Genomic DNA, 453,679 nt, shown 5'->3' on the forward strand with positions numbered 1-453,679 from the left:
TCCTCTCATCGTGTTTGGTATTCCAGACATGGAGCGAGAGGAAACACGGTATGCCATTGAGATTCCTCGTTTGGGTAGCTTGATTCTGACCCATACGCTTGACGGTCAAATTAAGGGCTTGAAGGATTTCCCGAAGGCCGACCGACCCAATTCGACCATTCTGTTCTTCTCGTTCCGGGTCATGGTGGGCCTGGGTGTGCTGATGATCTTGTTCGGCTTGCTCGGCATGGTTCTGCGACGTAAGGATGTCGTCTTCAATTCGCGTGCGTTTCTGAAGTTCGCCGTATTGATGGGCCCTACGGGACTGATCGCTCTGCTAGCGGGCTGGTTTACGACCGAAATTGGCCGGCAGCCGTGGGTGGTGTATGGGCTGATGCGTACGACGGACGCCGTATCCCGACATGAGATTGCACCGCTGGCGGCATCGCTCGGAGCATTTGTGGTCGTGTACTTCCTGGTATTCGGTATCGGTATTGGCTACATGCTGAAGCTCGTCAAGAAGGGGCCGGACGCGGGAGGACATGGTGGTGCTCCTCAAGGCGGAGCAGGCAGTGCGCATCAACCGATGCGCCCCGTCTCTGCGGCCACAGCTCCTTCGACTGCCACAGCGTTTCAGAACACAGAAAGGTGAATCGACATGGGTATTGACCTACCTCTCATCTGGGCCCTCGTGATTTTCTTTGGCGTGATGATGTACATCATCATGGACGGATTTGACCTGGGTATCGGCATACTTTTCCCGTTCATCGGTGACCGTCGTGACCGCGATGTCATGATGAATACGGTCGCCCCTGTGTGGGATGGCAATGAAACCTGGCTGGTCTTGGGCGGCGCTGCGCTGCTCGGTGCGTTTCCGGTCGCGTACGCGGTGGTTTTGAGTGCTCTCTACATTCCGCTGGTGCTTATGCTTCTCGGACTGATCTTCCGAGGCGTGGCCTTCGAATTTAGGTTCAAGGCGAGCGACCGAAGTCGGCATATCTGGGACAAGGCATTCATCTGGGGCTCTCTGATTGCCACGTTTTTCCAGGGTGTAACCCTCGGTGCCTACATTGATGGTATTCCGACGGACGGCCATTCGTACTTGGGCGGTGCACTTGATTGGATTTCGCCGTTCTCCATCTTCACCGGCTTCGGCGTGGTCGTCGCCTATGCATTTCTAGGAAGTGCATGGCTGGTCATGAAGACAGAAGGTTCGCTGCAGCGCCGGGTGGTTGGGCTCGCCAGGGTGCTGACCGGACTCATGCTTGCCACGGTCGTCGCAGTCAGCATTTGGACGCCATTGACTCACAGTGAGATCGCGGCGCGCTGGTTCGCACTGCCGAATCTCTACTACTTCCTGCCGGTTCCGCTGTTAGTTTGCTTCGCTGTATGGAAGCTTATGAAGTCCCTTGGTGGCGAGCCGAATATCTCCCCGTTCCTGTACGCGCTGCTGCTTGTGTTCCTCGGATACACCGGACTCGCAATTAGTGTATGGCCGAACATCATCCCGCCGACGGTTTCGTTCTGGCAGGCGTCTTCGCCACCTCAAAGCCAAGGGTTCGCTCTGGTCGGAACCCTGTTCATCGTACCGGTAATTTTGACCTACACCTTCTGGTCGTACTACGTCTTCCGTGGCAAGGTCAGGCACGGAGACGGTTACCACTGATATCACTAGGTGGTGCGCACCGCATCGACGTTGCATTGGTAACGGAGATGCGGTGTGCAACTCGCAGTAAGGCGCGCATAGCGAAATTGCGCGCGTTTGTTCGTACCGGAACGTCGGGTTTGCATATCGATTCCGGCGTGGAGCAGTTCGTGCAGAAGCATGCAACGCAGCTCTGGCTTGAGTTATCGCGTAACCGAAGCAAGGCAGGTAACTGAAATGTCTCTATGGCCCACTGCTAAGCAGTGGCTTTTCTCCGCCAAAGTGTTTGGGGCTGCAATGCTGGCGCTTTACATTGCGCTTGCACTGGGCCTGCCTCGCCCATATTGGGCGATGGCCACGGTCTACTTGGTCTCAAATCCGCTAACTGGCGCAACGCGGTCCAAAGGATTGTACCGAGTCGCAGGTACGGTCCTTGGTGCGGCGGCTGCTGTTTTCTTGGTGCCGATGTTGGTTAACGAGCCGGTCATACTGATGGCCGCGATCTCGCTATGGACCGGCGTGTTGCTCTACGTTTCGTTGATAGAGCGCACACCGCGTGCCTATGTATTCCTGCTTGCCGCGTACACGCTGCCGATCGTCGCCTTGCCTACCGTCACTCAACCCACAGAGGTATTCGACGTGGCGTTGGCGCGCGTCGAAGAGATTGTCATCGGCATTGTCTGTGCAAGCGTCGTCGGATCCTTGTTCTTTCCGGAGAAGGTGTCAAGCGTCCTGCTTGCGAAGGTTGACGGGTGGCTGGACGATGCATCGCGATGGGCTGGTGAAACGCTGTCACCGGTCGAGGCTGCTAAGCACAGCAAGCCATCTGGTCGGTCTCAGCTTGCGGCGGACATCCTTGCGTTTGATCATCTGATTGTGCAGCTTGGGTACGACACGGAGCATCCTGGTGCCGTGGGGAATGCTCGATCTTTGCAAGCGCGGATGAGCATGCTTCTTCCAGTACTGGCGTCACTGGAAGAAGTTTTGAATGCTCTAAGAGTTCATCCTGAAGGTGTTCCCGAATGGCTTGCTCAACATGTTGTGTCTACGAATGACTGGATTCAGTGTAAGTCATCCTCGGCGGAGCACCGGCCGAGCGTTGGTATGCAGCCGCACTCTGGTGATTGTGCATGGCGTTGTGGCCTGGTCGAAACAGCGGGTCAACAGCTAAAGACGCTTGGAGACCTGTGGGAGGACTGTCGGGCCTTACAAGAACGAGTCGGGGCGCACTCGGCATCTACGGATATGCCAGAACTGAAGACGGCAGAATCGGCCGCGGAACGTGACTTTGCACACGATCACGGCCTGGCGGCCTTCTATTCCGGCTCTGCCAGTCTCGCTGTTCTGGCCGCTGGACTCATCTGGATCTTCTCGGGCTGGATCGACGGCGCGGGTGCGGTCGGATTGGCAGCGCTTACTTGCAGCTTCTTCGCAACGGCAGATGACCCCCACAAACTCGCATGGGGCTTCGTGAAATGCAGCGGCGTGTGCCTGCTCGTCTCGTGGTTCTATCAATTTGCGGTTCTGCCGTATGCGCACGATTTTGGCAGCCTAGTAGGCATGCTGGCAATCCCTTTTCTTGGCATCGGAGCTCTGATTCCCCGTCCAGGATTCAACGTTTTTTCAGTGCTTCTTTCAGTCAACTCTGCATCGTTTTCAAGCGTGCAGAGCATTTACGAGGCGCAGTTCATCGACATATTCAATGCCAGTCTGGCAACGTTCGCTGCCATGCTGTTCGCTCCAATCTCCGTGTTAGTGATGCGCCCATTCGGGTCTCATGTTGTGACGCAGCGCTGGATCCGCGCTAGTTGGCGGGACCTGGCGGCAGCAGCCGATCGAAGAATGCTGTCGACGCATCCAAAGTTGCCCGGTTTGATGCTCGATCGATTCTTCCGCTTGGCTCCCCGCCTGGCCGGTCGCGGTCAGGAGTCAGCCGGATTTAGGGACCTCCAGGCGGGCTTCAGTTTGTTGGCGCTGCAGGATCAACTTAATGAGCTTCCGAAGTCGGTGCGGCGACCAGTTGTCCGCCTATTGCACTCGATGAGCCGAAACTTCAGCGCTCGAATCGAAAGCGGGCATGCATTGCCAGTACGCGAAGACTTTGAAATGCGTGTCGATGCCGCGTTTCAAGCCCTGGCTGCCCAGTCAGATGTGGCGTCCCGCAAAGCAATGACGTCGGTCGTAAGCCTGCGATTGGCATTGCTTCCGGATACGCGGCGTGCCGAGATGAGAAGGATTGGTTCGGAAATTACGACAGCAATGACTACGTCGCAACAGAGAGGGACCTCATGCTGAACAGTGAGATTGACGTCTACGGAGTGTTTGTGCCCAGCCTGCTGATATCGATGTTACTTGCGCTCGCTCTCACGGCGTGTCTGCGTGGCGTACTTCATCGCGTCGGCTTCTACCGTGTCGTCTGGCACCGGTCTTTGTTCAATTTCTCGATCTATCTAGTGGTCCTGGGCGGCATGGTTGCCCTCACACGTTAGCCTTCAACATGAAGACAAAGTTTCGTAAAGTCGGCTCGGCGACTTTGACATTGATTGCCGTTGCCGGAGCAGCGGTCGTCGGCCAGCATTTGTGGGATTACTACACAGCGGCGCCATGGACCCGCGATGGTCATGTACGGGCCGATGTTGTTCAAGTTTCCCCTGATGTGTCTGGTCTCGTTACACAAGTCCTGGTAAAGGATAATGCCCAGGTCCGGCGCGGCGATGTCCTATTTGTCATCGATCCGGACCGCTTTACGTTGGCATTGAAGCAAGCGGAAGCGACGCTGGCTGCACGGCAGGCGACACTCGCACAGGCGAAGCGCGAACACGCGCGAAATCGCCTGTTGTCTGACGTGGTTGCTACCGAGGCAACCGAGAGCACGCAAGCACGGGTAGAGGAGGGCGAAGCAGCTGTCGCTCTCGCAAAATCTGCACTGGACCTGGCGCGCCTAAATCTGACCCGCTCCCACGTTATCGCGCCGGTTGACGGATATCTCAATGACAGGATGCCACGACTGGGAGACTACGTCAGCACCGGAAAGCCGGCGCTTTCAATGGTCGATAGCGGATCGCTCTATGTCGAGGGCTACTTCGAAGAAACAAAGCTTCCCCGAATTCATGTGGGGGATCCTGCTGATGTTCACCTGATGGGCGAGAGCGGGACCTTAAGGGGAACGGTGCAAAGTGTGTCCGCCGGCATTGAAGACCGTGACCGGGTTACGGGGTCGAATCTTCTACCCAACGTAAATCCCACCTTTAACTGGGTTCGGCTGGCACAACGAATCCCGGTTCGGGTTGTGTTGCGGGACGTGCCGGGCGACGTCCGGCTGGTTTCTGGTCGTACGGCCACCGTAACCATACGAAGCCTCCAGGCTCCCGTGTCGGTGGGCCCGGCTACCGCTAGTACGGAGAAGGCGCAATGAAGAACTCGACTTTCCGGTCAGTACTTTCTGTTGCAGCGCTGTTGGCGCTATCTGGCTGCATGACAGTTGGCCCCGATTATTCTGTTCCTGCTAGCGCGATTGTGAAGGATCCTCACGCGAGCGCGGCACTGGTCGGCAGCGATAACCCCGCCGTTTCGGCCGCGAGAGTCCCGGACGATTGGTGGCGGCTGTATGACGACGAGAAGCTCAACGCTCTTGTGCAACAAGCGCTCACTGCCAACACCGACCTTCGGGTGGCGGCGGCCAACTTACGTCGAGCGATCGCCAACTACCACGAGGTGGAATCGGAGAACCTCGTGCAAGGCGGTATCTCGGCAAACACCGAGCGAGCCCAGCTCGCAGGCGAAAGTGTCCTGCTGAAAGAGAAGGTGCCTGTCTTTAATCTCGGAGACTATGGCATCAAGGTCTCCTATCTTGTGGACTTCTTCGGGAAGCTGGCTCGAGCCGACGAGGCTGCGTTGGCGAGTGCTGAAGCAAGTCAGGCAGCACTCGATGCGGCCCGAGTCGGTGTCGTCGCGCAGACTGTACGGGCATACGTGGAGGGCTGCGCCGCGGCTCAGGAACTTGATGTTGCACAGCGCCAGCTTGCGTTACAGGAAAAGGCCGTAGCGGTTGCAAAGCGCCTGGTTGCGGCGGGGCGAAGCCAGCCAAGCGATGCCTTCCAATCTCAATCGGAGGTAGAGAAAATAAGCGCCAGCTTGCCAATGTTCAAGACGAGGCAGGCGGCGGCGGAGTACCGGCTATCGGTGATACTAGGCGAAACTCCCGGGGCCAGCTCGCATCACCTGGGACAGTGTCACGAGTTGCCGGTACTGCGCCAGGCAATCCCTGTGGGTGACGGTGCATCATTACTGCGCCGACGGCCAGATTTGCGCCAAGCGGAACGGGAACTGGCCTCAGCTACGGCGCGCATTGGGGTCGCAACGGCGGATCTCTACCCGTCCATCCGTATTGGGGCTTCGGCTGGGGTGACCGGCCTTCTGTCCGACCTCGGTACCGGCCCTACTGTGCATTGGGGCTTCGGTTCCCTCGTAACTTGGACTTTTCCTACTAATGGCGTGCGGCCGCGAATCCATGCGATGGAGGCGGGGGCAGATGCCGCCCTGGCTCATTTCGACGGGACGGTGCTGCGGGCGCTAGAAGAAACACAGTCTGCCATGGATGCCTACGTCAATGAACTTGACCGCAACGTACGACTGCGAAGAGCTCGCGACCAGGCTGCTGCGGTTGCAAGCGAGCACCGTCAACTGTATCAAGGAGGACGACTTCCTTACCTTTCCAGTCTGTATGCCGACCGCGACGTGATTCAGAACGAGATGGCTTTGGCTGCATCCCAGTCGCAAGTCGCGAGATTGCAGGTTAATCTCTTTGAAGCGTTGGGGGGAGGATGGAAGAATGCCCCGGCTCCAGTGGGGCATGACGCGACTGAGAGCCACGGTTAGGCGGTCGCCGTGGCAGCGCGTACATTCCTGAATTAATGTGGAAAGTCGGCTGCCACTCGTGCGTGCCCCCTTTGGCTGGCATTACCTTACGCCACTCCAGCCGCCGAACGCCAAGGGATGAAGACGGTCAATTAACGATTTGGCGTCATTGACCGTCTTGATGTCGAGAGCGCTTTGGATCTCCTTTTGGTCAATCCGCGCCGTCTCGACGTAGATCGCTACGGCAGTAACGATTGCTGCTTTTGCCTGTGGTGCTAGTTCTGAATCTGGCGGCTTGTCGAAGAGTCGCTGGTTAGCGATCCATCGACCACACGCGTAATCTGCCTGCTCAAGGGCTTGGCGAACGAACACTTCGTCCTTGTTGCCTCGTAGCAACTCAATCTCCGGTTGAAAATATCAATGATGTGGGGGTTCCCCGTACGTACGTCAGCGATAGGCTAACGACCATTCGCTCCCAGTACGTTCAACGCACTACACATCCCAATTTCCAGGATGAGGGCTATTGGGCCCCAGTCGTCAAAGGATGCCGCATGGAAAAAGGGCCATAGGACCAGCCCCATCGCTGAAATCAAGCAAAGACCTAGAAGTGCGTCATGTAGTCGCATGTCGAGATGGTCGGGCCAGCGCTGAAGTTGCCCAGGCATGTGCGCGTAGGGGCCTTGTACCTTGCGCGCGCGGTGCACAGGAAAGGGAGCCTTGCGCAACCGTGTGCCGTGGGTAGTCGGGTGTCGCGGGACAGCCCCTAGTGGAGGAGGCGTCCCCGGGGGAAAGGACGGCAAGCGGAGGAGGTGGCCTGCTGGGCGTGTGCGCCGCGACAGAGCAACTATAGGCCGGAGCAAATTGACGCGTTAGACACAGTTCTCCACTGCAATTTTGAGCACAGCGTGGACGTCGATGCAGAGTTGATTAGCCTCAAGCTCAATACCTTGCATTCGAAGTGGGACTGTGCTCCAAACTGTTTGCGGCGAGTGTGTGCCATCGGGTTGCGAGACGGATTCTATTCTGACCACATTGCATGAAGCGCTGCCCGCTGAGGCGGCCGATGCGGTCACTCTTAAGGATCAACCATGAGTTTGCCTACCCCCGAGAAAGGCCATATCGCCGACTACACCCACGCCGCCGGAGGCTGGGGTGCCCTGAAGTATGTCGCCATCAACCTCATTAAGGAAAAGGTTGCAGGCGGCAAGTACAAAACCCTGTTCCGCCAGAACCAGCCAGATGGGTTTGACTGCCCGGGATGTGCGTGGCCAGATCGCCAGCATGCATCCACCTTCGAGTTTTGCGAGAACGGGGTGAAAGCTGTTGCTGCGGAAGCCACCAGCAAGCGGGTCACTCCAGAGTTTTTCGCCAAGCATACCGTTGCTGAGCTGATGGCGCAGACAGATTTCGAGCTCGAGCAGCATGGCCGCCTGACACATCCGTTGGTATTCGATGCAAGAACGGACAAATACCATGCGATCTCTTGGGAAGAGGCCTTTGCAATGATTGGTCGTCATCTGCGAGCGCTAGACGATCCGAATCAGGCAGCCTTTTACACATCTGGGAGGGCGAGCAATGAAGCGGCCTTCCTGTATCAACTCTTCGTTCGCGTGTTCGGCACGAACAATTTCCCTGACTGCTCGAACATGTGTCACGAGGCAACCAGCCGAGGGCTTCCCCTGACCGTTGGGGTTGGGAAGGCCACGGTGTTGCTAGACGACTTTGAGCACACTGACACTATTCTCATCATGGGTCATAACCCAGCGACGAATCACCCCCGGATGCTGGGTGAGCTCCGGGAATGTGCCAAGCGGGGCGCGACGATTGTGTCGATTAACCCGTTGAAGGAACGTGGCCTTGAGCGCTTCACAAGTCCTCAGCATCCTTTAGAGATGGCGACTGGGTCTAGCACGAAGATCGCCTCCATGTTCGTGCAGCCCAAGCTGGCTGGTGACTTTGCGCTACTCAAGGGCGTGGCAAAGCGCCTTATAGAACTCGACGATGACGCACTTATGGAAGGCGGGGAGCGTGTTCTGGATTCCGAGTTCATCGCGGCCCACACCAATGGCTTCGAGGCATTTGCCAACGATCTGCGTGCGGAATCTTGGGCAGATATCGTCGCAGAGTCGGGTGTTACCCGCGACGATATCGACGCACTCACGGACGTATACGCCCGCGGAAAGCGAGTTATCGCGTGCTGGGGCATGGGTCTGACGCAGCACAAGAATTCAGTGCCGACAATCCAAATGCTTAGCAACGTGATGATGATGCGAGGCAATATTGGGCGAGAGGGAGCGGGTCTGTTGCCGGTTCGTGGCCACTCGAACGTGCAGGGCGACCGCACGGTCGGCATTGAAGAGCAGCCAGATGAGATATTTCTCGACCGTTTGGGGAAGGCTTTCAATTTCGAACCCCCGCGTGAACACGGCTATGACGTCGTGAACACCATCAGCGCCATGCTGGACGGCCGCGTTAAGGTCTTCATTGGCCTCGGCGGCAATTTCTCCATCGCCACCCCCGACACACCGCGGACTTGGGACGCTCTGCGTCAGTGCGATCTGACCGTCAACATCGCGACGAAGCTGAATCGGAGCCATCTTGTGCATGGCAAAGATTCCCTTATTCTTCCAACGCTGGGTCGCACAGAGATTGACCTGCAAGAGGGCGTCGCCCAAGGTGTGACGGTCGAGGATTCGGTCTGCATGGTGCACATCTCCTACGGGATGAATGAGCCGGCCTCTCCCTATTTGCTGTCGGAAACTGCAATTGTCGCGCGTATGGCGCACGCCACGTTGGGTTCTGAGCGAATCGATTGGAACTGGTACGCTCGGGACTATGCCCGCATCCGGGACGGCATCGAGCAGGTCATCGACGGTTTTGGCGAATACAACGCGCGAGTGGCGATCCCCGGTGGCTTCCATTTGACGCCGGCATCGCGAAATCGAGTGTGGAAGACCGAGTCAGGTAAGGCGGAGTTCCTCGTCAACGCAATCGAAGCGGACACACCCATCCGCCGCGCCCGAGAGCGCCATGGTGACAAGTTGCTCGTGCTGATGTCTACGCGTTCGCACGACCAGTACAACACAACGATCTACGGCCTCAACGATCGTTATCGCGGCGTCTTTGGACTGCGTCGAGTGCTCTTTATCAACGCGGAAGACATGTCGCGCCTGGGGTTCAAGGACGGCGATCGCGTCGATATCACCAGTGTCTGGGACGACGGTGTGGAGCGTTGTGCCGAGGATTTCATGCTGGTGGAATATGACATTCCTCAGGGCTGCCTCGGCTCCTACTACCCAGAGACTAATCCGCTCGTTCCGCTGGAAAGTGTAGGGGACCGCTCCGGCACGCCGACGTCCAAGTCGGTTCCCGTGTTGTTGTCTCCTGCTCGCCACCCGACCGCTGCGGAGTGATTTCGTGTCCTTCCAGGTTAGCTGCCAAGCGTCACGGACAAAGAGGTTCCGCACGTTTGTGAACATGCGGTTGACAAGCAAAAAAACTGTATTGAGAAATCGCCCCGGTATCTGTGCTCCACAGCCTCCGTGGGCCCTCTCTAGTATCGGGTGCAGCTATGAGTTTCAGCGAGTTTCCTATGTTGTGTGGTCAAGATACCCCACACCCTGGTCATCAAAGCATAGAGGTCCTTCGCCACCGTGACAGCCGGGTCACGGTGGCGGTTGACGATGTTGCCGAGGAAGTGCCGATTGCGATTGTTTGCAATGGCATCTCGCACGCGGTGATGATGGCCACTCCAATGGACTTAGAAGCCTTTGGAGTGGGCTTCCTTCTTTCGGAAGGCATTGTGCACGACATCCGGGACATTCTAGATGTCGAAGTCAACTCCGGACCCGAAAGCGCGGAAGTCCAGCTTCAGATCACTCAAGGCTCGTTCGTGAAAATGAAAGAGCGCCGGCGAGCACTCGCCGGACGTACTGGTTGCGGCGTCTGCGGAATTGAGAGCATTGAGCTGCTCGATCTCGTACCAGAGCCGCTTCGCGTCACCAATCGAGTTATTGATATATCACCACAAGCGGTGCAGCGAGCGGTGGCCGAGCTTCCGGCGCACCAGCATCTGATGCGTAAAACCGGAGGCGTCCATGCTGCTGCCTGGTGTTCGACAGATGGGGCTATCCAGTTCGTTTTCGAAGACGTCGGCCGCCACAATGCTCTCGACAAGCTGATCGGGCAGTTGGTAATCGATTGCGCTCACCTGGATGATGGATTTGTCTTTCTCTCCAGCCGTGCGAGCTACGAGCTTGTCCGTAAGGCGGCCCGCATGAATATTCAGGCTGTAGCGACCATATCCGCGCCTACGTCCCTCGCGATATCCATCGCGCGGAAGGCCGGTCTTCGTTTGCTCAGCTTCTGTCGCAAAGATGGATTCGTGGACTACACAATGTCTGTGAACACCGCGCCGCGCGACGATCCCGCCAGGACCCTGAGCGCCGGCAACGCGAGTCCATTATGCTGAGCTTCGACACAGCGCAGACGTTGTTCGCAGACGCGGTTCGGGCAGTCGAGGAGACAGAGCTAATCTGGCTGAGCGTAGCGAAGGCGAGGGTCCTGGCGGAAGATGTGATTGCGCGTATCGATACGCCATCAGTGGACAAGTGTGCGATGGATGGCTACGCCATTGCGGCTGTCGACTATGCAGAAGATCGGACGTTCCCAGTGCAGCAAACCTGTTTCGCCGGAATGGAACCGCAAGGGCTACTGCCAGGATTTGCTATCCGGGTGTTTACAGGCTCAGTCCTACCTGAAGGCTCTGATACGGTTGTGCCAGAGGAGCAAGCTGTAGCCAGCGTGGAAGGGGTCCGCTTTAATGCTCGACCGACTACCAACGCCAACATTCGAAGGCAAGGTGAAGACGCAAAGATTGGTGATGTCCTCATGATGGCCGGTACGCCGTTGATGCCAGGACATATCGCAACGCTGGCTTCTCAAGGCGTGGAGCGTGTTCGCGTGCGTCGACTCGTTGAGGTCGCACTCATCATCACGGGAGATGAGCTGGCGGTCGACGAGGAATGCCCGGCGCCGCATCAAGTCCGAGATGTTAATGGGCCAATGCTGGAAGCCCTTGTGGAGTCCCTGGGAGCCATTGTCCGGAGCCGAAAATACGTGCGCGATGACGAAGCATTGTTGCACGAATCTATCTTGGACCTGAGTGGGGAAGCCGACGTCGTGCTGTTGACCGGAGGCGCATCTGGCGGTGAGAAGGACCTGGCAGCGGCCGCAATTGTGTCCGCTGGTGGCAAACTAGTACTGCGAAAGGTCAATATGAAGCCCGGCAAGCCGGTTTCTCTAGGCGAGCTACGAGGCAAAGCGGTGGTCTGCTTACCTGGCAATCCGGCAGCGGCCTACACAACGTTTACTTTGCTGGTTTCGCCCATGCTGCGCAGATTGCAGGGGCGGGCGCAGGTCTTTCCTCCCGTGAGAAGGGTGAGGGTGGATAGCGTCCGAAGGGCGAATTTTCATCGTGATGAGTTTGTCAGGGCCACACCCGATACCGCTGTCACCGGGTTAGAGCGAGCACGTATTCATTCGCAACAAGGCTCTGGTTCCGTGTCTTCGCTTGGCGACGCCGCAGGATTCATTCGGTTTGCGCCACTCACGGACGCTCCGCGCCCCGAATTCTTGCCGTACTACGACCTGAATCGTTGGCTTTATTGAGGGAAAGATATGGTCGGGGTGACACAAGAGGTCGGTGGAGGTGCTGCATTGAAGCTCTATGAAAAGCTTGCCGCGGAGGTTGAGGCGTTGGTGACACAAGGCGTTCTATTGCCAGGAGAAAAGATACCATCCGTTCGCCAAACGAGTCAGCATCATCGCCTAAGTGTCACAACGGTGATCCGAGCCTACGTGCTACTTGAGAGCCGAGGGCTGATCGAGAGCCGACCGCAGTCTGGCTACTTTGTGCGTCCTCGACCAGGCCAAGCACCGATTGCGTTGAAGCCTTCACGTCCCGCTGGAAAGCCGTCAGCGGTTGACGTAAGCTCGCTTGTGCTTTCTACCTTGCGGTCGATTCGGACCGACGACACGATCCCGCTGGGCTCTCCCTACCCGGATGCTGACCACTTTCCATGGCAGCGCATTAACCAGTATGCGAACAACATCGCCCGTCGGCATGGGAGATGGAATATGCTAGATGACTTGCCTCCTGGCTGCCCTCAGCTGATTCGCCAGATATCAAGACGCTACCTGGAGAACGGCTACACGATTGACCCGAATGAAGTCATAGTGACGATTGGTGCGACGGAGGCGATCAATCTTTGTCTCCAGGCGGTCGCAAAGCACGGGGATACCATCGCAGTGGAGTCGCCCACTTACTACGCCATGCTGCACGCCATCGAGCGACTGGGCATGCGTGCAATCGAGGTCCCGACAGACCCGGTTGAAGGTATGGACTTAACCGCTCTTGCGAAGTTGCTGGATGAGCGGAAAATCGCGGCCTGCATGGTCATGCCGAACTTTCAGAATCCGCTTGGCTTCCAGATGAGCGAGGAAAAGAAGCGGGAGCTGGTCCAACTGCTCACTGAAAGGGACGTTCCGGTTATTGAGAATAATGTCTATGGAGAGTTGTACTTTGGCGATGCCCATCCAACTTCTTTGAAGACTTACGATACGGCGGGAATTGTCCTGCACTGTTCGTCGTTCTCAAAGACGCTTACGAACGCCTGGCGTATCGGTTGGGCCCTCCCGGGTCGCTATAACGCCGCTGTCGAGAGGCTAAAGTTCCTCAATACGCTAACTACACCGGCCATACCGCAACTGGCTATCGCGGAGTTCCTGAAAAACGATGGCTACGATATGCACCTACGCCGCGTGCGGCGTGCATATGCACAGCAGGCGATGATCATGGCGGCTGCTGTCCATCGGTTCTTTCCTGCCGGGACGCGCACGTCAACGCCTACCGGCGGATATGTTCTGTGGGTCGCTCTTCCGGACAAGGTAGACGCGATGGATCTATACCACGCCGCCTTGGAGCGAGGTATTACCGTCGCGCCAGGGCATATCTTCTCACCAGGCCCGGCGTTCAGGCATTGCATTCGGCTCAACTACAGCGCGACTTGGTCGCCGGAGATCGAAGCGGCCGTAATGATGCTTGGGAATCTGGCCGACAGGCTCATAAGAAGGCGATGACATGGCAACAGAGGCACCAGAGTGCCCACCTGACGGATTCGATCCGACTATTGTGGCTGTCCTTGAGGTTTTGTGGCGCGCAGATGGGAATCAGGTGCGCGGTGACTGGTCGTTGACCAAAATCGCAAAGCAAGCGGGGCTTCGTATGAGCATCCTCAGGCGCATCCTGACGCAGCTTGCCTCTGTAGAACTTGCATCATTCGAAGTCGACGATGCGGGGCATGGGAAGGCGAGGTTAACTGCATCGGGTCAAGCGTTTTGCCGAGAGATCTTCGCTCCCGACTAACGACGAATGTGTGAGGCGTCCTCGATATAAAAAGACTAGGTTTATCCGCCGACGAGGGACATTCTGACTGTTGGATAGCGAGTCTTTTTGCTGTCTTGAGCTGAGGCAGAACTACGGAGTTCGGAGTAGCGGTCTGTGCGAGCGCTCCAGGTAGTCGCAATCATCTCCCGAAGCGATGCCATTTGGTCGTCGTCGCGGAGGAAGGGCCGTAGATCAGTGCTGGAGGTTGCAAATAGGCAAAGGTGTAGGCGGCCATCGGCGGAAACTCGTGCTCGTACGCAATCGCCACAGAATGGGTGCGAGATACTGGAGATGAAACCTATGTCCAGGCTGCCATCGGAAAGCGTGAAGTTCTCTGCTGTCTCAGCACTTTGGCGCACGGCTGGGACGAGTCGGAACGACTCCGCGATCTTTGCGCGAAGCGTGCGAGAGTCAACGACGCGTGAGCGCGACCACCCCTGCGGACCCTCCACGTCCATGTACTCAATGAAGCGAAGTCGAACGCCGGTGTTCCGGAAGAACTCTATCAGCGGCTGGACCTGACTCTCGTTCACGCCCTTTTCAACGACGCAGTTGATCTTGAGCGGCAACAGTCCGGCTGCCTTGGCTGCCTCAATACCGTCCAATACGCTTTGGACCGGCTGGTTGACATCGCTCATTTTTCGGAAAAGGTCATCCTCAAGGCTGTCCAAGCTGACGGTCACTCGCTGGAGCCCAGCATTCTTGAGCGATGTCGCACGGGCGGCCAACAGGCTCCCGTTGGTGGTTAACGCGATTTCGAGTGGCTTTCCTGTAGTGGTTCGCAGGGATGCGATATCTTCGATGAGAAACTCGAGATCTTTCCGAAGAAGAGGCTCGCCGCCGGTGAGACGGATCTTCTCGACGCCTAGGGAAACGAACGCCTTCGCAACCCGGAACAGCTCGGAGCGCGACAGTTTTGCGGCCTTAGTTAGGAAGGGAAATCCTGGACCGTAAATTTCCTTCGGCATGCAGTACGTACACCGGAAATTGCACTGGTCTATGACTGACAACCTCAAGTCGCGGAGGGGACGGTCCAGCGTGTCGAGTAACGCGGATGCCCCGACGTCTGCAGCAGCACCCTTGGCACGATGCTGAACGGTAGGCGGGGAGCTGGCTCTCCCCGTATGGAGCCCGTCGACCATGCTCGCTTAACTTGCCGCATTTACCGACGAAGCCGACGCGGCACTGGCAGGCGCGCAGCCAGCGGTATGCCGGTTGTGCGCTGCTGCACGCGCCTTCTCGATGACTTGCCAGTCGGGCCCTGCATTTGCCTCAAAGCTGGTGGTGAGGGTCAGGGCGGTGAACAGTAGGAACAATGCGGTTTTCATGAGTGAACTCCTTCTTGCAATGCGGTCGGTGCGTCGAGGGGCCGCAGGCCGGTCGGGGCGCCGCGTTGGCGCGTCCCGGGCTACCAGGCTGAGGCTGGAGGTGAGTTTCAGAGATGAATCGTGGTGTTGCGGCCTCATCGGTTCAAGCGGCAAATTGTGCTTGCGAGGCGTTGTCAGCATGCGCGGGAGGGGTTGATACACCTGTGTGGTCCATTCCTGCGACGAGCGAGCCGGCCGCATGGGCTGCGCTCGGAATGTTGCCTTTTGCGCCATCCGTGTAGGGGTCCGCTTGCTTGACGCCATGGGCCCCATCCGTGAACGGATTGCGCGGGCTCTGGATGTTTGCGCCGTCGAGGTACGGATCCGGGCGCTTGGTTCCGTTGGCTCCGTCGGTGAATACATCGGCCTTGATTTGGTGGAACGTGTATCCGTACTTGTCACCGGAGAAGGAGCTATCTTTCGGGCCTTGGGCGTGCGCCGGAGCGAAGGCCATGACGCTGGCGCCAAGAATGAATGCCGATACGAGGGTGCTGAGATTGGTTTTCATGATATTGAGTCCTTTCAACGATATTGAGGAAGACAGACATCGACCTTTTTCGACGCTGATATCTGGAGGGGCGTCGGGATGGTGCGGCGATCTGTGGAATTCATGGTAGGGGACCCATCTCGTTCGTCCCGCATACAAAGACAGCGCATTTCACCCAGAACAGTTTGGCTATCGAGTTTCAATTTGGACCATCTGTCCCGTAAGGGCTCGTACTGCGATACAAGCTCCAGATGGCGGCGAAACAGGGAGCCGCGCCGCGCGGGCAGGGACTTCCGTCGCAAGAGGTGGTACTTGCTCCTCAGCTGCTGCTGAAGGGCAGTCGCAAACGTCTCCTCTTCATTCGGCGGGACGTCCTCCCCCTCGAGCGGTGCATGCGTCGCAAATCAACTGAACCGGATGTCTTTAGGGGCAACTGTACCTACTTGGGCGCCGGTGACCGCCTACGCTGCGTGGGGCGACATAAGTTGTTGTCTAGGTTGGTCTCAGACCTACGTGGAGACCGATATCCTCGGAGAATCTCGATGATTACAAAGGCAAAAAATATGGGGTCCCGCCTAAAGTGGATGCTCATCCTATGGTCGGCCGGCGTGGGAACTGTGTTTCTCGCTGCGACTGCGATGCGGATGGCCATGCGCTTAGCAGGTCTGGTTCCTTAACGATGGTCAATACCGAGAAATTCGTCGCACTCCTGGTGACTGCGATGCTGGCAATAGTCTGCGCACTACCTGCTGCAGCGGACATCTGGACCTCGTACGTTGCGGCGCCAGTGACACGCGAAGGCCAAGTCCGTGCGGATGTAGTCGCCGTGATTCCGGACGTATCGGGAGTAGTTACGGACGTTCTTGTTAAGGATAACGAGCAGGTCCAACGAGGCGACGTTCTTTTCGTGATTGATCAGGATCGGTTCGCGCGAGCACTTGGGCGAGCAGAAGCAGCGCTAGCGGCGAGAAAGGCCGATTCTCCCCTGACGCCAGAGTGGATTGCTACTTCACAGTCCGGCGTTGATTCGCTTGCGGCTCAGGATGAGTCCCGTGTAAGGGCTGCACAAACATCGGTCGATGTCGCGCGCTTGAATTTCGCGCGAGCCCATGTCGTGGCTCCGGCAGACGGTCGCTTGAACGAGCGACCGCCACGCGTTGGAGATTATGTGACGGCCGGTCGGACTGCTATGTCGATGGTAGACGCCGGCGCGCTGTACGTGGAGGGATACTTTGAGGAAGGAAAGCTATCGCTTCTGCACGCCGGTGATCCGGTTGACATAAGGTTGACGGGCGAGAACACGTCCCTGCAGGGAAGGGTGCAGTGTCTCGTTTCTGGCCAAGCACGCTGGACGGACGCTGAGTTGCGGACAGAAGGGTTTACTCTCGCGCCGGAGCCAGCCTCACGCTTCCCCGTGCGCATCAAGTTGCAAGCTTTGCCAGCAGGAGAAGAGCTCGTTGCTGGACGGCCAGTAACCGTAACCGTCTCTGTATCTAAGCGGGCGGGAGGCGGTTCTTCAAGCGAATTGAGAACCGACGTTTCGCGATGCTAGTTGAAAGCCGTAGGGGCGTAAGTAACCAACGCGTTCTGTGTCGGTCATGGCTCGGAAGATGGCTCGATCTGACGCACTGACTGTTACTTGAGCAAAGCTTGCATACTGTTTAGGTGGCAGATCAATGTCGCGGGGTAATCTGGGTTCTTCGGTGTTGGAACCAGAGGACGTTGACCGTGACTGTTCGAGTGCAGACGCAGGACATTGACATTGGCGAGGAGCTTTCAGATCTTTTTTCGCCCGACGCAGGCGCAGTGGTCAGCTTTCTGGGCACAGTCAGGAAAGCTGGGCAAATAGGGCAGATCGCTTCGCTGTCGCTAGAGCACTATCCAGGTATGACTGAGAGGGCGCTCCAGGACATTGTCCAAGCTGCCAAACGCAGATGGACGCTGAGCGGCGTCACGATCATTCATCGGGTTGGGGATATGCGACCTGGGGATCGAATTGTCTTTGTCGCAGTGGCATGTGTCCATCGGAGAGACGCCTTCGAAGCATGCGATTTCATTATGGACTACTTAAAGACCTCAGCGCCTTTTTGGAAGAAGGAGAGGGGCGGTGGTGCGGAATGGTGGGTCGATGCGAGGGACAGTGATGTCGTCGCTCAGCAAAGGTGGGAGGAGTAACACTCCGACTTGTCTGGCGGTATTGCTTCCGTTGGACCAGCGCTAGCTGATTAGCCCAGCGAAGTAGACCGCCGTTCAAACTTGCCTTCCCCTGCGATCCATTGGGAGGTGAAACGGATTTCCGGGCCATCTCGCGCGCACCGAAGCCTTTCGTTCATCGATTGAGTTTGCCTAAAAGCAATGCGTTGCTGGCCGATATCAAGGCAAATTCTGGCGATGAGGGTCTTGACCTTCCAATCATTGGAAGGACGATGCTGTAGTTACCGCGCTTCGCGCTCTCCTGGATCTTCGCCATCATGTCTAGCTCCTCCACTCAGTCCCTTCTCGAATTCCGCCTTCCAGTAGAAGGCATGACCTGCGCATCATGCGTGCGACGGGTTGAGAATGCCTTAGCAAAGGTGCCCGGTATTCGCGATGTCGCCGTTAACCTCGCGACAGAACAAGCCACGCTGAAAGCCGAACACGGCTCATCCCTCTCTGCGGCCGCAGAGGCCATTGCCAACGCCGGCTATGGTGTACCTCGTGACACCATAGACCTGGATATTGCAGAAATGACCTGCGCTTCGTGCGTGGCCCGCGTCGAAAGGGCACTGCGCGCGGTTCCCAGTGTGACGGACGCACAAGTTAACTTGGCCACAGAGCGGGCCAGTGTCACAGTGTTACGTGGGGCAGTTGATGTCGCTGCGCTAGCCGAAGCCGTGACTCGTGCTGGGTACGCTGCCACTCCGTCAATGGAAGCCACGTCGGGTGTTCCAGTGGTGATGGAGGGGAGGACAGAGTTTTGGGCTGGTCCCTGGCCAGTTCTGATCTCCGCCGCATTGTCGTTGCCACTAATCGCACCTATGGTGGGCGGATGGTTCGGTGTTCATTTTATGCTGCCTGGATGGCTCGAATTGCTGCTGGCGACGCCTGTGCAGTTTGTGTTCGGCTGGCGATTCTACAAAGCTGGTTGGAAGGCGGTGAAAGCCGGGGCAGGCAATATGGACCTGCTTGTTGCTCTCGGGACCTCGGCGGCCTACTTTTTGTCGCTCTGGTGGCTGTTTAGCAGCGGAGACCGCATGCCGCATCTCTATTTCGAGAGTGCCGCGGTAGTTATTACACTTGTTCGCTTGGGGAAGTGGCTGGAGACGCGTGCCAAGCGCCAGACTGCAGATGCAATCCGCGCGCTTGCCGCATTGCGGCCCGATACAGCGCGGGTTCGACAAAACGGCGTTGAGCAGACTGTTCCTCTGGCAAATGTTAGGGTAGGGGACGAAGTTGTTGTTCGTCCTGGTGAGCGAATCCCCGTCGATGGCGAAGTGGTCGAAGGTAGCACTCATACAGATGAGGCGATGTTGACTGGAGAATCAGTGCCGGTTTCTAAGCAGCTCGGGGATCGTCTGACAGGTGGATCAATCAACTACGAAGGACTCATTATTGCTCGCACGTTGGCTGTTGGCTCCGAGACGGTTCTGGCGAAGATCATTCGGATGGTCGAGCATGCACAAGCAGCGAAGGCACCGATTCAACGGCTCGTGGACAAGGTAAGCGCAGTATTTGTACCCATCGTGCTCGTAATTGCACTGGCGACGCTGCTTGGTTGGGGGCTTGTTGCGCAAGATTGGAGCACGGCGCTTATCAACGCTGTCGCCGTACTCGTGATTGCTTGCCCATGCGCATTGGGCCTGGCAACTCCCGCAGCCATTATGGCAGGCACCGGGGCTGGTGCTCGTGCCGGCATTCTCATCAAGGACGCTGAGACGCTAGAAGTGGCCCATCGCGTGTCCGTGGTAGCGTTCGACAAAACCGGGACGCTTACTGTCGGTAAGCCGAAGGTCGTGGCATTGTATGCGGCAGACGGCGACAGCGATGCGCTGTTGACAAAATTGGCAGCACTCCAAGCCGGCAGCGAGCATCCACTAGGGCGTGCGGTTGTGGAGTTTGCTACCCAGGGTGGTATTTCGACAAGCGCGGCAAGCGATGTACGTGCCTTGCCGGGCCGCGGAATTGCTGGTGTGGTGCAGGGGCAGGCATTGCAGCTCGGTAGCGAGGCGCTTCGAGCGTCCCTCCAGGCTGAAGCTGGCAGTCTTCAATTTGAAGCGGAACGTCTGCGCAGCGAAGGTCGTACCGTATCTTGGTTGGTGGATTCTGAGCAGCGCAGTGTCCTCGGGCTGGTGGCCTTTGGAGATGCGCTGAAGCCAGGGGCTGCTGAAGCGATCGCACGGTTGCGGAAAGCTGGGGTTCGGACTGTGATGCTTACCGGCGACAATGCAGGCGCCGCTGTACGTGTTGGTAATCAACTGGGTTTGGATGAGGTGCAATCAGAGGTGCTGCCCGAGGAAAAGGCAGCGCGCGTGTTGGCTCTCCGACGCAATGGCGATGCAGTTGTTGCAATGGTGGGGGACGGCATCAACGACGCCCCAGCATTGGCGGCGGCCGACGTTGGGATAGCTATGGCTACGGGAACTGACGTGGCCATGCATGCTGCGGGTATTACCCTGATGCGCGGCGATCCCGCACTGGTGGCGGATGCACTCGTCTTATCGCACCGCACCGTACGCAAGATTCGGCAGAATCTGTTCTGGGCGTTTATCTACAACGTGATTGGTATACCGCTGGCGGTGCTGGGGATGCTTAACCCTGTGGTTGCGGGCGCCGCAATGGCGTTCTCCAGCGTTAGCGTCATCAGCAATGCTCTGCTCCTGCGGCGCTGGCATCCGCTCGCCGACGTCGTTCGCTTCAATGCTAAGGACGACGGCGAGGTGGCGTGATTAGGGCGGAGCTTTCCTTTCCGGATTCGAGCCTGCCAAGTGTGTCTTGGGCAAGTGACCGAGCAACCCTGGTCCCCTTTGTCTCCCGGCCTTCCTGTTGAAAGAAGGCCAAGAACGCTTGCAGATCTGCCGTCTTTTTCTTGACCGTGCCCGTCGATGGCGATGCCATCGTCTCTTCTATATCATTGATTTTTATAGAAATATTTCCGTGCGACACACTATGTTCCACCGTTGGTAACTGTTTTGTGGCCTCGGTGCCTACTAGGCTGACCTCGCTTTCAACAAGGAGGTCGTATGTTTCAAAAAACAGAGTTTGGCTGTTCTCAGCCATGGGCGTGAGGGTGCAAGTTCGGGAATTGCCAATTAACAACATCGTAATCTTCCAGCCAATCTGCGAACCAGTCAGAGGCCTGGTTGAGCCGATCTGCCGAGGGAGGGGATTCTGGAGTCCCCAGTACAACAACTGGGTGGTGTTCGAACAGTACAAGGGCGTTGTTCTGGAGGAGTTGAGCCGAGTTGCAAAGGCCGTGTAGGGGTAGAGCGGGGGAGCCAGGGACGTGCATGATTGGCTGCCCTCGCCTTGCACCGGTGGTCCGCGTGCGGCAGGCGTCTCCCTCTCTTGCGGGATTGTCAGCACTCGACTATTGGCTGGAGAATTTGGGGTAGGCGGCGGATTATCGTCGCGCAAGAAGAAAACGAACTAGAGGGGAGGGGTCCCATGAGTAATCGATCGGCGCAGTATTTCCGCGTCCGGCTGGAGGCAAGCAGGTGCGCATTTATTGTCTGCGCGGCCGGTTTGATGATGTTCGCTGGTGCGGCACGCGGCCACGGTGGTGGCCTGGATGCAGATGGATGCCACACGAACCGCAAGACTGGGGAATACCACTGCCACCGTGGCGGTGGTCGGACCGCTTCGGGCACGATTCCCGGGCTAAGCCCTGCAGGCGCTAGGTCAGCGAACTCTTTTGTGTCAACCCGAGGCGCTCCGTCCGGACAGACCTGCTACACGGGGCCGCGCGGCGGAACCTATACCATCACCGCTAGCGGCCGCAAGAACTACGGCGGCTGCTAACTAACTGGGTGCCCCGTTGGTGCGATTTCAAAATGCTCGATGGACTGCCCCGCATTTACAGCGTGCTGCAGCCAGTCGGGTATGACACCTTTGCCGTCCCAGGCATGACCACCGGCATCTCGGTAGCGGACAAAGCCTGCCGCTTGCCCGGTATGGCTCGATTCGTTGCATTTAAAGCAGCCTACAGCCATGAGATCGTCGTAAGTGATACCGTGCTTCGCCATCTGTGATTTGACCCAAAGGATGGCCGACGCACGATCCCGAAGAATCTGAACTTCCGATTTTGCAGCAAAAGCGGGCGACCGAGAGTCGTGGATGCTATGTGTCGAAGGCTGCCGCATTGTTGATACCTACACATAGACATACTTACCGTAGTCGCGGGAGCCACGCGTGTATTCTAACGCTGTCGGATAGACGCGGAGGAGCCAATGGTTTATCCCAATGCGCCCAAGGTGGTGTACTTCGGGGGCGACGTCGGAGTTGGATTCGAGTATCTCATTGGAGGTACGAACCAGGCTTTCGTCGTTAGTCGCAAGGCTTTGGAGGACTGTTTCCAGCTCGACTTTGCGGGAGTTCCGGTCGCGGAGAGAGACAATGCACTGCTGAAATCGTTCGGGCAGGGATGGGAGCGCATTAGGAATGTAGCGGCGAGAGATCGTCGCGTGCCGAGCAGCACCGCCATTGTCTTGGGTTCATGCGACTTCTGAGGGTTGCTAGCCGAAGCACTGGACCTTAAACGGCGCGCTTCCCCATTGCACGCCTGCGCTGTTATTAGCTATGCTCCGCAGATCCCGGCAATGGTGCCGGTATCCTGTAACAGGAGCCATATGGCAACGAAGAAGACGGCCGCCCCGAAGACTGCGGCAAAGAAAGTGGCAGCACCGGCAAAGAAGGCTGCTCCGGTGGCGAAGAAGGCAGCACCGACAGTCAAGAAGGTAGCCGCGGCAGCACCGGTAGCGAAGCCGCTGAAGGACACGTTCAACAAGTCGAGCTTGCTGGCCCACCTGGTTGCCCAGACTGAGCTGGACAAGAAGACGGTGCAATCGGTGCTGTCGCATCTCGAAAACACCATCGTGAGCTCGATCCACAAGAAGGGCGCTGGCGAATTCACCCTGCCGGGCCTGTTCAAGGTGTCCGCCATCCAGGTTCCTGCTACGAAGAAGCGCTTCGGCAAGAACCCGTTCACGGGTCAGGACCAGTGGTTTGCCGCCAAGCCTGCTTCCGTCAAGGTCAAGGTTCGTCCGCTGAAGAAGCTGAAGGACGCAGCACTGTAAGACAACGCCGGGTAAATACGTTCAAGGGAGCTTCGGCTCCCTTATTGTTTATTCGGTTGGCTCGGCAATGTCCGGCCGGTTGGCGAAAAACTTGTTTATATGTGCACCCTACTAACAAAGGACAGGGGAGCGCACATTGTTTGAAGAAATAATTCGATGGCAAAACTATCCAAAACTAAGCAAGCTGTATTGAATCAATTTGAAAACAGAACGGATGAGTGGTCGTTTGCAGATTTCGATAGGTCCTTCATTGTACAAGTGGGCGGAAGACACACTAACTATCAAGACGCAAAAATGGCCATCTCCGCCGCGCACAAAGAAGGGTTGTGGCCCAAAACTGTGGCCAGGTATATCTTGACGAATTTTAGATCTTTCGGAAGCACTCCCGGAGAACTTATTGAAGCTGGCCGCGATGTCGTAGCTATGTTGTCAGAGGATGAGCGCGCCAAGTGGCAACTTAAGTAGGGCTAGTGAGAAGAGTCCCAGAAGGCTCGCAACCCACCATCGTCTTGAGACGCGGGTTGCTCTGTCGTATGAGCATTTCGGCGCTCGGCGGATTATGCGCAAGCTTGGGTATCGCCTTCCATCCGGCGGATCGCCGAGTTCCGACAGTCTTTTCGAGCCGTGCGCTATCTTCGCCCGCACGCTGGTCGTCTCAACTCTTCCCCCGCAGAGACCAGTCTCCCCTCGTCGCTGCCGTATCAAGCCGACCAACGAGGCGGTCACCACCGAAGCCTTCTCGCTTGTAAGGTCGGCCCTCCCGTCGGGCGGCTTTGCGCTCGGCCCACGTGTGACTTACTTGTATACGTTCGCGGGCAGGTGATGGCTTAGACTTTTTTGCTATAACAAATCGCCGTTCTCTGGCCACTTTCATATGACGGCTGCCTCTCGGCTGCCCGATATCGCCCCTGGGTGCCCGATATCGGGCGTCTTGGTTTGATTTCTGGGGTTATCCACAGGATATCCCCGGTTTTTCGCGTATCAAGATGCGTAAGCAGCACCTTATTAGTAAAACTAATTTTTCCGTTCGGGATTTGCAGGGTGGCGTTCTCTACGCTACATTGCGGCGATGGACCCAGACATCGTCACAAAGGAACTCATCGAACGCATGAGGGCGAAGCGCGCTTCTCTGCTCAATGTGCTCAATGAGCTCGAGCCGCAAGTGGAGGCCGCGCGTGCGGAAGTTGCCGACATTGAGGCATTTCTGCGAGTTGCTGAGCGCGAGATTTCAAGCAAGACGGTGCCTGCCAGACGTTTTGTGCCGTTGGTACCGCCGCGGGTTGTTGAGCGCCTGAATCGCCTTCCGAAGGTCCAGATGGTCAAAGACCAGGCGTATGAACTGTTGCTCAGAGTCGGACATCCGATGCGGACGCCGGAAATCTTTGCGTCGTTGAAGGACAGCGGGTTCGCCCAGTTGCTTGTAGGGGAAACCGAATCGCACCAGATTGCTCGGTTGAGCAGCATGCTGAGCGAGGATCCTCGCTTTGATGCGAACAGGTCTTTGGGTTGGAGTTTGACGCCTTACGCGCAAATTCTGGCCCCAAATAAGGGAGATCACGGACCTGAAAAGTGAAAAAGCGCCAAGGTTGAGGGACCCTGGCGCCTTGTGTGGATGAGGACGGAGGCTAACCTCGTCCAACCCAACGTGTCTTTGGCGAGACGACTGGAGTCTACATCTCCGGAACGTTGGGGGCAACAACCGGCCTCTAATTTCTTGGAGCTGCTGATGAGACATCATCTGCGCGTCAAGACGGTGTTCGTCCGTGCCTACGGTCGCTTCCGCTTGGGTAAGTGGGAATCGGTCTGCCAGCACTGGCGTTCGCACCCGGGTCAACTTTCGCTGTTCTAAGTTGACCGCCTGCGCGCTAGCCTAGGCGCAGGTTCTTGCCGCCGGTCTCTCACAGTCTCAACAAACAAATCACAACTCAACAGTTTGCTACGTGCGAACTCCGCGTTGACGCGTTCGTACGGTATTGAAGCGGAGATTTGCATGACGCGGGCGTTTGTTTCCTATTGTCACGTTGACGAGTTGTATCGTGCCGAGCTGCAGAAGCATCTGACGTTGCTGCAGCGGCAGGGACATATCGATGTCTGGAGCGACCACCGTATTCCTGCTGGCGGGGAACTCGATACGCGCATCAGTGCGGAGCTCGAAGCGGCAGGCCTGATTCTTCTCTTGGTCAGCACGGATTTCATGGCGTCCGAATATTGCTACGGCGTCGAGATGCGCCGTGCTATGGAGCGTCACGAAGAAGGGAGCGCGATTGTGGTCCCTATCATCGTCCGGCCCACGGATTGGGAAAGCGCTCCTTTTGGCAAGCTGAAGGCGCTGCCGAAAGATGCAAAGCCTGTCATCAAATGGGCCACGCTGGATGACGCCTTCCTGGACGTAGTGAAGTCTCTTCGGTCTCTTATAGCCCCGAAGGGCAGCCAGGCTTCGGGCTCGGTGGCCCCACGTGTGACGCCGTCTCAGAACACACCGCAGGTGGCTGCTCCACGCCCGCGCTCAAGCAATCTCGCGTTGCGCAAAGAATTCAGCGACATGGATCGCGATCGCTTCCTGGATGACGGTTTCGCCTTCATACGGGACTACTTTGAGAACTCCATTGAGGAGTTGGCGCAGAGAAATCAGGGATTTGAGGGGCGATTCCGGCTGCGGTCCAATGACGCATTCACCGGCACCATCTATCGTTCAGGCACAAAGGTAGCTGCTTGCTACATCCGCCTTAGCAGTATGTATGGCGGAAGGAACCGGAAAATCAGCTATTCAAACTCCGACGACGGAGCCGACAACAGCTTCAACGAGCTGGTCAGCGTAAGCAATGATGACCAGGTCATGTTCTTTAAGTTGCAAATGTCGCATTGGGACGAAAACAAGGACAAGCTGACCTTCGAGGGGGCGGCAGAGGCGTTGTGGAAGCTCTTTATTGAGCGGCTTCAGTAAGGGGTCTTGCGCCTGCCCTACGCGCAAGGCGCATTTATTCGGCTGCGGGACGCCTCGGCGTCAACTCGCCGCGAGACTGGCAGCTAACAAAAAAATGGAAAGGAAGGTATGAAGGCAAGGTTTCTCTCGGTGCTGGTTCTCGCTGGCGGCAGCGCGCTGATGGTGGGCGGATGTGCCAACATGGCGACAGAGCAAAGCGCAAAGAATGTGAGCATCACGACGTTCGCCAGCTCCCAGGATCCGTTCTTTCCGAAACGCAGAGCGGAGGGCGCGGGCGAAACCAAGGTGAGAGCCTTCGGCCAGGTTGAAACGACTGAATATCCACTGATGGCGGTCCGAAAGTGCAACCAGGACCAGACGTCTTGCTCCTGGGGCGTTGTCAAACTGGTTGGGACTACGGAACTGAAAGAGGTCGGTCCAGACGGTGTGACGATGGCCATTGGCCTTTCTTACGACCTAGGGCGCAAGCAAACGATGGCCGCTCTTGGCCACACTGTGACGTCGGAAATTTCTGCAGATGTTCCCGCACTTTCGGGGCATCGGGAATTTTCGAAGGTTGTCCGAATTCCGTACGGCCAAATGCGTCGCGTAAGCTTCGACTACGGCGTCGACTTTAACGTCTGCGCAGTTCCTGCAGACAAGAATTTGATGCCGAGTGATGGGCGGTGTAGCCTTGACGGCATCCAAACCGGTGCTACTTCGCAGAGCAGTTTGCCGATGCTGTAACAACAGGACACTGCCGCGCGATACTAGCCGCAGGCAATAGGAGAACGCCATGCCAGTAGTCTCAAAAAGAGAGTTCCTGCGCCTGTTGAATGAGGAACTGCAACGCGACGATCGCTATCGGGAGGGTATGCGGTTCGTGGCAGCTCCTGACCCCGACAACCCGGAGGGAGCCTCTGGGTACTCGTTCGTCCCCGCTACGGGCGACAACGGAGTCTTTGCCGCGGTGAGGGCTCGAGTCTCAGCTGACATCACTGTAGAGTAAGTTCCCCGTGTTCCGCGGGACTACCATCGTCGAAAGCGATGACACAGCACGACTACTACTCGAGGATGCCGGCAACCTTGGAATCGGCCAGTGCAATCGCGAAGTTTGGCCATGGCGGTATGTTCCGGCCGAGAAATTCAGAAGCAAATCGCACCACACTGTGCTCCGCCGTTCCGGGAAGTCGGGTCTGAGGTGCATGGAAGCAGTCTAGCGGAATGACTACGGGAGACCTATGCAGATTCGTCATCTAACGGTACATAATTTTAGGGGAATCGCGTCCCTGGACTGGTCCCCGCGCCTTCCTTTCTGTTGCCTTATTGGCCCGGGTGACTCAGGAAAGTCCACTATTCTGGATGCTATTGAGGCAGCATTGTCATCACGCTGGCTAAGCTTTTCCGAAGCCGATTTTATTGGCGGGAACACTGGTAAAGCCATAGTGATTGAGGTGACGGTTGGCGAACTGTCAAAGGCGCTAAAATCGGATGAACGCTTTGGCTTGTACATCCGCGGTTGGACTACGGAGGGTACTATCCGCGATGAAGCGGAGGGTGATGATGAGCCAGTTCTTACGGTACGGCTTACCGTAGACGCCACCTTGGAGCCGGTCTGGGAAGTATGCTGCGACAGGATCGAGGATTCACGAACACTTTCGAATCGAGACCGAGCTCTCTTCGGAGTTGTTCGACTTGCAGGCGAGGACGCTCGACACTTGGCTTGGGGGCAGGGTTCCGTTCTGTCAAAGCTGACAGGTGACAATGAGGAGGCCTCTGCTCGACTCGCGGTGGCATACAAGGCGGCCAGGGAAAGTGCAAATCTAGGTGAAATTGAATCGCTCGTAAAGGCCGCAGCCGCCGCCCAAGGATACGCAAAATCGATGGGAGCGTATGTCGAGGGCGTCTACGGTCCAGGTCTTGAACTCGGTAGGAGCGGTCTGTCATCAGGATCCATTGCACTGCACGACTCCGGAATTCCTCTAAGACTGGCCGGTTTGGGGACTAAGCGCCTTGCGACGCTAGCGATCCAGAAGTCCGCCGTAACAGAAGGAGCGATTGTCCTTGTGGACGAAATTGAGCACGGACTAGAGCCGCATAGAATCATGGGCGCTATCTCCCAGCTTAAGCGCGACCAGACCGTAGCACGTCAAGCTGCTCGCCCATTGGGTCAAATCATCCTCACTACCCATTCTGATATTGCAATCGGAGAGGCGGGAGCCAGCGCCTTGTTTGTGTGCCGGACAACCCGGCCCGAGCGCGCTGCCAAGGTTCTCAAGCCACCAGTCGCCGACAAGCTTCACGCGTTGATGCGCTTCAATCCACGTGCGCTCTTCGCGCGGAAGATCCTAGTGTCCGAGGGCATGACCGAGGTCGGGATGCTCAATGGTGTGCGAGAGTTCTGGCCGCCTCGTCACAAAGGTATACCGTTTGAATATAACGGTGCCGCCATCGCCGATGGCAACGGAGGGCAAACGGTCTCCATGGCATTGGACTTGGCGATGCTGGGGTATTCTGTCGCCGTTTATCGCGACTCGGATGTTCCGCTCTCGCCTGAGAGCGTCGCATCGCTCGCGCGCGCTGCCATTCCGGTATTTGAGTATGGACACAACTTGGACGTAGAGCACGCGCTCTTCGCTGCGGCAGATGATGAGCAGGTCCAACGCCTTCTTGAGTACGCTAGGGAAGAGCGAGGAACCCACAAAGTCAATGACAATTTGCTCGCCGCTCTCGACCTGGACCGCGAGACAATCATCGCAGATTTCAACGTATGGGAACTGCTATCACAGCACAATGGGACGGTGTTGCGAGACAAAATTGCGGATGTTTTCGTTGTAAAAAAATGGTTCAAGGATCAACGAATCGGGCGAGGGCTGGGGCCGATTGCGTGGGATATTGCTGCTACTAACCCCGAATCGCCATTAGCTGTAGCGCTCGCGGCCGCGGAGGCTTGGCTCTATGCCTAGTGCCGAAGATCTCATGCGCGCTGGCAACGGAGCAGTTGTTGCTCCTGCAGGTCATGGTAAAACCGAGCTAATCGCGAAGATGGCGGGACTCGGCAAGCGAGCTCTCATCCTTACTCACACTCATGCCGGTGTACACGCCTTAAGGGCAAGACTTCGGCGCCTGAAAGTGCCACACAATGCGGCAGCCGTGGACACCATCGCAGGATGGTGCATGCGTTACGCGCACGCATTCCCCGGTGTCGCACAACCTTGTGACGGTATGCCGCAAGGTCGTGAATGGGACCGGCTCTACGAAGGGACCATCCGTGCGCTACAGGTTCCTGCCGTACGGCAGGTCATAGAGGCGTCCTATGATCGAATCCTTATCGATGAGTACCAAGACTGTCATCGACTGCAACATGAACTCGCAAAGGGCCTCGCGGAGATTGTGCCAACTTTGGTCTTCGGCGACCCTATGCAGGGCATCTTTGAGTTCGCAGGCGCGACGCTCGCTTGGGATGCCGATGTCCTTCCGCACTTCCCATTCGTTGGAACGCTAGACGTTCCCTATCGGTGGAAGGATAGTAATCCAGACCTCGGGCAATGGGTGTCATTTGCGAGAGACCGACTTAGGCGCGGCGAGAGTATTGATCTCTCTGCAGGCCCGGTCTCGTTCCAGTTGTCTGATTCTGCCTTCGATATGGCACACCTCTTCGAAGGGATTGACGAGGCGGATGGATCGATTGCAGCAATTCATTGCAACAAGGGGATTTGCTACCGATTGGCATGGGCGACGGCAGGCGGGTATCAGGCCATCGAAGAAATGGCTGCGCGTCGTCTCGTGGAATTCTGCAGTGACTGGGACGCCTGCGAATCTCTGCGTGACCGTACACTTATCATCAAAGCTATGGTGAAGGACTGCTTCAATGTGCGGCCCTTGGCGGAGGGCGAGGAGGAGTCTCAAGCTGACAAGGCAATAAATTTGGAGATAGGGAGGTTAAGGGTCGAGACCTTTGGCGAGCATGCGGCCGAAGCTGCGGCGTCCGTGTTTGCTCTCATTAGACGTCGATCTCGCTATCGCCTCTATCGGGGCGAGCTTTGGCGGGATACCGAACGCATTCTGACGGACGTCGCAGCGGGGCGTAGCTCGAGTGCAACTGAGGCCGCAGAACGGGCACGTCATCGTACGACAATGACCGGACGTCGCTTGCCACGCCGCACGGTATCGACACCCTTGCTGTTAAAGGGGCTTGAATTCGACCATGTGGTGGTTCCGGATGCCAAGCACTTCGCAGGCGAACAGTATGCACAGGCTAAGCTTTTCTATGTCGCAATTTCGCGTGGAACGAAGTCGCTAAGAATTACTTCTTCGAGCGCTAGCTTGCAGTTGCCGGTACCTCGCAATTGATGTTTTTGCGGAACCCTTACTCGGCGAAGGAACAGGAACTTCGCCGCCTCCTGCAGTCGGAATGCGATAGGAGACGCAAGGAACAGGTGCGCAAGCATGCTGCTATCGAGTGGCAACGCGCGCACAGCCTCGAGCTTGAGAACTAAAGCTTTGAGAAAGCTATGGCGTCAAGCGCGCGAATCACCTTCGAGGGTACTCCAGGTTACCTGTGCAAAGTGCTTGAGCGCAGGGGTACTCGCTATGGCGACAACGGCTCTATGCTGATGGAGTCGGCCGGGGAACAGTTCTTGAGGAAACACGGCCACTATTCCGTGTAGGCCGAAGCGGGTGAAGACAGCCGCTACCCACCCACAAACGGAAGTCGTTTGACTCACGCCCTAAACACGAAAATCCCCTCCGCAACCGACTTCCTGCTCTGTGCCTGTGCCGCAACGCTCCGCCGCACTGCGACTTCATGGCATTCGGCGCCGCGATACAGCTCTCGGGTTTCGCTAGTCAGGTGATTCGAGATAACGACAGGGATTCCCCTTGCTGCAGTGATGCGAGCTAAATCTGCCAGCTCTTGTTGGCGTATTTTCGGGAAGCCCTCTGCTGTGTACTTCGTGAAAGACGGTGCGCCGTCAAGGTCAACGTAGGGCGGGTCGCAATAGATGACGTCGCCAGGCACGGCGAGCTTGAAAGCGTCGGTGAAGTCGCCTTGCACGATGACTGCTTTGTCTCGTGCCCGCGCGCTGAACGCTCGAATGCTCTCTTCTGGCAGCGCCGGGGCTTGGGCAGCCCGATTCCACGGCACGTTGAAGTTGCCCTTTGCTGAGTACCGCGATAGTCCGTTGAAGCAGAACTTGTTGAGGTACAGAAAGTATGCAGCTCGCACGTCAGGTGGCGCCGCTCGATTGAAGGCCTCTCGGACTTCCGAGTAGATATCTTGGTTGGCGGCGTACTCGGAAAACAGCGGGCGTGCCAGCTCGATAATGCGCTCGGGGCGCTGGACCGTCTGTTTGTACATGCCGATGAGGTCAGTATGCGCATCGAGTAGTAGGTAGCTCGGGAAATCTGTTCCCAAGAACACACTGGCACCGCCTAAAAACGGTTCGACGAGGCGATTTCCCGCAGGCAGCAGTTCTCTGAGCATGGGTAGCAGCTGGGTCTTGCCACCTGGCCACTTCAAAATCGGCCCAGCCGAAGCTGGGATATTGGAGCAAGGGAGGGTGCCGGCGTCTGCGGCCTGGAGTTGAGGATGTTTTTGCATCCTCAGTATAGGTGCGCCGCGGTACTGATGACGGGCGCCCTGGCGTCGCGTTTCGGCAGCAGATGGCAGCAGACGGCAGCCAGGAACGCTGCGATGCCGAATCAGCGAAGCGCCTGTATCCGGGCTTAGTGATGAAACCTTACATTGGAGTCGGCACACTTTTCCAGGTTGTGCCTTACATCACCTCCGAGGTATTTCAGCAAATCCCATCCTCGCCATGTGAGGGGTTTCTTCTTTGACTGAAGCTACGCGACTTTGAAATGATCGACGGACTGCCCTGCGTTGACCGCACGCTGGAGCCATTCGGGAAGTGCGCCTTCGCCATTCCAGGAGTGGCCAACGGCATCTTTGTACTGGGCACGCACTGCTGCCTTCGGTTCCGCGACTTGCTCTCCGAAACAACCCGCTGAAACCAGGTCGTCTGCGGTGATGCCATGCCTGGCCATTTGCGATTTCACCCAAAGAATGGCCGCAGCTCGCTCGCGAAGCGTTTGCGCTTCGGAATCATGAAAGAGTGAGAACTGGGCTGGGTTGTGGAGGAGAGGCATCTACGGAGCGAGTTCGGCGCGATCTTGAGAAATATCGCCAGGCGCAAGGCTGGCAGGGCACTAAGGAATGCCCAAGGCGAGGTCAACGGAACTCGAGTCTCGAGAGGCATCCCCGTCGCCGCAGCTCCAGTGTATTCTAACTGGGTCGCCAACTCTGGAAGCGGGATGGTCTACCCAATAGAGCCTAGAGTTGGCACATGTTGCTCAAGTTGAGCAGGTATTTATGGACGGGCCCATCTCCGAATGTGATGGGCTTCTTTTTTGCCGACTCAGCAACTTTCAAACTGGCGCCTTCTGAAAAGAGGCGAGCAGTACGACTGTACCGCCCGCCCATAGAAGTACTGGAGCGGGTTCGCAGCCAGAACTAGAGTAACGGCTATCCGGAGGCAGCCTTTACTCGGGAGGCGATGTCCGAAATGCGCGCATTTGGACTAGCGCGGCTGCTCAATTGCAACCAGTTGCAGTATCTCTCCGGGTGCTAGGACTCGAGGCAGCCAGCACGTTTCGGACTTCGAAGCTCCGCGTTTCGGTCTCGTGCGGCCTGTTGCTCCCAATGCGGTGCCGGGCAGCCAAGCTGAGGCAGGTCGGTATCGCTTACGTCTTCGAGTTCTGCCGCTCGTGGTTGGGCAAGCTGAATGTAGATTTCGCGAGAAACGGCGGCGGCCGCCAGGATGACTATCGTGATAGCGGAGATTTGAGCGAGGGTCGAATCCAGCGACGAAGCCCTATGTTTGCGGGAGTCCTACGTTGGACTCGCGGCAAGCATACACAAGATGGTTTCATGCTGCTAAGACGGGTGTTGCGAGGAAGGCACACAGCGAACTGCTCTTCCAAGCTGGACAAGCTCAAGTCGAACTTTCGTCGTAGTAGCCAACCAGCGTGAACAGGCCGGTGAATGAGTGTTGGCACCGCTCACACATGTATTCCTGATGGATGGTGGTAGCTCCTATCGCGCAAGCGCCAAGCGTAATTTCTGTCGACTCGCAAGAAGGACACAGAGTGATACCCGTTGCGATCACGCGTTTCTGCCAGTCTTCGTGCGTCATCATGGCTGCGCTCCCTTGGTAAAACTCCGTACACGATGATGCCGCTTGGTTGCTAGTGTCTCAAGGCACGTCGTCTGCTCAAGGGCACGGCGATATTGCCTTGCCGGGCTGGAGCCCATGTTGGTCGCTTACAGTCCTGGGAAACGAAAATCAGTTGAGGGGCGCGAGGCCGGCATCTGGTATGTCTTGGCCCCAATCGCGCTCGCGGTCACGCATCCGTTTTGCATTGGGCATCGCGGTTGTCATGCGGGTAAAAAAAGAAGCCCGCGGCGGGAGGCGCGCGGGCTGGGATGGGTGTCATGGGGTCAATCACGACAGCATCATTTTATTGTGATTTATAAGGCATATATATCCCTCTGTGGGGGGAAGTGCGAGCGGTCCTGGTTTCACCGAACAGATCGGTGTCGAGTTGTACTAGTCCCATTCATCGGCTGTGACGAGTTCCACCAGCACGACTCCTTCGTCGGCCATCTGGTACAACTTCCGGTAGCACCAAGGGCAGGGCGCCCAGTCGCGTAGGGTCGTGCCGCCTAAGTCGTACGGAATCTCGCGGACTCGAGCCGGCGCCCCACACTCGCACACAACGATTCTGGTGAGTTCCATAAAGTCTCCTCGGAGTAGGGAGATTTCAGCAGTGAGCGGGTTTGGAATCCATGGATGAGGAGGGCAGCCAGGACGTCATGCTGTAACCGCGCATCGAGACGGCATTGGCCAACGACCGAGGAATCGTATTCGGAAAGTCCGGCTACAGGCGCAGTCTTCGGAAAAGCTGACACTGCGATTGCAGAAGAGGTGTTTTGGGAAGAAGGCTGCAAATGTTTGCGAACTGCAACAGCATGTGTAGTGACTACAAAGCTATGAGCAGGCAGCCTGTATAGTCGGTGACTTCTCGTCTCGGCATTCCGCAATCGCAAGAGGAAATATGGACCTCGTGGAGTACAAGAATCTCGTTCCCCAAGAGAACGGCAATCAGCTGTGGTTTCAGCGAGCGCAGTGGATTCTCAAGGCGATCATCTCAGGGGGCGTGGGCCTGAAGGTCGCCTATCTGAATGGCTTGGCCTACAACGAGGCCTACAGCAATGTCTTCAAACTGAAAGCGTTTCTGTTTGCAATCGGCGACAGAGATCTTTACGTAGGGGCGTATTCAGCCGCTGTGTTTGGCTTGTCGGGGTGGGTCGAGTATGCGACTAGCAGCGTTTTCCCTCTACTGATACTTTGTGGGGTGACCAGCCTAATCTGGTTTGCACCGACGATTTTGCGTAAGTTCGCTGACGAATTTCGCTTTGACCCACAGAAATTGCGCGACAACAAGCGGGCCGCTAGCGTGACGCACTGGTTCGCTGCGAACGCCTTCGCTATCGGCGTCTCGTTCTACGTTCCCTTGGTCTTGCTGATTGTTCTCATATTGGCGCCGTCCCTAGGCAACTATGCAGGCACCAGAGCCGCCGAAGCAAGGCTGAAGAACTACGAAAGGGGCTGCAAGGCCGCAGCCGAGAAGCACGACTACTGCTACGTCCTGCTGGACAAGGGCGAAGAGGTAGCTAGAGGATTCCCAATCGCTCATAGCGAGAAGACCATCGCCCTCTGGTGGAAGGGCGAAGTCAGAATAGAGGAAACAAGCGGACGATCCTTGCGTTCTCTTACCCAGGAGGACTGACACGGATGAGCAGGTGCTGCGGACATGCGATATTCGCTGTTGGCTGCGCGTCCCGCGCTGGTACGCCATAGACAATGCGGGTGCTGGTCCGTAAGCGCAAAGTGCCACGGCACAATGCCGGCGTAGCTCCGCTCCAGGTAGCTCTGGGCAACGCTCAATGCGCCCGCTACATTTCTCGACTTTCCACCTTCGCCGAGCCCGATCTCTTCAATCGCGCCGCAGCGGGACCGCTGCCTGCGGCCCTTCCTTTCCTCTGTTACAAAATAAATATCCGCCTGCGAATCAACGGTGATTTCCGTGGGACCCTTCCTCCAGCAAGTCGTCATTGAGCAATTCCACGATATACCTCACCGCAAGCCGCTCTGTCGGCAGGCAACAACCGAGGTCAAAGACCTGCTCAATAACCTCGCTGCGGAAGCTGGCTTCAAGTTCGACACGCCAGCTTCCAATGCTAGCTTCGCTGGAGTTTTTCTATGGGTGTGCGCTATTGCTGTTTCATTGCCATTTCAAACCTGGCTAGAACCCCCGACCCTCTTCGCTTCAACAAATCGCTGTTGGCAGAGCAGTGCTCCACTGTCGCAGTGGTCGCGCCGAGTTCGTATCCGCAGCTCGCAGAGGGTTTGCTCCCTGAGGCTGCCTACGAATTCGAGCCGAGCAGCAGGGAGATGTTTTGCTACGACGACGGCAATAATCCGTGGTTCTATAACTACTGCCGAAAGCTCACGGTCCTGATTTCTCCAGGGAAGCCACTGGAAGGTCGCAGGACTCCTGCAGAATGGTTCAAAGCAGTGGCCGCTTTGGTCGAAGACGAAGACAAGTATCCGGAGACCGGCGGACGCGGCCCGTTCTGGGAGTTGTTCCGTTACGGCATGACCGGCGTTACGTTCGGTCCGGTGGTCTGCGCGAAGCTGGTCGCTGACTTCGACGCGTGGGAGGAGGCTGTCAAGTCGGTGGGTGAAGACAAGTTCTATGAATATCACACGGAGCTTCGCCGGTGCTTTGCCCATGCAGGCGAGAGCGGCATGGTGGTCTTTCCATTCAGGTGGAACTTCTGGTTGGATGACCTTCCTCCCTATGGCGAGCCGGTGTTCGGCCTCGACCAGGAGGGTGAGCAGCTTATCTGATGCGATAGCGGCTCAGCTTCTTCTAGCGGGCGCCCTCTGTGGCGCTTTTTATTGTCCGCCGAGGGGAGATGCACCAGGCGCCGCGCGGGCTTCTCAACGGCGAGCCGCAAGGATAGCCGGAGTGGATTGTGCGGGTGTCGCGACTACCGCATCGCACACGTCGCAGGCAGCGACCAGGATGTCTTTCGCTGGACCTTTTCCGTCGCTGAACGTAAGGTCCCGGCGGACAAACGTTGTGCTGACGAGCTTAGCGCAATACGGACAGATGGCTGCGCTCTTGTCGCCTTCCTGAAAAAGTCTTGTTTCCATAGAGCAGAAACTCTGTCGTGAAATGCCTTCCCAGAGTAGACCCGAGCCGTCGACCCGTGTTTCCCCGGTGGGCTGAGCCTCTCGGACCTAGGCGCCAAATTTCGGGAGCGCAAGACGGGCATTGTACTCAACGCGCCAGTCTTCAAAATTGTTCCTTCGCATCTCGGGTGGTACATCTACGTTTGCTCGGAGAATTTCTGCAAGCGAAGGAGCCAACGCCGAGAAAGCGTCGGCTAGTAGGCAGCAACGACTAATGATGATGGAGACGCCTCGTGCCGCGCCCCAGGCTACCAGTGCACCCGGACTGACAGAGCGGTCGCCATCGAAATAGAGCTGCGATGTTGGGGACGAATTCCAAGAGGTAGCGTCCAACCAAACTCCGATATCGTCGCCGAGCGGTGTGTCCAAATCCTCGACACGCACGCAGATGCCTCTGTGCGTGTCGAGCACCAAGACAGTCACGCCGTCGGGGCTCCATTCGCTAAGCGGCTTGGAGAACAGCAGGTACGATCCGCTTCGTTCGAGGTCTGGTAACTCTTCATAGGTAGTGGAGCGGAACAGGTCACCCCTGCGTGTCTGACGCCTAGCCCTCGATGGCATGTCGACTCTCCCTATGTTTCATCGAGCAAAGGCGCAGACCGCCGCATTGTCAAGAAAGGTGATAGCGCTAAAAAAATTCTCTCACCTTCGTCATATGCGTCTACGGGCGCTCACGGAGGTACCAAAGTCCGTGCAGGTGCAGTCGATCATTGCTTCGTAGAGCCACAGGCACGCCAGAGATTTGAGGACATGAGTTGCCGGAAGCGGTGCAATTCTGCCGCTTACCGACTCCACGCGGCTGCCAGAGGGCAGCGCGAATATCCCGTGGCCGAAAGTCGCACCGAATTTTTCAAAAATGAGTGCAAGATAAGCGGCCTTATTTTGTACTCTAAAAAGGCCGACGCCAAAGGCCGACTGCTGCAGCGCTCTTTCCCCGTAGCCCTCGACTTGTCCCGCCGTGCCAGAGCCATCACAGCAAGGAGGGCGCTATGTCGTCGGATGCTCAAAGCGGTCGTTTGGAGGCTGGCTCAAGGAGCATGGGCAACCAGGGCGTGAAGCCGAGCGCGCGCACCATCACACGGCAGCGGTTGCATCGGGGCCATTTCGCTTACTTCCGAGGGATCGTCCAGGGCCTCGCTCCTCGAGCGCTGTGGGAGCGCTACCTCCCAGACGCTGCCAGTGCCGAAGATACCCAGCAAGTCCACCGCATGGGTGGCTGGATTCGCAAGGCGTTGGTGGCAGCTGCTGCCCGCGGTGGCGACTTCGCGCGGGCCCGGTTACTCCGCCTTGACCTGGCGCCGCCGGACGAAGGCTTGCTGCCGGATCTCGAGGACTTCTCCACAGACAAAGGACTCAGCGAATTCAGTGAGTCGGAACAGCTTCAGGCCTACGAAGCGGCATTCGGCTCCGTGCTGACGCGCCAACGCCGTCGCTCTCGGATGCTCGCCAGGCAACTGGATGCGATTTCGGAACTGGAAGCGCAGATGGCATGGCCAGCCCGTCGGGAAGACGGGGTCGAGGCGTGGCTGGTGGACTCCCTGGCGCAACGGCTCATTGACCTGGGTTTGCCTACGCTCGGTGCGCTGCATAGCCGAGTTGCCATGGGCGGCATCTGGTGGAGCGGCCTGCGCGGTATCGGAGCGACCAAGTCAGCGGCTCTGGAGCAGTTCCTCAGGGAGCACGCCGCGACACTAGGGCCACTGCCTTCTATATATGAGGGCGAAGCGGAGGGCGCCCCAGAGTCGGAGGTCAGTGACGCGCAAGCAGTGTCGCCCTGGATGCCTGGTGGTCGACTCATGCTCCCTTCAGACCTGGACGGCAGTCAGGGACAATTCCGCGGATCGCGCGCGCAGTGCCTGATTGGTGCCAATACGGATGCGGAAGCTGTGGCAGCCTGGGTCGCGGCCAAGGGAAAGTCCGTGCCGCGCCGAGCAAAGGGGCAGCGCGAAGGCGTCCGTGCGCTCACCTGCACACAGCTGGCCTACCGTCGGGAAGGCGAGCGCCTTTTGTTGTGGGCCGTCCTCGAGCGCCGTAAGCCGCTGTCGTCTCTCACCCTGGAAGACGCCGTCGCCTATCGGGATTTCCTGCTCGCGCCGCCGCCGACATGGTGTGGCAGACCAGCGCAACCGCGCTGGAAAGGGACTTGGCGCCCCCTCACGGGAGCTTTGTCGCCGCGCTCCTGCGTCCAAGCTCTAAGCATCGTGGCCAACCTATTCGCCTTCCTGGTCAACCAGGGCTACCTCATCGGCAATCCGTGGCGTGGCGTCTCCCCACCGTGTGAAGTGGAACGGGGGCCTGACGTTCGACGAGGCTTCACCCACGCGCAGTGGCAGTTTTTGAGCGAGCAACTCGAAGCGCTACCGCGGGGCATAGCTTCCACGCGTTTGCAAGTTGCCCTGCATCTCCTGCATGACACGGGTTTGCGGATTGCGGAACTGACCGGGGCGAGATGCGATGACCTCACATGGGAGAGTCTGGTCAGGCCAAGGGCAGCCCCGGTAGAAGGCTGGTGGCTGTCCGTCATGGGGAAGGGCGGCAAACTCCGGCGGGTGCCAGTGTCGACGCAGTGGGTTGCCAGGCTGTCCGTTTACCTCATGGGCCGAGGCCTGTCACCCGACCCGCGCCAGGCGGGAAGCGCGGCGATTGTTGGGACGCTAACCGGCGCTGCGTCTGGAGAGATTGAGGATGGCGTCTCGGCAAGCAGCCTACATCGACAACTTAAGCGCTTCTTTCGGCATAGTGCCGCCTTGCTGTCCCTGAACGATCCGGTCGCGGCGGCATCGCTATGCCGGGCGAGCTGTCACTGGATGCGCCACACCCACGTGAGCCATGCCCTGGATGCGGGGGTACCAGTGCAGATTGTTCAGCAATGTGTCGGCCATGCGTCACTCGACACGACTACGCGCTACGTCAGAACGGAGGACGCGGTGATGCATGTTGCACTGCGGGAAATGTGGGGGCAGTGAGGCGATTTCGGACGCCGCAATGAGCATCGAAGCGATAAATTGGAAGCGCACAGTTCCGTTCTGGGGAAGAATAAGCGCTCCGGCAAAGTTATTTAAGATGCTGCTGTAGATTGACAGGGTAGCATTTTAATTTGATACGGTTTCATATTAAATGCGGAGCATGTCGAGCACGCCCGTTCGAAAATCGAAGATCTTCACCAACATGCGGTCTGAAAATTGCTTCGAATATCTTGAGGATTCGTCCACGATTTAAATTTTCTGCATCGCAACGTTGGTGGACGATAATCCATTCCGAAGAGACAAATTAAAAGCGGCACTGCTTTCACAGTGCCGCTCGGTGTTCTAGGCTGTATGAAAATTCAAACAGGAGCCGAAAATGATCGCCAACTAGTTCTGCATGCCTCGGGTCCACCAACTCAAGGTACTGCGCATAGCCGCCTACCACTTCGCTTCCCTCTGGGAAGCGTTGCTGGACTTCCCATGCCCAAAGTATTGGGCAGGATCGTCGGTAGGTCAAGCACTCCTTTTGCGCGTATTCGCATTTTTAGCGGAGTAGCTCAATGCCGACTATCGGTCACAAAATTCGTACGCTTCATTTTCCGCCCCCATTTGTTCGAGTATCTGACGTCGTCAATACACAATCCGAACCGGAGGGCGATAAACCGCAATGCGCCCGACACTGTGTGCAGCGCAGCGAAATTCCGGGCGATATTAGCCGTTTAGGAAAAGCTTTCGAGCTTCCAAGCACACGGCACGCCCGCACCGGCAATTCCGTTTCGGAGGGGCGAGTCAGGGTCCCAAATCAGCCGTGTCTTGCTAGGAACGGTCGTGTCGCGTCTGCCATGCACCGCCGCCTTGGTGCACGACTTTCCATCGTTCCAACGCCCGGCAAAGAATATGTGGTGCTAACCATTTGTTCGGGTCGGCGGCGATTACGCGGCCGGGCAGCGGACCCGTCTGCGTATCGGCAGCCGAATCCGAAGGATGCTGCGGCGTGGGTGATCTTCGACGCACCTCCGGGGCACCTTCAGGCCGATCTCTTCGCCTTCCTGTGCAAAACCTTCGATGGCCATTTCGGGAGCCACGCGAGGTGGGCGCTATAGGCATAACCCCCCGCAACCCGCCCGTCGCTGTTGCGGTGATCTTATCGGAAAGGAACGTTGATATGTCAAGCGCGCTTGCAATACGGCATGCCAGGAGTATTAAGGAGGCGATCTCGGCCGGAGATCTTCGGATACTCCATCAGGACTTGGCCTTCCTTCTCTCCGGGCTCGGGGACATACCGGACGGCCCCGAGGGCTTTGAGATGGCCTTGCAAAGAAAATTTGATCTGGAGGATGAGTCCGAAAGCGACGGTAGCAACAAGCCAAGGAAGGCAAGCCGACAACTAGCCCCATTGGAGCAAGCGCTTTTGACGCGACGCTTTACCTTCTGCCCCACGGCGATAGAGGTATGTATTGCTCTAATGCTGGTCCGTGAAGTCTGGCTGACGTACGCGGCTATGGGGCGCACTCTCGCAGAGTATCTCCGCGAATACTCCAGGCGATTGGCGCTAGTCCATGCCGTCGACGGGACGGCTAGCGTTGCATTGCCACGTTCGCAAGTCGGCAGGGCTATGTTGATCACCGCGCCCACAACAATGCGCATCGGAACAATGCTATTGGCCGTTGCGCAGTATGTCGGTCGTGTGCATCTTCACACCACAGTCAAGGACTTCGACACCTTGAACAATGCGCTGGTGCGTGAGTTGCCAGTGAAGATTTGGAAGGTCCCCGTCATCCTCGTGTCGTTGGAAGTCGAATTCGATGAAAAGGACATGTATGTAGCCTTTCTTAAAGGGCTGGATGATGCGGCAGGCTCAACGCTCGCTCAGGATGACAAGGCTCATCGTTACAGGTGGCAGGTCCTTGGCCAGCATTTCCTAAATGCCAATGCAGCTGTAATCGCAGTTCACGGGTTGTGCCGAGTCCACCGTTTTTGTCCCGTTGGCGTCTTGTGGGACCGTCTTCTATACCTCCAAAGCTTGGGTTTCTACATCGTCGTTTGCTCGACCTCCGCTATAGAGGACTTGCCAAGAGATAGCGCGTTCCGCCAGCTGTTTATCGAGCGGCCGTGGCAGGTGGACTCCCTCGACATAGCCTTGTCGGAGAAAACTGCGGTCCACTACTGGGACCGTCTCAAAACGGGAAAGCCGATGCCTTCGAACCTTCCCAGGCTGGTGGAAGAACTTCTCGGTCAGCGTGACTGGATTGACCTGGCAATGGATAAGCTGATCGAGCGTGTTGTCGGTCACGGTGAAGATCCTGAGTCGGCTGTCACTGCTGTCCAGCTTGAAGTGCTGGCCGACGTTCAGGAACCGCGCGATCATCTTGCGCGCAGCATGGCAGGCGAGAAGTTTTCACTGGAGGTGTTGCAGGAGTGGCGTGACTATTTGGTCTTCCCCATGACGGGGGCGAAAACACGGGATTCACGCGCAGCCTCTTGATAGTTACGCGGGTCTCGCGCCCCCAAAACTGCTGCCGCTACGCTGAGGCAATTTTGGGACCTGCGTGCAGTGCCTGCTGCCATTCTTGCTTCCGCAACAGCTGCGAATGCACGCTCATCGTCGATTTCCATGACTACGTACGTCCCGCCTCTATTTTCTTTGCTGCCGCTCCACGACGAGGAAAACGCTGGATTTTTCATTCGCCAAATGCTGTTGAGGTATCCGGGGAAGATCGAGGGCGTACTTATCGCGTGGGAAAAGCTTGCTCGGTCGCCGTTATTGCCACATGGCCTGCGACCGGCATTGGCGCCGTTCGCTAGGGAGCTTCCCGGGCCGGTTGAGATGGCTCTGAAACATACGGAGTTGAGATTTCGGGTTCTTTCGTTGTCGGAGACCCAGGCGTCCCTCTTGTCGAAAGATGTCATTGAGGGGGACAACACTCGCGCCGGCTGGCGCGTTGGTGGCGCCCATACGGACGCATCTCGATATCTTTCACCTGCATCCTGCCTAGAGTGCCTTGAGCAGCAAAGAAAATCAGGACGTACGTACTATCGCGTGAAGGACGCCATTCCCGGATACGACGTGTGCGTTGAGCACGAAGAGATCATGTCCGATTGTTGTCCAGGATGCGCAAAGGTGCCGGGGCCACATCACTTTGAGCATGTCCCGCAGGTCAAATGCAAGTGCGGCGGTCGGCGTGTCGTGCGGAAGTTGCGCTACTCCAAAGAAATCGCTCTCGGAATCTCCGCAGACATAGAGGCTCTGCTCGGCGGTTGTCTGGACAGGTACCCTGAAGAGCTACTTCTCAAACAGATCCAACATCGTGCAACGAAACTCGGGTTGTATGGCAACCACGATGCAAAAAAGGTTGCCGAATTCCTTGATGACCATCACGTCTCTGAGCAATTCAATCGGCTAGGAGCGTTCTTTTCTCCAGAGCCGATCGGACATGTCATCCAAGGGCGCACCTTGCACCCGAATCCTGGCGCCAACCTCGTATGTATTCGCGCTCTGTTCGGCTCACTATCAGGCCTTGTCGATGCCCTCGAGTCTATGGAGTAAACATGAAACGGTCATCTTCCGATCTTCCCTATTATGTGGAAATAGACGCTCCAGACAACGAGCGACTTGACGCCATTCAGCGCGTGCTGGAGTACGTCGTCCATCATAGAAAATTCGTTCGCCAGGCAGACTTGTCCACCCAATGGACTCACGAACTCGCTTACTTCATTCTCCATCGCGAGCCATGGCTTCTACAGCAAGTTCGCGAAGGGTGGGAGTCGAATGGAAAGGGTTTCGGTGCAATGGACATATCTGACCAAGGAAAAGCTGATGAACTGAAGGTCCGTGTGGCGGAGCTGAAGAAAGACCCATTTCATCCGCGCCGCACGCGGTCGTTTCTTTTGCGGGGTATTATGTCCAGCAACACGTTTAGAGATCATGCGAAAGATCTACCTATTTTCTCGCAGACCTTGAATTCCCAGTGCGAGGAGCCTGTCGAATTTTATCATAGAATTTATTTAGGGGTCGTTGCGAATGTTCCAGAGATTCTCCTGCCTGGGATGCCTCGTTCTGGAAAGTATATTAGCCACCTTAGCCAAGATAAAGTGCGTGAGTTGCTCACAGATATCGGCGTGAAAATTATCAATGGACACGTGAGATCCATATGACTAACGCCCTTAGCTTTCAGAACTTCGCCGAAAATTGCGTGATTCGGCCCCGCATAGTGCAAGCCGAGGTTGATATTTTTGGCGCAAAAACGGGACCGTCGTACAGACACGACGATCATGTGCATAGCCACGCTTTGAGGCTAATGGCTTGGCTTCCGAACATTCGCGGTGGCGAGGTGGCAGCGATTCGCGGTGCAGACGCCTGGAGGATGATCTTTGTTCTGCTTGCCTGTCCGTATGGCATCGATTGGCGAACCCAAGTTCCAGTCTACTTTACAGAAGCTTCACGTCGAGCGGGAATACCGAGTTTGATTTTGGAGTTTGTGCTAACTGTAGAATTGAAGAGCAGGCCGGGACTTGCTCATTTGCATGTTATTCACACTAAACCGATTTGCGAGAGAAAACTCCTTCGACTTCAGAGCCTTGGAGTGACGACGGAGATGGTGACTGGCTTTCCCCGACAGATGCGGTTGAACTCCATGTGGTGCTATGCCAGGCTGTGTGGCCATCAGATAGAAAACATTGATTTCCCGGCTCGCTGTCTAGCGGACTATCTCAACCGCAGTACGGCGCATGGAACATTGAGACGCCGGCTATGGTTGGCAAGGTCTAGGGTAAGTATCCGGAATTTCGAGGAAGATAAATACAGGATCTTCGCTGCTGCCGTAGTTTTTGGGTATGTGTTTGTTGATCATAATTTCAAGCTGGATATTGATGCGGAGCTCCATCTAAACTAGTACGAAACTGCGCTACAAGTTGCATTTCTTCTGTGAAAATCGTGTTCGGAGAGAAAAATGAGTCCTATGAATTCTACTCCTTTTTCTATGGTAAAAATTGTAGATCAGAGAGGGAAAGAGTGGATATACCGTAGGGTGCCGATCAGCAGGGAGGGAGGCGAGTACGCGTTGTTCAAAATGGGCCAGAATGCCGATCTCAACCAGCACTTTACACGGTCGTCATCGGAGGCCAACGAAGCTGATTCAATTGAAGACACGGTGCGAACACCGCGGATGAACTCGTATCGACAATGGGAAGACGAGATCAAGGCGCGACGCGTATTGGGGGAGGAAATCTCACCGGAAGAGGCGCGCTGGTCTGAGCCGCTTACAGCAAAGGAATCGGCCTCAATGGACGCGAAATGGATATGGATTGCCCATCTTTTTGAAGGGCGTTCCACGATACATGGTCGTCCTGCGGCGGATTTCTTCTTCGATAAGGATTGGCAGCAGAGTGTATTTAAGTTGATTGCAGAGACGCATCGGGTCAAGACACGAGATGTAAAATTTGCCTACTTTCTTTGTGTAACAAATGGTGGGGATAAGGCTGCGCTTCTTTCACGACGTGCTGAATTTTCAGGGGCGAAGGGGAAAGGCCGGCCTGCAAAACCCGGTGCAGGACGAGCAGGCGCACCACAGCCCGATAACGTCTTATACAGACGTAACCCTGCGATAAGGGAGGGCATGAGTGAGGGAAGGCGAGTAAATTTTCGCAAGCTCGTAGAGGATATCATAAGGTCGTCCTGGGATGATGAAAGAAAGGAGATTGACCTTGCGAAAGTATTCGATATCCTTGTGGAAAATCCCGCGAGGTTTTGCGAGAAATTTGCGGAGAAATATTTTCGTCCTGATCAGACAAAGGAGGAAAAGAATAATCGCGAAAGTCCGGAGATGCTCAAGTATTATCTAAGAGATCTGGCGAGGAATGGACTAAATGCCTTAATCGTTGATATTCAAAGGGAGGTTCGACGGGAAAAGGGGCTGAGTCCCGATAAAAATCCAAAGAAGTTGTATGTGCCTACGGAGTCTCCGGGTGATATGAGTGGGAGTGTGTTTGAGGTAGCGCAGCTGGATGGGAAGGTATTCAGCAAAATTATGATCGTTGCACGTGATCCAGAGACGGGAAGTTATGTTGACATAAACTTTGCAAGGGCAATTTTGGCGTGCGGGCAGGATCCAGATTTCATACTTGGGTGGTATGTGACCGCTTTTGAAGAAAATGGAACCGCATATCGGTACTGTCTTTATAATCTTTTTTCTGACAAACGCAGACGCCTTCTGCAGCTTGGAATGAACCCGGAGTCGTATCCCGGTATATTGCCTGGATTCGCCCACGAGGCCATATTTGACAGAGGTCCGGCAAGGGGAAAGAAAGTTGCATTGTTGCTTCCTCGCGCGATCGCTCTCGCCACTGCGCTAACGTTCCCATATACGCCTCAGCACAAGGGTGGAATTGAAGGAACGAATGGTCGAATCCAGAAGGAATTGTACAGGGCGCTTGATATTAATGAGGAAGTCAAGGAAGCCGTGGAAGAAGAGTGCAGTGGCCTTTCGAGTGGATTTTATACAATAGAAAAACTGAATAAGGCACGTCAGAAAAGGCGAGAAAAGAAAGACGGGGCCGGATACATCAGAATGGAATTGAGAACTTTCGAAATACTCCTTGTTGAGTGCATCAATAAGCTTAATTTGAAGCGGGAGAAGTCGATTCTTAGCCACAGCCGCAGTGACATTTTGACGCAAGTCGAAGGAACGCGGGCTGAGCTATACAAGAAAAAGTTCGATAAGCAGATCGAGATGGACGGCCCTAAACGAAAGGGCGCGCGGGACATGCAATTAATGATGTTGGAAGTAAAACCCGTAGCTGTTAAAAGTCTTAAGGCGACCTATAAACGAAGGACATTCGGCGCTTTCGCGGGCGACAGATCTTCTGAGGCAATTGAGCTCGTGGAATACATGAAAGATTGGCCAAAGCGGAAGATCCTTGGCCAACTGGCGCCGGAAGAGATCTCTAAGAAAGGCCATCCGCAAATCTTAGTAACACTTCCACCATATGATTCAGGTCTTATGTGGTTGCGACCGGGGCCGGAAAGGAAATGGGTGGAGCTCCCGGAAACTCTCAATGCGCAGAACACGTTTGGAAGTGGGACGGATGCAGCGGAAGCAGCAATGATTCGAAAGGTCTTCAATCGAACCTCGGCGGAAAATAAACGTAGGGATCCTGTGCTTACTTCCGCGGAAGCTACGGATGCAGCCCGGCAAGACAATCATGCGGCTCGCGAGGCGAAGTCTTGGGAGGCGCCACCCGATGCGAAGGCGCGAGCAACGAAATATCAGGCTAAGGAAGAGGCTAAGGATCGTTATGCAGATGCAGCGAGAGATGCAGGTCTGCCTGGCCCTAACGGCGCCACTGACAGAGCGCCCGTGACTGCAAAGCTACCGATAGGGACGGCCGCAGACAGAGTTGCCACGCAGCGCATTCTAGACCGAATACTCAGGCGTAAGTCTAGCGCCGATCCTGGCAATGATGCCCCCTAACTTGCGCCCTGGTGTTTCCGCGACAGTCGCCCATTGGGAATGTTTGCTGCGCAAGCAGAGTCCGATGGTAGTCGGTTCGGAAGCTCGGTCATTTAGTCCCACACTCTCCTACCTGTGGATACGTCTGGTTTTGGTTCTTCACGGCATCCGTCAGATTGCAAAGGGCCGTCTCGGCATCAGGCTTGGGCATATGGCGACTTAGTTGCATGGCAACGCGTCCATTCTGTCAGTCAGTAGGTCCCGCTTGCTTCTTCGTGACGCTTTAGCACACCGCACCGAGACTTCGCAGACTCGCTTCACAAGGCGTCCCACGTCAATGAGATGGGCGGGCAATCTAATTTTGGGAGTGCATCATTTGTGAGACGCGCGCTGAATCGACTCTCCGTGGTCTTCCTGACGTAGTAGCCGAGGAAATCGCTGGTGTGCGTAGGTTGGTTGCGACGCCCGTAGGACTTCTTCTACGAGACTCACTTCCAATAGACTGCGATTCGGGTACAGCTTGCGCTACAGAAAGCAATGATTCGGGCGCCATCCCGGCGCGCCGTTATCGACACTGTCTTGCCCGGTTCGCAACTCTCGCGTACCACCGGAAACCTCTCACCTGGCGATCCCCGGCGCTGGCGCTTTGGCCCAATCAACGCCTTCATTAGTTGGGCTTTCCATTACGCCTACGTATGCCTACTTGCTCTGGAAAGTGGTGTTTTGCATGCGAAGAGTCAAGGGCGCTCCGCACGTCGTTTCTTTGCAGTACCCGCACGCTGGTGCCGGATGGATGATCCATGCCAGCGCCTTTTGCAGAACTTTGTTTTTTTGGAGAAGCTTCCGAAGAAAGGTCGAAAGTTTGGGCCCAGCTCGACCTTTTTTCGGGGTTTTTGCAAAACTCTGAAAACCCGGAAAGTCGCATGGACATTGACTTTTAAGGAAACGGAACCTCGGCGTCGGGCAGGTTTGCAGAACTTTGTTCTTGTTGGACACATGTGTCCGATGCGCAATATTTCGCTCGATAGCGTCGATGCCAGCCCATGTGCCGCGCTGGCCATCGGCACCGACTACGCCTTTGGCACGCTGCTGGACACGCACAGCCACCGCCGCGCGCAATTCCTGTACGGCATGACGGGCCTGATGGAGGTCGGGACGGAGGAGGGCGCGTGGGTCGTGCCGCCCTACACGGGCGTGTGGATTCCCGCGCGGAAGCCGCATCGGGTCCGCATGAACGGCGTCAGCACGCGCAGCGTCTACGTCCTGCCCGACGCCGCGCCGCGCCGCGGCCCCGCTTGCGAGGTGCTGGTGGTCAGCCCGCTGCTGCATGCGCTGCTGCTGGCCTCGGCCGATGTGCCGGCCCGCTACGCGGCCGACAGCCGCGATGGCGCGCTGATGCAGTTGATCCTGTTCGAACTGGCGCAGGCGCCCACCTTGCCGCTGTTCGCGCCGATCCCGCGCGACCCGGATCTGGCGCGGCTCTGCACCGGACTCCTGGCCCGGCCCGACATCCGGGCGTCGGCCGATGACTGGGCCCGCCAGCTCCACCGCAGCCCGCGCACGTTCGCGCGCTTTTTCCAGCAGCAAACGGGCATGCCATTTGGCGCGTGGCGCCAGCAGGCATGCCTGATGGCCGCGCTGTCCCGGCTGTCCGCCGGCACGCCCGTCACCGAGGTGGCCCTCGATCTCGGATATGACAGCCCCAGTGCATTCTCGACGATGTTCCGCAAGGCACTGGGCGCGCCGCCATCGTCGTTTCTCCACGCAGCGCGCTAACGCCGCACCGGCGAACGGTGCGGCGGGGCGTCTTGTGCGGGATGTTGCGGCCCGCTTACTTCGCCGACATGACCTTGAAGCTGGTCATCAGGTTGCGGTAGTCGGGAATGTGGTTGGCGAACAGCGTGCCAAGCCCTTCGATGTCGTTGCGCCAGTCGCGGTGCAACTCGCAGGCCACGCCGAACCACGTCATCATCTGGGCGCCCGCATGGGCCATGCGATGCCACGCCGCGTCGCGCGTGATCGGATCGAACGTGCCCGATGCATCGCCCACGACGAACACGTCGAAGCCTTCGGCCAGGGCCGACAGCGCCGGAAAGGCGACGCAGACCTCGGTGACCACGCCGGCGATGATCAGTTGCTTCTTGCCGGTCGCCTTGACCGCCTTCACGAAGTCTTCGTTGTCCCAGGCGTTGATCTGACCGGGACGCGGAATATACGGTGCTTCCGGAAACTGGGCCTTCAGCTCGGGCACCAGCGGGCCGTTGGGGCCGGTTTCGAAGCTGGTGGTCAGGATGGTCGGCAGCTTGAAGTACTTGGCCAGGTCGGCCAGCGCCAGGACATTATTCTTGAACTTGTCCGGGTCGATGTCGCGCACCAGCGAAAGCAGACCGGCCTGGTGGTCCACCAGCAGTACGGCTGCGTCATTCTTGTCCAGGCGCTTGTAGGACGTTGTCATGGCTATCTCCTTGCACGGATGGGGTCACGCGTCTCGCAGACGCGTTGTTGGAAGCGTCGGCCGCTCCGGCGTCATCGCGATGACGGCACCGGAGCGTGGAGCCATCATAGGTTCGCGGAAACCGGCGCAGTAGTGCCGTAAGATGCCGTCTGTGTTCTATGGGAGGAACAGTCGTGGACGACCTCAACGACCTCTACTACTTCGTCAAGGTGGTCGACCATGGCGGGTTCACCCAGGCGGGCCTGGCGCTGGGGGCGCCGAAGTCAAAGCTCAGCCGGCGCATCGCGGCGCTGGAGGCCCGGTATGGCGTCAGGCTGCTGCAGCGATCGACGCGGCACTTCTCGGTCACGGAAACCGGGCGCGAATTCTACGAACGCTGTATCGGCGTGCTGGTCGAGGCCGAAGCGGCGCGCGAGGTCATGGAGCGCGAGCGTTCCGAGCCGCAGGGCATCGTGCGCATGACCTGCCCGACGACGTTGCTCGAATACCGCGTGGCCGGACTGGTGGCGCAGTTCATGCTGGCCTATCCGAAGGTGCAGGTGCATCTGGAGGCCACCAACCGCCGCGTGGACGTGATCGGCGAACGGCTGGACCTGGCGCTGCGCGTGCGCTTTCCGCCGTTGGAAAATAGCGACCTGGTCATGCGCGTGCTGTCGGAGAGCCACCAGCGGCTGGTGGCGTGCCCCGCCCTGATGGAAGGCCGCGCACCGCTACGCAATCCCGCCGAGCTGGCAGGCCTGCCCAGCCTCGACTGGGGCCCGCCGCGCAGCCACGTCTGGCAGCTGATCGGCCCCGAAGGGCAATCGGCCGAAGTCCGGCACCAGCCCCGTTATGTCACCGACGACATGAGCGCGCTGCGCAAGGCGGCGCAGACCGGCGTCGGCATCGTGCAGTTGCCTTGCATGGTGGTGGAGGATGACCTGCGCAACGGCACGCTGATCGATGTGCTGCCCGGCTGGGCGCCGAGAGGCGGCATCATCCACGCGGTATTTCCGTCGCGCCGGGGGTTGATGCCGAACGTGCGGCTGCTGATCGACTACTTCGCCACCCACATCTACAAGGAATAGCGGCCCCGGCGGATGGCCGCCGCCCGCCTAGTCGAGCGCGCGATTGCGCGATTCGACGTTGACGGCGCCGACCGCCAGCGCGGCCGTGGCGAGCATGGCCGAGATCATCGCCAGGGCCAGCGTGAAATGTGTGGACATGACCGGCGCGATGACCGCCGGAGCGAACAGGCCGCCGAAACGTGCCACGGCGCCCGCCGTGCCCATGCCCGTGGCGCGCAGGTTGGTGGGGTAGACCTCGGGCGTGAACGCGTACAGCGCGCCCCAGGTGCCCAGCAGCGCGAAGCTCATCAGCAGTGTGGACCCGACCACCACCACGGGCGCCGTGCCCAGGCTATAGAACATGCAACCCACGGCGCTGAGCAGCAGGAAGCCGATCAGCGTCGGCTTGCGGCCCCATCGCTCCACGCCATAGGCCGCCAGTGCGTAGCCCGGCAACTGCACCAGCGCCAGGATCACCAGGAAGGCCTGGCCGCGCATGAAGGCAAAGCCGGCACCGCTGAGACGAATCGGCAGGTAGACGAACACCGCGTAGTAGGCCACCGAGATCAGCAGCCAGGCGGCGAACAGCGCCACGGTGCGGCGCCGGAAGGCGGCCGTGAACAGCGTGAACACCGACTGGCGCTCGGTGCGTTCGGATTGCAGCGTGGGGATGGTCACCTTGCGGCCGTTGGTCTGGGCCACGCGTTCCAGCACCTGCCGGGCCTGCTCGGACTTGCCGTTGCGGTTCAGGAACAGCGGCGATTCCGGCACATACATGCGCGGGATCAGGCCCACCAGCGCGGGGATGCCGGTCACGAAAAAGATGATGCGCCAGGCGTCATCGCCATAGGCCGCGGCGGCCAGCGCCAGCAGGGCCAGGCAGATCGTGCCCAGCGCCCAGAACGATTCCAGCAGCACCAGCCAGCGGCCGCGACGGTCGCGGGGCAGGAATTCGGCCAGCATCGTGTAGTCCACCGGCAGCGTGCCGCCCACGCCGATGCCGGTCAGCAGGCGCAGCACCATCAGCCAGCCCAGGCTCGGGGCAAACGCGGAAGCGACGCCGCAGGCCGCGTCGATGACCACGGCCAGCATCAGCGCCGGGCGCCGGCCGACGCGGTCGGCGATGCGGCCAAAGCAGAACGCCCCGATCAGCATGCCGATGAAGAACGTGGTGCCGGTCTGCAGTGCCTGCGGCACCGGCACGCCGAAGGTGGTGGCGATGGACGGGGCGCTGAAGCCGATGGACAGCACCTGCATTGCATCGGCCATCCACACCAGCCCGAATATCACGAAGAGCCGGTACTGGAATTTACCGACACCAGCGGTCCGGATGGCGTCTTCAAAGCTGATCTGCAAGGTCGACATGCTGGCAAGGGTCCGTGCGACAAGGGAATGGGGCGGGGTGGCAGGCCGGCCGGCGGTCCGGGAGGCCCGGTCCGGCTGCCACGCTGGCGGCATTCTAACTTGGCGCGGTCGTGCCGATGGCGATGCCGCCCGGGGGCCGGCATCCATGCCGGCTGGCGGAGGCCGCGCGGCCCCAGCACCCGCAGCGCAATGGCCGACTCCAGGCCCGGCAGCCCTCAGTCATGCGCGGCCACCTTGCCGCTGGCCTTCGCCCGCCGGCGCCGCGCCAGCATGTTGAGCCCTTCCACGGCGGTCGAGAACGCCATCGCCGTATAGATATAGCCCTTGGGCACATGATGGCCCAGCCCGTCTGCAATCAGCGTCATGCCGATCATGATCAGGAAGGCCAGCGCCAGCATCACGATGGTGGGATTGCGATGGATGAAGTTTGCCAGCGGCGTGGCGGCGAACAGCATCACGGTCACGGCGGCAATTACGGCCACGAACATGATCGGAATGTGATCTGTCATGCCTACTGCGGTGATGATGCTGTCGATCGAGAAAACGAGGTCCAGCACCAGGATCTGTCCGATGGCGGCCGCAAAGCCCGGCGCGGCGCGGGCCACGGCCGATTCGTCCGCGTGTTCGGCCTCGGGCGCCACATGCTCGTGGATCTCGCGCGTGGCTTTCCAGACCAGAAAGGCGCCCCCGGCAATCAGGATGATGTCCCGCCAGGAAATACCCTTGCCCAGGACGGTGAACACCGGTTCGGTCAGCGCCACGATCACGGCAATGGTGGCCAGCAGCCCCAGGCGCAGGATCAGCGCCAGGCCGATACCGATGCGGCGCGCCTTTTCCCGGTTCTGCTCGGGGAGCTTGTTGGTGAGGATGGAAATAAAGATCAGGTTGTCGATGCCCAGCACGATTTCCATGGCAACCAGTGTGGCCAGGGCGGCCCAGGCGGACGGGTCGCGTGCCAGTTCGAGCAGTGTTTCCATGCGGACTCCAGTTCTCCGTGACAGTGGAAGAGGGCCGGGAAGCGGAATGGCGGCCCGCAAGCGGACAACGAGGGACATGGTAGTACACACCCCGCACGCGGCGATACCGGTACAGCGTGCGTGGCCCAACTGAGTGAAAGAACGAGGTTGTCGAACGGCGATTGTGAAATATAGTATGTGATATACCAACCGATCCGCATCATCCCGCATCATCCCATCACAATCACCACAATCAGGAGACAACCGATGAAGATTTGTATCTATGGGGCAGGCGCCATTGGTGGCTACATGGGCGCCCAGCTGGCGCTGGCGGGCGCCGACGTCAGCTTTATTGCCCGCGGGCCGCATCTGGCGGCCATGCAGGCCCATGGTGTGCGCTTGCAGATCGAAGGCGAGGAGCGGGTGGCCAAGGTCCGCTGCACCAGCGACCCGCGCGAGCTGGGCCCGCAAGATTACGTTTTCATCACTTTGAAGGCGCACCAGGTGCCGGGCGTGGTGGATTTGATGCAGCCGCTGCTGGGGCCGGAGACAGCGGTGGTGACGGGCGTCAACGGCATTCCCTACTGGTATTTCCACAAGCACGGCGGCGAATTCGCCGGGCGCACGCTGGAAAGCGTGGACCCGGGCGGCAAGCAGTGGCAAGGCCTGGGGCCCGAGCGCGCTATCGGCTGCGTGCTGTACCCGGCGGCCGAAATCGTGGCGCCGGGCGTCATCAAGCACGTCTATGGCAAGAAGTTTCCGATTGGCGAGCCCGACGGCACCCGCTCGGACCGCGTCACGCGACTGTCAGAGATGATGGCCAAGGCGGATCTCGATGCCCCGGTGCGCGACAACATCCGTGACGAGATCTGGCTGAAGCTCTGGGGCAACCTGTGCTTCAACCCGATCAGCGCGCTGACGCATGGCACGCTGGATATCATCACGTCCGACCCCGCCACGCGCGCCTTGTCCAAACAGATGATGCTCGAAGCCAAGGACATCGCCGAGCGGTTCGGCGTTCACTTCCGGGTGGACGTGGAGCGACGGATCGACGGCGCGGGCGCGGTGGGCGCGCACAAGACGTCGATGCTGCAGGATCTGGAGGCGGGCAGGGCCATGGAGATCGACCCGCTGCTGACCGTCGTGCAGGAGATGGGCCGGATGATCGGCCAGCCCACGCCGATGATCGACGCGGTGCTGGGCCTGATCAAGCAGCGCGACCGGATGGCCCGGGCGGCGGTGGCAGGCAGCGCCGAGCCGGTCCGGGTCGCCAAGGCGGCCTGAAGCCGGGCGGTGGAGCGAGGGCAATGACCTTCGGCAGTGCCGTCGATGTGATATACCATATACGAAAGGCCGGACCGTCCCTTGCGTCACAATGTGGTGTGAAGTGCGCCAGATTGATGAGCAAAACGCATGGCGCCATGCCAAACTGGCGCCATGACGTTCACGGTACGGGTGCCACCGGACGCCAGACTGGCGTCCGGGGCACCGGCCACTGACGAGTGCATTCATGTCTGCCCAAAGCCAACCCGAAATCCAGCCGCAAGGGCTGTCCCTGTCGCTGCAACCCATCAATGCCGGCGCCAGCCTGCGCGACCAAGCGTATGCGATGCTGCGCCAGGCCATTGCCGACGCCGATATCTACCAGTCACGCGAGGAAGTCCGGCTCGACGAGCGCGTGCTGTCCGAAGCCCTGGGCGTCAGCCGAACGCCGATCCGCGAGGCCATGACACTCCTGGAGCAGGAAGGCTTCCTGCGCACGGTGCCGCGCCGGGGCATCTATATCACCCGCAAGACCAAGCGGGAAATCGTCGAGATGATCCAGGTCTGGGCCGCGCTGGAGAGCATGGCCGCCCGCCTGGCAACCAAGAACGCCACCGACGAGGAGATCGGCAAGCTGCGCCATATGTTCGACAGCTTCCGCGACTCCACGCCGGCCGAGCATATCGAGGAATATTCCGACGCCAATATCGTGTTCCACCAGGCGATCGTGCAGTTGTCGAAGTCGCAGATCATCATGGACCAGATCAAGAACATCTTTGTCCATGTGCGCGCGATTCGGAAAATGACGATCTCGCAGAGCGACCGCGCGGCGCGTTCCATCGTCGATCACCTGCGGATTATCGAGGCGCTGGAAAAGCGGGACACGGAACTGGCCGAACGGCTCGTGCGCCAGCATTCGCTCGACCTGGCCGACTACGTGGAAAAACACTGCGATTTCCTCGACTGACCTGACGTTGACGTGACCTGATCTTCCGTCGGCTGGGCCGGGCACCTCGGCCCGCCCATTGTCGGAAAGGCCATACACGCCGTGGTCGCGTGACCTGACCGCATCATCCCGAACCCCAACCGCCTCACGGCGTGTTGGGGTTTTTTGTTATGCCGGCCCGGCGCAAATCGGCGGCGAGATTGCGCCTGCTGCGATGCAGCATCGAAACCTCCTGAATTCGGGTTTAAACCCCCTTGCGTCTTCGTGATATACCACATACTGTATGTCAACAGAGCAAAACACAAATCAGGAGACGCACCATGGCCGACACCCACAACGAACGCAAAGCCCTCGACGGTATTCGCATTCTGGACATGACACACGTGCAGGCCGGTCCCTCGGCCACGCAGTTGATGGCCTGGATGGGTGCCGACGTGATCAAGGTCGAAATGCCGGGCCGCGGCGACATCACGCGCAGCCAGCTGCGCGACGTGCCGAACGCCGACAGCCTGTACTTCACCATGCTGAACAGCAACAAGCGCAGCCTGACGCTCAATATGAAGACGCCCGAAGGCAAGGCGCTGCTCGAAGACCTGATCCAGCAGAGCGACGTGCTGATCGAAAATTTCGGTCCGGGTGTGCTGGCGCGCGCCGGATTCGACTGGGACCATATCCAGGACCTGAATCCGCGCATGATCTACGCGTCGATCAAGGGCTTCGGTCCCGGCCCGTACCAGGATTGCAAGGCGTATGAGAACGTGGCCCAGTGCATGGGCGGTTCCGCATCGACGACCGGCGAGGCCGCCGGCATGCCAACGGTGACTGGCGCGCAGATTGGCGACTCCGGCACGGGCGTGCACTGCGTGGTCGGCATCCTGGCCGCGCTGCTGCAGCGCGAGCATTCGGGACGCGGCCAGCGGGTGGAGGTTGCCATGCAGGACGCCGTGCTGAACCTGTGCCGCGTGAAGCTGCGCGACCAGCAGCGCCTGGATGCCGGTCCGCTGCGCGAGTATCCCAACGAACAGTTCGACGACCACGTGCCGCGTGCCGGCAACGCGTCGGGCGGCGGCCAGCCCGGTGCTGCGCTGCGCTGCGCCCCGGGCGGTCCGAACGACTATGTCTACGTCATCATCCAGCCGCAGGGCTGGGAACCGCTGATGCGCCTGTGCCGCCGCGAAGACCTGATCACCGATCCGGAATTCGCCACGCCGGAAGTGCGCCTGAAAAAGCTCACCGCCTGCTTCGGCATCATCGAGCAATGGACCATGGGCCGCACCAAGTTCGAGGTGATGAACGCGCTCAACGAGGTGGACGTGCCGTGCGGCCCGATCCTGTCGATGAAGGACCTGATCGAGGACAAGTCGCTGTACGAGCGCGGCTACCTGGTGGAACTGGAACATCCGACGCGCGGCAAGTACGTGCAGCTTGGCTCGCCGATCACGCTGTCCGATTCGCCGGTGCGCGTCGAGCGTTCGCCGCTGCTGGGCGAGCACACCGACGAGATCCTGGAATGGCTGGGGCGTTCGCCGGCACAGATTGCGGCGTTGCGCGTGGCCGGAGCGGTCTGACCCGAGGCGCCCGCCACGACGGGCGTCTGTCTCGACGGCCCCCCGGAGGGGCTCCGAAGTCCGAACAAAGCGCAGGCGCGGCATTGACCCGCCTGCCGGAGGAACGCTGCCGTGCAAACCTGGATTCGCTTCCGCCGTCCCGACGGCGACACCGCTTACGGCCGTCTCGACGATGGCGATGCCGACCGCGTCATCGAATGCGATGGGCCTGGCTATACCGAACCCCGTCCCACTGGCAACACCTACAGCTACGCCTCGCTGGATCTGCTGGCCCCATGCGAGCCCGGCAAGATCGTGGCGCTGTGGAACAACTTTCACGCGCTGGCCGCCCGGCTGGAGAAGTCGGTGCCGGTGCATCCGCTGTTCCTGCTGAAACCGGCCAGTTCGCTGGCAGGCCCCGGCGATGCCATCCGTCGCCCGGCCGGATACACCGGCAAGATCGCCTACGAAGGCGAGCTTGGCATCGTTATCGGCCGCGAATGCCGCAATGTGCCGCTGGGCGAAGCCGCCGCGCACATCTTTGGCTACACCATCGTCAATGACGTCACGGCCGGCGAGCTGCTCAATGCCGATCCGAACTTCCCGCAGTGGACACGCGCCAAGGGGTCCGACACCTTCGGCTGCATCGGTCCGGCCATCGTCACCGGCTTTGACTGGCGTAGCGCCAGCGTGGTGACGCGGCTGGACGGTGCCGAACGTCAGAACTACCCGCTGTCCGACATCGTTTTTTCGCCAGAGGAACAGGTCAGCCGGCTGTCGCAGGACATGACGCTGATGCCGGGCGATGTGATCGCCGTCGGCACGTCGATCGGGGTCGGGTCGATGAAGGACGGTTCGGTGGTGGAGGTGTCGATCCGCGGGATCGGCTCGCTCGTCAACCATATGCGCGGCTGACCCGGCTCGAAGTCAGTCGGACAGAGTAAGGCGGGCATGCCCGCGCAGGACGTCGGGCAGGTCCGCAGGGATCGGTAATTTCCCTTTACTTGCATCTAATTTTCACGAAATGCTGCGGTGCACCGACGAAAGTTCGTCGAAACAGCGGGAATTTACTTGCCGATCTTTGATATATCACATACCGTATTTCAGCGTCATCGAGTACAGGGAAGCGCGAGAAAGGAGACACCGCTCCGTCTTGTCCGAAGCAGCAGGCGAAACGCGGGCGCGCGCTGAAGACACCCTGAAGAAGAAAGTCCAATCCCGTCAATTTGCATAGAAGGAAGCAACCATGGCAGAAGTCGGAAACGAACTGCAGCGTCACGCTGCAGAAGAACAGCAGGCACAGACCGATGGTTTCCATCTGGTCATCGACGCGCTGAAGCTGAACGGCATCGAGAACATCTACGGCCTGCCTGGCATTCCGGTCACCGATCTGGCCCGCCTGGCGCAGGCCAACGGCATGCGCGTCATCAGCTTCCGCCATGAGCAGAACGCCGGCAACGCCGCGGCGATTGCCGGTTTCCTGACGCAAAAGCCGGGCGTTTGCCTGACCGTGTCGGCGCCGGGCTTCCTGAACGGGCTCACCGCGCTGGCGAACGCCACCACCAACTGCTTCCCGATGATCCTGATCAGCGGGTCGAGCGAGCGCGAGATCGTCGACCTGCAGCAGGGTGACTACGAAGAAATGGACCAGTTGGCGATCGCCCGCCCGCACGCCAAGGCTGCCTTCCGCGTGCTGCACGCCGAAGACATCGGCGTCGGTGTGGCCCGCGCCATCCGCGCCGCCGTGTCGGGCCGCCCGGGCGGTGTGTACCTGGACCTGCCGGCCAAGCTGCTGGCCCAGTCGATGGAAGCCGAGAAGGGCCGCAAGTCGCTGATCAAGGTCGTGGACCCGGCCCCGCGCCAGCTGCCGGCGCCGGATGCGATCGACCGCGCCGTCGAACTGCTCAAGGGCGCCAAGCGTCCGCTGATCCTGCTGGGCAAGGGCGCCGCCTACGCCCGCGCCGATGCCGACATCCGCGCGCTGGTCGAGAAGACCGGCATTCCGTACCTGCCCATGTCGATGGCCAAGGGGCTGATCCCCGATACGCACCCGCAGTCGGCGTCGGCCGCGCGTTCGTATGTGCTGGCGGAAGCCGATGTGGTGCTGCTGGTCGGCGCCCGCCTGAACTGGCTGCTGTCGCACGGCAAGGGCAAGACCTGGGGCAAGCCGAAGCAGTTCATCCAGATCGATATCTCGCCGACCGAAATGGACAGCAACGTGGCCATCGCCGCGCCGGTCGTGGGCGACATTGGCTCCTGCGTGTCGGCACTGCTGGGCAAGATCGGCAACGACTTTGCCAAGCCGGGCGCGGAGTGGATTGGCGCGGTGGACGAACGCAAGGAAAAGAACCTGGCGAAGATGGCCGAGACGCTGGCCAGGGAGACCACGCCGATGAACTTCCACGGCGCGCTGCGCGTGCTGAAGGACGTCGTCAAGGCCAACCCGGGCATCTCTTTCGTCAACGAAGGCGCCAACACGCTGGACTACGCCCGCGCCGTGATCGACATGTACGAGCCGCGCAAGCGCCTGGACGTGGGCACCTGGGGCGTGATGGGCGTGGGCATGGGCTACGCGGTGGCGGCGGCGGTGGAAACCGGCAAGCCGGTCCTGGCGGTGTGCGGCGATAGCGCCTTTGGCTTCTCGGGCATGGAAGTCGAGACGATCTGCCGCTACAACCTGCCGATCTGCGTCGTGGTGTTCAACAACAACGGCGTCTACAAGGGCATCGACAAGAACCCGACCGGCGGCGCGGACCCGGCCGTCACGATGTTCGTGCCGGGCGCGCGCTACGACAAGATGATGGAAGCGTTCGGCGGCGTCGGCCACAACGTCACCACACCGGCGGCGCTCGAAGCCGCGGTGAACGAGGCGCTGCGATCGGGCAAGCCCACGCTGATCAACGCCGTCATCGATCCGGCAGCCGGCACCGAGAGCGGCCGCCTGACCAACCTGAATCCCCAGAGCTCGGCCAGCAAGTAACCCACCCGACCCCCGAATTTCACCCTCTATTCCAATAGGAGAGCGAACGTGAATCTTCCACTGAACGGCATCAAGATCATCGACTTCACGCATGTCCAGGCCGGCCCCGCCTGCACCCAACTTCTCGCATGGTTCGGCGCGGACGTCATCAAGGTGGAGCGCCCGGGCTCGGGCGACGTGACCCGCACGCAGCTGCGCGACCAGCCCGACGCCGACGCGCTGTACTTCACGATGCTCAACAGCAACAAGCGTTCGCTGACGCTGGACACCAAGAAGCCGGAAGGCAAGAAGATCCTGGAGCAGCTGATCCGCGAATCGGACGTGCTGGTCGAGAACTTCGGCCCGGGCGCGCTGGACCGCATGGGCTTCTCGTGGGACCGCATCAGGGAACTGAACCCGATGATGATCGTGGCATCGGTGAAGGGCTTCAGCGACGGCCACCACTATGAAGACCTGAAGGTTTACGAGAACGTGGCGCAGTGCGCCGGCGGTGCCGCGTCGACGACCGGCTTCTGGGATGGCCCGCCGACCGTGTCGGCCGCCGCCCTGGGCGATTCGAACACCGGCATGCACCTGGCCATCGGCATCCTGACCGCGATCATCGGCCGCCAGCAGACCGGCAAGGGCCAGAAGGTAGCCGTGTCGATGCAGGACGCCGTGCTGAACCTGTGCCGCGTGAAGCTGCGCGACCAGCAGCGCCTGGACGCCCTGGGCTACCTGGAAGAGTATCCCCAGTACCCGCATGGCACGTTCAGCGACGTGGTGCCGCGTGGCGGCAACGCCGGCGGTGGCGGCCAGCCGGGCTGGGTGCTGAAGTGCAAGGGCTGGGAAACCGATCCCAACGCCTATATCTACTTTACCGTCCAGGGCCACGCCTGGGAGCCGATCTGCAAGGCACTGGGCCGGGAAGAGTGGATCGACGATCCGAACTACAACACGGCCAAGGCCCGCCAGCCGCACATCTTCGAGATCTTCAACACCATCGAGGAATGGCTTGCCGACAAGACCAAGTACGAGGCGGTGGACATCCTGCGCAAGTTCGACATTCCGTGCTCGCCGGTGCTGTCGATGAAGGAAATCGCGGCCGACGAGTCGCTGCGCAAGAGCGGGTCGATCGTGGAAGTGCCGCACAAGCAGCGTGGCACGTACCTGACCGTGGGCAGCCCGATCAAGTTCTCGGACCTGAAGCCGGAAATCACGGGTTCGCCGCTGCTGGGCGAGCACAGCGAGGAAGTGTTGTCCGGCCTGGGCTACAGCACCGAGGAGATCGCCCGTCTGCGCGAAGCGCAGGTGATCTGAGCAGGACGCCAGCATTGCCAGCGCCCCGATGTTGACAGCGGGCCGGAACAGGCGCGCCGGGGTGCGTGGGTCGGACGACCCCGTACCCCGGCGCGTTTTTTGTCTGGACGCGCGCCAGCAGTGCCACAATGCGTGCCCGGGCCGGTACGGCCTGGCAAGGCGAAGGGCCACCCACCATTCCTCAGGAATGACCATGCAGACTGCAATCGACTACGAACAGCTGGTGTCGGCCATCGGCGACGCCGTCATCATTTCCGGCGCCGACGGCGCCATCACCTTGTGGAACCCGGCCGCGGAGTACATGTTCGGCTACACCCAGGAGGAAGCCCTGGGCAAGTCGCTGGACCTGATCATTCCCGAGCGGCTCCGTGCGCGGCACTGGGAAGGCTACGACAAGACCATGGCAACGGGCCAGACCCGCTACGGCCATGACCTGCTCAAGGTGCCGGCGATCAACAAGAACGGCGATGCGATGTCGATCGCCTTTACCGTGGCGCTGCTGCGTGGCGACGGCGGTGAAGTCACCGGCATCGTGGCGATCATCCGCGACGAGACCGTGCGCTTTCAGGAAGAGCGGGCGCTGCGCAAGCGCATCGCGGAACTGGAAGCCAAGGCGGGCGCGGCGGCCGCAGCCGGCTGACAGGCCGCTCCAGAGGCGCCAGCCTTTATCCCGGGGGGGCGCCCGGTTCCTTAACGCATGGCCGCCGCCATGGTCGCGCCCAGCTCCGCGGGCGATGCGGCCATGTGGATGCCGGCCTCGCGCATGGCGTCGATCTTTGCGGCCGCCGTGCCCGTGCCGCCAGAGATGATGGCGCCGACATGCCCCATGCGGGGTGCCGGCGGCGCCGTGCCGCCGGCGATCCAGCCCACCACGGGCTTGCGCGTCCGCGCATCGCGCAGGAATCGGGCGGCGTCTTCTTCCGCCGATCCGCCCATCTCGCCCATCTCGCCCATCTCGCCGATCATGATGATGCCTTCGGTCTGCGGATCGGCCAGAAACATCTCCAGGCAGTCGATGAAGCCGGTACCGTTCACCGGATCACCGCCAATGCCGATGCAGGTCGATTGCCCGAGCCCGGCCGCCGTGGTCTGCGCCACGGCCTCGTAGAGCAGCGTGCCCGAGCGTGACACCACGCCGATCCTGCCCGGCGTATGGATGTGCCCCGGCATGATGCCGATCTTGCACTGCCCGGGCGTGATCACGCCCGGGCTGTTCGGCCCGATCAGGCGGCTGCCCGAGCCCGACAAGGCCCGCTTGACGCGCACCATATCGATCACGGGAATGCCTTCGGTAATGCAGACGATCAGCGCAATGCCGGCATCGACGGCCTCCAGGATGGCATCGGCGGCACAGGGCGGCGGCACGTAGATGACCGACGCATCGGCGCCGGTGGCATCGGCCGCCGCAGCCACGGTGTCGAAGACCGGCAGCCCCAGGTGCGACCCACCGCCCTTGCCGGGCGTGACGCCTCCGACTACCTTCGTGCCGTACGCCAGCGCCTGTTCCGAATGAAACGTGCCCTGCGCGCCGGTAAAGCCCTGGCAGATCACGCGCGTGTTGTGGTCGATCAGGACCGCCATGTCACTGTTCTCCGTGTGTCCGGGTGGCGCGCACGGCGGCCACCACTTTCCCGGCCGCGTCGGCAAGCTGGCTGGTAGCGATGATCGGCAGGTTCGAGTCGCGCAGGATCTGCCTGCCCAGTTCGACATGGGTGCCTTCCAGCCGCACCACCAGCGGCACGGTCAGGTCCAACTCGCGCGCGGCGGCGACCACGCCTTCTGCGATCACGTCGCAACGCACGATGCCGCCGAAGATGTTCACCAGGAGGCCTTCCACCCTGGGATCGGCCAGGATCAGCCGGAAGGCGGTGGTCACCCGTTCGGCCGTGGCGGCGCCGCCTACGTCCAGGAAGTTGGCTGGCTCGGCGCCATGGCGCTTGATGAGTTCCATGGTGGCCATGGCCAGGCCGGCGCCATTCACCATGCAGCCGATATTGCCGCCCATCCGCACGTAGTGCAGCCCGTGGCGGGCGGCCTCGGCTGCGGCCGGATCTTCCTCGCTTTCGTCACGCATGGCCTCGATCTCGGGATGGCGGAAGAGGGCGTTGTCGTCGAACGCGAACTTGGCATCGAGCGCCAGTACGTCGCCGCTAGCGGTGATCGCCAGCGGATGGATCTCGACCATCGACGCGTCGAGTTCGGTGAATGCGCGGTAGACAGCGAGGATGAGCCGCGCGGCCGCATCCGCCTGCTTGCCCGATAGTCCCAGGCCGCTGGCCACCCGGCGTGCGTGGAACGGCTGGATGCCGCTGGCCGGATCGATCGCTACCTTCAGGATGTTCTCGCGCGTCCGGGCGGCGACCGCCTCGATGTCCATGCCACCCTCGGGGGACGCCACGATGGTGATGCGCGACGTGGCGCGGTCGATCACCATGCCCAGGTATAGCTCGCGCGCGGTGTCGCAGCCTTTTTCGATGTAGAGGCGCCGCACCGCCCGGCCAGCCGGGCCGGTCTGGCTGGTGACCAGCGTCTTTCCCAGCATCTGCAACGCGCTCGCGTGCACGGCGTCGATCGACGTGACGACGCGCACGCCGCCCTTGCCGGAGCCATCGGCGGCGCATGGTTCGAGGAAATGCCCGGCACCCCGGCCGCCCGCGTGGAGCTGCGATTTCACCACCCACACCGGGCCGCCCAGCTTGCGGGCGGCATGGGTGGCCTCGTCTGGCGTAAAGGCTACACAGCCCTGCGGCACGGGCACGTCATAGCGCCGGAGCAGCTCCTTGGCCTGATGTTCGTGAATGTTCAACGTGTCTCCTCATTTGGGCCGCGCGCGATGGCGCAGGGCAGTGTCCGCTCTTCTTTTGGCAGCCTAAAATATGGTATGTAATATATCAACATAATCTGGCCGAAAGTGCATGAGATGCCGGATGAAACCCGCGCTGCGGAAGGACAGGCGCCGCAATGACAAGCGCAGCGCATCAATCCCGCGTATTGATGGCGAAACCTTCTCGATGTAGGGATGACGCATCGCATCCCATGCGAATTTGTTGCGACGCAGAACCGAAAGTTGGCCGGATTCCGCCTTTTCCTCTTGTTGCGTTCTGATATATCACATACCGTGTTTAGCAAGATCAACGCCGCACGGCGCGCTGCCGATACCCATCAAACGAGCCCGGCCGCTCGCGGAGACATTGCCTTCACGAGAATCCTCAAGGAGACAACGCCATGAACAACAAGGCTCTGGAAGGGGTCCGCATCCTCGACATGACCCATGTGCAGGCCGGCCCGTCGGCCACCCAGCTGATGGCCTGGCTGGGTGCCGATGTGATCAAGGTGGAGCTGCCGGGCCGTGGCGACATCACGCGCGGCCAACTGCGCGATGTGCCGAACGCGGACAGCCTCTACTTCACGATGCTGAACTCGAACAAGCGCAGCCTGACCCTCAATATGAAGACGCCCGAGGGCAAGGCCTTGCTGGAAGACCTGGTGCAACGCTGCGATGTGCTCGTCGAGAATTTCGGGCCGGGCGTGCTGGATCGCGCCGGCTTCGACTGGGACCGCCTGCGGACGCTGAATCCGCGCCTGATCTACGCGTCGATCAAGGGCTTCGGTCCCGGCCCGTACGTCGACTGCAAGGCGTATGAGAACGTGGCCCAGTGCATGGGCGGGGCGGCCAGCACCACCGGCGAGGAGGACGGCGTTCCCACCGTGACCGGCGCCCAGATCGGCGATTCCGGCACCGGCGTGCATTGCGTGGTGGGCATCCTGGCCGCGCTGCTGCATCGCGAGAAGTCGGGCCGCGGCCAGCGCGTGGAAGTGGCCATGCAGGATGCGGTGTTGAACCTGTGCCGCGTGAAGCTGCGCGACCAGCAGCGCCTGGCGGCCGGCCCGCTCAAGGAATATCCGAACCAGGCATTCGGCGATTTCGTGCCACGCGCCGGCAATGCGTCGGGCGGCGGCCAGCCCGGTGCCGCGCTGCGCTGTTCGCCGGGCGGGGCCAACGACTACGTGTACGTGATCATCCAGCCGCAGGGCTGGGAGCCGCTGATGCGCCTGTGCGGCCGGGAGGACCTGATCACGCATCCGAACTTCGCCACCCCCGAGGCGCGACTGAAGATCCTGGGCGAATGCTTCGGCGTCATCGAGAAATGGACCAAGACCCGGACCAAATTTGAAGTCATGGCGGCCCTGAACGAAGTGGACGTGCCATGCGGCCCGATCCTGTCGATGAAGGACCTGATCGAGGACGGCTCGCTGTACGACCGTGGCTACCTGGTGGAACTGGATCACCCGCAGCGCGGCAAGTACGTGCAACTGGGCTGCCCGATCACGCTGTCCGATTCGCCGGTGGAAGTCGAACGCTCGCCGCTGCTGGGCGAGCACACCGACGAGGTACTGGAATGGCTGGGCCGCACGCCGGCGCAGATTGCCGCGCTCAAGGCGGCCGGGGCGGTCTAGCGCCAGCCCCGTTGTCCTGCGAAGGACGTCGTAGAAAAGCCAAGGGCCCCGTGACGGGGCCCCTTGCTGCGCTGGCGGTGCCGCGGAACTTAGTTCGCGCCGGCGCCGGCCATGGCGCGCAGGTATTCGTTCTTCTTGTCGAAGATCAGCTGGCTCAGGAACGGCGCGTCGTACGCATTCAGCAGGTGGGCATGGTACTGCTCGATATAGCGCGTGACGCGCGTCTTTTCGCAGTCGATGCCGCACAGCCATTCGAACATCGGAGCGTCCCAGCGGAAGCGCAGGCCCAGTTCGGTGAACGCGGCGTTGTAGGCGGCCAGCTGGATCTCACGATCAAGGTGGCGCATCTCGCTGACGGCCGTCGGCATTGCAACGGTGGCGGGCGCGTCGGATTGGAGGTGGTTCATGATCGTCTCCTGTGGTTGCACACGTCTGTGCTGCAGCGTGTGATGTCCGAAGCTTAGACAGCAGGAACGATTTACGATAATTAAAGTTTCATCCAAAAACCATAAGTCATCGCTTATACAAGAGATGACTAGCCGTGGTGGGGCCGGATCAGGCCTTCGACGCCGGTGATCTGCTGAATCAGCGTGTGGCCTTCCTCCATCAGGAACTGTTTGAACGCCAGCGCCACCGGGGGCAGGCGCTTGTTCTTGCGATGGACCACATACCAGTTCAGCATCACCGGAAAGCCTTCGATATCGAGCACGGCCAGCTTGCCGGTCTGCAGTTCCAGGCCGACGGTATGGGCCGACAGGAAGGCGATGCCCATGTTGGCGATCACGGCCTGCTTGATGGTCTCGGTGCTCTTGATCTCCATCGCGATGCGCAGGTTCGAGAGCCGGCCGGCAAAACCTTCCTGCATCGAATTCCACGTGTCCGAGCCTTTTTCGCGCGACACGAAGGCCTCTTCCGCCAGGCCCGCCAGCGGGATACGTCGCTGGCCCACCAGCGGATGGTTGGGCGCGGCCACGATGACATAGGGGTGCGGGGCGAACGGTTCCGCGATGGTGTCCATGCCTTCGGGCGGGCGTACCATGACCGCCAGGTCGGTCAGGTTGCCGCTCAGCTGGTGCAGCAGTTCCTCGCGGTTGTGCACTGCAAGATTCAAGGTCACCGATTCATGCCGGTTCATGAATTCCGCAAGCAGGCGAGGGAAGAAATAGTCGCCCGCACTGATCACGGCGACGTTCAGACGGCCCCCGGATATACCCTTAAGCTGCGCCATCGCGTCTTCCGCTTCCCGGAATTGCTGAATGATGCTGCGGCTGTAGTGAAGCATCTCAGTACCGGCCGGCGTCAGGTAAATGCGCTTGCCAAGCTGCTCGAACAAGGGCAGGCCAACGTGCAGTTCCAGCTGCCGAACCTGTGTAGAAACAGCAGGTTGCGTGAGATGGAGCTCTTCTGCCGCGCGGGAAAAGCTCAGGTGGCGGGCCACCGTTTCGAAGACTTTCAGCTGGCGCAGCGTCGCATTCTTCATTGCACGATTTCCCGCAATCTATAAAGGATCGTCAATGATCATAATAAAAAACTTTATGCTGTGCTGATCTAAGTTTGAAGTAGCATCAATCCACGAATTACGTGCCGCAATGTCAGGCGCGCTCATTCAGTAGTGAAAGCGGGCGTCCCCCCAAGGCCAAGCCCACCACGCGCGCCGCAGAGCGCGCATGACACTAATGCAAGGAGACACGACATGGCGCACATCAATGCGGCTGGCCCCGCCATGGGCAATGCAAATGGAGGCTTCCTCCGCAATCGCTGGTTCCAGCTATTCATCGGTGTACTTTGTATGGGTTTGGTGGCGAACCTCCAGTATGGCTGGACGCTGTTCGTTACGCCGATGAACGCCAAGCACCATTGGGGCGACTCTGCAATCCAGGTCGCCTTTTCCATTTTTATCGTGACGGAAACCTGGCTCGTGCCGCTGGAAGGCTGGCTCGTGGACAAGTTCGGCCCGCGTCCGGTGGTGGCCGGCGGCGCCCTCTGCGCCGGCCTGGCATGGGTGATGAATTCGTATGCCACGTCGCTGCCGATGCTCTATACGGCAGCGGTCATCGCCGGTATCGGCGCAGGCGGCGTTTATGGCACCTGCGTCGGTAACGCGCTGAAGTGGTTCCCGGACAAGCGCGGCCTGGCCGCCGGCCTGACCGCCGCCGGCTTTGGCGCGGGGTCGGCGCTGACGGTGATCCCCATCGCCAACATGATCCAGAAGTCGGGCTATGAACATGCGTTCTTCACGTTCGGCATCATCCAGGGCGTGCTGATCTTCGCCATGGCCTTGCTGCTGGTGAAGCCGCAGCCGCCCAAGGGGCTGGTGGCCAACAAGAAGATCCTGACCAACCCGGTGGAGTTCACGCCTGGCCAGATCGTGCGCACGCCAGTGTTCTGGGTGATCTACATCTCGTTCGTGGCCGTGGCGGCCGGCGGCATCATGGCCACCGCGCAACTGGGCCCCATCGCCAAGGACTTCGGCTTTGCGTCGATGCCGGTGACGATGCTGGGCATGACGCTGCCGCTGCTGACGATGACGCTGTCGATCGACAACCTCTGCAATGGCCTGACGCGCCCGCTGTGCGGCTTCGTCTCGGACCGCATCGGTCGGGAAAATACGATGTTCCTGATCTTCATCGGCGAAGGCCTGTCGCTGATCGGCCTGCTGGAATTCGGCCACGACCCGTACATGTTCATGCTGTTCGCGGCGCTGACGTTCCTGTTCTGGGGCGAGATCTTCTCGATCTTCCCGGCGCTGTGTGCCGATACGTTCGGCAGCAAGTTCGCCGCGGCCAACGCCGGCACGCTCTATACGGCCAAGGGCACGGCCGCGCTGCTGGTGCCGGTGGCATCGGTGCTGTCGCATACGGGCGGCTGGAACCTCGTGTTTGCCGTGGCGGCCGTGATGACGGTGGCGGCGGGGCTGGCGGCCAAGTTCGTGCTGCAGCCGATGCGCCGGCGCTTTATCACGGGCCATGCCGAGGCACAGCCTGTCCCGGTCAGCGACAACGGCACCTATATGGCAGGTTTCTCCACGGGCAAGGGTGAATAGCCCGCGCCACAACCCCGGCAGTACCCAGCAAGGAAGGAGCGGCACCATGAATGTTTCGCTTCCTCAGTTGAAGGCCTTTGCCGCGGTGGCGCGCCAGAAAAGCTTTACGCGTGCCGCGGCAGAACTGGGTCTTACGCAATCGGCGATCAGCCGTAGCGTGCGCGAACTGGAAGAAGAAATCGACCAGCGGCTGTTCGACCGCACCACGCGCCAGGTAGAGCTGACCGACGCCGGCGAAATGCTGTCGCAACGCATCTGCCATTTGATCGAGGAAGTCGAGCAGACGCTGCGCGACAGCCACGGCACCGGCAAGCCGAGCCAGGGCACCGTGCAGATCGCCACCGACCCCGTGCTGTCGTCGATGTCGGTGCCGATGTGGCTGGCGGGCTGCCGCAAGGCGTGGCCCGGCATCGGCATCACGCTGCGCGACCGCTCGCATGAATCGGTGCTGGAGAGTGTGCGCAGTGGCGAGGTGGATTTCGGTATCGCCAGCAATCCGGCACCCTGCGACGACCTGTATTGCGAACCGCTGTGCGTGGACCCGCTGCAAGCGGTGCTGCCGGCGGACCATCCGCTGGCATCGCGCGATTCGTTGGGGTGGGGCGAACTGGCCGATGCGTCGGTGCTGTCGCTGGACCAGCATTCGGGGGTCCAGCCTGCCGTCGAGCGCGCATTGTCCACGTATCACGTCAGGCCCGGTTCGCTGCAGTTGCTCGGACATTTCGCGGCCATCTTCGGCATGGTGGCGATGGGGCTGGGCATCGGCGTGGTGCCGTCACGGGCGCAGGCCAGTGGCTTGGCGCCCGCCGCTGTCCTGCGACCGTTGCGGCCCCAGGTGACTTCCAACGTCATGCTGGTACGGCGCAAGGCGCGCTCGCTGAAGCCCAACGCGGCGGCGGTCTGGGACAACCTGCGTGCGCAGGAGTACGACCAGGAGTTATTGAAGAAAGTAGGGTAGGGCGATGAGCGGGATTCACCTGCCGCACTGCGGCAAAGATTTTTGGGACGTTTCTGCCACTTCTTGTTCCTGATCGGATCGCCAGCCGCCTTCCGGGCTTATAGATGAGACCAACAACGCACCCCACGGGGTGCGTTGTTGTTTTTAGAGCGACTCCACTACAGATATATCACATACCAAATATTTACAGACCTCGCAGTGCAGCATATAATGAATTCACCTTGATCCTTACGACTTAGGAGTTTTCATGAACACCACGCTGCTTACCCTTCTCGCCCTCGGTGTTGTTTCGCTGGGTGTCACCGTGACCTACGTGCTCGCCACCGTCCTGCCGATGGGCCTGCTGACCACCGCCCAGGAACATGGCCGCTTTGCGGGTCTGGGTTCGTCGGAAGAGTCGTCCACCGGCATCGGCAGCTCGGCCTCGGATATGGTGCTCCAGCCGCGTTTCCTGCACGCCTGATCGCCTGTTCGTAGTTCGACGATTTTTGCAGTACCTGTAGTGTGCAGTGTGTAGTAACAGGGGAAGTTGTAGCGGCCGGCAACTCCCGCAGTGCGTAGTCCCCGCAGTCCTCAGCGGCCGTCTTTTCAGCATTTCGCAAGCCGTATCGTCATGCCCCTGCGCCCGTGATCTCAGGTCGCGACGCAGCACGGCATATCCGGCTTTCCCTCTCCCCAGATCCCGCGCCGGATTTCCCCGGTTCTTTCCTTTTCGACCCATGTGCCGCGGTCCTGAACCGTGCCGAATTCAGCTTGCCTGCTGATGATTCGGCGTCGCCGGTAGGGTCGGGACTTTCCCTAGATCGGGTTATCCGCCACATGCGCCGCAGCAATGTTCATTGATGCCGGATGCATGCCTAAGTATCTGATCGGCAAGAAGATCGGCTCGCTTGGTCGGCGGGCTTTCATGCACCCGATGCACCAGTCGGCGGGGCCACGCGACTGCGTGCTTTCGAATGTCTGCCTGATAAGTCAGGTAGCCCGCCGAATCGCCTTGACTTGCGTGATATACCACATACTGTATAGCACTAGAGCGGCCAGCCGTTCGACACAAAAAACACAAAGCACCAGCAGTACACACCCCAAGGCATCCAATGCAGATGCCAATCCACAACAGCGGGCCCACCCGCCAGAAGGAGACACCATGGAAAGTCAGCAAAGCGCAAGCGCGCAAGCGTCCTGGTATTCATCGCCGTGGACGCAGCTTGTATTCGGCGTGATCTGTATGGCGATGATCGCCAACATGCAGTACGGCTGGACGCTGTTCGTCAACCCGATCGACGACAAGTACCACTGGGGCCGCACGGCGATCCAGGTGGCATTCACCATCTTTGTGGTAACCGAAACCTGGCTGGTGCCGATCGAAGGCTACCTGGTGGACAAGTACGGTCCGCGCCCGGTGGTGGTTGGCGGTGGCCTGCTGTGCGCGGTGGCCTGGGTGCTGAACTCGATGGCGTCGTCGCTGCCGATGCTCTACGTGGCGGCCGCCATTGGCGGCGTGGGCGCGGGCGCGGTGTATGGCACCTGCGTCGGTAACGCGCTGAAGTGGTTCCCGAATCGCCGGGGGCTGGCAGCGGGCTTGACGGCCGCGGGCTTCGGCGCCGGGTCGGCGGCCACCGTGGTGCCGATCGCCAACATGATCAAGAGCAGCGGCTATGAGGCCACGTTCCTGTACTTCGGTCTGGGGCAGGGCCTCATCGTGATGGTCCTGGGCATGTTGCTGCTGCCGCCATCGGCCAAGATCCTGGCGGACGTCAAGTCGACGCTCAAGGCCGCGACCACCTACAACGCGTCGCCGCGCCAGGTGATGTCGTCGCCGATCTTCTGGGTCATGTACGCGATGTTCGTGATGATGGCCGCAGGCGGGCTGATGGCGACCGCGCAGCTGGGCCCCATCGCCAAGGACTTCGGCCTGCACGATTCGCCCGTGTCGATCTGGGGGCTTACCTTGCCGGCGCTTACCTTCGCCCTGACCATCGACCGCGTGCTGAATGGCCTGACACGCCCGTTCTTCGGCTGGGTGTCGGACAACATCGGTCGGGAAAATACGATGTTCCTGGCGTTCGCGGTGGAAGCGGTGGGCATTCTGCTGCTGGCCAGTTACGGCCACAATCCTGTGGCATTCGTGGTCCTGACCGGTATCGTGTTCTTCGCCTGGGGTGAAATCTACAGCCTGTTCCCGGCCACCTGTGGCGATACGTTCGGGCCGAAATTCGCGGCGACCAACGCGGGCATGCTCTACACGGCCAAGGGTACGGCCGCGCTGCTGGTGCCGTTCTCCAGCGTGATCACGGCGGCCACTGGCGACTGGCATGCGGTCTTCATGCTGGCATCGGGCATGGCAGCGCTCTCGGCGCTGATGGCCATCTTCGTACTCAAGCCGATGCGCGAGGCCCACGCAAAAAAGTACGTTCAGGACACCTCGACGACCCCGATGGGCTATCGTCCGGTGCCGGATGACCTGACCTGATCCCTGCGCCTCGGCGCCACGGCATTGTTGAGAAGCCCGCCTCGCGCGGGCTTTTTGTCTGGTCGCATTTTCCTGAAAAAAGGGAAAGTGATTGCGGCACGATCCGGCTAATCAATCGTGCGAGGATTGGCTACGATGCAGGCATCCCGTCATTCTTCGAAAGGACCCTGACATGAAAGCCATTGGCCTGACCCGTTACCTGCCCATTTCCGATCCGCAATCGCTGGTCGATGTGGAAATTCCCAAGCCCGAAGCCACCGGCCGCGATTTGCTGGTCAAGGTGGAAGCCATCGCCGTGAATCCGGTGGATACAAAGGTGCGGGCGCCCAAGGACAAGGTCGAGGAGGCCCCGCGCGTGCTGGGCTGGGACGCTGCCGGCACCGTGGTGGCGGTGGGGGCCGAGGTGACGCTGTTCAAGGTCGGAGATCCGGTGTTCTACGCGGGCAGCATCACGCGGCCGGGCGCGAACAGCGAATTCCATCTGGTGGATGAACGCATTGCCGGCCACAAGCCCGCATCCCTGGACTTCGCGCAGGCGGCCGCGTTGCCGCTCACGGCGATCACGGCCTGGGAAGCCCTGTTCGACCGCCTGGGCGTTTCGCCAAAAGGCGACGATGCGGGCAAGTCGGTACTGATCATTGGTGGGGCGGGCGGCGTGGGATCGATCGGCATCCAGCTGGCCAAGGTGCTGGCGGGCCTGACCGTGGTGGCCACGGCCTCCCGTCCGGAGTCCGAGGCATGGTGTCGCCGCCTGGGCGCCGATCATACGATCGACCATCGTCAGGACATCCCGAAGCAACTGCGCGCGCTAGGGTTTGCGCACGTCGACTACATCCTTTGCTTCAACGATACGGATCGCCATTTCCATGCGATGGCCGCGGCCATTGCCCCGCAGGGCAAGATCTGCTCGATCGTCGAGAACGCCGGCCCGCTGAGCGTGGGCGAACTCAAGAGCAAGAGCGCCACGTTCGTCTGGGAATTCATGTTCACGCGCGCGATGTTCGAGACGCCCGACATGATCGCGCAGCATCGCCTGCTCAATGAAGTGGCGCGCCTGGTGGATGCCGGCAAGCTGCAGACGACCGTGGGGGACAACCTCGGCGCCATCCGGGCCGACAATCTGCGGCGTGCCCATGCCTTGCTGGAAGGCGGACAGACCATCGGCAAGCTGGTGCTGCAAGGGTTCTGATCACTGCGACGCGGAAGCCCTGTACGACATCGGGGGCAGGGCCGGTGCGGCTGCCAGGCCGCATACGAAGCGCGCGAGATGCGCGACGACATCGGCGTCGCGCAGGATGCGCCGATGGCCCAGGCCCTCGGTGGTAATCAGGCGCGAGTCCGGCCACGCGCCGGCAATGGCGGCGCCATCTTCCCAGCGGACTTCCTTGTCGTCGCGGTCATGAATCACCAGCAATGGCGGTACCGGCCGGGTACGGCCGATATCGGGCACATTGAACGTGGACCAGCTCGCGCCGAGCCACTGTTCGCTGCGGCGTTGCATGCGGTCCAGCACATGCGGCGCGATGCCAAGCTGCCAGGCCATGGCGGCGCATGCGTCGTACATGTCGGCTGGCGCCCCGATCATTGCCACCCCGCGCGCGGGCAGGCCCTCGCGAATCGCCTGCGCGGCCGCCGCGCCGCCCAGCGAATGCGCCACCACGGCGTGCACGGGTCCGACATGCCAGGCCACGGCCAATAGCGATCGCGCCATTTCCAGGATCGATGTTTGCTGCTGTCCCCGTGCGCCCGCATCGGACGCCCCGTGCGACAGGGCGTCGAAGGCCACCACGCGCATGCCCGCCGACAACAGGCCGGCTACCACGGCGTGCCACTGGCCCGCATTGCCGCCCCAGCCGTGCGCCAGCAGCACAACGGGCCCCTTGTTACCCCAGCGATACACGCGCACGCGCCGGCTGGCGCCCTGGCCGGTGACCAGTGCCCACTCCGCGCGCGCCGCATCCAGCATCCGGCGCCCCTCCGCGCTCTGTTTGCCCCGGGGCGGACTGAACCACAGCCGCTCGAGCGCCGTCGCCGTTGCGGTGGGGAAGAGCAGACTGCCCGCCTGCCAGCGCAGACGGCGCCACGCCATCGCACTGGCTTCCAGTGCGCCGGCTACGGTACGGGGCGGATAGGAGAGGGCGCCGCCAGTGTCCTGGACGGCGGGGCGTTGGGATGCGGTTGACAGCACTTGCGGCACGACGAACACCTCCGACTGATCATTTACCGACTTGGTCAGTGACAAGACGTTATTTGCCTTATCTTTTTTATACTTTGCGACCGACCAGTCGTGCTATTTTCAGGGCAAGAAAATGCGGCAAAAATGCCGCCTGAACCACCCTCTGCATCGCCACGCCGCTTGCGCTGTGGCGGGTGAAAATCCTGAATTACCGTCGCCTGCACGGTATCCCTGTGGGATCAGTGTGTGCCGGCGGTCTCCGTGCTGCGATTCTCTCTGAAGTCATTGACCAGGCGCCCGAACGCGCGGCGCGCCATCACTTCCGCGTCGGCCCGGGCCATCAGCCTGGACGACGACTGGAACGACATGCCGATGCCTGCCATCTCGAAGGCAAACTGCCGCGCGTCGGTGTCGGTGCGCAGGTCGCCTTCGTCCACGGCATCGGTCACCACGCGAACGATGGTGCTGTGCCAGTCCTTGAACGCCTGCACGAGCCTGTCGCGGATCACGCCGGGCCGATTGCGGTATTCCTGAGACAGCGCCATGAACACGCAGCCGCCCTCGATCACCGCGCCCGCAATCCAAGCCAGATAGCCATCGAACAGCGTCTCGAGTCGGGCCACGCCACGGTCCTGGCGCATCGCGGGCTGCACCACGATCTCGGAAAATCGCTCCATGGCGCGGGCCAGCACGGCTTCCTGCAGCGCCTCTTTCGACTTGAAGTGGGCGTACAGGCCGCTCTTCGACATATTGGTGTCGGCGGCCAGCGTGGCGAGCGACAACTGCTCGAAGCCGACCTGCGTGGCCGACTGCAGAGCCTGTTCGATGATCGCGGTGCGCGTGAGCTGTCCCTTTTGCATGCGTTCGAGAATAGCACGACCGGACGGTTTGTCAACTTGCCTTATGCCACACGTGGACGATACTGATGTGACGTCAACGCAAAGCGCGCACTACCGTTATGTGGGGGCGGGAGGAGGAAGCTGTGCTTTATCCGCCGTTTGGATGAGAGTCTGGCGGCAGAGATCAAGCCATCATAAGAAATCTGTAAAAGTGTTCCACAACAGACCTTACGGAACGCTTTGCGTGCTCTATACTCGAATGCACGTCCGCGCACTTTTTTTTCACTGGTGACTGGAGACCGACATGAACAGTACAGCCGTGCCAAGAGGCGCTAGCGAACCGTTCCGGCAACTGCGGGCGTTGCGTCGAGCGCGCAAGCTCAAGCAGGAGGACGTCGCCCGTAAGGCCGGGATTTCCCGCGAGGCATATCTTCGTGCCGAATCGGGTCAGGCCGATCCGCGTATGTCCACGTTCCTGGCGGCCTGCGAGGCGCTGGGGCTTGAAGTGGTGCTGGCGCCGCAGCATCTTGCCGCCGATGTCAACGCGTTCATTGCCAGCCGCAATGGCGGCGTGACCGCTGCTTCGATGGCTGGCCAGCCTGCCACGGCGGCAGCACCGGCGACATCGACGCCGTCGTCCGGTGGTTTCGGTTCGGGCCCCACATCGGGGGAGGGCCACAAGCCCGTCTGACCCCTCAGATTCGTGACAGGACAGGCGACACCCCCGTCCTGTCACGAATTTCGATTTCCGTTTGCGCGCCAATTCGTTTGCCCCGGCGCAGTCCTTCTATGCGGCCGCCATGTCCGATGGTGGGCTGATCCGCTGCCTCTTGCAGCGCGCCGCCGCGCGCCGCTGTCTTCGCCTTCCCCGTTTCTCTCGCGTTCCTCCCTTTCCTGTGCCGAGTGGGCCGCTCCGCGCTTTGCGCCACGCGTCACGCCGGATGTCTTCGCTCGTCCGCCGCTGACCTATCGTATTTGTGGTTTGACATCGCTCGCGCGCATGATTACGATTTGGTAAATCAATTTTATTATCCGTAATTTGATGGATATGGCGCCGACGCCATACCGATGACAAACGCTGGCGTTCAAGCCGGCGGAGTGTGAGAGGAAGACTCCATGACGCAAACACAACTGCACGTGGCCGAGACGCAAATCGCCGGGTACATGTCCGGCTTCGCCAATGAATTCGCCACCGAGGCGCTGCCAGGCGCCTTGCCCGTGGGCCGCAATTCGCCGCAACGCGCCCCGTACGGCCTGTATGCCGAGCAGATTTCGGGCACGGCCTTCACCGCGCCGCGCGCCCACAACCGACGCGCCTGGCTGTACCGGATTCGTCCGGCGGCCATGCACAAGCCGTTCACGCGGATCGAACAGGACCGCTGGCTGAGCCGCTTCGACGAGATGCCGCCGTCGCCGAACCAGATGCGCTGGAGCCCGCCGGCAATGCCGTCGGTGCCGACGGACTTTGTCGACGGCATTGTCACGATGGCCGGCAATGGCGGCCCCGAGGCCCAGACTGGCTGCGGCATCCATCTGTATCTGGCCAACCGGTCGATGGAGGACCGCTATTTCTACAACGCCGACGGCGAGATGCTGATCGTGCCGCAGCAGGGCCGCCTGCTAATCGCCACCGAGATGGGGCGCCTGGCCGTCGAGCCGCAGGAGATCGTGGTGATTCCGCGCGGCGTGCGCTTCCGGGTGGCGCTGCCCGATGGCGAAGCGCGCGGCTATATCTGCGAGAACTACGGTGCGCTGTTCAAGCTGCCCGACCTGGGCGTGATCGGCTCCAACGGCCTGGCCAATCCGCGCGATTTCCTGACGCCGGTGGCCAGCTATGAAGACCGCGAGGGCACGTTCGAACTGGTCGCACGCTTCCAGGGCAACCTGTGGCGTGCCGAGATCGACCACTCGCCGCTGGACGTGGTGGCCTGGCACGGCAACTACGCGCCGTACAAATACGATTTGCGGCACTTCAACACGATTGGCTCGATCAGCTTCGATCATCCCGACCCGTCGATCTTCCTGGTGCTGCAGTCGCCGTCGGACACGCCGGGCGTGGACACCATCGACTTCGTGATCTTCGGTCCGCGCTGGCTGGCCGCACAGGATACGTTCCGCCCGCCCTGGTTCCATCGCAATATCGCCAGCGAGTTCATGGGTCTGATCGCCGGCGTCTACGATGCCAAGGCCGAGGGCTTTGCCCCTGGCGGCGCCAGCCTGCACAACTGCATGAGCGGCCATGGCCCCGATGCCGAAACGTTCGAACGGGCGTCGGTATCGGACACCAGCACGCCGCACCACATCACCGACACGATGGCGTTCATGTTCGAAACGCCGGGCGTGATTCGCCCCACCCGCCATGCCGCCGAATCGGCGCTGCTGCAGCATGACTACTACACGTGCTGGCAGGGCCTGAAGAAGCATTTCAACCCGAACGTGCGCTGATTTCCGGAGTTCCAGAACAATGACTGCCCCCAAGACCAGCTGGGTTGCCTCGGCCAACGACGGCCAGACCCATTTTCCGCTGCAGAACCTGCCGTATGGCATCTTTTCGATGGGCAACGGCGCACCGCGCGTGGGCGTGGCCATCGGCGACCACGTGCTGGACCTGTCCGTGCTCGACGATGCCGGCCTGCTGCCCGCCGCCGCGAAGGGCGCCTTTGCCGCGCCGAACCTGAACCGCTTTATCGCACTGGGCAAGCCCGTGTGGACCGATACGCGCGCCGCGCTGACGGCCTTGCTGTCCGCCGACAACCAGACGCTTGCCGGCAACGGCGCGCTGCGCGACAAGGCCCTGGTGCCGATGTCGGCGGCGAAGCTGCATCTGCCGGTCGACATCCCGGGCTACACGGATTTCTATTCGTCGCGCGAGCACGCCACCAACGTTGGCCGCATGTTCCGCGATCCGGCCAATGCCTTGCTGCCGAACTGGCTGGAAATCCCGATCGGCTACAACGGCCGGGCCAGTTCCGTGGTGGTGAGCGGCACGCCGCTGCATCGTCCCAATGGCCAGATCAAGCTGCCCGACAAGGCGCGCCCGGTGTTCAGCCCGTGCCGCAAGCTCGACTACGAGCTGGAAATGGCGTTTATCGTCGGCAAGCCGTCGAACCTGGGCGAGCCGGTCAGCACCGCCGATGCGCCGGCGCACATGTTCGGCATGGTGATCCTGAACGACTGGAGCGCGCGGGACATCCAGCAATGGGAATACGTGCCGCTGGGGCCGTTCAACAGCAAGGGGTTCGGCACGTCGATCTCGCCGTGGGTCGTCACGATGGATGCGCTCGACCCGTTCCGCAGCGAGAACCCGGTCCAATCGCCCGAGCCGCTGGCGTACCTGCAGCAGACGGCGCGCAACGCCTACGATATCGCCCTCGAAGTCGCACTGCAGCCGCAGGGCGCGGCCGCGGCGACCACGGTCTGCCGCACCAACTTCAAGGCGATGTACTGGACCATGGCGCAACAGCTGGCGCACCACACGGTGTCGGGCTGCAACGTGCGCGTAGGCGACCTGATGGGTTCGGGCACGATCAGCGGCACCACGCCCGATTCGTACGGCAGCCTGCTGGAGACCACGCGCAATGGCGCCGAGCGCGTGACGCTGGCCGATGGCGTGACGCGCGGCTTCCTGGAAGACGGCGATACGGTGACCATGACCGGCTGGTGCCAGGGCGACGGCTATCGCGTCGGTTTTGGTGAAGTCACGGGCACCATCTTGCCGGCGCGCTGATATCCACCCGACGGGGTAACGGCGTCCAACAGGGCGGGGGTGGCCGGCAGGTTGCTCCCGCCCTGTAACATTTGTCCGAGACCGTTACAGTTTGCGCCATAGCGGGCGCCTTTGTGCGAGAATTCGCCCCTGATAAAAATGCAGGGTCGAAGTTCGCTGTGCTGGCACGATGCCCATCTTCGGAGGGGTACTTCGCGGCCTGGAACTATCCGACACCTATCAAGGCAGTTGCACGGCTACCGGCCTGTCCCGCCTGGCGCGAGAACGGTCCCACGGCCGGCGCCCAACCTTCTAAAAGGTGACGGCAGAAGCACTGCAATTAACACAAAGACGCCGAAATCTGCGGATTTCGACGCTAATTTCAGGGAAAAAAGGAAATGTCCCCGGGGTCGGGCGGGTGGCGCGCGCTTTGCGAGCGCCATGGCCAATGCTTCGATGCAGGCTCCGGGCTCACCATCCACCCAATGCGCACGGCATGGCAATGGAATTCGGAATTCGCGCATGGGCGGCCTCGGCGCCGGCATTGCAGACGGCAGATGCCTGGCGGGCATGGAGCCGGGCCCCGTGGTTGCCCGAAGGCGGCGACCTCCCCGCGCTTGCGGCCATGGCTCCCATGTTGCGCCGGCGCGTCAATGCGCTCGGCAAGGCGGCCCTGCATCCAGCGTACGGTGTGACGGCTGGCGACGCAGCGCCGGGTTCCGCTTTCCATGGTCCCGCCGTGTTCGCATCGCGCCACGGCGACACCCCGCGTGCGTTCGACATGCTCAGCGAACTGGCGGCGGCGCAGCCGCTGTCGCCCACGGCTTTCGGCCTGTCCGTCCACAATGCCATTGGCGCGATGTTCACGATCGACCGCGGCGATGCGTCGAACCTGCAGGCTGTGGCCGCCGGGCGCGATACCGTCGAGACGGCAGTGGTCGAGGCCTGTGCGTTGCTCGGCGATGGTGCGGACGAAGTGCTGCTGGTGTGCTATGACGCGCCGCTGCCCGAAGCGTACGTCGAATTCGCCGACGAACCGGGCTGCCTCTTCGGCTGGGCCTGGCGCATCGGGCGCCCCCGTGCCGGGGAACCGGCCCTGGCGCTGGAGATCGTGGCCCCACGTACCGGGACCGATCCGGCCACCGCGCATCCGCTGTTGCCGCATGCGCTCGACGTGCTGCGCTTCATGCTGGCCGGCGATACCGAACTGGTGCATCGTGGCGAGCGCGCGATCTGGAGATGGCGTCGCCATGGTTGAGCGGCTCGATCGCGCGTGGCGGGTGTGTGCCACCGGTTTCTGCTTTTCGAGCTTCGGCATCGGCGGGCTGCTGCTGCGCGTGCTGGTGTTTCCGCTGCTGATGCTGCTGCCCTGGACGGATGCCAGGCGCCAGCGTGTTTGCCGCGCCGTCATTCATCATGCGTTCCGGCTCTTCGTCTGGATCATGCACGTCGTGGGCGTGATCCGCTACGAAGTCCGCCACGCCGAGCGCCTGCAGCGCGGCGGCCTGCTGATCGTGGCCAACCACCCGTCGCTGATCGACGTGGTGTTCCTGATGGCGCTGACCCGCCGGGCCGACTGCGTGGTCAAGTCCGCACTGACGCGCAACCCGTTCACGCGCGGCCCGGTGCTGGCCACCGGCTGGGTGCGCAACGACGGTGGCGCCGCCATGGTGGACGACTGTATCGATTCGCTGCGGGCCGGCAACAACCTCATCATCTTTCCCGAAGGCACCCGCACGCGCCCAGGCCAACCCCTGCAGTTGCAGCGCGGCGCGGCCAATGTGGCGGTGCGTGGTGGTTTCGCGCTGACCCCCGTGGTCATTCATTGCGTGCCGCCCACGCTGACCAAGGGCGAGAAGTGGTATCACGTGCCGGTGCGCCGCCCGCGCTTCGTCATCGATGTACGTCCGGACGTGCCGGTGTCCGAATGGGTGCCCGAGGGCACCGAGGACGCCTTGGCCGTACGGCATCTGACGCAGGCACTTTGCAACTTTTTCTCCAGGGAGATCCGCCGTGACGGCGCTTGAGCAAGAAATCAAGGAACTGATCATCTCGTCGCTGTCCCTCGAGGACGTGGCCGCGGATGATATCGACACCACCGCACCGTTGTTCGTCGACGGCCTGGGCCTCGACTCGATCGACGCGCTGGAATTGGGGCTGGCGCTGCAGAAGCGCTATGGCATCACCATGAACGGCGACAAGGAAGAGATCCGCTCGCGCTTCGCCAGTGTCTCGGCGCTGGCCGCGTACGTGGCGTCGCAGGGCAACCGGGCCCCGGCCTGACCCGCGCCGTTACCGATATGGCAAGAGATTGCATCACACGGAACCCGACATGACTCACGACGAAATCTTTGCGCGCGTGGCCGCGGTTCTCGAGGAAACCTTCGAGATCGATCCGGCCCGCATCACGCCCGAGGCGCGGCTGTACGACGATCTGGACATCGACAGCATCGACGCCGTGGACCTGCTGGTGAAGCTCAAGCCGATGCTGAACAAGCCCCTCAAGCCCGAGCAGTTCAAGTCCGTGCGCACCGTGCAGGACGTGGTTCAGGCGCTGGCATTGCTGATCGATTCACCGGCCACCGCCTGATCCGCCCATGGCCTGGCGAAAGTGGGGGCTGGGGCTTCTCACGCTGTCCTACCCGGTGGTGATCTACCTGGGGCTGCAGCATTTCTCGCCGCGCCTGATGGCGCTGGCGCTGGTGGCGCTCGCGCTGCTGCGTGCCGGCACGAGCCGGCGTGCCGGATGGCGTGCCATGGCGCTGCTGGCGGCCGGACTGGCGCTTGTCGTCATGGTGTCCGGGCATGCGTTGCCGCTGAAGCTCTATCCGGTGCTGGTCAACGCGGCCATGCTTGGCGTGTTCGGCTGGACGCTCCGGCATCCGCCGTCACTGGTGGAGCGCCTGGCCCGTCTGCGTGAGCCCGAACTGCCCCCGAGCGGCGTGGCCTATACGCGCCGCGTCACGCAGGCCTGGTGCCTGTTCTTTGTGTGCAACGGCACGATCGCGGCGATCACGGCCTTCGCGGCCAGCGACCGCATCTGGGCGCTCTACAACGGCGCCATCGCCTACGGCCTGATCGGTGCGATGTTCGCCGGGGAATGGCTGTTGCGCCAGCGCGTCATGGCGCGCAGCGCGGAGAATCGTCATGGGTGAAGCATTGCCGGCATGGACCGGCGTGGGCGGGGTCATGGCGGCGCTGGCGGCGAAGGCGTCGCGGAGCAGCCCGCCGGTGGTGGCGTGCGGCGACGGCACGTGCGTGGATGCGCGGCATTTCGTGGCGCGCGCCGCCATCTGGCGCCGCACCCTGGCCAATGCCCCGGGCCGGCGCTGGGGCATCTACTTCGAGCACGACACGGCGGAATTCGCGGCGGCATTGTTCGGCGCCTGGCATGCGGGCAAGCATGTGGTGCTGCCGGGAGACGCCCGGCCCGAAACCCTGGCGGCACTGCGCGGGCAGACCGACGGCTGGGCGGGGCAGCTGCCCGGCGCCATCCTGCCGGATACCGGCACGGCGCCTGCCAACGATGGGGACGGGGTGGATGGCGCTGGCTGGCCGGTGCTGGCCACGTACGACACGTTCGTGACGTTGTTCACGTCCGGTTCCACCGGCGTGCCCAGTGCCATTCATAAGCGGCTGGCGCAACTCGACGCCGAGGTCCACACGCTGCAGCAAGCCTTCGCCGGCCGCTTCGGCGCCGATGTGCGCGTCCTCTGCACGGTATCGCATCAACACATTTACGGGTTGTTGTTTACGGTGCTGTGGCCGCTGGCCGCGGCCCGTCCGATGCCTGCGGGCCGTCTGCAATTTCACGAGGAACTGGTTGCGGCCTGTCGGGCTGATGCCAGCGCGGCCATCCTGGTCAGCAGCCCGGCGCACCTCAAGCGCATGCCGGCGGGCCTTGACTGGCCGGCTGTGCGCGCTGCACTGCGCGCTGTGTTCTCGTCGGGCGGGCCCTTGCCGCCAGAAGCCGCTGTGGACGCACTGCGCCATATGGGGCAGTCGCCGGTGGAGGTCTTCGGCAGTTCCGAGACTGGTGGCATCGCCTGGCGCCAGCGCGCCGTACATGCCGACCGCTGGACTGCGCTGCCGGGCATCACCTGGCAGTTGCAGGACGGTTATCTGGCCGTGCGCTCGCCCCACCTTGCCGACGATGGCTGGCATGTCTGCGCCGACCGCGCGCTTGCCGCGGGGGACGACAGCTTCGTTCTAGCTGGCCGGGCCGACCGTATCGTCAAGATCGAGGAAAAGCGTATCTCGCTCACGCAGATCGAGCAATGCCTGGCCGCGTCGCCGTGGGTGCGCGAGGCGCGCGTGGTGCCGATCGAACTCGATGTCGGCATGCGCGTGGCTGCCGCCGTGGTGCTGAACGACGAAGGCGCGGCGCGGCTGACGGCGACAGGGCGAGGTGCCATGGGCGCGGCGTTGCGCCGCCACCTGGCCGAGGCCGTCGACCCCGTTGCGCTGCCGCGCCGCTGGGCGTTCCCGCCGGCACTGCCCTGCAATGCGCAAGGCAAGACCACCGAGGTGATGCTGCGTGACCTGTTCCGCCGTACCTTGCCGGCGGTCCGCTGGCTGACGGGGGACGAGGCGTCGGCTACGGCCGAACTCGACGTGGCGGAGGATCTGGCGGTGTTTGACGGACATTTTCCGGGCGCCCCCATCGTGCCCGGCGTCGCACAGGTGGACTGGGTGATGGCGCTGGCACCGCTCAAGCTGGCCGTGCCGTCCCGCCAGCGTTTTGCGCGGCTGGATACGCTGAAGTTCCAGTCCGTGATCCGGCCCAATAGCGTGGTGCAGCTTGCGCTGACCTGGCAGCCCGACGCCCATGCGCTTGGCTTCCGTTTCAGCTCCGCTGCCGGCCCGCACGCCAGCGGCAAGATCGTCTTTCACCCCGAAGCCTGATGACCGCCGAATTCCGCCCCGTCGTGCTGGTGCCCGTCTACGACCATGAAGGTGCGATAGGCGCCATGGTGGATGCCATCCTGAAGCATCCGCTGCCGTGCCTGCTGGTTGACGATGGCAGCAGTCCGCCGTGCGAGCAGGCGTTGCGCGCACTGGCTGCGGCCCACCCCGAGCGCGTCCGTCTGGTGCGGTTGCCGCAGAACCAGGGCAAGGGCGGGGCGATCATGGCCGGATTCTCGGTCGCGGCCGAGCTTGGCTATACGCATGCGCTGCAGATCGACGCCGACGGCCAGCACGATGCCGACTGCATTCCGCAGTTCGTGGCGCTGGCCAGGGCGAACCCGGAGGCGATGGTCTGCGGGCATCCCGTGTACGACGAGTCTGTGCCACGGCACCGGCTGTATGCGCGCTATCTGACCCACATCTGGGTCTGGATCAACACCCTGTCGTTCGACATCCGCGATTCGATGTGCGGGCTGCGGGTCTATCCGCTGGCGCCGGTCATCGATCTGATGCGCGACGTGCGGCTGGGCCGGCGGATGGAATTCGACACCGAGGTGCTGGTGCACCTGGTGTGGCGGGGCGTGCGGATATTGAACGTCCCCACGCGCGTGACCTATCCGTCCGACGGCGTTTCGCACTTCCAGGCGTGGCGCGACAACGTCCTGATCTCGCGCATGCATACGCGCCTGTTCTTCGGCATGGTATGTCGCATGCCGCGCCTTCTGTGGCGCAAGGTGGCGGCATGACGCCCTCGGCCCCGAACTCCGGCGCCGCGCTGCAGGCGGGCCGCTCCAGGCACTGGAGCACCATCGGCGAAGTCACATGCATGTGGGGCGTCTGGTGCCTGTACTTCCTGTACCGGATCTTCGGCCGGACGCTGTTCCGCCTTGCTGCCTACCCGGTGGTGACCTACTACTGGGCCACGCATCCGCTGGCCCGGCGTTCGTCGCGCGATTTCCTGACGCGCGTGCAGCAGACGGCCGGCACCGTCGGAACCGTACCCGGCTGGCGTCACACGCTGCGGCACCTGTTCTCGTTCGCGGATACGCTGCTCGACAAGCTGCTGGCCATCGGCGGCCGCTATCGCTTTGGCAACGTCACACGGGAAGGCAACGAGGTGCTGCTGGAGCAGATCGCACGCGGACAGGGCGGCATCATCATGACCGCCCATATGGGCTGCCTGGAGCTGTGCCGCGTGCTGGCCAACCAGCGCGACGGCATGCGCCTGACCGTGCTGGTGCATACCCGCCACGCCGAACGCTTCAACCGCATCCTGTCGCGCATCGACCCGAAATCCGGCGTGCAGTTGTATCAGGTGGACGATATCTCGCCGGCCACGGCGCTCGATCTGACCGCCAAGGTGCAGGCCGGCGAGTTTGTGGCCATTGCCGGCGACCGCGCGCCCGCGCACGGTGGCCGGGCCGTGCGTGTGCCGTTCATGGGGGCGCCCGCGCGGTTTCCGGTGGGCCCCTACGTGCTGGCGGCGCTGATGCGCTGTCCGTTGTACGCGATGGGCTGCGTGCGGCACGGAGACGGCCACCTGTTGCGCTTCACCGAACTGTCGCACGCCGTGGTGCTGCCCCGGGCCAACCGCGACGCGGCACTGACCGCGCTGGCCACGTCATATGCGGCGTGGCTTCAGGCGCTGGTGGCACAGTCGCCGTACGACTGGTTCAATTTCTACGATTTCTGGGCCGACGATCCCGTGCAGACGGGGCGTCAAGGTATGCCGCGGGCCTGAGGCCCGTGCGTTCCGGCCAACTGGCATCGCCATGTCCAAGGTTATCCATCATTCCATTACGCTGACGCCCGCGTTCCACGACCTCGATCCGATGAACGTGGTCTGGCACGGTAACTACATCCGCTATTTCGAGCTGGCGCGTTGCGCGCTGCTGCGCGAGATCGACTACGACTATCCGCAGATGCGCGATTCGGGGTATGCCTGGCCCGTGGTGGACCTGCGCGTCAAGTACATCCGTCCGCTGGTCTATGGTCAGGCCGTGGAGGTGCACGCGACGATCGTCGAATGGGAGAACCGGCTCAAGATCGAGTACGAGCTTCGCGACGCTGCGTCGGGCCAGCGCCTGACCAAGGGTTACTCGATCCAGGTGGCCGTGGACATGCAGACACAGGAGATGCTCTACGTGTGCCCGCCCGTGCTGTTCCAGAAGCTGGGGGTGGCCTCATGAAGCGCCGGCACGTCTTGCACCTGCTGGCCGGCGGGCTGGCCGCGGGAGTATTGGCCAGCGCCGTGCCCACCCATGCCGGGGACCTTCTCGGCGACGTGGCCGCGCGGCTGGCCGATGCGCCGGTCATCCGCGGCCAGTTCGAGCAGACGCGCCGGCTGGCCGGTTTCAGCAATCCGCTGGTGTCGCGCGGCGATTTCGTGCTGGCGCGCGGCCGGGGCGTGGTCTGGAGTACGCGCGAGCCGTTTCCGTCAAGCCTGCTGGTCACGCCGGACCGGCTGGTGATGCGCGGCGCCGACGGCAAGGTACAGCAGCAGATGCAGGCCGATAGCCAGCCGGCCATGCGGGTGGTGGGCGAATCGATGATTGCCGTGCTGCGCGGCGACCTGCGCAGCCTGCAGACGCGCTTCGAGGTGACCGGCAAGCTCGTGGGCAAGTCGGGCTGGGCGCTGACGCTGACTCCGGCCGATGCCGGCATGCGGCGCGTGTTTACGCGGATAGAACTGGCCGGTGACCGCTTCGTGCGCAATGTGCGGCTGGAAGAGGGCAGCGGCGACAGTACCGTGGTCCGCATGATCGACCCCTCGGCGGCAACCGGGCTGACCCGCGCCGAGGAGCAGCGTTTTGAGTGACATGGCAGGCGGCGTGGCGATGCGTGGCGGACTGACCCGCACGGGGCGCTGGCTGGCCATCGGCTGGCTGTTGCTGGTGGTGGCGCTGGCCGCGCACCAGTTCCAGTTCTGGCGGGCGTCGCGGCTGGATACCGACGTCATGGCGCTGTTGCCGACCAGCGAGCGCACGGCCACGGCCGACCGCGTGCTGCGGCGGCTGGCTGACGGTGTGGCGCAGGAAGTGGTCGTCCTGGTAGGCAGCCCGGACTGGGCGCGCACCCGCGCCGCCGCGCAGCGATTCCGTGCGGCCACCGGGCGGCAGGCGGATCTGCTCAAGCCGGTTGACACGATCGCGGCCTTCGATTTCGATGCGGCCCTGACGTTCTACCGGCCCTGGCGCGACCGGCTGCTGACCGATGCGCAGCGCCAGCAGTTGCAGGCGGCCGATCCCGACGCGCTGGCCCGGCAGGCGCTCACGCGGCTCTACCAGCTTTCCACGGGCCCGCGCCTGACCGACTGGGCCGCCGATCCGCTGGGGCTGTGGCAGGACTGGTGGCTGTCGCGGGCGGCTGTCACGCGCGTGCATGAGCGCGACGGGATGGCGGCGCTATCGGGGGACGGCCGGGAATGGGCGCTGCTGTCATACCAGATCACCAAGCCGGCGTTTTCCGTCAGCGGCAATACGGAGTACGGCGACCTGATCCAGGCCGCTGAAGCCGCGGCGCGCCAGGGCGATGACGGCGTGCGTGTGATAGCGGCCGGCATTCCGCTGCACGCCGAAGCTGCCGCCGCGCAGGCCAATCTGGAGATGAACGTCATCGGCTGGGGTTCGCTGGCGGCGGTGCTGCTGCTGGTCTGGCTCGCGTTCCGGTCCTTGCGCCCGATCGTGCTGGTGGGGCTGTCCCTGCTGATCGGCACGGCGGCGGCGATCTCGGCCACGGCCATCGTGTTCGATCGCGTGCATCTGGTGACGCTGGTGTTCGGCGCCAGCCTCGTGGGCGTGGCGGAGGATTTCGGCATCCACTATTTCGTTACCCGCCAGGCCATGCCCGGCGCATCGCCGCCCAAGGTCATGCGGTTCCTGCTGCCTGGCATGGCGCTGGCGCTGTTGACCAGCGTGGTGGCCTACCTGGCGCTGGGCATCGCGCCGTTCCCGGGACTGCGCCAGATGGCGCTGTTTTCGGCAGTGGGGCTGGTGGCGGCCTTCCTTACCGTGGTGGTCTGGTTTCCGCTGCTGGACCGTGGCAGCTTGCGGCAGACGCGGCTGTCCACGTGGCTGGCCGATAGCCTGGCGCGCTGGCCGCGCGTGCGCAACGATGCCCGCACGTGGCTGGCGCTGGCCGGACTGGCCCTGTTTATCGTGCCAGGCGTCTGGCAGGTACGCGTCGTGGATGACGTGCGGCAGTTGCAGAGTTCGCCACCGGCCCTGGTGGAGGCCCAGCGTACGGCGGGCCGGCTGCTCGGCACGCCCAGCCCGGCGCAGTTCGTGCTGGTGCGCGGCGCCACGCCAGACGAAGTGTTGTCCCGCGAGGAAGCCGTCAAGGCCCGGCTGGCCGATACCATCGGCCGGGGCGACTTCGCCGGCTTCGTGTCGATTTCGGACTGGGTCCCCTCTGCGGCGCGCCAGCGTGCCGATGCGGCGCTGGCCAATCGCCAGGAGCTTGCGGTGCGTCAACGTGTAGCGCATGCGCTCGGTGGCACGATTGCGCCGCCGCCGGCAGCCGAGGGGGATGAGGTGCTGAAGCTGACTGCCTGGCTGGCCCATCCGGTATCGGGCACGCTGCGCCATCTGTGGCTGGGGCGGGAAGGCAGCGGCTATGCCAGCGTGATGCTGTTGCGCGGGCTGGAACGGCCGGCCGCCATGGCGGGCATCGCGCGCGAAGTGAATGCGGTGAGCGGGGCCGAGTGGGTGGACCGCATCGCCGATCTGTCGGGCCTGTTGCATCACTATCGCGTACTGATGAGCTGGCTGCTGCTGGCGGGCGCCGCCGGTGTGGCGCTGCTGCTGGGCTGGCGCTATGGCGCCGCCGGCTGGCGCGCGCTGGTGCCCACGCTGCTGGCGGCGGCGTTCAGCGTGGCTGTGCTGGGCTGGCTGCAGGTGCCGCTGCAGCTGTTCTCGGTGCTGGCACTGGCGCTGCTGCTGGGAGTGGGCGTGGATTACGGCATCTTCCTGCTCGAACATCCCGGCGATGGGGTGTCATGGACGGCCATCGTTCTGGGCGCGGCCGGCACGCTGCTGGCGTTTGGCCTGCTGGCCTTGTCTTCCACGCCGGCGCTGCTTGCGTTTGGCATGACCATGCTTTCGGGCGTGGGCGCGGTCTGGGTGCTGTCGCCATGGTTTCGTCCGGCCGCTCCGCCCATCCAACAACATTGAACAGGGTTGATTCACATGAAGAAGGAACAGGTAGAAGTTCTGATCGTCGGCGCCGGCCCCGCGGGTTCGGTGGCGGCCGGCCTGTTGCGCCGGCGCGGCATCGAGGTGCTGGTGATCGAGAAGGAGACCTTCCCGCGTTTCTCCATTGGCGAGAGCCTGCTGCCGCAGAGCATGGCGTACATCGAGGAGGCCGGTATGCTGCAGGCCGTGGTGGAAGCCGGCTTCCAGTACAAGAACGGCGCCGCGTTCTCGCATAAGGGGCAGCACACCGCGTTCGACTTCCGCGACAAGTTCTCGCCGGGCTGGGGCACCACGTACCAGGTACAGCGTGCCGACTTCGACAACGTGCTGATCCGCGAGGCCGCGAAGCAAGGCGCCGAGGTGCGCTTCCGGCACGTGGTGGAAGCGGTGGACGTGAGCGGCGCCCGGCCTCTGGTGACGGTGCGCGATCCGGACGGCGACGTCTACACGGTGGCGCCGAAATTCCTGCTCGATGCCTCCGGCTTTGGGCGCATCCTGCCGCGTCTGCTGAAGCTGGAGTCGCCGTCGAACTTCCCCGTGCGCGCGGCCATCTTCACGCACGTGGAAGACCGCGTGCCCGTGGGCGCATTCGACCGCAACAAGATTCTGATCTGCGTACATCCCGAGCACGTGGACGTCTGGTACTGGACCATCCCGTTCTCGAACGGCCGGTGCTCGCAGGGCGTGGTGGCGGAAAAATCGTTCCTCGACCGCTATGCGGGCGACGACATGGCGAAGCTCAAGACGCTGGTCGGGGAAGAGCCCGGCCTGGCCGCACTGCTCAAGGACGCCAACTGGGATACGCCGGCACGCCAGATCGTCGGCTATTCGGCCAACGTCAGTTCGCTGTGGGGCAACGGCTACGCGCTGCTGGGCAATGCCGGCGAGTTTCTCGACCCGGTGTTCTCGTCGGGGGTGACGATCGCTTTCAAGTCGGCCAGCCTGGCTGCAGCCTGCGTGGCGCGGCAGATTGCAGGCGAAACGGTGGACTGGGACGCCGATTACGCCAGGCCGCTGAAGGCCGGTGTGGACTGCTTCCGCACATACGTCGAGGCATGGTACGAAGGCAGCTTCCAGAAGGTGATCTTCCATCCCAAGGGCACGCCCGAGATCCGCCGGATGATTTCGTCGATCCTGGCCGGATATGCGTGGGACACCAACAATCCTTACGTGGCCGAGTCGCGGCGGCGGCTTGGCGTGCTGGAGCAGCTTTGCTCGGCTTGAGACGTAGCGCCGCCGCTGCCGCATGCGCTGGCGTGCTGGCCCTGGCCGGTTGCACGACGCAGCCGCCACGGGACGGCATGTCCGCGGGCGTGGCGGCCGGCACGCGCGCCGAGGGCGCGGTGCCGCTGCTGCGCCTGCCGCCGGGGTCACTGGGCCGCACCCTGAACCTGCAGCAGCAGATCACGGTGCAATACCCGTCGCCGCAGGGCGAGCAGACGCGCGACATGCTGGCGCTGCTGGAAGCCGATGCCGCCCATACCCGGCTGGCCGCCGTGGCGGGCGGCCAGGTGCTGGCGCGCCTGGACTGGGACGGTCATGACCTGCGCGTGAGCAAGGCACCGTGGGCGCCCCCGGAGCTGCTGCCCGAGCGTATCCTCAGTGATCTGCAGTTGTCGCTCTGGCCCGTGGCGGCCATCCAGGCGGCACTGCCGGCGGGCTGGCGCGTCGAAGTGGCGCCCGGCCTTCGCCAGTTGCGGGCGGGCGACGAAGTCGTGGCGGAAATCCGCTATCCCGACGCCCGAACCACGCTGTTCGTGCAGCGGCGCGACGGCTATCGGCTGACGATCCGTACGCTGCAGGATCTCGGCGGGCGGCAGGACACAGGGCAGGGGAGGGCGCAATGACGGTCTACATGAATGCGATGAACGTGATCTGCGCGCTCGGCAGCGGCGCCGATGCCGTCCGCGCGGCACTGTTCCGGACCGATGGTCCGAGCGGCGGCGAGCTGACGGATCGCTATACGCCCGGCATGCCATTGCACCTGGGCACCGTGCGCGAGCCAGTGGCCGCCACCGATCTGCCCGCCGGCATCGCGCCGGAGCTGTTCAGCCGCAACAATGCGCTGCTGGACCGCACGCTGGCGGCGATCCGTCCTGAAGTGGAGGCCGCCCTGGCACGCGTGGGACCGCAGCGCGTGGCGATTGTGCTCGGCACCAGTACGTCGGGCATCAGCGGCGGGGAGGTCGCCGTGAGCGAACGTGCCCGCACGGGCGCGTGGCCAGCCGGATTCCATTACGGGCAGCAGGAGCTTGGCTCGCCCGCGCAATACCTGGCGCTGGCGCTGGGCGTGGCTGGGCCGTCGTACACGATTTCCACCGCTTGCTCGTCGAGCGCCAAGTCCCTGGTCGCCGCGGCGCGCCTGCTGGAACAGGGTATTGCCGACGTAGTCATCGCGGGTGGGGTGGATACGCTGTGCGCGTTCACGATCGCGGGATTCCGCTCGCTGGACAGTGTCAGCGTCGCACGCTGCAATCCGCTGTCCGCGAACCGCCAGGGCATCAATCTGGGCGAAGGTGCGGCGCTGTTCCTGATGTCGCGCGAAGCAGGCCCCGTGCGGCTGGCCGGCTGGGGCGAGACGTCGGACGCGCACCACATGTCGGCGCCGGACCCGGCCGGCGCCGGGGCGCGTGCCGCGATGCAGCAGGCGCTGGCGCGCGCCGGCCTGGGCCCGGCGGATATCGACTACCTGAACCTGCACGGCACCGCCACGGAACAGAACGACGCGATGGAGTCGCGCGCGGTGTCGGATCTGCTGGGCCCCGATGTGCCGGTCAGCTCCACCAAACCGCAGACCGGCCATACCCTGGCCGCCGCCGGGGCGGTGGAGGCAGCCCTGATGTACCTGACGCTGCACGGCAATCCGCACGGCAGGCTGCCCGCGCACTGGTGGGACGGCGTGGCCGACGCCGCCTTGCCGGAGCTGCATGTGGTGGGGCCTGACGAGTCGCTGGGCCGGCCGGTGCGCCATGTGATGAGCAATTCGTTCGCGTTTGGCGGCAGCAACAGCGTGCTGGTGATGGGACCGGGCTAAAGATGAACACAACCGAACCGATATCGAATCAACTGCAACTGCCTCCGGTGGCCGAGGTGGTGCCTCACGCAGGCGCGATGCGCCTGATCGACGAACTGGTGCATGCGGATGCCGACGGGTGCGTGGCGCGCGCCACGGTACGCGCCACGCAGCTGTTCGTGGACGACGACGGCATGCCGGCCTGGGTGGGCATCGAATACATGGCCCAGACCATTGCCGCATGGGCTGGCGCGCAGGACCGCATGGCCGGGCGGCCGCCCGGCATCGGCTTCCTGCTGGGCTCCCGGCGCTACGCCTGCGACGTGCCGGCATTCCCGGTGGGCAGCGTGCTGACGGTGGCCGCGCGCGTGGAACTGGCCGGCGACAATGGCCTGGGAATGTTCGCCTGCACGCTGTCGCTGGATGGCCGCGAGGTGGCGCGCGCCAATGTTTCGGTATTCCGGCCTGCCGATGCGCAGGCGTTTCTCCAGGGGCAGCAAGCATGACCAACAAGACCGTGCTCGTCACGGGTTCCTCGCGCGGCATTGGCCGCGCCATCGCGTTGCGCCTGGCGCACGACGGCTACGACGTGGTGGTGCATTGCCGCGCGCGGCGCGACGAAGCCGAGGCCGTGGCCGACGCCGTGCGCGCTTTCGGCCGCAATGCGCGCGTGCTGGCCTTCGACATCGCCCACCGCGAAGCCACGGCCAGCACGCTGCTGGCCGACATCGAGGCACACGGCTGCTACTACGGGGTGGTCTGCAACGCTGGCCTGGCGCGCGACGCGGCGTTTCCCGCCATGTCGGGCGACGAATGGGACGAAGTCGTGCATACCAACCTGGATGCGTTCTACAACGTGCTGAACCCGCTGGTCATGCCGATGGTGCAGCGCCGCCGGGCGGGCCGCATCGTCACGCTGTCGTCGGTGTCGGGGCTGGTGGGCAACCGGGGGCAGACCAACTACAGCGCGGCCAAGGCCGGCATCATAGGCGCCACCAAGGCGCTGGCCATCGAACTGGCCAAGCGGCAGATCACGGTCAACTGCGTGGCGCCGGGACTGATCGATACCGAGATGATTGACGAACACGTGCGCGAAGAGGCACTGAAGATGATCCCGGCGCGACGCATGGGCACGCCGGACGAAGTGGCCGCCACGGTGGCCTTCCTGCTTTCGCCAGATGCCGGTTACATTACACGCCAGGTGATTTCGGTGAACGGGGGGATGTTTGGATGAAGCGGGTCGTAGTTACCGGCGCGGGCGCCGTGAGCGCCCTGGGCAACCACTGGCCGACGGTGCGCGAGCGCCTGGCCAGCGGGCGCAACGCCGTGGTGCAAATGCCCGAGTGGGACGATATCCGGGGGCTTAACACCCGGCTGGGGGCGCCCGTGCCGCCGTTCACGCTGCCGTCGCACTACACGCGCAAGCTGACCAGGTCGATGGGCCGGGTGTCGCTGATGGCGGTGCTGGCCAGCGAGGCCGCGCTGGCCGACGCCGGCCTGGCAGGCGATCCGCTGGTCACCAGCGGACGCATGGGCATTGCCTACGGGTCCTCCACGGGTACGCCCTCGGCCGTGCAGGATTTCGGCCGCATGATGACCGAGCGGTCGACCGAGGACATCAGCGCCACCACGTACATCCGCATGATGCCGCACACCGCGGCGGTCAATATCGGCGTGTTCTTCGGCATCACGGGGCGCATCCTGACCACCTCCAGCGCCTGTACGTCGGGCAGCCAGGGCATTGGGTATGCGTACGAGACCATCCGTATGGGCAAGCAGGTGGCCATGCTGGCGGGCGGCGGGGAAGAGCTGGACGCCACCGAGGCGGCGGTGTTCGACACGCTGTTCGCCACCAGCACGCGCAACGATGCCCCGCACACCACGCCGCGCCCGTTCGATGCCGACCGCGACGGCCTGGTGCTGGGGGAGGGGGCGGGGACGCTGGTGCTGGAGGAACTCGAACACGCGCAGGCGCGCGGCGCGCGTATCCTCGCCGAGATCGTCGGCTACGGCACCAACAGCGACGGCGCGCACGTGACGCAGCCACAGGCCGACACCATGGCCGTGGCGATGCGCCTGGCGCTGGAGGAAGCCGGTATTGCCCCCGGGGCGGTCGGCTACGTCAACGCGCACGGCACGGCCACCGACCACGGCGATATCGCCGAATCGCATGCCACGCATGCGGTGTTCGGTCCCGATATTCCCATCAGTTCGCTCAAGAGCTTCATGGGTCATACGCTGGGCGCATGCGGCGCGCTGGAGGCGTGGATGACGATCGAGATGATGCGCGACCGCTGGTTCGCGCCCACCGCGAACCTGACCCGGCCGGACCCGCGCTGCGCGCCCCTGGACCACATCATGGGCGAGGGTCGCCGCATCGACACCGACTATGTGATGAGCAACAATTTCGCGTTCGGGGGCATCAATACCGCGCTGATATTCCGCCGCTGGCCCACATGAAGCCGATGTCCTGCCGCGCCCGTGCGGTAATTCGTCTAACCTGTTCCAAAACGAAAAAGAAAGGAAGGTCAATGAAACTCGCCGCCCTCCCGCTGGCTGCCGTTGCCTGTGCCGCCACGCTGCTGTCCGCGCCCGCCGCCGCGCGCGATACCAGGTACATGCTGCCGTTCGCCGACGTGCTGAACATGCCCGAAGCCCAGGAAAAGCTCGATGGCTCGGTGAAGTTCTACCTGTCGGGTGCCAGGACGCCCAAGGTGCTGGAAAGGAAGGACAGCGACGTCTCGAACAAGAAGACCAACGGTGTGGGAAAGAGCGACGAGGAAGCCTGCCGCTGGGCCGCGCTGTCCGCGCTGATCGCCTTCCAGGAGAAGGCCAAGTCGGTGGGCGCCAACGCCGTGGTCGATATGGTGAGCTATTACAGAAAGGATACCAACGCCAGCGCGTCGGAATACGAATGCCACGCCGGCGCCGTGGTGGCGGGCGTGACACTCAAGGGCACGTACGCCAACGTGGCGAACTGATCCATTACCCTGACACGCCGCGCTGGAAGCTGCCGAAGGAACCTGTCCCCATGCCGATTGCCCTGCGTACCGGATCGGTCATGGCCTTTGCCGCCATGGCGCCACCTGTCAGCCGCTGGATGTCCGCCGAGGAACTGGCGCGGCTGGCGGCCATGCGGGCGCAGCAACGCGCCGAGCAGTTTGCGGCGGGCCGCTGGCTGGCGCGGCGGCTGCTGGCCGTGACCTTCGGCGGCGATGCATCGGAATGGGCGTTGTCGGCGGCCGAGGACGCGCCGCCCCTGGCGACCCATGTGGCCGGCGCGGTGGGTACGCCGGTCTTCGTCTCGATTGCCCACTCGGGCGATCACCTTGCCTGTGCGGTCTCGGACATGCCGGTCGGCGTGGATATCGAGGAACTGCAGCCGCGCCGCCACCTGGATACGCTGATCGAGGCCACCACCACGGAAGCCGAACGCGCGGCGCTGCCCGACCTGCTGGCCGCCGGCGACGAGGATGCCCGCATGCTGGCGTTCTTCCAGCTCTGGACGCTCAAGGAGGCGTGGATCAAGTGCCACGGCGGCAACCTGTTCCAGACCATGATGGGGCAGGTGGTGGAGGCCAGGCCGTCGCCGCTGGCGCAGGCCAACGGGCTGACCTGGCGCCGCAAGAATGCCGTGCTGGCGCTGGCCGCGGCTTCGGGGCTGGAGGATGACCTCGGCCTGCCGCAGGCCACCGGCTGGCGGCTGCACGCGCAGGAAACCGTCGATTAGGCTGGCTCCGGACGCTCAGGTCTTTTCGAGCGAGGCGCACGCCGCGCGCAGGATCGCCGCGTAGTGCTCCAGGTGCGGCTCGATCCGGTACACCGGCCCCGCAATCGAAATCGCATAGCATTCCCCCGACAGCCGCACCGGCCAGGCCAGCGCGCCCACATCGGGCATCGATTCACTGAGATTGACGTAGGCGCCGCGCTCGCGCGACTGGCGCAGGTCGGCCTCCAGCGTAGCGGGCGTGGTCAGCGTGCGGGGCGTAAAGCCCTGGAACGCCAGCCGGGGCAGCAGCGCGGCGCGTTCGCCGTCGTCCATCGCGGCCAGCAGGGCCTTGCCGATGGAGTTGGCGTGCAGGTCCCGCCGTTCGCCAGCCGTGGCGATATAGCGAATCGCGTGCGGGGATTCGAGCACGTCCAGATAGACCACGGCCGTGCCTTCATGCAGCTTGCCGATGACGATGGTTTCGCCGGTGGCGTCGCGCAATTCGCTCATCGTGCCGTGGACGCGGTCCAGCACCGGATCGTGCCGGGCAATCTGCTGCGCCATCGCCAGCAGCCGCCCCGTGGGGTAGTAGCCCTGCCGGCGGGCGGTTTCGTAGAGATAGCCGAGCGACGTCAGGGTGCGGATCAGCGCCAGGCAACTGGATGCCGGCACCGCCAGCAGGCGCGCCAGTTCCGACAGCGACAGCGCCCGCCGTTCCCGCGCAAAGGTCTCGATGATCTCGATGACCCGCAGGGCGGTCTTGACGTTCATTGCCGGGGGTTTTGCGGACTCTGGGCGCTCTGGCATGGGGGCTGGGCAGGATCGGACGTGCGCGGATCGTGTTGCGGCCCGGGCAGGGGCCTTCGGGGCGGACTGTAGCACGGCGCCCCGCACGAGGCGACCGCAGGCGCACCCCAAGACGCACCTGAGGACGTACCCGACGCACCCGACGCGCCCTGATACGCACCGGATACAACCTTTACGTTGTAAATCGACTTTACAACCTCTCCGTTGTAACTTGAAAATACAACCTCTACGTAGTAAAACGGCTTTACAACCGTTATGTTGTCAGCCTGAATCCCGACGCGTTCGCGCAGCCCCCATGGCCCACCAATATCCCATCCGAATCCTGACCCAGCTGAATCCGGTATTGCAGGGGTTTCGCCGGTCGCGCGGCCTGACCCAGGCCGAAGTGGCGGCGCGCCTCGGTGTCAGCCAGCAAAGCTATGCCCGGCTGGAGGCCAATCCCGGGCGCGCCAGCATGGCGCGCGTCCTGGCGGTGCTGCAGGCGCTGGAGGTCGATCTGGTACTGGCGCCGCGCGGCGCGGCGGTGGCCGCGGATGCCACGGATGCCACGGATGCGGCCGGCGCCGGAAAGGCCAAGCGCGGCAAGGCTGACAAGGCCGCCAAGCCTCGAAAGCCCGGCACCGCCCAGGCAACGTCGCGGCCGGCCGGCACGGTCGCGCGCCGCTCGGCCAAGCCCGATCAGGGCCCGGGAGAGGACTGGTAATGGGCAGGCGTGCGCTCCGGCGCCGGCTTGGCGTCTGGATGAATGGCTGGCTGACGGGTACGTGGGAACGGGGCACCGATGGTGAGTCGTTTGCCTACGATGCCGACTGGGTGGAGAGTCCCCAGGGACGTCCCCTTTCTCTCTCGCTGCCATTCCGCTCCGATGCCGCCCCGTATCGCGGTGGCGTGGTCACCGACTACTTCGACAACCTGTTGCCCGACAGCGATGCCATCCGCCGCCGCCTGGCGCAGCGCCATCGCACCCAGGGCACCGGGCCGTTCGACCTGCTGGCCGCGTTGGGGCGCGACTGCGTCGGCGCGCTGCAACTGCTGCCGGAGGGCGCCGAGCCCGAAGGGCTGCGCACCATCGAAGGCACGCCGCTGGATGCGTCGGGCATCGCGCGGCTGCTGCGCGATGCCACGCGCAGTGCGCCGCTCGGCCAGCACGACGACGAAGGCGACTTGCGGCTGTCGATTGCCGGCGCGCAGGAAAAGACCGCGCTGCTGCATCACGGCGGGCAATGGCTGCTGCCGCACGGCAGCACCCCCACCACCCATATCCTCAAGCTGCCGCTGGGACTGGTGGGCAACATGCGCGCGGACATGCGCACCTCGGTGGAAAACGAATGGCTGTGCGCCCGGATGGTGAGCCACTTTGGCCTGCCCATCGCCGATTGCGCCATCGAAACGTTCGAGGACCAGAAGGTGCTGGTGGTGGAGCGCTTCGACCGGCGGCTGGCGCCCGACGGCAGCTGGATCATCCGCCTGCCCCAGGAGGACTTTTGCCAGGCGCTGGGCCTGTCGCCGCTGGCGAAGTATCAGGCCGACGGCGGCCCAGGCATCGCGGACATCATGAGCGTGCTGGCGGCGTCCGAAACCCCGGCCCATGATCGCCGTAATTTCTTCAAGACGCAGATCCTGTTCTGGCTGCTGGCGGCGACGGACGGGCATGCCAAGAACTTCAGCCTGTCGATCGGGCCGGGCGGCCGCTACTGGTCGACGCCGCTGTACGACGTGCTGTCGGCGTTCCCGATCCTGGGCGGCGGCGCAAACCAGCTGGCGCCGCAAAAGGCCCGCCTGGCCATGGCCGTGCGCGGCACGCAGAACCACTATCGCATTGCGCAGATCATGCGCCGGCACTGGCTGGAGCAGGGGCGGCGGGTGGGCATGCCTGCCGAGGTGGTCGAGGCTATCCTGATGGAGCTCAAGGCGGCCGTCGAGCCCGCCATCGACGCCACGGCGGCCGAATTGCCGGCGACGTTTCCGCCCGACGTGGCCGAGCGCGTGTTCGAGGGGCTACGGACGCAGGCGCGGCGCCTCTGAGCATTTTCAAGGTGCGCCATTATTCTGACAAAATTGTAATGCGCCGCGATTAAGAGAAAACCCTCGAATGACGAATAGACGTTAAAAGATCACCTATAAATAGAGCCTACGTGTTGCGAACTGGTGTCACGCATCACGCCTCCGCCCGCCTGTGCTAGCCTGCGGGCTTTTTTTTTGTCCATTTTCCGGCCATGAATGCATCGTAATGATTAATGGTGGGATTTTCATGGGTCCCGGGAATGAATACGTATTCCGGGGTGGTGAAAACCCTCTCCCCGCTTTCGCTTGACTATGTTGGTATATCACATACCTTGTATCTGTCGCGTTGCGCATTACGCGAACATTACGCCGAACATTACATATTTGTAATGCGAGATAGCCACCGAACATTACAAACCTGTCATTCATTCGGGGATTTTTGATATCGAGGAGATTTCAGATGCAAAACGAATAGCAGGTCGATGAATTACCTGGAAACCAAGGCTGGACAAGGGTTCTGGCGCGCATTCGGTACCAACTCGTGGTTTGAGCAATGGCGGTCCTGCGCAAATGGGTTTCACACGCGAAACCGGAAGACCAAAACAACAAGAACGATGACACAGGAGACACGCAAATGCAGGCGACCATTTTACGGTTCGGGCGCACGATGCCCGTGTATCGAACCGCATCCCCAAACATTGCAGACCACACCACGACAACAGGGAGCGCGCAATGACTCACGCACCGACCGGGGCCCTGCGCCCCAATCCACAGGTTTCCGACAGCAAACGCTGGTTCCAGTTGCTGGTAGGCGTTGTCTGCATGATCGCGACGGCGAATATCCAGTACGCCTGGACGCTATTCGTGCCGGAAATCCAGGACACCTTTGGCTGGTCTCGCGCCAATATCCAGATTGCCTTTACGATTTTCGTGCTGGTACAGACCTGGCTGGCACCGATCGAGGGGTATTTCATTGATAAATTCGGCCCGCGCCTGATGGTGGCGTTTGGCGCACTATTCATCGGGTTTGCCTGGGTGATCAATTCGCAGGCCACCACGCTGATGGGCTTCTACGTGGGCGCCGCCGTGGGCGGGCTGGGTGTGGGTTCGATCTACGCCACCTGCATCAACAACGCGATCAAGTGGTTCCCGGACCGTCGCGGGCTGGCCGTGGGCCTGACGGCCGGCGGCTACGGCGCCGGTTCGGCGGCCACCATCCTGCCCATCGCCGCAATGATCGAATCGCAGGGCTTCCAGCACACGTTCCTGTTCTTCGGCATCCTGCAGGGCGCGCTGGCGTTCATGGCCGCATGGTTCCTGCGCGCGCCGCAGGCCAGCGAGGTGAAGGCATCGAGCAAGATCTACCAGTCCACGCGCGACTACACGCTGCGCGAGGCGCTGGCCACCAAGCTGTTCTGGCTGATGCTGGTGATGTTCGTGCTGGTGGTCACCGGCGGCATGATGGCCGTGGCGCAACTGGGCGTGATCGCCAAGGATCTGGGCGTCAAGGAGTTCAAGGTTGACCTGTACTTCTTCACGATGGCCGCGCTGCCGCTGGCGCTGATGCTCGACCGCGTGATGAACGGCATTTCGCGGCCGCTCTTCGGCTGGATCTCGGACAACATCGGCCGAGAGAAGACGATGGTGATCGCGTTTTCGCTGGAAGGAATCGGGATCATCGCGCTGGGCTACTTCGGCAGCAATCCGTACGCGTTCCTGATCCTGTCGGGCGTGGTGTTCCTGGCGTGGGGCGAAGTCTACTCGCTGTTCTCGGCCCTGGCCGGCGACGCGTTCGGCACCAAGCACATCGGCAAGATCTACGGCGTGCTCTACACGGCCAAGGGCATTGGCGCGCTGTTCGTGCCGATCGGCAACCTGATGATGGAGGCCACCGGCACGTGGTCGACGGTGCTCTATACCGTGGCCACCATGGATCTGCTGGCCGCGTTCCTGGCGTTCACGGTGCTGAGGCCGGTGTTCGCGAACCATGTGGCGGCATCGAAACGGGCCTTTGCCGGCGAGCGGGGCGGGACGCAAGTGCCAGCCTGACGTACCGCTCAGGCCGGAAGGTGCCGCGGCTGGCGTCTTCCCGATGGCACGGCGGGGCCCGAGGGCAGGGCGGGACAGGGCGGGACAGGGCGGCATTGCCCCGCCATGCATCTATAATCCGGCATGACTTCTTCAGCCCCTACCCCATTTGCCACGCTGCAGCTGTCCGCGGCCATGCAGGCTACGCTTGCCCAGCTTGGCTACGACGCCATGACGCCGATCCAGGCCGCCAGCCTGCCGCTCGCGCTGGCTGGCCACGACCTGATCGCCCAGGCGCGTACCGGAAGCGGCAAGACCGCCGCTTTCGGGCTTGCCCTGCTGCACCGGCTGGACCCGCGTTCCTTCGACGTACAGGCGCTGGTGCTTTGCCCCACGCGCGAACTGGCCGACCAGGTCACCCAGGAAATCCGACGCCTGGCCCGCGCCGAGGACAACGTCAAGGTGCTGACACTCTGCGGCGGATCGCCGATCCGGCCGCAGGTGGAAAGCCTGGTGCACGGCGCCCACGTGATTGTCGGCACGCCGGGCCGGATCATCGACCACCTGGATCGCGGCAGCCTGAATCTCGACACGATCAACACGCTGGTGCTCGATGAAGCCGACCGCATGCTAGACATGGGCTTTCATGACGACATCGCGTTCATCGCCAGCCACGCGCCGAAGAACCGGCAGACGCTGCTGTTCTCGGCCACGTATCCGGACGCCATCGACAAGCTCGCCCATCGTTTTCTGCGCCAGCCGAAGACGGTGAAGGTAGCGGAGTCGCACGACGCCGGCACCATCACGCAGCGGTTCTACGAAGTGGAAAACAGCGAGCGGCTCAACGCGGTTGGCCTGTTGCTCGACCATTTCCGCCCGGCGACCACGCTTGCGTTCTGCAATACGAAGGCGCGTTGCCGCGATCTGGCCGATTTGCTACACGCGCAGGGTTACGCCGCGCTCGAGCTGCATGGCGATCTGGACCAGCGCGAGCGCGATCAGGTGCTGGTGCAGTTTGCCAACCGGAGCTGCTCGGTGCTGGTGGCGACTGACGTGGCCGCGCGCGGGCTCGACATCGCGCAACTGGAAGCCGTGATCAACGTGGACGTCACGCCAGACCCCGAGGTGCACGTGCACCGCGTGGGCCGTACCGGCCGTGCCGGCGAGGCAGGCATGGCGTTCAGCCTGGTCAGCCTGGACGAAATGGGCCGCGTGGGCAATATCGAACAGCATCAGGGCGGCGAGTTCGAGTGGCACCCGCTGGCCGAACTGACGCCCGCAGGTGGCGGGCGGCTGCTGCCGCCCATGGTGACGCTGCAGATGCTGGGCGGCCGCAAGGAGAAGATCCGGGCCGGCGACATCCTGGGCGCGCTGACCGGCGAGGCCGGCTTCACGAAGGAGCAGGTCGGCAAGATCAGCGTGATGGAGATGTCCACCTACATCGCCGTGGGCCGCGCCATCGGCCGCGAGGCGGTGAAGCGGCTCAACGAGGGCAAGGTCAAGGGCCGCAAGGTGAAGGTCAGGATGCTGACCACCGGCCAGCGTTAAGCCATTGCCATGCCGGTCCCGGCCGGGACCGGCCGGCCAGACGAAGAAGGGGCGCCTCGGCGCCCCTTCTTCATGAACCTCAAGCCAGTTCCTGCTCCGGCACCGCCGCCATCTGTCTGGCCGCGGGCTGCCGGCTCGCGGTCAGCCGCCGGTAGCGCCCCAGCGCCCACAGCGGAAAGTACGCGGTATAGCCGTGGTACTTCAGGTGGAAGATGCGCGGGAAACCGGGGGCATTGTGATAAGGATGGGTCCAGAAGCCGTCCGGGCCCTGCGCGTCCACCAGCCACGCCACGCCGCGCCTGACCGAATCCGATTCGTGCTCGCCCAGCGCCAGCTGGCCCAGCAGCGCCCACGCCGTATGCTCGGCGGTGCTGCCCGCGTCGTGCGTGCCTGCCAGTTCGGGGTGCAGGTAGCTGTCGTTGGTCTCGCCCCAGCCGCCGTCGGCGTTCTGCTTGCCGCGCAGCCAGTCCACCGCACGGCGCATCATCGGCAGCTTGCGGTCCACGCCCGCCAGCGCCAGGCCGGCCAGCACGCTCCACGTGCCATAGATATAGTTGGTGCCCCAGCGGCCCCACCAGCTGCCGTCGGCCTGCTGCGTCTGGCGCAGATATCCGATGCAGCGTTCACGCGCGCTGGCGTCCTGCGGGCGGTTGGTCACGCCCATGGCCAGCAGCATGCGGCCGGACACGTCTTCGGTGGGCGGGTCGAGCAGGGCGCCGTGATCGGCGAACGGAATCGCGTTCAGGTAATCGCGGTCGCAGTTGGCGTCGAACGCGCCAAAGCCGCCGTTCTTCGACTGCAGCCCGATCGACCAGTCCAGTGCGCGCTCCACGTGCGGCCGGAAGCGTTCGGCCTGGCCGGTGCGCTTGCCGTGGGCGTGCAGCATGGCCAGCACCACGGCGGTATCGTCGATGTCCGGGTAGTAAGGGTTTTCGTACTGGAACGCCCAGCCGCCCGGCGGCGTGGCCGGCGCGGCGTTGTGCTGCCAGTCGCCCACCAGATCCAGCACCTGCCGTTCGGTCAGCCAGTCGTAGCCGCGCGCGATGGCGGCCTTCGATTGATCGGTGGCCGGTGCCTGCTCCAGCGCCATCAGGCTCCAGGCGGTATCCCACACCGGCGACAGGCAGGGCTGGCAGTACGAGATGCCGTCGTCGCGGTGGACGATCAGCTTCTTCAGCGCGTCCATGCAGTCGCGGCGCATCGGATGGTCCTTGGCGTAGCCCATCAGCACCATCATTTCATAGGCGTAGACCATCGGCGGGAAGATGCCGCCGAAGCCGTCCTCGCCGTTCATCCGCTCCTCGCTCCACTGCACGGCGCGCTGGATGGCCTTGCGGCGCAGCGCGCGCGGGATCAGCGGCTCCACGTGGCGTACCACCCGGTCGAGCTTCAGGAACAGGCCCTGCAGGCCGGGCTTGCGCGGGAAGTACTCGGTCTCCTGCTCGGGCGGCGTCACGAACAGTTCCTGCACGCGGATGCCGAGCGGGTTCTTCGCCTGCGCGCGCATCGAGCACAGCACCAGCAGCGGCACCATGGTCGTGCGGGCCCAGTAGGCCACCTTGTCCATATGGATCGGGGCCCAGCGCGGGAACAGCACGAACTCCACCGGCATGAACGGCGTGGCGCGCCAGGGCACTTCGCCAAACGTGGCCAGCAGGATGCGCGTGAACACGTTCGACCTGGCCGCGCCACCGCGCGCCAGGATGGCATCGCGGGCACGCACCATGTGCGGGGCGTCGGGCGAATCGCCGGCGGCCTTCAGCGCGAAGTACGCCTTGACGCTGCACGACACATCGAGATCGCCGCCGTAGTACAGGTCCCAGGCGCCGTGCCGGTCCAGCCGCTGCAGGGCGCGCAGGTACTTCGCCATGCGGGCTTGCAACGCCGTGTCGATCTCGTCGACAAAATGCATCATCAGGATGTATTCGGCCGTGATCGTGGCGTCGGATTCGAGTTCGAAACACCAGTGGCCGTCGGGATGCTGCTTGTCCAGCAGCGCGTCGCGCGCACGCGCCAGGACGGCATCGATATCGGATGCCGGAATATCTTGTGGAGTCATGCTTGTTCTGGTTCCGTGCAGGGCTGGGTCAGCTGTTCAAGATGGCCAACCAGCGCCGCGCGTTGGGCGGGATCGATGGTGCGATGGCCGAGCAGGTCGGCCAGCCAGAGGCCGTCGGCGGCCAGCCGGCACAGCAGCAGGCGCGTGGCGTCTTCGCACTGGGCCGCGTCACGCTGCAGCGACGCGGCTTCCCATTCCTGGTAGGGCATGCGGAATTCCGGGCGGGCCATGACGAGCATCATGGCGGCCTTCCAGAGTTCGCGTTCGCCCGCTTCGACAAAGCCATCGGCCGATGCCCGCAGGTAGGCGCGCGTGTTGCGGCCGTGCGGCTCGGCGTCGGATTCTGCCACCGTGGTCACCTGGCGCTTGAAATGGTCAAGCACCTCGCTGGACAGCGCCTGCAGCAGTTCCTGCTTGCTGGAGAAGTGATGCTGCAGCCCGCCCTTCGATACACCGGCGCGGGCCGCCACGGCGCTGAGCGTCACCGCGCCGATGCCTTCCTCGACCAGCAGGTCGATGGTGGCGGCGATCAGTCGATCGCGAATCAGCTGGGGCTGCTTGGGGCGGCGGTGGGCTTCACTCATGGCGCCGGAAGATACCATCCGGCCGGATTGTTTGCAAACCGATGCGGCGCCTAGGCCGCTTTTTTGGTGTCGCCATGTCTACATTTGTCTACATGAGAGGGCGTGCCTTCAGTCGCGGGATTCGACGCCGTTAGTGCGCTGCAGCATCGACTTCCGCTTCTGTATCGCCATGCCAAGTCAACTTTCGATTCGATTCCGCCTGAACGCGGCGCTGGCCGTGCTGGCTGCGCTGCTGACCTTGATCGGCACCATCGGCGTCCTCGGGATGCGCGCGTCCATCGCCGATATCCACGAGATCTACACCAACCAGCTGGCATCTACGCGCTTTGTCGCGACATCACAGCTCAATGCCGCCGTGGTGCGCACCACGCTCGATCGCGCGGTGTTCCATCCCGACTCCGCCGATGTGCCGACCACCATCGACAAGGCGGTGGCCTACCGCGAGAAGTCCGAGAAGGCGTGGAGCGCCTACCAGGCGCTGGCCAAGTCCGCCGACGAGAAGGCGCTGTCCGACAAGGTCGAAGCCCTGCGTAGCAAATTCTTCAACGAAGGCGTGGCGCCGCTGATCGCCGCACTGCGCGCCCACGACGCTGCCGCCATCGACCAACAGGTCATGGCGAAGATCCCGCCGATGTTCGTGGAGCTGACCGCCGCCGTAAATGCGCTCGAACGCAGTCAGAGCGACCAGGCGCAGGCGCTGTACGACAAGGCCACGGCGCGCTCGCAGCGGTTCCTGTGGATGGTGGCCGGCGCGATCGCGGTCGGCATCGTCGGGGCGCTGCTTTGCGCCATTGGCCTGCGCCGTGCCATTTCGGAGCCGCTGGTACGCATGCTGGAGAGTTTTGGCCGGATTTCCCAGGGCGACCTGACCGAACGCATTCGCGTGACCAGTCAGGACGAGATGGGCGACCTGACCCAGGGCCTGCGTCAGATGCAGTCGGGCCTGATCGATGCCATCCAGACCATGCGTGGCGGCAGCGATGCGATTGCCACGGCCACGCGCCAGATCGCGGCGGGCAACCTGGATCTGTCGCAACGCACCGAGCAGCAGGCCAGCGCGCTGGAAGAAACTGCCGCAAGCATGGAACAGCTGACCGCCATCGTGCGGCAGAACGCCGAGAACGCCCAGCAGGCCAACCAGCTGGCCGCGGCCGCTTCGGAAACCGCGTCGCGCGGCGGCGAAGACATGCGCAACGTGGTGGCCACGATGAGCGGCATCCAGCATGCGTCGCGCAAGATTGGCGAAATTACGGCGGTGATCGAAGGCATCGCGTTCCAGACCAACATCCTGGCCCTGAATGCCGCCGTGGAAGCGGCCCGCGCGGGCGAGCAGGGTCGTGGCTTTGCCGTGGTGGCCGGCGAGGTGCGCGAACTGGCGCAACGGTCGGCAACGGCCGCCAAGGAAATCGTCCAGCTGATCAACGACACCGTGAGCCAGGTGGAAGCCGGCACGCAGCAGGTGGACAAGGCCGGCACCACGATGCGTGACCTGGTGCAGGCGGTGGGCCGCGTGACGTCGATCATGGGCGAGATCAGCACGGCGTCGCGCGAGCAGAGCGCCGGCATCGACCAGGTGGGCAAGGCCGTCACGCAGATGGACCAGATGACGCAGCAGAACGCCGCGCTGGTGGAAGAGGCCGCCGCGGCAGCCAAGGCGCTGGAAGAGCAGGCCGATGTGCTGAAGGCGTCGGTGTCGTCGTTCCAGGTGCCGGCGGCGGTGTAAGTCGCGGGGCCTCCGTGCCCCGCTCAGGCCTCGGTCAGCGGGGCAAAACGCACGCGCTCATCGTCCAGTCGCCCGTGGAACATCTCCGCCGGCCGCACCCACGGCGACGTGTTGTGCGGCCAGATATGCACGTAGACGGTCAGGATTTCGTCGTTCTCCGAATGCCTGGCTTCGAAGATGCGCCGGTACAGGCCGCCCTTGTAGTGCCGGTGCGTGGCCAGCTTCAGCGCGTCGGCCTCGCTGGTGACCTGGTAGCGCGGCGTCTTGCCTTCGCCGAATTCACCCACCAGCGCAAAAGCCTGGCGGATGGCGTCGATGTCCGTGTCTTGCATGAGGAATTCCGGTTGGGTCGGCCTGGCCCGGTGCTGGCCCAGGCGGGGCCGGCATTCTACTCCGGGCAGGGCCGACGCTTCTCCGCGGCGCCTCGGACGGCATCACGGCGTGATGGCCACCTTCAGCACCCCGTCGCGCTGGTTGGCAAAGAGGTCATAGGCCGATTCGATATCGGCCAGCTTGTAGTGGTGCGTGACCAGCGGCGACAGGTTCACCCGCTGCGTCTCGATCACGTTCATCAGGCGGCGCATGCGTTCCTTGCCACCGGGGCACAGCGACGTGATGATCTTGTGGTCGCCCAGGCCGGCGGCGAACGGGCCCAGCGGGATGCGCAGGTCGGTGGAATAGACGCCCAGGCTGGACAGCGTGCCGCCTGGCTTCAGCACGCGCAGCGCGGCCTCGAAGGTGGCCTGCGTGCCCAGGGCCTCGATGGCGGCATCGACGCCCCGGCCGCCAGTCAGCCGCAGGATTTCATCGACGACATCGGTATTGCGGAAATTGACGACTTCGTCGGCGCCCATATGGCGGGCGATCGCCAGGCGCTCGTCAATGCCATCGACGACGATGATTTTCGAGGCCCCACGCAGCCGTGCGCCGGCCGTGGCGCACAGGCCAATCGGCCCCTGCGCGAAGACCGCCACGATATCGCCAATCTTGATATTGGCCTGTTCGGCCCCTGCAAAGCCGGTGGACATGATGTCCGGACACATCAGCACCTGCTCGTCGGTCAGCCCGTCGGGAATCGGTGCCAGGTTGGCCTGGGCATCGGGCACCAGCACGTATTCGGCCTGCGTGCCGTCGATGGTGTTGCCAAAGCGCCAGCCACCCATCGGCTTGTAGCCATGGCCGTGCGACTGGCCGTCCTGCGACGCGCAGCCGTCCTGGCAGGCGTACGAGTAAAAGCTCGGACAAATCGCCCCCGCAATCACGCGCTGGCCTTCCTGATAGCCGGTGACGTTGCTGCCCAGCTTCTCGATCACGCCGACCGGCTCGTGTCCAATGGTCAGGCCCGGCTGCACCGGGTATTCGCCTTTGAGGATGTGAACGTCGGTACCGCAGATCGTGGTGGTGGTGATCCGGATCAAGGCATCGCCGGGACCGACGCTGGGGATGGGCTTTTCCTGAAGGGTGATCCTGCCGGGACCTTGAAAGACGGCAGCACGCATGGTGGGCATGGTTTGGCTCCTGAAGACTTCGGCGGAAGGGCGGCCGTGGGGGCGAACGGCGCGCCGCTTTCAGTCTATTGCCACAGATTTGCGCCAGTGTTGATCAGAGTCGGAGGATGCAGACGTTGACCTGTGGCGCGTCTGGCGTGCGTGGCATCGCTGGTTCTACCGCCCGCCGCGCTCAAGAATCTTGTACAGATGCGACCGCGATATCCGCAATTGCGCTGCCGCGCGTTTCTTGTTGCCGCCGTGGCGGGCGATGGCATCGAGCACCGCCGCATAGGCCAGCCCGCTCATGCCGCCCCCGGTGTCCGCCGGCGGCGAGGCCAGGGCCGCGCCATCGTTGCCGGGTGCGCCGGACAACGCTGAGCCGAAGGGGGCCGCCTCGGGGATATCCAGCGCCACAACCGTTCCACGCGCCGCATCCCCCCGCGCAAAGTCCGCCACCTTCAGCGCGCGGCCATCGCAAAACACCAGCGCCTCTTCCACGCGTTGCCGTAGCTGTCGGACATTGCCCGGCCATGGCTGCCCGGCCAGACACCGTGCCACATCATGCTCGATCCGGGGCGCGGGCATGCCGTTGCGCGTGCAGAAGGCTTCGACGAAATGCTGCAGCAGGGCCGGAATATCCTCGCGCCGTTGCCGGAGTGCGGGAATGCGCAGCACCACGCCGCTAAGCCGGTAATACAGGTCCAGACGGAATCTGCCGGCGTCGATCAGTTCGGGGATATCGCGATTGGTGGCCGATACCAGGCGGAAATCCACCTTGCGGGCGCGTCCGCTGCCTAGCCGTTCGACCATGTGGTCTTCCAGCACGCGCAGCAGTTTCACCTGCATTTCCATCGGAATATCGGCCACTTCATCGAGGAATACCGTACCGCCGGAAGCCAGTTCGAGCTTGCCGGCCTGGCCCTGACGCTTGCTGCCGGTGAAGGCGCCGGGGGCGTGGCCGAACAGTTCGGATTCGATCAGCGTGGCGGGCAGGGCGGCCAGGTTCAGGCTGACCAGCGGGCGCTCGGCGGCCGGGTCGTCGTGGCCGGTGCCGTGGATGGCGCGTGCCACCAGTTCCTTGCCGGTGCCGCTTTCGCCCAGGATCAGCACGGGCACGTCCAGCCGGGCCACGGTCTGGATTTCGCGGCGCAGACGCTGCATCGGCGCGCTTTCGCCGATCAGGCCCATATTCGACTGGCGTTCGCGCAGGCCCTCCACTTCGCGCTGGTAGCGGGCCACCTCCGAACGCAGCGTCACCAGTTCCTTGTGCATCCGCAGCAGTTCCTCCGGCCCCTTGAACATCACCTGGCCGATGGCGCCCACCACGTTGCCGTGCTGGCGGATCGGAATGCGGTTGACCACCCGGGTGGTGTGATTCAGCTGCTGCAGTTGGCCGATCTCGGCCTTGCCGCTGCTGACCACCTGCGGCAGCCGCGAGTTCGGAATCACCTCGGCCGCCGCGCGCCCGATGCCTGCCCCTGGGGCCAGGCTCAGAAATTTCTCGTGGACCGGGCTGATAAAGCGCACCAGCCCCGCGTGGTCGACCACGGTGATGGCCTGGTAGGGATCGTTCAGGAAGTGGTCGAGGATGGCATCGGCAAACGGCACGGTGCCCAGGAAATCGAACAGCGTGGCCTGGGCGTCGGCGCGATGCAGCAGGATCAGGTGGCGATTGGCGTCTTCGAGCGACAAGCCGATGTAGCGCGCCTGGCCGACTTCCACCGGAAACAGTCGCCGGCCGCTTGCCGGATCGGCGTTTGCCCGGGCAACCCGCGCCGCGTGTGCCACGGCGGGATCGGCACAGACGCCGAAGGCTGTCACGGGATCGCCATCGCCCTGGCATACCAGCGCGCCAATGCACGCGGCATCCGGACGCGGATCGCGCTTGGGGACCGTCGCCTGTGTTGTCTCCGTGGACACGTGTCTCCTGTCGTGTCCTCGTTGCGGACACTTTGATGTATTTGTCACGGACATCTTAACGATGTCATACGGAATTCTCAATGTAATCAAGGCGGGGACAAGTACCTGAAATCTGGCACGACTTGTGCGGAGTGTCTTCGCATCAACACCAGAAAGACAGTCGGAGACAGACACGTGAGTTGGCAGCCTGAAGTGGACGAACTGGCCTGGCGGCGGCGGCTGGCCGCCCGCATGGGCGGTGACAGCAAGGTGGAGCGCCACAAGGCGGCGGGCAAGCTGACGGTGCGCGAGCGGGTCGATGCGATTGCCGATCCCGGGTCGTTTCGCGAGGTGGGCGGCCTGAGCGGCAGCGGCCGCTATGACAGCAACGGCCGGCTGATCGACCTGATTCCGTCGAACCTGGTCATGGGCCGCGCGCAGGTGGACGGCCGCCCCGTGGTACTGGTGGGCGACGATTTCACGGTGCGCGGCGGAGCCAACGATGGCGCGCCCGGCGACAAGCTGATCCATGCCGAAAAAATGGCCCACGACCTGCGGCTGCCGATGATCCGGCTGGTGGACGGCACGGGCGGCGGCGGCTCGGTGCGCAATATCGAGATCAAGGGCCACACGCTGATTCCCACCATGAAGGTCTGGCAGTACGTGGTGGAAAACATGGCCACTGTGCCCGTGGTGTCGCTGGCGCTGGGCTCCGTGGCCGGCATGGGCGCGGCGCGCGTGGCGGCCAGCCACTATTCGGTGATGGTCAAGGAGACCTCGCAGCTGTTCAGCGAAGGGCCGCCGCTGGTGGCGCAGGCCGGCCAGGACATCGGCAAGAACGAGCTGGGCGGCAGCCAGATCCACACCCGCAATGGCGTGGTGGACGACGAGGTGGCCACCGAGCAGCAGGCCTTTGCGCGTGCCCGGCAGTTCCTGTCCTACCTGCCGGCCTCGGTGTATGACCTGCCGCCCCGGACGGAAACCGGCGATAGCCCGTCGCGGCGCGACGACTGGCTGCTGGCGGCCATTCCGCGCGACACGCGTGCCCCGTACCAGATCCGGCCGATCCTGGAGACACTGGTCGATGCCGGATCGTTTTTCGAGACCGGCACGCAGTGGGGACGGGCCATCGTCACGGGGCTGGCCCGGCTCGATGGCTGGCCGGTGGCCGTGATCGCCAGCGACCCGGGCTGGCACGGCGGCAACTGGGATAGCGACACCGCCGAGAAATTCACGCGCTTTGTCGATCTGGCGCAGACCTTCCATCTGCCGGTGGTGCATCTGGTGGATACGGCGGGCTTCCAGGTCGGGCCGGAGGCCGAGCAGGCCGGGATCATGCGCTACGGCGTGCGGGCGCTGGCCGCCGTCTACCAGGCCACGGTGCCCTGGTGTTCGGTCATCGTGCGGCGCGCCTATGGCGTGGCGGCGGCCGGGCATCAGCACATGGGGCGGTTCAATTTCCGCTACGCGTGGCCGTCGGCCAACTGGGGGGCCTTGCCGATAGAGGGCGGCCTCGAAGTGGCTTACAAGGCCGAGATCGAGGGCGCGGACGACCCCGTGCAGAAGCGCGCCGAGATCGAACAGCGCGTGCGCAGCCTGACTTCACCGTTCCGTAGCGCCGAGGCGTTCGTCATCGAAGACATCATCGATCCGCGCGATACCCGCGCGCTGCTGTGCGAATTCGCCACCCTTGCCGCGCCGCTGCGCGAGCCCGGTGTCAGCCGTTTTGGCGTGCGGCCCTGAGCCGGCGCCGCCGACACACCACATCAGAACATCAGAACGACACAGGAGAGAGACTTGAAGAAGCTGCTGATTGCAAACCGGGGCGAGATTGCCCTGCGTATTTTGCGGGCCGCGCGGGATCTGGATATCGGCACCGTGGCGGTCTATTCGCAGGACGACGTCAGCGCGCTGCATCGCGTGCTGGCCGACGAGGCCGTGGCGCTCGATGGCGCGGGTCCGGCCGCCTACATCGACATCGCGGGCATCGTCGCCGCGGCCAAGGCCACCGGCTGCGATGCGGTCCACCCGGGCTATGGCTTCCTGAGCGAGCGCGCAGACTTTGCGCAGGCGTGCGCGGCGGCCGGCATCCGGTTTATCGGCCCCGACGTCGAGCATCTGGCGATCTTCGGCGACAAGGGCCGGGCGCTGGAACTGGCCGTGCAGAGCGATGTGCCGGTGATGCCGGCCACGCATGGCGGTGCAACGCTGGAAGAGATCACGGCCTTCTTCGATGCGCAGGGCGCGGCCGGCGTGGTCATCAAGGCGGTGGGCGGCGGCGGCGGGCGCGGCATGCGGGTGGTGCGCCGGCGCGAAGACGTGGCCGAAGCCTATGCGCGCTGCCGTTCCGAGGCGGCGTCGGCGTTCGGCATCGACGCGCTGTACGCGGAGCGGCTGGTGGCGCGGGCGCGCCATATCGAAGTGCAGATTGCCGGCGATGGCGTCGACGTGGTGGCGCTGGGCGAGCGCGACTGCACGCTGCAGCGCCGCTTCCAGAAGCTGGTGGAGATTGCGCCAAGCCCGGTGCTCAAGCCTCAGCTGCGCGAGGCCATCATCAAGGCCGCGCTGCGTTTGGCACGCCGGGTGCGCTATGCCAGCCTGGGGACGTTCGAGTTCCTGGTCGAGGAAAACGACGCGGGCGATCAGAAGGACTTCGTCTTTATCGAGGCCAATCCGCGCCTGCAGGTGGAGCATACGATCACCGAGCAGGTCACCGGCGTGGATCTGGTGGCGCTGCAGATCGGGCTGGCGGCCGGGCGCACGCTGGGCGACCTGGGGCTGGACCCGGCCGCGCCGCCGCAACCGCGCGGCTTTGCGATCCAGGTGCGCGTCAACGCCGAGATGACCGATGCCAACGGCCTGGCGCGCCCGGCGCACGGCCGCCTGGAGCGATTCGACCCGCCGACCGGGCCCGATGTCCGCGTCGATACCCATGCCTACACCGGCTACGAGCCGTCGCCGAATTTCGACACGCTGCTGGCCAAGCTGATCGTCAGCAGTGGCACGCCGGATTTCGGCGCGGTGCTGCGCCGCCTGCAGCGCGCGCTGGCCGAATTCCGTATCGGCGGCGTGCCGACCAACCTGAACCTGCTGCGCGCGCTGGTGCAGCGGGACGAATTCCGGACCCAGGCCGTCCACACGCGCCATTTCGAGGCCATCCTGCCCGAACTGGCCGCCGCCGCGGAAGCGATTGCCGACGCGGGCCGCGCGCAGGACGCGCTCCTGGGCGGCACGGCACGTCCGCCGGTCCACGGCCTGGCGCATGCGGCGGGGCCCGAGGAACAGGTCGACGAAGGGCTGGTTGCAATCCGCGCGCCGCTGACAGGCCGCGTGGTGGATATCGCCGTCGAACTGAATGCGTTGGTCAAGCCCGGCCAGACCGTGGCCGTGCTCGACGCCATGAAGATGGAGCACGCGATCGTGGCCGAGTGCGCCGGCCGAGTGGTGGACCTGCGCCTGGAGAAGCAGGCGCTGGCGGCCGAGAACCAGATCCTGATCGTGCTGGAAGCCGCCGATGCCGAGGGCGTGGCGGCCGACACCGCGCAGGCGCACGATGCCAACGCCATCCGCGCCGATCTGCAGCGCGTGCTGGACCGGCACGCCATTCTGCATGACGCGGCGCGTCCCGATGCCGTGGCGCGGCGCCGCTCGCGTGGCCAGCGCACCGCCCGCGAGAACATCGCCGACCTGTGCGACGCCGACAGCTTTGTCGAATATGGCGCGCTGGCGCTGGCCGCCCAGGCAAGCCGCCGCACCCGCGAAGATCTGATCGCCAACACGCCGGCCGATGGCCTGATTACCGGCATCGGCAACGTCAATGCCGACCTGGTCGGCAAGGAGCGCGCCCGCAGCGCGGTAATGGCCTACGACGCCACGGTGATGGCGGGTACGCAGGGCAAGCGCAACCATATCAAGACAGACCGCATCGTGGAGGTGGCGCTGCGCGACGAACTGCCGCTGGTGCTGTTTGGCGAAGGGGGCGGCGGGCGGCCCGGCGATGTGGATTTTCCGTCGGTATCGGGCCTGTACCAGCCATCGTTCGCCGCCTTTGCCGAACTGAGCGGCCAGGTGCCGGTGGTGGGCATCGTGTCGGGCCGCTGCTTCGCGGGCAACGCGGCGTTCCTGGGCTGCTGCGATGTGATCATTGCCGACAAGTCGGCCAACATCGGCATGGCGGGGCCGGCCATGATCGAAGGCGGTGGCCTGGGCGTCTTCCGGCCCGAGGATGTGGGGCCGGCGCCGGTGCAGTTTGCCAATGGCGTGATCGACATCCTGGTGGAAAACGAGGCCGAAGCCACGCAGGCGGCCAAGCACTACCTGTCGATGTTCCAGGGCCGCGTCGCGCACTGGAGCGCGCCCGATCCGGTGGCGCTGCGCCACGTGGTGCCGGAGAACCGCCTGCGGGTCTACGACACGCGCAAGGCCATCGAGGGTATTGCCGATGTGGGCAGCGTGCTGATGCTGCGCGGCGGCTTCGGCGCGGGCATCCATACGGCGCTGGCGCGCGTGGAAGGCCAGCCGGTGGGCATCATGGCCAACAACCCATACCACCTGGGCGGGGCCATCGACGCCGATGCGGCCGACAAGGCGTCGCGCTTCATGCAGCTGTGCGACGCGCATGGCCTGCCGATCGTCTCGCTGATCGACACCCCGGGGTTCATGGTGGGCCCCGATGTCGAGGCCCGTGCGCAGGTACGCCACGTGTCGCGCATGTTCCTGACGGCGGCCAAGCTGCGCGTGGCGCTGCTGGCCGTGACGCTGCGCAAGGGCTATGGCCTGGGCGCGATGGCCATGGCGGGCGGCGGCTTCCGCTCGGCGAACTTCACGATCTCGTGGCCGACCGGCGAGTTCGGGCCGATGGGGCTGGAGGGCGCGGTACGGCTGGGCTTCAAGAAGGAGCTGGAAGCGGTGCCCGATGGCCCGGAGCGCAAGGCGCTGTTCGACCGGCTGGTGGCGCAATCGTACGAGCGCGGCCACGCGATAAACACGGCGGCGGCGGTGGAAATCGACGCGGTGGTCGATCCGGCCGACACGCGCAGATGGATCGCCCAGGGCATTGCGTCGGCGGCACTGCGCGGCGGCCGCGCGCGCCGCGGCTTTGTGGACGCCTGGTGAGCGCCCCCGTGGACGTTCGAAACCCAAGAATCAGGAGGCATTCATGACCAGGAATGGTCCAGATCCGGCGCAACTGGCGCTGGGGGGATTGCGCGTGCTGGAAATCGGTACCGGGCCGGCGCTGGCCTACGCGGGCAAGCTGTTTGCCGATTTTGGCGCCGAGGTCATCAAGGTGGAAGAGGCGGCCGGCGATGCCTGGCGGCGCATGCCGCCGTTGATCGACCCGCCTGGCGGCGGGCAGCCGGAGAGCGCACTGTTCGCGTGGCTCAATACGAACAAGCGCAGTGTCGTCTTCACGGGCGGCGCCGAGGACGACGCCTGGCTGGCGCAACCGGCCCGCACGTGCGATGTCGTGCTCGATGCGCGGGCGCTTGACGCGGGCATCGCCGTGCTCGAGCGGCCGGTGTGGCGGGCGCCGGGCGAGTCCCACGGCCATGTGCCCATCGACGTCGCGCTGACGTGGTTCGGCGAAAGCGGCCCCTACAGCGGGTTCGCGGGGACCGAGGCGGTCTGCCGGGGGCTGGCGGGGGCCGTGCATGGCAGCGGGCCGGTGGAAGGCCCACCGCATATGCCGCACGACGTGCAGACCGGCATCGTGGTGGGCCTGAGCGCATTTTCGGCGGCAGTCGGGGCGCTGCTCGGCACCGGCCAGGGCAGCCGGCGCTACGTGCTGAGCCTGCACGAGTGCATCTTCAGTGTGGTGGAGATGGAAGCGGGGATGGTGCAGGACAAGCGCCACCCGCTGCGCCGCATGGGCGTGAACCGCTTCTGCGGCACGCATCCGGGTGGCATCTACGAGACCGCCGATGGGTGGATCGGCATCTTCACGCATACCTTGCCGCAGTGGAAGGCGCTGTGCGAGGCGATCGGGCGTCCCGAACTTGGCAGCGATCCGCGCTTTGCCAGCGGGCCAGAACGGATGCTGGTGGCCGACGAGATCGACGCCTTCCTGAAGCCGGCGCTGCGCAGGCGGACGGCCGAAGAGTGGTTCGCGCTGCTGGGCGACAAGAAACACCCGGCCGTGGTGGTGCCCAGCATGGCGACGCTGCTGGGGCAGGCCGTGCATCGCGAGCGTGGCGCGTTCGTCCCGGTGGAACTGGACGGCGTGACGTTCGAGGGCCCCGTGGTGCCGCTGCGGCTCGACGATGCCGGGCCGCTGCCCGGCGGCAAGGCACCGGTGCTGGGCGCGGACACCGCGCACTATCGGCATGCGGGTCTCGATCGTCATCCGCGGCACGCTCTGGCCGCGGCGCCCGCCGGGCGCCTGCCGCTGGAGGGCATCCGCGTCATCGACCTGACCATGGGCTGGGCGGGGCCGCTGGCCACGCGGACGCTGGCCGATCTGGGCGCGGAGGTCATCAAGGTGGAAAGCACCGGCTATCCGGACTGGTGGCGCGGCGCGAATTTCACCGACGAGTTCTATCGGGACAGGCTGTACGAGAAGAACTCGAACTTCAACATGATGAACCGCAACAAGCTCGGCATCACGCTGGACCTGACGCGGCCGGAAGGCAAGGCGCTGTTGCTGGATCTGGTGGCGCACGCCGACGCGGTGATCGAGAACTACTCGGCCGAGGTGCTGCCCAAGCTCGGCCTGACCTACGACACCCTGCGCGCCCGCAATGACCGGCTGGTGATGGTGTCGATGCCGGCCTTCGGCCTGGGCAACGCGTGGAGCAACACGCGCGCCTATGGCGGCACGCTGGAACAGGCCAGCGGCCTGCCGTGCTACACGGGCCACCCCGAGGGTCCGCCGGCCATGACGTCGTACGCCTACGGCGATCCGATTGGCGGGCTGAACGCCGGCGCCGCGCTGCTGGTGGCGCTGTTCGCCCAGCGGGCCACGGGCAAGGGGCGGCATCTGAACCTGTCCCAGGTGGAGGCCATGCTGGCGCTGACCGCGCCGTACATGATCGAGCAGTCGGTATCGGGCCAGGTGGCACCGCGCCAGGGCAATCGCCATCCGATGGCCGCGCCGCACGGCTGCTACCGCTGCGCGGGCGACGACGGCTGGATCGTCGTGAGCGTGACCGATGCCCAGTGGCCTGCGCTATGCCAGGTGATCGGCCGCGCGGACCTGGCCGAAGGCACGGCGCTGGCCGATGCGGCCGGCCGGCGCGCGCAGCATGACCGCATCGACGCGGCCATTGCCGCCTGGTGTGCGACGCGCGAGCCCGACGACGCCATGCAGCAGCTTCAGCAGGCCGGCGTGGCCGCCGGCGCGGTCAAGCCCATGTGGCAGGTGCTGCAGGACCGCCATCTGCACGCGCGCGGCTTTTGGTGCGAGGTGGAGCGGCCCTACGTCGGGCGCTATGCCGCCAGCACCAGCTGGTTCCGTGGCATCGACGGGCCCGCGCCGATTCGCCAGGTGTCGCCCACGCTGGGGCAGCACACCGACCAGGTGCTGGCCAGCGTGCTGGGGCTCGGCGCCGAACAGCGCGAGGCGCTGGCGCGTCGGGGCATCACCGGACAGACCGCCCGGCCCAAGGGCGCCGGGACATCGGCCTAGCGCGATGTCCAGGACAGAAAACGCCAGATTCCAAGACCAATACGACAAGGAGACAACATGAACCGACGCGCACTGACCGCCGCCATGGCAATGGGATGCCTGCTGGCCGTGGGGCTGCCCGGCACCGCTGCCGCACAGAGCAGCCAGGCCGGCAACTGGCCGAACAAGCCGATCCGCATGATCGTGCCGTTCCCGGCCGGATCGTTCACCGACACCGTGGCACGCGTGCTGTCGGAACGGCTGACCCGGTCACTGGGGCAGCCGGTGGTGGTGGAGAACAAGGCCGGCGCGAACGGCCTGATCGGCGTGGGCGAGGCGGCGCGCGCGGCGCCCGACGGCTACACGCTGGTGGTGACCAATTCCAGCAGCGTCACCATCAATCCACATATCTACAAGAAGGCCAGCTACAAGGCCCGCGACCTGGCGCCGGTCACGCTGGTACTGGAGGCGCCGTTCATCCTGGTGACCAACCCCGAATGGTCGCAGAAGCACGCCGTGGCCACGGTGCCCGACCTGGTCCGCTACGCGTCGCAACATCCGGGAAAGATCAGCTACGGCTCGGCGGGCCCCGGCAACATCGCCCACCTGAGCTTTGCGATGCTGAACAACCGGGCCCGGATCAACACCACCCATGTGCCGTACAAATCCGCGGCCCAGGCGGAAATGGCGGTGATCAGCGGCGAGCTCGATACGGCGTTCGATACCTGGACCGCGCTGCCGCAGATCAAGGCCGGCAAGCTCAAGCCTATCGCCGTCAGTTCCACGCGGCGCATGACGCAGCTGCCTGACGTGCCGACCGTCGAGGAGGCTGGCCTCAAGCCGTTCAACTCCACGTTCTGGATCGGCCTGCTGGCACCGGCCGGCACCCCGCAGCCGATCGTCCAGAAACTGCACGCGGCCACGCGCGGCGTGCTGGAAGACGAAAAGGCCAAGGCGGCGCTGAGCCAGCAGGGCGATGTGGTGATGGTGGACCCGGAGAACTTCGCCAGGCGGATCGAGAAAGAAGAAGTGAGCTGGGATGCGGTGATCCAGAAGGAGAACATCACGCTGGATTGACCGACGGAGGGGTGCTGGACGGCGTGGCTGGGTGGCATTCCGGCCACATATCGATGTGACGCTGTCGCGGGCCATCGGTACCAATCCCTAGTTGACGCCATTTTTCATGGGCATAAAATCGGTTTCACAAACATGAAAACAGAGCGCCGGCCATCCGGTCCGGCGCCGCCATGGCGCCATCATTTGGAGACAGCCCACCCATGACCGCATCGTCCGCCGCCGCCAAGCCGGCGGGTCCCACCTATTTCGTTCGTACCGAAGAGGTTGCCGGCTATCACCCGGCCAACCATGTCGGCACCCTGAACCGCCGCATCATTGGCCGCGAAAATGTGGGTGCCACGCAACTCGAAGTCATCCACGGCACCATCGAGCGCGGCAAGGGCGCGCTGCCGCACGCGCACCCTGGCATCGAGCAGGTCTGCTACGTGCTGGAAGGGCGTGCGCGGGCCGAGGTCAATGGCCAGGCGCGCGAACTGGGCCCGGGCGACTGCTGCTTCTTTCCGGCCGATGCCATGCATGTGTTCACGGTGATCAGCGACGAGCCCGTGAAGCTGCTGGTGATTTATGCGCCACCTTACGAGGAATCACCGGATCGCGTGATTCGACCGGCCTGAACACCGCAGTCAGCTGGACCATCAAGGCCTTGCAGCCGCCCAACACCCTGGAGGAGATCACCATGCCGAATTTCCGCGTGCGGCGCACGCTTGTCGCCGCCATGCTGGCGCTACCTGTGACGGCGCTGCCGCTGGCCGCGCAGGCAGCCGACACCTATCCAAGCCGGCCGATCCGGCTGGTCGTGCCATTTGCCGCGGGCAGCGGCACCGACGCCGTGGCGCGCATCACGGCCAAGGAGCTGGGCGACGCGCTGGGCCAGAACGTGGTGGTCGACAACCGGCCCGGCGCCAACGGCGCGATTGCGGCCGAACTGGTGGCGCAGGCCGCGCCCGACGGCTACACGCTGTTCATGACGACGAACACCACGCATTCGGCCAATCCGTCGTTGATGAAGAAGCTGCCCTACGACCCGATCAAGGATTTCACGCCGGTGGCGCGCATGGGCAACCTGCCGTTCATGCTGGTCATCAATCCAAAGCTGCCGGTCAAGACGGTGGGCGAACTGATTGCCTACGCCAAGGCCCATCCGGGCATGTCCTACGCCAGCGGCAACAGCACCGGCATCGTGTCCGGGGCCACGCTGGGCCGCATGGCCAACATCGACCTGTTGCACGTGCCCTACAAGAGCACGCCGCCGGCCATGACCGACGTCATTGCCGGCCAGGTGCCGATGATGTTCGTCGATGTGGCGGCCGGCATCGCCAACGTCAAGGCCGGCAAGATGCGCGCGCTGGCCGTGACCACCGCGCAGCGCAGCCGGCTGCTGCCCGACCTGCCGCCGATTGCCGACACGCCGGAGCTGAAGGGTTTCGACATCACGTCCTGGAACGGCGTATTCGCGCCGGCAAGGACGCCGCAGCCGGTTGTCGAGCGGTTGAACCGCGAATTGTCGAAGATTGCTTCCAGCAAGGAGGTGGCACCGAAGTTCGAAGCGCTGGGCTTCGAGGCGTTCGGCCAGACCCCGCAGCAGTTCACGGCCTTTGTCGGCAGCGAACTGGTGAAGTGGAACAAGCTCGTCAAGGACGCGGGCATCCAGCCGGAATAAGGAGCACCGGATGAATTTCGAAAGGACACCCGAGCAGAACGCCATCGTCGATGCCGTGACGCAGTTGTGCAGCGACTTCGGCCCGGAGTACTGGGCGGAACTGGACCGCGAACACCGGTTCCCCGAAGCATTCCACCAGGCCATGGCTGGGGCGGGCTGGCTGGGCATCGCCATGCCCGAGCGATTCGGCGGGGCGGGGCTGGGCATCACCGAGGCGGCGCTGATCATGCAGACGGTGTCGGCGTCGGGGGCGGGATTCTCCGGCGCGTCGGCCATCCACATGAATGTGTTCGGCCTGAACCCGGTGGTGGTATTCGGCAACGAGGCCCAGCAGGCCGCCGCACTGCCGCCGCTGATCGAAGGTCGCGACAAGGCGTGCTTTGCGGTGACCGAGCCCGATGCGGGGCTGGACACCACGCACCTGAAGACGCAGGCCGTGCGTACCGCCGACGGCAGCGCCTACCGCGTGGACGGCCGCAAGATCTGGATTTCCACGGCGCAGGTGGCCACGCGCATGCTGCTGCTGGCGCGCACCACGCCGCTGGACGCCGTGAGCAAGCCCACGCAGGGCCTGAGCCTGTTCTATACGACGCTGGACCGCAACCACATCGAAGTGCGCGAGATCGACAAGATGGGGCGCGGCGCGGTCGATTCGAACATGCTGTTCATCGACGGCCTGATGGTGCCGGCCGAAGACCGCATCGGCGAGGAGGGCAGGGGCTTCGAGTACATCCTGCACGGGCTGAACCCGGAACGCATCCTGATCGCGGCCGAGGCCGTGGGGCTCGGGCGTGCCGCGCTGGAAGCCGCCACGCGTTACGCCCGGGAGCGCACCGTGTTCGGCCGGACGATCGGCCAGAACCAGGGCATCCAGCATCCGCTGGCGCAAGCCTGGATGGCGCTGGAGGCGGCCGACATGATGGTGTGGAAGGCGGCCTGGCTCTACGATCAGGGCAAGCCCTGCGGTGCAGAGGCCAACGCGGCCAAGTATCTGGCGGCGGAAGCCGCGCACCAGGCGTGCCAGACGGCCGTGCTGACGCTGGGCGGGATGGGCTATGCGCGGGAGTACCACGTGGAACGCTATCTGCGGGAGTCCTATATCCCGCGCATCGCGCCGGTCAGCGCCCAGCTGATCATGTGCCATATCGCGGAGCGCGTGCTGGGGCTGCCGAAGTCGTACTGAAGCCAAAAAAGGAAAAGGAAAAAGGAAATGGCCCCGGACCTGTGAAGATCCGGGGCCATTTTCAGTGCAGGTTTCCCGCTGCCGCGCCATGACGATCCGTGAGGATCTGACACCGTTGAATGCCACGCTGCCTTTCAGCGATGAAAACGTCCAATCATCGTTGAAAAACACCTGGGCCGATGCTCATGGCGCGGCGCGCGGCGGCATGTTCTTCCCATCTAAGAGCCCATGCCGCGCAAATCTGGATGACCCTGCCCGCCATCCAGACCGCGGAAATCGTCAATCACTTGCCAAGCTCGTGGCCAATCACGCCACCCACCACGGCGCCACCGACCGTTCCGGCCGTGCTGCCGTGGGTGGCCTCATGGCCCACCACACCGCCTGCCACCGCGCCGGTTGCCGTGCAGCCCGACAGGGCCCAGCAGCACGCGCCGATGGCGATAACGCCTGTGATTCGCTTCCACATGATGTTCCCCTACGTTGGCGCCGCGCGGTTCCTGCTGTTGTGGCGCGGCGGCGTCTGTCGTTCATCACGCCTCAAGGATAGGTCCGGGCCGCCGTCGGGCCTTTCCGGCGGGCGCTGATTGCACTGTAGGAATTTGTCGGACGGTCGCAACAGGGGGCCTGCAAGGCGTGTCAACCGTGCAAACGTACGAAACCGTGGGGTGCGTGTAGCGGCCGCAAGCGGGCTGATGCACAATCCCCCGCTTCAGTCTGGGCTGAAACGACCGATAACCGTTGGCGGTGCCGGGAATTTCACGCCGGGCACGCCTGACCCTTCAGAATGGCGGCCTGCCGCAAGCCACTGCCCCGTCACCCCGCTGCCATGATGTCGCCCCGTTTCGACGCCTCCCTCGTCCTGATTTCCGTGCTGGTTGCCGTGCTGGCGTCGTATACGGCGCTCGACATGGCGGGCCGCATTTCCACCGCCGCCCGTGGCCACTACGCGCGCATGTGGCTGGCCGGCGGTGCCGTGGCCATGGGGCTGGGCATCTGGTCGATGCATTTCATCGGCATGCTGGCCTTCAGCCTGCTGATTCCGCTGGGGTACGACGTGGCCATCACCGGGGCGTCATTGCTGATTGCCGTGCTGGCGTCGGCATTCGCGCTGCGCCTGGTCAGCCAGGAGTACCTGCCGCGCAGGCGCCTGGCGCTGGGGGCGCTGGCGCTGGGCGCGGCTGTCTCCAGCATGCATTACACGGGCATGGCGGCCCTGCGCATGCAGCCCGGTATCGATTACGACCCCTGGCTGTTCCTGTTGTCGATCGTGATTGCCATGGCGGCTTCGGGCGCGGCCCTGTGGATTGCCTTCCGCCTGCGGCGCAGCATGCCGCGCGTGCATCAATTGCGGTTCGGCGCCGCGCTGGTCATGGGCGGGGCGATCGCCGCCATGCATTACACGGGCATGGCGGCGGCGCGGTTTCCGCTGGGCAGCATCTGCGGCGCGGCGGGCTCGGGCGTGGACAGCGGCGCGCTGGCCCTGCCGATCCTGGTCGTCACCGTATGCGTGCTGGCCGTGGCGCTGATTACTTCGGTGCTCGACATGCGCCTGGAAATGCGGACGGCCGTGCTGGCCGACGCGCTGGGCGTGGCCAACAAGGAGCTCGAATTCCTGGCCCTGCACGACAAGCTGACGCACCTGCCCAACCGGGTGCTGCTGGAAGACCGTTTCCAGCAGGCCATCCAGGCAGCCACGCGGCAGCCCGGCACATTTGCGGTGCTGTTCGTGGATCTGGACGGATTCAAGGGCGTCAACGACACCTACGGCCACCAGATGGGCGACAGCCTGCTGGTGGAGATTGCCGGCCGCCTGCGCGCGTCCGCCCGTTCCGAGGACACCATCTCGCGCGTGGGCGGCGACGAATTCGTCGTGCTGGCCAGGGTGGACGAACCGGCCGACGCCGGTGTGATGGCCGAGCAGCTGATCGAGGCGCTGCGCGAGCCGGCGCACGTGGCCGGCCATGCGCTGCATGTGTCGGGCAGCATCGGCATCGCGCTCTATCCGGCCGACGGCGCCGACCAGGACACGCTGATGACCAACGCCGATGCCGCGATGTACCACGCCAAGGCGTCGGGCCGCAACGCGTACTGCTTCTTCGAACGGTCGATGAACCACCAGGCGCGCGTCCAGCAGTCGCTGATCCAGGACCTGCGCGGCGTGGTCCGCACGGGCCAGCTCGAACTGCACTACCAGCCCAAGTTCGCGGCAACGGACAGCCGCCTGGTGGGGGCCGAGGCGCTATTGCGCTGGCACCATCCGTTGCACGGCCTGCTGATGCCCGACCAATTCATCGGCCTGGCCGAAAAAACCGGCGCCATCGTGCCGATCGGCAAATGGGTGCTCGACGAAGCCTGCCGCCAGCTGGCCGCCTGGCGTGCCAGCGGCCATCTGGACTGGTCGATGGCGGTGAACCTGTCGGCGCTGCAGTTCTGTCACGCGGGGATGATCGAGACTGTGTCCGATGCGCTGAAGCACCACGGCATCCCGGCCGCAAGCCTGACGCTGGAAATCACCGAAAGCACGGCCATGCGCGATGTGGAAGAAACGCTCGCGATCATGACGCAGCTCGACGACATGGGCGTGCGCATTGCCATCGACGACTTCGGTACCGGCTATTCGAGCCTGCTGCACCTGAAGCGCATTCCGGCCAGCGAGCTGAAGATCGACCGCGGCTTTGTGCGCGACCTGGCGGAGGATTCGGAGGATGCGGCCATCGTGTCGGCCATCGTTGCGCTGGGCCGTACGCTGAACCTGCAGGTGGTGGCGGAAGGGGTGGAGACCGCCGCGCAGCAGTCGTTCCTGGCGGGGCTGGGGTGCGATGCGCTGCAGGGTTACCTGCTGGGCCGGCCGGTGCCCGCCGCGCAATTCATGAGCCAGGCGGCGACGCGGTAAGCGCCGCCGCCTGGCGGTTCGGGCCGTATCAGCCCGGATCTGGCCCGAGCGGGCCATGGCGTGGATCAGGCACCGTCCGTGTACGGGCTGCGTGCGTCGCGCACATCATGCGCGCCATCGACGAACGGGTTGCGCGCATCGCGCACGTCGCGGGCGCCATCGGTGTACACGTCGCGGGCTCCCAGGCGTTCGACGATGCCATCACGGTTGGTGACACGTGCGCCGTCAGTGTAAGGGTCGGCGCTGCGCGGGGCGGCGTTGGCCATCGTGGCGGCACCGGCCAGCGTAGTGGCGAGGGCGGTATAGAGCAGGGCTTTCTTGATCATGTGGACTCCTTGGATTCGAGGATGGAGGCAGTTCGGTGTGTCGGTGGTTTGTACCGGTCGTCATGCGACCTTGGCTTGCAGTCTATAAGCCGGGTAACCACGCCAACATGACCAACGCATGACAGATTCGTCATTCGTTCGCGCGCCGCGCGGCGCCATGGGCACCGCCGAACACTGCGCGGCGAATGCAACATTCCGGCGGTAATCGGCGGATTCCGCGGGAGCCGCGCCAACAAGCTGTAGAATCCGTGCTGGTCCGCCGGATTTCCTGCCCGGACCGCTCCCCCCTTCGAATTCTCCAGCCCGCCCGCAAGGTGGCGGGCGCGCACCATAAGTCATGTCCGAGTCTGATGCAGCCAAACAAGCCGCGGTGGCATGGATCCGCGAGCAGATGGATCACCATGGCCTGACGTTCGACCATCTCGTCGAAGCAGGCTGCTTTACCGATGCCGACACCGATGATGGCGCCGATGTGGCGTCATCCGCCCCCGACGCCCAGCCGCCGGTGGCGGGCGCCGCCGCGCCGCGCGCGATGTATCGCAATGCGATGGGTCAGACCTGGGACGGCGTCGGCGAGTATCCGGACTGGCTGCAGCGCGCGGTCAACGCCGGACAATCGATCGACTTCTACCGCGTCGACTAAGGCGCGCCCGTCCGAGATTGGCTGCCGGTTACTGCACGACGGCCAGCGAGGTCACCGTCAGCAGCCCGTCGACACGGTCGACGGTGAACCGCACCTTGTCGCCCGCCTGCACCCGCGTCAGCATCGCCGGGTCCTTCACCCGAAAAATCATCGTCATCGCGCCCATGTCGAGGTTGCCGATCGGCCCGTGACGTATCGTCAGCTTGCCGGCCTCGGCATCGACCTTGCGGATTTCGCCGTCCACTTCGGGTAACGGCGCCTGCGCCGTGGCGGCTGCCATCGGGGCGTCGGGCGCACCGGCCGTCAACGCCATCGCAGCGGGGGATGCCCCGGCCAGCAGGGCCAGCAGCGTTGCGGTTGCCATCGTGTGTTTCATTGCTGTCCTTCGGTTGATGCGGTGGAGCGCCTATCGCGTACGGCGCGGCGCCTGCGCCACGGGTTCGGTGTATTCGAATGCCACGGTGCCCCTGGGATGCCGATACCAGCCTGGATCGCGGTAGTCATTGGCTGCCATGCCCGCCCGCACCTTGAGCGTGGTGAACATGCCACCCATCTCGATGGGGCCGAACGGGCCCTGGCCGCTCATCATCGGCAGCGTGTTCTCCGGCAGCGGCATCTCCATGCTGCCCATGTCGGCCATGCCCGCCTGGCCCATCGGCATGTAGTCGGGCACCAGCGCGTTCATGCGGCCGGCCAGGTCCTTCTGCTTCACGCCGATCATGGTGGGCAGGTTGTGGCCCATCGCGTTCATCGTGTGGTGCGACTTGTGGCAGTGGAACGCCCAATCCCCCGGGTTGTCGGCCACGAACTCGATGGCCCGCATCTGGCCCACCGCGACATCGGTGGTCACTTCCGGCCAGCGCGCCGACGGCGGCACCCATCCCCCGTCGGTGCCCGTTACCTCGAAGCGGTGGCCGTGCAGGTGGATCGGGTGGTTGGTCATGGTCAGGTTGCCCATGCGGATGCGCACGCGGTCGCCCAGACGCACGGGCAGCACGTCGATGCCGGGAAACACCCGGCTGTTCCACGTCCACATGTTGAAATCGGTCATCTCGGCCACGCGCGGCGTGTACGAGCCGGGGTCGATGTCGTACGCGGCGATCAGGAACACGAAATCGCGGTCCACGCGCTGGGCGGCGGCGTCACGCGGGTGCACGACGATAAAGCCCATCATGCCCATGGCCATCTGCACCATCTCGTCGGAATGCGGGTGGTACATGAAGGTGCCCGCATGGCGCATCTCGAACTCGTAGACGAACGTCTTGCCGGGCGGGATATGCGGCTGCGACAGCCCGCCCACGCCGTCCATGCCCGCCGGCAGCAGCACGCCGTGCCAGTGCACGGTGGTGTGTTCCGGCAGCTTGTTGGTGACGAAGATGCGCACACGGTCGCCTTCCACGCACTCGATCGTCGGTCCCGGACTCTGGCCGTTGTAGCCCCACAGGTGGGCGGTCATGCCGGGCGCCATCTCGCGCTCGACCGGTTCGGCCACCAGATGGAATTCCTTCCAGCCGTTGCGCATGCGCCAGGGCAGTGTCCAGCCGTTGAGTGTGACCACGGGCTGATAGGGCCGGCCGCTGGCGGGCGCAAGCGGCGGCTGGGTGGTGGCGCTGTGCTGCAGCGGCGCCTCGGGCAGGGCGGCTGCGCCTGCGCGCGACACCATTGCCGTGCCGAGCATGGCCGCCGCCGATTGTCCCAGGAAGTTGCGTCGGGAAACCATTGTCATTGTCCTTGTGGGGTCGTGGCGGCAGGGGTGGCCGGGGTGGGCGCGGCCGCGGCGTCGGGCAGGCGGCCGCCCAGCGCGCCGCGCAGGTCGGCATCGGCCAGCCAGAAGTCGCGCTGCGCGTCGAGGTAGCCGTTCACGGCGTTGACCTGCTCGCGCGCGTCGGTCAGCAGTTCGAACACGCTGACCAGCATGCCGTTGTAGCGCAGCAGGCTTTCATCGACGATGCGCTTGCGCAGCGGCACCACTTCGTCGCGATAGTGCAGGGCGATGTCGTAGCGCGCCTGGTAGCCGGCGTAGGTCTCGCGCACCATCGACCGGGCGTTGATCGCCTGTTCGGCCAGCCGCGCCGCCGCCTGCATGTAGACGGCTTCGGCGCGGGCCACCCGGGCCCCGCCCCAGTCGAACAGCGGCACCTCGATGTCGATGCCGTAGCCCGTTTCGCGCGGCCGGCTGGTCTCGGAGTTATGGAGATAGCTGACGTCCAGCACGCTGATGAAGCGCGTGGCGCGGGTCAGGCCGAGCGAGCGCGACAGGCTGTCCAGTTGCAGGCGGCCGGCCTGCAGGTCAAGACGCTGCGAAATCGCATAGCCTTCCAGGTCCTGCATGGCCGGACGCGCCCTGGGCAGGTCGGGCAGGCGGTCCGGCAGCGTGTAGGCGATGTCGGCCCCCCACAGCCCCAGTTCGCGCGTCAGCTGTTCGCGTGCCGACAGCGCCCGTTCGCGGGCGCGCGCCAGCTGCGCTGCCGCATCGGCGTAGAAGGCTTGCTCGCGGGCATGGTCGAGGGCGCTGACGTTGCCGGCGCGGGCCAGATCGCGCGCGAACAGCGCGCCGGTTTCGGCGGCCCGGCGTACCTGATCGGCATAGCGGGCGGCCTGCTCGGCGGCAACGGCCTGCACCCAGGCGCGACGGGTGGCTTCGGCGCGGCGCAGTGTGGCATCGGCCACGGCCAGGCGCGTCTGCGCAAAGCGGCCTTCCTCGATGCGGGCGGCAAAGGGCAGCGCCAGCAGGTTCATCAGCCCGATGGTGACAGCCCGGTCGATCTTGAGTTCGTCGCCCGACGTCTTGCGGCTGAACGAGAAACCGGGGTTCGGCAGCCGCGTGGCCTGCACGTAATCGGCCTCGGCGATGCCCAGGTCGGCGTACTGGGCCTGCAACCCGGCATTGTTGAGCAGTGCGACCTGGATCGCGGCATCGGCATCTAGTGGTTTCGCCAGAAGCTCGCGCGTGCGGTCGCGCAATGCACTGCGCTCGGCATCGCTGCGCGCCCAGACGGCGTCCTTGGCCAGCCTGTCGCGTGCGGTGTCGGCAACCGGGCCGAAGCCGCCGTCGGGCGCAAAGCCCGCACACCCGGTCAGCAGGATCGCGGCGGCCAGCGGCACTGCAGCGCGACGAAACATGGCATTCATCATGGCTGGGCTCCATCAGTGCGCGTGATGGCCGGCATGGCCACTACGGTCGGCCTGGCCTGCCGCCGGTGCGGATGCCGGCGCGGCAGTGGTGCCCTGCGGCATGGGGTGGCCGGCATGTGGGTCGGCCGCCGGCGTGGCGCCCGGAGTGACATCGGCATTCGACTGGCGCCAGGGCGAGACCTTCGGGCTCTGGTAGGGGACGTAACCTGCCATCGGCGCGATGTCGGGCAACGCCGGCACGGGTGCGGCAGCATTCAGGGGATCGGGCAGATCGGGCGGGTGGGCCGGATGGACGGCAGGCGCCGACGCCTGGGCCACGGCAAGGGCCGGGGCAAGCGTCAGCAGCCAGGCCACGGCGACGGTACGCACGGCGGGCATGACATCCTCTTGAATCTTGAGCCGCCGCACGCGGCGGTTCAGGCCGTGCGGCAGACAAATACAGGGGTGGATCGGCGCGGACGATTCAGTCGGCCGCGCCCTCGGCGCCGGTTCAGGCGCGGGGACGAGCGTGCGAAGGACGCACCTCGGGTGTCAGCAGCGACGGGCAGGCGGCCGGTCGGCAGGCAGGGGAAGCTGGCTGGCAAAGCTGGCCGGGGTGGCCAGCGGCAGGGCATGGCGGCGGTGTTGCAACGCCACGAGGGGAATTTCCGGCAGCAGCATGGCGCTGGCTGCGCAGGCACCGCACGCGCTGCAGTGTCCTGCGGCATGGTGCGCATGTTCGGTCGGCTGGTCAGGCGTGGCGCCGGCAGGCTGCACGTCGTGCCACACTGGCATATCGGCGTTGTCGCTCGTGCCGGCCTGGTGGCAGTGCGCGTGATCCGTCTGGACCATCTGGCCCGACTGGTCCATCACCAGCACCGCCTCGGCTTCCGCCTCCGCCTTGATGGCGGCATGGCGTTCCGGCATCGACAGGCCCGCGGCTTGCGTGACGCTGCAGATCATCATGACTGCTGCCGCAGCGCCCTGGATGGGCAACGCGAACATGGCAAGACACAACAGGAAGCTGGCGATCAGACGTTTCATCAGAATTTGACTAGACCTGCCCGTCAAGGGCGCGGCAGGCTGCCACCATCGGGGCAGCGGGCATTGTACTGTGTTTGAAGGCACGATTTCGCCGATTGACGATGACATTCCTGCAATGTTCCACAAAATGCGTCTAACCTCGGATAGTGTCTAGGTTCTGCAATAAACCGAACAGGCGGCACCGGCGACGAGCCGGCGCCCGGAAGTGAATCCCCATGCGTATCCTGATTGTCGAAGACGAACCGAAGGCCGGCGATTACCTGCTCAAGGGCCTGACGGAGTCCGGCTTCGTGGCCGACCTGGCGCGCGACGGCGTGGACGGCCTGTCCCATGCCCGCGAGCAGCACTACGATTTGATCGTCCTGGACGTGATGCTGCCCGGCATCGACGGCTGGCAGGTTCTGCGCGAACTGCGGCGCGACAAGGACACGCCGGTGCTGTGCCTGACCGCGCGCGACGAACTCTCGGATCGGCTCAAGGGTCTGGAACTGGGCGCCGACGACTATATGGTCAAGCCCTTCGCGTTCGCCGAACTGGTGGCGCGCATCCGCACCATCCTGCGCCGGGGGCCGCTGCGCGAGAGCGAATTCATGGAAGTGGCAGACCTGCAGATCGACACGATCCGGCGCCGCGTCACGCGTGCCGGCCAGAAGATCGATCTGACGTCGAAGGAATTCGCGCTGCTGCAACTGCTGGCGCGGCGTCGTGGCGAGGTGCTGTCGCGCTCGCTGATCGCCTCGCAGGTGTGGGACATGAATTTCGACAGCAACACCAATGTGGTGGATGTGTCGATTCGGCGGCTGCGCGCCAAGGTGGACGACCCTTTCCCGAAGAAGCTGATCCATACGCGCCGTGGCATGGGCTACGTGCTCGATGAGTCGGAAGAAGCGTGAGCGCCGCAGCATGAGGCGCCTCGTGCGCATGCGGCGCGCGCTGAAGGCGTGGATGCCGGCGTCGCTGACCACCCGGCTCGCGCTGGCCTATGGCCTGACCACGGCCGCGATCCTGGTCGGGGTGGCCACCTATCTGTCCAGCGCCCTCGGCAGCCAGTTGCAGTCGCGCGACGAATCCGAACTCGTCGGCGAAGTGCTGCTGGTACGCCATCTGTTGCGCGAAGTGGCCGACGAAACCGAAATCCGCACCGATACGCATCGTTTTGCAGATATTGCGATGGGGCACGAGGGGCTGATCCTGGTCGTGCGCAACGCGTCGGGCGATCCGCTGATCTCGCTGAATCCCCATAACGAAACCCTGCCGCCGCTGCGTGTGCTGCCGCTGTCCACGGCCCCGGACAAGTCGCAGCTGCAGACCTGGCATCCGCGCAATGGTGTGCCGTCGCGCGGCATGGCCGCCTTGGGCCAGATTGGCGACACGGGCCGGACCGTCGAAATCATCGTGCTCAGCGACGCTGGCTACCGCGTGGCGCTGATGCGCGAGTATCGGGGCGAACTGCTGGGCGCGGTGCTGTGCGGGGCGATCGTGGCGGCGGCGCTGGGCTTCGTGCTGGCGCGGCGCGGGCTGCGCATGCTGCGGCGCATGGCCAGCGATGCGGCGGCGGTGACCACCAGCCGCCTGGCGACGCGGCTCGATGTCGGCGGCGCGCCCGAAGAACTGCGTGAGCTGGCCGGCGCGCTGAACGGCATGCTGGCCCGGCTGCAGGACAGCTTCACGCGCCTGTCGCAGTTCTCGGCCGATCTGGCGCACGATTTCCGGACGCCCATCAGCAATCTGGTGGGGCAGACGCAGGTGACGCTGGCCCAGCGCCGTACGCCGGCCGAGTATGAGGCGGTGCTCGAATCGAACCTGGAAGAGTACGAGCGCCTGTCGCGCATGATCGAGAACATGCTGTTTCTGGCGCGCGCGGACAACGCACAGGTGGCGCTGGGCGCCCGCCCGCTCGATGCACGGGCCGAACTCGACAAGGTGGCGGAGTATTTCGAGGCCGTGGCGGCCGACCGGAACCTGACGGTGATGGTCTCGGGCCACGCCACGGTCGTGGCGGACCAGACCTTGCTGCGCCGCGCCATCATCAATCTGCTGGACAACGCGCTGCGCCATGCGCCGGTGGGCAGTGCGGTGCGCATGGCGGTGGCCCGCAATGGCACGGATGTGACGGCGATCACTGTCACCAACGGCGGCCCGGCGATCCAGGCCGATGCCTTGCCGCACCTTTTCGGGCGCTTCTACCGCGCCGATCCGTCGCGCCGGAATTCGTCGGGGTCCACGGGGCTCGGTCTGGCGATTGTCGACACGATCATGCGGCTGCACGGCGGCAGCGTGTCAGTGACCAGTGTCGAGGAACAGACCCGCTTCGAACTCGAGTTTCCTGACAATTCTGTCAGCAGGGCAGGCGCATAATGGCGCCGCGCGGACTATCCGTCCGCGGACCCTACAGGAGACCGACATGCAGGTGCAACCGTATCTAGACTTTGGCGGACGCTTTGACGAGGCCATGGCCTTCTATGGCCAGGTAATGGGCGCAAAGGTGACATTCCTGATGCGCTACAAGGACACTCCCCCGGGCGGCGGCGAGCCGCCATCCGCGGCTTGGGCCGAGAAGGTCATGCACGCCAACGTCCAGATCGGCGATAGCCAGATCATGGCGTCGGACGGCCGGGAGGGACAGACCCCGGCGTTTTCGGGCTTCATGCTATCGGTAGGCTACGTCCCGAACGCCGAAGGCAAGCGCATTTTCGACGCGCTGTCCGAAGGCGGACAGGTCATCATGCCGTACCAGAAGACCTTCTGGGCCGAAGGCTTCGGCATGGTGGTCGACAAGTTCCAGATGACCTGGATGGTGAACTGCGAGCATTGAGCTTAGGCCAGTCTCTTTGCCCGGCCTCTCCCGCAAGCAGGAGAGGCCGACCCGCGTCAGTCCAGGACGGAGCCGGCCGGTTCGACCGCCGTTTCCGTCCGGCGCCCATGCGCCCACCTGTACAGCACCGGCAGTACCAGCAGCGTCAGCGCCGTCGATGACAATATCCCGCCAATAACCACGGTCGCCAGCGGCCGTTGCACTTCGGCGCCGGTACCGGTGGCAATGGCCATCGGCACGAATCCCAGCGAAGCCACCAGCGCCGTCATCAGCACCGGCCGCAGGCGCGTCAGCGCCCCGTGGAACACCGCGTCATCGAGCGACTCGCCCTGCTCGCGCAGGCCGCGGATAAACGACAGCATCACCAGCCCGTTGAGCACGGCCACCCCGGACAGCGCGATAAAGCCCACCGCCGCCGAAATCGACAGCGGAATCCCGCGCAGCCACAGTGCCAGCACGCCGCCGGTCAGGGCAAACGGAATGCCGGTGAACACCAGCAGGCCGTCGCGCGCATTGCCGAACATCACGAACAGCAGCACGAAGACTAGCAGCAGCGCCAGCGGCACCACGATCCGCAACCGCTCGGTGGCGGACTGCAGTTGCTCGAACGTGCCGCCCCAGGCAATCCAGTAGCCCGCCGGAATCTGCACGCGCGATTCGATGGCCGACATGGCCTCGGGCACGAAGCCGCCCACATCGCGGCCGCGCACGTTGGCGCTGATCACGATGCGGCGCTTGCCGTTTTCGCGCGATACCTGGTTGGGCCCGGGCGATACGTCGAGCGTAGCAATTTCGCCAAGCGGGATATAGCTGGTGCCGCCATTGGCGCTTCGGGGCAGCGGAATCGGCAGCCGCCGCAGGGCGTCCACGTCGGCGCGGATGCCTTCGGGCAGCCGCACGCCGATATTGAAGCGGCGGTCGCCCTGGTAGAACACCCCCGCGTCGCGCCCGCCGATGGCGATGGCCACGGTGTCCTGCACGTCGATCATGTTCAGCCCGTAGCGCGCGGCGCGGGCGCGGTCCACATCGACGGTCAGCACCGGCAGGCCGGTGGTCTGCTCGACCTTGACTTCCGTGGCGCCGGGCACAGTCTGGAGCACCTGGGCGATCTTCTGCGCCGTGGCGTCCAGCACCGCGTTGTCGTCGCCAAACAGCTTGACCGCCACATCGCTGCGCACGCCGGAAATCAGCTCGTTGAAGCGGAGCTGGATCGGCTGCGAAAACTCGTAGCGATTGCCCGGAATGGTCTCCAGTTCGGCCTCCATCGCCGCGCGCAGCGCGTCGCGCGAGCGGCCCGGGTCCGGCCACTGGTCGTGCGGCTTCAGCATGATGTAGGCATCCGACGCATTGGGCGGCATCGGGTCGGAGGCAATCTCGGCCGTGCCGGTGCGCGAGAACACGCGTTCGATTTCCGGAAATTTCGCCTTGAGACGGGCCTCGATCTGCTGCTGCATCGCCACGGACTGCGTCAGGCTGGTGCCCGGAATGCGCAGCGCCTGCACCGAGAAGTCGCCCTCGTTCAGGTTCGGGATGAATTCGCTGCCAAGGCGCGTGGCCAGCAGGCCGCTGAGCAGGATGGCCACCACGGCTGCCGTCAGCACCACCGGCGTATTGGCCAGCGCATGCCTCAGGGCGGGCTCGTACCAGCGCCTGGCCCAGCCCATGATGCGGTTCTCCTTTTCGGCGACACGGTCACCGATGAACAGCGCGACCGCCGCCGGCACGAAGGTCACGGACAGGATCAGCGCGCCCAGCAGGGCCACCACGACCGTCATCGCCATCGGATGGAACATCTTGCCTTCCACGCCGGTCAGCGCAAAGATCGGCACGTAGACGATCATGATGATCAGCTGGCCGAATACCAGCGGGCGCCGGGCTTCGCGGGCCGCGGCAAACACTTCCTCGAAGCGTTCCGCGCGCGTCAGCGGGCGGCCCAGCCGTTCCCGGGCATGGGCCAGGCGCCGCACGCAGTTCTCGACGATCACCACCGCGCCGTCGACGATGATGCCAAAATCCAGCGCCCCCAGGCTCATCAGGTTCGCGCTGATCCGGTACGTGACCATGCCCGTGAACGTGAACAGCATCGACAACGGAATCACCATCGCCGTGATCAGCGCCGCGCGCAGGTTGCCCAGGAACAGGAACAGCACCGCGATCACCAGCACGGCGCCTTCGAGCAGGTTCTTCTTGACCGTGCCGATGGCCTTGTCGACCAGCGTCGTGCGGTCATAGACCGTGACGGCCTTCACGCCGGCCGGCAGCGACTTGTTGATCGCGGCCATGCGCGTGTCCACCGCGCGCGACACGGCCCGGCTGTTCTCGCCGATCAGCATGAACACCGTGCCCAGCACCACTTCGCGGCCATTGTCCGTCGCGGCCCCGGTGCGCAGTTCGCGGCCCAGCCCCACGTCGGCCAGGTCGCGCACGCGGATCGGCTGGCCCTGCGCCGTGCCGACGATCACCTCGCGGATATTGTCGATCGACCTTACCTGCCCGGGCGCGCGCACCAGGTACTGCTGGCCGCGCCGCTCGATATAGCCGGCGCCGACGTTGCCGTTGTTGCGCTCCAGTGCCTGCACCACGTCTTGCAGAGACAGCCCGTAGGACGCCATCTTCTCCGGGCTCGGCGCCACCAGGTAGTCCTTGGCGAAACCGCCAATCGAATTGATCTCGGTCACGCCCGGCACCGTACGGAGCTGCGGCTTGATGATCCAGTCCTGGATTTCGCGCAGGTCCGTGGGCGTGTACGCGGTGCCGTCGGGCTTGCGCGCGCCGGGGTCGGCTTCCACGGTCCACAGGTAGATTTCGCCCAGGCCGGTGGAAATCGGCCCCATCTGTGGCGAAATGCCGGAGGGCAGGTGCTCGCGGGCTTCCTGAATGCGCTGGTTGACCAGTTGCCGCGCGAAGTAGATGTCCGTGCCGTCCCGGAAGATCACGGTGATCTGGGACAGGCCGTAGCGGGACAAGGACCGCGTCTGCTCCAGCCCCGGCAGGCCGGACATCGCGGTCTCCAGCGGATAGGTGACGCGCTGCTCGGCTTCCAGCGGCGAATAACCGGGCGCCTCGGTGTTGATCTGCACCTGCACGTTGGTGATGTCGGGCACGGCATCGATCGGCAGGCGGCTGTAGTTGTATACGCCCAGGCCAGCCATGGCCAGCACGCCCAGCATGACCAGCCATCGCTGTGCGATGGCAAACCGGAGAATACGTTCGAACATGGCGGTCTCCGGTCAGTGCGCGTGCTCGGCGCTGGCCTTGCCCTGTTCCGCCTTCAGCACGAAGCTGTTCGCGGAGACATAGCGCGTGCCGGCTGCCAGGCCATCGACGATTTCAATGCGCTTGCCGTCGGTGCGCCCGGTCCTGACCGTGCGCGCCGCAAAGCCGCCCGGCACCTCGACATACACCTGCTGGCGGTCGCCGTCGGTCTGCAGCGCGTCGCTGTCGATGACCACGGCGGCGTCGGTTTCGCCGGTGGCGACGCTGACGGTGACGAACAACCCCGGCCGCCATGCCATCTGCGGGTTAGCCAGCGTGACCCGCGCGGTGGCCGTGCGGGTCTGCTGGCCCAGCAGGGCACCCACGTACGAGATCCTGCCTTCGGCGGTGCCGTCGAAGGCGGCCGATGTCACCCGGACCGCCTCACCGAGCCTGACGTGGCCCAGGTCCTTGGCCGCGATCACGAACTCGGCCCATACCGTGTTGAGATCGGAAATCGTGAAGACCGCGGTTTCGGCCGCCACGGCCTCGCCCAGTGCGAGATGCTTTTCCACCACGATGCCGTCGAACGGCGCGCGCAGCTCGAACTGGTTGATGGCGCGGGCTGAAGTCGTGGCACCGATCGCGGTCAGCTTCTGCCGCACATTCTGCGCGGCGATTTCGGCTTCCTGCAGTGTGGTGCGCGCGGCCAGGAAGTCTTGTTCCGCCGACACCTTGTCTTCCCAGAGTGTCTTTTCCCGCGCGTAGGTGGTGCGGGCCAGTTCGAGCCGGCGCTGGGCGGCCAGCAGTTCGCTGCGCTGGTCGGACAGCTGGGTGCTGGCGAATATCGCAAGCAGGTCGCCTTTCTTTACGCGCTGGCCCAGGTTGGCCACCACCGATTCGGCAACGCCCGCCACGCGCGGCACGACGTGCGCGGTGCGGTCCTCGTTGAACTTGATTTCGCCGGGAAACTCCACGGCGCTGCGGATTCTGCCGGGCCCGGCGCTGGATATCGACAGACTGGCGTTGCGGATCTGCTCCGGCGTCATGGCGATGCGGCCGGCGTCTTCGTCTGCGTGGCCGGCGTGGTCGCCATGTGCGGCGTGGCTTGCTTCCGGGGCCGAGGCCGGCGCGGCATGGGCGGCCTCGCCTTCGCCTTCATGGCTGTGGCCGTCGCCGCGGCCAGCCAGCAGCAGCGCCAGCGCGGCCATCAGGCCGGCGATCACGATGGCGGCAATCGCCACGCCTTGTTTGCGGGTCAAAGTCATCACGGTGTTCCTTGCGTTGGCGCGTCAGCGGCCAAGAATGCGATCGATGGTGGTGGCGGCCTGCCAACTGCTGGCGACGACACCGAGATAGCGGATGCGGGCCTGGAACAGCGTGCGCTGCGCATCCAGCACATCGAGATAGTTGAATTTGCCGGCCTCGAAACCTTGGGTCGCCGCCTGCAAGGCGCGCTCCGCGGCGGGCAGGACGGTCTCCCGCAAGGTCAGCGCCGAGGTGCGTGACACGTTCAACTGGCTGGATGCCTGCTGCAGGTCGTGCTCCAGGCGCAGCCGCGTGGCGCGCAGTTCGTCGGCGGCCTTGTCGGCCTGGCGGATGGCGGTGTACAGGTTGCCCTGGTTGCGATCGAACAACGGCAGCGGAATGGCGATGCCCACCACGGGGAATGTGCCGCGCTCGGGGGCGCCGTTGTCGCGCTTGGCGCCCACGCTGAGCGTCACGTCCGGGTACTGGCGGCTGCGCTGCACGTTGATTTCGGCCTGGCGCCGATCCAGTTCGCGTTCGCTGGTCAGCAGCGCGGGCGCGTTGTCGAGCGATTGGCGAAGCAGGGCGGACGCCGGTCGGGCCGGCAGGTTGTCCAGCTTGCCGTCGGCTTCCGAAAATCGCGGAGACGGATTGCCCCACAGCGTGGCGAGGGTCTGGCGGGCCGCTACCAGACCGGCATCGGCCTCGGCGCGCTCCAGTTCGGCGTTGGCCAGTTCGACCTGGGCCTTGGTTTCCTCGACCGGCGAGATCTTGCCCGCCGCCACACGGCGCGCGGCGGCTTCGGCGCCGCGCCGGGCGATATCGACGGACCCGGCGGCCAGCCTGATGCGTTCCTGGGCGATCAGCACGTTGAAAAAGGCGCCGATCACGGTGGCGCGCAGGTCCGCTTGCAAGACCCCGAGCTGGGCCTGCGCCACATCGCGTGCGCGCTGTGCGGCACCGATACGCGCGCCGCGCTTGCCGCCGAGCTCTACCGGCAGGTTCATCTGGGCGGTGGTGGCACGCGTGGCCTGCCGCGTGTCTTCCATCTGGACCGACACTTCGGGATTCGGGATCACACGGGCCTGGGTAATGCCGCCTTCGGACGCGTCCACTTCGATCCGGGCGGCCGACAGCGTGGGGTTTTGCGACGCCGCCAGCGCCAGCGCGGCGTCGAGCGTCAGGGCGCCGGGCGGCTCCTGGACACCGGATGAAGCGTCCTGGGCGAGCGCCCCGGGCGTGAAGAACGGGCTGCACAACGCGGCCGCCAGCCCCAGCGGCAATAAAAGGCTTCTCATCGAATTCACCAGATCAGCAGGAGAAAATCGGCGAGACGCGCAGCGATACCGCTCAGCGGTATCGGGATGACAGGGTCAGTCGTGCGTCCCGCCGGCTAGGCGAGACGCAGCCACTGGGGCCGATCTGGGACGGGGGCGGGAATGGAACCGAACGCGTACTGGCGCGGCGCGTAGCGCAAGGTGACGTAGCGATAGTCACCGGGCATGCGAAGTTCGGCGAAGACGCCGTGCGAACCGGGGAAGTGGCAGGCGGTACAGTCGCCGTCGGGCAGGCTGGCGGCCTTTGCGGTGGTCTTGCCGGCCGTTTTGCCGGCCTTGTGCGCGTCGCTGCCGTGCTCGTGCGTGTGATGGCCGAAATGGTTGGTCATCGCGGCCGGCAGGGCAGCCGATTCATGTGCGCAATAGGCCGCAGCGCCGGCCCAGGCAAACTGGAGCGGGAGCAGGATCGACAGGAAGACGAGCAGCAGGCGGCGCATGGGCAGCGATTATAGGCTGCCGCACCCGCAGTGGACATTACGTTGATGTCATCGTCGGGGTCTTTCCGACCGGTGCTTGACCTTGAAGTGGCTACAGGGTCTTCAATAGCACGCAACAACGCATAAATGGATAACCGCCATGGCTCGTACCATCCCTGAAAACCTGCTGACGCCGGGTTCGGCAGCCCGCGATCATGGGCACGACCATTCACACGACCACGACGACGACCACGACCATGACCAGGACCATGACCAGGACCATGACCAGGACCATGACCATGCCCGCAGCCCGGCGCCTGCCAGTTGCGGCTGTGGCACCCCCTGCGGCGCCCCGCTGACGCAGGGACCGGCGGTGGCCGCACCCGCTGGCACGCGGTCGGCCGCGTACCGGATCGAGGCGATGGACTGCCCGACCGAGGAAACGCTGATCCGGAACAAGATCGGCAATATGGCCGGCGTGGCGGCGCTCGACTTCAACCTGATGCAGCGCGTGTTGACTGTGCATCACACGCTGGATTCGCTCGATGCCGTGGTCAAGGCGATTGCGTCGCTGGGCATGAAGGCCGAGCCGCTGTCGGACGACAGCGCCAAGGCGGCCGTGGCGGAACCGGGCAAGCCCTGGTGGCCGCTGGCGCTGGCCGGTGCGGCCGCCATCGGCGCCGAAGTGGCCGAGTGGTTCCACATCGGCGCGCCTTATCTGCCGGCGGCACTGGCGTTGGCAACGGTGCTGATGTCGGGCCTGGGCGTCTATCGCAAGGGCTGGATCGCGGTGCGCAACGGCAACCTGAATATCAACGCGCTGATGAGCATTGCTGTCACGGGTGCCATGGTGATTGGCCAGTGGCCCGAAGCGGCGATGGTGATGGTGCTGTTCGCGCTGGCCGAGCGGATCGAGGCGGCCTCGCTGGACCGCGCGCGCAATGCCGTCCGGGGGCTGATGGCGATGGCGCCGGAGCAGGCCACCGTGCTGCAGCCCGATGGCACCTGGCAGGCCGTGGAGGCGCGCGCGGTGGCCGTGGGTGCGACGGTGCGGCTGCGCCCCGGCGAGCGGGTAGCCCTGGACGGGCGCGTGCTGCGCGGCCAGTCGGCGCTTGACCAGGCGCCAATTACGGGCGAGAGCGTGCCGGTGGACAAGTCGCAGGGCGATCCGCTCTATGCCGGTTCGATCAATCAGTCGGGCGAGCTCGAATACGCCGTGACGGCGCCCGCCAACGACTCCACGCTGGCACGCATCATCCATGCCGTGGAAGCCGCGCAAGGCAGCCGCGCACCGACCCAGCGTTTCGTGGACCAGTTCGCGCGCATCTATACGCCGGTGGTCTTCGCCATCGCGCTGGGCGTGGCCGTGATGCCGCCGCTGGTCCTGGGCGGCGCCTGGCTGGACTGGGTTTACAAGGCGCTGGTGCTGCTGGTGATCGCGTGTCCGTGCGCGCTGGTGATCTCCACCCCGGTGACGATCGTCAGCGGGCTGGCTGCGGCGGCCCGGCGCGGCATCCTGATCAAGGGCGGCGTCTATCTGGAACAGGGCCGGCATCTGTCATGGCTGGCACTGGACAAGACCGGCACGCTGACGCACGGCAAGCCCGCCCAGACCGATATGGCGCTTTTGGTGGATGACGTGCCGCAGGCGCGCGCCATCGCCGCAAGCCTGGCGGCACGATCGGACCACCCGGTGTCGCGCGCGGTGGCCGCGGCCGCGGACGCCGATGGCGTGGCGCGGCGGGAAGCGACGGATTTCGCGGCCTTGCCCGGGCAGGGCGTACGGGGCACGGTGGATGGCGTGGCGTACAGCTTCGGCAATCACCGGCTGATCCACGATCTGGGGGCTTGTTCGCCGGCCCTGGAAGCACGGCTGGAGGCCATCGAGCGGCAGGGCAAGACCATCGTGATGCTCGCGGCGACGCCGGGCGACGGGCAGCCTGCCCGCGCGCTGGCCCTGTTCGGCGTGGCCGACACCGTACGGGAGACCAGCCGGCAGGCCATCGAACAGCTGCACGCGCTGGGCGTGAAGACGCTGATGCTGTCGGGCGACAACCCGCATACGGCACAGGCCATTGGCCAGGCCGTGGGCATCGACGAGGTACGTGGCAATCAGTTGCCGCAGGACAAGGCCGATGCCATCGCCGCGCTGGCGGGGCAGGCGCATAGGCATGCGAACAAGGTCGGCATGGTGGGCGACGGCATCAACGATGCGCCCGCGCTGGCGCGGGCCGATATCGGTTTTGCGATGGGGGCGGCGGGCACGGACACGGCCATCGAAACCGCCGACGTGGCGTTGATGGACGATGACCTGCGCAAGATCCCCGCCTTCGTGCAGCTGTCGCGCCGTACGTCGGCCATCCTCAAGCAGAACATCACGCTGGCGCTGGGCATCAAGGTGGTGTTCCTGGCCCTGACCGTGATGGGCATGGGCACTATGTGGATGGCGGTATTTGCCGATATGGGCGCGAGCCTGCTGGTGGTGTTCAACGGGCTGCGCCTGACGCGCAAGGGCGCGGCCTGACCCCCGATTCGGACGAACCCGCGGCCGGGCGGGTTACGGCTGGATGATCAGCTCGCCGCTGCGGCCGGGAATTTCGCCCCAGGTGACGGGCAATTGCGGCAGGTCGGTGCGGTCGATGTGCTGGTAGTAGGTGGCCATCGATACCAGGTCGTGCCCCTGGGCGCGCCAGCCAGCCAGCAGCCGCTGGAATACCGGTGCCAGCTTGCCGCCTTCCAGTTCGGTATGGAGCGTGAAGATGTGGTCGGCGTCGCCTTCGGTCAGCTTCAGCACGGCGTGGTGAACGTTGTCCTCGGTCAGGTCGCCCACGCCGATCAGCTCGTCGAGCGTCGGCAGCGTGGTCGGCATCTGCACGTGGCGGCATGGTTTGCCCGCCACGGTCGGGATGTAGGGCGCCGTGCCCCGGCCATCCGACGCGTAGGTCATGCCCCAATCGTCGATCTGGCGAAACGCCTCTTCATTCATCTGCCAGCCCGCCGCGCCGTGCGTGGTGGGCGGTGTGCCGAAGATTTCCACGAATCGCTCGAACGACTGCTGCATCTGGCGGCGCGTCCAGGCCGCATCGCGATCGCGCACGTTGTCCTGCCAGTAGACGTGGTCCCATGTGTGGATGCCGCATTCATGGCCCGCCGCCGCAGCCGCACGCATCTCGGCGGCGCCCTTGCGGCCGATGTCGGGCCCCGGCAGCAGCACGCCGTACATCAGCGTACGCAGGCCGTAGTTCGACACCACCGATGTGCGCGACACCTTCTTCAGGAAGCCGGGCCGAAAAACGCGGCGCAGCGCCCAGCCCGTGTGGTCCGGGCCAAGGCTGAACAGGAACGTCGCTTCCGCCTGATGCGGAGACAGCATCGACAGCAGCGCGGGAACCCCTTCACGGGTGCCGCGCAGCGTATCGACGTCGACTTTCAGGGCAATGCGGGCCATGTGGAGGTCAGTTGTTGCTGTCGACCAGCGTACGGGCGTCCACCACCTTGTCGCGGTAGGCCTCGAAGATGCGGCGCAGCGCCTGCTCCATCGTCACCTCGGGCTTCCAGCCCAGTTCGTCGATCGTGTTGTCGATCTTCGGCACCCGATGCTGCACGTCCTGGTAGCCCTTGCCGTAGAACTCGCCCGACGACGTCTCCACGATCTTCGTCTTGCGCGCTTCCTCGGCGTACTCCGGATAATCGGCCGCCATCTTCAGCATCATCTCGGCCAGCTCGCGCACCGAGTGGATGTTCTTCGGGTTGCCGATGTTGAAGATCTTGCCGCTGGCCACGCCATCCTTGTTCTCGATGATCTGCATCAGCGCCGAGATGCCGTCCGAGATATCGGCAAACGCACGCTTCTGCGCGCCGCCATCGACCAGCTTGATCGGCTCGCCGCGCACGATATGGCCCAGGAACTGCGTCACCACGCGCGACGACCCTTCCTTCGATTCGAAGATCGAGTCCAGCCCCGCGCCGATCCAGTTGAACGGGCGGAACAGCGTGTAGTTCAGGCCCTGCTCCATGCCGTAGGCGTGGATCACGCGGTCCATCAGCTGCTTGGAGCAGGCGTAGATCCAGCGCGGCTTGTTGATCGGGCCGTAGATCAGCGGCGAGGCCTCGGGGTCGAACTCCTCGTCGGCGCACATGCCGTAGACCTCGGAGGTCGACGGGAACACCAGGTGCTTGCCGTACTTCACGGCGCTGCGCACGATCGGCAGGTTGGCCTCGAAGTCCAGCTCGAACACGCGCAGCGGGTTGCGCACGTACGTGGCCGGCGTGGCGATGGCCACCAGCGGCAGGATCACGTCGCACTTGCGGATGTTGTACTCCACCCACTCCTTGTTGATGGTGATGTCACCCTCGGAGAAGTGCATGCGCGGATGGTTCACCAGGTCGCCCAGGCGGTCCGACGACATGTCCATGCCGTAGACCTCCCACTGCGTGGTTTCCAGGATGCGGCGCGTCAGGTGGTGGCCGATGAAGCCGTTGACGCCAAGAATCAGGACCTTTTTCATCGGTTTCCTTTCAAGACTGTGCAGGGATGATGTTCTGGAATTCGGCTGCGGAGACCGGGCTGGCGTGGTCGGCACTGCTGCCTTCCAGCAGTTGCCCCACGCGCAGCGCGCCTCCGTCGCCACAGATGGCGACGATACGGCCATCCAGTACGTGCAGGCCGGGCCGCAGCCCCGCCGGTGCCGTGCCGCCTTCAAGGCGACGGGCCTGGGCCACGATAAAGCGGCGTCCGGCGATGTCCGTGAACGCGCCGGGGTAGGGCGGCGCCACGGCGCGGATCAGATTGTAGACGGCGGCAGCGGGCTGGTTGAAGTCGATGCGGCCGTCCTCGGGCTTGCGGCCCGAAAAATAGCTGCCGTCGGCCAGGCGATTGGGCCGCTTGGGCGTCTGGCCGGCCTTCATGGCGGGCAGCGCGCGCCACAGCGTCTGCTCGGCGGCGACGGTAACCTTTTCGAAGACCTGGCCGGCCGTGTCGTCGGGCAGGATCGGCACGGACGTCTGGTCGACGATATACCCGGCGTCGGGCTTGGCCTCCATTGCGTGCAGCGTGGCGCCGGTCTCGGTTTCGCCGTGCAGCACCGCCCAGTTCACCGGCACGCGGCCGCGGTACTTGGGCAGCAGCGAACCATGCATGTTGAAGGCACCGTGCGGCGCCATGGCCAGCACGTCGGCCGGAATCATGGCGCGGTAGTAGAACGAGAAGATCACATCGGGCCTGGCCGCGCGCACCGCATCGGCCAGGGCCGGATCGGTGGGGTCTTCGGCATACAGGAACGACAGGTTCAGTTCGGCCGCGGTGTCCGCCACGCGCTGGAACCAGATATTCTCGTCGGGCCGGTCGCGGTGCGTGACCACCAGGGCCACGTCCACGCCCTGCGCGTGCAGCACGCGCAGGCAACGGTCGCCGACATTGTGATAGGCAAAGACTACGGCGCGCACGGTACCTCCGGCTTGCTGCCTTGCTTGGGGTCGCGTTCCAGCACCGCCTGGATGCGGTAGCGGGGCCGGTCGCGCACTTCCTGGTAGATCCGGCCGATGTACTCGCCCAGCAGGCCGATGCCGAACAGCATGATGCCGATCAGGAAGAACGTGAAGGCGAACAGCGTGAACACACCCTGGACTTCCGACCCGAAGATGAAGCGGCGGACGAGCAGTATCACGAACAGGCCCGCCGACGAGATCGACAGCATGGTGCCGATGGCCGAGAACCACTGCAGCGGCACGATCGAGAAGCCGGTCACCAGGTCGAAATTCAGCCGGATCAGCTGGTACAGCGAGTATTTCGATTCCCCCGCGTGGCGCTGTTCGTGTCCCACCTCGATTTCGACCGGGTTGGAGGCAAACGTATAGGCCAGCGCCGGAATGAACGTGTTGACTTCGCGGCACGCGTTGATCGTATCGATGATGTTGCGGTCGTAGGCGCGCAGCATGCAGCCCTGGTCCGTCATCTTGATCTTGGTGATCCGCTCGCGCAGGCGGTTCATGGCGCGCGACGCGTAGCGGCGCCAGGCGGTGTCGTTGCGCTGGCGGCGGATGGTGCCCACGTAGTCATGGCCCTTGCGCATCTCGGCCACCAGGCGCGGGATTTCCTCGGGCGGGTTCTGCAGGTCGGCGTCCAGCGTGATCACGATACGGCCACGCGTGTGCTCGAAGCCGGCCAGGATGGCCATGTGCTGGCCAAAGTTGCCGTTGAACAGGATGACGCGCGTGACGTCCGGGCGCTTGTGGTACTCGGCGGCCAGCATTGCGGGCGAGCGGTCCACGCTGCCATCGTTGACGAAGATCACCTCGTACGATTCGCCCATGCCGTCCAGTGCCGGGTACACACGGTCGAACAGCGCCTGCAGCCCGTCTTCCTCGTTGTAGACGGGGATGACGACCGAGACCTCGACAGGACTTAGTGAGAGAGACGTTTGCATGTTTCGCTAAGAGTTGCACAGACCCGCTCCACGTCGGCGGCCTGCATCGCGGGGAACAGCGGCAGCGTGACGATGCCACGGCCGATGCGTTCGGCATGCGGCAGCATGCCTTCGCGCCAGCCGAGCGAGCGGAAATAGGTAAACAGATGAACGGGCGGGTAGTGGACGCCGGTCCCCACGCCTTGCTCGCGCATCGCTTCCATCACGAGCTTGCGCGCGTCGGCCGGGCCGCCGCGCAGGCGGTCCGTGGGCAGCACCACCTGGAACATGTGCCAGTTCGTGGTGGCCACGGCGGGGTCCAGCGGCAGCGGCAGTTCGATACCCAGGTCCGCCAGGCCGGCCTCGGCCGCGCACCGGAAATAGGTCTCGGCCAGCTCGGCGCGGCGTGCGGTGATGGCGTCCAGCGTCTTCAACTGCGCCAGGCCGATGGCCGCGTTGACGTCGGTCAAGTTGAACTTGCCGCCCGGTTCCTCGACATCCATGCCGTCCATGCCGGTACGGATCACGCCCTGCAGACGCAGCCGCTCGGCGCGCCGGGCTTCCTCGGGGGTGTTCATGACCAGGCAGCCACCTTCGATGGTGGTGATGTTCTTGTTGGCCTGGAAGCTGAAGCTGACGAGATCGCCGAACGCGCCAATGCGCTGGCCGCGCCAGCGCGAGTTGATGGCCTGCGCGGCGTCTTCGATCACGCGCAGGTTATGGCGCTTGGCGATGGCATAGAGGCGATCCATGTCCACGGGCAGCCCGGACAGGTAGACCGGTATGACCGCGCGCGTGCGCGGCGTGATTGCCGCCTCGACCGCGTCGAGGTCGATATTGCGCGTCACCGGGTCGATGTCGACGAACACCGGCCGTGCGCCGACCGTCAGCACCACGTTGGCGGTGGCGACCCAGGTGATCGGCGTCGTGATGACTTCGTCCCCGGGGCCGATATCGGCGATGCGCAGCGCGATTTCCATCGTGGCCGAGCCATTGGAAAACGTGCGCACCGGACGGCCGCCAAACAGCTCGGACAGCGCAGATTCAAACGCCTGCACCTTGGGGCCGGACGTGATCCAGCCCGACGCCAGCACCTTGCCGACGTCGGCAATGGTGGCGTCATCGATCTGGGGGCGTACGAACGGGAGGAAATCCTGCGGAGCGGAAGCGGTCATGGTCGGTCAGGAACGGGCAATCAAAAACACACCGGCAAGGATCAGCATGATGCCGGCCACGCGCAGCGGGCCAATCATTTCGCCGAACAGCCACCAGGCAGCCAGCGCGTTGACCACGTACCCCAGCGACAGCATGGGATAGGCAATCGACACATCCACGCGCGACAGGCCGATGATCCAGACGCCGACGCTGATGACATAGCAGGTCAGTCCGGCGATGACCGGCCATTGCGTCAGCACCCGGAAGGCCGTGGTCAGGATGGTGGCGCGCTCGATCGTGATGGCGCCCACGGCATTGGTGCCGGCCTTGAGCAGCAGTTGGGCACAGGCGTTGAGCAGCACCCCGGTGAAGATAAAGGCAAAAGTGGAAAGATTCATCGGGTATTTCCGGCTTCCTGGGCCGGCAGCGGGAAATTGCTGGCGACGACACGTCGCACATCGCGTGCCACGACGTAAAGCGGCACATGCTGTGCCACCAGGCTGTCATAGGTGTCCGGCGACATGATACCGAGCGCCGGCTGGCCGTCCTTCCATTTGGCGACAAATGCGTCCATGGTCGGAATCCATTTCTCCGGCTCCTGCTGGGTGCCGAACTCGAGTTCATCGGGCGCGGCGACCATCGTCAGCGTGCGGCCCAGGTAGAACGGGAGCGTGTGATCCAGCATGCCCACGCCGTAGATCGGCATGTTGTCCTTCAGCACGGCCTGGATGGCTGGCAGCATGTCCACGCCCGACGCGCGGCGGCCCATGACCTCATGGCCGAGCAGCCCGATCGTGCAGGTCAGGAACATCGACAGCGCAAACGCGGCCACGCTCGGAAACACGCCGCGCGTACGCAGCAGCCGGCGCGCCAGCAGCATGCCGGCCAGCAGTACGGCAAACGCCACACCAATATAGACGGCGAAGGCGCGGAACACTTCATTCGGATTGGTTTCGCGATCCAGCGTGGCCACGACCGGGGCGGCCAGCAGGCCCACCACGGCCAGCAGCAGCAGGGCATTGATCTGGCGGTTCCACGAGCGGTCGCTGATCTGGTCGAGCGCCACGGCCGCCAGTATGGCCAACGCCGGGAACACCGGCACGATATAGCCGGGCAGCTTGGACCCCGACATGCTGAAGAAGACAAAGATGGCCGCGAACCAGACCAGGCTCATCAGGGCCGGCTGGAACGGCTTGCCGCCCGCGCCGCGCTGGGCGCCGGCCCGGTCGCGCACCACTTCCCACATGCGCGGCACAAGCCCGAGCCAGGGCAGCATGCCGGCCAGCAGCAGCGGCACGAAATACCAGACCGAACCCTTGCGAGCGTGGACCGTGGATGTATAGCGGTCCCAGTGCTCGTGGATAAAGAAAAAGTGAGGAAATTCGGGGTTCTTCGTCGAAATCAGCCAGAACCAGGGCACCGTGACCACCAGCATGGCCAGGATGCCGGTCGGCAGATGCAGGCGTCGCCACAGGCCGAGATCGCGTGTCAGCAGCGTATAGACCACCAGCACCAGGCCGGGCAGGGCGATGCCGACCAGGCCCTTGGTCAGGATGGCGACCCCCATGGCGACCCAGCACGCCAGCATCCAGGCGCGGCGGGCGCCGGGCGGCGTGTCGGGGTGCTGGGCCAGCAGCATGCAGCCCAGCACGCAGGCCAGGGCGCCGGACAGCGTCATGTCCAGCGAATTGAAATGGCCGGCCACACTCCACATCGGCATGGCCAGCATGACCAGGCCCGCCAGCAGCCCGGCGCGGCAGCCGAACCAGCGCGCGGTGGCCAGCATCGTCACACCCAGCCCCACGATGCCCGACAACGCCACGCACAGCCGGGCCTGCCAGTCGCCCACGCCGAACAGTTCGTAGGCGATGGTCGTCACCCACATATGGAATGGGGGTTTTTCGAAGTATTTCAGGGCGTTGTAGCGGATCGTCACCCAGTCCCCAGTGACGAACATTTCGCGCGAGATCTCGGCGTATCGGCCTTCGTCCGGGCGCAGCAAATGGCGGTAATCGAGCGTGCCAAACCAGACCAGCAGCACGGCGAGCACGACGAACACAACCATGCCGACAGGCAGCCCGGCTTGGCGCGTGGGCGAAGAACTACGCATATTTCTCCTGAAATGGCCGGGGTCCCGGAGGCTGTACCTGATTCGCCTTGTGGCGAACACCCCACAACGCGGGACGCCCCGTCCCGGTGGACACGAAGGTCGAGGCGGGCTGTGCCTCGCGCCAAGGCCTGCAAAGGCGTGGTCCGGAGGTCAGTTTTCGGGCAAGGCGACCGCTACGGGCGCGCAATGGTAGCACGAGCGCATTTCCCGCCTCGCCGTTTTGGCTCGCAAAGGGCGCCGGGCTTGAACTTGGGGCCGTTTCCGCCGCGCCGATTTCGCGTAATACTTGCGCCATTCCGGCACTTGCCTGGCAGAAACCGACCCTGCCGCCGCCGGCCCTCGATACGGACGATCGCCATGAGACCGGCGTTGCTGGTGTGGTTGCTGACTGGTGTGATGAATGCGGCATTTGGGCAGGCGTCGGCCCCCGATGCTGCGCCGGTGTCGGGCATGTCGCCGCCGATGCCCGGCGGCGCGGTGCTTTGCGACGCGCCCTGGTTCCGCTCGGGCTCCCGCGTGCAGCTGGAGGGCGACGGCTCCATGCCGATGTCCATCACGATGACCTTGCGCGACGTCATGCGCACCGCCCGCGGCTGCAGCGCCCAGCTGGAGGTGCGCTCGAAGTCGGCCCTGTCGGCCTTGATGGGCCCGCCCGTTGTCATGGACCAGGTCCACGAGATCAATATCGACCGAAACGCCGCCACGGCACGTACGCGCATCGACAGCCGCAACGCCGTGATCAATGCCCGTGCCCGCTATGCGCGCATGTTCGGCGAGGCGTCGTTCAATGGCAGCGGTGTGTTCAACTACGCGGGCATGGAGATCAAGGAAGGCGCCACGCTGGAGGGAGAATCCTTCCAGTCCAGCGTGTCGCTCAAGATCTATCCGCTGGGCAAGGATGAAGTCGTGGGCACGATGCAGGCCCTGCACGCATCGATCATCGTCGGCTCGCGCCATGTGGGCCGCAAGCAGATGATCAACACGGTCATGGGCCGCAAGGAATGCATGCCCATCACTTACGAGAAGCGCACCTCGCTGGGCCCCCTGATGGTGGGCGAGGAACTGCTGCAGCTCGAACCGAGCGTGCTGCACGTGACCGACTGGTACTGCCCCATGGAAGCATTCGTGTTGCGCACGGAAATTCGGCAGAACAACGAGGTGCAGCGGGTGGACGTGACGGCGTTGGAAATGTTGCCGGAGGCGGGGCAGTAGCCTCGGTCCCTTTGTCCAGATCAAAAAAAGGAGCCGTATGGGCTCCTTTTCTTGCTGTGGCAGGCTGGGGATTGACGCTCAATTCCCTTGCGCTGGCTTCTTCGCCGGGGCCTTTTTCGACTTCGACTGTTTCGGGGCGGCGGTGGACTGGTCGGTCAGGTCCGCACGGGTGCTCTTGTTCGCGCCCTGGGAATACGGGTCGAACTTGTCGCCGGACTTGGCGCCCTGGCTGTAGGTGTCGAACTTCTCGCCCGACTTGGCGCCCTGGGAATACGGGTCGAACGACTTCTTGTCCTGTGCGATGGCAGCCACGGATGCAGTGGCCAGTCCGAGCGCGACGGCGATGGCGATCAATTGCTTCATGGAAATCTCCTCTGAGTTGCCGCCGGGGCAGTATTTCTCGATGGCGGTCGCGTTGTTGCTGGTCCTACCGGACGGTAGAACCAGGCTCAGGCCAGTGTGGACAAGGCCGCAAAGGGCGTCAACTCAGGGCTTTTCCGGGGAGATGCCCGGGAAATGCTTATTCCGTCACAACGTCGGAAGGGTGTTTCCAGGCTTGCAGCACTTCGGTCGAAGGCGCCAGCGCCAGGTTGGTGCCGCGCGTGCCGATCGGTTGCTGGAACCAGCGTTTCTGCAGGGCGGCGGCGTCGGGGCTGGCGAACGTCCTGGTCAGCGTCTGGTCTACCAGCTGCTTCCACTCGGGATCGGCCTTCGACATCATCAGCGCGTTCTGTTCCACCGACAGGGCCGGGCCCACGATCACGTACTGGGACGGGTCCTTCGACTTGGCGCGCAGGCCGGCCAGCAATACGTCGTCCATCACGAACGCCTGGGCGCGTCCCGTTTCCAGCAGCAGGAACGATTCCCCGTGATCCTTGGCATAGACGTCGCGGAAGCCGTACTCGCTCTTCAGGCGGCGCACGTGGCGGTCGCCGGTGGACCCGGCACTGGTCACCACCGTCTTGCCGCGCAGGTCATTGAACGACTTGATGCCGGAATCGGCGCGCACCAGCATGCGCACGGTGGACACATAGTGCGACACACTGAAGGCTACCTGCTTCTGGCGCTCCAGCGTGTTGGTGTTCGGTGCGCAATCCAGGTCGGCCAGGCCGTTGACCATGGCGGGAACACGATTCTGGGGCGTCAGCGGCAGCCAGCGCACCTTCAGGTCTTTCAATCCCAGCTTCTGTTTGGCCGCCTCGGCCACGCGCAGGCACAGGTCCACCGCATAGCCGGCGGGCTGGCCCTTGTCGTCGGCGAACGAGAACGGCAGGGCCGATTCGCGGTAGCCGAGCGTGATCGTGCCGGTATCTCGGATCTTGTCGAGCACGGGGCTCGGGCTCTGTGCGTGGACGGCCGGCACGACGGCGGCGGCCAGGGCAACACCAGCGATCAGGCGGCGGAGGGCGGGGAAAGCGACGGACTGGAACATGTTCGGGGGTAAGGCAGGGGGCACGGAAAGACGCAAGGGTATACCCCCAGGGATCGGGCACGAAGAATTTGTTTCTTATTAGCTAATGCCCGAGAGTAGTGCAATGAAAGTTGCCTTTTCGCCACGTCGTAACCCGATTTACAAGCGTTACGGGGCCGGTTACCTGCCCATCGACGGACGAATGCACCGATGCGGGTACAATTCGGCCCACTTTGTACCCCCGCAAATAACAAATGAGCCCCCGTCCTTCCCGTCTGGCGTGTGTAGACGCTCTGAAGGCGGTCAGCTCGCAGCTGATCGTATTGCACCACCTGGCGTTCTACGGACCGATGTCCGATGCTGCCCAGGCCCTGGCGCCCGGCCTGATCGGCTGGCTGGCCGACTACGCGCGCATTGCCGTGCAGGTTTTCCTTGTCATCAGCGGCTTCCTGGCCGCGCGCAGCCTGGCCCCAGGCGGCCGTCTGACCGTGGCGAGCCCTCTGCAGACCATCTGGCGCCGCTACCAGAAGCTGGTGGTGCCGTTTGCCGCGGCCATCCTGGTGGCGATTGCCGGTGCCGCCATCGCGCGCACCTGGTTGCAGCACGATTCCATTCCGGCCGCGCCGCACCTGGCGCAATTCGTGGCGCATGTGCTGCTGCTGCACAACATCCTCGATGTGGACGCGTTGTCCGCCGGGGTCTGGTATATCGCCATCGACCTGCAACTGTTCGCGCTGATGGTGCTGGCGCTGTGGCTGGCACGCGCCGTGGCCCGCAATGGACTGCCGCTGGGCGTGCCGATGGTGGGCGTGCTGGCGATGGCCTCGCTGTTCTGGTTCAACCGTGATGCCGCGTGGGACATCTGGGCCCTCTATTTCTTTGGCGCTTACGGCATGGGATCGCTGGCCTACTGGGCGTCGAACCCCGGCCGCTCGGTCATGCCGCTGCTGGCGCTGGCCGCGATGGGAATGGCCGCGCTGGCGGTGGACTTCCGCCTGCGGATCGCGGTGGCGCTGGCCACGGCGCTGCTGCTGGCCGTCTCGCGTCGCGGCGGCTGGCTGGAAAGCTGGCCGGCCGGGCGCCTGACCGCGTATTTCGGCCGCATTTCGTATTCGGTATTCCTGGTGCACTTTCCGGTCTGCCTGGTGGTCAATGCGGTGGTCACCCACCTGGTGCCGGGCCGGCCCGTGCTCAACGCGCTGGGCATGGGGCTGGCGTGGGTCGCCAGTAACGTCGCCGGCGCGCTGTTCCACCGTTATGTGGAGGCCGCCAGCCCGGTGCGTGCGCTGGTGAACTGGCTGACGGCCGATCTGCCCCAGTGGGGACGCGGGCGCCTGGGTCATCGGGCGGAAGGCTGATCCTCCCGCCATGCCAACGCCAGAACGGCACGTTCGACCGAACGTGCCGTTTTTGTTGGTGCCGACGCCCGATTCGAGGTCGCGCCGGAATCCGGTGCGCGCTGCACCGGGATGTACCGCTCGCGCCCCCCGGGGCGTCGCACCCGGGCACGCCGCCGGTGCGTACGGGATGCCACCGACGGTAACAACCCCAGTTGGGTGTTGGCACGAACGTTGCCTACTATGAACACATAAACCTGACCATCTGGTCAGGATTCGTGTTCCGGTTTCATACCGGGGAGGCGACCATGTCCGACCATATCGTCCTGACCTCGCATGCGCGGCGCGACAAGCCGGCCGAGCCGATCCACTGGGGCGCGCCCACGGCGGCCGGGCGGGGGCCGGTGATCGCCAGCCTGACCGATCCGGCCCAGCGCAACGTGATCGGCACGCACGCCGGGGCCTATGCGATCTACCGGGCGCTGGCCGTGGCCTCGGGCAGCCTGCAGCGCGCGCATCGCCCCGACCTGACGGACACCGCGCCGGCCGAGCCGATCGGCCCCCATGCGCAGTGGGGCGACCCCGACAAGATCGTATCGCTCGATCCGTGGGGCCATCTGGTATCGACGGTCTTCGCCGACCGCATCGCCGCCGGGTTCGATATCCGGCCCACCATCGCCATCACGCGCGCCCATATCAACATGCCGGAATTGCTGGCCGCCATCACGGCGGGCCGCCTGGCCCCGGATGGCGACATCCTGTATCCCAACGGCGATGTGCGCGTCACCAAGGCCGCCATCGATCCGGTCTGGTACCTGCCCGGCATCGCGCGCCGGTTCGATATCAAGGAAAGCATCCTGCGCCGCAGCCTGTTCGAGCAGACCGGCGGCATGTTCCCGGAACTGGTCACGCGGCCGGACCTGAAGGTCTTCCTGCCGCCTATCGGCGGCATGACGCTCTATTTCTTTGGCGATATCAGCAAGCTGGGCCAGGCCGATACCAAGGTGGCCTGCCGCGTCCACGACGAATGCAATGGCTCGGACGTATTCGGATCGGACATCTGCACGTGCCGGCCCTACCTGGCGCATGGCATCGAGGTGTGTATCGAGATGGCCCAGCAGGGCGGGGTCGGGCTGGTGGTCTATAACCGGAAGGAAGGCCGCGCGCTGGGCGAGGTGACCAAGTTCCTGGTCTACAACGCCCGCAAGCGCCAGGTAGGCGGCGACCGCGCCGAAACCTATTTCGCGCGCACCGAGTGCGTGGCCGGCGTGCAGGACATGCGCTTCCAGGAACTGATGCCGGATGTCTTTCACTGGCTCGGGATCCGGCGGATCGACCGCTGGGCCTCGATGAGCAACATGAAGCATGGCGCGCTGACGGCGCAGGGGATCGAGGTGGTGGAGCAGGTGCCCATCCCCGAGGCGCTGATCCCGGCCGATGCGCGCGTGGAAATCGATGCGAAGGTGGCGGCGGGTTACTTCACCAGCTACACGCCGCCGGATGCCAACGAACTCGCCCTGGCAAAGGGCAGGGGGTTGAACGAATGAACGAGTATTCCGCAGGAGGTACGACCGGACACGAACCCGGCACGGGCAGCGGCTGGCACAGCCCGGTGCCGCCCGATCATCCCGCTTCCGCACTGCTGAGCGGCGAAGCGGTGCGCACGCATTGCGCGGTCGTGACCGAATTCGTCGCATCCGGCGAGTCTGAACTGTTTACCTGGCACCCGGACCGCATCCACGCGATTGCGGACTACGTGGCCGCCACCATCCGCCGGCGCTACCCGGATCTGCAGGTGCCCTACCACAGCCGCTGGCGCCATTTCGAGAGTGGCGGGCCGGGGCAGGAATCGATCAACCGCTGGCAGATCCTGTGCGAGCGCGCCGGCATGTCGGGCGCCGACCATTGTGCCGAGCGGGCGCGCATCGGCATCGACCTGGTGATCCCGAGCGTGCTGCTCGATGCCGGCGCGGGCCCCGACTGGCGCTATCGCGACCCGGCCAGCGACATGATGCTGACGCGCTCCGAAGGGCTCGGCGTGGCCAGCTTCGACCTGTTCGCCCGGGGCGGCTTCTCGGCCGAATCGGGCGACCCGCTGCGTGCCGATGCCGAGCGGCTGGCCCGTATCGACGCCTCGACCATCGCCACGGCCTTCCAGGTGGCGCAGCACAACCCGCTGGTGGGCCTGGAAGGGCGTGCCGGCCTGCTGCGGCGGCTGGGCGAGGTCATGCAGGCCACCCCGGCAGTCTTCGGCACGCCGGCGCGGCTGGGCAACCTGTTCGACTACCTGGCCGCGCATGCGAAGGACAACCGCATCGAGGCCGGCTTTGTGCTGCGCACGCTGCTGGTGGCGCTGGGCCCGGTCTGGCCGGGACGCGTGCAGATCGATGGCGTGTCGCTCGGTGACTGCTGGCGCCATCCGGCCGCGCCGGGGGGGCTGGTGCCATTCCACAAGCTCACGCAGTGGCTGACCTATTCGCTGCTGGAGCCGCTGGAGGATGGCGGTCTGGTGGTGGTGGGGCTCGACGCGCTGACCGGGCTGCCCGAATACCGGAACGGCGGGCTGCTCTATGACTTCGAGCTGACCGTGCCACGGGACGGCGAGTTCGCCAGCCGGACCCATACCGTGGACGAACCCGAGATCGTCGAGTGGCGCGCACTGACCGTGACCGGGCTTGACCTCGTGGCGGATGCGGTGCGCCAGGCGCTGGGTCTCAAGGAAGCGGACTTTCCGCTGGCGCGCGTGCTGGAAGGCGGCACGTGGGCGGCGGGCCGCCGCATCGCGGCACAGCGCCGGCCGCCGGGCGGGCCGCCGCCCTTCGCGATCCAGAGCGACGGCACGGTGTTCTAGCGGCAACACGGCATTGCACGGCAGTCCTGACTGACAGGCAGCCAGAGCGTGGCGGGCCCGGGGCCCGTCGCGCCCGGCCAGGCGAATTTCGGATGACCAAGGAGCGCACCATGAACGACATGTCGGACGTACCCACGGCCGTCCAGGCCTTTGCCGAAACGGAAGCCAGCGCGGCGCCCGCCGTGATGGTGGTCAACCATCCACTGGTCCAGCACAAGGTCACGCTGGTGCGCAGCGAGGAGACCACCACCGACAACTTCCGCCGCCTGGTGCGCGAGATCAGCCAGCTGCTGACCTACGAAGCCACGCGCGACCTGGCCATGGAGACCATCGCCATCAAGACGCCCATCGCGCCGATGCAGTCGCCGGTGCTGTCGGGCAAGAAGCTCTGCCTGGTGTCGATCCTGCGGGCCGGCAACGGCTTCCTGGACGGCATGCTGGACCTGCTGCCGGCGGCGCGCGTGGGGCATATCGGCCTGTATCGCGACCCCGAGACGCTGGAGCCGATCGAGTACTACTTCAAGATGCCCGAGGATATCCAGGAGCGTTTCGTGATCGTGGTGGACCCGATGCTGGCAACCGGCAACTCGGCCATCGCGGCGATCAACCGGCTCAAGGAGGCCGGGGTGACCACCATGAAGTACGTCTGCCTGATCGCCTCGCGTCCGGGGCTGCGCGCGCTGCAATCCGCCCACCCCGACGTGGCCATCGTCACCGCCGCCATCGACAGCGAGCTGAACGAGCACGGCTACATCGTGCCGGGCCTGGGCGATGCCGGCGACCGGCTCTACGGCACAAAGTGATGGATGCCCTGGCGCGCGCGCCGTCGCCGGCGCGCGGCATCGAACCCCGGCCCGGCCCGCCCGGCGGCCGCATCCGGCAGGAAAACGAGGCGCTGATCGTGCGCGCGGCCGAGTACGTCTTCGCGCGGGCCGGCTTTGCCGGGGCCACCATGGCCGATATTGCCGCCCGCGCGGGCGTGCCCAAGTCGAACCTGCACTACTACTTCCGGACCAAGCAGGCGCTGTATCGCGCGGTGCTGGCGCACACGCTGACGCTGTGGCTGTCCGAGACCGACATCATCAGCGCCGAGCACTCGCCACGGCTGGCGCTGGAGCAGTACATCCGCGCCAAGATGCGCCTGTCGGCCAGCCATCCCGACGCGTCGCGCGTGTTCGCCAACGAACTGCTGCACGGCGCGCCGGAGATCGGCAACGTCCTGCGCCAGGCCTTGCGCGAGCTGGTGGCGCGCAAGGCCATGGTGATCCGGGCGTGGATCGAGGGCGGCCAGATGGCGCCGGTGGACCCTTACCACCTGTTCTTCACGATCTGGGCCGCCACCCAGACCTATGCCGACTTCGAGGCGCAGGTATGCGCCGTGCTGGGCGTGAGCCAGCTTGACGCCGACGACTTCGAGCACGCCACCGAGCATCTGGTGGCCTTGCTGCTGCGGGGCTGCGGGCTGCAGGCACCCGACTCCGACCCGGAGCGCGCCTGAGCCGGGCGCCTTCCGTGCCATCACCACCATCAACCACGCGCCATGGGCGCACACAACGCAGAAAAAGGGGAGTGAAGTCATGCACAAGGGAAGCGATCGTCGCACCTGGCTGAAAGCCGCAGCGGTGGCCACTGCGCTGGCGGCCATGGGTCTGCCGGCTGGCGCGCAGGCGCAGTCGAAGATCAAGGTGGCCGCGGTGTACACGGTGCCCGTGGAGCAGCAGTGGGTGTCGCGCATCCACAAGGCGCTCAACGAGGCCAAGTCGCGTGGCGAGATCGACTACGTGTTCTCGGAGAGCGTGTCGAACGCCGACTACGAGCGCGTGATGCGCCAGTACGCCGAGCAGGGTAGCGGCCTGATCGTCGGCGAGTCGTTCGCCGTGGAAGGCGCGGCCCGCAAGGTGGCCAAGGATTATCCGAAGACGGCCTTCCTGATGGGCTCGTCGGGCAAGCCGCAGGCCCCGAACTTCTCGGTGTTCGACAACTACATCCAGGAACCGTCGTACCTGACCGGCATGATTGCGGGCGGCATGACCAAGACCAATCACATCGGCATGGTGGGCGGCTACGCGATCCCCGAAGTCAACCGGCTGATGCACGCCTTCATGGAGGGCGCCCGCGAGGTGAACCCGAAGGTGAAGTTCACGGTCAGCTTCATTGGCTCGTGGTTCGACCCGCCCAAGGCCAAGGAAGCCGCGTTCGCGATGATCGACAAAGGCGCGGACGTGCTCTATGCCGAGCGTTTTGGTGTGTCGGACGCCGCCAAGGAGCGCGGCAAGCTGGCCATCGGCAACGTGATCAACACCCAGCCGCAGTACCCGGCCACGGTGGTCGCATCGGCGCTCTGGAACATGGAGCCCACCATCGCGGCCGCGCTGGCCAAGGTCAAGGCCGGCCAGTTCAAGAACGAGGACTACGGCCAGTATTCGCTGATGAAGTTCAAGGGCGCGGAACTGGCGCCGCTGGGCACTTTCGAGGGCAAGGTGCCGGCCGATGTGATGGCCAGGGTCAAGGCGAAGGAGAAGGCGATCCTCGACGGCAAGTTCACGGTGAAGGTCGTGGAGACCGAGCCGAAATCGACGCCGTAACGCCGCTGGCGCAGGGCGCACAGGGCCCCGTCCGGCTGGACGGGGCCGCTTCATTTCCTTCTGTCCGATTTCCGAAACGCGATGCCCCAGGAACCGCCGGTGCTCCGGCTCTCGCACATCACCAAACGGTTTGGCCCGCTGCTGGCCAATGACGATATCTCGCTGGACCTGCATCGTGGCGAAGTGCTGGCCCTGCTCGGCGAAAACGGCGCCGGCAAGAGCACGCTGGTCAATATCCTGTTCGGGCACTACGTCGCCGACGCGGGCAGCGTGGAGGTGGACGGCGTGGCGCTGCCGCCCGGCAATCCGCGCGCGGCGCTGGCGGCCGGCGTGGGCATGGTCCATCAGCATTTCACGCTGGCCGACAACCTGTCGGTGCTCGACAACATCCTGATTGGCACCGAGCCGCTCTGGCGCTGGCGCCAGCAGCGTGGCGCCGCGCGGGCGCGTATCGACGATCTGGCGCGGCGCTTCGGGCTGGTGGTGCAGCCGCAGGCACGGGTCGGGTCGCTGTCGGTCGGCGAGCGTCAGCGCGTGGAGATCATCAAGGCGCTCTATCGCGGCGCGCGGGTGCTGATTCTCGATGAGCCGACGGCCGTGCTGACGCCGCAGGAGGCCGACAGCCTGTTTGCCACGCTGGGGCAGCTGATCGCCGAAGGGCTGTCGGTGATCTTCATCAGCCACAAGCTCGACGAAGTGCTGCGCGTCTCGCACCGGGTGGCGGTGCTGCGCGGCGGCCGGCTGGTGGCGGAGCGCCGCGCGGACACCACCGGCAAGGCGGAACTGGCCGAACTGATGGTCGGGCGCCGCGTGGAGATGCCCACGCGCAAGGCCGGCCTGGCTGGCGGCGAGATTGTCGCTGCGCTCGATCGGGTCAGCGTGGCGCCCGTGGCCGGCCGGCAGGGCCTGCGGGACGTGACGCTCGACCTGCATGCCGGGGAGATCGTCGGCATCGCCGGGGTCTCCGGCAATGGACAGGTGGCGCTGGCCGAGTTGATGAGCGGCGTGGTGGCGGCATCGGCGGGCCGCATCCGCGTCTGTGGCGCGGCGTTGCCGGCATCGCCCCGGCGGTGGATCGGGGCCGGCGTGGCGCGCATTCCGGAAGACCGGCATGCCGAAGGCGCGGTGGGCGATCTGGCCGTATGGGAGAACGTCATCATCGAGCAGCTTGGCAATCGGGCATTCGTGCGGGGCGGCGTGATCCGTGGCGCGGCGTCGCGGCGCTTTGCCGGCGAACTGGCGAGCCGGTTCGATGTGCGCGGCGGCGGCATCGACGTGCCGACGCGCACGTTGTCTGGCGGCAACATGCAGAAACTGATTCTCGGCCGGGCGTTCTCGGTGCGCGGCGCGCAGGCGCCGGCGCTGGTGGTGGCCAGCCAGCCAACCTGGGGCCTCGACATCGGCGCGGTGGCGTACGTGCGCGGCCAGTTGCTCGATGCCGCGGCGCGGGGCGCGGCCGTGCTGCTGATTTCGGAAGATCTCGATGAACTGATGGCGCTGTCGGACCGCATCGCCGTCATCCACGCCGGCCGGCTGAGCGCGGCCCGCGCCACGCCGGCATGGACGCTCGGCACGCTGGGCCTGGCCATGGCCGGGGCCGACGATGCCCACACGCACGCGGAGGTGGCCCATGCGGCTTGAAGCCCGGACCGCGGTGTCGCGTACCGCCCTGGTGATGGCGCCCGTGGGCGCGATTGTGGTCACGCTGCTGATCTGTGCGCTGCTGGTGTCGCTGGCCGGCGCGCCTGTCGGCAAGGCCTACCTGCTGCTACTGCAAGGCGGCTTTGGTTCGCGCTTTGCGTGGTCCGAAACGCTCACCCGCGCCACGCCGCTGATCCTGACAGGCCTCGCCGTGGCCGTGGCGTTCCGCACGCGGTTGTTCAATATCGGTGCCGAGGGCCAGCTTTACCTGGGGGCTTTGGCCGCCGTGGCCGTGGGCGGACAGGTGGATGGCGCGGCAGCGCCATGGGCTGCGTCGTTGCCCCATGGCGTGCTGTTTGGCCTGATGGTCGCGGCCGGCATGCTGGCCGGCGCCTTGTTGCTGCTGCTGCCGGCGCTGCTCAAGCTCAGGCTGGGCGTGGATGAAGTGGTCACCACGCTGCTGCTCAATTTCATCGTGCTGCTGGGCGTCTCGCTGATGCTCGACGGGCCGATGAAGGACCCGCTGGCGATGGGCTGGCCGCAGTCCGTCGCGCTGGTGCCGGAACTGGAACTGGGCCGGCTGATGGAACGCTCGCGCGCGCATAGCGGCCTGCTGGCCGCCGTGGGCCTGGCGCTGCTGGTGTGGGCGATCAACCGGTTCACGGTCTTTGGGCTGCAGATGCGCGCCGTGGGCGCCAATGCCCGCGCGGCGGCATTCGCCGGCATGTCGGTGACGCGCGTGACACTGCTGGCGGCGGCCCTGTCCGGCGCGCTGGCGGGGCTGGCCGGCGTGGTGGAGGTGGCCGGGCGCACAGGCTATCTCACGCTCGACATGTCGCCGGGGTACGGCTATACGGGCGTGGTGATCGCCATGCTGGCGGGCCTGCATCCGGTGGGCGTGGTGGCATCGGCCATCTTCGTGGCGGGCATCCTGGTGGGCGCGGACGGCATGAGCCGGGCCGTTGGCGTGCCCAACACGATTGCCGATGTCATCGTGGCGGTGGCGCTGCTGTCCATGCTCGTGGCGACCATGCTTGCGCGCTATCGCGTGCGTTTCGACCGGATCGGGAAGGTGGCCTGATGGAACTGTTCGATATCGTTGCCGGCGCCCCGTTCTGGATTGCCGTGCTGCGCGTGGCCACGCCGCTGATCTTCGGCACGCTGGGCGTGCTGCTGTGCGAACGCGCCGGGGTGCTGAACCTGGGCATCGAAGGCATCATGGTGGCCGGGGCTTTTTCCGGCTGGCTGGCCGTGTACCACGGGGTGCCGCTGTGGGGCGGCGTGGCGGCGGCGGCCGGGGTGGGGCTGGCGTTCGGGCTGCTGCATGGCTGGCTGACGGTCTCGCTGGCGCTGTCGCAGCACGTGGCGGGTCTGGGCGTGACCATGCTGGCCACCAGCGTGTCGTACTACGCCTACCGGCTGGGCTTTGCCCAGGTCTCGACCCCGCCGACGATCACGCCGTTCGCGCCGATGACATGGTGGGCCGACGTGCCGGTGGTCGGCACGGTGATGGCGGCCGAAACGGCGCTGACGCTGCTGGCGCTGCTGATGGCGCCGCTGCTGGCCTGGCTGCTCTATCGCACACCGCTGGGGCTGGCGCTGCGCATGGTCGGCGAGAACCCCGCCGCCGCCGAGGGGCAGGGCATCCGCGTGGGGGCGGTGCGGATCGGAGCGATCATGGCCGGGTCGGCGTTGATGGCTGTGGGAGGCGCGTTTCTGACGCTGTCGGCCTTCAATGCCTTCTTCTTCAACATGATCAATGGCCGGGGCTGGATCTGCGTGGCGCTGGTGGTGTTCGCGTCCTGGCGGCCGGGGCGGGCACTCCTGGGCGCGCTGCTGTTCGCGGCTTTCGATGCGCTGCAACTGCGGCTGCAACAGGGTGGGGCCAGCCTGCCTGGCCTGCCGGCGCTGCCGTACCAGGTCTACCTGATGCTGCCTTATATTCTGTCGATCCTTGCGCTGGTGCTGGTGGCGCGCCGCGCGGCCTATCCGCAGGCGCTGATGAAGCCGTACCGCAAGGGCGAACGCTGAACTTTCCGGAAAGAGAATCCCATGTTCGATACCATCCTGCGTCACTGCAACCTGCCCGATGGCCGTACCGACGTCGACATCGGCATTTCCGCCGGCCGGATCGCGGCTGTCGAGCCCCGGCTGGCCGCCACGGCAGGCGACGAAATCGATGCGGCGGGCCAGCTGGTGTCGCCACCGTTCGTCGATGCCCATTTCCATATGGATTCCACGCTGTCGTATGGCCTGCCGCGCGTGAACCAGTCCGGCACGCTGCTGGAGGGCATCGCGCTGTGGGGGGAGCTCAAGCCGCTGCTGACGCAGGACGCCATTGTCGAACGCGCGCTGGCCTATTGCGACTGGGCCGTGGCCAAGGGGCTGCTGGCGATCCGGTCGCACGTGGACGTCTGCGATCCGCGCCTGCTGGCGACCGAGGCGCTGCTGCACGTGCGCGACCGCGTGAAGCCGTACCTCGACCTTCAACTGGTGGCGTTTCCGCAGGACGGCGTACTGCGCGCGCCCGGCGCGCTCGACAACCTGCGGCGCGCGCTGGACATGGGCGTGGACGTGGTCGGCGGCATTCCGCATTTCGAGCGGACCATGGCCGACGGCGCCGCGTCGGTGAAGCTGCTGTGCGAAGAGGCTGCCGAGCGGGGCCTGCGTGTGGACATGCACTGCGACGAAAGCGACGACCCGATGTCGCGCCATATCGAGACGCTGGCCAGCGAATCGGTGCGGCTGGGGCTGCAGGGTCGGGTTACGGGGTCGCACCTGACGTCGATGCACTCGATGGACAACTACTACGTGTCGAAGCTGCTGCCGCTGATGCGCGAGGCGGGCGTGGCCGCCATCGCCAATCCGCTGATCAACATCACGCTGCAGGGCCGGCACGACACCTATCCGAAACGTCGCGGCATGACCCGGGTGCCCGAGCTGCTGGCCGCCGGTATCCCCGTGGCGTTCGGCCACGATTGCGTGATGGACCCCTGGTACGGCCTGGGCTCCGGCGACATGCTCGAGGTGGCGCACATGGGGCTGCACGTGGCCCAGATGACGGGGCAGGACGCGATGCGCGCCTGCTTCCGGGCCGTGACCGAAACGCCAGCGACCATCCTGGGGCTGGACGGCTACGGCGTGGCCCCCGGCTGCCGCGCAGACCTGGTGCTGCTGCAGGCGCACGATCCGGTCGAGGCCATCCGGCTGCGGGCCACGCGGCTGCTGGTGATGCGGGCGGGCAAGGTCGTCGCGCGCACCGCGCCGGCCACCGCCACGCTGTCGCTGCCCGGCCGGCCCGCCGAAGTCGACTTCGGGCTACATCGCGGCCAGGTTTTTTGAAGTTTCTGCGAGAGGGGTGTTGACAGGATGCGTGTCACTCAGCATAATCACGTTCTTCGCATCGCCGCAGCAATGCAGTGAAACGAAGCCCAGATGGCGGAATTGGTAGACGCACTAGGTTCAGGTCCTAGCGGTGGCAACACTGTGGAGGTTCGAGTCCTCTTCTGGGCACCAATTCGAAAGCCCTGCTCAACGAGCAGGGCTTTTTCATTTCCGGCCCAGAAAGGGCAGTCCCTGCGGACTGCCCGCGGGGACTCGAAAAGCTTGCGCCTGCAGGCGCGAGCCGGGGTCGCGCACGGGTGACCGAGTCCTCTTCTGGGCACCAATATTTGAAAGCCCTGCTCAACGAGCAGGGCTTTTTCATTTCCGCAGCCTCTCGTGAATTTGGCGAGTTGCCCGGCTCGTCCGACATCATCTCTCTCAGCCGCGCTCTCCGCCTTTTAGCGGGCGGCACACCCCACATTCGCCTCTAACCATCGCGCGGCCTTTGACCTATGCTCAAGCTGATCGGGCATGGTCCATACAACGCCCGACGAGGTGGTTGCCATGTCCGTACAGTTGATGTGCGGGAGAGAGGAGCGTGCCGGACGGTTGTCTGGCAGGGCGCATGTCGCCCGCCTGCATGCGGGGCACCCCGGTCTCCCCCTGTGTTTCGTACTTGCGCTGCTGGCCTGCGCCGTGGTTCATGCCGAGGAGTCCCTCGACGGCATGTCAGGGCGTGATGCACTGCAGTTCGTGCAGGACGCGCGCGCCCCGGATACACCGCCGCCCGACCAGGCCGCACCACCAGCCATGCCGGAAGACACCGCGCTGTCGGTCGTGCCGCCGCGCATGGTGATCGGCAACGACGACCCCGACCTGCCGATCCCCGTCCATGCATCGCGGACGTCGCCGGAATCCGTGCCCGAGGCCGAGCCTATCGCCATCAATCTGGCCAGCATCGATCGCGTCGTGGAGCGATTCAACAGTACGCCCCGGACGCCGCTCGTCCACGTTGAAGATGCGACGACCGCCACAGGCCTTGTCGACAGCCGTGCGCGCAGCATGGCCGTGGCGCTCGACGCGCCGTTGTCGCGCAGCGGCATGGGCCTGACGCTGCAATCGCGGGTGGAAATGGCCTATCGGCCAGGCATGGCGCCCGTGCCCAGTAACTGGGATGCGCCGCCCGGCGAGGTCAGTGCCACGGGGCTGGCCGTGCGGCTCTACGGCTCCAAGCCGACGCGGCTGAGCGGTGTCTATCCGTTCGTCGAGGCCGACTGGTGGCAGGACAACCGGGCGAAAACCATCAACATCAATGGCACACGTATCGATACCGATCTGCTGCGCGGCCTGTTCTCGTTCAATATCGGCGCGCATAGCAGTTCCACCACGGGCCTGCGGCTCTGGATGAAGGCGCGCGCCGGACGCAATGCGGGCGGCACAGTGGGTGCCAGATATCGCTGGTAAACAGAGATGGCAGCGTCGTGCGCAGTCTGCGAAATAATTTTCACAAAGGGCTTGCGCGGAAGGTGAATTGCGATACAATGCGTCCCTCGCGTGCGGCTGTAGCTCAGTTGGATAGAGTACTTGGCTACGAACCAAGGGGTCGTGGGTTCGAATCCTGCCAGCCGCGCCACCTATTGGAAGGGCCTCCAGCAATGGAGGCCCTTCGTCATTTGGGGCCGGTACATAGGCCCCACCCGAGCAGGCCCCACCCGAGCAGGCGTGACGTCTCGCTCACAAAGCTCATCCCACCCCCATACCCATTCGGGTCAGTGTTCGGTATCGCCCGGAGCCGCGCCCCGGAATCATTGACAGTGGCCGAGTCGCGGGCACATCATTCGTCCGGAACAGATGCGCCTCCGGAGCTACACGCGTCCCCCCCGGACCCGTCGTGCACATTCCCCGGAAGGCCGCCACCATACTGGGAAACGGGGTCATGAACCGAACGATACGCCAACTGGCAAGCGTGGTCGCGCTTGCCGCCTTCCTTTCTGCCTGCGCATCCGCGCCGCCACCCGCGCCGGTCATACCGGCCGCGGAACAGCCGCCGTCGGATCGGGCGATGAAGGCGCTGTCCGCCGAAGTGTTTACGTATGGCTATCCGCTCGTGCTGATGGATGTCACGCGCGAGGTGATGACGGCCAAGACCCCGGTCAACACGTTCAACCATAGCCGCGCGTTCCCCGATGCCACCTACACCACCGTGGTGAGCCCGAACGCGGATACGCTGTACTCCACCGCCTGGGTGGACGTGTCCAGGGAACCGGTGGTGCTGGCCGTGCCCGATACGGCGGGCCGCTATTACGTCATGCAGATGCTCGATGCCTGGACCAATGTGTTCGCGTCGCCGGGCAAGCGCACCACGGGCACGCGGCGCGGCGCGTTTGCGATCGTAGGCCCCGACTGGGAAGGCACGCTGCCCAAGGGCGTGACGGAAATCCGTGCCCCGACCAGCATGGTCTGGCTGATCGGCCGCATCCAGACCAACGGCAAGGCGGACTACGCCAATGTCCACCGCCTGCAGGACCAGTTCCGCCTGGTGCCGCTGTCGGCCTGGCGCAAGGGCATCCGCACGACGCCGCCGGCCACGCCGCGCGCAGGAATGATCGATACCGAAACGCCGCCGGCCGAACAAGTGGCGGCGATGGACGCCCAGGCGTTCTTCAGCCGCATGGCCGCGCTGTTGCCGCAAAACCCGCCCGGGCCCGATGACGTGTCGATGCTCGAGAAGATGCAGCGCATGGGCGTCAAGGCCGGCGAACCGTTCAAGACAACGGTGCTGGAACCGTCCACGGCGCGCGCCGTGCAGGAGGGCGCCACCGCCGCGCTGGCCACCATCGCCGCCAACGGCCGCAAGAGCGCGGCGGGCAACACGGGCTGGCGACTGCAGCGCGACACCGGCGTGTACGGTGCCGATTTCGACCGCCGCGCCGCGGTGGCGATGTACGGGCTGGGCGCCAACCTGGCGGAGGATGCGGTCTACCCGGTTGCCCGCGCTGACGCGTCGGGTCGTCCGTTCGATGGCGGCAGCCGCTATGTGCTGCATTTCGACAAGGGCCAGCTCCCGCCGGCCAAGGCCTTCTGGTCGCTGAGCGCCTACAACGACAAGCAGGCCTTTGCCGACAATGCGCTGCAGCGTTACAGCATTGGCAGCCGCGACCGCCTGCGCTACAACCGCGATGGCTCGCTCGATATCTATATCCAGTACGAACGCCCCCCTGCCAGCCAGGTGACGAACTGGCTGCCCGCACCGCCCGATGCCTTCAGCCTGATGCTGCGGGCGTACTGGCCGGAGCAAGCCCTGCTCGACGGCAAGTGGATGCCGCCGCCCGTGCAACGCGTGAACTGAGCGCTGCCTGCGGCGCGAGCCTGCAATAAACCCTTCCGGTCTGGAAGGGTTTTTCGTTTTGGAGGCACCGGCCGCAGGCGTGCGCCTAGAACCGGTATTTCACCCCGGCGTAGAACGCGCGGCCGACGCCCGGATAGAACACGGCGGTGTTGGCCGTGCGTGCATCGGTGACGGTACTGAAATCACTGATGTAACGCTTGTCGGCCAGGTTGCGGGCGTCGAGGAACAGCGTCACGCCGCGCTCGAACTCGTAGCTGGCCTCGATGCCGAACAGCACATACGACGGCACCTTGAGCGTATTGGCGTAGTCCACGTAGGCGCCGGTCGGCACCCAGTCGATCGTGCCCGCCACGCGCAGGCGGCTGTTGCGGCGATAGGCCAGCGTGGTGCGCAGCACGTGCTTCGGCACCCCGGCGATGCGGTTGTTGCCGTACACGGGATCGTTGTCGAAGCGGAAATCGCTGTAGTTCCAGATCTGCGATACGGTGAACTTGTCGCCCTTGCCGACGATATCGCGCAACACGTCGGCGCTGGCGCCCAGTTCCACGCCCTGCAGCACCGTCTTGTTGGCGTTGAAGGTCGATGCCGGAATATCGGCACTCACCGTGTATTGCAGCAGCTGGTCGCGCAGGAGCGAACGGTACGCCGTGACATCCCACGCAAAGCGGTCCCATTTGCCGCGCGTGCCCAGTTCCAGCGTCCAGCCGTGCTGGGCCGCCAGCGGCACGAATTGCTGCGTGGCGCCGATGGTCTGGCTCAGGTCGGTAAAGTCCGGGACGTCGGCGCTGCGCGTGATGTCGATAAACGCCTGGATGTCGGGCTTCGGCTCCCACAGCACGCCGAATTTCGGATTGACGCCACTGAACGTCGCGCCATCGGACTTGGCTGTCGGGTTGGCCGGCAGGCCGCCGTAGTCGGTGTATTCGCGCCGGTTGCGGTAGGCCTTGGCGCCCGCCATCAGCGCCACGGTGGGCAGCACGTACAGGCGGTCTTCCAGGTAGGCCTCGTAGTTGTACGCGTCCTGCTTCGCGTTCAGCGTCTGGGCGCCGCGATTGCCGTTGACATTGACGTACTGCCGCGCGTCGTTGTTGCCGCCGAAGAAGCGCGCCCCGGCGATAAGCTGGTTGCGCAGGCCGCCCAGCGTGAAGTTGCCCGTGTAGCGCGGCGCAAAGCCGTAGGTCCAGCTGTCCTGATCCACGACCTGGAAGATCGGGTGGTACAGGCTCTTGTGGATGCCCCAGGTGGTCAGGTCGATCTGGCCGTTATCGAGCTTGATGCTCGTGACGTTGGCCACGCGCTCGGTGCGGGTATTGCGCGCCTGGTCGCCCGCCAGCGCACTGGCCGATGCCATGCGCGGCGTGGTCAGCGCCTGGTTCAGCGTCAGCGCGCCGGGCAGCAGCTGGTCGACGATATAGGCGCCGAAGTAGAACCGCGTTTCCACCGCCGGGCTGAAGCGATAGCCGACGTTGGCGTTGATCTGCTCGTACTGGCCGCGCTCGTGATTGCGCCAGCCTTCGGCATGGCTGACCGTGGCATTGGCCAGGAAGTCCCACTGGCCGATCTGGCGCGATACCTGGCCGCTGCCGCGTATCGTGCCGAAGCTGCCGCCGTCCACGCGCACCATGTTCCGGGATTCGGCGGTCAGCGCCGTCGGCGTGGTGAAATTGACCGCGCCGCCCAGCGTGGTGCTGCCATACGCCAGGCCGTTGCCGCCCTTGTAGACCTCGGCGGCCGTCAGTGCCAGCGGATCGATCTGGTAGAAATCACCGCTGCCGTCGGCAAAGTTCGTCGGTACGCCGTCCTGCAGGATCTCGATGCCTCGTGTGTGGTAGCCACGCGCCACGCCCGAGCCGCGAATCGACAGGCGCAGTTCCTGGCCGTAGCGTTCCTGCACGTACACGCCGGGCGAATCCTTCAGGACATCGCGCAGGTCGTAGGCATAGGTATTGGTGAACGATTGCGCGTCGACAAAGCCGACCGATCCCGCCGACTGGAACAGCGACTGCCGCTGCTGGGCCAGGCCGGGCGCGGTCAGCGACCCGACGGCGGCAGCCGTGGCGGTAACGGTGGGCAGAGTAGGGACAGCGGCGGCATCCGGGCTGGTGACGGTTGCCGATTGGGCGAAGGCCGCGCTCGAGAGCGCGGCGGCAGGAAGCACCGCAACGCGGCGCCAGGGTGTGGCTCGTTTCATTCCTCTGGGTCGAAGATCACGCCGGATGCCGACGCGACATCGCAATTTTCTTGTTTGGCTCGACCGAAAGGATACGGAGCCGCACGCGGCGCCGCCATGCGACACAGCGACGCAACGTGCGCTCCAGCGCATAAGCTCAGGCGTTCAGCGCATGACCGTTCAACTCATGACCTTACGCACTGGCCTGCCCCACGCACGACGGTCCGCATGCCTCGCCATGCCCATGCGGGGCGGGCTTGGCCGTGGCGGCGGGCCGCACCACGCGCTTCCAGCTTGCCGGCGCGTGGCCGGCCAGCTTCTGGCGCAGCGCCCGGGTGGCGCTGACCATATTCGCCAGGGCCGCCTCGGTCTCGGTCCAGCCACGGGTCTTCAGGCCGCAGTCCGGGTTGACCCACAGGCGTTCCGGGGGGATCACCTCGCAGGCCCGCTCCAGCAGGCGCGTCATGGCCTCGACGGAAGGCACGCGCGGCGAGTGGATGTCGTAGACACCGGGGCCGATCTCGTTCGGATAGTCGAAATCGCCAAACCCTTCCAGCAGTTCCATGGCCGAGCGCGAGGTCTCGATTGTGATCACATCGGCATCCATGGCGGCGATGGCCGGCAGGATGTCGTTGAACTCGGCATAGCACATGTGGGTGTGGATCTGCGTTTCGTCGCCCACGCCGGAGGCCGACAGGCGGAAGGCGCTGACAGCCCAGTCCAGGTAGGCGGCCCAGTCGCCCCGGCGCAGCGGCAGCCCTTCGCGCAGCGCGGGTTCGTCGATCTGGATCACGCGGATGCCGGCGGCCTCCAGGTCGCACACCTCGTCGCGGATGGCCAGCGCCAGCTGGCGCGTGGTCACGGCGCGCGGCTGGTCGTCGCGCACGAACGACCATTGCAGCATCGTCACGGGGCCGGTCAGCATGCCCTTCATCGGCTTGTCGGTCAGCGACTGCGCAAAGCGGGCCGTATCCACGGTCATCGGCTCGGGACGGTACACATCGCCAAAGATCACCGGCGGCTTCACGCAGCGCGAGCCGTAGCTCTGCACCCAGCCGTTCTCGGTGAATGCGTAGCCGCATAGCTGTTCGCCGAAATACTCGACCATATCGTTGCGCTCGGCTTCGCCATGGACCAGCACGTCCAGGCCCAGCGCCTCCTGCTTGCGCACCGCGAGTTCGATTTCGGCGCGCATGCGGTCCAGGTAGTCCAGCGCGCCGATGTCGCCGCGCTTGAAGGCGGCCCGGGTCTGGCGAATGGCGGGTGTCTGCGGGAACGAGCCGATCGTCGTGGTGGGCAGCGCGGGCAGCTTCAGCGCGTCGCGCTGGCGGACGATGCGCACATCGAACGGGCTGTCGCGTTCGGCCATGTCGGCGGTCACGGCTGCCAGCCGCTTCTGCACCTGCTGGTTGACCACGCGGCGCGACGTGCGGCGCGCGGCCTGCGCGGCATCGGATGCGGCAAGCTGCCCGGCCACCGCCGATTCGCCAAGGTTCAGCGCCAGGGCCAGGGTACGCAGTTCGTCCAGCTTTTCGGTGGCAAACGCCAGCCACGCTTTCAGTTCCGGGTCGAGGCGGGTTTCGGCATCGAGCGATACCGGCACATGCAGCAGTGAGCACGAAGGCGCCAGCCAGAGGCGATCGCCCAGTTGGGCATGCAGCGGCGCGACGGCATCGAGCGCCTTGCGCAGGTCGGTGCGCCAGATATTGCGGCCGTCGATCACGCCCACCGACAGCACGGCGCTGCTTGGCAGCACGGCCTGCCAGGCTGCCAATTGCTGGGGTGCCCGCACCAGATCGATATGAAAACCGTGCACCGGCAGCGCGGCGACGCGGGCGGCATGATCGGCGGCGGTGTCGAAATAGGTGGCCAGCAGCAGCTTCACGCCGGTATCGGCCAGCGCCGGGTAGGCCTGGTCATAGGCATCGAGCCATTGCGGCGGCAGGTCCAGGCACAGCGCGGGTTCGTCGATCTGTACCCACTCGATGCCACGCGCCTGCAACTGGGACAGGATGCGCCGGTAGGCTTGCACCACCTTGGGTAGCAGACTCAGCCGGTCGAAGCCGGCCGCGTGCGACTTGGACAGCCACAGATACGTGACCGGGCCGATCAGCACCGGCCGCGTGGACAGGCCCAGCGTCAGCGCCTCATCAATCTCGTCGAAATACCAGTTGGCACCGCCGTCGAAAGTACTGTCGGCGTCGAGCTCCGGCACGATGTAGTGGTAGTTGGTATCGAACCACTTGGTCATTTCCATGGCCGGCTGGGCCGCATTGCCGCGCGCCAGTTCGTAGTACTGCGCCAGCGTCAGCGCGGCCGGATCGAACCCGAAGCGTTTGGGCAGGGCGCCCAGCAGCGTGGTCAGGCCCAGCATCTGGTCGTACCAGGCAAAGTCGCCGGCCGCCACCGTGGCCAGCCCGGCATCGGCCTGCAACTGCCAGTGACGGCCGCGCAGCGTGGCACCCACCTCGCGCAGCGCCGCTTCCGATGTTTCGCCGCGCCAGAACGCCTCTTGCGCAAACTTCAGTTCCCGTCGGGCGCCAATGCGCGGAAATCCCAAAATGTGTGTACGTGCCATGCGGTGCTCCAGTGATGTCTGATCTGGCGCACAGTGTCAGTTCCCGGCTAGAATGAATCAAGCGAGATGTTTTAAACAAAGTATGAATTTCATTCAACTAACTGGTTCGACGACGGGGATGGCCCGCGATGATTGAAGTCCGTCATTTCCGGTCGCTGGTGGCGATTGCGGACTCGGGCAAGCTGGCAACGGCGGCCGAGCGGGTGCACGTGAGCCAGTCGGCGCTGTCCCATCAGATCAAGGCCATCGAGGCGCACTACGGCATGGCGCTGTTCGATCGCACGCGCCAGGGCTTGCGTTTTACGCCGGCCGGGGAGCGGCTGCTGACGCTGGCGCGCGAAACGCTGGCGGCCATCAGCGCCGCCGAGCGCGACCTGCTACGCCTGAAGAGCGATACCCGCGGGGAATTGCGCGTGGTGCTGGAATGCCATACCTGCTTTGACTGGCTGATGCCGGTCATGGACGAATTCCGGCGCCGTTGGCCGGAAGTGGAAATCGATCTGGTGGCCGGTTTCCACGCCGATCCGCTGGGGCTGCTGGCGCAAGGCAAGGCCGATATGGTGATCGGCTCGAAGCCGCCGGCCCGGCGCGGGCTGACCGTTGCCCCGCTGTTCCGCTTCGAGATCCTGGCGGTGATTGCCAACGAACACCGCCTGCGCAACAAGCGGCGCATCGAGGCGGCAGACCTGGCTGGCGAAACGCTGATTACCTATCCGGTGCCGGAACAGCGGATCGACCTGATCCGCGAAGTGCTGGAGCCAGCCGGCATCCAGCTTGAACGGCGCACGGCCGAATTGACCGTGGCGGTGCTGCAGCTGGTGGCCAGCCGGCGCGGCGTGGCGGCGCTGCCCAACTGGGGCGTCAAGAACTACGTCGACCACGACTACGTGCTGGCCAAGCGCATCGGGCCCAGGGGGCTGTGGAGCGAACTCTATGCGGTGCTGCCGTCGGCCATGGCCGATCGGCCATATGTGGACGACTTTGTATCGATCGTGCGCGAGACCTGTGCGGCGGAACTGGATGGCATCGAAGTGCTGGACGATATCCCCCGCCCAGCGTAATCAGGCCGCCAGCGCCTCGGGTTCGTCCAGGGTTTCCTGTTCGCCCGTGAACGCGACGTCAACGATTTCCAGGTCCACGCCATGGGCCACGCGCCGCACGAATAGCTCCAGCAACTCCACCGTATCGGCCCGGCAGACCAGGCGCGCGACGTTGGCGCGGCCGGCATCGAACGACATCTGCTGGAGCGACAGCCCGGTGCGACGGGCATTGGCCAGCACCCATTCCAGACTGCCGAAGGTGTCGCTCAGCGCGGAGCGGTCGAGTCGCAGGGCAAGATCAAGGGCAGGCATGGCGGGTTCCGGGTGGGGCATTGCAGGATGCGATGTGATTCGCAAGGAGTCCGGTAAATTTACCAGCCATGCCGCAAAATTGGCTTCTGAAATTTCCTAGATCCGCTTCAGTATGAAGAAGAATCCTCCGCCTTGAAGTAAAATTGCGGTGAATTCATCCTCCATCATCGGATTGCCGTGACAAACGTTCCCAAACTCGACGACATCGACCGCCGCATCCTGCGCGAACTGCGCCGCGATGGGCGGATCTCCAACGCCAAGCTGGCCGAGCGGGTGGGGTTGTCCGCCACGCCCTGCTGGAACCGGGTCAAGGCGCTGGAGGACGCCGGGGTGATTGGCGGCTACGCGGCGCTGCTGAACCAGAAGGCGCTGGGGCTGCCCGATACCGTGCTGATCGAGGTCACACTGGACCGGCACGACGACGATATGCTGCACCGCTTTGGCGAGGCGCTGGCCGAATTGCCAGAAGTGCTGGAGGCCCATCTGCTGACGGGCGAGTACGACTACCTGATCAAGGTGGCCGTGGCGGGAACCGAGGGGTATGAGGAATTCCTGCGCCACAAGCTCTACAAGCTGCCAGGCCTGCGGCACAGCCATTCCACGTTCGTGCTGCGTACGCTGAAGCGCGAGCTTTCGGTCGAACCCTGAGCGGCGCGGTCAGAGCGATCCGCGCGACGCCAGGCGGCCCAGCCGGGGCGCCAGCGCCGTGGTCACCACGCCCAGCGCGATCAACCCAAGGCCAATCGACAGATCTGCCGAAATCCGTTCGTGCCAGGCCACGGCGGACAGCACCAGCCCCAGCAGCGGCACGCCCAGCATGGCGATGGACGTGGCTGCCGGCGGCAGCGACTGGGTGACGTTAAGCACCACGATAAACGTCAGGGCAGTCGCCAGCGGGCCGGTGTACAGCACGGCGGGCCAGATTTCACCGATGGCGGCCAGGTCGGGCGCCCCGTCCCGCAACACGGCCAGCAGCACCAGCGGCACCGTCGCCACCGCGCATTCCCACGGAATCATGTCGGCACCGAGCCGCACATGGCGGTGGGCCCGCAGATGGATGATGCTGACCGACCACGCCAGCGACGCCCCGAGCAGCATCGTCAGACCCATGACCGTGTGCAGTTCCCAGCCGCCCAGCGCCGGGGCGACGATCACGGCGATGCCGGCGTAGCTGAAGCCGGTGGCCAGCCATTGCCAGCGCGATGGCCGTTCGCCCAGCACCAGCGACGACAGCGGAATCACCCAGATGGCCGTGGCGTAGGCCACGACCGAGGCGCGTCCCGGCGCCACATATTGCAGCGCCCACAGCGCCAGCGCCGTAAAGGCGGCCATCTGCAGCAAGCCGACACTGAACACCAGCGGCCATTCCTCGCGCGACGGCAGGCGCAGCCGCTTGAGCGCGCCCAGTACGACGAAGCTGATCAGCGCGGCCGAGCCGAAACGCAGCGCGGCAAACCACAACGGGCTGACGTGCGACAGCCCGAATTTCATCACGGGCCAGTTGCCGCCCCAGATGATGACGGCGCCGATCAACGGCAGGAATGACTTGAAGGCGGCAGAGCGGGCGCTGCCGGCGGGAGCAATGACGGACATGAAATCGTGTGGGGTCGGAGCAGGCCAGGGAGCCACCGGAATGACTCGCCGAATGTCCAGAAGTCTACGATTCATTGCGCCGCAGCATCGGCCGGATCACTTTGTCATGGTGGCCAGATACAGCATAGAATGCCGGCAAACACGACTATGGAAGCCGAACATGCTGGACATCGATCTGGACGCCACTGACATCCGTATCCTCGGGGAATTGCAGCGCGACGGCAGCCTGACCAATGTGGAACTGGCCAGCCGCATCAATCTGTCGCCATCGCCATGCCTGGCGCGCGTGAAGCGCCTGGAAAAGATCGGCGTGATCTCGCGCCGCGTGACGCTGCTCGACGCCCGGCGGCTGGGCCTGAAGGTGGTGGTGTTTATCTCCGTGTCGCTGGACAAACAGCGACGCGAGACACTCGATACGTTCGAGCGCAAGATCGGCGCGCTGCCGCAGGTGATGGAGTGCTACCTGATGTCGGGCGATGCCGATTACCTGTTGCGCGTGGTGGTGCCCGACGTGGAGGCGCTGGAGCGGCTGATCATCGACCAGATCACGCGCATTCCGGGCGTGGCCAGCATCCGGTCGAGCTTTGCCCTGAAACAGGTGCTCTACAGCACCGCGCTGCCACTCGGTTGAGGGCTGATATCGGCACTGCCGTATCATCGCGGCTTCGCCAGCGGGCAGCCGCCCCCCACGCATCAAGCCATACCCAAGACGCCCCATGAATCCGTCCGCGCTGAACCCCGCTTCCATTTTCTTCGTCCAGGCTTGCCTGGTCGTCGGCGTGCCGCTGGTGTTGTGGCGCGGCCTGCGCATGGGCGGCATCGTGCCCCTGGTCGTGATGCAGATCGCCGGAGGCATCGTGCTCGGGCCGTCGGTACTGGGTGCGCTCTGGCCGGACAACTGGCACGCGCTGTTCGGCGCGCAGAAGCTCACTGCGCTGTCGGGGCTGCAATGGCTGGCGGTGGTGCTGTTTGCGTTCCTGTCCGGGCTGCACGTTGGCGGCCCGGAGGCCCGGGGCCTGCGCCGGATCGCCCTGTGGGCCGCGCCGGGCTGCGTCGCGCTGCCATTTGTCCTGGGGGTGGGTGCCGGTTATGTACTCGGCGCCTGGCGCCCGACGCTGGCGGGCGAGGCGGCCACCCCCTGGCAATTCGCCATTGCCGTGGGGGTGTCCATGGCGGTTACGGCGTTGCCGGTGCTCGGCGCCATCCTGCGCGAGATGAAGCTGACCGATTCCACGGCCGGACGCCTCGCGCTGGCCTGTTCGGCATTCAGCGATGCGGCGATCTGGATCGTGCTGTCCTGCATCCTGGCCAGCACCGGCCAGGCCGCCGCCCAGCCGCTGAAGCTGGCGATCGGCGGCGCCGTCTATCTGGCCGTGATGTTCGTGCTGGTGCGGCCGTTGCTGGCGCGATGGCTGCCCGCCATGCGCGGGCACGATGCGCGGCTGGCGGCGGTAGTGGTGCTGATCTTTGCATCGGCCTGTATATCGGAACAGATCGGCCTGCATTACATCCTGGGCGGGTTCCTGGCCGGCGTGGTGCTGCCGCGCCAACTGGCCGCCGATATCGGCAAGCAGCTGGAGCCCACCACCGTGGTGGTGCTGATGCCGTTCTTCTTCCTGATGACCGGACTGCGGACCGACCTCAATACGGCCGGGACCGATGCGCTGATCGTCTTTGCCGTGACGACGGTGGTGGCCGTGGCCGGCAAGATGGCCGGCACTGCGCTGCCGGCACGATGGGCCGGTCTGGGCCGGCGCGATGCCTGGGCCGCCGGCGCGCTGGCGCAGACCAAGGGACTGATGGAAGTGGTGGTGCTGGCCATCCTGCTGGAAAACCGGCTGATCAGCACGCCGGCGTTCTCCGGCCTGCTGCTGATGGCACTGGCCACCACGGTACTGGCCAAGCCGTTTACGCTCGCCGCCCTGCGGATGCGCGACGACTGAGGCCTCAGCCCGACAACCGTGCCCGCACGGCGGCCTGCAGCGCGGGCAATAGCGACGACTCGAACCACGGGTGCTGGCGCATCCAGGCCACCACGCGCCACGATGGATGGGGCAGCGGAAACACATTCGGGCCGAAATTTAGGAAATCGGCTACCAGTTCAGTCATCGACCGCTTGGACATCGCCGGCCGCTTCGGCAGATAGGCGGCCTGGGCATAGGTGCCGACCAGCAGGGTCAGGCGGTCGTCGGGCAGGCAGGCCAGCACGCGCTGATGCCACAGCGGCGCGCATTCGCGCCGGGGCGGCAGGTCGCCGCTCTTGCCCTTGCCGGGGTAGCAAAACCCCATCGGCATGATGGCGACGCGCGCGGCGTCATAGAACTCGTCCTTTGTCACGCCCATCCACGCCCGCAGCCGGTCGCCGCTCGGGTCATCGAACGGCACGCCGCTGGCATGCACCCGCGAACCCGGCGCCTGGCCGATCACCACGATGCGCGACGTGCCGCTGAACTGCACCACGGGGCGCGGCCCGGCGGGCAGCGCGGCGGCGCAATGGGTGCAGGCGGCGATCTCGCGCCGCAGCGTCTGGATGACACCGTGTGCGTGTGGTGGAGACGTCATGGCGGGTCAGCGCGTTTCGTGGGGGTTGCGTATATTACGAGGCTCGATGTATTGCGATGGAATATCACGATGACCACACAAACCGAAACCGCGATCCTGGCCGGCGGCTGCTTCTGGGGCATGCAGGACCTGCTGCGCCGCTACCCGGGCGTGCTGACCACGCGCGTTGGCTACACCGGGGGCGATGTGCCCAACGCCACCTACCGCCATCACGGCACGCACGCCGAAGGCATCGAGATCGTGTTCGACCCGAAGCAGATCAGTTATCGCCAGATTCTTGAGTTCTTCTTCCAGATCCACGACCCGACGACGAAGAACCGCCAGGGTAACGATATCGGCACCAGCTACCGTTCGGCGATCTTCTACCTCGACGACGAACAGAAGAAGGTGGCCGAACAGACCGCGGCCGACGTTGACGCGTCTGGCTTGTGGCCGGGCAAGGTCGTGACGGAAATCGCCCCGGCCGGCCCGTTCTGGGAGGCCGAGCCCGAGCACCAGGACTACCTGGAGCGGATTCCCAACGGCTACACCTGTCACTTCATCCGTCCGGGCTGGAAGCTGCCGCAGCGCGGGTAATCGGGCCGGGCGGGCTCAGGCGGGCGGGTCTTCCACCAGCAAGTCCAGCGGCACTGCCAGCGCGGTGGCCAGGGCGCGCAGCACTTCGACGCTGCCGTCGCGCTTGCGGTTTTCGATCTGGCTCAGATAGGGCTTGCTGACGCCGGCCGTGCTGGCCAGCGCGTCCTGGGTCAGCCGGCGATGGTCGCGCCACGCCTTGATCGGATGGTCGCCGGCCAGCAGGGCGTCGAGCACGGCAGCCGGAATCCGGAAGCCGTCGTCGGCGGCCACGGCGGCGTCGTGCATCCGGACATCTTCCATGGCTTCAAACAGGTGCTGGACGCGCTCCCAGAGGTCGATCGGAACGATCGCATATTCGCGGTTGCCTTCGCGCTGGATGAACTGTATCGCGGTCATTGATATGCACTCCCACGTGATTTGACGGTCAGCACGACGACCACCAGCTGCCCGGCTTCGATCCGGTACAAGACCCGCCAGTCGCCAACGCGTAGCCGAAAGGCGTCCCGGCCCATCAGCTTGCGTACGTTCTGGTTTGGCGCATAAGGGTCCGCTGCCAGCAGACCTACCTTGGCCCGGATGTTGCGGGCGACGTTTCGGGGCATCGACAGCAGCTGCTGTGTCGCCTCCCTGGTGAACTCGATCTCGTGCTGCATCCCGATGTTAGCGCATTGCTAATATTATGCAAACCATGTTTGCTCAATTCGGGGGCGACTTGAACGTGGGTAGGCATTCTGGCGCAAGATTCGCCTGCCGGGACGCATGGCTTCCGAAATCAGAATTGTCTGCTGGCTGTCAGGAAGCCTGTACGTTTATACAGTATAGTTAGGGCACTTCCGCGCCCGCGTGGCGTGGTGAAAAGCTTCCAAAGAACGTTAAGTTCCGCATCCAACTCACTGATTCGAGGCAAGAAATTGTCAGATTCCGGTACGATCCGCATTCGCGGCGCCCGTCAGCACAATCTCAAGAACGTTGATCTCGACCTGCACACCGGGCAAATGACCGTGGTGACGGGGCCGTCGGGGTCGGGCAAGTCGAGCCTGGTGTTCGACACGCTGTACGCCGAAGGCCAGCGCCGCTACGTGGAGACCTTCAGCGCCTATGCGCGCCAGTTTCTGGACCGCATGGACCGGCCGCAGGTGGACAAGGTGGACGGCGTGCCGCCCGCCATTGCCATCGACCAGACCAACCCGGTGCGCAGCTCGCGGTCGACCGTGGGCACGATGACCGAGCTCAACGACCATCTGAAGCTGCTGTACGCCCGTGCGGCCGAGTTGTTCGACAAGCAGACCGCGCTGCCGGTACGCCACGACTCGCCCGAGACGATCTACGCGGAACTGCAGGCCCGCACGGCCGCCGGCCAGCCGTTTGCCGACGCCCGGCTGGTGGTGACGTTTCCGGTCGAACTGCCGGAATCGGCCACCGAGGACGAAGTGACGCAGTGGCTGTCGGTCAGCGGCTATACGCGGGTGCATGGGCAGCGCATCGTCGAATCGCCAACTGGCAACCGCAAGGTGCTCGATGTGGTGGCGGACCGCTTCCGCCTTGGCAATGTGGAAAAGGCGCGCGCCATCGAGGCCATCGAGGCATCGCTGAAGCGCGGCGGCGGCCGGGTCAGCGTCAATGTGGTGACCGACGAGGGCGAGGGCCCGGTGTGGAAGTTCTCCACGGGGCTGCACAGCCCGGAGAGCGATATCCGCTATGCGGACCCGCAGCCGGCGCTGTTCTCGTTCAATTCCGCCTACGGCGCTTGCGAGACCTGCCGTGGGTTTGGGCGGGTGATCGGCGTGGACCTGGGCCTGGTGATTCCGGACGGGCGCAAGTCGCTGCGCGACGGGGCGATCAAGCCGATGCAGACGCCGGCCTGGAAGGAATGCCAGGACGACCTGATGCGGTATGCGGCCAAGGCCGGGATTCCGCGCGACCTGGCGTGGAACCAGCTCAGCGAGGCCGAGCAGCACTGGGTGATCCACGGGTCGCCTGACTGGAATGGCCAGTGGAACAAGCAGTGGTACGGCGTGATGCGGTTCTTCAACTACCTGGAGTCGAAGGCCTACAAGATGCACATCCGCGTGCTGCTGTCGAAGTACCGCAGCTACACGCCGTGCGAAACCTGCTGCGGCGCGCGCCTGAAAACCGAAGCCCTGCTGTGGCGCCTGGGCAGCAAGGACAACGCCGACGCCGTGCTGGCGCCGGCCAGCCGCTTCCTGCCGAAGGGCGTGGACTGGAACCGTGCCCAGCTGGAAAGCCTGCCGGGTTTGACCGTCCACGATCTGATGCTGATGCCGATTGCGCGCATCCGCCGCTTTTTCGACGACCTGACGTTGTCGAGCGCCTTGCTGGACGATGCGCTCAAGCTGCTGCTGGCCGAAGTCCGCACGCGCCTGAAGTACCTGTGCGACGTGGGGCTGGGCTATCTGACGCTGGATCGCCAGAGCCGCACGCTGTCCGGCGGCGAGGTGCAGCGGATCAACCTGACCACCGCGCTGGGCACGTCGCTGGTGAATACGCTGTTCGTGCTGGACGAGCCCAGCATCGGCCTGCATCCGCGCGACCTGAACCGCATCGTCGAGGCCATGCACCGCCTGCGCGATGCCGGCAACACCCTGGTGGTGGTGGAACACGATCCGTCGGTAATGCTGGCGGCCGACCGCCTGATCGATATGGGCCCGGGCCCGGGCGAGCGCGGCGGCTCGATCATCTTCGACGGCACGCCCGACACCATCCGCAAGGAACCGACGCTGACGGGCGATTATCTGGGCGGCCGCCGGCGCGTGACCGATGCCACGGACTGGCGTCTGCGGCCCGTGGACGACACCACGCCGCGCCTGAAGCTGGAAGGGGCCACGGAGCACAACCTCAAGGACGTGACGGTCGAGATTCCGCTGAACCGGCTGGTCTGCGTGACCGGCGTGTCCGGTTCGGGCAAATCCACGCTGCTGCAGGATGTGCTGTATCCGGCCATGGCGCGCCACTTCGGCAAGGCCACCGAATCGCCCGGGGCATTCCGCGACCTGGTGGGTGCCGACCTGGTCGATGACGTGGTCTTTGTCGACCAGTCGCCCATCGGCAAGACGGCGCGTTCCAACCCGGCCAGCTACGTGGGTGCGTTCGACGAGATCCGCAAGCTGTTTGCCAAGGCGCCGCTGGCGCTGCAGCGCGGCTATACGGCCGGCACGTTCAGCTTCAACTCGGGCGACGGCCGGTGCCCCACCTGCGGCGGCTCGGGCTTCGAGCACGTGGAGATGCAGTTCCTCTCCGATGTGTACCTGCGCTGCCCGGATTGCGATGGCACGCGCTATCGCGCCGAAGTGCTCGAAGTGAAGATCGAGCGTGCCGCGCGCGGCCAGGCACCGCGCACGCTGAGCGTGGCCGACGTGCTGGAACTGACCGTCAGCGAGGCGACGGCGCTGTTCGAGGGCGATGCGGCCGTACTGCGCGTGCTGGCGCCGATTGCCGACGTGGGCCTGGAATATGTGAAGCTGGGCCAGCCGGTGCCGACGCTGTCGGGCGGCGAGGCGCAGCGCCTGAAGCTGGCCGGCTTCCTGGCCGAAACGGCGGCCGCGCAGCCGGTGAAGAACCGCAAGGCCGTGGTGCTGCCCAAGCGCCTGTTCATGTTCGACGAACCGACCACCGGGCTGCACTTCGACGATATCGCCAAGCTCATGCGCGCGTTCGGCAAGCTGCTGGATGGCGGGCACTCGCTGATCGTGATCGAGCACAACCTCGACGTGATCCGTGCGTCCGACTGGATTGTCGATCTGGGCCCCGAAGGCGGGGACGCCGGTGGCGAGGTGCTGTGCGTGGGCACGCCCGACATGGTCAAAGGCTGTGCCGACTCGCATACCGGCCATGCGCTGCTGGCCTATGACAAGGCCCTGGGCGAATCGGGCACGCTGGCCGCCGAGCGCGAGGAACAGGCCAGGCACGGTCTGCCGCTGCAGGCCGCGGTGCAGGCCGCCCGGGCGCGCCGCGCCGTGGAAGGCGAGGGCGTGGTGCGCATCGTCAATGCTCACGAGCACAACCTGAAGGCGCTCAACGTCGACATTCCGCACGGCAAGTTCAACGTGATTACCGGCGTGTCGGGCTCGGGCAAGTCCACGCTGGCATTCGACATCCTGTTCCACGAAGGGCAGCGCCGCTATCTGGAATCGCTGAACGCCTATGCGCGGTCTATCGTGCAGCCGGCGGGGCGGCCCGAAGTGGATGCGGTCTATGGCATCCCGCCGACGGTGGCCATCGAGCAGCGGCTGTCGCGTGGCGGCCGCAAGAGTACCGTGGCGACGACGTCCGAAGTCTGGCACTTCCTGCGGCTGCTCTACGTCAAGCTGGGCATCCAGCATTGCGTGCATGACGGGGCGCCGGTGACCTCGCAAAGCCCGGCGTCGATCGCAGCCCAGCTGCTGCGCGACTATCGCGGCCAGCACGTGGGCCTGCTGGCCCCGCTGGTGGTGAACCGCAAGGGCGTCTATACCGACCTGGCCAAGTGGGCCAAGGCGCGCGGCAATACGCATCTGCGCGTGGATGGCGAATTCCTGCCGGTCGATCCCTGGCCGCGTCTGGACCGTTTTCGCGAGCACACGATCGAACTGCCTGTCGGTGACATCGTCGTTTCTCCAGACAACGAGGCCGCACTGCGCGCCTTGCTGGATCAGACGCTGGAACTGGGCAAGGGCGTGATGCACTTGCTGGCACCGCTGGACGGACTGCACGACGCCATGCACGACGGCAAGGGGTCGGGCAAGGTCGGCGAAACCAGGGTGTTTTCGACCAAGCGCGCCTGTCCGGTCTGCGGCACCAGCTATCCGGAGCTGGACCCGCGCATGTTCTCGTACAACAGCAAGCACGGCTGGTGCGGCACCTGTGTCGGCACGGGTCTGGCGCTGACGGGCGAACAGCGCGCGGCGTTCGATGACACCGTGCTGGGCGGCGACGACCGTGGCCGCGAGCAGAGTCTGCCGTCCGAGGAGCAGGAACCCGAAGGCGTGGCCGATACGCCATGCCCCGACTGCGGCGGCACGCGCCTGAACCCGGTGGCCCGGGCGGTCACCTTCGACGCGAATGCCATTACCGACGTGGCGCAATGGACGGTGTCCGACACCCGCCGCTGGGTCGATGGCCTGCGCCTGAAAGGGCGCGATGCCGAGATCGCCCGCGATGTGGTGACCGAGATCGCCAGCCGCCTGCAGTTCCTGGAAGAGGTGGGGCTTGGCTACCTGAGCCTGGACCGTGCCGCGCCGAGCCTGTCGGGCGGCGAGGCGCAGCGTATCCGGCTGGCCGCCCAGCTTGGCAGCAACCTGCAGGGCGTCTGCTACGTGCTGGACGAGCCGACCATCGGCCTGCATCCGCGCGACAACCAGATCCTGCTCGATGCCTTGCGCAAGCTCGGCGACAAGGGCAACACGCTGGTCGTGGTGGAGCACGACGAGGACACCATCCGCCGGGCCGACCACATCATCGACATCGGCCCGGGGGCCGGCAAGCGCGGCGGCAATCTGGTGGCGCAGGGCGGCGTGGCGGCGCTGTCGGCTGCTGCCGATTCCACCACGGGCCGGTTCCTGGCGCATCCGATGATCCACCCGCTGCAACCGCGCAGGCCGGTCAAGCCGGCGCGTGCCGGCAAGGAAGCCGAGCCGGCCCAGTGGCTGACCGTCGAGGGCGCGCACCTGCACAACCTGCGTGACGTGACCGCGCGGATTCCGCTGGGGCGGCTGGTGGCCATCACGGGCGTGTCGGGCTCGGGCAAGTCCACGCTGGCGCGGGACGTGCTGATGACCAATCTGCTGGATGCGGTGGGGCGCTCGGTGATGTCGTCGCCGGCCACGCGCCGGGCGCGTGCCGCAGCCGAACAAGCCGGCAAGCCCACGGCCACGAAGGCGCTCAGTGTCGAGCACGCCTGGCACGGCTGCGCGGGCATCAGCGGCTGGGAATCGATCGACCGCGTGCTGGAAGTGGACCAGACGCCGATCGGCAAGACGCCGCGATCCTGTCCGGCGACCTATATCGGCGTCTGGGACGCGATTCGCAAGCTGTTTGCCGAGACGCTGGAGGCCAAGGCACGCGGCTACAGCGCATCGCGTTTCTCGTTCAACACCAGCGACGGGCGCTGCCCCGCCTGCGAGGGACAGGGCGTGCGCACCATCGGCATGAGCTTCCTGCCCGATGTGAAGGTGCCGTGCGACGTGTGCCACGGGCAACGCTTCAACCCGGAAACCCTGGCGGTGACGTGGCGCGGCAAGAACATCGGTGACGTGCTGACGATGGAGATCGACGAGGCCGTGGAGTTCTTCGCGGCCATCACGCAGATCGGCCATCCGCTGCAGTTGATGAAGGACGTCGGCCTGGGCTATCTGACGCTGGGCCAGCCGTCGCCGACGCTGTCTGGCGGCGAGGCGCAGCGGATCAAGCTGGTGACGGAGCTGTCGAAGGTGCGCGATGACATCACGCGGCGCGGCCAGAAGGCCCCGCACACGCTCTACGTGCTCGACGAGCCGACCGTGGGCCTGCACATGGCCGATGTGGCGCGGCTGATCCGCGTGCTGCACCGGCTCACGGACGGCGGCCACAGCGTGGTGGTGATCGAGCACGACCTGGACGTGATTGCCGAGGCCGACTGGATTATCGACCTGGGGCCGGAAGGCGGCGCCCATGGCGGCACCATCGTCGGGGCCGCAGACCCCGAAACGCTGTCGCGCATCAAGGCCAGCCACACGGGTGCGGCACTGGTGCCGGTGCTGGCCCGTACGGCGCCGGACGCGGCCCGCGCCACGGGCTGATCAGCGCGCCCGGGGCGTTCTCGGCGGCTTCGGGGAGGCCGCCGGCCCCGGGGCTGCCCCGGATGCCGCGGATGCGCCGGCCGGCGGCGGCCTTGGACCCGCCAGGGCCGCCGCGCAGAAATCGATCAATTCCTCCACAGGCGGCCCGCTACGGGCCCGCTTGCTGCGTTCCCGCACCCAGTGGGCCAGCGAATACACCACCGTATCCATGAACCAGATCAGGCGAAGCTTCATGACGTCGCGCGGCACGTCGGGCAGCAGCGCATAGAGGTGTTCGCGCACCCGGTACAGCGCGCTCATGGCGGTCTTGTCGACCAGCCCCTTGTTGAGCAGGGCCGGGCTGAACGTGGTCTGGGCCAGCACCTGCAGGTAGTTGGTGCCCCAGTCGGTGTCCAGCACCACCTCGACCAGCGGACGGATGGTGGCTTGCACCACGCCGTGGATGTCGATGGGCTGGCCGCGGCCTTCCAGTTCGTCCAGATGCCGGTGGCGGATTTCGTTGACCTGGTGCAGGCGCCGGTTCAGCAGGTGGCTGACCAGGGCTTCGCGCGATCCGAAGTGGTAGTGCAGGGCGGAACGGTTGCGCTGGCCGCTTTCCACCACGATCTGGCGTAGCGGCACCTGTTCCACGCCCTGTTCGGCAAACAGGCGCTCGGCAATTTCAAGAATGCGCCGCGCGGTATCGGTCAGCCCGTCCGGGGCGCCAGAGGCGGTAGCGGCGGCAGCGTCCGTCCCCTGCGCGCTTTGGGCGCTTGGGGCGTCCGGAACGCCTGCCGGGCGATCGGCATCGGCGGCCTTGCGACCTGGCGTACGGCGGGGGTCGTGCGCGGGCGGGCGGTGCTCATCCGCGATCATGGCGCGCGCTTGCTTGAGCTTCATGGCGTGGTGGCGTCGCTGGCTGGCTTGTCGTTATCAAAATGAAAGCCTCGCAAGGATACGGAAAAATCCGATGTCCGACATCCATTTGGCGTCGCATTTTCTCCATTTTCGTACCTCTCCGGGAAAGTCCTAACTAACTGAACGTGCGTATGCCGTTAGCCTGCGGTCCATGTCAATTTAATACGCGAGATTAATTTGACGTGACGCGATTGACAACGATCGCACCCGGGCGCTGGACGGAGGAGACCACTGGCGCCACCAGCCACCACACTCGGAACCGTAAAACAATGAAGAAGACGCTGTTCGCTGCCCTTGCCGGCGCGCTGCTTGCGCCCGCCGCCTGGGCCCAATCGTCCGTGACGCTCTATGGCGTTGTCACGTCCAGCATCCAGTACGTCAACCACGTGCAGAACACCAGCAATGGGGTACTGGCACCGGGCAGCGGTTCGGCCGTGTTCATGAATTCGTCGGGCATCGCGCAGTCGCGTTTCGGCCTGCGGGGCGTCGAAGAGCTTGGCGGTGGGCTGAAGAGCCTGTTCGTGCTGGAAAACCAGTTCAACACCGATGACGGCAAGATGGGCAATGGCGGGCTGCTGTTCGGCCGCCAGGCCTTCGTGGGCCTGCAGAACCAGTGGGGCAAGGTGACCTTCGGCCGCCAGTACACCTCGGCGTTCCTGACGATGGGCAGCTTCACGCCGCTGGCGTATGCCCCGGAATTCGAACCGGTGGTGGGCATCGCCGGCCCGAACTTCCGCGAAAACAACGTGGTGCAGTACCAGGGCACGTTCGGCCCGCTCACAGCCATGGCGCACTGGTCGTTCGGTGAACGCAGCGGCACGTTCGCCGCGGGCTCGGCCTATGGCGTGGGCCTGTCTTATGCGAATGGCCCGTTCGGTATCGCGGCGGCCTATGACGAGGTCAAGACGCTCAACACCGCACAGGCCGCCGGCACTTCGGGATCGAACGACTATGGCCGCGACATGCGCGCGATGCTGGGCGCCAGCTACCGGCTGGGCCAGGTCAAGATGGTGGCGGGCTACCGCTGGGGCAACTCGGTGGCTCCGGCCACCGGCACGCCAACCCTGCTGCCGCACCGCGACGACATGTACTGGGTGGGCGTGAACTGGGACGCCACCGCTGCGCTGCGCCTGTCGCTGGCCTATTACTACGACGACATCAAGTCCGCACGCATCGGCGGCGTGACGACCAATCCCAAGAACCCGCAGCAGTACCTGGCGCTGGCCGACTACAGCCTGTCCAAGCGGACCGATGTGTTCTTCGCGGTGAACTACGCGCGCAACGCGTCGCTGAACTGGGACAACATTTCGTACCTGCCGAACGGCCAGTCGGTGGGCTACCTGCCCTCGACGTCGCAGGTCTATTACAAGACGCCCGATGCCAGCGGCCAGCTGGGCGTGTCGCTGGGCGTTCGGCACATTTTCTGATCCGGAGCCGTTCCCGGCTCATACAAGGCAAGCGAGGGGCCCGCGCGGACTCCACGACGCGCAGGCATTGCGGCGCCACGGCCAATGGCCGGGGCGCCTTTTTTCGCTGGGGCCGCCCTGGATGTCGGCCGTGCCGACGGGGCTTTGGCCGATGCGTGCCGAAAGGTGGGTATCATCGGGCCGATACACCGACAAACGGGAACGACATGCAACGCAAGACTTTCCGCAACATGCAATGCCCGATCGCCCGCAGCCTCGAACGCGTGGGCGAGTGGTGGAGCATTCTGATTCTGCGCGATGCGTTCTATGGCACGAAACGCTTCGACGAATTCCAGCGCAACCTCGATATCGCGCCAAACATGCTCACGCGCCGGCTCAATGGCCTGGTCGAAGAGGGCCTGCTCGAAAAACGCCAGTATTCGGAACGGCCGCCCCGCTACGAATACGTGCTGACCGACTGCGGGCGCGATTTCCGGCCCGTGTTGCTGGCGCTGCTGGCCTGGGGCAACCGCAATTTCGCGCCGGAAGGGGCCAGCGTGCAGATTGTCGACCGCGACACGGGCAAGGTCGTCGAGCCCCTGCTGGTGGATGCCGCCAACGGCGAGCCGCTGCAGATGGGCAAGCGCCACGTGGTGCGGGCCGGGCCGGCAGCGGACGACCGCACACGTGAGCGCCTGTCTTCGGCGGCGTCGTACATGACCGCGCCGGCACCGGCCAAAGTCAAGGCGCCCGCCGCCTGACCTTGCCGCGTCAGGTTGCTCCGAAAGCATTTCTGGCATAGAGTCCAAGGGATCAGCACCCCGTTTTCCGACGGTTTTTTCGCCGACTCCGGACAGACCCGATGCCACGTTTCACGACTTTGTACCCGTTCTCGACAGCCGTCCTGGCCATGATCCTGGCGGGCTGCGCCAGTGCGCCAATGCCGCCGCCCACGCTGCCGCGCACGTCGCAACAGCCGACGACCACCATCACCACGCCGCAGACCGGTGTCAGCCGCGCCCAGCTCGATGCCGCCGGCAATGCCTGCGAAAAACGGGTGGCCGATGCGGTCAAGACGCGCTACCCGCAGCCGGGCAGCGTGATGATGATGCCGGATCGCGAACGCATCGCGCAGCAAACGACCAACCAGACGTCGATCAGCGGCGAAGGCACGTTCGAACCCGACGCCAGCGAAGAGGCCATGGCCTTCCGCTACACCTGCCTCTACAACATGCGCACCCTGCGCGTGGACGATGTCCAGATGAAGTACGGGCCGCACTGATCCGTCCTCCCGTTACCTCGGTGCATTCCCGACGATTTGCATGATGTTGGCCCGTGTTCGGCGACGAACCCGGGCCAATCTGCTGGGTTCGCCCCGAAAACGGCGTCAGCGGCCCACCCAGGGTTGAAATCGCCGCCAGCACGCGCGCGCGTTTTGTCGTATCGTCTCGTCTTGCGATACTTGACGGTGCAATGATTGCCACGTCATTTGTGCCGCGGCTTCCCATCCGTTCCCGCTCGCCCCCCGGACCGATATCGTGCAGAACCCCGCCACCCCGCCCGCCGAAAGCGACGCAGCAGCCCCCGCAAGCCCGGCCGTCGCCGCTGCCGTTCCTCCTGCAGACAGCCCGATGACCGCCCGCGAAAAGCGCGGGATGGCGGCCATCATGATTGCCGTGTCGCTGGCCACGCTGGACACGGCCATCGCCAATACGGCCTTGCCCAACATCGCAGCCGACCTGAACAGCACGCCGGCCGCGTCGGTGTGGATCATCAACGCCTACCAGCTGGCGATGGTGGCCACGCTGCTGCCGTTCGCCGCGCTCGGCGGCGTGGTGGGGCACCGACGCATCTACCTGGGCGGCGTGGTGGTGTTCATCCTGTCGTCGGTGGTCTGTGCGATGGCCTGGTCGCTGCCGTCCCTGGCGGCGGCCCGGCTGCTGCAGGGGGTGGGCGCCGCGGCCATCATGAGCGTCAACACGGCGCTGATCAGTGCGATCTTTCCGATTCACCGGCTTGGGCGGGGGGTGGGCCTCAACGCGCTGGTCGTGGGGGTGTCGTTTGCCGTGGGACCGACGGTGGCCTCGGTGATCCTGTCGATTGGCCCGTGGCCATGGCTGTTTGCCGTCAACCTGCCGATCGGGCTGCTGGCGCTGGTCATCGCCTGGCCGTCGCTGCCGCAGACCAGGCGCAGCCAGCATGGTTTCGATCCGGTGGCAGCCGTGCTGAACGCCATCACGTTCGCCGCGCTGATCTTCGCCCTGGGCGAGGGGGTGCAGCGCGAGCCGCTGGAATACGTGCTGGCTGCCGCAGCCATCTTCGTGGTGGCCTTTGTGCTGCTGCTGCGCCGCGAGCGCGGGCATCCGGCGCCCATGCTGCCGGTGGATCTGCTCAAGCGGCCGATGTTCGCGTTGTCGACGGCCACCGCCGTCTGCTCTTTTGCCGCGCAGGGCCTGGCCTTCGTGTCGCTGCCGTTCTACTTCGAGCATGTGCTGGGGCGCAATCCGGTGGAGACCGGCTTCCTGCTGACGCCCTGGTCCGCCGTGGTGGCCGTGATGGCGCCCATTGCGGGCCGCTTGTCCGACCGCTATCCGCCGGGCCTGCTCGGCGGCATCGGCCTGGCCATCATGGCGGTGGGCATGGCGTCGCTGGCGATGATGCCGGCCGATGCCAGCGTGCTCAATATCGGCATCCGCATGGCGATCTGCGGTGCCGGATTCGGCTTTTTCCAGTCGCCCAACCTGAAGGCGCTGATGGCCAGCGCGCCGCGCGAGCGTGCAGGCGGCGCCAGCGGCGTGGTAGCCACCGCGCGACTGCTGGGCCAGGCCACCGGCGCGGCGTTGGTGGCCTTGTCATTCGGCATCGCCGGCGAACACGGGCCCACCCTGGCGCTAAGCCTGGGTGCCGCTTTCGCGGCAGCGGCAGCGGTCGCCAGCGGGCTGCGGCTCGTGACGCCACAGAGTGCCGATAGCGCGGCCATGCAGAGCGCCCGCAAATCGTCCTAGGCAGCAAGACCTGCGCGCAGGGCTTGTAGAAACTGCATGGCGCCGGTGCTTCCGGCGCCATTTTTCATGGCTGCCCGCTCCGGTACGAAACTTGCCGGTCTCCAAGCATCGGGGGCGTTGGTCGCCCCGGCTTCACGGAGGCATGGCAATGAACCGATCAGACGACTACGGCCGTCGCCGCAGGCCCGATCAGCAGTACGGAGGCTATGAAGAGGGCTATGGCAACGTGCCTGGCGACGATCGCCACTGGCGACGCCGCGATCTGTCGGCCGGCCGCTATGGCAACGCCGGTGAACGCAATCCGTATGACGCCTATGAAGATCGCGACGCCCGCCTGCGGGACGAAGATCCGCGCAACCGCGACGCCTGGCGCCAGGGTCGCACCGCACAACTGAGCGGCGGATGGCGTTCACGCGGCGCCACCGTCTACTATCCCGCCCGGCCCACGTACGACGATTCGCGCGACGAAAGCTCGCCCCATAGCCCAGGCTACGTCAGCGCCTACAGCAGCGGCTACAAGGACGGCTACGACGCCGGCACGCGGACGTCGAACGCACAGATGCCGGGCCGCGACGAGCGGTGGCGCGGCACGCGCAGCGGCTATGAAGGCGGCTACGAACGGGGCCGCGACAGCCAGCGGGGCTCGGGCTACGAGGACTACGGCGTCGAATCGGGCCGCAATTTCCGGCAGCGTCCGCGCATGGGCCAGGCGGTCCATGGACGTGGTCCCGAAGTCTATGGCCGCCGCCCGGCCGGCCCCAAGAACTACACACGCTCCGACGAGCGCATCCGCGAAGAAGTCTGCGAGCGCCTGACGCACGCGCCCACGCTGGACGTGAGCGACGTGACCGTTGCGGTGGCGGGCAGTGTGGTCACCCTGACCGGCACCGTGGACAACCGGCGCATGAAGTATGAGATCGAAGATCTGGTCGACGATACGTATGGCGTGTCGGATGTGGTCAACCAGATCCACGTGCGCCCATTTGGCGCGCTGGCATCGGAATAGTCCTCGACAGATTCAGAACATTCGCGGCGCTTATCCGGACCACCCGCCTGCGAGCCCCGGCACTGCCGGGGCTTTTTGCATGGCGCGGCGGTCGGCGTGCGTGGCTACAGGTCGCTGCCGCTGGGCGGATTCTCCATCCGCTTGTCGGTCTGGTCGGCGCGATCCACCGGCGTGTCGGCCGGCAGTTCCTCGGCGGCGCGTCGTACTTCGTCGAAAATTTCGTCCTCGGGCAGCTCGTCTTCGTCCGGCTCATGCCGCTCGCGCGATACGTCTCCGAGCTCCCTTTCGATGTCTTCGGTGGCTTCGCTGTCCAGGCGGGGGTCAAGCGTGCTGGGGATGCCTTCCGGGTCTGCGGCCTCCAGGTTGCGGCTCTTGCTGTCGGCGTCCGCGCGGCCGTGTCGGGTGGTCTTGCTCATCGTCACTCCTGTTGTCGTATTGCATGGTCGGGTATGCAGAACCTGCGGCAAGTTGCATGCCAATGGCGCTGTCGCAGGCTGCGGCGGGAATGGATTCGCGTGCGGCGGGCCCGGCGCCTATATTGAGTCAGGGGACCGCCGCAGAACCAGTTGGCCGCACTGCCTGTGAAGAGGCTGGAACGGCAATTGCTGAAACAAGGCAAGCATCGTGCGAGGGAGATAACGATGAACCTGACCGGCGTCCTGGCCACGCTCAGCGTGGCGTCCTCCGTGGCCGTGTCTTCGACGCCCGTCGAGAAACAGCTGCTGGCCATCAGCCCGCACGACTTTGCCCAACAGTTCAACCTGGTCGCCCACGACGCGGGCGCCAAGCTGACGCTGCCCGATTTCCGGGCCAAACCCGGTTGGCACCGCGCCAACACCAGCGAAGGCGTATCGGTCATGGTGCGCGCCGCGCATACCGGCTATGCCATCGACGAAGTGGTGGTGGTGTGCCGGGCCGCCGAGCAGTGCATGATGACGATCTGCACGGCCGCGCGGGCCATCGACGCCACCGTGGAGCCCAATCTGCTGCAGTACTTCGTGGCGGCACGCATCGCGGGGCATCTGGGGGAAGTGGCCCTGGTGATGTCCGGACTGGTCTATCTGGTGGTAAATCCCGATGACGAGGACTATGTGGCGCTGGTGATCCGGCCCTATCAGCCGCAACAGGAACTGACCGCACACCGGCAGGCGGCGCTCAAGGTGCCGCCGCGCTCCACTTGAACCGGGATGGGCCGGGAACGCCCCTGGCGGCCACCGCACCGGCATCGAACGGACCGGCTGCTACGGCACCGGCCGGACCATGCGGCGCGCGCCCGCGCCCGGTGAGCGCGCCGGGGCGAACTCCATCGCCCGTTGTTCCAGCAGCCGCTGCAGTTCGGTGGCACCGCGATAGTAATGCGCCAGCAGCAGGCGCAATTCCGGATCGGGAAGCGGCTCGCGCAGCAGTTCGCCATAGGCTGCGGCGGCACGGCCAGCCTGCTGGGCGGCATGCCGGAGCAGCGGCAATTCGCCAGATTCGGCGGGCGGCGCGACAGGTTGCGGATCGCGCGCGCGGCCTTCGGCACTGCCGTCCTTGCCATCGCCGGCCGCCGCGGCACGCGCGCCGAGTTCGGCCGACGCACAGCGTTGCATATTGGCACGATGGGCAAACACGGCCCGAATCTGCGGGTCCGATGCCGCGGCCGCCACGGCGGACAACGCCTCTGCACACTGCATGGCGTGACGACTAAGCCGCGCCAGCGTGGTGTTCAGTGCATCCATGTACGTCTCCGGTTGATGCTTTAACTGTAGGTGAAGCGCGCTGGCGGACGGCCGAATTGCATGGCCGGTGTGGTTAATCTTTTACAGATCGGAATTCACCGAATTCGATACGGGCGTGTTTGTCCGATCGAACCCGCAAGACACACGCAAAAAACGCGCCGCACATTGCTCCGGTTTGGGGAACAACGTGCGGCGCGCCGCAAGCGGGTCTACGGGGGAGGCCCGTGGAAAGACAGGCCCGCTGGCGTGACCTTGGCGTTAAGGCTTCTGGACCGGATCGGGCGAGTCGCCCTTCGGCCCCGAAGGTGCGGTCGGCGTGGCTACCGGCGAAGCGTCCTGTTCGCGCGGCTTCTTGGCGTGCTGGCCCGTGTTCTTCTTGGTCTTGTGGGCGGACTTGGTCTGCGCGGTCTTGTCCTGCTGCATGGTCGAGTCGCCGCTCATCATCGCGCCGCTGCCCGAACTGCCGCGTTGGGTCGACGGGCCTTCCGGTGCCGGCGGGGCGCTGGGGTTCGGTGCATTGGGCGAGAGCGGCGGGTCATTCTTGGGCTGGGCCATGGCCGGCATGCAGAGCATGGCGCTGATGGCCAGTGCAGTGGTCGTGAGCAGGCGTTTCATCGATCGTCTCCCGAAAATTGGTGGCGGTGACTTCACGATATGACTCCGCCTGCGGTGCGCTCAGGGGGAGGCCACTGAATCGGGTGTAGGCCGTTGACTACAGCATGTGAAGCCCGTTTGCAGGATTTATATGGCCATGTAAATCGAACCGGCGCCCGGCATCGGGCAGGCGCCTGCCGCGCCATGGCTGGCCGGCTACCCGGGCGTGCCGGGGCCAGCGGTATGGAATTTGCGTCGAAGGGTCGGTATTGACCGTATTGGCCGTATTGACCCCACCGGAGACGCTCATGAACCAGGGAAACAACAGGGGTAGTGGTTCGGACGACCGCTACAGTGCCTATGGCGCTGACCGTGACGAACGCAGTGATCAGGACGAACGCGACGACCGCCGCCGGCAGGGCGGCACGCAGCGCCAGCAGGAAGCCTACAGCGGCGGAGACTGGCTCACGCATCGCCAGCAGGGCGGCAGCGACTGGCAAGGCCAGGGACGCGGTCAGTCGCAACCGGGCCAGCAAGGCGCGGGCAGCGACTGGCAGGGCAGCGGCCAGCAGCCCGGCGGTAGCCGCTGGAGCGGCGGGACGTCGTCGCAAGGCTCGTCGTCGGTGTCGTCTAGCGGCTACGGCGGCTATGAAGGGCAGAACCGGCGCTTCGAGGAAGGCTATGGCGAAGGGCGCTATGGCGAGTACGGCGAAGGCCGGCAGAGCGGGCGCCAGCAGTTCGGCCAGCAGCCAGGCCCGCAGTCGCATTCAGGCCGGGACTTCGGCCGGGAAGGCGGCGAGCGCAATGCCCCGCAGCGGTATGAACGGGAACGCTGGGGCGACTGGCACCAGGAGGGCGGCGCGGGGCACGGCAGCGAATGGTCGAGCCAGCAGGGCAGCCAGGGCGACGAGTGGGGGCAGGGCCGCGGCCGCTGGGATCAGCCGGCACGGGGCGGGTCGGCGCAGCGCCAGGGCGGATGGGAACAAGGGCGGGAAGGCCGTCAGCCGGGTCGCCAGTCGGCGAGCCGTGACGCCGGAGGCGCCTGGGGCAGCAGCTGGGAAGGCCCCACCGGCTCGGAACCCGACATGCGCACGCACTATCGCGGCGGCTACGGCGTATCCGACTATGGCGACCAGGACCCGTCTGCTGGCCAGGGCTTCCAGTCCTGGCAACGCCGCGCTGGCGGCGACTGGCAGCGCGAACGGCAGGGGTCGGGCCAGGGGTCCATGCGCGACCGTGGCGGACGTGGCTTTGGCGGCAGCACCGGCGCCGGCGGCTACGATCCGAACGAACGGGCCTACGAACATTTCACCGGCGCCGACGAACGCAGCGATCTGAACCGTGGCTATGGCGGCGCCGGTGGGTCCGCGGCGGCACGGCGGGCGCAACGCGCCGGTCCGAAGGGCTACCAGCGTTCCGACGAGCGTATCCGCGAAGATCTTTGCGAACGCCTGGCGATGAGCAGCCGCGTGGATGTCCGCGAGGTCGAGGTCTCCGTCAGCGGCGGCGTGGTCACGCTGAGCGGCACGGTACAGGACCGTCAGCAGAAATACCGGATCGAGGACATGGCCGACGAAGTGTTCGGCGTGAAGGACGTGCACAACCAGATTCGTGTCACGCGCGATTCCGCGATGGGCAGGGAAGGCAGCGGGGGCAGAGAAGGCCAGTCCGGCGGGTCGCGCATGTCGCAAGGCATGAGCAGCCCCAGCAGCCAGGGCAGCACCGCGCCCTCCAGTGCGGCGGGCAGTTCGGGCAGCCTCGGCACCGGCATCGGCTCAGCGTCGTCATCCGGCTCCGGCTCCGGCACGACGTCGGGCAGCTCATCAGGCGGCTCATCGGGCAGCACAGCGGGTTCGACGTCGGGCTCCACATCGGGCTCCACGTCGGGCAGGTCGGGAAGCTGACCGCCGACGCATAGCGCCAGCGTGTGGGGATGGCCCCGCGCGCTGGCGGCTTGACCTGCAAGCATCCATACACCAAGCATTCGAACAAGGAGATGCCCCATGCCTTTCGCCTATGCAGGAACCCGCCGCCGCCGGAATCGCGACAGACGTCGCACGCACGAATCGCCGGAGAACAACGCCGCAACCCGCGACCGCGAGGGCGCACCCGATGCCCGGGATTCCCGGAATGCGCCGGATGCCAGGGAAGAGCGCGACCCGCTGGCCACCCGTCGTGCATCGAGCGAGGAAAGCCCCGGCGCGCGCGAAGGACAGCGGGCCACCACCCGGCAGGAAGACCAGCCGGCCGGCATCGGCAGCCAGGATCTGCTGGACCCCGGCAGCCGCGAGCCGGATGCGCCGCCGGTCGATAACCGCTCGTAGTCTCGTCAACGGATGACAGGAGCCGCCACCATGCGACATATCCACCTGATGCTGACCCGTGCCCGCTGCGCCTTGTGCGTGGCCGCCTGCCTGTCACTGGGCGGTGTGGCGTGGGCCCAGACCCCGTCCCAGACGCCGAAGGTCGACAACCGCGCACCCGGCACCGCCGCATCCGATGTGGCGCCCGGCGCACGCGAGTGGGGATTGACCAAGGAGGGACATCGCAAGCCCGGCAGTGGGCCAGCCCTCAATCAGGGGGCGTCCTCGGCGCAGACCTATGACTATCCCGCTTCCGCGCCAAAGACGGCGCCGGCCAAGCGGCCCTAGCGAGATGCCGCAAGCGGACCGGCGCGCACTACTGGTGCACGTCGGCCGCATCCAGAGACCAGTAGCGTTCCGGCGCGCAGACATCGGCCAGTTCGGCGGGGGAGAACAAGCCCAGCTGGCTGGCGTAGGCCTGCACGGCCCGCGCCTTCTGCGCCGTGAAGACGCTGATCGGCATGTGGACGGGGGAGGCGAGCAGGCCCTCCTGCCACCAACCGGCCATCCGGCTTTGCACGGCGCCCGGCATGCGGCGGTAAATGGCTTCCTCGTAGAAAATCCATCGGAATGCAGGCACATGCGGCTCGTTTTCGGCATGCGGGACGGTTTCCGGCAAATCGACAAAGGCCGCTTCGCGCACCAGCATGCATGCGGCGTTGACCAGCATATGATCGGCATGCCGTAGTCCCATCGGCGCCACCACCGTGCCGCCGGGTTGCAATGCCAGCAGGCGGCCGAGCCGCAGCGCGATACTGACGGCGTCGTAGCGTTGGCCGTATTGCTGTTCCAGAAAGTCTAGCCAGACCGGGTCTGCCCCCAGGGCGGACAAGGCGCGGGCATCTTCATGGCGCCGGGCTTCCATGGCGTGCCGGGCCGACGCAAAACCGGCCGCACTGTCACGGGCCGGCGCCGCCAGATCCGGCCCGGGCAGACCGGCAAACACCGTAATCACCAGCGCCTGCCGACTGGCAGCGAGCAGGCTGCCGCAACTGAAGACGGCATCGTCAAGGTGAGGGGAAATTATCGTCAGCGGATGTGGAATTTCCATGATTTTGCAATGCCGACCGGGCGGTAATGAATACGGCCCGGCCATGGGCCGGGGTTACCCGTGGCATTGCAAGGGGCATGCCGGTCGGCCATACGCCGGTATGACAACCGCCGACCGCCGTCCCGCGCCTCAGTCCGGCAGCACCGCCACCGCTTCGATCTCGAACAGCATGCCGTCCAGCGCCAGCCTCGGCACAGGAATCAATGTGCATGCGGGTGCCGGCCAGTCGCCCAGTAGCGCCTGCCAGGCGCGGCTGAAGATGGCCAGCCGCTCCATCGAATGGTCGACGATCAGCACGGTGATCTTGGCCACGTCGGGGATATCGGCGCCGCCAGCCTGCAGGGCCACGCGCAGGTTGGCCAGGGCCTGATTGACCTGCGCGGAGAAATCGGCGCGCAATCCGCCACACATGTCCTCGCCGCCCTGGCCCGCCGCAAAGATGATCCGGGCGGGGCGGTTGGCGATCGCCACATGGGAATAGCCGTTCAGCCGGGGATCGTAGAGGTCTGGCGGATTGACGAATTGCAGGTACGGCGCGCGGGGCGATTCAAGCAGCATGGCAGGGTCCTGAGTCAGAGTCGCGCCAGTATCGAACCTCAAGCGCACTTGAGGTCAAGCGCCGTTGCGATACCATCTCGTCCTGCAAGGGCTTTCGAATATTCTTCAAAAAATAGGGACCACATGCCAAAGACCGTCGCCCCCGACCGCGTCGCCGACGCGGCCCCCCTTCGTGCGGAACGTCGGCTGCGGGCACGCGATCCGCTCACCGTCGGCGAAGTGGCCGAGCGCAGCGGCATCGCGGTATCGGCGCTGCATTTCTACGAGGCGAAGGGATTGATCGCCAGTACGCGCAGCGCCGGCAACCAGCGCCGCTATCCGCGCGGCATCCTGCGCCGGCTGGCCGTCATCCGCGTGGCCCAGCGCATGGGCCTGCCGCTGGCGACGATCGCCGACGCCTTCGCACATCTGCCCGCCAACAAGGCGCCGACGGTAGCCGACTGGCGCCGGTTGTCCGCCGCATGGCGCGCAGACCTCGATGCACGCATCCGCACACTGACCATGCTGCGCGACCAGATCGACGGCTGCATCGGCTGCGGCTGCCTGTCGCTCAAGGCGTGTCCGTTGCGCAACCCGCAGGACATGATGGCGCAACAGGGGCCAGGCGCCCACATCGAAGAGGGCAGTTGCCAGCATCGGCAAAAAACGATGCGGCGTTGAATGTCACCGCGCGCGCCCGATCGTGACAACCGGACAACTTCGTGCGATCTGAAAAAGCCAACTGGGCGCTGGCGTCCATGATGAATCCTGTTCGCAACCCCTGCTGACAAGGAGCAAATCATGAACACGATGAAGAAACTGCTGATCGCCGCCGCCATCGTCGCGGCTCCCGCCATGTCTTTCGCCCAGAGCGTCCCGGCCGCCCAGGCCCCGGTCACCCGGGCTTCGGTCCTGGCCGACCTGATCGCCGTGGAAAAGGCGGGCTACCACCCCGGCCGCAACGACGACAACTACCCCGTCGACATCCAGGCCGCCGAGGCCAAGGTCGCAGCCGAGCAGGGCATCCAGCCCGCCCCGGCGGTAACGCCGACCGTCCAGGCATCCATGCACGCCGCCAACACCGTGCCCCGGATCGATCGTCCGCGCAGTGCTTTTTATGATGGGGCTTGAGGGGTGGGGGGCTATGCCGCTTGCCTGATGCGGCCCCGGTGTCCAGGATGCCGGGGCCAGCCTTGCGTGGCCCGTCGTCGCAGCACGCGGGCATCAGCCGATCAGCCCCTCAGCCCATCCGCCGGATAGCAAGCTTCGTCAAACTCCCTTGACAACATGCGGTAGTAAAGCAACTCGCTCGCCACTTGCAACGCCATGCCGGCGAACGCAAACAGCGCGGCTGCCCACCACGGCAAAAGCCCGGTGCGGTCGGCGTCGCCGTCAGCCACACCCGGATTCCCGACAAATACTGCCATCGCAATCATGGCGGTTGCCCACATCAGAGAAAAGGGTACAACGCCGTCCTCTGCAGGACGGTCCGGGCTCGCCGGCCGGTTTGCCACGATGTTCACTGCAACGCCTGATTTGCACGGTATTGCAACAAGCTGCGCACCTTGTCCATGCCTTACCATTTTCGCGGCAAGCGATTGCGCCACCCACCCGTTTGCATGTCCTGGCTTGCCGAGCGCCTGGTCGATATCCTGCGTGGCGGCACGTGGCGCCGCGTCCTTGACCGCCGCCGTGACGGCATGCCGCAACGGCTTGTTCAGGCCGGTAAGCCAGAATTGCCGGATACGGTTCGCGGCGACCGGTTCAGACCCGAGCAGCATGGCGATACCTCTATCGACCTCATCGGACTCCGCCACGACCGGCCGATACAGGCAAGCCTGGGGCTTGAGCCCGGGCTGGTTGCGGGCCAACGCGCTCGCGTCGGCAAATAGCATTGCGACTGCCATTTCGGAACACGGCGGCTCGGCACCAGTGCGTCCGAGCTGACACGCAATGAATAGCCGGACGCCCGACATCGGCTCTCGTTCTATCCAAAGCGAGTCCATGGCGTCGGGCTGCCCCGGCGGTTGCCACACGAGTGCAGGGTGACCGGGCAGCTTCCACGCTCCCACCACACGCTGCAATACCGTCAGGTCATCCTGGTCCTCCGACTGCAACACAATCGGTATCGACTCCGTACGCCCGATGCGCTGCAACGCCGGCAATAGGGGGAGCAGCAGATTCTTTAAAAGATGATCGATGCGCGCTTCCCCCGATGCCAGGTCGAATTCGAACGTGACGGCCTTGCCGGCGTTGTCTGGGGCACGGCCTTCCAGACCGAGCATCCGCTCTGCGATTTCGTCTTCGGGCGTCATCACGACGCTATCCACCAGAACGACGTGATCGCGCGTCCAGCAGAGCCAATGGTAATTTCGCCACTGGCACATCAAGTTCCATAGCACGGCGCCCTTCCACGGCATTTCATAGCCGGCGTACACCACTGCCCCGCAGACGGCTACAAAAAACAGAAAAGGCAGGAACGTTGCCTGGAACAGGAACGGGGTCCACGAGATGGCCTTGCCGTCGGGCCATTGCGCAATGGCGATCAGGATGCCAACACCCTGAACGGCAAAGAAGAACACGACAAACAGCCAGATGGGTGGAAAGTCTGGCTCGGGCCGTTCAGCCACTTTGCGGGTGTTCCATTGCAAATTCATTCGATCGTTGCTCCGGACGACGCTGCCATCATCACGCTGCCGCATGCCGTACGGCAGCCATGTACCGCCAGCTTTCTGCCGTTTTCCCGATACCCTGTCCCGCCCTCGACGATGGGATTGTCGCCGTGCTTTGGACAGGAAACGAGATCTCCAACCAACGCAGCGCGGCGACCGTCAATATTGAAGGTCGAGGTCGCTGTTTTCACGCAGCCGCCGTGCGAGGTGGGATCACCGAGTAATACCGGATGGCTCATTTTGATTTGCCTTTCGGAAGATTGGTGGGGCGGATCGAGTCGTCGCAGGAGATGTATTCCTGGCCTGAAGGCGTGCGGAGGCCTTTTAGATAGTCGGGGCGCTTCGAGGCAGCAAAAGTTTCCTCACGAACGCTAGTGGCCTGTACGTCTGTTGAATCGCTGTTGGCCCGCAAGGGATACTGGATGACATAGTGATCCCGATCTCCCCATTTTTCGGCGACATAGATGCGATCGGAAGTCGATGCGACGATATAGTCTGCGGAATCCTTATAAGGCGTCTGGGTATTACGCATGTAGTACCAGCCGCGGAATGAACGACCACCATCCGTAGAGTAAACAAACGAGATATTGCAGCCCTTGTCCGGACACACACCATCCGGCGTGTACGACGAAGGAATGACGATAATCTGTCCCGTAGGGTCCGCATTGATCAGGCGCCCTTGGTAGTTTTCAATGCCGTAGCGTCCAAGCCGGGTGCGAATGCCCTGCCGTGGATCGTTGTAGTACGTCGTGCCGTGGTGGCAGTCCTTGTAGTTTTCCAGCGAGATATAGCGGTGGTCGTCGAACCAGTAGATGGCTTGTGGGGGGACGTCGTATTGCGGTATGGGCGCGGGCAGGTAGGCCTCCGGGGGAGAGATCCTGTTGACGCACCCCGTCATGAGCACCGCCGCTGTAGCAAAACAGATGCTCAAATACACCGATCCTCGATTTTCCTGTTTCATGGTGATTCCTGATTTCAGCTTCCCGAATTCCAATGCGGCTTTCTGGTTTGATTCTCGGCCGCAGCACGCGCCGTCGCGTCCTTGACCGTATCCCTGTCGATGGCCGCTGGCATTTCCGGTTTCAGCAACACGCCCGAATTGAAATAATGGTCAGTGAAGTGCGTCCAGTCGGCGTCATGCATGAGCCCGATCCAGAACTCGCGGTCTTCGAAGGCTTCGCAAAATCCAATGGGCAGGTCGTAAGCCACGATCCGCCGCATGAACTCCATGTGTTCGGGCAGCGTGCTGTGGTCGGGTGGTTCGGGCTTAGTTTGTTTGAAACGGCGTTTTGCCTCGTCTTCCGTTTCCTTCGTCAAGACGCGTCGGTCCCCGTTATAGATGTCCGGTCCACGATCAACGTACTGCTTGGGCTCGTAAATCGACTCGAAATACGGAAACTCGGGCTTGAAATACCGGCCCGTGTCGGGATCGATTTCCCCCATGGCCCGCACGTTATCGTCCGTGACCGATTCGTCGAACCCGGCGGTTTCTTCAGGCTTCAGCGGATTTGCCACGGCCTCGGCATTGACGGTGACCATTTGATCGGGATGGGGCACCGTCCACAGTTTCATGGCGTTGAAGAGCGGCCCGCGATTTCCATCCCAGAACGGCTTCGTATTCTTGGGGTCCCAGTGGCTGCCGTATTTCATGTCCGGCAGGGTGCCGAACCGCTTTATGCCGGGCGCGTCGCCGCATGGCGTCAGGCGAGCCAGCATGCGCTGCTTGACCGTATCGCCCAGTTCGGCAAGCAGGTCGTCGGGCAGTCCCTGCCATCCGATGCTTTCCAGCGTCGTCAGGCCCATGACGCGGTCATGCGGGCTGAAGTAGACATAGACCCGACCGTGGTTGTCGCGCTCGCTCACCGCCGGCGTGATCTCGCTGAAGGGGCGCCAACGCTTGCCGTTCCGGCCCCTGCCAACCCGCTGCTGTACCAGCAGCCGCTCGTCCAGCAGGCGCCGCTCCGCCTTGATCCGATTGGCGATATTACGAAACGTCTGAACGCGCGCTGCCTCGGAAGGGCGGGCATCGCTCCATGTCGCGCCATCCGCGAGCTTGTCGTCGAGCGCGTAGGGCGAGTTCATCAGAAATAGCGCGTCGGGCGCCCGTGTCTTGCAAAGCGCCGAGGCTGCCAGGGCAATCATCGTGCCCTGGCTGTGCGACATCACCGAAATCGTGTCGTGCGGATGCTTTGTACGGATCTTGTCGATCAGGTTGGCCAGCCGCTGCGCGGCATGGGGGTAATAGTCGCGCGGCGGTGCGTCCTGCAACTGCCGCTCGGGCTCCGAATTCATCCCCTCCAGATCGACGAAGCCCATGACGTTGCGTTTGAAACCCAAACCGTTCCACATTTGCTGGAGACTGTTCGTACCGTTCTGAAACGCACCGCCGCCCCAGAACCATGGTCCGCGATCGGCTTCCTTTCGTTTCCAGAAGTCAGCGCCAGCGATATTGCGTAGTGGAATCTTGAAGCGGCCCGGGCTCTCGTCGGGCTCTCGGTAGCCCCAATAGAAGCGGATGACGGGGGAGTAGCCGGGGTTGTCGGGGTCCACCCTACGCATATGCCCCTGCGGGGTAGGAAACGTTTCACCGTCGCGGTATTTGTTCGGCAAAAACTTGTACGCCGATTCTTCCAGCCCCAACCTCTCATTCAACCCCTCACACAACGCCTGCTCGGCCTTGTCATACCACTCCCCCTCCGAATTCACCCCGTGCACAAAAATGATGATCCCCGGCAAGTGCGGCGGCACACGGGCCTCGGCCCTCACCTGGTAGCTGGCAGGGGTCAGAAAGGACTCCCAGTATGGCCTGCCGAACGCGTCGCGTTGCATTGGCACAACGCGTGTGGAAGTGGCGGGCCGCACCTCGGGTTGCTCTTCAACGTCGGGCTTCGTATTGGCGGATTTACGAGGGTCGGAAGATGGTTCGGTCATTTCAAAGTTCTCGACTGACATGGAGTAGCTGCATGCCCTGGGCGATATCGCGCGTCAGGATGTCGGTCTCGCCAGCGGCGTTCGTACGGCCTTCGACGATGTCGCCGTTGGCCAGGCGAATGCGATAGAGGCTGTCGATGATCGGTGCGCCGTCGGATTCATCCGTCAGCACGAACCGCTCTGTCTGCGCCGCGTCCGTGCGGGCGAAGCCTGGCAACGGAAGCTCCAGCGACCCCGGTCCGGACTTGTCGATTTCAATAAGTTTGAGAATGAGCCGCCCGCTGCCGCCGATCTCGACGTTGTCGCCGTGCACCTTGACGTAGGCGCTGCCGCCGCCGTTCAGCACCACGCCGTTGCGCGCGTTGGCTGTCAGCGTGCCGCTGGCGCTCGCGAGCTGAATGTCCTTTTGGGCCACCAGTTCCATGGCATCGGCCTGAGCCTGGATCAGGACCTTTCCTCGCGCCGCAATCAGCTTGAGACCGAGCCTGTGAGCAAACAGCGATATCGTTTCGCCCGCCGCGATCACGACGTTACGCAGCGCGTGAAGATGGAAGAGGGCAGCGGTCTTGATGCCGATATCCTTGCCGGCGGCCATGGAAATCCGGTCGGGCGTGGTGGCGGCAATACCGGCTGGGGCCGATAACACCGCGACGGCTTGCTGCAACTCGACAACGCTGTCCTTGAGCCAGCGGTTTTCGGCTTTCAGATCGGCGACTTCGGCGACGGCCAGACGCGCGGCCTCGGCCAGGCCTTCCGCCTGGGCAATGGCCAACTCCAGCTGGCTAGAGGCCGGCAGGAGATCGGCCTGAGGCCCGTTGGCTGCCTTTTGAACATCGGCCGTCAGCCAAAGCCCCGCACCCGCGCGGACGCAACCCTTGAGGTCGGTCCGCAACTCGAACCCCTGCCCCCGCTCCTTCATCTGGCGGTCCACCAGATATCCGAGGTTCAGTTGCGACTTGCCGCCGTACTCGGTCGACAGCTTGATCCCCTCATGCCCCACCCAGTCCTCGAAGCGCAGCTTGTTGTTGCGCTGCGTCCGAATCACGTTGCGTGATTGCCAGCCGTCCCGGCCGATGATCAGGTCGGGCTTGTGGCTGTTGTGCAGCGCGTGGGCGATATAGGGACGGTTCGGGTTGCCGTCGTGGAAGGCGATGGCGACCTCGGTGCCTTCGAGCAGCGGGAAGTGGAAGCCGGTCTGCACCGGGCCGGCGAACGGTTTGGCCAGCCGCAGCGGTACGCTTTCCTGGCCATTCGGCCATTCGTCGAAGTCGAGATCGAAGCGGACGGTGTAATGGCCGTCCTGCGTCAGGTAGGCATATTTGTATTGGCCCGGCGAGGTGACGCGACCGCTCAGCGTGCCGGCGATGCGCGGCCATTTGGTGTCGTCGACCGGCAGACGGAAGCGCCGGTCCGACGGAATCGCCTGATAGGTATTCCGATAAGCCTGATCGCGGGCGCCCGTGTGGATGACTTCGGTAATGACCTGGCCGTTGGGCGCATCGGGCAGCGTCGTATCCATGCGCAGGATGCGCGCCGGGCGCAACGCCAGCACATTGCTTTCACCCTGATAGACGACCTGCCCGGCGATGGCCGCCTCGTGGCGCAGCAGCGCCTCCCACTTCGCGCCAGCCATATCCCGATGATGGGTGCCATGGATGTATGGCTCGCCATAAGTCGTCCGATCCTTGTATGCAATGTTGGCATCGGCCTTGAGCCGCTCGTAGGCGTGCGCGGGGTTGTAGTCCGATGCCAGGACCGATCTGGCGACGGTTCTCGTATTGGTACGAATGGCAAAGACCGCTTCGGTGCCCGACTCCAGTCCGGCCGTCTCCCGATAGGGCACCCGCAGTTCCGGCTGATAGATGTAGTGGTCGATGTCGTCCCCGAACACCACAATTTCGCCAAATTTCCCGGGGGCGAAGTAGCAATACATGCCTTCCTGCTCCATCAGCAGGCGCACGTAGTCCCAATCGGACATCTGGTACTGCAGGCGGAACTTGTGCTCGGGATACTCGCGCCGTAGCCGGAAAGCGAACTGATGGCCTTCCAGATCGTGGCTGCGCAGGATGGCCTCGATGATCTGCAGTGCGGTCTTGTGCTGATAGACACGGCTGCGCGGCGTCAGCCGCAGGCGCGTCACCAGCGGCTCCACGACCATCTCGTAGCCATGGAAGTCGCGCGTCTGGCGGGTCTTCGAGAACGCCGGAATCCATCCTGCAAAGCGGCGCGGCTCGCTGCCATCGCCGGGGTCGATGACGAAGGTGGCGGGACGATTCAGGTAGTCGGCACGGTCCAGTTCCAGCGGATGGGTCAGCTGGACGGTGACCTCGTAAGGCTTGCCGAGTGCCTCGACGGCCTTGAACGAGACCACCGACAGCGCGATGGCGGTGGGCGCGGCGGGGACTTCGAGGCGGTAGGCGGCCCGCCCGGTTGCGAGCCCGGCGAGAACGGCGCCGGATACCAATCGATCTTCGACAACCATGGTTTGCGTATCGATGCACTGGTGTAGTGCGTCGCACGCTACATGGATTGCCAACTTCTGAGACCGCTGAATGGCTGTTGTCTAATTCAGCGCAAGAGAGGAGGGGGTAACGCAGGAATTCGTGGTGTTGCGATAGACAAGAAACATCGAACGCGATTCCACGGCGCCGGTGCGTCGTCAGATCATCGGCGACGCGCCGGAGCCGACTTCGGAAAACGCCTATTGAGCATCCACATCCGAAATGGCGCCGAACATTTCCCGGATTTTTTCTTGGAACTTGCAGTCGCGCGGCTTTGACGGGGTGCAGACAACTATAGCGCCTACAGAGACTTTTTCATTTCCCCAAAGAATATGCATGCGATGATAACGGACCGGTGATCGGTTGGAAATACTCCGAAACGATGAAATTTCCGCTGCGTACAATGTACCGCCGCCCTGGCTTGTTACGCTCCAGGAATCAGTCGTTTCACCGAGGTATCCCATCTGCGCTGCGATTTCAGATTTTGGTGGTCCAATATACTTCACGGCTCCGTCAGATTCGCCTGTGGTAGAAAAGCGATATTCCCTCAATCGCTGGGTCACCGGGATGTTCTTCACCGTCAGAACAAAATGAACGAAATTATAATATTCGCTAACGCTCGAGGGGCTTCCAGTCAAATCTATTTTTCGCCCCCTCTCTATTACGCCAAGAATACACCGTTCATCAGGGTATGTGTTGCGCTGCTCCACAACCAAAATCCGAAGACCGCGCGGCACTTTTATTCTGATTCCACACCATTCTTCTATATCCCTTCGTTTGGCCTGCGCGGAATTATCTGGCTGAGAATTATCGGCGAGGGCGGCGGCAGATTGGGTTCCATAAATCAACGCAAGTCCAATTATAATCTTTTTAAGGCTCATTCTCGTAAATAGGTTTGTGAGCGATCAAAAGACCGCAGGTTTACTTCCAATTGCAACCCGCCCCTGGCGTGGACCTGGCACTCGGATCAAATAAAAAGGTCTTCTTTGCGCCGGACCTCTTTTCAACGTACACCATCGAATACACCATGGCGCCCTGGCTAAGCATTTCATATGTTCCAGAAACGCGATCTCCACTTATTTCTAGCCATGTCGTAACAAGTTGGATCGGGCGATCTTTGTCTTGCAGCGCTTCGGCGGATGAGGCGAGCACCACGGTGCGCAAGGCCGATGAGTTTTCATATTTGACAAATCCCCCGCTCCATTTGACCGTATTATCATAGTATGTACGCATCTCGAAACTGCTGACTCCTTCCTCCCAAGCGCGGAAACAGTATCCCTCCCAGCTCACTTCCCCGTAAGCTCTTGAAGTCATAAGAAGATATGCGGCAAAAAGAACTATCGAAGGTTTCATGGGCTCTGCCGTTCGAGTGAGACACTGATCGCGTGCGTTACCGGATAAAACTTGAGTTTTTGGCGCGGCGGCTTACCGGTCAACACGGGTTGGCCGTCGACATCAAAGACTGGCTCGATTTGACTATTCCGCCTCCATTTGAATGTTAGCGAAATTCGATTGTTCTCGAATATTTCGTCCAGCAAAATAAATCTTAAGAACATCGCCGTTTGCAAACGACCATCGAGCCCATTAATATTTTCCTCAGAAAAGTAGCCGTTGACGTCCCGACTGACCCTCAGAACTTGCTCCAGCCGCAGCCCTGAGTCCATATGTGAAAGCATGTTTGGCTTGCGTGCGACATAGAAACCAGCACTATCTGCACAGTTCATCAGATGGTGATTTCCTCGGTTATCTCGCGCGATAAGCTCATCAGGATCCCATCCCAAATCCTCAAATTTTTTCGGGACCTCCTTCGATTTAAATATGCGAAAATCTCCGTAATCGCTATAGTTTTCCAACCATGTAATCTGTATAAGACCACGTCCATAGTAAGGACTATACCTTTGAGCCTCACCTCTTATCTCGCGCACGAGTTCGAGATTCCTGGTTTCCGGAATGATCTGCGCATATAGGTGCACCAGCCTTTCCTTGCTAATGGAAATCCCATATTTTCTGGCCGAATTATTGAAGGCTAAAGCCCACTGACCCGCTCTGGCAAATGCAATCGACCATGTAGTGATGGACGGTCGGAACTTAGTTTTATCTAAATGCAGTAACTTTCTCGGAAAGCACTGAGCCATCTCTTCGGCGCTCAGCCAACCACACCGCCTGAAATGCCGGATAAACGCCAACGGATGGAAGAACCAGAACTTCTTGCCCGTCCCAAGCGGCGTCTTGTCCAGAAACTGCAATTGCGTCAGAAACCGGATGAATCGGTCGTAGCCATCGGGATCCGTCTCCTTGCGCCGGCCGTAAAACCCATCTGGGTCATTGAGTCGCCTGTAGCGGACATCATTTACGCTGGCGTCCCATTCGCTCGGGGCATGGCAGACAAAGCCGCGCAGTTCGGCGAGCACTTCCGGGTTCTCACGGATGTAAATCGCCAGCCTGTCTTCGCGCTCGAAGCCCGGTCGCAGTCGTGCCACCGGATCGTCCCTTTCATCCACATAGCGGACGATCTGTTTTAGCCTGTCCAGGTCGCACAGCACGTCGTCGCTGAACGGCGTATTGCCTTCGGCAATCTTCTGCCAGCCCATGAAGCGCGGGAAATCCGCGTCAGACAATTTCTGGATGGCACGCTGGTTGATGTCGATATATCCCTGCTTGCCTTCCTCGAACGTCATCGATACCCAGGTTTTCCTGGCGTCGTTTGGCAACTTCGGCGCGTCGCTCAGGATGCGTCCGAACCGCAGCAGTTCGTAGCCATCGCTCGGACAGTCGGGATAGAGAGCGGTGGCGCGGCTATACAGTTCGTATTCGTAATCCTGGTAGGGATCTGCCACCGGCTTGGGGCCCGTCAGACAGGTCATCTTCCCGTCCTTTTCCAGCCAGGAGCGCGTGTAGCGTTGGCCTTTGTGGAAATACGCCTCGACATACAGCCGCGAGTTTTCGCAGAGCGCGCCCGCCTGCAGTTCCGGAAAGAGATTGGCATGCGCCTTCTGAACCGGTGGCCGGCTCATGAACGTCTGCCCGCCGGGAATCACGAAATAGCTGTGCCCCCAGTAGTCTTTCGAGACGGGTGTCGTCGGGCTCTGTATCCCAAGCTGTATCGGATGCGCCGAAGGTGCAAACCAGGCTGCAAAATCGGGCTCGGTCATGAATATCTCGAAATGGATATGCGACTGGCCCTGACACATGCCCGGATATCCCAGAATGTCCTTCCGCTTGACCTTCAGGTTGGCGGGAACCTGCACACCGTCGGTCGGGTATGACAGCCACTTGGGCAATACCGTGGCTGATCCGACTTCCGGTGGCGCTTTCAGCATCGGCTTGACCCGGTTTCGCGTGTTATCCAGGTCCAGCAAATGCATGTACAGCGAGTAGAACGTCATGACCCGGCCTTCACCAGTCTCGGTGGTATGCCTCAGTAATACGAATCCGGTATTCGAATCCAGATGCTCCGTGCCCTCGTGGTTCTTGCGATGACACGAGATGGCCTTCTGGCGAACGGAATAGGCCACCACCTCGCCGTCGGCGATGGCATGCACGGGTACATATTTGCGGGGATTCAAATGCGTGCCGCAATGCCAGCGGCCATCGAACGCGATCGGATAGATGCCGCTGTGGCCCAACTCGTACTGATCGACCGCATCCATCAGCGGGTCGGGACCGGCGTTCTTGAGGAAGTCGGCGTCGAGGGTTGGCAGGAAGGGTGGGCTGAGAATCATGGTCCATGAACTCACGTGACACATTGGTGCGTCGCACGCTACATGGATTGCCAACTTCTGAGACCGCTGAATGGCTGTTGTCTAATTCAGCGCAAGAGAGGAGGGGGTAAAGCAGGAATTCGTGGTGTTGCGATAGACAAGAAACAGCGAACGCGATTCCACGGCGCCGGTGCGTCGTCAGGTCACTGGCGACGCGCCGGAGCCGACTTCGGAAAACGCCTATTGATTCTTCATCGCCTCGGCCAGGCGGGTGATGATTTCGCCTTCGCTCTTGAAGGCCTTCTGGGCGTAGGCCGCGTATTGCTCCGGGCCCATGTAGTTCGTGACCATGCCGTACTGGCGGGTCACGTTCAGGAACTTGGGGTCCTTGAGCGCGTTGCGGAAGGCTTCGTCGAGGCGCTTGACCACGGCCGGTTTCATGTTGGCCGGGCCGATGATGCCGAACGGTGAGTTCGACCACACCGGGTAGCCGATTTCCTTCAGCGTCGGGGCGTTCGGAAAGTCGGCCGCGCGCTTTTCGGAGAGCGTGGCGAGCACGCGCATCTGCCCGTTCTGCACGTACGGCAGCAGCGTGTTCGACAGCACGGCCACATCGGACGAGCCGCTCAGCAAGGCGGTGATGGCCTCTGCGTCGCCTTTGTACGGCACGTGCGTCCAGTTCGATTGCGACACGCGCGCCAGTTCGGAGATCGTCAGGTGCTGGCTGCCGTAGATGCCGGTGGTGCCGTAGCTGATGCCTTTCTTGTTCGCCTTGGCGTCGGCAATCAGCTCCTGCATGGTCTGCCACTTCGCATCCTTCTTCACGGCCACGGCAAAGTTGTAGTCCGCGATCATCGATACGTAGGTCAGGTCCTTGAGCGGGTCGTAGCGCATCTTCTGCACGTGCGGCAGGCGGAAGATCACCACGGGTGCCATGCTCAGCGTGTAGCCGTCGGGCTCGGTGGTCACCATCTGGGTGGCGCCCAGCGTGCCGCTGACACCGGGCTTGTTTTCCACGACGATGGACTGTCCCAGCTCGCGGCCGGCGGCGTCGGCCAGCGCGCGTGTCACCTGGTCGGTTACGCCGCCGGCGCCGTACGGCACGATGAGCCGGATCGGACGGGTGGGGAAGTCATCGGCAGCCAGCGCCTGGGTGCCGAGCGATGCCGCCAGCGTCAGGCCGGAAGCGGCCAGCGCGACGCGGAAGAAACGACGTCGTTGCATGAGGTTGTCTCCTGATTGTCTGCCGGATCGGGCATGTCCGGTCTGCGAGGTTGTCCGCGCAGTATGACAATGCCGCCGGGCGGCGGCTATCGGGAAACGGCGGGGGTGCCGGGCTTATCCACCGATTTCATCGGCCGCATGCGGGGGCTGCATGCGGGTTCCTGTGGGAAGCGGATGCCCTAGCGGTTTTCGATCACACGCGAGCGGATAAACGCGTCGTGCGCCATCAGCGTTTCGGCCCAGCCGGCCGGCGGGACCAGGCTGATATCGGTAATTACGTAGCCGATGTCGCCTTCGGTCTGCAACTGCTGGGCCTCGATGTTGGCGCCGATTTCGGCCAGCGCCTGGTTCAGATGCGACAGCGTGCCGGGACGGTTGTAGTGAATGTTCAGGACCCGCGCCGGCGAATCGAGCGGATTAGGCTGGATCTGCGGCAGATTCACCGCGCCGATCGTCGCGCCCGTTTCCAGGAAGTTGGCCAGCTTGGTGGCCACTTCCACGCCGATATTCTCCTGCGCTTCCTCCGTGCTGCCGCCCACGTGCGGCGTCAGAATCACGTTCGGCTTGCCCTGCAGCGGCGTCACGAACCGGTCGGCATTGCTGCGCGGCTCTTCCGGGAACACGTCGATGGCGGCCCCGGCGATATGGCCATCATCTAGCAGTTTCGCCAGTGCCTCGATATCGACGACGGTACCGCGCGAAGCATTGAGCAAAATGCTGCCGGGCCGCATCGCAGCCAGCGCCTTGGCATTGAGCAGGTTGCGCGTCTGGGGTGTGGCCGGCACGTGCAGCGTTACCACGTCGGCGGCGCCCAGCGCGTCTTCCAGCGAATGCATCGGTACCGCACCGCCAATCGACAGGCGAGGGCGGATATCGTAGAACACCACGCGCATGCCCATCGCTTCGGCCAGGATGCCCACCTGCGCGCCGATATTGCCGTAGCCGATCACCGCCATGGTCTTGCCGCGGATTTCGAACGATCCCTTTGCCGACTTCTGCCATTCGCCCTGGTGCGCGGCGCGGCTTTTCTCGGGCACGCGGCGCATCAGCATGATGGTCTGGCCGATCACCAGTTCCGCCACCGAACGCGTATTCGAGAACGGTGCGTTGAACACCGGAATGCCGGCATGGGCAGCCGCGTTCAGGTCGACCTGCGACGTACCGATGCAGAAGCAGCCCACGCTCAGCAGGCGTCCGCTGGTGCCAAAGTGCTCGGCGGTCAGGTGCGTGGCCGATCGGATGCCAAGCAGGTCGTGGTCACGTACGGCGGCCAGCAGAGGGTCGCCCGCCAGCGCCTTGCTCTGGGTGGCGACGTCGATATGGTGGCGGCCCAGTAGTTGCTGCCCGCTGGCGTGGATGTTTTCGAGGAGGATTGCGCTTGCCATGATTCGGGCGTGCTTCAGGAGAGTTGAGAAGGCATGCCAGGCGTCCTGTCCCGGACGCGCACACCCAGACCATAGCACCGAACCTTTCCCGTGATGGCGATGTGGGCAAGGCACATCGGGCAGGGGTGTCATCGTACAAGTGCTTGCTGTTGGGTGATTTTTCTCATAGGATGTCGGACAACTATAAAGGTCCGTCCGGACCATTCCCAATCCGATGAGGAGACAGCATGGATACGAAAAAGGCAGGCGTGGACGCCCGGCGTCGTCACTGGCTCAAGGCGGGCGCCGCGCTTGGCGCTGCCGCCGCCAGCGGTCAGGCGCTGGCCCAGGCCTTCGACTTCAAGGCCGCGCAACGCTACCCCGACCCGGCCGTCGAAATCCTTGACCCCAGTTTCGGCAAGTACCGGCTGTTCAGCTCCACCGTGGAGCAGGTAGCCACCGGATTCCGCTGGGTGGAAGGTCCGGTCTACTTTGCCGACGGCCGCTATCTGCTGTTCTCCGATATCCCGAACAACCGCATCATCCGGTTCGACGAAACCTCGAACCAGTGGAGCGTGTTCCGCTCGCCGGCCAACTTCACCAATGGCCATTGCCGCGACAAGCAGGGTCGCCTCGTCAGCTGCGAACACGTGACGCGGCGCGTTACCCGTACCGAATACGATGGCGCGATCACGGTGCTGGCCGACCGTTACCAGGGCAAGCGTTTCAACTCGCCGAACGACATCGTGTGCAAGTCCGACGGCTCGCTGTGGTTCACCGACCCGCCGTTTGGCATTGCGGGCGACTGGGAGGGCGACAAGGCAGTCCCGGAACTGCCGCACGCCGTCTATCGGATCGATCCGAAGGACAACAGCGTGACGCAAGTTATTGCCGACCTGAACGGCCCGAATGGTCTCGCATTTTCGCCAGACGAGAAGACGCTCTACGTGATCGAATCGCGCGCCCAGCCGTATCGCGTGATGTGGGCCTACGACGTGGGTGCCGACGGCCAGCTTGGCAACAAGACCAAGCTGATCGACGCCAATGGCCCCGGCGCGCTCGATGGTTTCAAGGTAGACGTGGATGGCAATATCTGGGCCGGCTGGGGCAGCAGCGGCGCACCGGGCGCCGATCCGTCGAAGCTCGACGGCGTACGCGTGTTCAACGCGCAGGGCAAGGCCATCGGCCATATTCACCTGCCGGAGCGTTGCCCGAACCTGTGCTTCGGTGGCCCGAAGCGCAATCGCCTGTATATGGCCAGCAGCCATTCGGTCTACGCGCTGTATGTGGAGACACGCGGCGCGGTCTGAACGATAGTCGGCAGCCATCCGCCAATCGCCCGGGCCCGTTGATACAACCGGCCCGGGGCCGCCACGGATTTACTTCCGCACATTTAGCCCGATCGCGATGGGCCGCTGGAACCAGCTTTCGTAACTGCCCTGCGCCAATACGAAAACGCTGCCCGTGTAACGTCCGGCAGGCAGGTCGGGATTATCTGCCGGACGATATTCGAGTTCGAGATCGCTTTGCTTGCCATATCCTCCGCAAGGAAAGGTACTGTTCATTCGGACCTTGCCGCATTCGCCGGTCAAACGTCGCGCGCGCACCACAACGGGATAACGTGCCCCGGTAGCCGGATCGGCAACGGTCAGCTTCAATTTTGTGTCCTGCGGTGCCGAATCGAGTATTGGCGTTCGGGGTCCTGCCGTGTCAGACTGGGCCGGCACCAGAAAACCAATCGTGCCAAGCTTGATATGGCGATCCATGCCTCGCACCGCCACCGGCGATCCCGGCCGGAGTTCGCGCCATACGCCAGGCACGAATATCCGGATATTGGCATGGATGGAACGCCGGTACGCGGTGTCTTTCCAGCCGATTGCTTCTACCGTCAGATTTCCCTCATAAAGGCCTTCGGGCAGGCCGCGATTATCTTCGCGATCGAAAAACAGTTCGAGCCGGCTGTTCTTGCGATTCTGGCAGTCAATGGCGACATGCATTGCCGCATAGGTGCATCCGTTATGCCGGTAGCCACGGATATTGACGGTCCGGCGGCTGCCATCGAGCCGGTTTGTCAATACGACCGAGAACATCGCTCGATCCGCAGCGCCCGCCGACCATACCAGCGATGCCGGGCCGCCTGTGACGCCGGCCTGTTGGGGAACGACAAATCCGACCGTGCCTTTTTCGACGTCCCGGCCGAAATCGATCGGGAACAGCAGACTGCCGGTACGCCGGTTGCCATGCCATTTGTCCAGCGTCCCGCTGACAACTGGCGACACCTCGCCATAGCCCGCGTCATGCCGCCCGATGCGCATATCGCTGACGCGCACCACGATCGGCGGCTCGCTGGTGGTCGAATCCTTGCGTGCCGGCCGGTAGATACCGGTCTTCAGATAGGGCGTGCGGGCGATGGAAAGGTGGTACGCGTTCTGCCCCTTTTGCCGGTACACCAGCGTGCCATCCTTCCAGATTTCGACGATGCCGCTGGTGTCGGTTGCCCATTTCGCGTGAATGACCCAGTTGGTCAATGTACCGGGCACCACGCTGCCCGGCAGCTCGGTGCTGGAACGCTGGATATTGGCGGGGCTGCCCCATGCGCGGGCCACCACCCATTTGTCGCCTTTCTGATGAATGGCCAGGTTCGGAAAATTCCTATCCACCTTGTCCTTGCCCATGACCGCATGCCATTGCAGGACGATATATCCGGCCTGATCGGCAATCTGGTCAACCGCGATGCGCGCGCCGTACCAGCGTTCCTGCAGCCCTTCCTCGGCGGGAAGCGCCAGTTCCGAGCGGAATGCTCCCGGCGTGCCGGGCAGCGTGAACGTGGCGGGCAGGCGGCCAGGCAAGCCCGCCAACGGCTCCCTGGTGACACGGTCGGACGTCAATGCCCGGACGGCCGGGTCATACAGGGCATCGATCGAAAGCGTCCATTTCCGGAAATCGCCGCGAAAATCGTCCCGGAAGATGACTTTTTTCGCGGTATCGAATACATCCGACGGCTTGAGCTGCCGGGATGCATATTGCGCATTCGCGGCCGGCAGCCATGCGTTCGATATCAGTAACAGGACGACCGTCGCAAACCAGCGGCGCCAGCGTCGGCGTGCGAGAAAACCTCCATGGATTCGCAGCATGGTGAACTCCAGTTCGATAATGATGGAAGGAACCAAGGCAAAAAGAAGCGCGGGAAGAAAATCCCGCGCCAGATTCCATCAGCACCTGCCGGTTGGTCCGTTGTCTGCGGTCAACATGGAAACCATGGCGTACCGGATTTCAAGGCGATGCCACGTTTCAAAAAACATTGAATTCACTCATTTAGAAAAGTGAATTCCAGATGGGCGGGAATCTGAGACGATTCAGTACCTTTTCCGCTACCGCAGCACCCATCGCCCGCTAGGAGGCCCCATGAATCGCGCACGTTCGGCCGTCGTCGGTGTCTTGTCCGTGGGGAGTCTGCTGGCGCCAGTGGCCGGACATGCCACCGAAGGCGCGCTCGGCCGGCCGGTGGCGGGCACCAGCGTGTCGGCGAACGTGGCGGTGATTCCCGACCAGCCGGTGTGGATCGCCAACCTGCAGCAGCTCTATATGGATGGCTCGATCGGCGGCGGCCGCGAGGTGCCGATTGGCGGGCGGACCACGGCGGGCATCGACGCCAAGATCGCGTTCACGCTGGCGACGATCATGAAGGTCTGGGACACGGGGCCTGGGGCATGGAATTTCGCGTCGAGCTTTACGCTGCCGTATGTCTGGACGACCGTGCATACGAGCGCCGTGTTCACCGGGCCCGGCGGCGGCACGTTCTCGCGCGGCGCCTCCGATCGCGCGTCGAACCTCTATGACATGTATTTCAGCCCGCTGATCGCCGGCTACCACTTTTCCAAGACCACCCACATGGCGTTGAGCTTCAACGTCTGGGCGCCCACGGGCCAGTACGACAAGAACGCGCTGGCCAATCCCAGCCTGAACAACTGGACCTTCGTGCCCCAGGTGGCCTTCACGCACCTGATGCCGCAATACGGGCTCGAATTCAACGCCGTGGCGGCCTTCCAGTTCTACACGCGCAATACGGCCACCGACTACCAGAACGCGCCGCTGTTCACGCTGGACGTCATGGGGGTAAAGAAATTCGGCAATTGGGGAGCGGGGCTGGTCATGGGCACGGTCCAGCAGCTCGGCAGCGATACCGGCCCCACGGCCGACCGCCTCAATGGCTTCCGTGGCCATGATTTCACGATCGGGCCGATCGTCACGTACGACACCAAGCTGGGCGGCAAGGCGCCGCTGTCATTCAGCCTGCGCTGGGTGCCCACGGTGACCAGCAAGAACCGGCTCGACAGCACGGCCACCGTCATGGGCACGGCCACGCTGGTGTTCTGAGCCCGGGCGCCCGACCCGCAAAGTCTCCAAAACATCACATTCTTCCTTCGGTGACGTTGTCATCTTCACGCCCGAAGATGACCTAGTGCCCCAGCGTCTGGAGCCAGAAGGGCAGGCCGGCGCCCGCCATGGCCACCGCCAGCGGGGCCAGCTGGGCCAGGCCTGCGCCAAGGCTGCGCAGGGTGGGGTAACGCGGGGACAGGAGGGTGCGGGAACGTGACATGGTGCCGGGGTTGTGGGAATCTGGCGGGCATCATGCGCCGTGGCACCTGAATGGCACCTGAGCATGCCGTTCAGGCAGCGTTCAGCTTGCCCGGCCGAGAATGCCGCAAATGACTGCCTCGCCCCCGCCCCCAACCGCCGTCACGGGCTTGCCCGACCGTACCGCAGCGCGCCTGCGTGGTGCCTGCCGCCTGCTGATCCTGCTGGCCGTGCTGGCCGTGCTCGCAGCGACGGGCGGTGCCAGCCTCGCGCTGGCCGATACCGACGCCGACCGGGCCCGCGCGGCCCTGCGCTCCGGCGAGATCCTGCCGCTTGCGCGCATTCTCGACACGGTCTCGCGCCAGTACGCCGGTGACGTGATCGACGTGAAGCTGGACCGCGACGACGGCATCTGGCAATACGAAGTGAAGCTGTTGCTGCCCACCGGCTCCGTGGCCAAGCTCGAGTACGACGCCCGCGACGCCAGGCTGCTCAAGGCCAAGGGCCACGATCTCGACCGCGCCCGCAAGCCCTGACCGCCATGCGCATCTTGCTAGTCGAAGACGAAAGCACACTTGCCGCCCAGCTTGCGCAGGCGCTGACCCAGGCCGGCTATGCCGTGGACCACGCTGCCGACGGCATCGACGCCGAGCACCTGGGCACCGAACATCCCTATGACACCGTCGTGCTCGACCTGGGCCTGCCCCGGCTAGACGGCCTGACCGTCCTCAAGCGCTGGCGCCAGGCCGGCAATGACGTGCCGGTGCTGATCCTGACCGCGCGCGACAGCTGGGTAGAGAAGGTGGAGGGCATCGACGCCGGCGCCGACGACTACCTGACCAAGCCGTTCCGCACCGAAGAACTGCTGGCCCGCATCCGCGCGCTGATTCGGCGCTCGGCCGGCCGCACATCGTCCACGCTGGCCTGCGGCCCCGTGCTGCTGGCGCCGGGCAGCGGTCAGGTCAGCGTCAACGGCAATCCCGTCACGTTGACCTCCCACGAATTCAGGGTGCTCGACTACCTGATGCACCACCAGGGCGCCATCGTCAGCAAGACCACGCTGACCGAGCACATCTATGCCCAGGATTTCGACCGCGACAGCAATACCATCGAGGTCTTCGTGGGACGCCTGCGCCGCAAGCTGGGTGTCGACGTCATCGAGACCGTGCGGGGCCTGGGCTACCGCATGCGGCCGCCGGCCGATGCCGCATGAAGCGCGCCTCGATCGCCCGGCGCCTGCTGGGCATCGCCACGCTGTGGATTGCCGGCACGCTCTGCACCACCGGCTGGCTGCTCGATACGCTGTTTGGCCGGCACGTCGACCGCACCTATATCGCCGAACTTGACCGCGACCTGACCAGCCTGGCCGCCGCGCTGGAATGGCGCGCCGACGGCAAGCTGGAACTGACGCGCCAGCCCGCCGATCCGCGCTTCGAACTGCCGTATGCCGGTGCCTACTGGCAGGCGTCGTCGGGCAGCCAGACGCTGCGCTCGCGTTCGCTCTGGGATGTCGATATTCCCGTTGCCGTGGAACGCCGCGTGGGCGAGGGGGATGCCGATATCCGCGGCGGCCCGCGCGGCCAGTCGCTGCTGGTGAAATCGCGCCGCCTGCAGCTGACCGGCGCCGATGCCCCGGTAGACATCACCGTGGCACTGGACCGCACCGAGCTGCGGCAGGCCAAGCGGTCGTTCCGCCATCTGCTGTGGCTGTCGCTGGGCGTGCTGGGCCTGGGTATCCTGGGTGCGGTGTGGGCGCAGATCCGTTTCGGCCTGGCGCCGTTGTCGCGGCTGCGTGCCGCGGTGGCGCGCCTGCACGCGGGCCAGGAACCGACGCTGCAAGGCGCCTGGCCGGCCGAGGTACAGCCGCTGGTCGACGAGATCCACCTGCTGCTGCGGCGCAATCACGAAGCCGTGGAACGGTCGCGCCGGCAGGCAGCAGACCTGGCGCATGCGGTCAAGACCCCGCTGGCCATTCTGGCCAACGATGCGGCAACGTTGCCCGCGCCCGCGTCGCAGCGCGTGATGCACCAGGTGGACGCCATGCGCCAGCAGGTGGACCGCCATCTGGCACGTGCCCGCGCGGCCGGGGCGGGTGGGGCGGCCGGCGGGGCGGTGGCGGTGCGGCCCGCCGTCGACGAACTGGTGCGCGCGCTGAGCCGCCTGCACGCCGACAAGCTCATCACCGTCGATATCGAAGGGCAGGCCAGCTTTGCTGGCGACCGCCAGGATCTGGTCGAAATGCTCGGCAACCTGCTGGACAACGCCTGGCAGTGGGCGCAAGCCAGAATCCGCGTCGATCTGGCGACGCAGGCGGCCGAGCTGGAAATCCGCATCGACGACGATGGCCCCGGCATGCCGGCCTCGGCCATGACGCGCGCCGTGCAACCGTACGCGCGGCTCGACGAGTCGGCCGAAGGCAGCGGGCTGGGGCTGGCCATCGTGCGCGATGTCTGCGCGCTGTACGGCGGCCGCTTCGAACTGGCCAGGTCGCCACTGGGCGGGCTTGGCGTGCGCGTGCGGCTGCCGGCGGCGGTCAAGCCCGACTGATGGATTGCGCCCCGCTCCCGCAGGTAGTGCGGGGGCGCCGGTCCGCCCATCGGGTATCATCGCGCCCTTTGCCGTTTGCGGTGTCCCCGCTGTCATCCCTTGTCTTCCGCCGTACCCAGCGCCGGGCAGGCCATTCGCCGGCGCCAGCGCCCGCCGGTTGCCCCGGCGCGTCTGCTCGGCCCGCAACACTTTGCCTACTACCGTGGCTACCTGCAGGGTCTCGACCTGGCCCGGCTGGCCACGCGCTATCTGACGCCGGGCCTGGACCTGCGCCTGGCCCGCACCACGCTGGGCTGGATCGAGACGGAACTGGCACGCGGCGTGAAGCGGCTGGCCACGCGTCCGCGCGCCGACGGCGAGGCAACCATCCTGACCGAGAAGACCTGGCTGGCGATGATCGTGCCGCCGGCAGCCGAGAGCGCCACGGCACGGCAAACGCGCCAGCGCAAGCTGCTGCGGGCGCTGGATGCGCTGCAGCCACTGCTGCTGGTGCGCCCATTGGCGGGCGATGCCGTGGCCGGGTGGTTCACGCCGGCCATTGCCAGCCGGCTCGCGCAGGCGGGCTGGACCACGCTGGCGACGCTGGCGGCTGCCATCGCCGCCGATCCGCGCGGCTGGTATCGGCACGTCCGCGGCATTGGCGAAGCCACCGCGCGCGAGATCGAGGCATGGCTGCGGATGCACGCGATGGCGCCGCACCACGCGGGTATGGCCGACGCGCGACATGCCGAAGCCCCGGCGCTGGTCCCGCTCGAATCGCTGTGCCACGTATCGGCGCAAGCCGATGTGCAGGCCATCCAGACCTGGCTGGAAGACTACGGCCCCGAAGGCAGCCACACCTGGCGCGCTTACCGCGCGCAGGCCGAGCGCCTGCTGCTCTGGGCAATTTTCGTGCGGGGCAAGCCTCTGGCCAGACTGGACGCCGACGACTGCCAGGCCTACTTGGCATTCCTGGCCGATCCCCAACCCGCCGCGCAATGGGTGGGCCGGCGGGGCGCGCCGCGCAATGGTCCCGACTGGCGGCCGTTCGAAGGCCCGCTGTCGCCGTCGAGCATCCGCCATGCGACCCGGATTCTGAAGACGCTCTGCGCGTGGCTGACCCGGCAAGGGCACCTGCGCGACAACCCGTTTGCATCGGCGGCACAGCCGGCCGAGGCCGCTGCGCCGCGCATCCAGGCCGGGCGCAGCCTCAGCCGCACCCAATGGCAGCACCTGAAGCGGTACGTGGGCGGGCTGCCCGCCGACGATCCACGCACGGTACGCCTGCAGTTCATGCTGCGGCTGGTCCATGCCACGGGTCTGCGCGTATCGGAGCAGGCGCAGTTGACGGTGGCGCATCTGTCGCAATCCGACGGCTGGCGGCTGCACGTGCCGGGTAATCGGCCTCGCACGAACGACCTGCCCCAGACGGTGGTCGATGCCTTGCGCGATCACATGGAAGCACGCGGGCTGGGGCGCGACGTCGAGCGGTTGCCGGCCGACACGCCGCTGATCGGCCGCGTACTGCGCGAAGGCGATGACACCCCGCTATCCGTCGCGCAGGTAGCGGCGATCTGGAAGCGGTGTTTCACGCGTGCGGGCCAGGCGCTGGCGGACGATGACCCAACGGCCGCCACCCACCTTGCCAAGGCCAGCGCCCACTGGCTGCGGCACACGGCCGGCGCCCACGCGCTGGCGCGAGGCATTGGCCGCAAGGCCGTGCAGCACCAGCTCGGTCACGCGTCGGTCAGCACAAGCGCCGCCTATGCCGACCCGGACCTGCACTGACCGCGACGCGTACTTGCCGGTCACGCCCCCACCGGGCACCCGTTCGGCGCCCATCGCGTGGGCGGCCGTATCCGATGCCAGGAAGGCGCAGGCGTGGCGGGCTTATGCGTGATCCCGGTGCGGCACGTTGCCCACGTAGGGAATCGCCTCCTCGACGACATCCCAGATATAGCGGCCCGATGGGCTCTGCTGTTCCTCGACGATGTGGGCCACCAGACCGGCCGCGCGCGAAATCACCGCAAAGCCACGCATCACGGCCGTTGGCACGCCAATTTCGCCTAGCAGGGCGGCCACGGCGCCCGTGGCATTGATCGTGATCGCGCGGCCATGGACCTCGTCCACGGCGGCGGACAGCCGCTTCAGCGCCCGGATATGCGTCCCGGCCAGATCGGCTTCGGCTTCACCGAGATCCAGCAGCTTGTAGGCACGCGGGTCTACCGGCTTGTGCAGATGGTGGCCAAAGCCGGGCACGGGCGCCTTGCGCGCCTTGCAGTCGCGGGCAATGGCCAGCGCCTCGGCGTCCGGGTCCGGCGCGGCCAGGATGCGGTCCAGCAACACCGAGCAGTTTTCCATGGTGCCGACGAACGAACTGCCCACCGCCAGCAGCCCGGCCGACACCGCGCCCTGCAGGTTCTCGGGGGCGCTCATGTAGATCAGGCGCGTGGCAATGGCGCTGGGCGTCAGGCCATGCTCCATCAGCACGACCAGCACCATGTCGGCGATGCGGATGTCCACCGGCCGGGGCGTGCGGCCCAGGATCTGCATCAGCATCACCTCTGTGAACGTGGTCTTGCCGAGCAGGTCTTCCACGAGATTGGCGTCGCCATAGTGAAGGCTGGTCAGCGTATGGCTGCAGAGGCGGGTCACCGGCTTGTCTTGTTGGCTCATGCGTGATCTCCGGATGGCAGCGCGGCCACGGCGTGGTCGCGCACGGTGTTCTTCAGTACCTTGCCCACCGTCGAGCGCGGCAGGCTGGCGTGGAAATGAATCTGCTTGGGCGTCTGCACGGGGCCGAGCCGCTCGCGCACGAACGCGATCAGGTCGGCGGCGGCGGCCTGGCAGCCCTCCCGCAGTTGCACGGCGGCGTGGACGGCCTCGCCCCATTTGTCGTCAGGCACGCCGAACACGGCGCATTCATGCACGGCGGGATGCTGGCCCAGGGCGTTCTCCACGTCGATCGGATAGACGTTGAAGCCGCCGGTGATCACCACGTCGCGCAGGCGGTCCTTCAGGTACAGGAAGCCGCGCGCGTCGATCAGGCCGCGGTCGCCGGTGTGCAGCCAGCCGTCGATGATGGTGGCGGCGGTCAGGTCCGGACGCTTCCAGTAGCCGGTCATGACCAGGTCGCCACGCGCCACCACTTCGCCCACTTCGCCGGCGGGCAGCAGGCGGCCGTCGGGCGACATGATCGCCACGTCGCTGAACCAGGTGGCGCGGCCCACGGAGGCCAGGTTGCGTGCGTCGTTGAAATCGTCGGGGCCGATCACGGTCAGCAACTGCGGTGCCTCGGTCTGGCCGTAGGTGGTGGCCACCACGGGGCCGAAGAAGTCGCGCGCCTGGCGGATCTTTTCCGGGGGCATCGGCGCGCCGCCGTAGATCAGCCGGCGCAGCGCGGGATAGTCGGCGCGGGTGGTGCCGGGCAGCGCCATCAGCATGTAGATCAGGGTGGGCGGCATGAAGCAGACCGTGCCGCGCCGGTCGCGGAAGGTGGCGCGTACCGCTTCGGCGCCGTTGCCTTCCATGATCACCTGGCAGCCGCCCTGGGCCAGGATCGGCATCACGTAGGTGGACGTGCCATGGGTGATCGGCGCCGCCATCACGTAGCGGTCCGACTCGGTGAATCCCCACGCGTGGATCTGGTTGACGATATTGGCCAGCCACGCGCGATACGGCTGCATGACCCCCTTGGGCGCGCCGGTGGTGCCGCCGGTGAACTTGATGGCCTGGGTGGCATCACGGTCCAGATCCAGCACCGGGCGCGTGGCGTCGGCGTGTTGCACGATGGCCGAAGCCAGCGTCCGGCCCCGGTCCGGCGCGTGGTCGGTATAGATGCGCACGCCCGGCGCGCCGTCGAGCAAGGCTTCGCAGGCGGCATCGAGCACGATGATGCCGGGCTCGGTGGCATCGATGATGCGCCGCAGTTCCGGCTGCGTGCTCTTGGGATTCAGCGGCACCCAGATCTTGCCGCTGGCCAGCACGGCCAGCAGTGCCACGATGTGCTGGGCCGAGTTGCCGGCGCAGATGCCTACGCAAGTCTGCGGCGCGGGGTCGAGCTTGATGAAGTGGGCGGCCAGCGCGGCTACTTGCCCAGCCAGCTCGCGGTAGCGCAGCGGGCCGTCGGGGGCATCGATGGCGATATTGTCGGGCCAGCGGTCGGCGGCGCGCCAGAACAGGTCGATCGGAAACATGGTGCTGTCGGACTCCTTAGTTGACGCGCACGCCCGATTGCCGCACCACGTCGTGCCAGCGTTTGATCTCGGACAGCGCGAAGGTGCGGCATTGTTCGGGCGTGCCGGGTTCGGGCGTGGCCGCCAGGTCGCGCATGCGCTCGCGCACGTCGGCATTACCAAGTGCCTTGTTCAGCGCGACGTTGAGGCGGTCCACCACGGGGCGCGGCGTGCCGGCCGGGGCGGAGATGGCGAACCACGACTGCACGTCGAAGCCCGGGTAGCCGGATTCGGCCACCGTCGGCACGTCGGGCAGCAGCGGCATGCGTTGCGCGCTGGTCACCGCGATGGCGCGCAGCTTGCCGGACTTCACGTGCGGCAGGGCCGAAGGGGTGTTGTCGAACATCGACTGCACCTGGCCACCCATGAGGTCGGTCACGGCCGGCGCGCTGCCCTTGTAAGGCACGTGCAGCATGTTGGCGCCGCTGCGCGTGCGGAAGATCTCGCCGGACAGGTGGATCGACGATCCGCTGCCCGATGACGCAAACGTCACCCCGTTGGGCGATGTCTTGGCCAGCTTCACGTAGTCGGCCACGGTCTTGACGGGCACGCCCGGATTGACCACCAGTACGTTGGGAATGCGGGCGATCATGCCGACCAGCTCGAAATCCTTGGCCGGGTCGTAGTTGAGCTTGTCGTAGAGCGTGGCATTGATGGTGTTGGCGATGGTGTAGACGTACAGCGTGTAGCCGTCCGGCACGGCCTTGGCCACCACCTCGGCGCCCACGTTGCTGTTGGCGCCGGCGCGGTTTTCCACCACCATCGGCTGGCCCAGCGCCTCGCCCATCTTCTGCGCCACCAGCCGGGCCAGCACGTCGGTGGCGCCGCCGGCGGCGTAGCCCACCACCAGCCGGACGGGACGGCTAGGAAAGGCGGCCTCGGTGGCCAGAGCCGGCGTGGCACCGCACGCCAGGACCGCGGCAAGCAGGGCGGGCATTACAGCGGGAACTGCGGCGGGAACTACGGCGGGAACAAGCGCGATGCGGCGAAGAAGGCGCCTGCGCGCCCAACTGCGGATGGTCATGATGGCTGTCTCCTGTTATTGGATATCGTGGCCGGCACCCGCTGTCCCGATGCTTCTGCGGCATACTGCGGACTGCTTCCCGGCCAGCGAATTCTTTCCCATGTGTGCTCGTACTGCGAATCAAAACGTCCGCCAGGCGGACGTTTCTGCCCCGGCTGCCGAAGAGGGCGCACGGGCGTTGCGGCGCGGCCTGACCCTGCTCGATGCCATCCTTGCCGGCGGCAAGGACGGGGTGCGCGTGGTGGATCTATGCCGCGCCGCCGGGCTGGAACGGCCCACGGTCTATCGCCTGCTGGCCACGCTGATCGAATGCGGCTATGTGGTGCAGCGCGGGCGCTTCCGGTATGTCAAGGGCCCCAGGCTGGAGGCGTTGCCGCAGCGCGGCGAGTCGGCCGACCTGGCCGAGCGCCTCCATCCGGTGCTGGCCCGCGTCAGCCAGGCCTGCGGCGACGCAGCATTCGCCATCGTTCGCGACGGGGCCCGGTCGCGCTGTATCGCGCGCCATGTCGGGACGCACCCGGTGCAGGTGCTGGTGATCCAGGTGGGCACGCGACAGCCGCTGGGCGTGGGGGCTGCCGGTCTGGCGCTGCTGTCGGCGTTGCCCGACGGCGCCGTGGACGACGTGATCGCAACCAATGCCCCCGCCCTGGTGCAGTACGGCGGCATGACGCCGGACCGCATGCGCATCCTGATCCGGGCCACCCGCGAGCGCGGCTATTCCGTGATCGGCAACCACGCCACGCGGGGCGCGCTGGCGGTGGGCCTGGCCGTGGCGGATCGCGATGGCGAACCGGTGGCCGGCATCAGCGTCGCCACCACGCTGGCCCGCATGCCGCGCGAACGCCAGCAACTGCTGGCGCGCGTGATGCGCGATGCGGTGCGGGACCTGCTGCCAGATGGGTTGTAGCCCCGGGGCTGTAGCGCGCGCGTGGCGGGGGCCGGTTACCGAAATCGCTAAATATCGGCGCCAAAAACTCTAAATTCGGTTTCCGCCGGTCACGGCGTAACCTGCCCGCATGCAGTCGGCCCGGCCCGGCCCGGGATGATCCGACCTGTCACGGGAGGACTCACACGGTGAACGATCTGGCCGATATCGTCACGCCGCCCCCGCCAGCCTGGTGGCCCCAGACGGCGGGCTGGCTCGTGGTCGGCATCTGCGTGCTGTGCGCGTTGCTGTGGCTGGGCTGGCGGATGTGGCGGCACTGGCGCGCCAACCGCTATCGGCGCGCCGCGCTCAAGGAACTGGGGCGCCTGCAAGCCGGGCTCGACGCCAATGGCCCGGACCGCGCGCAGGCGCTGCTGTCGCTGGCCGAACTGCTCAAGCGTACCGCGCTGGCCGCGTGGCCGCGCGAGACCGTGGCGGCGATTTCCGGCACATCCTGGCGCGATTTCCTGCTGGCCCACGCCGGCAAGGCCACGGATGCCGTACCGCCTCTTGCCATGCTGATCGAGACCGAATACCTGGACCGCGCCGCACTCGGACGCTGGCCGGCGCAACAGACCCGCGACACCGCTGCCGCCTGCCGCCGCTGGATCGCGGAACACCGGGCGCCGCCCGTATGATCGCGTTTGCCTATCCCTGGCTGTTCGCGCTGCTGCCGCTGCCGCTGCTGGTGTGGTGGCGAGTGCCGCCGTACCGCGAGACCAGCGCCTCGGTGCGGCTACCGTTCTTTGGCGAGGTGGCCAGCGCGGCCGGCTTGCAGCCCGCCGCCGGCGCCCACGTGCCACGACGCAACCTGGTGCAGCATCTGCTGGCGCCGCTGGCCTGGGCCCTGGTGGTGACGGCCCTTGCGCGGCCGCAGTTCCTGGAGCCACCGGTCTACAAGAGCGAGCCCGTGCGCGACCTGCTGCTGGCGCTGGACCTGTCCCAGTCGATGGACACGCGCGATTTCAAGGACCCGGCCGGCGTGGTCGAAGCGCGCGTGCAGGCCGTGCGGCAGGTGGTCAGCCATTTCGTGGCCCACAGGCCCGGGGACCGCATCGGGCTGATCGTGTTTGGCGATGCCCCGTATCCGCTGGCGCCGTTCACGCTCGACCATGCGCTGGTGCGCACGCTGATCGACGACATGGTGCCCGGCATGGCCGGCGCCAGTACGTCGCTGGGCGATGCCATCGGGCTGGGCATCAAGATGTTCGACAACAGCCACGCCGCCGAAAAGGTGCTGATCCTGCTGACCGACGGCAATGACACCGCCAGCCGCATGCCGCCGGCACAAGCCGCCGATATCGCCCGCACGCGCGGCGTCGTGGTGCATACGGTCGGCATTGGCGACCCTGCCGCCACGGGCGAGCAGAAGGTGGATCTGCAAACGCTGCAGCGCATTGCCAGCACCACGGGCGGGCGCTATTTCTTCGGCGCGGACCAGACCGCGCTGGCGTCGATCTATGCCACGCTGGACCGCGTGACGCCGCACAAGGAAAAGACGCTGAGCTGGCGTCCGCGCCGCGAACTGTTCATGTGGCCGCTGGGCGCCGCCGTACTGCTGGTACTGGCGTACCAGGTCTTCATGGCGGTCTACGCGTACGGCCTGGCACGCGCGCCATTGTCCGCCGCACGCAAGGAGCCCTCGGCATGACCGACGGGTTCCACGCGCTGGCGCAGTTCCATTTCCTGCGGCCCGCATGGCTGCTGGTGCTGATGGCGGCGGTGTGGCTGCCCTGGGCCGTGCGCCGGCAGGGCGATGTGCGCCGCCGCTGGCGCGGTACCATCGCGCCGCATCTGCTCGATGCGCTGGTGGTGCGCGAGGGCCGCCATCGACCGGTGCGCCCGGTGCATATGACCGCCCTGGCCCTGGCGCTGGGCGCGATGGCGCTGGCCGGCCCCACCTGGGAACGCGAGCGGCCGCCGTTCCTGTCGGACAAGGCGCCGCTGGCCATCGCCGTGGACCTGACGCCCGACATGGACGCGATCGACATCACGCCGACGCGGCTGGAACGCGCCAAGCTCAAGATCAAGGCGCTGCTGGCCCATCGCGAGGGCGGGCGCACGGCGCTCTATGCCTACGCCGGCTCCACCCATCTGGTGCTGCCGCTGACCGACGACGCGGCGCTGTTGCAGACCTTTGTCGACGCGCTGCAGACGGCCATCATGCCGGTGCCGGGCAAGGATACGGCGCGGGCGGTCCAGACCATCGGCACGGCGTTGTCGAAGGAGCCGGTACCCGGCACGATCCTGCTGCTGACCGATGGCGTGGAGCCTGCGGCAACGGCTGCCCTGCAGCGGCGCGACAAGCGCACGCAGATCGTGGTGCTGGCCATCGGCACGGCGGCGGGCGGACCTTTGAAGGCCGGCAACGGCGCCGCGCCGGGGATCGATGCGGCCGCGCTGCACCGGCTGCGCGACACCGGCGTGCCGGTGGCCACGCTGACCACCGACAGTGACGATGACGTGGCGTGGGTGCAGCGCCACGTCCAGTCGCATGTGGAGCAGGGCAGTGCGCAGGACACGCTGCGCTGGCACGATGCCGGCTGGCCGCTGACGATACCGATTGCCGTGCTGGCGCTGCTCTGGTTCCGCAAGGGCTGGACCATCCGCTGGATGGCCTCGCTGGCGCTGGCCGCGCTGGTGGCCGCGCCTCAGGCTGATGTGCGGGCCCAGCCCAGCGCGCCGGCACGCGGCTGGCATGTTGTCGATCTCTGGCTCACGCACGACCAGCAAGGCCGGCGCGCCTTCGCACGTGGCGATTACGTGGCGGCGGCCACGCTGTTCGATGACGCGATGTGGCGCGGCGTGGCGTACTACCGCGCGGGGAAGTTCGATGAAGCGGCACGGGCCTTCGAGCAGATCGGCACCACGGACGCCCAGTACAACCTTGGCAACGCGCTGGCGCGACAGAACAAGTACCCCGAGGCGGCCGCCCGTTACCGGCTGGTACTGCGGCAGCGTCCCGGCTGGGCGCCCGCGCAGCGCAACCTGGCGCTGATGCAGCAGGCCATCGAGCGCCAGAAGCAGGCCGACAAGAACGACAAGGGCGACGAGGAGCCGCCCGACCTGAAGCCCGACAAGATCGAACTGGACGCCAGCAAGCCGCCGCCGCCACCGGGTGGCGACAAGGTGCAGCAGGGGCTGGTGCAGCAGAACGCCGATATGTGGATGCGCGCGATCCAGACATCGCCCACGATGCTCCTGGCGCGCAAGTTCGCGCTGCAGTCGCAGGCGCCAGAGGCGCGGCCATGACGATGCGCTGGCTCGCCGTCATGCTCCTGATACTGTCCGGCCTGGCCCATGCCGCCGCGCCCACGGTGCGTGTGCGGGTGCTGGGCCAGCAGCCCGTGGTGGCCGGGCAGTCGGTCCGGATCGAGGTCACGATCCTGGCGCCGAACTTCTTCCTGTCGGCGCCGGAATTTCCGGCGCTACAGGTGCCCGGTGCGGTGGTCACGATGCCCGACGAGCGCGGCGTGAACGCCACCGAAACCATCGATGGCGTCAGCTACGCGGGCATCCGCAAGACCTACGTGTTCACGCCCCAGACCGCCGGCGATTTCACGCTGCCGACGCCCCAGATTCAATTCAGATGGTCCGGCGACGATGGCAAGCCGCAAGACGCCACCGTGACGCTGCCGCCCACCACCATCCATGCCGGCGGGCAGCGGAACGCAAGCCAGGCCGGCGCCGCGCAGGCGTCAGGCCCCGCGCCGCTGCTGCCGGCATCGCCCATCCATATCCGCCAGACCTTCGACCAGGCCATCAGCGGCAAGGACGCCCATTTGCGGGCTGGCGATGCCTTGGTCCGCACCATCACGATCTTCGCGCCCGGCACGCCCGCAATGATGATCGAACCGCCGCAACTGGCCGCGCCACGCGGCGTGCGGCAGTTCCGCGCCGATCCGCAATTGCAGGACGGCGTGCCGGCCGCCGGGGACGAGCCGGCAGGCGCCACGGGCGGCCGGCGCGTGGAAACGGTGACCTATGTGTTCGAAGGCAGCGGCCATTACACGCTGCCGGCCGTCTCCGTGGCGTGGTACGACCCGGCCACCGGCAAGCGCGCGCAATCGTCCGCCCCGGCCGTGATCATCGACGTCGCCCGTGCAGCGCCGGGGCAGGGCCTGGCGCCCACGGGTGGCGCGCCGATGCGCCTGCCCGGCTGGCTCGACTGGCGGATGGCCGCCCTGCTGGCCGGCGTGGCGCTGGCGGCCGGCTACGCGGCGTGGCGTTGGCGCGGGGGCTGGCGTCCACGCGGACGGGCCGCGCACACGGGCAAGACGCACCGCAGCAAGGCGCCGCCGCTGCCTCCGCTCAACCCGTAGTCAAGAAATCATTCACATCAAAATTCCAAAAGTTTGCATTCCGCTCTGGCAGGGACCCCACCCATACTGGGATGGCTGGATCAGGTGATCGAGTCGTATCGTGCAAGGAGTGTCGATGGGACGGAAGCAGCAGGCCATGGTCATTGCCACCGCCACGCCGGTGTGGCGCCAACGCATGTGGCTGGCGGCGCTTGCACTGGGCATGGTCGTGGCCGGTGCGGGCGGCACGTGGTGGTATCACGCGAAGGATGCGCGCGCCAATGCGCCGGCCATCCGCGCGGGCGATGGGGTGAACGGTCCGCGCGGCATGGTCCATGTGCCCGGCGGCGACTTCCAGATGGGCAGCGATCACAAGATGGCGCAGGCCAATGAACGGCCGGCGCACAAGGTCCACGTCAACGGCTTCTGGATGGACCAGCACCACGTCACCAATGCCGAGTTCCGCAAGTTCGTCGAGGCGACGGGCTACCTGACCACCGCCGAACGCGCGCCGGACTGGGAAACGATGAAGGTGCAGCTGCCGCCCGGCACGCCGCGCCCGCCCGACAGCGCGATGGTGCCCGGCGCCATGGTCTTCGTCGGCACCAACAGCCCGGTGCCGCTGCGCGAATACTGGCGCTGGTGGCGTTTCGTGCCCGGCGCCGACTGGAAGCACCCGAACGGCCCCGGCAGCCATATCGAGGGCAAGGACAACCACCCTGTGGTGCAAGTCTCGTACGAGGACGTGCAGGCCTACGCGCGCTGGGTGGGCAAGCGCCTGCCGACCGAAGCCGAATGGGAGTTCGCGGCGCGCGGCGGCCTGGAACAGTCCACGTATGCCTGGGGCGACCAGTTCGCGCCCGATGGCCGCCAGATGGCCAACGTCTGGCAAGGCCAGCAGGTGCAGCCATTTCCGGTGGTCAGCGCCAAGGCGGGCGGCGCCGCAGGCACCAGCCCGGTGGGCACCTTTCCGGCCAATGGCTACGGCCTCTACGACATGACCGGCAACGCGTGGCAATGGGTGGCCGACTGGTATCGGGCCGACCAGTTCCGGCGCGAAGCCCGCTTGACGACGGCCGTGCTGCAGAACCCGGCGGGGCCGTCCGATTCGTGGGACCCGACCGAACCCGGTGTGCCGGTGTCCGCGCCCAAGCGCGTCACGCGTGGTGGGTCGTTCCTGTGCAACGAGGACTTCTGCCTGAGCTATCGGCCCAGCGCACGGCGCGGCACGGATCCGTACACGAGCATGTCGCACCTGGGCTTCCGGCTGGTGATGGATGACCGCACCTGGGCCGAAGCCCGCCGACAGCCCGCACTGGCGGCGCGGCCGTAGGCCCCACCCGTCCGCACAATCGAGGAGGAACGCAACGATGCCATTCGCCTTGGCAGGAAGCTACCGGCTTGCTCGCCGCGCGGTGTCCGGCGTGACGACGCTCGCGGCCCTGGCCGTGCTGGTGGCCGCCCTTGGCGGGTGCGCGTCGGCACCCGCCGCCGACACCGCCGCTGGCGCGCAGCCGGCGAGTGCGGCCAATGTGGCGGGCGTGGCGGCATTGCCGTCGTGGCGGGATGGCGCGGCGCGCCAGACCATCGTCCGCTTCGTGGAGACGGTGACCCGGCCGGGTACGCCGCAGTACGTGCCGCCTGCCGAACGCATTGCCGTCTTCGATAACGATGGCACGCTGTGGAGCGAGCAGCCGCTGTACTTCCAGTTCTTCTTCCTGCTCGACCAGATTCGCGCCGCCGCACCCCAGCATCCCGAATGGAATGGCAACCCGGCCTTCAAGGCGCTGATGGCCAACGACATGGCCGCGCTGATGCGCGAGGAAAAGCGCCTGCTGCCGCTGATCGCCCAGGCCAACAGCGGCATGACGGTGGACGAGTACGACCGCACGATCCGCGCCTGGCTCGACACCGCGCGCCACCCGAAATTCAACCGGCCCTATACGGACCTGGTGTTCCAGCCACAGATCGAGCTGCTGAACTACCTGCGGGCCAATGGCTTCAAGACGTTCATCGTGTCGGGCGGGACCATCGAGTTCATGCGGCCGTGGTCCGAACGCGTGTACGGCATTCCGCCCGAGCAGGTGGTGGGGTCCACGCAGGCGGTGACGTACGAACTGCGCAATGGCCAGCCCACGCTGGTGCGCGGCCCCAAGCTCGAATTCATCAATGACGGCGCCGGCAAGCCCGTGGGCATCTATCGGCAGATTGGCCGCCGGCCCATCCTGGCCGTGGGCAATTCCGACGGCGATCTGCAGATGCTGCAGTACACGATGGCCGGCACCGGCCAGCGTCTGGCCGTGCTGGTGCACCACGACGACGCCGAGCGCGAGTTCGCCTACGACCGCAAGTCGGGGATCGGCAAGCTCGACAAGGCACTGGACGAAGCCGTCACGCGCGGCTGGACGGTGATCAGCATGAAGCAGGACTGGGCACGCATTTATCCGGCGTCCCAGCCTTGATCCTGGCGATTTCCAGAACCTCCTAACGCCCTGAACCAAACCAGAGGGAGCTTTCGATGAGACCAGAAGCGGGTACGCGTCTGACAAGGCTGGCCACCAGCGCGGCGATTGTCGCCATCCTGGCCGTGGCCGGCTGCAAGAAGGCCGACGAGAACAAGGCGGCGCCTGGCGCGGCGTCGGCCCCGGCCGCCCAGGTACCGGCCGCGCCGCCGCCCGTGGCCACCACGCCAACCGCGCCGGTGGCTTCGGCCCCGGTCGCCACCGGCGCGTCTGCCGTGGCGGCGGCGCCGGCCAGCGGCACGGTGGCGCAGGGTAGCCGCGGCGGCAAGCCAAACATCCTGGTGATCTTTGGCGATGACGTCGGGCTGGGCAACATCAGTGCGTTCAGCCATGGGGTGGTGGGCTACAAGACGCCGAACATCGACCGCATTGCCCGCGAGGGCATGATGATGACCGACTACTACGCCGAAAACAGCTGCACGGCGGGACGCTCCACGTTCATCACGGGCCAGTCGGTATTCCGCACCGGCCTGTCGAAAGTGGGCCTGCCCGGCGCGCCGGTGGGCCTGCAGGACCGCGACATCACGATCGCGCAGGCGCTCAAGCCGCTGGGCTATGCCACGGCGCAGTTCGGCAAGAACCACCTGGGCGACCAGGACCGCTTCCTGCCCACCAAGCACGGCTTCGACGAATTCTTCGGCAACCTGTACCACCTGAACGCCGAGGAAGAACCCGAGCGCCCGTACTGGCCGAAGGAAAATCCCGACTTCCTCAAGTTCTACAACCCGCGCGGCGTGCTGCACAGCACGGCTGACGGCAAGATCGAGGACACCGGCCCGCTGAACCGCAAGCGCATGGAAACGATCGACGACGAAACCACCGGGGCCGCTGTCAACTACATCCAGAAGCAGGCGCAGGCCAAGCAGCCGTTCTTCGTCTGGATGAACTTCACGCGCATGCACCTGTACACGCACGTGCGCCCCGAGTACCAGGGCAAGGCCGGACTCGGCGCCGGCCATGAGTACGCGGACGGCATGTGGGAGATGGACCAGAACGTTGGCAAGCTGCTCAAGGTGCTGGATGACACGGGCATCACCAACGACACGCTCGTCGTCTTCACCACCGACAACGGCCCCAACTTCTTCACGTGGCCCGATGCAGCCAATACGCCGTTCCGCAGCGAGAAGGACTCGAACTGGGAAGGCGCGTTCCGTGTGCCGGCGATGGTGCGATGGCCGGGCAGGATTCAGCCCGGTTCCGTGACCAACGGCCTGATGTCCGGCCTCGACTGGTTCCCGACGCTGCTGGCCGCGGCGGGCGACGGCGACGTCAAGGACCGCCTGCTGAAGGGCACCAGCCTGGGCGGCAAGAGCGCCAAGGTCCACCTGGACGGCTACAACCAGCTGCCGATGCTCACGGGTGAGACCGACAAGAGCGCGCGTAACGAGTTCTACTACTTCAATGACGATGCCGAACTGGTGGCCATGCGCTATGACGTGCTGACCCAGGGCGCGACGCAGCCCACCGCGTGGAAGGTGGTGTTCTGCGAGCAGCGTCAGAACGGGTCGCTCATGGTGTGGAAGGAGCCGTTCACGTGCCTGCGCGCGCCCAAGTACTTCAACCTGCGCATGGACCCGTACGAACGCGCCGACACGGGGCAGACCAACCGGTACTTCGACCTGGAAACGCAGAACCCGTACCTGTTCATCGAGGGCAACCGCCGGGCCATCAACTTCCTGCAGACCTTCGTCGATTACCCGCCAAGCCAGTTGCCGGCCAGCTTCACGATCGACCAGGCCAGCGAGAAGATCAAGCGCCAGGTGGCCGATCAGATGGCCAAGGTCCAGCAACCGCAGCAAAAGAAGTGACGGCAGCCCAACGCAAGCTGGAGCCCGGCGTGAAGCGTCAACGCGTCTCACGCCGGCCGTCGGCCTCCGCCTCCGCAGTCGGGGAGGCAGAGGCACAGGCGCGCCGCAGCAGTGCCGGACTCCGGCAGGCCGCGGCGTTGCTGTGTCTGTCCGGCGTGGCCGGTCTTGTCTATCAGGTGCTGTGGATCAAGCAGCTGTCGCTGGTGGTGGGCGTGGACGTGCATGCGGTCACCATCGGCGTCAGCGCATTCTTTGGCGGGCTGGCGCTGGGCGGCTGGACCGTGGGCCGGCTGGCGGACCGTACGGCATCGGCCTGGCGTCTCTACCTGTGGCTGGAACTGGCCATCGCCGTGCTTGGCATCGCGGCGACGCTGGCGCTGGCCCGTTCCGCGGCGCCGTTCGCGTGGCTCGAAGTGCGGGCCGGGGCCGCCGCATGGGCGCTGCCGCTGGCACTGGTCGGGCTGCCCGCCATCGCCATGGGGGGCACATTGCCCGCGCTGATGCGCGCGTTGCGCGGCGACGGCGTGGCACTGGGTGCCAATGGCGGGCGGCTCTATGCGGCCAATACCGCGGGCGCCATCGCCGGCACGCTGCTGGCTGCCTTTGTCCTGATTCCGCTGCTGGGCATCACCGGCAGCGCCTTGGCGGCGGCCGCGCTCAACGGGCTGGCCGCGCTGGGCGCCTGGTGGTTCGGCCGTTCCTTGACCAATCCTGTCGATGTACCGGCCGCGCCGGCGAACGCCCCACGCGCATCGGGCCAGCGCGTGCTGGCGTTGACGCTGTACGCGCTGGCCGGCGCGATTGCGCTGGGCTACGAAGTGGTCTGGTCGCAGGCCATCGTCCAGTTCCTGAGCACGCGAGCCTTTGCCTTTGCCGTGATGCTGGCAACGTACCTGGCCGGCCTGATGATCGGCAGCCTTGTCGTGGCGCGCCGCGTGGACCGCGCGAAAGACCCGTGGGGCATGTTCGCGCTGCTGGTGGTGGGCGCCGGGCTGGTGGCGCTGGTTGAATTCGCGTGGCTGGGCGAATGGCTGCCCGCCGCACAGCAGGTGGTGTCGCAACGCGTGCTGGGTGCCACGGGCAATCTGCTGGTGGCCACGTGCGCCAGCTTTGCCGTGGCGGCGCTGTGCATCGTGTTCGTGCCGACACTGCTGCTGGGGGCCGCCTTCCCGTACGTGGTCCGCCTGTCGGTCGATCCTTCGCGCACCGGCTCGGGCGTGGGTGCCGTACTGGCGCTGAATACACTCGGCGGCATCGCGGGGTCGGTGCTGGCGGGCGTCTGGCTGGTGCCGACGCTCGGCGTGATGCATACGCTCGGCGTGCTCGCCTGCGCCAGCGGGCTGGTGGCCGTTCTGGCGGTGGCGTTCGGCGACGGCACGGGACGCCGCGCGCGCTTTGCCATCCCGCTGCTGGCCGTCGTCACATTGATCGTTGCCGTGGCCACGCCCGCCGACCGGCTCGCCGCACTGCTGGCCCGGACGCGCGGCGGCGATCTGGTGTTTTACGAAGAAAGCCGGGGCGCCACCGTGGCCGTGGTGGAGCAGGGCCGCGCCGCGCAGCGATTTCATCGGCTTTATATCCAGGGCGTCTCGAATTCGGGCGACACGATGACGTCGCTGCGCTACATGCGCCTGCAGGCATTGCTGCCGCTGATCGTCCACAACGGCACGCCGCGGGCATCGCTGGTGATTGGCCTGGGCACCGGCATCACGGCCGGCGCCACGCTGCAGTACCCAGGGCTTGAGCGGCGCGTGGTGGCGGAACTGCTGCCCGCCGTGGTGCGCGCGGTGCCCCAGTTCCAGGGCAACTTCGACGTCAGCCGCAGCCCGCAGGTCGATATCCGCCTGCGCGACGGCCGCCGCGAACTGCTGCAGAGCACGCAACGCTACGACCTGATCACGCTGGAGCCGCCGCCCCCGTCGGCCAGCGGCGTGGTCAACCTGTATTCGCGCGAGTTCTACCAGTTGGCCGCCGCGCGGCTGCAGACGGGCGGCATCGTGGCCCAGTGGCTGCCGCTGCCGACGCAGAATCGCGACGACACCCGGTCGCTGGTGCGCAGCTTCCTCGACGTCTTCCCGCATGCCACGCTGTGGACCACCGAACTGCACGAAATGCTGCTGGTGGGATCGCTGCAGCCGATGACGCTGGATGCGGTCACCATCGCATCGCGCTTTGGCCAGCCCCAGGTGTCGGCGGCGCTGCGTGCGGTGGGGATAGCATCGCCGGCCGCGCTGCTGGCCACCTATGTCACCGATCGGGCCGGGCTGGACTGGTTTGCGGGCGACGCGCCAGCCGTGACCGACGACCGGCCGCGCATCGAGTACGCCGGGTGGGTGCGGCGGCAGGACTTTCCGCCGGTGCTGCGCGAACTGCTCGACCTGAGCGCCGAGCCGCCGCTCCAGGGCGCCAGCGACGCGCTGCACCAGGACATCCGCCGCGAGCGCGCCACGCTGCATACGTTCTACGCGGCCGGGCTCGACGCCTATCGCGGCGACCGCGCGCAGTGGATGCGCGATATCGGCACGGTGATGCGCGCGGACCCCGACAACCCCTACTACAACTGGTTCACCGGCGGACGCCCGGATCACCAGGAGACACGATGAGTGCGCGCGACGACATCCTGCAGCTTCAGGCACGCATGGGCGAGTCGATCGTTGGCCAGGCCCGGATGATCGAGCGGCTGCTGCTGGGCCTGCTGGCCAACGGCCACCTGCTTGTGGAAGGGCTGCCGGGGCTGGCCAAGACGCGGGCGATCAAGAGCCTGGCCCGGCATCTGGACGCCCGGCTGTCGCGCGTGCAGTTCACCCCCGACCTGCTGCCCGCCGATATCACCGGCTCGGATATCTACGTCACCGACGGCGGCAAGGGCGAATTCCGCTTTCAGCCCGGGCCGCTGTTTGCCAACCTGGTGCTGGCCGATGAAGTGAACCGCTCGCCCGCCAAGGTGCAGGCGGCCCTGCTGGAGGCCATGGAGGAACGGCAGGTGACCGTCGGCGGCAAGACGCACCGGCTCGAACCGCTGTTCCTCGTCATGGCCACGCAGAACCCGATCGAGCAGGAAGGCACGTATCCGTTGCCCGAAGCGCAGATGGACCGCTTTCTGATGCACGTGAGCGTCGGCTACCCGCAGGCCGATGCCGAGGCCGAGATCATCCGGCTGGCCCGCGCCGAAGAGGACGACGGCAGCACGGCAAATCCGCCGGGGCAACGGGCAGGCGAACAGCGCCTGTCGCCCGAGGCCATCTTTGCCGCCCGCCAGGCCATTCACGGCGTGACGGTCAGCGAGCCGGTGGAACGCTACATCGTGACGCTGGTACAGGCCACGCGGGATGCGGGGCGATTCGACGACGACCTGAAACGGTGGATCCAGGTCGGCGTGAGCCCGCGAGGATCGATCGGGCTCGACAAGGTGGCCCGCGCCATCGCCTGGCTGCGTGGCCGCGACCACGTGACGCCCGACGACGTGCAGGCTGTGGTGCACGACGTGTTCCGCCATCGGCTGGTCCTGTCGTACGAAGCCCACGCCGCGGCCGTGGGCGCCGACGCCGTGATCGACCGGCTGCTCGAACGCGTGGCGGTGGCTTGACCGCGCCGCAGCACCATCACACGCCGCGCCACGTGCCATGATCCGCGACATCGCCGCGCGCGCCCGCGCCCAGGCCGGTACCAGCGCCACGCCGCCGGCCTCGCAGGCCGTGCCCGGCGTCAGCGTGGACCTTGCCGCGCTGGCCGCCCTGGAAGCCAGCGTACGGGACTTCCATTTCCGCACGCGGCAGCCCGTGCACAGCCTGCTGTCGGGGCGGCACGGGTCGCGCGTGCATGGCCGGGGCCTGGCCTTCGAGGAACTGCGCCTCTACCTGCCCGGCGACGATGTGCGGACGATGGACTGGCGCGTCACGGCGCGCACGGGCAAGCCGCACGTGCGCCTGTATGCCGAGGAAAAGGAGCGGCCGGTGCTGCTGGTGGTGGATCAGCGCATGAACATGTTCTTCGGCAGCCGGCGCGCCATGAAATCGGTGACGGCGGCCGAAGCGGCGGCCCGGGCGGCGTGGCGGGTGCTGGCCGATGGCGACCGCGTGGGCGGCGTGATATTCGGGGACGCCGACCAGACCAGCATGGCGCCGCAGCGCAGCCGCCACGGCGTGCTGCATCTGCTGGGCGACCTGGCCCGGCACAACCAGCGGCTGCGCGCCGATGCCCGGGCGCAGCGCGGTGCCACCCAGCTGAATGGCGCGCTGGAGCGGGCACTGCGGCTGGCGCACCACGACCACCTGGTCATCGTGATCAGCGATTTCGATGGCGGCGACGACCAGACGCGGCACCTGATGCTGGCGCTGCGCGGGCGCAACGACGTGCTGTCCGTGCTGGTCTACGACCCGTTCCTGCTGGAGCTGCCCGCGTCGGGACAACTGGTGGTCAGCGACGGCGAGTTGCAGGTGGAACTGGGTTTCGGCCATGAGGCGCTGCGGCGCAACGTGCGCAGTTTCGCCGATGGCCACAGCGCCGCGCTGATGGACTGGCACAAGGCCATCGGCGTGCCGCTGCTGCCGTTGTCGGCCGCCGAGGACACCGCCGCCCAGCTGCGCAGGCTGCTGGGGCGGGCAGCGTCCGGCGCGCCGTAAGGGGACGTCTTGTCACGGGAAATGAAAAAAGAGCGCCACGATGGCGCCCCTTGGCGATGCCATTTACCGCGCGCCCACGGCGCCCGCGAACGGCTCCGGCGGCGCTGCGGGCGGCACTGCGAGCGGCTTAATCGGCCGTGATGTTGCCGGCCTGGATCACCTTCTTCCAGCGCGCGAATTCCGACGCCTGGAACGCCGTGAACTGCTCGGGCGTATTGGCCACGACTTCGAAGCCCAGTTCCAGCAGCTTGGGCTTGTTGACCGGATCGTTCATCGCCGCCACCACCGCGCTGTGCAGCTTGGCCTTGATATCGGCCGGCAGCCCCTTGGGCGCGGCAATCGCCTGCCACGAATACACGGTCACACCCTTGTAGCCGAGCTCTTCCATGGTCGGCACGTCGGGCAGGATCGGCGACCGCTTGCTGCTGGTGATGGCCAGCGCGCGCAGCTTGCCGGCCTTCAGGTGCGGCACGGCGGTGTTGATGTTCATGAACGTGGCATCCACCTGGCTGCCGAGCAGGTCGTTCAGCGCCGGCGCGCCGCCCTTGTACGGCACGTGCAGACCCGTGGTGTTGGTCTGCTGCCAGAACAGTTCGGCGGTCAGGTGGTCGCTGGTGCCATTGCCCGCCGACGCGAACGTCATCTTGTTCGGGTTGGCCTTTTCGTACTGGATGACGTCCTGCAGCGACTTGTACGGCGAACTGGCGGGCACCGCCAGCACGTTGGGCGCCTGCACGGCCACGCTGATGTAGTCGAAGTCCCTGGTCGGGTCATAGCCGGGGTTCTTCGTCAGGTGCGGGCCGATCACGAACGGGCCCAGCGACGACACGAACAGCGTGTAGCCGTCGGCCGGTGCGCGCCTGGCGGCCGCCGCGCCGATCATGCCCGCCGCGCCGGGGCGGTTGTCCACCACGAAGCTGCCGCCAAACGTCTGCTGGAACTTGGCGCCCAGAATGCGGGCGATATTGTCGGTCGATCCGCCCGGCGGGAACGGCACGATCATCGTTACCGGCTTTTCTGGCCAGGCGGCGTTGGCCGCCGCCATGGTGACCCCAAGCAGCAGCGTTACCAGTGCCTTCTTCATCATCGTTGTCTCCTTGTGTTTCCGTTTTACTGATGTTTGCGGTGATGGTGTCTGACGACCGCGGCAGCGGACCGTGGATCAGCTGGCGCCGAATTCGGCCTGCTCGCGCGTCCAGGCGCGCGCCTGTTCGCTGACGGTGAGCCCCAGGCCCGGGCGGGTCGGGACGACGATGCGGCCGTTCGCGATGTCGAGCCGCTCGTTGAACAGCGGTTCGAGCCAGTCGAAATGCTCGACCCACGGCTCGCGCGGATACGCGGCGGCCAGATGCACGTGCAGTTCCATCGCGAAGTGGGGCGCGATCATCAGCCCGGCATGCTCGGCCAGCGCGCAGACCTTCAGGAACGGCGTGATGCCGCCCACGCGCGGGGCATCGGGCATCAGGTAGTCGGCGGCACGGTGACGGATCAGGTCCCAGTGCTCGGCGGCGCTGGTCAGCATCTCGCCGGTGGCGATGGGCGTGTCGAACTGCTGCGCCAGCGCGGCATGGCCTTCGTGGTCGTAGGCGTCGAGCGGTTCCTCGATCCACACCAGGTTGAACGATTCGAAGGTGCGGCACATCCGCTGCGCGGTGGGGCGGTCCCACTGCTGGTTGGCGTCCACCATGATGGGGACGGCATCGCCCAGCTTTTCGCGCACGGCCGACACGCGCTGGATGTCGATCTTGCCGTCCGGCTGGCCGACCTTGAGCTTGATGCCGCCGATGCCGCGCTCCACCGAGGCGGCCGCGTTGACCAGCAGCTGGTCCAGCGGCGTATGCAGGAAGCCGCCCGACGTGTTGTAGCAGCGGACGGAATCGCGATGCGCGCCCAGCAGCTTGGCCAGCGACAGGCCGGCACGCTTGGCCTTGAGATCCCACAGCGCCACGTCGAACGCGCCGATGGCCTGTGTGGACAGGCCACTGCGGCCGACCGACGCGCCGGCCCAGCAGAGCTTGTCCCACAGCTTGGCGATGTCGCTAGGATCCTCGCCAATCAGGGTGGGGGCGATCTCTCTGGCGTGCGCAAACTGGCCGGGGCCGCCGGCGCGCTTGGCATAGCTGAAGCCCAGGCCTTCATGGCCGCTGGCGGTGCGGATTTCGGCAAACAGGATGGCGACTTCCGTCATCGGCTTCTGCCGGCCGGTCAGCACCTTGGCGTCGCTGATCGGCGTGGCCAGGGGCAGGTAGCAGGACGACAGGCGGATGGCGGTAATCACGTCAGAGGCGGGCGAGGCGGTCATAAGGCGGTGCTTCCTGATCGAGCGTCCGAGTCTTCGGACATCGTATGACATCGTTGTCAAAAAATGGCCGGATACGGCCCATGTGCGTTGCTATAATGCTGGCCCCCGCGATGGCGTCACGCCGATCAACGCAATAACGCACTGCAACATGCGACGAAATTTCGTCTTCACGCATTCTGGATACTGCGCAGGACAGCGGGGTGAGTAGAATGCTAACGTTGTCATTTGCGGCGGTCAACCATTGAGACGGCACCTGGCGTCGTCGTTTACCCGCACTTCCAACTCTTGATCCGAGCAGGCATGTCCGATTTATCCGCCGGCAAGTCCGTCACGCTGCACGATGTGGCGCGCGAAGCGGGGGTTTCCCTGATCACGGCATCGCGGGCGCTCAGCAATCCGGGGCTGGTCTCCGCCAAGACGATTGCCCGCGTGCAGCAGGCCGTGGAGCACACCGGCTATATCCCGAACCTGCTGGCTGGCGGCCTGAAGTCGCGCCGCAGTCTGACCGTGGCGGCGCTGGTGCCGAATATCGCGGTGGCGCAGTTCCTTCCCACCGTCAAGGCGCTGACCGACGCGCTGGATGCGGCCGGCTATCAGTTGATCCTGGGCCAGACCGGCTATGACCATGCGCGCGAGGAGGCGCTGCTGGGCACCATGATCAGTCGCCGGCCCGATGGCATCGTGGTGACGGGGCGGGTCCATGCGCAGGCCTCGCGCGACCGCCTGCGCCGCTCGGGCATTCCGGTGGTGGAAACCTGGGATCTGAGCGACCGGCCGGTGGACATGGCTGTGGGGTTCTCGCACCTGAAGGTCGGCAGCGCCGTGGCCGGCTATTTTCTGGCCAAGGGTTGGCGACGGTTCGGCATCGCCACCGGCGACGACCAGCGCGCAGCCGTGCGCCGCGAGGGTTTTATTTCGACGTTGGGACACGATGTGCCGACCGCGCGCGTGCCGGCGCCCAGCAGCCTGGGCCTGGGACGCGAGGCCCTGCGCAGCCTGCTGGCGCAGGACCCGGCCATCGAGGCCATCTTCTGCAGCTCTGACCAGCTCGCCCAGGGCGTCGTCGAAGAGGCCCGGGCGCGTGGCCTGCGCATCCCCGAGGATCTGGCGGTCTGCGGCTTCGGCGACGCCGACTTCGCGGCGGACATGGCCCCGCCGCTGACCACGGTTCAGGTCGATGGCGCCGGCATCGGCACGCTGGCCGCCGGCCTGCTGCTGGCACGCTGCCGGGGCGAAACGGTGGCAGAGCCGGTGGTCGATCTGGGGTTCAGGATTGTGGAGCGGGGAACGACTTGATGGGGGCAGGTACCATGAGGATCATCGATTTTCACGATGCGCAACTACATCTATCCCGCTTGATTGACCAAGCGGGAAATGGCGAATCTTTTGTGATTGCCAAGGCCGGAAAGCCGCTGGTCAAGGTCGTGCCTTTACACGCGCCGATGGTAGTGCAAACGAGGCGGACGGGTTTTCTTGCTGGGCACGTCGGGATACCAGACGACTTCGATCGCATGGGGCTGGCAAAAATCGAGTCTCTTTTCGAAGGCGGCGAATGAAATGGTGCTCGACCCCAACCTGCTTCATACGCCGCCAGACGCGCTGATCGCCAAATATCCCGGCCCAATCAAGCTCCTCTAGTCGCGGCCGTAGCAGCAATCACCCCCGCCAGCCGCCGCGCCGCTTGCTCGATTTCCCGGTCGCCGAATCCACCAAAGCCCAGTATCAGCCCCGCAGGCGGCTTGTTGGCGGTGTAGGTGGGCGACACCGCGCGTACCGCCACGCCGGCCTCGGCGGCGCGCCGGACCACCTCCCGGTCATCGATGCCGGGCGCCAGCCACAGCACAAGGTGCATGCCCTGGTCAGACGGCTGAAGCCATGCCAGATCGGCGGGAATTTCCCGTTCGAGGGTCCGGATCACGAATGCTCGCCGCTCGGCATGCACGCCGCGTACGCGCCGGATATGGCGGTCCAGATGGCCTTCGGCGATAAAGGCGGCCAGCACATGCTGGTCTGCCGTGGGCGGATGGCGGTCCATCAGCACCCGTGCGCCGATATAGGCATCGACCAGCGGCTCGGGTACCACCGCATACCCGAGCCGCAGCGACGGATAGAGGATCTTGCTGAACGTGCCCAGATAGACCACGCGCTCCGGCGCCAGCCCCTGCAGCGACGGAAACGGGTGGCCGGCGTAGCGCAGTTCGCTGTCGTAATCGTCCTCCACGACCCACGCCTGCTGCCGGTCGGCCCAGGCCAGCAGGGCCTTGCGGCGCGCCATGCCGAGCGGCATGCCCAGCGGATACTGGTGCGACGGCGTGACAAAGGCGGCGCGCGCCTGCGGAGCCAGTGCGATGCCGGCTTCGACGTCGATGCCTTCGGCATCCACCGGCACGCGCACGATGCGCTCGCGCGGCCCGATGCTTTCCAGAATGGCCGTGATGCCACGATAAGCCGGATTCTCGACCCATACGGTATCGGCGGGGTCGAGCAGTACCTGGCAAGACAGGAACAGCCCCTGCTGCGTGCCGGTGGTGATCACGACCTGGCTGGCGTCGCAATGCACCGAGCGCGAGCGGCGCAGGTAATCGGCAATCGCCTCGCGCAATGGCAGCGCGCCCTGGGGTTCGCCATAGCCGGCCGGCGCGGCGCTGCCGCCGGCGCGCAATCGGTTGCCAAGCCGGCGCCAGTCTTCATTCGGCGCGGCGGCGCCGGCCGGCACCGACACCGCGAACGGCACCTGCGGCAGCGCGGTGAATTCCCGGGCGATGGCAGCAAACTTCTGTGCGGCAGGGGGCAGCACGGTGCCCTCGCGCGGCCGCCGACGCGTCAGCGGCGCAGGCGCCAGCGCGGCCACTCGCGTGCCGGCGCCGTGCTGTGCGGTGAACACACCCTCGGCCACCAGTTGCTCGAACGCCTCGACCACGGTGCCACGCGACACCTTCAGCGCCTCGGCCAGCGCGCGCGTGGACGGCAGCGATTCGCCAGGCTTCAGGTCGCCATGCGCGACGGCGTCTCGCAGCGCCTGTACTAGCTGACGGCCAAGCGGCCCCGCAGCGCGGTCCAGCACGCCAATGAATGGAATCTCGGGCACCTGTGCGGTTCTGGGCATGACGGGCAGGAGGATAGAAGGGGAGGGGGCCGGAAAGTGGTCCGATGAAATCGGCACAAACTGGCCCTACACTCTACTCCAGTTTGTAGCCAGAATACGACTTCAACATCCCCCAGACACCACGCCGGAGCAGTCATGTACGTCCCCGCCCATTTCGAACTGGCCGACCCGCAGGCCACGCATGCGCTGATCGGCGCCAACCCGTTCGGTACGCTGTTCACGCACGGGCGCAGCGGCATGGATGCCAACCATATCCCGTTCGAAATCGACCCGGACCAGGGCGAATCGGGCATGCTCAAGGCGCACGTGGCCCGCGCCAATCCGGTCTGGCAGGACGTCGCCAACGGCGACGAAGTGCTGGTGGTGTTCCGCGCCGGCGACGCCTATATCTCGCCGAACTGGTACCCCAGCAAGCACGAGGCCCACAAGCAGGTGCCGACCTGGAACTACCAGGTGGTGCACGCCCATGGGCGCATCACGGTGCATGACGACGAACGGTACGTGCGCGGCGTGGTGGCCCGGCTCACGCGCCACCACGAGGCCAGCCAGCCGCGGCCCTGGAAGATGTCCGACGCGCCCGCCGATTTCATCGACACGCTGCTCAAGTCCATCGTCGGCATCGAAATCGAGATCACCCGCCTGCAGGGCAAGCTGAAGCTGGGTCAGCACAAGGACGCCCGCGATATCCGCGGCCCCGGCGAGGCGCTGATGACCCAGGGCAGTACCGTGATCGGGCAGGCGATGCTGGACCGGGCGGTGGAGAAGGAGCGCGGTTGAGGTGCGTCGCCCCCCGGGCCCTGAGCCTTATCCCCGCATCACCTCCCGCACACACCCCAGGAACGCCTGTGCCAGCGCGGGCACGGGGTGCTGGGGGTTGGTCAGCACGAAGCTCTCGAACTCGATGGCCGGTTCGAATGGCAGCGCCTTCAGGCCCGGGAACCGCAGCGTGCGCACCACCAGCGAATTGACCACGCTGACGCCGAGGCCCATTTCCACCATCGTGCAGATCGTGGCGGCGTAGGGTGTTTCCAGCGTGAGCACGCGCCGATCCGGGATAAACGCGGCATCGACGATGGCGCGGGTGCCGTCGCCGCGCGTCAGCGAGATGAACGGCTCGCCGGCCAGATCGTCGGCTCGCACACGTCGTTTTTTCGCCAGACTGTGCGCCGTCGGCACGATGCAGACGCCGGCCTCGCGGTGCAGCGGATCGCTTTGGATACCCGCCATTTCCACCAGATAAGACACCAGGCCCACGTCGCAGAAGCGCGACGCCGTCCATTTGGCGACGGTCGGCGAATCGCTCGTGTGCACGGCGATCGGCACGTCGGGATACCGGCCGCGGAAGCGGGCGATCGCCGGGGGCATCACCGTCATGGCGATCGACGGCACGGCGCCCACGCGCAGCGTGCCGACGCCCGCCTCGCGGATCGAGCGCGCGGACGCCTGCAGGCTGTCCAGGCCGACAAAGGCGCGCTCGACGTCGCGGAACATCGCATCGGCCTCCACGGTGGGCGTCAGGCGCCCGGCAATCCGCGTGAAGAGCCGGAAGCCACACGCCTTTTCCAGTTGGGCGATCACCCGGCTGATATTGGGCTGCGACGTATGCAACTGCGTGGCTGCAGCGGTCATCGAGCCGGACAACATCACGGCACGAAAGGCTTCGATCTGCTTGAAATTCATGTGACAGGCGTGGGTGCGACAGGCTGCGAAGGTGGGTCGATGGTATATCAAATCCGCATGGCGACGATGAAACTGCTGATTTGACGATATGACGAGCCGATTCCCATACTGGCCGCCAACAACGAGGAGAAAGTTGCATGGAATCGAAGGTCAGCCGCCGCCTGACGCAAGCCACCGCCCCCGAAGTCTGCGAGCACATCTACCTGCCGCGGCTGCATCGTGAATTCGGCCCTGGCTTCCGCTATCTCACCGACATCAACCAGGCGCACCTGCTGATGCTGCATGACGCCGGCCTGATCCCGGCCGACGTGGCCGGCACGCTGGCGCGGGCGCTGCGCCAGATCGAGGCGGAAGGCCCGGCCGCCGTGCCGCTGGACCCCGAGCGCGAAGACGCCTATTTCAACTACGAAACTCGCCTGATGGCCGTGGCTGGCGCCGATGCCGGCGGCCGTCTGCATGTGGCGCGCAGCCGCAATGACATCCTCGCCACGCACGACAGGCTGCGCGCCCGCGATACCGTGCTGGCGCTTCTGACCACGCTGGCCGATACGCGCGACGTGGTGCTGCGGCACGCCGCCACCCACGCCGATGCGGTGATGCCGGGCTATACCCATCTGCAGGCCGCGCAGCCGATCACCTATGGCTACTACCTGTGCGGCGTGGCGCAGGCGATGGGCCGCGACATCGCCCGGCTGCGCCATGCGCTGGAAGGCCTGGACGCCTGCCCGCTGGGCGCGGGCGCGCTGGCCGGCACGGCATTCCCGATCGATCGGGCCGCCACGGCGCGTTGGCTGGGCTTTTCCACCTACGCCCCGAATTCGCTCGACGCGGTGGCCTCGCGCGACTTTGCCTGGGAGATCCTTTCCGCCATCACGATTGCCACCGTCACCTGGGGCCGCGTGGCGCAGGACCTGTACATCTGGGCGACCCCGGAATTCGGCCTGATCGACTTCCCGGACAGCGTGGCCGGCACCTCCAGCATCATGCCGCAGAAGAAGAACCCGGTCGTGCTGGAATACCTGAAAGGCAAGGGCGGGCACATGATCGGCCTGCTGACCGCGTCGCTGGCCGCGCTGAAGGGCAGCCACTTCACGCACAGCGGCGACGGCAACCGCGAGAGCATGCGCGGCTTCTGGGAAGCCACGGACGAGGCGCTGCGCTGCGCCAGCCTGCTCCGGCTGGTGCTCGAAAACGCCACGCCACAGCGGGCCAGCATGCTGGCCCGCGCCCGGCGCGACTTCTCTTCGGCGACCGATCTGGCCGACATGCTGGTGCGCGACGCCGGCATGTCGTTCCGCGAAGCCCATCACGTGGTGGGCGCGGTGGTGCGCGAGGCACTGGACCGGCACATCCCGGCCTGCGACATCGACAGCGACATGGTGAACCGGGCGGCCGCGCATCACACCGGCCGCGCGCTGGCACTGGATGCCGCGTCCGTGGCGCGCTGCCTGGACCCGGTGCAAGGCGTGGCCGCGCGCGTGGCCGCCGGTGGCCCCGCACCAAGCCTTGTACGTGATCAGGTCGACGCCCAGCTTGCCTCGCTGGCCCAGGACCGCCATGCCATCGACACGCTGCGCCACACCGTGGGGACGAATCGCGCCACGATGAAGCGCGCGGTCGAACAGCTCGCCAGCCGATAGCCGGCGCCATATCACCGACGCTTCGACCCAGCAATCGGCTCGCCGATTTAACCGATATCGATAGACAAAAGTCTTCGTTGTGTGTGAGCGCGCCGCTTCGCAATACTGCGAAGGGAACTGCACTCATCACACAACAATATGGCCTCCGAACTTTCCTCTCGCGCGCCCGGCCGCCGTGGCGCGCTCAAGCAACTGGCATCACTGGCACTGGCCGGCAGCATGGGTCCGCTGCTGGCCGCGTGCTCGAAGGGCGATTCCGCGGCCAGCACCGCCGCGCCGGCCGCACCGGCCGTCATCGGCAAGGCCGGCGACAAGGTCAGCTTCAAGTATCCGGACAATCCCACCTTCGACCTGGTCTACCTGGCCGACCAGCTGGGCTACTTCGAGGGCACCAATACGCGGCCCAACTACATCGGCAAGGTGGCCGCGCCGCAGATCATTCCGCTGACCGGCACCGGCGAGATCGATTTCGGCTCGCGCATGGTGCCGCTGGTGATCTCGGCCGTGGCGGCCGGGGCCGACCTCAAGATCGTGGCGGCGGGCAACAAGACGCTGCAGGATGCCCCGCACATGAAGTACTTTGTGCGCAAGGACTCGGGCATCCGCGCGCCGAAGGACCTGGAAGGCAAGACCATCGGCATCAACAGCTTCGGCGCCTGCGCCGAGTTCGTGACCAAGACCTTCCTGCGCCAGAAGGGGGTGGACGTCAACAAGATCAACTTCGTGGTGATCCCCGACGACCAGGCCGAGCAGACGCTGGTCACCGGCAATACCGACCTGGCCATCATCCACGCGCCGTTCTCGGGCCGCGCCGACCATGCCGACAAGCTCACGCGGCTGTGGAGCGATTTCGACCTCGATGGCGGCCTGGGCGGCATGCAGCCGTACAGCGTGCATGGCAAGTTCCTGCGCGAGCACCCGGAAAACGTGCGCGACGTGGTGACCGCGCTGGCCAAGGCCGCCAACTGGGTCAACGCCAACCCGGAAGAGGCGCGCAAGCTGGTGTCCAGGCGCATCAACCTGCAGCTGGAATTCGTTGACCGTTACGCCTACGTGGACAACCTGGTGGTCACCGAGCCGCCGATCCAGTACTACATCGACGTGCTGGAGGCCGAGGGCAAGCTGAGCCGGGGCAAGGTGGCCGCCCGCGACATCTACACGAACGATTTCAACCCGTTCGCCAAGGCATAGGACCGACCCCATGAGCCACAAGATCGTGGCGCGCGGTGTCAAGATGGACTATGCCGTGCGCAATGAAGCAGGCCGCGCCGACAACGTGGCCGTGCTGCGCGACTTCGACCTCGATATCCGCGAGGGCGAGTTTATTTCCATCCTGGGGCCGTCAGGCTGCGGCAAGTCCACCTTTCTGAGCATCCTGGCCGGGCTGACCGAACGCACGGGCGGCGACATCGCCATCGACGGCCAGCCGCTGCGCGGCATCCATCCCGCGCAAGGCGTGGTGTTTCAGGGCTATGCGCTGTTCCCGTGGCGCACCGTGCTGCAGAACATCGAGGTCGGCCTGGAGATTCGCGGCGTGCCGAAGGCGAAGCGCCGCGTGATTGCCGAGGAATATCTGGAACTGGTGGGGCTGACCGGCTTTGGCCAGCGTTATCCGCACGAGATCTCGGGGGGCATGAAGCAGCGCGTGGCCATTGCCCGGTCGCTGGCCTATCAGCCCGAAGTGCTGCTGATGGACGAACCGTTCGCCGCGCTGGACGCGCAGACCCGCGAAATCCTGCAGGGCGAACTGCTGCGCATCTGGGAGCAGCGGCGCAAGACCATCGTGTTCATCACGCACAGCCTGGACGAGGCCATCTTCCTGTCCGACCGGATTGCCGTGATGACCCGGCGCCCGGGCACCATCAAGCAGATCATCGACGTGCCATTGCCACGCCCGCGCGCCGCCGAGGTGCGCAATTCCGAGGCGTTCATCCGGCTGCGCCAGCAGGCGTGGGACATCCTCAAGGACGAAGTGCAGATGGCCAACCCGGCCGCCGTGCCGCGCCCGCTGGGCGCCACGGCCAACCCGGGCGAACGCCTGCAGGGCGAGCGCGCGCCTGTCGGGCAGGCCGCTGAGACCGGGCAGACCGGGCATAAGGCCGTCGGGACCGTGGCGCCGCCCGTGGCAAAGGCGGCATCATGAGCCGCGCCGCTTCGCTTTCCCGGCTGGGCGACCGGGCGCTTGGCCTTCTGGGCATCGTTGCCTTCCTGCTGATCTGGGAACTGGTGCCGCGCCTGCATATCGTCAGCGACGCCTATCTGAGCCCGCCATCGCAGATCATCGTCACGATCTGGGATCTGGTCAGCAGCGGCGCGCTGTTCAAGCACCTGTTCGCCAGCCTGCAGCGGTCGTTGTACGGGCTGCTGTCCGCCATCGGACTGGGCGTGGTGCTGGGCCTGCTGATGGGGTGGTTCAGCCGCTTCGAGGCCATTGTCGATCCCATTCTGCAATTGTTCCGCCAGACCTCGGCCTTTGCGTTGTTCCCGGTGTTCATCCTGTTCCTGGGCATTGGCGAGACGTCCAAGGTGGCCATCATCTTCTGGGCGTCGTTCTGGCCGGTGCTGCTGAGCACGATCAGCGGGGTCAAGCAGGTGGACCGGCTGCTGATCGATTCGGCCCGCTCGATGGGCGCCAACCGCCTGTTCGTGTTCCGCAAGGTGGTGCTGCCGGCGGCTTCGCCGTCGATCTTTACTGGCGTACGGCTGGCGGGCACCTATTGCATCACGGCACTGGTGGCAGCCGAGATGATCGGCGCCCACTCGGGGCTGGGCTTCCTGACGCTGAACTCGCAGGAAGTGTTCCAGATTCCGACGATGTACGCGGGCATCCTGCTGCTGGCGTTGCTGGGCCTGACGCTCAACTATGTGCTGGCGGTGGTGGAACGGCGCCTCACGCGTTGGCGCAAGGGGCTGACGCTCAATGGCTAGGTTGCGCCGATACCGCTGGCTGGCCGCGCTGCTGGCGCTGGCCGGCATTGCCGCGGCCTATGCCGTGACGCGGCCCGTCGCGCCGGGTCCGTGGCTGCAATCGGTACAGCAGCGCGGCACGCTGGTCGTGGGCGTGCGCCAATACGCGCGCCCGGCGCCGCCCAAGGCGCCCACGCCGCCCGCGCCGGACCAGTTCGACGTGGCCATGGCGCGCTTTGTGGCGGACCGCCTTGGCGTGAAGCTGCAGGTCATCGGGCTGCCTGGCGAACCGGGGTCGCCGGCGTGGCAGGCCGCGCAGCGTGAGGTGGACGTGGTCGTGGCCGGCGCCCGCCCGTCGCTGCCCGGCGAATCCGTGGCGCCTGTCGGGGCGGCCTACGCCATCGGCGAAGGGTCGCTGCTGGTGCTGCGCGGCAGCCGCTACCAGCGCACCGGCGACTTGCGCGGGCAGCCGGTTTGCGTGGGGCAGGGCAGCGCCTATGCCACCCGTATCGCGCAGGACTTCCAGGGCGTGCCAAAGGTCTACGCCTCATCGATTCGCGCCGCCACAGGCTTTCTGGCTGGCGAATGCCAGGCGCTTGCCGACGATGCGCCGGTCGTGGCGCGCCTGCTGACGCTCCAGGAATGGCGCTTCTACCGCAAGCTGGACGGCATACTGCAGGCAGACGCCGGCGCCGCGCGCATCGGCCTGCATGCCGCCGATCCGCAGTCCGCCGCGTGGTTCGACCAGGCCACGCGCGACTGGCGCAACAATGGGGCCTTGCAGCGCGCCCGCGAACAGCGCGCCGGCGACGTCGCCTACGAGGCCAGCCAGCTGCAGGACGGCCTGGTCTGCCATTCCTGAGCCAGCCGGCGGGGTGACACGTCAGCCCTTCACATAGCGCGGGGCGGGCGTGCGGTTCGACAGCACGCCGGCCATTGCACCGCGTGCGGCTTCATAGGCGTTCCAGTGCTCGATCGCGTGCAGCGACGGGATCGTGATCAGTTCGCCATTGTCGAAGCCAACCAGCGCGGCATCGACCATATCGGTGGCCTGCATCACGATGGCCGGGTCCAGATTCTCCACGGGCAGGCCGCCGGTTTCCCAGAAATCGGTGGCCGTGGCACCGGGCAGCACCGCCTGCACGCGCACGCCCCGGGCGCCGACCTCATGGTGCAGAGACTGGCTGAACGCGGTTACGAATGCCTTGCTGCCGCCATAGACCCCGTTGAGCACCTCCGGCGCGATGCCGACAATCGACGAGATATTGATGATCGCCCCCTTGCCGCGCGCCACGAAGCCCGGCACGGCGGCGTAGGTCAGGCGCGTCAGCGCGGTGACGTTCAGGTCGATCATCTTGGTCATCGCGTCTACGTCGCTGTCCAGCAGCGGCGTGTGCGTGCCGATGCCGGCGTTGTTCACCAGGAGCGTGATGCTCGCATCGGTGCGGAGTTTCTCTTCCACACGGGCCAGCGATGCGCGGTCGTTGAGATCGGCCGCGAACACTTCGACGGCCCGGCCCGTTTCGTCGGTGATGCGGCGCGCCAGCGTGTCGAGCTTGTCGCGATTGCGCGCCACGAGCACGAGGTCGTAACCGCGCCGTGCCAGCCGGTCCGCATAGATGGCGCCGATGCCCGACGATGCGCCGGTGACAAGTGCCGTGCCCAGGTGATGTTGCTGCGTCATGATGCTTCTCCATTCAGGGTTCAATTCGGATGCGCTGCATCCATGTGAAGCATCGTAGACCGGTTCACGGTTGGCCGAAATGACGTATATAGTCATGTTTCAGGACATCGGACACAACTGGGGGATGACATGCACAGGGTGGGATTTCTGCTGATGGATGGCTTCCAGGTGATGGCGCTGGCGGCACAAAGCGTGTTCGAGTACGCCAACCTGGTAGCGGGCGAGCCGTTCTACCGGATCGACAGCTACTCGGTGGCGGGCGGCCAGGTGCGGTCGTCACTGGGCATGGCCGTCGAAACGCGCCCTGCCGGCGCGCGGATCACCGTGGACACCTGGGTGCTGGCCGGCGCGGCGGACCCGGTGGCCACGCCCACGCCGCAGCCGATGCTAGACCTGGTGCGCAAGGCCGCGCCGCGGGCACGCCGGGTGGCGTCGATCTGCACCGGGGCCTTCATCCTGGCCGAGGCCGGGCTGCTCGACGGCCGGCGCGCCACCACGCACTGGTTCTACGCGCGGGACATGCAGCGCGCGCACCCGCAGATCCGGGTGGAAGACGACCGCATCCATATCGTCGATGGGCCCATCTGGACGTCCGCCGGCATGACGGCCGGGCTGGACCTGGCGCTGGCGATGGTGGAAACCGACCTCGGCGCCGATGTCGCGCGGTCCGTGGCGCACAAGCTCGTGATGTACCAGCGCCGCTCCGGCGGCCAGTCGCAGCACTCCGAATTGCTCGACTTGGCGCCCAAGTCCGACCGCATCCAGAGTGCGCTCGACTACGCTCGCAAGCATCTGCACCAGCCGCTGACCGTGGAAGAGCTGGCCAGCGCCGTGCATCTGAGCCCCCGTCAGTTCAGCCGCGTGTTCACGGCCGAAACCGGGCAGTCACCGGCCAAGGCCGTGGAAAGCCTGCGCCTGGAGGCCGCCCGGCTGATGATCGAACAGAGCCGCCATCCCCTGGACGTGGTGGCAAAAGAGACCGGATTCCGCGACCGCCGTCACCTGCGCGAGGCATTTCTCCGCGGCTTCGGCATGCCGCCGCAGGCGGTGCGGCGCGAGGCGAGGGGGTAGAGCAGGGACAGCCGCAAGGCATGACGATAGACCCCAAATGTGCCAAGAGTGGCACAACGTGAACAATATGTACACACTGGATGTACATACGGTGCTGGCGGTATATACTCGTTCGCAAGCATGAACCAACATGAAAGCCACCATGCACCGAACCAAGCTGTTCCGTAACGGAAACTCCCAGGCAGTGAGAATCCCGGCAGACCTCGCCTATCCCGACACCGACACGCCTTTCGAGATCGAGCGTGTTGGGGACGAGCTACGAATCCGCCCGGCGCGTCGGCGATTGACCGGGGTGCTCGATCTCTTTGCGGCATTCCCCGACGACTTCATGGCCGATGGCCGCGGCGAACAATCCCAGGCGGAGCGGGAGCCGTTCTGATGCCCACCTATATGCTGGACACGAACATTTGCATCTACCTGATGAAGCAACAGCCCCCTCAGGTAGCCGAGCGGATGGCCAACTGTTTCGAGGGAGAAGTCGTGCTGTCGGCCATTACGCTCGCGGAGCTGGAATACGGCGTGTCGGTATCCAGCGAACCTGGCCGGGCGCGTCAGGCTCTGGATGCGCTCGTCGGTCGCCTTCCCGTCATGCCATTTACGGCCGCTGCCGCGCATGCCTACGGCCCGATTCGCGCCGCCACGCGCCAACGCAAAGCAGACGCGCTCGACAAACTGATTGCATCGCATGCGCGTTCGATTGGCGCCATCGTTGTGACCAGCAATGTGCGCGACTTCGAGGCTTATCCCGGAATCCAGATCGAAGACTGGACGAAGCCCGTCGTGATCGGCAACTAGGCCATCAACGGGGAGGGCCCTGCCGCACGCGCAGGCGCGGCGACAGGGGACGTCACCGCAGGGCAGATCAGCCGTCGATGCGGATCTGCACGCCGTTCGCGGAGTAGACCGGCGTGGCCTTGTAGCCGTCCACGGCGACGGTGGCGAACTGGCCCTTGATGCTGCTGCCGGTGATGACGGCGATCGTGTCGCCCGCCTTCGGCGCATAGCCATCGACAAATGCGACGTGCAGCGTGCCGCCGGCGATGGTCGTGACGCCCGCTACCGTCATGCGGCCCTGGCCATTGGGGCCGACGCGCAGATCGAGCGTGGTGTCGGCCAGTTGCGTGTACTTGCCGGCAATCGCCACGCTTTGCGGTGCGTTGATGATGACCGACCCCGCGCCCAGGTAGACATCGCCCGTACCAAACGCCTTGGCCGACACCGCCTCGAGCGCGCCGCCTGCCACCTGCGTGCCGCCGGCGTAGGTGTTGGCACCGCCGAGCTTCAGGTTGCCGGTGCCGGCGAGCGTGAACTTGCCCGCGCCCGCGATATCGTTGCGCCAGATGTCACCGGCATTGAATCCCCCCTTGCTGGCATCCATCGATACCACGACGTTGCCGTTGAACGCGCCATAGCCGTCGCCGGCGGCGAACAGGTTGAGGCGGCCCCAGCCTTCCGCATCGTCCATGACCGGATAGCCCGACGCGATCTCGGTGGTCTTCAGCACCACGCGACGCTGGTCGGCGCTCAGGTACGGGAAGCGCGTTTCCAGCATCACCTCGGCGCCCTTGGGCACCACGGGGTCGGCAGTGGCCGAGCCGATCTGCGCGAAGCCGAACGTCATGCGGCGCAGGAAGTTGGCCTTGTTGGCGGCGTAGTCGGCAAAGCGGTCGTTGCTGACGGTACCCGGCTGCGCGAAGGTGCGGAAGGTGGCCGGCGTGGTGCCGGTGGCCGCCATCAGCGTGGTATGGGCCTGGGCATAGGCCGAGGCCTTCAGCGTGGCGTTGGCCGGTGCATAGAGGTTGGCCGCCGCCGAGGCAATGCCGAGCATGCGGCCGCCGATCACGTCGAGCGGCGAATGCATGCCGGCGAGGATGCGGTTTTCGCCCAGCTCCATGCCGCGGCTCAGCATTTCCTGGAACCGCTCGGGAACCAGGTAGGCCATCACCACGGCATTGCGCAGCGCCTCGGCCGTGTGGCCGCTGATGAAGCCGCCGTCGGTCGTGGGATCGGTGCTGATGGCCGGCACCAGCGTCGGCGCCAGGACCACGCTGGAACTCCAGCGGTACGGACGGGCGTACTTGTAGAAGCGCTTGGACGGCTCGGTCGAGGCGTTGTCGCCCACCTTGTTGACCATCGCGATCACGTCGCCGAAGGCCGCGTTGCCGGCACCGGCCACCCCGGCGTTGTTGCCACCATCGTCATATTTGACGGTGGTGGCGTCGGCCGGAACGCTGGTGATGGTCGTGGTCTGCTGGGCAGCGGATCGCCATGCTGCCGTGAGCGGGCCCATGCCATCGGTCACGCTGTAGTTCTTGCCGCGGCGGTCGTCGAAGTAGGCGGCCTCGGCCTGCGCGGCCGTACGCTGCGTGGTGGCGTTGATGACGTACTGGATGTTCGCCTTGTGCACGGCGGCGTTGGTCACCGAACCACCGGCCGTGCCGTCGTTCGGCAGGCCGGTCCACGCGGACGCCGCGACGGCCGGGAAGCTGCCGTTGGCCGCTGCCGGCGCCCCGGCGTCAACCAGCCGCGTCAGCGGTTCCCAGACATCGAGGAAACCCTTGACCACGCGGACGCCGGCATTGGTGTCGACGGTCGCATAGCGTGCGTCACCGCGCTGGTTGGTGGCGATATTGTCGACAAACGGCAGCACCGACGCCTGTACGGGGGCGCTGTCGACAAACCCGGGATCGGCCGGCGGCGCCGGCACGGCCAGCGGCGTGGCGGTAGAGGCGCTTTGGCTGTTGTTGTCGTCGCCGCCGCCGCAGGCGCTGAGCAGGAAGGCAAGGCAGGCGACCGCAATGGCCGATGGAATCCCGGGCTGGGAAAGAGACATGACAGGGTCCTCTAGATAGAGACGGCGGGCAGGCCGTCGAAAGAGGACGCAGTCTAGGGACGTCTCATGTCATACATGTGAAACAATCGCCGCCCGTTCTCGATGGAGGATTCGGTTGACGGACATGGTGGTGACATATCCGTGTGGGCGACCGGCCCGCGCGGCTTCGCAGCTAGCCCCAGCTTCGTACGCGCCCCGTGTCCACATGAACGAAGTTCTCGGACTTGTAGAAGCCGACACCACCGGCCTGCAGCGTCTGCGCCGCATCGCGCAGGTCGGCCAGCGCCACGCCGGGCAGGCGGATGTCGATGGCCATGCCATCCATGTGCAGGCTGCGCCGGGCGACACCACCGCCGCGTGTCTTGCGCAGGCGCTCGTTGGTCACGGGGCAGCGGTAGCCCGAAATCACCTGGAACGGCGCGTCGCTACCCAATTCGCGCCGCAGCGCGAACAGCAGACCGAACAGCTTCGGGTCAATTTCACCCACCGTGCCCGAGTAGTGATCGCGCAGAAAGTGGTTGAGCGAGGTCTGCGCCTGCGGCAGAACCTGATCGCCCATGGCATAGACCAGCGAAAGGTGTTCGCCGGTATGGGTGTGTTCGAAGGACAGCGAGCGGGCATCGGGGCCCAACGCCGCCAGGGCGGCGCGAGGCGCCAGCGTCGACAGGCCCGCGCCTAGCGCGATGGCACCTGCACGATGAAAAAAACGGCGACGATGGCTGGAACTGGATTCGGACATGGAAACTTTTACAACGGCGCGGCATTCATGAAGGCCGTACGGCAGGCTTGGCACCCGTGCGCTGCCGCAGCGCCTGGTCCAGCAGTTTGTCCTGTCCGTAAATGTCAGGCACGAAGTATACCCGTCCGTCGGCGCGCGCAATGGCAGTGCCATAGGCCAGCACCACGGGCACCGGTTGCTGTAGCGCAATGGTCTTCGACTTGCCCGCCGTCATGGCCTCACGGATACGCGCCGGGGTCCACTCGGGCATGCCCTGAAGCGTGAATTGCGCCAGCGCGACAGGATCTTCCACGCGGATGCAGCCGTGACTGAAATCGCGCCGGCCACGCTTGAACAGTTCCGGCGTGGGCGTGTGGTGCAGATAGATGGCCTGGTTGTTCGGGAAGATGAACTTGATGTCCCCCAGCGCATTGAGCGGGCCGGGCCGTTGGCGGATGCGCGCCTGCCCGTTCAGCACCGCATCGACATTGGCCTGGCTGAACGTGGCATTCGCCTGGGTGCCGTAGACGAACTCGAAGCCCTGCCGCGTGAAATAGCCGGGATCGCGCTGGGATTTCGGGATGACTTCCTTGCGCGCGATCGACGACGGCACGTTCCAGTAAGGGCTGAACTCGATATAGCGCATGTCCTCCTTGAACAGCGGCGTGCGGGTATCGAGCGCCTTGCCCACGATGACCTTCATCTCCAGCCTGATGTCCAGCTTGCCTTCGTCGTAGTCGTAGGCGCGCAGCACGAATTCGGGCACGTTGACCACGATCATGCGCGGGCCTTCTGCCAGCGGCGTCCAGCGCAGGCGCTCCATCGTCAGCACGATCTGGTCGACGCGCGCGGCGGGCGTGACGTTGAGCTGGGCCAGCGTGCCCGCGCCGATCACGCCATCGGCATCGAGCGCGTGGCGCGTCTGGAACGCCTTGACGGCATCGACCAGCGTGCCTTCGTAACGCTGTGGCACCGGCGTGCCGGGTGACAGGTCGCCCAGCGCTTGCAGCCGTTGTGCCAGTTGCGGCAGGCCGGCGTAGGACTGTCCGGGCGTCAGCTTGCCGCCGGCCACCGCGGGCAGGGGAGTCTTCCAGAACGGCTCGGCGGCGAGCTTGCGATACTTCGCCAGCGCGTCGCGCAGCGTGCCGTACAGCGGGAACGACGGGGCCGCCTCGCGCATCGCGTCAGCGAGCCGGTTGGCCGCCATGGCGTTGCGCAAGTAGCTTTCCGGATCGAACGGGGGCAGATTGCCGACCGAGAAATTCGCATGGACCTTGCGCGGATCGACGCGACCCCGATGCAGATCGGCCAGATATCGCTTCATGGCATCCGTGAGGGCACCGTCAAAGCGTTGCGCCGCGTCCGACGCTGGCGTCGGGGCATCGACCAGCTGCGCCAACGCGCGCTGCAGGCCATCGGCGTCGTAGTCGCGCGGGTCCAGCCCATCGGTGCTGGCGCCATTCAACGCCTTGACCGCGGCTTGTGCGGCCTGAGAGGGGCGCCCATCGGCAAACCAGAGCAGACCCTGCGGCGGCTGGGCCCACGCCGGCGAAGCACTGCACAGCAGCCAGGCCGCGCCAGCACTGGCAAGGCATGCAATGCGGGCGGGGACAGGCGCGGAAAACCGCGCGGCAATGTGTGAAAGACGCCGCAAACGAACGGCCGTGGCGGTCGCCGTCGAGGCTGGCATGGCTGCAGGGGCAACAGTCATCGTATGAAGGTCGATAGCGTTTGTCCTTTGCGTATCGTATCCGAACATCGTGACGTATCCCTCCCTTGGTACATCTGAAAACAAAGTTTCTGCTATTGACCAGCGTTTGATGCAGGTCAATTAACAAGCCATGCCGCGAACTATGCTGTCTACAGCGACAACGTCAATGCGGAGGTGGATCGATGTACGAACGAATTCTCGTGGCAGTGGACGGCGGCCCATCGTCGGAACTAGCCATTTCGCAGGCAGTGGGGCTGGCCAAGCAGCTGTCGGCCGAAGTCAAGGTGCTGTTCGTGGTTGACGACAGCGAACTGTTCTTCGAATACGCCCATATTGACCCCAGCCAGATCGTGGGCGGCATGATCGAGGTGGGCCAGAAGGCCCTGGCGACCGCCGCACGGCGCTTCGAGAATGCCAATGTCCGCTGCCTCACCGAACTGGCCGAAAAGCCAGTGTCGCCCGGCAATATCTCCGGAACCATCGTCAAATGCGCCGATCATTGGCCGGCCGATCTGATCATCATGGGCACCCACGGCCGGCGCGGCATGCGGCGCGTGATCATGGGGAGCGTGTCGGAAGGCGTGATTTCGAAGTCCAGCAAGCCAGTCCTGCTGATTCGCGGCGAGACCGTGCATTGATGTGTCCACCCGCCGGCCCGGCTCGCCGATTGAGGACGATCCGGGCTAGCGTTTCAACGATGCCTGCACGCTGAGCAGGTTCTGCGGCATGACCCGGATCAGCCCGCCCCGGGGGCTGTCAATGTCGGCGATCAGTGCCAGCGACAACGACACGGTCAGCGGCACCACCAGCAGCAGGACGATCTTGGTGCTCTCGGTGCGCGCGCCGTAGCCCTGCATCAGGCTGCTGCAGAAGGCGATGATGATCATCAGCCCCCAGGCCGCCAGCGGTATGTGATTGCGCCAGGCCGCTTCCGTATAGCCCTGCGAATTGATCACGTCGTTCATGCCGGCCACCACCAGCGCCGTGATCGGATTCGGCGCCGTACGGGCGCCGTCGCGCACCCCCTTCCACATCTCGTCTTCGATCTGCGCCGTCGCGGCCTCGATGTCGTCGACTTGCGCCGCATCGCGGGTCAGGTAGTAGTGGATACGCTGATCCAGATAGCGCACCAGCAACGACTTGAGCGCGTCGGTGTCCCGTTCCAGCAATTCCACGCGCAGATACTCGGTGCCGATCGCGTTGGCTTCCTCTTCCTCCAGATTCTTGCGCTGGTCGTACCGGCCCACGGCCATCGACAGCGTGAACCCGATCAGCAGGGCCAGCAGCGTCAGCGTGGCCCCCTGGATGATGTTGAAGTCGTCGCGGCCGTCGCTGCCCAGCGGACGCATGCGGCGCAGCACCAGCGCGCCGATGGCCGTGGCAATGCCCATCAATACCAGCAGCACGACAAACAGCAGGCCCGGATGGCTGATGAGCGGTCGCATGGCAGATCTCAGATCAGTGGTAGGCCCATGCTGCCCAAGCCGGGCCGGTGGATCAAGTGAAAGCTTCTTTTGCCCATCTTGAACGGATTCTTCGGGTCCGCCATCCCCTTTGCGCCGGCACCCGGTTTCCGCTCCTTATCGATTTCATTGCGATAACTTTTCTTATCGCAATATATCCATGCGAATGCTAAACTTCGCCGCATGAAAAGCCGCCCGTCCCAGCCATATGCCTTTCCCGATGCCGATTCGCTTGCCGCGCTGCGTGCGTGGCACGCCGGCATGTCCACGCGGGCAGCCGTCACGCAGTATCTGGATGCCGACCGCGCGCACGGTCAGTCGTCGCGGGGCATCCTTGGCGGCATACGCCGGCAGCTGGCCGCCTACGCGCGCTACCGGCGCCGCGAGGACCTGGCGGTCCTGTTCGAATTCACGGCGGCTGAGCGGGCGCAGCAGGGCAGGGCGGCGGACCAGGCCATCGAGACGCTGCGCACCATGCCGCCGCCCGCGCCGGCCATCGCCGACGACATCGGCATGTGGCTGGCCCCAGCGGCCGTGGCCGCGCTGCGCGCGCAGGACATCCACACGCTGGCCGACCTGACTGTCCGCATTCCGCGCCGCCGCCAATGGTGGGCCACGATCCCGGGTCTGGGCGTCAACGGCGCCAGGCGGATCGAGGCATTTTTTGCGGAATGGCCCGAACTGACGGCCCGCGCCCGCGCGCTGATCGCCACGGAACCGCGCGGCGTCATCGTGCCGTGGGAACAGATGGGGCGCCTGCCGCATGAGGTGGATGGATCGCTGGGCCAGTTCCGGGCACCGCGCGAGACCTGTTCGCTCAACGCCGACAACGACTACGCCGCCGTGCAGGCCTGGCTGGGGCTGCACGAATCGCCGGCCACGCTGCGCGCCTATCGCAAGGAGGCCGAGCGGCTGATCCTCTGGGCCATCATCGAGAAGGGCCGGCCTTTGTCGTCGCTGACCACCGAAGACGCCACCGCCTACCGCAATTTCCTGCGCCAGCCCTCGCCGCGCGAGCGATGGGTCGGGCCGGCGCGGCCACGCAGCGCGCCAGACTGGAAACCGTTCACCGACGCCCTGTCGCCGCGCTCGGCCGCCTACACGCTGCAGGTGCTGGGCGCGCTGTTCCGATGGCTCGTGCAGCAACGGTACGTGCTGGCGAACCCGTTTGCGGGCCTCAAGGTGCGGGGCGGCGCCAAGACGGCCGCGCTCGACGTGTCGCACGCTTTTTCCGAGGGCGAATGGATGCTGACCCGCAGCATCGCCGACGGGCTGGAATGGTCATATGGCTGGGAAGCCCCGGCCGCCCAGCGGCTGCGCTTCATCCTGGATTTCACCTATGCCACCGGCCTGCGCGCCAGCGAACTGGTAGGCGCCACGCTGCGCAATATCGAGACCGATATCCACGGCGACCACTGGCTGCACCTGGTGGGCAAGGGCGCCAAGGCCGGCCGGGTCGCCCTGCCGCCGTTGGCGCGCAACGCGCTGGATCGCTACCTGGTGGAGCGCGGCCTGCCGGTCACCCGCGCGCAGTGGGACCCGTCCACGCTGATCGTCGGCAACCTGGGGCCGGACGAAAGCGGCGGCATCACCGGCGCCCGGCTGTGGATGATCATCAAGCGGTTCTTCGCCACCGCAGCGGACCAGCTCGACGCCGAGCGCCCGGCCACCGCCGAAAAGCTGCGCCGCGCCAGCCCGCACTGGCTGCGCCACACCCACGCCACCCACGCGCTTGCCCGGGGCGCGGAACTGACCACGGTGCGCGACAACCTGCGCCATGCGTCGGTCTCGACGACATCGCTGTACCTGCACGGCGACAGCGTCAAGCGCGCGCGCCAGATGGAGGATGCGTTCGGCGGGTGACGGTGGGCGGGCGCGGCCGGCTACGGCGTCTTGCCGATGTCGCCCGCCGCCAACGCCAACGTGGCGGCCGCCGCCAGTGCCGCGCTGTAGGCATCGGCCGACGCATTGCGCGCTAGCAGCAACTGGTTCTGCGCCAGGTTTGCTTCGGTCACGGTCCCCACGCCCTTGCGATAGGCTGCGAACGCCGCGTCGTAGGTAATCTGCGCGGCATCGGCCAGTGCCCTTGCGGCGTCGTAGGCGGCCAGGCTTGATTCCAGCGCGCTCTGGCTGACCACCACCTGGCGCACCGATTCCTCCTTGGCCCGTGTCAGCCTGGCCTGCGCACTGTCCACGTCGTTGCGGGCCTGCGCCAGCACGGCGGAACGCATGCCGCCGTCATAGATCGGCAGCGTCACCCCCAGGAACACGCTGTTGCCGTACCGGTAGCCGTTGAGGTTGACCGTGGGCGGCTGCTGGCCGACCGGCGGAATCGCGGTAATGGCCGAGCCCCCAGACGCATACGAGGCAAACGCCGACATGAAGACCTTGGGCAGGAAGGCCGCTTCGGCCGCCTTCACACGGGCCTGGTTGGCGCGTTCCAGTGCGTAGGCGCCCAGCACATCAGGCCGCTGGGCAATCGCCCGCTCCACGATCTGCTCGACCGAACTGCGCAGTGCCGGCGACAGTGGCCGCAGCGGCATCTCGGCAATGACCGGCTTCGACAGCGGCGAGATGCCGATGGCCGTGACCAGCCCCAGGTACGCATCGGTCTCCGCACCTTGTGCCTGCACCATCGCCAGATGGGTCTGCGCGCGGTTCTGGTTGGCCTGCGCCACCTCCACCACCGTCCCCACGCCACGCGCATAGCGCGCCTTGGCCGCCGCCAGCACGGCATCGGCATTGGCCATGGCCTGATCGACCGTGGCGCGGCGCGAGCGCGCGGCCTGGTAGCGGTAGTAGGCCACGCTGACGTCGTGAATGATGCGCTGGTGCTGGGCCGTAAAGGCGATGTTCGCGGCCACCGTGGCCTGTTCGGCCGCTTCCACCAGGCCCGCGCGCTCACCGAAGTCGAACAGCAGCCATTGCAGCGACACCACCGAGATCGCGCCATGGCGCGACGTATCCACGCCGGCCGAGCCCAATGCCGTGTTGCTGGATAGCCGGCCCTTTGTCCAGCCGCCCATCGCCGCCACGGAAATCTGCGGCAGATAGGTACTGCGGGCGATGCCGGTGGCCAGCGCCGCGTTGCGCGCATCGTTCCAGGCCACCCGTGTCAACGGGTTCGACGATTCCGCCAGATCGATCAGTTCGGCAAGCGTATAAGGGTGCGCAGCGTCGATCTGTGCGGGCGGGGCGATGGTCGCCAGCGCCGAATTGGCCGGCAGCGTGTAATCGGACGGCCGATCCTGTGGCGCGGGGCGGCTGGCGACGCCGGCCATGATCTCGCCGTTGGCCGCGGTTTGCGGCTGCCACGGGCGGTCGGCCTGCGGCGGGGCCAGGTCCAGCGCCGACGTGGCGCAACCGGAAAGCGCCAGCGCGGCGGTGACCAGCGCGCGGCCTATCGGCGAGCGGGCCGGCGGATCAGGTGTGTGCATGCGGAGCAGGGGGGTTGGCAGGCCCGGACGGCGAGTCGGCCAGCTGTTTGTCGACGATGGCTAGCAGCGCATCGCGTGTACGGGCATCGGCATGGGTCTCCAGCGGTGCGGGCGAGGCCGGCGCCAGCGGCGCCGCCGTCTTCACGGCTTGGAGCCGCGCAGCGACGTCGGGATCGCCCGGAAATCGCTCCGCCAGCAGGAACAGCGGGCCCGCCACGGCATCGAGCACACCGAGCCGCCGCCGGTGATCGTCGATCCACGCCGGCCCGGGGCCGACCGTGGCGGGCTCGTAGCGGGCCAGCGCCAGGTCTTGCGCGATGGCGCCCTGCAGCCCAAGCGCCGTGGCGGCATGCTGCCGCCGCTGGTCGGGATGGCGGGCCGCCACCAGTTCCTGCCACTGGCTCACCAGGGTGGCCAGGGCACCTTCGATACGGCCGGCAATGCTGACCGGCCAGATACGGGTGAACACCAGATAGACGACCAGGTTACCGATCAGGATGCCGATGACGCGATCGCGGGCAATCGTCAGGTCGAACCCCGGCGCCGCCCCCTGGATCACGCAGAGATAGAACGCGAACGCAATCTGAAAACCGGCGTAGGCAATGCGCGGCGAGCCCATGGCCACCCACGCCGACAGCCAGGTGCCCGCGAACACCAGCGCCAGCAGGCCGCCCACGGAATCGAGCGCCGGCACGACAAAGACGATGGCGGCCGCGCCCAGCGCCGCGCCGACCAGGCAGCCAGCCAGCCGCAACACGAGCTTTTCCACCGATTCGGCCGCCGTGCCCAGCGACACCAGATAGACGGTGATAAAGCAGGTATGGATGCCCGGCCAGTCGAGCTGCTGATAGAGCAGATAGCAGAACATGGCCGCGCCGGTGGTCTTCAGGGCGTAGTGGATATGCGAGCGGTTGGTAAAGGCATCGGCATCGAGAAAGTCGCCACGCTTCTTGTCGGCGGCTTCCTGTGCGGCATCGGCGGGTGCGGCCGGGCCGACGGCAGCGGCGGCTTCGGGTTCGGGCTCGGCATAGTGCGCGATGGCCTGGACCATTTCGCCCACGACCGAATGCTGCAGCGGCGACAAGGCGGCGGCCATATCAGGCAGCGGCACGGTAATTTCCACCGGATAGCCGCCCGCATCGAGCATCCGCGCCATGGCATCGAGCATGTCGGCCAGCGCATCGGCAAGCGGCGCGGGAAGACTCGCGCCGGGCTGCCGGCAGGCCACGTCGGCGGCCATCAGGATCGCCATGGTCGACGTCATCGCCTGGCGCAATGCCGAGACGTCGGCCGCATTCGCGCTGCCTTCGAACTTCGCCAGCTTTAGCCAGCCGGCCACGGGCTGCACGCCGTCGCGCAGGGCCTGGGCGATGGCTGGGCCGCCCGCCTCCGGGTGTCGCAGACCCTGCGCGGCCACCCGCACGCAATGCGCCAGGCCTGCGCCGGCCAGGCGCCGCGGGGATGGGCCCATCAGCAGGTTCACCACGACATTCGCGCCGATCGGGATCGCCACCAGCAGCCATGCGTAAAGCAGCGCCCGGGTGGCCACCTCGCCGCCCGGGACAAGGCCCAGTTCGTCGAGTCCGAAGCCAACGATCATGGCCACGATGGCGCCCACCGGCCGCAGTTTGCTGGCCGAGGTCAGGAACAGCAGCGCGGCGGACGCGACGGCCATGCAGGCCACGCGCAGCAGCGCACTGTCCAGCGTGAGACCCGCCAGCACGATCACCAGCCCCACGATCAGGCTGACCAGCACCAGCATGCCCACGCTCATCACGATGCTGCTGGTACGGTCGGCACGGTTGATAAAGAAGACCACGTAGGCCGAAATGGCCGCTTCGGGCGTGCCATAGATCGCCGCGATCAGGCAGGTGAGCGTGCTGGCCGCCGCAATGCGCGTGGTGGCGGCGGCGCGCCCTGGAAACGGGGCGAGCAGGGCGCCGATATCGGCCAGCCCCAGGCGCGATGCCTCAGCGGCAGGCCGCGCCATGGCGCACCTCGACCGTTGCGCTGGCACCCACCCGGGCCAGCGTTTCCGGCGGTTCTTCGAGCTTGATCCGCACCGGGAAGCGGCGCGCCACGCGCACCCAGTTCACCGATGGCTGCACATAGGGCAGGGCGCGCGGCAGGTTGAGCCGGTCCGTATCGGTAATGCCCACGCCGATGCCCTGCACCGTGCCGCGCAGCGCGTGGCGCCGGTCGATCATCGAATAGACGGTGGCACAGTCGCCAACATGGATGCCGGCCAGCTCGGTTTCACGGAAATTGGCCACCGCGAACCATTCGCTGGTATCGACCAGCAGGAACAGCGACTGGTTCGGGATCACGACCTCGCCCGACAACGACCGCAGGCTGCTGACGCGGCCGGCGTGCGGGGCGCGGACCACGGTGTCGTCCAGCGCGCGCTGGGCGATGGCTACAGCGGCCTCGCGTGCCTGCACGGTCGCCACGGCATCGTCCTCGCTGCCTACGGCCTGCGCCGTCGTGGCGCGCTGCAGCTGCGCCTGCTTCAGGGTCACGGCCGCATCGCGCCAGGCCACCTCCGCCTGGTCAAGCTGCTGCTTCGGGACATAGCCCTCGGCAGCCAGCGGGCGAAGCCGCTCCACGGTTCGCGCCGTCAGCGCGTAGTTCTGCTCGGCACGCGCGATCTGTTCCGATGCCACCGACGCCGTACCGCGCTCGGTGCCGATGGCTCGGCGGCGCGTCCCCAGCATGGCGTTGGCGAGCGCCAGGTCTGCCTGCGCCTGCGCCAGGGCCAGGCGATACGGCACGGGATCTATCTCGAACAGGATCTGGTCTTTGGCGACGTGCTGGTTTTCGCTGACCACGATGCGGGCAATGCGCCCGCCGACCGGGGAGGCCACATGCACGAAGTCGGCATCGAGCGCGGCATCGTCGGTGGAAGGGTAGCGGACCGCGCGCTGCCACGCATAAATGGAAAGCAGCACCGCCAGCACGACAATTGCCAGGGCAATCCATTTGCCACGCATCGGCGCCCGCCTGATACCTGCCATTTTCATGGAAAATGCCCCGTGCCGATTAACCATACGATTTCGGCAATCATGAGTCCGATTGCCGTATTGACCGGCAGCTGCCAGCGGACGGTTTCCGCCCAGCCGGTCGTCACGAATATCCGCCAGGCCACCAGGGCGCCCGCGATACCGACCAGCGCACTCAATAGCCAGAGCGGGAAATAGGCCCCGAAGAGGGGCACGGCAGGCGCACCCGCGCAACCCTGCAGCGGGACGGCCAATACAGCGAGCGAAGGCAGGCGTAGCAGGCTTGGCAAACGTACCATGGGCAGGATGGCATGGACGGGCCGGAAAATGGTCACGCCAATATAGCAGCGCTGAATCGGGATTGTCCAAGGGACAAAGAAAATTTAAAGTGGCGGCTGAAAAATGCCAAATCAGAAAGGGCGACCCATGCGCAGGGAAGTACAGGCCGACGACATCGAGCTGGGGAGTCCGCTCAAATCGGCCCTGGTCGACGAACCTGGTTTTCCCGTGGCCGACGAGGGGACCATTTTCCACACGGCCGAGGAACGCACGCTGGCGTTACAAAGACCCTGACGCCGATGCCACCGAGCCGTTCCACCATGTGGGCGTGGCCTTCGACACATACGGCGAACGCGAGGCGCTGCTGCTGTACGCGTTTACACGAACAGTTGCTGCAGAGCGCAACCATGCCGCCGGGCGGCAAAGGCGGCGAGGGGTAGCCGTCAGGTGCCGCGCGATGTCGGCCCTCAGGCCTGTTCGTCGAACGGCTTGCTGCCCAGCACGCCCACCACATGATCGACAAAGCAGGTAATGCGCGAGGCGAAAGCGGTGTTGCGGTAGTAGACCGCGTTGATGGACTGACGCACGTCGAGCGTCTGCCGGGCGAACAGCGGCACCAGGCGCCCGGCCTGACGGTCGGCGCGCGTCATGAAATCGGACAGACAGACGATGCCCTGGCCCGCCAGCGCAAGGCTGCGCAGCGTCTCGCCGCTCGATGAGGCGATGGTCGGCTTGATATGGACGGTATCGCCGTCGTCATCGCGCAGCGGCCAGTCGTTGAGCGAATCGGGCTGGCTAAAGCCCAGCAGCACATGGCCGGCCAGCTGCTCCACCTTGGTCGGCGTCCCGTGGCGCTGCAGATAATCCGGGCTGGCAAGCACCCGGATGCGGCTTGTGCCGATGGGGCGCGCATGCAGAGTGGAGTCTTTCAGCGCGCCGATGCGGAAGGCCACATCGGTCCGCTTTTCGATCAGGTCGGTGATGCCCTCGTTGGAGTTCAGCTCCAGTTCCACCTCGGGATAGCGCAAGCGAAAGCCTTCCACCAGAGGCACGATCACATGCAGCATGAAAGGCGTGGCCGCGTCCACGCGCAGCCGGCCAAACGGACGCATGCGCCGGGCCGCCATCTGGTCTTCGGCCTCGTCCATCATCGATAGGATGGCGCGCGCATGCTGCAGGAAGGCGGCGCCTTCCTCGGTCAGTTCGAGCCGGCGCGTCGTGCGGCGCAGCAGGGTGGTCTGAAGCTTCTCTTCCAGCCGGCTCAGCGTCCGGCTGGTGGCCGAGACGGTCAACCCCAGGTGTTCCGCAGCGGCGGTGATCGAGCCGGTGTCCACGACAGCCGCGAAGGCCAGCAATTCGTCGATGGTCGTTCTCATTCTTGATTCCAGATCAAATGAAACCGACTTATACACGGCCTTCTGCACAAAGGTAAGCCTGCCAGGCGGCGATCGCCCCCGCGTTGGGCGGATCACCGGGCCGGCACCGCCGTCTGCGATTGGGCGCGCCGGATGCAGGTCACGAAAAGCACGACGATCGGCAGCGCCACCGCCGCATAGCCGAACCGCGTGTAGGCCAGCGCGCCCAGGATTGCGCCCACGGCGAAGGACAGTACGCTGGGCACCATCTTTCCCAGCCTGGCGCGAATCGGGCCGCGTGCCTCCGGCGACGCAGAAGGGAGGTCCACCAGATCGATAATCACCTGCGTGCTGTTGCCGGTCATGATGGTGGTCGGACCCAGATCCGCCAGCGACGTGCGCGACAATGCGTTCTGGATCGCCATGGCCGCCACGGCCAGCAAGCCGGCAAGCATTGCCAGAGGCGAGTCCGTGCCGGCACCCAGGGCGTGCATCCGCAGGCCAACCCCGGCAAACGCCGCCAGCAGCACGATCTCGGCGGCAATGAGCGGCACCACTGGGCCGCGACCGCGCTGGATCAAACGCTTCTCGGTCAACCGCGCCAGGGCAACCGCGCCAACGAAGACCGGTAGCGCCAGCACCTTCAGGAACAATCCCTCGGTGCTACCCACGGATTCCACCCCAATCATGATCAGGTTGCCGGTCACATGCGCGGTGAACAGCCCGGCCAGCGCGATAAACCCGATCACATCCGTATAACCGGCCACGAAGGCGAACGCCCCAATATCCAGCTTGCCCGCGCTGGCTGCGTTGCCCGCGCTCCCCGCGCTACCATTTGTGGCCATGCCAACTCCTTGTTCAAACCATCCGGACGGCCCCCATCACGCCTTGCGCGTCCCATGTGCCGAACTATAGTGATTTGCCGGCCCGCACGAAGGCGCCTGTGCAGTCAGAGTCATTCAAATTTACTGAAACGAGGGAGCCGACATGAAAAAGGGTTTCTGGGTGGCCGCCGTCGACATCGCCGATGCCACCGGCTATCAGGGCTACATCACCGGCAACAAGGCCGTCTTCGACAAATACGGGGCCCGATTCCTGGTCAGGAATGGCGAAAAAACGGTGGTCGAGGGCGCGCCACGCTCCCGCATCGTCGTCATCGAATTCGAAAGCTATGCGCGCGCGCTGGAATGCTACCGATCGCCGGAATACCAGGCACTGATCGCGCTGCGCGCACCGTACTCGCAAGCGGATATCGTCGTGATCGAGGGGTATGAGGATTCGGGTGGGTGATGGGGGGCGATGTGGCGATGTTGGCGGGTTTCCCGGCACTGTGGGGGGTTATGTTTTGTTTAACATAATATGTATTATTTCTGGAAGGTATGTCGGGGCCAATTAGACTTGTCGTACTGGGGCCAAATAGAAATGTCTACGTATCGACCCCGGACACCCCCAAGGGGCTCGTCGAGAAGCGCTTCCCCGACGGCAGGCGACAGTTTGTGCGCTTCGACCTGGACGGCGAGCACGTCGTCGTCGACAACGTGGAAACGCCGTCACAGGAACTGTAGAGCAACACCTGCAGAAATGAGGAACCCGGCCAGAGCCGGATTCCTCATATCCGCGCCACTAGTAACAACTACCACCAGCGTTCGAACTCTTTGAACTGCAGCGTTACATGGGCAAACGTATCGGCATCAATGGGAGAACGGAACGTGGCAGTAGTAACGGCTCCAGAGGTATCACGCTTCTTCATTTCCCAAGCTAGCTCCAAGCGCCCACTCACCACGCCGAGCGTTAGCGCGAAGTGATCACCCATATCAACAAGAGAGACCTTCGTTGTATCAGGCGCGGCTAGCCCCTGAACAAACGTATCCCACGTTGCGCAGTCGAACCATGCATTACCCCTATAGGCCAGCTCATGTCCGAACTGCTGCACGTCAACAGCGATCTGCATTCTCATTGACGGAACATGTTCGTCCGTCTCGACAACGTCAAGGGACAGTCGCAAGGGCTTTTCAATATTGATAACCATGACTTGTATTACTTTCCTGTAGGAAGTGCATGGATAAGGGCTGGCATTTGCCCAGGCTGTCGCGGCGGGGCAAACTTCAACTCCCATCCCGCTACATTCACGAGCTGGTTGTATGGCACGCTACCTTGTGTTGCCGTATTCACGGCTCCCTGCAAGCTTGCCAGTTGTTGTTGTGTCGTGAGTCGAACAACATTTGGAGGATTGTTTGTAGCCACCATCTGAGCATATTCAGCCAAATGCTCGGTCGCATTGCCATGCACCCAAACACTTTGCCCATTTGGCAATGACATCTCAAAAGATTTGGGGATGACGGATCCCGGATAGGTTGGCTGGGTCGCCTTTATTGAGTCCCAGACCGTCCCGGTTGCACCTCCAACAATGCCCTTTGCTGCAACAAACTCACTGATCTTGCCGTAAGCCGCCGCGCCCACCGGGATGGCACCCAGAATCCCCGACAACCAGCGGTCTGCAGTCCCCCAGTTCCTGACCACTCAGGGTCTGCCCCGTCACCGCCTGGTAAAGCATCGCTGCCGAACCATAGTACGGCAAGAGATTCGACAGCGTATCGGCCAGCTTCAGTGTCTGCTCTGGCGTCAGGTTGTTCATCTTGGCAAGCGCCGCTGCCGCCTCCACCTGCCGGACCTGGGTATCGATGCGGTTGAAGTCCTCCAGCGTGCAATTTGGCTCGCACAACTTTGTCAGCCGCGCATTCTCACGATTCGCAATGCCGCGTGCAGGGCCTGTCGATGTCGATTGTTCAGCGCCTCGTTCTGCGCGGCCAGCGCGGCTGACGTGGCGTCCTTGCCCAGCAGGGCCCCGGTTGCTCCACCGATCAGCGTCGCCAGACCCACCGTGAGCGCCTGACGCACCGGGTCATCGCTGTAGTTCAGCACTGGGCTGTCGGCATACACCGTATCGCGAATCAACGGCGCTGCTATGGCCGATGCCGCCCCGCCAATGGCACCCCCAGCACAATCCCCACCCGTCAACCCTTGCGCCGCGCAGCCGATCAAGGCGTGCGCCGCTGCATTGGCAATGATGGTCTCAGTATTGGCGCCATCAGAGCCAATCCCCGGCAGTTTGACCCCAGCAGCATTCGCGGCCAGCGCCGCCGCATCGCGCACCAGTCCTCCGGCAAACGCCTGCCCGAAACTGCCGCCATACACCGCCGTGTTGATGCCGGCGCTGATAGCTGAGCGAATGACGGTTGCCTGGGCATAGCTCCCAAGTTGGCCAGCCACCTGTGTCCAGTTGCCCTTGGCGATATTGTCGCCAATGCTGCTGATACCGGCGTTGCTCAAGTTCATCGCACCGAGCGCGCCCTGTGTCAGACCGGCTGTCAGGCCGGAAATCGCACCGGACTTTAGTGCCGCACCCATGTTCAACGAGCCCGTCGTAATGAGCTGGCTGACCATACTTGAAAGCGTGCCTGCGATCAGACCGGAAATCCCTACTCCGATCGCAATGCCTACGGTTGTTCCTGCAAACGCAGCGCCTGCGACAGCGCCCACAATGGCCGCCCCCGCCCCCGCCGTGACAATCGAAATCGCCACCGCCGCCACCATCGCCACAATCTGGCCGATGATGCCGAAGCCCTTTTTTTCCTTGATAAACCGCGTGTGGATGTCGTCGGCGACCGTGCCTTCCGTGTAGTTCAGCCCCAGGCTTTCCTTGAGCTGAGCGACCAGTGCTGCGCTGGCGTCCGGGTCGACCGAGCCGTCGGCGCGTGTCACGCGGAAGGCGTCGTTGATGGCCCGAATGCTGTCGGCTTCGATGTCCATGTGCATCGCCGACAGGAAGCCGCCGGGCTGCACCACGGTGCCGGTCACCACGTTCCAGCCGCCCTGCGCCTTGTACGCGTTGGTGCCGATGGACACCACGTTAGGGCTCAGGTCGATGCTCTCGGCCTTGACCGTCAGCGTGTCGCGCGCGATGACCTGACCGGTATTGCGAAGCTGGCCGTCGACGGTCAGCTTGATGTTCTCGCCGCTGATGGTGCCACCCGTGGGTACCGCCAGCGCCTGTGCATAGCCTTCAGGCAGGTAGACCTGCGGCACGAGCGCGTTGACGCTCGGGCAGATCGTGCTTGCCAGCGTGCATCGGGGGTCAGGTACCGCCTGTTCGACGTACCACAGCATCGGCGCGTCCAGCGCCTTCACCTGGTCCGCGCTCAGTGCCTGGCCCAGCGCCAGGTTGTGTTCCTTCGCGTAATCGGCGGCGTTTTTGTAGAGCGCCAGTTTTTCCTGATCGGTCACCGACAGGTTGTTCTGGCTGTCCCACGACAGGCCGCTGATGAAGCTTTCCTGCCCCGTCTGCGCCAGCGCGGCCTGCTGTAGTTTCTGCCCTTCGGTATACGGGTCGTAGTAGAACGTCACGTTGCCCGGGCGCAGTTCCGGCGGCAATTGCGCCAGCAGGCTGTTCGGCGTCACGCCAGCCAGCACCCCGGTAGCCGGGTTCGGGTTGACGTACTGCGCACGGTCGTTCGACGTGGTGGGGGCGGTCACCGGCGTGCCGTCCGGCTTGGCATTGAAGTGCCAGTCGACGGCAGGCGGTGTCGTTGCCGTTGGCGCGGTCGGCGTGGCTACCACCACTGGCGTGAACTGCCACGGCTCGGTAGGGTCCGGCGCGACTGTCGCCGTAGGCGGCAGCGATCCGGCCGGCACCGGCGACGGACCGAGCGGGATGACCTGCTGCGGCGGGGCGATGGGCGGCGTGGGCTGGTTCGGGCTGGTAATGCCGTTGACCATGGACGCACCGGTCAGGTCGACAGCCTGGCCCAGCAGATTACCGGTGTTGACGATCTGGCCACCAGAATTGACGGTCAGCGCATTGCCCGCCTGGATGCCGGACGCGATGCTGCCCAGCACCGAACGGCCGCCGGTATCGTGCCAGCGGTCGCCGCCGCTGCGGTCTTCCTGCCAGCGACCGATCCAGTCGGCATTAAGCGCGATGGCGGTGTTGTCCACCCCGCCGCTGGCCTGCACGTTGACATTGCGGCCACCGCTGATCAGCGCGCCATTGTTATTGAGCGATCCAGTCTGGATCGTGACGTCCCGGGCGCCAGAGATTACCGCTGCCGGACCGGCAACAGCGTCCTCGGTGGCGCGGCACTGGCTGTTGCCATAGGTGCCGCCCGGATTGCAGCCACCGGCATACGCAGGATTCTGGCCGCCATAGCTCTTGTTCAGCTTGACGGGATCGACGGACTGGTTGATAAGCGCCGCCGCCGTGATCGAGACATCGCCAGAAATCGACTGGATCGCACCGGCCCGGTTGGTGACCGTGCCGCCGGTCGTGAGGTCCACATTGCCCTGCGCGGCCAGCGTGGCATTCAGGTTCTGCACGCCGCCTGCGTTGATGGTCAGCGAATTGCCGGCGGCAATGGTGGCAGGCGTCTGTTGCCAAGCCACCGACTGCACGGTGGGATTGCTATCGTCCGGACAGTCGCCACCTGGCACACAGCCGACCTTCGTCGAAACACTGACGTCGTACACCCCCTTGTTGGTGAAGGTACCCGGGGTCGTGATCTTGACGTTGCCAGCAGCGGCGATATCGCCTGCGTTGGTCAGGTCGCCCGATCCGGTCAAGGTAAGGTTGCCGCCCGAGGTGATCTGCCCTGCCTTGCCGAGCTGGTAAGTTGTCGACGACTGCGTCGGCGCCGCCACAGCAGCGTTGTTGACGTCGCGACCAATGTTGACCGGTGCGCCGGTGATGGGTGGCATGCCACAACTGTCGCCCATGCATGGCGGCATGATGACACCGAACAGCAGTTGCTGGTTGTCTCCCTTGAGCTCAGAAAATGGAACTGTCTGTGCCAACCGGTTAAGCGTGGCTAGGAGCGCATTGAAATCGGCCTGGTTGACGACGTCTGTCACGCTGTCCACCAGCGTCGCCGATCGGCCATTGTCGAAGTTCCCGACGTTGAGCGCGACATTGCGTGCGGCTGAAATGATGCCGCCCTTGTTAGACAAGGTCGACGCGACGATGTCGAGATTGCCTCCAGCGATGATTTGGCCAGCAGCGCCGTCCGCCTGCTTGATGATGGTGCGGTCTACGGTCGGCAACGCGATCGCCGTGCCCACGGCATTGGCCGGGTACGGACTGTTGGCATCGACCAGTTGCCACATCGGAATCCATGAGATGCCGGCATCTCCACCCGACGTATCGAACCGCTCCCTTCTATTTTCTGATGCGTAGGGAGCGTGGTCGCTTGCAGCGCCGCGCCTTACTTCTTCATAGGGCGCGAAATTATCAAATTTGTACTTACTGGCAAATACCTCTTGCAGGCGTAACGATCCTGGATGTAGGCGGGACGCAACGCCTGGACATTGCGCTCATCGGCCTACCCGGATCCGGGCCCGTGGAACCTACCCAGCCGCGAAAGGGCATAGATCGGGAACGTAGAAGGGTCGATCCCTTTTGATGTGAGCGCTTGAGAGCAGTCGGCAAGTCTCAAGGAATGCTCGGGAACGCCGTTAATCTGATGCAGCGGCATTCACCCCAAGATTGTCGGTGCTGGCCTCCTCCCCTCGGTTGGGGGAGCCTCAGCCTACTGCAGTAGGATTTGCAAGGGCGTCGGTAGTAGACCAGTGCTCTACACCACATTAGCAATAAGCAGCACAGCGACTTTTACGCGGGGGGATTATTTGTTATCTTCTCGGCACGCTGACTATCTGACACGGTCCAAAGCGATCGCCCGCACCGGCGCACCAACGAAAACAAATCTATGAAAAAGCGACTCTCGTTGATTGTTTTGCTGGCATTCACCGGCTGTGCCCCAATGATCCAATCCGCGCCAGCGGATCTACTGCCTTTCACGAATAGCGCAGCGGCGCCGGCCATCCGTTTCGAGACCAACACTGAACTCCATCTCGATACCGGTTACACACGAACGCTGGTCCGCAACTCGATCTGGAGGCTTGTAGGACGGTTGCCGCAGGGGGCGGTGTATCGGCCAGCAGGCACGGTCTTCACGATCGAAGGCCGCCAGGTACATGAAGCGTATCTCGTTATTCATGACAAACGGCTTGTCGGCTTCTACCTTCCGGGTGAGCAGAACTACTCCCCTCTTTCCACGGCAGTTCCAATTACAACAGGAGAAATTCAATGAAACAGATTGCACGCATGCTGATTGCCACAATGGCCGTTACGTCGCTGTTGGCAGGTTGCGCTTCCGGGGTCAAGCATAGCGAGATGGCCGCATCCATTCCCACCGTGAAGGCGGGCGAAGGGCGAATCTACTTTCTGCGGTCCGCATCGATGTTCGGTGCAGCTATTCAGCCCGATATCCGTCTGAACAATGAAGTAGTGGGCGAATCGAAGCCCGGTGGCTTCTTCTTCGTGGATCGTCCGGCTGGCAAGTACGTTGCGTCGGCAGCTACGGAAACCGAGAAGACGCTCAGCTTCGTGCTCGATGCCGGTGAAACGAAGTACGTGCGTAGCTCGCCTTCGCTTGGTCTGCTGGCGGGCCGTGTCGTGCTTGAACTCGAGACCCCGGACAAAGCGAAAGAAGAACTGCCTTCCCTTAGCTACACAGGCACGCCGATTAAGACCGCAGCCAAGTAAGATCCAGCGGCGCCTAGCGCAGGAGGGCGCCGCAAACATCCTTTCCCGCCTTTGATATCAACCACGGATCTTTCCTCAACGGCGACGCGCGCGCACCGGACGGCGTACTAGTTGCTCTGTATGTCCGTGATCGATCCGCCGGCAAAGCGCATTTGATACTCGCTTGGCGACAGACCCGTCTTGCGCTTGAACAACTGTCGGAAGGTGCTGAGGTCAGCATAGCCGACGCGTTGACTGACCGTCTCTAGGCGAATGGGCCTTGATTCCAGCAACCGTTTGGCGACTTCGATGCGCAGATTCTGCAGATATTCCAACGGCGCGAGGCCCGTCGCAAGTTTGAAGCGCCGGTTAAGCGTACGTTCGCTGACAGCGAGCCACTGGGCGAGCTCGCCGAGCCGAAACCCATTTTGGAGGGTCGCTTCCATGCGCCGTTGAGCGCGTGCGACGAGCGGATCGGCATGCCCATGTTCCTCGACAAGCTTCGTGTACGGAGCTTGAGAGGTCCGGTTCATATCAATCAGTAGCGCTTTGGCGGTCATCCCCGCAAGCCTCTCGCCGCCGAACATTTCGACCAGGCGCACCCCGAGATTGAGGTAAGACGTGACAGAGCCGCCAGAGACGATGCGATCTTGCGCAGTCACAACTTCAGAGGCGCGAAGCGCAACACGAGGATAGCGTCGCGCGAAATCCGCCACAGTGGCCCAGTGTGTTGTGGCACCCCGGCCGTCCAGCAAACCAGCTTCCGCAAGCAGGTAATTGCCGGTGCAGTATGCCGCCAGCACCGCGCCTGCTTCGTGTTGGCGACGAAGCGCGGATGTCAGCGCATCTATCTCCTTCCAACCGCCGATGAGCTTTTCCATGTTGGCGAAGAAAGGGGCTGTCACCAGGATCGCGTCTGCAGGCTTGCGTGGATCGATTTTCCCGTCCACCGAAATGCTCTGCCCGGATGCAGCTTTCACAGGCCCTCCATCCAACGATTCCACCCGCCACGTGAACTTTGGCGCCGATTGGCGACTATCGAGGCCTTCGCGTGCGCTCAAGTGATTGGCGGCGCTGAAGATGTCAATGGGTCCTGCGACGCCGGATGCCAAAATTCCGTCATAGACCCAGATCCGGATCATGGTCATTTTCGCGTGTCTGATATTCCTCGAATGATGGCAATAATGCCACTTCCACCCCTTGAGGAGAAGGCCCATGATTGGCGCATCGACACACTTGAAGAGGGGTTAGCACCATGCCAATGATTGACGCACTGTGGCCGCAAGATGCCTTGACGCCGGAAGCAGAGGATCGCCTGATTAAAGAACTGACTGACATCCTGATCAAAGCGGAAGGGTATGACCCGGACAGTCCGGTTGCACAGGCCGCGACGGTGCTGCATCTCCACCGACCGGCGGCGGTTTACGTCGGCGGCGAACGCTCGAAGGCCGTCCGCTATCGGATTATTCCCTCGGTGCCCGAAGGGCAATACACCGATGCGTCACGCCATGCTCTGGTCAAGGCCGTCACGGAAGCGGTGGCCCGGGCCGAGCGACGACCATTCGACGAGGTGGCATCGCGGGTATGGGTCTTTCCGACAGAGATTGCCGACGGTACCTGGGGTAGCCGCGGAGCAATCTTTAGGCTGCCGGATATTCATGCATTCCTGGCCGGAGAGTCCGACCGAAGCACCGGAGAAGAGCGACTGGCGCGCAGCCGGCGCGAAAAGTCACGCATTACACTGGAAGCCGCTGTAAGCGGCATTGCGGAGGGAGTTGCCAAGTCGTAACCGTGACTTCTCCAAAATGTTAGCGCCGCGAGGGCGAATGTCAGCGCCCTCGCCTCCTTCCTGCGCCCCCCCAATACGCTATGGCGGATTCTCGGAATTCGCGCTACCTTGCTTGCCGACGGCCCGCTGCACCGCACCCTCTCCCATGGCACGCGAAATGCGTCCCCCCGATTGCTAACGGCCTATGTAGAGGCGCGCAAGCCCTTCCCATAGGCGTTGTGGGACGAAATGGCTATGTCTACACGCGATGGCAATCTGTGGAAGCGTTTCTTTAGCATCGCCAAGCCATACTGGCTGTCACGGGAAAAGTGGAAGGCTTGGGGGCTGCTGGCGATGCTGGTGTGCCTGTTGTTTGGCCAGACGTGGACCAATGTGCTCTTCAACCGGCAAACGGGCGAGTTTGCCTCGGCACTGGCTGCCAGGGACGCCGACCGGTTCTGGGACGCCATCAAGGTCTTCGTCTACGTCCTGATTGCCGCCGTGCCTGTCTATGCCTTTTACTACTACACGCGGCACAAGCTGTTCATCCAGTGGCGAGCGTGGATGACGCACCACTATCTGGACAAGTATTTCGGCGGCTGCGCCTTCTATACGCTGAATGCAAATACGGCCATCGATAACCCGGATCAGCGTATTTCAGAAGACATCAGCACCTTCACGCAACAGTCGCTGTACTTTCTGCTCTTGATGCTGGGCGCGGTGCTGCAGCTGATCGGGTTCAGCAAGGTACTGTGGTCGATATCGCGGGAATTGGTGGCGTTCCTTGTACTCTATGCCATCTGTGGCACGGTGGTCTCGGTGCTGTGCTTCGGCAAGGTACTGATCGGGCTGAACTTCTACCAGCTCAAGTGCGAAGCCGACTTCCGCTTCAGCCTGATCCGTGTGCGCGAGCATGCCGAATCGATTACTTTCCATCGCGGCGAGCAGCACGAATCCGATCATGTGCGCAGCCGATTTCAGCATGTGTTCGCCAACTTCAACAAGCTGATCCGCTGGGAGCTGAATCTCTACCTGTTCCAGTATGCCTATGCGTTCCTGACCCTGATGCTGCCCAGCGTTATCGTCGCCCATCGCGTACTGGACGGCGAACTCGAAGTTGGCAGTGCGATCCAGGCCGCCGGCGCCTTTGCCGCCGTGCTGGCGGCACTGACGGTCATCGTTGATAACTTCGAGAGCCTTAGCCGCTTCCTCGCGGGGGTGGACCGGCTGACCACTTTCGCCTCTTCGCTGGCCTCCACGCGCATCGTTCGCCGCAAACCAGGCAGCCACATCGAGCATCGTCGGGGCAACACGCTGTCGCTGGAGCACCTGACGCTGCATACGCCCGACTACCAGCGCACCTTGCTCAATGACCTCACCGTAACGGTGGCGCCAGGCAGGAACCTGCTGATCGTGGGGCCCAGTGGCGGTGGCAAGAGTTCGATATTGCGTGCCATTAGCGGCCTGTGGAATTGCGGCAGCGGCCGAATCGTGCGTCCTGAGGCGGACCAGATGGTGATCGTGCCGCAGCGTCCCTACATGGCGGTCGGCAACCTTCGCTGTCAGTTGCTCTATCCCGCCTGCGCGGGGCGGCAGATACCGGACGTCGAGCTTCTGAAGCTGCTCGATATGGTCAACCTGCCCGACATGGTGCAACGGTTCGGCGGGCTCGATGCGGAACTGGATTGGGGCAAGGTCCTGTCGCTCGGCGAGCAGCAACGCCTGGCATTCGCCCGGCTGCTGCTGGTGCGTCCGCGCTACGCCTTGCTTGACGAAGCGACCAGCGCACTGGACATCGGCAATGAGACCCGCCTCTACAGTCAGCTGGTCACCGGCCCGACCACGATCGTCAGCGTCAGTCACCGCCCCACCCTGCTGCCGTATCACAACGAGGTGCTGGAGTTGTGCGGCAATGGCGACTGGCAGCTTTACCCCACGCACGATTACCGGTTCACCCGGTAGCCACGCGCAGGCCTCCTGCATGACTGGCGATCCACTCCCGACGCCCGGACGTTCTTCGTAAGGCAGGTGGCTCCGCGCATGGCGAGTCTCGGCAGCTTTACAAAACAGGAAGTTCTGTCTTGGTCGGGATTGCTTTTTTGGTGGTGCGTGTGGCCGGGGGTGTCGCCGTCAGGGCCGGCATGCCGTTTGCTGACCTTACCCCAGTGAGTTGGACGGCAGGCATGGGGAGACGCATCGGAAATGAGAATTGCACAAATCGCCCCACTGCACGAATGTTGCCCTCCCAAGCAGTACGGCGGCACCGAGCGAGTCGTCGCCTACCTTACCGATGAACTCGTCCGTCAGGGCCACGACGTCACGCTGTTCGCCTGTGGCGATTCCTCGACACCCGCCCGCCTCGTGAGTTGCGTTGACCATGCCCTTCGATCCAACCCCGCCGTCAGTGACCCGTTGCCGTATCACATCATGATGCTCGACGAGGTGTGCCGGCGGGCAGATGAATTCGACGTGCTGCACTTTCACACCGAGATGCTGCATTTCCCGCTCGTTCGGCGCTTATCCCAGCGCACCGTCACCACGCTCCACGGCCGGCTCGATCTGCCTGACCTCAAGCCGTTCTACGAGACGTTCTCCGATGTGCCGCTGGTGTCCATCTCGCTGGCCCAGCGCCTGCCCATGCCGCCGGTCGCTTGGGCCGGGAATGTCTATCATGGGTTACCGGAAGGCTTGCTGGCGTTTCATTCCGTAGCACGGGGCGGCTACCTTGCTTTCCTTGGCCGGATCTCCCCGGAAAAACGCCCCGACAGCGCCATCGAGATTGCAGTACGCTCGGGCATGGCGCTCAAGATCGCCGCAAAGGTGGACGCGGTCGACCGCGCTTATTGGGACACCACGATCGCCCCGTTGATCAGGCGCCACCGGAATGTCGAATACCTGGGCGAGATTGGGGAACGCGAGAAAGCAAAGTTTCTGGGTGAAGCCCGCGCGTTGCTGTTCCCGATCGATTGGCCGGAGCCTTTCGGCCTGGCCATGATCGAATCCATGGCATGCGGCACGCCGGTCATCGCCTTCCGTTGCGGTTCGGTGCCGGAAGTGGTGGAAGATGGCGTGACGGGCTTCATCGTCGATTCCATGGACGCCGCGGTGGATGCTGTCCGCCACATCGGCGATATCGATCGCGCTGGTGTCCGTCGCAGGTTCGTCCGGCGATTCAGCGCGACGCGCATGGCGCACGATTACATTGCGCTCTATAACGGCACCAGACACGCCTCGGAACCTGCCAGGCAGGTGGCGTTCCCGGCCCCACCTGCAATCGCTGGCCTGGCGGCCTGATCTTGGAGGGCGAACGATGCTAGATACTCCGGAAGACGGCGGCAATCAGACCCCTGACGCCGCCCCTGCCGCACCCATCATCGTCGCGGCCTCACGCTCTCTGCGGGAAGGCCACACGCGTACGCTCAAACATGGCGACGTCTTTGCGGTATTCGATCAGCGCGGCGATGCCGTATCGGGCGGAGGTGGATCGGACGGCCTGTACTACCGGGACACCCGTCACCTCTCGCACTTCCACCTTACCTTTGGCGGCTGGTGTCCGATACTGCTCAGTTCCGTGCTGCGCGACGACAATGCCGCACTCACTTGCGATCTGACGAATCCTGATCTCTTCGATGCCGATGGACGGCTCGCGATGGCGCACGATCTGATCCATCTGCGTCGATCCAGATTCCTGTGGGACGGCACATGTTATGAACGTCTGGCCCTGAGAAACTATGACGAGCGACCCCGGCGGATCGCGATCGAACTGGCCTTTGCCGCGGACTTCGCCGACCTGTTCGAGGTGCGAGGCGCCCGCCGCGTCAGGCGAGGCAAGATGCAGGCAACGGAAATGTGCACGAACGGGGCGACGCTCGCCTACACCGGCCTGGACGGATACGAGCGCACCACACATCTTCGCTTCGACCCGCCTCCCACGCGCCTGAGCGAGAACGAGGCCGTGTTCGATCTGGAGTTGCCCCCGCTGAAAACCCAGTTGCTGTATATCGAAATCTGCTGCGACAGCACCCGGCAGAACGACAGTTCGCCGCGTCGGGCGTTTCCGACGGCATTGCGCGCCGCGCGTCGTTCCCTGCAGACGCTGTCCAGCCGTGCGGCACGCATCGTCACATCGAACGACATATTCAACGAGGCGACGGGCCGCAGCATTTCGGATCTCTATATGCTGAGCACCCGCACGTCCTACGGCCCGTATCCGTATGCCGGCATTCCCTGGTTCAGCACCTTCTTCGGCCGCGACGCACTGATCACGGCACTGGAAACACTCTGGCTGGACCCCGCCATTTCTCGCGGTGTGCTGCGTTATCTGGCCGCGAATCAAGCCACAACCCTGGACCCAGAGGCCGATGCGGAGCCCGGGAAAATCCTGCATGAAAGCCGCCAGGGCGAAATGGCCAATCTTGGTGAAGTGCCGTTCCGGCGCTACTACGGCAGTATCGATTCCACGCCGCTGTTCGTCATGCTGGCCGGTGCCTATATGGACCGCACCCACGACGAAGCAACGATAAGGGAGCTGTGGCCGCATATTGAAGCGGCGCTTCAGTGGATCGACGACTACGGCGACCGGGACGGCGACGGCTTTGTGGAGTACGGCCGGTATTCGTCCGATGGGCTGCTGAATCAAGGGTGGAAGGACAGCCGCGATTCGATCTTTCACAAGGACGGCACGCTCGCACAAGGGCCCATTGCCCTTGTGGAAGTCCAGGCGTATGTCTATGGGGCGTGGAAGGCCGCCGCCGGCATCGCGCGCCGCCTGGGGCATGGCGAGCGCGCCGCGGCGCTGGAGGCGAAGGCGCACGATCTGCGCGCGCGATTCGACCGGGCGTTCTTCGATCCCGAACTGGGCACCTACGCATTGGCGCTCGATGGTGACAAGCAGCCTTGCCGCGTGCAGAGCTCCAACGCGGGCCACGCGCTATACACCGGCATCGCCTTGCCGGAACGCGCCGAGTCCGTTGCGGCCGCACTGATGGGAAGCGCGTCGTTCTCCGGCTGGGGTGTGCGCACCGTCGCCGCGACAGAGGCCCGCTACAACCCCATGAGCTACCACAACGGATCGGTATGGCCCCACGACAACGCCATCGTCGCCGCCGGGTTCGCGCGCTACGGCATACATGACGCGGCCTTGGGCATCTTCGACGGCCTATTTTCGGCGGCGACGCATATTGACCTGCGCCGATTGCCCGAGCTCTTTTGTGGGTTCGCGCGTCGGCGCAATCGCGGGCCGACGCTATATCCGGTGGCATGCAGTCCCCAGGCCTGGGCTGCTGCGACGCCACTGTCATTGTTGCAGTCCTGCCTGGGACTCGATTTCGATCTAGCCGCCGGCGAGATCAAGTTTCGTCATCCGCGTCTTCCTGATTTCATGGACGAGGTGGCGCTGTATGGACTGACGCTTGGCAGCGAATCGGCAGATGTTCTGCTCAAGCGTGCCGCCCGAAGCGTCATGGTCAGTGTGCTGGGCCGGCGCGGAAATGTGGTCGTCACCACCACAAACTGATGGTTGGCCGACATCGGAGGTCAGCGCGGTTGATGACCGGCCGTGCTCGACAACCCGCCTTACCACGCATACTTGACCCCGACCCGCACCGCATACTGGTAAAAGCTCTGTGCACCCCAGGCACCTGACACGTTGGTCCAGCCCGTCCAGCGCTTGCCCAGATCGGCATTGAGGCCGAGCTTGACCTCGTAGCGATTCGACGGGTACATGCTGCCCAATGGCAAGTCGTTGAACGATATGCTGCTGGTCACACTGGTATGCCACCAGTTCAGCGTCAGATACGGCTGAAGCTTGCGGTCGTCCGGGCGCAGGAACGTGCGATGCAGGCGGGCGCCAAGGCGTGTGATCCAGCCGTGGGAGTTGGCGCCCGTCACGCGCGTGCCCCCGGGCTCGGTGATGTCCGATTCGCTATAGCCGACATAGACAACCTGGCCTTGCGGCTCGATCACCCAGTCGTTGCGCAGCGGCATGGCGTAGCCCGTTTCGCCGGAGACCGCCCAGCCCTGGGCGTTGTACCGCACCGATGGCAATTGCTGGCCATCGACGTGGTTGGTGAACCAGCCGTACTGGAACCACGTGTCGACATAGGCGCCAAGCTTGTGTTCGTCGTTCTGATACCAGGTGCCGTAGCCGCCCACGCCCCACCCTTCGACGGTTCCCTTGGCGCTGAACGGATTGCCCTGGGCCGTGGCGTTGGTGTTGGCATAGCCGTAGCTGCCCATCAGCCCGACGTGAGCGCGGTCGGCGCCACTGAAGACCTGCCATTTGGCAAGCTCGGCGCCCCCGTGCATCAGGAAGGAATTGGTGCTGGCCTTGAAGATGCCATTGGCGCTTTTGCTGCCCTGCCAGTTACCCACCACCCGCAGCCATCCAGCACGCGGCTTGTCCTGACCGGGATCGAAGCCCTGCCCTTCCACATACTGCGGCTCACCGAGCCGATCGTGCAGGCTATGGACGAACATCTGGCCTGCAAGGTGCTGATTGGCCAGATAGGCCGAGACTTCCGGCCGGTAAAGCGGCGTCGGCGGGCCCGGCGGCGCGGGCGGGTCCGGTGGCGTGGGCGGATTGGGCGATGTCTGCTCCGAACGCAGATACCACGCATCGGCACTCGACCCGTCGGCCGCGCCACGGAACAGGCGGTATTCGTAGGCGCCAGCCACGGCACGGCCGTCCAGCGCGAAGGCGGTCGCGGCGGTGGTGCCCCCGTTCACGGCGTCCACCACCTGTATGCCATTGGCGGTGGTCACGGCGCCGGCGCCACCCGCGTTGGCAATCCGCAGGCCAGTGGTGCCTGCCGCGGTGCCGCCGTTGATCACAATCCTGTCGCTGGCGGCGCCATCGCCAGCCAGCACCGTATTCAGTCCAATCGTGCCGTTGCCGCTGAGCGCCCCCTGGATGCTCAGCGTCTTGAACGCGCCGGCAGCGGGCGGCTGGAACTGCACCAGCGCGCCGCTTGCCATGCCAAGGTTTGTGAGCTGGGAATTTGCGGTCATGTTCCAGCGGCTGGTGCCGTCAATGGTCAAGCTGACTGGATCGATCTTGCCGGTCAGCACCGCGCTGTTCTGCAGATTGGCCGTGACGACGCTCGCGGCGTCGGCGGTGATGTCACCGGTCAGGCTGGTGCCGTCCATGACGAAGCTGACCCGGCTGCCGCTCGTGCCGGATCTCAGCGCGTTCAGCAACAGGCCGCTGCCGGCGCTGCCCAGCACGCCTCCGGACAGCGTGATACTGGCCGACGTCCCCTCGACACGAAACAGGTCGCCGCCTGCGCGAATGCTGCCGCCCTGGACGGTCACGACGTTGGAAGCCGGCGCCGCGGGCGGCTCGGCCGTCACCGCCGCCGTCGCACCGTCGGGCACTTCCGGCGGCAGCGCGGCAATCAGTCCCGATTGCGCCACGATGCTGACACCGTGCTGCGCCGCCGTGAGCGCGGTATTTGTGAGCCCGACCGTGCTGTTGCCCACGACCAGCGCCCCGATGCCCGCATTGCTCGTCAGGCTGGCCCCCGTGACGCTGACAGTCGAAGCCCGCGCGGCGATGGCAGCGGCATCGGCGCCGCGTGTGGTGACACTGCCGCCGTTCAGGGACACCACCCCGCCCTCACGAGCCAGCAGGCCGTGCGCCTGGACGCCGGCGGTATCGATCGTGCCTGTGATGCCCAGGCTCAGAGTCGACGGCTTGCCGTTCAACAACCCGCCCGCGTCGGCGCCGTACGCGCGGTCACCCTGGGTCAATATCTTCAGCGTGCCATTGACATTGACGGCCGCGCCCAGCCCGGCGTGGATGCCAATGGCATCGGCGCCCGTCGTGGCGATATCCATGTCGCGCAGCGTGGCGCCCGCGCCGGTCAGCAACTGGACGGCCGTCGAGCCTGCGCCGGCCGTGGTGATTCGGACGCCGCTGGCGGTCAGCACGTCGCCGGTGGGGCCACCGGCACTCAATCTGTCTGCATACAGCCCGAACGAGTTGGCGCCATTCACCGCCACCGTGCCGCCGGTCAGGTTCACCGTCGAACTCAGCGAGGAAGCACCGCGCAGCTGGTCGCCGGTGACAGTGATGTTCGTATCCTGCGTCGTGACCGTTGCGTTGCCCTGCGCCAGCACGGCCATTGCGGGATCGGAGCCGCTGGCGCGGTTCAGTGTCACGCTGCCCCCATTCAGTGCGATGCGGCCGGCATTGGCGCCGACCAGGGCGGACGATGTCGTGCTGATCACCGCGACGTCGTTGAGCGTGATCGATGAACCGGTATCGCGTGCCAACACCGTGTAGGAAAGCGGGCCTGGAAAGGTGGATCCCAGCAAGCCACCAGACAGCGTAGCAATTCCGCCAGCTTCTGCGGCAATCGCGGAGGCGCTCGATGTATTGGTGGTCGCGGTCAGATTCGAGCCCGTCAATTGCCCCGGCCCCCTGACATAGATCGCGGAACTGCCACGGCCCGAACTGGTGGCGCTGGCGTATGTGGTGTTGTTCGCCGTGACCGGCGTATTGACGATGAGCTGAGCCGCCGCCGCGGTTCCCGGTAACCCCAGCGATATCGCATCGCCGGCCATCGCTGCGAAAAGGAGGCTCCGCCGCATTGCGCGGCGACGGGAATCACGCAGGATTTTCATTTTGGTTTCTGTCCAGACTTCCATCACTCGCCGCACGGATATTGGGGCTTCGTGGAGAATAAGATTGGCAGATCACCAGGTGAAGTGAATCGTTTTTAAACGTCAGATAAACATCTTCTTGTCACTTACGCGCAGCCATTCCCACCTGCAGATATCTTCGCGATCCGTCGGCGATACGGGAATATCAAACAGATTCTGATTATTCAGAATATTCGGTTTCGTGATGCGCGGATATTTCCCGCACGGCTAGCTTCGCGCGCGGGCCCGCTCCACAAGCTCGGCGATACGGCGGTTAAAAAGCAGCAGGACCGTGGCGGCGATACCAATCAGCACGCCGCCCGCAAGCGAAGCCCACGGGGTGAAGCTGGAGACGTCGACCAGCATTATCGTAGTGCCTCCAAGAAAGCCATGATCATGCCATGCACCTTGTCCGGAACCCAAACGCCGTCAAAAGCGCATCGTGGCCGTGCGCAAATGGTGGAGCAGCGCCACGCTATGCTGCCCGTAAAACCACAGATCGTCGGAAACTAGAAAGGCGATCAGCCAGGAGGCCGCAACGACAAACAGGTCGCAGCGCCCGCTTTTCCACCAGTTCAGCGAATGGCGCCCGGCGATCCACGGCACGCCCAACGGATTGGGCCAGTCGGCCAGCAGGTGCATGACACCGCCGCAGGCGAAGCCGAATGCCGGCGCAGCCAGCGCATGCGTGCCCAGCGCGTGCCAGGACCCCACCAGAAGACCGACCCATGCGACGCCCCAATGCGTCCAGGACCGGTGGGTAATCCAAAGGCGCCGCGACCTGGACCACCAGGCCACTTCCAGCCAGTCGGGCGCGGTGCTGCCGCACAACGCGGCCACGAAGCCGAGCACGCCCGCCCAATACCACCCGTCTCCGCCGTGCCTGGCGATGACGGCAACGGCGATAACAGCCGCCGCCCATCCGGTGGCGTGATGTGCCTTGTTGGAAGCCATGGTGAAGCGATGCGTCGTCGGCGGCGGTGGTCAGGGGGGGGCGCAATCTTGGCAGATGTCCACGGGAAACGCCAGCGATGCAGGCAAGGCGCGCCCTGATTGTCTCGACGAGCGGGCAACCCGGCCCGGTGATCATAGGACCTTGGTCCAATGGAACACGCGGCTTGATCGGACTACCGTGAGCAGACCTTACCCTGGAGCCCAAGCATGAAGCCCATCGTCATTCTGACCAGCGCCATCCTTGCCCTGTCCGCCTTGCCCGCCATGGCGCAATCGGCAAGCGGGGCCAAAGCCCAGCCACCCAGCGACGAGATTGTCCATATGCGGCAGGAAATCGCGGCCGCACGCAAGACATACGACACCAAGGTCGCCGAGGCGAAGAAGGTCTACAACGAGGCCAAGGCGGCGGCAGCCAAGGAACGGGATACGGCGATTGCCGCCGCGCGCGCCACGGCGAATCAGAAGAAGTCGTAGCCACAGCGCATCCATGGCGGCGCGCCCGATTCCGGACGGCGCGCCCCACATCCGCGCAGGGCATCGTCCTTGACGCCATACCCACCTGCGACGATCTGAGCCGAAGCCCGGTGTAGGTTCGGCCGGACCCGCCAGCGACGTCCCCGCCCTCCTTCGCGCCAACGTGTCGATGCGCCGATGTACCGCCAGCCGGTACAATCGCCCAGCGGCCATCGCAGCACACGCACCCCACCCAACAAGATATATCGCCTGCCCGGCTGGCAACGCGGCCCGCATCGTGCCGCCGCGCCAGTATTCCCATGAAAACAACCCGCATCGATTCCACCACGCTGTTCCTGCTGACGTTTCCGCCACTGGCCTGGGCCGGGAATGCGATTGTCGGGCGCCTGGCAGCGGGCAGCGTACCGCCGATCACGCTGAATCTCGTGCGCTGGCTCATCGCGGGCCTGCTGCTGGCGCCCTACGCGTGGCCAGGCGTGGTTGCCCATCGGGCGGCGCTGTGGCGGCACACGGGCATGCTGGTCACCATGGGCGTACTGTCGATCGCCAGCTACAACGCGTTCCAGTACCTGGCGCTGACCACCTCCACGCCAATCAACGTCACGCTGATCGGCGCCTCGACGCCGCTCTTCCTGCTGATTATCGGAGCCTGCTTCTTCCGGGAACGACTGCGGACGTGGCACGTGGCAGGCGCCCTGCTGTGCCTGGTGGGCGTGTCGTTCGTATTGATGCGTGGCGAGCCGGCCCGGCTGGCCCAGATGGCGTTCGTCGCGGGCGATCTGTTCATGCTGGCCGCAACGATAGCCTGGAGCGTCTATACCTGGCTGCTCCGCAAGCATCGGCCGGACCTGCCGCTGCAGGTGTTGCTGTTCGCGCAGATCGTAGCCGGCGTGATCGCGAGCGTCCCGTTGGCGGCGTGGGAGATCGGCACCCTGAGCCAGCCTTTGCAATGGAGCAGCAAGGTCGGCTGGATCCTGCTCTATGTGGGCACCGTGCCGTCGTTGCTGGCGTACTTTGCGTGGGATCGCGCCATTGCGCGCGCCGGCGCCCAGCTGCCGGTGTTTTTCATCACGCTGACACCGCTGTTTGCCGCCGTGCTGTCAACTGTGCTGCTGGGCGATTCCCCGCATTGGTATCACGCCGCCGGCCTGGTCTGCATTGGCGCCGGCATCTGGCTGGCCCAGCGCCGCTAGGCCACGCCCACAAGAAAGCCCAGCCAGAAGGCCGGGCCAAAAGCGGGTCAAACCGGCGCCAGATCGCTTTACCGCACCGATCTGAACGCCGCCCGCAGTTCTTCCGCAAACAGCTGCGGCTGTTCCCACGCCGCGAAATGCCCCCCCTTGGCCACCGCGTGGTAGTAGTACAGCGACGGGTATGCCTGCTTGCTCCAGCTTTCCGGCGCCTGGTAGATCTCGTGCGGGAACACGCTGATGGCCACCGGCACCTTGATATCGCGCGTCTTCTGCGTCTCGGCGCTGAAGTTGTTGTTGTTGTTCTCCCAGTAGAAGCGCGACGACGATGCGCCGGTATTGGTCAACCAGTAGAGCGTGATGTCGTTCAGGATGGCATCGCGCGACAGCACGCGCTCGGGCACGCCGCCACTGTCGCTCCATTCGGCGATCTTCTCGTACGTGAACGACGCCAGGCCCGCCGGCGAGTCCGACAGCGAATAGCCGATGGTTTGCGGACGCGTCACCATCATCGCGCCATAGGCGGCATTGCGGCCGAAGAAGCGGCTCAGCGACTGGTAGGCCTTGCGTTCCGGATCGGTCAGCTCGGAGGGCGCCGCATCGCCGGCCAGGATCGACTTCATCAGCGGGCCCGGCACCGTGGCCGGCATGTTCAGGTGGATGGCCTGGAGTCCCGGCGGCGCCTGGCGGGCGAGCGCGTCGGAAATGACCGATCCGTGGTCACCGCCCTGCGACACGTAGTGCGTATAGCCCAGCCGCTTCATCAGGGTGTCCCAGGCACGCGCCGTGCGATCCGGACCCCAGCCCAGTTCGGCCGGCCGCCCGGAGAACCCGTAGCCGGGAATCGACGGAATGATCACGTCGAACGCGTCTTCGGCGCGGCCACCATACGCGGTGGGGTCGGTCAGCGGCCCGATGGTCTTGGTGAACTCGAACACCGAGCCCGGCCAGCCGTGGGTCAGGATCAGCGGCAGCGCGTTCGGATGGCGCGACTTCACGTGGATGAAATGGATGTCCAGCCCATCGATCTTCGTCACGAACTGCGGCAGCGCATTGAGCTGCGCCTCGGCCTTGCGCCAGTCGTACTGGGTGCCCCAATACTTGACCAGTTCCTGCACACGGGCGGTCTGGATGCCCTGGGAATCGTCGCTGACGGTTTCCTTGTCGGGCCAGCGCGTGGCTGCGATGCGGCGGCGCAGGTCGTCCAGCTGGGCCTGCGGCACATGCACATGGAAGGGACGGATGCTCTCGTCGGCGTTGGCCTGTGTGGCGGCGGCCTTCGCCTTGGGGGCAACGTCCGCGCCCCTGGCGGGCTGCAGGTATCCGGCGAAAGCGAGGGCCGCCAGTGCGGCCGCAGCGGCAACGGTCCGGCGAGCCGTCGGGAAATCTTGGGTCAATGCGTGCGACATCAATGGTTCTCCTGGTTGGCGCCGCCTGTTTCCTGACGGAAACCGTAGCGGGCGTGAATGAACCATCGCAGTCTAGAAACGGAATGCAGGCGTTAAATGTCGATCGATGCACCTTTTTGGATCGTCATGTATCGCCTGGCCACGGCGATACAAGCGGATACAGATCGCGCAGCCGGTCCGGCAACACGGGGGCGCACACCATGCTTCGACGCGCATCGGACCGGACCGGATGCCGCCGGCTACCTGGCTTCGACGTACCGTTTGAAATTGTCGAGAATGCTCTGCCAGCCCTGCTGCTGTTGTTCCACCGGGTATTCCGACTCCGGGTCGAAGCTCACGCGCACCGTCACGCCTTGCGGGCTATCGGCAAAATCGACCTCGGCGTTCCGATCGCCAAAGGCGTACACGATGCGCCGGTTCGGCACGATCTCGGTGTAGGTACCCGCGAAATCGAAGCCCATGCTGCCGTCCTTGGCCTCCATCCGCGACGAAAACGCGCCGCCAACGCGCAGGTCGACCGACGCGGCCGTGGTGTGCCAGTCATCGGACGCAGCATTCCACTGCTTGATGTCCTCGGGCGTGGTGTAGGCGCGCCACACGTTGTCGATCGGGGCGGCGACGGTGGTTTGTACGGTGAGCTTCATTGTTGCGTCTCCTAAATAGTTAGCCGGACGGATAACTATAGGTCGCCGTCATGACGAACGCAATCGCAATCTGCCACGGATACCCATCCTTGGCCGCCTCGCCTGCCACTTTTCCATTCTCCAGATGATTATGTTGGAGATGGAAGGGATAGCAGCACATCATGCCGTCATGCTCCGTTTCCACCGCGCATTCCGGGACGTTCTGTTCCGGCCCGGCCCCTAAAATCGATGTCACCACAAGGGCATTCGCATCCGGAGACCGATCATGGGCCGCGCCGAACCACTTCAGCCACTGCAGATCGATGGCGATATCGATCCGCTGGAAACACAGGAATGGATGGACGCCCTGAGCGGCATCGTGTCGGCGGCGGGGCCGCGGCGCGCGGGCTTCGTGCTGGAACGGCTTGGCCAGCATGCCGCCCATCTGGGCCTGGACACCCGCCCGCACCCGTACTCCGCCTACCAGAACACCATTGCGCCGCAGGCGCAGCCGCCCTACCCTGGCAACCTGGCCATCGAACAGCGGCTGACGGCCATCCTGCGCTGGAATGCGCTGGCGATGGTGGTCCGCGCCAACAAGGCGTACGGCGAACTGGGCGGCCATCTGGCCAGCTACGCGTCGGCCGCCGAGATCTTCGAAGTGGGCTTCCAGCATTTCTTTCGCGCCGATACGCCGGAGCGCAAGGGCGATCTGGTCTTCTTCCAGCCGCATTCGGCCCCCGGCGTCTATGCGCGCGCGTTCCTGGAGGGCCGCCTTTCCGAGGCGCAGCTGAGCCGCTACCGGCAGGAAGTCGATGGCGGCGGCCTGTGCTCGTACCCGCATCCGTGGCTGATGCCCGATTTCTGGCAGTTTCCCACCGGCTCGATGGGCATCGGCCCGATCAGCGCCATCTACCAGGCGCGATTCCTGCGCTACCTCGCGCATCGCGGCATTGCCGCCACGGCTGGCCGGCGCGTCTGGGGGGTGTTTGGCGATGGCGAGATGGACGAGCCCGAATCGCTGGCCGCCTTGTCGCTGGCCGCCCGCGAAGGCCTGGACAACCTGACGTTCGTGATCAACTGCAACCTGCAACGGCTCGATGGCCCGGTGCGCGGCAACGGCCAGGTCATCAACGAGCTCGAAGCACTGTTCAGCGGCGCCGGCTGGAACGTCATCAAGGTGATCTGGGGCTCGGAATGGGACGCCCTGTTTGCTCGCGATACCCGCCACGCGCTGCTCAAGCGTTTTGCGGCCATGGTCGATGGCGAGTACCAGAACCTGGGCGCCAAGGACGGCGACTACAACCTGTCGCACTTCTTCCACCAGGACCCGGAACTGAAGGCGCTGGTGGCGGGCATGAGCGCGGCCGATATCGACGGCCTGCGTCGTGGCGGCCACGACCTGCGCAAGCTCCATGCGGCCTATCATGCCGCCGCCCATCATCCCGGCCAGCCCACCGTGATCCTGGCCAAGACCAAGAAGGGCTACGGCATGGGCAATGCCGGCGAATCGCGCATGACCGCCCACCAGCAGAAGAAGCTCGACATCGAAGCCCTGCGCGCGTTCCGCCACCGCTTTGCGCTGCCCATCGACGACGCCGCGCTCGAATCGATGCAGTTCTACAAGCCAGCCGACAACAGCCCCGAAATGGCCTACCTGCGCGAGCGTCGGGCCGCGCTGGGCGGGCACCTGCCCCGGCGCACCGCCACCGCGCCGGCCTTGCCGGTGCCGCCGCTCGACAGCTACGCCGGCTTCGCCCTGGCGCCCGACGGACGCGAGGTATCGACCACCACGGGTGTGGTGCGTCTGTTCACCAACCTGATAAAAGACCGCACGCTCGGCCCGCGCATCGTGCCGATCGTGGCCGATGAAGCGCGCACCTTCGGCATGGCCAACCTGTTCCGGCAGATCGGCATCTACGCGCCGCAGGGCCAGCTCTACGAGCCGGAGGACGCCGGCTCGATGCTCTATTACAAGGAAAGCCGCGACGGCCAGCTACTGGAGGAAGGCATCACCGAGGCCGGTGCGATGGCGTCGTGGACGGCGGCGGCCACGTCGTACAGCGTCAGCGGCGAGCCGATGCTGCCGTTCTATATCTACTACTCGATGTTCGGCTTTCAGCGCGTCGGCGACATGATCTGGGCCGCCGCCGATCAACGCGCCCGCGGTTTCCTGATCGGTGCCACGGCCGGCCGCACCACGCTTTCCGGCGAGGGCCTGCAGCACCAGGACGGCAGCAGCCAGCTGGTGGCCGCAACGGTGCCGAACTGCCGCGCCTATGACCCGGCATTCATCGGCGAGGCCGCAATCATCATCGACCACGGCGCACGCGCGATGCTGGAGCAGCAGCGCGACGAGTTCTACTACATCACGGTCAACAACGAGAACTACGCGCACCCGCCCCTGCCTGCCTCGGCACACGCCGACGTGGTGCGCGGCATGTACCGCTTCGGCACGCGCGGCGACGGCGCCGCCCGCGTGCGGCTGCTGGGATCGGGCCCGATCCTGCGCGAGGTCATCGCCGCCGCCGACCTGCTGGCGCAGGACTGGAACATCGCCAGCGAAATCTGGAGCGTCACGAGCTTTCCGGAACTGGCCCGCGATGCGCGCGAATGCGAACGCCAGCAGATGTTCGGCACCGGCGCGGACCCTGCCGACACCACCAGCCACGTCGCGCGCTGCCTGGCCGGCACGGTCCCGGTCATTGCCGCCACCGATTACGTGCGCGCCTACGCCCAGCTGATTGCGCCGTACGTGCCGGCCCGCTATATCGCCCTGGGCACCGACGGCTTCGGCCGCAGCGACACGCGCGGCGCGCTGCGGCGCTTCTTCGAGATCGACCGGCACCATATCGTCGCCAGCGCGCTGCATGCCGTCGACGCCGCGCTGCACGCGCAGGCGCTGGCGCGTTACGGGCTGGCGGCCGGGGCGGCGCCCTGGCGCCGCTGACCGGCAGGCGACGGGGGGTGCCGGCCCGGGTTCCAATCCGGCGGCGTCAGGGCTGGATGGCGCGCTGCGCCTGGCAGCATTCCCGTGGCAGCGTCACCGTAAATACCGTGGTGCGAAGCGCGGGCGACGATTCGGCCACCACGGTGCCGCCGTGCAGCATGGCCAGTTCCCGGGCGATATAGAGCCCGAGGCCCAGCCCTTCGGAATGGCTGCCGCCAGTGGCGGCGGCCGTCGCGCCCATCCCCGAATGGAAGGCGTCGAAGATATGGGGCAGCACGCGGGCATCGATGGTGCCGCCGTTGGACACCGCCACCGTCACGCGGTCCGGGGCCGTACCGTCCACGCGCACGGTCACCGGCGCGCCGGCATCGCCGTGCTGCAGCGCATTGCCCACCAGGTTCTGCACCACCTGGGCAATCAGGTCGGGATCGATCGTGGCCCGGGTATCGCCCAGTTGCTCCAGCACCAGCTGCAGCTCGCCGCGCGACACCTGGCATTCATCGACGATGGCCGCGCAGATCGCGCCCAGATCCGCCGCCTGCGGCATCAGGCTGACCCGTCCGCCATGCAGCCGCGCCACATGCAGCAGCTGGTCCACCATGCGCGCCATGCGCTGGCTGCTGCGGGCAATCCGGTCCGTGGCCGGCTTCAGCTTTTCCTCGCCCCCGAAGCGGCCCAGGAACGACGCCGAGGCGATGATGGCCGATAGCGGCGTGCGCAGATCGTGCGCCAGCACGGCCATCAGCATTTCATTGGTCTTCAGCAGCTGCTGGGCGGTTTCCAGCTGCTCGGCCAGTAGCTGCTTTTGCTGGGCCAGTTGCACGAACACATCGACCTTGGCCGACAGCACACGCGCATCCACGGGCTTGAACAGGAAATCCACCGCACCCGACGCATAGCCGCGAAACGCGCGCTGGCTGTCATGCCCGGCAGCCGTCAGGAACAGGATCGGGATCTGGCTCGTGCGCTTGCTGCCACGCATCAGTTCGGCCAGTTCGAAGCCGTCCATCTCGGGCATGTGCACGTCCAGGATGGCCAGCCCGAATTCGTGGTCGAGCAGCAGTTCCAGCGCCTGCGCGCCGGAATTGGCATGGACGATCTCTATGCCCGGCTTGGCCAGTACGGCGTCCAGCGCGGTCAGGTTGGCCGCAATGTCGTCGACGGCGAGGATCTTCACGGGAGCTTGCATGGTAGGCGTCATTCAGTCAGGCGGGCCAACCCGTGGCCGATCGCTTCCAGGGTCAGTATGTGGTCGGCCGCGCCGCGCGCGATCGCCTCTTGCGGCATGGTCTCCACCATGGCGGATTCCGGCGACTGCACCCAGGTGCGGCCGCCCGCCGCGCGAATCACGGCCAGGCCGCGCGCACCATCGTCGTTGGCGCCCGACAGCAGCACGCCCAGCGCGCCCTCCCGCCACGCGACGGCGGCCGACTCGAACAGCACGTCGATCGAGGGCCGCGAAAACCGCACGGGCGGCGCCACCGACAGGGCCAGCCGCACGCTGTCCGGCGTGTCGGGGTCCCGTTCCAGCAGCAGGTGATAGTCCGGTGGCGCCAGGTAGAGATGGCCTGGCTCGACCGTCAGCTTGTCTTCGGCCTCGTGCACGGGCATCGCGCAACGCACGGCGAACAGTCCCGGCAGCAGGCTCGGGCTCGACGCCAGCTGGTGCATGACGACCACGACCGGCGGCATGAAGCGCGCGGGCAGCATCGGCAACACGGCGTTCAGTGCCTCCAGCGCGCCGGCCGAGCCACCGATCACCACTCCCCTGCACGGTTGCGTCGCGGTTTGCATGATGGCGCCTCAGAGCTTGCGGTACAGCCGCTCGCGCGACGACACCGCCTCGAAATCCTGCACATGGGCGCTGAACAGCAGGCTTTCCTTGCTGCCCAGCCCCAGGAACCCGCGCCGCGCCAGCGCATCGCGAAACAGGCCGATGGCGCGGTCCTGCAGCGGCCGGTCGAAATAGATCAGCACATTGCGGCACGAGATCAGCTGGGCTTCCTGGAACACGCTGTCGGTCGCCAGGCTGTGATCCGCAAACACCGACTGGCGGATCAGCTGCGCGTTGAACTTGGCCTTGCCATAGGCCGCGTGATAGTAGTCCGACAGCGACGCCCGCCCGCCGGCCGCCAGATAATTGGCGCCGAAGCTGCGCAGCCGGCCGGCGTCGTACACCCCCGCGCGCGCGATGGCCAGGGCCTCGGGGTTGATATCGGTGGCATAGAAGACGGTGCGCTCCGCCAGGCCCTCTTCCTCGAACAGGATGGCCAGCGACCACAGTTCCTCCCCGCTGCTGCAGCCGGCCACCCAGACGTTGACCGACGGATAGGTCTGCAGCACCGGCACCACGTGCTCGCGAATCGCGCGGAAGTAGGACGGATCGCGGAACATCTCGCTGACCTGCACCGTCAGGTACTGCAGCAGCCGGCCGAACAGCACGGCATCGCGCAGCATGCGGTCCTGCAGTTGCGACAGCGTGCTCAGGTTCAGGTCCCGCAACGCCTGCTCCAGCCGGCGCCGCAGCGACGCCCGCGCATAGCGCCGGAAGTCATGCTGGTATTTGCGGAAGATGGCCTCCAGCAGCAGCTCCAGCTCGATGTCGAAGTTGGCGTCGAGCAGCACCGTGCCGTCTTCCCACGCGGCGTCGGCCAGCGGTTCCGCGTCCTTTGGTTTCAGTTTGCGTGTAGCCATACGCGACACAGCGAAAGCAGTTTGTCCACATCGATCGGCTTGGCGATGTAGTCGTTGGCGCCGGCCTGCAGGCAGGCCTCGCGGTCGGACTGCATGGCCTTGGCGGTGAGCGCGATGATCGGCAGGCGCGCGTACTGCGGCATCTGGCGGATGTGCCGCATGGCCGTGATGCCATCCATCTCGGGCATCATGATGTCCATCAGCACCAGGTCGATGCCGTCCATCCGGTTCAGCAGATCAAGCGCCTCGCGCCCGCTGCGGGCGATCTCCACGGTGGCGCCCAGCGGTTCGATGACCTTCGACAGCGCGAAGATATTGCGCGCGTCGTCTTCCACCAGCAGCAGTTTGCGGCCGTCGAACGTGTCGTCGCGGTTGCGGGCCGCCCGCAGCATGCGCTGGTGTTCCGGCGGCAGCGACGACTCCACGCTGTGCAGGAACAGCGTCACTTCGTCGAGCAGCCGGTCGGGCGAACGGGCCCCCTTGATGATGATCGACTTCGAATACCGGCGCAGCTTCTGTTCGTCCTCGGCCGACAGCTGCCGCCCCGTATAGATGATCACGGGCGGCATGGCGCCGGCATTGGCCTGCGCCCGCTGCGCCATATGGGCCAGCAGGTCGTGGCCGGTGCCGTCGGGCAATACCATGTCCATCACCACGCAGTCGAACGGCGTGCCCGCCAGCGCCGTCGTGGCCGCTGCCACGCTGTCGGTGGTCACGATCTCGGCCTCCAGCGATTTCAGCAGTGCGCGAATGCTCTCGCGCAGCGCCGGGTCGTCCTCGATCACCAGCACCCGGCGCTGACCGGCCGCCATGCGTGCCTCCAGGCCCCGGATCGCCGCCGCCAGCTTGTCGCGCTCGCTGGGCTTGAACGTGTAGCCCACCGCGCCCAGGTGCAGCGCCGCTTCGGCATGATCGCTGACCGATACCAGATGCGTCGGGATATGCCGCGTGGCGGGGTCGCGCTTGAGCCAGTCGAGCAGCGTCAGGCCCGACTGGTCGGGCAGCGCCACGTCCAGCAGGATGCCGCATGGCTGATGCTGGCGCGCCAGTTCCAGGCCCTGCGCCGACGTGGTGGCGTGGATGCAGTCGAAATCGAGCTCGTGGGCCAGGTCGTAGAGAATGCCGGCGAAGTCGATATCGTCCTCGACCACCAGGATCAGCCGGTTGCCGCGCGTGCGATGGTCGCGGTCGTCGGGAATCGGTGCCGGATAGCCCGGCTGCACGCGCTCCATGGGCTCTTGCGCCGGCGCCGGCGCTGGCGGCACCGCGCGCGATGGCGGGGCCATCACCAGCGGCGCCGGGGCGCTGGCCGGCTGCGTCATCAGGCCAGCCTGCGTGGCGGAGTCCGCGCCGAGCAGGCGCGGCACGGTCAATGCAAACACGCTGCCCTGGCCCGGTTCGCTGGCCACCGAGATCACGCCGCCCAGAAGGCGGCCCAGCTCGCGCGAGATCGACAGGCCCAGGCCCGTGCCGCCATAGCGGCGGCTGGTGGTGCCGTCGGCCTGCTGGAACGCCTCGAAAATGACCTGCTGCTTGTCTTTCGGAATGCCGATGCCGGTGTCGCGCACCTCGAAGCGCACCGCGTCGTCACCCTGCGCGGCCAGCGCCAGCGTGACCGCGCCCGATTCCGTGAACTTGAACGCGTTCGACAGCAGGTTCTTCAGCACCTGCTGCAGACGCTGGTTGTCGGACACAATGGCATCGGGCACGCCGGGCAGGAATTCGACGCGGAACGGCACGCCCTTCTGCTCGGCGATCGGCCCGAACATGCCCTGCAGCGCCTCGGTCAGCGCCTTCAGTTCGACCGTTTCATGCTCGATCACCAGATGGCCGGCCTCGATCTTGGACAGGTCGAGGATATCGTTGATCAGGTTCAGCAGATCGGTGTTGGCCGCGTGGATGGTGGATGCATAGCGCACCTGCTCGGGGGTCAGCGTGCCTTCCTTGTTCTCCTGCAGCAGCTTGGCCAGGATCAGCGCACTGTTGAGCGGCGTGCGCAGTTCGTGCGACATATTGGCCAGGAATTCGCTCTTGTACTGGTTGGACCGCTCCAGCGCCCGGGCGTTGGCGGCCAGTTCGGCCTGGAAGGCCAGCATCTCCCGCTTCTGGCCTTCCAGCCGTTGCGCGTGTTCTTCCAGCTGGACGTTGGTCTGTTCCAGCTCCGCCTGCTGGGCTTCGAGCCGCGCCTGCGAATCCATCAGCGCGCGGCCGCGCTCTTCCAGTTCCTCGTTCGATACGCGCAGTTCTTCCTGCTGGACCTGCAGTTCCTCGCTCTGGCGCTGGGTTTCGCCGAGCAGCTTTTCCAGGCGGCCCCGGTAGGCGGCGGCCCGCAGGGTCATGCCGATCGGGTCGCCAATGCGTTCCAGCAGTTCCACGATGTCGGCGGTATCGCGCTGCATGGCGACAAAGCCCAGTTCCACCACGCCCACCACGTCGCCTTCGGCCGTCAGCGGCGCCGCCACGATCTCGTTTGGCGTCGTCCGGCCCAGGGCCGAGGACACCTGCAGATAGTCGGCCGGCAGGCCGCCCACCGCGATCACGCGGTTTTCCGCCGCCGCCTGGCCGGCCAGCGTCTGCCCCGCCGTCAGCGTCTGGGGCAGTTCGTCGGCGTTGGCCAGCGCCCAGGTGGCCACGCGGCGCATCTGGTCGCCATCCACCTGGTACACCACGCCCACGTGCGCCTGGAAGGCCTGCGCCAGCACGCGCACCAGCGCATCGGCCACATTGCCCGCCGACTGTGGATTGCGCACGGCCTGGTGCACCCGCACCTGCGTCTGCTGCAGCCACGCCACGCGCTGCATGGCCGCCTGGGACAGGATGTAGCGATACACCACCCCCGCCAGAAACCACAGCACGACCACGCCCGCGCCCCGGTTCGCGATGGCATAGATCGGCCGGATGCTGCTGGCAGGCGACACCGCGTAGCCGATGCCGATCAGCACCGTGCCCGCGGCGGCGACGATCAGCGGCAGCCTCGGGTCATTGCCGTACAGGGTCAGGCAGACCGGCACCAGGTAGAACAGCCACGCCGCCACCCCGAGCGGGGTGAGCGCATCCATGCCGAACACCACGGCCATCGAGACCGGAACAAGGATCGCGCCGAACAGGAAGCGTTGCAGGGAAGACGGTTGCATACCGGCGGGATAGAAGGAAAATCGCGGCTGCGCGCGCGCCAACGACCGCATGGCGCGCTACGACAAGCCAAAGCGACTTATGCTACCCCGCGCCAACCGAAATGGCTGTCGGTGTCGCGCCGACATCGGCCGGGCGACCAAGGGCCGCCCCTGGCCTCGCCGGTTCAGGCCCTGGACCTGGCTTTCGGCTTGGCCGCGGCCTGGTTCAGCGCCACCGCCGCGCGGATCAGGGCCTTCAGGGCGGTTTTGTTGATGGTGTCGCCCTGGTGGAAGTCGATCGCACGGCGCACGTTGCCGTCCAGGCTCGAATTGAACAGTCCCTTGGGATCATCCAGCGACGCGCCCTTGGCGAACGTCATTTTCACGGTGGCCTTGTAGACCTCGCCCGTGCAGAGGATGCCGTCGTGCGACCACACCGGCACGCTCCATTTCCACTCCTCGATCCCGTCGGGATCGGCTTCCCGGACGATGGCCCGCAATTGCGCCAGCATCTCGCCGCGCCAGTCGCCAAGCTCCGCAATCCTGGCATCGATCAGCTCGGCGGCCGGTACGCCGGCCTGCGGTTCTGACTTCTTCATGCTGCTGTCTCCCGATGAATGATGGGTTCGAGGCACCCCGACCAGCCCGGGCACCGCATCAAGGCTCCCGGTGCCCCGGCGAGGCATCACTATAAATCACACCATGACGGAATCGGACAGCGCCGTCCGCTTGACAACGCATTCTCCAATCACAATACTAGCTAGACTTTCATTCTCTAACGGAGAACGACACGGTTGTGTCGTCGCACAGTGTGGAACTGGCAGAACTCGAGATCTTCCGGGCGGTAGCGCGCGAACAGAGCGTCACCCGGGCCGCCAAATTGCTGGACCGCGTGCAGTCGAACGTGACAACGCGCGTGAAGCAGCTTGAGGAAAGCCTCGGCGTGGACCTGTTCCAGCGCGCGAACAAGCAGATGATCCTGACCCCGGCCGGACAGCGCCTGCTGGGCTATGCGGAGCAGCTGCTGGCGCTGGCCGAAGAGGCACGGCAGTCCATGCGCGCCGATGCGCCGAGCGGCCGCCTGCGCGTGGGGTCAATGGAAAGCACCGCGGCCACGCTGCTGCCCCGGCCGCTGGGCCGCTTCCACGCCGCGTGGCCCGACGTCGAACTGAATCTGAGCACGGGCACCTCGCAGGCGCTGGCGGACGGCGTGCTGGAACGCCGGCTGGACTGCGCGATCGTGGCCCACCCTGGCACGGGCAACCCGGCGGACATCGACCTATCGGAAATGGGCGCGGGCCTGGAAGGGGTTTTCCTGACCACCGAGGACCTCGTGCTGGTGCTACCGGCGACCCATCCGAAGGTGCGGCGCCCCGAAGACGTGACGCTGCGCCAGCTGGCCGCGTTCTCGCGCGGTTGCACCTATCGCCGGTGCGCCGAGGACTGGCTCGAACAGGCGGGCGACGATGTGCGCCGCCATCTCACCGTTATCGAACTCCCCTCGTACCACGCCATCCTGGCGCAGGTCACGGCAGGCTCCGCCGTGGCCATCGTGCCGCGCTCGCTGCTGGCCATGCAGGCCAATACGGGGGCCCTGCAGACCGCGCCGGTCCGCAAGGTGCATACGTACCTGATTCGCCGCGCCGCTTTCACCACCTCCGCCTACGCCGCATTCGAGCAGGAACTGCGCCGTAGCCAGCCCGCATGACAAGGAACTCCGCCATGGAAGCCAATCGTCAGAACCCGTCCCGCAACCTGTTGTCGCGCCTGGGCATCCGCCTGCCCATCATCCAGGCGCCGATGGCGGGCGTCAGTACCCCGGCCATGGCAGCGGCCGTATCCGAAGCCGGCGGCCTCGGCTCGCTTGGCGTGGGCGCCATGGACGCCGAGGGCGCACGCAAGGTGATTCGCGAAACCCGCGCGCTGACGTCGAAGCCCTTCAACATCAACGTGTTCTGCCATGTGCCGGCCAAGCCCGACGCCGAGCGCGAATCGGCCTGGCTGAAATACCTGGGCTCGGCCTTCGCCGAATTCGGCGCCACGCCGCCCGGCGCGCTGCGCGAGATCTACAAGAGCTTTGTGGTCGATGACGCGATGTACCAGATGCTGCTGGAAGAGAAGCCGGCCGTGGTGAGCTTCCATTTCGGCCTGCCGGCGCAGGCATGGATCGATGCGCTGAAGGCGGCCGGCATCGTGCTTTTGGCCAGCGCCACGTCGCTGCAGGAAGCGCGGCAGATCGAGGCGGCCGGTATCGACGCCATTGTCGCGCAGGGCTTCGAGGCCGGCGGCCATCGCGGCGCCTTCGATACCGAGGCCGAGGACGAAGGGCTTGGCACGTTCGCGCTGACCCGCGTGCTGGTGGCCCGCACGAACCTGCCTGTCATCGCGGCTGGCGGCATCATGGACGGCGCCGGCATCGCCGCCGTGCTGGCGCTGGGCGCCGCCGCGGCGCAGCTTGGCACGGCATTTGTCGCCACCAGTGAATCGGCCGCCGACGCCGCCTACCGCGCCGCGGTGACCGCCGACGAAACGCGCCCGACCACGCTGACCCGCGCCATCTCGGGCCGCGCGGCCCGTGGTTTCACCAGCCGCTTCACACGGCTGGGCACCGCCGCCGGCGTCCCGGCAATTCCCGACTATCCCGTGACGTACGACGCCGGCAAGGCGCTGCACGCGGCGGCCAAGGCCAAGGGCGTCAGCGAGTTTGCCGCCCAATGGGCCGGCCAGGCCGTGCCGCTGGCGCGCTCGATGCCCTCGGCCGAGCTGGTCGCCGTGCTGGAGCGCGAGCTGCGCGAGACATTGGATCAGTTGAGCGGCGTGCGGGCGGTGTTGGGCTGAGCATGCGTGCGGCGCGGAACGTTCAGGCCAGCAACCGGCTCCGCGCAAACTCCCCCGCCGCCCAGTCCAGGAACGCCCGCACACGTGGCGATAGCTGGCGCGAGCGCGGATAGAGCAGCGACACGGGCTGCGACGGCGGCGGCGTGTCGCGCAGGATCTCCACCAGCGAGCCGCGCCGGAGCTGTTCGACGATATGGAAGCGCGGCACCTGGGCGATGCCAAGGCCCAGTTCGATACCGGCCAGATAGCTTTCGGTGCCGGTGACGGCCAGCGGGCACGGCAGCGACAGGCGCTTCAGGTCGTCGCCGACCTCGAACTCCAGCGGCGTGACATTGCCCGTGCTCATCTGGCGGATGCCCACCATCCGGTGGCCCGCCAGCGATGCTAGGTCAGACGGCGTGCCGAAACGTTCCAGGTAGGCGGGCGTGGCGCAGGTCAATCGATCCAGCATGGCCACCTGACGGGCCACCAGTTCGCTGTCGGGCAGCTTGCCGTAGCGCAGCACGCAGTCCACGCCCTCCTGCACCAGGTCGACCCAGCGGTCGCCTTCGCTCATCGTGATCTGCAGTTCGGGGTAGCGGCTCAGGAAATCGGGAAAGCCTGGCATCAGGAAATGGCGCGCCAGGGTGCCCTGGACCTCGATCCGCAGCATGCCGCGCGGCTCGGCGCCGCTGAAGCCGCCCTCGGCGTCCTCGATGTCGTCCAGGATGCGCAGGCATCGGCGGTAATACGCCTCGCCGTCCAGCGTGGGCCGCACCACGCGCGTGGTGCGCTGTAGCAGCCGCACGCCCAGGCGCTTTTCCAGGTCGGCGATCACCTTGGTCACCGTGGAACGGGGCACCTCCATGTCGCTGGCCGCCAGCGTGAAACTGCGGCGCTCCACCACCCGTGTGTAAAGCCGCATCGCGTCGAATCGGTCCATCCGCGCCCTTTCCTGTGCCTTTTTATACGCTTTTGGAAACCATTGTTTCCCCAGCAGAACAAGTGCGGGCAATTCTAGACCGATTATCCAAACCAGACTATCGCGCATAGTGCAGTCACACCGCAGCCAGACGCGGTTGCCCACCACCCGTGACCGACCGGAGCCCAGTCATGACCGCCACCCTCTCAACCCCCTCCCAACCGACCCGCGTCGCGATCGTGACCGGCGCCTCGCGCGGCATCGGCGCCGCCATCGCCCGACGCCTGGCGGCCGACGGCCTGACGATCGTCGTCAACTACGCCGGCAGCGCCCGCGAAGCCGAAGCCGTGGCCGCGGACATCGAGGCCGCCGGCGGCCGCGCCCTGACCCATCAGGCCGACGTCAGTGACCCGGCCGCCGTGGCCCGCATGTTCACCGCAGCCGAGGCGGCGTTTGGTGGCGTCGATGTGCTGGTCAACAACGCCGGCATCATGAAGCTCGCCACGCTGGCCGAGACCGATGACGCGCTGTTCGACAGCGTCATCCATATCAACGTAAAGGGCACGTTCAACACGTTGCGCGAGGCGGCACGCCGCCTGCGCGATGGCGGCCGTGTCATCAATCTGTCGTCCAGCCTGGTGGGCCTGCTGATGCCGACCTATGGCGTCTACGCAGCCTCGAAAGCGGCCGTGGAAGCCCTGACCGCCGTGCTGATGAAGGAGATGCGCGGCCGCAATATCACCGTCAATTCGGTGGCCCCGGGGCCGACCGCCACCGAGCTGTTCCTAGACGGCAAGTCGCCGGAACTGATCGACCGCATGGCAAAGATGGCCCCGCTCGAACGGCTGGGCACTCCGGAGGATATCGCTAACGCCGTGGCGTTCTTCGCCGGCGCAGACGGGGCGTGGGTCAACGGGCAGACGCTGCGGGTCAATGGAGGGGTGATTTGATGAGTTTGTCGTGGGTGAAGCGCGCAGGGTTTGGCACCGCCCGTCGCTATGCGCTCCCCTCGCCCATGTAATGGGAGAGGGGTGGGGGAGAGGGCATGGCGGCGCCATCTTCGACCTGTCGCATTCCGGGCCGCTGGCCCTCTCCCCCGGCCCCTCTCCCGCATGGCGGGAGAGGGGAGCAACGCCCCCACCCTACCCCGCCAGGTGCCCTCTCAGCAGCCCGTTCACCTCGCCGGCCTTTTCCATCTGGCTCATGTGGCCGGCATCGTCGAACACCGTCACGGTGGCGCCAGCCGGGGCGTTTTCCGCGTGGGCGGGCGGGACGACCTGGTCCCTGGCGCCCCAGATCACCAGCGTGCGTTTGCCCGCCTCGGCCAGGCGCCGGCCCGGCTGCTCGCGCTGGCGGCCATCGGCGAACAGGCTGGCGCCCAGTGCCGCCAGTGCCTCGGGCACGCCGTCAAGCCGCTTGTACCGCAGCAGGTCGTCCAGCATCTGCCGGCTGACCAGATCGGGGTTGGCAAACAGCAGCTCGATGACCGGCTTCAGGTCCCGGCGCGACTGCGCGTTGACAAAGCCTTCCGTGTAGCCGTTGTTGATCTCGTCGCCAAAGCCCACCGGGGACACCAGCGCGACGGACAGCACGCGATGCGGGGCGTCCACGGCCAGTTGCGCGGCAATGCCGCCGCCCATCGAATGGCCCACCAGGTGCGCCTGGCCGATGTCCACCGCATCAAGAAAGCGGGTCACGAAGCCGGCCATCTCCGCCAGCGTCGTGCCAGCCAGGCGGGGCGTGGTCTGTCCGTGCCCCGGAAGATCCAGCGCCACCACGGTGTACGTGTCCGCCAGCGGATCAAGGTTGAACAGCCAGTTGTCCATATCTCCGCCAAAGCCGTGGAGGAACAGCACCGCCTCGGCGCCGTGGCCCCTGCGGGCGTAGCGGACGCGCAGGCCGTCGACCTCCACGAACTGATAGGCGGGGCCGGTCTCGTCTTCGTCTTCGTCGTCGGCCGGCGTCTCATAGCTGGCGACATACGCGTCGATTTCCGCATCGCTGACCTCATCGGGTGCGAGTACGCCAAGCAGCGCCTTCACAGGCAGCACGTCGCCCGCCTCGGCCACCTTGCGCCGCAGCGTGCCGGCGTCGGGGGCTTCCACGGCGTTGGCGATCTTGTCGGTTTCCACATCGAGGATCGGCATGCCCACGGTAATCTCGGCGCCGGTGTCGACCAGCCAGGCATTGATGGTGCCTTCCTTCATCGACAGGCCCCATTTGGGCATCACGATCGGGGTGATTGCTGCGGCCATCAGTGCTTGCCTCCCTTCATGGTCTTGCGCGCGGCTTCCACGATGCGGGCTGCGCTGGGGATATACAGGTCTTCGAGCGTCGGCGAGAACGGCACCGGCGTATGCGGCGGGCAGACCATCTCGATGCCGGCCTTGAGCGCGCCAAACGCCTGCTGCACGGTCTGGGCGGCGATGTCGGTGGCGATATTGCAGCGCGGGCTGGCTTCGTCCACCACCACCAGGCGGCCGGTGTTTTCCACCGATTCGAGCACGGTGTCCATGTCCAGCGGCGACAGCGTGCGCAGGTCGATCACTTCGGCCTCGATGCCGTCCCTGGCCAGCGTGGCCGCCGCCTCCAGCGCGCGATGCACCATCAGGCCATAGCTGACGATGGTCACGTCCTTGCCGTCGCGCGCGATATTGGCCTCGCCGAACGGAATCGCGTAGGCGCCCTCGGGCACATCGCCCTCCAGCCCGTACAGGTTCTTGTGCTCGCAGAAGATCACGGGGTCGTTGTCGCGGATGGCCTGGATCAGCAGGCCCTTGGTGTCGTACGGCGTGGACGGGCACACCACCTTCAGCCCCGGAATATGCGTGAAGATCGGCGTCAGCATCTGGCTGTGCTGCGCGGCCGCGCGGAAGCCGGCGCCGACCATGGCACGGATCACCACCGGCGTTTCGGCCTTGCCGCCGAACATGTAGCGGAACTTGGCGGCCTGGTTGAAGATCTGGTCGAAGCAGACGCCCATGAAGTCGATGAACATCAGTTCGGCGATCGGGCGCATGCCACAGGCGGCGGCGCCGATGGCGGCGCCCACGTAGGCCGATTCGGACAGCGGCGTGTCGAGCAGGCGGTCGCCGTGCCTGGCATAGAGCCCCTTGGTCACGCCGAGCACACCGCCCCAGGCGTCTTTCTCGCCGTCGGCGCCTGCGCCGCCGACAATATCCTCGCCGAGCATGATCACGCTCGGATCGCGGGTCATTTCCTGGTCGATCGCCTCGTTGATCGCCAGCTTCATACTGAGTTTGCGGGCCATGATGCTGTCTCCTTTGTTTTGGAATGGCTTAGTAGCTCACGTAGACATCGGTCATCAGGTCTTCGGGCCCCGGCAGCGGCGCGGCCTTGGCCTCCTGCACGGCGTGGTCGATCAGCGCGGCCACCTCGCGGTCGATGGCATCGAATTCGTCGCGCGTCACCACGCCGGCCTGGGTCACGGCCCGCGTGAACAGCTTCAGGCAGTCCTTGTTGGCCCGGATATCGTCCAGCTCGCCCGCGCCGCGATAGGTCTGGGCATCGCCCTCGAAGTGACCGTAGAAGCGGACCATCTTGCATTCCAGCAGCGACGGGCCGCCCCCTTCGCGCGCACGCCGGATGACCTCGCCGGCCGCCTCGTGCACGGCAAAGAAGTCGGTGCCGTCCACGGTCACGCCCGGGATGCCGAAGCCGGCCGCGCGATCGACATAGCTGTCGACGGCCGTGCCATAGTCGCGCGACGTCGATTCCGCGTAGCCGTTGTTCTCGATGACGAAGATCACCGGCAGGTTCCACACCGCCGCCAGGTTCAGGCTTTCCAGGAAAGTGCCCTGGTTCGACGCCCCGTCGCCGCAGAACGTGATGCCGACCTCGCCCTTGCCGCGAAACTTGGCCGCCAGCGCCGCGCCGCAGACCAGCGGCGCGCCCGCGCCCAGGATGCCGTTGGCGCCCATCATCCCCTTGGACAGGTCGGCGATATGCATCGACCCGCCCTTGCCGTTGCACGAACCGCCCTTCTTGCCGTAGATCTCCTTCATCATCGCCACCGGATCGACCCCCTTGGCGATGCAGTGGCCGTGGCCCCGGTGCGTGCTGGCGATGCGGTCGCCATCGTGCAGATGGTGAAGAATGCCCACGCCCGCCGCCTCCTCGCCGGCGTAGAGGTGCACGAAGCCGGGAATATCCCCCCGGCCGAAATCCACATGCAGGCGTTCCTCGAAATCGCGGATCGTCCGCATCTTGCGGTACACGGTCAGCAATGTCTCCTTGTCGAGGGGCAGCTGCGCTGACTGCGAAGTGCTGGCGCTCATGGTCGTCTCCTTTGGTGGTGGTACTGCCTTGTGATGGTGGGATGAAGGGGGGCCGGCTCAGGTCAGCGCCGGCACGCTGCGCATCAGCTGCTCGCACGCGGCGTAGCGCATGCAGGCCGCCACGTCGATGCTGCGGAACGCGTGGTCGTGCAGCGTGACGGTTACCTCGTCGTGCGGCCCGAACGCCAGCTCGCGTTCGCCGTCCAGCGCGACGATGCCGGCGCGCTGGCGCACACGGTGCGGCCGCGCGTGCGCGATGCGGTGCCAGCCGGCAATCGGCACGGTGCAGAGCAGGCCCGGCGCAATCGGCGCCAGCAGGTCGAAGACGCCCTCGCCGGCCGGTGCCAGCTCGATGGCCAGGCCGCCCGGATCGCGCCGGCCAATCGGTTCCAGCAGCCCGGCGATGGCGGACAGGCCAATTGCCTGCGGATCGGCATAGGCCACGTAGACAGCGGCCAGCGTGTCGGCCCGCCATAGCGCACGGGCGCCGACGAACTGCTCGTGCGCGATGACGGCATCGACCAGGGCAATATCGCGCCGGAAGCCGCCATCGGCATCGCGAATCACGATATCGAGCCGCTTGTTCGACACCAGCGCGCGGCCCGCGGGGATCTGCCCGGTGGCGTACAGCCCCGCGGCCAGCCCGGTGATGGTCGGCTCGCGCATTTCTGGGAAGGCGTTGTTGGTGCCGGTGGAAAGCCCGGCAATCGGCACTGCGCCGCATTCGCGCACCACGGCGCGGTGCGTACCGTCGCCGCCCAGCACGATGATGACGGACACGCCGGCGTCGGCCATATGACGGGCGGCGTGCAGCGTATCGTCGACGCGCGCGGTCACCGGCATGTCGATGAAGTCCACCGCCGGCAGGCGGGCATCGGGCCCCTGGTGGCGCGTCAGGTGCCGGTTCAGCATGACGCGCAGGCCCTCGCGGTCCGGCATCATCATCACGCGGTCGATGCCGCAGGCCGCCAGCGCGGCCAGCAGGCGCAGCACGATATTGACGCGGTCAGCCAGCTGCAGGCTGTTGGCGTTGGCGATCACGCGGCGGATATCGCGCGCCGATACGGGATTGGCGATGATGCCGACCAGCGGTACGCCCATGTCCTGTCTCCTGTCGCTCTTGTCGTGACAGGGACTTTGCAATGGGTGTGCCAGGGGCGTGGCGGCGATGCCAGGGCCCGAAACCCCGGGAAATGGCGTGCGGCCCCACGGGATAACCCGGAGGCCGCACGCCATTCCGCCGGGTCAGGGTGTGACAGGTGTCACAGTACAGGTGTCCTGGGCTGGACAGTCGTCACGGCTGGCCGCCATCGCGCCGGTTGGGCGACGCGATGCCGTACCGTTCCATGCGCCGGTATAGCGTCATGCGGCTGATGCCGATCTGCCGCGCCACCGCGCTCAGGTTCCAGCCCGACGCGCGCAGGTACTGCATCAGCAGCATGGCTTCGGGTGTGGCTTTGGGTGCGGCTTCGGACGGCACTGCCCGGGCCTTGGCTTCCGCCTCGGCCGAAGGCAACGCGGCGCCTGCCGGGGCGCCGAATCCGTCGGGCAGGTCATCGGGCGTGACCACGCCACCGTGGCAGATCGCGCAGGCGTATTCGATGACATTGCGCAGCTCGCGCAGATTGCCGGGCCAGCGGTGGGCATGCAGCCGCTGGCGCGCGGTGTCGGCCAGTGTCACGGTTCGCGGACTGCGCGGCCCTGGCGCGGCCGCCTGACCGCCATCGCCACCGGCCAGCATCTTGTCGATCAGCCAGTCCATGTCCTGCCGCTCGCGCAGCGGGGGCAGCTCGAAGCGCGCGCCGTTCAGGCGGTAATAGAGATCCTCGCGGAACTGGCCGGCTTCCACCAGTTGGTCCAGCCGGTGGTGCGTGGCCGAGATCACGCGCACATTGACGGGCACCGGCCGCGTGGCGCCGATGGGCAGTACCTCGCCTTCAGCCAGCACGCGCAGCAGCCGCGATTGCAGGTCGCGCGGCATGTCGCCAATCTCGTCGAGGAACAGCGTGCCGCCATCGGCCTCCTGGATCAGGCCGCGCTTGCCGCGCGCCCCGGCCCCGGAAAAGCTGTTGGGCAGGTGGCCGAACAGTTCGCTTTCGATCAGCGTTTCGGGAATCGCCGCGCAGTTGAACGCCACGAATGGCTGGGCCCGACGCGCGCTGGCCTGGTGCAGCGCCTTGGCGAAGTATTCCTTGCCGCTGCCGGTCTCCCCATGAATCAGCAGGTGGATGCGCGCATCGACCAGCCGTGCCGCGCGTTGCAGTTGCTGTTGCATGGCCGTATCGCCGCCGCTCAAGGCCGCCAGCGCCGCTGGCAGTGCCGCCACGGGTTGCGCATCGGGTCGCGACTGCCAGCGCAGCGCGGGCGGCATCACGCTCAGGTACAGCAGGCCGCCGCTACGGTGCAATGCCACCAGCCGCTGTTCGCTGGGCCGGGAATAGACGAAGCGCCCCAGATCGTCGATCCGGGCATCGAACAGCGCCTCGAACGACTGCCCCAGCACGGGCGTGCCGGGGCTTTCGCCCTCCAGCATGCGTCTGGCGCGGTTGTTGCAGCCGACAATACGGCCTGCGGCGTCCAGCGCCAGCAGGTATTCGGGGCTGACATCGACGAACTCCGGCGCGACATTGAGCTTCAAAATCCAGTCCCGGTGATGGACGCGCAGGAAGTTGGCGTTTTCGATATGGGCGGCGTAGATGCGTACCATCTGCAGCGCCAGGCCCTGGCTGGCCTTGGCCGCGGGCGACGTCAGCGCCGAGATGTCAAGAATCGCGTTGAGCCGGCCCTGCGTGTCGAACAGCGGCGCGGCGGTACAGGTCAGCGGGATATGCGTGGCATCGAAGTGATCGGCCTGATGGACGGTCAGCGCCTCGCCCGTGACCAATGCCGTTCCGACGGCACAGGTGCCCGCGCCGGCTTCGCTCCATTCCGACCCCAGGTAGAGGCCCGCGTGACGCAGCGCGGCGTCGGTATTGGCATCGCCGATATAGTCGACGGTCACCCCCTGGGCATCGGTCAGGAGCACCACGTAGCCGAGGCCGGCGACATGGCCATATAGCGATTCCAGCCCGTGCCGGGCGATGCGTGCGAAGTCGTCGATGCGCTGCTGGTGCTCGCGCAGGCACGACGACTCCACGATCCGCGCCTCTTGCATGCGTGACGGGTCCAGGCCGTACTGATGGACGCAGCGCCGCCACGAATTCTGAATCATCGCGTCGTGCCCGATCGGCGCGGCGGATTCGGCAGGCAGGGGCAGCCAGGTGGTGGCATGCACCACGGTTTCGATGTGCTCGCGTTGCCGCAGGTCCATCGCTGTCTCCTTATCGGTCTGCGGGGTACTGTATCCCACCGCCCTGCCGGCGCAAACGCGGCGCTGCAGCATCGCGCCGCGAGATGCCCGCGCGATCACTTTATGGCGGTTAATGGCATTATTTCCGCGCTGTCTGTCCCCCCGTTTGCCGCCCTTCCAACCACCGGTGCAGCGCGATCCCTGGGCGGTTAATCGCATTTTGTTGTCCGATTCTCAAAACAGCGTTTCCCGTGCCGGCACTTCACTTGCCGCCCTATACGCGGGATCATCCAGGGTTGCCAAAAACCGAAAGAGTCCCTCACATGTTCGAGCGTCGTTATGGGGCCGTGGCCCTGTCAGCCTGCGGCCTGATCGTCCTGACCGCTCTGGCGGCCACGCGTGCCGTGTCGTGGTGGTGGGTGGCGCTGCCGCTGGCGCTATGCCTGGTGGGCACCCACGACCTGCTCCAGCGCCGCCACGCCATCCTGCGCAACTACCCCATCTGGGGTCACGCGCGTTTTTTCCTGGAACTCATCCGGCCGGAAATCCGCCAGTACTTTATCGAGGACGATACGTCCGAGGCGCCCTTCTCGCGCGCCCAGCGCAGCCTGGTGTACCAGCGCGCCAAGAACGAGGTGGATAGCCGTCCGTTCGGCACCGAATCGGACGTCAAGCGCCCGGGCTATGAATGGATCAGCCACTCGCTGGCCCCGACGAAAATCGCGTCGGCCGATTTCCGCGTCACGGTGGGGGCTGATCGCGCCCAGCCTTACGACATCTCGGTCTTTAATGTTTCTGCGATGAGCTTCGGCGCGCTGTCGGCCAACGCCATCCGCTCGCTCAATCGCGGCGCCAAGATCGGCGGGTTCGCCCACGACACTGGCGAGGGCTCGATTTCGCCATATCACCGCGCCGAGGGCGGCGACTTGATCTGGGAACTGGGCTCGGGCTACTTCGGCTGCCGCCGCGCCGATGGCAGTTTCGACCCCGAGCTGTTCGCCAGGCAGGCAGCCGACCCGCAGGTCAAGATGATCGAGGTCAAGCTGTCGCAAGGCGCCAAGCCGGGCCATGGCGGGGTGCTGCCAGCCGCCAAGATCACGCCGGAAATCGCGGCCACGCGCGGCGTGCCGATGGGTGTCGATTGCGTGTCGCCCGCCGCCCATAGCGAATTCTCGACGCCGCTGGAACTGCTGCAATTCGTCGATCGGCTACGTAACCTGTCGGGGGGCAAGCCCACCGGCTTCAAACTGTGCATCGGCCATCCGTGGGATTTCTTTGGTGTGGTCAAGGCGATGCTGGCATCGGGAATCCTGCCGGACTTCATCGTGGTCGATGGCGCCGAAGGCGGCACCGGTGCGGCCCCGCTGGAGTTTGTCGACCATATCGGCGTGCCGCTGCAGGAAGGGCTGCTGCTGGTCCACAACACGCTGGTCGGCGCCAACCTGCGCGACAAGATTCGCGTGGGCGCCAGCGGCAAGCTGATCAGCGCGTTCGATATTGCCCGCACGCTGGCGATGGGGGCCGACTGGTGCAATGCGGCCCGTGGCTTCATGTTCGCGCTGGGTTGCGTGCAGGCGCAGAAGTGCCACACCGACCGCTGCCCCGTGGGCGTGGCCACGCAGGACCCGGTCCGCCAGCGCGCCATCGTGGTGCCGGACAAGGCCGAGCGCGTGGCCAATTTCCATCGTCATACCGTGCATGCGCTGCAGGAACTGCTCCAGGCGGCCGGGCTGCATTCGCCCCGCGAACTGACCCCGCACCATATCGTGCGGCGTCTGTCGCCCAGCGAGGTCAAGCCGATGTCCGAGCTGTTCGATTTCCTGCAGCCGGGCGACCTGATCAACGGCAACCTGCGTTTCAGCCTGTGGGAAAAGTACTGGCCGATGGCCCGCGCGGACCATTTCGGCATCCCGGTCTGATCAGTACTCGCCCAGCGCCCAGCCGCTGATATAGGCGAAATATTCGCGCAGCCAGGCGTTGTAGCGCACGTACAGCGGCGTCGGCGCGCCCACGCCCGACACCGCGCCGAAGCCGGCCTTGCGCGCAATGCGCTCGGCGCGCAGCAGGTGGAAGTCGCTGGTCACCATCGCCAGTGGCGCGTCGGCGCCGATGCCATGCTGTGCCAGCACCTGGCGCGAGAAACGCATGTTCTCCTCGGTGCTGGTGCTGCGGTCCTCGCGCAGCACGCGTTGCGGCGGCAGGCCATGACGCACCAGATAGTCGGCCATCAAGCCGGCTTCCGTGCAGTCGAGCCCCCCTGAAATCGCGGCCGCCGGTCACCACGAGCGGCACCGCCGGCCACTGGCGCGCCAGCGCCAGCCCCGTGTCGAGGCGAGACTTCAGCGTGGGGGATACCTCGCAGTTGGGCGATCCGGACCCCAGTACGAGGATGGCCGCCGGCGGCTGCATGGCCGCGTCAGGCGCGGTGAGCGTGGTCGGCGCATGGGCGCCATGGCTCAGGAAGCGGAAGAAGACGGCGACGCTGAGCAGCCAGACGATCAGGATCGCCCAGCCGGCGCGCCACAGCCACGCCGCGCCCGGATACGTACGGCGCCAGCGCGCCACCGCGTGCCAGCGCATCGCCAGGGCAAGCGCGGCCAGTCCGAGCACGCCCGGCACGACCACGCCAAAATTCATCACGCCCCGCAGCGCCAGCATCAGGGCATCGCCAAGCAGCACGCCGCCCAGCAACGCCATCGCTGTACGCCACCCTTTCGATCTATTCGCCATTCCCGCGTCCACAAGCCGTGTCAGGCGGCGATGCTACAACCGAATGGCGGCCTGGCGATTGTCAGCTGGCAAGAAACTTCACCACCGCCTGGTTGAACCCGTCCACCTGCTGCAGGTTGGATAGGTGCGCGGCGTACAGTTCGACGTACTGGGCGCCGGGGATGGTGTCGGCCAGATAGCGGCCATCGGCGGGCGGCGTCGGGATATCGCCCGAGCCGGCAATGACCAGCGTGGGCGTGGTGATGCGGCCGATGTCGGCACGCAGGTCGGCATCGCGCACGGCCAGGCAATTGGCGGCGTAGCCACGCGCATCGGTGGCGCCGAGCATGGCGCGCAGATGCTGGACCAGTTCCGGCTGCTGCGCGGCGAAATCGCGGGTCAGCCATTTGTCGACCACGGCGGCGGCGATCGACGCCACGCCATCGCGCTCCACGGCGGCAGCGCGGTTGGTCCAGTTCTCGGGCGGGCCGATATACGCGGCCGTATTGCAGAGCACCAGCTTCTGCAGGCGGTCGGCGTGATGCAGCGCCAGCCACATGCCCGTGATGCCGCCCATCGACAGGCCGCAGAAATGCACCCGCTGCAGGCCCAGGTGATCGAGCAGCGCGATCACATCGCCGCCAAGCTGGGCGATGCGGTACGGGCCCTCGGTCACGGCCGACTGGCCATGGCCGCGCGTGTCGTAGCGCAACACCCGGAAATGCCTGGTCAGTGCAGCCATCTGCGGCTGCCACATCTCGAAGCTGGTGCCCAGCGAGTTGGACAGCACCAGCACCGGCAGGCTGGCATCGCCCTCGAGCTGGTAGTGGAGCTTGACGCTGGACGGGGCGGACAGTTCGGCGAAGGGCATGATCGGGCTCCGGCTCAGTTCTGGGCGATGGCCGAACCGTGCTGCGCCAGCGCGGTGACCTTCATTTCCATGTACGGATACAGCGGCAGCGCCGTCAGGATCGTGTGCAGCTCGTCGGCGTCCTTGACGTCGAAGATGCTCACGTTGGCGTACTGGCCAGCCACGCGCCACAGGTGACGCCACTTGCCGTCGCGCTGCAGTTGCTGCGAGTAGGCCTTTTCGTCGGCCTTGATCTTGTCCGCCACCTGCGGATCGAGCGAATGGGGGATACGGACAGTCATTTCGACCATGAACAGCATGGCGGCTCCTTCTTGGTTAATGGGGGGACAGGCGCGTGGCGGCATCAGACGGTGGCGACCGGCGTCACAGGCGAGCCCATCGCGCCGGGCAGCCGCAATGGTGGCGCCGACAGGAAAAAGCGGTGGCGGCCTTCGGCACGCAGATATGCCGCCAGGTCGCGCAGGTGCCAGAGTTCGCCCAGCGGCAAACCCAGCTTGAACAGGCAGTGGTGATGCAGCGGCAGCATCGGCACCGGGCCGGCGCTGTCGGGCACCGGCCGCGCCGGATAGCGTTCCACCGCGTAGTTGTCCGCGGCAATCGCGGCGATGCCGGTGTCCGTGATCCACTGCAGCAGGCGCTCGTCGCGCCCGTCCAGCGCGCAACAGCTGTTGTGCAGCAGCGCGGCGTCGGGCTGGCCCGCCATCTCCACGAGCATCTCGGCAAACCCGGTGCGCAGCACCAGGATGTCGCCGCGGCCTACCTCCACGCGGTCGGCGTCGATCACGCGCATCAGGTCGCCGTAGCCCACCGTGCGGCATTCGCGGCCGTAGTGGTGCGACAGGTCGACCAGCACGCCGCGCGCCTGGATGCCGTGCGTGGCGAAGGTCTCGATGCCCAGCGCCTCGGCGTGGCTATGATCGTGGCCGCAGGCGTGCGCCGCGAATTGGTCGGCTTCGGCGTAGTCCACCGGGCCGACGATATCGGTATTGGGCCGGAACCCGTTGTAGTACACGCGCTCGGCCACGCCGTCGCCGTCGGCATCGAACAGCGCGCCCACGTGCGCCAGCGAATCCCATTGCGTGGAGTACTGCATCGACAGCAGCACCTGGTCGTCGCTGAGCACGTCCAGCGCGCGCGGGTCCACCTTGGCCAGCGGGAAGTTGACGTACGCGACGTCGTCGCGGAACGTGGGCCGCAGCACCGGCGGATGCCGGCGCGGGTTCAGCACGTTGCCGCCGGGCAGGTCCAGCGGCAGCGACAGGCAGAAGGTACGGCCGCTGCGGATTTCCTGGGCGGCGGCCCGCACGCAGTCCGCCGTGATCAGGTTCAGGCGGCCAAGCTGATCGTCATCGCCGAAGTCGCCCCAGTTGGCGCCTTCGGGTCGTTGCTTCCATCGTTTCATGAGGACGGCTCAGGTATCGGCTCAGGTATCGGCTCAGAGATGGCGCACGCCGTCCAGGTACGCCTTGCGCCAGCGCACGATCTTGACCTCGGCAAACAGGTCGGCCTGGTGGAACGGATCGGCCTCGATAAAGGCCTGGGCCGCCTCGCGCGTATCGACGTCGAGGATGTAGATCCCGCCGCCGCCATCGCTGCCGTCGTCGTTCAGCTTCGCGCCGCAAGCCAGCAGCAGCCGCTTGTTGGCTTCAAGGTAATCCAGGTGCGTGGGCCGGTTGGCCTGGCGCACGTGCTGGTGATTGGGCTTGTCGAAGGTTTCGATCAGGTACGGCATGCGAGGTCTCCAGGTTGTACTGCGCAAAGACTTCAGTGGGTGGCCATGCCCCAGGCCAGCATCGCCACGATGTAGATGGCACCGACCCAGAACATCATGATCACGGTGTAGCCCATCACGTCCTTGAGCTTGAGCTTCGAGAGCGCCAGCGCCGGCAGGATCCAGAACGGTTGCACCAGGTCGTTCCATGCGTTGCCCAGCATCACCGACATCGACGTCTGCGCCACCGAACTGCCGATGGCCTTGGCCGCATCGACCATGAACGGGCCCTGGATCACCCAGTGTCCGCCGCCGGACGGGGCAAAGAAGTTGATCACGAAGCTGCTGACCAGGCCCCAGAACGGCAGGGTCTGCGGCGTGGCGATATCGACGAACACGCGCGAGATGGTATCCACCAGCCCCGAGCCCGCCATCACCGCCATGATGCCCGCGTAGAACGGATATTGCAGGATGATGCCCGAAATCGTCTTGATGCCCTCGTTGAGCTTGGCCACGTAGTTGGCCGGCGTGCCCAGCAGCAGCACGCCGATGAACAGGATCAGGAAGTTGATCAGGTTCAGGTCCAGCGTCCCGCCCTGCACGAAGTACAGCACCGCATAGGCCATGCCGCACAGCCCGATCAGCAGGCTCAGCAGGCGGCTGTTGTTCATGCGCGCGGCCAGCGTGTTCTCGATGCCCATGCTATGGCCGCCGGCTGCCGATTCCCGTGCCTCCGGTTCTTCCTTGATCTCGACCACGTCCCTGGCATCGCGCGGATGCAGCATGGCGTTGAGCAGCGGCAGCGTGACGATCACGGCCAGGCTGGTCAGCAGCATCGGCACCGAGAAAATGGTGTCCTTGAGCGCGATGACGCCCATCAGCTTTTCCATCGGGTGTCCCGGCGTGGAGATCAGCACCGGGATACTGGCCGACAGGCCCAGCCCGTACATCGTGAAGCCGCTATAGGCCGAGGCAATGATCAGCGGGTAATGCACGCCCTTGACCTTCACGGCCAGCTTGCGCGCGATGATGCCGCCGATCACCAGGCCGAAGCCCCAGTTCAGGTAGCTGCCGATGCCGCCCACCAGCGTCGCCACGATGATCGCGCCACGCGGCGTGGCCACCCGGGCCACGATGCCGTTCAGGAAGCGGTCCACCAGCGGCGCGGTGGCCAGCACGTAGCCCATGGCCAGGATCACGGCCATCTGCGTGGTGAACGAGAGCAGGTTCCAGAAACCCTTGCCCCAGTTGGTGATGATGGCGCTGGCGCCCTGCCCCTCCACCAGCATCGCCATGACCATACTGAGCAGCGTCAGGCCGATGGCAAACACGAAGGGGTCCGGCAGATACCGGCGCATCAGTTCCGTAAAGAACCCGGCAACCTTGTTCAAGGCTTGTCTCCTGAGAGTCGAAATGACCGCATGTCGAACCAGCGTTCTACATGCGAACGTCTTTTAGTCGTGCCCGGGAGCGTAAGACTTTGTATCGAGCAATGTCAAGGCAACGAATCGGTCCATTCATTCCCTGACGCGCAACAATTCGATGTTGCGGCGCAGCGCAACATGACCCCTTGCCGATAGCGCGGGGTCCGGTGTGGATCGGGAGGAAACAGGGGTTTTGCGATGCAGCATCCACCTTTCAGGTCAGAAAGGTGGATGTCCGGTATCCGCACAGAACGCGGGGCCGTCAACGACGGCGAGGCCAGTGAAAAGGCCCGGCACATGGCCGGGCCTTCGGAGGCATATCGCGCTTCAGCGAATGCGCAGTTCGTTGCGCACGTCCTTCACGCCCATGACATGCTCGGCGATGTCCTCGATGCGATGCTTCTCGCTCCGGTCATGGGCCGCGCCGCGCAGCGTGACCACGCCGCCATCGACATCGACCTCCACCTCCTGCAAGTCGACATGGCCGTCGTGCGCCAGGCGCGAGCAGACATCGTCGCGAATGCGCTCGTCGGATCGGACATAGCCCTTTGGCCAGACGGGCTCGGATCGATGCACCGGCCCGCCGTAGCCGCCGCCATAGCCACCCCCGTAGCCGCGCTCGGCCTCGCCGGGCACGCCGGCCACACGGCCCCCGGCGCCGGGCCGATAGCGCAGGGCGCCGTCCTCGTGCCGGTCCTGCCAGTTCACGTCCGCCGCGCGATGCCAGCGGGCGCGGCCGGGTGCGGTGCGCAGGCCGTCGTCGTCCGCAATGCCATAGGCGGCCGGATCGACATGCGATGACGCATACACGCTGGCGTCGGGCCTGGGGCCGCGCGCCCAGGGGCGCGGATACGAATCCGGGCCGCCAAAGTCCTCGGTCTGGTCGTGTACGGCCCAGTCGCTGCCTTCATTGAGCACACCGGGGCGGAACCAGGGGTTTTTCAGCTTCTGTGTCATCTGGGTCTCCTTAGCGCGTCTGCCGCGATCCCTGGCACCCTGCAAGTTCTGTTCCGCTGCCTGCCCGGCCACAATCCCCCAACTTTCGGCGGGAATCGCGCGCGGGCCATGTAGACCTGCGCGCGGGTGTGGAAGATTTACCGCACCCGGGTGTGTCAGTCAGCCCCCAGCCGCGCACGCAGGAAATCCACAAAGGCGCGCACTTTGGGCGATGCCACCGCACCGCGCGGAAACACCGCGTTGAAATCCTGCGCAGGTCCGGTCCATTCGGGCAGCACGCGCCGCAGCCGTCCCGCCGTGACGTCGGCGGCCATGCTCCGGTGCATGGCCAGCGACAGGCCCTGCCCCGCGCAAAGCGCATCGTGCAGCAGCGCGGGATCGCTGGCGACGATGACCGGGTCCACGGCGAAAGACTGGGTGCGCCCGCCGTCCCTGCGCAGCGGCCACGCATAGCCGCGCTCGCGCCGCGCCTGGTGCAGGGCCAGCGTGGCATGGCGCACGAGGTCGGACGGGTGCACCGGCATGCCGGCGCGCTTCAGATAGCCGGGGCTGGCATAGACGCCCGTGGCAAAGCTGCCGAGCCGGCGCGCCACCAGATCGGAATCGGGCAGCACGCCCAGGCGCAGCGCCACGTCGATGTCATCGGCCACCAGGTCGAGCGGCACATGCGTAGCCAGGATTTCGAGCCTGACCTCGGGACAGGCCGTTCGGAAATCCGCCAGCAACGGCGCGATCCACGCCGCCCCGAACGAATATGGTAGCGTCACGCGCAACCAGCCGCGCGGGCCCGCCTGCAACTGGTGGACCGCCGCCTCGGCGTCGTCGATCTGGCGCACCATGTCGCGCGCATGGGCGTAGTACAGCCCGCCTGCCTCGGTCAGCCCAAGCCGGCGCGTGGTCCGATGCAGCAACTGGGCACCCAGTTGCGTTTCCAGCGCCATCACCCGGCGGCTGACGGTGGTCTTGGGCATCTTCAGCAGCCGCGCCCCGGCCGTGAAGCTGCCCGCCTGCACCACGCGCACAAAGATCAGCGTGTCGTTGAGATCCGCGGCCATGCGGTCCACTCCCGAAAGCAAAGAGGCGGAGATTGTCCCATCAATGGCTCAATCACGCCCATTTCCGAGGACTAATCAGCATGCGCGGCCGTCCCTACGATGCGCACATTCCCCTGCAAGCTGGAGCCAACATGAAACTGAGCGAATACGTTACCCACGACGCGCTGGGCCTGGCCGCCCTTGTCGCCCGCAAGGAAGTCACAGCCCAGGAGCTGGCCGAACTGGCACGCGCGGCAATCGAAGCGGTCAACCCCGCCATCGGCGCGGTGGTCGAGCATTGGCCGCTGGCCGACGCCGGACAGGCTTCGGTCGATGGGCCGCTGGCCGGCGTGCCCTTCCTGATCAAGGACCTGGCCATCGCCATGGCCGGCAAGCGGCTGGAACTGGGGTCGCGGCTGGCGGCCGGGCTGGTGGCGCCGAACGATTCGAACCTGATGCAGCGGCTGCGCGCCGCCGGGCTGGTCACGCTGGGCCGCACGGCAACGCCTGAAATGGCGTTCAGCACGGCCACCGAATCGGTGCAACAGGGCCAGACCCGCAATCCGTGGGATACGCAGCGCAGCGCGGGCGGTTCCAGCGGTGGGGCCGCCGCAGCCGTGGCGGCCGGGATCGTGCCGCTGGCCCACGCCACCGATGCGGCGGGATCGATCCGCGTGCCGGCATCGTTCACAGGCCTGTTCGGCCTCAAATCCACGCGCGGGCGGGTCTCGAACGGTCCGGCACTCGATGAGGTCTTTGTCGGGCTTGGCGTGCAAGGCGGCCTGAGCCGCACCGTGCGCGACAGCGCCGCGCTGCTCGATGCCATCCACGGCACCGCAGCCGGCGAGCCGTACCACACGGCGGCCCCCGCGCGGCCCTTCCTCGCCGAGGTCGGCCGCGACCCGGGACGCCTGCGCATCGGGCTGATGCTGGCGCCCTGGAACGATGGCGCGGTGTCACAAGTTGTGACCGATGCCACCGCCGATGCCGCCCGCAAGCTGGCCGGTCTGGGCCATCACGTCGAACTGGTGCGCCCGGCGCTTGGGGTGTCCTGGGACGCCTTCGTCCATGCCAACGCGCAAATCTGGTGTGCCACGCTGGTGAACTGGATCGACGCCATCGCCGCGCAGACCGGCCGGCGCGTGGATGCCGATACGCTGGAACCTGCCACGCTGGCGGCCTATCGCTACGGCCAGCGTGTCACCGGCACCGCCTTCGCGGCGGCCCTGGATATCCGCAACGCCGTCACGCGCGCCACGGCCGGCTGGTTTGCCGAGACCGACATTCTGATGACGCCCACCATGCCAGACCTGCCCGAGCCCGTGGGCACCTATGCGGCCGGCGCCGAACAGATGGACGGCCTGGCATGGACCGCGCGCGTGTTCCGGCACTCGCCGTTCACACCGGCCTTCAACGTGGCGGGCCTGCCCGCGATGTCCGTCCCGATGGCCACGGCGCCCACGGGGCCGCATGCCGGGTTGCCCATCGGCATCCAGTTCGGCGCCGGCTTCGGGCAGGAAGCGACGCTGTTGCGCCTGGCCGGCCAGATCGAGCAGGCACACCCATGGGCCGGCCGGCTTCCGGCGGTCTGGGCGGGCCGGACGTGAAGCCCGGGCCGGGCGGATGTGGAGCCCGGGCCGGGCGGTGGGGCCGACGCATTAGAATGACGCGCCAGCCCTGCTCCACGTCGCCATCACCGCCCCATGATTCCGTCCGTCTCCGCCCTGCACAACCGCCTGAAGATGCAGCACCTGCGCCTGCTGGTCGCCATCGAGGAACGCGGCTCGCTGCGCCAGGCGGCCGAGGCCCTGACGCTGTCCCAACCGGCGGTCAGCAAGATGCTGCAGGACATGGAAGACCTGCTCGGCGTGGCGCTGTTCGAGCGGCACGCGCGCGGCCTGCGGCCCACGCGCTTTGGCGGCGCGGCCACGCGCTACGCCAAGCTCGTGTTTGCCGACATGGCCGGGTTGCGCGATGAACTGGTGGCGCTGGAAGCGGGCAAGATCGGCCGGGTGCGCGTGGGCGCGGTGATGGCGCCCACGCCGGGGCTGCTCGCCAGCGCCATCCGCCAGCTCAACCGCGACCACCCGCAGCTTGAGATCGCCGTGCAGGTGGACACCAGCGACGTGCTGATGCCGCAACTGGAGCGCGACCAGCTCGACATCGTGCTGGGCCGCGTGCCCGAGGGCTGGGACAGCAGCGCGCTGGATTTCGAGCAGCTTGGCGACGAGGGCCTGGCCATCGTGGTCGGGCCGCAGCACCCGCTGGCAACACGCAGCGAACTGGCGTTTGGCGAGCTGACCCGGTATCCGTGGATCATGCAGCCCCGCCCCAGCCCGATGCGGGCGCTGCTGGACCGCTCGTTCGAGGACGCCGGCGTGCCGGCACCGCCATCGACCATCGAGACGGCAGCCGTGCTGATGACCACCTCGCTGCTGATCGACAGTGAACTGATTGCCGTGCTGCCCGCATCGGTGGCCGCCTACTACGCGCAGCTGGGCGCGCTGGCCGTGCTGCCGCTGCCCCTGCCGATCAAGCTCGGGCCGTACGGCATCGTCACCCGGCGCGGGCGCCCGGTGTCGGCGTCGATGAGCCTGCTGATCGATACCCTGCGCGCCCACGCCGCCTGACCACCGCCCGGCCGGCTCAGCGTCCCCAGCGCAGCACCAGCGGATCGAGCCGGCGCGCCACCTTCAGCAAACCCTCGCGCGTGGCCGGATGCATCGGCTGCAGCGGATGCCGCACGGCATCCGAGCGGATCACGCCGCCTTCCTGCATCAGCACCTTGGCCGTGGCCAGCCAGCCCTGTCGGTTTTCGTAGTTGATCAGCGGCAGCCATTGCTGGTAGCGGTCGGCCGCCGCGTCGGCATCGCCGGCCTGCCAGGCATCGAGGATCTGGCGGATGCCGTCCGGGTAGCCGGCCCCGGTCATGGCGCCGGTGGCGCCGGCTTCCAGGTCGGCCATCAGCGTGATGGCTTCCTCGCCGTCCCAAGGCCCCACGATAGCGTCGCCGCCCAGCGCGATCAGTTCGCGCAGCTTGGCGGCCGCCTGCGGCACCTCGATCTTGAAGTACGACACATGGGCCAGTTCGCGGGCCATGCGGGCCAGGAACGGCGCCGACAGCGTGGTGCCGCTGACCGGCGCATCCTGGATCATGATCGGGATGTCGATGGCCGCCGATACCGTGGCAAAGAACTCGTAGATGCTGCGCTCCGGCACCCGGATCGTGGCGCCGTGGTACGGCGGCATGACCATCACCATGGCGGCACCGGCGTCCTGCGCGGCGCGGCTGCGCTCGGCGCAGATGCGCGAACTGAAATGCGTGGTGGTGACGATCACCGGCACGCGGCCGGCCACGTGATCGAGCACGGTGGTCATCAGCCGCTGGCGCTCGTCGTCGGTCAGCACGAACTGCTCGGAGAAGTTGGCCAGGATGCAGATGCCGTGCGACCCGGCATCGATCATGAAGTCGATGCAGCGGCGCTGGCCGTCCAGGTCCAGCCCGCCCTGGGCGTCGAAGATCGTGGGCGCCACCGGGAACACGCCGCGATACTGGGTCGGGGTTGGGGTAGGACTGCGGGCCGGAATCTGGGTCATGCGGGTCTCCTGGTTGTCTTGTGCCGCCAAATATACGGGCCGCCCGCTGGCCTGCCTATTGAATCCTGCGGATACCCCGATCGCCTGCGGTGATCGCTCGGCGGCGGGCCAGTGCGCCGACGCCGCGTTAACCCCGATATCACCGCCGCTTATCGCCGCTTCAGAAATGCTCAGTTTTCGGGGGGTACTCATCTCCGTATAGTGGACGTCACGCAGCGCAGACTGCCCATCGACGGAGACAATCATGAAGACATGGATGGCCGGCACCCTGGCCGGTATCGCGGTGTTTGGCATGGCGGCGCCATGCGCCCGGGCCGACGACGCGCGCCCGATCCGCATGATGGTGGGCGCCGCGCCCGGCGGCGGCACCGACATCATGGCGCGCATCGTCTCGGACAAGCTGTCCGCCATCCTGAAGCAGCCCGTGGTGGTCGACAACCGCCCCGGCGCATCGAACACCATCGCCGCCGACATCACCGCCAAGGCCCCGCCCGACGGCAACACGCTGCTGATGGGCGTGTCGACGTCGCAGGCCATCGCGCCGCACTTGCTCAAGCTGCAGTTCAACCCGCTGAAGGACCTGGTGCCCGTGGCCCTGGTGGCCCAGGTGCCCAACGTGCTGGTGGTGAACAACCAGCTGCCGGTCCATGACGCCAGGACGCTGGTGGCCCAGATCCAGGCCAACCCGGACAAGTACCGCTACAGCTCGTCGGGCGTCGGCAGCACGCAGCATCTGGCGGCGGCGGCCTTCGTGCACCAGATCCACGGCAAGATGCTTCATGTTCCCTACAAGAGCAGCGCCAGCGGGCTGGTGGACCTGATGGGCGGCCAGGTGGACATGAGCTTCGAGACCATGCCGTCGGTCATCAACCATATCAAGGCCGGCAAGCTGCGCGCGCTGGCCGTGACGTCCGACAAACGCTCGGCGCTGCTGCCCAACGTACCCACGCTGAAGGAAGCGGGCGTGCCCGACATCCAGGCCAATACCTGGTACGGCGTCTACGCCACCGCCGGCACGCCCCCGGCCACGCTGCAGAAAATCAGCGCCGCCATGGCCCAGGTCATGAAGGACCCCGACACCGTCCGCCGCCTGGCCGACGTGGGGGCCGTGCCCGGCGCGATGGACCCCGCCCAGTTCGACGCCTTCTCGCGCAGCGAATATGCGCGCTACGGCAAGCTGATCGCCGAACTCGGCGTGAAACTGGACTGAATGGACTGAATGGACGCAATCCTCTGATGGACCGAAACATGCCCCAACGCCCCCGTATTGCCATGGTGCTCGGCGACCCCGCCGGCATCGGCCCCGAACTGATCGCCCGGCTGCTGGCCGACCCCGTTGCCGCGCAGGCGCGCATCCTGCTGATTGCCGACCGCGAGGAATGGCGGCGCGGCATGGACGTGGCGGGCGTGAGCCTGTCGCTGCCCGAAGTGGAGCGGCCCGACTTCCAGGGCACCGAGCAGGGCCCGCGCCTGTATCACTGGAACCTCGACGACAAGCCGGCCTACCCGCGCGGCGAGGCCAGCGCCGCAGGCGGGCGCTACTGCCTCGGTACGCTGCCGGTGGCGATCACGCTGGCCCAGGCGGGCCAGGCCGATGCCATCCTGTTCGGCCCGCTCAACAAGAGTTCGATGCATGCGGCCGGCATGGGCCACAGCGACGAATTGCACTGGTTTGCCGAGAAGCTGGGCTATGGCGGCCCGTTCTGCGAATTCAATGTGCTGGACGGCCTGTGGACGTCGCGCGTGACCTCGCACGTCGCCATCAAGGAGGTGCCCGCGCTGATCACCCCGGCCCGCGTGCGCGACGCCATCGACCTGATCGACCACGCGCTGCGCCGGTCCGGCGTGGCGACCCCGCGCATCGCCGTATGCGGCCTGAACCCGCACAACGGCGACAACGGCGCATTCGGCCGCGAGGAAATCGACGTGATCGGCCCGGCCGTGGCCGAGGCGCAGTCGCGCGGCGTGGCGGCACAAGGCCCGTTCCCGGCGGACACCATCTTCCTGAAGGTCCAGGGCGGCCCGGACCAGCGCCAGTTCGATGCCATCGTCACGATGTACCACGACCAGGGCCAGATCGGCATCAAGCTGATGGGCTTCTCGCGCGGCGTGACGGTGCAGGGCGGGCTGCCCGTGCCGATCACCACGCCGGCCCACGGCACCGCCTTCGACATCACGCAACAGGGCCGGGCCAATCCGGGCGCCACGCTGCAAGCGTTCCACCTGGCCTGCCAGATGGGCGCCCGCCGGCTGGCGGATGCCCGCGCCGCCTGACCCCATCGCCACCAGGACTCCACCATGAAAATCACCAACGTCCGCGCCCGCGTCTTTCAATGGAAAGGCAAGACGGTGCCGCCGCAGGCGCACTTCTGCACCAATGCCACCGACATCCTGTACGACCGCGGCGACGCCATGGGGTCGTTCCGCTTCCACGACTGGCTCGTGGTCGAGGTGGAAACCGACGACGGCCATGTGGGCATCGGCAACTGCGCGCTGGCCCCGCGCGTGGCCAAACAGATCGTCGACCAGTACCTGACGCCGATCGTGATCGGACAGGACCCGTTCGACAACGAATACCTGTGGCAGAAGATGTACCGCCGCACCCATGCCTGGGGCCGCAAGGGCATCGGCATGGCGGCGATCTCGGCCGTCGATATCGCGCTGTGGGACCTGATGGGCAAGGCCACCGGCCGGCCCGTGTTCAAGCTGCTGGGCGGCCGCACCAAGGAGAAGATCTGGTGCTACGCGTCGAAGCTCTACAACAACGATGACCGCGACGCCTTCCTGGGCGAAGCCCAGCGTTACCTGGATCAGGGCTTCACGGCGATGAAGATGCGCTTCGGCTATGGCCCCAAGGACGGCCCGGCCGGCATGCGGAAGAACCTGGAACAGGTGCGCCTGCTGCGCGAGCTGGTGGGCGATGGCGTGGACATCATGCTCGAGTGCTATATGGGCTGGACGCTCGAATACGCCCGCCGCATGATCCCGCGCCTGGCCGAATTCAATCCGCGCTGGCTGGAGGAGCCGGTCATCGCCGACGACATCGAGGGCTACGCCGAACTGAAGAAGATGAGCCCGTTCCCGATCTCGGGCGGCGAGCACGAATTCACGTCGTACGGCTTCAAGGACCTGCTGGAACGGCGCGCGGTGGACGTGATCCAGTACGACACCAACCGCGTGGGCGGCATCACCGCGGCACAGAAGATCAACGCGATGGCCGAGGCCTGGTCGGTGCCCGTGATCCCCCACGCCGGCCAGATGCATAACTACCACCTGACCATGGCGTCCACGGCATCGCCCATGTCGGAGTTCTTCCCGGTCCACGACGTGGAGGTGGGCAACGAGCTGTTCTACTACATCTTCCAGGGCGAACCCGCGCCGGACAACGGCTACCTGCAGCTGGACGACCACCTGCCTGGACTGGGCCTGTCGCTCAACGAGGCGTATTTCGACCAGTTCGAGATTATCGGGTGATTGCCGGGAAGGCCCACACCATCGTCACCTGTCGCCATAGTGATAGCGGCAGCTGACGATGGACACCGCCGCGTCGTCGGCCTGGTAGACAAGGCGATTTGTGTCATCGATGCGCCGTGACCAAAAGCCTGTCAGGTTTCCTTTCAGGGGTTCGGGCTTGCCGATGCCTTCAAATGGAGACCGCCGCGCGTCTTCGACCAGTTGATTGATCCGTTTCAACGTCTTGCGGTCCTGGCCCTGCCAGAACAGGTACTGCTCCCACGCATCGGCCGTGAACAGGATGTTGCGCGTCATTCGGCCGCATCGTCCGGGTCGACGAGTTTCCGCTGCTGCATCTCGCCTGCGCGCAACTGTTCCATGGAACGGGCAAGGTGAGCGGCGTTCGCCGGAGAGTTCAGCAGGTAGATCGTTTCCGCCCAACTATCGTATTGCTCCTGCGACATGATCACTGCGTTCGGCGCATCCCGGCGCGTGATCAGCACGGCGTCGTGGTCTTCAATCGCCTGATCGATGACTGCCTTGAGATTGTTGCGGGCGTCTGAAAAATGAACTGTGCGCATTTCATCACTCCCAATACATGTCCAATTAGCTGTACAAGTATAGCGGCATTGGCCCCGGTCCAACAGTCAACCTTGCTCAAGTTGCACTGCACAACAAATAATAGAGCGGCTTGTACCTCACGTGAGTCACCTTCGGGAGCGTCGGATGAACGAGGAAGGCAAGACCGCCGCGGCGCGCGAGCCGCTGCTGATCGACCTGGCGCTGCAGGGCGGTGGCGCCCACGGCGCCTTTACCTGGGGCGTGCTCGATCGCCTGCTGGAAGAGCCATGGCTCGATATCGACGGGATATCGGGCACGTCGGCCGGGGCGATGAATGCCGCCGTGCTGGTCTACGGCCATGCGCTCGATGGCCGGGCAGGCGCCCGCCGGGCGCTGGAAGCGTTCTGGCAGCGGGTGTCCGATGCCGCCCGCTTCAGCCCGTTCCGCCGCACCCCGCTCGACGTGATCCTGGGCCGCTGGACGCTCGACAATTCCCCGCTGTTCGTCGCCGCCGACCTGGCCGCGCGCATCTGGTCGCCCTATGACCTCAACAAGGCCGGCAGCAATCCGCTGGCCGAGGTGCTGCAGGCCACCATCGATTTCGATGTGCTGGCCCAGGCGCCGATTCATCTGTTTGTCACGGCCACCAATGTGGAAACGGGCCGTGGCCGCGTATTCAAGAACACGGAAGTCACGGCCAGCGTGCTGCTGGCATCGGCCTGCCTGCCCACGGTGTTCCAGGCCGTGGAGATCGACGGCGTGCCGTACTGGGATGGCGGCTATGCGGGCAATCCCACCATCACGCCGCTGGTGCACGAATGCCAGTCGCGCGACACCATCCTCGTGCAGATCAACCCGGTGGCGCGCGCCGGCGTGCCCCGCTCGGCGCGCGACATCCTGAGCCGGGTCAACGAGATCTCCTTCAACGCCGCCCTGCTCAAGGAACTGCGCATGATCGCCGTGCTGCAGCGCGTGGCCGACCCTGGCGCTGCCGAGGGCGCCCAGTGGGCCGACATGCGCATCCACCGCATTGCCAGCGAGCGCATGGCCGAATTCGGGTCGTCGTCGAAGATGAATGCCGAATGGCCGTTCCTGTGCATGCTGCGCGACGAAGGCCGCGCGGCGGCCGGGCAGTTCCTGGCCATGCATGGCGACGCGCTGGGCAACCAGTCCTCGTTCGATCTGGACGAACTGCTGCGGGAGGTCTGAACCATGGACTTGCCAGGCATCGTCATCGCCCTGGCGGCGATGGTCTGGATGGCGTTCCGGGGCTGGAGCATCCTGCTGATCGCCCCGGCCGCCGCGCTGCTGGCGGCCGCCACGGCGGGCGACCCGTTGCTGGCCAACTGGACGCAGACCTTCATGGGCACGGCGGCGGGCTTCGTCGCCCAGTTCTTTCCGCTGTTCCTGCTGGGCGCGCTGTTCGGCAAGCTGATGGATGACAGCGGATCGGTCACCGCGATTGCCGACTGGATGACGCGCACGCTCGGCCCCCGCCGCGCGATACTGGCCGTGGTGCTGGCCGGCGCCCTCCTCACCTATGGGGGTGTCAGCCTGTTTGTGGCGTTCTTCGTGCTGGCGCCGATGGCCCATGCGCTGTTTCGCGCGGCCGACATCCCGCACCGGCTGATGCCGGCCGCCATCGTGCTGGGCACCTCGACCTTCACGATGTCGGCGCTGCCCGGCACGCCGGCGATCCAGAACGCGATTCCGATGCCGTTCTTCAGCACCACGCCGTTCGCGGCGCCAGGGCTGGGCATCATCGCCAGCCTGATCATGCTGGCATTCGGCATGTGGTGGCTGGCGCGCTGCGAAGCTGCCGCGCGCCGCAAGGGGGAAGGCTATGGCGGGGGATTGCCCGATGGCGTCGGGGAGGTGGGCGAGGTGGCCCAGGTGGTTCAGGTGGCCGAGGTGGCCGAACGCCCGCTGATCCGCGAGCGCGCCAGCACCGCACATGAGTTCGATCCGGCCGAAGCGCGGCATGGCCGGCGCAGCGCCGAGCCGCCCGGCGCGCTGGTGGCGCTGCTGCCGCTGGCCGTGGTGATTGCGGTGAACCTGACCATGAGCCTGGTCGTCCTGCCGCGGCTGGATGCGGACTATCTGGCGCTGCCGGAATGGGGCGCCACGTCGTTGCAGGCCGTGGGCGGGGTGTGGTCGGTGATCGTCGCGCTGGCGGCGGCCATCGTTTGCCTGGTGCTGCTGAACTGGCGGCGCCTGACCGCGCTGCGCGAAACCATGGGCGCCGGTGCGCACGCCGCAGCCCTGCCGGTGCTGAGCGTGGCCAGCCTGGTCGGCTTTGGCGCCGTGGTGGCGGGCCTGCCGGGCTTTGCCGTGGTACGGGACTGGGTATTGTCGATCGAAGGTGGCCCGCTGGTATCGCTGGCCGTGGCCACCAACGTGCTGTCGGCGCTGACCGGCTCCGCGTCGGGTGGCCTGACCATCGCGCTCGATGCGCTGGGCGGCACCTACCTGGCGCGGGCGCTGGAAATCGGGCTCGATCCCGCCGTGCTGCACCGCGTGGCCGTGATGAGTGCCGGCACGCTCGACACACTGCCGCACAACGGCGCAGTGGTCACGCTGCTGGCCGTCTGCGGCACCACGCACAAGCAAAGCTACGGCGGCATCGTGATGGTCGGCATCGTCGGGCCGCTGCTGGCGCTGGTGGCCGTCATCGTGCTCGGCACACTGGTCGGATCGTTCTGACCCGGCCAGTGCCCCGGCACAGCTTCCGGGCCGCTCCGGACGCTCCGGCCCATCAGCCCGATCAGGCCGACTGTACGCGGTAGCGTTCCAGCCAGTGGGCGTACGGCGCGGGCAGCACCCACGACGGACGCTCCACGCCCAGCTTCATCGCGGCCTGGTACGGCCAGTGCGGGTTCGACAGCATGGCGCGGCCCACCATCACCAGATCCATCTGGCCCTGCTCGACCACGCGGTTGGCCACCACGGGGTCGTCGATGCCCCACGACGACGCCACCGGCAGGCCGGCCTCGCGATGCACGCGCTCGGCGATCGGCGCCAGGAATGCCGGGCCCCAGGGGATGTTGGCATCGGGCGTGGAAAAGCCGACGCTGACGTTCAGCATGTCCAGGCCGCCCTCGCGCATGGCGCGCACCAGTTCGATCGAATCCTTGAGCGTCTGCTCGTCGTTGCCGTCATACTCGATCACGCCGAAACGGGCGGTCAGCGGCAGGTTCCGCGGCCACACCTCGCGCACGGCGGCCAGCGTTTCGAGCAGGAAGCGGCCTCGGCCGATGGCGTCCTTGCCGTATTCGTCGGTACGCGCGTTGCCGTGGACCGAAAAGAAGCTCTGCGCCAGATAGCCGTGTGCGAAGTGCAGTTCCAGCCACTGGAAGCCGGCGTCGCGGGCGCGCCGGGCGGCGGCCACGAAATCGGCCTGGATGCGGGCGATATCGTCGTGCGTCATCGCTTCGGGCATCTTCGACAGGTTGCCGCCGAACGGCTTGGCCGACGGCGAGATGGTCTTCCAGCCACGGTCGTCGCCCTCGGGAATATGGTCGTCGCCTTCCCAAGGACGGTTGGCGCTGGCCTTGCGGCCGGCATGGGCGATCTGGATGCCGGGAACGGCACCACCCGCCTTGATGGCCTCGGCAATGCGTGCCATGCCGACGGCCTGTTCGTCATTCCACAGCCCCGTGCATCCCGGCGTGATGCGGCCTTCCGGCGACACCGCCGTGGCCTCGACAATCACCAGGCCGGCGCCGCCACGGGCCAGGCCGGCGTAGTGGGACAGGTGCCAGTCGTTGGTAACACCGTCGATGGCGCTGTACTGGCACATCGGGGGCACCGCGATGCGGTTGCGCAGCGTCACGTCTTTCAGGGTGAACGGGGTGAAAAGTGCAGGCGTAGTCATGTATGGTCTCTGCATGTTGCAATGCAGCGATATTAGCCACGCGCCGCTATAATGAAAACCGTCTACGCGTTATCACTTCGATAAGAGTTCATTATGCTCAACCCCCAATGGCTGCGCTCGTTTGCCATGCTGGCGCAAACCGGCAGCTTTACCAGCGCAGCCGACGAGCTGGGCCTGACCCAGGCCGCCGTCAGCCAGCACATCCGGCATCTGGAGGATGCGCTCGGTCCGCTGCTGATCCGCCGCCCGCGTGCGCTGGAACTGACGCCGGCCGGCCGCGCGCTGCTGGAATACTGCGCCGACATGGAACTGGCCAACGACCGCCTGCGCGCCCGGCTGGTCGACGATGGCGAGTCCGGCGTGGTCGGGCTGATCACGCCCGGCAGCATTGGCCTGTTCCTGTATCCGCGCCTGCTGGACCTGCAAGGCAAGACGCCGGGACTGATCATCCGCCACCGTTTCGCGCCCGACGCCGAGGTGCTGGAAGGCGTGCTGCAAAACCGCTTCGACGTGGGGCTGGTGTCGCTCAAGCCCGACGATCCCCGGCTGACCGCGACGCCCTTTAGCGAGGAACCCCTGGAACTGGTCTATCCGGCGGGCGAACAGGTGCAGGGCTGGGACGATCTGCAGCGCATCGGCTTTGTCGACCATCCCGACGGCAAGACCATGGCCAACCGCCTGCTGAGCCGGCACTATCCGGGCAATCCGGGCGTGCATACCTTGCCCTGCCGGGGGTTCAGCAACCAGGTGAGCCTGATGCTGGAACCGGTGGCGCGCGGCTTTGGCTTTACCGTGATTCCGCGCTATGCGCGCGAGGCCTTCGTGCAGAAGGACCAGATCCGGGTGCTGGACTGCCACGCGCCGGTGATCGACAAACTCTGGCTGATCCACCGCTCGGAATGGGCCCTGGCGCCCCGCGTGGCGCGCGTGGTGGACTACCTGCGCACGCAGGTGAACACTGCCGCGTAGTGGCGGGGAACGACGTGCCTCAGCGTTGGCGGGGCCGGCTGCCCAGCCGGGCGATCACGTCGGCATGCGCCGGGTGCGAGGCCGCCAGCCGCAGGGGATCGGCCAGTTCGAATTCGCTGAACTCGAAGCCAGGGGCCACCGTACAGCCGGCCAGCGCATAGCCGGCGGCGCCTTCCGGGGCGGGCACGCGTTCGGCGGCAAACCAGCAGCCGGCCGGCACGACGGCCTGGAACACGGTGCCGGGCCGCGCCAGCGGATTGCCAAGCCGGTGCGTGACGAGCGCGCCGTCGGGCGTCAGCCAGTGCACGTGGATCGGGTCTCCGGCGTAGAAGTGCCACGCCTCGTCGGCGCGGATGCGATGCCAGGCCGAAAAGGCGGTATCGCACAGCAGGTAGTAGATCGCGGTGGAAGCCGAACGCTCGGCGTCATCGGGCAGGCGCCGCACACGGGCCGCGTCGCGGAACGTTTCGCGGTAATAGCCGCCTTCCGGGTGCGGAATCAGGCCAAGATCGTCGATCAGGCGTTGCTGCGGGGTATCGGTCATGGTGAAGCGCGGCAGTGGCACGGCGGGCCGCCACCATACCATGGTGCCCCGGGCGAACAGTGCAGGATTTGCCAAGACAGCCCTGCCGCGCTGCGCTAGTCTGCCGGCCATGTCCGGAAATCCGCCCGCGTTTCGCCGCCGATGACGATCCGGGCCTGCAATCCGCCCCCTGCCAAGATCCAAGATGTCGCGCCCCGTTCCCGCCTGGCTGCCCGCCATGGCCTTTGTCCTGATCTGGTCCACCGGTTTCATCGTCGGCAAGGCCGTCGTGCCGGTGGCCGATACCAGCCTGTTCCTGCTGGCCCGCTTTGCGCTGGCCACGCTGATGTTCGCCGCCGTGGCCGCCGCCGTGGCCGCCGCCGGGCGCGCCGCATGGCCGCCGCTGTCGCAGGTGCCGCGCCATCTGCTGGCCGGCGCGCTGATGCAGGGCATCTACCTGTGCGCCGGCTATGGCGCGGTGGCGCATGGCCTGTCCCCATCGATCATGGCACTGCTGGGCGCGCTGCAGCCGTTGCTGACCGCCCTGCTGGCCATCCCGCTGCTGGGCGAGCAGCCGACCGCTCGCACCTGGCGCGGGCTGGGGCTGGGCGCGCTGGGCGTGGGTCTGGTAGTCTTGCCAGCCATGCAGGCCGGCGCGCCGCACGCGGTGTCCCCGTGGATCGTGCTGGTCGGCGTGCTGGCGATTGTCTCGATCACGATGGGAACCCTGCTCCAGAAAACCTCGATCCGCCGCGCGGATATCCGCGCCAGTTCGGCCTGGCAAAACGCCGGGGCGCTGCTGGTGGCCGGCGTGGTCGTGAGTGCTTCGGGCGGCATCGGCGCGTTGCGCTGGCAAGGCGGCCCCACGTTGTGGATGTCGCTGGCGTGGGCCGCGGTGGTGCTGTCCGGCCTGGGCACGTGGCTGTTGCTGGGCCTGGTGCGGCGCGGCCAGGCGGCCAATGTCGCCGCGCTGATGTTCCTGGCGCCGCCGCTGGCGGCCGTGCAGGCCGCACTGCTGTTCGGCGACCGCCTTGGGCCCGTGCAGTGGCTGGGCATGGCCATCGCCGGGGTGGGCGTCTGGCTCTGCCAGACCCAGGGCAAGCCGCGTCATGCCGAAGCTCGTTGAGCACGCCTCGCCCCTGGTCGAACCGCGCCGCTACCCGCACCGGCCGTTCGGCCACGCGCACGACTATCACCAGTTGTTGTTTGGCGTGGACGGCCAGACCGAGCTGGAAATCGACGGCCACGCGTACCGGGTGGACGGCACGCACGGCCTGGTCATCCCGGCCGGCATGCACCACCTGTGCAGCGGCCTGACCGACAACCTGCAACTGGTGGCCGACTTTCCCTCAAGCTCCGTGGCACTGCCGGCGCGGCTGATGGCAACGCCCCGCATGTTCCCGATGGATGCCGCCTTTGCCACGCGTGTCCGGCGGCTGGCCACCGCCCATCAGGCGTCCGGCACCGCGCCGGCCCAGCATGCCTGGCAACAGGCCGCGGCGCTGGCGGGCGGCCTGTCCGCCATGCTCGGTCTCGATGACCGCCAGGCCGATGCGGCACGCTTTCCGGTGGGCGCCATCGACCATTACCTGCGCACCCATCTTTCCACGCCGTTGCGGGTGGACCAGCTCGCCGCACGCATCGGCTGGGGGGCCCGGCGCTTTCATACGCTGTTCTGCGAGGCATTCGGCGACACGCCCCACGGCTATCAGACGCGCCTGCGGCTGGACCAGGCCGTGCAGTGGCTGATGGCCGGCACGATGCCGCTGGCCGATATCGCGTCGGGCGTCGGCTATCCCGACCAGACCACCTTCACCCGCGCCTTCGCGCGGCGTTTTGGCATGCCGCCGGCCGCGTGGCGCATGGCCGCCGCGGCCTGACGCGCAACTTTTACAAAGCCGGGTAAGGGACGCACAAGGCGCCCACGACGCGCACACGCGCCGCGCACTGGCATAGCGGGAGATCCCCGCCCCAGGCGCGCGGCAGCACGCGGCTGCGCGACCGGTACGGAACTTGCGAAGCTAGCCCTTCGCCATGACGAACGTTGCCGAACCCTCCCTGCTGCGCCCGGGCCACAACTGCTGGCGCGTGGCCCCGTGCACGCGCTTCGCGATGCTCGTCGATGCCGATGCGTATTTTCCGGTGCTGCGTCAGGCGCTGACCCGCGCAGAGCACAGCATCTTCATTCTTGGCTGGGATATCGACAGCCGTACGCGGCTGCAGCCGGAATCGCCCACCGACGGTCTGCCGGCCGAACTGCGCGACTTCCTCAACGCCCTGTGCCGCCGGCGCCGGGGCCTGCGCGTCTACGTGCTGAGCTGGGATTACGCGATGGTGTTCGCGCTGGAGCGCGAATTCCTGCCGGCCGCCAAGGCGCACTGGCAAGCCCACCGGCGGCTGTCGTTCTGCCTCGACGGCAATCATCCCGTGGGCGCCTCGCATCATCAGAAGGTGGTGGTCATCGACCATCGGCTGGCGTTTGTTGGCGGGCTGGACCTGACCATCCGTCGCTGGGACACCCACCACCACCTGCCGGACGATCCGCGCCGCGTGGACCCCGACGGCAAACCCTACGCGCCGTTCCACGACGTGCAGTGCATGGTCGATGGCGAGGCCGCGCACGCGCTGGGCGAACTCGCGGCCGACCGCTGGCTGCGCGCGACCGGACGACATCCGCGCGTGCCACCCCCTCTGGCGGCATCGGCCACCGACCTGTGGCCCGAACAGGTGGCGCCCGACATCACCAACGTGCCGGTCGGTATCAGCCGCACATTCCCCATGCGCGACGACGAACCCGGTATCAGCGAGATCCGCACGCTCTACACCGATGCCATCGGCGCCGCCCGCGACAGCATCTACCTGGAAAACCAGTACTTCAGCTCGGGGCTGATCGCCGACGCGTTTGCGGCGCGGCTGCGCGAGCCCGACGCGCCGGACATCGCCCTGGTATCGCGCCGCACCGAAAGCGGCTGGCTAGAAGAGGCCAGCATGGGCGTGCTGCGGGCGCGCCTGTATCGCGGCCTGCGCGCGGCCGATCCGGATGGGCGCTTCCAGTTGTACTGTCCGCACGTGCCCGGCCTGGGCGATGCCTGCGTCAACGTGCACAGCAAGATCATGGCCGTGGACGACCGCCTGCTGACCATCGGCTCCGCCAACCTGAGCAACCGTTCGTTCGGGCTCGATACCGAGTGCAACCTGGCGATCGAATCCCGGGGCGACCCGCGCGTTGCCGCCGCCATCCGCGCCATGCGCGACCGCCTGCTGTGCGAGCACCTGGCCGTCACGCCCGACGCGCTGCACCAGGCCATGGCCGCGCACCCGCGCCTGAACGCCGCGCTGGCCGCGCTGCATCGGCCCGAAGGGCGCACGCTGCAACCCTTTGCGCCCGCCGTGCCCGACAACGTGGACGCCGCGCTGCCCGATGCCACGCTGCTCGATCCGATGGAGCCCATCGACGCCGAACAGGTCATGGCCGAGTTCGTCGGTCCCGATGCCCGCCCGCATGTGGCCAGCCGTGTGGCGCTGCTGGTGGCATTCGTGCTGCTGCTGGCCGGCGTGGTCTTTGCCTGGCACTACACGCCGTTGCGCGAATGGGCCGATTTCCGCCACGTGCTGGCCTTGGTGCAACGCCTGGACGACATGCCAATGGCCCCGCTGGCGATGATGGGCGCCTTTGTCGCCGGCGGGCTGGCGCTATTCCCGGTGACGGTACTGATCGTGGTGACCGTGGTGGTTTTCGGGCCTCTGTACGGTGGCGCGATTGCGCTGGCCGGGACCGTGCTCAGCACGGCGGCCGGCTACACCGTGGGACGCCTGCTGGGGCGCAACGCCGTGCAGCGCTTTGGTGGGCGGCGGCTGAACCGCCTGAGCCAGAAGGTGAGCCAGCACGGCCTGCTGGCCATGGTGGCGCTGCGGCTGGTGCCGGTGGCACCGTTCACGCTGGTCAACCTGGTGGTCGGGGCGTCGCGCATCCGGTTGCGCGACTGCCTGCTGGGCACGGCCATCGGGATGTCGCCGGGCATCATCGTGTCGGCGTCGCTGGTGGACCGCATCGCGGCCGTCGCCCAGCATCCCGAGCCGAAGACGTTCGCGCTGCTGGCGCTGGTACTGCTGATCCCCGCCGCGCTGTGGTGGGGGTTGCGGCGCCGCCGCCAGCGGCGCAGCCGGGCGGCCCATGGTCATGCGCGGGCCGGCACCGCGCCGCAGCCGCCGCACTGCTGCCGCCCGCCGTCCGGCGAAGGTGCCCGATGACCGCCCGCGAGCCGCGCCACGCGGCGCCAACCGCGCTGCATGCCGATATCGCGGTGGCCAGCTACAACATCCACGGCGGCGTCGGCACCGATGGGCATTTCGTGCCCAAGCGCATTTGCGAGGTCATCAACGAACTGCGTGCCGACATGATTGCCCTGCAGGAGGTAGAGACGCGCGGCACGGGGTTCGACATGCTGCGCTTCCTGTCCCAGCACACCGGCCTGCACGCGATTCCCGGCCCGACGCTGGTGCGCGACGATGGCGACTACGGCAACGCGCTGCTCACGCGCTACCCGCCGCTCAAGGTGCGGCAGATCGACCTGAGCGTGAAGGGGTGCGAGCCGCGCGGCGCCATCGACGCACTGCTGGAATGCAATGCCATCGAATCGGGCACGTTCGCGCTGCGCGTGATCGCCACGCACCTGGGCCTGCGCCCGGGCGAACGCCGCTGGCAGGTGCGGCGCCTGCTGACCGCGCTGGCCGAGGCGCCGGCGCAGCCGACCATCCTGCTTGGCGACGTCAACGAGTGGTTCCTGTGGGGCCGCCCGCTGCGCTGGCTGCATGCCTACTTCCAGCGCACGCCGCATGTCTCGACATTCCCGTCGCGGCTGCCGTTCCTGGCGCTGGACCGCATCTGGACGTCGCCGCGCGCCCACCTGGTGGCGGTATCGAGCCATCGCACGCCACTGGCCCGGCTGGCGTCCGACCATCTGCCGCTGCTGGCCAGGATGCGGCTCACTTCGGCATAGCAACCGTTGCATACCGCCCCGCGCCCGACCCGGGCAGCGATGACCCGCGGCGAAGCCGGCCGCAACGCGCAGGCGCAACGTTGCACTGCAACGCCGGCATGCGCCACAGGGCGCGTCCGGCATGGCGGGCACCCGTTGCCGCAGGGCCGCAATACGGGTATTTCGCTAGGCGGGCGCGCTAGATTGGGGCCATGACGCTGCCTATACTGACTTGCACACCGTGCATGCCATCGGGCGTGGACGTGTGTTTCCGATAACAACGGGCGGGTGAATGGTGGCCCCGGGAGGACGCCACCGAAGGTCATGTCGATACGGCCTGCCCCATGAACAGGAAAAGTGGAGATGGGCATGCCCAGCGAACAGTTCCTTGCTACCCAGGAAACCCGCCGCTCAGGGCTGCGTGCCTTGCGGGCGGCGTTGCTCCAGGTCCACAAGGAGGTCATCGGCTATGACCGCGGCCAGTATGAAAGACTGCATGGGCCGATTCCCGCAGGACAGTTTGTGCAACTGGTGACGGAAGAATCGTTCTTCCGCTGGCTCGATCCGTTGTCGCGCCTGATCATCGAGATCGACGAGGAACTCGACGGCGACGAGCATCACGATGAAACCTGCCGCGCCGTGGCCGGCGCCACGCAGAAACTGTTCAGCGAACACGGCGACCAGGCATTCCGCCGGCGCTATCAGGAAGCCCTGCAGGACGAAGCCTCGGTCACGGTGGCACACGGCAGGCTGATGTCCGTCATCGGCCAGCTGCGCCAGCTGCCGTAGCCGCCACGATCAAGCCAAGGGCGGCCGCCTAGCGGCCCCTGCCACCCCCCCGGCCGCCGCCACGGTAGCCGCCGCCATACGCGCCACCATATCCACCGCCATACCCGCCGCCATATCCCCTGCCATACGCGCCGCCGTAGCCGCCGTACCCCCGGTAGCCCCCGCCGTAGCCGTGATAGCCGCCGTGATAGCCGCCGTGATATCCACCGTGATAGCCATACCCGCCACGGTAGCCGTAGTAGCCGCGATGTCCGTAGTACCCCCCGTAGTACCCCCGATACCCGCAGCACCCGTAGCCGAACCAGATGCTGCTGTAGACCGGCCAGCCCGCGTAGCCATACGGATATCCGTAGGGATAGCCGGCGTAGTAGCCGCCGTAGTAGTTGCCGTAGTAGTACGGATAACCGCTGTAGAACGTGCCGTAGGCGTTGATCGGATAGCTGGCGTCACCCGTGCCGGTGTAACTGCTGTAGCTGCCGGCATAGCTGCCGTAGGTCGTGCCATAGGCGTCATAGCCCGGATAGGCCACGCAGCCGCCCAGCATCAGGGCCGTCCCGGCCACGACTCCCGCGAGCATCCCGCGTATAGCAACCATTTCCCGTCTCCCGCCTGCCTTCGGAGCGCGTGCGCCCAGCCTCTTGATTCTATTGCTTATGGATGGGCACACAAGCTAGTGCCCGCCCCTAGGACGCTGCATGACATTGCACCGAAATAATCACATTGACCGCAGGGATACTTGCAAATGATAATCGCTCCCATTTCTTATTATTACAAGACATTACACCAGGGAAATGAGCCGTTATCCGCACACCCACCGTATTACCCGGTCGCTGGCCGCTTGCCCGGCCCTGCTCGTCGGGCTGGTTCACGCGCAAAGCGCCACGCCGGCACCACAAAACCTGCCGGCGGTCACCGTCAAGGCCGACGCCAGCAAGGAACTGGGCTCCGGGTATAACCCGTCCAGCACCGTCAGCGCGACCAAGACCGACGCCCCGCTGCGCGACATTCCCCAGACGGTCAACGTGGTGACCGCCGAGGTCATGCAGGACCAGCACGCCACGTCGATGCAGGACGTGCTCAAGAACGTGCCGGGCGTGAGTTTTTCGACGGGCGACGGACAGCGCGACCAGGTATCGATTCGTGGCTTTTCGGCCATTGCCGACCAGTTCGTCGACGGCATTCGCGACGACGCGCTGTACTTTCGCGATCTGTCCAACGTCGATCGGGTCGAGGTCATCAAGGGGCCGGCCGCGGTGCTGTATGGCCGGGGTTCGTCGGGTGGCCTGATCAACCGCGTGACCAAGAAGCCGGGGCTGGACGTGACGGACTTCGCGTTGAGCTATGGCATGTGGGCCGATCGCCGCGTCGAAGGCGATGTGGGCCGTGTGTTCGCGGATGGTGCCGCGGCCTTCCGCATCACGGCCGCCCACGAGGAAGCCAACAGCTACCGCTCGCAGCAGTTCCTGAACCGCACGGCCGTGGCGCCGTCGCTGGAACTGCGCCTGGCGCCGCAGACGACGGTATTGCTGCAGGCCGACTACCTGGAAGACCGCCGCGTCACCGACTTCGGCATTCCGGCGTACAAGGGCCGGCCGGTGGCGGTGGACCCGTCCACGTACTACGGCGCCGCCAATGCCCGCGATTCGGACTACAGCCAGAGCCGCGTGTACTCGGGCACGGCAACGGTCAACCATCGCTTCAACGAGAACTGGTCGATCCGCAATGCCACGCGCTACTACCATTACTCGCTGGAACGGAACAACACGCTGACCAACACGGTCAACGAAGCGGCCCAGACCTTCACGATGAACCACGGCAATGTCTATCGTGAAGAGCACGGTTGGTTCAACCAGACCGACCTGACCCAGAAGGCGCAATTCCTGGGCATGCAGCACGAACTGCTGTACGGCGTGGAAGTGGGCCAGCAGAACAAGGACGTGATGAACTACACGGCGCCGGTGCGAAATTCGGCCGGCGCGGTGGCGAACTTTGCGCTGTTCAACCCGATACTGCCCACGTTGCCGCGCCTGGTCGGCGGCAACCCCGGCACGAGCAACCTGGGCGTCTTCAAGACGCTGGGGCTCTACACGCAGGACATGATCCAGTTCTCGGAGCAGTGGAAGGCGCTGGTGGGCGTGCGCTACGACCGCTTCGAGCAGGAGACCTTCCAGCGCGTGCCGGGACAGGCCGACCTGTCGCGCACGGACAATGCTTGGAGCCCGCGCGCGGGCCTGGTCTGGCAACCATCGAAGCAGCAGTCGTACTACCTGTCGTGGAGCCGGTCGTTCCAGCCGTCCGGCGAAGCCTTCTCGCTGGCCGCCAACAACGCCCAGCTGGCGCCGGAAACCACACGCAATACCGAGGTGGGCGCCAAGTATGACTTCCTCGATGGCAAGGCCAGCACCACGGTATCGCTGTTCCGCATCGAGCGCACCAACATCAAGGTGACCAACGCCACCGGTACCGCGCTGATCCCGATCGGCGAGCAGCGCACCGATGGCCTGGAACTGAGCGGTGCCGCGCAACTGGGCGGCGGCTGGCGCATGCTGGCCGGCTATGCCTATCTGGATGCCGTGGTCACGCAGTCCACGCCCGCGCTGCAAGGCAAGCGGGCCACGCTGACGCCGCGCCATTCCGGCAATGTCTGGATCACCAAGGACCTGGGCCACGGCTTCGGCCTGGGCGGCGGGCTGAACCTGGTGGGCGCGCGGCAGGCCGATCCGGCCAACACCGTGACGCTGCCGGGCTATGTCACCGCCGACATGGTGGCGTGGTATCGGCGCGGCAAGTTCGAGGCCCAGCTCAACGTGTACAACCTGTTCAACCAGGGCTACATCGTTTCGGGGCACGGTTCGAGCCCGAACCTGAACCTGCCCGGCGCCCCGCGCAGCGTGATGGCGACGGTGCGGTATCGCATGTAAGGGCCATCCGGCCGATGGCCGGGCCCTGGCGCCCTGCCCCCTGCCCCCTGCCTGACAGGAGGATGCGCCGGCTCCGCCGCATCCTCCTGTGTCACCGGCGCCGCCGGGCGCCCCTCTCCATCGCCCGCAAACCGTTACCCGGCGCGGCTTTCCGCGTGGTGACACAGGGCGACATACTTCGCGCATGGCGCCCCACCCGATCGCCTCCTACATTTGGCTCACCGACGCCGCGACCGCTACGCCAGGCGTCACCGCCAAACCGAAAGGACGATCATGCAACTTCATCAAGTCACCCTGCTGGCCACCGGCGTCATCGTCGCCGCGTCGATGGTCGAAGCCGCGTTCCTGGCCCGCAAGGCCCGCCAGCAAGGCAAGACCTACCCGTGGCACGAAATGGGCCTGTCGCTGGTCGACATGATCGGCCGCAAGCTGATGGCCTTCCTGCCGCTGTCGCTGGCCACGCCGATCTTTGCACTGGCCTGGCAGCACCGCATCTTCACGGTGGAGATCAACAGCGCGCTGGCCGTGCTGCTGCTCTTCGTCGGCCAGGAATTCTGCTACTACTGGTATCACCGCGCCTCGCACCGCATCCGCTTCTTCTGGGCCACGCACGCCGTGCACCACTCGCCCAATGAACTGACACTGGGCACCGCGTATCGCCTGGGCTGGACCGGCAAGATCACCGGCACCGCCATCTTCTTCGCGCCGCTGGTGTTCCTGGGCGTGCGCCCCGAGGTGGTACTGGCCACGCTGAGCCTGAACCTGCTGTACCAGTTCTGGCTGCACACCACCTGGATTCCCAGGCTCGGCTGGCTCGAATACGTGTTCAACACCCCGTCGGCCCACCGCGTGCACCATGCTTCCAACGTGGACTACCTCGATGCCAACTACGGCGGCGTGCTGATCCTGTTCGACCGCCTGTTCGGCACCTACGTGGCGGAGCGCGACGACGAACCGTGCCGCTTCGGCCTGGTGCACCCGACCACCACGCACAACCCGCTGGTCAACCAGTTCGAACACTGGATCAGCCTGGGCAAGGACATGCTGGCATCGGGCAGCCTGGCGAACGCCATCGGCTACCTGACGATGCCTCCGGGCTGGGCACCGAACGGCCAGGGCACCACGACCGAGGAACTGCGCCAGCAGCAGACGCTGCAACGGGGGCAGCAGATCGATCCGGAAATGGATGGGAAGGTGGCAGTCGCGCAGTAACGGCGGGAGTCGCAACGGAAGAACGGGCAGCGTGGGCTGCCCGTTCTTGTTGCGGCCCGGGTACGTCAGGCCGTCGGCTTACTTCTGGTCGGTCTCGGGATACCAGTAGATGCGCTTGCGCTTCCCCACGCCGGTCAGCGCCACCTTCTGCACACCCAGCGCCGATTTGTCGTCGCCGCCGGCGCTGCTGTTCTGGTTGCCCACCCCGAACAGCACCGGCACGACCACGGGCTGCCCGTCCTTGTCGACGCTCACCACGCCGAATACCGGCGACGGCGGGAACCCGCCGCCATCCAGGATGATGGAGCGGTCGGGATTCAATCCAGCGCTGGTCAGGAAGCTGTACGAATAGCTGCGCGCCGTGCCCAGGTTCGGATAGCAGACGCCGGCCTTGGGCACCGAGGGCGTGTTCGTTCCGACGCTGGTATAGCCGGCGACGGTAAGCGGCGCGTTCACGGCCTTTTCGCCGCGATTCACCAGCGTGATGTAGAAGCCCGAGCGCGAACCGTCGTAGCCGGCCGTCGTGGCATCGACGAGGTTCGCCTCTGTCAACGGCGTCCAGGTGGACGGCATGCGCGACGTGTTGGTATCGCGGATCATGTAGAGCCGGTTGACCACGTTGTAGGCCGTGCCCGGCGTGGCGGAGGCCGAATAGAGCGGATGCTCGCGGTCGCCGGACCCCAGGGACACCGCGTCGTAGCCGCGCGTGGAAATCACGTCGGGCGCATAGAAGAACTTGCGCGCACTGTTGGTATTGGCCGCGCCGCCCAGCGCGGCGAGCTTGTTCATCGTCCAGTTGGCCGGCGCGGTGCCGCCAGCGGTTTCGAAATCGGCCCGCCAGACGTTGCCGCCCACATCGCCGACGTAGATCCGCTCCACGTAGCCATCGCCGTTGCGATCCAGCGTGGTGACGTCCGACGGAATCGAGCGGGTCAGTGCGGGCACCGCCGTGCAGGCGCCCGTGGCGCCCATGCAGGATGGCTGCGCCGACCACACCATGTTGCCCGTGTAGGCGTCCAGCACCAGCACGCCACGGCCCATGGTATCCACGCCGGGCGACGGATCGCTGTCCTCGGCCGGATCGTAGCCGGCGCCCATGATGATCACCGGATTCGCATTGCCGCGCACGCGGGCCACCTTCGGCTGCGACCAGGTCTGACCCATTTCCGGGATATCGGCGCTGGACCGCTTCCACACAAAACGCGGGCTCGCGGGGTTGGTGACATCGAGCGCATAGACCAGCCGGCCACCGCGCCGCGCGGTCAGGTACAGCATCACCCGAGGATTGGCCGGGTCCCGCTGGTCCTGCATCACCGTGGTGCTGCCATCGAAGAAGTAGTCGCGCGGCTTGGGCTCCGGCGAGATGCCGGCCGGCGTGGTCGACAGCTTGACTTCGGGCGAGTTGGTGTAGAGCCGGCTCAGCCTGTCCAGGAATTCCGGTGCCACGAAGCCCCACAGCTCGCCGCCTGGCCGCACCGTGCCGATGCCCTGTGTCTGGTTGCCGTTGACGGCGTGGAATACGCCGTCGTTGGTGCCGTAGAACACCACCACGCCCGTGGTGCCGCCATAGTTGACCACGGCCGGGCGTGAATGCAGCACATCGGCGTGGATCGACGACCGCACCGTGACGGGCGAGCCCGGACCCGTTTCGCTTTCGATGCCGGCGATGCTCTTGTTGTCGACGGCCGCCTCGTCCTGGCCGCGCATCCAGGCAATGAGCTTGGGCAATTCGGTCGCGGTGATCGTGGCCCCGCCATTGGTGCCGCCATTGAACGCCGCCAGCCCGGTCGAGCCCGTCAGCCAGCTATTCGACGCATCGAAACTCGGGAACGCGGCCGACACCGGGCAATTGCCCACGCCATTGCAGGTCAGCAGCGTGCGCGAGTCCTGGCTGGTCAGCCACTGCACCCGCATCATCTCGCCGACGCCGCCCTTTTCGACGATTTCCCCGTCGGGCGCGTCGAGCTTCCACCCCGTGCCTGACGGGCTGTTCTGCCAGTAACCCGTGCTTGGCCAGTTCTTGACCGTGCCGCCATACTTGCCACCTGAAAAGGACAGCGGCGCGTCGGCCGTCCAGTAGCTCACGGCGTTCGCCGACACGAACCCCGTCTGGGCGTTGCTGATGGCCGATGCACCCGTCGCATCCTGCATCACGAGCTTGCCGGTCTTGTCGTAGCCCACCTTGTACTGCTTGAGGTTGCCCATCCAGCGCGGCGCCGCCGTGGCGTCCGGCCGGAACATGCCGATGTACACCTGGTTCAGGAACTGCCCCTGCGCGTTGACCGATGCCGGCAGGCTGACCGACGCGAACACGCTGTTCACGGCCTGCACCTCATTGAAGATCGAAAGCAGGTCGGCCGCCAGGCCGTTGGCATCGCCAAGCTGCACCGTATACGACTTGCCCCCGCCGTTGGTGCCCATGCTCTGGGCCAGCTGCACGTAGTCGGGGTTGTTGTTGTCGGTCACCGCGATCGTGTACGTCGTCACGTTCTGGCGGTTGTCCATGTTGCCCAGCACATCGGTCTGGTTCAGGAACCGCGCCCACTCGTCGCCCCAGTTGCTCTGGTACTTGGCGTTGGTCGCCAGCACGATTTCCTGCTGCTGCGCCTTGGTGGCGCCGGCGCTGACCAGTGAATCGAAGGCGTTCTGTCCGGTGTCCTGCGGCTTGCCGTTGTTCACGGCGTTGCCGATGTAGATGATGAAGTTGCGCTGGCACGGGTTGTCGATCGGCGACGCGTACTTGGTGCCGGACAGCCCCGTGTTGCCCGAGAAGAAGGCCCAGGCCTCCTGCATCGCGCCGCCTACCTGCGAATTGTTCGAGTTGTCGGCCTGCCGGTCGATCGACTTCAGGTAGGTAAGGAATGCGGAGATCCCCTTGTCGTCCATCAGCGGCAACTTGTACGGCGCCGCGCCCGGATAGCGCATCTTGCCGCCTGCGTTGTTGCCGGTGCCGAACATCATCAACCCGATGTTGATGTTGCCGTAGAGCGTGGGCGACGCCGTGATCGAGTTGATCGCGTTATAGAGCGCGCACTGCAGCGCGCCCACGTCCTTGCCGGCGTTGTTGCTGGTGACCACACCGTCCGTGGAACAGGTGAAGCTGGCGGAGGCATCCCACGTCGACGCATTGTCGAGAATGATCAGCACGTTCGGCTTGCCCGCCTGGGGCTGCAGCCCGGTGTAGAGGTCGATATCCTCCGCCAGGCTCGGAGACGCCGCCGTGGCCAGGCTCAGGGCAAGGGCCAGACAAAGAGAAGGAATGCGCATGAGTGCGGATGTCGGAGAAAACGGCGCTGGAACGCGGATTGGCGCCCCGTGAGGAGACCGGGGGCCAGGCCTGGGTCAGGACGGACATGCGGTGCCATACGGCACCCGCACGGCAATCCCCTGATGCAGGGTGGTGCGGCTGGCGGTCACGGCGGTATCGCTGACCGTCGCGGCCACGTCCCACTGGGTCCCGTTGCAGAGCGAATTACCGCCCCCGCCGCCGCTGCCGGTAACGATGCCGGTGTTGTTGTTGCCGTTGCCCACGAAACAGGACACGTCGTCGGCATTGTTCTCGTCGAGTTCGATATTCTTGACCGGCTTGCTGGTCTCGCAGACCGGTGCGGCAACCTGCACGGTGTAGTCGGCCTTGCCGTCGCCCGTCACGTCGACCGGCACGGTCCTGGCCACCGGCGCCGCCGTGAAGTCCTGGCTGATGACCTGTTCGATGCCTTGTTGCGCGGCGTGGCGCGCCTCCACGCCGTACTGCTGGTTCGCCGCCACCTTGGTGTTGACCACGCTGGAGCCCACCAGCGAGATGGTCAGCATCAGGAACACGACCAGGAACACCAGCGTGATCAGCAGCGTGACGCCTTTCTGGCGATGTCGGATCGGACTCATTGGGACTCCCGGGAACCGGCAACGTTGGCAACGCGGGCCAGTTCCGCATAGACGTGGCGCTTGTATCCATCCCGGAACGGGCCGCTCGCCTGCGCCCGACCCAGATCGTAGGTGCGCTGGTCGGTCCAGCCAGGGGTCGCCACGGCGGTGCGGGCCAGCAACTGGACCCGCACGGCGGTCACGTTGCGCCAGTTCGTCAGCGGCACGGACCAGTCGTAGGCGGGCGCACCGGTGCAATCGGCCGAGTGGTCGGCACCGGGGTCGGCGACGTAGCAGTCCGGCGCGCCGTTGCCATCGAGGTCGACCCCGTACGACAGGTGCATGTCCTCGATGCCGTTGGCCACGGCCTGCACGCGGAAGCCGCCATTGAACAGTTCCGCCATCTTCAGCGTTGGCTTGCCGTCGCCGGCGCCGGTGCACAGGTCGCATCCGGCCAGGTAGAAGATGCGGACCACCGCCGCACGCAGTTCGGACGGCACCGCGCTGTCGCAGGCCTTGGTGCGCAGCTTGAACGCCGGTGCGCTGGCATCGAATACCAGCGATGCCGTGTCGTCGGCACAGTAGGAAGCCTGCAGGTATGGCGTCCCGACCACCGCGGCCGACACCGGCGTGGTGCTCACGCGCCGCACGGCCAGGATCTCCGATCCGGCCAGCAGGTTGGGCAGGCATGGCGCCACGGCGCCCGGCGCGAAGCCCTGCACGGCAAGTGGCACGGTGGCGGGCGACGCCGAAAAGCCGAGCAACGCCGGGTCCGTCGCGCACAGGTCGGGGGCCGACACCAGCGCGCCGGCCGCCACGTTGGCAGGCCCGAAGAAGCCGGCCAGTTCCACCTCGCGGCTCATGATGTCCAGCGCGTATCGGCCGTTCTCGATCTGCTCGGCGCTGTTTGAAAACGCATTGCGCGCACGGCTGGTATTGAAGTACAGCGTCGCCAGCGCCGTGATGAGCAGCAGGCCAAGCGTCATCGACACCATCAGTTCCACCAGCGACAGGCCTCGCTGGCGGCGCATCGGCGCGATGTGTCGCACGGGAATGTGCCGCGTCATGACAGCACCCCGATCCGCACCTGCACGCTGACCGCACGCCGGTTCGCGTCATTGCCGAACTGGTTCTGCCCGCACGGCAACGCCGGCGCCCCCGTTTTGGCCAGGCCTTGCCAGGCTACCGTGACGCGGTACGTCTGCGTGGCGGGATCGATCGCCTCGATACAGCCCAGCGCCCCGATCATCGCGCCCACCTTGTTGCCCCCATCGCTCTCCGCACTGCCCTGCAGGGCCGCGCCCCATGTCACCAGGTCGGCGGCGGCCACCGCGCGTTGCGCGTTGGTTCCCACCGTGCACGCGGCTGGCGGCACCGTCGTGCTGCCCGCCACGGTGGCGTTTGGCCCGCTTGCGTAGCAGCCGATGACCTGCCGGTTGGCGTTGAGCCGCGCCACCATGTCCTGGAGCAGCGTCAACGCCTGCCCACGCTGGTACGACTCCATTTCCGTCTGGCCCGAGCGCGCGATCATCCCGGCTGTGCCGAGCAACGCCACCAGCACGATCACCACCGAGACCAGCACCTCGATCAGCGTCGTCCCGCGCTGCGAGCCACGCTGGCCGCTGCCGGAACGCCGCCACCGGCGACTACGGACAGACGTGTTCATGAGCAGGCTCCGCTGACAGTGGCCACACGGCCGGTGCCGTTGATCTGGATACAGACGACGTTCGACGTGCCGGTGCCCGCCATCGAGACCTGAAACGTCTGGCTGCCGTTGCCGGGCCGACCATCGTTGCCGACCCACAGCGAGTTCCCGCCCGCCGTGCTGACGGTGATATCCGTATAGGGGCCATAGGCACGCAGGCGCTCGGTGCCGGCCGTGACGACCCAGCCGGCCGACCACGTGCCATTGGCCGACAGCGTCGTGATGCCATTGCGCTTGACGGCCTCGCTGCGCATCAGCGTGACCGCCGACGCCAGGTCGCTGGCGGCATTGCGCAAGCGCTGGCCGGCAATGAATTGCTGGAACGAAGGCGCCGCCATGGTGGACAGGATGGTCAGCACCAGTAGCGTCACGATCAGTTCGACCAGGGTAAAGCCCCTGGCCTGCCCATTCCTCGCGGCCACACGGCGCGGGCGGCTTGCGGATCCCAGATTGACCGGCATGCTTATTTCCAGCAGCCGGCCTGTCCGGCAGCGCCGGTGGCGCTCTTGTCGCCGGCCTGCGTCAGGGCCAGCGTGCCGCAGCTGGTATCGCGCGACGCCTGGCTGCCGATGGGCGTGGCCGTGATCGTATAGGCCGGCGGCGTCGCGGTGGCGGTCACGGTGATCTGGTAGTACGCCGACACGCTGGCCGGTGTGGCCGGGGCGTTCAGCGTCGCCAGGCTGGCGGCATAGGCGCGGTTGTCGACCATGAACCGCTCCTGCAGGCTCGCCAGTGCCAGCATGTAGGACTCGGCGGCCGCGCGGTTGCCGCGGACGACATAATTGGTATACGAGGGAAATGCGAATGCGGCGATGATGCCGATGATGGCCACCGTGATCATCAGTTCGACCAGCGTGAAGCCGGACGACGGCGCCCGGGCGCGCGAAGTGGCGCCCCTGCCCGACCCGATCATCCCGATAAACCCGACGATCCCGACGATCCCGACGATCCCGATAATCCCGTTTGGCGCAGGCGCAAAGATGCGTCCGCGACCCGGCTGCCTTGTGGGGCTATGCTTGCCCATTTTTTTTTGCTCCCTTTCTTTCCGGCTGACCCTTAGCCGCGAGGAACCTTTGCCGGCGAGTGTAGAGGGAGCGCTCCAAATGAGTCAACGCTTTCCGAGTATCGATCAGGTACAGCGTTGCCGATTTGCAAACGGACGAAAATTACCCGGTCCAGCGGGCCCCTGTGCGCGCGGATTAATGCATGGTTAATGTTTGGCCAGTAGCGTCATTCGGCCAATGACTTTCCGTTCCGGCACATTAGGCTGCTTCCTTTCCCCTTTAGGAAGCAGCCTGTTTTTTTGGCGACGATCAGGCGGGCCCCGACGGCACGGGCTGCACCGCGGGCCGGTCCCCGTCGCCCTCGATCCGCAACCTGGGCAGGAATTGCGGATACTCGCGCTGCATGAAGTCGATCAGCGCCTCACGCACGGCGCAGCGCAGATCCCAGGCGAGACCAGAAGACGCCGCGGTACACAGCACGCGCAACTGCATCGTCTTGTCGGTGGTGTCGCTGACCACGAGATTAAAGAATCGGCCATCCCACTCGGGACGCGCATGGACGATGCGCGTCAGCGCTTCGCGCAACGGCGCCAGCGGCATGCCGTAGTCCACGTGAAAAAAGACCGACCCCATGATCTGGGCGCTATTGCGGGTCCAGTTCTGGAATGGCTTTTCGATGAAATACTGCAGCGGAATGATCAGGCGGCGTTCGTCCCAGATCTGCAGCACCACATAGGTGCTGGTGATTTCTTCCACGCGCCCCCATTCGCCCTCGACGATCAGCACGTCGTCAAGCCGCAGCGGCTGCGTCAGGGCCAGCTGCAGCCCGGCGATCATGTTGCTGAACACGGGCTTGGCCGCAAAACCGGCAATCAGGCCGACCACGCCGGCCGATGCCAGCAGGCTCGCGCCCACCTGCCGGGCGCCCGGAAACGTCATCAGCAGCATGGCCGCGCCCATCACGATGACCAGCGTCATGGCGATCCGCGAGATCACGCGCGTCTGGGTGTGGATGCGGCGCGCGCCCATGTTGTCGGCCACGTTGACCGGGTGCTGGTCCAGCACACCCTGTGCGAACCCGGCGATGATGCGCACCAGCAGCCAGGTCATCGACACGATCATCAGCAGGCCGTTCAGATGCCGGACGCTGTTGATCCAGGCCAGGTCGTCGGGTGCGGCCTGCCAGGTGGTCTGCAGCAGAAACAGCGGCACCACCACCTTGGCGGGCACGCGGGCCTTCACCACCATCGCATGCAGCACCGGGGTATGGCGGGTCATCCGCAACAGCAACAGGCCGCCCAGCCGATGGGCGAGCAGCCCGAGCAGAATGGCGGCCACGGCACCCATCGCCGTGCCAAACCACGGATGACTCGCCACGATTGCCATGTTCATCTGTCACGCCCCCTGCGCTGTTGCATCACGGATATGCAGATAGCGACGCCTGCGGCGCCCGAAAGTTTCCCCAAAGGCGGTTTTCAGGATCAGACAAAGACCGACACGGCGAGATGGCGCACCGGGCATAGGCGTATCGGGGATCTGGCGCCTAGACTCGTATCTGGTACGACGTGGAGTATCGCTTACGTACCGCACACCCAGACGCACCGGCCGGCACCCCAACCGATGGGCAGGCCATCGGTGCATTCCACGATCGGATATGGAGTCAATAATATGAAGTATCCCGTCATCGTCGTACTGGCCGTGGCCACGCTTGCAGGCTGCGCCAACATGCCCGCCCCCTACACCCCGCCGCCAACGCCCACCACGCGAGCCGTTGGCGAAAGCAAGCTGGCGCCGAAGGCTGCCGCGCAATGCATCGGGCAGAAATGGGCGGATGCCACCAACCAGCAGGTGTGGATGCAATACATGCTGGCCAATGACCAGGCATTCGATGTCTACGTGCCCGGTCAGCAACCGCCAGCCGGGTCCGCAGCCGTCGTGCGCAAATCCACCAACGGGCCAGGCTCGTGGCTGGGCTTCCGCGGCGACGACAGCAACGCTGCGGGCGCGCTCAGCCAGTGCCAGTAACGGCGCGACCGATGCGATTGGCGCGAGGCGCCTGATGGCCTGACGGCTGGAGTACGCAAGGCGCGCCCGACCGGCGCGCCGCGCGTGCCTGTCGGGCGATGCTCATGCCCCGGATCGCCTTGCAGCCGGTGCCGGTGCGCTGCGGCCGCGCGTCGCGAGCCAGCACAGGATGGACCCCGCGCAGACCATTGCCGCGCCTTTCCAGAACGACAAGGAAAGCGGCGCGTGCAGCAGCACGGCCGCCAGCGCGGCCGAGATCACCGGGATAAAGTACGACGCGCCCGCCAGCACGGTGACATTGCCGTGCAGGATGCCGACATTCCAGGCGGCATAGCCGAACCCCATCGCACAGGCCGCGAGCACCAGGTACGTAACGCCCCGGAGCCCGAACACCATGGTTTCGCCATCGATGACCAGGTATTTGCCCCATAGCGCCAGGGCCGTCAGCATGAAGAACAGCGTCACGGCGTTCTTGCCCTGCGCGATACGGCTCGTCACGGTGCAATACGCGGCCCAGATCAGGGCGCCGGCGAACGCCAGGCCATAGCTGAGCGGGTTGTCCCGCACGTTGCCGGCCATGCCGGCGAGGTCCAGCCCCTGGTCGCCGCCCAGCACCGACGCAATCCCCAGGACGGCCACCAGGAATCCCGGCACCACCAGCCAGTTGGCCCGCTGGCCGTTGAAGGCGATGGCGGCCAGCATCGTGAAGCTCGGCCACAGGTAGTTGACCATGCCTACCTCGATGGCCTGCCTGCCGGTGTTGGCGTATCCGATGGACAGCGACAGGCAGAGTTCATAGGCCACGAACAGCAGGCTGCCCCAGATCAGGTAGGCGCGCGGCAGCACCCGCATGCGGGGCGGGCCCACGGTGAGCCAGAGCAGTGCGGCAGCAACCGTATAGATCAGCGCGGCGCCGCCCGTGGCCCCGAAACTTTCACTGACACCCCGGATCAGGCCGACGATCGAACTCCACAAAAGGACCGCGAGGAGCCCGATCAGCGTTGCCTGCCTCTTACTGCGCGTGACTGCCATTTGCGTGTGCACTGGGATGGATGCGGAAGGAGCGGCATTCTACCCGCTGCGCCCCTGAAACCCCGGCGCGTGGCGCCCGGCCGGTAGAATGCCGGCCATCGACAGACAACCTGCCCCGGATGTACCGCCTCGAATCCATCCAGATGATGCTGGTCACCGCCCTGGCCGCCCTTGTGACGACAGCATGCTCGCGCGAAGCGCAGACGCCGCCGGTCGCGCCTTCCCAGCCCGACACCCGCAGCGAGCTTGCCGTGTCCGCCGGGCTGGTGCCCCAGATGGACGAAGCCGTGCTGCGCAATACGGTCGACTTCTGTGTCGAGCATGCGCCCCGGGCGCGCAAGGCTGTCGAAGCGGCGTGGACCCTCTGGCTGGACCGCAACGCGGCGCGGCTGGCCGTGGCCCGCATCTATCGCCAGCGCCTCGAAGACGCGGCCGCCAATGGCCCCAGCGAAAGCGAGCGGCAGGCCAATCAGACCCTGCTGGACCAGCATGCCACGCTGATCGGCAGCTTTACCAACCAGCAGCTCGACGTGATGCGCGTGGCCCTCGAGCATGAGCAGCCCGGAACGGTCGAGCAACTGTGCATGGAGCAATTCGCCAAGGTCAACGCCGGCGAATGGGACATCGGCCAGCGCGACCCCGAGATCGCCGCGCTGCTGGATGCGGGGCCGCCAAAGCCGGCCGTCCCGGCATCGGCTCCAGCATCACCCGACGCTGGCCAGCGTTGATTCGCCCGGGCGTTCGCCTCATCGGACGCATCCGATCCAGCCATGCCACGGAAACACCCCATCACATCGTCGATTCTTTAGTTTCAACGTCTTCAAATTGATTGAGGACAAATCGACGGCGTTCTGGCTCTTGCAAACTTGCGCACATGAATTCGACCTCCCCTTCGTCCCCATCCTCGCCACGCGCTTCCCGCACCGGAACGCTGCCGCCCCAACCACCCGAACCACCCGAACCACCCGAATCTGACGATACCGCTGGCCGGCAGCCGTCCAGCGCCCGGCCGCAACGCCTGGCATGGCTGACCGGCCTGCTCAGCGCCACGCTGCTGGTGCTCAATACGCTGGCCTGCTTTGTGCCGATCGTCCCGCTGGCACTGCTCAAGCTGGCCGTGCCGACGCCGGCGGTGCGCCGCCGCGTGGACCCCTGGCTGAACGGCATCGCAACGGGCTGGGTATCCCGGAACACCCGCAGGATCGCGCGTCTGCAGCCGCAGATCTGGGACGTCCAGGGCAATACGGATCTGCGCCTGGACGACTGGTATCTGGTCAACTGCAACCATCAGTCGTGGGTGGACATCTTCGTGCTCCAGCGGGTGCTGAACAAGCGCATTCCGCTGCTGAAGTTCTTCCTGAAGCAGCAGTTGCTCTACGTGCCGGTGATTGGCCTGGCCTGGTGGGCGCTGGACTTCCCGTTCATGAAGCGGTACAGCAAGGCACAGTTGCGTCGCAATCCGTCGCTGGGCCGCAAGGACCAGGACACCGCGCGGCGTGCCTGCGAGAAATTCAGGCTGGTGCCGACCAGCGTGATGGTGTTTGCCGAGGGCACGCGGTTTTCGCCAGCGCGGCGGCAGGCGCAATCGTCGCCGTATCGCCACCTGCTCAAGCCCCGCGCCGGCGCGCTGGCCACCACGCTGAATGCCATGGGCACCCAGTTCCGCTCGATGATCGACGCGACGATCATCTACCCGGACGGCGTGCCCAGCTTCTGGCACCTTGCTTCGGGCCGTGCCGGCCGGATCGTCGTCCGCATTCGGCAAATTCCGATTCCCGACGCCTTTTGCGGCGCCGACTACGCGAGCGACAAGGCTTTCCGGTCAGCGTTTCACCATTGGCTTGCCGATCAGTGGCAAGCCAAGGACCGCGAAATCGATGCGTTCATGGCGGGCGGCGCAGCGCCCCTGAACGCCAGCAGCGACAGAGACGACTGAGACAAGTCGCACCCCAATTTCAGAAGATTCCGATGTTCGAATGAGAATTGTCTTCTTACACTGCAGTCGCCCGTGCAATGCGGGTGACCCAATGGAGTTCAGGGTTGACCCCTCCCCTGCTCTCTTCACTTCAGATGCCACGCGGTTCCCCGCCGCGTGGCATTTTTTTGTGCCGGGCCGATGACAGGAGCTGCGCCAGGGCGGGAACGGTCTGCCCGGTGCCGATGACGATCGCGGCAAACCGGCTGGGCATCCGCCAGACCTGCCCCCAGAGTCATCGCCGATCCTTTGGCTTGAAATGTCCTGGCCTGCCCCCACACCAGAACATGTCACCGGCGAACCGCATCAACCGTGTTTTTTTGTTGTAATGCGCCCTAATCGGCCCTTTTCGCGACAAAAAGCGGGCCGCCGGTTATTGCACCGCACAACATCGTCAAGTATGATGCGCGGTTCCCCATTTTGCGCACACTGGATTCTGCGGGAGGCATTCGGCCTCGACGTTCCGTGCGCCACTCCACGATTTCGTTCGCGCCCGCAGGCTTGACCGACGGTCATGTCCGCGACGATCGTCGGCCACCAGTCCAGGAGAATGTATTGGCAAATCCGGTTCGTGACGATTCCGCATCCCGCATGACGACGGCTATTTCGAAGACCGCCCGCCGCAAGCCGGCCGGCAAGGCCCAGGCCACCGCCGCGCCGCTGGACCACGCCCAGGCCGCGCGCCTGGACGAGGAGCGCCAGCGCCAGATGCGCGCGCTGATCGCGCTTGGCCGGGAGCGGGGCTACCTCACCCACGCGGACATCAACGATCACCTTCCCGACAACGTGACGCAGACGGCTGCGATGGAAACCATCGTCAGCACGTTCAACGACATGGGGGTGTCCGTCTACGAGCAGGCGCCGGACGCCGAGACGCTGCTGCTGAGCGATGCCGCCCCGGCAGCGACATCGGACGACCAGGCGTACGAGGAAGCCGAAGCCGCCCTGTCCACCGTGGACTCCGAATTCGGCCGCACCACCGACCCCGTGCGCCTGTACATGCGTGAAATGGGCGCCAGCGAGCTGCTGACCCGCGCCGGCGAGATCGAGATCGCCAAGCGCATCGAAAGCGGCCTGCAGGACATGATCCAGGCCGTTGCGGCATGCCCGTCCATCGTGGCCGCGCTGCTGGCCGACGTGGACCGCATCGTCGCCGGCGAACTGCGCATCGACGAACTGGTTGACGGCATCAACGACGGCGCCGAAGACGTCGACATGGCCAGTGCGGCCGACGACGCCTCCGACGACGCCGATGCCGACGACGACAGCGCGTCCGACGACGAATCGGACGATGACGAGGACGATTCGGACACCCCGAACCCGGAAAAGGCAAACGCCGCCCGCCTGGAGCAGCTGACCACCGACAGCCTGGCGATTTTCGCGCGCGTGCGGACCCTGTACGCGCAACTGCCCGGCACCCCGGTAACGGGCAAGGCCCGCTCGGCGGCCGTCGCTCAGGTGCTTGCCGAGATCCAGCGCGAACTGGCGCCGATCCGCTTCGGCGCCAAGATGATCGACCGCCTGTGCGCCAGCATGCGCGAACAGGTTGACGCCGTGCGCGCGATCGAGCGCAGCATCCTGGAGATCGCCGTCGAGCGTTGCAGCATGCCGCGCGAGGCCTTCGTGGCGTCGTTCCCGGGCCGCGAGACCGACCTCGGCTGGACCAGCCAGATGGCGGCCACGTCGCCGCAGTTCGGCCCGGCGCTGGAGCGTCACCTGCCGGCCATCCAGGCCTGCCAGCGCAAGCTGGTCGATATCGAGACCGCTGTCTCGGTGCCGCTGCAGCAGCTCAAGCAGATCTACCGCCAGATGAGCGCCGCCGAGCAGAAGATGCGGCAGGCCAAGCGCGAACTGACCGAGGCCAACCTGCGCCTGGTGATTTCCATCGCCAAGAAGTACGTGAACCGCGGCATGCAGTTCCTGGACCTGATCCAGGAAGGCAACATCGGCCTGATGAAGGCGGTGGACAAGTTCGAATACCGGCGCGGCTGGAAGTTTTCGACGTATGCCACGTGGTGGGTGCGGCAGGCCGTCACGCGCGCACTGGCCGATCAGGCACGCACCATCCGGGTGCCGGTTCACATGATCGAGACGATCAACAAGCTGAACCGCATTTCACGCGAAATCCTGCAGCAGACCGGCCAGGAGGCCCATCCCGCGGTGCTGGCGGAACGCATGGAAATGACCGAGGAAAAGGTACGCGGCATCCTGCGGATTGCGCGGCAACCCGTCTCGCTGGAAACCCCGGTGGGCGACGACGCCGACGCCACGCTCGGCGACATGATCGAGGACGTGTCGGCAAGCTCGCCGGCCGAAGCGGCGATTCAGGCCAACCTGCGGGCGGCGATCGACGAGGCGCTCGACGCGCTGACGCCGCGCGAGGCAAAGGTCCTGCGCATGCGGTTCGGCCTGGACATGGTGTCCGATCACACGCTGGAAGAGGTCGGCAAGCAGTTCGACGTGACCCGCGAGCGGATCCGCCAGATCGAGACCAAGGCGATGCGCAAGCTGCAGCATCCCAGCCGTGCCGACAAGCTGAAGCTGTTCCTGGAGCGTTAAGCAGGAACCCGGCAGCAAAAGTGATACGGCGCCCCGTTTCAAGGCGGGGCGCCGCAGATCACGCAGTCAATGCGTGAGGATTTACAGCGGCTTGATCGCGCCTGCCTGCTTGCCCTTGGGGCCCTGCTTCACTTCGAAGCTGACCTTCTGGCCTTCTTGCAGCGACTTGAAGCCGTTGCCCTGAATTTCGGAGAAGTGCGCGAACAGGTCTTCACCGCCGTCATCCGGCGAGATGAAACCAAAACCCTTCGCATCGTTAAACCACTTCACGGTACCAGTTGCCATTTTCTGAATATTCCAACAAAAACGAGATAAAGACGACGCCGCCAGTATGGCGGGCGCGCAGTTATCTTGTATCACACCCCGGGCGTTCGCGACAATCAGGATTGTTCTGACCCCGCCAATTAGGCATTGTCAGGCATCGCACCGACATCGCGGCCCCTCGCGCGGATCACCTGCCCCACTTCCAGCTGTTCCAGACTGTGCGCCAGGCGCCTGATGCGGCGCAAGGCGTGCCCGGACGGCACGGTGTCGGCTGGCGACTGGGCTAGAATGCCAGCCTTTCGGCCCAGCCGCTCCCCTGCCCAGCTTTTCCGCGTCATGCCTCAGCCCCATACCGACACCACGGTTTCCGATGCCGACCTCGAACCCGACCAGATTCACGAGCCCCGGCTCTGGCGCGACAAGGGCTGGACCGCACGCGTCATCAAGAACGAGGACGGCGACGGCTGGGCCGTCGAGATGATCCGCGACGGCAGCGCCGAACCCGCCCTGGTCGGCCCGTGGACCATGGGCCGAAACAAGGTCGATCCCAAGCCGCTCGATGCCACCGCGCACCAGACCCTGGTGAAGACCGCCTCCGAGGTGATCCGCCGCCATGAGCAGCAGTTGCACGCGCAACTTAACAAGCAAATGACGATTGAAGTCGACGATCAGGTCATCAGCGTCAGGCTGGCCATCACCCCGGACGAGTTCGAGCCATTCGGCACGCTGACGGCCACCAGCGCGTTCGGTGACGTACTCGCCACCACCCATGTACGGCCCGATTTCCGCCTGACGCGCGAGAGCGCCGGGCGCTGGGCAGCCGACGGGTTCGGCAAGATCCGCTGACCCCTTCCGTGCCTTCCCGGTGACGCCGGGGCGGCATTTTCCGACGACAACCGGCCCCGGCCGGTATCCACGCTATAATCCCGCGTCGTTTGACTGAGCTAGAGCAATGGGTTTCGAACAACTGGCAGGACTGAGGGCAAAACTGGCCGAGCAGGCAAAGAAAGAGGCGCGCGAGAAGGCTCCGCGCCAGCCTGCGCCTGCCGCCAAGCCGAACAAGCCGTCGCGGCCGAACAAGCCGGGCGCCAAACCGGGTGCAAAACCGGCCGCAAAGCCGTCTGGCCAGGCGGCACAGCAGGCCAGGCCGGCGACGCCTGTCGATCCGGTGGTGCGCAATATCGGCAAGCTGCAAAAGAAATTCCCGCTGGCGTTCCCGAAGAACCCCGCGCCCAAGGTGCCGCTCAAGATCGGTGTCTTCGACGATCTGCTGACGCACGCCACCGAGCTGGGCCTGTCCGAAGCCGAACTGCGCGAGGCGATCCGCACCTGGTGCCGTGGCGCCCGCTACTGGACTTGCCTGACGCAGGGCGCGCCGCGTCTGGATCTGGCTGGCCAGCCGGCCGGCGAAGTGACCGAAGCCGATGCGGCACGCGGCCGCCAGTTGCGCTCCGCACGCCCGAAGCAGAAGCCGGCCAAGCCGGCGACGCAGCAAGCTGCCCAGCCGGCTGCCTCCCAGGCCGAAGCGCAGGCCGCCCCGCAGCGGGAAGCCGCCGCGGCGGACACGCCTGCCGGGTCGCCCGCCGTTACGCCTGACGTCACGCCCGCCGCACCCGCAGCACCCGAAACACCTTCCCAGCCGGAATAACGCGCCAAGGGATACCCCGGCAGCCCGTCGCACGCCCCCGCGTACGAACGGGCTGTTTTCCTGGACGAATCGCCCTCCCACGGAGTTTTCGCCGCCGCATACTGCCGCAGTCATGCCGCCGGAGATCCCTACCATGAGCGAATTTCGTCCACAGCCCGCACCCGCGTGGGCCGTCCAGCAGTGGTTCAACACTGACCGTCCCCTGTCCATCGAAGCCCTGCGCGGCAAGGTCATCGTTCTGGAAGCGTTCCAGATGCTGTGCCCGGGCTGCGTGTCACACGGCTTGCCCCAGGCGCTGCGGGTCCATCAGACGTTTCAGTCGTCCGAAGTGGCCGTGGTCGGCCTGCACACCGTCTTCGAGCACCACGACGCCATGACGCCCACGGCGCTGCGCGCGTTCCTGCACGAGTACCGGATTCCGTTCCCGGTGGGGGTGGACATGCCCGACGGCCACGGCGGCGTGCCGCTGACGATGCAGGCCTACGGCATGCGCGGCACGCCCACGCTGATCCTGATCGACGCGGACGGCCAGCTGCGCCGGCAGTATTTCGGCTCGGTCAACGATCTCACGCTGGGCGCCGATATTGCCGAACTGATTCTCGAAGCGCGCGCGGATTCCCGTGCCAACAAGGGGCAGCCTTCCGCCCTGCCCGCCGGCCATCCAGCCAGCACGGCTGCCGACGACTGCGCATCGGGCGCCTGTCCCGTCGACACCCCATAACCTACCCACGACACATGGCAGACACCGGGCCCAGCCCTCACGTCGACGATACCGAGCGCGCCGCGCTGTACCGCATCCTCGCGCTGCGGCGCGACTGCCGGCACTTCACGCCCGGGCCCCGTCTGCCCGACGACCAGCTGGAACGCCTGCTGCGCGCCGCCCATCAGGCGCCTTCGGTGGGCATGATGCAGCCGTGGCGCTTCATGCGCCTGAGCACGCCGGCCTGGCGCGCGCGCCTGGCGCCGCTGGTGGAGGCCGAACGGCAGGCCACGGCCCAGGCAATGGGCGAACGCGGTGCCGAATTCCTGCGGCTCAAGGTCGAGGGCATGCGTGACTGCGCAGAATTGCTGGCGGTGATCCTGGCACCCGACGACGGCACGGTATTCGGCCGCCGCAGCATGCCCGCCGAAATGGCCTGGGCGTCCGCCGCCTGTGCGGTGCAGAACCTCTGGCTGGCCGCACGGGCCGAGAATCTTGGCCTGGGCTGGGTATCGATGTTCGACCCCGCTGCCCTGGCGCGCGAGCTGGGTCTGCCCCCGGGCGCAAAGCCGTTCGGGCTGCTCTGCATCGGGCCGGTGCCGGCGTTCTACGCGGCGCCGATGCTCGAACAGGAAGGCTGGCGCAAGCGCGCCCCGCTGCAGGACATCCTGTGGGAGCCTCCGGCGCCACCTGGCCCGCCTCCGTCCTAGACCATCCATACCGGCGAATCGTTCTGCCAGGGCTTCCCATACGGATTTGCTATACCATCGCCGCAGCATTGTTCCAAAGACCCCGGCATGAAGTTCAAGGAAATCCACGCGTTCCAGGCAGTCATGCGGTCCGGCTCGATGACCGCGGCGGCCGCCGAGCTCTATACGTCGCAGCCGAACGTGAGCCGGCTCATCGCCCAGCTCGAATACTCCACTGGCCTGACGCTGTTCACGCGCACAGCGGGCCGCCTGCACCCGACCGAAGAAGGGCTGGCCTTCGTGCGCGAGGTCGAACGCGCCTTCGTCGGCCTTGACGCGCTCAAGGACGCCGCGCGCAATATCCGCCAGTTCGGCAAGGGCCGCCTGCGCATTGCCACGGTGCCGTCGCTGGCCATGACCGTGCTGCCGCTCGTGCTGCAGCGGTTTCACGCCGAGTACCCCGACGTCAACGTGGCCATGGAAACGGGCAGCACCCAGCTGGTGGCCGACCAGGTCGGCAGCCGCTACTGCGATCTGGGGCTGGTCTCGTTCCTGCCGCCCGCCGCCGTGACCGAAGCCCGGCCCGTGGCCGAACTGTCGGGCTGTTGCGTGCTGCCGCCCGGACACCGGCTTGCCGCGCTCGATGCCATCACGCCCGCCGACCTGGCCGGCGAATCGTTCATCTCGATGAGCCATGGCGACGGCCTGCGCGCCGCCGTGGATGCCGCGTTCGCCAGCGACGACCGGCGCGTGATGCACTTCGAAACCCCCTACGGCGCCACCATCTGCAAGATGGTCGGCCTGGGTCTGGGGGTCGGCATCGTCAATCCGCTGGTGGCCCGCATGCACGCCGCGGAAGTCGTCATCCGGCCATTCCGGCCGCAGATCCCGTTTGTCAGCTACCTGCTGCTGGCCCGCAACCGGCCGGCCAATGTGCTGGTGGACCGGTTCACCGAACGGATGATCGCGGTGATCGCCACCGAAACGGCATCCCTGCCGGCCACCCTATCAGGTTTTGGTATGACCGCCTGACAGACTCGTATTTGCGTCCGGGGTGCTGGCTCCGCAATACTCGTCCGGACAGACACACCGGCCAGATCGCCCCAGATGGGCGGTGTGTCACGATTCTTGCGAGTAGCCGACATGCATTCCAGCAGGGCCCAAGGCCCGCACATTCCCCACGGGAGGCGCCGCTGATGGTGGCCTCCAGCCCCCGATATCCCGTATTCGACGTCGCCGTGGTGGGCGGCGGCCTGGTCGGCTCCGCCGTGGCCTACGGCTTGCGCAACCGCGTCGGTACCATCGCCGTGCTGGACGAAGGCGATATCGCCCTGCGCGCCTCGCGCGGCAATTTCGGCCTGGTCTGGCTGCAGAGCAAGGGCTACGGCATGGGTGCCTACAGCCGCTGGACGCTGCATTCCACGCGCCTGTGGCCGCAACTGGCGGCCGACCTGCTCAAGGAAACCGGCATCGACGTCGCGCTGGAACAGAAAGGCGGTCTCACGCCGCTGATGGGCGACTACGAGGTGGAAGCCCGCCTGGCCTGGGTCAATACGCTGATGTCCCAGCCCGGCGTCGAGCCCTATGCGTGGAAGCTGCTCGATCACCACCAGGCGGCGTCGCTGGTGCCCGGTCTGGGCCCGGACGTGACCGGCGCGATCTGGACCCCGCACGACGGCATCGTCAATCCGCTCAAGCTGCTGCGCGCGTTCCATACCGCGTTCAGCACCAGTGGGGTCCAATACCTGCCGCACCATGGCGTCACCGATATCGTGCAGCAGCCCGGCGGCGACTTCGTGCTGACCACGCCGAACGGCGCGGTGCGGGCGCGCAAGATCGTGCTGGCCGGCGGCCTGCGCAACGGCGACCTGGGCGCCATGGTGGGCATCGACCTGCCGATGGCGCCCCAGCGCGGCCAGATCCTGGTGCTGGAGCGCACGCGCCGCCTGCTGGACACCCCGCTGGTCACGCTGCGCCAGAACGACGAAGGCAGCTGGCTGGTCGGCGATTCGCAGGAAGACGCCGGCTATGCCGACCATGTGACCACGCTGCCCGTGCTGGCTACGCTGGCCGACCGCGCCGTGCGGACGCTGCCGGCGCTGCGCGACGTGCGCGCCGTACGCGCCTGGTCAGCCCTGCGCGTGCGCGCCAGGGACGGCTTTCCGGTCTACGAGCAATCGGCCACGCATCCCGGCGCGTTCATTGTCACCTGCCATAGCGGCGTGACGCTGGCCGCCACGCACGCCATGCACCTGGCCCCGATGATCGCCGCCGGGGCGCTGGCGCCGGAGCTGGACACCTTTTCGACCCGGAGATTCCATGTTCAAACGAATTGACGCGGCCGTGCTGCAAGGGACGGCGCGCAGCGTGCGGGTCACCGTGGACGGCACCGCGCTCGAATGCCGCGAAGGCGACAGCGTCGCCGCCGCCCTGTTTGCGGCCGGCGTGCTGGCCTGCCGCGACACCGCCGTATCGGGCGCCGCGCGCGGGCCGTACTGCATGATGGGCGTGTGCTACGACTGCCTGGTACGCATCGACGGCCGGCCCAACCAGCAGGCCTGCATGACGCGCGTGCAGGACGGCATGAAGGTGGAGCGCCAGCTTGGCGCACGCGAGGTGGCAGCATGACGGCCGATATCACGACGTGCGACCTGCTGGTGATCGGCGCCGGCCCGGCCGGGCTGGCCGCCGCCACCCAGGCCTCCGCGCTGGGCCTGTCGACGGTGCTGATCGACGAGCAACCCGCACCGGGCGGCCAGATCTATCGCGCCATCAGCAATACGCCGGTGCAGAACCGCGCCATCCTTGGCCAGGACTACTGGCACGGCCTGCGCCTGCTGGAGCCGTTTGCCCGCAGCGGCGCGCGCCATATTCCGGCCGCCACCGTGTGGTCGATCCATGCACGCGAAGGCCAGCCGGACGCCGCGGAAACAGGCGAGGCCGCCGGCTACGAGGTGGCCTACTCGGTAGCCCATGCCGGCCGGGACCCGCAGGCCGCGCTGCTGCACTGCCGCCATCTCATCCTGGCCACCGGCGCGCAGGAGCGGCCGTTCCCGATTCCCGGCTGGACCCTGCCTGGCGTGATCACGGCCGGCGCCGCGCAGATCCTGCTGAAGACATCGGGCGTGGTGCCCGAGGGCCGCACGGTGCTGGCGGGCGGCGGCCCGCTGCTCTATCTGCTGGCATGGCAGTACCTGAATGCCGGCGTGAAGCTCGCAGCCATTCTGGAAACCAGGGCCAGCGGCCAATGGCGCGAGGCGCTGCCGCATGCCTGGGGCTTCCTGCGCTCGCCCTACCTGGGCAAGGGCCTGAAGCTGCTGCGCGCCGTGCGCAAGGCGGTGCCCATCGTCAGCGGCGTGACCGCGCTGGAGGCCGTGGCGGGGCCCGGCGGCCAGGTCGCCGAACTGCGCTACGAGGCCGGCGGCCAGCGCCGCACCATCGCCATCGACCAGTTGCTGCTGCACCAGGGCGTGGTGCCGAACACCAACCTGTCGCGCGCCGTGGGCGCCGAGCATGTGTGGAACGACCGCCAGGACTGCTGGGAGCCGCAAGTCGATGACTGGGGCGCCACGTCGGTGCCGCACGTCAGCATTGCCGGCGACGGCGCAGGCATTGCGGGTGCCGTCGCCGCCGAGCATCGGGGCCGTATCGCCGCCGCGCATGCGGCCGCTGCGCTGGGCCGCATCAGCACCGACACGCGCGACCGCACGGCGGCCCAGCCGCGCGCCGAACTGGCACGCGCCACGCGCGGCCGCGAGTTCTTCGAAGTGCTGTACCGCCCGCTGCCGCAGTTCCGCCGCCCGGTGGGCGACACCATCGTCTGCCGCTGCGAGGAAGCCACGGCCGAACAGGTACGCCATGCCGCGCGCATCGGTTGCCAGGGGCCAAACCAGTTGAAGGCGTTCCTGCGCTGCGGCATGGGGCCGTGCCAGGGCCGCTTCTGCGGGCTGACCGTGACCGAACTGATCGCCGACGAGCAGCAGCGGCATCCGCGCGATGTGGGCTACTACCGTCTGCGGTTTCCCACCAAGCCGGTGACGCTTGGCGAAATTGCGACGTTGCCGCAGACCCAGGCATCGCGCGAAGCCGTGGTGCGATTCAAGAAGTAAGCCGCGACATGGCGCAACGCGTGGCCGGATTGCCAGGCCGGCCGGCCACGCGAGCAGCACACGCCTGCACAAAAAGAGCGGGAGCCGGGATACACCGCGCCCCGCCAGTTGGACCAGCACAGCGAGTTCATCCTGAGAGCACTTATCCACCCATCTTTTAGAGAATCAACCATGTTGTTTTCCAAGATCGTCCCCGCTCTCGCGCTCGCAGTGGCCGCTGCCTCGGCCGCCATCCCTGCCGTGGCCCAGGAACTGCCCCCGGGCCCGCTCCGCATGCTGGTCGGATTCGCGCCCGGCGGCGGCAACGACGTCATCGCCCGCACCGTCGCCACGCAATTCCAGCTGAACACCAGGACGACGATCGTGGTGGAGAACAAGCCCGGCGGCGGCAGCACGCTGGCCACCGCCGAGATGGCGCGCGCCAAGCCCGATGGCTCGGTGCTGCTGCTGGGCTCGGTCGGCGGCCAGGCCATCGCGCCGTCGATCTACAGCAAGCTGCCCTACGACCCGGTCAAGGGCGTACAGCCGGTGTCGCTGGTGGCCAAGTCCGCCAACGCGCTGGTGGTCAACAACGACCTGCCGGTCAAGAACGTGCAGGAACTGCTGGCCTACGCCAAGGCCCACCCCGGCAAGCTCAACGTGACGTCGCCCGGCAATGGCACGATCTCGCACCTGTCGGCGGAGCTGTTCAAGAGCATGGCGGGCGTGTCCATCACGCATATTCCGTATCGCGGCGATGCCCCCGCCATGCAGGACGTGATGGCCGGCCAGGCCCAGATGACGTTTGCCAGCCTGCCGTCGGCCAAGGCCGGCGCCGATTCCGGCAAGGTCCGCATCCTGGCCGTGACCAGCGCCAGGCGCGTGGAAACGATGCCGAACGTGCCGACCATCGCCGAATCGGGCGTGCCCGGCTATGAGGTGGTGTCGTGGTATGGCGTTTTTACGACGGGCGGCACGCCGATGCCGACCGTCAACCGCCTGGCGCAGGAAATTGCCGCCGTGGTGGCGCAGCCGTCGATCCGCGAATCGATCGCCAAGCAGGGCATGGAGCCCAGCGCGCTGGGTCCGGTGGAATTCACGCAGCTGGTGAACCGCGACACGCAGAAATGGGACAAGGTCGTGAAGAGCGTCGGCATCAAGCTGGACTGAGCGCCGCCGACCCGCGTACCGAATGCCGGAGCATCGCAGACAGGGAAGATAGAATTCGCGGCTAGGTCACCCTTCGCGCAACACCGCACAGGACATGGCACACACAAGCCGCGCGCTGCACTGGTCCGCGCTCATGGCCGGTACGCTCGTATTGAGCTATCTGCTGCAACCCGTGATATCGACTGCCAGCGTGCTGGTTGCCGCGATGGCGTGCGCCATGGTCGCCGGGTTCATGGATGTCCGGCTGCGCATCCGCCCCGCGTTGACGGCGTTCGCGCAGGCCCTGACGGGAACGGCCATTGCCAGCACGCTGCATCTGGCGGAACTGCTCGAAGCGGCCTCCGACGGGCTGGTGGTGCTGGGCGTGGCCCTGACCATCGGCAGCGCCGCGGCCGTGGGCTGGCTGCTGGTCCGCTATTCGCCGTTGCCTGGCACCACGGGCGCCTGGGGCAGCCTGCCCGGCGCGGCGTCGATCATGGGCGCACTGGCCACCGAGAACGGCGGCGACGGCATCCTGGTGTCGCTGATGCAGTACCTGCGCGTGGTGCTGGTGGTCGTCACCGGGCCGCTGGTGGCCCATGCCATCGTCGATGCACAGATGGCGACGGCCTCGGCATCGGCGACTGCCGTGCAGGCATTCCGCCATGTCTCGCCGGTCGGCACGCCGGTCGCCATCGGGATTGCGATCGTGGGCTGCTGGATCGGCGTGCGCTATCGCATCCTGGCCGGGGCGTTCCTGGTGCCGCTGGCGCTGGGCGCCGTGTGGGTGACGGTGGTGCCGGCTCCGGTGGTGGTGCCCACCCCGCTGCTCGGCTGCGGCTTCGCGGTGCTGGGCTGGACCATCGGCCTGCAGTTCCGGCGCGACCTGCTGCGGCCGCTGGTGGCGTCGCTGCCGACCATGCTGGCTGCCATCGTGGCCATGATTGCTCTGTGCGCCGCCTCGGCCTGGCTGATCTCGGCCAGCCACAAGGTCAGCTTTCTGACGGCCTACCTGGCCACGTCGCCGGGCGGCGTGGAATCGATCGTCGCCATCGCGCTCGGCACCCACGCGGACATGAACTTCGTGGTGGCCACCCAGACGCTGCGGCTGTTCTCGGTCGTGCTGATCGGGCCGTGGCTGGCCAGGCGGATCGGCAGGTCGGTGGGCGGGTCGATGGGCTGACGCCGTCAGCCGGCCAGATACGCCGCGGCGCCCGCCCCGGCCACCCGCCCGCTGGCAAAGCAGGCCGTCAGCAGGTAGCCGCCGGTCGGCGCTTCCCAGTCGAGCATCTCGCCCGCACAGAATACGCCCGGCATGGCGTTGAGCATCAGGCGGGCGTCCATCGCCTCGAACCGGACACCGCCCGCCGTGCTGATGACTTCGTCGATGGGCCGTGCGCGCACCAGCCGCAACGGTAGCGCCTTGATGGCTGCGGCCAGCGCCACAGGGTCGTGCATCGCTTCCCGGGTCAGCGCCTCGCGCAGCAGCCGCGCCTTGACGCCGGTAATGCCCAGCCGGCTCTGCAGATGACTGGACACCGAGCGCGATCCGCGCGGCCGTGCGACTTCGGCGGCAACGTCGTCGGCAGACCGCCCCGGCGCCAGGTCCAGCGTGATGGTGGCGCTTCCCTGGGCGTCGATCAAGTCGCGGATCGGCGCGGACAGCGCGTAGACCAGGCTGCCCTCGATGCCGGTTTCGCTGATCACGAACTCGCCTTGCCGATACCATACCGTGCCGTCGCGCGCGGTCACGCCGATGGCCACCGACTTGACGGGCTCGCCGGCGTGCTGGGTGCGAAACACCTCGCTCCATTCGACGTCGAAGCCGCAGTTGGCGGGCCGCAGCGGCGCCACATCGACCCCCCGGGCTGCCAGCATCGGCAGCCACGCGCCATCGGACCCAAGCCGCGCCCAGCTGCCGCCGCCCAGCGCCAGCACCACGGCGCGGGCCGCCACTTCCACCTCGACCTGCTCGTCGCCCTGGCGGGTAGCGAAACGCAGCACGTGCCAGCCATCGACGGGCTGCCCGAAACCGACCCAGCGATGCCGCACATGCAGCCGCATTCCGGCTTCGCGCAGGCGATGGAGCCACGCGCGCAGCAGCGGGGCGGCCTTCATGTCGGTGGGAAACACCCGGCCGGAACTGCCCACGAAGGTGTCGATGCCCAGCGCATGCACCCAGGCGCGCAGCTGGGTGGCATCGAACGTGTCGAGCAACGGCCCGATGCGGTCGGCGCGCACGCCGTAGCGGCCCAGGAAGGCATCGGCCGGCTCCGCATGCGTGAGGTTCATGCCGCCCTTGCCCGCCATCAGGAACTTGCGCCCGACCGACGGCATGGCGTCGTAGACGTCCACCGGCAAACCCTGCGCGGCGAGCATCTCGGCTGCCATCAGGCCGGCCGGGCCACCGCCCACGACAAGGGCACCGGCAAGGCGGACGGGTTCGGCGGAAGTGACAGCGGACATGGAATCGACGAGGTGGCGAAGGCGGAAAGCCGGCGAATTATAAGCGTAGCGATGCAGGGCATGCCCGGCGCCCCGTTGACGGCGCCGCTGCCGGCAGCGGTTTCCAGCCCATGCCCGGCGACGTGGCCGCCGGCCTGCCTTAGAATCGCTTTCCATCGACATCCGCGCCGGGTGGCCCCATGTTTGCGGCAGGCTTTCCGCAGGTGTCCTTTTCCCCAGATTCGCAGGAGTTCGCCATGCAAGACCCACATAAATCGCCGCCGACCGTTGCCGAGGGCTGGCAGGCGCCGCCGCCGGACCGTACGAGCGTGACCGATGACGCGCATGTGGACGACATCATCCCCCTGCCCCCGCCCGAGCACCTGATCCGCTTTTTCCCGATCCGCGGCACGCCGGTGGAATCGCTCGTCACCCAGACGCGCCAGCGCATCTCGCGCATCCTGCACGGCCAGGACGACCGGCTGCTGGTCATCATGGGCCCCTGCTCGATCCATGACCCGCAGGCGGCCCTGGAGTACGCGCGGCGGCTGATGGCCCAGCGCGAGCACTATGCCGACGCGCTGGAAATCGTGATGCGGGTGTATTTCGAGAAACCCCGCACCACGGTGGGCTGGAAGGGCCTGATCAACGACCCGTACCTGGACGAGAGCTATCGCATCGACGAAGGGCTACGCATGGCGCGCAGCCTGCTGCTGGACATCAACCGGCTGGGCCTGCCGGCCGCCGGCGAATTCCTGGACGTGATCTCGCCCCAATATATCGGCGACCTGATCTGCTGGGGCGCGATTGGCGCCCGCACCACCGAGAGCCAGGTGCACCGGGAACTGGCCTCGGGCATTTCCGCGCCAATCGGCTTCAAGAACGGCACCGACGGCAATATCAAGATCGCCATCGACGCCATCCAGGCCGCATCGCGTCCGCATCACTTCCTGGGCGTGCACAAGAACGGCCAGGTCGCCACGGTCCATACCAAGGGCAACCCGGACTGCCACGTCATCCTGCGCGGCGGCAAGGTGCCCAACTACGATGCCGATGCGGTAGCCACCGCGTGCCGCGAACTGGAAGCGGCCGGCCTGCGCAATACGTTGATGGTCGATTGCAGCCACGCCAACAGCAGCAAGCAGCACCAGAAGCAGATCGACGTGGCGGCCGACCTGGCGCGGCAGATCAGCGGCGGCAGCGGCTCGATCTTCGGCGTCATGGTGGAAAGCCACCTGCTGCCGGGCGCGCAGAAATTCACGCCGGGCGAACACCAGCCGTGCAACCTGACCTACGGCCAGAGCATCACGGATGCGTGCATCGGCTGGGACGATTCGGTCGCGGTGCTGGAAACGCTGAGCCAGGCAGTCCAGGCGCGCCGCGCGGTGGCCAAGCCGCCAGCGGCAAGCTGACCGGCGGCGTTGCGGAATGGCGCCGGCTCGAGGCCGGGTAGAATCCGGCCCCATGTCGAGTGTCATCCATTACCTTCGCGGCGGGGCGGCGGCCATCGCCGCCGGCGTGGCCTGCGCGGCCCATGCCAGCGATATCGCCTGCGAGGCGCCGGCCACGCGCGCCAGCCAGATCATCTGCGAGACCGCACTGTTCTCGATGGGCTACCAGCGCATCTATGCCGACCAGCAGCGGCTACTCAAGGCCGGCGTGATCTCGCAGGCGGACATCGACGCCTTCCGGCGTCAGCGCGACGCCTGCGACACGGCCAGTTGCCTGGATGCCGTGTTTTCCGCGTGGCGGCAGCACCTGACGGACATCGGCGCACCGCGCTCCCGCCAGGGCCGGTAAGCCGTCTCACCCCCCGGCCTGCAGCCCTCGATCCACCATTTCCAGTAACCGCTGCCCGATCACCGCCGCCTGCTCCCGGGCCCGGCTGCGCAGCGGGCCGTCGATCAGCAGGACGGCCAGGCCATGGACGGCCGACCACGCGATGTATTCGGCGCCGGGCCGGCGGTCCGGTGCCAGCAGGCCCGCTTCCACCCAGCGATCCAGCGCGGCGCCCAGCAGCTCGAACGGGTTCAGTCCGCTGTTGCCGGCCTTGGCCGGGTCGGTATCGTCTTCCACATCGTCCGGCACCGAAAACGCGGTGCGGAACAGGCCGGTCTCCGTCAGTGCGAACTGCAGATATCCCATGCCGACCGCCCGCAGACTGCCGCGTGCGCGCTCGGCCGGCGACGCATCGGCAGGAATCGCCGCCATCTCGGCTTCCATGGCCATCGCCAGGTTGGACAGGGCCCACGCGCGCACGGCCTGCAGCAAATCCTGCCGGCTGGCGAAATGGCGATACGCGGCGTTGGGCACCACGCCCGCGCGCCGCGTGGCTTCGCGCAGCACGATGGCGTCCGGCCCGCCATCCCGGGCCAGGTCGATACCGGCCTCCAGCAGCGCGCGGCGCAGGTCGCCATGCCGATAGGTCGTGCGCGTAGGCGGCGTTGCAGCAACGGCACGGTTCATGTCATCCCCCATGTGGACGGTGTCCACCCCATTTCGTTTCATAGTAGACAGTGTACACAAATCCTGCCAGTGCCTGACACGTCAGCCCGGGCGAATGTGGACGGCACGGCACGGCGGAAATCGTCAGAGGATCGGCGCGAACAGCTTGGCCACGTGCATGGCCACGCGCAGGATGGCGGGCGAGCCCAGGAAATCGCTCGGGCCGATCTGGCGCGCCTGGGCAAAATCGGCTTCGAGCATGCGCGCCACGTCCGCGGCGAAATCGGGGTGGGCCGTCATCACCATCAATTCGAAATTCAGGCGGAAAGACCGGTTGTCCAGGTTGGCGGTGCCCACGGCGGCCGCCTCGTCGTCGATCAGGATCACCTTCTGGTGCAGGAAGCCGGGCTGGTAGCGATAGATCTTCACGCCGGCGCGAATCGCCTGGTACGCGTAGATGGTGGACGCCCCGTAGACCACCTTGTGATCGGGCCGCGACGGGATCAGGATGCGCACATCCACGCCACGCAGCACGGCCAGCCGCAGCATCGCAAACACGGCTTCGTCGGGCACGAAGTATGGCGATGTCATCCACAGCCGGCGCGTGGCCGACTGGATGGCCTCCACAAAGAACAGCGAACAGGTTTCCTGCGCATCGGCCGGCCCCGACGGCACGACCTGACACACCATGTCGCCCACGTGACCGGACGGCGGCGTCATCAGGTACGGCACCTCCCGCGCAGCCCAGTACCAGTCCTCGGCAAAGGCCATCTGCAGGTCCAGCACCGCCGCGCCCCGGATGGCGATATGCGTATCGCGCCACGGCGCCAGCGGCGGCCGGCGGCCCAGGTACTCGTTGCCGACGTTGTGCCCGCCCACGAACGCCTGCGCGCCATCGACGACCACAAGCTTGCGATGATTGCGAAAATTGAGCTGGAAGCGATTGACAAAGCCGGGATGTGTGGAAAACGGTCGCGCCTCCACGCCGGCCTCCTGCAGCACGCGCACGTAGCCGCGCCCCAACGCATGGCAACCGATGCTGTCGTACAGGAAATAGACCCGGACGCCGGCACGCGCCCGGTCGCAGAGGCGCTTTTGCAGCGCGCGTCCGAGTTCGTCGTCATGCACGATGAAGAACTGCACCAGCACCTGCTCGGTGGCCGCGTCGATGGCGGCAAAGATGGCGTCGAAGGTAGCGTCGCCGTTGATGAGCAGCCGCACATCGTTATTCATCAGGCAGGGCACACCGGTCAGGCTGGGCAGCGCCCGCATGCAGGCCTGCTCGGGCTGCAGCACCACGCTGGCGGCCAGCGCCTCGCGATCCTTGGCCGTCATGCCGTGCCGGATCTCGCGCAGGCGGTCGTTGTTGAACCGGCGCGCATTGACATAACCGGCGAAACGGCTGCGCCCGAAGATCAGGTACGGGATGATCGTGAAGTACGGCATCATCACCAGCGAGCCCGCCCACGCGATGGCGCCCGGCGCCGTGCGCACGGTCATCACGGCATGCAGCGCCGCGAGGACTCCGACGATATGGAACGCGAGGACAACGGCGGCAATGACGCTGGGACTGAGCATAGGCACTGGCACCACGAACGGCCCGGATTCGATGAGCCGTATTCTGGCATAGCGGATCACTTTGGCGCAGCCGATATCGCCGGCGCCGAATCGGGCGGCCCGTGTCAGCCCCCCGCCAGCCGGATGCCTGCGCCCCGTTTGCTCAATTTTTAATCACACCGATCCGTCACCCGCTCCGCCGCACCACGCCGCCCGTCCCCGCCCCGGTTATCCACAAAATCTGTGGATAACGATGGCTGTTTGCAACAAGCCGTCGGCATGCAAGCGGATCTGCTCCATTTAAAGAAACGCCGATTGTTGGACCTCTGCCGGGCCGATACGCTGCATCGTGTTTGCCCGATTCAATGCGTTTCGCCCGTCCGATAGTGTCCGATAGTGTCGTATGAATGCCCAATCCAATATTGCGCTGCTGGCCAGCCGCAACTCGCCTCTCCATCCCATGCAGGAGCTGCTCTCCATCGCGGGATTCCAATGCAACGTCTTCCAGGCAGGCCGCGACCTGATCCACGGCCTGGGTCATGACAGCTACGACATGCTGCTGATCGACCGCGACCTGCCCGACATCTCCGCCATCGACGTCATCCGTGCCGTGCGCGCGGTGCGCAATCGCGACGTGCCCATCGTGATGTTCTCGGGCGACAGCGACGACGACGACATGGTGGAAGCCCTGGACGCGGGCGCCGACGATTACATCGTGCGCCCGCTCAATGCCCGCGTGCTGCTGGCCCGCATCGCCGCGTTGCGGCGGCGCATGGCCGGCACCCGGCTCAATGCCAGCATGCCGCTGCGTGCCGGTCCCTACGAGCTCAACAACCCCGGGCGCTTCGCCACGCTCCATGGACAACGGATTCCCATGACCCCAAAGGAATTCGACCTGGCCATGCTGATGTTCGCCAATGCCGGCCGCATCCTGGCCACGCAGCGCATCGAAAACACCATCTGGGGACACACGCTGCCGCATTCGTCGCGCGCGCTTGCGGGCCTGGTCTCGCGCATGCGCCGCACGCTCGACCTTCGCGCCGAGAACGGCGTGACGATCACGGTGGTATACGCACAGGGCTATCGCCTCGACATCCTGGACAGCGCCGCGCGGGCCGAACTGACGGCACACCGCCGGCTCGGACTGGTTGGCAATGGCGCACTCGCCGACTACTAGCGCACTAGCGGTCCAGTTCTCCGCGGGCGGCCAGGTCGGCAATGTCGATACACGCCACGCCCTGCGCCACCGCTTTAGCCCTGCGCTTGGCCACGGCCGCTGCCGCACCCACGTGCTGGCTGCCAAGCCGCCACGCGGCCATCGCATCGGCGCCCACCCGCACAGCGCCGACAGCCATCGTCACCGGGGGAAAGAACATGGGCCGGCCGTGGCGATCTTCCGACTGAATGCCGCCGGCCGCGCGGTCAGACGCGGCATACATGGCCAGCGCGCCATCGTTGAAGCGGGCCATCGCGCCGTGGATGCGCGGCTTCCAGTCGTCGCCCTGGAACAGCACCAGATAGTCGTCGCCGCCGATATGGCCCAGGAAATCGCGGGCCGGATCGCAGGCCTGCGCCAGGATGGCGGCCGCCCCCTTGAGCAGTTCGTCGCCCTTCCAGTAGCCGTAGTGGTCGTTGAAGGACTTGAAATGGTTCAGGTCGGCATAGCAGGCGTGAAACGGACTGCGCGCCTCGATCAGGCGATCGATATGCTGGTTCAGCAGGATGTTGCCGGGCAGAAAGGTCAGCGGGTTGGCATAGCGTGCGGCTTCCATCCGGACATCGGAAATCGCGCGCAGCAGGTCGGCACCGGTGCCCAGGCCCACGTAGCGGCCTTCGTCCGTGATAACGAAACCATCGGCCAGCGCCCGTGACGGCTCGCCGGCCACATGCTGGGCCATTTCCTCGAGCGTGGTGCGCCGGTCGAAGCAGACCGGCTGCGGATTGGCCAGCGTGACGCAGGCCTTGCGGCCGTACAACTCGCGATGGAACGGCGTGGCGTAGCGATCGATCAGCGTCTGGCGGCTGATCAGCCCAATCGGCCGCAGGTCATCGTCGACCACGGCCATCGCATGCAGGCCGGCTTGCTCATGAAAGCGCGTCAGCACATCGTTGTTCGATGTCTCGGCGTTGACGGCCGGCAGCGGGCGTACCAGATTGCCTGCGGTCATGCCCGACCAGCCCGTGCGCAACGTTTGCGGAAACACCGCGATCTGCCGCGACGACAGCAATGCACGGGCCTCTGACGTGATCTCGGCTGGTGGCTGCGCGGCGGGACGCCCCAGGAAATAGCCCTGCCCCGCAGACACGCCCAGATCCCTGACCAGCGCCAGTTCCTCGGCCGTCTCGATACCTTCGGCGATGACCCGGCCGCCGAGCGCATGCATCAGGCTCAGGACCGCACGCAGGACCTCCAGCCGGCGGGAACTGGCGTGGATGCCTCGGACCAGCGATTTGTCGATCTTGATGAACTGCGGCGTCAGTTCCGCCAGCCGGTCCAGGTTGGCATGGCCCGTGCCAAAGTCGTCGAGCGCGTACTGTACGCCCAGCTCCGCCAGCACGGCCACGGCGTTGGCAAAGCTGGCGGCATCGCCCACCGCGGTCTGCTCCGTGACCTCGATGACCACGCGCGACGGTGCAATCCGCGCCCCGTTGCCTTGCGCACCGTCCAGGCCCAGCAGCGCCGCCATGGCACGGCCGCGATGGCCGAGCAGATGCCGCAGCGTCAGCGGGCTGAAGTTCAGGAACAGCTTGCCGGACAGGTCCAGCGCCGCCCACGACGCCAGCGCGGTACGCGCCGCCGTCATCTCGAGCGCGATCGTGGTGCCGGTTTCCTGGGCCATGCGGAACAGCGCATCGGGAGCGGCATGCATCGAACCGGCGGGGCCGCGAATCAGTGCTTCGTAGCCAAGGATGTCGCCGCTGGCCAGCGTCACGATAGGCTGAAACACCGCATGGAGGGGTGGCGGTCGCACGGCCTCGCGGGCCGCAGCCAGATCGGAGGCAACGGGAAACATGAAACGAGTTCAGACGGATGGCAGGCCACCTGGTTGTTGACGGCCGGTCACGAGAGAAGCTTGAGCACGGCGTTGCAATACAGGCACGTATGCAGCGCGCGCCATTGCATGACAGTCATATGTCACCCGTATGACAAACGCGCCGCATGTCGTTTGTCACGCAGTCGTCACATGCTTGCACGACGATCACGCCGCACCGCAGCAAGACCCGGCCCCGCGACACGTCGCTGACGACATGCCTCGCCGAGAGACCGGACTGCTGCAGCGCAAGGGTCATGGTATGGCGGGGCGTCGCCCCGAAGGAGTTCGTAGTGTTGCAAGCCATCAAGCTGGGATTGCAGGGACGGCGCGGCCAATCCGCATGGCAGGGACTGGCGGGGTTGCCGCTGGTCGTGCGTCTGTCCGCGGCGTTTGTCCTGATCTACGCGTTCGGCGCGATTGTCGGGCTCACCGGCATCGTCAACCTGATCGACCTCAAGCGCGATACCGACAGGCTGTACCAGCGCGACATGCGCGGCGCCATCGCCGCCGAACGCGCGCAGGCCTCGCTGGCCATGCTGGGCCGCGCACAGCTTGCGCTGACACTGGCCACCAGTTCCGCCGAACGCGACACCGCCGCGAATGACATCGCCCAGGCATCGAAACAGCTCGACGCGGCGGTCGATGACGTTCGCGTGGCCGCACCGGCGCAGGCCCGCGCCTTGCTCGCCGAGCGTGCCGCCGCCGGCGAACTGCTGACGAAATACGTCGAACTGATCCGCAAGCAGCCGCTCGATGCGCTGCAATTCGACGCATCGGTTTCGATTGACGGCCACTTTCTAGGAGAACAGCTACGAAAACTTGGCACCCTGATGGAATCCACGCGTACGACGCTGGCTCAGCAGGCCGCCGATACCGTCGCCGGCGTGGCATCGGCCCAGCTGACCGCGCAAACGTGGATGAGCGTGCTGCTGGTGGCCAGCCTGGGCGCGGCCGGACTGCTGGCATGGATCGCCGCGCGCAGCCTGACGCGTGAACTCGGCGGCGAGCCGCGCGACGCGGCGGCCATCGCCACGCGCATTGCCGGCGGCGATCTCACCGCACGCATTGCCTTGCGCGAGGGTGATGGCGGCAGCCTCCTGTTCAACCTGGCGGGCATGCGCGACCAGCTGGCAGGCGTGCTGGCGCGCATCCAGCAATGCGCGCACGAGATTTCGGCCGCAAGCGACGGCATTGCGCGCGGCAACCAGGCGTTGGCCACCCGCACCGGGCTGCAGACCGCCGCGCTGGGCGAAGCCACGGCGAATGTCGCCCGGCTTACCGCGCTGGTTCAGCAGGCCCACGCGCAGGCGCAGGAATCGAGCGAAATGGCCAGCCGGGCGCGCGAAGCCACGGGCACGGGCATGGCCGCCGTGCGCGACATGAGTGGCGCGATGGCCAACGTGCACGCACAGTCGCGCAATATCTCCGAGATCGTCTCCGTCATCGAGAGCATCGCCTTCCAGACCAATATCCTCGCGCTCAACGCCGCCGTGGAGGCCGCCCGGGCCGGCGAGGCGGGCCGGGGCTTTGCCGTGGTGGCGCAGGAAGTGCGGGCCCTGGCCCAGCGCAGCGCCACGGCCGCGCGCGAGATTGGCGGCATTATTGGCGACGCCGCCAACGAGATTGCCCGGGGCGCCAGCCTGAGCGGCCGCGTGGAATCTGCCATGTCAGGCATCGACGCCGCAGTGCAGCACAGCCACACCCTGGCCGCCGAACTGCGCATGCTGGCCGATGAACAGGCCAGCGGCATTCGCACCGTAGGCGATGCATTGTCCCGGCTGGCGCAGACCAGCGCCGACAACGCCAAGCTTGTCGACGAGGTCAGCGACCAGGCGTCGCGGCTTGACCATCAGGCGGCCGCACTGGAAACCGACGTCGCGCGCTTCCAGTTCTAACCCGCTACCGCACCGCCGCACGTTCAACCCCGCAACCGGAAGCGGGGCGCCCGACGCACTGGCCCCCGCTTCAGCTTCGTTCCGCCCCGCCGTAATTAAAGAAGATCCGATTCGACGGCAAGCATTGCGCCGCTAGCATGGCGATAGCCCCGTCGCCCTCCGGCGGCCGGTCGAAACAGGGATCATCGCCGAGGCGGACCAAGAGCGGAGAACACACATGCTACGCAAGGCAGTGGATGACGATGCAGCGTTCCAGGAGGATTTCGAGGCGGCGGGACGCGACTGGGCCCCCAGGCTCAGGCCGTGCGGCACCTGCCATGCCTGCGAGAAGCCGGTCGGCCAGGCCGAGCTGTTCTGCAGCATCACCTGCCAGTACGCCTTCGAGCATTTCGAAATGCGTTTATTGCGCAAGGAATAGCAGAAGCGCAACCGGCACCACGCCCGCCCCCACAAGTTTCCGCCCACACCGGACGACATTCCGGTTGCCGCGTGCTGTGTGTCAAACCGACGAACATTTCCTTTCAAATTCCTGTCAACCACCGTCGCCTACCACCCGTTGAGGCGTGCATTACGGCGATATCCGCAGCGCGGAGCAGGCCGGAAAACGAGGCCTGGCGCGGCAGGTGTGTCCGCGAGAAACACTTAGCCCTACGCAGTAACCGGCATTAACGAGTCACGCGTAAAAGTTACACAACTGTTGCACTTACGCACACTTTGTGTCGCCTTTCCCACGCGAAAGCCGGATACGCTTGATTCATCCCATCACTGATTGACCGCGAGAAATCATGACTGAACGCCTGATCATGCTGGACGTACCCGGCGTCCTGTATTCGGACCGCTCCGCAGCCCGCCTGGGCGGCACGCCAAACACGGGGACCCTGCGTGACGTCAGGTTTTTCGATCCCATCGCGCTGGGCTTCCTGCGCCGCCTTTTCGGTATCGCCGGCGCGCGTGTGGTGGTGTCCGACGCATGGCGCCGTGGCACCCCGGCGGCCATCTTCCAGCAGCTTGATCTGCAGGTGGAAGGCATGACGCCCCGCGTGGCAGGCGGCCATGGCGCCGAAATCGACGCCTGGTTCACCCAACGCCCGGCCCCGGGCGCCTGGGTCATCCTGTCGACCGCGCCGGCATCGTCGTTCACCGAGGCTCAACGCGCCCGCCTGGTACAGGTGAATCCGGCCGAAGGTCTGACGGTGGACAACTTCCGTCAGGCGCTGGACATCCTCGGTGTGGCCTGCCCGTCCACCGTGACGCCCGATTCGCGCGTGGAGCCCGGTCTGAAAGCCAAGCTGCGTCACCTGCAACGCCTGGCACGCGACGAACCCGAGCGTTTCATGCCGGCACCGGCCGCGGCCGAAGCCCGCGAGCAGGCGATGGCCGTGGCTGTGGCCAGCCTGACGGGCAAGCATCTGGAACCTGCCGTCATTCATGCCTGATCCGCGCCGGGTCTCAGGAACCGCCGCAAGCATCACGCCGTGATGCAACAACAAGAAGGCCGCCAGCGTTGGCGGCCTTTTTCATGCTCGGGCAACGCGCAGATCAGCGGGCAGTCAGCTTGACCGCCGGGAAATCCACGGGCACGGCAAATGCCACGTTGATGTAGTTGGTGAACAGATTCAGCGCGACATGGGCGACGATCTCGACGATTTCCCCGTCGTTGAAGCCCACTTCGCGCAACCCGGCCACGTCCGCACCGGATACCTGACCACGCGCCTCGACCAGTTTCAGCGCAAACGCCAGTGCCGCCGCCGTCTTCGGGTCATTCGATTGGCCGGACTGGGCGGCCACCATCTCTTCGGCCGACGCGCCAGCCTTGCGGCCCAGCGCCGTATGCGCGGCCAGGCAATAGTCGCAGCGATTGCGGTCGGCCACGGCCACGGCAATCTGCTCGCCCAGCTTGGCCGGAATCACGCCCGCGCCGAGCGCGCCAAAGGCGGCCCACATCGACTGCAGCGCGGCCGGCGAATTGGACACGGCGCGGAACATCTGGGGCACACCACCAAACGCGGCCTGGATCTGGGCCAGCGCGGCCTGGCTGCCGGCCGGCGCGGCCTTCGGTTCGGGTACGGAAATACGTGCGGTCATGATGGAATCTCCTGTCGAAGTGATCTGGAAAGTGATCGAAATCAGGACGTCGCCGTCCATGGGTTCCACTATGGTGGCGCAAGGCGTACGATGGGATACCAACCGTCCCAGAAACGTATCAATTCATCCCGCCGTGACCGCCACTGCTGCGCCGCTTACCGTCGATCGCCTGTCCGCCCTGCTTGAGCGGTTCCGCATCCAGGCGCACCTGTTCCATACCGGCCCGCTATGCGGTGTGTCGCATTTCGACGCGTCCCATCGCGGCTTTCTGCACGTCATGCGCGAAGGCAGCATGACGGTGACGCATCAGAGCCGGGGTCTGCCCCGGCGGCTCGAGGTTCACGAGCCATCGCTGCTGTTTTATCCGCGTCCCGCGATCCACACCTTTCACAATCCACCGGCCGAAGGGTCACAGTTCTCGTGTGCCACGCTGGAATTTGCCGGCGGTGCCCGCAATCCGCTGGCACGCGCCCTGCCGCCGCTGATCGTGCTGCCGCTGGCAGACGTGCCAGGGCTGGCCCCGGCACTTTCGCTGCTGTTCGCGGAAACCGAACGCGTGCGATGCGGCCAGCGATTATTGGCGGATCGGCTATTCGAAGTGGTGGTGATCCAGCTCTTGCGCTGGATGCTCGATCATCCCCGGCAGGTCGGGGTCCAGCCCGGGCTGATCACCGGGCTGTCCGATCCGCGCCTGGCGCGGGTGCTGGTGGCCATGCACGAGGCGCCGGGCGCCAGCTGGCATCTGGAAAAGATGGCGGCCTGCGCGGGCATGTCGCGCAGCGCCTTCGCGGCAGCCTTCCGCGACATTGTCGGCCAGACCCCGGCCGACTATCTAACGGACTGGCGCATCAGCCTGGCCCAGACACGGCTGCGCGACGGCGCGCCACTCAAGCTGCTGGCCGACGAACTGGGCTATGCCAATCCGTCGGCCCTGTCACGCGTCTTCCTGGCCAGGGTCGGCCAGTCTCCGCGCGACTGGCTGCGCGCGGAGAGTCACGGCATGGCGGAGGCCGCGACTCAGTAGTCGACTGTCATCGAAACCTTGAACGTACGCGGATTGCCGATATACAGCGTGCTGGCCGACGTCGACACGCCAGCCCAGTAATCCTTGTTCGCCACGTTCTCGACGGCAGCGCGCAGCGTGTAGCGCATTTGCGAGGCCTTGAAGGTGTAACGCGCGCCCAGGTCGAAGCGGTTCCAGGACGGCAGCGCGATCGTGTTCGTGTTGTTCGCGTACTGGCGGCCGGTCTGGATATAGCGGCCCGACACGGTGGCTCCCGCCAGGAACGGCAGGTCGTACTCGCCGCTCAGCGTCATCGTGTAGTTCGGGACGCCCACGCCCTTCTTGCCTTCCGTCAGCGGGTTGCCGGTGTCCCGGTACTGCGAATCGATATACGACACGCCGCCCAGCAGGCGCACGCCGCGCACGGGTTCGCCAAACACGCTCAGTTCCACGCCGCGATTGCGCAAGTCCTGCAGGCCGAACACGTTGCCCTGCATGGTGGTGCCCTGCGGCTGTTCGATCTGGAAGAACGCCAGTGTCGTGCCGAACGCGCCCGCGTCGTACTTCACGCCCGCCTCGTGCTGCTTCGACTTGACCGGCGCGAAGACCTCGCCGCGGTTGACGGCGGTATTGCCCGCCGTCGGACCCTGCGCCAGGCCTTCGATGTAGTTGTAATAGACCGATACGTTCTGGAGCGGCTTGACCACCAGGCCGAACATCGGCGACGTGGCCGAATCGCTATAGCTCGACGTCTGCGCACCGGTCGCCGTGGCGTAGCCGCGCACGTTGATCACCTGCTGGCGCACGCCGGCGGTCAGCAGCACGCGGTCGTTCAGAAAGCCGAGCGTATCGGACACCGACACGCCATTGAGGTTGGTCCGCTGCGTCACGTACGGATCGGACATATTGCCCGTGGCCGGGGCGGCCGGATAGGGAACGACCGGCGCGTGATAGAGGTTGGTCGCAAACGCGCCCGAGAATTCGAACGCCGTGGCCCGCTTCTGCTCCAGCCCCGACCAGCTCAGGTTGACCGTATGCTTGACCGGCCCGGTCACGAAGCGGCCGCGCACGCCGACTTCGCCGGAGAACGTGTCCTGCTCGAACGGCACGGTCAGGCGGGTGGCCGTGCCCACGCCGTTATTGCCGACGCTCGCGCCGCTATAGCTGCCGAATTCGTTGGTATGGTGCCCGCCGAAGGCGGCATAGGCCGTCCAGTCCTTCGTGATGTCGTACTCGGCGCGGATCGTGCCGTAGATATCTTCGAGCGAAGAATTGGTCCACGGCTGCGCGAAGTTCGTGCTGGCCGACGGCACCGGCGGCAGCGCCGTGCCAGTCAGGTTGACCGTGCTGCGGCCCTGGTAGATGCGCTGCTTCTGATAGCCGAAATCGGCGTTCACGCGCAGGTTGTCGCCCTGGTAGTCCAGGCCCAGCGTGAACAGGCGCTGCTGGCGGCTTTCGTTGTCGATGGCCGTGTCGCCGCCGCGCGCCATGGCGTTCACGCGTACCCCGAATTCCTTCTTTTCGCCGAACCGGCGGCCCACGTCGATGTGGCCGCCGGCCTGGCCGTCGCTGGTGTAGTCCAGCGTGCCCTGCGTGATCGGCGCGGCCGTGGCGTACTTCGGCACCAGGTTGATCGCGCCGCCCACGGCGGTGCCTGCGGCCGACACGCCGGTCAGAAAGGCGTTGGCGCCACGGAACACTTCCACACGCTCCAGCCCCTCGGTCGATGCGAGCTGGCGCGGCGCAATGCCGTACAGCCCGTTGTAGCCGAGGTCGTCCGAACCCAGCGTGAAGCCGCGCACGACGAAGGTTTCGGAAAAGTTGCCGAAGCCCGAACTGACGCGGACGGCCGGATCGTCGGCCAGCACCTGGCCCACCGTGTGCGCCTGCTGGTTCTGGATCTGCCCGGCCGTGTACGACGTGACGCTGAACGGCACGTCCATGAAGTCCTGGTTGCCCAGGATGCCGATGCGGCCGCCGCGTGCCACCTGGCCGCCGGCGTACGGCGCGGGCAACTGGTCTGGCGACGACTCGGCCTTGACCGTCACGGTCGGCAGCGTCTGCTGCGCGGCCGGCGGCGCGGCGTCCTGCGCGAAGGCCAGGGACGGCAGCGCACCCGCCGCAGCCAGCGAGGCGGCCAGGATACTGAGGCGGGCACGACGGGATGAACGATAAGAGCGGGCGGCGCGTGCGGCATGTGCAACGGCGCGAGGTACGGCAAAAGACAAGATGACACTCCCAAAAATAAAACGATGACGCCTGCACCGCATTCCCGACGCGGCGGACAGGCATGACCCGTGTCCGTGAATGGCGGCACCGCTCTGTCGGCGATGCTCGTTGGAATTCGTTGTGATGCGTCGGCGCCTTATGACGGCATGAGCCACGGCGACGCCATGGTCGCCGCCATGCCCACCGCGATGGACGCGCGCGCCAGCCGCGGCGTGGCATGCGGCGCCCACGCAAACGCGCCGACCACGGCCAGCGCGCCAAGCGTCAGCAGTCCGGCCCAGTAGACGACACCGAAGGCCCAGCCTTCGGCCAGCACGCACGCGGCCAGGGCCAGCCCCAGCGCGAGCGAGCCCTGCCAGCGCAGCCGCATGGCCAGGGCCGGTGCCGGCGTGCTGCCGCGCCCGAACATGTCCGCGTGATGGCGATCCATGGCCTGCGCCAGCCACATGAAGCCGCCGATCGCGAAGCCCAGGCCCGCGACGCAGGCCGGCCCGACCGGCATCCATGCCACGCTCATTGCGACACCTCCCGCGACATCTCGCCCACGCCAGCTACCGCGCGTGGGGCAGCCGCCCTGCGCGGGGCGGCGCCTCGCTTGCCAAGCCCCCAGGCCGCCGCACCCAGGCCGATGCCCAGCGCCATCGCAGTCAGATCGAAGCCGGCGACCACGCCGGGCCCCTGGAACAGCGTCACGCCGAGATGGGTCGATGTGGTCAGCGCGTTTAGCGCGGGCACGCCGGCAAACAGCGTCGCGGCCACCCACAGCTGCACGCGCCACATGGCGCGCGTGGGGCGCCATTGCGCCAGCAGCGCCGCCACGGCCCAGGCGCCGAAGAAGGTCTGGATTTCGGTGGCCTGGCGCTGCGCCAGATCGACAGGGAGCAAACGATTGGCCCAGAAGTACGCACCGATCGCGATGGGCAGGCCGGCAATCACGCCGAGGTTCAGTGCCTCGACCAGCCGCAGGCCGAACGGCGTGCGGCCCGTGGCGGCAATCCGTTTGGCATGGCTCTGCCGCGTCTTGACGGCCCATAGCAACGCGCCGGTGGCCACCATCAGGCAGCCGGCGAGGCCGGACGCGAAGCACAGCGCGCGCAGCAGCGGCGGCGCGAAGTGCGCCACGTGCAGACCGATCATGGCCGAACGCGTGGTGGCCGCCGGCGCCATCTCGTCGCCCAGCGTTGCCTTCCGTTCACCGGTGGCGCCCGTGAAGACCACGGTGGGCGTCGTCGTGCCGAACTGCCGGCCTTGCTCGCGTGCCACGGCTACCGTGGCGTTGGCCTTGTTGGGCGCCTCCACGGTGATGCGGCGCGGCGCGGCACCCTGCCAGTGCGCCGTCGCCTGCGCGAGCATCGGCCCGATCGGCGCCAGCGGCGCGGTTTCTGTGGTTGGCTTCACACGGGGCGCGCGGGCGGCCAGCTCGGCGTTGAAGGCCTGCTCGTCGCCCTTGTACACGGCCTGGATGCCCCAGGGCATGTACATGAACAACAGCGTCACCAGGCCCGTGTAGGTGATCATCAGATGGAACGGCAGCGCCAGCACGGCCACCGCGTTGTGGGCGTCAAGCCAGGAACGCTGTCCCTTGCGGGGCCGGAACGTGAAGAAATCCGCGAAGATGCGCCGGTGCGTGATCACGCCGCTGAGGATGGCCACCAGCATGAACATGGTGCAGAAACCGATGATCCAGCGGGCCCAGATCGCGGGCATGTAGTGCAGGTCGAAATGCAGCCGGTACAGGAATTCGCCGCCGCGCGTCTGGCGGGCGCCGGGGACCGGTTCGCCGGATACGGCGTCGAGCGTGCGCGATTCCAGCCGCGCGCGATTGGGCTTGCCGGCGTCCTCGGGCTTGGCCGGACGCAGCCAGAACATCGAAATGGCGGGATTGCGGTCGTCCGGCAGTGTGATGAACCAGCGTTCCGCGCCGGGTGCCTCGCGCTGCAGGAAAGCAACGGCGCGCCCGACGGCTTCGGCGGCCGGCACGTTCCGGTTCAGCGAAGCGTGGAACTCCGGCTTCATCCAGATCGTGATCTCGTCCTTGAAATAACTGGCGGTGCCGCCGCAGAACACCAGGAACAGCACCCAGCACACCAGCAGGCCCGACCAGGTATGCAGCCACGCCATCGACTGCCGCAGGCCCTGGCCTTTCTTGAGTTCGGCCATCACGCGCTCCGCAAGGCGAGCCAGCCCGCCGCCAGCACGGCGGCAGGCACGGCCAGGCCGATCCAGGCACGCCGGGCCGTATCGGCGGCAAACACCCAGGTCACCGCCAGCGCAAACCACAGGAACGACAGCAGCGTGGACGTGATGACCGCCTCGACGCGCGCCATGCCCGCCCAGTTGGCAAGCACCAGCGCCAGGCATCCCGTCGCCAAGGCGGCAACGGCGTAGCCGCCGAGGATGGCGGCCACCGCGCGCGAGGCAATCGCCATGCGATAGCTCATCGGAACGCCCTGCTTCATGTTTGTACTAGCCCGGAAAAATGGAACGCACATGATAAGCGTTCTCATCTGCACTGTCTTTAAAGACGTACGATCCGTGCTGTTGCTGGCACCAGACATGAGCAGACATGTCGCAAACACGACAAATCCCAGCTATGACGGCCCAGCCCCCCGCCGATATTCGCACAGAGATTGGCGCTCAGTTCTGCTGTGCAGAACCATCATTCCACCGTGCGGTTGCACTCGTGGAAAAACGATGGGACGATGGCCCACATCGAATACCGGCGATCCCAGAGGTCAACGCCGGAGCCTTACCCGGAGACATCATGCGCAGTACCGCTGCACCCGCGACCCATTCCGGGTCCGCACCCGCTCAGGCGCCATCCGCCGCAACCACCCCCGACTCGCCATCCCCGTTCGAACCCGCGTTCGCCCGCCTGCACCAGACCATGGCGCCGTGGGTGGCCAGCGCGCCCGAGCGGATCGCGATCATGGATGCGCACCGGGCCTTGCGCTACGCCGAACTCGACGTGGCGGTTCGTGAAACGGCTACGACGCTGTCCGAACTCGGTGTGCGCGGCGGCGACCGCGTGGTGCTGGTGACCGAAAACAGCGTGGGCTGCGCGGTGCTGCTGCTGGCGCTGAGCGCCATCGACGCCTGGTCGGTGCCGGTCAATGCACGGCTGTCGCAGCGCGAGATCGCCAATATCGTCGAGCACGCCGGCGCGCGCGTGACGCTGTATCTCGACAACGAATTCCCCGAGGCGCGCGAGCACGGCCTGGCGCGTGGCGCGCAGTGGGCCGACTGGCCGCACGTGGGCAAGCTGCTGGTCAGCGCCGTCGACGACGGCGTCGAGCCCGAACCCGTCGAAGCCGACCCGCGCCAGCAGGTGGCGGCGATGATCTACACGACAGGCACCACCGGCGCGTCGAAGGCCGTGATGCTGACGCACGCCAACCTGATGTTCATCGGCCATTCCAACCGCATGCAGTCGCGCGTGAAGCCCGGCGACCGCATCTACGGCGTGCTGCCGATCTCGCATGTGTACGGCCTGTCGGTGCTGCTGGTGGGCCCGGTATCGAACGGTGCGACGGTGTTCTACGAACCGCGTTTCCGGCCCGACAAGCTGGTGCGTACGCTGATCGACGATCAACTGACGGTGCTGCACGGCGTGCCGGCCATGTACGCCAAGATCATCGAATGGGGCCGCGCCAACCACCAGTCGCTGCGCACGCCGTCGCTGCGCATCGCCCAGTCGGGCGGCGCACCGCTCACGGCAACGCTGAAGGCCGCCTTTGAAGACGCGTTCGGCATCGTGCTGAACAATGGCTACGGCATGACCGAGACGTCTCCCACGGTCTGCCAGACCCGGGTGGAACAGCCACGCAGCGACTGCTCTGTGGGCCCGGCCGTGCCCGACGTGGAAATCCGCCTGGGCAACCCGCTGCCCGACGGCAGTGGCGAACTCCTGGTGCGCGGGCCAAATGTGATGAAAGGCTACTATCGCCGGCCCGACCTGACCGCGCAGACCATCGATAGCGATGGCTGGCTGCATACCGGCGACCTCGCGCGCATCGATGCCGACGGCGCCGTGTCGATCGTCGGCCGCTCGAAGGAGATCATCATCCATTCGGGCTTCAACGTGTACCCGGAGGAAGTGGAGCAGTCGCTCAATGCCTTCCCGGCCGTGCTGCAGTCGGCCGTGGTGGGCCGCGCCGTCGAAGGCAACGAGGAAGTGATTGCGTTTGTCGAGGTACGCAGTGGCATGGCGCTGGACGAAGCCGCCTTGCGGGCCTTCCTGCGCGAGCGCCTGTCGCCCTACAAGATTCCCGCCGAAATCCGCACGGTGCAGCAACTGCCTGCCGCACCGTCGGGCAAGATCCTCAAGGCCCGCCTGCGCGAGCAGCTGGCGGCCGGCAACGTGTGAGCAGCCTCATGGAAGACACCCTGACCGAACGGCCGGACGCCGCCGACCCTGGCGACCGCGACGACGCCATCGACATGCCGTCCGACACCACCCCGGCACGCAAGGACAACCGCAAGGAAGACCGCCACTTCGTGACGGCCCTGGCGCGCGGGCTCGACGTGCTGGCGTGCTTTCGCGGGTTCGACGCGGAACTCGGCAATGCCGAACTGGCACAACGCTGCGGCCTGCCGAAATCGACGATCTCGCGGCTGACCCACACGCTGACCGAACTCGGCTACCTGCAGGCGCTGTCCGACCCCGTGCGTTACCGCCTGGGCAGTTCCGCGCTGGCGCTGGCGCCGGCCGGTCAGCAAGGCGCCGACGTGCTGTCGGTGGCCAAGCCCTTCATGCGCGAGCTGGCCGAACTGTCGCAAGGCGTGGCGTCGCTGATCGTGCGCGACCGCGGCCGCATGCTGATCTACGAAAACTGCCAGTCCGAAAGCTACCTGACGCTGCGGGTGCCGGTCGGCAGCCGCGTTTCGGGGCTGACCACGGCCGCGGGACGCGCGTACCTGCTGGCCCTGCCGCCCGCCGAGCAGCGCCAGGCGCTGAGCGCATTCCGCGCCGACGACAAGGTCAGCGCCGCGCAGGCCGAAGGCATCCTGTCGAACTGCCGCGACGAACAGCGCCGGCTGGGCTGCACGACGTCGTTTGGCGAATGGCTGCCCGACATCAACTCGATTGCGCTGGCGTTCCGGCCGGGGTCGTCGCTGCCGCCGATGACGCTGAGCTGCAGCGGCCCCAACGCGCTGGTGCCGCCCGCCCATCTGCTGGAAAAGGTCCGGCCGCTGCTGCAGCAGCACATCCGGGGCATCGAGGCGGCACTGGGCGTGAGCGCCTGACCCGGGCGCCTGCCGGACACGCCGCCTCGCGCTCAGCGCGGCGGCGTGTCGGCCCCATCGTCGTCGCCGTCGCGGTATTCCGGGGGCAGCTTCCTGGTCAGCCTGCCGTCGAAGCGGGCATGCAGGCTGTTCTCGAACTTGCCGCCCAGCCGCAGCAGCAGCAGGCCCAGCGCGAGCGCCATCACCACGATCGCGTAATAGCCGGCGCCCGACGCCGCGCCCAGGATGGCCGCCAGCCAGATACCGGCCGCCGTGGTCAGCCCCTGCGGCCGGTCATGCACGCCGTGCCGCGCAATCACGCCCACTCCCAGGAAGCCCACCCCGGTCAGCAAGCCCTGCAGCACGCGCGACATGGCATCGGCAGGGTGTCCGTTGAGCGTCACCACGCACACGGCCGTGGCCGCCCCCAGCGCCACCAGCCCCAGCGTGCGCATGCCGGCCGCCTTGCCGTGCAGGTTGCGGTCCAGGCCGATGATGGCGCCCGCGGCAAGCCCGCCCAGCAGCCGCCAGAAGAGTTCCAGAGAGAATTGGTCCATGTCGGCAAGCTTAGCGCGTGAAGCGTCGACATGACAGCCGGGATTGCCGTACGATGCGGATTCCCTGCCTTCGTCCCACGGAACCGATTCCATGCCCCATCTGATTGTCGAAATCACCGAAAACACGCGCCTGACCTGCTCCTTCGAGGAACTGCTGGACGAAGCGAATGCCGCGCTGCTGTCGAGCGGCCAGTTCCAGGAACCCGATATCAAGTCGCGTTGCGTCACGCTGTCCACGTTCCGCCAGGGCACGGAGCCGGCCGACCGCGCCTTCGTCCATGCCACGCTGCAGATCCTGGACGGCCGCGACCAGGGCGTGCGCAAGCAGCTTGGCGAACTGGTGGTGAATGCGATTTCGGAAATGGTGCGGCCCGGCGCGCCAGGACAGACCGTGCAAGTCACGGTGAACGTCGTGGAAATGGAGCGCGCCACGTTTTCCAAGCAGATCATTGCCGGCTGAATGGCCGGCTGGATCGGGACGGCGCGATCTCGGCAGCGCCGATCCTGACCTAAGCTGGAACCTCCGGCTGGCCACGCCGGCCGCCAGTTACCGGGAGACATCGCCATGGACACCCCCTTCCACCCGTTCTCCGACCTCTTCGCACAGCTTGGCCTGCCGTCGGACGAGGCCAGCATCCGCGCCTTTATCGCCAGGCATTCGCCGGTTCCGCAGGACGTCGATCTCTGGGACGCCCCTTTCTGGACACCGGCGCAGGCCACGCTGCTGCGCGACGAGATCATCGAGGATGCCGACTGGGCCGAGGCCGTCGATCAGCTGAACCTGGCCCTGCGCGCGCCCGCCTGATCCGCGCGGCGCCGCGCGTCGCTGCTGGCGCGTAGCACCTTGGGCCGATGGACGCGGGCGCGGGATCGGCGCTACCATCGGCGGATCCACCCTCCAGGGTGGTTGCGACCCGCCACCCGCCGCCCTGCGGCGGGCGTGCCAGTCCGCCACGGAGATATCCATGCTGCTGCGCCGTCATGCAAACCGACTCGCATTGTTCGCCGCGTCGTTCGCCATCCTGTTCGCCGGTGTGACGCCCGTTTTCCATGGGCATGCCCAGACACCGCAGCCGTCCCCGGGCGACGCCGCCATCAACGACGCCATTTCCGATGCGGTCCGCCAGGGCTCGATCCGCTTCCAGCCCACGCCGTCGCATGCGCCCACGCTCGAAGAACAATGCGACCAGCTGGCCTTGCAGATCGGCGAAACGCCGCGCCGCAGCTACCGGCCATCGAACGCGCCGGTCGAAAACAGCCAGGGCAACGAGATCTCGACCGTCGAGCGCGACCGCACCCGGCGGCAGCTGCAGAAGGTCTATCAGGAAAAATGCATGCAGTAGCGGACCATCGGTTCGCGACTGCCGGGTAAGCGGCCGTGCCGTGATCGGATAGCGGAAAGGATAACGGGGATGACGGCAAAAAGCGCCGTCATCCGCACTTCCGCCCGATATCGCGAAGCGAGACCGCTCAGGTCACCGGCGCCGGGTTGAACAGTGCCAGCGAATTGTGCAGGCCATGGTGTTCGGCCCAGGTCTTCTTGCGGCCGCTGGCCACGTCGATCATCAGGTGGAACAGTTCCCAGCCCACATCCTCGATGGTGGCTTCGCCCGTGGCGATGCGGCCGGCGTTGACGTCCATCAGGTCGTGCCAGCGGCGCGCCAGGTCGCTGCGGGTGGCCACCTTGATGACCGGCACCTCGGCCAGGCCGTAAGGCGTGCCCCGGCCCGTGGTGAACACGTGCAGGTTCATGCCGGCAGCCAGTTGCAGCGTGCCGCAGATAAAGTCGCTGGCCGGCGTGGCGGCGTAGATCAGGCCCTTGGTGCGGACCTTGTCGCCGGGCGACACCACGCCCGAGATCGGCGCGCTGCCTGATTTCACGATCGACCCCATGGCCTTTTCGACGATGTTCGACAGGCCGCCCTTCTTGTTGCCCGGCGTGGTGTTGGCGCTGCGGTCCACGCGGCCACGGTCCAGGTATCTGTCGTACCAGTCCATCTCGCGAATCATCGCCTCGGCCACTTCGGGCGTGGCGGCGCGCGAGGTCAGCTGGTCGATGCCGTCGCGCACTTCGGTCACTTCCGAGAACATCACCGTGGCGCCGGCACGCACCAGCAGGTCGGTGGCAAAGCCGACGGCCGGGTTGGCGGTGACGCCCGAAAACGCATCGCTGCCGCCGCACTGCACGCCTACCACCAGCTCGGAAACCGGCACCGTCTCGCGCTGGCGCGCATTGAGCGCCTCGAGGTGCGGAATGGCCATCTGCACGATCGAATCGATCATCGAGCCGAAGCCCACATGCTTGTCGTCCTGCAGGCAGACCACCCCCACCTGCACTTCGCCGGCGCCGGTCTGGATCGGGATCGTGCCCGGCGGCATCAGGCGCTCGGGTTGCAGCTTCTCGCAGCCCAGGCTCACCATCATGGCTGTTCCGCCAAAATTCGGGTTCAGCGCGATATTGCGCAGCGTGCGGATCGGCACCACGGCATCGGGCGCATCGATGGCCACGCCGCAGCCGTAGGTGTGCTCCAGCCCGATCACGTCGTCAACGTTCGGATACTTCGGCAGCAGTTCGGCCTTGATGCGCTTGACCGCGTGATCGACCACGCCAGCCACGCACTGCACGGTCTGGGTGATGGCCAGGATGTTACGGGTGCCCACCGAGCCGTCCGGATTGCGGAAGCCTTCGAACGTGTAGCCTTCCAGCGGCGGCAGCGGCTCGGGCAGGCGCGTGCCGATCGGCAGATCGGTCAGCCCCGGTGCCACGGGCATCTCGATCACGCGTTCGTTGACCCAGCTGCCGCGCGGCAGGTCCTGCAGCGCGTAGCCGATGGTCACGTTGTAGCGCGTGACCGCGTCGCCCTTTTTCAGGTCCGCCAGCGCCACCTTGTGGCCCTGCGGCACGCGTTCCACCAGGGTCAGGCCGCACGGGAACACCGTGCCGGCAGGCAGGCCGCCGTCATTGGCGACGATGGCCACGTTGTCATTGGCGTGGATGCGGATGTACAGCGGCGGACGTTGCTCCGCGGCCTGGGCGTTCTGTACCGACAGGTCCGACATGGTGGGGATTCCTTCTTTATTGGGGGTGCTTCAGTTCGACGCGGCGAATGTCCTTGACGATCACCAGGTAGCTCAGCACGGTCACCAGGGCGTTGATGCCCACGAAGACCAGCGCGCCGTTGAACGAGCCCGTGGCGCTCAGGATATAGCCGATCACAATCGGCGTCACGATGCCCGCGATATTGCCAAACGTGTTGAAAATGCTGCCGGCCAGGCCGATCACTTCCTTGGGCGCCGTATCGGCCACCACGGCCCAGCCCAGCGCGCCAATGCCCTTGCCGAAGAACGCCAGCGCCATGATGCCCACGACCAGCCATTCCGCATCGACGTAGTTGCACGCGATCATCGACACCGACAGCAGCATGCCGGCCACGATGGGCACCTTGCGGGCCACCGTCAGCGAATGGCCGCGGCGCAGCAGCGTGTCGGAGATCACGCCGCCCAGCACGCCGCCCAGGAAACCGCAGATGGCCGGCAGCGAGGCCACGAAACCGGCCTTCAGGATCGACATGCCGCGCGCCTGCACCAGGTACACCGGGAACCACGTCAGGAAGAAGTACGTCAGCACGTTGATGCAGTACTGGCCCAGATAGACGCCGGCCAGCATGCGGTTGGTCAGCAACTGCCTGGCGTAGAACCAGCCGGCCGGATGGGCCGCGCGGCTGCCCTGTCTGGCATCTTCGCCTTCGCCCATGTGGATCAGGCCGCCGCCCTGCGCGATATGGTCGAGCTCGGCCTGGTTGACGCCGGTATGCGTGGCCGGGCTGCGCATGACCTTGAGCCAGACCAGCGCCAGCAGCATGCCCATGATGCCCATCCACAGGTACACATGGTGCCAGCCCCAGCGATGGACGATCCACGCCATCAGCGGCGTGAACACCACGGCCGCAAAATACTGCGCGGCGTTGAAGATGGCCGATGCGGTACCGCGCTCGGCGGTCGGGAACCAACTGGCCACCACCTTGGCGTTGGCCGGGAAAGCCGGCGATTCCGCCAGCCCCACGGCAAAGCGCAGCGCGAACAGCACGCTGATGGCCTGGCCGATCGTAGCGAAAACGCCAATCCAGCCTTGCAGCAGCGTGAAGAACGACCACAGGAAAATGCTGAATGCATAAATGCGGCGCGCACCGAAACGGTCGAGCAGCCAGCCGCCCGGGATCTGCGCCATCACGTAGGCCCAGCTGAAGGCCGAGAAGATATAGCCCATCTGCACCGCCGAGAAGCCGAACGCCTCGCGCATGGCGGGACCGGTGATGGACAGCGTGGCACGATCGGCGTAATTGATCGTGGTCACGATAAAGATCAGGGCAAGAATCCAGTAGCGGACGTTGGTGCGGCGGGCGCCGGATGCGGCGGCCGCGCTGGAAGCGGGTGTTGCGTTCATCGGGGTCTCCTCACAGCCGGTGGACCTCGATGCGGGAATGCGTCTGGACCGGCTTGTGATATGTCGTCGTACGACCAGAATTATAGAGACGGGGTTCCGTCCGCCACAGTGCGCGTTTACCCTGCCTTGGTGCAATGAGCTGTATTTCGGTGCGTGGCCCGATACCGCTGCCTTTCAATTGGCTTGCGGCTTGGCGGGGGATTCCGCCCGGTTGGCCAACCCAGCCTGCCCGGCCACAACGGCGCGTGGACACCCGTCTTCGCCACCCTTTCCCCCGGGGTTTTCCCTTGGTTTGCGCCATCCCACTTGCACGGTCAAGTTGTTAGTTGTACGATGACTTATCTCGAAACTTAACAACGATGGACCGGGGCACCCACCAGCCTTGATCCACACTTCACCCACCATTCGCCATGTGGCGATCAGGAAGAGCGACATGACTACACCGCAAGAACTGAAGCAGATTATTTCCGAAGGCCTGCTCTCGTTCCCCGTTACCGATTTCGACGCACAGGGCAACTTCCGCGCCGACACCTATACCGAGCGCCTGGAATGGCTGGCGCCGTACGGTGCCTCGGCCCTGTTCGCCGCGGGCGGCACCGGTGAGTTCTTCTCGCTGACGCAGCAGGACTACTCGAATGTGATCCGCACCGCCGTGGAAACCTGCCGTGGCAAGGTGCCCATCCTGGCCGGCGCTGGCGGCCCGACCCGCGTGGCCATCGAGTACGCCAGGGAAGCCGAGCGCCTGGGCGCCCACGGCATCCTGCTGATGCCGCACTACCTGACCGAAGCCAGCGAAGACGGCATCGCCAACCATATCGAAGAGGTTTGCAAGGCGACCCGGTGCGGCGTGATCGTCTATAACCGCGCCAATTCGCGCATCGGCGCCGACCTGCTGGCCAAGGTCGTGGACAAGTGCCCGAACCTGATCGGTTTCAAGGACGGCGTGGGTGACATCGAAGCCATGGTGCGCGTGCGCCGCAAGCTGGGCGACCGCCTGGCCTACCTGGGTGGCCTGCCCACCGCCGAAGTCTATGCCGCTGCCTACAAGGCGCTGGGCGTGCCGGTGTACTCGTCGGCCGTGTTCAACTTCATCCCGAAGACCGCGATGGACTTCTACCGTGCCGTGGCCGCCGACGACCACGCCACGATCGGCCGCCTGATCGACGACTTCTTCCTGCCGTATCTGGACATCCGCAACCGCAAGCATGGCTACGCCGTGTCGATCGTGAAGGCCGGCGCCAAGCTGGTTGGCCACGACGCCGGCCCGGTGCGCGCGCCGCTGACCGACCTGACCGAGGAAGAAGTGGCCAAGCTGGACGCCCTGATCAAGAAGCTGGGTCCGCAATAAGCCATACCGTATCGAGTTGAAGCATTGAGAGCCGACACAAGTCGGCTCTTTTTTTTGGAGCCGCCGCCGGCGCCAGCGGTGAGCTCGGGCAGCCCCCTGGCAACCCACCGGTACGCCAATCGTCCGCGATCCCGGCATCCGTATTCACCCTGATTCCGCCCCCATTGCGAACAAATCGCGCGATCATTGCGCCATTGACCGATGACGGAGCCCGATATGGCAGCGCAGTCAGACGACACGGCAACCGAGCCGCTGGTGCTGCATGACAGCCGCGATGGCGTGGTGACGCTGCGGCTGAACCGGCCGCTGCAGTTCAACGCGCTCTCGGAAGCCATGCTGGCCGCGCTGCACGGCGCCCTCCAGGGCATCGCCATCGATGACAGCGTGCGTTGCGTGATCCTGGCGGCCCAGGGCAAGGCGTTCTGCGCGGGCCACGATCTACGGGAAATGCGCGGCCAGCCCGCGCTTTCGTACTACCAGGGCCTGTTCGCCCGGTGCAGCGTCGTGATGCAGGCCATCCAGGCGCTGCCGGTGCCTGTCATTGCGCGCGTCCATGGCATTGCCACCGCCGCCGGCTGCCAGCTGGTCGCCAGTTGCGATCTGGCGATTGCATCCATGCAGGCGCAGTTTGCCGTGTCCGGCATCAACGTCGGGCTCTTTTGCTCCACGCCGTCGGTGGCGCTGTCGCGCAACGTGGCAACGAAACGGGCCTTCGACCTGCTGGTGACCGGGCGCTTCATCGACGCCCAGACAGCGGCCGATTGGGGCCTGATCAACGAAGCCGTGGCCGACGATGACCTCGATGCCGCCGTCGCACGCAAGGTCGCCCAGATCTGCGCGAAAAGCCCGACGGCCATCCGCTATGGCAAGGCCATGTTCTACAGGCAGCAGCCGATGCCCCTGGCCGACGCCTACGCCTTCGCTGGCGACGTGATGGCGCGCAACATGATGGAAGAGGATGCCGGCGAAGGGATCGACGCGTTCCTGCAGAAGCGCGATCCGCGCTGGACCCAGCGATAGCCATCGCCAAGCCCCCTCCACGCCTGGCGTTCGCCGACATCGCCTTCCCGGATCAACGGAACCCGGCGCAGCCGTCTTGCACCATCGCCGCCCCGGGGCCCGCCTTCGCACGCACCACAACCGCCCTGCCGTGCGCCAGTAAGGTGAAAAATACCCAGATTTCGTTCGATTTGCGCTGGCCCAAAACCTGCGATGGTGATGATTGAAGAGTAGAAGCGTTCAACCGCCCGTTTCCTGACGCCCCCATTGGCGCAGGCGGGCGGCAGGAAATTGCTCTTGATGTCCGCGCCGCTGCGGAACTCGAGAGCCAGAGACTGCCTGCATCCCAGGTATTCCAGGTATCCCGCTTTCCCGGTCGGCCGGACCCGTTCAACTTTTCCTGAACCCGGAACGACATGACCAGGACAACCACCCTCCCCCTGCATGAACTGGCGCGCGAGTCGCGCATGGGCGCCCACGGCACCGAGACCGATGCGCGGGACATCCGCCGCATCGACCTGTCGGATTTTGACCAACGCAAAGCCGAGATTGCCGACCAGCTCTGGCAGGCTGCCGTCGAAATTGGCTTCTTCCAGCTGGAAAACCACGGCATCGACCTGACAGCCGTGCGCGAAGCGTTTGCCATGACCGAACAGTTCTTCGCGCTGCCTGAGGCAATCAAGGGCCAGTACCCGCTGCAGAAGGCCAACAACGCCGGCTGGGAAACCCGCGCCCAGGTGCGCCCGTCCACCGGCACGCCCGATCAGAAGGAGTCGTACCAGATCACGCGCCCGCATATGGCCGCGCTGTGGCCCACCGACGCCGAGCTGCCCGGTTTCCAGGCCACCATGCTTGCGTTCGAGCGGCAATGCTGGGACGTCGGCATGAAGGTACTGTCCTGCTTTGCCGACAGGCTCGGCTTTGACGCCGATTTCTTCAGGCGCGCGCACGACCCCGTAGCGCCCGACTATCAGAGCACGCTGCGCCTGCTCCACTACTACGCGATTCCGCCTGAGGCGCAGGACAAACTCGACCTCTGGCGCGCCGGCGCGCACACCGATTTCGACTGCCTGACGCTGCTGTTCCAGCGCCAGGGACAAGGCGGTTTGCAGGTTTGCCCCGGCAAGGAGATGGAAGCCCAGGCATGGACGCCGATTCCGCCGGACGAGGACGTGATCACCTGCAACATCGGCGACATGCTGATGCGCTGGAGCGACGACCGCCTGCCGTCGAACTTTCACCGCGTACGCAATCCGCTGCCGGGCGAATACATGGGCCCGCGCTACAGCCTGGCGTTCTTTTGCCAGGCCAACCGCAATGCCGTGATCGAGGGGCCGGCGAAGCAGTATCCGGCGATCACCGCCGGCGATTTCCTGCGCCAGCGCGTGGCGGCGAACTTCAAGGCGTACTGACGCCCGGGCGCCGGCCGGGCGCCCACAAACCAAAAGACCCCGTGCTCTTGCGAGACACGGGGTCTTAAGCCGTCCGGCGCCTGCACGGGGCAGGCATCGGGCAGGCGACTACCAAAGTGGGTCGGCGATCAGGCCGCAGCGTCCTTCAGCTTCTTCAGCGGACGGACCTTGACCTTGACGCTGGCCGGCTTGGCCGGGAACCAACGCTCTTCACCCGTGAACGGGTCCTTGCCGAAACGCTTCTTCTTGGCCGGCACTTGCTGCGCGGTCACCTTCAGCAGGCCCGGCAGCGTGAATTCGCCAGCGCCCTTCTTGTTCAGCGCGCTGACGATGGTGTTTTCGAGGTGAGCCAGCACCGTCTTCACAGCCTTGGCTTCGAGCTGGGTTTGTGCCACCAGGTGAGCGACCAGGCTCGACTTGTTGAAGGTGTCCTTCAGCGGCTTCACGGTCGGCGCAGCGGCGGGAGCAGCCTTCTTGGCCGGTGCGGCCTTCTTTGCGGCAGCCTTCACGGGTGCCTTGGTTGCTGCGGCCTTCTTGGCAGCAGGCTTGGTTGCAGTCTTCGCGGTCGGTTTCGCTTTGGTCGCCATATCGATATACGAGAGTTGAAGATTGATGTCCCGGCCATTTGCCATCCATCGCAGCGTAGCACCTGTCATCGCTCGCGAATCGTGCTGGCCGGCACGCACTGAATCATAGCGGAAACAGCCAGAAGTAAAGGGGTTTTCTCACATGCGACAGGTCAAACCAAGTGAAAACCCCGGGTTTTGTCGCTGGTTTGCGTCAGCAGATGCGCTGCGGAGCGGTACGTCCCCCCACTTTCGCACGTGACAGACGCCGCGAACGCGCAAAAGTTTCCGCAAATCAGTGGGCGTGCGCGGCCATCGCATCGCGCGTTTCGCGCGCCAGCCCCATGGCAAAGGCGGCTTCGGCCACCAGAAACAGCGGCCCCACCAGCAAGCCGACGAGGTCGTCGACAAAGGCCGGCTTGCGACCCTCGAAGTAGTGACCGACGAACTGGATGACCCACCCTGCCACGAACAGGCCGATCCCCGTGGTCAGCCATGCCACGGTGGAAAGCGCGGCAATCCATGCCCCCGCCCACACGAATAGCGCCAGGATCGCGGCCATCGCCACGCCAAAGCCGAACGACAGGCGCAGGTAGAACAGGCAGGCCAGCACATAGACGACGATGGCCGGCGTCAGGAACAGCACGCCGTCCCCCAGCGGCATGGCGGGGCGGCCCAGCAGCGCGGTAACGGCCAGCACGATCATCGGAATGCCGACGAAATGCGTGACGACGTTACGGCTGTCACGGTGGTAGGCTGCGTAGCCGGACAGATGATCGATCAGGGTTTTCACGGGGCGTCTCCTCTCTTCTGGCTGTTTTCTGGCTGTTTTCTGGCTGTTTTCTGGCTGTTTTCAGGCGCTTTCTGGTCTCTCTCTCGTGCGCGTTCGCACCAGCCGGTCACCGGCACGGCCAGACCACGTTGCGCGCCGGGTTTTGCTGTGGATTTATATTAGTGACGCACCGCGTGCTCCGGAAGAGGGTCTACCCGCCGTTCGAGCCGCCCTACTAATACTTCCAGTCCCCTCGATATGCGCCACGAAGACGAGATCCCCGCCCTCACCATCGGCCAGCGCGATGCCTGGCTCGAACGGATCGGCATCGGCACCGAGGCCGATCTGTCGCCCACCCTGGACACGCTGAATATCCTGATCGGCGCCCACCTGCGGCATATCCCGTTCGAAAACCTGACCCCGCTGGTGGGCTGGCGCGTGAATATCGATCTGCCGACGGTATTCGACAAGCTCGTCGCGCAGCGCCGCGGCGGCTACTGTTTCGAGCTCAATACGCTGTTTTGCGCGGGCCTCAAGGCGCTGGGATTCGCGGTGACGCCACTGGCCGCCCGCGTGCGCTGGAACGTGCCCGACGAGCGCCCCACGGGGTTGTCGCACATGCTGCTGCGCGTGGAAGTGGCGCACGAAAGCCATGTCGCCGATGTCGGCTTTGGCGGACCCACGCCGGACCGCGCGCTGGCGCTGTCACTGCCGGCGGCTGCCGCCTCACCGTACCGGCTGCTGCCCACACCGCCCGCCGTGGCCGGCACGGGCTTCCATTCGCATGATCTGGCCGTGCGTGATCCTGAGGCGAACGCGGACGATGCACAGGCCTGGCGCCTGCTGTATCGCTTCGACCTGACCCCGCAACCGCAAATCGACTACGTGGCGCGCAACTGGTACGTCTCGACGCATCCCGACAGCCACTTTACGCAGAAGCTGATCGCCGCCCGCACGGAGGCCGACGGCACGCGGCTGTCGCTCGGCAACGGCAGCCTGACCGCGCGCATGCCGGACGGCAGCGTGCAAAAGACCGACCTGGCGACGGCCGGCAGCGTCATCGACGTCCTGGCCGACCGCTTCGGCATCCGTATCGACGACGACCTGCGCGCCGCGCTGGCGGCACGGCTGCCGGCCGTCCTGGCAGCGCCCTGACATTCCGCGCTGCGGCACGGTTCATGCATCGCGTGAATTGCCCGCAGAAAGTTTGCTGATATCGGCCCTGCCGCGCGAGTCGGGCTGTGGACTGGGAAACGACGCCTGCCCATAATGTCCCGGCCCATTCACGATTCAGGCGGCGGCCAGGACCGCTGCCCATCCCTATCAGGAGACACCATGTCATTGTTCGATCTGTCGGGCAAGGTTGCCATCATCACCGGGTCCTCGCGCGGTATCGGCCGGGCCATTGCCGAGCAAATGGCCATCCAGGGCGCCAAGGTCGTCATCTCGTCGCGCAAGGCCGAGGCCTGCCAGGAAGTGGCCGATGCCATCAATGCGCAACACGGCGCCGGCACCGCGCTGGCCGTGGCCGCCAATATTTCGTCCAAGGAAGCCCTGCAAAACCTGGTCGACGAAACCCACCGCGCTTTCGGCAAGGTCGACATCCTGGTCTGCAACGCCGCGTCGAATCCCTACTACGGGCCGATGAGCGGTGTGTCGGACGACCAGTTCCGCAAGGTGCTGGACAACAACGTGATCTCGAACCACTGGCTGATCCAGATGGTGGCGCCGCAGATGATCGAACGCAAGGAAGGCTCGATCATCATCGTGTCGTCGATCGGCGGCCTGCGCGGATCGCCCACGATTGGCGTCTACAACGTCTCGAAGGCGGCCGACTTCCAGCTGGCGCGCAACCTGGCCGTGGAATTCGGGCCGCACAACGTGCGCGTGAACTGCATTGCCCCGGGTCTGATCAAGACCGATTTCGCCAAGGCGCTGTGGGACGATCCCGTGCGCTACAAGCAGTCCACCGAGAACGCGCCGCTGCGCCGCATCGGCGAGCCGGTGGAAATCGCCGGCGCGGCTTGCTTCCTGGCTTCGGCGGCCAGCACGTTCATGACGGGCCAGGCCCTGGTGGTGGACGGGGGCGTCACGATCTGATCTGTCTTGCGCGGGAGGCAACGCATGTCGCAACATCCGCAACATCCGCAGCAACCCTCGCCGGCCGGCCCGCAGTGGCCGGTCATGTCGATGGCCGAGGCGCACGCCCGGCTGACCGCCTCCGGGGCGCCGTTCGAAACCGAGACGCGTGTGATCCGGGGCATTCCTACCACGGTCTGGAAGAATGCCCCGCCCACGCTGCGCGACCTGTTCCTGGTGGCCGCGGGCTGGGGCGAAAAGACGTTCGTGGTCTACGAGGACGAACGGGTCAGCTATCGCGCATTTGCGCTGGCCGCCACCGCGCTTGCCCACCAGCTGGTGCGCGACGGCGTGCGCAAGGGCGACCGCGTGGCCGTGGCCATGCGCAACCTGCCCGAGTGGCCCGTGGCGTTCTATGCCGGGCTGCTGACGGGCGCCATCGTCACGCCGCTCAATGCCTGGTGGACCGGCCCCGAACTCGAATACGGCCTGTCGGATTCGGGCAGCCGCATCGCCATCGTCGATCACGAGCGGCTTGACCGCATCCTGGAGCACCTGCCGAACTGCCCCGCGCTGGAACGCATCTATGTGTCCCGGGCGCCGGCTGACGCCACGTTCGACGACCCGCGCATCGTGCCGCTGGCGTCGGTGATCGGCGAGTCCGGCGCCTGGCCGTCGCTGCCGTCGCAATCGCTGCCGCTGGTGCCGCTCGACCCCGAAGACGACGCCACGATCTTCTATACGTCGGGCACCACGGGCAAACCCAAGGGCGCCGTCGGCACGCATCGCAACGCCTGCTCCGTGGCCGTCTGCGCGCAGTTCAGCCCGCTGCGCAACCTGCTGCGGCGCGGCGAGCCGGTGCCGGAGCCGAATCCCGATGCACCGCAGAAGGCCGCGCTGCTGGCCGTGCCGTTCTTCCATGTCACCGGCTGCATGTCGGTGCTGAACGGGGCGCTGGCCAGCGGCGGCAAGATCGTGCTGATGTATCGCTGGGACACGCTGCGCGCAATGGAACTGATCGAACGCGAGCGATGCACGTCGGCCGGCGGCGTACCGACGATCGCCTGGCAGATCATCGAACATCCGCGGCGCGACGAATTCGACCTGTCGTCGCTCGAAAACGTCCACTACGGCGGCGCGCCGGCATCGCCCGAGCTGGTGCGCCGGATCCAGGCGGCCTTTCCGAACGCCGCGCCCGGCATCGGCTGGGGCATGACGGAAACCTCCGCCACGTTCACCAGCCACAGCGCCGACGAGTACATTCACCGGCCGGACGCCAGCGGCCCCGCGCTGCCGATCGGCGAGATGAAGATCGACGATGGCTTCGGCAATGCGCTGCCGCCGGGCGAGATCGGCGAACTGATGGTGCGCGGCGCCAACGTCGTGCGTGGCTACTGGAACAAGCCCGAGGCCACGGCAAAGACCTTTGTCGACGGGTGGCTGCACACCGGCGACGTGGCGCGGCTGGACGAGGAAGGCTTTCTCTACATCGTCGACCGCATGAAGGACATGCTGATCCGTGGCGGCGAGAACATCTACTGCATCGAGGTGGAAAGCGCGTTGTATGCGCATCCGGCCGTCATGGATGCGGCCGTGGTCGGCATTGCGCACCGGACGCTGGGCGAGGAGCCGGGCGCCGTGGTCAGCCTGAAGCCGGGCGCCCGGGCCACCGAAGCGGAGCTGCAGGATTTCGTGCGCCAGCAGCTGGCCGCGTTCAAGGTGCCGGTGCGGATCATCGTCCGCGACGACATGCTGCCCCGCAATCCGAATGGCAAAATCCTGAAATCGAACCTGCGCAAGCTGTTCGAATAGGAAGGCCGGCGTCGCACCGCTCGGCGACGCCGCGAGGCTGTCACTTCACAGGAATCGGCGTCCCGGCAGGCACCGGGACGGCCGTCACCGCGTTCTGCGGGCTGCCGCTGACGATGCGGTCCGAATAGGTCAGGTAGACCAGCGTATTGCGCTTGCGATCCACCGCGCGCACCACGTGCAGCGTCTTGAACAGGATCGACATGCGTTCGGAAAACACATCTTCCTGCGCCTTGAGCGGGCCCTTGAACGCGATCGTCCCCACCTGCCGGCAGGCAATCGACGCCTCGGGCGGGTCCTCGGCCATGCCGAACGTGCCTTTGATGCCGCCGGTACGGGCCCGCGACACGTAGCATGTCACGCCATCCACCTGCGGATCGTCGTAGGCCTCGATCACGACCTTGTCCGACCCCGTCACCCGGAAATTGGTCGAAACGCTACCGATTTCCTCGGCATGGGCGGCAACCAGCAGCGTGGCCAGGCCACATGCCAGCCCAGCCGCCAGCACAATACGCAACGGCCTCGGCGTCATTCGGTGGTCGCCCCCTTGATCTCGTCGTGGCGGCGCTCCATTTCCTGGCGCAGCGCACGGCGTTGCCGGGCGGCTTCGAAACGCTGGCGCTCCACCTCGTCGCGCGGCTGCAGCGGCGGCACTTCGGCCGGCGTGCCGTTGTCGTCCACGGCCACCATCGTGAAATAGCAGCTGTTGGTGTGGCGAACCACCTTGCTGCGGATGTTCTCGGTCACCACCTTGATGCCGATTTCCATCGAGCTGCGGCCCGTGAAGTTCACCGCCGCCAGGAACGTCACCAGTTCGCCGACGTGAATCGGCTGGCGAAACACCACCTGGTCAACCGACAGCGTCACGACATACCGTCCGGCGTAGCGGCTCGCGCACGCGTAGGCCACCATATCCAGGTACTTGAGGATGGTGCCGCCGTGGACGTTGCCTGAAAAATTGGCCATGTCCGGCGTCATCAGCACGGTCATGGACAGCTGGTGGGACAGATCATTCATCGCAGAAAATCCAGAAATCGAGCATGAGGCGCGGGCAGTGTAACCCGCTGGGCCGGGTCATGGCATATCGGAAGCGCGCGATTTCCGCTGCGAAGCAGCAAAACAGTCTGAATACCCTGCGGGACAAATAAAAAAAGCGGCCCCGCAGGCCGCTTTCTGTACTTCCGTACTTCTGTACTTCTGTAACGCTCCGGACGCGATGCGCTTACTTCTTCTTGTTCACGGCGTCCTTGAAACCCTGGCCGGCCGAGAACTTCACCGTCTTGGCGGCCGGGATCTTGATCGTTTCGCCGGTGCGCGGATTGCGACCGGTACGTGCAGCACGCTTGCCCGAGCTGAAGCTGCCAAAACCCACCAGCGTAACCGAGTCACCCTTCGCAACTGCCTTCTTGATACTGTCCAGCGCAGCGTTCAGCGCGCGCTCGGCGGCGGCGTTGCTGAGTTCTGCTTCCGCGGCGATGGCCGATACCAGTTCACCTTTATTCATGGCTGATTTCCCTTGTTTGGTCGTCGTCACCGGACTTTTGCCAAGTGGCAAAAGTCCGATCGGCGCAGTCTAATCTGCCCTTTACGGCTTGAGCAATCCCCAGTGGCACCGATGCAACGAAAACTGCCGGAAATCGTTCTCCGACAAGACTTAGCGGGGTTTTTACCCCTCTGTTTTTCGAATCGGCACATCACATTTGAGGATCAGGACGTATCGGACGGCGCACTTTATGAAACCGGCAGATTATTGCCGATTATTGACCCGACTGCGCAATTTCCGCCTTCCGATTTGCCGAGGCTGGATGGCCAGCCCGCTACGCGCATTTTCGGGGCATCGCGGCGCCATGCACCAATCAGGGTCCACTCGCGCACTGACATGCGTCTTTTTGGCGCACGCATGCCCCACGATCGCCCCACCCTCGCCTGCTCCGTGCCGTCTGCCGGGGTGCGCCGACAGCGTGACGGGTGCGGGGCGCCCAGATTTGGCGCGGCATTCCCCGTTTTGCGCCCAAAACTGGAACGCTAATTGCTTATCCGTGCTCCCATTTTGAGCATGAGGTAACGATGGAGAACCTGAAGACAGGCACGGATGCCTTGTTCATCCTGCTGGGCGCGATCATGGTGCTGGCAATGCACGCGGGGTTCGCATTTCTGGAACTTGGCACGGTTCGCAAGAAGAACCAGGTCAATGCACTGGTAAAGATTCTGGTCGATTTCGCGGTGTCGACACTGGCCTACTTCTTCATCGGATACACCATCGCCTATGGGGTCCAGTTCTTTGCAGGCGCGGAGACGCTGGCCGAGAAAAATGGCCACGAACTGGTGAAGTTCTTCTTCCTGGCTACGTTTGCCGCCGCCATTCCGGCGATTATCTCGGGCGGCATCGCGGAACGCTCGCGCTTCAATCCGCAACTGATGGCGACCTTCGTCCTGGTGGGCTTTGTCTATCCGTTCTTCGAAGGCATCGTCTGGAACAACCGCCTGGGCGTGCAGGACTGGCTGGCTTCGGTAACGGGCGCACCGTTCCACGACTTTGCCGGTTCGGTGGTCGTGCACGCGGTGGGCGGCTGGATCGCCCTGCCCGCCGTGTTGCTGCTGGGCGCCCGCCGCGGCCGTTATCAGAAGGATGGCCGCATCAGCGCGCATCCGCCATCGAACATCCCCTTCCTGGCGCTGGGCGCCTGGGTGCTGGCCGTGGGCTGGTTCGGCTTCAACGTGATGAGCGCGCAGACCATCGACAAGATTAGCGGCCTGGTGGCCATCAATTCGCTGATGGCGATGGTCGGCGGCACGCTGGCGGCCTGGGCGGCTGGCCGCAACGACCCGGGCTTCTCGTACAACGGCCCTTTGGCCGGACTGGTGGCGGTCTGCGCAGGCTCCGACATCATGCATCCGCTGGGCGCGCTGGTGACTGGCGCCGTGGCGGGCGTGCTGTTCGTCTATCTGTTTACGCTGGCCCAGAACAAATGGCATATCGACGATGTGCTGGGTGTCTGGCCGCTGCACGGCCTCTGCGGCGCCTGGGGCGGCATTGCCGCGGGCATTTTCGGCAGCCGCCTGCTGGGTGGGATGGGCGGCGTGTCGCTGGTGTCGCAAGTGGCCGGCACGCTGATGGGGATCGTGGTCGCGCTGGTTGGCGGCACGGTGGTCTATGGCACGCTGAAGAAGCTGGTGGGCATCCGCCTGGACCCGGAAGAGGAGTTCAACGGCGCCGACCTGACGCTGCACCGCATCTCGGCCACGCCGGAGCGTGAAACCAACTGGTAAACCACGGATTTGCAGGGCATTGTGGAAAAAGCGGCCGGGCATTAACCCGGCCGTTTTTACTTGGCGCGCAAAAAAGATTGACTTGAACTTTCGCGCGCGAGCGCCCAATAATGCCCTTGCCGTTTCCTCAAACGCCGACACAGGCGTGCCTTGTGATCCTGACATTATCGACAGCATGCTTTCGTTTTCGCTGTCCCTGTTTTTCCTGCCCGTAAATCACAGGAGTATGTTCATGGATACCACCTCGCTGCAAAGCATCCGCGAAGTCATTTACAGCTACGCCACCATATTCGGCGTGAAAATCCTGGCCGCGCTGGCGTTCTGGGTGGTGGGCCGCTGGCTGATTCATTTCGTGGTACGGCTCGTACAGAATTCGCTTGCCAGGCAAAGCGTCGACCCCACCCTGCTGCGCTATGTCGGCTCGATCGTCACCGTCACGCTGAATGTCGTGCTGGTGATCGGCATCCTGGGCTACTTCGGCATCCAGACCACCACGTTCGCGGCGCTGATCGCGGCGGCCGGCGTAGCCATCGGCATGGCGTGGTCCGGACTGATGTCGAATTTCGCTGCTGGCGCGTTCCTGGTGGTCCTGCGTCCGTTCAAGGTGGGCGACTTCGTGACCGTGGGCGGCGTGACCGGCACGGTGCGCGAAATTGGCCTGTTCGCCACGTCGCTCGATACCCCGGACAACGTCCTGACCGTGGTCGGCAACAACAAGATCTTCAGCGACACGATCCAGAATTTCACGGCCAATCCGTACCGGCGCGTGGAACTGAAGGCCCAACTGGCCGGCACCACCGACGCCGTGGCAGCCATCGCGCTGCTCAAGGAAAAACTGGCCGCCATCCCGAACGTGCTGGCCGAACCGGCGGTCGATGTCGAGATCCTGGAATTCACGCTGGTGGGGCCGGTGCTGGCGGTACGCCCGTACTGCCACAACGACCACTACTGGCAGGTGTACTTCGACACCAATCGGACCATCCGCGACAGCTTCGGCGCGGCCGGCTTTGCCGCCCCGATGCCGGCGCAGATGGTGGTCATGCAGAACGCCCCGGCCGTGCCGTTGACCCAGCCGGCCAACCAGGCCGCCTGAGCCGCGAGCCCGGCGCGCCCGGGACCATCGGCCTGGCCGATCACCCGGGCTGGCGCATGCCGGCCCGCCCGTACAGACGCAGCAGCACGGCGCCGCTGCCGCAGACCGCCATCACCACGGCCAGCGGCAGCGCCGTGCCGTCGTGCCAGACGCTGACCGCCGCACCGGCCAGCGTGCCGAAACCGAACTGAAGCGTGCCCATCAGGGCAGACGCCGTGCCGGCCCGATGGCTTTGATGCGCCAGGGCCAGCGCCGAAGCGTTGGGCGTGATGCATCCCAGCCCGGCCAGGAACACGAAGAAGCAGCACAGCAGCACCGGCAGCGACGCCACGCCCAGCAGCGTGGCCGCCGCCAGCGTCAGGCCCGCCACGCATGGCGCGATCAGCGCGACGCGCAGCACATCGTCCAGCGCGCGGGCGCGCACCAGCCTGGCGTTGACCTGCGACATCGCGATCAGGCCAAATGCGTTGGCCCCGAAAACAAAGCCGTAGTGGGAGGGATCGATGCCATGCAGTTCGATCAGCACGAACGGCGAGCCCGCGATATAGGCGAACATCCCGCCCTGCACGCAGCCGGCGGACAGCGAGTACCCCAGGGATTCACGGTCGCGCAACAGCTCCCAGTAGCCGCGCAGCACCGTGCCGGGATGCAGCGTGCGGCGGCGCTGCGGATCCAGCGATTCTTCCATGCGCGCATGGATCAGCCACAGCAGCAGCACGGCCGCGCCGCAGTGAATCCAGAAGATCGCCCGCCACCCCGTGGCCGCCAGGACGGCCCCACCGATCAGCGGCGCCAGGATCGGCGCCAGCCCCATCACCAGCATCAGCGACGAAAAGGCCCGCGCGGATTCGCGTGCCTCGAGGCGGTCGCGGATCACCGCCCGCGAGACCACCAGCCCGGTGCAGCCGCCCAGCGCCTGCAGGAAGCGCCAGACCATCAGCGACTCCACGCTCGACGCCAGCGCACAGCCCGCGGCGGCCACGCCATAGATCGTCAGGCCCGCATAGAGCGGCGCCTTGCGCCCGAAACGGTCGCTGACCGGGCCGTAGAACGCCTGGCCGATGGCCAGTCCCACCAGGAAGGTGCCCAGCGTCAGTTGCACCTTGCCGATATCGGTATGAAGGTCGGCTGCCAGCGCGGGGAAGCTGGGCAGGTACATGTCAATGGAAAGCGGTGCGATGGCGGTGAGCGACGCGCAGATCAGCAGCCAGAGCGGAAAGCGCGCGTCGGTGCGCGCGCTTGCGGAGGACGTCATGAAAGGGATCCGGTAAGACAAGCCGCAATTGTTGCATAGCGGGCAAGCCCCTGGCGGCGCGCGCGTCAAGTCACCAGACGTACCGTGGAAAATCCGCCGCAAACCGGCTGCCCGTGCGGCATCACGGGTGGCGCTGCTTTCACGTGTGGCGGCGTGGAGGGTACAATGCGTGCCTGTCGGGACGGATGTCCCCAGACCACGCAGTCAGACGCATCGCGGGAGACGGATCACGGGACCCGTCCCCGGCAACGTTATCCTGCATGACCATACGACATACGCCGTTTATTGCTTCGCTGAGCCTGGTTGCACTCGCAGCCTTGCCGTCGTTGCCCGCATGGGCCGCGCCTGGCAAGCCGCCCGCCATGGCACCGGCTTCGTCGCCCGCGCCCGTGGCGATCGACGAAGCCGAGGCCCTGTCACGCATGCTCAAGGGCGCGGCCACCGGACAGAACACCGGTGCGGCCGGCGTTCCCGAACTGCTGCGCAATACCAATCGCCCGGACAGCGTGCTGGCACGCGCCTGCCGCCAGCTCAACGACATCCTGCCCATCGAGATCGACGGCGAGACGCGCCTGCGCCGCTGCCAGTCGATCCCGGGCAAGCACGTGCTCTTCCAGCTGGAACTGACCAACTTCCGCGGCCCGATGCTCGACCTGGCCAGCTTCGAGGTGAATTACGCCGCGCCGCTCCAGCGCAACATCTGCGCCAACCGCGACGTGGAAATCCTGACCAAGCTCGGCGTCAGCATGATGTTCCGCTACATGACGCGTAACGACCGCGGCGAACGCCGCGTGGGCGACGTCTATATCAACGCGCCGATCTGCGTGTCGGCGCTGCGCTGAAACGCCCCCCTGAAACGCTCCCGTTTGAAACGGGCAAAAAAAACGGCAGGCCCTGGGGCCTGCCGTTCTTGATGGTGCGGACCGACGGTCACGCCACCCTTGGCCGCAATGGCAGCACGTTGGGGGCGCGGCGCAGCAACACCCGCGTTTCCTTCCAGGCGGCATCGGCCAGCGGCGACCCCCAGACCAGTTCGTGCAGCTTCGACAGGGCGAACGGATCGCCCAGCAGCACGTGTTTCTGTGCCGCCGACAGCGAACCGGGGCCATGGGTCAGCGCGTGCTGCACCAGCGACGCATGCTGCAGCCTGGCCGGCTCCGGCTGTACCGTACGCGGCGTGGCCGTGGCGCACATCAGCGCGTTGGTCACCGGATCGACCACGGCATCGACGAAGCGCGGCGTTTCCTGGGCGTTTTCCACATGCTGCTGCGTTTCAACGATCTCGCGCGGCACATAGGTTTCCTCGGGGATCATGAACAGGCCCGCGCGTCGCGCGGCACGGCCCAGCGATACGCGCGACAGCATCACCGACAGCGGAATCGACATCGCCAGCGAGCCCACGATCGGCAGCAGCCACCAGATGAAGCCCGGGCTCAGCCAGTACACGCCGGCGCCCCACACCAGGCCCAGCACCGTGTGCCAGCCGTGGCGGCGGAACGCTTCGCCCCAGGTGGTTTCGGCATCCTCGCGCGGGGGCGACTTCCACGAAATGCCCCAGCCGCTGTACGCGGCGATCACGAACTTGGTATGGAACAGCATGCGCGTCGGGGCCAGCAGCGCCGAGAGCGTCATCTCGATCAGCATGCTCAGGAACAGGCGCACCACGCCGCCGTACTGCTTCGCATCCTTGAGCAGCAGGATCACGCTGGCCAGCTTCGGCAGGAACAGCAGCGTCGCCGTGGCCGAAAACAGCATCAGCGCCTTTTCCGGATGCCATTCGGGCCAGGTCGGGAACAGCTGGTATGGCTTGGTGAAATACTCGGGCGGCACCAGCGCATGCTTGGCCAGCGCGGCGGTGGACAGCAGCAGGAACAGCAGCCACAGCGGTGCCGACACATAGGCCATGATGCCGGTCAGGAACACGGCGCGGTGCACGGCGTGAAAGCCCTGCTTCATCCACAGCCGGAAGTTCATCAGGTTGCCCTGGCACCAGCGGCGGTCGCGCTTGACCTCGTCCAGCAGGTTCGGCGGCAATTCCTCGAACGAACCGGGCAGGTCATAGGCAATCCACACGCCCCACCCCGCGCGCCGCATCATGGCGGCCTCGACAAAGTCGTGCGACAGGATTTCGCCGGACAACGGCCCCTTGCCGGGCAGCGGCGCCAGGCCGCAGTGCTCCATGAACGGCTTGATCCGGATGATGGCGTTGTGGCCCCAGTAGTGCGACTCGCCAAGCTGCCAGTAGTGCAGCCCGGCCGTGAACAGCGGACCATAGACGCGCGTGGAGAACTGCTGCACGCGGGCATAGAGCGTGTCGCGGCCCACGGCCAGCGGCGCGGTCTGGATAATGCCGGCGCCCGGGTTGGCTTCCATCAGCCGGGCCAGCGTGGCCAGGCAGTCGCCGCTCATCACGCTGTCGGCGTCCAGCACGATCATGTAGCGGTACTTGCTGCCCCAACGGCGGCAGAAGTCGGCCACATTGCCGGTCTTGCGCTTTACGCGGTGACGGCGCCAGCGATAAAAGATGCGGCCGAAGCCGCCCACGGCACGGCACAGTTCGATCCAGGCGTCGTGCTCGGCGGTGCGCAGGTCAGGATTGCCGCTGTCGGACAGCACGAAGAAATCGAAATGCTGCAGCTCGCCCGTGCGTTCCAGCGACTCGTAGGTCGCGCGCAAGCCCGCGAAGACGCGCGTCACGTCTTCATTGCAGATCGGCATGATGATCGCCGTCCGCGCGGACGGGTCGATCGGCGCATCGCTGGCGGCGCTGCGCGAAATCAGATGCTTGTCACCGCCCTTGAACAGGACCAGGAAGCCCATCATCGCCGTCCAGAAACCGGCCGAGACCCACGAGAACAGGATCGCGAACAGCGTCAGGATGGCCACTTCGAGCGGATCGGCGCCGTGGTACGGCAGCACACGCGACATGAAATACGTGGCCATGACGGTCTGGCCCACCACCAGCGCCAGCAGGAACCAGCGACGGTGCGAACCGGCCGGGTGCCACTTGCCTTCAGCGTCGGGGCCGTCGTGCAGCGTGTCCCAGGTCTCGGGCACGGGCGGGCGGCCCAGCATCTTGCGCCAGGCATTGCGGATGCCGCCCCAGACGATATGTGGCGGCCACTGGCGCGGCACCATCGACGCGCGCTCGGGCTCCGGCCCCGTATGCACGCGCACGGTGCCATCGTCGTTGCGCTGCAGCAGCGGCTGGCCGTCCACCTGCGGGTTGCCATAGGCCATCGCAAAGCGACGGCCCACCGATGCGTAGGTGGGCCCGCCCGGGGCGTTGCCGTGATTCAAATCGGGAGCTTCCTTGTCCTTCGGGTCGCGGCCGGCCAGGCGCGTTTGCAGTTCAATCATGGCCGACGGCACTTCGATACCCTCGGCCGGCACGCTGGACATCAGCGACTTGGGGGTATCGGCCAGCAGCTCGCTACGCAGTTCGGGCGAAGCCGGCAGGCGGTCGACATAGCGCTCGCATGCTGCCGCCGCCTGGGCCGGGCGCTGCTTTAGCCGGGGGGTAAGATGTAGCTCCATGTTTCGGATTGGGTTGTATTGCCGTTGCGAAGGTAGCCGCGCAACTCAACCGGCTTGTTCTCGTCCTTGCGCCGCATGAACATCGTCATGCGCCAGCCACCAGTGGCCTCGTTGCGCTGGACTGTTGTCTTGAGCAGTTCGCCATTGGCGTCCGCCGATACCACGGGGTCCAGGCGCGCCTCTTCGGGCAGCCTCTTGAACGCCGGTCCCTCGAAATCCACCACCAGCGAGAAACTGGTGTCGTCCGCCTTGCGCGTCAGGCCCTGGCCGCGACGCGTCTGCGTGACCCACGACATCGGCGGCAGGTTCTCGCCGTCTTTCTGCCACTTGAGCCGGTACTCGTAGTCGAAAGCCTGTTTCGGCTTGGGCGGGTTGTCCGGCACCCAGAACGCCACGATGTTGTCGTTGGTCTCGTCCGGCGTCGGAATCTGCACCAGCTCCACGCGACCCGACCCCCAGTTGCCCCGGGGCTCGACCCAGCCGCTCGGGCGGCGCTCGTACCAGGAACCGATTTCCTGGTAGTTGTCGAAGCTGCGGTCGCGCTGCATCAGGCCGTAGCCCTGCGGATTGTTCGCGGCGAACGACGTCACGAGCAGGCGCTTGGGATTGACCAGCGGACGCCAGATCCACTCGCCGGTGCCGAGCTGCACCGACAGTCCGTCGGAGTCATGCACCTCGGGGCGGAAGTCGGTGGTGGCCGACGGCTGGTTCTCGCCGAACAGATACATGCTCGTCAGCGGTGCCAGGCCAAGCTTGGTCACGTGCTCGCGCAGGAACAGCCGCGACTTGACCTCCATCACCGTCTCGTTGCCCGGCTTGATGACGAAGCGGTACGCACCGCTCATGCGGCGCGAATCCATCAGCGCATAGATGGTCAGCTGCTTGTCGTTGGCCGACGGCCGTTCGATCCAGAATTCGGTGAAGCGCGGAAACTCCTCGCCGGAGTTCAGCGCCGTATCCACGGCCAGGCCGCGCGCCGACAGACCGTACCACTGGTCCTTGCCCAACGCGCGGAAGTAGCTGGCCCCCAGGAACGACGCCAGTTCGTCCTTGCGCTTGCCCTGCTGGTTCAGCGGGTACATCAGCCGAAAGCCGGCAAACCCAAGGCCCTTGAGCTTGGCGGGGTCCACCTTGTGCGAGCCATAGTTGAACGCCGCGGGATCGAAGCGGAATTCGCGCACGCTGTTGCTGACCACCTCGTTGATCCGCACGGGCTGGTCGAACACCATACCCTCGTGGAAGAACGATATCTCGAACGGCAGGCGCGCTCCGCGCCAGGCAAATCGCTCGGGCTTGTATTCGATCTCGCGATAGCGCTCGTAGGTCAGTTCCTTCAGCTCGCGCGGCAGTTCCTGCGCCTTGGGCGGCTTGTACGGCGATGCCGAGAGCTGGCGCGCACGCGCGGCCACGGTTTCGAAATCGAAGGCGTGGGCGGTCAGCGCCAGCAAGGCCAGCATGCCGCCGCCAATCCAGCGCCCCATCCCTGACATCCGGCCGGATAAGCGGCGCGCTGGCGCGGCGGTCGGGCGTTGGATCGGCAGGAACGACGTCGGATATGCGGACATGAAGGCCGTGGACAGGTTTGGCGGGGAAGCAGGCAGCCGGACGAAGCGGCCGCCCCGGAATACGTCAGGAAACTTCAACGATTGGCTACAGCAAAAGACGGACCAGCGTGCGGCGCACCAGGCGCGGCGCCGATATCAAACATCGGTGCAGTCGCGCCCAACGCAACGTACGCATGTCGAAATTGTTGCAATGCGAGGCGAAACCTTAACAATTCGAGACTTAAAAGTCACGTTTCGTCACGGCAACGTTTGCAACAAAATGTCTCACCTGTCGGCTCGAAGGCGCCTCGCGCGCGGGCTGCGAGGCTGATGTCAAGCATAGGTCATCCATCGGACGGCGCCACGATGGTGCCGTGAGGGTGAAATGGGAGTCCACCCGACGCCGGGCAGGCGACTGCCGGGTGCCGTAGGATCGCCCGGCTGTGCATTCCGATGCACTGCGCTTACAATCGCCAACGTTATCCATCCGCTGTTTCAGCCAAAAGGAATCGTCATGCACGTTCGGCGCCTAACCCGTCCGGCCCTGGCCGCCAGCCTGGGCTGCGCCCTGCTCCTGGGCACCGCGCAACCCGCTTTCGCCTATTTCCAGACGTATCTGTCCGGCAGCATCATTGGCACGCTGACCAAGAAGGAAGCGGCCTCGCTGCAGCAATCCGTCGGAAAGGCGCTCAATAGCACCGAGGACAACCAGGTGGTGGAATGGCACTACCCGGCCGAGAACCGCCGCCAGGCCGTCGATGGCACGATCAGCCCGATCGCCACCAAGACCGACCAGGGCCAGAAGTGCCGCCGGCTCAAGTCCGACCTCAAGCGTGGCAGCGCCACCGAGGCCTGGTCGGGCTGGTTCTGCCAGCAGTCGAACGGCACCTGGAAAGCGCGGCACGTCGAAGACTGAAGCCGCGACAAACCGCCGGTGTCGGCCGCGGTCAGGCATCAGTGCCTGAAGCGGCCTGCTCAGTGGCAGAGGCGCGTCATCAGGTCGCCCGCCAGCGTGCCGGACACCGCTTGCTGCGGCATGCCAGCCTGAGGCCCGCGGATCGTATACAGCGAGTCGCCTCGGGCATAGCGTTTGGCATATAGCGTCTGCTCGATCACGGCATACATGGATGTGGCGCAGTTGAGCACCATGCGCTTGAGCGACGAGCGGATGGTGTCGCCGCTGGCGGTCTTGATCACGCCCGGCGGCGCGTTGTGCACCAGCGCGACGCCCACCTCCGATCCGCGCCGGCGAATCGACGTCTGGTCCAGATAGGAAATCACGCCATTGGCGCCCATCAGCGGCAGCCAGCGTTGCGGGTCGGGCGCCCCCGGATCGGGAGACACCACCTGTGTGCATCCTTCACGCGGCGCGCCACGGAAGATGGTGCCGCCATTGGGCCCCTGGCACTGGTACAGGCCGCTGGCCGCGGCCGCGCGCACAGGCGGATTGGCGAGGGACGGCGCGCCATTGGACTCGGCCTGCGCCGCCATGCTGAAACACGCACCGGCGAGCAGGGCCGTGCGTGCGAACATGCGGAAAAACATCGGGAGGTACCCTCGTAAGGACGGGAAGAAGCCCACGATTTTCGCACAGCACGCGCCCCGGAAGACACCCCGCCGCGCAGGAAAGCGCCTGAAACCGCGCCAAACCGCCATTGGCAACTGGCGGTTTCGCGCGATATTCGCGCCTGGCTTGCGCTGGATCAGTCCCGCCGTCCTTCAGCGTTGCGGCGTCAGCCCTGCTGCTCGCGCCACGCCACCAGGTCGGCGATGGTCAGCACCGGCAGCTGGTACCTGTGCGCGAAGGCCAGCGCCTCGGGGCGGCGCGCCATCGTGCCATCGGGATTCATCAGCTCGCACAGCACCGCCGCGGGCGACAGGCCGGCCATGCGCGCCAGTTCCACCGAGCCTTCGGTATGGCCTCGGCGCTTGAGCACGCCGCCGTCCACGGCGACCAGCGGAAACACGTGCCCCGGGCTGACCACCGCATCGGTGCCGGCATCGTCGGCAATGGCGGCGCGGATCGTCGTGATGCGATCGGCCGCGCTGACGCCGGTGGTCACGCCTTCGCGCGCCTCGATCGACACCGTAAACGCGGTGCCGTACTGGCTGCGGTTGTTCTCGACCATCGGACGCAGACCCAGCTTGCGCACCTTGTCGGCGGTCAGGCACAGGCAGACGATGCCACTGCATTCGCGGATCATCATCGCCATGTTGGCGTGGGTCAGGCGCTCGGCGGCCAGGATCAGATCGGCCTCGTTCTCGCGGTCGTCATCGTCGAGCAGCACGACGGGACGCCCCTCGCGCATGGCGTCCAGCGCCTGTGCGATGCGCTCGGCAAGCGGACGCGGGTCGGCTTCGGCCATGGCAATATCGCCAGAGGGCAGGTCGGAAAGATGGTCTTGATTGAGAGTCAGCATGGGTGAAACGCTCCGTGCAATACAGTTCATGGGCGTTTCAGGGGAACGATCAGCGGCCGTCCGCACAACGCTCCGCCCGCGCGGACGGACAGCGCCGTTCGCGCGTGGGCAGGCCATGCGGATTCCGCCCATCTTCTTTCATCCGGACTATGACCGTCGGCCCTGGCTTCTCACCAGGTCTGCTGACCCCGCACGGGAATGCGGGCGCTCGCGGGCTCGTGGCGCGCCTGTCTTTCGACAGTGGCCACATACCGCCGGTGGGGACTTGCACCCCGCCCTGAAGACGTAACGATGCCGCCGCAGCCTGCAAGCCACGACGGCCGGGCGATGTTAGCACGACTGTGCTTTTCTGGCTGAACTGCGATGTGGAAGGATCTCTCGGCGGCGATCCTGCCGGCTACGGACGGCCTGGCGCCGCCGCCAACGCCTCGAACAGGTCACGGGTCGCATCGTCGGCCGGATAGAAGCACTCGATTCTCAGCTCCTGCAGCGTGACGTCCTGCGGATTGCCCAGCGTGGTCAGCGTGGAAAACAGCGACGCGCGGAAGCGCCCCGCATGCACCACCACCGGCAGCACGGGCGGCAGCGGCCCGTCCGCCGGGTCGTCCTCCACCAGCAGCACGCCGCCCGGCCCTACCAGATCCGGATGCCATTCGGCAATGCGACGAAAGATCTCCCGCGCGGTCTGGTCATGCGCCTGCACCTGCAGCTCCTGCCAGACGCGGCGCAGCAGGTAGCGGCCCACCTGGCGCGCATTTTCCAGCACCGGCCACAGCCCGTTCGGGTCGAACACCGCCAGCATCAGGTTGACGCGTCCGCCTTCACCGTCCAGCGTGGCCGGCTGGCGACTGCCCAGCAGCTGTTCGAGCATGCGCCGGTACGCCTGGTTGGCATCGACCAGATGCCAGAAGCGGTCCAGCACCACGGCCGGATACGGTTCCTGCTTGGCAAGGATCAGCGAGATGGCGTGACGCACCATCTGCATCGCGGGCGCGCCCAGCGCGTTTTCGCTGTAGGCCGGCGCATAGCCGCTGGCCAATAGCAGCCGGTTGCGCTGGCGCAGCGGCACGCCGAGCCGGTCTGCCAGCGCCAGCACCATCTCGCGGCTGGGCCGGGCACGGCCCGATTCGAGAAAACTGATATGGCGCTGGGATACCCCGGCCGCCAGCGACAGCGCCAGCTGGCTGTAGCCGCGCTTGCTGCGCCAGTAGCGCAGGAGTCCGGGAAAGTCGATGGCGGCTTCGGAGCCAGGCGTGAGCGTTTCCATGTGCCGCATTACAGCACATGGCCGGACGTTGCACGACTACCTGCCAGGTAATCGCCGCCATTCAACCGCGCGCACGCCATTCAGACGTCGATCGAACCTCTTTCAGATTCGTCGCATTTCGATTCCGCCCCGTCCCGCCTAGCATGACCACTTTCCCTTTGCCTCCCGCTACCCCGATGCGGGCCGACCATGATCCGTTCCCTTGCCAACAAGACCACGGCCGCGCTGTTCTGCGGCCATGCCGTTCACACCCTGCCGCTCGCCATCCAGCCCGGCGCCATGCGCAAGCTGGCCATGCTGGACGCCGCCGTGTGCCCGCCTGACCTGGCCGCCGCGCCGGCCAACGAACTGGAGCCGATGCGCGGCCGGCGCCGCGGCCTGTGGCGCGTCCGCATCGAGGGCGACTGGCATCTCTGTTTCCGCTTCCTGAACGGCGAAGCCTGGGATGTCGAAGTGGCGCAGTGCCCGGCCGACGAGGAGGACGCATGAGCCTCAAGCGAGACGACCTGTCGCGCAGCGACTTCAGCAGCTACGTCACCGGCGACCCCGTGGCGCCTACCCCGCCCGGCGATATCCTGTTGCATGAGTTCATGGTGCCCAACGCGTTGTCGGCGGGCGCGCTGGCCGTGGCGCTGCGCGTGCCGGTGACAAGGATCGAGGGCATTCTCTGGCGCGAACGCGCCATTTCGCCTGAAACCGCGTTAAGGCTGGCCCGCTTTTTCGGTACCTCGGCCGAGTTCTGGGTGCGGCTGGAAGCGAACCATGCGCTACGCATGGCCCAGGCCTATGCCGGCGCGGCGATCGAACGGGACGTCCAGCCGATCACGGCATGATTCCTGCACACCCATTCGGGTGATGTCTGCGCCACTGCGGCGATGCGGCGTCACATGCGGATGGTATGCTCTGACTTTTCAATTCCCGCGCGCACAGGGCGCGCATCCTGATGGAAATAGCCATACTGCTGGCGCTGATCTTGCTGAACGGCCTATTCGCCATGTCCGAAATCGCGCTGGTGACAGCCCGCAAGGCCCGTTTGCAGCGCCAGATCGAAGCGGGCGACCGCGGTGCCATCGAGGCGGTCAAACTGGGCGAGGACCCGACCCGCTTCCTGTCCACGGTGCAGATCGGCATCACGTCGATCGGCGTGCTCAACGGCGTGGTCGGTGAATCGACGCTGGCCGCCCCGCTCGCCGTATGGCTGCAAGGCTTCGGTATCTCGTCCACCACGGCGGGCTACATGGCCACCGCCATCGTCGTCGCGGGCCTGACCTATTTCTCCATCGTGCTGGGCGAACTGGTGCCGAAGCGCCTGGGCCAGATGGCACCGGAAACCATCGCCCGCCTGGCCGCGCGCCCGATTTCGATCCTGGCCGTGGCGTCCACGCCGTTCGTCAAGCTGCTGTCCGGCTCCACGCAACTGGTGCTGCGCATGCTGGGCGTGAAGTCCGATCGCGGCCCGGCCGTGACCGAGGAGGAGATCCACGCGCTGCTGGTGGAGGGCTCCGAAGCCGGCGTGATCGAACGCCACGAGCACACGATGGTGCGTAACGTGTTCCGGCTGGACGACCGTCAGCTGGCCTCGCTGATGGTGCCCCGGGGCGACGTGGTCTACCTCGACGTCGAGTCCTCCGAGGACGAAAACCTGCGCCGCATCGAGGAATCGGATCATTCGCGCTTTCCCGTGGTGCGCGGCGGCATGCATGACATCCTTGGGGTGGTCAGCGCGCGCCAGCTGCTGGCCCGCCGCCTGCGCGGGGAAAAGGCCGACCTGACCGCCGTACTGCAGGCCGCCGTGTTCGTGCCGGAAAGCGTGACCGGCATGGAACTGCTGGAGAACTTCCGGTCGTCGGGCGGCCAGATCGCGTTCGTGATCGACGAATACGGCGAGGTCCTGGGCCTGGTCACGCTGCAGGACCTGATCGAGGCCATCACCGGCGAGTTCAAGACGGAAACGGCTGGCGAGGAATGGGCCATCCAGCGTGACGATGGCTCATGGCTGCTGGACGGCCTGATCCCGATCCCGGAACTCAAGGACCGCACGGGCCTGCGCGCCGTCCCTGAAGAAGACAAGGAACGCTATCACACGCTGTCTGGCATGCTGCTGCTGTTGCTGGGCCGCTTGCCGCAAACGGCCGATACGGTCCAGTGGCACGACTGGAAGTTCGAGATCATCGACATGGACGGCAAACGCATCGACAAGGTGCTGGCCTCCAGAGTGCCGCCGGAAGACGGCCCGGAGTCCGAGACCACCGGCTGAGACCGGCCGACAAAATGAAACAACAACGGGCGCACCATGCGCCCGTTGTTGTTTGCTGTTGTTGTTTGCCCTTTTTCTTTGCCCTTTTTCCTTGGCGGGACGGCCATCACGGCCGACTTCGGGCGCCATTGCGCGGCCGCCTTTTATCGCCAATCGCCCTCGATGGTCAAGATAACAAAGGTAGCGACAATTGAGAGCGTTGTTTGAAATCAAAACGTGTGCGCCGCACGCGCCACGCCAACATCGGCGTTCTCCGAAATTGTTCGTCACTGCCGTATGATCTCAGCTATGCGGCGCGACAACTAAGTAGTACCACTTAGATGACGGGCCGCGTCATCATAAAAATAATGAAAACGAGCGCGCTTGTCGGATGTGGAACGCGCGCCTTCACGCATGAACGGGAATGCAGTCCGATGTATCGCGGGCGGCCAATGCACAAATGAACTCGCTGCCAGCACGGGTAATAGATGGATCCTGACACCAAAGACACGCCGACGCCCGGCGTCGGTGGTAGCGGGTCACCTGCCGACCCACCCTCCAAGGCCATCCAGCCGGTGTCCTTTCTGGCCGCGCTGGAAGAACACCGCGCGCACTTCGGTCCGGCCCACCTGCTGGCGGTGATGGTGATCCGGCTCGACCGCTTCGCCCACGCCTGTGAAAGCATCGGGCCGCAGCGCGCGCACGACCTCCGCGCCCAGGTGAAGTCCCGCGTCACTTCGGTGACCAGCATGCCGGTGGCCATGCAATGGCTGGGGCCGGCCGATCTTGGCGTGGCCTGCGTGTTGCCCGACGGCGCCGAAAGCGCCCATTCGCTAAGCGAGGTCGTGGCCGGCCAGCTCGGCCGGCCCTTCCAGGTGGGCGGCTTCGAAGCGTACCTGTCGTGCAGCATCGGCAGTGCCGTCGACGAGCCCGACACCGGCACCGAACGGCTGCTGCAGCAGGCTTTCGACGCCATGCTGCAGGTCAACCGTCGGGGTGGCGCCGGCATCGGCACGGCCAGCCGCCCTGCCACGCCGCGCATGGCAACACTGCTGGCGGCATTACCCAGCGCCATCGAACGTGGCGAACTGAGCCTGCAACTGCAGCCGCGTGCGTCGCTGGCCACCGCCGCGATCACCGCCTATACGGTGCGTCTGCGTTGGCAGCACCCGGTTCTGGGTCGCGTGGCGCCGCAAGACTTCCTGCCGGCCGCCGAAGCCCTGGGTCTGATGAATGTGATTGGCGGCTGGACGCTCCAGCAGTTGCTGCAGCTGTTGCGCGATACGGCAAAGCTGGGGCCCCTGCAGTTCACGCTGCTGGCCACCAGCTCCCAGCTTCAGGCCGATGACACGATCTGCATGCTGCGTCGGGCCATCGACGCCCATCACGTCAGGCCTGGACAGATCTGCGTCGAGGTGCCGGTCGATATCGTGCCCCCCGCCGAGGCAACCGACAAGGCCCGGCGCCTGCGCGATGGCGGCGTGGGTATCGCGCTGGCGGACTTTACCGATTCGGCGGCCAGCCTGCGGGCGCTTTCACTGGTGCAGCCCGATATCGTGACGCTCGACGCGCGCCATCTCGGCCATGCCAGCCAGAAGCCCGACATGGCGGCAAGCCTGCGCCGGGCCTGCGAGTGGGCCAAGGCGCGCGGGGTGGCGGTCTGTGCCAAGGGCGTGGAAACCCAGGCGCAGCTCGATGTGATCCGCAGCTGGGGTTGCGACACCATGCAGGGCTTCCTGCTGGCGCAACCGTTTCCGGCACCGTGGCTCATGCAGACGCACGCCGCCGTCACCGAACGTGCCCGCCTGCTGCTCAAGCCCTGAGCCGCGAAGCCCCAGGTGCCGCTGTCGGGCTTTGTCTGTCAGACATCTTCGTAGCGCCAAATAGGCACACATCCTGCATCGGCGGGGATCGGGGCGACGATACACTGTGCCCACTTCTTACTATCCCCCGAAAGGAGCCTCTGATGAAAAAAGGATGGATCTGGTGCGTGCTGGTTGCCACGCTGCTCGCAGGCTGCAACACGATGTCCGGTCTGGGGCAGGATGTCCAGAAGGGTGGACAGAAGCTTGAGAATTCGGCCGAGAAATCGAAGTAATTTCCCATTTCGTCATCGCCACCACCCCGCGATGCATGCAAGGGCGCCAGTGGCGCCCTTGTTGCTTTGCAGTGTTCTCGCCCGCCATCGCGCCGGCTTTGTAATTCTTACCGCCAGCGCCGTCTCACCGCCTTGACTCAGGGTTTGCGCAGTTGCGCCGCCTCTTCGGCCAGCCTGCGAATGCGCGCCCAGTCCCTGGCTGCCACGGCGTCCTTCGGCACCACCCACGAGCCACCTACGCATACCACATTGGGCAGCGCCAGGTAGGTGGATGCCTTGGCCAGGTCGATGCCACCCGTCGGGCAAAACTTCAGTTGCGACAACGGGCCGTGCAGCGATTTCAGCATCGGCACGCCACCGGCAGCCTCCGCCGGGAAGAACTTCAGGAACGAAAACCCGCACTCCAACGCAAACATCGCCTCGCTGGCCGTCGCCACGCCCGGCAGCAGCGCCATGCCGGCGCCCTGGGCGCCATCGGCCAGCTTCTGCGTAAGCCCCGGCGACACGGCGAACTGCGCGCCGACGTCACGCACCGCGCGCAATTGTTCGATCGTGAGCACCGTGCCGGCACCGACCACAGCCTGCGGCAACGCCTTGGCCACGGCCTCCATGGCCTGCAGCGCCACCGGCGTGCGCAGCGTGATTTCCAGCATCGGCAGGCCGCCCTCGACCAGGGCTTCGCTGATGCGCAGCGCATCGTCCACCGAGTGGTATTCGAGCACCGGAATCACCGGCACGTTGGTCAGGCGTTCGATCAGCGGAGAAGGTTGGATTTGCATGACAGTATTCACAATGTTCATTGTCCTGAGCCGTCAGACCCGGGATGCCCGGGCCGGTTCAGGCGATGACCGAAACGCCCCGCTCCAGGCGGGCCAGCACCGTTTCGGCGGTGGGGATCGGCGCCACCGCGCCGTAGCCGGTGGTCGACAGCGCCGCCGCCACGTTGGCATAGCGCGCGGCCTCGAACGGATCGGCGCCCGCGGCCAGACGCGCCACGAAGCTGCCGCCAAAGCAGTCGCCCGCGCCCGTGGCATCGAGCGGCCGGACCGGATACGGCGCCACCAGCGTGCGCGACTCGGGCGTGGCCACGTAGCTGCCCTCCTCGCCCAGTTTCAGCGCCACCACCTTCACGCCGCAGGCCAGCAGGTGGTCGACGATCGCATCGCGGTCATCCAGGCCGGTCAGCACGGTGATGTCGTCCCAGCTCGGCAGGCAGATATCCGTCATCGAGAACGCCTCGCGCATGATGCCGCGCGCCCGCGCCAGCGACCACAGGCGCAGCCGCAGGTTGGTGTCCAGCGACACCTGCACGCCCGCCTTGCGCGCATGCTCCATCGCCGCCAGGCCGGCGTCGCAGGCCGACGTGCTGATGGCCAGGCTGATGCCCGACAGGTGCAGATAGCGCGCCTGCGCAATGGCCGCCAACGGCAGCTGTTCGTGGTGATACCGGCTGGCCGCCGACCCTTCGCGCAGGTAGTCGAAGCGATGGCCGTGATTGTCGTGGGAAACGAAATAGACGCCGGTGGGGGCCGCGGCATTGATGCTGACGTGCCGCGTGTCCACCCGCTCGTGCGTCCACAATGCCAGCAGCCGCTCGCCAAAGCTGTCGGCGCCCACGGCGCTGATGTAGCCGGTGCTCGCGCCCTGGCGCGCGGCGGCAATCGCAAAGTTGGAGGTGTCGCCGCCAAAACCCTGCAGGTAGCGGGCCGGATCATCGGGCTGCTGGTTGAACTCGACCAGCGGTTCGCCGTAGGCAAGGATGTCGATACTCATGAACGCGCGCCTCTCTTTCAGAAGAACGTCTGCACGATGTCGATAACGCGCAACTGGCCATCCAGCACGGGGATGTGGCGCCACTTGTCGAACGTCAGGCAGGGATGCGAGATATCAAAGGCAATCATATCGCCGACACGAATGTCGTCGCCAGCGGCGATTTCCAGGTAGGCGTGCTGGTCCATCATGCCGGTCACCTTCCATTCGGCCGGCGCCGCCACGGGCGCGGGGGCGCCGGGGCGATAGATCTGCGCCGGAATCGGCATGCCGGCATCGAACGCGGCGTCGCGCTTGCCCATGCCGATGATGGCGCGCCGGGGCTCGGGAATCGACTGCACATAGGCCCACAGCTGCAGCGCCGGCAGCAGGCCCTCACGCATCTTTTGCGCCACCGGGTTGCTGGCCAGGATACGCTCCTGTGCCGCCCGGTAGACGCCCACGTCGTGGGTCAGGTAGCAGCCGGGGCGCAGCACGATGTCGATGGGCGCGCCAATATCGGTCCGGGCGAATTCTTCGGCCACCACGTCGTACCATGCCGAGCCCGCGCCCGACATCACCACGGGACTGCGGCCGAAGCGGCCGGCGGCGGCCAGTTCGCGCGTGACGGCCACGGTGCGCTGCAGGAACCGCCGGATTTCGGCCTCCTGCTGCAGCACACCCTCATAGATCTCGACGCCGGCCAGCGACAGCGCGTCAGGCCAGCGCGACAGTGCCTGCAGCACCTCGGCCTGCTGCGCGGCGTCGCGTACGCCGGTGCGGCCGCCTTCCACGCCCAGTTCCAGCAGCACCTGCAGCGTCTGCCCCCGGGCCTGGAAGTACGCGCCAAGCTGGTCGACCAGGGCCGCCGAATCCACCAGCGTGAAGAACTCGAAGCCAGGATCGCGTAGCAGATCGGCCACGATTTCCATATTGCGCCGACCCACCAGCTGGTTGGCCATCAGCACGCGCTTCACGCCGTGCGCGGCGGCGGCCGCAGTCTGTTGCGCCGTGGCCAGCGTGATGCCCCACGCGCCTTCGGCAAGCTGGCGTGCAAACAGCTTCGGCGCCATCGTCGTCTTGCCATGCGGCGCCAACTGCACACCATAGGCACCCATGAACTTCCTCATCCACTGAAGGTTGTGAACGAGCTTGTCCTCGTAGAGCACGGCGGCCGGCAGGCTCAGTTCCTCGCGCAGCAGATGCCAGCCCGGCTGACCGGCTTCGGCCGGTGTCAGCGGTGCGTCCAGACGGCCCAGGGCCTTGTTCAGCGGATCGATCATGCCGGTCTGGTACTTTGTTTCACGCATGGCTGACATCACCCTGTAAAAATTCAATTGACGTAATCATAGCCTTGAAACTACGATATTTCATCCTTGTTATAAAGTAACATGCTGTGTCGGCCCAGCGGCCTGCCAGCCCTCGCCATCCGCCATGACCGCACCGTTCGACATCCTGACCCGCATTGCCGAGCGCGGCCCGTCACTGCGGCTGGCCGAGCAAAAGGTGGCGCAAGTGATCCTGGAGGACCTTGCCGGCGCGGCGGCCACCAGCATCAACGAACTGGCGCGCAAGGCCGCCGTCAGCGAGGCCAGCGTGACGCGCTTTGCCAAGGCCATCGGCTGCCGCGACGTGCGCGACCTGAAGCTGCGCCTGGCCCAGGCCACCGCGGTAGGCACACGGTTCCTGCAGCCTGCCCCCGCGCTGGCCGACGACGCCTCGCCGGCCACCATGGCCGAGCGCATCCACACCGACGTGCTGACGACGCTGGAAGTCAACCGCAAGCTGATCGATCCCGAACGGATGACCGAAGCCGCGCGGCTGTTGCTCGGTGCACGCATGGTCTACGCTTTCGGCATGGGTGGCGGCTCCACGTTCATGGCCGACGAGGCACGCTATCGGCTGGCGCGGCTGGGCCAGCCCGTGGCGACGTATCAAGACGCGCTGCTGCAGAAGATGGTGGCCGCCACGCTGTCGCGGGACGACGTGGTACTGGCGTTTTCCGCCAGCGGCAACGTGCCCGAGATGCTGGCCAGCTGCGATATCGCGCGCGAGTACGGTGCCCGGCTGATCGCCGTGACGGCGCTGGGGTCGCCGCTGGCGGCGCGCGCCGACGTGCTGCTGCCCGTGCGGACGCTGGAGACGGACTTCATCTTCAAGCCGTCGGCGTCGCGCTACGCGATGCTGATGGTGGTGGATGTGCTGGCCACCCAGTGCGCGATGCTCCAGCAGGACCAGAGCAAGGAAAAGCTGCGCCGCCTGAAATACGTGCTCGACGCCCATCGCGGCGTCAGCCATGACAGCGACGGCCCGGACAGCCGCCAGCCGCTGGGAGACTGACCATGCCACACCTGTTCGATACCCTGATTCGCTGCGTCATGCTGCTGGACGGCTCGGGCAGCGCGGCGCGCATGGCCGACATCGGCATCCGCGACGGGCGCATCGCCCGCATCGATGAAGCCGGCAGCATCGATCCCGACACCGCCTCGCGTGTCGTGGAAGGCCACGGCCTGGCCCTGGCACCGGGCTTTATCGACGTGCATACGCACGACGACACCAATGTCGTGCGCGATCCGGCGATGACGCCGAAGATCTCGCAGGGCGTGACCACGGTCATCGTCGGCAACTGCGGCATCAGCGCGGCGCCGGTGACGCTGGCCGGCGACCCGCCCGACCCGATGAACCTGCTGGGCCGCGCCGACGCGTTCCGCTATCCCGATTTCAAGACCTACGTCGATGCCGTCAACGCGGCGCGGCCATCGGTCAACGTGGCCGCGCTGGTGGGCCACACGGCGCTGCGCAGCAACCATATGGACCGCTTCGACCGCGCCGCCACGGCCGACGAGATCGCGGCCATGCGCGCGCAACTCGAAGACGCCCTGGCACACGGCGCGCTGGGTCTGTCCACGGGGCTGGCCTACGCCAACGCATTCAGTGCCCCGACGGACGAAGTCCTGTCGCTGGCCGAACCGCTGGCCGATGCCGGCGCGCTATACGCCACGCACCTGCGCAGCGAATTCGCCGAAATCCTCGATGCCATGGACGAGGCGTACCGCATTGGCCGCCATGCGCGCGTGCCGGTGGTGATCTCGCACCTGAAATGCGCAGGGGTGCCGAACTGGGGCCGCAGCGGCGAGGTGCTGCAGTCGCTGGAAGCCGCGCAGCGTTGGCAGCCGGTGGGCTGCGACTGCTATCCGTACACGGCCAGTTCGTCGACGCTGGACCTCAAGCAGGTGACCAGCGATTTCGACATCCAGGTGACGTGGTCCGAATCGCACCCCGACATGGGCGGCCGCCTGCTGGCCGATATCGCCACCGAATGGCAGGTGGACATGATGGAGGCCGCGCGCCGCCTGCAGCCGGCCGGCGCCGTCTACCACTGCATGGAAGACGCCGATGTGGACCGCATCCTCAGCCATCCGGCCACGGTGGTTGGGTCCGACGGCCTGCCCAACGATCCGCTGCCGCATCCGCGCCTGTGGGGCGCGTTCCCGCGCGTGCTGGGCCATTACGCGCGCGACCGCGAACTGTTTCCGCTGGCCGTGGCCGTCAACAAGATGACCGGCCTGTCCGCCGAACGCTTCGGCCTGCAGGACCGCGGCTTCGTGCGCGAAGGCTACTGGGCCGACCTGGTGCTGTTCGATGCGGCCACCATTCGCGACGCCGCCAGCTTCACCGACCCGATGCAGCCGGCCGAAGGCATTGCGGCGGTCTGGGTCAACGGCGAGCTGACCTGGCAGCACCGTGCGGCCACCGGCGTGCGCGCCGGCCGCTTCCTGCCGCGCCACGCGCGGCCGCAGCCCTGAATCCCTCAGAACAACCGCATCTACCGCATCAACCGCATCAACCCCATATCAGGCACAACAGGAGTTCCCATGGATATCAAACGATTCGGCGTCGAAGGCGGCACGGGCCAGGGCGGCTCGCACATGCCGTTCGCGCGCGCGGTACAGGCCGACGGCTGGCTGTACGTGTCCGGCCAGGTGCCGATGGTCGATGGCGAGGTGGTCGAAGGCAATATCGTCACGCAGACCCACCAGGCCATCAAGAACGTGCTGGCCATCCTGGCCGAGGCCGGCTATGGCCCAGAGCACGTGGTGCGCTGCGGCGTCTGGCTGGACGATGCGCGCGACTTCCCGTCGTTCAACAAGATCTTCAAGGAATACTTCGGCGCCAATCCGCCCGCGCGTGCCTGCGTGCAGTCGAGCATGGTGGTGGACTGCAAGGTCGAAGTGGACTGCATCGCCTACAAGAAACCCGCGGCGTGAGCCGCACCCCCGCCGGCCGGCATCGGTGAGCCAACCGATGGCCGGCCGGCTTCATCAACCCGCCGCCAGATACCGGACACCCCGGGCACGCGCGGCATTTTCATAGCGGAAGCGGACCGTCCGGCCGGGCGGCAACCGCCACAAGGAGACGAGACATGGGTGCCGTTACCGGAACCACGCTCTTGATTTACGCGCTGATCGCCGTGATCGCGCTGGTGATTCTGATCGCCAAGTTCAAACTGAACCCGTTCATCACGCTGGTGGTGGTGTCGGTGGCCCTGGGCTTTGCCGTGGGCATGCCGATGGGTGACATCGTCAAGTCGTTCGAAGCCGGCGTGGGCGGCACGCTCGGCCATATCGCGCTGGTGATCGGGCTTGGCACCATGCTGGGCAAGATGATGGCCGAATCGGGCGGCGCCGAGCGCATCGCCCTGACGCTCATCAACTTCTTCGGCGAGAAGAACGTGCACTGGGCCATGGTGGTCATCGCGTTCATCGTCGGCCTGCCGGTGTTCTTCGAAGTGGGCTTCGTGCTGCTGATTCCGATCGCGTTCAACGTGGCCAAGCGCACGAACACGTCGATGATCCTGGTCGGCATTCCGATGGTCTGCGGCCTGTCCGTGGTGCATGGCCTGATCCCGCCGCACCCGGCCGCGCTGCTGGCCGTGCAGGCCTACGGCGCCGACATGGGCCACACCATCCTGTACGCGCTGATCGTCGGCGTGCCTACCGCCATCATCGCCGGCCCGCTGTTCGCCAAGCTAATCGACAAGCACGTGAAGCTGCCCGAAGTGAACCCGCTGGCCGAGCAGCTGACCGAGGAAGCGTCCACGGCCAAGGGCAACCTGCCCGGCTTCGGCATCACGGTGCTGACCATCCTGCTGCCGGTGTTCCTGATGCTGATCGGCAGCTGGGCCGACCTGATCGCCACGCCGAAGACGTTTGCCAACGACGTCCTGAAACTGATCGGCAACTCGGTGATGGCCCTGCTGATCGCCACGCTGTTCAGCTTCTATACGTTCGGCAAGGCGCGCGGCTTCACGCGTGAAATGATCCTGAAGTTCACCAACGAGTGCGTGGCCCCCACGGCCATCATCACGCTGGTGGTGGGCGCCGGCGGCGGCTTTGGCCGCGTGCTCCGCGATTCCGGCATCTCGACGGCCATCGTCGACGTGGCCACGCACGCCAATGTGTCGGTGCTGGTGCTGGGCTGGCTCGTCGCCGTGATGATCCGTATCGCCACGGGCTCGGCCACGGTGGCCATGACCACGGCAGCCGGCATCGTGGCCCCGATCGCGGCCAGCGTGCCGGGCACCCGCCCCGAACTGCTGGTGCTGACCACGGGCGCCGGCTCGCTGATCCTGTCGCACGTGAACGACGGCGGCTTCTGGCTGGTCAAGGAATACTTCAACATGACCGTGGCCCAGACCTTCAAGACCTGGTCGGTGGCCGAAACAATCATCTCGGTGGTGGCCCTGCTGTTCACGCTGGCGCTGGCAACGGTGGTGTAAGGTGGTTGCCGGCCATCGAACAGGTGTGGCCTTCCCCACGCCTGTCGTGGCCGGCGGGCCATATCACCCAAGACAGTCAGACTGCGAAAGTTTCAACCCTTCTCGTCGTACGACATCAGCTTCCACGACACGTTCCAGTACACAACCCGCTCTCCCAGCAGGTCGTCCAGCCATGACAGCCGGCGAGGCTTGGGCATCTCGAATTCCGGCAGGACGTCACCCTTGCGGAAATGCCGAGTTGCCCCGGCAAATACCGTTGCAGCCTCCGGCACGCACCAGATACCGCTTTCCGGACAAGGCTGACCGGTTTTGGCGCGGGTCCCCAACGGCAGTTTCGGTGGCGGCGGCAGCGGCAAACCAGTGGCCGGATCGAGATTCCTTGCCTGGCTCAGACGATTGACCAGTTCCTCGGACGGCTTCTCGGGCGGCACTGCAGCGTCATGCTCCCGTACCCACTGGAATGTGCCGTCCCACGGCGGCAGCTTGGCCGGCGGCAACGGGACGATCAGGTCGATGTCGGGGACTTTGGGGTTGAGGTGTTCGTAACGATCTAGGAATTTTCCGATCTGCTTGTATCGAAGGGAACGCTCCGGATCTGCTTTCAATGAAAGGTAATAGAGTCTGTCAGTCTGTGGAGGCCCTTCAAATCCGTGCTCCAATGCGAGCGCAGACAGCGAGTCCCCGGCCATGGTGCCTTGCTGAAAGGCCGCGACCGCCGGGTTGTATGCCCCTTTGGTTTGCAGGCGCACCCCAAGCATCCGCGAAGCTTTGGCGAATCCCTGGTCCGAGGCGCACTGCCACATCTGCTCGGAAACTTCCGGGGCCTTGTCCCAGGGTGCAAGCAACTCTCCGACATAGAACTGGGCGTCAGGGCTGCCTAAATCCGCCGCTTTTCGAAAGAAGCGCAGCGCCATCTCCCTGTCCTGCTTCAACCCATAACCGATTTCCAGATAGTGACCAATATCGTAGTATCCGCCAGGTACTCCGAGTTCAATTAATTGATTGGCAAGATAGATCACCTCCTTGGACCGAAACGGTGAATATGCCTGACCGTAAGCCAGCAAATTCTGCAGATTCCGGTTTGCCTTGTAGTGGCCATGCGCTGCCGCGATACGATAGTAGACCGCCATCTGCTCATAATCTTTCGGCCCCTGCTTCTTTTGCAAGTATCGAGCGTAGTGAAATAGCGCATCAGCACCGCCGTCCAGTGGCGGCAGGACATTGGCCTCATGTGCGCATGTGAAGGCGAGATCCGTCCGGACGGCACTGACATCTGGCAACGGCGGATATTCGGTGGTCTGGCTCGAGCAGGCACCCAGCAAGCCCGCGAGAAGAACCAGACTGACGACGGGTTGCAGACAGCGATTCGATATCGACATGATTCAACCCTTCTCGTCGTACGAAATCAGCTTCCACGACACGTTCCAGTACGTGACCCGCTCCCCCAGCAGGTCGTCCAGCCATGACAGCCGGCGAGGCTTGGGCATCTCGAATTCCGGCAGGACGTCACCCTTGCGGAAATGCCGAGTTGCCCCGGCAAATACAGTTGCAGCCTCCGGCACGCACCAGATACCGCTTTCCGGACAAGGCTGACCGGTTTTGGCGCGGCTCCCCAACGGCAGTTTTGGTGGCGGCGGCAGCGGCAAACCAGTGGCTGGATCGAGATTCTTTGCCCGGCTCAGACGATTGACCAGTTCCTCGGACGGCTTCTCGGGCGGCACTGCAGCGTCATGCTCCCTTACCCACTGGAATGTGCCGTCCCACGGCGGCAGCTTGGCCGGCGGCAACGGGACGATCAGGTCGATGTCGGGGATTTTGGGGTTGAGGTGTTCGTAGTTTCGTAGGAATTTTCCGATCTGCTTGTATCGAAGGGAACGGTCCGGATCCACCTCTAATGCAAGGTAGTTCAGGCGGTCTGTTTCAGGAGGCCCTTCGAATCCATGCTGCAACCAAAGCGCAGACTGCGAGTCCCCAGCCATGACACCTTGCTGGAACGCCCCTACCGCCGAGTGGTATGCCCGCTTGGTTTGCAGGCGCACCCCAAGCCTCATCGAAGCTTTGGCGAAGCCCTGGTCTGAGGCGCACTGCCACATCTGCGTGGCAACTTCAGGGGCTTTGTCCCAAGGCGCGAGCAGCTCTCCAACATACAACTGGGCGTCAGGGCTGCCTAAATCCGCCGCTTTTCGAAAGAAGCGTAGCGCCATCTCCCTGTCCTGCTTCAACCCATAACCGATTTCCAGATAGTGACCAATATCGTAGTATCCGCCAGGTACTCCGAGTTCAATTAATTGATTAGCAAGATCGATCACCTCCTTGGACCGAAACGGTGAATATGCCTGACCGTAAGCCAGCAAATTCTGCAGATTCCGGTTTGCCTTGTAGTGGCCATGCGCTGCCGCGATACGATAGTAGACCGCCATCTGCTCATAATCTTTCGGCCCCTGCTTCTTTTGCAAGTATCGCGCGTAGCGAAATAGCGCATCAGCACCGCCGTCCAGTGGCGGCAGGACATTGGCCTCGTGTGCGCATGTGAAGGCGAGATCCGTCCGGACGGCACTGACATCTGGCAACGGCGGATATTCGGTGGTCTGGCTCGAGCAGGCGCCCAGCAAGCCCGCGAGAAGAACCAGACTGACAACGGGTCGCAGACCGCGATTCGATATCAACATGATTCAACCCTTCTCGTCGTACGACATCAGCTTCCACGACACGTTCCAGTACGAGACCCGCTCTCCCAGCAGGTCGTCCAGCCATGACAGCCGGCGAGGCTTGGGCATCTCGAATTCCGGCAGGACGTCACCCTTGCGGAAATGCCGAGTTGCCCCGGCGAATACCGTTGCAGCCTCCGGGACGCACCAGATACCGCTTTCCGGACAAGGCTGACCGGTTTTGGCGCGGGTCCCCAACGGCAGTTTCGGTGGCGGCGGCAGCGGCAAACCAGTGGCCGGATCGAGATTCTTTGCCTGGCTCAGACGATTGACCAGTTCCTCGGACGGCTTCTCGGGCGGTACTGCAGCGTCATGCTCCCGTACCCACTGGAATGTGCCGTCCCACGGCGGCAGCTTGGCCGGCGGCAACGGGACGATCAGGTCGATGTCGGGGATTTTTGGGTTGAGGTGTTCGAAGTTTCGTAGGAATTTCCCGATGGCGTCGTATCGCCGCGCACGTTCGAGGTCTCTTGGAAGAGCGAGGTAGTTGAATTTGTCATAAGGCGGTGGCCCTTCGAACCCATGCTCAAGTGCAAGAGACGCCTGACCATTACCTGCCTTAACCCCTCTTTGAAAACTGCGCACTGCGTTCTCGTAGCTGCCAGTCTCCTGAAAGTCGAACCCTAGCTTTGTCGCGGCTTTTCCGAAACCTTGGTCCGTAGCACACTGCAGTAGCTGACGAGCGACATCTGGGGCCATATTCCAGGGTGCAAGCAACCGAGCAACGTAGTGCTGAGCATCCGGATTCCCTAGATCGGCAGCTTTTCTAAAGAACTTCAACGACATCTCGGCATCTTGTTTCAGGCCATAACCGATTTGCAAATAATGGCCAATGTCGTAATAGCCGCCTGGCACTCCCTCGTCTATCAAACGTCCAGCTAGTTCGATGACTTCCTTCGATCTGCCTGGCGACGATGCCTGCCCATAAACCAAAAGGTTCTGTAGATTCCGGTTGGCCTTGTAGTGTCCATGAGCGGCAGCAATGCGGTAATACCGTGCCATCTGATCGTAATCCTTTGGGCCTTCCAGCTTCTGCAGATGGCGGGCGTAAAGAAAGAGCGCGTCAGCATTGGCGTCCAGTGCAGGCAACATCGTTTCCTCTTGCGAACAGGTGAACGACAGATTGACGCGAACGGACTCCAAGTTTGGCAATGACGACATGGCGGGATCCCTGCTGGAACATGCGGACAAGAAAATAAGAAGCGAAATAGCACGTGCGACTTTCATCGATCAATCCAGGTTTGTGCGCTTCGGCGAATCTCGAAAGAATGCAATGAGAGGGGCATACGGTCTTTCTTTCCCAATTTCCTGCCGCGAGGAATTTCTCCCGATGATATTTCCCCACTCCTCAAACGCCTTCCCCACATCCTCCTGCGCCCCCATCCCTTTCGTATGAATCTCCCATAACCGTCTGCGTAATGGCGTGGTCACCCCAGAATGTTCGTGGCAGATATTCAATTCGCTATCGCCGATCATGCTGCGGGTATTGATATTGGCGGAGCCCAGCGTCATGAATACGTCGTCGACGATCATCAGTTTGGAATGCACGTAGACGTAATCCCATTTACCGGGCGGAGAATCGGGTGCCACGAGCGTGCAGACATGCACCTTGAGTCCTTCGATTTCGGGTGGCGGTCCAACTTCCTCGGCGGGCTTGGCCATTTCCGCTTCCAGATCGGCCTGTTTCTGGCGCGCCTTGCCAAAGCGTTCCCGCGCCTCGTGCAGCCTCTTGATGGCGAATGCCTTGTCGATATGCGCCAGGTCATTCGCCTCGTCCATATCCTGTTTAGCGGCCCTGGCTTGCGCGCCTGCCTCCTTGTGCTGGCGGCGCAGATCGGCCTGGCGCGCGTCCTCGCGTTCCAGCTTCGCCACGGCCGGCATCGCGTCGGCCTTGCCCAGCGCCTCCAGCATCCGGTATGTCTTCAGTGCCCCCGGACCCATCCCTTCGTCGCTCGAATTGGTCACCACGAACAGGTAGATGGGGCCATGCTTCTTCAGGTCGCGGCCGCCGCGCAGTTGGGCCGCCACCGCCTGCTTGATCATCTCGGCAAGCATCGGCAGCCGGAAATACTGGTTCTCGATATAGATGAATCGCGTGACGTTGTTCACCGCCTGCAGGTACAGGGACTCGATATCGAACCGGTTTCCCTGGGGATTGGTCCGCAACAGCTGCCCCACCACCGGCGTGTTGCCGTCGCGCCGCAACGTGAGGCGCCTGGCAAGGGGCTGCCTCGCCTCCGTCAGCCGCTGGCCCGTCGCGCCATCCCACGCTTCGCAAAAGTTCTTGTTGAGGTATTTCAGCACCGGGCCTGCGACGCGGGCAGAAATGTCCTGCCGGGGGTGCAGACCGTTCCGGCCCAGTCTCGGGTGCTGTCGATGGAAGCTGTGGTCGTCCCGGTCCCAGTAGGTATCGAGCATGTTGTGGCCCATGACGAAGCCCACGGCATGCTCGGGCTCCTCATAATCGATCACCACCATCTTCTGGTGATGCGTGGGAATGGCGGTCATGACGGCCGCGTTTTTCGCTTTGGTACGCCCGTCGCTCTCCTTGTGATCGCCCTGCAGCAAGGTCCGGTAGGCAATCTCCGCACGGTCCCAAAGCGAGAAGCCGCGGGTCGCGAATTCGATGCCGGGGAACGTCGTGCCCGCTGCGCGGGCCATCTGGCGCAGCACCCGGCGCGCCGCTTCCTCGTCCAGACTGCCCCCTCGCGTCACGTTGGTTCCATTGGCGCGCCCATACCACGCAACGTCGAACTCGCGCTGGAATTTGCTCTGGTAGTCGCGTTGCGCAAAGCCCGACAACATCCAGTCAGGCAAGTGCGGCTTGACGTGCGTTGCCAGGTTGTTGCCCGGTGCGTTGTTTTCGCTCCAGGCGGCCGCGGCAAGATCGTCCTGCCAGCAAAGCAGACGAACCTTCACGCCTTGCGCGCCCTTGTGCACCAGCAGCTCGCCGATGGTCATGACATCCGCATGGCCGCGCTTGAAGTACATCGAGGGCTGGAAGCCCCAGCAGATGATGTCCACCGAGCGCCGTGCGGCCAGGATGGCGTCGTATACCTCGCCGAACGCCTCTTCGCCGTTCACAAGCGGCCTGAACGTGCATTGCGCCGGGTCATATTCCGAACGTTCCACAAACCACTTCATGGCGATCGTGGCAGTGCGCGTGCACGACAGCGCAATCGGCGTCGTGATGGGATTCCGACTCATGCTGGCGGCTCCTTGTCGGTGAGAGGCTGGGACGCGAGGCACCCTACACCGACTACGCCTCGGGAAGTTGCTGACAAAGCCAGGAATTAACTCGACGCAATGCCCGACGTTTTTCGTCGAAATACGATTGATGAAACTGAGGCGATCGACCCCGGACAAGGCTGCTAGCCACGGCTCTCGGACAAATCGGAAGAGGGGATGACGTTGAATGCGCGGAAGCGGAGCGAGGGGGAGAAAAAACCCGGGTAGCACAATCCCCGCGCCCCTCCTACACTCCCTGATCGATGCAGCCGTCCGATGCTGCACTTTCGGGAGACCCCCATGACGTTCAGTCTGCTGCGTCGCGCCATGATGGCGTGCGGCGCCGTTGCCGTCCTCACGCATTTCCCGCTGTCCCACGCCGCCGAGCCGGTAAAGATCGGGCTGATTGCGCCGTTCTCGGGCAGCTTTGCCGACTATGGCAAGCAGATGGAAGGCGGCATCAAGGCCTGGCAGAAGCTGAACGGCGACACCGTGGCGGGCCGCAAGGTCCAGATCCTCGTCAAGGACACCACCGGCCCGGTGCCCGAGGTGGCCAAGCGGCTGGCCCAGGAGCTGGTGGTACGCGACAAGGTGGACATCCTGGCCGGCTTCGGCCTGACGCCGGAGGCGCTGGCCGTGGCGCCGATCGCCGAGCAGGCCAAAAAGCCCATGGTGATCTTCAACGCGGCCTCGTCGGTCATCACCACCAAGTCGAACTACATCGCGCGCGTGTCGATGACGCTGCCGCAGATTTCGGCCCCCATGGCCACCTGGGCGGTGCGCAACCACGTCAGGAAGGTGGTGACGCTGGTGGCCGACTACGCGCCGGGCATCGATGCCGAGACCGCGTTCAAGACCAATTTCCTGGGCGGCGGCGGCCAGATCGTCGAATCGATCCGCGTGCCGCTGCGCAACCCCGAGTTCGCGCCATTCATCCAGCGCATCAAAGACGCCCGTCCAGAAGCGGTGTTTCTGTTTCTGCCGGCCGGCGAGCAGGGCGTGGCGTTCATGAAGGGTTTCCGCGAGCGGGGGCTGGCCGATGCCGGCATCCGCGTGATCGCCACCGGCGACCTGACCGACGACCACGTGCTGCCGGCCATGGGCGACGCCACGCTGGGCGTGATCACGTCGTTCCATTACTCGGCGGCGCACGATTCGAAGGAAAACAAGGCCTTCCTGAAGGCCTTCGCCGATGCCAACCCGGGCGCCGGCCGTCCAAACTTCATGGCCGTGGCCGCGTACGACGGCATGGCCGCCATCTACGACGCGCTCAGGAAGACCGGCGGCGCCACCGACGGCGACAAGTTCCTGGCGGCCCTGAAGGGCATGAAGATCCAGAGCCCGCGCGGCGCGATCACGATCGACCCGGCCACGCGCGATGTGATCCAGACCGTCTATATCCGCAAGGTGGAAAAGGTCGGCGGCGAGCTTTACAACGTCGAATTCGACAAGTTCGAGGGCGTCAAGGACTCCGGCAAATAAACCGGCAGCACAGGCCGGGGGGCGCCCGCCCCCTGTCGAAATCTTTCATCGCGAAGACAGGATTGTGCAATTCCCTTGCGGGAAAAGCTGACCTAACCTTGTCTGGCGGCGTCTGCCCAGCCGTCACATGACAAGCACTCCGGAGACATCCCGATGAAGAGCTCAGCCGTTGCCCTGGCCGCGTCGCTGGTCGTGGCCGCTTCACCCTTGCTCGCAGCACCCGCCGACAACCTGCAGAAGCTTCAGGATTTCAAGCAGACCGGGGCCGCGCCCGCCGAGAAAATCGCCCAGGACGGCAAGCATGCCGACGCGCTGCGCGAGAACTTGAAGGCGATCAAGCTGCCGCCGGGCTTCAAGATCGAGTTATATGCCGTCGTACCCGAGGCGCGCCACATGGCCATTGAGCCGTCCACGGGCGTGGTGTTCGTCGGCACGCGCAAGAACCGCGTCTGGCAGGTGACCGACCGCACCAAGCGGCGCGTGGCCGACGACGTGGTCCAGTTCGCCAGCGCCATCAGCTTCAAGGTGCCCAATGGCGTGTGCTTCTCGCCGGATGGCGTGCTCTACGTGGCCGAGCAGAACCGCGTGCTGGCCTTCCCGGCCGCCCAGTTCTTTGGCGAAGGCGGGCCCGACGTGGCCGCTGCCGTGGTGGTGCCCCAGGGCAAGCTGATCCCGACCGAATTCGAGAGCTTCAACCACGGCGCCCGTGCGTGCCGGGTGGGCCCGGACGGCAAGGTCTATATCGCGCTGGGCCAGCCGTGGAACGTGCCGCCCAAGGACAAGCTGGCCGCGATGGACAAGAACGGCCTGGCCGGCATCATCCGCATCGGCCAGGACGGCAAGAACCGTGAGGTCTATGCCCACGGCGTGCGCAACTCGGTCGGGCTCGACTTCAATCCGGCCGACAAGACGCTCTGGTTCACCGACAACCAGGTGGACGGCATGGGCGACGACCAGCCGCCCGGCGAGCTGAACCGCGCGACCAAGGCGGGCCAGAATTTTGGCTTTCCGTGGTATGGCGGCGGCAAGGTGCGCACCGTGGAGTACAAGGACCAGCAGCCACCCAAGGACGTCGTCTTCCCGGTGGTGGAATACGCACCCCATGCGGCCGACCTGGGCATGTCGTTCTACACCGGCAAGATGTTCCCGGCCAAATACCACGGCGGTGTCTTCGCGGCCGAGCATGGCTCCTGGAATCGCACCAAGCCCATCGGCGCGCGGATCGTCTACACCCCGGTGAAGTCGGACGGCACCGTTGGCGAGACCGAAATCTTCGCCGAAGGCTGGCTCACGCCGAATGGCGAGTACATGGGCCGCCCGGTAGACGTCCAGCAACTGCAGGACGGCTCGCTGCTGGTCTCGGACGACTTCGCCGGCGCGATCTACCGGATCTCGTACTCGGGCGCGAAATGACCGGCCGACTCCGTATTGGCGCGCCGGTGCTGCTGTCGGGCTGGGTTCTGGTCTCGGCCAGCGTCCCGGCGCTGGCCGCCGACGCCCAGGCCGGCCGGACCAAGGCCATGCAGTGCCAGACCTGCCACGGGCTCGACGGCAAGTCGAAACTGCCCGAGGCGCCCCACCTGGCCGGCCAGGTCGAACAGTACCTGGTCAAGGCGCTCAAGGACTACAAGACCGGCGCCCGCAAGGACGAGATGATGACAATGATGGCCAAGCCGCTCAGCGACGCCGACATCGCCAACCTGGCAGCCTTCTACAGCGGTCTCAAGCCGTAGCGGCCCGCGCCCTGTCGTATTCCGGCAGCCTTCGGGCACGATCAGATGCCCGAAGGCGTGCGCCCGCCCGCTGGCGGCGGCACGGTGCCGGCGATGACCTTCGACATTTCGGACGTCTGGCGCCAGCCTTCCTGCTGGTACAGCGGCCGGCCCGCCTCCGTGGCATGCAGGATCGTGAAGGTGGCACCGCGCCGCGCCAGTTCGTCCTCGCCCAGCGACATCAGTTGCCGGGCCAGTCCGCGCTTGCGGTGGGTCGGCTCCACATAGACATTCAAGACATAGCCGCGCTTGTCCTGATCCGGATGCGCGGGATGGGGCGGCCAGTCGATCAGCATCAGCCCGACACCGGCCACCGGCCTGCCGCCGTCCAGCGCCAGCAGACCAAAATACGTGTCATCGGCCAGCCGGGGACGCAGCCAGTCGCGAAAATGCCGCGTCATCGTCCGCAGGGTGTCAGGGGCAAAGCCCGCCTCCAGGAACATGGCCTCGCGATGGCGGCAAATCAGTTCCAGGTCGTCGGGCTCGATCGGGCGTATTTCCATGTCAGTGATCGGTTGATGGTTCGGGGGGAAGTTCGGATATCGCGCCGGGGCAGACATTGTGCGTGGCACCACCTTCCATCGAAATAAGACGAATCTGAAAGAAATTGGGCGATTTCTAGCGCGATCCATCGCCCTGGCGCACCGTCACCAGGCGGTCGAGCAGCGCCCCGTCGGCCAGCAGGCTGGCACTGTCCGATCGATGCACGACCCTGCCGCGATCGAGCACCATCGCCTGGCCGGTCATCGCCAGCGCCATCCTGGCGTGCTGCTCCACCACGATCACGGCCATCCCGCTATCGGCAATCAGCCGCGCGATCACGCGCTGCAACTCCTGCACGATGATGGGCGCCAGGCCTTCCATCGGCTCGTCCAGCAACAGCAGGGCCGGATTCACCATCAGCGCGCGGGCCATCGCGAGCATCTGCTGCTCGCCGCCCGACAACTGGTTGCCCAGGTTGCGGCGCCGTTCTTCCAGCCTCGGAAATTCCCGATAGATGCCGGCGATATCCCAGGGCCCGGGCCGCGCCACCGCGGTCAGGTGCTCTTCCACGGTCAGCGACGGAAAAATCCAGCGTTCTTGCGGCACCCAGCCGATGCCCGCCTGCGCGCGTCGATGCGATGGCATTTTCGCCAGATCGCCGCCCCGCCAGCTCAGTTGGCCGCCGCGCACGCGCGTCATGCCCATCAGTGTGGCCAGCAGCGTGGTCTTGCCCACGCCGTTGCGGCCCAGCAGCGCCAGGCTGTCGCCGGCGGCCAGCGTCAGGTCGATCTGTTCGAGCACGATGGCATCGCCGTAACCGGCGCTCAGTCCCGCCACCCGCAGCAGTTCACGCATGGGCGGCCTCCCCCAGATACACCTCCTTCACGCGCGCATCGGCGGCAATCTCGGCCGGCGTGCCCTCCGTCAGCACCCGCCCGCCCACCAGCACCGAAATGCGTTCGGCAAAGCGGAACACCAGATCCATGTCGTGCTCGATAAAGACAATCGTGATGTCGCGCGGCAGGCCCGCGATCACGGCAAACAGTTCGGTGCTCTCGCCTGCGGGGATGCCCGCCGCTGGTTCGTCCAGCAACAGGATCGACGGCCGCGTGGCCAGCGCCAGTGCCATTTCCAGCAGCCGCTGCTTGCCGTAGGGCAGCTGGCGCGTCTCCGTATCGGCGTCGCGCTCCAGCCGCAGCAGCGCCAGCACCGACATGGCCTCGTCCGCCAGCGCCGCCTGCGACGCCACCGTGCGGGCCCACATCCGCGATGCGCCGGTGCGCTCCGCCACCGCCAGCACCACCGACTCCAGCACCGTCAGCCCCGGAAACAGCGTATTGATCTGGAACGTGCGCGTCATGCCCAGCTTCACGCGCGCGTGCTGCGGCAGCGATGTGATATCGCGCTCGCCCAGCCAGATGCGTCCCGCCGACGGCGGCAAGGCCCCTGTCAGCAGGTTGATGAACGTGGTCTTGCCCGCGCCATTGGGCCCGATCAAGGCATGTCGCGCGCCGGGCGCGAAGGTCAGCGAGATATCGGTATTGGCGGCAAATGCGCCCCAGGACTTGCAGAGTGCGTCCGTACGCAGCGTGGCGGTCATGCGCCGGCTCCCCGTTCGTGCGCGGCAGTGGCCCGGCGACGCGCCGTCCAGGCGCCTAGGGCCCCCATCACTCCGCCCCGCGCATACAGCACCATCAGCACCAGCAGCAGGCCGATCCAGAACTGCCAGTACACGGGGTTGATCCCGGCCAGCACGTCCTGCGCAATCATGAACAGCGCCGCGCCGATCAGCGCACCGTAGAGACGCCCCGTGCCGCCCAGCACCAGCATGACCAGCAATTCCGCCGAGCGCGGAAAGCCCAGCACGTCCATGCCCACGAACTGCGTGGTCTGGGCCAGCAGGCCGCCGGCCACGCCGGCAATGGCCGCCGACACGGTGAAGGCGGCACGGAGGCGCCGGGGCACATCGGTGCCCAGCGCGGGCATGCGCCGCGCGCCTTCGCGCACGCCGCGCAGCGACAAGCCGAACGGCGACGCCACGATGCGCCGCACCAGCACGAATACCCCGAACAGCACCACCAGGCTATAGACGTAGGCCGTCTTGCCGTACAGATCGAACGCGAACATCCCCAGCAGCGGACGCATGGTGACGCCAGACAGCCCATCGACACCGTCGGTCAGGAAGGCCGCCTTGTTGGCCGCCTCGAACAGCATCAGGCCGATGCCCAGCGTGACCATCAGCCGCGTCAGATCCCCGCCGCGCACCACCAGGAAGCTGCAGAGCCAGCCGGCGACCGCCGCCACCGCCGCGGCAGCCAGCAGGCCGGAAACCGGCTCGCCCCAGCCATGTGCGCCCAGCAGCCCGGCCGTGTAGGCGCCCAGCCCGAAGAACGCGGCATGGCCCAGCGACACGATGCCCGCATAGCCCAGGATCAGGTCCAAGGAAAGCGCGAAAAGCCCGGTAATCAGAATCTGACTGCCCAGAATCAGATAGTCGGGCAGCAGGACGAACGCGGCCACCGGCATCAGCCAGAAGACGATTTCGGCCGGGTGCCAGCGGCCGTCGGCCAGGCGATGACGGATCATGCGGCGCGCCTCCCGTACAGGCCGGCCGGAAACGCCACCAGCAGCAGCACCATCATCGCGTAGATCACGAAGCCGCCCACCGCGGGCACGTAGTACTTGCCGGCCACGTCGGCCACGCCCAGCACCATCGCCGCCACCAGCGACCCGCGAATGCTGCCCGCGCCGCCGACGGCCACCACCAGCAGGAAGTAGACCATGTACTTGAGCGGGAACGACGGGTCGAGCCCCAGCACGTCGATGCCCAGGCCGCCGCCCAGGCCCGCCAGACCGGAACCCAACGCAAATGTCAGGCTGAACACGCGCCCCACGTCGATGCCCAGGCCGCTGGCGGCCTGCTGGTTATCCACCGCCGCGCGCACCTGCGCGCCAAAACGGGTGTGGGCCACCAGCCAGCCCAGCGCCAGCGTGATCGCGATCACCACCGCCAGCAGGAACAGCCGGTAGGCGCCCAGGTCCAGGCCGGCCACCCTGACCTGCCCGATCAGGAAGGCCGGCAGCACCACCGGCTGCTGTCCGGGGCCGAATCCCCAGGTGGCGCCAGCCATCGCCATGAAGGTCAGGCCGATCGAGAACAGCACCTGGTCGAGATGACTGGCCCGATACAGCCGCCGATAGAGCGTGCGCTCCAGCACCCAACCGGCCATCGCGGCGCCCAGGAACGCTGCGGGCAGCGCCGCCAGGAACGGCACGCCGAGCCGGTTCATCAGCACGACTGCCACGTAGCCGCCCAGCATGGCAAACGCGCCGTGCGCCAGGTTGACGAAGTTCATCAGTCCCATCGTCACGGACAGGCCGATGCTGATCAGGAACAGCAGGCTGCCATATGTCACGCCGTCGAACAGCACGCCGGGCAAGCTCGAAATCACGATCCGGTCCTCGGTAGGGGTGGATGGGGGTGGATAGGGTGGATGGTCGCTGCTGCGGCTGGGGAAATACCGCGCCGATTGTTCAGTGGGCGCCGCTTTTTTGCAATCGGGCCGGACCCGGGCGGCGCCAGCCCCCGCACCGGGCGCAACAAGCGTTGGGCCGGCGGTTGCCCCCGGTGCCCGGAGCGTTGTCGGGTTTACATCGACTGCCGCACGCGCTAAGGTCATTCGGACCGCCGCCAAGGGACGAACCGTCATGCCAATCGACCGCCGCACCTTTCTGGGGATGTCCGCCGGGCTGGCCGCGCTGCCGGCCGGGCCCGCGCTGGCCGCCGCGCGCGCCGCCACCGTGGAAGCACCGATGCGCCGCAAGGTGCCGGCGTCGGGCGAGGCGCTGCCGGTGATCGGCATGGGCACGGCCGACACGTTCAACGTAGGCCGGGACAGCGACGACCGCGCGGCGCTGACCGAAGTCCTGGCCGAGCTGCTGCAGCGCATTCCCAAGCCCGTGATCGACACCGCGCCAAGCTACGGCAGCGCCGAGGCCGTGACCGGCGACCTGCTGCAGGACGCCGGCGCGCGCGGCAAGGTGTTCGTGGCCACCAAGATATCCACCAGTGCCGCCAACGCCATGGCGCAGTTCACGCGATCCCGCGCGGAACTGCATTCGGACAGCGTCGATCTGCTGCAGGTGCACAACCTGATCGACTGGCGCGACAACCTGAAGCTGCTGCGGCAGTGGAAGGAACAGGGCAAGACGCGCTATATCGGCATCACCCACTACCGCGACGATGCGCACGCCGAACTGGCGCAGATCCTGCGCAGCGAAAAGCTCGACTTCCTGCAGGTGAACTATTCGCTGGGCGAGCGCAACGCCGAAAAGACGCTGCTGCCGCTGTGCGAGGAACGCGGGGTGGCCGTGCTGGTCAATCGCCCGTTCCAGGACGGCCGGCTGTTTGCGGCGGTGCGCGGCAAGCCGGTGCCCGACTGGGCCGGCGAGGTGGACTGCGCGTCGTGGGCCCAGCTGTTCCTGAAGTTCATCGTCAGCCATCCCGCCGTGACGGCCGCCATTCCGGCCACGTCCAAGCCAAAGAACATGGCCGACAACCTGGGCGCGGCGTTCGGGCGCATGCCCGACACCCGCGAACGCGCGCGCATTGCCGCGGCGCTGGCCTGACCGCGGACGCCCGGCCCCGATCGGCGCATGCCTACACCGGCCCCGTCCCCCGACACCGGACCCGACGAACCGCCGCAGGGCACCGTGCTGGGCCTGCGCGCCGGCGAGCGTGCCGCCGTGGTGGCCGGCTTCGTGTTCTTCTTCTGCCTGTTCGCCAGCTACTTCATGCTGCGGCCCGTGCGCGAGACGATGGGCATCGCAGGCGGCGTCCAAAACCTGCAATGGCTGTTCACGGCCACCTTCGTGGTGATGCTGGTCGCCATCCCGTTCTACGGCGCCTGCTGCAAGTGGCTGCCACGCCGGCGCTTTGTGCCGTGGGTCTACGCGTTCTTCATCGCCAACCTGCTGGCGTTTGCCGGGGTCACGCGCGCGCTGCCGGACAGCGTCTGGCTGGCGCGCGTGTTCTATGTGTGGCTGTCGGTGTTCAACCTGTTCGTGGTGTCGGTGGCCTGGAGCCTGATGGCCGACGTGTTCCGTCCCGAGCAGGCGCGGCGGCTGTTCGCGTTGATCGCGGCAGGCGCCAGTGCCGGCGGACTGGCCGGGCCGGTCATGGGCGGCTGGCTGGTGGGCCGCATCGGCCTGACCGGCCTGATGCTGCTGTCGGCGGCGCTGCTGGCCGCGACGCTGCCCATGGTGGGCTATCTGTTCGCATGGCGGCGCAGGCTTGGGGCCGGTGTGGCCGACGGCATGGCGCACGGCGGCCTGGCCGCCCAGGACCCTGCACAGCCGGTCGGCGGCGGGCTATGGGCCGGGTTGTCGATGGTCCTGCGCTCGCGCTATCTGCTTGGCATCAGCCTGTTCGTGATCCTGCTGGCCACGTCGAGCACGTTCCTGTATTTCGAGCAGGCCCGCCTGGTGGCGGCGGCCTTTCCCACCCGGGCGCAGCAGACACAGGTGTTCAGCGCGCTCGATGCCACGGTGCAGGCGCTGACCATCGTCGTGCAGATCTTCTTCTCGGGCCGTCTGGCGCGGCGCTACGGCGTGACGGCGCTGCTGACGGCCGTGCCGCTGGCCGTGACCGGCGGCTTTCTGCTGCTGGCGTTGTGGCCCACATTCGGCGTGCTGGCCGCGGCGATGATCGTGCGGCGCGTGGGCGAATACGCGATGCTGCGGCCGGGCCGCGAAATGCTGTTTACGGTGGTCGACCCCGAGACCAAGTACAAGGCCAAGAACGTGATCGACACCGCGATCTACCGCGCCGGCGACGCGGTCAGCGCGTGGGTGCGCACCGCCATCGATGCCTTGTCCGGCCATCCGGCCACCGTGGCGCTGGCCGGCGCCGCATTGGCCATCGGCTGGGCATGGCTCGGTCTGTGGCTGGGGCGGCGGCATGAAGGCCAGCTGACCGCGGCGCAAGCCGGCACCGCGCCTCCGGTCCTCGCCCGGCCGGCAAAGGAAGGTCAATGACAGCCACCCCACAAGGCCAGCCGATAATCGCGCGCCGGTCTGGCCGCATTGCACCGATGCCCGTATAGTGCTTGCCGTGCTGGCGGCACATGCCGCCCTACCCCATTCGTACAGGAGTTGCCTCATGAAGACCAAAGCCGCCATCGCCTGGAAAGCCGGCGCCCCGCTCACCGTCGAAGAGGTGGATCTCGACGGCCCGCGCGCCGGTGAGGTCCTTGTCGAAATCAAGGCCACGGGCATCTGCCATACCGACTACTACACGCTGTCCGGCGCCGACCCCGAAGGCATCTTCCCGGCCATCCTGGGCCACGAAGGCGCGGGCATCGTCACCGACGTGGGCCCGGGCGTGACGTCGCTGAAGCCCGGCGACCATGTGATCCCCCTGTACACGCCGGAATGCCGCCAGTGCAAGTTCTGCCTGTCGCGCAAGACCAACCTGTGCCAGGCCATCCGCTCGACCCAGGGCAAGGGCCTGATGCCGGACGGCACCTCGCGCTTCTCGATCGACGGCAAGCCGATCTTCCACTACATGGGCACGTCGACGTTCGCCAACCACATCGTGGTGCCGGAAATCGCGCTGGCCCGGATCCGTCCGGATGCACCGTTCGACAAGGTCTGCTATATCGGCTGCGGCGTGACCACGGGTGTGGGCGCGGTGCTGTTCACGGCCAAGGTCGAAGCCGGCGCCAACGTGGTGGTGTTCGGGCTCGGCGGCATCGGCCTCAACGTGATCCAGGCGGCCAGGATGGTGGGCGCCGACAAGATCATCGGCGTCGACCTGAACCCGGGCCGCGAAGCCATGGCCCGCAAGTTCGGCATGACCCACTTCATCAATCCGAAGGACGTTGAAAACGTGGTGGACCACATCGTGCAACTGACCGATGGCGGCGCCGACTACTCGTTCGAGTGCATCGGCAATACGCAGGTCATGCGCCAGGCGCTGGAGTGCTGCCACAAGGGCTGGGGCAAGTCGATCATCATCGGCGTGGCCGAGGCCGGCGCGGAGATCTCGACGCGCCCGTTCCAGCTGGTGACGGGCCGCGAGTGGAAGGGTTCGGCCTTCGGCGGCGCGCGCGGCCGCACCGACGTGCCGAAGATCGTCGACTGGTACATGGAAGGCAAGCTCAACATCGACGACCTGATCACGCACACGCTGCCGCTCGACCGCATCAACGAGGGCTTCGACCTGATGAAGCGCGGCGAGTCGATCCGCTCGGTCGTCCTTTACTGAGGCAATGGCCCATGGAACTGCTGTCTGAACACGGCTGCCACGGCGGCGTCCAGCGTTTCTACCAGCACCAGTCGGCGGCCATCGGGCTGCCGATGCGGTTCTCGGTCTTCCTGCCGCCGCAGGCGCTTGCCGCCAACGCGAAGCCGCTGCCGACCCTGTTCTACCTCGCTGGCCTGACCAGCACCGAGGAAACATTCATGATCAAGGCCGGTGCGCAGCAATACGCGGCGCAGCACGGCCTGATCCTGGTGGCGCCCGACACCAGCCCGCGCGGGGCCCACGTGCCCGGCGAGGCCGATGCCTGGGACTTCGGGGTGGGCGCCGGCTTCTATGTCGATGCCATCGAGGCGCCGTGGCGCATGCACTGGCGCATGGAAAGCTACGTGGCCGACGAACTGTTCCACCTGGTCACCAGCGAACTGCCCGCCGACGCCGCACGCGTCGGCATCTTCGGCCATTCGATGGGCGGGCATGGCGCGCTGGTGCTGGCGCAACGCTACCCGCAGCGGTTCCGTTCGGTGTCGGCGTTCGCACCCATCGCCGCGCCTTCGCAGTGTCCGTGGGGCGTCAAGGCATTCACGGGCTACCTGGGCGAGGACCGTAGCCGCTGGGCCCAGCATGACGCCAGCGCACTGATGGCCGGACAGGCATCGGCGCCGTTCCCGGCCGGCATCCTCGTGGACCAGGGCCTGGCCGACAAATTCCTGGCGGAACAGCTCCACCCCGAAGCATTCGAGGCGGCCTGCGAGAAAGCCGGCCAGCCGCTGACGCTACGCCGGCACGCGGGCTATGACCACGGCTACTACTTCATCTCCACCTTCATCGCCGACCATATCCGGCATCACGCGGAACGGCTTTGACGGCTGCAGCGCCGGCTGAGCCGATTCAGCTGGCGCTGCAGTGTTCGCGTTCGCAAGGCACGCCATCGTTGTCGCCGTCGATCTTCACGCCCGGGCAGTTGCGCAGGTAAAACTTCGCTTCCTCGCATGAGGTCATCTGCTGGCACCGGGTTTTGCCTTCGCAGCGGAACGCCGGCGAACTGACTGGCTGCGAACGCGGCACGACGACTGGCGAGGTTGACTGCTCCGCCACCGCCTCGGAAGCCGCTTCCAGCGGGGCCGGCCGGTGATGTTGATAGTAGTAATACCCGGCAATGCACAGCACGGCGACCAGCATCAGCTTGCGCATGGATTCTCCCTGAGTTGTTCTTTTTTGCTTTTGCGCGCCATGATACGGCATGCGGCCAACCTTTCCGCGAGGCCGACGGACCGGCTCCAGTAACGCCAGAACCTTTGCACAATACCGCCATGACCGCCTACCGCCCCCACCCCATCGTCATGCTGACCGCCCGGCAGCTTTCCGAGGCGATCCACGCGAAGCAGGTATCGAGCCGTGAAGTCATGGCGGCCTATCTGGCGCATATCGCCACCGTGAATCCGGCATGCAACGCCATCGTGGCGCAGCAGGACGAGGCCGCGCTGATGCAGGCCGCGCAGGCCGCCGACGATGCGCTGGCACGTGGGGAATCAAAGGGCTGGATGCATGGCATGCCGCAGGCGCCGAAGGATCTGGCGATGACGCGCGGCATCCGCACGACGTACGGTTCGCCGATCTTCAAGGACAACGTGCCGGCCAGCGATTCGGTCATCGTCGAACGCATGCGCCAGGCCGGGGCGATACTGATCGGCAAGACCAACACGCCGGAGTTCGGGCTCGGGTCGCACACGTTCAATCCGGTCTACGGTGCCACGCGCAATCCGTACGATCCCGCGCGGTCCGCGGGCGGCAGCAGTGGCGGCGCGGCGGCCGCGCTGGCGCTGCGCATGCTGCCCGTTGCCGATGGCAGCGACTTTGGTGGCTCGCTGCGCAATCCGGCCGCGTACTGCAACGTCTTCGGATTCCGGCCATCGGCGGGCCGCGTGCCCTATGGCCCGGCACCGGAGCTGTTCCTGCCGCAACTGGGCTGCGAGGGCCCGATGGCCCGCAATGTGGCAGACCTGTCGCTGCTGCTGGCCACTCAGTCCGGCCCGGACGCCCGCACGCCGCAGGCGCTGCCCCAAGACCCCACGCTGGCCACGCTGACGCCGCAAAACGTGGCCAACGTGCTTGATGCAGACATGGCGGGCAAACGCGTGGCGTGGCTGGGCGATTGGGGCGGATACCTGCCGATGGATGACGGCATCCTGTCGCTGTGCGAACAGGCGCTGCGCTTCTTCCCCGATTTCGGCGTGACGGTAGACGCGATCCAACCGCCCTACCCGCCCGAGAAAATCTGGCAGACCTGGCTCGTGCATCGTCACTTCCTGACGGGCAATGCGCGGCTGGCGCTCTACAACAACCCGTCAACGCGCGCGCAGCTGAAGCCCGAGGCGATCTGGGAAATCGAGGGTTCGCTCGACCTCAAGGCCAGCGACCTCTACACCGCCAGCACGCAGCGCAGTGCCTGGTATCAGGCGCTGCTGCGCACGTTCGAGACGTTCGACTACATCGCCGTACCGACCGCGCAGGTGTTTCCGTTCGATGTCGACCAGCATTGGCCGAAGGCCATCGCCGGGCGGCAGATGGACACCTATCACCGCTGGATGGAAGTGGTGGTGGCGTGGACGCTGTCGGGCTGCCCCGTGATCAGCGTGCCGGTGGGGTTCAATGCGGAAGGCCTGCCGATGGGCATGCAGCTGATCGGCCGTCCGCGCGACGACCTGAGTGTGCTGCGCCTGGCAGCGGCCTACGAGCGCACGCGCGACTGGGTCAATGACCGGCTGCCGCCGGCCATCGACGGTTAAGACGGGAACGCGTCAGGCCACGCGCCGCAGTTGCCGTGCCGATGCGCCGAACAGTGGCGCGGCACGATCGGCGGCCAGTTTGATGCGATCGGCCAGCGCGCCGCTGCCCACCTGGTAGCCGTCGAAATCGCCTGTCGACGCGTACACGCCGATCGGCAGCGTCAGCGCCTGCAGGAAGCTGAACAGCGGCCGTAGCTGATGCTCCAGCACCAGCGCGTGGCGGTCACTGCCGCCGGTGGCCGCCAGCAGTACTGGCTTGTCGACCAGGGCATCCATGCCCACCAGGTCGAACAGATGCTTGAAATGGCCCGGGAACGAGCCGCGATACACGGGCGCCGCGGCAATCAGCAGATCGGCCGATTCGATGGCCGCGACTTGCGCCTCGATGTCCGCCGGCAACTCCTGGCGCGTCAGCGCGGCACCCAGCGGGCGGGCGATCTCGCTCAGATCAACGATCCGGGAATCGAGCACGAGCCGCTGCTCCAGTTCGGCCAGCAGCGCCTGGATCAGCACCAGCGTGCGTGACGGTTGATGGGCGCTGCCATTGACGGCGACAACTTTCAGCGGCGTGGACACAATCTATCTCCGGGGGCGAAAAGGCATTCCTCGTACCTTAGCGCCGTCGTCCGACGATGCGAACGAACCAATTCAAATATGCATAGATGCGAAAACGGCAGCCCGGGCGTGAAGCCCGGCTGCCGTTTCACTTGGTGCAGCAATGCCGTTCGCTGTTGCGCAAACGGCACGAACCGGCTTAGAACGACGGCACCATGGCGCCCTTGAACTGGGCCTTCATGAACTGGCGCACTTCATCGGACTGATAGGCGGCGACCAGCTTCTTCACCCACGGCTTGTCCTTGTCCTGCGTACGCACCACGATGATGTTCGCATACGGGCTGTGGATGTCTTCCAGCGCGATGGCGTTCGTGGTCGGCTGCAGGCCGGCGGCCAGCGCGTAGTTGGTGTTGATCACGGCGGCCGCCACGTCAGGCAGCGCGCGGGCCAGCTGGGCGGCGTCCAGTTCCACGATCTTGAGCTTCTTCGGGTTCTCGGCGATGTCCAGCGGCGTGGCGTTCACGCCATTCGTGCCGACGCCCGGCTTCAGCTTGATGGCACCCTGGGCGGCCAGCAGCAGCAGCGCGCGGTTCTCGTTCGACGGATCGTTGGGTACGGCCACCTTGGCGCCTTGCGGCAGGTCCTTCGGCGACTTCAGGTTCTTCGAATAGATGCCCAGCGGCGAAATGTACGTGTAGCCGACGCTGACCATCTTGTAGCCGCGCTGCTTGATCTGGCTGTCCAGATACGGCTGGTGCTGGAAGCTGTTGGCGTCCAGGTCGCCGGCATCGAGTGCGGCGTTCGGCTGCACGTAGTCGTTGAATTCCACGACCTTCACGTTCAGACCATTCTTCTTGGCTACCTTCTGCACGACTTGCCAGACTTCGGCGTCCGGGCCGCTGACGGTGCCCACGCGGACCGTCTGTTCCTGCGCCGCCGCGCTGCCGGCAGCTGCCATGCCCAGTGCCACGGTAGCGGCAGCCAGGGTCTTCGTGATCGAGAGCATCTTCATAGGTATGGTTATCCTGGGAATCGAGGAGCGGCCGCACCGGGTAGGCGCGGCCGAGGCGCAAGCTTACCTCAATGCGCTTCCGCTTGATGCCCGGCCGCCGCGCCCGCTTCCTTGGCCACCGGATGGCTGGCGATGGCCGGCGCGTTCTGCCAGCCGCCGCCGAGCGCCAGGAACAGGTTCACCTGGTCCATGGCCACCTGGGCGTCCGACGCGGCCAGTGCGGCGTCGGTGTTGGCCAGCGTGCGGTCGGCATCCAGGCTTTGCAGATAGGGCGACCGGCCGGCCTGCCACAGCAAGCGGTTCTGGCGCGCGGCCTCGTCGGCCTTGTCACGGGCCGCGCGCAGCGACTGGTTGCGCTCCAGTTCATGCGTATAGGCCGACAACGCCGTCTGCGTCTCGCGCAGCGCCTTCAGCACCACGCCATCGAAATGCGCCAGCGCGCCTTCGGCACCGTACTCGGTGTTGTGGATACGCGCCCGCGTGCCGCTGGTCGGAATCGTCCACGACAGCGCCGGCCCCCACCCCCAGTGCGCGGTCGGCGCCTGGCCCAGGTGGTCGAGAATACCGGTGAAGCCGGCCGATGCGCCAATGCGGATCTGCGGAAACAGGTCGGCCGTGGCCACGCCGATCTTGGCCGTGGCGGACGCCAGTTCGCGCTCGGCCTGCCGCACGTCCGGGCGACGCTTGAGCAGCGCCGTGCCGTCACCCACGGGCAGCGGCTGCTTCAGCGCGGGCACGTGTTCGCAGGCCACGCTCTTTACATCGAGTGCCATCGGCGGCTTGCCCAGCATCACGGCCAGTCGGTATGCCGCGCCTTCCTGCTCGGCACGATACTTCGGCAGCACGGCCCGCAGCGTGTCGGCCTGGGCCTGGGCGCGCAACACGTCGGTGGGCTGGCCACGGCCGGCATCGACCAGCTTCTGCGCCAGCTGCGCCCCGCGCTCCTGGAGCTCAAGCTGATGCTGGGCCACATGCAATTCGTGCGTGGCCGTGCAGCCTTGCACATAGGCGCGCACGGTCTCGGCCACCACACCCACGCGGGCCTGGTCCAGTGCGGCGTGGCTGGCCTGGGCGGCGGCCAGCGCGGCCTCGTCGGCGCGCTTGAGCTTGCCCCAGAAATCAATCAGGTACGACACCTGGAAACCGATGTCGCCAAAGTTCATCGCCGGGATCTTTTCTTCGTGCAGCAGCGGCTCGCCGGCGATCTGGCCGCGCTCGGCGCTGGCCTTGAACTTGGCTTCGGGCAGGTTCTCGGCTTCCACCTCGTGGTAGACCGCGATCGACCGCTTGAGATTGGCCGCCGCCACGCGCAGATCGGTGTTGGCGACCAGCGCCTGCTGCACGAGGTCGTCGATATGCGGATCGTCGTACAGGCGCCACCAGTCGTTCGGCACGTCGGCAATGGACACCGCGTCGCTGTCGCTATGGGCGAATGGGCCGTTGGCCGCCGCAGACTTCACGGCCGCGTCGTCGGGCACCTTGTGGTCGGGGCCGACCGTCATGCAGGCGGCCAGCGCCAGCGGCAACATCGCCGCCAGCGTGGCACGGGCAAAGCGTTTCACTGCAGCACTCCGGTTGTGGACGCGCCCTTGCCGGCCAGCGCGACCTTGTCATGCGAGGCACCCTTGTCAGCCGCCGCCGGCGTGGCAGGCTTGTCGTTCGACTGGCCATCCGCCTTCACGGACACCGTGGCGGTACGGCCCGCCACCAGGCGCACGTCCGCGGGCATCTGGTCGAACTGGATGCGCACCGGCACGCGCTGGGCCAGGCGCACCCAGTTGAACGTCGGGTTCACGTTCGGCAGCAGGTTCGATCCGTTAGTACGGTCGCGATCCTCGATACCGGCCGCGATGCTTTGCACATGACCCTGCAGCACGCGCTGCTCGCCCATGATGCGGATGTCGACCGTGCTGCCGATATGGATACCCTGCAGCTTGGTTTCCTCGAAATAGCCTTCCACGTGGAACGAGTTCGCGTCCACCATCGACAGCACCGGCTTGCCGGTCACCACGTAATCGCCCAGACGCGGCAGGCGGTCGTTGACGTAGCCCTCCACCGGGCTCAGGACCTTCGTGCGCGCCAGGTTCAGCCTGGCCACGCCGATGGCCGCGTCAGCCTGGGCCAGCTGGGCTTCGCCCTGCTGCACCTTGGCCAGGCCCTCTTCGATGATTTCCTTCGACACCACGTCCGACAGCTTCTGGCTGCGCGACGCCTCGCGGCGCGCCTGGGACAGGCTGGCGCGCACCGCCGCGGCGGTGGCTTCGGCCTGGCGCAGCGCCAGCGCATAGCGTTCGTGGTCGATTTCGAACAGGACGTCGCCGGCCTTCACGTGCTGGTTGTCCTTGACGGCGATGCGCGTGACCAGCCCCGAAACGTCAGGCGCCACCTGCACCACGTCGGCACGGATGTGCCCGTCGCGGGTCCACGGGGCCACCGTGTAGTAGTCCCACAGGTGTTTGACAACGACCGCGCCAGCGGCAGTGACGGCCAGCGTCAACACGACCGGCCCGAGCGAAGAGAGTCTGAGTTTCATGATTGCAGCCACGGCACCATGGCAACCACCCCACCGAGGATGATCGCGTACAGCGCCAGATTGAAGAGGGATCGGTGCCACACGAGCCGGTAGAAGCCCACGCGCGACAACACCGCGCGCGCGGCACTCGTGATGAGAAAGGCCGCGAGCATCCACACCAGCAGGCTGGGGATGAACACGCCATAGATACTGATTTCACCGGGCATCATGCTTTTCCGGAAACGGTTGCCGGCAGCGCCGGCGGAAACAGGGCCACCTGCATGTCGACCAGCGCCGCCAGCGCCACACGCGAACGCACCTTGTCCTGCGCGTTGGCCAGGCGCCTGCGCAGCGCGGCGGGCGGCGCATCGGCCGAGCCATCGAGCCGTGCCTTGTAGTACGTGGAAATGCTGCGCAGCACGCGGCGCACGGCATGCTGTTCGTCGGCCGGCATATCGGCCATCTCGCGCTGCAGGGCCAGCGCGGTCAGCTCCACGCGCACTTCGCTGAAGCCGTCGGTCGAGACTTCGCTGTCGCTGGCGGCCAGCCGCGGCACCAGCTGTGCCAGGCGGTCCAGCATGCGGGCGCGCAGCACGGTGTGCGAATCGGGGTGCTTGCCCAGCGCGTTGTCGGCGATATCGCTCCAGCCGGCCCGCACCAGACGGCGCGTGGCGGCCCGGGTGCCGAACGGACGCATCACCAGCGTCCACACCAGCGCGAATGCGATGCCCGCGATGCCGGCCACGTTGCTGTTGAAGAACGACTGGAAATTGGCGCTGTACGCGCCCTGGATGCCGATGTCGTTGGCCGTGACCACCGCCAGCGGCATGCCGATCATCGCCAGGCGCGGCTGCGCCACCAGCAGGCCGATGATCAGGTATGGCACGGCGAACATCAGCACCAGCATCTCGAAGTCATGCGCGACGGGCAGCACCGCAAACAGCATCACCAGCGAGATCAGCAGGCAGACCACGTTCCAGTTGAAGAACGACCGGATCATCGGCGCAGGTTCGTCCAGCGCGGCGAAGAAGCAGCAGGAAATCGCACCCAATGCCACCGCGCCCGCCCCATCGGCCCAGCCGGTGTGGATCCACACCATGCCCATCGCGTAGATCGCCATGGCCACGGTTACGACCGAAAACAGCAGCATGCCGTGGTCGTAGTGGCGCGCACGGCCCACTTCCCAGCGCAGGAATTCGAGCACCCATTGCCCTTCGATGTGCTTTTCGCCCAGGCGCCGGCACAGCGTCACGCAGTCGTGCCACAGCGCCAGCATTTGCTGGAGCCGGTCTTCCGCCGCCGTCACCAGCGCGGCGTCCCAGCCCGCCTGCACGGGCGATGCCGAAAGCACCGGCCGCGCGTCGGCGGCGGCGCCGGCCCGGATCCAGTCCTTCACGGCCTGCATTTGCGCGGCCAGCGGCGCGGGCAGGCCACCAGCGGCCTGCAGCGATTCCACGATGGTCGCGAACGACGCCATCACCGGCAGCAGCATGGTCATGCGGCCACGCAGTTCGCGCGCGGCACGCACCCGGACGGCGCTCTCGGCGTCGTAGCGCAGTTGGCTGATCAGCTGGTCCAGCGCCAGGATGTCGGCGGCCAGGCGATGGCGGCTGTGATGACGCGACACCGATGCACCGGGCGCCGGCGACAACATGTCCGTGGCCCACAGCGTGGCGTCGGCCATCCACTGGCGGGATTTGTCGCGCAGCACGTTGGCCACGCTGGCCGGCATGATGACGGCGCCCACCACGGCCGCGCACAGGATGCCCAGGCAGATTTCCTCGGAACGGGCCACGGCCAGGTCGAAGATCCCGGTCGGATTGTCGACCGACGGCAGTGCCACCAGCGGCAGCGTGTAGGCGGCCAGCATGAAAACGTAGCTGCGCGGCGTGCGGTGCATCAACGCCACGTAGAGCAGGCAGGCCACCCAGATGGCCACTGCGCCCATCAGCAACGGGGGCGAATTCACGAGCGGCGGCACCATGGCGATGGCGGCAGCGGCGCCAAGCAGCGTGCCAAGCACGCGGTACAGCGCCTTGGAGCGTGTGGCGCCCGTGAGCGGGTGCGCCACGATATAGACGGAGCCCATCGCCCAGTACGGCCGGGGCAGCCCCAGGTACATCGCAATGTAAAGCGCCAGCATCGCGGCGATGAACGCCTTGAAGGAGAACACCCAGTCCCTGGCGGACGGCCAACTCATCATGGCGCTCAGGACTCCTGCTTGCCCGATGCCGAAGCGGCGGCCGCGGCGCGCGACAGCGCGTCCAGCACCCGCAGCGCGGCGGCCATGTCGGCTTCGCTGACGTCCGCGAACACTTTGGCGCGCAGTTGCTTGAGTTCCGCCTCGATGCGCTCGGCCATGCGCTCGCCGGCATCGGTCAGCGACAGCACATTGGCGCGGCGGTCGCTCGGGTCCACCTCGCGGCGTACCAGATCGGCCGCGCAAAGCTGATCCACCAGCCGCACCAGCGTGGCACCTTCCACGCCGACGTAGTCGGCCAGCGTGACCTGGCGTACGCCGCCGCCAAGGCGACGGATAAACAGCAAAGGCGCGGCGGCCGCGGCGGAAATGCCGTGGGCGGTAACAGCGGCCTGGCTGATCTGTCGCCATTGACGACCGGACAGCATGACCTGGCCGGTGAAGGCGAATCGGAGCGCATCGATATGTGGCATGGGCCGAATGATAGACGTGAATTAATTAGGATGCAAATGATTTCTTTGCGAATTAGTTCGCGCCACGTGCCTTGTCAGCCGCATAAGGCAACGGCGAACTGTCCACCTCTTTTTGCATTGTTCCCAGAAACGTCTTAGTTCAGGCAACTGCGCGCAAACAGCACTCAATTTCAGCAAACGACGATTTCGCCGCTTTTCCCCATGGCCCACAGTCAGGTCGCCGAGCCGGTTCCGGCGACCTGAAAACAACTTTTCAAGGACCATGGACATGAAAAGCCCATCACTGCGGCGTGCAGCCATTCCGACTGCCGCCTTCGCCTTGCTGCTGACTGCCACAAGCGGCGCAAACGCCGCCCGGCCGACGACTCCGGATGCCTGCCGCGTGATTTCGGAATGGACCGGCGCCGATCGCTATCCGCCCGAAAGCTGCGTGACGTACGAAAAACGCGTCTGGTCGAACGACCGCTTCGCGCATCCCGGCCAACGCCCCGGCGTGGACCATGCGATCTACTTCGGCGCGCCCAGCAGTCCCACCGCACCCCTGTGGTTCGATATCGGCCACTACGTGCCGCCGTCCGCCACGCCGGACCTGCTCGTGTCGATCCAGGGCGCCGAGCCAGGCAAGCCCGCGGTCTACGTCGTGCCGAACAAGGAAAAGACCAGCGTGCATTTCGTCACGCCGCTGCACGGCAATACGCGCCACAGCAACAGGCCGGCCCTCGAAGGCGAGTTTTCTATCATCGACGTCATGGCCGAAGACGTGTCGGCGCCGGGCCGGCTGGCGCCCGTCCGGCTGCGCGCCCAGCGCAATATGACCGGCACAGGCTATGACGGAACGCGCGTGCAGATCGACGGCAACGGCGGCCCTGCCGGCCCCGGCACGCTGGTGGTCTGGTACGAGCCCGCCGACAATCCGCGCCTGACGCCGGGCACGCGCTACCGCACGCCGGCGATGCACCGTGTGAACATCCAGGCCGTGGGCAACGACCTGCCGAACCGGCCGGTGCTGAAGACCTTCAGCCTGGGCATCGATATCGTCCATCGCGCGCCGCAGGCAACCACCGTGCAGTTCGACGGCAAGCAGGCACGTTTTGTCCTGCCGCTGCGGACTGACCAGGGCCGCAGCGCCTGGTATGCCACGACGCACGAGCAGACCACGGGGCGCGAGCACGGCACAGGCCATTGTCCCGAGAACGCCAGCGACATCTTCCGCGTGGCGGCGGTTGACGAGAACAACGTGCCGTTTCCGGTGCTGTTGCGCGCCCACAAGGCCGCCAGCGCAGACGGCACCGGCACGGGCACGACGGTGGCCTGCCGCCTGCCCAGCACCACGGGCACCGAATCGCTGGTGTTCGAGCTTCGCCCCGAGGACAATCCGACGCTCTTCTCGACGTCGGTGGGCAACAGGATCCGCAACGCGTTCCCGTACCGGATTGCCGTGCGCAACGCCGCGGGACAGGACGCCGACCAGTCCTACCAGACGCTCGACATCAAGCTCGACATGACAGTCGAAAAGGTGGAGGCCGTACCGCCTACTGTCGATCCGAAGGAACCGAAGGAACCGAAGGAACCGAAGGCACCAAAGGACCCGGTCGAACCGAAGACCCCGGTGGACCCGAAGGACCCGACCGATCCCGCAGGCCCCACCGACCCTGATCCGGCCGATCCCGCAGATCCCGCCGGTCCGGGCAAGCCGGGCGATCCCGCCAAGCCTGCCGATCCGGCCGATCCCGCGGACGGACCCGACGTTACGCCGCGCCCGGCAGTGCCGGCGCCCAAGGCCGGCCAGCTTGGCGGCACCTACACGCAAGCCAGCATCTACCAGCGCAACTACCTGATCCGCGATGTGGCGCGGTCCGGCGCGGCCCGCAAGCTGACGTACCTGAACTACGGCAGCGCCAACCTGCATCGCGGCGAGGATGGCCTCTACCGCTGCCAGAGCGGCAACACACGCGGCCCGAGCGACCCGTTTGCCGACTATGGCAAGCGATTCAGCGCCACGGAATCGGTGGACGGCAAGGCCGACCCGGCAGGCAAGCACGTGTTGCGCGGCAACTTCAACCAGATCCTCAAGCTGAAGCAGACCTATCCGGTCAAGACGCTGATCTCGATTGGTGGCCCAGGCCTGGGTGACAGGTTCGCCCAGGCTGCCCGGACCGAGGCAGGCCGCAACGCGCTGGCCGAGAGCTGCGTGGACGTCTATATCAAGGGCAACCTCGCGGCCAGCCGGTCCAGCGCGGGCGGCAAGGGGCTGGCCAAGGGCGTCTTCGACGGCATCAACCTGGAATGGCTGGCCCCGCGCGCGGCGCAAGTGCGTGACGGCCAGGCCAGCGCCATGGACTGGGGCAACTACCTGGCGTTGGTCAGGGCGTTCCGCGACGCGCTCGAACGCGAGGACAGCCGCCATCTGCTGACATCGACCATGAACCTCGCAGAAAGCGCACCGGACGCCAAGACGGCCGTCGCCATCGCTGCCGAGCTGAACTGGGTCAACATCCAGGCCTACGACTTCACGGGCGGATGGGATGCCAGCACCGGCCACGCCGCCGCGCTGCAGGTCGGCCGCGACTCGCCCTGGAACCGGGTACAGGGCATGAAGCAGCGCAGCCTGATGGGCACCGTCTG

Annotated in this window: 403 protein-coding genes, 2 tRNA genes, 1 pseudogene and 1 riboswitch (2 of these 407 running past the window's edge); of the genes and pseudogenes, 232 read left to right on the top strand and 174 right to left on the bottom strand. The window is 65.4% G+C overall.

All coding sequences use genetic code 11. From position 1 onward, the window contains the following. The 6 genes from AC24R4_RS00510 to AC24R4_RS00535 all read left to right on the top strand — a co-directional run. Positions 1-631, top strand: partial view of a cytochrome ubiquinol oxidase subunit I gene (locus tag AC24R4_RS00510; RefSeq protein ID WP_487521916.1) — the final stretch only. It extends 812 nt beyond the left edge of the window; the window shows 631 of its 1,443 coding nt (coding positions 813-1,443); the start codon falls outside the window, past its left edge; it ends in the stop codon at positions 629-631. 6 nt (positions 632-637) lie between these two features. After that, positions 638-1,645 carry a cytochrome d ubiquinol oxidase subunit II gene (gene cydB, locus AC24R4_RS00515; RefSeq protein ID WP_487521917.1) on the top strand — a complete coding sequence of 336 codons (1,008 nt, stop codon included), beginning with the start codon at positions 638-640 and terminating at the stop codon, positions 1,643-1,645. A 159-nt stretch (positions 1,646-1,804) separates the two neighbouring features. Next, positions 1,805-3,919: an FUSC family protein gene (locus tag AC24R4_RS00520; RefSeq protein ID WP_487521918.1), complete on the top strand. Its 2,115-nt coding sequence runs from the start codon at positions 1,805-1,807 to the stop codon at positions 3,917-3,919. Further along, positions 3,913-4,113: a DUF1656 domain-containing protein gene (locus AC24R4_RS00525; RefSeq protein WP_487521919.1), complete on the top strand. Its 201-nt coding sequence runs from the start codon at positions 3,913-3,915 to the stop codon at positions 4,111-4,113. Before AC24R4_RS00520 ends, AC24R4_RS00525 begins: the two co-directional genes overlap by 7 nt. An 8-nt stretch (positions 4,114-4,121) precedes the next feature. Further along, on the top strand, positions 4,122-5,039 hold the full coding sequence (locus tag AC24R4_RS00530; RefSeq protein WP_487521920.1) for an efflux RND transporter periplasmic adaptor subunit: 918 nt from the start codon (positions 4,122-4,124) through the stop codon (positions 5,037-5,039). Then, positions 5,036-6,502 carry an efflux transporter outer membrane subunit gene (locus AC24R4_RS00535; RefSeq protein ID WP_487521921.1) on the top strand — a complete coding sequence of 489 codons (1,467 nt, stop codon included), beginning with the start codon at positions 5,036-5,038 and terminating at the stop codon, positions 6,500-6,502. The genes AC24R4_RS00530 and AC24R4_RS00535 overlap by 4 nt, the downstream gene beginning before the upstream one ends. An 81-nt stretch (positions 6,503-6,583) precedes the next feature. On the opposite strand, the gene AC24R4_RS00540 is transcribed toward AC24R4_RS00535, so the two are convergent. Then, positions 6,584-6,877, bottom strand: coding sequence for a hypothetical protein (locus AC24R4_RS00540; protein ID WP_487521922.1), 294 nt, complete (start codon positions 6,875-6,877; stop codon positions 6,584-6,586). A 692-nt stretch (positions 6,878-7,569) separates the two neighbouring features. Between AC24R4_RS00540 and AC24R4_RS00545 the strand changes: the two genes are divergently transcribed. The 4 genes from AC24R4_RS00545 (at position 7,570) to AC24R4_RS00560 (ending at position 13,621) form a co-directional block, all read left to right on the top strand. Continuing rightward, positions 7,570-9,894: an FdhF/YdeP family oxidoreductase gene (locus AC24R4_RS00545; protein WP_487521923.1), complete on the top strand. Its 2,325-nt coding sequence runs from the start codon at positions 7,570-7,572 to the stop codon at positions 9,892-9,894. Positions 9,895-10,052: 158 nt separating this feature from the next. Then, a complete protein-coding gene (gene fdhD / locus AC24R4_RS00550) occupies positions 10,053-10,952 on the top strand; it encodes a formate dehydrogenase accessory sulfurtransferase FdhD (protein ID WP_487521924.1) in 900 nt (299 codons plus the stop codon). Beyond that, positions 10,946-12,151: a molybdopterin molybdotransferase MoeA gene (locus AC24R4_RS00555; protein ID WP_487521925.1), complete on the top strand. Its 1,206-nt coding sequence runs from the start codon at positions 10,946-10,948 to the stop codon at positions 12,149-12,151. The genes fdhD and AC24R4_RS00555 overlap by 7 nt, the downstream gene beginning before the upstream one ends. A 48-nt stretch (positions 12,152-12,199) precedes the next feature. After that, the gene (locus AC24R4_RS00560) at positions 12,200-13,621 is read left to right on the top strand and encodes an aminotransferase-like domain-containing protein (protein WP_487521926.1); all 1,422 of its coding nucleotides are present in this window, start codon (positions 12,200-12,202) and stop codon (positions 13,619-13,621) included. A 327-nt stretch (positions 13,622-13,948) separates the two neighbouring features. Here the strand turns inward: AC24R4_RS00560 and moaA are convergent, their stop codons facing one another. The 3 genes from moaA to AC24R4_RS00575 form a co-directional block, all read right to left on the bottom strand. Next, on the bottom strand, positions 13,949-15,070 hold the full coding sequence (gene moaA, locus AC24R4_RS00565) for a GTP 3',8-cyclase MoaA (protein WP_487521927.1): 1,122 nt from the start codon (positions 15,068-15,070) through the stop codon (positions 13,949-13,951). A 6-nt stretch (positions 15,071-15,076) separates the two neighbouring features. After that, the gene (locus AC24R4_RS00570) at positions 15,077-15,256 is read right to left on the bottom strand and encodes a hypothetical protein (protein ID WP_487521928.1); all 180 of its coding nucleotides are present in this window, start codon (positions 15,254-15,256) and stop codon (positions 15,077-15,079) included. Positions 15,257-15,398: 142 nt separating this feature from the next. Next, a complete protein-coding gene (locus AC24R4_RS00575; protein WP_487521929.1) occupies positions 15,399-15,803 on the bottom strand; it encodes a hypothetical protein in 405 nt (134 codons plus the stop codon). 700 nt (positions 15,804-16,503) lie between these two features. On the opposite strand from AC24R4_RS00575, the gene AC24R4_RS00580 reads away from it, so the two are divergent. Together AC24R4_RS00580 and moaE are read left to right on the top strand one after the other, a co-directional pair. After that, positions 16,504-17,334 carry an HlyD family secretion protein gene (locus tag AC24R4_RS00580; RefSeq protein WP_487522955.1) on the top strand — a complete coding sequence of 277 codons (831 nt, stop codon included), beginning with the start codon at positions 16,504-16,506 and terminating at the stop codon, positions 17,332-17,334. 188 nt (positions 17,335-17,522) lie between these two features. After that, positions 17,523-17,957 (top strand): molybdopterin synthase catalytic subunit MoaE, encoded by a 435-nt coding sequence (moaE, locus tag AC24R4_RS00585; protein ID WP_487522956.1) that lies wholly within the window; start codon positions 17,523-17,525, stop codon positions 17,955-17,957. Between the two features lie 154 nt (positions 17,958-18,111). Here the strand turns inward: moaE and AC24R4_RS00590 are convergent, their stop codons facing one another. Next, positions 18,112-18,255, bottom strand: a complete 144-nt coding sequence (locus tag AC24R4_RS00590) for a hypothetical protein (RefSeq protein ID WP_487521930.1) — start codon at positions 18,253-18,255, stop codon at positions 18,112-18,114. Here AC24R4_RS00590 and AC24R4_RS00595 point away from each other — a divergent pair. Further along, the gene (locus AC24R4_RS00595; RefSeq protein ID WP_487521931.1) at positions 18,254-20,707 is read left to right on the top strand and encodes a heavy metal translocating P-type ATPase; all 2,454 of its coding nucleotides are present in this window, start codon (positions 18,254-18,256) and stop codon (positions 20,705-20,707) included. The two genes, AC24R4_RS00590 and AC24R4_RS00595, sit on opposite strands and share 2 nt — an antisense overlap. On the opposite strand, the gene AC24R4_RS00600 is transcribed toward AC24R4_RS00595, so the two are convergent. Then, positions 20,682-21,038 (bottom strand): hypothetical protein, encoded by a 357-nt coding sequence (locus tag AC24R4_RS00600; protein ID WP_487521932.1) that lies wholly within the window; start codon positions 21,036-21,038, stop codon positions 20,682-20,684. The genes AC24R4_RS00595 and AC24R4_RS00600 overlap by 26 nt on opposite strands. A 471-nt stretch (positions 21,039-21,509) precedes the next feature. On the opposite strand from AC24R4_RS00600, the gene AC24R4_RS00605 reads away from it, so the two are divergent. After that, positions 21,510-21,779 (top strand): YHYH domain-containing protein, encoded by a 270-nt coding sequence (locus tag AC24R4_RS00605; protein ID WP_487522957.1) that lies wholly within the window; start codon positions 21,510-21,512, stop codon positions 21,777-21,779. Here the strand turns inward: AC24R4_RS00605 and AC24R4_RS00610 are convergent. Further along, complete coding sequence (locus AC24R4_RS00610) at positions 21,776-22,120, bottom strand: H-NS family nucleoid-associated regulatory protein (RefSeq protein WP_487521933.1); 345 nt, start codon at positions 22,118-22,120, stop codon at positions 21,776-21,778. The genes AC24R4_RS00605 and AC24R4_RS00610 overlap by 4 nt on opposite strands. Before the next feature lie 486 nt (positions 22,121-22,606). Between AC24R4_RS00610 and AC24R4_RS00615 the strand changes: the two genes are divergently transcribed. From AC24R4_RS00615 to AC24R4_RS00650, 8 genes are all read left to right on the top strand, one after another. Beyond that, complete coding sequence (locus AC24R4_RS00615; RefSeq protein ID WP_487521934.1) at positions 22,607-23,053, top strand: HU family DNA-binding protein; 447 nt, start codon at positions 22,607-22,609, stop codon at positions 23,051-23,053. A gap of 156 nt (positions 23,054-23,209) precedes the next feature. After that, positions 23,210-23,518 carry a hypothetical protein gene (locus tag AC24R4_RS00620; RefSeq protein WP_487521935.1) on the top strand — a complete coding sequence of 103 codons (309 nt, stop codon included), beginning with the start codon at positions 23,210-23,212 and terminating at the stop codon, positions 23,516-23,518. A gap of 604 nt (positions 23,519-24,122) precedes the next feature. Beyond that, entirely contained in the window at positions 24,123-24,626 is a 504-nt protein-coding gene (locus AC24R4_RS00625) for a hypothetical protein (RefSeq protein WP_487521936.1), read from the top strand. 153 nt (positions 24,627-24,779) lie between these two features. Continuing rightward, a complete protein-coding gene (locus tag AC24R4_RS00630) occupies positions 24,780-24,902 on the top strand; it encodes a hypothetical protein (protein ID WP_487521937.1) in 123 nt (40 codons plus the stop codon). A gap of 141 nt (positions 24,903-25,043) precedes the next feature. After that, positions 25,044-25,997, top strand: coding sequence for a TIR domain-containing protein (locus AC24R4_RS00635; protein WP_487521938.1), 954 nt, complete (start codon positions 25,044-25,046; stop codon positions 25,995-25,997). A 108-nt stretch (positions 25,998-26,105) separates the two neighbouring features. Continuing rightward, positions 26,106-26,723 carry a hypothetical protein gene (locus AC24R4_RS00640; RefSeq protein ID WP_487521939.1) on the top strand — a complete coding sequence of 206 codons (618 nt, stop codon included), beginning with the start codon at positions 26,106-26,108 and terminating at the stop codon, positions 26,721-26,723. Positions 26,724-27,217: 494 nt separating this feature from the next. After that, the gene (locus AC24R4_RS00645; RefSeq protein WP_487521940.1) at positions 27,218-28,942 is read left to right on the top strand and encodes an ATP-dependent nuclease; all 1,725 of its coding nucleotides are present in this window, start codon (positions 27,218-27,220) and stop codon (positions 28,940-28,942) included. A gap of 13 nt (positions 28,943-28,955) precedes the next feature. After that, the gene (locus AC24R4_RS00650; RefSeq protein ID WP_487521941.1) at positions 28,956-30,329 is read left to right on the top strand and encodes a UvrD-helicase domain-containing protein; all 1,374 of its coding nucleotides are present in this window, start codon (positions 28,956-28,958) and stop codon (positions 30,327-30,329) included. A 370-nt stretch (positions 30,330-30,699) separates the two neighbouring features. On the opposite strand, the gene AC24R4_RS00655 is transcribed toward AC24R4_RS00650, so the two are convergent. Then, positions 30,700-31,497, bottom strand: coding sequence for a DNA adenine methylase (locus AC24R4_RS00655; RefSeq protein WP_487522958.1), 798 nt, complete (start codon positions 31,495-31,497; stop codon positions 30,700-30,702). A gap of 326 nt (positions 31,498-31,823) precedes the next feature. Next, entirely contained in the window at positions 31,824-32,126 is a 303-nt protein-coding gene (locus AC24R4_RS00660; RefSeq protein WP_487521942.1) for an H-NS family nucleoid-associated regulatory protein, read from the bottom strand. Positions 32,127-34,094: 1,968 nt separating this feature from the next. Between AC24R4_RS00660 and AC24R4_RS00665 the strand changes: the two genes are divergently transcribed. The 9 genes from AC24R4_RS00665 to AC24R4_RS00705 all read left to right on the top strand — a co-directional run bounded on the left by AC24R4_RS00665 (position 34,095) and on the right by AC24R4_RS00705 (position 48,491). Further along, the gene (locus AC24R4_RS00665) at positions 34,095-34,829 is read left to right on the top strand and encodes a hypothetical protein (RefSeq protein ID WP_487521943.1); all 735 of its coding nucleotides are present in this window, start codon (positions 34,095-34,097) and stop codon (positions 34,827-34,829) included. Between the two features lie 473 nt (positions 34,830-35,302). Continuing rightward, complete coding sequence (locus tag AC24R4_RS00670; protein ID WP_487521944.1) at positions 35,303-35,953, top strand: hypothetical protein; 651 nt, start codon at positions 35,303-35,305, stop codon at positions 35,951-35,953. A 1,337-nt stretch (positions 35,954-37,290) separates the two neighbouring features. Next, positions 37,291-39,267 carry a site-specific integrase gene (locus AC24R4_RS00675; RefSeq protein WP_487521945.1) on the top strand — a complete coding sequence of 659 codons (1,977 nt, stop codon included), beginning with the start codon at positions 37,291-37,293 and terminating at the stop codon, positions 39,265-39,267. A 1,165-nt stretch (positions 39,268-40,432) separates the two neighbouring features. Beyond that, a complete protein-coding gene (locus AC24R4_RS00680) occupies positions 40,433-41,752 on the top strand; it encodes a hypothetical protein (protein WP_487521947.1) in 1,320 nt (439 codons plus the stop codon). 129 nt (positions 41,753-41,881) lie between these two features. Then, positions 41,882-42,814, top strand: coding sequence for a hypothetical protein (locus AC24R4_RS00685; protein ID WP_487521948.1), 933 nt, complete (start codon positions 41,882-41,884; stop codon positions 42,812-42,814). A gap of 2 nt (positions 42,815-42,816) precedes the next feature. Beyond that, positions 42,817-43,422 carry a hypothetical protein gene (locus AC24R4_RS00690; protein WP_487521949.1) on the top strand — a complete coding sequence of 202 codons (606 nt, stop codon included), beginning with the start codon at positions 42,817-42,819 and terminating at the stop codon, positions 43,420-43,422. Further along, positions 43,419-44,159 (top strand): hypothetical protein, encoded by a 741-nt coding sequence (locus tag AC24R4_RS00695; protein WP_487521950.1) that lies wholly within the window; start codon positions 43,419-43,421, stop codon positions 44,157-44,159. Before AC24R4_RS00690 ends, AC24R4_RS00695 begins: the two co-directional genes overlap by 4 nt. 57 nt (positions 44,160-44,216) lie before the next feature. Next, positions 44,217-46,736 (top strand): hypothetical protein, encoded by a 2,520-nt coding sequence (locus AC24R4_RS00700; RefSeq protein ID WP_487521951.1) that lies wholly within the window; start codon positions 44,217-44,219, stop codon positions 46,734-46,736. A gap of 984 nt (positions 46,737-47,720) precedes the next feature. Then, the gene (locus tag AC24R4_RS00705; RefSeq protein WP_487521952.1) at positions 47,721-48,491 is read left to right on the top strand and encodes an AraC family transcriptional regulator; all 771 of its coding nucleotides are present in this window, start codon (positions 47,721-47,723) and stop codon (positions 48,489-48,491) included. A 55-nt stretch (positions 48,492-48,546) separates the two neighbouring features. On the opposite strand, the gene ycaC is transcribed toward AC24R4_RS00705, so the two are convergent. Then, positions 48,547-49,170, bottom strand: a complete 624-nt coding sequence (gene ycaC / locus AC24R4_RS00710; protein ID WP_066741837.1) for an isochorismate family cysteine hydrolase YcaC — start codon at positions 49,168-49,170, stop codon at positions 48,547-48,549. 173 nt (positions 49,171-49,343) lie between these two features. Between ycaC and AC24R4_RS00715 the strand changes: the two genes are divergently transcribed. Beyond that, entirely contained in the window at positions 49,344-50,237 is an 894-nt protein-coding gene (locus AC24R4_RS00715) for a LysR substrate-binding domain-containing protein (RefSeq protein ID WP_487521953.1), read from the top strand. 27 nt (positions 50,238-50,264) lie between these two features. On the opposite strand, the gene AC24R4_RS00720 is transcribed toward AC24R4_RS00715, so the two are convergent. Together AC24R4_RS00720 and AC24R4_RS00725 are read right to left on the bottom strand one after the other, a co-directional pair. Next, complete coding sequence (locus AC24R4_RS00720; protein ID WP_487521954.1) at positions 50,265-51,581, bottom strand: MFS transporter; 1,317 nt, start codon at positions 51,579-51,581, stop codon at positions 50,265-50,267. Positions 51,582-51,796: 215 nt separating this feature from the next. Beyond that, positions 51,797-52,558, bottom strand: coding sequence for a TerC family protein (locus AC24R4_RS00725; protein ID WP_400396078.1), 762 nt, complete (start codon positions 52,556-52,558; stop codon positions 51,797-51,799). A gap of 246 nt (positions 52,559-52,804) precedes the next feature. Between AC24R4_RS00725 and AC24R4_RS00730 the strand changes: the two genes are divergently transcribed. From AC24R4_RS00730 to AC24R4_RS00760, 7 genes are all read left to right on the top strand, one after another. Beyond that, complete coding sequence (locus AC24R4_RS00730; protein ID WP_400396076.1) at positions 52,805-53,821, top strand: 2-dehydropantoate 2-reductase; 1,017 nt, start codon at positions 52,805-52,807, stop codon at positions 53,819-53,821. Positions 53,822-54,047: 226 nt separating this feature from the next. Next, positions 54,048-54,767, top strand: coding sequence for a GntR family transcriptional regulator (locus AC24R4_RS00735; RefSeq protein WP_400396074.1), 720 nt, complete (start codon positions 54,048-54,050; stop codon positions 54,765-54,767). Positions 54,768-55,066: 299 nt separating this feature from the next. Beyond that, positions 55,067-56,314, top strand: coding sequence for a formyl-CoA transferase (frc, locus tag AC24R4_RS00740; RefSeq protein ID WP_153948532.1), 1,248 nt, complete (start codon positions 55,067-55,069; stop codon positions 56,312-56,314). 111 nt (positions 56,315-56,425) lie between these two features. Next, positions 56,426-57,208: a fumarylacetoacetate hydrolase family protein gene (locus AC24R4_RS00745; protein ID WP_487521955.1), complete on the top strand. Its 783-nt coding sequence runs from the start codon at positions 56,426-56,428 to the stop codon at positions 57,206-57,208. A gap of 331 nt (positions 57,209-57,539) precedes the next feature. Further along, a complete protein-coding gene (gene oxc, locus AC24R4_RS00750; protein WP_487521956.1) occupies positions 57,540-59,273 on the top strand; it encodes an oxalyl-CoA decarboxylase in 1,734 nt (577 codons plus the stop codon). Between the two features lie 48 nt (positions 59,274-59,321). Further along, positions 59,322-60,572: a formyl-CoA transferase gene (gene frc, locus AC24R4_RS00755; protein ID WP_487521957.1), complete on the top strand. Its 1,251-nt coding sequence runs from the start codon at positions 59,322-59,324 to the stop codon at positions 60,570-60,572. Positions 60,573-60,765: 193 nt separating this feature from the next. Beyond that, positions 60,766-61,212: a PAS domain-containing protein gene (locus AC24R4_RS00760; protein WP_487521958.1), complete on the top strand. Its 447-nt coding sequence runs from the start codon at positions 60,766-60,768 to the stop codon at positions 61,210-61,212. Between the two features lie 50 nt (positions 61,213-61,262). Here AC24R4_RS00760 and sucD read toward each other — a convergent pair whose 3' ends face one another. Together sucD and sucC are read right to left on the bottom strand one after the other, a co-directional pair. After that, a complete protein-coding gene (gene sucD, locus AC24R4_RS00765) occupies positions 61,263-62,153 on the bottom strand; it encodes a succinate--CoA ligase subunit alpha (RefSeq protein WP_400396531.1) in 891 nt (296 codons plus the stop codon). Between the two features lies 1 nt (position 62,154). Further along, on the bottom strand, positions 62,155-63,378 hold the full coding sequence (sucC, locus tag AC24R4_RS00770) for an ADP-forming succinate--CoA ligase subunit beta (protein WP_400396528.1): 1,224 nt from the start codon (positions 63,376-63,378) through the stop codon (positions 62,155-62,157). A gap of 419 nt (positions 63,379-63,797) precedes the next feature. Between sucC and frc (AC24R4_RS00775) the strand changes: the two genes are divergently transcribed. Next, entirely contained in the window at positions 63,798-65,030 is a 1,233-nt protein-coding gene (gene frc, locus AC24R4_RS00775; RefSeq protein WP_400395076.1) for a formyl-CoA transferase, read from the top strand. Positions 65,031-65,119: 89 nt separating this feature from the next. Here frc (AC24R4_RS00775) and AC24R4_RS00780 read toward each other — a convergent pair whose 3' ends face one another. Continuing rightward, entirely contained in the window at positions 65,120-65,437 is a 318-nt protein-coding gene (locus AC24R4_RS00780; protein ID WP_400395078.1) for a LysR family transcriptional regulator, read from the bottom strand. Between the two features lie 128 nt (positions 65,438-65,565). After that, positions 65,566-66,510 (bottom strand): LysR family transcriptional regulator, encoded by a 945-nt coding sequence (locus tag AC24R4_RS00785; protein WP_400395079.1) that lies wholly within the window; start codon positions 66,508-66,510, stop codon positions 65,566-65,568. 213 nt (positions 66,511-66,723) lie between these two features. Between AC24R4_RS00785 and oxlT (AC24R4_RS00790) the strand changes: the two genes are divergently transcribed. The 5 genes from oxlT (AC24R4_RS00790) to AC24R4_RS00810 all read left to right on the top strand — a co-directional run bounded on the left by oxlT (AC24R4_RS00790) (position 66,724) and on the right by AC24R4_RS00810 (position 72,690). Beyond that, entirely contained in the window at positions 66,724-68,073 is a 1,350-nt protein-coding gene (gene oxlT, locus AC24R4_RS00790; protein ID WP_400395081.1) for an oxalate/formate MFS antiporter, read from the top strand. Between the two features lie 46 nt (positions 68,074-68,119). Continuing rightward, positions 68,120-69,031 carry a LysR family transcriptional regulator gene (locus AC24R4_RS00795; protein ID WP_487521959.1) on the top strand — a complete coding sequence of 304 codons (912 nt, stop codon included), beginning with the start codon at positions 68,120-68,122 and terminating at the stop codon, positions 69,029-69,031. 247 nt (positions 69,032-69,278) lie between these two features. Next, the gene (locus AC24R4_RS00800) at positions 69,279-69,494 is read left to right on the top strand and encodes a hypothetical protein (RefSeq protein WP_153948522.1); all 216 of its coding nucleotides are present in this window, start codon (positions 69,279-69,281) and stop codon (positions 69,492-69,494) included. 681 nt (positions 69,495-70,175) lie between these two features. After that, the gene (gene oxlT / locus AC24R4_RS00805) at positions 70,176-71,501 is read left to right on the top strand and encodes an oxalate/formate MFS antiporter (RefSeq protein WP_487521960.1); all 1,326 of its coding nucleotides are present in this window, start codon (positions 70,176-70,178) and stop codon (positions 71,499-71,501) included. A 172-nt stretch (positions 71,502-71,673) separates the two neighbouring features. Continuing rightward, positions 71,674-72,690 carry a zinc-binding alcohol dehydrogenase family protein gene (locus AC24R4_RS00810; protein WP_487521961.1) on the top strand — a complete coding sequence of 339 codons (1,017 nt, stop codon included), beginning with the start codon at positions 71,674-71,676 and terminating at the stop codon, positions 72,688-72,690. Here the strand turns inward: AC24R4_RS00810 and AC24R4_RS00815 are convergent, their stop codons facing one another. Both AC24R4_RS00815 and AC24R4_RS00820 read right to left on the bottom strand, forming a co-directional pair. Continuing rightward, positions 72,691-73,590, bottom strand: a complete 900-nt coding sequence (locus AC24R4_RS00815; RefSeq protein WP_487522959.1) for an alpha/beta fold hydrolase — start codon at positions 73,588-73,590, stop codon at positions 72,691-72,693. A gap of 326 nt (positions 73,591-73,916) precedes the next feature. Continuing rightward, complete coding sequence (locus tag AC24R4_RS00820) at positions 73,917-74,537, bottom strand: TetR/AcrR family transcriptional regulator (RefSeq protein ID WP_400397058.1); 621 nt, start codon at positions 74,535-74,537, stop codon at positions 73,917-73,919. A 283-nt stretch (positions 74,538-74,820) separates the two neighbouring features. Between AC24R4_RS00820 and AC24R4_RS00825 the strand changes: the two genes are divergently transcribed. From AC24R4_RS00825 to AC24R4_RS00930, 22 genes are all read left to right on the top strand, one after another. Continuing rightward, positions 74,821-75,207: a helix-turn-helix domain-containing protein gene (locus AC24R4_RS00825; protein ID WP_153948518.1), complete on the top strand. Its 387-nt coding sequence runs from the start codon at positions 74,821-74,823 to the stop codon at positions 75,205-75,207. A gap of 425 nt (positions 75,208-75,632) precedes the next feature. Next, positions 75,633-76,961: a homogentisate 1,2-dioxygenase gene (gene hmgA, locus AC24R4_RS00830; RefSeq protein WP_487521962.1), complete on the top strand. Its 1,329-nt coding sequence runs from the start codon at positions 75,633-75,635 to the stop codon at positions 76,959-76,961. 19 nt (positions 76,962-76,980) lie between these two features. Further along, positions 76,981-78,243 carry a fumarylacetoacetase gene (gene fahA, locus AC24R4_RS00835; protein WP_487521963.1) on the top strand — a complete coding sequence of 421 codons (1,263 nt, stop codon included), beginning with the start codon at positions 76,981-76,983 and terminating at the stop codon, positions 78,241-78,243. Positions 78,244-78,724: 481 nt separating this feature from the next. Then, positions 78,725-79,480 (top strand): beta-ketoacyl synthase chain length factor, encoded by a 756-nt coding sequence (locus AC24R4_RS00840; protein WP_487521964.1) that lies wholly within the window; start codon positions 78,725-78,727, stop codon positions 79,478-79,480. Further along, positions 79,473-80,249: a lysophospholipid acyltransferase family protein gene (locus tag AC24R4_RS00845; RefSeq protein ID WP_487521965.1), complete on the top strand. Its 777-nt coding sequence runs from the start codon at positions 79,473-79,475 to the stop codon at positions 80,247-80,249. The genes AC24R4_RS00840 and AC24R4_RS00845 overlap by 8 nt, the downstream gene beginning before the upstream one ends. After that, positions 80,236-80,505, top strand: a complete 270-nt coding sequence (locus AC24R4_RS00850) for a phosphopantetheine-binding protein (RefSeq protein ID WP_249640927.1) — start codon at positions 80,236-80,238, stop codon at positions 80,503-80,505. The genes AC24R4_RS00845 and AC24R4_RS00850 overlap by 14 nt, the downstream gene beginning before the upstream one ends. Positions 80,506-80,554: 49 nt before the next feature. Next, positions 80,555-80,812 (top strand): acyl carrier protein, encoded by a 258-nt coding sequence (locus AC24R4_RS00855; protein WP_029050926.1) that lies wholly within the window; start codon positions 80,555-80,557, stop codon positions 80,810-80,812. Between the two features lie 7 nt (positions 80,813-80,819). Next, the gene (locus tag AC24R4_RS00860) at positions 80,820-81,377 is read left to right on the top strand and encodes a COG4648 family protein (RefSeq protein ID WP_487521966.1); all 558 of its coding nucleotides are present in this window, start codon (positions 80,820-80,822) and stop codon (positions 81,375-81,377) included. Beyond that, a complete protein-coding gene (locus tag AC24R4_RS00865) occupies positions 81,370-83,127 on the top strand; it encodes an ApeI family dehydratase (protein ID WP_487521967.1) in 1,758 nt (585 codons plus the stop codon). The genes AC24R4_RS00860 and AC24R4_RS00865 overlap by 8 nt, the downstream gene beginning before the upstream one ends. Next, positions 83,127-83,876: a glycosyltransferase family 2 protein gene (locus tag AC24R4_RS00870; protein ID WP_487521968.1), complete on the top strand. Its 750-nt coding sequence runs from the start codon at positions 83,127-83,129 to the stop codon at positions 83,874-83,876. The genes AC24R4_RS00865 and AC24R4_RS00870 overlap by 1 nt, the downstream gene beginning before the upstream one ends. Further along, a complete protein-coding gene (locus tag AC24R4_RS00875) occupies positions 83,873-84,871 on the top strand; it encodes a lysophospholipid acyltransferase family protein (RefSeq protein ID WP_487521969.1) in 999 nt (332 codons plus the stop codon). Before AC24R4_RS00870 ends, AC24R4_RS00875 begins: the two co-directional genes overlap by 4 nt. Positions 84,872-84,902: 31 nt before the next feature. After that, positions 84,903-85,319, top strand: coding sequence for an acyl-CoA thioesterase (locus AC24R4_RS00880; RefSeq protein ID WP_400397366.1), 417 nt, complete (start codon positions 84,903-84,905; stop codon positions 85,317-85,319). Continuing rightward, positions 85,316-85,948 (top strand): LolA family protein, encoded by a 633-nt coding sequence (locus tag AC24R4_RS00885; protein WP_487521970.1) that lies wholly within the window; start codon positions 85,316-85,318, stop codon positions 85,946-85,948. The genes AC24R4_RS00880 and AC24R4_RS00885 overlap by 4 nt, the downstream gene beginning before the upstream one ends. A 1-nt stretch (position 85,949) precedes the next feature. Continuing rightward, on the top strand, positions 85,950-88,301 hold the full coding sequence (locus tag AC24R4_RS00890; RefSeq protein ID WP_487522960.1) for an MMPL family transporter: 2,352 nt from the start codon (positions 85,950-85,952) through the stop codon (positions 88,299-88,301). Positions 88,302-88,316: 15 nt separating this feature from the next. Next, positions 88,317-89,546 carry an NAD(P)/FAD-dependent oxidoreductase gene (locus tag AC24R4_RS00895; protein ID WP_487521971.1) on the top strand — a complete coding sequence of 410 codons (1,230 nt, stop codon included), beginning with the start codon at positions 88,317-88,319 and terminating at the stop codon, positions 89,544-89,546. Beyond that, entirely contained in the window at positions 89,543-90,169 is a 627-nt protein-coding gene (locus tag AC24R4_RS00900; protein WP_487521972.1) for a DUF3261 domain-containing protein, read from the top strand. Before AC24R4_RS00895 ends, AC24R4_RS00900 begins: the two co-directional genes overlap by 4 nt. After that, positions 90,166-91,356 carry a beta-ketoacyl-ACP synthase gene (locus AC24R4_RS00905; protein WP_487521973.1) on the top strand — a complete coding sequence of 397 codons (1,191 nt, stop codon included), beginning with the start codon at positions 90,166-90,168 and terminating at the stop codon, positions 91,354-91,356. The genes AC24R4_RS00900 and AC24R4_RS00905 overlap by 4 nt, the downstream gene beginning before the upstream one ends. 2 nt (positions 91,357-91,358) lie before the next feature. Continuing rightward, entirely contained in the window at positions 91,359-91,841 is a 483-nt protein-coding gene (locus AC24R4_RS00910; protein WP_487521974.1) for a hotdog family protein, read from the top strand. Further along, positions 91,838-92,569, top strand: coding sequence for a 3-oxoacyl-ACP reductase FabG (fabG, locus tag AC24R4_RS00915; protein WP_487521975.1), 732 nt, complete (start codon positions 91,838-91,840; stop codon positions 92,567-92,569). Before AC24R4_RS00910 ends, fabG begins: the two co-directional genes overlap by 4 nt. Next, a complete protein-coding gene (locus tag AC24R4_RS00920; protein WP_400396792.1) occupies positions 92,566-93,795 on the top strand; it encodes a beta-ketoacyl-ACP synthase in 1,230 nt (409 codons plus the stop codon). Before fabG ends, AC24R4_RS00920 begins: the two co-directional genes overlap by 4 nt. Positions 93,796-93,866: 71 nt before the next feature. Then, positions 93,867-94,316, top strand: coding sequence for an excinuclease ATPase subunit (locus AC24R4_RS00925; protein WP_487521976.1), 450 nt, complete (start codon positions 93,867-93,869; stop codon positions 94,314-94,316). 50 nt (positions 94,317-94,366) lie between these two features. Then, entirely contained in the window at positions 94,367-95,065 is a 699-nt protein-coding gene (locus AC24R4_RS00930; protein ID WP_153948501.1) for a 4'-phosphopantetheinyl transferase family protein, read from the top strand. A 15-nt stretch (positions 95,066-95,080) separates the two neighbouring features. Here AC24R4_RS00930 and AC24R4_RS00935 read toward each other — a convergent pair whose 3' ends face one another. Further along, positions 95,081-95,815: an IclR family transcriptional regulator gene (locus tag AC24R4_RS00935; protein ID WP_400397050.1), complete on the bottom strand. Its 735-nt coding sequence runs from the start codon at positions 95,813-95,815 to the stop codon at positions 95,081-95,083. A gap of 331 nt (positions 95,816-96,146) precedes the next feature. Between AC24R4_RS00935 and AC24R4_RS00940 the strand changes: the two genes are divergently transcribed. The 4 genes from AC24R4_RS00940 (at position 96,147) to dbpA (ending at position 101,431) form a co-directional block, all read left to right on the top strand. Beyond that, on the top strand, positions 96,147-96,554 hold the full coding sequence (locus AC24R4_RS00940) for a helix-turn-helix domain-containing protein (protein ID WP_487521977.1): 408 nt from the start codon (positions 96,147-96,149) through the stop codon (positions 96,552-96,554). After that, positions 96,554-97,876, top strand: a complete 1,323-nt coding sequence (locus AC24R4_RS00945) for a type II toxin-antitoxin system HipA family toxin (protein WP_487521978.1) — start codon at positions 96,554-96,556, stop codon at positions 97,874-97,876. Before AC24R4_RS00940 ends, AC24R4_RS00945 begins: the two co-directional genes overlap by 1 nt. 711 nt (positions 97,877-98,587) lie before the next feature. After that, the gene (gene oxlT / locus AC24R4_RS00950; protein WP_487521979.1) at positions 98,588-99,904 is read left to right on the top strand and encodes an oxalate/formate MFS antiporter; all 1,317 of its coding nucleotides are present in this window, start codon (positions 98,588-98,590) and stop codon (positions 99,902-99,904) included. Between the two features lie 123 nt (positions 99,905-100,027). Further along, positions 100,028-101,431 (top strand): ATP-dependent RNA helicase DbpA, encoded by a 1,404-nt coding sequence (dbpA, locus tag AC24R4_RS00955; protein ID WP_400396262.1) that lies wholly within the window; start codon positions 100,028-100,030, stop codon positions 101,429-101,431. Positions 101,432-101,510: 79 nt separating this feature from the next. On the opposite strand, the gene shc is transcribed toward dbpA, so the two are convergent. Continuing rightward, positions 101,511-103,490, bottom strand: coding sequence for a squalene--hopene cyclase (shc, locus tag AC24R4_RS00960; protein ID WP_487521980.1), 1,980 nt, complete (start codon positions 103,488-103,490; stop codon positions 101,511-101,513). After that, positions 103,487-104,074 (bottom strand): TetR/AcrR family transcriptional regulator, encoded by a 588-nt coding sequence (locus tag AC24R4_RS00965; RefSeq protein WP_153948493.1) that lies wholly within the window; start codon positions 104,072-104,074, stop codon positions 103,487-103,489. The genes shc and AC24R4_RS00965 overlap by 4 nt, the downstream gene beginning before the upstream one ends. A gap of 169 nt (positions 104,075-104,243) precedes the next feature. Here AC24R4_RS00965 and AC24R4_RS00970 point away from each other — a divergent pair, with 169 nt between their 5' ends. Beyond that, positions 104,244-105,797: a methyl-accepting chemotaxis protein gene (locus AC24R4_RS00970; protein ID WP_487521981.1), complete on the top strand. Its 1,554-nt coding sequence runs from the start codon at positions 104,244-104,246 to the stop codon at positions 105,795-105,797. 23 nt (positions 105,798-105,820) lie between these two features. On the opposite strand, the gene AC24R4_RS00975 is transcribed toward AC24R4_RS00970, so the two are convergent. From AC24R4_RS00975 to AC24R4_RS00985, 3 genes are all read right to left on the bottom strand, one after another. Beyond that, positions 105,821-106,084 carry a DUF1653 domain-containing protein gene (locus AC24R4_RS00975; protein ID WP_400397528.1) on the bottom strand — a complete coding sequence of 88 codons (264 nt, stop codon included), beginning with the start codon at positions 106,082-106,084 and terminating at the stop codon, positions 105,821-105,823. A gap of 147 nt (positions 106,085-106,231) precedes the next feature. Then, on the bottom strand, positions 106,232-107,305 hold the full coding sequence (locus AC24R4_RS00980) for an NAD(P)-dependent alcohol dehydrogenase (RefSeq protein ID WP_487521982.1): 1,074 nt from the start codon (positions 107,303-107,305) through the stop codon (positions 106,232-106,234). Positions 107,306-107,461: 156 nt separating this feature from the next. Next, positions 107,462-109,144, bottom strand: a complete 1,683-nt coding sequence (locus AC24R4_RS00985; RefSeq protein ID WP_487522961.1) for a sigma-54 interaction domain-containing protein — start codon at positions 109,142-109,144, stop codon at positions 107,462-107,464. Between the two features lie 237 nt (positions 109,145-109,381). Here AC24R4_RS00985 and AC24R4_RS00990 point away from each other — a divergent pair, with 237 nt between their 5' ends. The 7 genes from AC24R4_RS00990 to AC24R4_RS01020 all read left to right on the top strand — a co-directional run bounded on the left by AC24R4_RS00990 (position 109,382) and on the right by AC24R4_RS01020 (position 120,709). Then, positions 109,382-110,929 carry an acyl-CoA carboxylase subunit beta gene (locus tag AC24R4_RS00990; protein WP_487521983.1) on the top strand — a complete coding sequence of 516 codons (1,548 nt, stop codon included), beginning with the start codon at positions 109,382-109,384 and terminating at the stop codon, positions 110,927-110,929. A gap of 54 nt (positions 110,930-110,983) precedes the next feature. After that, the gene (locus tag AC24R4_RS00995) at positions 110,984-114,301 is read left to right on the top strand and encodes an acetyl-CoA carboxylase family protein (protein ID WP_487521984.1); all 3,318 of its coding nucleotides are present in this window, start codon (positions 110,984-110,986) and stop codon (positions 114,299-114,301) included. 43 nt (positions 114,302-114,344) lie between these two features. Next, positions 114,345-116,810, top strand: coding sequence for a CaiB/BaiF CoA-transferase family protein (locus AC24R4_RS01000; RefSeq protein WP_487521985.1), 2,466 nt, complete (start codon positions 114,345-114,347; stop codon positions 116,808-116,810). 57 nt (positions 116,811-116,867) lie between these two features. Continuing rightward, positions 116,868-117,866 carry a Bug family tripartite tricarboxylate transporter substrate binding protein gene (locus AC24R4_RS01005; protein WP_487521986.1) on the top strand — a complete coding sequence of 333 codons (999 nt, stop codon included), beginning with the start codon at positions 116,868-116,870 and terminating at the stop codon, positions 117,864-117,866. Between the two features lie 200 nt (positions 117,867-118,066). Next, positions 118,067-118,480: a cupin domain-containing protein gene (locus AC24R4_RS01010; RefSeq protein ID WP_400395910.1), complete on the top strand. Its 414-nt coding sequence runs from the start codon at positions 118,067-118,069 to the stop codon at positions 118,478-118,480. 62 nt (positions 118,481-118,542) lie between these two features. Next, positions 118,543-119,526: a Bug family tripartite tricarboxylate transporter substrate binding protein gene (locus tag AC24R4_RS01015; RefSeq protein WP_400395912.1), complete on the top strand. Its 984-nt coding sequence runs from the start codon at positions 118,543-118,545 to the stop codon at positions 119,524-119,526. A gap of 10 nt (positions 119,527-119,536) precedes the next feature. Beyond that, positions 119,537-120,709 carry an acyl-CoA dehydrogenase family protein gene (locus tag AC24R4_RS01020; protein ID WP_400395914.1) on the top strand — a complete coding sequence of 391 codons (1,173 nt, stop codon included), beginning with the start codon at positions 119,537-119,539 and terminating at the stop codon, positions 120,707-120,709. 283 nt (positions 120,710-120,992) lie between these two features. On the opposite strand, the gene AC24R4_RS01025 is transcribed toward AC24R4_RS01020, so the two are convergent. After that, positions 120,993-121,175 carry a glycine zipper 2TM domain-containing protein gene (locus AC24R4_RS01025; protein ID WP_153948483.1) on the bottom strand — a complete coding sequence of 61 codons (183 nt, stop codon included), beginning with the start codon at positions 121,173-121,175 and terminating at the stop codon, positions 120,993-120,995. A gap of 360 nt (positions 121,176-121,535) precedes the next feature. Between AC24R4_RS01025 and AC24R4_RS01030 the strand changes: the two genes are divergently transcribed. After that, entirely contained in the window at positions 121,536-123,602 is a 2,067-nt protein-coding gene (locus AC24R4_RS01030; RefSeq protein WP_487521987.1) for a putative bifunctional diguanylate cyclase/phosphodiesterase, read from the top strand. 65 nt (positions 123,603-123,667) lie between these two features. On the opposite strand, the gene AC24R4_RS01035 is transcribed toward AC24R4_RS01030, so the two are convergent. Beyond that, entirely contained in the window at positions 123,668-123,928 is a 261-nt protein-coding gene (locus AC24R4_RS01035; RefSeq protein ID WP_487521988.1) for a copper resistance protein CopQ, read from the bottom strand. Between the two features lie 337 nt (positions 123,929-124,265). Here AC24R4_RS01035 and AC24R4_RS01040 point away from each other — a divergent pair, with 337 nt between their 5' ends. Further along, the gene (locus AC24R4_RS01040; RefSeq protein ID WP_487521989.1) at positions 124,266-124,571 is read left to right on the top strand and encodes an H-NS family nucleoid-associated regulatory protein; all 306 of its coding nucleotides are present in this window, start codon (positions 124,266-124,268) and stop codon (positions 124,569-124,571) included. A 28-nt stretch (positions 124,572-124,599) separates the two neighbouring features. Here AC24R4_RS01040 and AC24R4_RS01045 read toward each other — a convergent pair whose 3' ends face one another. From AC24R4_RS01045 to AC24R4_RS01065, 5 genes are all read right to left on the bottom strand, one after another. Then, positions 124,600-124,947 (bottom strand): copper-binding protein, encoded by a 348-nt coding sequence (locus tag AC24R4_RS01045; protein ID WP_487521990.1) that lies wholly within the window; start codon positions 124,945-124,947, stop codon positions 124,600-124,602. A 30-nt stretch (positions 124,948-124,977) separates the two neighbouring features. Next, the gene (locus AC24R4_RS01050) at positions 124,978-126,291 is read right to left on the bottom strand and encodes a multicopper oxidase family protein (protein WP_400396263.1); all 1,314 of its coding nucleotides are present in this window, start codon (positions 126,289-126,291) and stop codon (positions 124,978-124,980) included. 2 nt (positions 126,292-126,293) lie between these two features. Further along, entirely contained in the window at positions 126,294-127,706 is a 1,413-nt protein-coding gene (locus tag AC24R4_RS01055; protein WP_487521991.1) for a TolC family protein, read from the bottom strand. A gap of 12 nt (positions 127,707-127,718) precedes the next feature. Then, on the bottom strand, positions 127,719-128,084 hold the full coding sequence (locus AC24R4_RS01060) for a hypothetical protein (protein WP_487521992.1): 366 nt from the start codon (positions 128,082-128,084) through the stop codon (positions 127,719-127,721). Between the two features lie 153 nt (positions 128,085-128,237). Continuing rightward, positions 128,238-128,729, bottom strand: coding sequence for a hypothetical protein (locus AC24R4_RS01065; protein WP_400395973.1), 492 nt, complete (start codon positions 128,727-128,729; stop codon positions 128,238-128,240). A gap of 215 nt (positions 128,730-128,944) precedes the next feature. Here AC24R4_RS01065 and AC24R4_RS01070 point away from each other — a divergent pair, with 215 nt between their 5' ends. From AC24R4_RS01070 to AC24R4_RS01080, 3 genes are read left to right on the top strand one after another with little or no spacing between them, the layout of a single operon-like run. Continuing rightward, entirely contained in the window at positions 128,945-129,622 is a 678-nt protein-coding gene (locus AC24R4_RS01070; RefSeq protein ID WP_092598032.1) for a heavy metal response regulator transcription factor, read from the top strand. 10 nt (positions 129,623-129,632) lie between these two features. Continuing rightward, positions 129,633-131,087: a heavy metal sensor histidine kinase gene (locus tag AC24R4_RS01075; protein WP_400395971.1), complete on the top strand. Its 1,455-nt coding sequence runs from the start codon at positions 129,633-129,635 to the stop codon at positions 131,085-131,087. Positions 131,088-131,133: 46 nt separating this feature from the next. Continuing rightward, positions 131,134-131,544, top strand: coding sequence for a VOC family protein (locus AC24R4_RS01080; protein ID WP_487521993.1), 411 nt, complete (start codon positions 131,134-131,136; stop codon positions 131,542-131,544). 56 nt (positions 131,545-131,600) lie between these two features. Here the strand turns inward: AC24R4_RS01080 and AC24R4_RS01085 are convergent, their stop codons facing one another. The 4 genes from AC24R4_RS01085 to czcI all read right to left on the bottom strand — a co-directional run bounded on the left by AC24R4_RS01085 (position 131,601) and on the right by czcI (position 137,761). Then, positions 131,601-134,762, bottom strand: coding sequence for a CusA/CzcA family heavy metal efflux RND transporter (locus tag AC24R4_RS01085; RefSeq protein ID WP_400394815.1), 3,162 nt, complete (start codon positions 134,760-134,762; stop codon positions 131,601-131,603). A 12-nt stretch (positions 134,763-134,774) separates the two neighbouring features. Then, entirely contained in the window at positions 134,775-136,007 is a 1,233-nt protein-coding gene (locus AC24R4_RS01090; protein ID WP_400394817.1) for an efflux RND transporter periplasmic adaptor subunit, read from the bottom strand. A 24-nt stretch (positions 136,008-136,031) separates the two neighbouring features. After that, positions 136,032-137,285 (bottom strand): TolC family protein, encoded by a 1,254-nt coding sequence (locus tag AC24R4_RS01095; RefSeq protein WP_400394819.1) that lies wholly within the window; start codon positions 137,283-137,285, stop codon positions 136,032-136,034. Between the two features lie 95 nt (positions 137,286-137,380). Continuing rightward, the gene (czcI, locus tag AC24R4_RS01100; RefSeq protein WP_487521994.1) at positions 137,381-137,761 is read right to left on the bottom strand and encodes a cation efflux protein, CzcI family; all 381 of its coding nucleotides are present in this window, start codon (positions 137,759-137,761) and stop codon (positions 137,381-137,383) included. Positions 137,762-137,900: 139 nt separating this feature from the next. On the opposite strand from czcI, the gene AC24R4_RS01105 reads away from it, so the two are divergent. Beyond that, on the top strand, positions 137,901-140,264 hold the full coding sequence (locus AC24R4_RS01105; RefSeq protein ID WP_487521995.1) for a heavy metal translocating P-type ATPase: 2,364 nt from the start codon (positions 137,901-137,903) through the stop codon (positions 140,262-140,264). A gap of 33 nt (positions 140,265-140,297) precedes the next feature. Here the strand turns inward: AC24R4_RS01105 and AC24R4_RS01110 are convergent, their stop codons facing one another. From AC24R4_RS01110 to AC24R4_RS01140, 7 genes are read right to left on the bottom strand one after another with little or no spacing between them, the layout of a single operon-like run. After that, on the bottom strand, positions 140,298-141,188 hold the full coding sequence (locus AC24R4_RS01110) for a polysaccharide deacetylase family protein (protein ID WP_400396090.1): 891 nt from the start codon (positions 141,186-141,188) through the stop codon (positions 140,298-140,300). A 7-nt stretch (positions 141,189-141,195) separates the two neighbouring features. Beyond that, complete coding sequence (locus AC24R4_RS01115) at positions 141,196-142,248, bottom strand: bifunctional UDP-4-keto-pentose/UDP-xylose synthase (RefSeq protein WP_487521996.1); 1,053 nt, start codon at positions 142,246-142,248, stop codon at positions 141,196-141,198. A gap of 10 nt (positions 142,249-142,258) precedes the next feature. Next, entirely contained in the window at positions 142,259-143,185 is a 927-nt protein-coding gene (locus AC24R4_RS01120) for a formyltransferase (RefSeq protein WP_400394948.1), read from the bottom strand. Next, positions 143,173-144,165: a glycosyltransferase gene (locus AC24R4_RS01125; RefSeq protein ID WP_400394945.1), complete on the bottom strand. Its 993-nt coding sequence runs from the start codon at positions 144,163-144,165 to the stop codon at positions 143,173-143,175. The genes AC24R4_RS01120 and AC24R4_RS01125 overlap by 13 nt, the downstream gene beginning before the upstream one ends. Further along, positions 144,144-145,319 carry a DegT/DnrJ/EryC1/StrS family aminotransferase gene (locus AC24R4_RS01130; protein WP_400394943.1) on the bottom strand — a complete coding sequence of 392 codons (1,176 nt, stop codon included), beginning with the start codon at positions 145,317-145,319 and terminating at the stop codon, positions 144,144-144,146. The genes AC24R4_RS01125 and AC24R4_RS01130 overlap by 22 nt, the downstream gene beginning before the upstream one ends. Before the next feature lie 6 nt (positions 145,320-145,325). Further along, positions 145,326-145,697, bottom strand: coding sequence for a DMT family transporter (locus AC24R4_RS01135; protein ID WP_066739936.1), 372 nt, complete (start codon positions 145,695-145,697; stop codon positions 145,326-145,328). After that, positions 145,694-147,409, bottom strand: a complete 1,716-nt coding sequence (locus AC24R4_RS01140) for a glycosyltransferase family 39 protein (protein WP_400394941.1) — start codon at positions 147,407-147,409, stop codon at positions 145,694-145,696. Before AC24R4_RS01140 ends, AC24R4_RS01135 begins: the two co-directional genes overlap by 4 nt. Positions 147,410-147,766: 357 nt before the next feature. Between AC24R4_RS01140 and AC24R4_RS01145 the strand changes: the two genes are divergently transcribed. Further along, complete coding sequence (locus AC24R4_RS01145) at positions 147,767-148,621, top strand: hypothetical protein (RefSeq protein WP_487521997.1); 855 nt, start codon at positions 147,767-147,769, stop codon at positions 148,619-148,621. 78 nt (positions 148,622-148,699) lie between these two features. Here AC24R4_RS01145 and AC24R4_RS01150 read toward each other — a convergent pair whose 3' ends face one another. Together AC24R4_RS01150 and AC24R4_RS01155 are read right to left on the bottom strand one after the other, a co-directional pair. Next, positions 148,700-148,984: an amino acid ABC transporter permease gene (locus AC24R4_RS01150; RefSeq protein WP_487521998.1), complete on the bottom strand. Its 285-nt coding sequence runs from the start codon at positions 148,982-148,984 to the stop codon at positions 148,700-148,702. 157 nt (positions 148,985-149,141) lie between these two features. Further along, positions 149,142-150,053 carry an amino acid ABC transporter substrate-binding protein gene (locus tag AC24R4_RS01155; RefSeq protein WP_400393811.1) on the bottom strand — a complete coding sequence of 304 codons (912 nt, stop codon included), beginning with the start codon at positions 150,051-150,053 and terminating at the stop codon, positions 149,142-149,144. A 233-nt stretch (positions 150,054-150,286) separates the two neighbouring features. On the opposite strand from AC24R4_RS01155, the gene AC24R4_RS01160 reads away from it, so the two are divergent. From AC24R4_RS01160 to AC24R4_RS01225, 14 genes are all read left to right on the top strand, one after another. Then, positions 150,287-151,390, top strand: coding sequence for an acyltransferase family protein (locus AC24R4_RS01160; RefSeq protein WP_400393810.1), 1,104 nt, complete (start codon positions 150,287-150,289; stop codon positions 151,388-151,390). 287 nt (positions 151,391-151,677) lie between these two features. Further along, complete coding sequence (locus AC24R4_RS01165; RefSeq protein WP_400393808.1) at positions 151,678-152,916, top strand: GTP cyclohydrolase II; 1,239 nt, start codon at positions 151,678-151,680, stop codon at positions 152,914-152,916. Further along, positions 152,913-154,220: a URC4/urg3 family protein gene (locus AC24R4_RS01170; RefSeq protein ID WP_400393806.1), complete on the top strand. Its 1,308-nt coding sequence runs from the start codon at positions 152,913-152,915 to the stop codon at positions 154,218-154,220. Before AC24R4_RS01165 ends, AC24R4_RS01170 begins: the two co-directional genes overlap by 4 nt. A 110-nt stretch (positions 154,221-154,330) precedes the next feature. Continuing rightward, positions 154,331-155,023, top strand: coding sequence for a uracil phosphoribosyltransferase (gene upp, locus AC24R4_RS01175; protein ID WP_153949522.1), 693 nt, complete (start codon positions 154,331-154,333; stop codon positions 155,021-155,023). Further along, positions 155,023-155,718 carry a TetR family transcriptional regulator C-terminal domain-containing protein gene (locus tag AC24R4_RS01180; RefSeq protein WP_400393804.1) on the top strand — a complete coding sequence of 232 codons (696 nt, stop codon included), beginning with the start codon at positions 155,023-155,025 and terminating at the stop codon, positions 155,716-155,718. The genes upp and AC24R4_RS01180 overlap by 1 nt, the downstream gene beginning before the upstream one ends. A gap of 145 nt (positions 155,719-155,863) precedes the next feature. Next, on the top strand, positions 155,864-156,805 hold the full coding sequence (locus AC24R4_RS01185; protein ID WP_228771054.1) for a BMP family protein: 942 nt from the start codon (positions 155,864-155,866) through the stop codon (positions 156,803-156,805). Between the two features lie 81 nt (positions 156,806-156,886). Continuing rightward, entirely contained in the window at positions 156,887-158,446 is a 1,560-nt protein-coding gene (locus tag AC24R4_RS01190) for an ABC transporter ATP-binding protein (protein ID WP_487521999.1), read from the top strand. After that, positions 158,436-159,527 (top strand): ABC transporter permease, encoded by a 1,092-nt coding sequence (locus tag AC24R4_RS01195; protein ID WP_400395800.1) that lies wholly within the window; start codon positions 158,436-158,438, stop codon positions 159,525-159,527. The genes AC24R4_RS01190 and AC24R4_RS01195 overlap by 11 nt, the downstream gene beginning before the upstream one ends. Then, the gene (locus AC24R4_RS01200; protein ID WP_400395802.1) at positions 159,524-160,477 is read left to right on the top strand and encodes an ABC transporter permease; all 954 of its coding nucleotides are present in this window, start codon (positions 159,524-159,526) and stop codon (positions 160,475-160,477) included. The genes AC24R4_RS01195 and AC24R4_RS01200 overlap by 4 nt, the downstream gene beginning before the upstream one ends. Before the next feature lie 21 nt (positions 160,478-160,498). Next, positions 160,499-161,788 (top strand): amidohydrolase family protein, encoded by a 1,290-nt coding sequence (locus AC24R4_RS01205; protein WP_400395799.1) that lies wholly within the window; start codon positions 160,499-160,501, stop codon positions 161,786-161,788. A gap of 87 nt (positions 161,789-161,875) precedes the next feature. Continuing rightward, positions 161,876-161,962 (top strand) — tRNA-Leu (locus tag AC24R4_RS01210). A 534-nt stretch (positions 161,963-162,496) separates the two neighbouring features. Further along, the gene (locus AC24R4_RS01215) at positions 162,497-163,234 is read left to right on the top strand and encodes a hypothetical protein (RefSeq protein WP_487522000.1); all 738 of its coding nucleotides are present in this window, start codon (positions 162,497-162,499) and stop codon (positions 163,232-163,234) included. 92 nt (positions 163,235-163,326) lie between these two features. After that, a tRNA-Arg gene (locus AC24R4_RS01220) sits at positions 163,327-163,403 on the top strand. A 303-nt stretch (positions 163,404-163,706) separates the two neighbouring features. Continuing rightward, the gene (locus AC24R4_RS01225) at positions 163,707-165,119 is read left to right on the top strand and encodes a DUF1254 domain-containing protein (protein WP_400395264.1); all 1,413 of its coding nucleotides are present in this window, start codon (positions 163,707-163,709) and stop codon (positions 165,117-165,119) included. A gap of 85 nt (positions 165,120-165,204) precedes the next feature. On the opposite strand, the gene AC24R4_RS01230 is transcribed toward AC24R4_RS01225, so the two are convergent. Beyond that, a complete protein-coding gene (locus AC24R4_RS01230; protein ID WP_400395262.1) occupies positions 165,205-167,310 on the bottom strand; it encodes a TonB-dependent receptor family protein in 2,106 nt (701 codons plus the stop codon). Between the two features lie 172 nt (positions 167,311-167,482). After that, entirely contained in the window at positions 167,483-169,867 is a 2,385-nt protein-coding gene (gene metE / locus AC24R4_RS01235) for a 5-methyltetrahydropteroyltriglutamate--homocysteine S-methyltransferase (RefSeq protein WP_487522001.1), read from the bottom strand. A 128-nt stretch (positions 169,868-169,995) separates the two neighbouring features. Here metE and AC24R4_RS01240 point away from each other — a divergent pair, with 128 nt between their 5' ends. Beyond that, positions 169,996-170,928, top strand: coding sequence for a LysR family transcriptional regulator (locus tag AC24R4_RS01240; protein WP_487522002.1), 933 nt, complete (start codon positions 169,996-169,998; stop codon positions 170,926-170,928). Here AC24R4_RS01240 and AC24R4_RS01245 read toward each other — a convergent pair whose 3' ends face one another. Continuing rightward, complete coding sequence (locus AC24R4_RS01245) at positions 170,929-171,219, bottom strand: AsnC family transcriptional regulator (RefSeq protein ID WP_487522003.1); 291 nt, start codon at positions 171,217-171,219, stop codon at positions 170,929-170,931. 177 nt (positions 171,220-171,396) lie between these two features. Here AC24R4_RS01245 and AC24R4_RS01250 point away from each other — a divergent pair, with 177 nt between their 5' ends. Further along, a complete protein-coding gene (locus AC24R4_RS01250) occupies positions 171,397-171,867 on the top strand; it encodes an Lrp/AsnC family transcriptional regulator (RefSeq protein ID WP_066740198.1) in 471 nt (156 codons plus the stop codon). Positions 171,868-171,876: 9 nt separating this feature from the next. Here AC24R4_RS01250 and AC24R4_RS01255 read toward each other — a convergent pair whose 3' ends face one another. Then, positions 171,877-172,812 (bottom strand): DMT family transporter, encoded by a 936-nt coding sequence (locus AC24R4_RS01255; protein WP_400396359.1) that lies wholly within the window; start codon positions 172,810-172,812, stop codon positions 171,877-171,879. 160 nt (positions 172,813-172,972) lie between these two features. Between AC24R4_RS01255 and AC24R4_RS01260 the strand changes: the two genes are divergently transcribed. Beyond that, positions 172,973-173,443 (top strand): Lrp/AsnC family transcriptional regulator, encoded by a 471-nt coding sequence (locus tag AC24R4_RS01260; RefSeq protein WP_066739987.1) that lies wholly within the window; start codon positions 172,973-172,975, stop codon positions 173,441-173,443. Between the two features lie 85 nt (positions 173,444-173,528). Then, positions 173,529-174,755, top strand: coding sequence for a cation:proton antiporter (locus tag AC24R4_RS01265; protein ID WP_487522004.1), 1,227 nt, complete (start codon positions 173,529-173,531; stop codon positions 174,753-174,755). A 4-nt stretch (positions 174,756-174,759) separates the two neighbouring features. Here the strand turns inward: AC24R4_RS01265 and AC24R4_RS01270 are convergent, their stop codons facing one another. Next, positions 174,760-175,374: a uracil-DNA glycosylase family protein gene (locus AC24R4_RS01270; protein WP_487522005.1), complete on the bottom strand. Its 615-nt coding sequence runs from the start codon at positions 175,372-175,374 to the stop codon at positions 174,760-174,762. A 69-nt stretch (positions 175,375-175,443) separates the two neighbouring features. On the opposite strand from AC24R4_RS01270, the gene msrA reads away from it, so the two are divergent. Then, the gene (gene msrA / locus AC24R4_RS01275) at positions 175,444-175,950 is read left to right on the top strand and encodes a peptide-methionine (S)-S-oxide reductase MsrA (protein WP_400397599.1); all 507 of its coding nucleotides are present in this window, start codon (positions 175,444-175,446) and stop codon (positions 175,948-175,950) included. 15 nt (positions 175,951-175,965) lie between these two features. Here the strand turns inward: msrA and AC24R4_RS01280 are convergent, their stop codons facing one another. Together AC24R4_RS01280 and AC24R4_RS01285 are read right to left on the bottom strand one after the other, a co-directional pair. After that, positions 175,966-176,346 carry a helix-turn-helix domain-containing protein gene (locus AC24R4_RS01280; protein ID WP_487522006.1) on the bottom strand — a complete coding sequence of 127 codons (381 nt, stop codon included), beginning with the start codon at positions 176,344-176,346 and terminating at the stop codon, positions 175,966-175,968. Beyond that, entirely contained in the window at positions 176,343-176,603 is a 261-nt protein-coding gene (locus AC24R4_RS01285) for a type II toxin-antitoxin system RelE family toxin (RefSeq protein WP_153949507.1), read from the bottom strand. The genes AC24R4_RS01280 and AC24R4_RS01285 overlap by 4 nt, the downstream gene beginning before the upstream one ends. A 258-nt stretch (positions 176,604-176,861) precedes the next feature. Between AC24R4_RS01285 and uvrA the strand changes: the two genes are divergently transcribed. Next, positions 176,862-182,723, top strand: coding sequence for an excinuclease ABC subunit UvrA (gene uvrA, locus AC24R4_RS01290; protein ID WP_400393773.1), 5,862 nt, complete (start codon positions 176,862-176,864; stop codon positions 182,721-182,723). On the opposite strand, the gene AC24R4_RS01295 is transcribed toward uvrA, so the two are convergent. Continuing rightward, a complete protein-coding gene (locus AC24R4_RS01295; RefSeq protein ID WP_400393775.1) occupies positions 182,724-183,602 on the bottom strand; it encodes a TetR/AcrR family transcriptional regulator in 879 nt (292 codons plus the stop codon). It lies immediately after the preceding gene. A gap of 287 nt (positions 183,603-183,889) precedes the next feature. On the opposite strand from AC24R4_RS01295, the gene AC24R4_RS01300 reads away from it, so the two are divergent. From AC24R4_RS01300 to AC24R4_RS01320, 5 genes are all read left to right on the top strand, one after another. Continuing rightward, positions 183,890-185,047, top strand: a complete 1,158-nt coding sequence (locus AC24R4_RS01300; RefSeq protein ID WP_400393776.1) for a porin — start codon at positions 183,890-183,892, stop codon at positions 185,045-185,047. Positions 185,048-185,253: 206 nt separating this feature from the next. Continuing rightward, positions 185,254-185,787, top strand: coding sequence for a winged helix-turn-helix transcriptional regulator (locus tag AC24R4_RS01305; protein ID WP_153949503.1), 534 nt, complete (start codon positions 185,254-185,256; stop codon positions 185,785-185,787). Positions 185,788-185,888: 101 nt separating this feature from the next. Next, positions 185,889-186,308: a short-chain fatty acid transporter gene (locus AC24R4_RS01310; RefSeq protein ID WP_487522007.1), complete on the top strand. Its 420-nt coding sequence runs from the start codon at positions 185,889-185,891 to the stop codon at positions 186,306-186,308. A gap of 349 nt (positions 186,309-186,657) precedes the next feature. Next, positions 186,658-188,031: an MFS transporter gene (locus tag AC24R4_RS01315; protein ID WP_400397021.1), complete on the top strand. Its 1,374-nt coding sequence runs from the start codon at positions 186,658-186,660 to the stop codon at positions 188,029-188,031. Positions 188,032-188,179: 148 nt separating this feature from the next. After that, entirely contained in the window at positions 188,180-189,037 is an 858-nt protein-coding gene (locus tag AC24R4_RS01320) for a BON domain-containing protein (RefSeq protein WP_487522008.1), read from the top strand. A 104-nt stretch (positions 189,038-189,141) separates the two neighbouring features. Here AC24R4_RS01320 and AC24R4_RS01325 read toward each other — a convergent pair whose 3' ends face one another. Continuing rightward, entirely contained in the window at positions 189,142-189,453 is a 312-nt protein-coding gene (locus AC24R4_RS01325) for a hypothetical protein (protein ID WP_487522009.1), read from the bottom strand. A 225-nt stretch (positions 189,454-189,678) separates the two neighbouring features. Between AC24R4_RS01325 and AC24R4_RS01330 the strand changes: the two genes are divergently transcribed. Further along, positions 189,679-190,218 carry a malto-oligosyltrehalose synthase gene (locus AC24R4_RS01330; protein ID WP_487522010.1) on the top strand — a complete coding sequence of 180 codons (540 nt, stop codon included), beginning with the start codon at positions 189,679-189,681 and terminating at the stop codon, positions 190,216-190,218. A gap of 60 nt (positions 190,219-190,278) precedes the next feature. Here AC24R4_RS01330 and AC24R4_RS01335 read toward each other — a convergent pair whose 3' ends face one another. Further along, positions 190,279-190,758 carry a hypothetical protein gene (locus tag AC24R4_RS01335; RefSeq protein ID WP_487522011.1) on the bottom strand — a complete coding sequence of 160 codons (480 nt, stop codon included), beginning with the start codon at positions 190,756-190,758 and terminating at the stop codon, positions 190,279-190,281. Positions 190,759-191,016: 258 nt separating this feature from the next. Next, complete coding sequence (locus AC24R4_RS01340; protein ID WP_487522012.1) at positions 191,017-191,373, bottom strand: hypothetical protein; 357 nt, start codon at positions 191,371-191,373, stop codon at positions 191,017-191,019. A 287-nt stretch (positions 191,374-191,660) separates the two neighbouring features. Between AC24R4_RS01340 and AC24R4_RS01345 the strand changes: the two genes are divergently transcribed. The 3 genes from AC24R4_RS01345 (at position 191,661) to AC24R4_RS01355 (ending at position 194,003) form a co-directional block, all read left to right on the top strand. Next, positions 191,661-193,256, top strand: coding sequence for a BON domain-containing protein (locus tag AC24R4_RS01345; RefSeq protein WP_487522013.1), 1,596 nt, complete (start codon positions 191,661-191,663; stop codon positions 193,254-193,256). A 99-nt stretch (positions 193,257-193,355) separates the two neighbouring features. Beyond that, positions 193,356-193,676, top strand: a complete 321-nt coding sequence (locus AC24R4_RS01350; RefSeq protein WP_487522014.1) for a hypothetical protein — start codon at positions 193,356-193,358, stop codon at positions 193,674-193,676. A 30-nt stretch (positions 193,677-193,706) separates the two neighbouring features. Continuing rightward, the gene (locus AC24R4_RS01355; RefSeq protein ID WP_487522015.1) at positions 193,707-194,003 is read left to right on the top strand and encodes a hypothetical protein; all 297 of its coding nucleotides are present in this window, start codon (positions 193,707-193,709) and stop codon (positions 194,001-194,003) included. Between the two features lie 28 nt (positions 194,004-194,031). Here AC24R4_RS01355 and AC24R4_RS01360 read toward each other — a convergent pair whose 3' ends face one another. Further along, positions 194,032-194,811 (bottom strand): PIG-L deacetylase family protein, encoded by a 780-nt coding sequence (locus AC24R4_RS01360; RefSeq protein WP_487522016.1) that lies wholly within the window; start codon positions 194,809-194,811, stop codon positions 194,032-194,034. A gap of 84 nt (positions 194,812-194,895) precedes the next feature. Then, positions 194,896-195,324 carry a RidA family protein gene (locus tag AC24R4_RS01365; protein ID WP_487522017.1) on the bottom strand — a complete coding sequence of 143 codons (429 nt, stop codon included), beginning with the start codon at positions 195,322-195,324 and terminating at the stop codon, positions 194,896-194,898. A gap of 123 nt (positions 195,325-195,447) precedes the next feature. Here AC24R4_RS01365 and soxR point away from each other — a divergent pair, with 123 nt between their 5' ends. After that, on the top strand, positions 195,448-195,984 hold the full coding sequence (soxR, locus tag AC24R4_RS01370; protein WP_487522018.1) for a redox-sensitive transcriptional activator SoxR: 537 nt from the start codon (positions 195,448-195,450) through the stop codon (positions 195,982-195,984). Positions 195,985-196,113: 129 nt separating this feature from the next. Next, positions 196,114-196,434, top strand: coding sequence for a DUF4148 domain-containing protein (locus tag AC24R4_RS01375; RefSeq protein ID WP_487522962.1), 321 nt, complete (start codon positions 196,114-196,116; stop codon positions 196,432-196,434). Positions 196,435-196,535: 101 nt separating this feature from the next. Here AC24R4_RS01375 and AC24R4_RS01380 read toward each other — a convergent pair whose 3' ends face one another. From AC24R4_RS01380 to serA, 10 genes are all read right to left on the bottom strand, one after another. Then, on the bottom strand, positions 196,536-197,960 hold the full coding sequence (locus tag AC24R4_RS01380) for a hypothetical protein (RefSeq protein WP_487522019.1): 1,425 nt from the start codon (positions 197,958-197,960) through the stop codon (positions 196,536-196,538). Beyond that, positions 197,957-198,214, bottom strand: coding sequence for a PAAR domain-containing protein (locus AC24R4_RS01385; protein WP_487522020.1), 258 nt, complete (start codon positions 198,212-198,214; stop codon positions 197,957-197,959). The genes AC24R4_RS01380 and AC24R4_RS01385 overlap by 4 nt, the downstream gene beginning before the upstream one ends. Then, positions 198,211-198,936: a T6SS immunity protein Tli3 family protein gene (locus AC24R4_RS01390; protein ID WP_487522021.1), complete on the bottom strand. Its 726-nt coding sequence runs from the start codon at positions 198,934-198,936 to the stop codon at positions 198,211-198,213. The genes AC24R4_RS01385 and AC24R4_RS01390 overlap by 4 nt, the downstream gene beginning before the upstream one ends. 14 nt (positions 198,937-198,950) lie before the next feature. After that, positions 198,951-200,927, bottom strand: coding sequence for a T6SS effector phospholipase Tle3 domain-containing protein (locus AC24R4_RS01395; RefSeq protein WP_487522022.1), 1,977 nt, complete (start codon positions 200,925-200,927; stop codon positions 198,951-198,953). Then, the gene (locus tag AC24R4_RS01400; protein ID WP_487522023.1) at positions 200,908-203,388 is read right to left on the bottom strand and encodes a type VI secretion system Vgr family protein; all 2,481 of its coding nucleotides are present in this window, start codon (positions 203,386-203,388) and stop codon (positions 200,908-200,910) included. Before AC24R4_RS01400 ends, AC24R4_RS01395 begins: the two co-directional genes overlap by 20 nt. Before the next feature lie 219 nt (positions 203,389-203,607). Beyond that, entirely contained in the window at positions 203,608-204,288 is a 681-nt protein-coding gene (locus AC24R4_RS01405) for a hypothetical protein (RefSeq protein ID WP_487522024.1), read from the bottom strand. A 40-nt stretch (positions 204,289-204,328) separates the two neighbouring features. Beyond that, positions 204,329-204,760, bottom strand: a complete 432-nt coding sequence (locus tag AC24R4_RS01410) for a hypothetical protein (protein WP_487522025.1) — start codon at positions 204,758-204,760, stop codon at positions 204,329-204,331. Then, a complete protein-coding gene (locus AC24R4_RS01415) occupies positions 204,757-207,129 on the bottom strand; it encodes a hypothetical protein (RefSeq protein WP_487522026.1) in 2,373 nt (790 codons plus the stop codon). Before AC24R4_RS01415 ends, AC24R4_RS01410 begins: the two co-directional genes overlap by 4 nt. Before the next feature lie 219 nt (positions 207,130-207,348). Beyond that, positions 207,349-208,332, bottom strand: coding sequence for a tripartite tricarboxylate transporter substrate binding protein (locus AC24R4_RS01420; protein ID WP_487522027.1), 984 nt, complete (start codon positions 208,330-208,332; stop codon positions 207,349-207,351). Between the two features lie 179 nt (positions 208,333-208,511). Further along, positions 208,512-209,717 carry a phosphoglycerate dehydrogenase gene (gene serA / locus AC24R4_RS01425; protein ID WP_487522028.1) on the bottom strand — a complete coding sequence of 402 codons (1,206 nt, stop codon included), beginning with the start codon at positions 209,715-209,717 and terminating at the stop codon, positions 208,512-208,514. A gap of 227 nt (positions 209,718-209,944) precedes the next feature. Between serA and AC24R4_RS01430 the strand changes: the two genes are divergently transcribed. Beyond that, positions 209,945-211,006 carry an SMP-30/gluconolactonase/LRE family protein gene (locus tag AC24R4_RS01430; protein WP_487522029.1) on the top strand — a complete coding sequence of 354 codons (1,062 nt, stop codon included), beginning with the start codon at positions 209,945-209,947 and terminating at the stop codon, positions 211,004-211,006. A gap of 69 nt (positions 211,007-211,075) precedes the next feature. Here AC24R4_RS01430 and AC24R4_RS01435 read toward each other — a convergent pair whose 3' ends face one another. Further along, positions 211,076-212,830, bottom strand: coding sequence for a heparin lyase I family protein (locus tag AC24R4_RS01435; protein ID WP_487522030.1), 1,755 nt, complete (start codon positions 212,828-212,830; stop codon positions 211,076-211,078). Here AC24R4_RS01435 and AC24R4_RS01440 point away from each other — a divergent pair. Next, positions 212,816-213,001: a hypothetical protein gene (locus AC24R4_RS01440; RefSeq protein WP_487522031.1), complete on the top strand. Its 186-nt coding sequence runs from the start codon at positions 212,816-212,818 to the stop codon at positions 212,999-213,001. The genes AC24R4_RS01435 and AC24R4_RS01440 overlap by 15 nt on opposite strands. Before the next feature lie 100 nt (positions 213,002-213,101). Next, the gene (locus tag AC24R4_RS01445; protein WP_487522032.1) at positions 213,102-214,073 is read left to right on the top strand and encodes a SphA family protein; all 972 of its coding nucleotides are present in this window, start codon (positions 213,102-213,104) and stop codon (positions 214,071-214,073) included. Between the two features lie 82 nt (positions 214,074-214,155). Here the strand turns inward: AC24R4_RS01445 and AC24R4_RS01450 are convergent, their stop codons facing one another. Continuing rightward, complete coding sequence (locus AC24R4_RS01450) at positions 214,156-214,296, bottom strand: hypothetical protein (protein WP_153949480.1); 141 nt, start codon at positions 214,294-214,296, stop codon at positions 214,156-214,158. Between the two features lie 109 nt (positions 214,297-214,405). Here AC24R4_RS01450 and AC24R4_RS01455 point away from each other — a divergent pair, with 109 nt between their 5' ends. From AC24R4_RS01455 to AC24R4_RS01470, 4 genes are all read left to right on the top strand, one after another. Further along, positions 214,406-214,810 (top strand): PepSY domain-containing protein, encoded by a 405-nt coding sequence (locus AC24R4_RS01455; protein ID WP_487522033.1) that lies wholly within the window; start codon positions 214,406-214,408, stop codon positions 214,808-214,810. 5 nt (positions 214,811-214,815) lie between these two features. Beyond that, positions 214,816-215,487 carry a response regulator transcription factor gene (locus tag AC24R4_RS01460; RefSeq protein WP_400396390.1) on the top strand — a complete coding sequence of 224 codons (672 nt, stop codon included), beginning with the start codon at positions 214,816-214,818 and terminating at the stop codon, positions 215,485-215,487. Continuing rightward, complete coding sequence (locus AC24R4_RS01465; RefSeq protein ID WP_400396392.1) at positions 215,484-216,821, top strand: sensor histidine kinase; 1,338 nt, start codon at positions 215,484-215,486, stop codon at positions 216,819-216,821. Before AC24R4_RS01460 ends, AC24R4_RS01465 begins: the two co-directional genes overlap by 4 nt. Before the next feature lie 99 nt (positions 216,822-216,920). After that, positions 216,921-218,588, top strand: a complete 1,668-nt coding sequence (locus AC24R4_RS01470) for a site-specific integrase (protein WP_487522034.1) — start codon at positions 216,921-216,923, stop codon at positions 218,586-218,588. 102 nt (positions 218,589-218,690) lie between these two features. On the opposite strand, the gene AC24R4_RS01475 is transcribed toward AC24R4_RS01470, so the two are convergent. Genes AC24R4_RS01475 through AC24R4_RS01485 form a run of 3 tightly spaced genes read right to left on the bottom strand, consistent with a single transcriptional unit; the run spans position 218,691 to position 221,972 of the window. Next, on the bottom strand, positions 218,691-219,476 hold the full coding sequence (locus tag AC24R4_RS01475; RefSeq protein WP_400396007.1) for a citryl-CoA lyase: 786 nt from the start codon (positions 219,474-219,476) through the stop codon (positions 218,691-218,693). Further along, positions 219,473-220,996 carry a class I adenylate-forming enzyme family protein gene (locus AC24R4_RS01480; RefSeq protein WP_400396005.1) on the bottom strand — a complete coding sequence of 508 codons (1,524 nt, stop codon included), beginning with the start codon at positions 220,994-220,996 and terminating at the stop codon, positions 219,473-219,475. The genes AC24R4_RS01475 and AC24R4_RS01480 overlap by 4 nt, the downstream gene beginning before the upstream one ends. Positions 220,997-221,012: 16 nt before the next feature. Continuing rightward, positions 221,013-221,972 (bottom strand): Bug family tripartite tricarboxylate transporter substrate binding protein, encoded by a 960-nt coding sequence (locus tag AC24R4_RS01485; RefSeq protein ID WP_487522035.1) that lies wholly within the window; start codon positions 221,970-221,972, stop codon positions 221,013-221,015. A gap of 187 nt (positions 221,973-222,159) precedes the next feature. Here AC24R4_RS01485 and AC24R4_RS01490 point away from each other — a divergent pair, with 187 nt between their 5' ends. The 11 genes from AC24R4_RS01490 to AC24R4_RS01540 all read left to right on the top strand — a co-directional run bounded on the left by AC24R4_RS01490 (position 222,160) and on the right by AC24R4_RS01540 (position 236,237). After that, positions 222,160-222,966, top strand: a complete 807-nt coding sequence (locus tag AC24R4_RS01490) for an IclR family transcriptional regulator (RefSeq protein WP_487522036.1) — start codon at positions 222,160-222,162, stop codon at positions 222,964-222,966. A 167-nt stretch (positions 222,967-223,133) separates the two neighbouring features. Then, entirely contained in the window at positions 223,134-223,622 is a 489-nt protein-coding gene (locus AC24R4_RS01495) for a DUF4381 domain-containing protein (protein ID WP_487522037.1), read from the top strand. Continuing rightward, positions 223,619-224,635 carry a vWA domain-containing protein gene (locus AC24R4_RS01500; protein ID WP_487522038.1) on the top strand — a complete coding sequence of 339 codons (1,017 nt, stop codon included), beginning with the start codon at positions 223,619-223,621 and terminating at the stop codon, positions 224,633-224,635. Before AC24R4_RS01495 ends, AC24R4_RS01500 begins: the two co-directional genes overlap by 4 nt. After that, positions 224,632-226,236 (top strand): VWA domain-containing protein, encoded by a 1,605-nt coding sequence (locus AC24R4_RS01505; protein ID WP_487522039.1) that lies wholly within the window; start codon positions 224,632-224,634, stop codon positions 226,234-226,236. Before AC24R4_RS01500 ends, AC24R4_RS01505 begins: the two co-directional genes overlap by 4 nt. Next, a complete protein-coding gene (locus AC24R4_RS01510; RefSeq protein WP_487522040.1) occupies positions 226,233-227,306 on the top strand; it encodes a BatD family protein in 1,074 nt (357 codons plus the stop codon). Before AC24R4_RS01505 ends, AC24R4_RS01510 begins: the two co-directional genes overlap by 4 nt. A 175-nt stretch (positions 227,307-227,481) precedes the next feature. After that, a complete protein-coding gene (locus AC24R4_RS01515; protein ID WP_487522963.1) occupies positions 227,482-228,618 on the top strand; it encodes a formylglycine-generating enzyme family protein in 1,137 nt (378 codons plus the stop codon). A gap of 37 nt (positions 228,619-228,655) precedes the next feature. Beyond that, the gene (locus AC24R4_RS01520) at positions 228,656-229,747 is read left to right on the top strand and encodes an HAD family hydrolase (protein ID WP_400395398.1); all 1,092 of its coding nucleotides are present in this window, start codon (positions 228,656-228,658) and stop codon (positions 229,745-229,747) included. A 56-nt stretch (positions 229,748-229,803) separates the two neighbouring features. Further along, entirely contained in the window at positions 229,804-231,615 is a 1,812-nt protein-coding gene (locus tag AC24R4_RS01525) for an arylsulfatase (protein ID WP_400395397.1), read from the top strand. Beyond that, on the top strand, positions 231,612-234,218 hold the full coding sequence (locus AC24R4_RS01530) for a spermidine synthase (protein ID WP_487522041.1): 2,607 nt from the start codon (positions 231,612-231,614) through the stop codon (positions 234,216-234,218). Before AC24R4_RS01525 ends, AC24R4_RS01530 begins: the two co-directional genes overlap by 4 nt. Further along, positions 234,215-235,201 carry an AAA family ATPase gene (locus AC24R4_RS01535; protein WP_487522042.1) on the top strand — a complete coding sequence of 329 codons (987 nt, stop codon included), beginning with the start codon at positions 234,215-234,217 and terminating at the stop codon, positions 235,199-235,201. The genes AC24R4_RS01530 and AC24R4_RS01535 overlap by 4 nt, the downstream gene beginning before the upstream one ends. Before the next feature lie 37 nt (positions 235,202-235,238). After that, a complete protein-coding gene (locus AC24R4_RS01540; RefSeq protein WP_487522043.1) occupies positions 235,239-236,237 on the top strand; it encodes a DUF58 domain-containing protein in 999 nt (332 codons plus the stop codon). 127 nt (positions 236,238-236,364) lie between these two features. Here the strand turns inward: AC24R4_RS01540 and AC24R4_RS01545 are convergent, their stop codons facing one another. After that, positions 236,365-237,321 (bottom strand): Bug family tripartite tricarboxylate transporter substrate binding protein, encoded by a 957-nt coding sequence (locus AC24R4_RS01545; protein WP_400395384.1) that lies wholly within the window; start codon positions 237,319-237,321, stop codon positions 236,365-236,367. 78 nt (positions 237,322-237,399) lie between these two features. Next, entirely contained in the window at positions 237,400-238,539 is a 1,140-nt protein-coding gene (locus AC24R4_RS01550) for an L-talarate/galactarate dehydratase (RefSeq protein ID WP_400395379.1), read from the bottom strand. Positions 238,540-238,839: 300 nt separating this feature from the next. On the opposite strand from AC24R4_RS01550, the gene AC24R4_RS01555 reads away from it, so the two are divergent. Then, positions 238,840-239,835, top strand: a complete 996-nt coding sequence (locus AC24R4_RS01555) for a LacI family DNA-binding transcriptional regulator (protein ID WP_487522044.1) — start codon at positions 238,840-238,842, stop codon at positions 239,833-239,835. Between the two features lie 14 nt (positions 239,836-239,849). Next, positions 239,850-240,095, top strand: a complete 246-nt coding sequence (locus tag AC24R4_RS01560; protein ID WP_487522045.1) for a type II toxin-antitoxin system Phd/YefM family antitoxin — start codon at positions 239,850-239,852, stop codon at positions 240,093-240,095. Between the two features lie 68 nt (positions 240,096-240,163). Here the strand turns inward: AC24R4_RS01560 and pdxR are convergent, their stop codons facing one another. Continuing rightward, entirely contained in the window at positions 240,164-241,645 is a 1,482-nt protein-coding gene (gene pdxR / locus AC24R4_RS01565; protein ID WP_487522046.1) for a MocR-like pyridoxine biosynthesis transcription factor PdxR, read from the bottom strand. Between the two features lie 135 nt (positions 241,646-241,780). Here pdxR and AC24R4_RS01570 point away from each other — a divergent pair, with 135 nt between their 5' ends. After that, positions 241,781-242,422, top strand: a complete 642-nt coding sequence (locus AC24R4_RS01570) for an FMN-binding negative transcriptional regulator (RefSeq protein ID WP_487522047.1) — start codon at positions 241,781-241,783, stop codon at positions 242,420-242,422. A gap of 27 nt (positions 242,423-242,449) precedes the next feature. Here the strand turns inward: AC24R4_RS01570 and AC24R4_RS01575 are convergent, their stop codons facing one another. Continuing rightward, positions 242,450-243,325 carry a LysR family transcriptional regulator gene (locus AC24R4_RS01575; RefSeq protein ID WP_487522048.1) on the bottom strand — a complete coding sequence of 292 codons (876 nt, stop codon included), beginning with the start codon at positions 243,323-243,325 and terminating at the stop codon, positions 242,450-242,452. A gap of 137 nt (positions 243,326-243,462) precedes the next feature. Here AC24R4_RS01575 and argH point away from each other — a divergent pair, with 137 nt between their 5' ends. The 5 genes from argH (at position 243,463) to AC24R4_RS01600 (ending at position 248,734) form a co-directional block, all read left to right on the top strand. After that, complete coding sequence (gene argH, locus AC24R4_RS01580; protein WP_487522049.1) at positions 243,463-244,965, top strand: argininosuccinate lyase; 1,503 nt, start codon at positions 243,463-243,465, stop codon at positions 244,963-244,965. 138 nt (positions 244,966-245,103) lie between these two features. Then, positions 245,104-246,156, top strand: a complete 1,053-nt coding sequence (locus AC24R4_RS01585; protein ID WP_400395940.1) for an ABC transporter substrate-binding protein — start codon at positions 245,104-245,106, stop codon at positions 246,154-246,156. Positions 246,157-246,166: 10 nt separating this feature from the next. Continuing rightward, positions 246,167-247,108 (top strand): ABC transporter ATP-binding protein, encoded by a 942-nt coding sequence (locus AC24R4_RS01590; protein ID WP_400395942.1) that lies wholly within the window; start codon positions 246,167-246,169, stop codon positions 247,106-247,108. Then, positions 247,105-247,893, top strand: coding sequence for an ABC transporter permease (locus AC24R4_RS01595; RefSeq protein WP_400395944.1), 789 nt, complete (start codon positions 247,105-247,107; stop codon positions 247,891-247,893). Before AC24R4_RS01590 ends, AC24R4_RS01595 begins: the two co-directional genes overlap by 4 nt. Beyond that, entirely contained in the window at positions 247,886-248,734 is an 849-nt protein-coding gene (locus AC24R4_RS01600) for a type 2 periplasmic-binding domain-containing protein (protein ID WP_487522050.1), read from the top strand. Before AC24R4_RS01595 ends, AC24R4_RS01600 begins: the two co-directional genes overlap by 8 nt. 21 nt (positions 248,735-248,755) lie before the next feature. On the opposite strand, the gene AC24R4_RS01605 is transcribed toward AC24R4_RS01600, so the two are convergent. Beyond that, a complete protein-coding gene (locus AC24R4_RS01605) occupies positions 248,756-249,556 on the bottom strand; it encodes an SDR family NAD(P)-dependent oxidoreductase (RefSeq protein ID WP_487522051.1) in 801 nt (266 codons plus the stop codon). A gap of 129 nt (positions 249,557-249,685) precedes the next feature. On the opposite strand from AC24R4_RS01605, the gene AC24R4_RS01610 reads away from it, so the two are divergent. From AC24R4_RS01610 to AC24R4_RS01620, 3 genes are all read left to right on the top strand, one after another. Further along, positions 249,686-250,627 (top strand): GlxA family transcriptional regulator, encoded by a 942-nt coding sequence (locus AC24R4_RS01610; protein WP_487522052.1) that lies wholly within the window; start codon positions 249,686-249,688, stop codon positions 250,625-250,627. A gap of 142 nt (positions 250,628-250,769) precedes the next feature. Continuing rightward, the gene (locus AC24R4_RS01615) at positions 250,770-251,006 is read left to right on the top strand and encodes an antitoxin (protein WP_487522964.1); all 237 of its coding nucleotides are present in this window, start codon (positions 250,770-250,772) and stop codon (positions 251,004-251,006) included. Then, on the top strand, positions 251,006-251,422 hold the full coding sequence (locus tag AC24R4_RS01620; protein WP_487522053.1) for a PIN domain-containing protein: 417 nt from the start codon (positions 251,006-251,008) through the stop codon (positions 251,420-251,422). The genes AC24R4_RS01615 and AC24R4_RS01620 overlap by 1 nt, the downstream gene beginning before the upstream one ends. A gap of 67 nt (positions 251,423-251,489) precedes the next feature. On the opposite strand, the gene AC24R4_RS01625 is transcribed toward AC24R4_RS01620, so the two are convergent. The 3 genes from AC24R4_RS01625 to AC24R4_RS01635 all read right to left on the bottom strand — a co-directional run bounded on the left by AC24R4_RS01625 (position 251,490) and on the right by AC24R4_RS01635 (position 255,868). Then, a complete protein-coding gene (locus AC24R4_RS01625; protein WP_487522054.1) occupies positions 251,490-253,460 on the bottom strand; it encodes an acid phosphatase in 1,971 nt (656 codons plus the stop codon). 172 nt (positions 253,461-253,632) lie between these two features. Further along, the gene (gene mepK, locus AC24R4_RS01630; protein WP_487522055.1) at positions 253,633-254,199 is read right to left on the bottom strand and encodes a peptidoglycan L,D-endopeptidase MepK; all 567 of its coding nucleotides are present in this window, start codon (positions 254,197-254,199) and stop codon (positions 253,633-253,635) included. 25 nt (positions 254,200-254,224) lie between these two features. Beyond that, the gene (locus AC24R4_RS01635; RefSeq protein ID WP_487522056.1) at positions 254,225-255,868 is read right to left on the bottom strand and encodes a L,D-transpeptidase family protein; all 1,644 of its coding nucleotides are present in this window, start codon (positions 255,866-255,868) and stop codon (positions 254,225-254,227) included. 203 nt (positions 255,869-256,071) lie between these two features. On the opposite strand from AC24R4_RS01635, the gene AC24R4_RS01640 reads away from it, so the two are divergent. Beyond that, positions 256,072-256,527, top strand: a complete 456-nt coding sequence (locus tag AC24R4_RS01640; protein ID WP_487522057.1) for a universal stress protein — start codon at positions 256,072-256,074, stop codon at positions 256,525-256,527. Positions 256,528-256,572: 45 nt separating this feature from the next. Here AC24R4_RS01640 and AC24R4_RS01645 read toward each other — a convergent pair whose 3' ends face one another. Beyond that, complete coding sequence (locus AC24R4_RS01645; protein ID WP_487522058.1) at positions 256,573-257,334, bottom strand: bestrophin-like domain; 762 nt, start codon at positions 257,332-257,334, stop codon at positions 256,573-256,575. A gap of 201 nt (positions 257,335-257,535) precedes the next feature. On the opposite strand from AC24R4_RS01645, the gene AC24R4_RS01650 reads away from it, so the two are divergent. Further along, positions 257,536-259,215 carry a site-specific integrase gene (locus tag AC24R4_RS01650; protein WP_400395769.1) on the top strand — a complete coding sequence of 560 codons (1,680 nt, stop codon included), beginning with the start codon at positions 257,536-257,538 and terminating at the stop codon, positions 259,213-259,215. A 20-nt stretch (positions 259,216-259,235) separates the two neighbouring features. Here AC24R4_RS01650 and AC24R4_RS01655 read toward each other — a convergent pair whose 3' ends face one another. Genes AC24R4_RS01655 through AC24R4_RS01670 form a run of 4 tightly spaced genes read right to left on the bottom strand, consistent with a single transcriptional unit; the run spans position 259,236 to position 264,087 of the window. Next, complete coding sequence (locus AC24R4_RS01655; protein WP_400395770.1) at positions 259,236-260,789, bottom strand: TolC family protein; 1,554 nt, start codon at positions 260,787-260,789, stop codon at positions 259,236-259,238. Beyond that, positions 260,776-262,779, bottom strand: coding sequence for an FUSC family protein (locus AC24R4_RS01660; RefSeq protein WP_487522059.1), 2,004 nt, complete (start codon positions 262,777-262,779; stop codon positions 260,776-260,778). Before AC24R4_RS01660 ends, AC24R4_RS01655 begins: the two co-directional genes overlap by 14 nt. Next, entirely contained in the window at positions 262,760-263,809 is a 1,050-nt protein-coding gene (gene mdtN, locus AC24R4_RS01665; protein ID WP_487522060.1) for a multidrug transporter subunit MdtN, read from the bottom strand. The genes AC24R4_RS01660 and mdtN overlap by 20 nt, the downstream gene beginning before the upstream one ends. Continuing rightward, positions 263,806-264,087: a hypothetical protein gene (locus tag AC24R4_RS01670; protein WP_487522965.1), complete on the bottom strand. Its 282-nt coding sequence runs from the start codon at positions 264,085-264,087 to the stop codon at positions 263,806-263,808. The genes mdtN and AC24R4_RS01670 overlap by 4 nt, the downstream gene beginning before the upstream one ends. Before the next feature lie 127 nt (positions 264,088-264,214). On the opposite strand from AC24R4_RS01670, the gene AC24R4_RS01675 reads away from it, so the two are divergent. Further along, entirely contained in the window at positions 264,215-264,361 is a 147-nt protein-coding gene (locus AC24R4_RS01675; RefSeq protein ID WP_487522061.1) for a hypothetical protein, read from the top strand. A 173-nt stretch (positions 264,362-264,534) separates the two neighbouring features. Here the strand turns inward: AC24R4_RS01675 and AC24R4_RS01680 are convergent, their stop codons facing one another. Both AC24R4_RS01680 and AC24R4_RS01685 read right to left on the bottom strand, forming a co-directional pair. Next, positions 264,535-265,443, bottom strand: coding sequence for a LysR substrate-binding domain-containing protein (locus AC24R4_RS01680; protein ID WP_487522062.1), 909 nt, complete (start codon positions 265,441-265,443; stop codon positions 264,535-264,537). A 92-nt stretch (positions 265,444-265,535) separates the two neighbouring features. Continuing rightward, positions 265,536-266,267, bottom strand: coding sequence for a YoaK family protein (locus AC24R4_RS01685; protein WP_487522063.1), 732 nt, complete (start codon positions 266,265-266,267; stop codon positions 265,536-265,538). 142 nt (positions 266,268-266,409) lie between these two features. Here AC24R4_RS01685 and AC24R4_RS01690 point away from each other — a divergent pair, with 142 nt between their 5' ends. Beyond that, positions 266,410-266,712, top strand: a complete 303-nt coding sequence (locus tag AC24R4_RS01690; protein ID WP_487522064.1) for a DUF1330 domain-containing protein — start codon at positions 266,410-266,412, stop codon at positions 266,710-266,712. 343 nt (positions 266,713-267,055) lie between these two features. On the opposite strand, the gene AC24R4_RS01695 is transcribed toward AC24R4_RS01690, so the two are convergent. The 3 genes from AC24R4_RS01695 to AC24R4_RS01705 all read right to left on the bottom strand — a co-directional run bounded on the left by AC24R4_RS01695 (position 267,056) and on the right by AC24R4_RS01705 (position 271,578). Continuing rightward, a complete protein-coding gene (locus AC24R4_RS01695; protein WP_487522065.1) occupies positions 267,056-267,451 on the bottom strand; it encodes a hypothetical protein in 396 nt (131 codons plus the stop codon). Between the two features lie 8 nt (positions 267,452-267,459). After that, positions 267,460-267,909: a hypothetical protein gene (locus tag AC24R4_RS01700; protein WP_487522066.1), complete on the bottom strand. Its 450-nt coding sequence runs from the start codon at positions 267,907-267,909 to the stop codon at positions 267,460-267,462. A gap of 240 nt (positions 267,910-268,149) precedes the next feature. Beyond that, positions 268,150-271,578, bottom strand: a complete 3,429-nt coding sequence (locus tag AC24R4_RS01705) for a DUF637 domain-containing protein (protein WP_487522067.1) — start codon at positions 271,576-271,578, stop codon at positions 268,150-268,152. Positions 271,579-272,177: 599 nt separating this feature from the next. On the opposite strand from AC24R4_RS01705, the gene AC24R4_RS01710 reads away from it, so the two are divergent. Beyond that, positions 272,178-272,561: a hypothetical protein gene (locus AC24R4_RS01710; RefSeq protein ID WP_487522068.1), complete on the top strand. Its 384-nt coding sequence runs from the start codon at positions 272,178-272,180 to the stop codon at positions 272,559-272,561. Continuing rightward, a complete protein-coding gene (locus tag AC24R4_RS01715; protein ID WP_487522069.1) occupies positions 272,558-273,016 on the top strand; it encodes a DUF2846 domain-containing protein in 459 nt (152 codons plus the stop codon). The genes AC24R4_RS01710 and AC24R4_RS01715 overlap by 4 nt, the downstream gene beginning before the upstream one ends. A 107-nt stretch (positions 273,017-273,123) precedes the next feature. On the opposite strand, the gene AC24R4_RS01720 is transcribed toward AC24R4_RS01715, so the two are convergent. Further along, positions 273,124-274,143 carry a GlxA family transcriptional regulator gene (locus AC24R4_RS01720; protein ID WP_487522070.1) on the bottom strand — a complete coding sequence of 340 codons (1,020 nt, stop codon included), beginning with the start codon at positions 274,141-274,143 and terminating at the stop codon, positions 273,124-273,126. A gap of 107 nt (positions 274,144-274,250) precedes the next feature. Here AC24R4_RS01720 and AC24R4_RS01725 point away from each other — a divergent pair, with 107 nt between their 5' ends. The 4 genes from AC24R4_RS01725 (at position 274,251) to AC24R4_RS01740 (ending at position 280,278) form a co-directional block, all read left to right on the top strand. Next, a complete protein-coding gene (locus AC24R4_RS01725) occupies positions 274,251-274,784 on the top strand; it encodes a tautomerase family protein (protein ID WP_487522071.1) in 534 nt (177 codons plus the stop codon). Positions 274,785-275,012: 228 nt separating this feature from the next. Continuing rightward, positions 275,013-276,725, top strand: coding sequence for an ABC transporter ATP-binding protein/permease (locus tag AC24R4_RS01730; RefSeq protein ID WP_487522966.1), 1,713 nt, complete (start codon positions 275,013-275,015; stop codon positions 276,723-276,725). 240 nt (positions 276,726-276,965) lie between these two features. After that, positions 276,966-278,057, top strand: coding sequence for a glycosyltransferase family 4 protein (locus AC24R4_RS01735; RefSeq protein WP_487522072.1), 1,092 nt, complete (start codon positions 276,966-276,968; stop codon positions 278,055-278,057). 16 nt (positions 278,058-278,073) lie between these two features. Further along, the gene (locus AC24R4_RS01740) at positions 278,074-280,278 is read left to right on the top strand and encodes an amylo-alpha-1,6-glucosidase (RefSeq protein WP_487522073.1); all 2,205 of its coding nucleotides are present in this window, start codon (positions 278,074-278,076) and stop codon (positions 280,276-280,278) included. Between the two features lie 59 nt (positions 280,279-280,337). Here the strand turns inward: AC24R4_RS01740 and AC24R4_RS01745 are convergent, their stop codons facing one another. The 3 genes and pseudogenes from AC24R4_RS01745 to AC24R4_RS01755 all read right to left on the bottom strand — a co-directional run bounded on the left by AC24R4_RS01745 (position 280,338) and on the right by AC24R4_RS01755 (position 284,360). Then, the gene (locus AC24R4_RS01745) at positions 280,338-283,079 is read right to left on the bottom strand and encodes an autotransporter family protein (protein ID WP_487522074.1); all 2,742 of its coding nucleotides are present in this window, start codon (positions 283,077-283,079) and stop codon (positions 280,338-280,340) included. Between the two features lie 588 nt (positions 283,080-283,667). Next, positions 283,668-283,772, bottom strand: a pseudogene (locus AC24R4_RS01750) (YeeE/YedE family protein); the annotation flags it as partial. Between the two features lie 63 nt (positions 283,773-283,835). Further along, the gene (locus tag AC24R4_RS01755) at positions 283,836-284,360 is read right to left on the bottom strand and encodes a metal-dependent hydrolase (RefSeq protein WP_487522075.1); all 525 of its coding nucleotides are present in this window, start codon (positions 284,358-284,360) and stop codon (positions 283,836-283,838) included. A 207-nt stretch (positions 284,361-284,567) separates the two neighbouring features. Here AC24R4_RS01755 and AC24R4_RS01760 point away from each other — a divergent pair, with 207 nt between their 5' ends. After that, positions 284,568-284,834: a hypothetical protein gene (locus AC24R4_RS01760; protein WP_487522076.1), complete on the top strand. Its 267-nt coding sequence runs from the start codon at positions 284,568-284,570 to the stop codon at positions 284,832-284,834. Positions 284,835-285,133: 299 nt separating this feature from the next. Continuing rightward, complete coding sequence (locus AC24R4_RS01765; protein ID WP_487522077.1) at positions 285,134-286,027, top strand: DMT family transporter; 894 nt, start codon at positions 285,134-285,136, stop codon at positions 286,025-286,027. Positions 286,028-286,095: 68 nt separating this feature from the next. On the opposite strand, the gene AC24R4_RS01770 is transcribed toward AC24R4_RS01765, so the two are convergent. The 3 genes from AC24R4_RS01770 to AC24R4_RS01780 form a co-directional block, all read right to left on the bottom strand. Continuing rightward, positions 286,096-287,433 (bottom strand): epoxide hydrolase family protein, encoded by a 1,338-nt coding sequence (locus AC24R4_RS01770; protein ID WP_487522078.1) that lies wholly within the window; start codon positions 287,431-287,433, stop codon positions 286,096-286,098. A gap of 239 nt (positions 287,434-287,672) precedes the next feature. After that, positions 287,673-288,077, bottom strand: a complete 405-nt coding sequence (locus AC24R4_RS01775) for an SRPBCC family protein (protein WP_487522079.1) — start codon at positions 288,075-288,077, stop codon at positions 287,673-287,675. Positions 288,078-288,096: 19 nt separating this feature from the next. Continuing rightward, positions 288,097-288,315 carry a hypothetical protein gene (locus AC24R4_RS01780; RefSeq protein ID WP_487522080.1) on the bottom strand — a complete coding sequence of 73 codons (219 nt, stop codon included), beginning with the start codon at positions 288,313-288,315 and terminating at the stop codon, positions 288,097-288,099. Positions 288,316-288,342: 27 nt separating this feature from the next. On the opposite strand from AC24R4_RS01780, the gene mdeB reads away from it, so the two are divergent. After that, positions 288,343-291,006, top strand: a complete 2,664-nt coding sequence (mdeB, locus tag AC24R4_RS01785) for an alpha-ketoglutarate dehydrogenase (RefSeq protein ID WP_487522081.1) — start codon at positions 288,343-288,345, stop codon at positions 291,004-291,006. A 46-nt stretch (positions 291,007-291,052) separates the two neighbouring features. Here mdeB and AC24R4_RS01790 read toward each other — a convergent pair whose 3' ends face one another. From AC24R4_RS01790 to AC24R4_RS01810, 5 genes are all read right to left on the bottom strand, one after another. Next, a complete protein-coding gene (locus tag AC24R4_RS01790) occupies positions 291,053-292,195 on the bottom strand; it encodes a hybrid sensor histidine kinase/response regulator (RefSeq protein ID WP_400394433.1) in 1,143 nt (380 codons plus the stop codon). 8 nt (positions 292,196-292,203) lie between these two features. Beyond that, a complete protein-coding gene (locus AC24R4_RS01795; RefSeq protein ID WP_153947886.1) occupies positions 292,204-292,800 on the bottom strand; it encodes a chemotaxis protein CheB in 597 nt (198 codons plus the stop codon). A gap of 9 nt (positions 292,801-292,809) precedes the next feature. Continuing rightward, on the bottom strand, positions 292,810-293,700 hold the full coding sequence (locus AC24R4_RS01800; RefSeq protein WP_400394435.1) for a CheR family methyltransferase: 891 nt from the start codon (positions 293,698-293,700) through the stop codon (positions 292,810-292,812). Continuing rightward, entirely contained in the window at positions 293,682-296,834 is a 3,153-nt protein-coding gene (locus AC24R4_RS01805) for a response regulator (protein WP_400394437.1), read from the bottom strand. Before AC24R4_RS01805 ends, AC24R4_RS01800 begins: the two co-directional genes overlap by 19 nt. Before the next feature lie 164 nt (positions 296,835-296,998). Then, positions 296,999-297,412, bottom strand: coding sequence for a DUF1801 domain-containing protein (locus AC24R4_RS01810; RefSeq protein WP_487522082.1), 414 nt, complete (start codon positions 297,410-297,412; stop codon positions 296,999-297,001). A 212-nt stretch (positions 297,413-297,624) separates the two neighbouring features. On the opposite strand from AC24R4_RS01810, the gene AC24R4_RS01815 reads away from it, so the two are divergent. Then, complete coding sequence (locus AC24R4_RS01815; protein ID WP_487522967.1) at positions 297,625-298,521, top strand: LysR substrate-binding domain-containing protein; 897 nt, start codon at positions 297,625-297,627, stop codon at positions 298,519-298,521. 14 nt (positions 298,522-298,535) lie between these two features. Continuing rightward, on the top strand, positions 298,536-299,651 hold the full coding sequence (locus AC24R4_RS01820) for an NAD(P)H-dependent flavin oxidoreductase (protein ID WP_487522083.1): 1,116 nt from the start codon (positions 298,536-298,538) through the stop codon (positions 299,649-299,651). Positions 299,652-299,673: 22 nt separating this feature from the next. Here the strand turns inward: AC24R4_RS01820 and AC24R4_RS01825 are convergent, their stop codons facing one another. Continuing rightward, a complete protein-coding gene (locus AC24R4_RS01825; protein ID WP_487522084.1) occupies positions 299,674-300,573 on the bottom strand; it encodes a LysR family transcriptional regulator in 900 nt (299 codons plus the stop codon). Positions 300,574-300,743: 170 nt separating this feature from the next. Between AC24R4_RS01825 and AC24R4_RS01830 the strand changes: the two genes are divergently transcribed. Beyond that, on the top strand, positions 300,744-301,502 hold the full coding sequence (locus AC24R4_RS01830) for an SDR family oxidoreductase (protein ID WP_487522085.1): 759 nt from the start codon (positions 300,744-300,746) through the stop codon (positions 301,500-301,502). Between the two features lie 192 nt (positions 301,503-301,694). On the opposite strand, the gene AC24R4_RS01835 is transcribed toward AC24R4_RS01830, so the two are convergent. The 5 genes from AC24R4_RS01835 to AC24R4_RS01855 form a co-directional block, all read right to left on the bottom strand. Beyond that, a complete protein-coding gene (locus AC24R4_RS01835; protein WP_487522086.1) occupies positions 301,695-302,807 on the bottom strand; it encodes an acetoin dehydrogenase dihydrolipoyllysine-residue acetyltransferase subunit in 1,113 nt (370 codons plus the stop codon). Beyond that, entirely contained in the window at positions 302,807-303,823 is a 1,017-nt protein-coding gene (locus AC24R4_RS01840) for an alpha-ketoacid dehydrogenase subunit beta (RefSeq protein ID WP_153947901.1), read from the bottom strand. The genes AC24R4_RS01835 and AC24R4_RS01840 overlap by 1 nt, the downstream gene beginning before the upstream one ends. A 28-nt stretch (positions 303,824-303,851) precedes the next feature. Further along, positions 303,852-304,850, bottom strand: a complete 999-nt coding sequence (locus AC24R4_RS01845) for a thiamine pyrophosphate-dependent dehydrogenase E1 component subunit alpha (RefSeq protein ID WP_487522087.1) — start codon at positions 304,848-304,850, stop codon at positions 303,852-303,854. Between the two features lie 57 nt (positions 304,851-304,907). Further along, positions 304,908-305,951, bottom strand: coding sequence for an ATP-NAD kinase family protein (locus AC24R4_RS01850; protein WP_487522088.1), 1,044 nt, complete (start codon positions 305,949-305,951; stop codon positions 304,908-304,910). A gap of 193 nt (positions 305,952-306,144) precedes the next feature. After that, positions 306,145-308,160, bottom strand: coding sequence for a sigma-54-dependent Fis family transcriptional regulator (locus tag AC24R4_RS01855; RefSeq protein ID WP_487522089.1), 2,016 nt, complete (start codon positions 308,158-308,160; stop codon positions 306,145-306,147). A 302-nt stretch (positions 308,161-308,462) separates the two neighbouring features. Here AC24R4_RS01855 and AC24R4_RS01860 point away from each other — a divergent pair, with 302 nt between their 5' ends. Continuing rightward, positions 308,463-310,058: an FMN-binding glutamate synthase family protein gene (locus AC24R4_RS01860; protein ID WP_400396759.1), complete on the top strand. Its 1,596-nt coding sequence runs from the start codon at positions 308,463-308,465 to the stop codon at positions 310,056-310,058. Here the strand turns inward: AC24R4_RS01860 and AC24R4_RS01865 are convergent, their stop codons facing one another. The 8 genes from AC24R4_RS01865 to AC24R4_RS01900 form a co-directional block, all read right to left on the bottom strand. Continuing rightward, positions 310,059-310,367: a YdcF family protein gene (locus tag AC24R4_RS01865; protein ID WP_487522090.1), complete on the bottom strand. Its 309-nt coding sequence runs from the start codon at positions 310,365-310,367 to the stop codon at positions 310,059-310,061. It lies immediately after the preceding gene. Between the two features lie 563 nt (positions 310,368-310,930). Beyond that, positions 310,931-311,719 carry a 3-oxoadipate enol-lactonase gene (gene pcaD / locus AC24R4_RS01870; RefSeq protein WP_400395560.1) on the bottom strand — a complete coding sequence of 263 codons (789 nt, stop codon included), beginning with the start codon at positions 311,717-311,719 and terminating at the stop codon, positions 310,931-310,933. A gap of 14 nt (positions 311,720-311,733) precedes the next feature. Then, entirely contained in the window at positions 311,734-312,018 is a 285-nt protein-coding gene (gene catC / locus AC24R4_RS01875; RefSeq protein ID WP_153947908.1) for a muconolactone Delta-isomerase, read from the bottom strand. A gap of 44 nt (positions 312,019-312,062) precedes the next feature. After that, positions 312,063-313,121: a cyclase family protein gene (locus AC24R4_RS01880; protein WP_400395563.1), complete on the bottom strand. Its 1,059-nt coding sequence runs from the start codon at positions 313,119-313,121 to the stop codon at positions 312,063-312,065. Between the two features lie 33 nt (positions 313,122-313,154). Next, a complete protein-coding gene (locus AC24R4_RS01885; RefSeq protein WP_400395566.1) occupies positions 313,155-313,451 on the bottom strand; it encodes a YciI family protein in 297 nt (98 codons plus the stop codon). 32 nt (positions 313,452-313,483) lie between these two features. Then, positions 313,484-314,821 carry a short-chain fatty acid transporter gene (locus AC24R4_RS01890; RefSeq protein WP_400395569.1) on the bottom strand — a complete coding sequence of 446 codons (1,338 nt, stop codon included), beginning with the start codon at positions 314,819-314,821 and terminating at the stop codon, positions 313,484-313,486. 360 nt (positions 314,822-315,181) lie between these two features. Then, complete coding sequence (locus tag AC24R4_RS01895) at positions 315,182-315,811, bottom strand: BON domain-containing protein (RefSeq protein WP_487522091.1); 630 nt, start codon at positions 315,809-315,811, stop codon at positions 315,182-315,184. Between the two features lie 155 nt (positions 315,812-315,966). Next, entirely contained in the window at positions 315,967-316,866 is a 900-nt protein-coding gene (locus AC24R4_RS01900) for a LysR family transcriptional regulator (protein ID WP_487522092.1), read from the bottom strand. A gap of 131 nt (positions 316,867-316,997) precedes the next feature. Here AC24R4_RS01900 and AC24R4_RS01905 point away from each other — a divergent pair, with 131 nt between their 5' ends. After that, positions 316,998-318,452 (top strand): amidase, encoded by a 1,455-nt coding sequence (locus tag AC24R4_RS01905; protein ID WP_487522093.1) that lies wholly within the window; start codon positions 316,998-317,000, stop codon positions 318,450-318,452. Between the two features lie 96 nt (positions 318,453-318,548). Beyond that, a complete protein-coding gene (locus tag AC24R4_RS01910; protein ID WP_400396842.1) occupies positions 318,549-319,475 on the top strand; it encodes a LysR family transcriptional regulator in 927 nt (308 codons plus the stop codon). Between the two features lie 16 nt (positions 319,476-319,491). Here the strand turns inward: AC24R4_RS01910 and AC24R4_RS01915 are convergent, their stop codons facing one another. Continuing rightward, positions 319,492-320,442: a dihydrodipicolinate synthase family protein gene (locus AC24R4_RS01915; RefSeq protein WP_487522094.1), complete on the bottom strand. Its 951-nt coding sequence runs from the start codon at positions 320,440-320,442 to the stop codon at positions 319,492-319,494. Between the two features lie 244 nt (positions 320,443-320,686). On the opposite strand from AC24R4_RS01915, the gene AC24R4_RS01920 reads away from it, so the two are divergent. From AC24R4_RS01920 to AC24R4_RS01930, 3 genes are read left to right on the top strand one after another with little or no spacing between them, the layout of a single operon-like run. Next, complete coding sequence (locus AC24R4_RS01920; RefSeq protein WP_153947917.1) at positions 320,687-321,652, top strand: Bug family tripartite tricarboxylate transporter substrate binding protein; 966 nt, start codon at positions 320,687-320,689, stop codon at positions 321,650-321,652. Positions 321,653-321,690: 38 nt separating this feature from the next. Then, positions 321,691-322,716, top strand: a complete 1,026-nt coding sequence (locus AC24R4_RS01925; protein WP_400395997.1) for a 4-hydroxythreonine-4-phosphate dehydrogenase PdxA — start codon at positions 321,691-321,693, stop codon at positions 322,714-322,716. A gap of 24 nt (positions 322,717-322,740) precedes the next feature. Continuing rightward, positions 322,741-323,916, top strand: coding sequence for an L-rhamnonate dehydratase (locus AC24R4_RS01930; protein WP_400395998.1), 1,176 nt, complete (start codon positions 322,741-322,743; stop codon positions 323,914-323,916). Between the two features lie 24 nt (positions 323,917-323,940). On the opposite strand, the gene AC24R4_RS01935 is transcribed toward AC24R4_RS01930, so the two are convergent. Together AC24R4_RS01935 and AC24R4_RS01940 are read right to left on the bottom strand one after the other, a co-directional pair. Then, complete coding sequence (locus tag AC24R4_RS01935) at positions 323,941-324,210, bottom strand: Txe/YoeB family addiction module toxin (RefSeq protein ID WP_487522095.1); 270 nt, start codon at positions 324,208-324,210, stop codon at positions 323,941-323,943. Continuing rightward, the gene (locus AC24R4_RS01940; RefSeq protein WP_066740286.1) at positions 324,207-324,476 is read right to left on the bottom strand and encodes a type II toxin-antitoxin system Phd/YefM family antitoxin; all 270 of its coding nucleotides are present in this window, start codon (positions 324,474-324,476) and stop codon (positions 324,207-324,209) included. Before AC24R4_RS01940 ends, AC24R4_RS01935 begins: the two co-directional genes overlap by 4 nt. A 145-nt stretch (positions 324,477-324,621) precedes the next feature. Between AC24R4_RS01940 and AC24R4_RS01945 the strand changes: the two genes are divergently transcribed. Continuing rightward, positions 324,622-325,665: a patatin-like phospholipase family protein gene (locus tag AC24R4_RS01945; protein ID WP_487522096.1), complete on the top strand. Its 1,044-nt coding sequence runs from the start codon at positions 324,622-324,624 to the stop codon at positions 325,663-325,665. A gap of 3 nt (positions 325,666-325,668) precedes the next feature. Continuing rightward, on the top strand, positions 325,669-327,159 hold the full coding sequence (locus AC24R4_RS01950) for a GntP family permease (RefSeq protein WP_487522097.1): 1,491 nt from the start codon (positions 325,669-325,671) through the stop codon (positions 327,157-327,159). Between the two features lie 61 nt (positions 327,160-327,220). Here the strand turns inward: AC24R4_RS01950 and AC24R4_RS01955 are convergent, their stop codons facing one another. Further along, positions 327,221-328,330 (bottom strand): NADH:flavin oxidoreductase/NADH oxidase, encoded by a 1,110-nt coding sequence (locus AC24R4_RS01955; RefSeq protein WP_400396616.1) that lies wholly within the window; start codon positions 328,328-328,330, stop codon positions 327,221-327,223. 93 nt (positions 328,331-328,423) lie between these two features. Here AC24R4_RS01955 and AC24R4_RS01960 point away from each other — a divergent pair, with 93 nt between their 5' ends. After that, on the top strand, positions 328,424-329,299 hold the full coding sequence (locus AC24R4_RS01960; protein ID WP_487522098.1) for a LysR family transcriptional regulator: 876 nt from the start codon (positions 328,424-328,426) through the stop codon (positions 329,297-329,299). 19 nt (positions 329,300-329,318) lie between these two features. Here AC24R4_RS01960 and AC24R4_RS01965 read toward each other — a convergent pair whose 3' ends face one another. Next, positions 329,319-329,843, bottom strand: a complete 525-nt coding sequence (locus tag AC24R4_RS01965; RefSeq protein ID WP_487522968.1) for a cupin domain-containing protein — start codon at positions 329,841-329,843, stop codon at positions 329,319-329,321. A gap of 184 nt (positions 329,844-330,027) precedes the next feature. Here AC24R4_RS01965 and AC24R4_RS01970 point away from each other — a divergent pair, with 184 nt between their 5' ends. The 5 genes from AC24R4_RS01970 (at position 330,028) to AC24R4_RS01990 (ending at position 335,590) form a co-directional block, all read left to right on the top strand. Next, positions 330,028-330,948, top strand: coding sequence for a DMT family transporter (locus tag AC24R4_RS01970; RefSeq protein WP_400396932.1), 921 nt, complete (start codon positions 330,028-330,030; stop codon positions 330,946-330,948). After that, positions 330,932-331,702, top strand: coding sequence for a helix-turn-helix transcriptional regulator (locus tag AC24R4_RS01975; RefSeq protein WP_400396929.1), 771 nt, complete (start codon positions 330,932-330,934; stop codon positions 331,700-331,702). The genes AC24R4_RS01970 and AC24R4_RS01975 overlap by 17 nt, the downstream gene beginning before the upstream one ends. Positions 331,703-331,856: 154 nt before the next feature. Beyond that, positions 331,857-334,073, top strand: a complete 2,217-nt coding sequence (locus AC24R4_RS01980; protein ID WP_487522099.1) for a VTT domain-containing protein — start codon at positions 331,857-331,859, stop codon at positions 334,071-334,073. Further along, positions 334,070-334,822: an endonuclease/exonuclease/phosphatase family protein gene (locus AC24R4_RS01985; RefSeq protein WP_487522100.1), complete on the top strand. Its 753-nt coding sequence runs from the start codon at positions 334,070-334,072 to the stop codon at positions 334,820-334,822. Before AC24R4_RS01980 ends, AC24R4_RS01985 begins: the two co-directional genes overlap by 4 nt. Positions 334,823-335,164: 342 nt before the next feature. After that, the gene (locus AC24R4_RS01990; protein WP_066740307.1) at positions 335,165-335,590 is read left to right on the top strand and encodes a hypothetical protein; all 426 of its coding nucleotides are present in this window, start codon (positions 335,165-335,167) and stop codon (positions 335,588-335,590) included. Positions 335,591-335,618: 28 nt separating this feature from the next. Here the strand turns inward: AC24R4_RS01990 and AC24R4_RS01995 are convergent, their stop codons facing one another. Further along, positions 335,619-336,185, bottom strand: coding sequence for a hypothetical protein (locus AC24R4_RS01995; protein ID WP_487522101.1), 567 nt, complete (start codon positions 336,183-336,185; stop codon positions 335,619-335,621). Positions 336,186-336,381: 196 nt separating this feature from the next. Between AC24R4_RS01995 and AC24R4_RS02000 the strand changes: the two genes are divergently transcribed. Both AC24R4_RS02000 and AC24R4_RS02005 read left to right on the top strand, forming a co-directional pair. Next, entirely contained in the window at positions 336,382-338,511 is a 2,130-nt protein-coding gene (locus AC24R4_RS02000) for a TonB-dependent receptor (RefSeq protein ID WP_400396541.1), read from the top strand. 273 nt (positions 338,512-338,784) lie between these two features. Beyond that, complete coding sequence (locus AC24R4_RS02005) at positions 338,785-339,723, top strand: sterol desaturase family protein (RefSeq protein ID WP_487522102.1); 939 nt, start codon at positions 338,785-338,787, stop codon at positions 339,721-339,723. Between the two features lie 78 nt (positions 339,724-339,801). On the opposite strand, the gene AC24R4_RS02010 is transcribed toward AC24R4_RS02005, so the two are convergent. The 7 genes from AC24R4_RS02010 to AC24R4_RS02040 all read right to left on the bottom strand — a co-directional run bounded on the left by AC24R4_RS02010 (position 339,802) and on the right by AC24R4_RS02040 (position 347,688). Then, on the bottom strand, positions 339,802-342,990 hold the full coding sequence (locus tag AC24R4_RS02010; protein WP_487522103.1) for a pilus assembly protein: 3,189 nt from the start codon (positions 342,988-342,990) through the stop codon (positions 339,802-339,804). Between the two features lie 75 nt (positions 342,991-343,065). Next, positions 343,066-343,608, bottom strand: a complete 543-nt coding sequence (locus tag AC24R4_RS02015; protein ID WP_487522104.1) for a pilus assembly PilX family protein — start codon at positions 343,606-343,608, stop codon at positions 343,066-343,068. Further along, complete coding sequence (locus tag AC24R4_RS02020) at positions 343,605-344,654, bottom strand: PilW family protein (RefSeq protein WP_487522105.1); 1,050 nt, start codon at positions 344,652-344,654, stop codon at positions 343,605-343,607. Before AC24R4_RS02020 ends, AC24R4_RS02015 begins: the two co-directional genes overlap by 4 nt. Next, complete coding sequence (pilV, locus tag AC24R4_RS02025; protein WP_487522106.1) at positions 344,651-345,253, bottom strand: type IV pilus modification protein PilV; 603 nt, start codon at positions 345,251-345,253, stop codon at positions 344,651-344,653. Before pilV ends, AC24R4_RS02020 begins: the two co-directional genes overlap by 4 nt. Next, entirely contained in the window at positions 345,250-345,753 is a 504-nt protein-coding gene (locus AC24R4_RS02030; protein ID WP_487522107.1) for a GspH/FimT family pseudopilin, read from the bottom strand. Before AC24R4_RS02030 ends, pilV begins: the two co-directional genes overlap by 4 nt. A gap of 2 nt (positions 345,754-345,755) precedes the next feature. Then, on the bottom strand, positions 345,756-346,205 hold the full coding sequence (locus tag AC24R4_RS02035) for a type IV pilin protein (protein ID WP_487522108.1): 450 nt from the start codon (positions 346,203-346,205) through the stop codon (positions 345,756-345,758). 400 nt (positions 346,206-346,605) lie between these two features. Beyond that, complete coding sequence (locus AC24R4_RS02040) at positions 346,606-347,688, bottom strand: mechanosensitive ion channel family protein (RefSeq protein WP_487522109.1); 1,083 nt, start codon at positions 347,686-347,688, stop codon at positions 346,606-346,608. A 276-nt stretch (positions 347,689-347,964) separates the two neighbouring features. On the opposite strand from AC24R4_RS02040, the gene AC24R4_RS02045 reads away from it, so the two are divergent. After that, positions 347,965-348,321: a hypothetical protein gene (locus tag AC24R4_RS02045; RefSeq protein ID WP_153947938.1), complete on the top strand. Its 357-nt coding sequence runs from the start codon at positions 347,965-347,967 to the stop codon at positions 348,319-348,321. A 102-nt stretch (positions 348,322-348,423) separates the two neighbouring features. Here AC24R4_RS02045 and yddG read toward each other — a convergent pair whose 3' ends face one another. Next, complete coding sequence (gene yddG, locus AC24R4_RS02050) at positions 348,424-349,353, bottom strand: aromatic amino acid DMT transporter YddG (RefSeq protein ID WP_487522110.1); 930 nt, start codon at positions 349,351-349,353, stop codon at positions 348,424-348,426. A gap of 119 nt (positions 349,354-349,472) precedes the next feature. Between yddG and AC24R4_RS02055 the strand changes: the two genes are divergently transcribed. The 3 genes from AC24R4_RS02055 to rpoD all read left to right on the top strand — a co-directional run bounded on the left by AC24R4_RS02055 (position 349,473) and on the right by rpoD (position 353,887). Next, on the top strand, positions 349,473-350,081 hold the full coding sequence (locus tag AC24R4_RS02055) for a hypothetical protein (protein WP_487522111.1): 609 nt from the start codon (positions 349,473-349,475) through the stop codon (positions 350,079-350,081). 146 nt (positions 350,082-350,227) lie between these two features. After that, on the top strand, positions 350,228-351,289 hold the full coding sequence (gene yihG, locus AC24R4_RS02060; protein ID WP_487522112.1) for a 1-acylglycerol-3-phosphate O-acyltransferase, YihG family: 1,062 nt from the start codon (positions 350,228-350,230) through the stop codon (positions 351,287-351,289). A 747-nt stretch (positions 351,290-352,036) separates the two neighbouring features. Then, entirely contained in the window at positions 352,037-353,887 is a 1,851-nt protein-coding gene (rpoD, locus tag AC24R4_RS02065; RefSeq protein WP_487522969.1) for an RNA polymerase sigma factor RpoD, read from the top strand. 81 nt (positions 353,888-353,968) lie between these two features. On the opposite strand, the gene AC24R4_RS02070 is transcribed toward rpoD, so the two are convergent. Then, a complete protein-coding gene (locus AC24R4_RS02070) occupies positions 353,969-354,172 on the bottom strand; it encodes a cold-shock protein (RefSeq protein ID WP_066740354.1) in 204 nt (67 codons plus the stop codon). Between the two features lie 315 nt (positions 354,173-354,487). Here AC24R4_RS02070 and AC24R4_RS02075 point away from each other — a divergent pair, with 315 nt between their 5' ends. The 10 genes from AC24R4_RS02075 to AC24R4_RS02120 all read left to right on the top strand — a co-directional run bounded on the left by AC24R4_RS02075 (position 354,488) and on the right by AC24R4_RS02120 (position 363,608). Then, a complete protein-coding gene (locus AC24R4_RS02075; RefSeq protein WP_487522113.1) occupies positions 354,488-354,997 on the top strand; it encodes a hypothetical protein in 510 nt (169 codons plus the stop codon). 106 nt (positions 354,998-355,103) lie between these two features. Beyond that, positions 355,104-355,799, top strand: a complete 696-nt coding sequence (locus tag AC24R4_RS02080; RefSeq protein ID WP_487522114.1) for a ProQ/FinO family protein — start codon at positions 355,104-355,106, stop codon at positions 355,797-355,799. A 133-nt stretch (positions 355,800-355,932) separates the two neighbouring features. Then, the gene (locus tag AC24R4_RS02085; RefSeq protein ID WP_487522115.1) at positions 355,933-356,520 is read left to right on the top strand and encodes a redoxin domain-containing protein; all 588 of its coding nucleotides are present in this window, start codon (positions 355,933-355,935) and stop codon (positions 356,518-356,520) included. 14 nt (positions 356,521-356,534) lie between these two features. Beyond that, entirely contained in the window at positions 356,535-357,209 is a 675-nt protein-coding gene (bluB, locus tag AC24R4_RS02090; protein WP_400397395.1) for a 5,6-dimethylbenzimidazole synthase, read from the top strand. Positions 357,210-357,296: 87 nt separating this feature from the next. Further along, the gene (locus tag AC24R4_RS02095) at positions 357,297-358,220 is read left to right on the top strand and encodes a LysR substrate-binding domain-containing protein (protein ID WP_487522116.1); all 924 of its coding nucleotides are present in this window, start codon (positions 357,297-357,299) and stop codon (positions 358,218-358,220) included. Between the two features lie 164 nt (positions 358,221-358,384). Further along, complete coding sequence (locus AC24R4_RS02100; protein ID WP_487522117.1) at positions 358,385-359,524, top strand: NAD(P)/FAD-dependent oxidoreductase; 1,140 nt, start codon at positions 358,385-358,387, stop codon at positions 359,522-359,524. Continuing rightward, positions 359,508-359,816, top strand: a complete 309-nt coding sequence (locus AC24R4_RS02105; protein WP_228770910.1) for a (2Fe-2S)-binding protein — start codon at positions 359,508-359,510, stop codon at positions 359,814-359,816. The genes AC24R4_RS02100 and AC24R4_RS02105 overlap by 17 nt, the downstream gene beginning before the upstream one ends. Next, positions 359,813-361,297 (top strand): FAD/NAD(P)-dependent oxidoreductase, encoded by a 1,485-nt coding sequence (locus AC24R4_RS02110; RefSeq protein ID WP_487522118.1) that lies wholly within the window; start codon positions 359,813-359,815, stop codon positions 361,295-361,297. Before AC24R4_RS02105 ends, AC24R4_RS02110 begins: the two co-directional genes overlap by 4 nt. Positions 361,298-361,468: 171 nt before the next feature. After that, complete coding sequence (locus AC24R4_RS02115; protein WP_487522119.1) at positions 361,469-362,446, top strand: Bug family tripartite tricarboxylate transporter substrate binding protein; 978 nt, start codon at positions 361,469-361,471, stop codon at positions 362,444-362,446. A gap of 94 nt (positions 362,447-362,540) precedes the next feature. After that, positions 362,541-363,608, top strand: coding sequence for an AbrB family transcriptional regulator (locus AC24R4_RS02120; protein ID WP_487522120.1), 1,068 nt, complete (start codon positions 362,541-362,543; stop codon positions 363,606-363,608). Positions 363,609-363,613: 5 nt separating this feature from the next. Here AC24R4_RS02120 and AC24R4_RS02125 read toward each other — a convergent pair whose 3' ends face one another. Further along, positions 363,614-364,891 (bottom strand): TIGR03862 family flavoprotein, encoded by a 1,278-nt coding sequence (locus AC24R4_RS02125; protein WP_487522121.1) that lies wholly within the window; start codon positions 364,889-364,891, stop codon positions 363,614-363,616. A gap of 236 nt (positions 364,892-365,127) precedes the next feature. Here AC24R4_RS02125 and AC24R4_RS02130 point away from each other — a divergent pair, with 236 nt between their 5' ends. Next, the gene (locus AC24R4_RS02130) at positions 365,128-366,282 is read left to right on the top strand and encodes a 3-deoxy-7-phosphoheptulonate synthase (RefSeq protein ID WP_400396866.1); all 1,155 of its coding nucleotides are present in this window, start codon (positions 365,128-365,130) and stop codon (positions 366,280-366,282) included. Positions 366,283-366,334: 52 nt separating this feature from the next. Then, positions 366,335-366,670 carry a hypothetical protein gene (locus AC24R4_RS02135; protein WP_400396863.1) on the top strand — a complete coding sequence of 112 codons (336 nt, stop codon included), beginning with the start codon at positions 366,335-366,337 and terminating at the stop codon, positions 366,668-366,670. 6 nt (positions 366,671-366,676) lie between these two features. Here AC24R4_RS02135 and AC24R4_RS02140 read toward each other — a convergent pair whose 3' ends face one another. Both AC24R4_RS02140 and cls read right to left on the bottom strand, forming a co-directional pair. Beyond that, positions 366,677-367,336, bottom strand: coding sequence for a TetR/AcrR family transcriptional regulator (locus tag AC24R4_RS02140; RefSeq protein ID WP_487522122.1), 660 nt, complete (start codon positions 367,334-367,336; stop codon positions 366,677-366,679). A gap of 123 nt (positions 367,337-367,459) precedes the next feature. Further along, entirely contained in the window at positions 367,460-368,893 is a 1,434-nt protein-coding gene (cls, locus tag AC24R4_RS02145) for a cardiolipin synthase (RefSeq protein ID WP_400396955.1), read from the bottom strand. 382 nt (positions 368,894-369,275) lie between these two features. Between cls and AC24R4_RS02150 the strand changes: the two genes are divergently transcribed. Further along, positions 369,276-370,049, top strand: coding sequence for a response regulator transcription factor (locus AC24R4_RS02150; RefSeq protein WP_153947953.1), 774 nt, complete (start codon positions 369,276-369,278; stop codon positions 370,047-370,049). Between the two features lie 4 nt (positions 370,050-370,053). Here the strand turns inward: AC24R4_RS02150 and AC24R4_RS02155 are convergent, their stop codons facing one another. Continuing rightward, complete coding sequence (locus AC24R4_RS02155; protein ID WP_487522123.1) at positions 370,054-371,886, bottom strand: EAL domain-containing protein; 1,833 nt, start codon at positions 371,884-371,886, stop codon at positions 370,054-370,056. Positions 371,887-372,197: 311 nt separating this feature from the next. On the opposite strand from AC24R4_RS02155, the gene AC24R4_RS02160 reads away from it, so the two are divergent. From AC24R4_RS02160 to AC24R4_RS02170, 3 genes are all read left to right on the top strand, one after another. Then, positions 372,198-373,802, top strand: coding sequence for a methyl-accepting chemotaxis protein (locus AC24R4_RS02160; RefSeq protein WP_487522124.1), 1,605 nt, complete (start codon positions 372,198-372,200; stop codon positions 373,800-373,802). Positions 373,803-374,019: 217 nt separating this feature from the next. Further along, the gene (locus tag AC24R4_RS02165; protein ID WP_153947955.1) at positions 374,020-374,220 is read left to right on the top strand and encodes a hypothetical protein; all 201 of its coding nucleotides are present in this window, start codon (positions 374,020-374,022) and stop codon (positions 374,218-374,220) included. Between the two features lie 367 nt (positions 374,221-374,587). Further along, a complete protein-coding gene (locus AC24R4_RS02170; RefSeq protein ID WP_400397408.1) occupies positions 374,588-375,238 on the top strand; it encodes an HAD domain-containing protein in 651 nt (216 codons plus the stop codon). Between the two features lie 103 nt (positions 375,239-375,341). On the opposite strand, the gene AC24R4_RS02175 is transcribed toward AC24R4_RS02170, so the two are convergent. After that, on the bottom strand, positions 375,342-375,887 hold the full coding sequence (locus AC24R4_RS02175) for a carboxymuconolactone decarboxylase family protein (RefSeq protein ID WP_487522125.1): 546 nt from the start codon (positions 375,885-375,887) through the stop codon (positions 375,342-375,344). Positions 375,888-376,020: 133 nt separating this feature from the next. Between AC24R4_RS02175 and AC24R4_RS02180 the strand changes: the two genes are divergently transcribed. Beyond that, entirely contained in the window at positions 376,021-376,911 is an 891-nt protein-coding gene (locus tag AC24R4_RS02180) for an AraC family transcriptional regulator (protein ID WP_487522126.1), read from the top strand. On the opposite strand, the gene AC24R4_RS02185 is transcribed toward AC24R4_RS02180, so the two are convergent. The 4 genes from AC24R4_RS02185 to AC24R4_RS02200 form a co-directional block, all read right to left on the bottom strand. After that, the gene (locus AC24R4_RS02185; protein WP_487522127.1) at positions 376,905-379,118 is read right to left on the bottom strand and encodes a TonB-dependent receptor; all 2,214 of its coding nucleotides are present in this window, start codon (positions 379,116-379,118) and stop codon (positions 376,905-376,907) included. The genes AC24R4_RS02180 and AC24R4_RS02185 overlap by 7 nt on opposite strands. 137 nt (positions 379,119-379,255) lie before the next feature. After that, positions 379,256-379,636 (bottom strand): DUF3325 domain-containing protein, encoded by a 381-nt coding sequence (locus AC24R4_RS02190; protein WP_487522128.1) that lies wholly within the window; start codon positions 379,634-379,636, stop codon positions 379,256-379,258. Further along, positions 379,633-381,279: a PepSY-associated TM helix domain-containing protein gene (locus AC24R4_RS02195; protein WP_487522129.1), complete on the bottom strand. Its 1,647-nt coding sequence runs from the start codon at positions 381,277-381,279 to the stop codon at positions 379,633-379,635. Before AC24R4_RS02195 ends, AC24R4_RS02190 begins: the two co-directional genes overlap by 4 nt. After that, the gene (locus AC24R4_RS02200) at positions 381,279-381,578 is read right to left on the bottom strand and encodes a DUF3649 domain-containing protein (protein ID WP_487522130.1); all 300 of its coding nucleotides are present in this window, start codon (positions 381,576-381,578) and stop codon (positions 381,279-381,281) included. The genes AC24R4_RS02195 and AC24R4_RS02200 overlap by 1 nt, the downstream gene beginning before the upstream one ends. A gap of 305 nt (positions 381,579-381,883) precedes the next feature. Here AC24R4_RS02200 and AC24R4_RS02205 point away from each other — a divergent pair, with 305 nt between their 5' ends. Together AC24R4_RS02205 and AC24R4_RS02210 are read left to right on the top strand one after the other, a co-directional pair. Further along, positions 381,884-383,485, top strand: coding sequence for a class I adenylate-forming enzyme family protein (locus AC24R4_RS02205; RefSeq protein ID WP_400395899.1), 1,602 nt, complete (start codon positions 381,884-381,886; stop codon positions 383,483-383,485). Positions 383,486-383,493: 8 nt separating this feature from the next. Next, entirely contained in the window at positions 383,494-384,366 is an 873-nt protein-coding gene (locus AC24R4_RS02210) for an IclR family transcriptional regulator (protein ID WP_400395897.1), read from the top strand. A 32-nt stretch (positions 384,367-384,398) separates the two neighbouring features. Here AC24R4_RS02210 and AC24R4_RS02215 read toward each other — a convergent pair whose 3' ends face one another. Beyond that, a complete protein-coding gene (locus AC24R4_RS02215; protein WP_400395895.1) occupies positions 384,399-384,902 on the bottom strand; it encodes an MgtC/SapB family protein in 504 nt (167 codons plus the stop codon). Positions 384,903-384,993: 91 nt separating this feature from the next. On the opposite strand from AC24R4_RS02215, the gene AC24R4_RS02220 reads away from it, so the two are divergent. The 3 genes from AC24R4_RS02220 (at position 384,994) to AC24R4_RS02230 (ending at position 386,245) form a co-directional block, all read left to right on the top strand. Beyond that, on the top strand, positions 384,994-385,362 hold the full coding sequence (locus tag AC24R4_RS02220; RefSeq protein ID WP_487522131.1) for a 5-carboxymethyl-2-hydroxymuconate Delta-isomerase: 369 nt from the start codon (positions 384,994-384,996) through the stop codon (positions 385,360-385,362). Positions 385,363-385,467: 105 nt separating this feature from the next. Continuing rightward, on the top strand, positions 385,468-385,707 hold the full coding sequence (locus tag AC24R4_RS02225; protein ID WP_487522132.1) for a DUF2789 domain-containing protein: 240 nt from the start codon (positions 385,468-385,470) through the stop codon (positions 385,705-385,707). Positions 385,708-385,867: 160 nt separating this feature from the next. Continuing rightward, positions 385,868-386,245 carry a hypothetical protein gene (locus AC24R4_RS02230; protein ID WP_487522133.1) on the top strand — a complete coding sequence of 126 codons (378 nt, stop codon included), beginning with the start codon at positions 385,868-385,870 and terminating at the stop codon, positions 386,243-386,245. A 127-nt stretch (positions 386,246-386,372) separates the two neighbouring features. Here AC24R4_RS02230 and garD read toward each other — a convergent pair whose 3' ends face one another. Both garD and AC24R4_RS02240 read right to left on the bottom strand, forming a co-directional pair. Further along, on the bottom strand, positions 386,373-387,962 hold the full coding sequence (gene garD / locus AC24R4_RS02235; RefSeq protein WP_400395358.1) for a galactarate dehydratase: 1,590 nt from the start codon (positions 387,960-387,962) through the stop codon (positions 386,373-386,375). Positions 387,963-387,978: 16 nt separating this feature from the next. After that, positions 387,979-389,346 carry an MFS transporter gene (locus AC24R4_RS02240; RefSeq protein ID WP_400395356.1) on the bottom strand — a complete coding sequence of 456 codons (1,368 nt, stop codon included), beginning with the start codon at positions 389,344-389,346 and terminating at the stop codon, positions 387,979-387,981. A 433-nt stretch (positions 389,347-389,779) separates the two neighbouring features. Between AC24R4_RS02240 and kdgD the strand changes: the two genes are divergently transcribed. The 3 genes from kdgD to AC24R4_RS02255 all read left to right on the top strand — a co-directional run bounded on the left by kdgD (position 389,780) and on the right by AC24R4_RS02255 (position 393,105). Then, positions 389,780-390,694, top strand: coding sequence for a 5-dehydro-4-deoxyglucarate dehydratase (gene kdgD, locus AC24R4_RS02245; RefSeq protein WP_400395355.1), 915 nt, complete (start codon positions 389,780-389,782; stop codon positions 390,692-390,694). 216 nt (positions 390,695-390,910) lie between these two features. Continuing rightward, a complete protein-coding gene (locus AC24R4_RS02250) occupies positions 390,911-391,714 on the top strand; it encodes an enoyl-CoA hydratase (protein ID WP_487522134.1) in 804 nt (267 codons plus the stop codon). A 395-nt stretch (positions 391,715-392,109) separates the two neighbouring features. Then, complete coding sequence (locus AC24R4_RS02255; RefSeq protein ID WP_400396281.1) at positions 392,110-393,105, top strand: isopenicillin N synthase family dioxygenase; 996 nt, start codon at positions 392,110-392,112, stop codon at positions 393,103-393,105. Positions 393,106-393,233: 128 nt separating this feature from the next. Here the strand turns inward: AC24R4_RS02255 and AC24R4_RS02260 are convergent, their stop codons facing one another. Together AC24R4_RS02260 and AC24R4_RS02265 are read right to left on the bottom strand one after the other, a co-directional pair. Continuing rightward, positions 393,234-393,692, bottom strand: a complete 459-nt coding sequence (locus AC24R4_RS02260; protein WP_153947970.1) for an HU family DNA-binding protein — start codon at positions 393,690-393,692, stop codon at positions 393,234-393,236. Between the two features lie 274 nt (positions 393,693-393,966). Further along, the gene (locus AC24R4_RS02265; protein ID WP_400396279.1) at positions 393,967-394,464 is read right to left on the bottom strand and encodes an Mpo1 family 2-hydroxy fatty acid dioxygenase; all 498 of its coding nucleotides are present in this window, start codon (positions 394,462-394,464) and stop codon (positions 393,967-393,969) included. 237 nt (positions 394,465-394,701) lie between these two features. Here AC24R4_RS02265 and AC24R4_RS02270 point away from each other — a divergent pair, with 237 nt between their 5' ends. From AC24R4_RS02270 to AC24R4_RS02280, 3 genes are all read left to right on the top strand, one after another. Continuing rightward, a complete protein-coding gene (locus AC24R4_RS02270; RefSeq protein ID WP_487522135.1) occupies positions 394,702-395,598 on the top strand; it encodes an arylamine N-acetyltransferase family protein in 897 nt (298 codons plus the stop codon). A gap of 180 nt (positions 395,599-395,778) precedes the next feature. After that, positions 395,779-396,543, top strand: a complete 765-nt coding sequence (locus AC24R4_RS02275; protein WP_400395406.1) for an SDR family oxidoreductase — start codon at positions 395,779-395,781, stop codon at positions 396,541-396,543. A 24-nt stretch (positions 396,544-396,567) separates the two neighbouring features. Continuing rightward, positions 396,568-398,334, top strand: coding sequence for a class I adenylate-forming enzyme family protein (locus AC24R4_RS02280; protein ID WP_400395403.1), 1,767 nt, complete (start codon positions 396,568-396,570; stop codon positions 398,332-398,334). A 40-nt stretch (positions 398,335-398,374) separates the two neighbouring features. Here the strand turns inward: AC24R4_RS02280 and AC24R4_RS02285 are convergent, their stop codons facing one another. From AC24R4_RS02285 to AC24R4_RS02295, 3 genes are all read right to left on the bottom strand, one after another. Continuing rightward, the gene (locus AC24R4_RS02285; RefSeq protein ID WP_400395402.1) at positions 398,375-398,863 is read right to left on the bottom strand and encodes a CreA family protein; all 489 of its coding nucleotides are present in this window, start codon (positions 398,861-398,863) and stop codon (positions 398,375-398,377) included. Beyond that, entirely contained in the window at positions 398,860-399,348 is a 489-nt protein-coding gene (locus AC24R4_RS02290; RefSeq protein ID WP_066740443.1) for an acyl-CoA thioesterase, read from the bottom strand. Before AC24R4_RS02290 ends, AC24R4_RS02285 begins: the two co-directional genes overlap by 4 nt. A gap of 205 nt (positions 399,349-399,553) precedes the next feature. Then, positions 399,554-399,835, bottom strand: a complete 282-nt coding sequence (locus tag AC24R4_RS02295) for an HU family DNA-binding protein (protein ID WP_008651272.1) — start codon at positions 399,833-399,835, stop codon at positions 399,554-399,556. 563 nt (positions 399,836-400,398) lie between these two features. Here AC24R4_RS02295 and AC24R4_RS02300 point away from each other — a divergent pair. Together AC24R4_RS02300 and AC24R4_RS02305 are read left to right on the top strand one after the other, a co-directional pair. Continuing rightward, positions 400,399-401,601 carry an ammonium transporter gene (locus tag AC24R4_RS02300; protein WP_400393958.1) on the top strand — a complete coding sequence of 401 codons (1,203 nt, stop codon included), beginning with the start codon at positions 400,399-400,401 and terminating at the stop codon, positions 401,599-401,601. Between the two features lie 232 nt (positions 401,602-401,833). Continuing rightward, positions 401,834-402,694, top strand: coding sequence for a mechanosensitive ion channel family protein (locus tag AC24R4_RS02305; protein ID WP_400393956.1), 861 nt, complete (start codon positions 401,834-401,836; stop codon positions 402,692-402,694). A gap of 40 nt (positions 402,695-402,734) precedes the next feature. Here the strand turns inward: AC24R4_RS02305 and AC24R4_RS02310 are convergent, their stop codons facing one another. Then, positions 402,735-403,949, bottom strand: a complete 1,215-nt coding sequence (locus tag AC24R4_RS02310) for a Bcr/CflA family multidrug efflux MFS transporter (protein WP_400393955.1) — start codon at positions 403,947-403,949, stop codon at positions 402,735-402,737. 260 nt (positions 403,950-404,209) lie between these two features. Here AC24R4_RS02310 and AC24R4_RS02315 point away from each other — a divergent pair, with 260 nt between their 5' ends. Next, positions 404,210-404,791, top strand: coding sequence for a hypothetical protein (locus AC24R4_RS02315; RefSeq protein WP_487522136.1), 582 nt, complete (start codon positions 404,210-404,212; stop codon positions 404,789-404,791). Positions 404,792-404,879: 88 nt separating this feature from the next. Here AC24R4_RS02315 and mdoH read toward each other — a convergent pair whose 3' ends face one another. After that, a complete protein-coding gene (mdoH, locus tag AC24R4_RS02320; protein WP_400393952.1) occupies positions 404,880-407,486 on the bottom strand; it encodes a glucans biosynthesis glucosyltransferase MdoH in 2,607 nt (868 codons plus the stop codon). Next, complete coding sequence (locus tag AC24R4_RS02325; RefSeq protein ID WP_153948071.1) at positions 407,459-408,976, bottom strand: glucan biosynthesis protein G; 1,518 nt, start codon at positions 408,974-408,976, stop codon at positions 407,459-407,461. The genes mdoH and AC24R4_RS02325 overlap by 28 nt, the downstream gene beginning before the upstream one ends. Before the next feature lie 568 nt (positions 408,977-409,544). On the opposite strand from AC24R4_RS02325, the gene AC24R4_RS02330 reads away from it, so the two are divergent. Beyond that, on the top strand, positions 409,545-409,946 hold the full coding sequence (locus tag AC24R4_RS02330; RefSeq protein ID WP_153947981.1) for an RT0821/Lpp0805 family surface protein: 402 nt from the start codon (positions 409,545-409,547) through the stop codon (positions 409,944-409,946). A gap of 59 nt (positions 409,947-410,005) precedes the next feature. On the opposite strand, the gene AC24R4_RS02335 is transcribed toward AC24R4_RS02330, so the two are convergent. From AC24R4_RS02335 to AC24R4_RS02345, 3 genes are all read right to left on the bottom strand, one after another. Then, entirely contained in the window at positions 410,006-410,575 is a 570-nt protein-coding gene (locus tag AC24R4_RS02335) for a surface-adhesin E family protein (protein WP_487522137.1), read from the bottom strand. Between the two features lie 188 nt (positions 410,576-410,763). Beyond that, positions 410,764-411,450, bottom strand: coding sequence for a 3,4-dihydroxy-2-butanone-4-phosphate synthase (gene ribB, locus AC24R4_RS02340; RefSeq protein WP_487522138.1), 687 nt, complete (start codon positions 411,448-411,450; stop codon positions 410,764-410,766). A gap of 126 nt (positions 411,451-411,576) precedes the next feature. After that, a riboswitch (FMN riboswitch) is annotated at positions 411,577-411,739 on the bottom strand. Positions 411,740-411,847: 108 nt separating this feature from the next. Then, positions 411,848-412,717 carry a helix-turn-helix domain-containing protein gene (locus AC24R4_RS02345; protein WP_400396806.1) on the bottom strand — a complete coding sequence of 290 codons (870 nt, stop codon included), beginning with the start codon at positions 412,715-412,717 and terminating at the stop codon, positions 411,848-411,850. A gap of 189 nt (positions 412,718-412,906) precedes the next feature. Between AC24R4_RS02345 and AC24R4_RS02350 the strand changes: the two genes are divergently transcribed. From AC24R4_RS02350 to AC24R4_RS02370, 5 genes are all read left to right on the top strand, one after another. Further along, a complete protein-coding gene (locus AC24R4_RS02350) occupies positions 412,907-413,206 on the top strand; it encodes a type II toxin-antitoxin system RelE/ParE family toxin (RefSeq protein ID WP_487522139.1) in 300 nt (99 codons plus the stop codon). Then, entirely contained in the window at positions 413,203-413,550 is a 348-nt protein-coding gene (locus tag AC24R4_RS02355; protein WP_153947986.1) for a HigA family addiction module antitoxin, read from the top strand. Before AC24R4_RS02350 ends, AC24R4_RS02355 begins: the two co-directional genes overlap by 4 nt. A gap of 110 nt (positions 413,551-413,660) precedes the next feature. After that, positions 413,661-414,974, top strand: coding sequence for a hemolysin family protein (locus AC24R4_RS02360; RefSeq protein WP_400397253.1), 1,314 nt, complete (start codon positions 413,661-413,663; stop codon positions 414,972-414,974). A gap of 467 nt (positions 414,975-415,441) precedes the next feature. Beyond that, positions 415,442-416,776 (top strand): GGDEF domain-containing phosphodiesterase, encoded by a 1,335-nt coding sequence (locus tag AC24R4_RS02365; RefSeq protein WP_487522140.1) that lies wholly within the window; start codon positions 415,442-415,444, stop codon positions 416,774-416,776. 143 nt (positions 416,777-416,919) lie between these two features. Beyond that, positions 416,920-417,051: an entericidin A/B family lipoprotein gene (locus tag AC24R4_RS02370; protein WP_066740471.1), complete on the top strand. Its 132-nt coding sequence runs from the start codon at positions 416,920-416,922 to the stop codon at positions 417,049-417,051. A 137-nt stretch (positions 417,052-417,188) separates the two neighbouring features. On the opposite strand, the gene AC24R4_RS02375 is transcribed toward AC24R4_RS02370, so the two are convergent. The 3 genes from AC24R4_RS02375 to AC24R4_RS02385 are packed head-to-tail and all read right to left on the bottom strand — an operon-like array spanning position 417,189 to position 420,110. Beyond that, positions 417,189-417,830: a bifunctional 4-hydroxy-2-oxoglutarate aldolase/2-dehydro-3-deoxy-phosphogluconate aldolase gene (locus tag AC24R4_RS02375; protein ID WP_400394181.1), complete on the bottom strand. Its 642-nt coding sequence runs from the start codon at positions 417,828-417,830 to the stop codon at positions 417,189-417,191. A gap of 58 nt (positions 417,831-417,888) precedes the next feature. Then, positions 417,889-418,824, bottom strand: coding sequence for a sugar kinase (locus AC24R4_RS02380; RefSeq protein ID WP_400394179.1), 936 nt, complete (start codon positions 418,822-418,824; stop codon positions 417,889-417,891). Between the two features lie 17 nt (positions 418,825-418,841). Further along, positions 418,842-420,110 carry an amino acid deaminase gene (locus tag AC24R4_RS02385; protein WP_400394177.1) on the bottom strand — a complete coding sequence of 423 codons (1,269 nt, stop codon included), beginning with the start codon at positions 420,108-420,110 and terminating at the stop codon, positions 418,842-418,844. Positions 420,111-420,234: 124 nt separating this feature from the next. On the opposite strand from AC24R4_RS02385, the gene AC24R4_RS02390 reads away from it, so the two are divergent. The 4 genes from AC24R4_RS02390 (at position 420,235) to AC24R4_RS02405 (ending at position 424,579) form a co-directional block, all read left to right on the top strand. Next, positions 420,235-421,140: a MurR/RpiR family transcriptional regulator gene (locus tag AC24R4_RS02390; protein WP_400394175.1), complete on the top strand. Its 906-nt coding sequence runs from the start codon at positions 420,235-420,237 to the stop codon at positions 421,138-421,140. 2 nt (positions 421,141-421,142) lie between these two features. Further along, positions 421,143-422,606 carry an N-acyl-D-amino-acid deacylase family protein gene (locus tag AC24R4_RS02395; RefSeq protein WP_400394174.1) on the top strand — a complete coding sequence of 488 codons (1,464 nt, stop codon included), beginning with the start codon at positions 421,143-421,145 and terminating at the stop codon, positions 422,604-422,606. 69 nt (positions 422,607-422,675) lie between these two features. Beyond that, positions 422,676-423,068, top strand: coding sequence for a RidA family protein (locus AC24R4_RS02400; protein WP_153947994.1), 393 nt, complete (start codon positions 422,676-422,678; stop codon positions 423,066-423,068). 155 nt (positions 423,069-423,223) lie between these two features. Next, the gene (locus AC24R4_RS02405) at positions 423,224-424,579 is read left to right on the top strand and encodes a GntP family permease (protein WP_400394171.1); all 1,356 of its coding nucleotides are present in this window, start codon (positions 423,224-423,226) and stop codon (positions 424,577-424,579) included. 92 nt (positions 424,580-424,671) lie between these two features. Here AC24R4_RS02405 and AC24R4_RS02410 read toward each other — a convergent pair whose 3' ends face one another. Genes AC24R4_RS02410 through AC24R4_RS02425 form a run of 4 tightly spaced genes read right to left on the bottom strand, consistent with a single transcriptional unit; the run spans position 424,672 to position 430,494 of the window. Then, complete coding sequence (locus AC24R4_RS02410) at positions 424,672-425,958, bottom strand: SEL1-like repeat protein (protein ID WP_487522141.1); 1,287 nt, start codon at positions 425,956-425,958, stop codon at positions 424,672-424,674. Positions 425,959-425,961: 3 nt separating this feature from the next. After that, entirely contained in the window at positions 425,962-427,248 is a 1,287-nt protein-coding gene (locus AC24R4_RS02415; protein ID WP_487522142.1) for an SEL1-like repeat protein, read from the bottom strand. Positions 427,249-427,251: 3 nt separating this feature from the next. Further along, positions 427,252-428,514, bottom strand: a complete 1,263-nt coding sequence (locus AC24R4_RS02420; protein ID WP_487522143.1) for an SEL1-like repeat protein — start codon at positions 428,512-428,514, stop codon at positions 427,252-427,254. A gap of 3 nt (positions 428,515-428,517) precedes the next feature. After that, positions 428,518-430,494, bottom strand: a complete 1,977-nt coding sequence (locus AC24R4_RS02425) for a phospholipase D-like domain-containing protein (RefSeq protein WP_487522144.1) — start codon at positions 430,492-430,494, stop codon at positions 428,518-428,520. A gap of 321 nt (positions 430,495-430,815) precedes the next feature. Here AC24R4_RS02425 and AC24R4_RS02430 point away from each other — a divergent pair, with 321 nt between their 5' ends. From AC24R4_RS02430 to AC24R4_RS02440, 3 genes are all read left to right on the top strand, one after another. Further along, the gene (locus AC24R4_RS02430) at positions 430,816-431,997 is read left to right on the top strand and encodes an ABC transporter substrate-binding protein (RefSeq protein ID WP_400395960.1); all 1,182 of its coding nucleotides are present in this window, start codon (positions 430,816-430,818) and stop codon (positions 431,995-431,997) included. Positions 431,998-432,150: 153 nt separating this feature from the next. Continuing rightward, positions 432,151-433,410: a PQQ-dependent sugar dehydrogenase gene (locus AC24R4_RS02435; RefSeq protein ID WP_400395959.1), complete on the top strand. Its 1,260-nt coding sequence runs from the start codon at positions 432,151-432,153 to the stop codon at positions 433,408-433,410. Continuing rightward, a complete protein-coding gene (locus AC24R4_RS02440; RefSeq protein ID WP_400395958.1) occupies positions 433,407-433,730 on the top strand; it encodes a c-type cytochrome in 324 nt (107 codons plus the stop codon). The genes AC24R4_RS02435 and AC24R4_RS02440 overlap by 4 nt, the downstream gene beginning before the upstream one ends. A 41-nt stretch (positions 433,731-433,771) precedes the next feature. Here the strand turns inward: AC24R4_RS02440 and AC24R4_RS02445 are convergent, their stop codons facing one another. From AC24R4_RS02445 to AC24R4_RS02465, 5 genes are all read right to left on the bottom strand, one after another. Continuing rightward, positions 433,772-434,272 (bottom strand): GNAT family N-acetyltransferase, encoded by a 501-nt coding sequence (locus AC24R4_RS02445; RefSeq protein ID WP_487522145.1) that lies wholly within the window; start codon positions 434,270-434,272, stop codon positions 433,772-433,774. Between the two features lie 115 nt (positions 434,273-434,387). Then, a complete protein-coding gene (locus AC24R4_RS02450; RefSeq protein WP_487522146.1) occupies positions 434,388-435,107 on the bottom strand; it encodes an ABC transporter ATP-binding protein in 720 nt (239 codons plus the stop codon). Further along, positions 435,100-435,852, bottom strand: a complete 753-nt coding sequence (locus AC24R4_RS02455) for an ABC transporter ATP-binding protein (RefSeq protein ID WP_400396010.1) — start codon at positions 435,850-435,852, stop codon at positions 435,100-435,102. Before AC24R4_RS02455 ends, AC24R4_RS02450 begins: the two co-directional genes overlap by 8 nt. After that, positions 435,849-436,838: a branched-chain amino acid ABC transporter permease gene (locus AC24R4_RS02460; protein WP_400396009.1), complete on the bottom strand. Its 990-nt coding sequence runs from the start codon at positions 436,836-436,838 to the stop codon at positions 435,849-435,851. The genes AC24R4_RS02455 and AC24R4_RS02460 overlap by 4 nt, the downstream gene beginning before the upstream one ends. After that, a complete protein-coding gene (locus AC24R4_RS02465; RefSeq protein WP_400396014.1) occupies positions 436,835-437,701 on the bottom strand; it encodes a branched-chain amino acid ABC transporter permease in 867 nt (288 codons plus the stop codon). The genes AC24R4_RS02460 and AC24R4_RS02465 overlap by 4 nt, the downstream gene beginning before the upstream one ends. 259 nt (positions 437,702-437,960) lie before the next feature. On the opposite strand from AC24R4_RS02465, the gene AC24R4_RS02470 reads away from it, so the two are divergent. The 4 genes from AC24R4_RS02470 (at position 437,961) to fghA (ending at position 442,379) form a co-directional block, all read left to right on the top strand. Beyond that, entirely contained in the window at positions 437,961-438,881 is a 921-nt protein-coding gene (locus AC24R4_RS02470; protein ID WP_400396458.1) for an aldo/keto reductase, read from the top strand. Between the two features lie 27 nt (positions 438,882-438,908). Continuing rightward, complete coding sequence (locus AC24R4_RS02475) at positions 438,909-440,288, top strand: NTP/NDP exchange transporter (protein ID WP_487522147.1); 1,380 nt, start codon at positions 438,909-438,911, stop codon at positions 440,286-440,288. A 124-nt stretch (positions 440,289-440,412) separates the two neighbouring features. Continuing rightward, positions 440,413-441,519 (top strand): S-(hydroxymethyl)glutathione dehydrogenase/class III alcohol dehydrogenase, encoded by a 1,107-nt coding sequence (locus AC24R4_RS02480; protein WP_153948006.1) that lies wholly within the window; start codon positions 440,413-440,415, stop codon positions 441,517-441,519. 11 nt (positions 441,520-441,530) lie between these two features. Continuing rightward, positions 441,531-442,379 (top strand): S-formylglutathione hydrolase, encoded by an 849-nt coding sequence (gene fghA, locus AC24R4_RS02485; RefSeq protein WP_400396632.1) that lies wholly within the window; start codon positions 441,531-441,533, stop codon positions 442,377-442,379. Positions 442,380-442,404: 25 nt separating this feature from the next. Here fghA and AC24R4_RS02490 read toward each other — a convergent pair whose 3' ends face one another. Continuing rightward, the gene (locus AC24R4_RS02490; protein WP_487522148.1) at positions 442,405-442,707 is read right to left on the bottom strand and encodes an excalibur calcium-binding domain-containing protein; all 303 of its coding nucleotides are present in this window, start codon (positions 442,705-442,707) and stop codon (positions 442,405-442,407) included. Positions 442,708-442,826: 119 nt separating this feature from the next. Here AC24R4_RS02490 and AC24R4_RS02495 point away from each other — a divergent pair, with 119 nt between their 5' ends. Next, a complete protein-coding gene (locus tag AC24R4_RS02495; protein WP_487522149.1) occupies positions 442,827-444,302 on the top strand; it encodes an amidase in 1,476 nt (491 codons plus the stop codon). Positions 444,303-444,314: 12 nt separating this feature from the next. Here the strand turns inward: AC24R4_RS02495 and msuE are convergent, their stop codons facing one another. From msuE to AC24R4_RS02530, 7 genes are all read right to left on the bottom strand, one after another. Continuing rightward, the gene (gene msuE, locus AC24R4_RS02500) at positions 444,315-444,878 is read right to left on the bottom strand and encodes an FMN reductase (RefSeq protein ID WP_400394074.1); all 564 of its coding nucleotides are present in this window, start codon (positions 444,876-444,878) and stop codon (positions 444,315-444,317) included. A 178-nt stretch (positions 444,879-445,056) separates the two neighbouring features. Beyond that, positions 445,057-445,815: a MetQ/NlpA family ABC transporter substrate-binding protein gene (locus tag AC24R4_RS02505; RefSeq protein ID WP_228770933.1), complete on the bottom strand. Its 759-nt coding sequence runs from the start codon at positions 445,813-445,815 to the stop codon at positions 445,057-445,059. Positions 445,816-445,937: 122 nt separating this feature from the next. Next, on the bottom strand, positions 445,938-447,431 hold the full coding sequence (locus AC24R4_RS02510) for an efflux transporter outer membrane subunit (RefSeq protein WP_400394076.1): 1,494 nt from the start codon (positions 447,429-447,431) through the stop codon (positions 445,938-445,940). Then, entirely contained in the window at positions 447,428-448,402 is a 975-nt protein-coding gene (locus AC24R4_RS02515) for an efflux RND transporter periplasmic adaptor subunit (protein ID WP_400394078.1), read from the bottom strand. Before AC24R4_RS02515 ends, AC24R4_RS02510 begins: the two co-directional genes overlap by 4 nt. After that, positions 448,399-448,608: a DUF1656 domain-containing protein gene (locus tag AC24R4_RS02520; RefSeq protein ID WP_066740578.1), complete on the bottom strand. Its 210-nt coding sequence runs from the start codon at positions 448,606-448,608 to the stop codon at positions 448,399-448,401. The genes AC24R4_RS02515 and AC24R4_RS02520 overlap by 4 nt, the downstream gene beginning before the upstream one ends. Continuing rightward, positions 448,608-450,584 (bottom strand): FUSC family protein, encoded by a 1,977-nt coding sequence (locus tag AC24R4_RS02525; protein ID WP_400394080.1) that lies wholly within the window; start codon positions 450,582-450,584, stop codon positions 448,608-448,610. Before AC24R4_RS02525 ends, AC24R4_RS02520 begins: the two co-directional genes overlap by 1 nt. A 5-nt stretch (positions 450,585-450,589) precedes the next feature. Next, entirely contained in the window at positions 450,590-451,054 is a 465-nt protein-coding gene (locus tag AC24R4_RS02530; RefSeq protein WP_153948012.1) for a MarR family winged helix-turn-helix transcriptional regulator, read from the bottom strand. A 268-nt stretch (positions 451,055-451,322) separates the two neighbouring features. On the opposite strand from AC24R4_RS02530, the gene AC24R4_RS02535 reads away from it, so the two are divergent. Further along, a protein-coding gene (locus tag AC24R4_RS02535) for a glycoside hydrolase family 18 protein (RefSeq protein WP_487522150.1) crosses the window boundary here: on the top strand, positions 451,323-453,679 show its 5' portion. Its footprint extends 376 nt past the window's final position; only the first 2,357 of its 2,733 coding nucleotides appear in the window; the start codon lies at positions 451,323-451,325; its stop codon lies off the right edge, out of view.

It is taken from the genome of Cupriavidus sp. CER-90, assembly GCF_057652055.1.

What these genes read in the sequence shown, in the direction of transcription:
- AC24R4_RS01110 (WP_400396090.1), bottom strand. Translation starts at nt 141,188, where the DNA reads ATGGCCCGCATTGCCCTGAAAGTCGACGTCGATACGCTGCGCGGCACC.
- AC24R4_RS00670 (WP_487521944.1), top strand. Translation starts at nt 35,303, where the DNA reads ATGGGTGTGCGCTATTGCTGTTTCATTGCCATTTCAAACCTGGCTAGA.
- AC24R4_RS00650 (WP_487521941.1), top strand. Translation starts at nt 28,956, where the DNA reads ATGCGCGCTGGCAACGGAGCAGTTGTTGCTCCTGCAGGTCATGGTAAA.
- AC24R4_RS01165 (WP_400393808.1), top strand. Translation starts at nt 151,678, where the DNA reads ATGTCCGACCATATCGTCCTGACCTCGCATGCGCGGCGCGACAAGCCG.
- mdtN (WP_487522060.1), bottom strand. Translation starts at nt 263,809, where the DNA reads ATGAAAATGGCAGGTATCAGGCGGGCGCCGATGCGTGGCAAATGGATT.
- AC24R4_RS01460 (WP_400396390.1), top strand. Translation starts at nt 214,816, where the DNA reads ATGCGCATCTTGCTAGTCGAAGACGAAAGCACACTTGCCGCCCAGCTT.
- AC24R4_RS02470 (WP_400396458.1), top strand. Translation starts at nt 437,961, where the DNA reads ATGCCAATCGACCGCCGCACCTTTCTGGGGATGTCCGCCGGGCTGGCC.
- AC24R4_RS01765 (WP_487522077.1), top strand. Translation starts at nt 285,134, where the DNA reads ATGAAAACAACCCGCATCGATTCCACCACGCTGTTCCTGCTGACGTTT.
- yddG (WP_487522110.1), bottom strand. Translation starts at nt 349,353, where the DNA reads ATGGCAGTCACGCGCAGTAAGAGGCAGGCAACGCTGATCGGGCTCCTC.
- AC24R4_RS02345 (WP_400396806.1), bottom strand. Translation starts at nt 412,717, where the DNA reads ATGGAAACGCTCACGCCTGGCTCCGAAGCCGCCATCGACTTTCCCGGA.
- AC24R4_RS00930 (WP_153948501.1), top strand. Translation starts at nt 94,367, where the DNA reads ATGCCGATTGCCCTGCGTACCGGATCGGTCATGGCCTTTGCCGCCATG.
- AC24R4_RS01970 (WP_400396932.1), top strand. Translation starts at nt 330,028, where the DNA reads ATGTCGCGCCCCGTTCCCGCCTGGCTGCCCGCCATGGCCTTTGTCCTG.
- oxlT (WP_487521979.1), top strand. Translation starts at nt 98,588, where the DNA reads ATGACTCACGCACCGACCGGGGCCCTGCGCCCCAATCCACAGGTTTCC.
- AC24R4_RS00610 (WP_487521933.1), bottom strand. Translation starts at nt 22,120, where the DNA reads ATGCGGCAGCCTTCGACACATAGCATCCACGACTCTCGGTCGCCCGCT.
- AC24R4_RS01380 (WP_487522019.1), bottom strand. Translation starts at nt 197,960, where the DNA reads ATGAATTTGCAATGGAACACCCGCAAAGTGGCTGAACGGCCCGAGCCA.
- moaA (WP_487521927.1), bottom strand. Translation starts at nt 15,070, where the DNA reads ATGGTCGACGGGCTCCATACGGGGAGAGCCAGCTCCCCGCCTACCGTT.
- AC24R4_RS00685 (WP_487521948.1), top strand. Translation starts at nt 41,882, where the DNA reads ATGACTACGTACGTCCCGCCTCTATTTTCTTTGCTGCCGCTCCACGAC.
- AC24R4_RS01705 (WP_487522067.1), bottom strand. Translation starts at nt 271,578, where the DNA reads ATGTGGCAACTGGTCGATGCCAACAGTCCGTACCCGGCCAATGCCGTG.
- AC24R4_RS01650 (WP_400395769.1), top strand. Translation starts at nt 257,536, where the DNA reads ATGAAAAGCCGCCCGTCCCAGCCATATGCCTTTCCCGATGCCGATTCG.
- AC24R4_RS02250 (WP_487522134.1), top strand. Translation starts at nt 390,911, where the DNA reads ATGGCAGCGCAGTCAGACGACACGGCAACCGAGCCGCTGGTGCTGCAT.
- AC24R4_RS00860 (WP_487521966.1), top strand. Translation starts at nt 80,820, where the DNA reads ATGGCCTGGCGAAAGTGGGGGCTGGGGCTTCTCACGCTGTCCTACCCG.
- AC24R4_RS02095 (WP_487522116.1), top strand. Translation starts at nt 357,297, where the DNA reads ATGAAGTTCAAGGAAATCCACGCGTTCCAGGCAGTCATGCGGTCCGGC.
- AC24R4_RS01465 (WP_400396392.1), top strand. Translation starts at nt 215,484, where the DNA reads ATGAAGCGCGCCTCGATCGCCCGGCGCCTGCTGGGCATCGCCACGCTG.
- AC24R4_RS01885 (WP_400395566.1), bottom strand. Translation starts at nt 313,451, where the DNA reads ATGCCGTACCTGATCGAAACCTTCGACAAGCCCAATCACCAGCACGTG.
- AC24R4_RS02100 (WP_487522117.1), top strand. Translation starts at nt 358,385, where the DNA reads ATGGTGGCCTCCAGCCCCCGATATCCCGTATTCGACGTCGCCGTGGTG.
- AC24R4_RS01735 (WP_487522072.1), top strand. Translation starts at nt 276,966, where the DNA reads ATGAGAATTGCACAAATCGCCCCACTGCACGAATGTTGCCCTCCCAAG.
- AC24R4_RS02200 (WP_487522130.1), bottom strand. Translation starts at nt 381,578, where the DNA reads ATGAAGCAGGGCGTTCCGATGAGCTATCGCATGGCGATTGCCTCGCGC.
- AC24R4_RS00590 (WP_487521930.1), bottom strand. Translation starts at nt 18,255, where the DNA reads ATGATGGCGAAGATCCAGGAGAGCGCGAAGCGCGGTAACTACAGCATC.
- AC24R4_RS02205 (WP_400395899.1), top strand. Translation starts at nt 381,884, where the DNA reads ATGCGCAGTACCGCTGCACCCGCGACCCATTCCGGGTCCGCACCCGCT.
- AC24R4_RS01725 (WP_487522071.1), top strand. Translation starts at nt 274,251, where the DNA reads ATGCCAATGATTGACGCACTGTGGCCGCAAGATGCCTTGACGCCGGAA.
- AC24R4_RS01420 (WP_487522027.1), bottom strand. Translation starts at nt 208,332, where the DNA reads ATGCAACGACGTCGTTTCTTCCGCGTCGCGCTGGCCGCTTCCGGCCTG.
- AC24R4_RS01345 (WP_487522013.1), top strand. Translation starts at nt 191,661, where the DNA reads ATGAACCAGGGAAACAACAGGGGTAGTGGTTCGGACGACCGCTACAGT.
- AC24R4_RS01570 (WP_487522047.1), top strand. Translation starts at nt 241,781, where the DNA reads ATGTACGTCCCCGCCCATTTCGAACTGGCCGACCCGCAGGCCACGCAT.
- AC24R4_RS02150 (WP_153947953.1), top strand. Translation starts at nt 369,276, where the DNA reads ATGAATGCCCAATCCAATATTGCGCTGCTGGCCAGCCGCAACTCGCCT.
- AC24R4_RS02415 (WP_487522142.1), bottom strand. Translation starts at nt 427,248, where the DNA reads ATGTTGATATCGAATCGCGGTCTGCGACCCGTTGTCAGTCTGGTTCTT.
- AC24R4_RS00640 (WP_487521939.1), top strand. Translation starts at nt 26,106, where the DNA reads ATGAAGGCAAGGTTTCTCTCGGTGCTGGTTCTCGCTGGCGGCAGCGCG.
- AC24R4_RS01505 (WP_487522039.1), top strand. Translation starts at nt 224,632, where the DNA reads ATGACCGACGGGTTCCACGCGCTGGCGCAGTTCCATTTCCTGCGGCCC.
- AC24R4_RS02460 (WP_400396009.1), bottom strand. Translation starts at nt 436,838, where the DNA reads ATGATCCGTCATCGCCTGGCCGACGGCCGCTGGCACCCGGCCGAAATC.
- AC24R4_RS01395 (WP_487522022.1), bottom strand. Translation starts at nt 200,927, where the DNA reads ATGTCAGTCGAGAACTTTGAAATGACCGAACCATCTTCCGACCCTCGT.
- AC24R4_RS01040 (WP_487521989.1), top strand. Translation starts at nt 124,266, where the DNA reads ATGTCCGAGTCTGATGCAGCCAAACAAGCCGCGGTGGCATGGATCCGC.
- AC24R4_RS01195 (WP_400395800.1), top strand. Translation starts at nt 158,436, where the DNA reads ATGCGGCTTGAAGCCCGGACCGCGGTGTCGCGTACCGCCCTGGTGATG.
- AC24R4_RS02210 (WP_400395897.1), top strand. Translation starts at nt 383,494, where the DNA reads ATGGAAGACACCCTGACCGAACGGCCGGACGCCGCCGACCCTGGCGAC.
- AC24R4_RS01850 (WP_487522088.1), bottom strand. Translation starts at nt 305,951, where the DNA reads ATGGGCGTACCGCTGGTCGGCATCATCGCCAATCCCGTATCGGCGCGC.
- AC24R4_RS02480 (WP_153948006.1), top strand. Translation starts at nt 440,413, where the DNA reads ATGAAGACCAAAGCCGCCATCGCCTGGAAAGCCGGCGCCCCGCTCACC.
- AC24R4_RS02220 (WP_487522131.1), top strand. Translation starts at nt 384,994, where the DNA reads ATGCCCCATCTGATTGTCGAAATCACCGAAAACACGCGCCTGACCTGC.
- AC24R4_RS01830 (WP_487522085.1), top strand. Translation starts at nt 300,744, where the DNA reads ATGACCGCCACCCTCTCAACCCCCTCCCAACCGACCCGCGTCGCGATC.
- AC24R4_RS01940 (WP_066740286.1), bottom strand. Translation starts at nt 324,476, where the DNA reads ATGCGCACAGTTCATTTTTCAGACGCCCGCAACAATCTCAAGGCAGTC.
- AC24R4_RS01825 (WP_487522084.1), bottom strand. Translation starts at nt 300,573, where the DNA reads ATGGACCGATTCGACGCGATGCGGCTTTACACACGGGTGGTGGAGCGC.
- AC24R4_RS02240 (WP_400395356.1), bottom strand. Translation starts at nt 389,346, where the DNA reads ATGAACGCAACACCCGCTTCCAGCGCGGCCGCCGCATCCGGCGCCCGC.
- AC24R4_RS02420 (WP_487522143.1), bottom strand. Translation starts at nt 428,514, where the DNA reads ATGAAAGTCGCACGTGCTATTTCGCTTCTTATTTTCTTGTCCGCATGT.
- AC24R4_RS01080 (WP_487521993.1), top strand. Translation starts at nt 131,134, where the DNA reads ATGCAGGTGCAACCGTATCTAGACTTTGGCGGACGCTTTGACGAGGCC.
- AC24R4_RS02355 (WP_153947986.1), top strand. Translation starts at nt 413,203, where the DNA reads ATGAGCCTCAAGCGAGACGACCTGTCGCGCAGCGACTTCAGCAGCTAC.
- oxlT (WP_400395081.1), top strand. Translation starts at nt 66,724, where the DNA reads ATGGCGCACATCAATGCGGCTGGCCCCGCCATGGGCAATGCAAATGGA.
- AC24R4_RS01800 (WP_400394435.1), bottom strand. Translation starts at nt 293,700, where the DNA reads ATGGCTACACGCAAACTGAAACCAAAGGACGCGGAACCGCTGGCCGAC.
- AC24R4_RS01615 (WP_487522964.1), top strand. Translation starts at nt 250,770, where the DNA reads ATGCACCGAACCAAGCTGTTCCGTAACGGAAACTCCCAGGCAGTGAGA.
- AC24R4_RS01340 (WP_487522012.1), bottom strand. Translation starts at nt 191,373, where the DNA reads ATGAAACGCCTGCTCACGACCACTGCACTGGCCATCAGCGCCATGCTC.
- AC24R4_RS02435 (WP_400395959.1), top strand. Translation starts at nt 432,151, where the DNA reads ATGAAGAGCTCAGCCGTTGCCCTGGCCGCGTCGCTGGTCGTGGCCGCT.
- AC24R4_RS01410 (WP_487522025.1), bottom strand. Translation starts at nt 204,760, where the DNA reads ATGAAACCTTCGATAGTTCTTTTTGCCGCATATCTTCTTATGACTTCA.
- AC24R4_RS01740 (WP_487522073.1), top strand. Translation starts at nt 278,074, where the DNA reads ATGCTAGATACTCCGGAAGACGGCGGCAATCAGACCCCTGACGCCGCC.
- cls (WP_400396955.1), bottom strand. Translation starts at nt 368,893, where the DNA reads ATGCTCAGTCCCAGCGTCATTGCCGCCGTTGTCCTCGCGTTCCATATC.
- AC24R4_RS00885 (WP_487521970.1), top strand. Translation starts at nt 85,316, where the DNA reads ATGAAGCGCCGGCACGTCTTGCACCTGCTGGCCGGCGGGCTGGCCGCG.
- AC24R4_RS02370 (WP_066740471.1), top strand. Translation starts at nt 416,920, where the DNA reads ATGAAAAAAGGATGGATCTGGTGCGTGCTGGTTGCCACGCTGCTCGCA.
- AC24R4_RS01795 (WP_153947886.1), bottom strand. Translation starts at nt 292,800, where the DNA reads ATGCAAACCGCGACGCAACCGTGCAGGGGAGTGGTGATCGGTGGCTCG.
- oxc (WP_487521956.1), top strand. Translation starts at nt 57,540, where the DNA reads ATGGCAGAAGTCGGAAACGAACTGCAGCGTCACGCTGCAGAAGAACAG.
- AC24R4_RS01620 (WP_487522053.1), top strand. Translation starts at nt 251,006, where the DNA reads ATGCCCACCTATATGCTGGACACGAACATTTGCATCTACCTGATGAAG.
- AC24R4_RS02045 (WP_153947938.1), top strand. Translation starts at nt 347,965, where the DNA reads ATGAAGTATCCCGTCATCGTCGTACTGGCCGTGGCCACGCTTGCAGGC.
- AC24R4_RS02255 (WP_400396281.1), top strand. Translation starts at nt 392,110, where the DNA reads ATGACCAGGACAACCACCCTCCCCCTGCATGAACTGGCGCGCGAGTCG.
- AC24R4_RS01585 (WP_400395940.1), top strand. Translation starts at nt 245,104, where the DNA reads ATGGCCTCCGAACTTTCCTCTCGCGCGCCCGGCCGCCGTGGCGCGCTC.
- AC24R4_RS01855 (WP_487522089.1), bottom strand. Translation starts at nt 308,160, where the DNA reads ATGGACCTGCGGCAACGCGAGCACATCGAAACCGTGGTGCATGCCACC.
- AC24R4_RS01660 (WP_487522059.1), bottom strand. Translation starts at nt 262,779, where the DNA reads ATGGCGCGGCCTGCCGCTGAGGCATCGCGCCTGGGGCTGGCCGATATC.
- AC24R4_RS02385 (WP_400394177.1), bottom strand. Translation starts at nt 420,110, where the DNA reads ATGCGTGAAACAAAGTACCAGACCGGCATGATCGATCCGCTGAACAAG.
- AC24R4_RS00605 (WP_487522957.1), top strand. Translation starts at nt 21,510, where the DNA reads ATGTTCGCTGGTGCGGCACGCGGCCACGGTGGTGGCCTGGATGCAGAT.
- AC24R4_RS01680 (WP_487522062.1), bottom strand. Translation starts at nt 265,443, where the DNA reads ATGAGAACGACCATCGACGAATTGCTGGCCTTCGCGGCTGTCGTGGAC.
- AC24R4_RS01305 (WP_153949503.1), top strand. Translation starts at nt 185,254, where the DNA reads ATGCAACGCAAGACTTTCCGCAACATGCAATGCCCGATCGCCCGCAGC.
- AC24R4_RS01245 (WP_487522003.1), bottom strand. Translation starts at nt 171,219, where the DNA reads ATGCCTGCCCTTGATCTTGCCCTGCGACTCGACCGCTCCGCGCTGAGC.
- AC24R4_RS01390 (WP_487522021.1), bottom strand. Translation starts at nt 198,936, where the DNA reads ATGAAACAGGAAAATCGAGGATCGGTGTATTTGAGCATCTGTTTTGCT.
- AC24R4_RS01575 (WP_487522048.1), bottom strand. Translation starts at nt 243,325, where the DNA reads ATGAATTTCAAGCAGATCGAAGCCTTTCGTGCCGTGATGTTGTCCGGC.
- AC24R4_RS01255 (WP_400396359.1), bottom strand. Translation starts at nt 172,812, where the DNA reads ATGTCCGTCATTGCTCCCGCCGGCAGCGCCCGCTCTGCCGCCTTCAAG.
- AC24R4_RS01895 (WP_487522091.1), bottom strand. Translation starts at nt 315,811, where the DNA reads ATGACACAGAAGCTGAAAAACCCCTGGTTCCGCCCCGGTGTGCTCAAT.
- AC24R4_RS00865 (WP_487521967.1), top strand. Translation starts at nt 81,370, where the DNA reads ATGGGTGAAGCATTGCCGGCATGGACCGGCGTGGGCGGGGTCATGGCG.
- AC24R4_RS02450 (WP_487522146.1), bottom strand. Translation starts at nt 435,107, where the DNA reads ATGCGTGAACTGCTGCGGGTGGCGGGACTGAGCGCCGGTTACGGCGAT.
- AC24R4_RS02395 (WP_400394174.1), top strand. Translation starts at nt 421,143, where the DNA reads ATGCCACACCTGTTCGATACCCTGATTCGCTGCGTCATGCTGCTGGAC.
- AC24R4_RS01930 (WP_400395998.1), top strand. Translation starts at nt 322,741, where the DNA reads ATGAAAATCACCAACGTCCGCGCCCGCGTCTTTCAATGGAAAGGCAAG.
- AC24R4_RS02400 (WP_153947994.1), top strand. Translation starts at nt 422,676, where the DNA reads ATGGATATCAAACGATTCGGCGTCGAAGGCGGCACGGGCCAGGGCGGC.
- AC24R4_RS02300 (WP_400393958.1), top strand. Translation starts at nt 400,399, where the DNA reads ATGGAGAACCTGAAGACAGGCACGGATGCCTTGTTCATCCTGCTGGGC.
- AC24R4_RS01550 (WP_400395379.1), bottom strand. Translation starts at nt 238,539, where the DNA reads ATGACCGCCTCGCCCGCCTCTGACGTGATTACCGCCATCCGCCTGTCG.
- AC24R4_RS01185 (WP_228771054.1), top strand. Translation starts at nt 155,864, where the DNA reads ATGGGTCTGCCGGCTGGCGCGCAGGCGCAGTCGAAGATCAAGGTGGCC.
- AC24R4_RS02425 (WP_487522144.1), bottom strand. Translation starts at nt 430,494, where the DNA reads ATGAGTCGGAATCCCATCACGACGCCGATTGCGCTGTCGTGCACGCGC.
- msrA (WP_400397599.1), top strand. Translation starts at nt 175,444, where the DNA reads ATGACCACACAAACCGAAACCGCGATCCTGGCCGGCGGCTGCTTCTGG.
- AC24R4_RS02105 (WP_228770910.1), top strand. Translation starts at nt 359,508, where the DNA reads ATGTTCAAACGAATTGACGCGGCCGTGCTGCAAGGGACGGCGCGCAGC.
- AC24R4_RS02020 (WP_487522105.1), bottom strand. Translation starts at nt 344,654, where the DNA reads ATGACGCGGCACATTCCCGTGCGACACATCGCGCCGATGCGCCGCCAG.
- oxlT (WP_487521960.1), top strand. Translation starts at nt 70,176, where the DNA reads ATGGAAAGTCAGCAAAGCGCAAGCGCGCAAGCGTCCTGGTATTCATCG.
- AC24R4_RS01480 (WP_400396005.1), bottom strand. Translation starts at nt 220,996, where the DNA reads ATGTTTCCGATCGACCTGTTCTGGCGCGCCGCCGACCGCTGGCCCGAC.
- AC24R4_RS00940 (WP_487521977.1), top strand. Translation starts at nt 96,147, where the DNA reads ATGGCCCACCAATATCCCATCCGAATCCTGACCCAGCTGAATCCGGTA.
- ribB (WP_487522138.1), bottom strand. Translation starts at nt 411,450, where the DNA reads ATGCTGACTCTCAATCAAGACCATCTTTCCGACCTGCCCTCTGGCGAT.
- AC24R4_RS01720 (WP_487522070.1), bottom strand. Translation starts at nt 274,143, where the DNA reads ATGACCATGATCCGGATCTGGGTCTATGACGGAATTTTGGCATCCGGC.
- AC24R4_RS02290 (WP_066740443.1), bottom strand. Translation starts at nt 399,348, where the DNA reads ATGAATGATCTGTCCCACCAGCTGTCCATGACCGTGCTGATGACGCCG.
- AC24R4_RS01230 (WP_400395262.1), bottom strand. Translation starts at nt 167,310, where the DNA reads ATGAAACGAGCCACACCCTGGCGCCGCGTTGCGGTGCTTCCTGCCGCC.
- AC24R4_RS01005 (WP_487521986.1), top strand. Translation starts at nt 116,868, where the DNA reads ATGAACCGACGCGCACTGACCGCCGCCATGGCAATGGGATGCCTGCTG.
- AC24R4_RS00800 (WP_153948522.1), top strand. Translation starts at nt 69,279, where the DNA reads ATGAACACCACGCTGCTTACCCTTCTCGCCCTCGGTGTTGTTTCGCTG.
- AC24R4_RS01285 (WP_153949507.1), bottom strand. Translation starts at nt 176,603, where the DNA reads ATGCAGCACGAGATCGAGTTCACCAGGGAGGCGACACAGCAGCTGCTG.
- rpoD (WP_487522969.1), top strand. Translation starts at nt 352,037, where the DNA reads ATGCGCGCGCTGATCGCGCTTGGCCGGGAGCGGGGCTACCTCACCCAC.
- AC24R4_RS02215 (WP_400395895.1), bottom strand. Translation starts at nt 384,902, where the DNA reads ATGGACCAATTCTCTCTGGAACTCTTCTGGCGGCTGCTGGGCGGGCTT.
- AC24R4_RS01525 (WP_400395397.1), top strand. Translation starts at nt 229,804, where the DNA reads ATGAGACCAGAAGCGGGTACGCGTCTGACAAGGCTGGCCACCAGCGCG.
- AC24R4_RS01590 (WP_400395942.1), top strand. Translation starts at nt 246,167, where the DNA reads ATGAGCCACAAGATCGTGGCGCGCGGTGTCAAGATGGACTATGCCGTG.
- AC24R4_RS00905 (WP_487521973.1), top strand. Translation starts at nt 90,166, where the DNA reads ATGACGGTCTACATGAATGCGATGAACGTGATCTGCGCGCTCGGCAGC.
- AC24R4_RS02455 (WP_400396010.1), bottom strand. Translation starts at nt 435,852, where the DNA reads ATGACCGCCACGCTGCGTACGGACGCACTCTGCAAGTCCTGGGGCGCA.
- sucD (WP_400396531.1), bottom strand. Translation starts at nt 62,153, where the DNA reads ATGGCGGTCCTGATCGACCACAACACGCGCGTGATCTGCCAGGGCTTT.
- AC24R4_RS00970 (WP_487521981.1), top strand. Translation starts at nt 104,244, where the DNA reads ATGCCAAGTCAACTTTCGATTCGATTCCGCCTGAACGCGGCGCTGGCC.
- AC24R4_RS01760 (WP_487522076.1), top strand. Translation starts at nt 284,568, where the DNA reads ATGAAGCCCATCGTCATTCTGACCAGCGCCATCCTTGCCCTGTCCGCC.
- AC24R4_RS01180 (WP_400393804.1), top strand. Translation starts at nt 155,023, where the DNA reads ATGGATGCCCTGGCGCGCGCGCCGTCGCCGGCGCGCGGCATCGAACCC.
- AC24R4_RS02225 (WP_487522132.1), top strand. Translation starts at nt 385,468, where the DNA reads ATGGACACCCCCTTCCACCCGTTCTCCGACCTCTTCGCACAGCTTGGC.
- AC24R4_RS01055 (WP_487521991.1), bottom strand. Translation starts at nt 127,706, where the DNA reads ATGATGAATGCCATGTTTCGTCGCGCTGCAGTGCCGCTGGCCGCCGCG.
- fdhD (WP_487521924.1), top strand. Translation starts at nt 10,053, where the DNA reads ATGAGTTTCAGCGAGTTTCCTATGTTGTGTGGTCAAGATACCCCACAC.
- AC24R4_RS01905 (WP_487522093.1), top strand. Translation starts at nt 316,998, where the DNA reads ATGAAACTGAGCGAATACGTTACCCACGACGCGCTGGGCCTGGCCGCC.
- AC24R4_RS01955 (WP_400396616.1), bottom strand. Translation starts at nt 328,330, where the DNA reads ATGACTACGCCTGCACTTTTCACCCCGTTCACCCTGAAAGACGTGACG.
- AC24R4_RS00810 (WP_487521961.1), top strand. Translation starts at nt 71,674, where the DNA reads ATGAAAGCCATTGGCCTGACCCGTTACCTGCCCATTTCCGATCCGCAA.
- AC24R4_RS01150 (WP_487521998.1), bottom strand. Translation starts at nt 148,984, where the DNA reads ATGAAGCAATTGATCGCCATCGCCGTCGCGCTCGGACTGGCCACTGCA.
- AC24R4_RS01335 (WP_487522011.1), bottom strand. Translation starts at nt 190,758, where the DNA reads ATGGATGCACTGAACACCACGCTGGCGCGGCTTAGTCGTCACGCCATG.
- AC24R4_RS00875 (WP_487521969.1), top strand. Translation starts at nt 83,873, where the DNA reads ATGACGCCCTCGGCCCCGAACTCCGGCGCCGCGCTGCAGGCGGGCCGC.
- AC24R4_RS01990 (WP_066740307.1), top strand. Translation starts at nt 335,165, where the DNA reads ATGGGCATGCCCAGCGAACAGTTCCTTGCTACCCAGGAAACCCGCCGC.
- fahA (WP_487521963.1), top strand. Translation starts at nt 76,981, where the DNA reads ATGACTGCCCCCAAGACCAGCTGGGTTGCCTCGGCCAACGACGGCCAG.
- AC24R4_RS01020 (WP_400395914.1), top strand. Translation starts at nt 119,537, where the DNA reads ATGAATTTCGAAAGGACACCCGAGCAGAACGCCATCGTCGATGCCGTG.
- AC24R4_RS02005 (WP_487522102.1), top strand. Translation starts at nt 338,785, where the DNA reads ATGCAACTTCATCAAGTCACCCTGCTGGCCACCGGCGTCATCGTCGCC.
- AC24R4_RS00935 (WP_400397050.1), bottom strand. Translation starts at nt 95,815, where the DNA reads ATGAACGTCAAGACCGCCCTGCGGGTCATCGAGATCATCGAGACCTTT.
- AC24R4_RS02315 (WP_487522136.1), top strand. Translation starts at nt 404,210, where the DNA reads ATGACCATACGACATACGCCGTTTATTGCTTCGCTGAGCCTGGTTGCA.
- pdxR (WP_487522046.1), bottom strand. Translation starts at nt 241,645, where the DNA reads ATGCCCAGAACCGCACAGGTGCCCGAGATTCCATTCATTGGCGTGCTG.
- AC24R4_RS00665 (WP_487521943.1), top strand. Translation starts at nt 34,095, where the DNA reads ATGGACCTCGTGGAGTACAAGAATCTCGTTCCCCAAGAGAACGGCAAT.
- AC24R4_RS01010 (WP_400395910.1), top strand. Translation starts at nt 118,067, where the DNA reads ATGACCGCATCGTCCGCCGCCGCCAAGCCGGCGGGTCCCACCTATTTC.
- AC24R4_RS02490 (WP_487522148.1), bottom strand. Translation starts at nt 442,707, where the DNA reads ATGCGCAAGCTGATGCTGGTCGCCGTGCTGTGCATTGCCGGGTATTAC.
- AC24R4_RS02295 (WP_008651272.1), bottom strand. Translation starts at nt 399,835, where the DNA reads ATGAATAAAGGTGAACTGGTATCGGCCATCGCCGCGGAAGCAGAACTC.
- AC24R4_RS01475 (WP_400396007.1), bottom strand. Translation starts at nt 219,476, where the DNA reads ATGAGCCAACAAGACAAGCCGGTGACCCGCCTCTGCAGCCATACGCTG.
- AC24R4_RS01325 (WP_487522009.1), bottom strand. Translation starts at nt 189,453, where the DNA reads ATGAGCAAGACCACCCGACACGGCCGCGCGGACGCCGACAGCAAGAGC.
- AC24R4_RS00690 (WP_487521949.1), top strand. Translation starts at nt 42,817, where the DNA reads ATGAAACGGTCATCTTCCGATCTTCCCTATTATGTGGAAATAGACGCT.
- AC24R4_RS00620 (WP_487521935.1), top strand. Translation starts at nt 23,210, where the DNA reads ATGGCAAAACTATCCAAAACTAAGCAAGCTGTATTGAATCAATTTGAA.
- AC24R4_RS02055 (WP_487522111.1), top strand. Translation starts at nt 349,473, where the DNA reads ATGTACCGCCTCGAATCCATCCAGATGATGCTGGTCACCGCCCTGGCC.
- AC24R4_RS00795 (WP_487521959.1), top strand. Translation starts at nt 68,120, where the DNA reads ATGAATGTTTCGCTTCCTCAGTTGAAGGCCTTTGCCGCGGTGGCGCGC.
- AC24R4_RS01880 (WP_400395563.1), bottom strand. Translation starts at nt 313,121, where the DNA reads ATGAAACGATGGAAGCAACGACCCGAAGGCGCCAACTGGGGCGACTTC.
- AC24R4_RS02030 (WP_487522107.1), bottom strand. Translation starts at nt 345,753, where the DNA reads ATGCCGGTCAATCTGGGATCCGCAAGCCGCCCGCGCCGTGTGGCCGCG.
- AC24R4_RS02350 (WP_487522139.1), top strand. Translation starts at nt 412,907, where the DNA reads ATGATCCGTTCCCTTGCCAACAAGACCACGGCCGCGCTGTTCTGCGGC.
- AC24R4_RS01690 (WP_487522064.1), top strand. Translation starts at nt 266,410, where the DNA reads ATGAAAAAGGGTTTCTGGGTGGCCGCCGTCGACATCGCCGATGCCACC.
- AC24R4_RS01790 (WP_400394433.1), bottom strand. Translation starts at nt 292,195, where the DNA reads ATGCAAGCTCCCGTGAAGATCCTCGCCGTCGACGACATTGCGGCCAAC.
- fabG (WP_487521975.1), top strand. Translation starts at nt 91,838, where the DNA reads ATGACCAACAAGACCGTGCTCGTCACGGGTTCCTCGCGCGGCATTGGC.
- AC24R4_RS01625 (WP_487522054.1), bottom strand. Translation starts at nt 253,460, where the DNA reads ATGTCTCTTTCCCAGCCCGGGATTCCATCGGCCATTGCGGTCGCCTGC.
- AC24R4_RS01455 (WP_487522033.1), top strand. Translation starts at nt 214,406, where the DNA reads ATGACTGCCTCGCCCCCGCCCCCAACCGCCGTCACGGGCTTGCCCGAC.
- AC24R4_RS00910 (WP_487521974.1), top strand. Translation starts at nt 91,359, where the DNA reads ATGAACACAACCGAACCGATATCGAATCAACTGCAACTGCCTCCGGTG.
- AC24R4_RS01820 (WP_487522083.1), top strand. Translation starts at nt 298,536, where the DNA reads ATGGAAGCCAATCGTCAGAACCCGTCCCGCAACCTGTTGTCGCGCCTG.
- AC24R4_RS01300 (WP_400393776.1), top strand. Translation starts at nt 183,890, where the DNA reads ATGAAGAAGACGCTGTTCGCTGCCCTTGCCGGCGCGCTGCTTGCGCCC.
- AC24R4_RS01510 (WP_487522040.1), top strand. Translation starts at nt 226,233, where the DNA reads ATGACGATGCGCTGGCTCGCCGTCATGCTCCTGATACTGTCCGGCCTG.
- AC24R4_RS01190 (WP_487521999.1), top strand. Translation starts at nt 156,887, where the DNA reads ATGCCCCAGGAACCGCCGGTGCTCCGGCTCTCGCACATCACCAAACGG.
- pcaD (WP_400395560.1), bottom strand. Translation starts at nt 311,719, where the DNA reads ATGCCCTTCGCCGAACTGTCCGCCCCGTCCAGCGTCAAGCTCCACTAC.
- AC24R4_RS02390 (WP_400394175.1), top strand. Translation starts at nt 420,235, where the DNA reads ATGACCGCACCGTTCGACATCCTGACCCGCATTGCCGAGCGCGGCCCG.
- AC24R4_RS01065 (WP_400395973.1), bottom strand. Translation starts at nt 128,729, where the DNA reads ATGAAACGTCTGATCGCCAGCTTCCTGTTGTGTCTTGCCATGTTCGCG.
- AC24R4_RS02085 (WP_487522115.1), top strand. Translation starts at nt 355,933, where the DNA reads ATGAGCGAATTTCGTCCACAGCCCGCACCCGCGTGGGCCGTCCAGCAG.
- AC24R4_RS01360 (WP_487522016.1), bottom strand. Translation starts at nt 194,811, where the DNA reads ATGGCCGGGCCGTATTCATTACCGCCCGGTCGGCATTGCAAAATCATG.
- AC24R4_RS01770 (WP_487522078.1), bottom strand. Translation starts at nt 287,433, where the DNA reads ATGTCGCACGCATTGACCCAAGATTTCCCGACGGCTCGCCGGACCGTT.
- AC24R4_RS02380 (WP_400394179.1), bottom strand. Translation starts at nt 418,824, where the DNA reads ATGAGTATCGACATCCTTGCCTACGGCGAACCGCTGGTCGAGTTCAAC.
- AC24R4_RS01385 (WP_487522020.1), bottom strand. Translation starts at nt 198,214, where the DNA reads ATGAGCCATCCGGTATTACTCGGTGATCCCACCTCGCACGGCGGCTGC.
- AC24R4_RS00700 (WP_487521951.1), top strand. Translation starts at nt 44,217, where the DNA reads ATGAGTCCTATGAATTCTACTCCTTTTTCTATGGTAAAAATTGTAGAT.
- AC24R4_RS01355 (WP_487522015.1), top strand. Translation starts at nt 193,707, where the DNA reads ATGCGACATATCCACCTGATGCTGACCCGTGCCCGCTGCGCCTTGTGC.
- AC24R4_RS02155 (WP_487522123.1), bottom strand. Translation starts at nt 371,886, where the DNA reads ATGTTTCCCGTTGCCTCCGATCTGGCTGCGGCCCGCGAGGCCGTGCGA.
- AC24R4_RS01610 (WP_487522052.1), top strand. Translation starts at nt 249,686, where the DNA reads ATGCACAGGGTGGGATTTCTGCTGATGGATGGCTTCCAGGTGATGGCG.
- AC24R4_RS02410 (WP_487522141.1), bottom strand. Translation starts at nt 425,958, where the DNA reads ATGTCGATATCGAATCGCTGTCTGCAACCCGTCGTCAGTCTGGTTCTT.
- AC24R4_RS01260 (WP_066739987.1), top strand. Translation starts at nt 172,973, where the DNA reads ATGCTGGACATCGATCTGGACGCCACTGACATCCGTATCCTCGGGGAA.
- AC24R4_RS02360 (WP_400397253.1), top strand. Translation starts at nt 413,661, where the DNA reads ATGGAAATAGCCATACTGCTGGCGCTGATCTTGCTGAACGGCCTATTC.
- AC24R4_RS00855 (WP_029050926.1), top strand. Translation starts at nt 80,555, where the DNA reads ATGACTCACGACGAAATCTTTGCGCGCGTGGCCGCGGTTCTCGAGGAA.
- AC24R4_RS02330 (WP_153947981.1), top strand. Translation starts at nt 409,545, where the DNA reads ATGCACGTTCGGCGCCTAACCCGTCCGGCCCTGGCCGCCAGCCTGGGC.
- AC24R4_RS01265 (WP_487522004.1), top strand. Translation starts at nt 173,529, where the DNA reads ATGAATCCGTCCGCGCTGAACCCCGCTTCCATTTTCTTCGTCCAGGCT.
- AC24R4_RS01600 (WP_487522050.1), top strand. Translation starts at nt 247,886, where the DNA reads ATGGCTAGGTTGCGCCGATACCGCTGGCTGGCCGCGCTGCTGGCGCTG.
- AC24R4_RS01405 (WP_487522024.1), bottom strand. Translation starts at nt 204,288, where the DNA reads ATGAGCCTTAAAAAGATTATAATTGGACTTGCGTTGATTTATGGAACC.
- AC24R4_RS02275 (WP_400395406.1), top strand. Translation starts at nt 395,779, where the DNA reads ATGTCATTGTTCGATCTGTCGGGCAAGGTTGCCATCATCACCGGGTCC.
- AC24R4_RS02040 (WP_487522109.1), bottom strand. Translation starts at nt 347,688, where the DNA reads ATGAACATGGCAATCGTGGCGAGTCATCCGTGGTTTGGCACGGCGATG.
- AC24R4_RS02530 (WP_153948012.1), bottom strand. Translation starts at nt 451,054, where the DNA reads ATGCCACATATCGATGCGCTCCGATTCGCCTTCACCGGCCAGGTCATG.
- AC24R4_RS01840 (WP_153947901.1), bottom strand. Translation starts at nt 303,823, where the DNA reads ATGGCCCGCAAACTCAGTATGAAGCTGGCGATCAACGAGGCGATCGAC.
- frc (WP_153948532.1), top strand. Translation starts at nt 55,067, where the DNA reads ATGGCCGACACCCACAACGAACGCAAAGCCCTCGACGGTATTCGCATT.
- AC24R4_RS02475 (WP_487522147.1), top strand. Translation starts at nt 438,909, where the DNA reads ATGCCTACACCGGCCCCGTCCCCCGACACCGGACCCGACGAACCGCCG.
- AC24R4_RS01145 (WP_487521997.1), top strand. Translation starts at nt 147,767, where the DNA reads ATGAGACCGGCGTTGCTGGTGTGGTTGCTGACTGGTGTGATGAATGCG.
- AC24R4_RS00570 (WP_487521928.1), bottom strand. Translation starts at nt 15,256, where the DNA reads ATGAAAACCGCATTGTTCCTACTGTTCACCGCCCTGACCCTCACCACC.
- AC24R4_RS00760 (WP_487521958.1), top strand. Translation starts at nt 60,766, where the DNA reads ATGCAGACTGCAATCGACTACGAACAGCTGGTGTCGGCCATCGGCGAC.
- AC24R4_RS01730 (WP_487522966.1), top strand. Translation starts at nt 275,013, where the DNA reads ATGGCTATGTCTACACGCGATGGCAATCTGTGGAAGCGTTTCTTTAGC.
- AC24R4_RS02405 (WP_400394171.1), top strand. Translation starts at nt 423,224, where the DNA reads ATGGGTGCCGTTACCGGAACCACGCTCTTGATTTACGCGCTGATCGCC.
- AC24R4_RS02015 (WP_487522104.1), bottom strand. Translation starts at nt 343,608, where the DNA reads ATGAGTCCGATCCGACATCGCCAGAAAGGCGTCACGCTGCTGATCACG.
- AC24R4_RS01995 (WP_487522101.1), bottom strand. Translation starts at nt 336,185, where the DNA reads ATGGTTGCTATACGCGGGATGCTCGCGGGAGTCGTGGCCGGGACGGCC.
- AC24R4_RS01555 (WP_487522044.1), top strand. Translation starts at nt 238,840, where the DNA reads ATGTCCGATTTATCCGCCGGCAAGTCCGTCACGCTGCACGATGTGGCG.
- AC24R4_RS02430 (WP_400395960.1), top strand. Translation starts at nt 430,816, where the DNA reads ATGACGTTCAGTCTGCTGCGTCGCGCCATGATGGCGTGCGGCGCCGTT.
- AC24R4_RS02000 (WP_400396541.1), top strand. Translation starts at nt 336,382, where the DNA reads ATGAGCCGTTATCCGCACACCCACCGTATTACCCGGTCGCTGGCCGCT.
- AC24R4_RS01445 (WP_487522032.1), top strand. Translation starts at nt 213,102, where the DNA reads ATGAATCGCGCACGTTCGGCCGTCGTCGGTGTCTTGTCCGTGGGGAGT.
- AC24R4_RS01540 (WP_487522043.1), top strand. Translation starts at nt 235,239, where the DNA reads ATGATCCGCGACATCGCCGCGCGCGCCCGCGCCCAGGCCGGTACCAGC.
- AC24R4_RS01240 (WP_487522002.1), top strand. Translation starts at nt 169,996, where the DNA reads ATGATTGAAGTCCGTCATTTCCGGTCGCTGGTGGCGATTGCGGACTCG.
- AC24R4_RS02310 (WP_400393955.1), bottom strand. Translation starts at nt 403,949, where the DNA reads ATGACGTCCTCCGCAAGCGCGCGCACCGACGCGCGCTTTCCGCTCTGG.
- AC24R4_RS01860 (WP_400396759.1), top strand. Translation starts at nt 308,463, where the DNA reads ATGTTCGAGCGTCGTTATGGGGCCGTGGCCCTGTCAGCCTGCGGCCTG.
- AC24R4_RS00625 (WP_487521936.1), top strand. Translation starts at nt 24,123, where the DNA reads ATGGACCCAGACATCGTCACAAAGGAACTCATCGAACGCATGAGGGCG.
- kdgD (WP_400395355.1), top strand. Translation starts at nt 389,780, where the DNA reads ATGACTACACCGCAAGAACTGAAGCAGATTATTTCCGAAGGCCTGCTC.
- AC24R4_RS00965 (WP_153948493.1), bottom strand. Translation starts at nt 104,074, where the DNA reads ATGAGTGAAGCCCACCGCCGCCCCAAGCAGCCCCAGCTGATTCGCGAT.
- AC24R4_RS01330 (WP_487522010.1), top strand. Translation starts at nt 189,679, where the DNA reads ATGAACCTGACCGGCGTCCTGGCCACGCTCAGCGTGGCGTCCTCCGTG.
- AC24R4_RS02260 (WP_153947970.1), bottom strand. Translation starts at nt 393,692, where the DNA reads ATGGCGACCAAAGCGAAACCGACCGCGAAGACTGCAACCAAGCCTGCT.
- AC24R4_RS02515 (WP_400394078.1), bottom strand. Translation starts at nt 448,402, where the DNA reads ATGAAACTCAGACTCTCTTCGCTCGGGCCGGTCGTGTTGACGCTGGCC.
- czcI (WP_487521994.1), bottom strand. Translation starts at nt 137,761, where the DNA reads ATGCGCCGCCTGCTGCTCGTCTTCCTGTCGATCCTGCTCCCGCTCCAG.
- AC24R4_RS01130 (WP_400394943.1), bottom strand. Translation starts at nt 145,319, where the DNA reads ATGACCGCTTCCGCTCCGCAGGATTTCCTCCCGTTCGTACGCCCCCAG.
- AC24R4_RS00525 (WP_487521919.1), top strand. Translation starts at nt 3,913, where the DNA reads ATGCTGAACAGTGAGATTGACGTCTACGGAGTGTTTGTGCCCAGCCTG.
- AC24R4_RS01945 (WP_487522096.1), top strand. Translation starts at nt 324,622, where the DNA reads ATGAACGAGGAAGGCAAGACCGCCGCGGCGCGCGAGCCGCTGCTGATC.
- AC24R4_RS00645 (WP_487521940.1), top strand. Translation starts at nt 27,218, where the DNA reads ATGCAGATTCGTCATCTAACGGTACATAATTTTAGGGGAATCGCGTCC.
- AC24R4_RS02070 (WP_066740354.1), bottom strand. Translation starts at nt 354,172, where the DNA reads ATGGCAACTGGTACCGTGAAGTGGTTTAACGATGCGAAGGGTTTTGGT.
- yihG (WP_487522112.1), top strand. Translation starts at nt 350,228, where the DNA reads ATGAATTCGACCTCCCCTTCGTCCCCATCCTCGCCACGCGCTTCCCGC.
- AC24R4_RS01155 (WP_400393811.1), bottom strand. Translation starts at nt 150,053, where the DNA reads ATGTTCCAGTCCGTCGCTTTCCCCGCCCTCCGCCGCCTGATCGCTGGT.
- AC24R4_RS01350 (WP_487522014.1), top strand. Translation starts at nt 193,356, where the DNA reads ATGCCTTTCGCCTATGCAGGAACCCGCCGCCGCCGGAATCGCGACAGA.
- AC24R4_RS02075 (WP_487522113.1), top strand. Translation starts at nt 354,488, where the DNA reads ATGCCTCAGCCCCATACCGACACCACGGTTTCCGATGCCGACCTCGAA.
- cydB (WP_487521917.1), top strand. Translation starts at nt 638, where the DNA reads ATGGGTATTGACCTACCTCTCATCTGGGCCCTCGTGATTTTCTTTGGC.
- AC24R4_RS01060 (WP_487521992.1), bottom strand. Translation starts at nt 128,084, where the DNA reads ATGCCCGCCGTGCGTACCGTCGCCGTGGCCTGGCTGCTGACGCTTGCC.
- AC24R4_RS02445 (WP_487522145.1), bottom strand. Translation starts at nt 434,272, where the DNA reads ATGGAAATACGCCCGATCGAGCCCGACGACCTGGAACTGATTTGCCGC.
- AC24R4_RS01560 (WP_487522045.1), top strand. Translation starts at nt 239,850, where the DNA reads ATGAGGATCATCGATTTTCACGATGCGCAACTACATCTATCCCGCTTG.
- AC24R4_RS01920 (WP_153947917.1), top strand. Translation starts at nt 320,687, where the DNA reads ATGAAGACATGGATGGCCGGCACCCTGGCCGGTATCGCGGTGTTTGGC.
- AC24R4_RS00545 (WP_487521923.1), top strand. Translation starts at nt 7,570, where the DNA reads ATGAGTTTGCCTACCCCCGAGAAAGGCCATATCGCCGACTACACCCAC.
- AC24R4_RS01925 (WP_400395997.1), top strand. Translation starts at nt 321,691, where the DNA reads ATGCCCCAACGCCCCCGTATTGCCATGGTGCTCGGCGACCCCGCCGGC.
- AC24R4_RS00635 (WP_487521938.1), top strand. Translation starts at nt 25,044, where the DNA reads ATGACGCGGGCGTTTGTTTCCTATTGTCACGTTGACGAGTTGTATCGT.
- AC24R4_RS01915 (WP_487522094.1), bottom strand. Translation starts at nt 320,442, where the DNA reads ATGACCCAGATTCCGGCCCGCAGTCCTACCCCAACCCCGACCCAGTAT.
- AC24R4_RS00815 (WP_487522959.1), bottom strand. Translation starts at nt 73,590, where the DNA reads ATGGCGTGGCGCCGTCTGCGCTGGCAGGCGGGCAGTCTGCTCTTCCCC.
- AC24R4_RS01685 (WP_487522063.1), bottom strand. Translation starts at nt 266,267, where the DNA reads ATGGCCACAAATGGTAGCGCGGGGAGCGCGGGCAACGCAGCCAGCGCG.
- AC24R4_RS01105 (WP_487521995.1), top strand. Translation starts at nt 137,901, where the DNA reads ATGGCTCGTACCATCCCTGAAAACCTGCTGACGCCGGGTTCGGCAGCC.
- AC24R4_RS01225 (WP_400395264.1), top strand. Translation starts at nt 163,707, where the DNA reads ATGAACCGAACGATACGCCAACTGGCAAGCGTGGTCGCGCTTGCCGCC.
- AC24R4_RS01140 (WP_400394941.1), bottom strand. Translation starts at nt 147,409, where the DNA reads ATGCGTAGTTCTTCGCCCACGCGCCAAGCCGGGCTGCCTGTCGGCATG.
- AC24R4_RS01695 (WP_487522065.1), bottom strand. Translation starts at nt 267,451, where the DNA reads ATGGTTATCAATATTGAAAAGCCCTTGCGACTGTCCCTTGACGTTGTC.
- AC24R4_RS01295 (WP_400393775.1), bottom strand. Translation starts at nt 183,602, where the DNA reads ATGAAGCTCAAGCAAGCGCGCGCCATGATCGCGGATGAGCACCGCCCG.
- AC24R4_RS02125 (WP_487522121.1), bottom strand. Translation starts at nt 364,891, where the DNA reads ATGTCCGCTGTCACTTCCGCCGAACCCGTCCGCCTTGCCGGTGCCCTT.
- AC24R4_RS01645 (WP_487522058.1), bottom strand. Translation starts at nt 257,334, where the DNA reads ATGCGACCGCTCATCAGCCATCCGGGCCTGCTGTTTGTCGTGCTGCTG.
- metE (WP_487522001.1), bottom strand. Translation starts at nt 169,867, where the DNA reads ATGGCACGTACACACATTTTGGGATTTCCGCGCATTGGCGCCCGACGG.
- AC24R4_RS01670 (WP_487522965.1), bottom strand. Translation starts at nt 264,087, where the DNA reads ATGGTACGTTTGCCAAGCCTGCTACGCCTGCCTTCGCTCGCTGTATTG.
- AC24R4_RS01070 (WP_092598032.1), top strand. Translation starts at nt 128,945, where the DNA reads ATGCGTATCCTGATTGTCGAAGACGAACCGAAGGCCGGCGATTACCTG.
- AC24R4_RS01450 (WP_153949480.1), bottom strand. Translation starts at nt 214,296, where the DNA reads ATGTCACGTTCCCGCACCCTCCTGTCCCCGCGTTACCCCACCCTGCGC.
- AC24R4_RS01315 (WP_400397021.1), top strand. Translation starts at nt 186,658, where the DNA reads ATGACCGCCCGCGAAAAGCGCGGGATGGCGGCCATCATGATTGCCGTG.
- AC24R4_RS02010 (WP_487522103.1), bottom strand. Translation starts at nt 342,990, where the DNA reads ATGCGCATTCCTTCTCTTTGTCTGGCCCTTGCCCTGAGCCTGGCCACG.
- AC24R4_RS02375 (WP_400394181.1), bottom strand. Translation starts at nt 417,830, where the DNA reads ATGCAAATCCAACCTTCTCCGCTGATCGAACGCCTGACCAACGTGCCG.
- AC24R4_RS00730 (WP_400396076.1), top strand. Translation starts at nt 52,805, where the DNA reads ATGAAGATTTGTATCTATGGGGCAGGCGCCATTGGTGGCTACATGGGC.
- mdoH (WP_400393952.1), bottom strand. Translation starts at nt 407,486, where the DNA reads ATGGAGCTACATCTTACCCCCCGGCTAAAGCAGCGCCCGGCCCAGGCG.
- AC24R4_RS01490 (WP_487522036.1), top strand. Translation starts at nt 222,160, where the DNA reads ATGTGTGCTCGTACTGCGAATCAAAACGTCCGCCAGGCGGACGTTTCT.
- AC24R4_RS01025 (WP_153948483.1), bottom strand. Translation starts at nt 121,175, where the DNA reads ATGTGGAAGCGAATCACAGGCGTTATCGCCATCGGCGCGTGCTGCTGG.
- AC24R4_RS02120 (WP_487522120.1), top strand. Translation starts at nt 362,541, where the DNA reads ATGGCACACACAAGCCGCGCGCTGCACTGGTCCGCGCTCATGGCCGGT.
- AC24R4_RS00705 (WP_487521952.1), top strand. Translation starts at nt 47,721, where the DNA reads ATGCGCAATATTTCGCTCGATAGCGTCGATGCCAGCCCATGTGCCGCG.
- AC24R4_RS02130 (WP_400396866.1), top strand. Translation starts at nt 365,128, where the DNA reads ATGCAAGACCCACATAAATCGCCGCCGACCGTTGCCGAGGGCTGGCAG.
- AC24R4_RS01270 (WP_487522005.1), bottom strand. Translation starts at nt 175,374, where the DNA reads ATGACGTCTCCACCACACGCACACGGTGTCATCCAGACGCTGCGGCGC.
- hmgA (WP_487521962.1), top strand. Translation starts at nt 75,633, where the DNA reads ATGACGCAAACACAACTGCACGTGGCCGAGACGCAAATCGCCGGGTAC.
- AC24R4_RS01980 (WP_487522099.1), top strand. Translation starts at nt 331,857, where the DNA reads ATGACGAACGTTGCCGAACCCTCCCTGCTGCGCCCGGGCCACAACTGC.
- AC24R4_RS01805 (WP_400394437.1), bottom strand. Translation starts at nt 296,834, where the DNA reads ATGCAACCGTCTTCCCTGCAACGCTTCCTGTTCGGCGCGATCCTTGTT.
- AC24R4_RS01435 (WP_487522030.1), bottom strand. Translation starts at nt 212,830, where the DNA reads ATGCTGCGAATCCATGGAGGTTTTCTCGCACGCCGACGCTGGCGCCGC.
- AC24R4_RS00825 (WP_153948518.1), top strand. Translation starts at nt 74,821, where the DNA reads ATGAACAGTACAGCCGTGCCAAGAGGCGCTAGCGAACCGTTCCGGCAA.
- AC24R4_RS02190 (WP_487522128.1), bottom strand. Translation starts at nt 379,636, where the DNA reads ATGAGCGTGGCATGGATGCCGGTCGGGCCGGCCTGCGTCGCGGGCCTG.
- ycaC (WP_066741837.1), bottom strand. Translation starts at nt 49,170, where the DNA reads ATGACAACGTCCTACAAGCGCCTGGACAAGAATGACGCAGCCGTACTG.
- AC24R4_RS00895 (WP_487521971.1), top strand. Translation starts at nt 88,317, where the DNA reads ATGAAGAAGGAACAGGTAGAAGTTCTGATCGTCGGCGCCGGCCCCGCG.
- AC24R4_RS01910 (WP_400396842.1), top strand. Translation starts at nt 318,549, where the DNA reads ATGATTCCGTCCGTCTCCGCCCTGCACAACCGCCTGAAGATGCAGCAC.
- AC24R4_RS00595 (WP_487521931.1), top strand. Translation starts at nt 18,254, where the DNA reads ATGTCTAGCTCCTCCACTCAGTCCCTTCTCGAATTCCGCCTTCCAGTA.
- AC24R4_RS02335 (WP_487522137.1), bottom strand. Translation starts at nt 410,575, where the DNA reads ATGTTTTTCCGCATGTTCGCACGCACGGCCCTGCTCGCCGGTGCGTGT.
- AC24R4_RS00780 (WP_400395078.1), bottom strand. Translation starts at nt 65,437, where the DNA reads ATGAACCACCTCCAATCCGACGCGCCCGCCACCGTTGCAATGCCGACG.
- AC24R4_RS01500 (WP_487522038.1), top strand. Translation starts at nt 223,619, where the DNA reads ATGATCGCGTTTGCCTATCCCTGGCTGTTCGCGCTGCTGCCGCTGCCG.
- AC24R4_RS01090 (WP_400394817.1), bottom strand. Translation starts at nt 136,007, where the DNA reads ATGACTTTGACCCGCAAACAAGGCGTGGCGATTGCCGCCATCGTGATC.
- AC24R4_RS02280 (WP_400395403.1), top strand. Translation starts at nt 396,568, where the DNA reads ATGTCGCAACATCCGCAACATCCGCAGCAACCCTCGCCGGCCGGCCCG.
- AC24R4_RS02195 (WP_487522129.1), bottom strand. Translation starts at nt 381,279, where the DNA reads ATGGCCGAACTCAAGAAAGGCCAGGGCCTGCGGCAGTCGATGGCGTGG.
- AC24R4_RS00785 (WP_400395079.1), bottom strand. Translation starts at nt 66,510, where the DNA reads ATGAAGAATGCGACGCTGCGCCAGCTGAAAGTCTTCGAAACGGTGGCC.
- AC24R4_RS02135 (WP_400396863.1), top strand. Translation starts at nt 366,335, where the DNA reads ATGTCGAGTGTCATCCATTACCTTCGCGGCGGGGCGGCGGCCATCGCC.
- AC24R4_RS00675 (WP_487521945.1), top strand. Translation starts at nt 37,291, where the DNA reads ATGTCGTCGGATGCTCAAAGCGGTCGTTTGGAGGCTGGCTCAAGGAGC.
- AC24R4_RS02525 (WP_400394080.1), bottom strand. Translation starts at nt 450,584, where the DNA reads ATGATGAGTTGGCCGTCCGCCAGGGACTGGGTGTTCTCCTTCAAGGCG.
- dbpA (WP_400396262.1), top strand. Translation starts at nt 100,028, where the DNA reads ATGACTTCTTCAGCCCCTACCCCATTTGCCACGCTGCAGCTGTCCGCG.
- AC24R4_RS00735 (WP_400396074.1), top strand. Translation starts at nt 54,048, where the DNA reads ATGTCTGCCCAAAGCCAACCCGAAATCCAGCCGCAAGGGCTGTCCCTG.
- AC24R4_RS01430 (WP_487522029.1), top strand. Translation starts at nt 209,945, where the DNA reads ATGGATACGAAAAAGGCAGGCGTGGACGCCCGGCGTCGTCACTGGCTC.
- AC24R4_RS00725 (WP_400396078.1), bottom strand. Translation starts at nt 52,558, where the DNA reads ATGGAAACACTGCTCGAACTGGCACGCGACCCGTCCGCCTGGGCCGCC.
- bluB (WP_400397395.1), top strand. Translation starts at nt 356,535, where the DNA reads ATGGCAGACACCGGGCCCAGCCCTCACGTCGACGATACCGAGCGCGCC.
- AC24R4_RS01520 (WP_400395398.1), top strand. Translation starts at nt 228,656, where the DNA reads ATGCCATTCGCCTTGGCAGGAAGCTACCGGCTTGCTCGCCGCGCGGTG.
- frc (WP_400395076.1), top strand. Translation starts at nt 63,798, where the DNA reads ATGAACAACAAGGCTCTGGAAGGGGTCCGCATCCTCGACATGACCCAT.
- AC24R4_RS01675 (WP_487522061.1), top strand. Translation starts at nt 264,215, where the DNA reads ATGCGCAGGGAAGTACAGGCCGACGACATCGAGCTGGGGAGTCCGCTC.
- AC24R4_RS02035 (WP_487522108.1), bottom strand. Translation starts at nt 346,205, where the DNA reads ATGATCGGGTCGGGCAGGGGCGCCACTTCGCGCGCCCGGGCGCCGTCG.
- AC24R4_RS02140 (WP_487522122.1), bottom strand. Translation starts at nt 367,336, where the DNA reads ATGAACCGTGCCGTTGCTGCAACGCCGCCTACGCGCACGACCTATCGG.
- fghA (WP_400396632.1), top strand. Translation starts at nt 441,531, where the DNA reads ATGGAACTGCTGTCTGAACACGGCTGCCACGGCGGCGTCCAGCGTTTC.
- AC24R4_RS00575 (WP_487521929.1), bottom strand. Translation starts at nt 15,803, where the DNA reads ATGAAAACCAATCTCAGCACCCTCGTATCGGCATTCATTCTTGGCGCC.
- AC24R4_RS02440 (WP_400395958.1), top strand. Translation starts at nt 433,407, where the DNA reads ATGACCGGCCGACTCCGTATTGGCGCGCCGGTGCTGCTGTCGGGCTGG.
- AC24R4_RS01900 (WP_487522092.1), bottom strand. Translation starts at nt 316,866, where the DNA reads ATGGCCGCGGATCTCAACGACACGCTGATCTTTGTGCGCGTGGTGCAG.
- pilV (WP_487522106.1), bottom strand. Translation starts at nt 345,253, where the DNA reads ATGAACACGTCTGTCCGTAGTCGCCGGTGGCGGCGTTCCGGCAGCGGC.
- catC (WP_153947908.1), bottom strand. Translation starts at nt 312,018, where the DNA reads ATGCTGTTCATGGTCGAAATGACTGTCCGTATCCCCCATTCGCTCGAT.
- AC24R4_RS01605 (WP_487522051.1), bottom strand. Translation starts at nt 249,556, where the DNA reads ATGACGCAGCAACATCACCTGGGCACGGCACTTGTCACCGGCGCATCG.
- AC24R4_RS01985 (WP_487522100.1), top strand. Translation starts at nt 334,070, where the DNA reads ATGACCGCCCGCGAGCCGCGCCACGCGGCGCCAACCGCGCTGCATGCC.
- soxR (WP_487522018.1), top strand. Translation starts at nt 195,448, where the DNA reads ATGCCAAAGACCGTCGCCCCCGACCGCGTCGCCGACGCGGCCCCCCTT.
- AC24R4_RS01865 (WP_487522090.1), bottom strand. Translation starts at nt 310,367, where the DNA reads ATGGCCGACTATCTGGTGCGTCATGGCCTGCCGCCGCAACGCGTGCTG.
- AC24R4_RS01045 (WP_487521990.1), bottom strand. Translation starts at nt 124,947, where the DNA reads ATGAAACACACGATGGCAACCGCAACGCTGCTGGCCCTGCTGGCCGGG.
- AC24R4_RS01635 (WP_487522056.1), bottom strand. Translation starts at nt 255,868, where the DNA reads ATGCCAGCCTCGACGGCGACCGCCACGGCCGTTCGTTTGCGGCGTCTT.
- AC24R4_RS01365 (WP_487522017.1), bottom strand. Translation starts at nt 195,324, where the DNA reads ATGCTGCTTGAATCGCCCCGCGCGCCGTACCTGCAATTCGTCAATCCG.
- AC24R4_RS00530 (WP_487521920.1), top strand. Translation starts at nt 4,122, where the DNA reads ATGAAGACAAAGTTTCGTAAAGTCGGCTCGGCGACTTTGACATTGATT.
- garD (WP_400395358.1), bottom strand. Translation starts at nt 387,962, where the DNA reads ATGTCGGACCTGTCGGTACAGAACGCCCAGGCCGCGGAGCAACGTCCG.
- AC24R4_RS01415 (WP_487522026.1), bottom strand. Translation starts at nt 207,129, where the DNA reads ATGATTCTCAGCCCACCCTTCCTGCCAACCCTCGACGCCGACTTCCTC.
- AC24R4_RS01655 (WP_400395770.1), bottom strand. Translation starts at nt 260,789, where the DNA reads ATGCACACACCTGATCCGCCGGCCCGCTCGCCGATAGGCCGCGCGCTG.
- AC24R4_RS01535 (WP_487522042.1), top strand. Translation starts at nt 234,215, where the DNA reads ATGAGTGCGCGCGACGACATCCTGCAGCTTCAGGCACGCATGGGCGAG.
- AC24R4_RS01205 (WP_400395799.1), top strand. Translation starts at nt 160,499, where the DNA reads ATGTTCGATACCATCCTGCGTCACTGCAACCTGCCCGATGGCCGTACC.
- mepK (WP_487522055.1), bottom strand. Translation starts at nt 254,199, where the DNA reads ATGTCCGAATCCAGTTCCAGCCATCGTCGCCGTTTTTTTCATCGTGCA.
- AC24R4_RS00870 (WP_487521968.1), top strand. Translation starts at nt 83,127, where the DNA reads ATGACCGCCGAATTCCGCCCCGTCGTGCTGGTGCCCGTCTACGACCAT.
- AC24R4_RS01170 (WP_400393806.1), top strand. Translation starts at nt 152,913, where the DNA reads ATGAACGAGTATTCCGCAGGAGGTACGACCGGACACGAACCCGGCACG.
- AC24R4_RS01595 (WP_400395944.1), top strand. Translation starts at nt 247,105, where the DNA reads ATGAGCCGCGCCGCTTCGCTTTCCCGGCTGGGCGACCGGGCGCTTGGC.
- AC24R4_RS00890 (WP_487522960.1), top strand. Translation starts at nt 85,950, where the DNA reads ATGGCAGGCGGCGTGGCGATGCGTGGCGGACTGACCCGCACGGGGCGC.
- AC24R4_RS01485 (WP_487522035.1), bottom strand. Translation starts at nt 221,972, where the DNA reads ATGCCCGCCCTGCTTGCCGCGGTCCTGGCGTGCGGTGCCACGCCGGCT.
- AC24R4_RS01950 (WP_487522097.1), top strand. Translation starts at nt 325,669, where the DNA reads ATGGACTTGCCAGGCATCGTCATCGCCCTGGCGGCGATGGTCTGGATG.
- AC24R4_RS01835 (WP_487522086.1), bottom strand. Translation starts at nt 302,807, where the DNA reads ATGGCCGCAGCAATCACCCCGATCGTGATGCCCAAATGGGGCCTGTCG.
- AC24R4_RS01775 (WP_487522079.1), bottom strand. Translation starts at nt 288,077, where the DNA reads ATGAAGCTCACCGTACAAACCACCGTCGCCGCCCCGATCGACAACGTG.
- AC24R4_RS00945 (WP_487521978.1), top strand. Translation starts at nt 96,554, where the DNA reads ATGGGCAGGCGTGCGCTCCGGCGCCGGCTTGGCGTCTGGATGAATGGC.
- AC24R4_RS00680 (WP_487521947.1), top strand. Translation starts at nt 40,433, where the DNA reads ATGTCAAGCGCGCTTGCAATACGGCATGCCAGGAGTATTAAGGAGGCG.
- AC24R4_RS01710 (WP_487522068.1), top strand. Translation starts at nt 272,178, where the DNA reads ATGAAAAAGCGACTCTCGTTGATTGTTTTGCTGGCATTCACCGGCTGT.
- AC24R4_RS01310 (WP_487522007.1), top strand. Translation starts at nt 185,889, where the DNA reads ATGCCACGTTTCACGACTTTGTACCCGTTCTCGACAGCCGTCCTGGCC.
- AC24R4_RS01545 (WP_400395384.1), bottom strand. Translation starts at nt 237,321, where the DNA reads ATGAAGAAGGCACTGGTAACGCTGCTGCTTGGGGTCACCATGGCGGCG.
- AC24R4_RS01400 (WP_487522023.1), bottom strand. Translation starts at nt 203,388, where the DNA reads ATGGTTGTCGAAGATCGATTGGTATCCGGCGCCGTTCTCGCCGGGCTC.
- AC24R4_RS01975 (WP_400396929.1), top strand. Translation starts at nt 330,932, where the DNA reads ATGCCGAAGCTCGTTGAGCACGCCTCGCCCCTGGTCGAACCGCGCCGC.
- AC24R4_RS01030 (WP_487521987.1), top strand. Translation starts at nt 121,536, where the DNA reads ATGATGTCGCCCCGTTTCGACGCCTCCCTCGTCCTGATTTCCGTGCTG.
- AC24R4_RS01375 (WP_487522962.1), top strand. Translation starts at nt 196,114, where the DNA reads ATGAAGAAACTGCTGATCGCCGCCGCCATCGTCGCGGCTCCCGCCATG.
- AC24R4_RS00845 (WP_487521965.1), top strand. Translation starts at nt 79,473, where the DNA reads ATGGTTGAGCGGCTCGATCGCGCGTGGCGGGTGTGTGCCACCGGTTTC.
- AC24R4_RS01000 (WP_487521985.1), top strand. Translation starts at nt 114,345, where the DNA reads ATGACCAGGAATGGTCCAGATCCGGCGCAACTGGCGCTGGGGGGATTG.
- AC24R4_RS02165 (WP_153947955.1), top strand. Translation starts at nt 374,020, where the DNA reads ATGCTACGCAAGGCAGTGGATGACGATGCAGCGTTCCAGGAGGATTTC.
- AC24R4_RS01160 (WP_400393810.1), top strand. Translation starts at nt 150,287, where the DNA reads ATGAGCCCCCGTCCTTCCCGTCTGGCGTGTGTAGACGCTCTGAAGGCG.
- AC24R4_RS00720 (WP_487521954.1), bottom strand. Translation starts at nt 51,581, where the DNA reads ATGTCGACCTTGCAGATCAGCTTTGAAGACGCCATCCGGACCGCTGGT.
- AC24R4_RS02285 (WP_400395402.1), bottom strand. Translation starts at nt 398,863, where the DNA reads ATGACGCCGAGGCCGTTGCGTATTGTGCTGGCGGCTGGGCTGGCATGT.
- AC24R4_RS00555 (WP_487521925.1), top strand. Translation starts at nt 10,946, where the DNA reads ATGCTGAGCTTCGACACAGCGCAGACGTTGTTCGCAGACGCGGTTCGG.
- AC24R4_RS01810 (WP_487522082.1), bottom strand. Translation starts at nt 297,412, where the DNA reads ATGAAGAAGTCAGAACCGCAGGCCGGCGTACCGGCCGCCGAGCTGATC.
- AC24R4_RS02170 (WP_400397408.1), top strand. Translation starts at nt 374,588, where the DNA reads ATGACTGAACGCCTGATCATGCTGGACGTACCCGGCGTCCTGTATTCG.
- upp (WP_153949522.1), top strand. Translation starts at nt 154,331, where the DNA reads ATGAACGACATGTCGGACGTACCCACGGCCGTCCAGGCCTTTGCCGAA.
- AC24R4_RS01015 (WP_400395912.1), top strand. Translation starts at nt 118,543, where the DNA reads ATGCCGAATTTCCGCGTGCGGCGCACGCTTGTCGCCGCCATGCTGGCG.
- AC24R4_RS01075 (WP_400395971.1), top strand. Translation starts at nt 129,633, where the DNA reads ATGAGGCGCCTCGTGCGCATGCGGCGCGCGCTGAAGGCGTGGATGCCG.
- AC24R4_RS00840 (WP_487521964.1), top strand. Translation starts at nt 78,725, where the DNA reads ATGGAATTCGGAATTCGCGCATGGGCGGCCTCGGCGCCGGCATTGCAG.
- argH (WP_487522049.1), top strand. Translation starts at nt 243,463, where the DNA reads ATGGAATCGAAGGTCAGCCGCCGCCTGACGCAAGCCACCGCCCCCGAA.
- AC24R4_RS01050 (WP_400396263.1), bottom strand. Translation starts at nt 126,291, where the DNA reads ATGGTTTCCCGACGCAACTTCCTGGGACAATCGGCGGCGGCCATGCTC.
- AC24R4_RS02080 (WP_487522114.1), top strand. Translation starts at nt 355,104, where the DNA reads ATGGGTTTCGAACAACTGGCAGGACTGAGGGCAAAACTGGCCGAGCAG.
- AC24R4_RS00520 (WP_487521918.1), top strand. Translation starts at nt 1,805, where the DNA reads ATGCAACGCAGCTCTGGCTTGAGTTATCGCGTAACCGAAGCAAGGCAG.
- AC24R4_RS01515 (WP_487522963.1), top strand. Translation starts at nt 227,482, where the DNA reads ATGTGGCTGGCGGCGCTTGCACTGGGCATGGTCGTGGCCGGTGCGGGC.
- AC24R4_RS01440 (WP_487522031.1), top strand. Translation starts at nt 212,816, where the DNA reads ATGGATTCGCAGCATGGTGAACTCCAGTTCGATAATGATGGAAGGAAC.
- AC24R4_RS02325 (WP_153948071.1), bottom strand. Translation starts at nt 408,976, where the DNA reads ATGTCAGGGATGGGGCGCTGGATTGGCGGCGGCATGCTGGCCTTGCTG.
- AC24R4_RS01125 (WP_400394945.1), bottom strand. Translation starts at nt 144,165, where the DNA reads ATGCAAACGTCTCTCTCACTAAGTCCTGTCGAGGTCTCGGTCGTCATC.
- mdeB (WP_487522081.1), top strand. Translation starts at nt 288,343, where the DNA reads ATGGGCCGCGCCGAACCACTTCAGCCACTGCAGATCGATGGCGATATC.
- AC24R4_RS01035 (WP_487521988.1), bottom strand. Translation starts at nt 123,928, where the DNA reads ATGATCAAGAAAGCCCTGCTCTATACCGCCCTCGCCACTACGCTGGCC.
- AC24R4_RS01640 (WP_487522057.1), top strand. Translation starts at nt 256,072, where the DNA reads ATGTACGAACGAATTCTCGTGGCAGTGGACGGCGGCCCATCGTCGGAA.
- AC24R4_RS00820 (WP_400397058.1), bottom strand. Translation starts at nt 74,537, where the DNA reads ATGCAAAAGGGACAGCTCACGCGCACCGCGATCATCGAACAGGCTCTG.
- serA (WP_487522028.1), bottom strand. Translation starts at nt 209,717, where the DNA reads ATGGCAAGCGCAATCCTCCTCGAAAACATCCACGCCAGCGGGCAGCAA.
- AC24R4_RS02270 (WP_487522135.1), top strand. Translation starts at nt 394,702, where the DNA reads ATGCGCCACGAAGACGAGATCCCCGCCCTCACCATCGGCCAGCGCGAT.
- AC24R4_RS00660 (WP_487521942.1), bottom strand. Translation starts at nt 32,126, where the DNA reads ATGCCTCTCCTCCACAACCCAGCCCAGTTCTCACTCTTTCATGATTCC.
- AC24R4_RS01960 (WP_487522098.1), top strand. Translation starts at nt 328,424, where the DNA reads ATGCTCAACCCCCAATGGCTGCGCTCGTTTGCCATGCTGGCGCAAACC.
- AC24R4_RS02230 (WP_487522133.1), top strand. Translation starts at nt 385,868, where the DNA reads ATGCTGCTGCGCCGTCATGCAAACCGACTCGCATTGTTCGCCGCGTCG.
- AC24R4_RS01320 (WP_487522008.1), top strand. Translation starts at nt 188,180, where the DNA reads ATGAACCGATCAGACGACTACGGCCGTCGCCGCAGGCCCGATCAGCAG.
- AC24R4_RS01135 (WP_066739936.1), bottom strand. Translation starts at nt 145,697, where the DNA reads ATGAATCTTTCCACTTTTGCCTTTATCTTCACCGGGGTGCTGCTCAAC.
- AC24R4_RS02305 (WP_400393956.1), top strand. Translation starts at nt 401,834, where the DNA reads ATGGATACCACCTCGCTGCAAAGCATCCGCGAAGTCATTTACAGCTAC.
- AC24R4_RS02495 (WP_487522149.1), top strand. Translation starts at nt 442,827, where the DNA reads ATGACCGCCTACCGCCCCCACCCCATCGTCATGCTGACCGCCCGGCAG.
- AC24R4_RS02175 (WP_487522125.1), bottom strand. Translation starts at nt 375,887, where the DNA reads ATGACCGCACGTATTTCCGTACCCGAACCGAAGGCCGCGCCGGCCGGC.
- AC24R4_RS00535 (WP_487521921.1), top strand. Translation starts at nt 5,036, where the DNA reads ATGAAGAACTCGACTTTCCGGTCAGTACTTTCTGTTGCAGCGCTGTTG.
- AC24R4_RS00695 (WP_487521950.1), top strand. Translation starts at nt 43,419, where the DNA reads ATGACTAACGCCCTTAGCTTTCAGAACTTCGCCGAAAATTGCGTGATT.
- shc (WP_487521980.1), bottom strand. Translation starts at nt 103,490, where the DNA reads ATGACTCCACAAGATATTCCGGCATCCGATATCGATGCCGTCCTGGCG.
- AC24R4_RS01715 (WP_487522069.1), top strand. Translation starts at nt 272,558, where the DNA reads ATGAAACAGATTGCACGCATGCTGATTGCCACAATGGCCGTTACGTCG.
- AC24R4_RS02115 (WP_487522119.1), top strand. Translation starts at nt 361,469, where the DNA reads ATGTTGTTTTCCAAGATCGTCCCCGCTCTCGCGCTCGCAGTGGCCGCT.
- AC24R4_RS01115 (WP_487521996.1), bottom strand. Translation starts at nt 142,248, where the DNA reads ATGAAAAAGGTCCTGATTCTTGGCGTCAACGGCTTCATCGGCCACCAC.
- AC24R4_RS00880 (WP_400397366.1), top strand. Translation starts at nt 84,903, where the DNA reads ATGTCCAAGGTTATCCATCATTCCATTACGCTGACGCCCGCGTTCCAC.
- AC24R4_RS00630 (WP_487521937.1), top strand. Translation starts at nt 24,780, where the DNA reads ATGAGACATCATCTGCGCGTCAAGACGGTGTTCGTCCGTGCCTACGGT.
- AC24R4_RS02520 (WP_066740578.1), bottom strand. Translation starts at nt 448,608, where the DNA reads ATGCCCGGTGAAATCAGTATCTATGGCGTGTTCATCCCCAGCCTGCTG.
- AC24R4_RS00615 (WP_487521934.1), top strand. Translation starts at nt 22,607, where the DNA reads ATGGCAACGAAGAAGACGGCCGCCCCGAAGACTGCGGCAAAGAAAGTG.
- AC24R4_RS01085 (WP_400394815.1), bottom strand. Translation starts at nt 134,762, where the DNA reads ATGTTCGAACGTATTCTCCGGTTTGCCATCGCACAGCGATGGCTGGTC.
- AC24R4_RS00580 (WP_487522955.1), top strand. Translation starts at nt 16,504, where the DNA reads ATGCTGGCAATAGTCTGCGCACTACCTGCTGCAGCGGACATCTGGACC.
- AC24R4_RS01845 (WP_487522087.1), bottom strand. Translation starts at nt 304,850, where the DNA reads ATGAGCGCCAGCACTTCGCAGTCAGCGCAGCTGCCCCTCGACAAGGAG.
- AC24R4_RS00925 (WP_487521976.1), top strand. Translation starts at nt 93,867, where the DNA reads ATGAAACTCGCCGCCCTCCCGCTGGCTGCCGTTGCCTGTGCCGCCACG.
- AC24R4_RS02505 (WP_228770933.1), bottom strand. Translation starts at nt 445,815, where the DNA reads ATGGCAGCTGCCGGCAGCGCGGCGGCGCAGGAACAGACGGTCCGCGTG.
- AC24R4_RS01095 (WP_400394819.1), bottom strand. Translation starts at nt 137,285, where the DNA reads ATGAGAAGCCTTTTATTGCCGCTGGGGCTGGCGGCCGCGTTGTGCAGC.
- AC24R4_RS02365 (WP_487522140.1), top strand. Translation starts at nt 415,442, where the DNA reads ATGGATCCTGACACCAAAGACACGCCGACGCCCGGCGTCGGTGGTAGC.
- AC24R4_RS01935 (WP_487522095.1), bottom strand. Translation starts at nt 324,210, where the DNA reads ATGACGCGCAACATCCTGTTCACGGCCGATGCGTGGGAGCAGTACCTG.
- AC24R4_RS01965 (WP_487522968.1), bottom strand. Translation starts at nt 329,843, where the DNA reads ATGACCGATACCCCGCAGCAACGCCTGATCGACGATCTTGGCCTGATT.
- AC24R4_RS00920 (WP_400396792.1), top strand. Translation starts at nt 92,566, where the DNA reads ATGAAGCGGGTCGTAGTTACCGGCGCGGGCGCCGTGAGCGCCCTGGGC.
- AC24R4_RS01755 (WP_487522075.1), bottom strand. Translation starts at nt 284,360, where the DNA reads ATGGCTTCCAACAAGGCACATCACGCCACCGGATGGGCGGCGGCTGTT.
- AC24R4_RS02110 (WP_487522118.1), top strand. Translation starts at nt 359,813, where the DNA reads ATGACGGCCGATATCACGACGTGCGACCTGCTGGTGATCGGCGCCGGC.
- AC24R4_RS01280 (WP_487522006.1), bottom strand. Translation starts at nt 176,346, where the DNA reads ATGACCGCGATACAGTTCATCCAGCGCGAAGGCAACCGCGAATATGCG.
- AC24R4_RS00600 (WP_487521932.1), bottom strand. Translation starts at nt 21,038, where the DNA reads ATGGCTGAGAACAGCCAAACTCTGTTTTTTGAAACATACGACCTCCTT.
- AC24R4_RS00980 (WP_487521982.1), bottom strand. Translation starts at nt 107,305, where the DNA reads ATGCCCACCATGCGTGCTGCCGTCTTTCAAGGTCCCGGCAGGATCACC.
- AC24R4_RS01215 (WP_487522000.1), top strand. Translation starts at nt 162,497, where the DNA reads ATGTCAGGGCGTGATGCACTGCAGTTCGTGCAGGACGCGCGCGCCCCG.